Here is a 341,050-nt window from a genome sequence, read left to right as displayed (position 1 = left end):
TGGTCGGGCACTGCACGTACTTCCGCAACAGGCACTTCATGCAGGACGGCGACCTGTGCCGTGCCTATGGCGCGACGCTGCGTCTGGTGCTGACCGGCAACGACACGGTGGTCGTGCGCCACAACACCGTGGCCGGCGAAGGCGAAGGCCAGATCGTGCACACCGGTGGCACCAGCAGCGACCGGATCATGATCCAGAACAACGTCGGCGTCGGGTTCCCCTACTTCATCGACGGCACCAAGCGCGGCTTCATCACCGGCAGCGTGTCGGGCGAGAAGACCGTGTCCGGCAACCTGGCCTGGAACGTGGTCTCCTGTCCCACCGGCGTGACCTGCGCGAACCCGAAGTTCGCCGACATGACCCTGGCCGGGTTCGACGCGGAGCCGCTCGACGGCAGCCCGGTGGTGGACAGGGTGCCGGTGATGGCCTCGGTCGCCACGGACTTCCTGCTCCAGCCGCGCCCGGCCGGCGCGTCCAGCGACATCGGCGCGTACGAGCTCCAGCGGGACGAACCGCAGGGCGACCCGGTCAACGGCAACTCCTCTCCCCATGACTTCAACGGAGATGGCGTGGCCGACGTCCTCTGGCACAACCCGACCACCGGCGCCAGCGCCATCTGGCTGTCCGCGAACTCGAAGGCCAGGGTCGCCGTGCCGACGGTCAGCAACCTGGACTGGGACATCGTCGGCGTGGGTGACTTCGATGGCGACGGACGCTCGGACATCATCTGGCGCAACCGCGTCTCCGGCGGCAACAACATCTGGCGCTCGGGCTCGGTGCACAACCAGATGGCGATGACGAATGTCACCAACACGAACTGGCAGGTCGCCGGAACCGGCGATTTCGACGGCGACGGCGTGTCCGACGTCCTCTGGCATGACCCGACGACCGGAGCGAGCACGATCTGGAAGTCGGCCGATTCCAGGACGCGGATCACCATGGCGACCGTGAGCAACCTCGACTGGGACATCGTCGGCGTCGGGGACTTCGACGGGGACGGCCGCAGCGATGTCGTCTGGCGCAACGGCGTCACCGGCGGGAACAACATCTGGCGGTCCGGATCCGCAAGCGCGGCCATGGCCATGACCAACGTGACCAACACGAACTGGCAGGTCGTCGGCACCGGCGACTACGATGGCGATGGCGTTTCGGACGTCCTTTGGCGCGAGAAGACCACCGGCGCCAACGCGATGTGGTGGGCGGCGGACTACAGGGATCGAATCGCCATGCCGACCGTGAGCAACCTGGACTGGAACATCGTCGGCACCGGCGACTACGACGGCGACGGCCGTTCCGACATCATCTGGCGCAACGGCGTCACCGGCGGCAACAACATCTGGCGTTCCGCCTACGTGCGCACCCAGAAGTCGATGACCAACATCACGAATACCGACTGGTTGATCTCACGATAGGACGGGCGCCACGCGCACCATGGGTCCCGGGGCCGGGCCGCGTCTCACGCGGCCCGGCTTTTCTTCTTCCGGAGTTCGATCAGCAACAACCAGGCCTGGCGCTGGAAGACGGGCCATTGCAGCAGCCAATCGTCCAACCGGCGCGCGAGCGCGATCGACCACCGGCTGTTGAGGAACATCATCGGCAGGAAGGGGCGGGACAACGCTTGGTGTTCGACCGCGACCTCGAAGTGCCGTTCCAGGAGGTCGATCGACTCGCGATCGAACGGGTGCTCGTCGGGCGTGCGCAGACCGGGGGTCAGGCGCCGGAAGGCGCGCAGCGCGACGTTGCCCTGCGCCGGCTCGACGAAGCGCGCGCGTCCCGTCGGGGACAGGACGCGGGCCAGCGCGGGCGCGAAGCTGGCGAGGTCGAGGTGGTGCAGCACCCCGTCGCCGAAGGCGTAGTCGACATCGCCGTCCCCGACTGTCGCCAGCGTGTTGGCGTTGTCGACGCGGAACTCGAAATTGGGTGGGAGGCCGAGCGCACTGCAGTGTTCGACGGCCGCCGGGCTGATATCGATGCCCACGTAGCGCCCGCTGAAGCCCTCCGCTGCCAGGGCGCGCCGGCCCTTGAAGCAGCCGAGCTCAAGCACCGAGCGATCCATGCACGGCGCGGGAATCCCGGTGAACGCGTAGGCATCGGCGACCGACGCATAGACATAGCCGAGGTTCCGGTCCTCCTCTTCGATCCGGGCATCGTGGAACGCGGCCTCCGCCCTGTCCCTCGCATCCTGCCCGATCGTCGTGGTCCGCGTGGCCATGGCCGGTCCATGCAGCCCGGAAGTACAGGGTAGTCACGCAAACGCGAACGGCGGACGGACACCCCGCCGGGCGCCGGGCCGGCCTCCTCGCCCGCCCCGGCGTCAGCGAGCCTTCGCCCGCAGCGCGAGCACGAGGTCGCGGGCACGCGGGTCGAGCGCCAGCACCGGTGCGACATACAGCACGGCGAACAGACCGCCAGCCACGGCCAGGCGCGACCATGCGCCCACGGTGCCGAACAGGTCGCTCCCGAGCCCGATCCCCACGAGCAGCGCCCCGCACGCGATCGACACGACGATCGTGCGCGGCGAGGGAAACTGCGCGAGTCCTTTCGGGCACGCGACGAACCAGGCGACCGCCAGGGCGCCATAGGTCATCGCCGTCGCCCAGGCCGAACCCATGTAGCCCATCCTCGGCACCAGGAGCACGTTCAGCGCCACGTTGAGCGCTGCGCCCGCGACCGACATCATGAGCAACGCGAGGGAGCGTTGCTTCAGGAGCATCCCGTAGCTGCACACTTCGAAGAGCGCGAACAGGGCCAGGACGATCCCGACGACCACGAAGACTTCCCCCGATGCCGCCTTCCCGGCTCCGCTGAGCGCGACGAGCAGGTCCTGGCCCGACACCAGCAGCAGGGCGACGATCGCCACCACGACGTACGTCAACGGAAGCAGGATCCTCGCCTTGAGTGCCCTCACGGCGGGTGCGCCGCTCGTCTCGTACGTGCGGACGACCACGGGCGTGAAGGCTTCCCAGAGCGTGGCGCTGATGAATACGCTCACCAGGATCGCGAGCGAGTAGCCGATCGTGTAGATCCCGACGGCGGCGAAGTCGCCCGTGAGTTCCTTGAGCATCACGCGATCAAGGGTTCCCATCACCTGGTGCGCGAACTCGTTGGCCATGAGGGGCAGTCCGTAGGCCATCGCCGACCGGAAGGCCCCGGGGTCGAGGGCGGCACGCGCCACCGGCACGTTCGCGCGCAGCCAGGCCAGCAGCCAGGCGGTCAGGACCAGCGTCGCGACGAGCTTCCCGGCGAACACCGCGGTTGCGCTCCGCTGCACCAGCACCAGCGCACCCAGCACCAGCGCGAGTTCCAGCAGGCGGCCGGCCACGCGCGTGGCGACCACGAGGTCGGACCGCTCGCCGGCCCTCGCCACCATCTGCACGATGGCGCTGGCGGCGAGCATGGGCACCATCACCACCGCCAGCCAGGCGACCGGATGCAAGGCCCGACCCGACCACCACGACCACAGCGCCAGGCCGCCCGTCCCCAGTATCCACAGCAGCAGCGACAGGACCATCGGCGCCAGGACCAGGGTGGTGCCGAAGGATTTCGCGCGCCCTTCGCCGGTGTCGCCATAGGGGTAGAACCGGCTGATCGAATGCTGGGCGCCCAGCTTCATGAGGACCACGCCCGCGAGCATGAGGGCCTCGTAGTAGCGGAAAACGCCGTACTGGGTGTTGTCCAGGAGCCGGGTGACGATGGGGAAGGACACCAGCCCGGCGAGCATCAGGACCACGCTCGAGGCGGAGTAGCGCAAGTAGTGCGTCACCAGGCCGGGGCGTCGCGGCCGAGGCGTCGACGCTGCCGGCCCGGACATCGCGTTCGGCTCCATCCCCGTCTCCATGCGATGACGTCCCAACCACCCCACCGCCCGTCCGCGGCCTCGGCGGCGCATCAGGCGGACGGCTGGCCGGGCGGCGCCGCCACGTCGCCGGCGGTGCCTTCGCCCGTCGCATTGACGGCCCGCGACGCGGGCGTGCGCAGGACGCGCTCCCGAGCGAACCCGAGGGCATCGAGGACTTCCACCCCGCCGGCGGCACTGTAGGTGTGGAACCCCTTGAACCAGGACGCCTCACCGGGCGCGCAGCGGCCGAGCCGCCGCTCGCGGTAGACCGTGGGTCCCAGTTCGACGACCTCGTTGAAGACGATCGCGCTGCCGTACCGGGGCGCGCAGTCCTGGGCGGGTCGGATGAGGCGGCCGTCATGCCGGAACAGCCGCCCGGCCATCCGCGCACGGCGGACATCGCCGACCACGGGTGCGACCGGATGCGGGCGGTACGGGCCCTCGAGGTCGTCCGCGACGAAAAGGAAGAGGTCGTCGCACCGGCTGTTTCCGTTCTCGGCCACGTTGGCGAACAGGTACCAGCGTCCCTCGTGGTGGTGGAGCGTCGGGTCGACGCAGACCCTGTCGGTGACCAGTTCGCACACCCGCGTCCAACGAAGCGGGAACGCTTCCGCCCGGTACAGGCTCACCCTGCGCGCATCGTTGGACTCCACCGTCAGGTACCACCGCCCCTGCCACTCGAACACCTGGGGATAGGACAGGTGTCCCGGCTCCTCGAGCACCACGCCGAGGCGCCTGGGGCCGTCGACGGCGAGTTCCAGGCAGGCGATGCGGGCGCGATCCCCGCGCGATCGGACCATCTCCTCGACGAAGACGAGCGTGCGTCCTGCATCGTCCACCACGCAGGGGTCCGCCCACCACCCCCGCGGCGCCCGGATGATCTCGTGCCTGCCCAGCGTGGGCGCACCGGGATCGAGGGGTCGCGTTTCCCGGCGAACGGCAAGCATCCATTGCCTGCGAGGGCCATGCCGACCGGCGAGCGAACGGGCCCCGGCGCACAGGGTCGCCAAGGCGGCGCGCAACCCCGTGGCCCGGACCGGGGCGCCTTCCGGCGAGGCCAGCTGCAACCTCGCGTCCGGCACCCCGGGAAGCGACGCTTCGGCGGAGGCCAACCGGTGCAATGCGCGCAACAGCAGGGGCGGCACCTTGCGGAACGCATCGCGGCGCTGCAGCGCGAACGAGGGTGCGCGCGTCCGGCCCCAGCTGCTGGCCAGCACCTGCGGCGGCGCCCCCCCGGCGACCAGGGCCAGCGCCACCTGAGTGGCCGCTTCGCGCCGGACGATCGCGTCGACCAGGGGCAGGCCTGCGTGGCGCGGATCGACCAGGTTCGCATCGACGTGCCATCGGCCCAGTGGCGGCGCAGGGAAGGCCGACGGGTCGAAGCCGGCCCAGTGGGCCAGCATCAGGACCAGTTCCGGCTGGAGTGCGACCAGGCGATCCGCCGGTCGCACGTCCCGGTCGGCATCGTCCACGGGCGTCGCGACCGGCGCGAGGCCGGCCTCGCGGCCGTTGAGCGCGTGTTCGAGTGCCACGAACGCCCGGATACCGGCGGGCACCGACCGCACCGAAGGCAGCGACGCGTCCGGCACGACCACGACGGTGAGTTCGAGCCAGGGATTGCCACGCGCGAGCCCCTGGAACGCGATGATCCAGGCGGGAACGCGCGGCGGACACACGAGCGCCACCCTCAGCGGGTCCACCCTCCCACCGGGCACCGGATAGAGGGGCGTGGCCAGTGCGGCACGCTCGGCGCTCAAGGACGCGGCCCTCCCGCGATGTCCAGCATCCACGCCACCACCCTGGCAATCAGGCGGTCACGGTGCGCCCGCCCGAAATAGGTGTGGTCGCAATCCGGCCAATGGAGCATTTCCACGCGGGGGTCGCGCGACGGCGGTCCGAAGCTCCATTCGAACTGCCGGGGGTCGAGGAACCGGTCGCCGTAATCACCACTGAAGACGAAAAGCATGCGGACGTCGCGCGCGATGAGTTCCGCGAACTGCCTGCGCGCCAGGTGGTGCGGCGGCCAGCTCCGGAAGGCATCCGAATCAAATCCGCCATTGCCCCGCAGCCTTGCTGGAAGTCGTTTCGCGAAGTGCCGCCACTCCCGGGGCAGCCGACGCACGAGGCTCAGCACGCGGGCATAGCGGAACCAGGGCCCCGCGAACACGAGGCCGTCCAGCAGCAACAGCGCGCACACGCGGTGGTCGCGGTTGGCGACTTCCCATGCGGTGTCGGCCGCGCTGCAGATGCCACCGACCGCGAAGGCTCCGCACCGGTGGAGCGACGCAAGCCGGTCCATCGCGGCGATCGTCGCACCGGCCGCGTCGCAGTCCTGCAGGCGCGGTGCTTCACCCACGCCCGGCACGTCGAACCGGAAGCTGCGGATGCCATGTGCCGACAGTTCCCGGGCGAGCTCGGCATGGAGGCGGAACGGCCCCGCGCGTGGCTGCAGTCCGGCGCTGGGCAGCAACAGGACCGGGCCGGATGCCCCGGCCCCGGCGAGCACGCCGGTGAGGCGTCCATCCGGCCCGAAGTCCACGAGGGCCTCGCGGCCGTCGAGCGGTGCCGCTTCCGGGGCAACCACGGCGTTCACCGGGACGTGCCCTGCCGAAGTGCCCGCGCCATTTCGGCCACAGTCGCGCGGACCGCAGGGGTGAGGAAGAACGTCGCATCCATCGCCGCGCCGCGGCTGAAGCTGGGGGCCCCCGCCGGAAGCCGGAACGTGCGCGTGTAGCGATCGGCGGTCGCCCCACCTCCACTGCCGAAGATCGCCCATGCGACGGCGTTGCCGCGCCGGGTCCCGCGCCCCGGCACGAAGGCCTCGAGTTCACCGCGCAGGCGCGGGGACACCGGGAAGCCCATCAACTGGCCGTCCGAGGCGTCCGATGTCCGCGCCACGCCCGGGCGTGGCGGCGGGCGGCGATCGCGTTCGATGCGGTCGCATTCGACGAGTTCCCGCAACCAGTCGGCGCCATCCGGGACCGGCTCCCACGACACTACGTGGTCAACCGCCCCGCCGCGGGCCAGCCACGCGTCCACGACCAGCGCACCGGCGCGCCACGCCAGCGCCACCAGCCGCTGGACTTGCGCCAGTTCGCGCAGGGTCGCCGCGGCAAGGTCGAGGTCCGCGCACATGGAGTCGAAGTCCTGCACCTCGCCACGGCCCCCGGAGTCGCCCGTGCCGAGGAAGTCGAAGCGCAGGCAGGGCAATCCCGCGGCAGCCACCTCGCTCGCCACCTCGGTCAGGAATCGTCGGCTCCTTGGCATCTCGTGGAACAGGGGGGGCACGAGCAGGGCGCCAGTCGTCGCGCGCCCGGGTGCGGGATGGAACGCGGCATAGCGTCGGTCGGGCGCTTCCCCCATCCAGAGCGCCTGCCATGCGCCGGTCGTCACGTCGACGTCCCGCGGCCGGGGCGAGCCAGGTCGAGATCGCCCGGGCGCGCCATCACCGGCCCGATCCCGCGGTGAGCCCGAACAGGCGTCGGAGGCCGTCCGTGACCCGGCGCCCCATCCCGGGCCGCGCGACTTCCGTGGAACCACCCATGGGCAGCTCGTCCGCGAACTGCGCGAGCGTCCCCGCGGCGAGCCGGATCAGGCGGATCCGGACGCCCGTGTCCCGCTGGACCCGGTTGGCCATCTGCACGGCCAGCATCGAGTGCCCCCCGAGTTCGAAGAAGTTGTCCCCCGGGCCCGCCGGCACCCCGAGCAGTTCGGACCACACCTGCGCCAGATAGCGCACGCGGGGGTCGGCTGCCGGTCCCACCGCGTCCTGGAGGGGCGCGGCGGCCTCCATCGACACGGCGGGCGCCGGCAGCGCGTTCCGGTCGATCTTCCCGTTGGGGAGGATCGGGAAGGCGTCCAGCACGACGACATGCTGCGGCACCATGTAGGCGGGGAGCGCGTCGCGAAGGCGGGTCCGCAGGACCGCGGGATCGACCGCGGCGCCGGGCACGCCAACGACATAGGCCACCAGCCGCAGGTCGCCCGGCGCCATCTCGCGCACGACGACCAGCGCCTGTGCGACGTCGTCGCACGCCACCAGGCACGACTCGACCTCGCCCGGCTCGATCCGGTGGCCCCGCAGCTTCAGCTGGAAGTCGAGCCGTCCCTCGTGCTGCAGGTTGCCGTCGTGGCGCAAGCGGCCCCGGTCGCCGGTCCGGTACAGGCGAGGCGGCAGGCGCGATGGCGCCCGGTCCCCGGCCGTCGCGAACCGGTCGTCGACGAATCGTTCTGCCGTCAGGTCGGGGCGTGCGAGGTAGCCGACCGCAACGCCCGCGCCGCCGATGTGGATCTCGCCCGGGACGCCGGGCGGGCACACCTGCCCGCGCGCGTCCAGGATCCACACCGTCGTGTTGTCGATCGGCGTTCCGACGTGCACGTCCGGCGGCGCGCCGACGGGTCCGGGGTGGATCCGCGCGCATGTCGACCAGACCGTCGTCTCCGTCGGTCCGTACATGTTCCAGAGTTCCACCCCGCCCGCGAGCAAGCCGCGCGCGAGGTCCGGCGCGAGCGGCTCGCCGCCGCACAGTGCCTTGAACCCCGCATGGCCCCGCCATCCGGAATCGAGCAGCAACCGCCACACCGACGGCGTGCCCTGCATCATCGTCGCGCCACTCCGCTCGAGCAGCGACGCGAGCGCGACGCCGTCGAAGACGTCCTCGCGCGATGCAAGCACCACGCACGCGCCGTTGGCCAGCGGCAGGAAGATCTCGAGCACCGCGATGTCGAAGGACGTCGTGGTGACCGCGAGAAGGCGGTCGGATGGGAGGATGCCCGGCCTGCGCCGCATGCTCGCGAGGAAGTTGGCGACTGCACCGTGCGGTATGCGCACGCCCTTCGGCTTCCCGGTCGAACCGGACGTGTAGATGACATAGGCGGTATCGTCCGGCCCGACCTCCGGCAACCGGACATCCGGTGCGATGCCATCGATCCATCCGGCGTCGGCGTCCAGGCGCAGCAGCCTGTCATCGGGCAGGCCCAGCGGATCGGCCAGGTCGCCCTCGCCGACCACCATGACCAGGCCGGCGTCCTCGGCCATGAAGCGCAGCCGATCCGCCGGATACGCCGGATCCAGGGGCACGTAGCCCGCACCTGCGGCCAGGATGCCGACAAGGCACGCCACCATGTCCGGATGCCGGTCGAGGCACACGCCGACGAGATCCCCCGCGCCCACGCCACGCGCATGGAGCGCCGCGGCGATCCGTCGGCTCCGCGCCTCCAGTTGCGCATAACTCGTCGCCTTGCCATCGAGGACGATCGCCTCCGCGTGCGGGGTGGCGGCGAATTGCGCGGCGAGCATGCCGTGCACGCTTGCGGGACCCTGCACCGGGGCGCCCGTCGCGTTCCACGCCGCCAATGCTCGGGAATCCTCCGCCGACAGCCAGTCGAGATCCCCGAGGACGGCATCCGGCCGTGCCTCGACCCGTGCGAGCATCGCCTCGAACCGGCGCGCCATGGCGGACGCGGATGAAGGCAGCAGGATGTCCGCGTTGTAGTTGAGCGTCGCTCGCAGGCCATCGTCGTTCGCGACACACCAGGCGGCCAGGTCGTTGCTTGCGGTGGCCTGTGGCAGATCGAGGGGCTCGCAGGCCACTGTCGCCCAACGCGCGGCCGTGCCCTGCTGTTCCTGGAACGAGAACACGGCCTGGTAAAGCGGCGTCCGGCTCGGATCGCGGCGCAGGCGCAGTCCCTGCACGAGCGCCTCCAGCGCGACGTCCGGTTGCGAGAAGCAGTCGAGGACGGCATCGCGGACACGCACGATCAGCGCCATGAAGGAGGCGCCGGGGTCCACCTGCACGTGCACGGGCAGGAGATTGACGAAAAAGCCCATGACACCGTCCATCGTGGCGGGCACATGGCTGCGCACGGGGACCCCGACCACCAGGTCGCGCTGCCCCGTCAGCCGGTACAGCCATGCGAAGTAGACGGCCAGGAGGGTCATGAAGAGGCTCGCGTCCACCGCCGCCCCGAGGCGCCGGAGGCCGGCAAGGGTGTCGCCATCGATCCGCACGGATTCCGAGCCGCCCCGCCCCGAGGGCTCGAGCGGACGCGGCAGGTCCTCCGGAAGTTGCAGCGGCTCGATCCCGGCCGGGAGCCTCCGCAGCCAGTGCGCCAGTTGCTCCCGGGCCTCGGGCAGGACGGCCTGCCCCCGCTGCCAGTGGACGAAATCGACGTAGCTGCGCTCGAGCGGCGGCAGCGCCACGGCCCGGCCCCCGACCCGCGCGCCATACGCCTGCGCCATCTCGAGTTCGAACAGGTGCTGGGAGACGCCGTCCCAGATGGCGTGGTGGGCCATGAAGAACAGCACGTGGGTCTCCGGATCGAGTCTGAACAGTCGCGTGCGGAACAGGGGTGCCGCGGCCAGCGCGATCGGTTCGGCGGAGAGCGCCTCGATCCGTCGCATCGCCTCGGCGTGCGCTTCGTCGCCAGGCCGATCCGACAGGTCCTCGAGCGGCAACGCGACCGGGACGTCGCCATGCACGCGCTGGATCGGGTCGTCACCCTCGACCTCCAGCGCGGTCCGCAGGCTCGGCTGGTGCGCCACGACGTCGGCGAGGGCCGCCCCGAGCGCGGCGGTGTCCAGGCCACCGCGCAGCCGGTACGCCGATGCGATGCCGAAGGTCGCCCTGCCCGGGTGGAGCTGTTCCTGCACCCAGACCCGTTGCTGCATCGGCGACAACGGCGCGCGCGACTGATCGGGTTGGCGCGCGATCTCGCCGGGCGTCGGCGGGCAGGCGGCCGCGTCCCGGGCCTCGGCGATGCGGGCGACGGCTTGGGCCAATCGCGCGGCGGTAGGCGCTTCGAACAGGGTGCGCAGGGGCACGCGGATCCCGAATGCGTCGCCGACGCGCGCAAGGAGCCGGGCTCCCAGCAGCGAATGACCGCCCATCGCGAAGAAGTCGTCGTCGGGTCCGACGTCCCGCTGTCCCAGCACGGCGGCGACGAGTTCTGTGATCCGACGCTCGGCCTCACTGGCGGGTGGCCGGGGCGTGGCCGCGCCCGCCACCACGCCGGACGGCATCGGCAGCGAGCCGCGGTCGACCTTGCCATTGGGCAGCAACGGGAGCGCATCGAGCACGACGACGTGCTGCGGCAGCATGTAGTCGGGCAGGCGGTCGCGCAGGTGCCCGACCAGCCCGTCCACGTCGACCGCCGTGCCGGACGCCGGGACGACGTAGGCGACCAGCCGCGCATCGCCGGGGACGTCCTCGCGCACGGTGGCCACCGTGCCGGCGACGGTGGGATGGCTGGCGAGCGAGGCTTCCACTTCGCCCAGTTCGATCCGGTAACCCCGGACCTTGACCTGGAAGTCGAGTCGCCCGAGGTGCTCCAGCTGGCCGTCGGGTCGCCAGCGCCCCCGGTCTCCGGTGCGATAGAGGACTGCGTCGTCTCCGGCCCCGGCCAGGCGATCGGGGACGAAACGCTCCGCCGTCATGTCGGGCCGTCCGAGATACCCCAGCGTCACGCCGTCGCCACCGATGCAGATTTCACCCGGCACGCCGCGTGGACAGGGTTCGCCGCGCGGATCCAGGATCCGGACGATGGTGTTGGCGATGGGGCGGCCGATGCACACATCGGGCGGGCTTTCGTCCGGTGACGCGTGGATCCGCGCCGCGGTGGACCAGACGGTCGTCTCCGTGGGGCCGTAGAGGTTCCACAGTTCGCCGCAGCAGGTCGTCAGCCTGGCCGCGAGATCGGGCGGCAGCGCCTCGCCGCCGCAGAGGGCCTTGAAGGCGGGACCACCGCGCCAGCCGGCCTCGAGCAGCAATCGCCATGTCGACGGCGTTGCCTGCATGACCGTTGCACCGCTTCGTGACAGCAGCCCGGCCAGTTCGTGGCCGTCGGCGGCCGTCGCCCTGTCCGCCAGGACGACGCAGGCACCGACGGACAGTGGCAGCAGCAGTTCCAGGACGGCGATGTCGAACGAGAGGGTCGTGACCGCGACCAGCCGGTCGCCCTCGTCCAGTCCGGGTTCGTGCAGCATCGCCGCGAGGAAGTTGGACACCGCGCGGTGCGGCACCACCACGCCCTTCGGACGACCGGTCGAGCCGGACGTGTAGATGACGTACGCCACGTCGCCAGGGCGGGCGGCGGCCCCGTCGCGGCCTGGGCGCGTTGCGGGCATGGCGTCCAGCGCCTGCATCGCGTCCTCGAGCACGAGCACGGTGCCAGGCGTTGGATCGAAGCGGGCCACGTGTTCGCGCGAGGCCACCAGCAGGCGCAGCCCGGCGTCGGACGCCATGTAGGCGAGTCGCGCCGCGGGGAAGTGCGGGTCGAGCGGGACGTAGCCGGCGCCGGACTTGAGGACGCCGAGGAGTGCGACCAGCATGTCGACGTCCCGGTCCACGGCCAGGCCCACGAGCGCCCCCCGCCCCACCCCGTGCTGCCGAAGGAGGTTCGCGAAGCGATTCGCGCGCGCATCCAGCTCCGCATACGTGAGTGCGACGGCGCCGCACACCACGGCGGTCCGTCCGGGCGATCGGTCGCACTGGAGTTCCAGGTACTCGTGCATCCGGCGTTCGCGGTCGTACGGTCGGCGCGTGTCGTGGAGCGCATCGAGCTCCTCCAGCGCCGGTCGGTCCAGCACGGGAAGTCGTCCGAACTCGGTCGCATCGGACGCCACCGCGGCGCGCAACAGTGCTTCGTACGATTGCAGCCAGCGCTTGACGGTGGCGCCGTCGAACAGGTCGCTGTTGTACTGGCATTCCAGGTGCAGTTCGCCGCCCTGCTGCACGGCGTTCACGAACAGCTCGAAGGTCTCGTTGGCGCGCGGATTGCTCCGGAACGCCAGCTCGAGTCCGGGGAACGATTGCCCTTCCTGGTCCAGGGCCTGGTCGAGGTTGAACAGCACCGCCACCAGTGGCACCCGGGAGGGGTCGCGCTCGACACGGAGTTTCGCCAGCAGGCTGCCGAAGGTGATGCGCTGGTGCTCCAGGGCATCGATCAGGGTCGCCTGTGCGTGGTCCACGAGGTCGCTGAACGATTGGGCGGGATCCACGTCGAAGCGCAGGGGCAGCGTGCTCACGCAGTGGCCGACCAGCGTTTCGATGCCCGCCACCGGCTGGCCGGCGGCCGGGATGCCCACGACCACGTCGCGCTGTCCGGTCAACCGCGAGAGGAGCCCGGAGAAGCCGGCCAGGAGGGTCGCGAACAGGCTCCGTCCCCGTCGCGCACCGAGCTTCCGGAGCTCCTCGAGGACGGCGTCGTGCAGCACGTGGTCGACCCGCGCCGAGGCGGTGCCCCGGCGAACGGGACGGGGCCGGTCGGTCGGCAGGTCCAGCACCGGAACCTGGTCCCGGAATCGCGCCAGCCAGTACGCCTCGTCCTCCGCATTCGCGGGATCGGCCTTCGCGTCGGCCTGCGCGAGGGCGTAGTCGGCGAAGCTCGCCGGCGGGCCGGGCGGCGCGGACGCGGCACCGGTCCGCGTGCCGTACAGGGCGCCCAGCTCGCGCACGAGCACCCACCAGGACCAGCCGTCGCAGGCGATGTGGTGCGCGGACAGCATCAGCAGGTGTTCCCCGTCGCCGAGGCGCAGCAGTTCCGCGCGGAACAGCGGTCCGCGTGCAAGGTCGAACGGCGTGCGCACCGACGCCTCGAGGCGCGCGACGCGTGCCGCCTCGCGCTCCGCGGCGGGCATCGAAGCGAGGTCCAGGCACGGCACCGCGATGTCCGCGTGCTCGAGCACGCAGAAGGTCTCGCCATCGGGCCCCACGCTGGCGCGCAGGGAATCGTTGCGGTCGACGAGGTCCTGCAGCGCCGCGTGCAGCGCCGGGACGTCGAGCGGCCCGCGAAGATGCAGCGAGACCGAGAGGTTGAATGCGAGCGACGCCTCCGTGCCGAGCTGGTCGGCCAGCCAGATCTCGCGTTGCGGGTCGGTGGTGGGGACGACCACCGCGAGCGGCCCGCCCTGGAACGGGTCGTAATCGACCGGCTCGAACCGCGGCGGGACGACGGCCAGGGAATTCATGTGCCCACCTTCAGGTACTTGCCCGGGCGGGCGGAATCGTCGACGAACCACGCGGGACGTCCGTCCGGTTCGCGCCCGAGCCGGGCCCCGGGGACCGTGGGGTGCACGGAATCCATCGGTGCGCGGCGCGAGGTGCCGCGCGTGCGGCGGATGTCGCGCCGTGCCGCATCCACGCCGGTGACGGGTGCATCCGGACCGGCCTGCGCCGGGAGGCGTTCGGCCAGGGTGGCGGCCAGTCGCTCCAGCGACGCGCACTCGCCCATGAGCTGGCGGAAGGTGATGCCGGCGGCGAAGGTCTTCTGCAGCCGCGTGGCGACCTGTGTCAGGACCAGGCTGTCGAGTCCCAGTTCGATGAAGTTGGACGCGCGGTCGTCGTCTTCGATGTCGACGCCGGACACCTCGCGGAACATCTCCCTGAGCCGGGCCAGGAGGCCGCCATCGTCGACCGGCGCCACGACCGGCGACGGTGCGGCCGGGCGGGCTTCCTGGTGTTCGCCAACGGTCGCGATGGGCGATGCGCGATCGGCCAGCACCGGGTGTGCCCGCACGTTGCCATCGCCCGCGGGCGCGGCGTCGACCCAGTACCGCTCGCGTTCGAAGGGATACGTCGGCAGGCACAGACGCCTGCGCGACGTCCTGCGATCGAAACGCCCCGGGTCGATCGCGGTGCCCACGCTCCACAGGCGCCCCGCCGCGAGCCTGAGGCTGGCCACCTCCGTCGCAGGGTCGTCGGCCAGCGTGGGGATTGCCGGGATGCCGTGGGCACGGCTGTCCGGATGCTGGCGCGCGAGTGCGCACAGGCTTCCCCGGGGGCCCACTTCAAGCAGCACCCGGGAGGGCGCGTCGAGGACCCGCGAAAGTGCGCTCGCGAAGCGCACGGGCGCCCGCAGGTGCGAGGCCCAGTAGTCGGCCGAACACGCGGTGGCGGCATCGAGCCAGTCCCCGGTCGAGGTCGACACCACGGGGATCCGCGGCGCGGCCGGATCCAGCCGCGCCACTTCGGCACGGAACGGTGCCACCACCGGATCCATCATCCCGGAGTGGAAGGCATGCGAGGTGCGCAGCGCGCGGCAGGCGATCCCGGAGACCTCGAGGTTGGCCTGGAACGCGGCGACCGCCCCGGCCGTCCCGGCGACCACGCAACTGGCGGGGGCGTTCTCGGCGGCCAGCGCGACGTCCGCAGGAAGCATGCCGGCGATCGTGTCCGCCGGCAGGCGCACCGACAGCATCCCGCCCGGGGGCAGCGCCTGCATCAGGGCGCCGCGCCGGGCAACCAGCCGCAGCGCATCCCGAAGCGGAAACACGCCGGCGAGCGTCGCCGCCACGAACTCGCCGATGCTGTGGCCGATCATCGCCGTCGGCGCCAGCCCCAGCTCCATCCAGTTCCGGGCGAGCGCGTATTCCAGGACGAAGGTCGCCGGCTGCATGACGGCCGTGGGCAGGAGTGCCTCGGGATCGTCGGAAGACATGCGCGCGCGCAGGGCCCTCGCGTCGTCCGGGTCCAGCGCCTGCATGCATTCCTCGAACGCGGCCGCGAAGCCGGGCTCGGCCGCGAGCAGTTCGCGTCCCATGCCCGGGTAGGTGGCGCCCTGCCCCGGGAAGAGGAACACGACATCGCGCTCCCGCGCCGGGCGCGCCGCCGCGGCCGCGTCGGCGACCGCGGTTCCACGCAACTGGCCCGCGGCGTCCGCGGCATCCGACGCCACGATCGCCAGGCGGCGCGCCATGGCCTTGCGTCCGGCCGACAACGTCCACGCCACGTCCGCGAGGTTCTCGCCGGGCATCCGCTCCAGGTGTCCGGCCAGGCGCGAGGCCGCCTGCGCGAGCGCCGTCGGCGTGCGTGCGGAGAGGACGATCAGCTGTGGGCCGGTCGCCGGTTCCGGGTCGGGCAACGACGGGGCTTCCTCCAGCACCACGTGGGCATTGGTCCCGCCGACGCCGAACGAGCTCACGCCCGCGCGACGCGGACCGTTCCCGGCCGGCCAGTCGCGCGTGGCGTCGTTGACGACGAAGGGCGAGTCCGCGAAATCGATCGCGGGGTTGGCGGACTCGTAATGCAGGCTCGCGGGGATCGTTCGCGCGGAGAGGGACATCGCGGTCTTGATCACGCCCGCGGCACCGGCGGCGATCACGAGGTGCCCCACGTTGCTCTTGACCGAACCGATGCGGCAGAAACCGGTGTCCCCGGTCCCGCGACGGAAGGCGCGCGTCAGGCCTTCGATCTCGATCGGATCGCCCACGGGCGTCGCGGTGCCGTGCGCCTCCACGTAGCCGATGCTGCGCGGCGGGACGCGCGCGTTGTCCTGTGCCAACGCGATCACCGCGGACTGGGCCTGGCTGCTTGGCGCGGTGAAGCTGGCCTTGCGGCCGCCGTCGTTGTTGACCGCGGTACCGAGGATCACCGCGTGCACGGGATTGCCGTCCCTGAGCGCGTCGGACAGCCGCTTGAGCAGCACGACGGCGGCGCCGTCGCTGAACACCGTGCCCTGCGCCCGCGCGTCGAACGTGCGCGTGTGGCCGTCGGGCGAGAACATCGCCCCTTCCTGGTATCGATGGCCGCGGCGCGGCGGGCAGACGATGGAGGCGCCGCCGGCCAGCGCCATGTCGCAGCTGCCCGCGCGCAGGCTGTCCACCGCCTGGCAGATCGCCACCAGCGACGTCGAGCACGCGGTGTACATGCTGATCGCGGGACCGGTCAGGTCGAGCTTGTGCGCGATCCGCGTCGCGATGTAGTCCTTCTCGTTCGCCAGCGTGACCTGGTACGCACCGACCGTCTCGACAAGGTCCGGATGCGCCAGCACGTGTCGCTGCAGGTAGGTCGCGTGGTACGTCCCGGCGAACACGCCGACGGGGGTGGTGCTGCCGTCGGGCGCGTGCCCGCCCCGCTCCATGCATTCCCAGCACAACTCGAGGAAGACCCGGTGTTGCGGATCCATGAGCCGCGCTTCGCCCGGATTGATCCCGAAGAACGCGGCATCGAACATCTCGACGCCATCGATGACGCCGCGCGCCGGCACGAAGTCGGGGTCCAGGCGATCGGCCGCCGGGATGGAGGGGTCGAGTTCGTCCGGGCAGAAGCGCGTGATCGTGTCCCGGCCGGCACAGAGGTTGTCCCAGAACTGCTCGACGTCCGCGGCGCCGGGAAACCGGCCCGCCATGGCGATGATGGCGATGGGCTCCGGGCGGTTGCCGCGCGCGCCCGTTTCCGGACGGTCCGGGCCGGTCGCGGGATGGCGGTGCTGTCGCGGCAGGCGTGCCTGCTCGATCGAGTCCCCGTCGGTGCCGGCAACTGCCGCGGCGAGCGCTGCGGGGGTCGGATGGGCGAAGACCAGCGTGGAGGCGACGTCCCGTCCCGCGAGCTCGCGCAGTCCGTCGAGCAGGCCCGCCGCGAGGAGCGAGTTGCCGCCGGCCTCGAAGAAGTTGTCATGCCGTCCGACCTGCGCGATGCCCAGCGCGTCGGCGAAGAGCGCGCAGATGCGTGCCTCGGTGCCCGCACGGGGCGGCGCGTAGTCCGCTGCCAGGTCAGGGCGCCCTTCGCCGGGCGGCGGCAGCGATGCCCTGTCGAGCTTGCCGTTGGCCGAAAGCGGCATCCGCTCCAGTTCGACGAAATGCGCGGGGACCATGTAGTCGGGCAGGCATTCCGCCACGTGCCGGCGCAGGTCGGTGGTTCCGGCGTGCGCGGCGCTCCCGTTGGCGCCGCCATCCCGGAGAACGACGTAGGCGACCAGCCGCAGGTCGCCGGGACGGTCCTCTCGCGCCACCACCACCGCCTCCCGGACCGCGGGGTGGTCACGCAGCCGTGCCTCGATCTCGCCCGGCTCGACCCGGTTGCCGCGGATCTTGACCTGGAAATCCTTGCGGCCGATGAACTCGACGTTCCCGTCCGGGAGCAGTCGGCCCAGGTCGCCGGTGCGATAGAGGATGCCCCCCGTGCCCGTGGGGTCGTCGATGAAGGCGGCTGCGGTCAGGTCCGGGGCGAGGTGGTACCCGAGGGACCTGTACGGGGTCCCGATGTGGATCTCGCCCGCCTCGCCCGGCGGCACGGGCGACAGGTCCTCGCCGAGCAGCACGACCCGCGCCCCGGGGATCGGCGTTCCGATCGGCACGAACGGCGTTCGCACCGGTTCATCCGGCAACAGGTGGCAGAACTTCGCCAGCGTGGTTTCGGTCGGGCCGTACAGGTTGGCCAGGCGGATGCGGGCGCCGAAGCGCCGGATCCATGCATTCGCATCCGCCGCCGGCAGCGCCTCCCCGGCAAGCAGCACGTACCGCAGCGCCGGGAACCGGTCCGGCGCCGGTTCGCGCTGGAGCAGCAGCCGGAAGACCGAAGGCACGCAATGGACGAGCGTGACACCCGACTGCTCGATCCAGCGCTCGAGCGCGGCCGGGTCATGCAGGGTCGAACGCTCGGGGATGCAGAGCGTGCCGCCCGCGCACAGCGGCGCGAACACGTCGCGCAGGTACACGTCGAACGACGGGCCCGTCAGCTGGCTGATGCGCGAACCGGGACCGAGCCCGAACGCCGCGATCTCCCACTGGATGAAATGCGCGAGCCCCCGCGTCCTGCCAAGGATCGCCTTCGGGCGGCCGGTGGATCCCGACGTGAAGTAGAGGTAGCAGGGGTCGTCGGGGTCGACGGCGCGCGGTGCGTCCCGGCCGTCGCCATCCGCGACGACCGATGCCGCGGGCGCGTCGGACGTTGCCCGGGGCGCCCCGTCGACCACCAGCACGCAAGGGGCCAGATCGGATCCGTCCACCAGCGCGGCGAACGCGGCGGCGGTGGAGGACCGCACCAATGCCGCCGCCGGGGCGGCCACGTCGATCATGTGCCGGAGGCGCTGCGACGGCTGCGTCGTGTCCAGCGACGCGAACACGCATCCAGCACGCATGCATGCGAGCGTGGCCGCGACCTGGTCCACGGGATCGTCCAGGAACAGCGCGACGATCGAGCCGGCGGGCACGCCCGCGCCGACGATGTCCGCCGCGATGCGGCGTGCACGCGCGTCCAGCGACCGGTAGTCGACGTCCTGGCCGGCGTGGGAGATCGCGATCCCCATCGGATGGTCGACGACCATCCCGCTGAACAGGTCGATGACATTGCCTGCACGCAGCGGCACTTCCAGGGCGGCTTCCGGCGGTCCCGGCCGGGCGACGGCATCGGGGCGGGAATCCACCCCGCCCTGCCCCCGCGCATCGCCGTTCATGGGGCGGTTCCGCCCCGGGGCATGCTTCCGCATCCGGACGGCCCCCCCGGGTCCGAAGCGATCGACGCACCCATGTCCACACCCTCCGCTTGACTGCAGTCGCGCGCGTCCACGACCCGGGACAACGCCACGCCGCTGGCGGGACGGCCACTGCCGGGCACGCGGCACGCCGGGCGCATGCGTCTCGCCCGCGCGAGGTCACCCCGTGCGTCCGCGGCCGCCGGCATCGCGGCAACGCGTTACGATGCGATTCCCGGGAGGGCCTGATGGACGACCCCGACTTCTCGCTGCTGTATGCCGACCTGGGCTTGCCACCCGACTGCAGCCTCGAGGAGTTCAAGCGCGCCTATCGCAGGCGGGTCGCCCGATTGCATCCCGACCGCAACGGCGGCGCGACCGCGTCACCGGACTCGCAGGCCGCGCTCCGCTCGCTCTTCGCCGCGCATGCCGCGGTCAATCGTTTCCATCGCCGCCATGGCCGCATGCCCGGGGGCATCGTCGGTCGTGACGGCGTCCCGGGTGGTTCCCGCGTGCCGCCGAGGTCCCACCTTCCAGCGGTGACCGCCGCGGGCAACCCGGTCCGCCGCGCCGCCCGTTCGACGCTCGGTCTCGCGATCGTGTTCGTCGTCCTGCTGGTGCTGCTGGCGTCGCGTGGCTGGCTGGACGTCATGCCGGGCTGAACGCCTGGCGCAAGTTCACCGCGCGCCCCGCCGGAACAGCACGACCTCGACCGTCTGGAGCAGGATCAGGAGGTCAAGCACCAGGCCGTGGTTCTTGACGTAGAACAGGTCGAACGTGAGCTTCTCCTCGGCGTCGTGCACGGAGGCCCCGTACGGGTAGCGGAGCTGTGCCCAGCCGGTGATCCCGGGTTTCACGCAGTGGCGGACGTCGTAGTAGCGCACTTCTCGGCTCAGCATGTCCACGAACTGGGGGCGTTCCGGGCGGGGCCCGACGAAGCTCATGTGCCCCCGCAGCACGTTGAAGACCTGGGGCAGTTCGTCCAGGCGGGTCGCGCGCAGGAACCGGCCGAACCGCGTGCTGCGGTCGTCCTCGCGACTCGCCCACCGGGCCACGCCATCGGCTTCGGCGTCCGCGCGCATGCTCCGGAACTTCACGAGTTCGAACCCGCGTCCGTTCTCCCCCACCCGGGTCTGCCGGTAGAGGATGGGCCGACCGGATTCCAGCGCGATGCAGGCCGTCACCACGAGCATGACCGGCAGGGCCACCACCAGCAGCACGGTCGCCGCGACCAGGTCGAAGAAGCGCTTGACCAGACGCCGCGGCACCGAGTGGTCGAAGCCCCCTGAAAAGGCCAGCCACGAGGGATCCGCGACGTCCAGTTTCACCATCCCCGCCTCGCGCTCGAAGAACGTCGACAGCGAAGTCATCGAGATCCCGCGCTGCGCGCAGGTGAGCATGTCCTGCATCGGCAGCGCGCCGCGCCGCTCGTCGGGCGCGATCACGATCTCGAACACATGCAGCCATTCGGCCAGTTCGGGCAGGGCGAAATCCGTCCGCAGCAGCATCGAGTCCGGGACATGCACGGGCTGGCCCGGCAACGGGACGAATCCAACCACGGTGATCGCGTGCCGGTCCGACTCGCGGCGCAGCCGCGTGTTGATCAGGTCGGCATTCGCGCCCGCGCCCAGGACCAGCACGCGGCGCCTGAAGACGTCGGTCCGGATGACGTGGTGCAGCACGGCCCGCAGGGTGGCCACGCCCACCAGGCCCAACGCGAGCGTCGCGACGAGCCCGCCCGCCCCGGGGGCGGCCGAGGAACGCGGGAGCCACCCGCCAAGCAATGCCAGCATGAAGCCGGCGAAGGCGAACGCCAGCACGAGGCGCACGGCGAGTTCCCGCCGGCTGTGGCGCACATGCACCTGGTAAAGGCCGAGCGCCGCCATCGACATCGTGGCGACAATGGCTGCCGCGAAGGCGCTCGTCGTGGAGAACGCCGGCGCCCCGGCCGCGCCGCCCGATGGATCGAGCGGAAGCACCCACGCAACGACGCCATGCGCCAGGACGAGCATCACCAGCTCCGCCAGCCAGAGCAGGCACAGTGCGCGGCTCTTCCGGCTCGCCAGGACGAGGCTCATCGATCGACGTCCAGGCCGGCCCTTCGCGCGAGGTCACGCGTCCGGCCTTCCGGGTCGCCCCTCGCCGGGCTCGGTCCCCGATTGGCCCGTGGCATGCGCATCGCACCCCCGTTGCGGCTGCCCGATCAGCGGTCCCCGGCGCGATCCACCGATGTGCCCCGCGGACGGTCGTCTGTCCACTCGGGCGAACGGAGGAATGCCCGGGCCGCGGCCCCGGGGATGCCGGCCGGTTGGAATGGGCCGATCGACGGTGGGTCGTGCAGTTGGGCGCGTGGCACTTCCCGCGCGGGCCGCCACCACCCGGAGACGACCGGCAGCCCGGGGGGCGCGGCCACGGCCACCACGTGCCGCGGGCCGGCGTCCAGGATGCTTGCGTGGGCCCAGGTTCCGGCGTGGTCCACCAACGGCAGCCGACCGTCGCGCGGGGCCGGGAACGACGACATTTCGCGCGCCAGCCCCACGCCGGCGGCCTTGAGCAACGCCTCCTTCCTGACCCAGAGCGCCAGCAGGGCGGCGCTCCACGCCGGCTGCACGAGCGGGGCGAGTTCCGCGGCATCCACCGGGTGGCACACCCGCTCGGCGATCCCCGGCATGACGGACGCCCTGTCGGCCGGTTCGATGTCGATCCCGACCGGGCCCGCGGACGCCACGGCCACCGCGCAACAGCCGTCGGCGTGGCTCAGGCTGGTGGTCCAGGCGGTCGCCGCGATCCGCGGGCAGCCGCGCGCGTCGCGCCGCAGCGGGACGTCCAGGGGGTCGCACGCCAGGACACGGCCCAGCAGGAGGCGGTGCAACGCATAGGAGAGCGCGAGTGCCTCGCGGTCGTGCTGGAAGCGGCGTCGCGACACGCGATGACGCTCCGGCGGGTCCAGGAGCGCGCGCGCCTCGGGCAGCCAGGCACGCCATTCGGCCAGCTCGAACAGGCCCACCACGACGTGGCCCCGGGCACCCGCAGGCCGTTCCATGCCGGCTCCGGCGGCCGCGAAAGCCGTGCGGAGGTCGGTGCGCGGCGTGTTCCGCTCCACGCTCGCGCGACGCACCTGGATCTCGAGCATGGACACTCCTCGGGTCGCGGGAAAGCACGGCCCTCGTGCCTCCGGTGCAACGCACGGCGACGATGCATGCGGTCATGTCCAGAGGGGCCCGATGTGAACGTTCGGGGCCGCCCGCGCCGCCGCGGCGCGGTCCCGGGCGCCCGTTCGCTGCTACCCTTTGGCGCGATGCATACCCCGGTTGCAGCGCTGCTTCGCCTCCTGCTGTGCCTCGCGCTGGTCCTGAACGGGCCGGGTGCGGCGTTGGCGGCCGCGCACGCACACCATTCCACGCCTGGACACAGCCAGGCCGATGGCATCGCAGACAGCCCGGAGGTCCGGGCCGGCGACCACGGTGGCCATTGCGAGCCCTCGGGGTCGACCGCCGACCATTCCGCCGGCGTCCCGGCCGATGGTGCGGCACCGTCGTGTTGCGACGGCCCGGAGTGCGAGGGCGCGTGCCCCGGCGTCCAGGTCGCGGCCGTCCTTGCGCCCGGGCCCTGCATGACCGGCGTCGAAGGCCGCTGCGACGCGATGGCCCCCGTGGCGGCGCACCCGTCGCCACCGGCCGCGAGGCCGACCAGGCCACCGATCGGCTGAGCGTCGCCCGGGCGCACGATGCGCCATCGAGCGCCGCGACGATCGCGGCCATCCAGACCGATTTCGCGCACGCGGAATCCACGCTGCACGTGGAGTCACCGATGACATTCCGCCACCACGGCCGCGGCCAGGCGCCGCAGCTGCTTTCAAGGCGCCGTTTCGTCCAGGGCCTCGCGGCCGGCGGCGCCATCGCATCCCTGGGTGCCTGGCCCAGGCTGGCCGGCGCGAACCCCGCGATCGGCAACCCCGCCACACTCGCCGGGACCGAGTTCGACCTGTCGATCGGTGAAACGCTGGTCGACTTCACGGGCAAGGTACGACCGGCGATCACGGTCAACGGCTCGCTGCCCGCCCCCGTCCTCCGCTGGCGCGAAGGCACGACGGTCAACCTTCGCGTCGCCAACGCGCTGCCCGCCGGATCGATCCACGGGCATTCGACGTCCATCCACTGGCACGGGATCCTGCTGCCCGCGAACATGGACGGGGTGCCCGGACTGAGCTTCGACGGCATCGCCCGCGGCGAGGCGTACCAGTACCGGTTCGACGTGCGCCAGGGCGGCACCTACTGGTACCACAGCCACTCGGCGTTCCAGGAGCAGGCAGGCCTGTACGGTGCGCTGGTCATCGACCCGCTCGAGCCGGAGCCGTTCGCCTACGACCGCGACTACGTCGTGCTGCTGACGGACTGGACGGACCTCGACCCGGCCGCCCTCTTCGCGCGCCTGAAGAAGATGTCGGACTACGACAACCTTTCCAAGCGCACGGTCGGCGACTTCATGCGCGACGTGGACCGGCGCGGCCTCGAGGCGACGCTCGAGGACCGGAAGATGTGGGGCGAAATGCGCATGACGCCGACCGACCTGTCGGACGTCAACGCCAACACCTACACCTACCTGATGAACGGCACGACCGCGCTGGGCAACTGGACCGGCCTGTTCCGGCCCGGCGAGAAGGTCCGCCTGCGCTTCATCAACGGCTCGGCGATGACGTACTTCGACGTGCGCATCCCCGGGCTGGAGATGACCGTGGTCGCCGTCGACGGCCAGTACGTGCACCCCGTGTCGATCGAGGAGTTCCGGATCGCGGTGGCCGAAACCTTCGACGTCATCGTCGAGCCGGCGGGCCAGGATGCCTTCACCATCTTCGCGCAGGACATGGGGCGCACCGGATTCGTCAGCGGCACGCTGGCCACGCGCGCGGGACTGCGCGCGCCCGTTCCTGCGGTCGACCCGCGCCCGATCCTGTCGATGGCCGACATGGGGCACGGCGACATGGCCGGCGGACACGACATGGGCGCGATGGGACATGCCGGCCACGACATGGCCGCGATGGGTCATTCGGGCCACGACATGGCGGGCATGGACCATGGCGGGATGGCGGGCATCGGCCACGGGAACGGCCTGCCATCCCACCCCGCGAGCGAATCGGGCAATCCGCTGGTGGACATGCAGGCGATGTCACCCGCCCCGCGCCTGGACGACCCGGGCGTCGGCCTTCGCGGCAACGGGCGGAAGGTGCTGACCTACGCCGACCTGCACAGCGCGTTCCCGGATCCGGACGGCCGGGAACCCGGCCGCACGGTCGAGCTGCACCTCACCGGTCACATGGAGCGTTTCGCCTGGTCGTTCGACGGCATCAGGTTCTCCGATGCCGAGCCGTTGCGCCTCAACTACGGGGAGCGCATGCGGATCGTGCTGGTGAACGACACGATGATGACCCACCCGATCCATCTCCATGGCATGTGGAGCGACGTCGAGGACGCGGACGGCAACTTCCAGGTGCGCAAGCACACCGTGGACATGCCGCCGGGCACCCGGCGGAGCTATCGCGTCCGGGCCGATGCCCTGGGCCGCTGGGCCTATCACTGCCATCTGCTCTATCACATGGAGGCGGGCATGTTCCGCGAAGTGCAGGTGCGCGAATGAACACCACGATGAAGATGACGCGGAAACTCCGCAAGGGCCGCCTTTCCGTGTCGGTGTCCGGCGCGCTGCTGGTACTCCTGCCTTCGATCGCCGTCGCGCAGCATGCGCAGCACGAGGACGATGCGCACGAGCACGCGGACCCGGCGCCGGCGCAACAGCAACAGCCGCACTCGGCGCACCAGGCGCACCAGGAGCACCAGGAGCATCGGGCGCCCGCGGCCACCGACGAAGCGCCGGTCGACCACGCCACCATGGGGCATGGCGCGGACGCAGGCGATGAGGGCCACGCGACGATGGACCATGCCTCGATGGACCATTCGATGCACGGTGCAGCGCTGCCCGCCGACGCGCCGCCCCGAGAACCGATCCCGGCGGTCTCATCGGCCGATCGGGTGGCGGCCTTCCCCGACGTGCATGGCCACGCGGTGCACGACAAGGCGATCCATTCGTTCTGGCTCGCCGACCGTCTCGAGGCCTGGGACGAGGACGACGGCACGGCGTTCGGCTGGGAAGGCCTGGCCTGGGTCGGGACCGACACGAACCGGTTGTGGCTGCGCACCGAAGGCGAACACGTCGGCGGCAGCGTGGAATCAGCGGACATCGAGGTGTTCCATGGCCGCGCGATCGCCCGGTGGTGGGACCTGCTCGCCGGCGTGCGCCATGACTTCGGCGACGCGCCGTCGCAGACCTGGGCGGCCATTGGCGTCACGGGCCTGGCGCCGTACAAGTTCGAGGTCGATGCCACCGCCTATCTCGGCAGCGGCGGCCAGACGGCCGCGGTGCTGGAGGCGGAGTACGACACGCTGCTGACCAACCGGCTGATCCTGCAGTGGGTTGCGGAGGCCGAGTTCCATGGCAAGGACGATCCTCGGCGCGGGATCGGTGAGGGGCTCGGCACGGTCGAGGCGGGCCTGCGACTGCGCTACGAGTTCACGCGCAGGTTCGCGCCCTACGTCGGCGTCGTTCGCGAACGCGCGTTCGGCGGCACCGCCGACCTGCGACGGGCGGACGGGCACGACATCGACGACACGCGGTTCGTCATCGGAGTACGGACATGGTTCTGAACAAGTCGCGGGGCCGTGGTGCGGCCCGCCCCTGGATCGCGGCGATCGCCGTGGTGTCCGCCCTCGGTGCGGCCGCGGCCGGCTTTGCATACGGCGGCTTCTACAACGTCGCCGCGGACGTGCCGCACACCGGCGTCGTGACGTCTGTCCTGGATGTTGTGCGCGAGCGGTCCATCCGTGCGCATGCGCGCGGCATCGCCGTGCCCGGCGACCTGGCGGATGCGGAGCGGATGCGCCAGGGCGCGGGCAATTACGCGGCGATGTGCACGGGATGCCACCTCGCGCCGGGCATGGCTCCCACGGAGCTGAGCAGGGGCCTCTACCCCGCCCCGCCAAACCTGTCCCGGCACGCGGTCGATCCCGCCGAGGCGTTCTGGGTGATCAAGCACGGGATCAAGGCCTCCGGCATGCCGGCCTGGGGCGGCAGCATGGACGATGCGTACATCTGGAACATGGTCGCGTTCCTCGGCGAGCTGCCCGGCATGGACGAGACCCGTTACGCGGCGCTGGTGTCGTCGAGCGACGGACACGCCCACGGGGACGGCGAATCCGGGGCACATCCGCATCACGACGCGCCAGCCGCGGAGGACGGCGACCGGGTCCCGGGGCAGGCTTCCGAGGGCGTGACGCATGTGCATGCCGACGGAACGGTCGAGACCCATCCCGCGCCGATGCCGGGGCAGGCGCCGGCGCAGGAGGGCGAGGCCCCGGCCGACGCCCGCGACGGACACGACCATGAACACTGACCATCGACCGCCGACGAACCGACGCGGTCCGGAAACAAGGAGAATCCCGATGCGCACCCTGAGCCTGGCCATCGCGCTGGCCTTCCTCCCCGCGCTGTCCGCCTGTGCCGAATCCCCGGACGGTGGCCCTGCTTCACAGACCCCGGCGCCAAGGACGACGGCGAACGAATCGCAGGTCGTCCCCGCCGACGATGCAACGGCCGTCGCAGGGGCCGCTCCCACCGCACCGCCGCAAACGATCGACGCGCCGATCGCGGTGGATCCGTCCCTGCTGGTCGTCCACAAGAATCCGAGTTGCGGTTGCTGCGGCCTGTGGGTCGAGCACATGCATGCGCACGGCTTCCCCGTCGACGTCCGTGAGATCGGCGACATGGGGCCGGTGAAGGAACGCCTCGGTGTCCCGCCGGGCATGGGGTCGTGCCACACGGCGGAAATCGGCGGCTACTTCATCGAAGGCCACGTGCCGGCGGAGGACGTGCGCCGGCTGCTCGCCGAGCGTCCGGAGGCTCGCGGGCTCACCGTGCCGGGCATGCCGCTCGGCTCGCCCGGCATGGAAGTCCCGGATGGCCGGACGCAGCCCTACGAGGTGCTCCTTGTGGCCCATGACGGGTCCACGACGGTCTGGTCACGCCGCGGCCGATAAGCCTGACCGCCGATTACGGCCGCTCAGGAGGAAGCACCATGGGCAAGTATGGACGGTTCCTGGGCATGATCGCCACGTCGACGGTGGTCATGTTCTGCCTCATGTACCTGCACACGTACGAGGCGGGGCACGTGTTCTTCAGTAAGACACGGGCCTACATGGCGCTGATCATGGGCGCGGGCATGTCCGTCGTGATGCTGCTCTTCATGCTCAAGATGTACGACGACCGCAGGAAGAACGCGATCGTCGTCGCCTCGGCCGTGGTCGTGTTCGCAGCCGCACTGTGGCTCGTGCGCAGCCAGGCGACGGTGGACGACGTGTCCTACATGCGCGCGATGGTCCCCCACCACTCCATCGCCATCCTGACCAGTGAGCGCGCCCGGATCCGGGATCCACGCGTGCGCGAACTGGCCGATGGGATCATCGAGGCGCAGCGTCGCGAGATCGACGAGATGGAGGCCCTGATCGCCGACCTGGAAGGCGAAGCGGCGGGCGCGGAGTAGCCAATCCGCGAAAAACGACCGCCGGAAAAAGACGAAGGCCCGGCACTGCCGGGCCTTCTCTTTTGGATGGCGTCCCCACGGGGATTCGAACCCCGGTCGCCACCGTGAAAGGGTGGTGTCCTAGGCCTCTAGACGATGGGGACGCAGGGTAACGATCCAGCGTTGGGATGGTGGAGCCAGGCGGGATCGAACCGCCGACCTCTACAATGCCATTGTAGCGCTCTCCCAGCTGAGCTATGGCCCCACGTGCTGGAAAGGCGGCAAGTCTAGGGACGGCCGGCCGGCCCGTCAAGCATTCCCGGCACGCTCATGCGACGTCCGCGCTCGTGCCTGCCCTGGCGAGCGTGCGCACGCCATGTCCGCGCTCGGCGAGGTACTCGAGCCACTTGCCGAGGAACGTGTTCATCCGCATCCGGTGACCGATCACGGCGGCGGGCGCGGGGTGCATGCCGATGACGTCCTGCCAGCGCCGGCCGACGTAGCAGTGGGTCGCCTCGACCTGCCGGGCGTCGCCGTACAGGCGAAGGTAGGCGGAGGGGTCCGGCTGTAGGGTGAGGGGGTCGACGAGCCCGTAGCTCATGCGCAGTTCCAGCGTGTAGGCGTGCCGGGCCAGGACGTCCAGGTGCAGGTCCAGCCCGTCGCCGACGCTGGAGACATGGGCGCCCACCTCGAGCATTCCGGGCGCGAACATGCGCACCAGGCGCTGGTGGTTCTCGGCGTACAGCCCCATCAGCCAGCCGAAGCGGCTGAGGCGCGGAATACGGAGCTTCGGGCCGGCAAGCGCCTGCGTCATGGACCCGATGCTACACGCGCGCCGGCTTCCGCAGCAGATTGACGACGCCGCCCGGTGGGCCTAGGTTGGGGATCCCCGCGCGTCGCCACGCCACCCGCCGGGAGGGTATCGACGTCCCTGGAAACGGCGCCCTGAAATGGGGGGCCTGATCGTCCCGCGTTCAGAACATTCCGCGGTTGATGCCCAACGTCTCGAGCACCCGGCTGGCGATCTCCTCGATCGACGCATGGGTCGTGCTCAGGATGGGGACGCGTTCGCGCTCGAGCATGGCCTCGGCGGCGGCCACCTCGCGGCGGCAGGTCTCCAGCCGCGCGTACTCGGAGCCAGGGCGCCGCTCTTCGCGGATTTGGTGCAGTCGCTCCGGATCGATCGTCAGGCCGAACAGCTTGTTGCGCCAGCCCCGCAGCCGCGGCGGCAGGCGGTCGGCGTCCAGGTCGTCGTCCGTCAGCGGGTAGTTCGCGGCGCGGATTCCGTAGTGGAGCGCAAGGTAGACGCACGTCGGGGTCTTCCCCGCCCTGGAGACGCCCACGAGGATCAGGTCGGCGTCGGAATAGTCCACGCTGATGCCGTCGTCGTGGGTCAGCGCGTAGTTCATCGCGTTGATGCGCTGGTGGTACGTGTCGAAATCGGCGATGCCGTGCGCCTTGCCGACCCGGGGCTCCCGCGCGGAGCCGAGTTCCTGCTCGATCGGTGCGATGAAGGGCTCGAAGACGTCCAGCATCAGCGCCCCGCTGCCCGCCAGGATCCGGCTGAGCTCGCTGTCCACGCAGGAATTGATCACGATCGGGCGGGCGCCGTGCCGCTCGCCACCCTGCCGGATCTCCACCGCCGCCTCGCGCGCCTTCTCCGGGGTGTCGACGAACGGGATCCGGTCGGTGACGAAGCGGGTGCCCCCGAACTGCGTCAGGACGCTGTGGCCGATGGTCTCCGCGGTGATCCCCGTGCCGTCGGACACGTAGTAGACGGGGCGGGTCGTCATGAGGCGTCTCGCGGCGGACACCCTTTCGGGCGGGGTTGCTAAAATAGCGGTTTGCGCCGGCCGCGTCCGGTCGAACGCCCCGGGCACGCCGCCCGCGACCCAATGGAGAGCTTCTCTTGAGCGCCAACATCCTCTGGCTCCAGGACCTGCGCCTGGACGACCTCGCCCAGGTGGGCGGCAAGAACGCCTCCCTCGGCGAGATGATCGGCCAGCTGGCCGACCTCGGGGTGTCGGTGCCCGGTGGATTCGCGACCACCGCGGACGCGTTCAAGGCCTTCATCGCCCACAACGACCTGCACCAGCGCATCTACGACCGGCTGGGCTCGCTCGACGTGGAAGACGTCCCCGCGCTCACCGCGGCCGGCGCGGAGATCCGCGGCTGGGTCATCGACGCGCCGCTCCAGCCGGAACTCGACGCGGACATCCGGTCCGCTTACGCGGAACTCTGCCGCCAGGCCGGCGCCGACGACGTCGCGGTCGCGGTGCGCTCGTCCGCGACCGCCGAGGACCTGCCCGACGCCAGCTTCGCCGGCCAGCAGGAGACCTTCCTCAACGTCACCGGCGCGGACGACGTGGTCCACAAGGTCAAGGAGGTGTTCGCCAGCCTCTACAACGACCGCGCGATCGCCTACCGCGTGCACCACGGCTTCAAGCACGAGGACGTGTTCCTGTCCGCCGGCGTGCAGCTGATGGTGCGCTCCGATGTCGGCGCTTCCGGCGTGCTGTTCACGCTGGACACCGAGTCGGGCTTCCGCGAGGTGGTGTTCATCACCGCCAGCCATGGCCTCGGCGAGATGGTCGTCCAGGGCGCGGTCAACCCCGACGAGTTCTACGTGTACAAGCCGACGCTCGAGCAGGACCGCCCTGCCATCCTGCGCCGCTCGCTCGGCAGCAAGCAGTTGCGGATGGTGTATTCCGACGTGCCCGGCGAGCGCGTGCGCACCGAGGACGTGCCCGCCGACCTGCGCAACCGCTTCTCCATCACCGACGAGGACGTGCACGCCCTCGCCCGCCAGGCGCTGGTCATCGAGAAGCACTACGGCCGCCCGATGGACATCGAGTGGGGCAAGGACGGGAACACCGGCAAGCTCTACATCCTCCAGGCGCGCCCGGAGACGGTGAAGTCGCGCGCCAAGGCGACCCAGATCGAGCGCTACACACTGGGCCGGCGCGGCGACGTGGTGTGCGAGGGCCGCGCCATCGGCCAGAAGATCGGCAGCGGCAAGGCGCGCGTGGTGCGCTCGCTGGACGACATGGCCAGGGTCGAGGCCGGCGACGTGCTGGTCGCCGACATGACCGACCCGGACTGGGAGCCGGTGATGAAGCGCGCCGCCGCCATCGTCACCAACCGCGGCGGCCGGACCTGCCACGCGGCGATCATCGCCCGTGAGCTCGGCGTCCCCGCCGTCGTCGGCACCGGCAATGCGCTGGACACCATCAAGGACGGCGCCGAGGTCACCGTGAGCTGCGCCGAGGGCGACACCGGCTACATCTACGCCGGCGCCCTGCCCTTCGAGCGCACCACGACCGACCTCGGCAACATGCCGCCCGCGCCGCTCAAGATCATGATGAACGTGGCCAACCCGGACCGCGCGTTCGACTTCGGCATGCTGCCGAACGCGGGCATCGGCCTGGCCCGCCTGGAGATGATCATCGCCAGCCACATCGGCGTGCATCCCAAGGCACTGCTGGAATACGACCGCCAGGACGCGGCGACGAAGGCGAAGATCGACGCGCGCATCGCAGGCTACGCCGGCCCGGTCGAGTTCTACGTGGACCGCCTGGCGGAGGGCATCGCGACCATCACCGCCTCCGTGGCCCCCAACCCGGTGATCGTGCGCCTGTCCGATTTCAAGTCGAACGAGTACGCGAACCTCATCGGTGGCAGCCGCTACGAGCCGGAGGAGGAGAACCCCATGATCGGCTTCCGCGGCGCCAGCCGCTACGTCGATCCGTCGTTCCGCGAAGCCTTCGCGCTCGAATGCCGCGCCGTGCGCAAGGTGCGCGACGGGATGGGGCTGTCCAACCTGTGGGTCATGATCCCGTTCGTGCGCACGCTCGACGAGGGTCGCCGCGTGATCGAGGTGCTGGCCGCCAACGGCCTGCGCCAGGGCGAGGACGGCCTGAAGATCATCATGATGTGCGAGCTGCCGTCCAACGCGCTGCTGGCCGAGGAGTTCCTCGAGCTGTTCGACGGCTTCTCGATCGGTTCGAACGACCTCACCCAGCTCACGCTCGGCCTGGACCGCGACTCGGCCCTGGTCGCGGACCTGTTCGACGAGCGCGACCCGGCGGTCAAGAAGCTGCTGGCCATGGCGATCGCCACCGCACGCGCCAAGGGCAAGTACGTCGGCATCTGCGGCCAGGGTCCGAGCGACCACCCGGACCTCGCCCTGTGGCTGATGGAACAGGGCATCGAATCGGTATCGCTGAATCCCGACACCGTCGTGGACACCTGGCTGAAGCTGGCGAAGGCGAAGGCCGGATGACCTGGAACGCACCGGTCACGCCCGCTGAAGTAGGCTGACGCACACAACCGACGCCCCGCCCCCCGCGGGGCGTGTTCTTTCCGGCGGTCCCGGGCCGCCGACGGCAAGAGGAGACCTGCATGGAGTGGCTCGCGAGCCTCGAGGGCATCGACTGGAAGGCGCTGGGCGTGGCGTGGGGCGGGAAGCTGCTCGGGGCGCTGTTGCTGCTGCTCGTCGGCCTGCGGGTGGCGAAGTGGATCGCCGCGGTCGCCGAGCGCGGCCTCACCCGCGCGGAGGTCGAGCCGATCGCGGTCCAGTTCCTGCGCAAGGTCGCCTACATCGCGTTGCTGGTGGTGCTGCTGCTGGCCGTGCTGCAGGTCGTGGGCGTCCCGATGACGTCGATGATCGCGGTGCTCGGCGCCGCCGGCCTCGCGGTCGGCCTGGCGCTCAAGGACTCGCTGTCCAACATCGCCTCCGGCGTGATGCTGGTGAGCCTGAAGCCCTTCCGCGTCGGGGACATCGTGACGATCGCCGGCGAGACGGGGAAAGTGGAGTCCGTCAGCATCTTCCAGACCCGGCTGCGTGGCGCGGACAACCAGACGATCGTGCTGCCGAACAGCCTGATCACCAGCGACTCGATCATCAATCTGACGCCGGACGTCATGCGCCGGATCAACCTCGTGGTCGGCATCGGCTACGGCAGCGACATCGACGCGGCGCGCGGCATCGCGCTGGAGATCATGAAGGCCGACGGCCGCGTCCTCGCCGAGCCGCCGCCCGACGTGCTGGTCTACGAACTGGCCGACAACAGCGTGAACCTCGGCATCCGCTGCCATACGGCCAACGACGACTGGTTCGTCACCAAGTGCGAACTGACCGAGCGCATCAAGAAGGCATTCGACAAGGGCGGCATCGCGATCCCGTTCCCGCAGCGCGACGTGCACATGTACCACCACGTGGCGGACGATGCGGCCGGCGAGTTCGAACTCGTGCCGGCGAACACCGGAGGCCCCAGGCGCGTCGGTGCGCGCCGCATCGGCACGGAGTCGTCGAAGCACCGGCCGCAGTCGGACCCCGAGTGATGCGCCGCGCGACCCTCAGTCGTCGAGGCCGCCCAGCGCGCCCATGAAGCCGCGGTAGTGACGGAGCTCGGCGATCGAGTCCCGCACGTCGGAAAGCGCGGTGTGCGCCGCCTGCTTGCCGACGCCTTCGAGCACCCGCGGCGCCCAGCGGCGCGCCAGTTCCTTCAGCGTGCTCACGTCGATCTGCCGGTAGTGGAAGTACGCCTCCAGCGACGGCATCTGCCGATGCAGGAAGCGCCGGTCCTGGCAGATGGAGTTGCCGCACATCGGGGAGGCGCGCTCGGGCACCCACTCGCGCAGGAACGCCAGCGTGCGCGCCTCGGCTTCGGCCATCGGGACGCCGTCCTCGATGACGCGGCGCCAAAGCCCGGAACGCGAATGCTGCGTGCGGTTCCACTCGTCCATGGCCTCGAGCTTCGAGAGCGGGTGCGCGATGGCCAGCTCTGGGCCCTCCGCGAGCACCTCGAGGTTGGCGTCGGTGACGATCGTGGCGATCTCGAGGATCGAGTCACGCGTGGTGTCGAGCCCGGTCATCTCCAGGTCGATCCAGATCAGCCGCGATTCCGCCATCCCTGCCCTCCCCGGCATTCCAGTCGTCGCGTCCACTGGCCTCGCGGCCTGCGCGGAACGCGCGCATCATAGCCCAGCCCACGACCGCACCGATCACGCCCCATGCCCAACACCGCCGCCCTCCTCAGCCACTACGCGATCCTGACCGCGATGCTCGCGCCCGCGTTCTTCCTGACCGCGACCGCGTCGCTGCTGCTGTCGGCGAACAACAGGCTGGGCCGCATCATCGACCGTGCCCGCGCGGTGCTGCGGGACCTGGCCGAGGCCGACACCGAAGAGGAGCGGACGTGGCTCGAGCAGCGCCTCGTGTTGCAGCGCCGCCGCAGCCTGATGGTGCTGCGCGGCAGCCAGCTGCTCTACATCGCGATCAGCTGCTTCGTGGGCACCAGCCTGACGGTCGCGGGCGACGCCTTCCTCGGCTACCGGCTCGGCCAGTTGCCGACCGCGCTGGCCGTCCTCGGCGTGCTGGCGATGTTCGCCGCCAGCCTGATGCTGGCCCGGGAGTCCGCGCTGGCTGTGGACGCGGTCAACGACGAGATGGACCACGGCCGCGACCGGGCGCTGCTGCGCCACGTGAAGCGGGCGGACTAGTCAGCGGGGCGACCGCGCTTGCGGCGGAAGTACGCCGTGAGCCGCTGGCCCGCCTCGTTCCCGAGCACGCCACCGACCACCTCCACGCGATGGTTGTGCCGGGGGTCCGCCAGCAGGTCGAAGACGCTTCCCGCCGCGCCGGTCTTCGGATCGTGCGCGCCGAACACGACGCGCGAGACGCGCGCATGCACCATCGCCATCGCGCACATCGCGCAGGGCTCGAGCGTCACGTAGAGGGTGGTGCCGAGCAGGCGGTGGTTCCCGAGCGCCTGCCCCGCGCGGCGCATCGCCACGATCTCGGCGTGCGCGGACGGATCGCGGTCGCCGATGTTGCGGTTCCAACCCTCGCCCAGCACCGTCCCGTCGGCCGACACCAGCACGGCGCCGACCGGGATCTCGTCGTCCTCGTGCTCGGCCCGGTCCGCGAGCCCGAGCGCATGCCGCATCCAGCGTTCGTCGTCCATCGGCCCGTCCCCACCCGGTGTCATGCCGAACGCCCCTCTGTCATTCCGAACGCCCGCCTGCAATTCCGAACGCCCGCCTGTCATTCCGAACGCCCGCCTGTCATTCCGAACGCAGTGAGGAATCCGCTCTTGCGCCGTCCGGCGCCCGAAGCGCAAACAGCAGGTCCCTCACTGCGTTCGGGACGACAGGTGCATCACTCCCACTCGATGGTTGCCGGCGGCTTTCCGCTGATGTCATAAACGACGCGAGAAATGCCACGCAACTCATTGATAATCCTGTTAGAAACCCGGGCGAGGAAGCTGTACGGCAACTCCGCCCAATGCGCCGTCATGAAATCGATCGTCTCCACCGCCCGCAGCGCCACCACCCACTCGTAGGCCCGCGCGTCGCCCACCACGCCGACCGACTTCACCGGCAGGAACACCGCGAACGCCTGCGACGTCCTGTCATACAGCCCGGCGCGCCGCAGCTCCTCGATGAAGATGTTGTCCGCCCGCGCCAGCAACTCGGCGTACTCGCGCTTGACCTCGCCCAGGATGCGCACGCCCAGGCCCGGCCCCGGGAACGGATGGCGGTACACCATCGTCTCCGGCAGGCCGAGTTCCACGCCCAGGCGCCGCACCTCGTCCTTGAACAGCTCGCGCAGCGGCTCGACCAGTCCGAGCTTCATGTGCTCGGGCAGGCCGCCCACGTTGTGGTGGCTCTTGATGACGTGCGCCTTGCCGGTCTTGCTGCCGGCCGACTCGATCACGTCCGGATAGATCGTGCCCTGCGCCAGCCACTTGGCGCTGCGCAGCTTGCCGGCCTCCTCGTCGAAGATCTCGACGAACAGGTTGCCGATGATCTTGCGCTTGGCCTCCGGGTCGGCCACGCCCTCGAGCGCGTCGAAGTAGCGGTCGGCCGCATCGACCCGGACCACCTTGACGCCCATGTGCTCGGCGAACATCGCCATCACCTGGTCGCCCTCCTGCCAGCGCAGCAGGCCGGTATCGACGAACACGCAGGTCAGCTGGTCGCCGATCGCCTTGTGCAGCAGCGCCGCGACGACCGAGGAATCCACCCCGCCGGAGAGCCCCAGGATGACTTCGTCGTCGCCCACCTGCTCGCGCACGCGCGCGACCTGGTCCTCGATGATGTGCGCGGCCGTCCACAACGTGCGGCAGCCACAGATCCCGGTGACGAAGCGGCGCAGCAGCGTCTGGCCCTGCAGCGTGTGCGTCACTTCAGGATGGAACTGCACGCCGTACCAGCCCTTTTCCTCGTTCGCCATCGCGGCCACGGGGATGCGGTCGGTGCGCGCGGTGACCGTGAACCCCGGCGGCGCCTCGGACACGTGGTCGCCATGGCTCATCCACACGTCGAGCTTCGGTGCGCCTCCATGGTCGCTCAGGCCACCGAGCAGCGCGTCGTGCGCCACCAGCTCGACTTCCGCATGGCCGAACTCGCGCGCGTCGGCGGCCTCGGTCGCGCCGCCCAGCTGCGCGGCCAGCGTCTGCATGCCGTAGCAGATGCCGAGCACCGGCAGACCGCTGTCGAAGACTTCCTGTGGCGCGAACGGCGCGCCGGCCACGGTGGTCGACTCGGGCCCGCCCGACAGGACGATGCCCTTCGCGCCGAATTTCGCGATCTCCGCCGGATCGTGGTCCCAGGCCCAGATCTCGCAGTAGACGCCGATCTCGCGGATCCGGCGGGCGATCAGCTGCGTGTACTGCGCGCCGAAGTCGAGGATCAGGATCTTGTCGCTGTGGATGTCGGTCATGGCGTCATGTCGTTCCGAGCGCAGCGAGGAACCTGCTTGTCGCGGCACGGTGGGTTGAAGCAGGTCCCTCGCTGCGCTCGGGACGACAGGGTGCGGCCGCTGGGCGGCCCCTACCCCATCCGGTAATTCGGCGGTTCCTTGGTGATCTGCACGTCGTGCACGTGGCTCTCGCGCTGGCCGGCGCCGGTCACGGTCACGAAGCTCGGCCTGGTGCGCATCTCCTCGACGGTCGCGCAGCCGACGTAGCCCATGGTCGCGCGCAGGCCGCCGGCGAGCTGGTGGATCACGCCCGACAGCGGTCCGCGGTAAGGCACGCGGCCTTCGATGCCCTCGGGCACGAGCTTGTCGGCCTCGGCGGCGTCCTGGAAGTAGCGGTCCTTCGAGCCCTTCTCCATCGCGCCGAGCGAGCCCATGCCGCGGTAGCTCTTGTAGCTGCGCCCCTGGAACAGCTCGGTCTCGCCGGGCGACTCCTCGGTGCCCGCGAACAGGCCACCGATCATGATGCTGCTGGCGCCGGCGACCAGCGCCTTGCCGATGTCGCCGGAGAAGCGGATGCCGCCGTCGGCGATCAGCGGGATGCGGTCCTGCAGCGCCTCGGCGACCATCGCGACCGCGGTGACCTGCGGCACGCCGACGCCCGCCACCGGGCGCGTGGTGCAGATCGAGCCTGGGCCGACACCGACCTTCACCGCGTCCGCGCCCGCGCCCTCGAGCGCCAGCGCGGCCTCGCCGGTAACGATGTTGCCGCCGACGACCTGCAGGTCCGGGTAGTGCTTCTTGACCCAGGCGACGCGGTCGATGACGCCCTGCGAGTGGCCGTGCGCAGTGTCGACGATCACCACGTCCACGCCCGCGTCCACGAGCGCCTCCACGCGCGCCTCGGTGTCGCCGCCGACGCCGACCGCGGCGCCCACCAGCAGCCGCTCGGCCGCGTCGTACGCCGCGTTCGGGTTGTCCTGCTTCTTCTGGATGTCCTTGACCGTGATCAGGCCGCGCAGCGCGAACGCGTCGTTGACGACCAGCACCTTCTCGATGCGGTGGCGGTGCAGCAGGTCCAGCACCTCGTCGTCGGACGCGCCCTCGCGCACCGTCACCAGGCGGTCCTTCTTGGTCATGATGTGGCGGACCGGGTCGTCCAGCTTCTTCTCGAAGCGCATGTCGCGACTGGTCACGATGCCCACGAGCTGGCCGTTGCCGTCGACCACCGGGACGCCGGAGATGTTGCGCGCCCGCGTGAGGCGGAGCACCTCGCCGATGGTGGTGTCCGGGCCGACGGTGAAGGGCGACTTGATGACGCCCGCCTCGAAGGTCTTGACCGTGGCCACTTCGGCGGCCTGCCGGTCAGGCGGCATGTTCTTGTGGATGATGCCGATGCCGCCGAGCTGCGCCATCGCGATCGCGAGGCGGGCCTCGGTGACGGTGTCCATCGCGGCCGAGAGGATCGGCAGGTTGAGGCGCAGGCCGCGCGTCAGGCGGGTCGAGAGCGAGACGTCCTTGGGCAGCACCGTGGAGTGCGCGGGGACGAGGGAAACGTCGTCGTAGGTGAGCGCTTCAGCCTGGATGCGGAGCATGGCCGGGTCCGGGGGGATGAAGCGCGCCATTGTAACCTGCCGGCGGGTTCCGGCGCCCGGTCACGGGCCGTCCGCCGCCTCGGCCGCCTCCAGCGTGTTCTGCATCAGGGTGGCGACCGTCATCGGCCCCACCCCGCCCGGCACCGGCGTGATCCAGCTGGCGCGTTCCCGCGCGGCCTCGAAGCCGACGTCGCCGACCAGGCGGCCGTCGTCCATCCGGTTGATGCCCACGTCGATGACCACGGCGCCCGGCTTGACCCATTCACCCGGGACCAGCCGCGGCCGGCCGACCGCCACCACCAGGATGTCCGCGTTGCGCACCGCCGCCTCGAGCGCCTCGGGCGGGGTGAACCGGTGGCAGCAGGTCGTCGTGCAGCCGGCGATGAGGAGCTCCAGCGCCATCGGCCGCCCGACGTGGTTGGACACCCCCACGATCGTGGCGTTGGCGCCGCGCACCGGCCGGTCGGTGTACGCCAGCAGCGTGGTGATGCCGCGTGGCGTGCACGGGCGCAGGCCGAACTGGCGCAGCGCCAGGTGGCCCACGTTCTCCGGATGGAAGCCGTCCACGTCCTTGCGCGGATCGATCCGGTTGATCAGGGCCGTCCCGTCGCGCCGGTCGGGCAGCGGCAACTGGACCAGGATGCCGTGCACGGCGGGATCGGCGTTCAGACGGTCGACCAGCGCCAGCAGTTCGGCATCGCTGGTGTCCGCCGGCAGGTCGTGGTCGATGGCCTGGATGCCCACCTTCTCGGCGGCGCGGCGCTTGTTGCGCACGTACACCGCGGAGGCCGGGTCGTCGCCCACCAGCACGACCGCCAGCCCGGGGCGAGGCAGCCCGGCGGCGATGCGAGCGTCAACGCGCGCCTTGAGGTCGTCGAGGAGCGCCTCGGCGATCTGCTTGCCGTCGAGGATGCGGGCCTGCGGGGTGTCCGGTCCGGTCATGCGTGGCGTGTGCGCGTGCGCGGGCCGGGCATTGTCGCCGAAGTGGCGCCCGCGCGCCGAGCGCTGCGATCGCCCCGCCCTACACTGGCGCTTTCCAACCGGAGTACCGCCATGGCCACCGACCCGCGCCGGGACGCGATCGAAGCCGCCGTCTACCGCCGCCTGCGCGACCACCTGCTGCAGGCACGGCCGGACGTGCAGAACATCGACCTGATGATCCTGGCCGGCTTCTGCCGCAACTGCCTGGCGGACTGGTACCGCGAAGCGGCCGCGGACGCCGGTCTCGAGCTCGATCGCGACCAGGCCCGCGAAGCGGTCTACGGCGAGCCGTTCGCGGACTGGAAGGCACGGCACCAGCGCCCGGCCACGCCGGAGCAGCTCGCCGCCTTCGACGCCGCCTCGCGCGCGGATTGAACCCGCTGGCGGCGCCGGCTGCCCGATCGGCCATCGCGCCGTTGCTGGCCGACCCCGAACAGCTCGGTGACGGCCGATCAGGCCAGGGGATCCCCCGTGGAACCACGAAACGGGCCCGCGCACTCGAATTGTGATGGCCTGCAAACTTTCGATCCGGCGTTAAGCGGTGTGGCGGACTGGTCAGGGGGAACCGGACCGGCGCCATTCCCAGACTTCATACCCGAGAAGGAGAGCGGCATGAACATGCAATTGGGCGGTCCGTCGAGTCGATACGTGGCACTGGCGCTGGGCGGATTGGCCGCACTGGCGACGGCGACCGCGGATGCCGCGACGGTCCGGCGGCACCAGTCCACGGCCACCGAGCACTGCCAGCCATCCACGCCGCTGAACCTGGGCGGCCTGCGCTTCCGGCCCTTCGGCATCTACAACGCGAGCGCGAACCCGATCTACATCGTGTGTTCCCTGCCGATGGATTCGGTCAGCGAACACGTGACCGACGCGATGGCGACCCCGGCCACGACCGGGCCGGCACTCTGGATCGATTTCAAGTCCAGTTCGTCGGTCGACGTGACGGTGGAATGCGTGGTCGCCTCCGGCAATCGCTTCGATGGAAGCAACAACGTTCCCTACAGCATTCCCATCGCGGCAGGGCAGTTCAACCTCTTCACTGCCACGGGCCTGGACAGGATGCACGAGTGGGGCAACGTGAACGTCAACTGCCTCCTGCCCCCGAAGGTCGAGATGGGGCAGATGTACATCATCGAGTACGACGCCGACGACGCGCTTTGACGCACGGCGCACCCCGGGCCCGACCGGTCCCGGGGTGCGTTCCCGAGCACCATCCGGAAAAGTGGGATATCGATGCCGAGCATGAGTCGCGTGCAGGTTTCCGCAGTCGCGGTTGTCGCCTTGGTGGTGGTCGTCGCGCTTGCCGCGCTGCGGTACGAGTCCACGCAGGCGTCCGTGGCGTCGGGAGGCCGGGGATCGGGCGAAGAGATCCTCCGTCGCCTGGCGGCAATGGAGGCGCGCCTGGCGGCCCTCGAGGCTGGCCGGGCGCGGATGCCCGGCGTTGCCACCCCGCACCAGGGACCTCCCATGGGTGCCGACGCGCTGGCGCAGATGCGCCAAGCTGCGCATGCGCAGTCGAAGCAGACCGAAGTGCGCGTCAGGCGGGACCTGGATCGCGCGTTCGCCTCGGCGGAACGCGGCGGCGCCCGGCAATCCACGGCATCGCAGGACCTCAAGTCACAGGCGAACCAGGCTCCGCTGCTGGCGGAGACGATGCCCCCGCTGTCCCACGACGTGGAGTGCAGGCGACAACTGTGCAAGGCGCGATTCGTGTTCGACGAGCTCGGGGACGCCGAGGAATGGGCCTCCCTCTATCCCGTGACGAGTGGCCGGGTCCTGAGCGGGTTCAAGACCTTCGTTGATGCCACGGATGCGGGAACGTACGAAGTCGTGATGTACGGCGAGTTGCGCTCGAACTGAGACCTGCGCACGTCCCGGCCTCGCATTCAGTCGTTCGCCGAGGGGGCCGCCTCCCTCGGGCAGCGCGGCACGCCGGACCCGACCACGCAATGCACGCAGCACTGCCGCTGCGGCGGTGCGATGGGCGCGCCGTACACGGGACGTACCGCGGGTGCCAGGCCGGCAAGTTCCGATTCCGGCCGCAGCTTCAGCAACGCGGCCCAGTCCTTGCGGTTGAAGCTGCAGCCGGCGGGATTGGACGGCCAGCAGCTTCCGGATTCGCCGCTCCCGCGCGGCAGGTTCCAGGGCAATCCGGCACTGTTGATCGGGATGAGGCGCCGCGTCACGCCGTGGAGCACGTTCCCGCCGACCAGGTGCAGGCGGCCGGCCTCGCGCTCGGCCCCGACGACCACGTCGCAATGCATCGGCAGGCCCGAGCTTCCCGGCTGCGCGAGGAACGCGACCAGGCCCGCATGGCCGTACGTGCGGCTGTCGACGCGGACGTAGCACAGCAGGTCGCCGGTCGCCGCCGGCTCGCGGTCCAGGTCCGCGAACCGCCACGGGCTGCCGTCGCCGCGGTAGGCGGCGCGCACGTAGTCCACGTGGCTCGGGCTCGGGCGGAATCCGGGCACCCCGGCATGCATCATCACCCATGACACGAACGCTGCCGACCACGGGGTGTCCATGAGGAATGCGCGGCACCACGCCCCCCCGGCACCGCCGACGGGGCCCATGCATTGCGAAGCGCCATCGAAGCCGGCCATGCGCTGCAGCAGGCCGGTCTCCCGCCAGTAGCCCGCCACCCGTTGCCAGGCCGGGACGCCATCCGCGAGCGGCGCGGCCTGCGCCTCGACGACCTGCTGGCTCGCCAGGCGGCCCTCCGTGTCGATGAAGGGGCTGTGCCACCGCGCATTCTCGCGGCACGCCGTCGCGGCGATGCGCGCGGCGGTCGAAGTGCCCTGCTGCGTGCCGCCGCACGGGTCGGCCGCCGCTGCCCATCCGGCCCATCCCAACAGCAACAGGGCGATCCATGCGATCGATGCAAGCCGCCATGCCGGCCGCCGGCCCGTGTCGGCTTTTGCGAGGTGCGCCATGGTCGCCGTGTCCTCGTGCGGGGCGACGGACGCTGTCATGCCGGACGGCCACGCGCCGTGACGACGCCGGCGCCACCCCGCCAGCCACCCATCCGCCCTATCGCCCCGGGCGCAGCGAGGGACCTGCTTCACACGCGCCACGCCCAAGGAAAAGCAGGTCCCTCGCTGCGCTCGGGACGACAGGGTCAGGCGGTGGCGGTACCGGCGCAGAAGGCGGCGTAGTCGATGTAGCCCGGGAACGGCGTGCCCGGCGCGCAGACCGCGCAATGCGGATCGGGGCGCAGGCGGATCTCGCGGAACCGCATGCCGATCGCGTCGAACTGCAGCAACCGTCCCGCGAGCGGCTCGCCCAGGCCGAGCACGAGCTTCACAGCCTCGGTCGCCTGGATCAGCCCGATGACGCCGGGCAACAGTCCCAACACCCCCGCCTCCGCGCAGTTCGGCGCGGCCTCGGGCGGTGGCGGCTCGGGGAACAGGCATCGGTAGCACGGCGCCTCGCCGCGCCGGCGCCCGGCATCGAACACGCTCGCCTGCCCTTCGAACCGGTGCACCGCGCCGTAGACCAGCGGCCTGCCCAGCTTCACGCAGGCGTCGTTGAGCAGGTAGCGCGCGGGGAAGTTGTCCGCGCCGTCGACCACGACGTCCACGCCGTCCAGCAGGCGTTCGACGTTGTCCGAGGTGATCCGTTCGGCGACCGCCTCGACCCGCGTGCGCGGATTGAGCCCGCCGAGTGTCTGCTCCGCGGACACGACCTTCGGCACGCCGATGCGCGCGTCCGTGTGCAGCACCTGCCGCTGCAGGTTGCTGCGGTCGACCACGTCGTCGTCGGCGATGCGCAGCGTGCCGATGCCTGCGGCGGCCAGGTACAGCGCGGCCGGCGACCCGAGGCCGCCGGCACCGACCAGCAGCACGCGGGCCGCCTCCAGGCGCTGCTGGCCCGCCAGGCCGACCTCGGGCAGGCGGAGATGGCGCGAGTAGCGCTCGGCGAAGTCCGCGTCGATGTCGGGCCGGTGCATCGGCAGTCCCGCATCCGCCCAGGCCTCCGTGCCGCCGGTGACGCAGGCGACGTTGGCGAATCCGGCGTCCGCCAGCGCCTGCGCGGCAAGGCGCGATCGCGGCCCGCGCTGGCAGATCAGCAGGATCTCCGCGCCGCGGTCCGGGAGGTGCGCCCCGGGGTCGCCCTCCAGGACGGCACGGTCGACGCCCACTGCGTCCAGGGCCATGCCGAGCGCGCGTTCGTGCGCGTCGCGCACGTCGACCAGCACCGCGCCGGCGCGCTGGCGTTCGGCGGCTTCGGCGGGCGTCATTTCGCGGGGGTCCATGCGCGCATTATCCGCCCGGACGCGCCGCGTTGCCGCCTGCCCGCCCTGCGTGGATCAGAACGGGAGCACGTCCACGACGTCACCGGCCGCCAGCGACTGCGGGCCCTCCGGCACGACGACCAGGGCGTCGGCGTGCGCGGCGGCGGCCATCCGGTGCGAGCCGGTCGCCGCGGCATCGGGCGCGACCTGCAGCGTCCCGTCGTCAGCGCACGCGAGCCGGCCGCGCACGAACTCGCGCCTGGCGTGCGTCTTCGCGTAAGGCGCCGCCAGGCGCGCCCGCAGACGCGACCGCGGTTCGGTCCGTCCCTGGATACCATCGACCAGCGTCCTGCCGAGGGTCAGCCAGGTCGCGAGCACGGACACCGGATTACCCGGCAGCCCGAGGAACGCGGACCGCCCGAGGTCGCCGAACAGCACCGGCATCCCCGGCTTCATCCGCACCTTCCAGAACCGGACCCGGCCCCGGGACTGCAGCAGGTCGGGAATGTGGTCCTTCTCGCCCGCGGACACGGCGCCGCAGGTCAGCACGACGTCGAAGCTCGCCGACGCGTCGCGCAGCATCGCCTCGACGCGCGCCGGCTCGTCGGGCAGCGCCGGCCAGGCGGTGGGCTCCAGGCCGTCGGCGCGCAGCAGGCCCAGCAGCAGTTCCCGGTTGGAGTCATGGATCTGGCCGTGCCGGAGCGGCATGCCCGGCGGCACGAGCTCGTCGCCCGTCGTGAACACGGCGACGGTCGGTCGCGGCGCGACGGACACCTGGTCGAGGCCCAGCGCGGCCGCGAGCGCGACGCGGGCGGGCGACAGCACCTGCCCCGCCTCCAGCACGCGCGTCCCGGACGCGACGTCCTCGCCGGCGCGGCGGACGTTCGCGCCGGGCGCCACGTCCACGGGGCAACGGACACGATCGCCAACGAGCTCGGCCGCCTCCTTCACCACCACCGTGTCCGCACCCTCCGGCAACGGCGCGCCGGTCGTGATGCGCACGCAGGTGCCCGGTTCGACCTGCAGCGCCTGCGCCGGACCCGCGAACCGCTCGCCGGCGAGCCGCAGGCCGTCGTCCTGCGACGCGAGGTCCGCATGGCGCACCGCGAAGCCGTCCATCGCGCTGTTGTCGAACGGCGGGAGTGGGATCGGCGCGACGACGGCACCCGCCAGGACATGCCCGTGGCAGCGCGCGATCGGCATGCGGACCGGGTCCGCGCGTCGCGTGGCGGCCGCCGCGCGGATGAAGTCGACGGCCTCGTCGAACGCGATGCCGCTCGGGAACGGTGGCTGGATCATCGGGAAGCTTCGGCGCCGGGGCGCGACACGTCGTGCGCCCGCAGGTCCGATTCGGTGTTGAGGTTGCCGAAGCGTACGTCGGGCAGGTGGACGCGGACCATGCCCATCCGCGCCTGCAGGCCACGCACCGCGAGATCGCCGGATTCGATCGCGGCCGCTGCCGAGGTGCGCAGATGCCCTGCCCGCCAGACCGCCACCAGCGGCTGCGGTCCGTCGGCGTCCTCCACCCAGTGTCCCGCGCCGTCGCCGCACGCCGTCGCGAGCAGGGCCTCGACCGCCGACGGGAGGACATCGACCAGGTCGACCGGCAGCGTGAGCAGCCAGTCGGTGTGGCAGGCGCGCGCCAGTGCCTCCAGGCCTGAAATCGGTCCCCGTCCCGGCAACGCGTCGCGCACGACCGTCCAGCCGCGGGCTTCGAACGCGCTCGATCCGGCATTCGACGAAACGACGATGGCGCCGACGAAGGGCGCCATCGCCCCGGCGATCCGGACGACCTGCGCAATGCCGCCGCGTTCGAGCCACGCCTTGTCGACGCCGCCCAGTCGCCGGCCCGCGCCGCCCGCCAGCAGCCCGAGCGTCACGTCGGCGCGCGCTGGACGCCCGGCGTCCACCGTCTAGCGGCGCTTCACGTGCCGCAGCAGGCGGCGCTTGCGCGCGGCCTGCCGCTCGGTGAGCACGTTCTTGCGGTCCTTGTAGGGGTTGTCGCCTTCCTTGAAGACGAAGCGCACCGGCGTGCCGACCAGCTTGAAGCGCTTGCGGAAGAAATTCTCCAGGTAGCGCTTGTAGGTGTCCGACAGCGTGCGCGTGCGGGTGCCGTGCACGATGAAGGTCGGCGGATTGCTTCCGCCCGGGTGCGCGAAGCGCAGCTTGGCGACGTGGCCCCGCACCGACGGCGGCGGATTGGCCGTATAGGCCGCCTCCACCGCGCGGGTGACCTCGCTGGTGCCGAACTCGCGGGTCGCCGAGGCGTGCGCGCGGTGGACCGCCCGGAACAGTTCGCGGAGGCCGGAACCATGCAGCGCGGAGATGCGCACCGCCTCGGCCCAGTCGACGAACCCGAGCTTGCGCGACAGCAGCGCTTCGGCCTGCTCGCGCTGGTAGGTCGTCAGGCCGTCCCACTTGTTGACGGCGACGACCAGCGCCCGCCCGGCGTCGAGCACGGCGCCGAGCACGCTCGCGTCCTGGTCGGTCACGCCCTCGCCCGCGTCGAGGAGGATCACGGCGACCTCGCAGTGTTCGATCGCCTGCAGCGTCTTGACGATCGAGAACTTCTCGACCGCCTCCTCGACCTTCGATTTGCGGCGGATGCCGGCGGTGTCGACCAACCGGTACTTGCGGCCGTCGCGCTCGAGGTCCACCGCGATCGAGTCGCGCGTGGTGCCAGGCACTTCGGACGCGATCATCCGCTCCTCTCCGAGGAGCCGGTTCACCAGGGTGGACTTGCCGACGTTCGGCCGGCCGACGAAGGCCACGCGCATGCGCCCGGGGTCGTCGTCCAGCACCGCCGCGTCGCCGTCTTCCGGGAGCGCGGCGAGGACCTGCTCGAGCAGGTCGTCGATGCCCTGCCTGTGCGCGGAGGACACGGGCAGCGCCTCGGCGAACCCGTAGCGCGCGAACTCGGCCATCGCCTCGCGGGTGTCGACGCCGTCGACCTTGTTGATGACCAGGTACGTGCGCGTGTCCAGGCGGCGCAGCCAGGACAGGATCTCGTCGTCGAGCGCGGACGCGCCCTCGCGCCCGTCGACGATGAAGAGCACCAGGTCCGCTTCCGCGGCGGCCGCGCGTGCCTGCCGCGCGGTCGCGCCCGACAGCCCCGCCTCGTCGCCCGCGATGCCGCCCGTGTCGACCAGCACGAAGGGCCGGTCCGGGTCCAGCCTGCAGACGCCGTAATGCCGGTCGCGCGTCACGCCCGGCTGGTCATGCACCAGGGCGTCGCGCGATCGCGTCAACGCATTGAAGAGGGTGGACTTCCCGACGTTGGGACGGCCCACCAGGGCGACCAGGGGCAGCATGCTCGGCTCCGGGGCGATGCAGGGCGACGCGACCCGCCAGGGGCCGCGTCGCCGGGGGAAAGACTAGCAGTCGGCACCGCAGCGGCCCGTGGACCGCTCGGGAGGTCAGTCGCCGATTGAAAAGGCGCGCAGGCGTCCCGCGACGTCCTGCACGACCAGGATCCCGTCCGCGACCCGCGGGGCGGCCAGGATGGCGTCACCGCCGACCTTCTGGCGGGCGGCGAACGACCCGTCCGACAACGACAGCCAGTGCAGGTAGCCATCGAGGTCGCCAACCACGGCCAGGTCGCCCTGCACCGCGGCACCGGTCACGTTGCGGCGTGCCAGGGCGTCCTGCTGCCACATCGCGCCACCGCTGGCCTTGTCCAGCGCCCAGACCGTGCCGCGCGCATCGCTCACCACGACCTGCGCCGGGCCGTTGCCGACGCTGCCTGCGCCGCCCTGCTCGGCGACCCAGATCGGCTGGCCGCTGGGACCGTCGACGGCGAGCGTCCGGCCCTTGTAGCTGGTGGCGTAGAGGGTGGTGCCGTCCAGCAGCACGCCGCCATCGACGTCGGCCATGCGCTCGAGCTCGTTGCGGCCTTCCTGCTGCGCGACCGGCAGGCGCCAGAGTTCACGCCCGTCCTGCAGCGCGAGCGCGACCAGTTCGCCACCGTCGGTCCCCAGGAACGCAAGGTTCGGTGCCAGCAGGGGCGCCCCGTTGCCGCGCACCGTCAGCGCGGGCAGTTCGGCCTCCCAGAACCAGCGGCGCTCGCCGCTCGCCGCGTCGAACGCGGTCAGTCGCCCGTCGTTGCTGCGCACCAGCACCAGGCCCTGGCCGATCGCCGGGGCGGCGATGACCTCGTTGGTGACGCGGGCGGTCCAGCGCTCCGCCCCGGTGGCGGCATCCAGGGCCACCACGTCGCCGTCCAGGCTGCCGACGACAACCAGGCCCTCCCCGGCGCCGGGGCCACCGGACAGGCGCAGCTCGGAAGGGGCATGCCACGCGACGGCGCCGGTGCGCAGGTCGAAGGCGCGCACGCCCCCCTCGACGGCGGCGGCATACACGCGGCCATCCGCGATGGCGGGCCCCTGCCGTGCGCCGATCCGCGCCTCGCCTTTCCCCGCGTTCGCCGACCACAGCGCGCGGACCTGCGCGGACGGCGTGATCTCGGTGAGTTTCGCGGGCGCGTTCGCATCCTCGCCGCGGTCGACCCATCCACGGATGGTGCCGCAGCCCGCCAGCACCGAGGCGGCCAGCATCAGTCCGGCGATGCGGTGGTGGTTGGAACGGAAAGGCTTCGTCGCCATGGGATTCCTCGGATGGATGGCTTGTCAGCCCCCGGCGGGCGCGGCGCCCGCGGAGGACAGCTTCAGTTCGAGCAGCCCGCGCTGCATGGCGTCCACGTCGAGCGCGGCCAGGGCGTCGCGGTAGCTGGCCGCGGCGTCCTCGCGCCGGCCGAGGGCCAGCAGCGCGTCGCCGCGCAGTTCGTGTGCGGTGGCCGACCCGGCACCGGCCAGCAGGTCGATCGCCTCCTGCGGCTTGCCGCCATCGATCAGCAGACGCGCGAGCCGTCCGTCGACGACCCCGGCCAGGTCCGCGCTGCGCCCGCGCACCGAGCGCAGGCTTCCGATCGCGGCGTCGAGATGGCCGGCGTCGTGTTGCGCGCGCGCGATCCTGAGCGCGGCCAGCGACGGGTAGAGCGCGCCCTGGAGGCCCGCCGCACTGCGCGTGGCGGCTTCGAGGTCGCCCGCTTCGATCGCCTCGACCACCGCCTGGTAGCCGTCACCCTGCGCGATGCGTTGCTGGTACTGGTGGTCCTGCCACCAGCGCCATCCGAAGATCGCGGCGAGGCCCAGTGCCACGCCCACCACCAGGGCCAGGCCGTTGTTGCGCAGCCAGGCGCGGACGCGTTCGCCTTGTTCGTGCTCGTCGAGCAGGTCGTCGATCGCCATGCTGTCTCGTCCCCGCTCGGCGCAGGGTCATGGGCGGGCGGCGCGCGGCCGACCGCGTGTTGGATGACCGCGGGCACGGGGGTGCTGCGGGCGGGATCGCCCGGGACGGAAGCGCAGGAGGGGCGACCGGCCGGGGCCCGTCGCGATCGGACGGTCAGTCGCCGGCCGGTGCGAGGGAGCCGTCAGAGGATACCGTAAAGCGCGCCACGTTCGCCTGCCGGTACGGCGCGAGATCGACTGGCACGCCGCCCGCCGAAACCTCGACCTGCGCGGCATTGCCCAGGACCACGCTGCCCACGGCGTCGGCCGGGTAGCTGCGCGTCCCGCCAGATCGCACGAGCGCTTCCTCGAGCACGCTGCCGTCGCGCGCGCGGACTTCCAGCCAGCTGTCACCGTCGAAGCGCAACGCGAGGCCGGCCGCGGGGACCGGCGTGGCCGTCGCGGCCGTAGGGGCCAGCGACGCCGCCATCGTTGTGCGCGCCGGCGCGGCCGGCTCCCCCTGCGCGTCGCCGAAGGCGTTGCCCGGAACTTCGAGCGGCGCGATCGTCGCCGGACGCGACAGGTCGCCGCGCGTCCCCATCCAGACCGAACCGACGATCGCCAGGGTGATGGCCACGTAGGCCGCGCGCCTGGAGAACTGCTCGAGCAGGTAGCGGTGGCGCGGCACGTAGTTGTGGGTGACCAGGGCCGGCGGCTCGACCGGCCCCACGCGGGCCGCCTCGATCGTGGCACTCGTTCCCAGGCCGAGGAGCCGCGAGTAGCTGCGCAACTGGCCGCGCACGAAGACGGGGGCGCCCAGGCGCGACCAGTCCTCCTCCTCGAGCGACTTCACCACCCGGATGGGCATCTTCAGGCGTTCGGCCACGTCGTCGCGCGACAGGCCGGCGGCTTCGCGGGCCCGGCGGAGCCGGCTCCCGCAGCCATGCGCGGCGTCCAAGCACTCGTTGGTCTGCATCGCAGTGTCCGTCATTCCCCTGGCGCGGGCGAAGCGCCTTCCCCGAACTCCGCCCGGAGTCGCCGTGTATACCGACTGGCGGCGTCCATGTCCCCCAGTTTCTCTTCGATCTGTGACGCAAGTCGAAGCACGCTTGCATCGGCGGGTGCTGCCGCGAGGCGTCGCTCGACGAAGGCGCGCGCATCGAGCATCCGGCCGGCGCGGTAGCTGACCTCCGCCAGGGCCGCCAGCGCGACCGCGTTGCCCGGGTCGAGTTCCAGTGCGCGGCGGAGGTCCCGCGCGGCACGCGCGTCCTGCCCGGCGCGCGCGGCGCAGGCGCCGGCATTGGCGAGCGCCGAGGCGGGGCTGGCATAGCCGGGCGTGGCGAGCGCACGGTCGAACCAGCCAAGCGACTCGGCATGCCGGCCCTCGAGGCAAAGCCAGGTGCCGTAGTTGTTCAGCGTGTAGCCCTGGCCGGGGGCGAGTTCCGCGGCGCGCTGGTAGTGCCTGCCGGCCGTGGCGACGTCGCCCTCGGCCTGCGCCACGAGCGCAAGCATCGTGTGGGCGGCCTCGGAGTCCGGGTCGTGTCCCAGCGCGGCCTCGGCGTGCCTGCGTGCCTGCGCCGTCTCGCCCTCGCCGAGTCGCTGCCGGGCAAGCAGCAATTCGTCCCGCGCGGCGAGCGGCGAGCGCCGGCCCTTGTCGCTGACTTCCACCCGCGGCGCGACCTGCCGGTAGTCGCCGCGCGACATGTCCGGCTTGACGAAGGTGAGCTTGCTGCAGCCGGCCGCCGCCATCAGGACGGCGGCGACCAGGAACCATCGGACACGCCCGTCAGGCTGCCGCATCAACGCCCGTCCCCCCGCCGGCGAGGCGCTTGCGGAACTCGGCGCTGCGCCGTGTCCGGTCCGCCACCTGGCCCTTCAGCTGCCCGCAGGCGGCGTCGATGTCGTCGCCCCGCGTCCGGCGCACCGGCGCGATCATGCCGGCATCGTTGAGCTTCTTCTGGAAGGCGCGGATCGCGTGTTCGTCCGGACGCTCGAAGCGCGTGCCGGGGAACGGGTTGAACGGGATCAGGTTGACCTTGGCGGCATCCTTCATCTGCACGCGCCGGTCGAACTCGCGCAGCAGCGCGACCAGCTCGCGCGCATGCGCAGGCTGGTCGTTCACGCCCTTCATGAGCGTGTACTCGAAGGTGACCGACTCGCCCTTCTTGCGCAGCGCGTAGCGCACGCAGGCGTCCATGAGCTCGGCGATCGGGTACTTGCGGTTGAGCGGCACCAGTTCGGTGCGCAGCGCGTCATTGGGCGCGTGCAGCGAGACCGCGAGCGACACGTCGCTCTCGGCGGCGAGGCGGTCGATCATCGGCACCATCCCGGCGGTCGAGAGCGTCACGCGCTTGTTCGCCAGGCCATAGCCGAGGTCGTCGCGCATGATGCTCATCGCGCGCACGACGTTGTCGAAGTTCGCCAGCGGCTCGCCCATGCCCATCATCACCACGTTGGTGAGCTTGCGCTGGCGGTGCGGGACGTTGCCGAGGTGGCGTGCCGCGACCCAGACCTGGCCGATGACTTCCGCCGTCGACAGGTTGCGGTTGAACCCCTGCGTGGCGGTCGAGCAGAACTGGCAGTTGAGCGCGCAGCCGACCTGCGAGGACACGCACAGCGTGCCGCGGCCCTTGTCCGGGATGAACACCGTCTCGATGGCGTTCTTCGGATCCATGCCGAGCAGCCACTTGTGCGTGCCGTCGGCGGACGCCTTGTCGAACAGCACCTGCGGCGCATGCACCACCGCCCGGTCCTCGAGCTTGGCGCGCAGCGCCTTGCCCAGGTCGGTCATGCCGGCGAAATCGGTGACGTGCCGGTGGTGGATCCACTTCATCACCTGGTGGGCGCGGTAGCGCTTCTCGCCCAGCACCTGCTCGAAGAAGTCCTCGAGCGAGGCGCGGTCCAGGTCGAACAGGTTCCGGCGGTCGTCGCCCCCGCCCACGGCGATGCCCTGCGCGCCCGTGGACGGGGCGGCAGCGGGCGTCGTCGCGATGGGGGGGGCGTCGGCCATCATCGCCTCAGCGCGCGTGCACGTCGGTCGCGGCGAAGAAGTACGCGACCTCGATCGCCGCGTTCTCCGCCGAGTCCGAACCGTGGACGGCATTGGCGTCGATCGAATCGGCGAAGTCGGCGCGGATCGTGCCCGCCGCCGCGTCCTTCGGATTCGTCGCACCCATCAGGTCGCGGTTCTTCAGCACGGCGCCCTCGCCCTCGAGGACCTGGATCATCACCGGGCCCGAGGTCATGAACTCGACCAGCGCGTTGAAGAAGGGGCGCTCGCGGTGGACCGCGTAGAAGCCTTCGGCCTCCTTGCGGGTCAGGTGGGCCATGCGGGCCGCGACGATCTTGAGGCCTGCCTTCTCGAACCGCGCGTAGATCTCGCCGATGACGTTCTTGGCGACGGCATCGGGCTTGATGATGGACAGGGTGCGCTCCAGCGCCATGGATCGGTCTCCAATGAGCGGGGCGGCATTGCGCGCGCCCGCAAGGTTAACAGAAAAACCCGCGACGGATCGCGGGTTTAGCCAACAAGGCTGCGGAGATTCTAACGGATCGGGGACGCCGCATGCACGTCCGCCGGCGCCTGCTGGCTGAACGGACGCCGGTCCCCGCCCGCCAGCCGGGCACGGCACCGCCCGCTTGCGCCAAACAAGCGTTTGATTCAGTCTGCCCGGATGCCAGGAAAACACTTCTCGACGAAAGACCGGATCCTCGGGGCGGCCGAGGGGTTGTTCGCCCAGCACGGCTTCGCGGGCACGACCCTGCGGCAGGTCACGAGCCGCGCGGACGTGAACATCGCCGCGGTGAACTACCACTTCGGCAGCAAGGAGAACCTGATCAACGAGGTTTTCCGCCGGCGGATGGACGAAATGACCGAGCAGCGCCTCGCACGGCTGGAGCGCGCCGTGGCGGAACACCCGGGTGAACTGGGGCCGGTGCTGGCCGCCTTCGTCGAGCCGGCACTGGCGCTTGCGCAGGACCGCCAGGGCGGCGGCGCCTTCATCCGCGTGATCGCGCGCGCCTATGCCGAGAAGAACGAAGGCCTGCGCAAGTTCCTGTCCGACCGCTACGGACATGTCCTCAGGGAGTTCGCCAAGGCGATCGCCGCCGCGGTGCCGGAACTGGGGAAGGAACAGCTCTACTGGCGCCTGGACTTCCTCTCCGGCGCGTTGACCTATGCGATGGCGGACTTCGGGCTGATCAAGCGGCCAGCCAACGTGACCGAGGCCGCGCACCGCCAGCGAGCCGCCCGGGAACTGATCCGCTTCGCCGAGGCGGGCCTCCGCTCGCCGGCAAAAGACTGATGACGCAAGGGGTTGGGAACCATGGCTGAGAAACTGCTTGTACGCCGGGCCGCCGTCCTGGGCGCAGGCGTGATGGGCGCGCAGATCGCCGCGCACCTGGTGAATGCCGGCGTGGACACGGTGCTGTTCGACCTGCCGGCGAAGGACGGCCCGCGCAACGGCATCGTCGACGCGGCGATCGCCCGCCTGGCGAAGCTCAGTCCCGCGCCGCTCGCGGAGAAGTCGCTGGCCGCCCGCATCGTCCCCGCGAACTACGACGACCACCTCGGCATGCTTTCCGGGTGCGACCTCGTGATCGAAGCGATCGCCGAACGCATGGACTGGAAGCAGGACCTGTACCGGAAGATCGCGCCGCACGTCCCCGGCCATGCGGTGCTGGCCAGCAACACCTCGGGCCTGGGAATCAACGCCCTGTCCGACGTGCTGCCCGAGGCGATGCGGCCGCGCTTCTGCGGCGTGCACTTCTTCAACCCGCCGCGGTACATGCACCTGGCCGAACTGATTCCGTCAAGGGAGACGGACCCCGCGGTACTGGAGGCGCTGGAGGCCTTCCTGGCGACGCAGCTCGGCAAGGGCGTGGTCGTCGCACGCGACACGCCGAACTTCATCGGCAACCGCATCGGGGTGTTCTCGATGCTGGCGACCATGCACCACACGACCGACTGCGGCCTCGGGTTCGACACCGTCGATGCGCTGACCGGCCCCGCGATCGGGCGCCCGAAGTCCGCCACCTACCGCACCGCGGACGTGGTCGGCCTGGACACGATGGTGCACGTGATAGGGACGATGGCCGACACCCTGCCCGATGACCCGTGGCATGCACATTTCAAACCGCCCGCATGGCTCAAGGCGCTGGTGGGCAAGGGTGCGCTCGGCCAGAAGGCCGGCGCAGGCATCTATCGGAAGCAGGGCAAGGAGATCCAGGTCCTCGACATCGAGTCCGGCGAGTACCGCGCCAGCGCGGCTGGCGTCGCCGACGAGGTCGCCGCCATCCTGGAGGAGCGCGACCCCGCGAAGCGATTCGCCGCGCTTCGCGCGAGCGACCATCCGCAGGCGCGTTTCCTGTGGGCGGTCTTCCGCGACCTGTTCCACTACAGCGCGTTCCATCTGGCGGACATCGCCGCGACCGCGCGCGACGTCGACCTTGCCATCCGCTGGGGCTATGGCTGGAAGCTCGGGCCGTTCGAGAGCTGGCAGGCCGCGGGCTGGAAGCAGGTGGCGGACTGGATCGCCGAGGACATCGTCGCCGGCAAGGCGATGAGCGACGCGCCGCTCCCCGACTGGGTGTTCGACGGCCGCGAGGGCGTGCACGGCGCCGAGGGCAGCTACAGCCCGGGCAAGGACGCGAAGCTGCCCCGCTCCGCCCTGCCCGTCTACCGCCGTCAACGGTTCCCCGACACGGTGCTCGGCGAACGCACGGACCCGGGCGAGACGGTGTTCGAGAACGACGGCCTGCGTGCCTGGCACGACGGCGACGGCGTGCTCGTCGCCTCGTTCAGGACCAAGCTCCACACGGTCGACGACCAGGTGCTCGCGGGCCTGCAGGAGGCGATCGGCATCGCCGAGCGCGACTTCGAGGCCATGGTGCTGTGGCAGCGGAAGGAGCCGTTCTCCGCCGGCGCCGACCTCGCCGGCGCGCTGGGCCTGCTGCACAAGGGCGACGTCGCCGGGTTCGAGGCAATGGTCGCCGACTTCCAGCGCACCAGCCAGCGGATCAAGCACGCGCTGGTGCCGGTCGTCGCGGCCGTGCGCGGCATGGCGCTCGGTGGCGGTTGCGAGTTCCAGATGCACGCGGCCCACACCGTCGCCCATCTGGAGAGTTACATCGGCCTGGTCGAGGCCGGCGTCGGCCTGCTGCCGGCCGGTGGCGGCCTGAAGGAACTGGCCGTGCGCGCGTCGCGCGCGGCGGGCCCTGGCGGCGACGTGTTCGCCGTGCTGCGCCCGTGGTTCGAGACCGTGGCGATGGCCAGGGTCTCGACCTCGGCGCGCGAGGCCCAGGCGCTGGGTCTGCTCCGGCCCGACGACACCATCGCCATGAACGCGCACGAGCTGCTGCACGTGGCGCGCACCCGCGCGCTGGCGATGGCCGCGTCGGGCTGGCGCCCGCCGCTGCCCGAACGCCGCATCGAGGTCGCCGGCGACGTCGGCATCGCGACGTTCCGGATGATGCTCGTGAACATGCTCGAGGGTCGCTTCATCTCGCCGCACGACCACGAGATCGCCGTGCGCATCGCCACGGTCCTGTGCGGCGGCGACGTGGACCGCGGCGCGGCGGTCGACGAGGACTGGCTGCTGCGACTCGAGCGCGAGCACTTCGTCGCGCTGGCGCAGATGCCGAAGACGCAGGAGCGCATCACCCACATGCTCAAGACCGGCAAGCCGCTGCGCAACTGAGCGCGGCGACAGGAGACCGACCATGACCCAGATCCAGGACGCCTACATCGTCGCCGCCACGCGCACGCCGGTCGGCAAGGCCCCGCGCGGCGTGTTCCGGAACACCCGGCCCGACGACCTCCTCGCCCACGTGCTGCGCGCGGTCGTCGCGCAGGCACCGGGGATCGACCCGGCCCGCATCGCCGATGTCATCGTCGGGTGCGCGATGCCGGAGGGGGAGCAGGGAATGAACGTGGCCCGGATCGGCAGCCTGCTGGCGGGCCTGCCCGACACGGTGCCCGCGCAGACGATCAACCGCTTCTGCTCGTCCGGCCTGCAGGCCGTGGCGCTGGCGGCGAACGAGATCCGGCTGGGCCAGGCGGACCTCGTGCTGGCCGGCGGCACCGAGAGCATGAGCATGGTGCCGATGATGGGCAACAAGGTCGCGCTCAGCCCCGAGGTGTTCGCACAGGACGGCAACGCCGCGATCGCCTACGGCATGGGGATCACGGCCGAGAAGGTGGCCGAGGAATGGAAGGTGTCGCGCGAGGACCAGGATGCGTTCGCCCTCGCCTCCCACCGCAAGGCGCTGGCGGCGATCGAGGCCGGCGCGTTCCGCGACGAGATCTCGCCCGTCGAGGTGGTCTCGCGCGTGCCCGGCGCCGACGGCAACGTGGTGAACCTCCGCAAGGCCCTGGTCGAGGTCGACGAGGGTCCCCGCCCGGACACCTCCGCCGAGGGCCTGGCGAAGCTGCGCCCGGTGTTCCGGAACGGACAGTTCGGTGGCACGGTCACCGCGGGCAACAGCTCGCAGATGAGCGATGGCGCGGCCGCGGTGCTCCTGGCCTCCGGGCGGGCGGTCAATGAGCACGGCCTCACGCCGCTGGCGCGGTTCGTCAGCTTCTCGGTGGCCGGCGTGCGTCCGGAGGTGATGGGCATCGGCCCGATCGCGGCGATCCCCAAGGCGCTCGCGCAGGCGGGCCTGCGCAATGAGGACCTGGACTGGATCGAGCTCAACGAGGCGTTCGCCGCGCAGGCGCTCGCGGTGATCCGCGACTGCGGGCTTGACGCCGGCAAGGTGAATCCGCTGGGCGGCGCGATTGCGCTCGGCCACCCGCTCGGCGCGACGGGCGCCGTGCGCACGGCGACCATCGTGCATGGCCTGCGCCGGACCGGCGGCAAGTACGGGATGGTGACGATGTGCATCGGCACCGGCATGGGCGCCGCCGGGATCTTCGAAGCACTCTGAACCCGCACGTGCCGTCCACTAGGCGGCGGCGCGTTCACGCCAGTCCTTCCACGCATCCTTCGCCTGCAGCCACCAGTAGGCCAGCTGGGCCGCGGCGAATCCCGCGGGCTTGTGCACAGGCACGAGGCCGTAGGCGCCGAAGTCGCGCCAGCGCGCGTCGTCGCCCGCCAGTGCGCCCGCGACGACTTCACCGGCGAACGTCGTCGGCGCCACCCCGTGGCCGCCGAACGCCTGCGCCACCCACAGCCCGGGTTCGATCTCGCCCACCTGCGGCATTTCGTGCCGCGCGTAGCTCATCAGGCCCGACCACGCGTACTCGGTGCGCACGCCCTCCAGTTGCGGGAACACCTTGAGCATGTCCCGGTGGAGCAGCCGCTCGACCGCGCCCGCCGGCCGATCGAGGACGGAGATCCGCCCACCCCACAGGAGGCGGGTGTCCGGCAGCGCACGGTAGTAATCGAAAGCGAAGCGCGTGTCGTAGACCGCGGCGCGCGTGCGGATGGCGTCGTCGAGCCGTGCGCCCAGGGGCTCGGTGACCATGACATACGTCGCGATCGGAAGCACCGAAGCGTCGACGCGGCGGCGCAGGCCGGCGAGGTAGCCACCACAGGCCAGCACCACGCGCCGGGCGCGGACGCGACCCGACGGGGTGTCGACCACCCATCCGGCGCCCTCGCGACGCAGCGCCACGGCGGGCGACCTTTCGTGGATCTCCACGCCGAGCGAAGCGGCCACGCTCGCCAGTCCCCGGATGTAGGCGAGCGGATGGAAATGGAACGCCTCGCGTTCGAACAGCGCGTCGCCGTAGCGGCGGGTGCGAAGCAACTCCCGCAATCTTGCGCGCTCGATGCGTTCCCATCGGACACCGAAGTGCGTCGCGAGCAGTTGCTGCCGGCGCTCCAGGACGCCCGGGTCGTCGAACCAGTTGGCCCAGAGCACGCCGGCGTCGACGAGGTCGCAGTCGATGCCATGCGCGGCCACGCGCGAGCGGATGCAGGCCACCGCATCGAGCGTCCCCCGGTGCAGCGCCCTTGCCCGCTCCGGCCCGAGCTGGCGCAGGAGGTCGGCCTCGCCGAGCGAGAAGCCGCCGAAGACGAAGCCGCCGTTGCGACCCGACGCGCCCCGCCCGATGGTCTCCGCTTCCAGCAGCACCACGTCGCGGATCCCGCGCTCGGCCAGGCCGAAGGCCGTGTTGATGCCGGCGAAGCCGCCCCCGACGACGCAGGTCTCGCAGTCCACGCCGCCCGCCAGCGGCGCGGACGGCGCGCGACGGGGTGCGCTTGCCTCGTAGTACGTGTGCGCGGGCAGGTTCGGCATGGAGGATGGCGACGCGGTCGGGCTGATGGGCCGGGAGGGCCGCACCCACGATCAGGGAAATCGATCGCCCCGACAAGCCACCGTCAGGCCAGTTCGCGGACGCCCATTTCCCTCAGGGCCGCTTCCATCATGTCGCGCGCCGCATCGCTCAAGCGCTCGTTGTCGAGCGCGAACCGGATGGTCGCCTCGACCAGGCCGAGGTGCGTCCCGCAATCGAACCGCGTGCCCTGGAAGCGGAACGCATGGACGGGGCTGGCGGCCAGCATCGCCGCGATCGCGTCCGTCAGCTGGATCTCGCCGCCGGTGCCTGGCGGGGTCTTCTCCAGGACGTCGAACAGGCCCGGCTGGAACACGTAGCGCCCCACCACGGCGAGCGTTCCAGGCGCGTCGGCCGGCGCGGGTTTCTCGACGATCCGCTCGATGCGGCCATGCCGCCCGTCGAACACCGGCGCGTCCACGATGCCGTAGCTCGCCGTCCGCTCGCGTGGCACGTCCTGCACTGCGACCATGCTCGCGCCCGTCGCCTCGGCTGCCTCCGCCATCTGGCGCAGCGCACCGGGGCCCCGGTTCCAGATCAGGTCGTCCGGCAAGAGGACCGCGAACGGCTCGTCGCCGACGACGGGACGCGCGCACAGCACCGCGTGGCCGAGACCGCGGGCTTCGGGCTGGGTCACGAACACGGCGCGCACGCCGGCCGGCAGGACATTCCGGACGAGGTCCAGCTGTTCCGACTTCCCGGCCCGATCGAGCTTCTGCTCCAGTTCGTAGGCCTTGTCGAAGTAGTCCGCCACGGCATGTTTGTACCGGTTGGTCACGAACACCAGCGTGTCGCATCCCGCATCGATCGCCTCGTCGACCGCGTACTGGATCAACGGCTTGTCGACGATGGGCAGCATCTCCTTAGGGACCGTCTTGGTCGCGGGCAGGAAGCGGGTGCCAAGTCCCGCGACCGGAAAGACCGCCTTGCGCAGGCGACCTCCTCGATGCGGGGATTGTTCGCCTTGGCCGCCCCGTGGCCGGGCGGGTCGCTGCGTGCGCACCTTCAGGTCTTCCTTGCGAGCCTTGCAGGGAACGCCACGACCGTCCCGGTCTGCGCTTCCAGCATGTCCGACGCGGGCGAGAACTCGGGCACCGCGTGGCGCAGGAGCTGCGCGAGGACGTCCGTGTCATAGCGCGCGCAGGCGGCACGCAGTTCCGGCATCACGCGTCCGATCGCCTCGCCCGCGATGCTCCTCGGGTCGGCCTGCAGGATCTGCGGATGGGCGGTGGGCCGGTACGACTCGTCCGCGTGGAACAGGGTCTCGTGCAGCTTCTCGCCGGGCCGCAGCCCCGTGTAGGTGATGGCGATGTCGCGCCCCGGCTGCTTGCCGGCCAGGCGGATCATCTGTTCGGCGAGCAGCCGGATCGGCACCGGTTCGCCCATGTCGAGGGTGTAGATGGCCTCGTGCGAACCGATCGCGGAGGCCTGCAGGATCAACTGGCAGGCCTCTGGAATGGTCATGAAGTAACGCGTGACCTCGGGATCGGTGACCGTCACCGGTCCGCCGGAGCGGATCTGCTCCCGGAACAGCGGCACGACGCTGCCTGCCGAGTCCAGCACGTTCCCGAAGCGCACCGTGACGAACCGGGTCGCGCGCGCGGTGCGGTCGGCCAGGGACTGGCAAACGACTTCCGCCAGGCGCTTGGTCGCGCCCAGAACGTTCACGGGGTCGACGGCCTTGTCGGTGGAAATCAGCACGAAGGTGCCGACGCCCGCATCGCGACACGCCCGGGCGACCGTCTCGCTGGACAGCACGTTGTTGCGGACCGCCTCGCGCAACTGCGTCTCCAGCAGCGGCACCTGCTTGTAGGCCGCGGCATGGAACACCGCCTCGGGCACCGCGGCCGCCAGTGCGTGGTTCACGACCGCGGGATCGCCGCAGTCGCCGAGCACCGGCACGTACTCGATGTCCGGGAAGTCGCGGCGCAGTTCCGAGGAGATGCGCATCAGCGCGAGCTCGTCGATCTCGACCATCGTGATGCGGCGGGCGCCATGACGGGCGCACTGGCGGCACAGTTCGGAGCCGATCGATCCACCCGCGCCGGTGACGAGGACGGAACGGCCGCCCAGCCAGTGCCGGATCGCCTTCCAGTCGGGCAGCACGGGCTTGCGCCCGAGCAGGTCCTCGATGGCGACCTCCTTGAGCTGGCCGGGCAGCGATCGCCCCTCCAGGACGTCTCGCAGCCTGGGGACCATGCGGAACGGCAGGCCGGTCCGTTCGCACGCCACCACCGCGCGCTGGAGCGCGCTCGCGTCGGCGGACGGCATGGCGATGACCAGGAGCTTCGCGGCGGTTTCCCGCGCGATCAACGACGCTTCCGCAAGCCGGCCCAGGACGGGAACGCCCTGCACCTTGCTCCCGCGCAGCCGCGCCGCGTCGTCGAGGAAGCCGACCGGCTGGTAGTTGCCCGAGCGCCGCATGTCCCGGACGAGTGTTTCGCCCGCCTGCCCCGCGCCCACGATCAGCACGCGCACGCCCGCGCCGTCGGCATCGCGCCGGCTGTCCTTCCACGCGCGGTACAGCAATCGCGGCGTGCCGAGCAGGCCGGACAGGACGAAGGGATAGAGCACGAGCACCACGCGGGAGACGAGCTCCACGCGGTTGTAGAGCACCAGGGCCAGCGCGATCATCACCAGGCCGAGCAGGCTCGCCTTCACGATGTTCCACAGGTCGGGAACGCTCGCGAACCGCCAGAGCCCGCGATACAGGCCGACCTGCCAGAAGATCACGCCCTGCGCGACCAGGACGATCAGGATCTCCCACGACCAGAGCGGCAGGTCGGGCGGATCGGGCAGCATGGAATGGCGGAACGCATGCAGGCCGACCCACGTGGCCCACACCATGAACAGGTCGTGGGCGACGACGGCCCACCGCGGCATGCTGCTGGCCCAGAGGTCACGCCACGAACTCATTCCCTGTTCTCCCTGCGCCGCGACATCCCGCCGCGTTGGACTGCGATCCAGAGCGCGGCGCCGAGGGCGTACCACGCGAGGAGCGCCATGATAACCGCACGCAGGCCAGGGGCCTCCCGTCCGGTCGCCAGGACAAGTGCCATGGCAGCGGCACCCAGGGTGAATACGCCATACAGCGCGGTGACAGGCCAGTGGCGGCCGAAACGGCGTGACAGGCGCTGGTATGCATGCGTCACGTGTGGCTCCCACCACGATTCCCCGTCAAGGATGCGTCGAGCCAGCGTGAGGGCCGCGTCGAGCAGGAAGGCGCTCAGGGGCAGGAGCGCGAGGAGGGCCATCGCCGGCCCGTCGCCATGCGGCCGAAGGGGGAGCCAGGAGGCCAGCGCCCCCAGCGCGAAGCCCAGCGCGCCGCTCCCGACGTCCCCCATGAAGATGCGCGCCTTGGGGAAGTTGAACGGCAGGAAGCCCAGGCAGGCCACGGCAAGCGCGGCCGCGACCAGCGCGGCGTCGCCGGGTAGCCAGGCGGCGAATGCCAGCGCCACGAGGATCGCCTGCGTCGCCGCGATGCCATCGATGCCATCCATGAAGTTCCAGACGTTCGCCAGCACCAGGGGGGCGAGCAGGGCGACGGCCGTCGCCACCGGGTCGCCCGTCGCCCACGCGGTCGCGGCCGCAAGCTGGAGGGAGGCGATCGCATGGATCGCCAGGCGCGACCACGGGGACAGCGGACGGTGGTCGTCGACCCAGCCGATGCCGCCGACCAGGAGCAGGCCGAGTGCGAATGACACGAGCAGGCCGGGCTCGAGCGCGTTCGCCGCACTCGCCGGATCGAGGAAGCGCCACGTCACGAGGGCGGACAGGACCAGGAGCATCGCGCCGAGGATGGCCACGCCGCCGCCCCGGGGCGTGGCGTTGGCGTGGCTCCGGCGTTCGCCGGGCGCATCGAACAGGCGGCGGCGCACCGCGTACGCCCGCGCCGCCCACGTGCCCGCGGCCGACAGTGCGGCGACCCCCAGCAGGAGACCGGCCAACGCCGGCTCAGACCACGGCATAGTTCAGCAATGGCTTCACGGTGCCCCACTCCTTGCAGCTCGGGCACTGCCAGTGGTGAGCACGCGCGCCGAAGCCGCACCGGTTGCAGCGGTAGCTCGGGTTGCGCACGAGCAGCTGGTCGGTGATGTGGGCGAGGTCCCGGAGTGTCGCGGCCGGATCCGCTTCGTCCGCGAGGCTCAGGTCGATCAGCGCCGCCTCGCCCCGGACCGAGGGGCGGTCCTTCAACTGCTGCGCGAGCCACGCACGGGCGGCGGCGACGCCCTCGCCCGCCTCGATCAGGCGCGCGAGCGCGAGGACCGGCGCGATGCCCCGGTAGTGCTCGGTCATCTCGGCGAGGAATGCGCGCGCGCCGGGCTCATCCCCGGTGCGCTCGTAACAGGAAAGCAACTGGGGGAGCAGTTCCGGCAGGTACTCCGGGTCGACCCGCGCCACGCGCTCGAACGCGCGGATCGCGGCGGCATCATTGCCGGCCTCGACCTCGATCCGTCCTTCGAGCAGGCCCGCGCGAACGGAGTTCGCATCCGCCCCGTAAGCGCGTGAGACGGCCTGGCGGGCGGCCGCCCCGTCACCCGCCGCGCGGTGCCGTTCGGCGAGTTCGCATTCGAACTGCGCGACCAGCTTGCCCATCGGCTCGCCGGTCGCCTGCTCGAAGCGGGCGGCCACTTCGATCGCCTTGGCCCAGTCCCGTTCGGCCTGGTAGATCGCGATGAGGTGCTTCAGGGCGTGTGGCGCGATCTCCAGACGCACGAGGTCGCTGAACACCGTTTCCGCGCGGTCCAGCAGCCCGGAGCGCATGTAATCCTCGCCCAGGGCCAGCATGGCCTGCACCTTCTGCTGGTCGGACAGGCCCGGGCGCTGCACCAGCGCCTGGTGCAGCCGGATCGCGCGGTCGACCTCGCCGCGGCGCCGGAAGAGATGGCCGAGCGCGACCTGGGTCTCGAAGGTGTCCTTGTCGAGTTCCGCGATGCGGAGGAACACTTCGATCGCCTTGTCGGGCTGCTCGTTGAGCAGGTAGTTGAGGCCCCGGAAATACGTGGTCGACAGCCGGCTGACCTGCGTGTCGCTGTGCCGCTCGCCACCGCGCCGGCCGATCAGCCAGCCGCTCGCCGCGGCCAGCGGCAGCAGGAGGAAGAACCAGAACCACTCGGAAACGAAGGCGGTCATGCGCCCGGGTCCACCGGCGCCGACTGGGCGGCATGGGCCCGCTCCACGCGCGCGAGCCGGCGGCGCAACGGCCAGACGACGCTGGCCGCCAGCACGAGCCCGCCGATGAGCACGCCGGCCAGCAGCGCGACGATCAGCGCCACGCCCAGGCTCGGTTCGACATAGGCGACGCCGAGGTCCAGGCGGACAGGCTGTGTATTGAGCGCGCCGACGACGACGCCGGCGGCCAGGCACGCGATTCCGGTCAGGACCCTCAGCAGACGCATCGCGCCCCTCGCATCGACGATTGGGTCGGAAGCTTAGCCGATGCCGCGCGTGCGGCTCAGGCCTCCTGCGGCTGCGGCAGGACGCCGCTCACGCGCTCGCGCAGTTCCTTGCCCGGCTTGAAGTGCGGGACGTGCTTGCCCGGCAGCGCGACGGCCTCGCCCGTCTTCGGGTTGCGGCCCAGGCGCGGCGGGCGGTAATGGAGCGAGAAGCTGCCGAAACCCCGGATCTCGATGCGCTCGCCGTTGGCCAGCGCGCCGCCCATCATTTCCAGCAGCGCCTTGACCGACAGGTCCACGTCCTCGGACTTGAGGTGGGCCTGCCGCTGCGCGAGGCGTTCGATCAGCTCGGACTTGGTCATGGGCTTCCCGCGAATCATGCCCCGCGTGCGGTCCGCCCTGGCGGCGGCGTCCGGCGCGGCCACGGCGGGCCGCACGCGCGGCGGAGGCGGCCCGGGTGACCGGGCCGCCGGGTGACGCTTACTCGGACTTGCCGCCCAGCTGCTCGCGCAGCAGCGCGCCCAGCTTGGTCGTGCCGCTGGCGGCCTCGGCGGCGGCCTTGTTGTACTCGGCCATCGCCTCGGCGGTCTCGGCCTCGTCCTTGGCCTTGATGGACAGCTGCAGCGAGCGGCCCTTGCGGTCCATGCCGACGAACTTCGCCTCGATCGCATCGCCCACCTTCAGGTGCTGCGACGCGTCGTCCACGCGCTCGTGGGCGATGTCGCGCGCGGCGACGTAGCCCTCGACGCCATCGGCCAGCTCGATCGTCGCGCCCTTGGCGTCGACTTCCTTGACCGTGCCGGTGACCTTCGTGCCGCGCGGATGCGCCGCCATGAACTGGCCGAACGGATCCTGCTCGAGCTGCTTGACGCCCAGAGAGATGCGCTCGCGCTCCGGATCGACCGCCAGCACGACCGCCTCGAGGGTGTCGCCCTTCTTGAAGTTGCGGACGATGTCCTCGCCGGTGGTGTTCCAGCTGATGTCGGACAGGTGCACCAGGCCGTCGATGCCGCCGTCCAGCCCGATGAAGATGCCGAAGTCGGTGATCGACTTGATCTGGCCCTCGACCTTGTCGCCCTTCTTGTGGATGGCGGCGAAGGTTTCCCACGGGTTGGAGGTGACCTGCTTCATGCCCAGCGAGATGCGGCGGCGCTCCTCGTCGACGTCCAGGACCATGACCTCGACCTCGTCGCCGACCTGCGCGACCTTGGACGGGTTGACGTTCTTGTTGGTCCAGTCCATCTCGGACACGTGCACCAGGCCCTCGACGCCCGGCTCGATCTCGACGAACGCGCCGTAGTCGGTGACGTTGGAGACCTTGCCGAACACGCGGGTGGTCGCCGGGTAGCGGCGGCCGATGTTGTCCCACGGATCCTCGCCCAGCTGCTTGAGGCCCAGCGACACGCGGTTGCGCTCGCGGTCGTACTTGAGCACGCGGACCTCGAGCTCCTGGCCGACCTCGACCACCTCGGACGGATGGCGCACGCGCTTCCAGGCCATGTCGGTGATGTGCAGCAGGCCGTCGATGCCGCCCAGGTCCACGAACGCGCCGTAGTCGGTGAGGTTCTTCACCACGCCCGGCAGGATCGCGCCCTCGACCAGCTTCTCCATCAGCGCCTCGCGCTCCTCGGAGTGCTCGCTCTCGACGACGGCGCGGCGCGAGACCACGACGTTGTTGCGGCGGCGGTCGAGCTTGATGAGCTTGAACTCCAGCTCCTTGCCCTCGAGGTACGCGGGGTCGCGCACCGGGCGCACGTCGACCAGCGAGCCCGGCAGGAACGCGCGGACGTCCTTGATGTCGACGGTGAAGCCGCCCTTGACCTTGCCGCTGATGCGGCCGGTCACGGTGTCGTTCTTCTCGAGGGCTTCCTCGAGTTCGTCCCACACCATCGCGCGCTTGGCCTTCTCGCGCGACAGCACGGTCTCGCCGAAGCCGTTCTCGAGGGCATCCAGGGCGACCTTGACCTGGTCGCCGATGCCGACGTCGATCTCGCCTTCGTCGTTACGGAACTGCTCGATGGGCACGATGCCCTCGGACTTGAGGCCCGCGTTGATCACCACCACGTCGTTGCGCACGTCCACGACGGTGCCGGTGACGATGGCGCCGGGCTTCAGCTTGGCCAGGTGCGCCTGGCTCTGCTCGAACAGTTCTGCGAATGATTCGGTCATTGGGAATACTCGGTTGGAGACACGGACCGCGGCGTCCGTCGGGGAGCGCCGGGATCCACCCGTTGGTCGGCCTGCGCGGGATTGCGTGTGGCCGCTTGAGGTTTCGTGTTATGGATGACCCGGAGGCGGCTGCCGCCGGGGCCTGCCCGCGGCGCGAAGCCGGCGCCGCCCCGCCCGGTCAGGACGGCAGCAGCGACAGCACGCGCTCGACGACCGCGTCGATCGGGAGCCCGGTGGTATCGATGGTCACGGCGTCATGCGCCGGTCGCAGCGGGGCCACCGCCCGGTTCGCATCGCGGGCGTCGCGCGCGAGGATCTCGCGCAGCAGACCCGCCAATGTAACCGAAACCCCCTTGTCGCTCAACTGCTTATAGCGCCTTTCGGCCCGCTCGTCGGCGCTGGCGGTGAGGAACACCTTGGTCGCGGCATCCGGGAAGATCACGGTGCCCATGTCGCGGCCGTCCGCGACCAGGCCCGGGGGCTGGCGGAAGGCGCGCTGGCGGGCGACCAGCGCGGCCCGGACCTCGGGGATCGCCGCGATCGCCGAGGCCGCCGCGCCGGCGGTCTCCGTCCGCAGCTCGTCGGTGGCGTCGTGGCCGTTGACGAGCACCCGTGGCTCGCCGTCGCCCCGGTCCTCGAAGGCCACGTCGGCGTCGAAGGTGCATCGCACGAGGGCCGAGGCGTCCGACAGGTCCACGTCGTTCCAGCCGGCGGCCACGCCCACGGCGCGGTAGAGGGCCCCCGAGTCGAGGTAATGCCACCCGAGGCGGGCGGCGACGGCCCGGCTGATCGTGCCCTTCCCGGAGCCGGAGGGGCCGTCGATGGTCAGCACCGGCGGTGGGCCGGACTGCGCGGCGGGTTCGGCGGACTCGGGCATGGGGGCTCGCACGGGCGGGAGACGGGAGGCGAGTGTAGCCCTTCGCCTGAACCATCCGGCGCAACCGCTTGAATGGCGGCGGAAAACCCGGCTAGAATGCGCGGCTTCGCTGCACCCATCCATTTGCCGAGGTTCCGTCATGAAGGTCCTGTCCTCCCTGAAGTCGGCGAAGACCCGTCACCGCGACTGCAAGGTGGTCCGCCGCCGCGGAAAGGTCTTCGTGATCTGCAAGTCCAACCCGCGCTTCAAGGCGCGCCAGCGCTGATCCCGTCGGCGGGCCCAGCGCCCGGCGCCAGCGCGAACGATCGAGGCCGCGGAGACGCGGCCTTTTTCGTGCGCGACCCGGGGATCCCGGGTGCGGCGCACCCCGGCTGGACGCGCCGGGCGGGCGCGATCTGCTAAAAGACGCTCCGACGGGTCGCCGACCCGACCACCAGGGAGACGTGCCATGTCAATGAATCCGACGCGGGCCACCGTGCTCGCCGCCCTCGCGCTCGCCACCGCGACGGGCACCGCCTCCGCGGAGACGCTGCTGGTCGAGCGCGTCCAGGAGGAGGCCGCCGTCGCCCTGCCCGCGCGCGGCCTGAGCATGGCCGAGGTCCAGTCCCGCTTCGGCGCGCCGACCAGCCGCCTGGATCCGCGGGGCGGCCAGAAGCCGCAGTGGCCGGTGATCCATCGCTGGACCTATCCGGCCTTCGTCGTGTACTTCGAGAAGGACACCGTGATCGACGCCGTGCTGGTGCAGGCCGGTCCGGGCGAGGTCGGCCCGAAGCCGCCGATCCGCTGATCGGCCCACACCGGGGCCCGGCGGCCGCGTGCCGCCGGGCCCTTTTCGTTCCAACGCCACGTATGCACAAGACCCCGCCGCCATGACCGACCTCCGCCTGCCCGCCGAATGGGAGCCCCAGTCCGCCGTCCTGCTCGCCTGGCCGCACGCCGGCACGGACTGGGCGGAGCGGCTCGGCGAGGTCGAGGACACCTACGTGGCGCTCGTCGCCGCGATCGCGCGATTCACGACCGCGGTGGTGGTGGTGTCCGACGACGACCTGGAGGCCTACGCGCGCGCGCGCCTGGCGTCCGCGCGGATCGACATGGACCGCGTGCGCTTCGTGCATGCGCCCTACGACGACACCTGGCTGCGCGACACCGGTCCAATCACCCTGGTCGGCGCCGACGGCGAAGCGCGCCTGCTGGACTTCCGGTTCACCGGCTGGGGCGGCAAGTTCGACGCGTCGCGCGACGACCGCCTCGTCGAAGCGCTGCAGGACCTGGGCCTGTTCGACGACGCGGCCCGCCAGTCGATCGACTTCGCGCTGGAAGGCGGCGCGATCGACACCGACGGCGCGGGCACGCTGCTCACGACCTGGCAGTGCCTGCGCGAGCGGCATCCGGAGCAGGACAGGCACGCACTGTCGGCGCGCCTGCGCGGGTGGCTGCGGCAGGACCGCGTGCTGTGGCTCGACCACGGGCACCTCGAGGGCGACGACACCGACGCGCACGTCGACACCCTCGCCCGCTTCGCCGCCCCCGATGCGATCGTCCACCAGGCCTGCGACGATCCCGCCGACAGCCACCACGCCCCGCTGGGCGCGATGGCGCGCGAACTCGCCGCGCTGCGCACCGCCGACGGCACGCCCTACCGCCTGTTCCCGCTGCCCTGGCACCCGGCCATCCGCGACGACGATGGCCGCAGGCTCGCCGCGAGCTACGCGAACTTCCTCGTCGTCGACGGCGCCGTGCTGATGCCCGCCTATGGCGCCGACGCCGCCGGCCGCGCGATCGACGACCGGGCCGCCGCGGTGCTCGCCGACGCGTTCCCCGGGCGCGAAATCGTGCAGGTGCCGAGTCGCCCGCTGATCTGGCAGAACGGCAGCCTCCACTGCGTCACCATGCAGCTTCCGCGCGGCGTGCTCGCGCCGGCCGCCGACGCGGGCTGAACCCGCCCGCGCCTACAATCCCCCCGCTTTCGCACCCGAGCCGCGCATGAAGAAGACAACGCTCCCCGTCGCACTGGTCCAGGAGCGCGCCGTGATCGACCGGGGCGACGGCAACGCCGCCGCCAACCTCGACCGAATCGCCGAACGCGTGGCGGAGGCGGCGAAGCGCGGTGCGCGCCTGGTGCTGCTGCAGGAACTGCACAACGGCCCCTACTTCTGCCAGCACGAGTGCGTGGACGAATTCGACCTCGCCGAGCCGGTCCCCGGCCCGTGCACCGAACGCCTCGGCGCGCTCGCACGCGAACACGGCGTGGTGATCGTCGGCTCGCTGTTCGAGCGGCGCGCGCCGGGCCTGTACCACAACACCGCGGTCGTGATGGAGCGCGACGGCACGCTTGCCGGCCGCTACCGCAAGATGCACATCCCCGACGACCCGGGCTTCTACGAGAAGTTCTACTTCACGCCGGGCGACCTGGGCTTCGAGCCGATCGACACGTCGGTCGGCCGCCTCGGCGTGCTGGTGTGCTGGGACCAGTGGTATCCGGAGGGCGCGCGGATGATGGCGCTCGCCGGCGCCGACCTGCTGCTCTACCCCACCGCCATCGGCTGGGATCCCGACGACGACCAGGCCGAGAAGTCGCGCCAGCGCGACGCCTGGATCGCCAGCCACCGCGGCCATGCCGTGGCCAACGGGCTGCCGGTGCTGTCGTGCAACCGCGTCGGGCACGAGCCTTCGCCGCTCGGCGCGTCCGGCATCGATTTCTGGGGCTCGAGCCACGTGCTCGGGCCGCAGGGCGAGTTCCTCGCCGAGGCAGGCGGCGAACCGCAACTGCTGATGGCCGAAGTCGACCTCGGCCGCAGCGAGCACGTGCGCCGCATCTGGCCGTTCCTGCGCGACCGCCGCATCGATGCGTACGGCGACCTGACGAAGCGTTACCGTGACTGACGGCGGCGGCGCCCCGGCGGCGGAGGCCGGCTCCACGGATTTCGACTGGCGCGGCCAGCCGCATGCCGACGTCGAGCGCGACGGCGTGCACTACACGCTGCTCGGCACCGCTCACGTCTCGCGCGCGAGCGTCGACGCCGTGCGCGCCGCGATCGCCTCGGGCGAGTTCGACGCGGTGGCGGTCGAACTCGATCCGCAACGCATGGCGGCGATGACCGACCCGGACATGTTCGCGCGCATGGACCTGGTCAAGGTCCTGCGCGAGGGCAAGGCGGCGCTGTTCGCGGCCAACCTCGGCCTGGCCGCGTACCAGCGCCGGCTGGCCGACCAGCTCGGCATCGAGCCGGGCGCCGAACTGAAGGCCGCGGTGCTCGACGCGCGCGAGGCCGGCCTGCCGGTGCACCTGGTCGACCGCGACGTCGGCCTCACCTTCCGACGCGCCTCGAGTCGACTGGGCTGGTGGCAGCGGGCGAAGCTCGGCGGCGGCATCCTCGCCTCGCTGTTCTTCGACGAGGAGGTCGCCCACGACCACATCGAGAAGCTCAAGCAGGGCGACCTGCTCGAGTCCAGCTTCAGCGAGTTCGCGTCCGACAATCCGGTGCTGTACGAGACCGTGATCGCCGAGCGCGACCGCTACATGGCCGCGCGCCTGCGCGAAGCGGGCCAGCCGATCGGCGGCGCCGTGCCGCGTCCGTCCCGCGTGCTCGCGGTGGTCGGCGCCGGCCACCTGCAGGGCCTCGCCCGCCACCTCCGCGACGACACGGACGAACCCGCGGCCGCGCGTGCGGCCCTCGAAGCGTTGCCCGAGTCCTCCTCGATCCCGTGGTTCACGATCGTGCTGGCCACGTTCCTGCTGGGCGGCTTCGCCTGGGGCTTCTGGCAGGGCGGCCTGGATGTCGGTGCCGACCTGATGCTGTACTGGGTGCTGATCACCGGCGGCCTGGGCGCGATCGGGTGCGCGGTCGCCGGCGGGCATCCGCTCAGCATCCTCGCGGCCTTCGTCGCCTCGCCGCTCACGCCCCTGCACCCGGCGCTGGCCTCGGGCACGGTCAGCGCCCTGGTCGAGGCCTGGGTGCGCAAGCCCACCTATGCCGACTTCATGGCCCTGCGCGATGACGTGCAGACGGTGCGCGGCTGGTGGCGCAACCGGGTCGCGCGCGTGCTGCTGAATTTCTTCCTCACCAGCCTGGGCACCGCCGTCGGCGTGTGGCTGGGCGGTGCGCGGATGCTGGGGCGGCTGCTCGGCTGACCGCCCCGTCCCGCGCTACTCGGCCAGCGCCGTGACCGACGCGGCGCCCGCCCCGCCGCCACGCGGCGCCCGGGCGCGCCGCAGCAGGCGCGATGTCCCGTGCCGCATGTCATCGAGGATCGCGTAGATCGTCGGCAGGAACAGCAGGCTGACCACCGTCGAGAACGCCAGCCCGCCCGCCACCGCGCGGGCCATCGGGAAGTACGTGATCCCGCCCAGGACCTGCGTGTCGCTGAGCGCGATCGGCACCATCGCCAGGATCGCCGTGCCCATCGTCATCAGGATCGGCCGCAGGCGTTCGCGGCTGCCCTCGACCAGCGCGTCGGTCCGGTCCAGGCCGCGCCGTCGCAGGTTGTTGATGTGCTCGATCATCACGATGCCGTTGTTCACCACCACGCCCATCAGCACCAGGATGCCGATGAAGGCCATCACCGAGAAGGTGGTACCGGTGATCCAGAACAGCCAGAACACGCCGAACACCGAGAACAGCACGCAGCTCATGATCGCCGCCGGGAACAGCAGCGATTCGAACACGGCGGCCATGACCACGTAGATCATCACGATCGCGATGACCAGGTTGAACAGCATCTGGTTCTGCGCGTCCTGGTCGCGCTGGAACCCGCCCCCCTCGAAGCTGTAGCCGTAGCCCGGCGGGAATGCGACCTGCTCCAGCGTCCCCTCCATGACCTCCCGGGCCTCGGGCATCGTCGTCTCGCCGGCGAGGTTCGCGCGGATCCGCAGCGTGGTCTGGCGGTCGGTCCGCTGGATCTCGTTGGCGGCCGGCGCCGTGCCGACGTCGACCATCGCCATCAGCGGCACGGTGCGGCCGTCCGGCGAACGCACCATGAACCCGGCGATGTCGGCCACGCCGAACGATTCGGCGTCCTTGAAGCGGACCCACACCGGCACCTCGTTCTGCCCGCGCTTGAAGTCGCGCAGCTGCTGTCCGCGCAACGCGAGCGAGACGAACCGGGAGACCTGCTCCGCGCTGAAGCCGAACGCCGCGGCGCGGTCCCGGTCGACCCGGACCGCCAGCTCGTTGCTGGCGTCGCCGATGTCCACCCGCACGTCGTCGAGTTCGGTGCGCGCCTCGAGGATGGGCACGATGTCCTCGGCGAGCGTGGCGAGCACCTCGGTGGAGTCGCCCACCAGCATCACCTCCGCGCCCTGCCCCTCGCCGCCGCGGTCGCGCTGGCCGATGCCGACGGTGGCGCGCGCCGACTTCGGCAGGGCCTTGCCGATCTCCTCGCCGAGCGCCTGGCTGCGGGAGGCGTGCGCGTCCTCGAACTCCACCTCGGTGCCGGCCCAGCCCTCCTCGCTGTACCAGGAGTAGATCTGGCGGATGTGCCAGCGCTCCCGGTTGGCATCGAGGAACTGTTCCACGCGCAGCACCTCGGCGGAGATCTCCTCCTTCGTGTAGCTGCCGTTCCACTGGTAGAAGACCTGCGCCTTGCCCGGCTCGCTGTCGCCGCCGAACATCTCGAACTTGGTGCGCGTCATCGGCACCACGCTGATCGCGATGATCAGCACGATGCCCAGGACGCTCCAGCCCCGGTGCTCGAGCGTCCAGCGCAGGAAGCGCGCGTAGCGGTCCTGGAGGCGGTGGATCGCGCTGTCCTCCCGGTTGACTGCCGGCGGCGTCTTCAGCCGCGCCGACAGCATCGGGATCAGGCTCACCGCGACGAGCCACGACGCGAGCAGCGACACGGAGATCGTGATCGCGATCTGCGACATGAAGATGCTGATGTCGTTGGTCTCGCCGAACAGGTTCGGCACGAACACGATGCAGTGGCACAGCGTGCCCGCGGACAGCGCGATCGCCACGTTGCGCGTGCCGACGATCGACGCGTGCATCGGCTGGCCGGGCATCTTCTCGCGCTCCTGGTAGATGCTCTCCACCACGACCACGGCGTTGTCGACCAGCATGCCGACCGCCAGCAGCAGGCCCATCAGCGACAGCACGTTGAGCGTGACCCCGGCGAAGTACATGAAGCCCAGGGTCATGACGAAGCAGATCGGGATCGCCAGCGTGACCATCAGCGTCGACGGCCAGTGGCGCAGGAAGAAGAACAGCACCGCGATCGAGAGCACCAGGCCGACGCCGCCGGCCTCGCCCAGTTCCAGCAGGGAGCTGGTGACGTCCTCGCCCAGGTTGTCGATGACCTTGACCTGGATGTCGCCCATCGCCGGTTGCCGGCGGATGCGCTCGATCTCGGCGAGCACCGCCCCGGACACCTCGACGAGGTTCGCGTTGCGTTCCTTGAAGATCTCAAGTCCGATCGCCGGCTGGCCGTCCAGGCGGCGGCCGTAGTTCATGCGCTGGGGCTTGAGCCGGACGTCGGCGATGTCGCCGAGCCGCAGGCCGCGATCGTCCAGGACCATGTCGCGGTACTGCGACAGGTCGCGGATCTCGCCGACCGGCTGCACGCGCAGCCGGCGGCCGTCGTCCTCGACCTGTCCGGCCGAGAGCGAGAAGTTGGAGGACTGGAGCCGCTGCCCGAGTTCGTTGAGATTGAGGCCATGCGCGCCCAGGCGCTCGGGGTCGATCGCGATCTCGACCTCGTTCGGCGGCGCGCCGACGATCTCGAGCCGGGCCACGCCCGGCACGCGCTCGATCGGGCGCTTGAACTCGCGCTCGAGCATTTCATACGCGCCGGTCAGGTCGGTCTTGCCGGCCAGGCGCACCCGCAGGATGGCCTCGTCGTCGCTCGACCAGTTGCCGACGAAGATCCGCTGCAGGTCGTCCGGGAGCTCGTCGCGGATGGCGTCGATGCGCTCGCGCGCCTCGGAGGCGGCGATCTGCACGTCCGTGTCCCAGTCCGAGTAGAAGATGCCCACGAACGCGCCGTCGGCGCCCGCGCGGCTCTCCATCCGCTCCAGGCCGCTCATCGTCGAGAGCGCCTCCTCGGCGGGCCGCAGCACCGTCCGTTCCACTTCCTCCGGCGTCGAGCCCTCGTAGGGGATCTGCACGAAGACCGCCGGGAAGGAGATCGACGGGATCGCCTCCAGCGGCAGGCGGAACGCCGCGATCAGCCCGACCACGAACAGCGACACGAACAGCATGATCGTGGTGACCGGGCGCCTCAGGCTGAGCTCGGCGACGCTCATGCGGGCGCACCCTCGCCTTCGCCGCGCTCGCCCGCCTGCGACACGATCCGTGCACGTTCGGCACGGCCGAGGTAGTGCGCGTCGGCGCGACGATCGAGCAGGTCATAGACGACCGGGATCACCACCAGCGTCAGCAGCGTCGACACCAGCAGGCCACCGATCACCGTGATCGCCATCGGGGATCGCACTTCCGCGCCCTCGCCGAACGCCAGCGCGAGCGGCAGGAAGCCGAACAGCGTGCACAGCGTGGTCATGGCGATCGGCCGCAGGCGCGAGCGCGCGCCCTCGACCAGGGCGTCGCGCTTCGGCACGCCCGCCTCGCGCAACTGGTTGACCTTGTCGATCAGGATGATCGCGTTCTTGGTCACCAGGCCGACCATCAGGATCAGGCCGATGAACACCACCACCGAGATCGAGTTGCCGGTGACCAGCAGCGCCAGCACCGCGCCGACCAGCGCCAGCGGGATGGTGAACAGGATGACGAACGGGTGCAGCAGCGACTCGAACTGCGACGCCATCACCAGGTAGACGAGGAACACGGCCAGGCCGAACGCGAACAGCAGCGAGCGCAGCGACTCCGCCAGTTCCTGGCCCTGCCCGCCGATGGTCAGGCCGATGCCGGCCTCGAGCGGCTGGTCGGCGACCATGCCCTGGACCTCCTCGACCGCGCTGCCCAGGTCGATGCCGCGCAGGTTCGCCGAGACGATCGCGACGCGCACCTGGTCGGCGCGGTGGATCTCGCTCGGGCCGGTGGTGGACACGACGTCGGCCACGGACGACAGTCGTACCGGCGCGCCGCCGTTCGGGTTGACGATCAGGTTGCGAACGTCCGCGATCGAGGCGCGGTCCGACTCGCGGGCCCGCACCAGCACGTCGATCTTGCGGTCGCGGAAGCTGTAGCGGGTCGCCACCTCGCCGCGCACCTTCGCCACCACGGCGTCGGCGACCTGGCGGGTGGTCAGGCCAAGCGCCGCGGCGCGCTCCTGGTCGAAGCGGATCTGGATCTCCGGGAAGCCCTGCTCCACGGTCGACTTGACGTCAGCGTAGTGCGGGTTCGCGCGGAGCATCGCCGCCATCTGCCGGCCGGCGCGCTCGATCGTGCCGAGGTCCTCGCCGCGAAGCTCGATCTCCAGCGGCGTGGAGAAGCTGAAGAGCTCCGGCCGGCTGAAGTCGACCTGCGCGCCCGGGTAGTCGCGCATCGTCTCGCGCATCCGCTCCATCGTCGCGGCCTCGACGGCCTCGCTGCCCGCGCCTTCCATCACGACCGTGATCCGGCCGATGTTCTCGCCGCTTTCGGTCGGGCTGGCGTCCAGGCGCGTGCCGGTGCCGCTGACGCCATATAGCGACTCGAGGCCGTCGTCGCCGGCATGCCGCTGCTGCACGTCGCGCACCATCGCGTCGGTGTCGCGCAGCGGCGTCCCGGGCGGCAGCTTGGCGGTCATTTCGAACCGGTCCTGTGCGAGCTGCGGGATCAGGTCCGAACCCAGCATCGGTACTGCAAGCAGCGCCAGGACGAAGGCGAGCGCCGCAGCGCCGAGCACGAGCGCCGGGCGGCCGAGCGCCGCCGGCAGCAGGCGCAGGTAGCCCCGCTCCGCGCGGTCATAGGGCGCCATCGCGAGGATGCTGGCGCGCCGCATCACCGGCGACACGAGCCGCCCGAGCACCCGCCAGGCCCGGATCACCGCCCAGGCGATGCCGAAGAACACGCCGCGCATGCCCGCGCCCAGTCCGCGCCCGGTCGCCGCCAGCGGCTTCTGCAGGCGCGAGGACGGCTCCCAGCGCGGGTGCGGCGGTTCCTCGGGGAACGCCATGGGCGGCCGGCCCTTCAGCGCGCTGAGCATGGGGATCAGCGTCATCGACACCGCCAGCGAGATCGCGATCGCGATCGCCACCGTCAGGGCCTGGTCCCGGAACAGTTCGCCCGCCACGCCCTCGACGAACACCAGGGGCAGGAACACCGCGATGGTCGTCAGCGTCGAGGCCACGACGGCCATGCCGACCTCGCGCGTCCCGGTGATCGCCGCCTGCAGGATGCCGAGACCGCGCTCGCGCGCCTTGGCGATCGATTCGAGCACCACGATGGAATCGTCGACCACCAGGCCCGTCGCCAGCGCCAGGCCGCCCAGCGACATCACGTTGAGGCTCAGGTCGAGCTGGTCCATGAAGAAGAAGGTCGTGACGATCGAGACCGGCAGCGACAGCGAGATGACGAAGGTGCTCCAGCCGTCGCGCAGGAACAGGAAGATGATCAGGATCGCCAGCAGGCCGCCGATCACCGCGTCGAGCTTCACGTCCGCGATGGCCTTGCGGATGAAGGTGGACTGGTCCTCGATCACGGCCAGTTCGATGCCGTCCGGCACCTGCTCGCGGATCTGCTCGAGCCGCGCGTGGACGGCGTCCGCGGTGGCGACGGTGTTGGCATCGCCTTCCTTGTAGATCGCGATCTCCACCGCCTCGCGCCCGTCCAGGCGGATGATCGCCTCGCGTTCCTTGTGGCCGCGCGTCACGGTGGCGACATCGCCGAGACGCACGGCCTTGCCGCCGGCGACGACCGCGCCGTTGCCGTCGGAGGTGCTCTGCACCGAGGCGGCGGCGGCCATGGCGTCCGCGGATCCCGTCGCCGCGGCCACGCGCGCCATCTGCGCGGCGGCCTCCTGGGCCTCCGCGTTGCCTGCGGCCCGCGTGCTGACCAGCATGTCGCGGATCTCCTCGACGCTGGCGAACTGGTTCACCGTGCGGACGAGGTAGCGCTGCGAGCCTTCCTCCAGCCGGCCGCTGGAGATGTTGATGTTCTCCTGCTGCAGCCGCTGGACCACCGTCTCGATGGGCAGGTTGAGCTGGGCCAGCTTCTGCTGGTCGATCAGCACCTGGATCTCGTCCTCCAGGCCGCCGGCGGCCTTGACCGCGGCCACGCCCTCGACGGGCTCGAGCCGCTTGGTCAGGTCCTCCTCGGCGTAGCGGCGCAGCATCGCCAGGCCCGCTTCGTTCCCGTTCCCGTCCTCGATCGAAAGCGCGAGCCGGAGGATCGGCTCGGTCGACGGGTTGAAGCGCAGCAGGACCGGCGCCTCCGCCTCCTGCGGCAGGAACAGGGCCTCCATGTTGTCGCGGACCTCGAGGCCCGCCTGGTCCATGTCCGTGCCCCAGGCGAACTCGAGCACCACGTCGCTCTGCCCGGTCCGGGACACCGACTTGAGCTTGCGCAGCCCCTTCACCACGCCGACGGCCTCCTCGACCGGCTCGGTGATCAGGGTCTCGATCTCGGACGGCGCCGCGCCGGTGTACTCGGTGCGCACCGTGAGCGTGGGATAGCTCAGGTCCGGCAGCAGGTTGACCTTGAGGTTGCCGAGCGCGATCAGGCCGAACAGCAGGAAGCTGATCGTGACCATCGCCACCGTGACCCGGCGGCGGGTGCTGAATTCGACCAGGTCGAAGCGGCGCGGCGCGTGGGAGTCGTATGCACTCCCGGTTGCAGGCGGTTGCGTCCCCATGGCGCCGGACTCAGTTGCCGGTGGCGGCGGTCGCCGCCTGGTTGGCGGCCTGCGCGCCGGCGGGGTCGTCTGCCGGCTCGTCGCCGATCACCGACACCGCGGCGCCGTCGCGCAACGCGCTCTTGCCGGCCACCACCACGCGGTCGCCCGCGGCCAGGCCGTCGCGCACTTCGACCCACTCCCCGTCGACATGGCCGACCTGCACCTCGGTGCGCGCCGCCTTGCCTTCGCGGACGGCGAACACCGCGTTGCCGTCGTCCACGTCGAGCAGCGCGGCGCGCGGCACGGCGAGCGCGTCGGCGCGCTGGTCGTAGTCGATCGCGATGCGCCCGAACATGCCCGGCTGCAGCAGCCCACCGTTGGCGAACGCGGCGATGACCCGGAACGTGCCGCTGCCCGCGTCGACCACCGGCGCGACGCGGTCGACCACGCCCTCGAACGTCCTTCCGGGGAGCGCGTCGACGCGCAGTTCGACCGGCAGTCCGGCGCGCATCGTGGCCAGCTCCCGTTCGGGCACGTTGAGCGTCGCCTCCAGGCGCGAGGTATCGACGATGCGCACGACGGGCGTGTTGATCTGCACGAAATTGCCGGGCTTCGGCGTGACCGAGGCCACCACGCCGCTGATCGGCGCCTTCACCTCGGCATAGGACACCTCGAGCACGGCGAGCCGGTGCGCGGCGCGCGCGTTCTCCAGGTCGTAGCGGATCTGGTCGTAGTCCGACGCGGCGATCAGCTGCTCGGCGACCAGCTTCTGCGCGCGCGCGAACTGGTTCTGCAGCTTCGCCACCTGCGCCGCGGCCTGCGCGGCCTGCAGGCGCGCGCGGTCGGCGTCCAGCCGCAGCAGCGCCTGGCCGGCGCGGACCGCGTCGCCTTCCGCGACCATCACCGCCAGCGCGACGCCCGAGGTCTTGGCCACCACCTGTGATTCCGCGGGCGCCTCGAGCGGCGCGGTCCCCGAATAGGACGCGGAGATCGGGCGCTGTTCCGCCACGGCGACCTCCACGGCGACGGGCTGCTCCTTCTTCTCGTCCTTCCCTTCCCCCTTGCCCGCTTCTTCGGGGCCGCCGCGCTGGCAACCCGCGGCGAGCACCAGCAGGAGCAACGGGAGCCATCGGACGACGCGCCGGGCGTCCGGTCGGCGGGCGGCGGGAGCGGTCGGCGTGCGGTGCGCGTCGGTCTGGGCAGGCATGGGGGCGGGTTGATTTGGTGTTGTATGCAGGTATATCACCCAATCCGGATCCGGCCACCGCCGAAGGTCATGGTGACCGAAGATGGATCGCGGCCCGGCGGTCCATCGCGCCGTTGCGTCGCACGAAAGAGGACGCGCGTTGTCCTGCAGGACGGCCATCGCGATGCAGGCTGCCGCATCGCGCATCGCGTCCGCGCGGGGCGCAGGCTTCGCGGCGCGAGGGGTCGCCGCTATACTCGCGCACTTGCTCGCGGCCGATGCGCCGCGCACCCGAAGATCGACTCCAGGCCAGGACTTCAATGCGGACACCTTCGATGATGCGGACGCTGCCGATCGCCGCCGCCCTCGCCCTCGCCGCCGCGGGCTTCGCCGCGTTCGCGCAGGATCCCGCCAGCACGCCCGCCGAGGACGATGCGTCCGGCATGCAGGCGACCACCAGTGAAGCCAGCGATGCGCCCGCGCCGACCGCGACCACGCCGACCGCCGGCGACGCGGCACGCGGCCGGATGCTGACCTACACCTGCCAGGGCTGCCACGGCATCGAGGGCTACAAGAACGCCTACCCGAATTTCCACGTGCCGAAGATCGGCGGCCAGTCCGCCGCCTACCTGGCGAACGCGCTCACCGAGTACAAGGAAGGCAGCCGCCAGCACCCGACCATGCAGGCGCAGGCCCAGAGCTTCTCCGAGCAGGACATCGCCGACATCGCCGCCTTCCTGTCGAGCCTCAAGCCGTGAGCCGCCCCATGACGCAGATCCGCACCCGCCGTTCCCTGCTCGTTGCCGCCATGATGGCCACGCTCGCCGCCTGCGGCGGTGGCGAGGCGCCTGAAGGCGAGGCCCATGACGCCCCCGTGCAGTCGTCCTCCGCGGGCCTGCCCGCCGGGCGGATCGAGGCCGGCGGCGAACTCGCCAACGCCAAGGGCGCGGCCACCGGCCAGTCGTGCATCGACTGCCACGGCGCCGAAGGCAACGCGCCGATCGACGACACGTACCCGAAGCTGGGTGGCCAGTACGCCGACTACATCGCGCACGCGCTTCAGGCCTACCGCGCCGGGCACCGCGAGAACGCGCTGATGGCCAGCCAGGCCAAGGGCCTCGACGACCAGCAGATCGCCGACCTGGCGGCCTGGTTCGCGTCGCGCCCCTCGCAGCTCGCGACGCTCGAAGGCGTCCACGAGGACTGATCGGTCCCGTCCCGCGGCACACCGGAAGCCCGCCTCGCGCGGGCTTCTTCCTTTGCAGTGAACCTCAGCCGCCGGGCGGCGCGGGCTCGAGCACGGACGGGTCCTCGAACAGGTCCGGACGGAACGGGACCTCCGGCGCCGGGCGCCCGCTCGACGGCTGTTCGTTGAGGTTCGGGTCGGCGACCCAGCACCCGCCACCGAGCTGCAGGACCGACACCACGCACTTCAGGCGCTTGGACGTCCCCGGGATGCGCACGGTGAGTTCGCGCACGCCGCGGCGGACCCATTCCTCGAGCAGCGTGCCGCCGGGGATCCAGAACCGGTCGAAGCGCGTCGGCTCGTAGGGGAACGCGGGCCGCTGCATCCATTCGCCGGCGCGGTCGAAGTCCGACACGGTCTCCTCCACCGAGCCCGGCGGGCGGCCCTCGCCCGGCGCGGGACCGGTGTCCGCCAGGCGCGGGCGGCCCGAGTCGTCGAACAGGCCGTCGCGGCCCGCCCTGCCGCCAGGGCGGTCACGCACGGCGTCGCCCCAGTCGTCGTCGCGCGTGGCCGATTCCCACGCGCCCGGCGGTTCCGTGGGATCGGGACCACGGCCCGGGGCATGCGTCGCGGCGGTCGCGCCCTCGTCCCGCCCCGCCGGCGTCGCGGGTGCCGTTTCGGCGCCGTCGCGCGCATCCGCGGGCGCGGCCGCTTGCGCCGGCGCCACGTCGGCCTCCGCGCTCGTCGCATCGCCTGCTTCCGTGGCGATCGGCGCTTCTTCCCCTGTCGCGACCGCATCGGGACGCGTCGGCGCGGGAACGTCGCGCGCACGCACGTCGGGCACGCGCGTCGAGATCTCCGGGCTGGCGACGGCGGTCGCCGGCCGGGTCGCGCGGGCGAAATCGGGTGTCATGACCGCGACCGGCGCATCGACGGGACGCACGCGCGGTTCGGGCACGATCGTCGGCAGCACCGCCACGGTGGTGGGGTTCGTCGAGAGCGTGGGAACGGGGGGCGCGGTCACCGGTTCGGGCACGTCGCGCACCGGAATGACCGGTGCATCCGCGACCAGCAACGGCGGTGCGACGGCGGGCGTGACGGTCACGGCGGGGGTCGGCGGCGGAAGCAGGAACACGTCGTCCGGACTTGGCTGTTCCCCGACCGCGAGCGGCTGCGCCGGCGTCGGTGGCGGCACCGGGCGTTCCGGGATCCGGGGCGCCTGGACCTGGATGTCGGGGACCGCCACGGCCATCGCGGGGGCCTCGCGCGGCGCCGGACGAAGGACCGCTACCGGCGGCGCGGCCTCGGCCAGGTCCGGCGCGGGCGGCGCGACGGGATCGCTGGGGGCCGGTGCGGGCAGCGGCGCTGCGGCCGGCGCCTCGGGTCCTGCGGCCGCCTGCGCGCCACCGGTGTCGGCCGGCGTCCCCCGCCCGATGAATTCCACCTCGACGACCTGCGCATCGGTCTCCTCCGCGACCGGTGGCAGGAGGAGGAAGCGCGCATCCATCAGCCAGACCAGGGCGGCGGAGAGCAGGACGTGCAAGGTGACGCTCGCCGCCATGCCGGACACCCGCAGGCCGCGTTCGTCCCGCGACGGGGGCGACCAGCCCTGGTTCCAGAGCGACGAGAACGCCTGCAGGCGCCCGGGCATCGCCGGCACGGGCGGCGGCGTCCGCAGTGCGCGGCCCAGAAAGGCATCGACGAAGGTGTCCGCGCTCGCACCCGTCACCGCCTTGCGACGCACCGGCATCGCTTCCAGCCACCGCCGCCAGCCTTCGGGCAGTTGGCCCGGGGTTTCCGGCCGGATCGAGCGCAGCGTGCGGCGCGTACGCAGGACGTCGATCAGGTCGGCGGCGGAGAACACGCGCGCCGGGTTCCTGTCAGCCCGCGTCGCGCGGGATGTAGGGCGCGTCGCCGGTCGCGTGGTCGGTCGCGTCGCGGACCGCGGTCACGCCCGGGACCTTCTCGCGCAGGGTCGTCTCGATCCCCTGCTTGAGCGTGACGTCGGCCATGCCGCAGCCGTGGCAGCCGCCGCCGAAGCGGAGCACCACCACGCCATCCGCGGTGACTTCCTCCAGGGTGACGTGTCCCCGGTGCTGCGCGAGCTGGGGGTTGATCTCCTGCTCGACCACCCAGCGCACCCGCTCCACCAGCGACGCGCCCTCCGCGGGCGCCCGGCCCTTGATGCCGGGGGCGCGGATCTGCAACTGGCCACCGGTCGCCTGCTGCGCGTAGTCGATCTCGGCGCCGTCGAGGTAGCCGACGCTGGCGGCATCCAGCCACAGCGTGAAGCCCTCGCAGTCCACGGCCCATTCGTCGCCCTGCAGGTCGCCCGGCTCCGCGAATTCGAGGCGCACGTCGGCCCGTGGCGTGCCGGGGTGCGTCGCGGCCAGCCGGACGCCGAGGCCCGGCAACGATTCGCGCTCGATGAGGCGCCGGAAGTGCGCCTGCGCGGATTCGGAAATCTGGATCATGCGGCTATTCTAGCGATCCGCCACGCGCCGCGGACCGCGTGGGCCGGCGCGACCACGACCCGGCGACTACGGCCGATGTGGTTGATTCACCTTTCCCCCGGACCGCCGACGATGGAGCCGCCGCCGTGACCGACCTCGTTCCCCTCGCCCAGGCCCACTGCACGCCCCGCAAGGGAAGCGAACACCGGCTGACGGAGGCTCGCATCCGCGAACTCCTGCCGGAGATCGCCGGATGGGAGCTCGCGGAGAACGGGCACGCCCTGGTGCGGACATTCCAGTTCGAGGACTACCACCGGACGATGGCCTTCGTGAACGCGCTCGCCTACATCGCGCACCGCGAGGATCACCATCCGGACCTGGGCGTGCATTACGACCGCTGCGTCGTCCGCTTCTCGACGCACGACGTGGGCGGCCTGAGCGAGAACGACTTCATCTGCGCGGCCAAGGCCGACGCCTTGGCCGGGGAGGACTGACATGCGCGTTCCGAACCCGAACCTTCGACACCTGCAGGCCGCACGGCGGGCCGCCGTCCTGGCCGCCGCCGTCGCGCTCACCGCCGCCTGCGGTGGTGGCGAACCGCAGCCGCTGCCGCCGCCACCCACGCAGGTCGTGGCCGTGGATACGCCCGTGCCCGAGTACCCCGTTTCGCTGGCGTGCGCGGAGATCGGCGGCAAGGTCGAACTGCAACTGGTGGTCGGCACGGACGGCCGGCCCGTGCGCGCCACGCTGCAGACGCGCAGCGGCGTGCCCGAACTCGACCAGCTCGCGCTCGAGGCCGTGCAGTCGTGGAAGTTCCGCCCCGCCACTGCCAACGGCCAACCCGTGCAGGCCACGGTGCAGGTACCGATCACGTTCCGGCCGCCCCCGGCGGGTGACGCGCGCTGCCAGGACTACGCCGGCTGACAGCGTTCAGGCGAGCCGATCGAGCACTTCGGCGAGGTCCGGCGTCAGCGGCGCGTTGAGCAGGTAGGGCGACGTCCCGCCATCGAGCGCGAACTCGAGCGAGGCGGCGTGCAGGAACAGCCGTCGCAGGCCCGCGCGTTCTCGCAGGCGCCGGTTCGCGTCCGGGTCGCCGTACTTGTCGTCGCCCGCGACCGGATGCCCGATGTGCGCCGCGTGCACGCGGATCTGGTGGGTCCGGCCGGTGTCGATCCGGACCTCGCAATACGAATGCCGGCCGCGCCGCTCCAGCACCCTGAAGTGGCTCAGCGAGGGCTTGCCCCGGTCGCCGACCTGCACGCGGCGCTCGCCGCCGCTGCGCATGCCCACATCGAGGGGCGCGTCGACGCTCATCGTCCCGTCGGGCATCCGTCCGAGCTGCAGCGCGAGGTACTGCTTGTGGATGCCGCCCTCGCCTTCCCCGCGCATCAATGCCTGGAGTTCGGCCAGCGCCGAGCGCTTCTTCGCGACCAGCAGCAGGCCCGACGTGTCGCGGTCCAGCCGGTGGACCAGCTCGAGCGTATCGCGCGGGCGCAGGGCCCGGAGGGTCTCGATCGCGCCGAAGGAGATCCCGCTGCCGCCATGGCTGGCCACCCCGGACGGCTTGCAGATCGCCAGAAGGCGCGCGTCCTCGTGGACGATGGCGGCCTCCATCGCCGCCAGCAGCCCCTTGGAGGGGCTTCCCGCCGGCCCCGTTTCGCCGAGGCGGACGGGCGGGATCCGGACCTCGTCCCCGGCCTCCAGGCGCCGGTCGGCCTTGGCGCGGCCACCATTCACGCGCACCTGCCCGGACCGGACAAGCTTGTAGACCAGCGAGCGGGGGGCACCCTTGAGCTGGCCGAGCAGGAAATTGTCGAGGCGCTGGCCGGCCCGGTCGTCGGGCACGGCCACCACCCGGGCCCCGGTCTGGGGCGGGTCGGGACGGGTCATTCCACGGGCCTGATCTGATACACTCGCGACGCGAGATAAGGGTTTGATTCGCTGGGAGTTGTCGCCGGGCCCCGGGCCCGCACCCGCGATCCCGGAGCGCCTGCCACCCACGCCGCCGCGGCGGCCATGGTAGCGGTTCGCCCGTCGGCCCGGCCATCGCCTGGCGGAAGACCGCCGAGCTGGACACGAACCTGCGGTACCCGGCCCTGCCGTGGTGCCGACGGCCCACAACACGGAACAGATTGAGCGCTCCCGCGGCCCGCCGTGGTGTCGTAGCGCTGGAACACGAAGGGCCCGCGGCGCGCCATGCGCGCCACCGGCCGGCGGTCTCCAGAGGCGAAACGCCGATGGCGTTGCCGCGTGCACTTCCCCGAGGGATGCCGGAGGGAAGCCGAGCGCGCGAGGAACGCAGACAATGAAGCGCATGCTCATCAACGCGACGCAGGCAGAGGAACTGCGCGTCGCGATCGTCGACGGACAGACGCTGTACGACATCGACATCGAACAGCCGTCCCGCGAACAGAAGAAGTCCAACATCTACAAGGGCAAGATCACGCGGCTCGAGCCCTCGCTCGAGGCCGCGTTCGTCGAGTACGGCGGCGAGCGCCACGGCTTCCTCCCGCTGAAGGAAATCTCCCGCGACTACTTCCAGTCCGGCGTCGACCCGAACAAGGGCTCGATCCGCGAACTGCTGCGGGAAGGCCAGGAAGTCGTCGTCCAGGTCGAGAAGGAGGAGCGCGGCAACAAGGGCGCCGCACTGACCACGTTCATCTCGCTGGCCGGCCGCTACATGGTGCTGATGCCCAACTCGCCCAGCGCCGGCGGCGTCTCGCGCCGCATCGAGGGCGAGGACCGCGCCGAGCTCAAGCGCGCGATGGACGCGCTGCAGATCCCGGACGACATGGGCGTGATCATCCGCACCGCCGGCGTCGGCCGCGATGCGGAAGAGCTCCAGTGGGACCTGGACTACCTGCTCCAGGTCTGGAAGTCGGTCGCCGAGGCCGCATTGAGCAAGCCCGCCCCGTTCCTGATCTACCAGGAGTCGCGCCTGATCGTGCGCGCCCTGCGCGACTACATGCGCCCGGACATCGGCGAGATCCTGGTCGACACCGAGGAGATGTACGCCGAGGCGCGCGAGTTCGTCGAGCAGGTGATGCCGCACAACCTGCGCAAGCTCAAGCACTACACGGACGACGTCCCGCTGTTCAACCGCTTCCAGATCGAGTCCCAGATCGAGAGTGCCTACGAGCGCGAGGTGCGCCTGCCCTCCGGCGGCGCGCTGGTGATCGACCAGACCGAGGCGCTGACCTCGGTGGACGTGAACTCCGCCCGCGCCACGCGCGGCGGCGACATCGAGGAGACGGCGTTCCACACCAACCTGGAGGCGGCGGAGGAAGTCGCCCGCCAGCTGCGCCTGCGCGACCTCGGCGGCCTGGTGGTGATCGACTTCATCGACATGTCGTCGAACAAGCACCAGCGCGATGTCGAGAACCGGCTGTCGCAGGCGCTGCGCCACGACCGCGCCCGCGTCCAGATCGGCCGCATCTCGCGCTTCGGCCTGCTCGAGATGAGCCGCCAGCGCCTGCGCCCGAGCCTGGGCGAGGCCAGCCAGATCGTCTGTCCGCGCTGCGAGGGCCACGGCCGCATGCGCAGCGTCGAGTCGCTGTCGCTGTCCATCCTGCGCGTCGCCGAGGAGCACGCGATGAAGGACAACACCGGCCAGGTGCTGGTGCAGGCGCCGGTGGAGATCGCGAATTTCCTGCTCAACGAGAAGCGTTCGGCCCTCGCGGAGATCGAGACCCGCCACGACGCGCCGATCGTCATCGTCGCCGACGACCAGCTCGAGACGCCGCACTACGAGGTCACCCGCATTCGCGAGAACGAGCTCGGCGAGGAGACCGGCAAGCCGAGCTACCAGCGCGGCACCCCGCGCAAGCTCGCGACGCACTCGCTGACGCGTGCCCACCTCAACATCCCCGACCTTCCCGCGGTCACCCGCGTCCAGCCCCCCCGTCCCGCGCCGGCACGGGAAGTGCCTGACGAGGCGCCGGTGGAAGCGCCGCCGGTCGCGACCGTGCCCGTGCCGGTGCCCGTCCCCTCGGTCGGCCTGATCGACCGGATCCTCGGCTTCTTCCGTACGCCCGCGCCGGCAGGCTCCGGGGACCGGGAGACCCGCGAGGGCGACGCCCGCCGCGAGCGCGCGCCCTCCTCCGGCAATGGCCGGCAGGATCGGGACCGCGGCGGTCGCAATGGCGGTGGCAACCGCGGTGGCCGTGGCGAGCGGAACGAGCGCGGCGGCCGCAACAAGCAGGGCCGTGGTCGCGACGAGGCGCGCCAGGAGAACGCCCCGAAGCCGCGCCGCGAACGCCCGGAGCGGGCCGAGCGCGCGGACAACGAGGCGTCGCGCGAGAACGACAAGGCCGCCCAGGGCCGCCAGAAGCCGGCGCGCCAGAAGGGCCAGAAGCAGGAGCGCGCCGAGGCTGCGCCGGCCACGGCAGCGGCCGTCGCCACGACGCCGGCTGCCGACGAGGCGGCCAAGCGCCACCAGGCGCAGCAGGAGCCCGTGAAGACCGAACCGAAGGACGCCGCCGCCATGCCGGCCGATGCCGCGCCGCAGGCAGCGGAGCACGATGCCGCCGACGACGCGGGTGGCAAGTCGCGCCGTCGCCGCGGTCGCCGGGGTGGCCGTCGTCGTCGTCGCGGGGGTGCGGACGGCAATGGCGGTGAGATCGACGCCGCGACCGACGTCGCGACCGAGGACGCCGGTGCACTGGCGCCGGCGGACCGCTCACAGCCCGAGTTCGACTTCGACGACGAGGGCGCACCCGCGCCGGCGGCCCGGGCGTCGGGCACGGCGCCGCAGCAGTCCCCCGCCACTGCCGTAGGGCCCAGGGCGGACGAAGTCGCACGCACGGCGGCGCTCGCCGCCTCGGCCGTCGACGCGCTGTCGGTCGTGACGCCGGAAGCCACAGATCCCACGCAAGGGACCCCTGCTCCGGCAGCCGCCTCCGATGACGTCATGCCGGGCCCATCGACCGACGCCACGGGCTCGGAACCCGCCGGCGCCACGGACACGCGCACCGGCGAGACCGCGACGCCGGACGCTTCGATCGACGCTTCGCCGGCGCCGGCCGTCGTGCCCGCCATTGAACCCGCGCGGCCGGAAACGGCCCGGACGGACGACGCCATGCCCGCGCAACCGGCGGCTGCCGCGACGACGGGCGAAGGGGTCGCGACGCCCGGCCTGTTCGACGCCCTGCCCGCCTCGCCCGCGGACGACGCCGCGCGTTCGCTCGGCGGCGATGGCGATGGCGATGGCGAAGAAGACAGCGACGGCGATGCGGCGTCCGATGACGCTCGCGATCCCTCGCGGTCGGCTTCCGTGCAAGGCGACGCGCGGGACACGGCGCCCCGTCCGTAATCCGGCATCGCGGACCCCGCGGCGAACGCCGCGGGGTCCGCATCGCCTCGGGTCAGAACGCCAGCGCGGGCTCGACGAGTCCGTGCTGGCTTGCCAGTCGCGCCAATGCCACGGTGTTCGTGACGCCGAGCTTCTCGAACAGCCGTGACTTGTGCGTGTTGACGGTCTTCGCGCTCAAGCACAGCCGACGCGCGATGTCCTCCTGGCGCAGGCCGCGCACCAGCAGCATGGCGACCTCCAGTTCGCGCGGCGAAAGCCGGTCGAACCCGGTGTCGCCGCCGTCGATCCCCGCCAGCGCCATGTGCCGCGCAATGCCCGCCGACAGGTAGCGCCGGCCGCGCGCCACGTCACGGACCGCACGCACGAGCTCCGCGGCATCCCCGCCCTTGCCGACGTAGCCGAGCGCGCCGGCCTCGATGAGGCGGCGCGGCAGCGGGCCGTCCTCCAGCATCGAAACGATGAGCACGCGCGGCCCGCCGACGCCCGCGCGCACGAGTCGTTCGGTCACTTCGAGGCCGCTGATGCCCGGCAGGTGCAGGTCGCACAGCACGACGTCGGGCACGAGCCTGCGGATCGCCGGCAGCGCCTCCTCGCCCGTGCCCGCCTCGCCGACGAGCTCGATGTCGGGCGCGTCGGCGAGCACCAACCGGAGGCCGTCGCGCACGAGTGCATGGTCCTCGACCATGAATACCTGGATCTTCATCCCTGGATCCCCCACGGTCCTCCATGGACCGTTCCGGGCGGCGAGCCTACTTCACGCGGGCGCGCGCAACAACCGCGGAGGCGCCACATGCGTGGCTACAATGCCCCCCGCATGGAGAGATGGCCGAGCGGTTTAAGGCACCGGTCTTGAAAACCGGCGTGGTGGCGACACCACCGTGGGTTCGAATCCCACTCTCTCCGCCATATTCAATGGTTTAGGCACTTGCGCCGTGCCTGGACCCGTGCCAAGGTCGGCCCAATTGGGACACTTTGGGACACTCGATGGCCACCATCGAGAAGCGCGTAGGAAAGACCGGAAAGGCGACTTGGCGCGTCCGAGTACGTCGCGCCACCGGTCCGTGGCTCACAAAGACGTTCAAGCGAAAGCAGGACGCCGAGGAATGGGCACGCGGGATCGAGCACAAGCTCGACGTGGGCGACCACGTTCCGTCTTCCGAGGCGAGGCGGCGCACCCTGGCCGACGCTATCGACCGATACCTGACGGTCACGCTCCCGCAGTCCAAGCACCAGAAGAACGCGGCCGAGCAGACACGAATCCTGCTGTGGTGGCGTGACCGGCTGGGCGACCGCCCGCTGGCAGGCATCACGCCGGCCACCATCGCCGAGGTCCGCGACCAGCTCGCGGTCGAGCCTGCGCGCGGTGGCAAGCCGCGTTCCGGGGCCACGATCAACCGCCGCATCACCGCCCTGTCCGCCGTCATGCGCGTGGCGGTCAAGGAATACGGCTGGCTCCCGAAGAACCCCATCCCCAACGTCACCCGCATGCCCGATTCCAAGGGCCGCGAGCGCTTCCTGTCCCCACCGGAACGGAAGGCCATTCTGGCGGCCTGTGAGGCGTCCCCGTGCCCTGCCCTGTTCCCACTGGTGACGGCCGCCCTCGCCACCGGGGCGCGCAAGGGCGAGCTTCTGGGGCTGCTGTGGCGCGACGTGGACCTGACCCATCGCCGCGTCACCTTCCGCGACACCAAGAACGGCGAAACCCGGACGGTCCCGCTGGCCACCCCTGCGGTCGAGGCATTGAAGGCGTGGCGCAAAGCCCGCCTGCCCGTCGCCGAAGTCTTCCCCTACCCCCCCGCAACAATCGACAACGCATGGCAGGCGGCAAGAGCCAAGGCCGAGCTGCCGGACGTGCGCTTCCATGACCTGCGCCATTCCGCCGCGTCCTACCTGGCGATGAGCGGGGCCAGCCTGATGGATATCGCCGCGATCCTTGGCCACAAGACGCTGGCGATGGTGAAGCGCTACTCCCATCTGAGTGAGCAGCACACGACCGCCGCAGTCGATCGGATGGCGGAGAAGTTCCTCAACTAGCACCCCGCGCCTAGCTCGACGGAGCGAACAGCCGGAACCCTACCGGCCTGGCGCGGGACTTCTTAGGGGCGCGGGAAGACCTATGGCTGACCAAATAACCTTGGGAAGTAGAGCAAACAGAGAAGACCTTGAGCTTGAGGGCGAGGAAGCTCTCTTCGCGTCGATGGTCAGGGAGTCTGTCCGAGGCGACGCATCCCTTGTTCCTATGGTCGCCAAGGTAATCGGGAGCTGCATCGTCCACGAGGAGCCGCTGCGAGCGTCTTATCGCATGTGGCTGGGGATCGCTCTGGCCCGAATCGCGGAGTCTCCCGCCTTGTGTCGCGCGATAGCTGGAAAGACAGGAAGGGGGCGCCCGGATTCGGGTCTGAAAGGTGTCCAGTCCGCGCTTGAAGTCATGATTGAGATCGTCGAGAACGATGCGCCCAGCGTGGAGTCCGCGATCGACAGCGTTGCGCAAGCGCGTCACTTGAGCCCAGAGGCGGTAAAGCTTCATTGGCGAAAGCATCAGGATGACGTGTGGCTTGTCTATGGCGCTGAGATTGAACGTCATATGGGATTCTCGAACTTGCGTGATGCCGTCAAGTCAATGACTGCGTCAGCTAGGGGAAAGAAATAGGGCATTTCCTTGCCCTGACATGCAGACACGCCTACTCGACCCTGCTCACACCGGCCATTGGCCAAACGTGAGCAACAACAGTGAAGCGCGATCTCAAGTCACCCGCACAGCTGGCGGCCGATGGGCCGCTATCGCTTGATCAAATTCGCTGGTTGATCTTTAAGGCCGACCAGAACGGCCTCAACTCCGCCCTGTGCCGCATCGGCCGCCGCGTCTACATCGACGTGGATGCGTTCGACGATTGGCTCCGCGCACAGAACCCGGGCCTCCGCCCCACCGACCGGAGGGCGCAGGCATGACCGTGCGTGCGTGCACTCGCGCAGAAGTGGCGGCCACCCTGTCCCAACGAAGAAGCGTCCTCGCCGAGCGTGGTCAGCGCCTGGCCGGCATGTTTGCCGAGCTGGGCGCCCGCCCGCACCCCGACAAGGCCGACATGCTGCTGCGCGAGCTGCACGAAGCGCGGACCGCTGTCGCCCGAATGCGAGACGACCTGCTGCGGCAACGACCGACGCAAGGCTGACCGCCGGGGGGCGACATGGGAAAGAACAATCGGAAGCCCGGCCGGGAGCGCTGGGCCGACATTAAGGGCGGCATGGCGTTCATCGTGCCGGTGCAGCTCACCAGGCACGAGAGCTGGCGACGGCTGACACCGTGGGCGCACAAGCTGGTCGCCGACCTGTCCACGCAATACTCGGGATACAACAACGGGTATCTGTGTGCCGCCTGGACCCTGATGCGGGAACGTGGCTGGCACTCGCGCACGACCCTTGCGAAAGCGGTCGCGGAGCTGGAGCACTTCCGCATCATCGAGCGCACCCAGCAGGGGGGCAGGAACCGCCCCAACCTGTTCGCCTTTTCGTTCCGGCGGGTGGATCGGATCGAAGGCAGGCGGCTCGACGTTCCCGCCACGACCCAGTCGAGCAACGCGTGGGACGACACGTTCCCGCCGTTCGCGTACACGCCGAACCCCCGCCAGCCTTGCCCAGCAGGTGGACTAGTCCCGAAACAACAAGCCCAGCAGGTGGACTCAGTGTGTCCACGAGATGGGCTTGGAAGGGAGCACTAGTCCATGACGTGGGCCTGTAGTGCCGACTTTGGCCGTTCGCCTTGCCCATCTGGTGGACACCTAACAATAGGTACCAGTACAGGGTCGATTCCCGTTGCCGTGGCATGGGCAGCTGAAAGGGCCTTGAGCGCGGCGGTTGATGCGCCTGCCCTACTCGACCGCCTTCTGGCTTTGCATTGGCTTGGCGGCGTGACCACGGAGGATGCGGCGCGCATGGTGGGCATCCGGCGCGCGGAGTTCCGCGAGCTGTCCGACATGCGCCTAGCGGTGCGGACGCTGGAGCGGGTCTATTGGCAGCACTACATGGGCGCGTTCCTATTCGCCTTCCCCGAGTGTGACCCGCGAGCGGCCAATCGAGAGTCGCCGACCTGGCGGCGATCCGAGGGCCGTACATACACGGATGACGAGCTGCTGACCCCGCCCCACCTGGTCACCATGCGCGAGGCAATCGGGACGGGAAAACAAGGCGAATCTGGGAAAATAGAGGTAGGTAAGTCGCCCCCCGCGATTCCTCGCGAGCCGCCCCGCGATACGGGCGGCGACTCTTTCGACATGGCCGCCTAAGCGCTGGGGAGCGCGCGGCCTGTCCGTCTTTCAGGGGAACCCATGCCTGAGTGTCTTTCCTGCGGGCGCTACACGCGCCGGATGCGGACGTGCACGGCTGTCCTGTGCGTCCGCGAGGGGCAGAAGCAAGAGCGGCGCGACCAATGGGCGCTGCGGAACAATCCACGACAACCGGCAAGGAGGCCGACCGATGAAGCTGGCAACGCTACTGATGAAGGGCAACAGCCTTAGCCACCTGTACAAGACCGCAGCCTGGAAACGGACGCGGGCCAATCAGCTCCAGGTCGAGCCGCTGTGCCGCTACTGCCGAGAGATGGGCCGGATGACACCCGCGAGCGTGGCCGACCACATCGAGCCGCATCGAGGCGACGAGCTGGCCTTCTGGAACAACCCGCTGCAATCGCTCTGCGCGTCATGTCACTCAGGCCCGAAGCAACGCGAGGAACGCACGGGCGTCCGGCTGGGCTGCGACGTGCACGGCAACCCCTTGGGGCGCGATGACTGGTAGGCGGGTCCGAAAGTCGCCGCGATTCGCTCCGCGACCGCCACCGAACCTCACCTTTCACAACTGACCTTGGCTCTTAGGACATGACCGCGACCGTGACCAACATCGGCAAGACCCGTATTCGGCCGCCTGGCCACCTGTCGAGCGAGGCGCGCGCCGTCTTTGAGGCGGTGGTGGCGAGCGTGGGCCGGGATCACTTCACCGCCACGGACGTTCCCCTGTTGGCCGAGTACGCGACGGCAGCGGCGACCGCGCAACGTGCGGCCGGCGTGCTCGACCAGGAAGGCCACGTCCGCGACGGTCGGGCCAATCCCTGGCTCGTGGTGCAGGAAAAGGCGCAGCGCGCGATGGTGGCCCTGTCCGCCCGCCTGCGCGTCTGCCCGCAGTCCCGGTTCGACCGGCTCAAGGCTGGCAGCGAGGCCCGCAAGCCGGGCCAGCGCGGCGCTGCTGCGATCCGTGCCGCGTATGAGGACGAAGCATGAAGGTGCCCCAGCATCCCTACCTGTCGCCCGAGGCCATGCGGCTCCGCAAGCGCGACGGCATCCCACCGTGGGGCGTGCACCCGTGCGAGGTGGACAGCCTCGCAGAGTTGGCCGGCGAACAGTCGGCCGGCGGAATGGCCTGGCGAGAGGCCGAGAGAGTCCGTCAAGAGATCGAATCCCAGCCTGCCTAGCGCGGGCTTTTTCATGTCCGGGAGGGACACATGCGAGTGACGAACATCGCCCCGATGGGGCTGCTGTCTGCCGACAAGGCGGCCGAACTGCGGGACGGCATGGGCCGTGTGAGCGGCCAGAAGATTCTCGGGACGTGGTGCGCGGAGACCGGCTGGTGCGTGCGCGTGCTGGTGGTGTCGGGCGTGCCGACGCAATGGTGGATGCAAGGCCCGATGAGCCGCGAGGAAGCGCGTGAGGCGCTGACCGGCAAGGCGGACGTGGGGAGCGTGCACTGATGGATGCCATGCGATTCGAGCTGAAGCGCGCGGTGGTCGAGCAAGGCACGTTCAAGGGCTTGGCGAGCACCTGGCAGCGGGACCGGCACGGGGACGTGATCGAGCGCGGCGCGTTCGCCAAGTCCCTGGCCGAGTGGACCGCCCGTGGTGCCCGGGTGCCGATCCTTTGGCAGCACGACCAGGCCGAACCCATCGGCGCGCTGCGGACTGCCGCAGAAACCGACGAGGGTTTGGAGGTCGAGGGCGAGCTGGTGCTGGCCCTGTCCAACGCGAAACGCGCCCATGCGCTGGCCAAGTCCGGCGCGCTGGGAATGTCCATTGGATTCACCGTCCCGGAGGGAGGCACCGAGACGCGCTCGGGCGTGCGCTTCATCCGGGAGATCGACTTGGCCGAGGTGTCGCTGGTGAGCGTGCCCGCCAACCCCGGCGCTGTTGTCCGCGAGGTCAAGAGCGCACGGGACTGCAACACCATCCGCGAGTACGAGGCCCTGGTGCGGGAGGCGCTGGGCCTTGGGGCGCGCGATGCAAAAGCCGTGGCGGCCAAGTCCTGGCCCGTCCTGCATCGGGAGGATGCGGGGCAGCGTCGAGAGGATGCGCCGGACGCCGAGACGGTAAGCAAGGCCCGCCAACTGCTGGGCCTGACCTGACAAACAATCGAAGGTAATCGAAATGAGCAACGAGATTCTGGATGCCGTGCGCGAGCATGGCGAGAAGTTCGAGCGTGAGTTGAAGGCGCTCGACGGCAAGCTGTCCCGAGAGCTGGACGATATCGCGCAGAAGATGGAAACGGCCGGCAGCGATGCCGTGCGCGGCAAGGCGGCCGACCCGCTGATGGAGGCCATCGGCAGCGATGAGTTCAAGGCGCTGCGGACGGGCCGATCGACCAACGCCAAGGTGGAGGTCAAGGGCGGCTTGAAGCTGCTGGCCAAGGCCGTGGTGGGCGATGCCGGCTCGAGCAATGACGACCCTTACAACGTGCAAGACCAGCGCCTCGCGGGGGTCTACAACGATCCGCGCCGCCGACTGAGCGTGCTGAACGCGCTGTCGCACATGCGCGTGTCGAAGGACACCATCACGTTCAACCGCCTGGACGGCTACACGGCCGCCGCTGACTACCAGCTGGCGCAGGGTGACGCGAAGCCGGAAACGGCGATGCCGACCACGCTAACGACGGTCAACATCGCGCAGATCGCGCACTTCGTGAAGGCGTCTAATCAGGTGCTGGCCGACGAGCCGGCGCTGCGGTCGCAGATGGCTTCTCTGATGCAGTACGGCGCGCTGGCCAAGCTGGAGGCCGAGATCCTTTTGGGCGACGGCACGACCGGCAACATCGGCGGCCTGACGCTGGCCGGCAACCATACGGCGCACGTCGCGGCTTCTGGCGACAACCTGGCTGATGCGGTTTCCAAGGCCAAGGCCAACTTGGAGGCGGCGGGCTGGCGTGCTGGCCTGGTCATCGTGAACCCCATCACTTGGGGCGAGCACGAACGCACCCGCGAGGGTGCGGATGGGATGTACCTGTTTGGCGGCGCGGCGTCCGGCACCTGGGGCATCCCGGTTGTCACCAGCCCGTTCCTGGCGCAGGGCGAGTTCATCGTGCTCGACCCGTCGCAGGTGGTGGTGCTCGACCGTGACCCGCCGACCGTCGAGGCCGGCTACGTCAATGACGACTTCACCCGCAACCTGACGACCCTCCGCGCAGAGCTGCGCGCGGGCCTGATGGTCATGGCGGCCGGCGCGGTCATCTACGGCGACATTGAGCTGTAAGCGTTAGTCCTGCGGTGTGCGGCTCGCCGCACACCAGCTCCGGAAGGGCGACAGCCCCTGCGGCCCTTCGGGGTCGTGGGGGCTTTCTTCAATTCGATCCTGATTCGCAGGGGAATGCTCTGAAAATTCCGACAAGCGCCATATGGTGTGACAAATGCAGGTTCTCTGGATGACTATCTGCATACTTGACGATCACCTTCGCAAGTTGCTTGGGCGTCACGCCCTCCGGAATACATCCATGCTTCTCGCCCCACTTCGCTTCGGGGACGATTAGATCAATCGTGCTCTCCAGTGCACCGAATCCATAGATGTAACCCAAACAAAAATCTTCGCCAAGGATAGTGGGCTCACTGATATCTCCGCTCATGACCCGGCAAGATTCGACTAGATCGTCGAGGCGAAGAGCAGAAGATGCTTCTGCTTTTCCCGACAAGGGGACAGCGAATAGACAACACATGGCGACAAAGGCTCTAAAATCCATCGTTGGCTCCTTCGCTTCAGTGAGTATTTTATTGACGCATAAAGATTGAGGGCGCCCAGTACCCACGCGCCTAACCTTCCTCTTAGGACACTGCGCGGCTTTCAGAGGTCTGTCGCGTCAAGCGGGGCCGATAGACTGAGGGAATACTCAACGTAGGGTCCGCCGGGGCCGATCGGCACTACCGGCGCTTCGCAGACCCTAACTTGAGCGCCTTGGGCCTCATTCCAGACACTGCATCTCGCCAGCAGAGGCTGCTCGGCCCCCCCGTTCAAGCCGGGGACCATCCTCTCAAACTCTCCACGTCGTAGTGACGGCTCACCATATTTGGCGGCCAAGACCTCCTCGACATCCGTGATGCGAGCGGCCGGTATCGAAATTTGTAGTGACCGAACCATCCAGTCCCTGGAAAGCACTACGTCTGCGCTCGTCTTCAACCCTAGGTAAGAAATTGGAACATGGCAACGAACCGAGTTGAAAACTCTCGCTCTGCCGAGCACACCTTCACTCGCCGGCGGGCAAGTTGCGTTACCAAAGATGTTGGCTAACGACTGCACGTCGTACGTCTGACCGAGCGTAAGGCCCTTGATCTCGACCGCATGGGCGACACCTGTGGTGAGCATCGATAACAACAAGAGCAAGTGCTTCATCGGTATTCCCCCTTTTACCCCCCGATTGTAGCGATTAGTCGATGCCGCAAGGGAGCAGGTGGTCTAGTCTGCGACCCCGTTCTAGTCGGGTCAGCGTTCGGCATCCGACTTCACCTTGGAGAAGCATGCGAAGTGCCAGTGCAGGAACGCGGCCCCACCGGGTTCGAGATTGGCTGCCTATTAGCGTGGCGCGTAGGCAGGCGCAAGAGCTAGGCGATATCCGGAAAGTCTGCTACCCATGGCGGCGGCCCCGGCGCTCCACTGATGCGATGCATCTCGTTGGCAACGATAAGCAACACATCCCGCATACCAATAAACCGTTCGACAAACTCGTCCCCGTGAACTTGGGTGACATGCGGTGTCAATGGAGTCGACCTATACACGGTATGTGTGCGCACTTGACGCAGTGCGGAGTCAACAAGAACGAGGAGGTGAAGCGGCATAGGCTCCAAGTCCGGTACATGCGGCAGCACTCGCGGAGAGAGGATATCTTCAATATCAGCGATCCCGTTCCTGAGCTGGACAATTTGCCTGTGCGACAAGCGGTTTTCGGCGTCCCTCATCCTGGGCACGCTCGCGATGATCGCGATAATTTCGCGAAGTGTTGGGCCAACGATCATGGCGGCCGCAGACCCCCTGTGAGATCTCAGCCTGTCATCTCGGCGCTCGGCGCGGTGTGCGATATAAACGGCAGCAGCAGCTGTCAGAAGCGTTCCAAACGCAGTCGCTACTCCCAAGACGACCGATAACGGATGCGTGGGTGTGCCAAAGAACAGAACCCCGGCCGCGAATCCAACCGCAAAGAGTGCGAACCCTTTTACCCATGTGTGAGTTATAACGGCGCCAATTGTGGCCAGATTGCTGACTGTCGACATAGTGAACGCTTACAGGGAAAGCTAGGGGAGAGGTCGCTTCGCGGTCCCTAAGGCGTGTCGGTGAATCGGATCGCTTCAGCTTCCACGTTCACCGTGCGGGACTGCGCTACCTGCGACTGCAACACAATGACGCCATCCGCGCCGAGCTGTGCGGCCGCCTCACGGAGTTGCGGGATCGAGTCGGCGACCGTCGGATCGCTCCAACCTGGCTTGTACCGTTTGGCCGAGACGATCCCAAGCGATTCATAGGGGCGCTGCGGCGCCGAGTAGAACACCGCAACCTGGCTGGTCTGCGTCGGGGAATAGCCTTGCCCCGGATTGCGGTGAACTTGCGTGGTGCTACATCCCGCGACTGCTGCCGCGAGGCAAAGTACAACAAGCCGCATATGGCCCCCTGTCGTGGTGGTTCAGCAGAGCCGCATCCCTACGGCCCCCTCGCGTCTGGATGACCTACCAGGCGGCAGGGATCGCGCGTTGCTGACGGCCCCAAGGATGGAACACGGCGCAGGCGCGGGCAGTAGGCCAACCCAGCGACTCAGCCCCAGAGAACTCTGATCCTTACGGACAAGGAAATGCCTCCGCCCATCCAATAATCACGGAGTACGCATCTTCGTGGAGCATCTCGGGATGCGCATCTGCCCAATGCACTGAAACTTCGGCCAATTGACGAATCGTTCCCCCACTGGGGAGACAAAATCCCGGGCCGGAAGAAGCGTAGGAGTCTGGGTCTGCCGCGCGCCATCCAATATTGCCGCTAGATACCCCGTCCAAGTATCCATTGCAATACGTTAGCCCGGCGAACGTTTTCCGAGTGACCTCTTCTCCACGTCCCGCCTGCACAAAGGCCCGACAGCCGTCGATTAGATATCCCAGAGTGCCGGGCTTGTAAGAGTGTGCAGGTGCCGACCAAGCTAGAAGAACAGAAACAGTGGCCGCTGTTACGAGCCTCATAGACTCCCCCCGTGGGACATTTTTGGGACAGTGCCCACCTTAACAGGCGCCATCGGCAGTCATTGGCAGGTGCGGAATTGACTGATTTCCTTGCTGGTTCTAGTTGACCCAAGTTGCTGATTCCAGGCCGTTTTCGCACTTGAAAACCGGCGTGGTGGCGACACCACCGTGGGTTCGAATCCCACTCTCTCCGCCATCGATGAAGCGCCGCGCGGCCCTCCGCGCGGCGCGTCCCGGCTACTCCGCGTAGATGAAGGTCTGGAACTGCCCGAGCAGGGTGTCCCAGAGTTCGACATAGGAGACGACCTGCGCGCCGGTCGCGCCGCCTTCCAGGTCGAGGTCCAGTTCGATCCACGGATCGTTCTCCTCGTCCATCCACGCCTTGCCGTAGCGGCGCTCGCGGTTCCACTCGTTCACCCGCGCGGCGGAGATGCCGTCATCGAGGTCGAAGCCGGCGCGGAACTGGAGCGAATCGCAACGTCCGTCTTCGCAGCCGTACATGTAGATGTAGTAGTTCGCGCCGGCCGCCGAACTGGTGATCATCGGGTCGCCGACGCCGTCCTCGCCCAGTTCCGCGCGATAGCCCGCGCCTTCGACCATGCGGGCCACGTCCTGGCCGCTGATGTCCCTGATGACCGTCGTGTCCGCCGCCATCGCGTTCGTGGCCGGCGCGGCCAGCAGGCCCGCGAGCAGTGCCGCGCGCAAGATTCCCTTGGTCATTCCCCTGTTCCTCCCCTGTGTGTCGGTTCATCGATCCCGCGTTGGACGCGGATCCGGCATCATGCGGCGCGACCGCGTCCCGTGCAATCGAGGCGGTTCGCTTCGAGCAGCGGTGGCATGCGTTCGGCGAGATGGTCGATGAAGGCGCGCACGGCGGGCAGCAGGCCACGTCGCGAGGCGAACACCGCGTGGCAGATCCCCTGCGGCAGGCGCCACTCGGGCAGCACGACCTCGAGCGCGCCGCTGCGCACTTCGGCGGCGCACACCGTCTCCGGCAGCAGCGTGATCCCGATGCCGTCGCGCGCAAGCGCCTGCATCATCGGGAAGTCGAAGCCCGCGACCCGCGGCTGCAGTTCGACGCGCCGCACCTCGCCATCGGGACCGTGCAGTTCCCAGCGCTGCCGGGCGTCCTCTTCGGCGATGCTCAGCGTCACGTGGTCGGCGAGGTCCTCCGGCTGCTTCGGGCGGCCCGACCGGTCGAGGTAGGCCGGGCTCGCCACCAGCAGTTCCTGGATCTGGCCGAAGCTGCGCATGACGAGGCTGCCGTCGTCGTCCAGCCGCGTGCGCACCCGGAGCGCGACGTCGAACCCCTCGTTGATGAGGTCGACGCGGCGGTTGCCCACGTGCATCTGCACGCGCACCTGCGGATGCAGCGCGAGGAAGTCGGGCAACAGCCTCGGCATCTGCTGCTGCGCCAGCGCGACGGGCACCGACACGCGGACGGTGCCGCGCGGCTCCGCGCTCAACCGGTCCACCGCCTCGCGCGCGGCCTGGGCCTCCGAAAGCATCGACTGCACGTGGCGGAACACATCGTTGCCGACGTCGGTCACCGCGAAGCGGCGCGTGGATCGCTGCAGGAGGCGCACGCCCATGTCGGCCTCCAGCTGGCTGATCCGCCGGCTCAGGCGGGACTTCGGGATGCCCGAGGCGCGTTCCGCCGCCGCGAAGCCCCCGTGTTCGACGACCATGGCGAAGTAGTACAGGTCGTTCAGGTCCTGCATCGGCGGCCTCCATTCGTTGCACATCCGGAACGCTGCGGGATGCTACCGCATGTTTATCCCATCCGTGTAAACGCCCACGCTACGGGTCCCCGCCGGTGCTTGCCGGCCCCAGGACGTCGGACCCCATGAATATCCTCCAGCTCGACAGCAGCATCCTCGGCGACCAGTCCGCCAGCCGCGGCCTCGGTGCCGCCATCGCCTCGCGGCTCGTCGCGTCCACGCCGGGCGCGCGCCTCGTGCATCGCGACCTCGCCGCCGACCCCCTCCCCCACCTCGACGGCCACGCGCTGGCGAAGGCGGATCCGGACGCGGTCGCGCGCGACGAGGCGGTGCTCCGCGAGTTCCTCGACGCGGACGTCGTCGTGGTCGCGGCCCCGATGTACAACTTCTCGATCCCCAGCCAGCTCAAGGCCTGGATCGACCGCATCGCCGTGGCGGGCCGGACCTTCCGCTACACCCAGGATGGCCCCGAAGGCCTGGCCGGGGGAAAGCGCGTGATCGTGGCCGCCAGCTACGGCGGGGTGCACGACGCGACGGCGGGCGACTTCGTGGCGCCGTACCTGCGGCACCTGTTCGGCTTCCTCGGGGTGGACACGGTCGAGTTCGTGACCGCGCAGGGACTTGCGGTGTCGCCGGAACACCGGGCCGCGGCCATCGAAGGCGCACGCGGCCGGATCGACGCCCTGGCCGCGCTTCCGCTCGCGGCCTGATGCCCCGGGCGCGCGCGGCGGTCAGCCGATGCGCGCGCTTCCGCCCATGTAGGGCCGCAGGGCCTCCGGAACGTCGATGGTGCCGTCGGCGCGCTGGTAGTTCTCCATCACCGCGATCAGCGCGCGGCCCACGGCCACGCCGGACCCGTTGAGCGTGTGGACGAGCTCCGGCTTGCCGGTGTCGGGGTTGCGCCAGCGTGCCTGCATGCGGCGGGCCTGGAAGTCGCCGCAGTTCGAACAGCTCGAGATCTCCCGGTACGTGCCCTGCGACGGCAACCAGACCTCGAGGTCGTAGGTCTTGCGCGCGGCGAAGCCCATGTCCCCGGTGCACAGCAGGACGCGCCGGTACGGCAGCCCGAGGCGTTCCAGCACCGCCTCGGCCGCGCGCGTCATGCGCTCGTGCTCGGCGTCGCTGTCCTCCGGCCGGGTCACGGACACCAGTTCGACCTTCTCGAACTGGTGCTGGCGGATCATGCCGCGCGTGTCGCGGCCGTGGCTGCCCGCCTCGGCGCGGAAGCACGGCGAGTGCGCCACCATGCGCAGCGGCAGGCGCGACGCGTCGACGATCTCCTCGCGCACCGTGTTGGTCAGCGGAACTTCGGCTGTCGGGATCAGGTAGCGGCGCGACGCGCCTTCGCCACCGCCGACGTCGGTCGCGAACAGGTCGTCCTCGAACTTCGGCAGCTGGCCGGTGCCCTGCATGGCGTCGGCGTTGACCAGCAGCGGCACGCTGGTCTCCTCGTACCCATGCTCGCCCACGTGCAGGTCGAGCATGAACTGCGCGAGCGCGCGATGCAGCCGGGCGAGCTCGCCACGCAGCACCGTGAAGCGCGCGCCGGACAGCTTGGCGGCGGTCTCCGCGTCGAGCCATCCATGCCGCGCGCCGAGCGCGACATGGTCGAGGACCTCGAAGTCGAACGCGCGCGGCGTGCCCCACAGGGCCTGCTCGACATTGTCGGACTCGTCCTTCCCCTGGGGCACCGACGCGTCCGGCAGGTTGGGCAGGCCGAGCGCGAGCGCCTCGAGTGCGCTCCGGATGTCCCCGAGTCGCGCCTCGTCCGCCTCCAGCTCGGCCTTCAGGCCAGCGACTTCCTCCAGCACCGCCGAGGCGTCCTCGCCACGGGACTTCCGCATGCCGATCTCCTTCGAGAGCTGGTTGCGGCGGTTCTGCAGGGCCTGCGTCCGGACCTGGATCTCCTTGCGCGCCTCTTCGCGGGCCCGGATCGATTCGACGTCGAGCGTGAAGCCGCGGGTGGCGAGGCGGCCGGCGGTGTCGTCGAGCTGGGAGCGGAGGAGGACGGGGTCGAGCATCGGGCCACCGGGACGCGGGGAAACCGCGATTATCGCCCGATGCGCGCGGGATGCCGAGGGCGACGCGGCGCACATGGGGCCGTGTGCCAGAATCGCCCCCCGGTCCTCCCCGCCCCGGACACCCATGCCCGAACCGACGCCGACGCCGTCCAACGACACCGAGCGCCTCGCGAAGCCGCGCCCCGCGCGCCGGTCGAGCGTCCACGACTGGCGACCGTCGCGACGTGGCCTGCTCCTGATCGCGGCCGCCCTCGCCATCGGCCTGGGCCTGTTCGCGGTCGTCTGGCGGCAGGACCGTGCGGACTTCTACACCGTGGACCCGGTGATCGGGCCGCGCGCGGACGACGGCTACGCGCCCCTGCCCGCACCGTTGCCCGCGGGCCGCCCTCGCGGCGCGAGCGGGATGGCCGACGCCGATTCGCGCGAGCGCGAGGCCGCGCGCATCGAGGAGGAACAGGCCCGCATCGAGCCCCCGGAAATCGAGCCGGAGGTGGCGCCGGACGTCCCGCCGCCGCAGGCCGCGGCACCGCTGGCCGCGGGTGCGTCGCCCGAACCCATCCCCGGGCAGAGCCCGCCGCCGGACTACCCCCGCCGCGCGCTGCGTCGAGGGATCGAGGGCACGGTGCTGGTCCGCGCGGAAGTCGGGCCGGATGGCGTGCCGGTGTCGGTGAGCCTGGTGCAGGGCAGCCGGTCGCGCGAACTCGACCGCGCCGCGCTCGACGCGGTCCGCCGCTGGCGCTTCCGTCCCGCGCAGGTGGACGGACGCCCCACCGTCGGCAGCGTGGTGGTGCCCATCGAGTTCCGCGCGCGGCGCTGACGCACGCGGCTCGCCGCCGCGGTCAGCCCCTCGGCTGGGCGGGTTCCAGGCCGAAGCCCGCCTCGACCGCCATCGCATCGAAACCGGGGAACGACGTCGCCACGTTGGCCACGTCCGCCACGAGCACCTCCTCCGCGGCGCACTGGCCGAGCACCGCGAACGCCATCGCCAGGCGATGGTCCCCGTGGCTGTCGACGCCACCGCCCTGGATCCGTCCGCCGTGGACCACGGCGCCGTCCGGATACTCGTCGACGCGGATGCCGAGGTTGCGCAGCCCGTCGGCCATGCCCGTGATGCGGTCCGACTCCTTGACCCGCAGTTCGGACGCGCCCCGCACCAGGGTCGCGCCGCTCGCGCAGGCGGCGGCCGCGAACAGCACCGGGAACTCGTCGATCATGTCGGGCACGTGTTCGTCGGGCACGCGCACGCCGCGCAGCGGCGCATGGCGCACCCGCAGGTCGGCCACGGGTTCGCCACCCGCTTCGCGCACGGCCTCGACCGCGATGTCGGCGCCCATCGCGCGCAGCACGTGCAGCAGGCCGGTCCGCCTGGGGTTGATGCCGACGCCCGGGAGCCGGACGTCCGATCCGGGCACCAGGGTCGCGGCGAGGACGAGGAAGGCCGCGGACGAGAAGTCGGCGGGGACGACCACGTCCCGCGCCACGAGGCGCGAACCGCCCCGCACGCTCGCGCGCCCGGGCGAGAACGCGACGTCGGCGCCGAACGCCGCCAGCATCCGTTCCGTGTAGTCGCGCGTCGGCCGCGGTTCGCGGACGGTCGTCGTGCCGTCCGCGCGCAGTCCGGCCAGCAGGATGGCGGACTTGACCTGCGCGCTCGCGACCTCGGTCTTCAGGTCGATCGGTCGCAGTCGGTCGTGGGCGCGGATCACCAGCGGTGGCATCCCGCCGGCCGCCGCGCCGATGCGGGCGCCCATGCGCGTCAGCGGCTCCACCACGCGACGCATCGGGCGCCGCGACAGCGACGCGTCGCCGACCAGCACGGAGTCGAAGGGTTGCGCCGCCAGCAGGCCGGCGAGCAGGCGCATCGCGGTGCCGGCGTTGCCGCAGTCGAGGGGGCCGTCGGGCGCACGCAGGCCGTCCAGTCCGACGCCATGGACCACCCGCACGCCCGCCGACGGCATGTCGATGCGCACGCCCAGGCGCTCGAGGATCGCAGCGGTCGCACGCGTGTCCTCGCCCTCCAGGAAGCCCTCGATGCGCGAGGCGCCGTCGGCGATCGCCGCGAGCATGAGCGCGCGGTGGGAGATGGACTTGTCGCCCGGGACGTCGAACGTGCCGCGGATCGGCGCCGACGGCCGCGCCAGCCAGTCCTGCCTGGCAGCCGGTTCGCCCGCGGCGGGCGTGGCGCCGGTGTCGTCCATCGCCTCAACCATGCCGGGCGGCGAAGTCGCGCATGAAGTCGACCAGGGCGCGCACGCCCGCCTCGGGCATCGCGTTGTAGATCGAGGCGCGCATGCCGCCAAGCGCCCGGTGTCCCTTCAGCGAGATCAGGTCCGCCTCGCGGGCCTCGCGCAGGAACGCGGCTTCGAGCACGTCGTCGTGCAGGAAGAAGGGAACGTTCATGCGCGAGCGCACCGGCGCGGCGACCTCGTTGCGGTAGAAGCCGCCGGACCCGTCGATCGCGGCGTAGAGCATCTCCGCCTTGCGCGCATTGCGACGCGCGAATTCCTCCACGCCCCCTTCGTCCAGCATCCAGCGCACCGTCAGCCCGAGCAGGTACCAGTTCCACGTCGGCGGCGTGTTGAGCATCGAGTCCTTCGCGGCGTGGGAGCGGTAGTCGAGGATGTCGGCCCGCGGCTGCCCGTCGCGTTCGAGCAGCGCGCGGTCGACGATCACCACCGTGATGCCCACCGGCCCGAGGTTCTTCTGCGCGCCGGCGTAGATCAGCCCGTAGCGCGACACGTCCACCGGGCGCGACGCGATCGAGGAACTGAAGTCGGCGACGAGCGGGACGTCGCCGGTCGACGGGGGACCCGGGAATTCCACCCCGTGGATCGTCTCGTTGTCGGTGATGTGCAGGTACGCCGCGTCGGCCACCCGTTCCCACGCCCGCGCATCGGGGATGTCGCGGAACCCGCCCCGCTCGCCGGAAGCCGCCACGTGCGTGGCGACGTAGGGCGCCGCCTGCTTCAGGGCGGTCCTGGACCAGTGTCCGGTGACCACGTAGTCCGCCGGCTGTCCCGGTGCGGCGAAGTTCAACGGAATGAGCGCCTGCTGCGTGGTGGCGCCACCGGAAAGGAACAGCACCGCGTGCGAGTCCGGGATCGTCAGCAAGGCGCGCAGGTCCGCTTCCGCGCGCTCCGCGACCTCGAGGAATTCCGGTCCGCGGTGGCTCAGTTCGACGATCGAAGCGCGGGCATCGCGCCACTCGAGCATCTCGTCCGCTGCCTGGCGCAGGACCGGCTCGGGCAGCGCGGCGGGACCGGCGCTGAAATTGAAGGCTCGCGACATCCGGCGCTCCGGCGAATTCGGGAAGGGTTGGCGCGGGCGTAACGCACCGTTGGCTAGTATGCCGCAGGCGCCCCGCCCGACCGCCGCCGAACGGCGGCGCATCCGCGCGCCGGGGCACCCCGTACCACGGACAGCGCTGCAGCCCGAGAGGCCGACATGTCCCTGCGTGAACTCCGAGATGCCCTGCGGATCCCCGCCTCCGCCATCACCGACGCGGCGGTGTACCGCGACCGGCGGCGGCTGCTCGGGGCGATGGCGGCCGCGCCGGTGCTCTCCGTCGCCGGCTGCGCCGGCGCGCAGGAGCCGCCGCCCCCCGCCCGCGCGGCGATCCCGCGGGCCGTCGCGCGCACCGGGTTCGATACCGACGAGACGCTGACCAGCGAGCGCGACGTCACCAGCTACAACAACTTCTACGAGTTCGGGACCGGCAAGGAGGATCCCTCGGAGGCGCCGCGCACGCTGGTGACCGACCCCTGGTCGGTGAAGGTCGGCGGCGCCTGCGAACGTCCCGGCACGGTGTCACTCGAGCAGTTGCTCAAGGGCGGCGCCAACGAGGAGCGGACGTACCGGCTGCGTTGCGTGGAAGGCTGGTCGATGGTCATCCCGTGGCTCGGCGTGCCATTGGCCGGGGTGCTGGCGCGCTTCCGGCCGACGTCCGCCGCGAAGTTCGTCGCGTTCACCACCCTGGCCGACGCGAAGCAGATGCCCGGCATCCGCTATCCCGCGCTCGACTGGCCCTACCGGGAGGGCCTGCGCATCGACGAGGCGATGCACCCGCTCGCGTTCCTGGCCACCGGCCTGTACGGCAAGCCGCTGCCGCAGCAGAACGGCGCGCCGCTCCGGCTTGTCGTGCCGTGGAAATACGGCTTCAAGAGCATCAAGTCGATCGTGGCGATCGACTTCGTCGAGCGCATGCCGCCGACCAGCTGGAACATGGCGCAGCCGCGCGAATACGGGTTCTTCTCCAACGTGAACCCGCTCGTCGACCATCCCCGGTGGAGCCAGAAGACCGAGCGCCGCATCTCCGGCACGGCCAGCCGGCTGTTCGCGAACCGCATCGAGACCCGGCTGTTCAACGGCTACGCGATCCAGGTCGCCCATCTCTACCAGGGCATGAACCTGCGGAGGTGGTTCTGAGCCGGCGCGCGTCCGGAAGCCTGGTCGCGGCCAAGGCCCTCGTCCACCTGCTGGCGCTCACGCCGCTCGCGATCCTGGCCTGGCAGTTCGTCGACGTGTGGCGCACGGGCAGCGACGCGCTCGGCGCCGACCCCGTGGCGGAGATCGAGCATCGGCTGGGACTGTGGGCCCTGCGCCTGCTGCTGGCGACCCTGGCGATCACGCCGCTGCGCCAGCTGACGGGCCAGCCCGTGCTGGTCCGGTTCCGCCGCATGCTCGGGCTGTATGCCTTCGCGTACGCGACGCTGCACTTCACCGCGTACCTCGCGCTCGACCTGCGCGGCTACTGGTCGCTGGTGTTCGAGGAGATCGCCGAACGGCCGTACATCACCGTCGGGTTCGCCGCCTGGCTGCTGCTGGTGCCGCTCGCGCTGACGTCGACGACAGGGTGGATCCGGCGGCTCGGCCGCAACTGGGCGCGGCTGCACCGGCTGGTCTACGCGATCGCCGCCCTCGCGGTGCTGCACTTCTGGTGGGTGGTCAAGACGGACGTGCGCGAGCCGCTGCTCTACGCGGGGATCCTGGCCGTCCTGCTCGGCTGGCGCGCGTGGAAGCGCGTCGCCCCTCTCACGGCCCGCCGGACAACAGCAGCAGGCTGAGCAGGCCGGCGAGGACGAGCGCCGCCCCGAGCAACCACGGCAGCCGCCGCAATCCGCCGGCGGCGGCGCCGCGACGCGCGAGGGGCAGCGGCGCTTCCGCTTCCGCTTCGTCGGGTGGAAGGTCGCGGGCCGGGCGCGGCCGTCCCGGCGACTCGAGCACGAAGCGATGGTGCCCGTCGAAGACGACCTGGTCGCCTGCCCGCAGCCGCGCGTGCCCCACGCGCTCACCGTTGACCAGGCTGTGCTCGTCCCCGCCCAGGGGTTCCAGGACCACCCCGTGGCCGTCCGCCTCGAGCCTGGCGTGCCGCTCGGGGAACGCGGGGTCGTCCACCCGGATGTCGCAGTCGGACCGGCGACCGACCGTCCTGGGACGGTCGAGCGTGATGCACCGTCCGTGGTAATGCCCGCCCACGCCGCGCAGGACCAGGCGCGGGGCTGGCGTGCCCGACCCGCTTCCCTCGTCGCCGGGTGCGTTCGCGGCAAGCAGGTGCACCTCGCGCCCATCCAGCCAGAGCGTGTCGCCGATGCGCAGCATCGCCATGCGCCGGACGGGGCGTCCGTTCACCAGCACGCCGGACGCATCGGGGTCCACCTGCAGCCAGGCGCCCCGACGGTCCAGGCACAGGCGCACGCCGCCGTGCCGGCCCGGCAGTTCATGGCTGCCGTGCCCGAGCACGCGGTCGTCCGGTTCCTCGCCTGCGGTGCGGATTCTGATCTGTTCCACGCCGCGCGAATCTAGCACGCGGCGGCAACTTGGAAGCGGCGTCCGCGGCGCGCACAATCAGGCACCCCTGGGACGGACACGCCATGGCTTCGATCGACATCCAGCACGCCCATGCCCTTCCCGACGCGCAGGCCCGGATGGAGGTCGAGGCGTTCGCCCGGCGGCTCGCGGAGAAGTTCGGCCTGGACTGGCACTGGGACGGCGAAGTCATGCGCTTCAACCGCAGCGGCGTGGACGGACGGATCGCCCTGGGGCCGGGGCAGCTTCGCGTGCACGCGAAGCTCGGGATGCTGCTGTCGGCCATGAAGGGGCCCATCGAGGCGGAGATCCGCCGTGCGCTTTCGGAGCGGTTCGTTTGACCGCTTCCGTCACGCCGCTGCCGTAAGATCGCGCCTCCGGTCCCGGAACCGGAACCGGGGACACACAGGAAGGAACGATGGCGTACGGATGGATGCTCGGACTGGTCGTCGCGCTCGCGGTCGGCGTCGGCGCGGGCGCCTGGCTCTGGACCGTCGGCCGCCGGCGCGACGAGGCCGCCGCCGGGCTCGCCGCACTCGCGGGAATGCGGTGGCGCGAGTTCTCCCACTTCGTCCTCGATGCCATGCGCCACCGTGGTTTCGAGATCGACACGGATGCCGAATCGCTCGAGCGCGGCCAGCAGTCCGACTTCATCCTCCAGCGGCCCGGCGGATCGAAATCGCTGCTGTCCTGCAAGCATGGCTCCAACTACCGCATCGACGCACCGGCGGTCGCCGAACTGGTCTCGGCGATGCGCTTCAACGACGCGACGGGTGGCGTGCTCGTCACGACGGGGCACGTCGAGGCGGGTGCGCGCGCGGCGGCCGAGCGGGCCCGCGTCGAAGTGCTCGGCGGGACCGTCCTGTGGGACGAACTGCGCGGGTTCCTGCCCGACTCGCTGCGCGAATCGCTGCAGCTCCAGGCCGATGCGCAGGCCCGGCGTCGCATCGTCATCGCGGGCCTGGGCGCACTCGTGGTCGGCGTCGCCACGGCATTCCTCACGGGCGGCAGCCCCGAACCGGCACCGGAACCACCTGCACCCGTGGTCCGCACGCCTCCCGCCCCCGCTGGCGCGCGCGCCGGCAACCGCCCGCCCCCCGCCACGGCGCCGCGCACCGCCGCGCCCGCGACGCCGCCGGGACAGGCCGTGGAAGAATCGACGGCGGATTCGGCCGCTCGCCAGGACGCGGAACGCGCCGAGATCGCCCGCGTGGTCGCCGCCCTGCCGGGCGTCGAGACGGCGTCGTGGCCGACGCGCTCCACCCTGCTCGTGGTGCTCATGCCGGGCGCGGGGGACCAGGTCGAATCGATCTGCACCGTGGTCGAGCAGTACCCGGACCTGCGGACCTCGCGGCTCCAGTTGCAGCCGCCGGAGGGCAGTACCGCGCCGGTGCGCTTCCGGCAGTGCGCCGTCTACTGACCGGCCACGCGCGCGCCCAGCGGGCCCGTCCGGCCCTCGATCGCGGCCTGGCGCATCTCCCGCAGCAGTGACTCGAGGTCGCGGGCGGTGACCTCGGGCCGGAACACGGCCGCGTCCTCGACATGCGCCCGGACCCGCTCGCGCAACGCGCGTCGCGCACCTGCGTCGTTCCCCAGCGCGACCGCCATGCCGACCAGCGCGTCCCGGTCCGCGGCGATGCACTCGCGCAACCCCGTCGCCGACAACAGGCTGGCGGCCATCCTGCCGACGAACGCCTCGCCGGGAAAGGTGAGCAGCGGCACGCCTGCGCGCAGGGCGTCGCTCGCGTTGGTGCCCGCGTTGTAGGGCCACGTGTCCAGGGCGATGTCGGCCAGCTGGAGCCGCGCGAGGTGCGCCCGGCGATCCAGCCTGGGGGCGAAACGCAGCCTCGCAGGATCGACGCCCCGACGGGCGGTTTCGGTCCGGAGGTTGGCGATCGCCGCCTCATGGCGGGGCGTCGCCAGCCACAGCACGCCCCCCGGCACCTCGCGGAGGATCGCGCACCAGTCGTCCCAGAGGTCGGGGTGCAGTTTGTAGACCTCGTTGAAGCTGCAAAAGACCACGGCATCCGGCGGCAAGCCGGCATCCGCGCGTGCCGGCGGCGGATCCAGGGCCTCGAGCCCCGCGTTCGGCTGGAAGCACCGGGGCATCCGGGCGATCGACTCGCTGAAATCCGCGTCGGTGCCGGGCGGCGCCACGACGGGATCCGCGATCACGTAGTCCGCCAGCCGGGGCTCGCCGAGCGACCCCACGTAGCCGATCCAACTCGCGATCACCGGCGCGGGGCGCCAGGCGAGGATCCCCGGCCGGCCATGCTGGGTGTACCCGTTGAGGTCCACCAGCACGTCGATCCCGTCAGCGGCGATCGCCTCCGCGGCGGCCCGGTCGGACAGTGCCCCGATGTCGACGAACCGGTCCGCTGCCGCGACGGCGGCATCGCGCCATGCGTCCCGTACCGGCGGCCCGTGGCCGTACAGCACCACTTCGACCGCGTCCCGGTCGTGCGCCGCGATCACGTCCAGCACCAGGAACGACACCGCATGGTGGCGGAAGTCGGACGACACGTAGCCGATGCGCATGCGTCCCGCGCGCAGCGGATGGGCGCGGGACACCAGCGGGTCGGCCGACAGGGTCGCCCCCCATTGCGAACGGGCGAAACGCACGCCCGCATCGCGGATGCGCGCGGACGGCACCCCGGGCAGCGACAGGAGGATGAAGGGCGCGAAGTCGACCCGGTCCCGGTCCGCGAACGCGGCGAGGAGCGTGTCGGTCGAGGGAACCGCACCCGGATCCCAATCGGCGAGATAGCGCCGGAGGACGTATGCGTTCCCGAGGCTCTTGGTGTCCCGCGGGTCGAGCGCATGCGCGCGGCGGTAGTCGTCCAGCGCCTCCGGCAGCCGGCCTTGCCCTTCGCGCAGGCCCGCGCGCTTCTGCCAGGCGATCGCCAGCCCGGGTTCGCGGCGCAGCGCCTCGTCGAGCGCCGCCTCCGCGGCGGCGGGCCGGCCGGCCTTCTGCTGCGCACCGGCGAGGTTCGCAAGCACGCCGGCGCCCGCACCCCGTTCGACGGCGTAGCGGTAACAGGTGATCGCGGCATCGGGATCGCCGCCCTTCTCGTGGACGACGCCCGCGAGGTTCCAGGCCGCGACGTGCCCCGGTTCGGCATGCAGGAGTTCGCGCAGGATGGCCATCGCCCGCTGCAGGTCGCCCCGCTCGAGCGCGGCGCTTGCCGCGGCGTATCGCGCGTTGGACTGGTTCCCCGTCATGGAACCCCCGGCGCCCGGCGTGCCGGGACTCGACAGACAACGGGCCGGCAGGTGCCGGCCCGTTGCATTGACTGGTGGGCGGTGCAGGGATCGAACCTGCGACCCTTGCCGTGTGAAGGCAATGCTCTACCGCTGAGCTAACCGCCCGGATCGCCGGCGCCACCGCGTTGCGCGGCGTGCCCGGGACGAGTCGGGCGCGCAGTATAGCGGAATGCCGCGCGGGTGGAAGCCGGCGGGCGTCAGTTCGCGGGCAGGATGCCGAGCCGGTGGGTCGCGCCGATCGCCGCGCTCACGCCCCCGGGGACGGCTGCCGCATCGGCGAACTGCCGCCATTTCGAGACCGCCCGCGTGACCTGGTCCAGGATGGCCTCCGCGCGTCCGCGCTTCATCGACGCCGACCTGGCGCAGGCGCGGAAGTCCCCGATGTCGAAGCCGTCGCGCTTGCCGTTGAGCGACATCTGGTGCCGCGACGTCCACGCCCCCGCGGGGTTGTGCGCGTAGCTGAGGTCGAAGGCCGGGGCCAGGGACCAGCGGCCGGCGCGGTCCATCAGGAAGGCGATGTTCTTGACGTGGTCGTCCTGGTTGCGCGCGACGATGTTGAAGCACATCCGCCGGAACAGCGCCTCGACGTCGCCGGCCGGCAACCCGAGCCGGCGCACGACCTGCAAGGCCTGTTCGTAGCCGTGCGCGCCGGCCCGGTTGTAGTCGAAGTGGGCCAGACCGCCGAGCGAGGCCATGTGCAGCTTGCCGCCGCCTTCGAGCCGGTCGAAGCGCCGCGTCATGAAGTGGCGCCGGCCGCCTTCCTCCAGCAACCGGCACCGGGTCATCGCGATGCCGGCCTCCAGCGCCATCAGGTGGTACGCATATTCGATCGCGCCGAAGCCCTGCGGATCGTCGAGTTCCCGGTCGCGATTGCCCACCACCCCGTCGAGCTTGAGCAGCCAGTGCGAGAAGCCGGGCGACGCGTCGGCCTGCCCGGACCGGACCTCGCCGGTGGTTTCGTTCCACGCCACCAGGGCCTTGGCGCGCGCACCGGCCGCCGAGGTGCCGACCCGCAGGATCCCGCGAAGCGCCTCGGCCTTCGCGGGATCGTCGGCGAACGAGGCCTGCAGGTCGCGCCGGTGGGACAGCACGTCCGATGCCAGCGCGACGAGGGCGTCGACGTGGACCTCCGCCGCGCGCGTGGCGCGCGGGCCCGTCGACGGCCGGAACTCCAGCGCCCCCATCCCGCGGGCGCCGACGTAGCACAGCCGCTCCACCGCATCGAAACTCCCGGGCTGGCGACCCTGCGTCGCCAGCCAGGCATCGATCAGCGTGTTGCCGAAGCTGTCGGGCAGCGCATCCGCGAGCAGGCCGGGCAGCCCGTGGAAGCTTTCCCTGGCCAGTTCCGGGAAGGCGTAGACGCGCCCGGAGAGCGGCATCGCCAGCGGCGCGACCTCGATCCCGCTCCTGGCGAAGTCCGGGTCGTACTGGAACCGCGCGCAATCGTCGCCTTCGTCCAGCGCGACCGCGCCGATCGTCCGGCCCCAGAGGCGGACCTCGGCGACGGTGCTCACTGCCCCGCGTCCCAACGCCAAGGCGCGCGCCCGCTGCCGGCGGATGCGTCGCCCGAAGCACGCCGGCGGGGCCGGCCCCCGCCCCGCAGCAGTTGCATCGGACCCGGTCCGGCAGGCGGCAGCGCCGTTTCCAGGCCGCCCAGGGCGTCCAGCGCCCTGAGCACGCGCACGAGGTTCACCGTCTGCGTCGATGCGCCGCCTTCCAGGCGCTCGAGCGTCCGCTTCGAAATCCCCGCCTCGGCCGCGACATCGGCCTGGGTGCGGTCGCACGCCAGGCGCAGGCCGGCCAGCCGCGCCCCGAGTTCGGCCAGAATGGCCGCGTCATCCATCCCGTGCCCGATCTTCATCGTCGACGTCCTCATCGCACGCGAGAGCAGGACTCGCCACTGATGGCGAGTTATACGCCGAACGCTCCACCACATCAAATCGCCATATATGGCGATTTATGCGCCTGATACGCTTTTAATCGTCATTCTTGTCGCTTACAGGAACACCCATGGACCCGTCTCCCCGCCTTTTCCACAACCCGCGCTGCTCGAAGTCCCGCGAGGCGCTGCACCTGCTGGCGTCACGGAACGTCGGATTCGAGGAGGTGCGCTACCTCGATACGCCGCCCTCGCGCGAAACCCTCGGGTGGCTGGCGCAACGGATCGAAGGCGGCGCGCGCGCCATGGTCCGGAAAGGCGAGCCCGCCTTCGCCGCCCATGGCCTGGACCGCGACGGCGTCGGCGACGACGCGATCCTCGACGCGATCGCGGCCGATCCGTCCCTCCTCGAACGCCCGATCCTGGTGGTCGGCGAGCGCGCCGTCATCGGGCGCCCGCCGGAGCGGATCCTCGAACTGCTCGGAAACGACGCCGGCTAGCGCGTCCCGCGCAGTGCGACCACGCGCGGGGGCGGCGCGAACGAGTCGCTGCGCGAATCCGCCCAGAAATCCTGGAACACGGCGTGACGCGGCACGCCCTCGAGCAGCTCGCCCGGCTCGAGGAACCAGTACTGCGCCGCGAGCGAGCGGATCTCGGTCGGCGCGACCCGGCGCAGGATGTGCTCCGGGCCCAGCTGGGACGGGTGGTCCAGGCCCGCCGCGCACAGCAGTTCCTTCAGCGCGTGCAGGGTGTTGCGGTGGAACGCATGCACCCTGGCGCCCTTGTCGGTGACGTCCAGGTTGCGGAACCGCGCCGGATCCTGGGTGGTGATGCCGGTCGGACAATGGTCCGTATGGCAGGCGCGCGCCTGGATGCAGCCCAGGGCGAACATGAACCCCCGGGCCGCGTTGCACCAGTCCGCGCCCATCGCCATGGTCCGCGCGATGTCGAACGCACTGACGATCTTCCCCGCGGCCGCCAATCGGATCCGGTCGCGCAGTCCGAGTCCGACCAGGGTGTTGTGCACCAGCATCAGCGCCTCGTGCATCGGCACGCCCACGTGCTCGATGAATTCCACCGGCGCCGCGCCGGTCCCGCCCTCGGCGCCGTCGACCACGATGAAGTCCGGGAGCGTCCCCGTCTCGCGCATGGCCTTCGCGATGCCGAACCATTCCCATGGGTGCCCGATGGCCAGCTTGAAGCCGGTCGGCTTGTCGCCCGCCAGTCGGCGGATCCCCTGCAGGAACTCCAGCAGCCCGATGGGCGTCTCGAACGCGCTGTGCTGCGGGGGCGACACGCAGTCCACGCCCATCGGCACGCCGCGCGCGGCGGCGATCTCCGCGCTGACCTTGGCGGCGGGCAGCAGGCCACCGTGGCCGGGCTTGGCGCCCTGCGAGAGCTTGATCTCGATCATCCGGACCTGCGCGTCGGCGGCGTTCGCCGCGAAGCGCTCCGGATCGAAACGGCCCTCGGCGTCCCGGCATCCGAAGTAGCCCGAACCGATCTCCCACACCAGGTCGCCGCCGTGCGCGCGGTGGTAGGCGGAGATCGAGCCCTCCCCCGTGTCGTGGTAGAAGCCGCCCAGCTTCGCGCCCCGGTTCAGCGCCCGGATCGCGTTCTCCGACAGGGAACCGAAGCTCATCGCGGAGATGTTGAACACGCTCGCCGAATAGGGGCTCGCGCGCTCGCCGCCGACGAGCACGCGGAAGTCGGTCGAATCGATCGCGCTGGGCGTGATCGAGTGGTTGATCCACTCGTAGTCGGTCGCGTACACGTCGTGCAGCGTGCCGAACGGCCGGGTGTCGTTGACCGATTTCGACCGCTGGTAGACCAGCGCGCGCTGCTGGCGCGAGAACGGCACCTCGGCCGTGTCCGCCTCGATGAAGTACTGGCGCATTTCCGGGCCGATCGACTCCAGCCCGTAGCGGAAATGCGCGAGGATCGGATAGTTGCGCCGGAGCGTGCTGCGCCGTTGCAGCAGGTCGATGGTCCCCACCAGGACGAGCGCGCCGGCAACCGCCACGCCCCAGGCCCAGTGCGCGCTGCCCCAGGCCCAAAGGACCAGGAAGGCGGCCAGGGCGACCAGGGCGGCGGCGTAGGCGGCATGGCGCGACATCAGCGCAACCTTAATCGATGCGACGTCGGATGCCGGCGAAGGCGCGGCCTGGTGCCCGGGGCGGGACTCGAACCCGCATGGCCTCGCGGCCGGCGGATTTTAAGTCCGCTGCGTCTACCGGTTTCGCCACCCGGGCCGGCCGCGACATGGTGCCGCATCGCGGCCACGCCGGGAATCCGCGGGGAGCGACGCGCAAAAAGAAACCCGCGCCATGGGCGCGGGTCGCAAGTCGCGATCATGAACTGGAGGCCAGGGTCGGAATTGAACCGGCGTACGCGGCTTTGCAGGCCGCTGCATAACCACTCTGCCACCTGGCCGGTGACCGGTCCGGACACCGGATGATCCTGCGGTGGGCCGGAAGAACAAAGCCCCGGCGAACCGGGGCTTTGCCGAAACCTGGAGCGGGAAACGAGACTCGAACTCGCGACCCCGACCTTGGCAAGGTCGTGCTCTACCAACTGAGCTATTCCCGCGGAGGAAGCGGAATTCTACTGGCCGCCGCCGCCCTGTCAACTCCCGCCGCGGGTCTCCGGGCCGGTTGCGACGCCGTTGCGGGCATGCTCCTGGGCGCGCAGCGCGGGCCAGGCCGCGCGCAGGTATTCGAATCCGGACCAGAGCGTGAGCAGCGCGGCCGCCGCGAGCAGCCAGTCGCCGACCACGAACACCGTCCGCCCCATCCACGGATCGACGTACACGGGCCGGTCCGGCCGCAACGCGTACAGCAGGCAGACCAGCGCGACCATCTGGACCACGGTCTTGATCTTGCCGATGTTGGCGACCGACACGCGGGCGCGCTGCCCGAGTTCCGCCATCCACTCCCGCAGCGCGGACACCGCGATCTCGCGGCCGACGATGACCGCCGCCCACAACGCCATCCACGGCGTCGGGTGGGCCTGCACGATCAGGAACAGCGCGGTGGCCACCATGAGCTTGTCGGCCACCGGGTCCAGGAACGCGCCGAACGCCGAGTACTGGTCGAAGCGCCGCGCGATCCAGCCATCCAGCCAGTCGGTCACCGCCGCCAGCGCGAAGACGAACGCCGCGGCGAAGTTCGTCCACTTGAACGGCAGGTAGAACACCAGCACCAGGACCGGGATCAACACGATCCGCATCAGGGTGAGCATGTTGGGGATGGTGGGCTTCATGCGTCTGGATCGGATGCGGGCGCAGGCAACCCGTGAAGGGTCGCATAGATGCGGCCGGCAAGTGCGGCATTGATGCCCTCGACCCGCGCGAGGTCCTCCACGCCCGCGGCCTTCAGCCCCGCGAGCCCGCCGAAATGGCGAAGCAGGCTGGCCCGCCGCCGGGGACCGATCCCCGGGATGTCCTCCAGCCGGCTCGACGTCCGCGCCTTCTGCCGCTTGCCCCGGTGGCCGGTGATGGCGAACCGGTGGGCCTCGTCGCGCACCTGCTGGATGAACTGCAGCGCGGGCGACGCGGCGCCGGGACGGACCTCCCGTCCGTCGTCGAGCAGCAGGGTCTCGTCGCCGGCGCGCCGTTCGACGCCCTTCGACACGCCGACCAGCGCCAGGCCCGCCACGCCGAGTTCGGCCAGCACGCTCCGCGCCTGCGCCACCTGCCCCGCCCCGCCGTCGATCAGCAGCACGTCCGGCAGCACGCCGTCCTCCTCCACCGCGCGACGGAACCGCCGCCCGAGGACCTGGTGCATCGCCGCGTAGTCGTCGCCCGGCTCGATGCCCGTGACGTTGAACCGGCGGTACTGGGCGCGCACCGGCCCGGACGCGTCGAACACCACGCACGAGGCGACCGTGGCCTCGCCCATCGTGTGGCTGATGTCGAAGCACTCGATGCGCGCCGGCGGTTCGTCGAGCCCGAGCAGGGCCTGCAGCGCGGCCACCCGGGCCTGCTGGCTCGCCTGGCTGGACTGTTCCGACGCCAGCGCCTGGATCGCGTTGCGCCGCGCGATGTCGAGGTAGCCGGCGCGCGCGCCCCGGACGCTGGCCTTCACCACCACCCGCCGGCCCGCCGTCTCTGCGAGCGCATGTTCCAGCAGCGCACGGTCCGGGATGTCGCGGTCGAGCACCACCTCCGGCGGCGGCGGCTGGCTGCCGTAGTACTGGGAGACGAACGCCGACAGGACCTCTTCCGGCTCCGCCCCGTTGGTCTTCGGGAAGAAGCTGCGCGTGCCCAGGTTCCGGCCGTCGCGGAACGCCAGCAGGGTCACGCAGGCCGTGCCCGCGTCCGTGGCCAACGCGAGCACGTCCAGGTCCGCGGCCCGCCCGTCGACGAACTGGCGCGACTGCAGCTTGCGGAGCGTCGCCAGCAGGTCGCGCAGCCGCGCGGCCTCCTCGAAATCCAGGCGCTTGCTGGCCTGCTCCATCTCGGCCACGACCTCGTCCAGCAGCTCGTCGCTGCGTCCTTCCAGGAACAGCACCGCGCGGCGCGTGTCGTGCGCGTAGTCGCGTGCGCGCACCAGGCCGACGCACGGCGCGCTGCAACGGCCGATCTGGTACTGCAGGCACGGGCGCGACCGGTTGCGGAACACGCTGTCCTCGCAGGACCGCAGGCGAAACAGCTTGTGCATCAGGTTCAGCGTCTCGCGAACGGCCCAGGCGCTGGGGTACGGGCCGAACAGCCGGCCCGGGCCGGACAGCGCGCCGCGGTGGAACGCGAGCCGCGGCCAGGCTTCGTCCGTCAGAAGGATGTACGGGTAGCTCTTGTCGTCGCGCAGCAGCACGTTGTAGCGCGGCCGGTGCGCCTTGATCAGCTGGTTCTCCAGCAGCAGCGCCTCGGACTCGGTCCGGGTGACCGTGACCTCCATGCGGGCGACCTGCGCGAGCATCGCGGCGATGCGCGGCGACTTCGGCCCCGCGTTGAAGTAGCTCGCCACGCGCTTCCTCAGCGCACCGGCCTTGCCGACGTAGAGCACGCCGCCGTCCGCGCCGAGCATCCGGTAGACGCCCGGCGCGGTCGGCAGTCCGCGGACGAAGGCCTTGCCGTCGAAGGCGCCGGACGGTTGCGCCGGTCCGTGCGTCATTCGCCGACCGGCACGTGGTGCAGGGCCCCGGTGTCGGGGTCCATCCGCAGCACGGCATGCGCTTCGGTGTCGGCGATCCAGACCGCGCCGGCGCCCACGGCCAGGCCCGCGGGACCGTGCAGCGGGCGGGGGAGCACATGGGTCGAGAGCTCGCCGCCCCCCAGGCGCAGGCTGCGCAGCCGGTCGTTGCCGGTGTCGGCGATCCAGAGCAACGGCGCCGAGGCATCCAGCGCGATGGCCTGCGGGGCCTGCAGCCGCGCCTCGGCGCGCGCACCGTCCGCGCCGCCCGAGTCCCAGGGGCCGGTGCCGACGAGCGTCTGGACGCGGCCGTCGCCGGTCCGCAGCGAGCGGATGGCCGACCCCGCCGAGTCGCAGACGTAAAGCACTTGGCCGACGATCGCGAGGTCCACCGGCTGGGCGAATGCGGCGTCCATCCCCTTGCCGTCCCGCACGGCGAGCGAACCGTCGCCCGCGACGCGTTCGAGCCTGCCGTCGCGCAGGTCGTATGCCCAGACCGCATTGGCGCCCGCCTGCGCGACATACAGGTGGTCGCGTCCCATCACGACGCCACGCGGCGTGTCCAGGCGCGGCACCGGCGCGGCTTCGACATGCCCGCCGGCGGTCGCGCCCGCCTGTCCTGCCCCATGGAGGGTGGTGACTTCGCCGCTGCGCAGGTCGATGCGGCGCACCGCGTGGTTGCCGGCGTCGGCCACGTACAGCGCTTCGCGGTCCAGGCAGAGGCCGTGCGGCCGGCGGAACGCGGCATCCTCGCCCGCGCCGTCGATGTGGTCGGCCGACCCGGTGCCGAACACACGCAGGATCCTGCCGCCGTGGGAGCACTCCAGCACGCGGTGGTGGCCACTGTCGGCAAGGTAGAGGTACTCGTTCGTCACCGCGAGGCCGACGGGGAAACGCAGCGGCAACGCGGGGTCCGCGCTGCGCCGCGCCGGCGCCTCGTCCACGAAGTCGGGCACGGGCAACGCGTCCGCGTGGGCATCGAGCGCCCGTTCGAACGCATCGAGCGCGACATCGCCGCACTGGCGCAGCGCGATGCGACCGGCGCCGTCCACCAGCACGACCGTCGGCCAGGCCTCGATGCCGTACTGCTGCCAGGCGACCCAGTCGGGATCGTGCACCACGGGCAACGTGATGCCCTGCCGCTCCAGTTGGCGGCGCATGCGCCGCGGGTCGCGCTCGTGGTCGAAGCGCGGCACGTGGATGGCGAACGCCTGCGCGCGCGTGGCGTAACGGCGCGCGAGGGCTTCGAGCCGGCGCAGCTGCCGCTCGGACCATGCGGACCCGAGGTTCACGAACGCGAGCAGCGTCAGCCCGCCGGGACGCGGGATGGCGGACCCCGTCCCGGTCGCGTTGAGCCACTCGAGCCGGGCGGGAATCGCGGGTGCGATCGCTGCGCTCACGGCGCCTCCTGACTGGCCAGTGGTGCCGAGCGCATTATGCGCCGCCCTCCAGCGGCGTCGACGCCAGCCGGCGCGCGATCTCCGCGGCCGCCGCGTCGATCCGTCGCCAGACCCCTTCGAAGTCGTCGACGCCACCGGTGTAGGGATCGGCGAGATCGAGCCGGCACGGATCGCCCGGCAGGTCGGACGGCCCGCCGCCCGGCCAGGCCCAGTCCAGCATCCGCACCGCGCGCCCGCGGGCGTCGGCGGGCGCACGCCGCGCCACCTCGCGCAGGACGCTCGCGTCGGCGCAAAGCAGCCAGGCATGGGCGTCGTAGTCGGCGCGCACGATCTGCCGCGCGCGCTGCATCGAGATGTCCACGCCGTGTCGCCGCGCGCAGGCGATCGCGCGCGGGTCCGGCGGCGCGCCGACGTGCCAGTCACCGGTGCCGGCGGAGTCCACCTCGACGCGCCCCGCCAGCCCCGCGGACGCGAGCCGCGACCGCAACGCGCCCTCGGCCATGGGCGATCGGCAGATGTTGCCCAGGCAGACCACCAGAAGGCGCATCACGCCGACCCTGCGAGCCGGGCCTCGGCGCGCGCGAGGTCGTCGGCCGTGTCCACGCCGGGCGGGAACGCTTCCGGCGCCAGGCCGACGGCGATGCGCACGCCCGCCTCGAGGGCGCGCAACTGTTCGAGCGATTCGATGCGCTCGAGGCGCCCGGGCGGCATCGTCGCGAACCGGCGGAGGAAACCCGCCCGGTACGCGTAGATGCCGATGTGCCGCAGCCACGCGCCGGCGTCGCCCGACGGGAGCCGCGTGGGCTCGGTCGCGAAGCCGTCGCGATGCCAGGGGATGGGTGCGCGACTGAAATAGAGCGCGAACCCGGCGTCGTCGCGCACGACCTTGACGGTGTTCGGATCGAACAGCATCGCCGCGTCCTCGACGGGCGTGGCGAGCGTCGCCATCGACGCGCCACTGCCGGCGAGCGTCGACGCCACCGCGCGGATGCCCGAGGCCGGTGCGAACGGCTCGTCGCCCTGGAGGTTGACCACGATCGTGTCGTCCTCCCAGCCCGCGATCGCGGCGCATTCGGCCAGGCGGTCGCTGCCGGACGCATGGCCGTCGGCGGTCATCGCGACATGGACGCCGGTGCCATCGAGCACCTCGGCGATGCGCGCGTCGTCGGTCGCGACCCACACCGCGCGCGCGCCCGCCGAGAGGGCGCGGCGCGCGACGTGCAGGACGAGCGGTTCCCCCGCCAGCAAGCGCAGGGGCTTGCCCGGCAACCGGCTTGCGCCGTGGCGCGCCGGGATGGCGACGATGAAGTCGGGCGGGATCGACATGCCGGCGGCCTCCTGCGGAAGGGATCAGGGTAGCCGCGCGCGATCCGGGCGCAAGCGGCTCAGGCGGGCACGGGACGCGCGCGCGCGATCCGCTCGAGCAACGCGACCCAGAACGCCTCGGGCAGCTCGGCGTCCACCGGCACCACCCAGGCGTCCGGCCCCGCGAGATCCGCGCACTTCACCGCGTCCTTTTCCGTCATCAGCACCGGCAACCGGCTGCCGAACTCGAAGTCGCACGGCGCGAAGGCATGGTGGTCCGGGAACGCATGCGGCACGACCGCGATGCCGGCGGCCCGCAGCATGTCGAAGAAGCGTTCCGGATGCCCGATGCCCGCGATGGCGTGGACGCGCTGGCCGGAGAAGGCGGAGAGCGGGCGCGACCGTCCGCCGCGCAGCGGACGCGCCTCGCCGTGCCGCAGGTGCATCGGCCAGCGTCCGAACCCGGCAACGATGCCTCCCCCTGCGCCCCCGCCAAGATTCACGACGCGGAAGTCGCACGCTTCCGCGCGGGAGGCGGGTTCGCGCAGCGGGCCGGCCGGCAGGAGCCGTCCGTTGCCGTAACGGCGCGCGCCGTCGACCACTTCGATCTCGACGTCGCGCGCGAGCCGGTAGTGCTGGAGGCCGTCGTCGCAGACCACGACGTCGCAGCCGGCGTCGACGAGCGCGCGCGCGGCGGCGACCCGGTCGGCATCCACGCGCACCGGGACGCCGGCGAGCCGCGCGAGCATGACCGGCTCGTCGCCGCCGGTCTCGACCCCGGTTCCCTCCGTCACCCAGGCACCGCGGGACGCGTCGCGCCGTCCGTAGCCGCGGCTCGCGATCCCCGGCCGCCATCCGGCCTGGGCCAGGCGCCTTGCCAGCGCGACGACCAGGGGCGTCTTTCCCGAACCGCCGGCCACGAGGTTGCCGACCACCACCACGGGCGCCGGCACGCGCTGCATGCGTCGCCAGCCCGAGAGGTACGCCCGGCGGCGCAGGCTCGCGATCGCGCCGTACAGCGCTTCGACCGCGCGGGCCCACGCGGGCACCGGCGCGTCCCCGTACCAGTACGCGGGCGGATCGAATCGGCGCGGCACGCCTCAGCCCTCGCGGAACTGCATCTGGTGCAGGCGGCTGTAGAGCCCCCCGTGCGCCAGCAGTTCGGCGTGGGTGCCCTGCTCCACCAGCCGGCCCTCGTCGAGCACGAGCACCTGGTCGGCGTGTTCGATGGTCGAAAGCCGGTGCGCGACGACCAGCGTCGTGCGGTCGGGCATCAGGTGGTCGAGCGCGTCCTGCACCAGGCGCTCGGACTCGGTGTCCAGCGCCGCGGTCGCCTCGTCGAGGATCAGGATCGGCGCGTCGCGCAGGATCGCGCGGGCAATCGCCAGTCGCTGGCGCTGGCCACCCGACAGCAGCGCGCCGTTCTCGCCCACCGGGCTGTCCAGGCCCGCCGGCAGGCGCTCGATGAACTCCCATGCATTCGCGGCCTGGGCCGCGCGCCGGATCGCATCCCGGTCCGCGTCGCCGCCTTCCGCGTACGCGATGTTCGCGGCCACCGTGTCGTCGAACAGCATCACCCGCTGACCGACGAGCGCGATCTGGCGGCGCAGGTCGTCGAGGCGGTACTCGCGCAGCGGCACCCCGTCGAGCGTGATCCTGCCGGCGGTCGGTTCGTAGAAACGCGGCACGAGCCGCGCCAGGCTGGTCTTGCCGCTGCCCGAGCGTCCCACGATCGCGGTGACCGTGCCGGGGCGCGCGGTGAAGCTGATGCCGTGCAGCGCCGCCGCGTCGGTGCCGGCGTATCGCAGCGAAACGTCGTCGAACACGAGTTCGCCACGGGCGCGCGCGATCGGCTGCCGCCCCTCGTCGGGTTCCTCGGCGCTGTCGAGCACCATGAAGATGCGCTCGGCGGCCGCAACGCCGCGCGAGATCGCGCTCTGCACGCCGGTGATCCGGCGCAGCGACGGGATGATGCCCATCATCGCGGTCATCAGGGTCACGAACTCGCCGGCGTTCAGGCGGCCCTGGAGCGCCTCCCGCGTGGCCACCCAGACGATCGCCGCGAGCGCGGTGGCGGCGAGGATCTGCACCAGGGCGGAGGCGGACGCCTTGGTCGCGTCGACCTTGAGGTTCAGCCGCAGGATCCGGTTGGCGATCCGCGAGTAGCGCGCGCCCTCGAACGCCTGCGCGCCGTGCACCTTGACGTCCTGCTGCGCCGCCAGCGACTGCTCGGCCGTCTGCGCCATCTGCGCCATGCCGTCCTGGATGCCGCGGCTGATCCGGCGGTAGCGCCCGCCCACGTACCAGACGATGCCGCCGATCAGCGGCGCGATCACCAGCATCGCGACGGTCACCTTGACCGAGGTCGCCAGCATCACGCCCAGCAGGTAGACCACCACCAGCGTGTCGGTGACCATGATCTTCAGCGCGTCCGCGCTGGCCTGGGTCACCTGCTCGGTGTCGAAGTTCAGCCGGCTGACCATGCCGGGCACGGATTCGGTGTCGAAGTGCGACGACGGCAGCCGCAGGTACTTGCCGAGGATCCGCTCGCGCAGGTCGCGGACCACGCTGCGCCCGGTGCGCGCCATGCCGTAGTCGGTCACGAACGTCGCCACGCCACGGACCAGGAACAGGCCGACGATCATCAGCGGCAGGCGCGTCGCCGCGCCCGGCTGGGGATCCACGAAGCCCTGGTTGACCAGGGGTTCCATCAGTTGCACGAACAGGCCGCCGGCGACGGCCTCCACCACCATCGCGAGCAGCGCCAGCGAAAGCAGCGGCCAGTAGCGGCCGGCGTGGCCGAGCAGGCGCCGGTAGATGGGCCAGGGCGAGGTCGTCCCGTTCACCGCGCCTCCGCCGGCGGGCCCTTGACGGTCTCGGGCGCGGTGCCGATCGACACGCGCACGAAACCGAGCTGGCCGAGTGCATCCAGCGCCGTCACCACGGCCTGGTGCGGCGTGCGTGCGTCGGCGCGCAGTAGCACCGCACGCTCGCGATCGTCGCCCGCGACCTCCTCGAGGGTGCGCTTGAGCGTCTCCACGTCGCTGCGGAGCGCCTCGCGGTCCTCCACGAAGTAGCGCCCGTCGGCGTTCACCAGCACGGTCAGCGGCGCGTCGGCCTGTTCGACGGGCGCGCCGGTCGCACGCGGCAGCTCGAGCTTGAGCATCGAGCGCGCGTCGAACGTGGTGGTGGCCACGAAGAAGATGATCATGACCAGGATCACGTCGATCAGCGGGACGAGGCTGATCTCCGGCTGGTCCTCCACCCGGTGGTCGCGGATGCGCACGCGGCCGCCCGGCTCAGGCCTGCGGGGCGCGCGGCGCGCGCGGGTCGAGCACGTCCAGCAGAAGCGTCGCCTCGTGCTCCATCTCCACGAGGTACTCGCCGATGCGGCCGCGGAAGTAGCGGTGGAACATCAGCGCCGGGATGGCCACGATCAGGCCGGCCGCGGTGCTGATCAGCGCCTTGCCGATGCCGCCGGCCAGCAGGCCGACGTCGCCGACGCCGTGGTCGAGGATCCCCATGAACATCTGGATCATGCCGACCACCGTCCCGAACAGGCCCAGCAGCGGCCCGATCGCGGCGATCGTGCCGAGCGTGTTGAGGAAGCGTTCCATCCGGTGCACGAGGTGGCGGCCCACGTCCTCCACGCGCTCGCGGACCTGTTCCCGCGGGCGGTGGCGGATGTCGAGCGCGGCGGCCAGCAGGGCGCCCAGCGGCGAGGTCGCGCGCAGCGACTGGATGTGGCCCGGGTCGAGCTTGCCGCGCGCGGCCCAGGCGCGGACCTCCTCGCCCAGGCCGGGCGGCAGCACGGTGCGCCGGCGCAGCGACCAGAACCGTTCGACGATGATCGCCAGCGCGATCGCCGACAGCAGCAGCAGCGGAATCATCGGCCAGCCGCCGGCCATCACCAGTTCCAGCACGCACGTCCTCCGGCCCCGTGGGCCCCTCGATCCGGCCGACAGGATACCCCGGTGCCCCCGCCCCGCCCGCGGACCGCGTCCCATGCCCGGGCATGCGTCGCGCGCCGGCCCTCGACCGTGGTCCCGCGGGGACCGATCCGCAGCCGCAGCGCGCCCGTGTCGGCGGTGTTGGCCACTGCGACGCCGGCGTCCCGCCAACGGGCCACGACCTCCGGGTGCGGCAGGCTGAACCGGCCGCCGCTCCCCGCCGCGACGAGCGCGAAGCGGGCCCCCGCCGCGGCGACGAACGCAGGATCCGACGAGCCCCGGCTGCCATGGTGCGCCACGACCACCACGTCGGCGGCCACCGCGCGCGGATCCCGGCGCACGAGCATGCGTTCGACCGCCTTGCCGATGTCGCCGGCCAGCACGGCGCTGCCATGCGCGGCCTCGATGCGGAGCACGCAGCTCGCCTCGTTGCCGAAGTAAGGGAACGCCGGGGGAGGATGCAGGAACCGGAATTCGACGCCATCCCAGGTCCAGGACACCCCGGCGACGCAGGGACGGTCGCCGGCAACCGGGGAGCCTTCCGGCGCCCACGCGGCATCGACACCGAAGGCGCGCTGGACCGACGGCCAGCCGCCGGCATGGTCCGCATCGCCGTGGCTGATGACCGCCGCATCGAGCCGGCGCACGCCCCGCGCACGCAGCGCGGGCACGACGACCCGCTCGCCCGCGTCGAAGCCCGCGTCCACCGCCGGCCCCATGTCGTAGAGCAGCGCATGGCCTTGCGTGCGCACCAGGACCGCCAGACCGTGGCCGACGTCGAGCACTTCCAGCTCCACGTCGCCATGCGCGGGCAGTTGCCGTGCCGGCCACAGCAGCGGCAGCCAGAGCAACGCGGCGAGCGGCTTGCCGGGCACGCCGCGCGGCAGCAGGAGCCAGAATGCCCCGGCCAGTGCGAGCGGCAGCGCGAACCACCGCGATTCGGCCGGCCACCACAGGGCCAGCCCGGTCCCGTGGAGCCATTCGAACAGCGGCCAGGACAGGTCGAACGCCCACGCCGCGAGCGACCACGCCCAGGCACCCGCGCCGGGATGGATCGCCTCGAGCCCGGTGCCGACCAACGCGAGCGGCACGACGACCAGGCTCCACCAGGGCACCGCGACGAGGTTCGCCAGCGGGCCCGCCAGCGAGGCCTGGTCGAACAGGAACACCGTCAACGGCAGCAGTCCGATGCTCGCCACGACCTGCGCGTCGAGCAACCCGCGCACGGGATTGCCCACCACCCGCGGCAGGCACCACAGCAGCCAGGCCACGCCCGCGAAGCTCAGCCAGAATCCGGCGCCGAGCAATGACAGCGGATCGACGAGCACCACCGCGACCACGGCAAGCGCCAGGGCACCCGTGGCGCCGTGCGCACGGCGCGACACGCGGGCGCCCACCACGATCGCCACCATCAGTGCCGTGCGCACCGTCGGCAGCGCGAACCCCGCGACCGCCGCGTAGCCGACCGCCCCCGCGAGCGCGGACAACGCCGCCGCGTGCGGCCGTGGAATCCGCTTCGACAACCCGGGGCAGCACCACCACAGCGCGCTGCCGAGCAGCGCGACGAACCCTGCGACCAGCCCGACGTGGAAGCCCGAGATCGCCACCAGGTGGGTCAGGCCGTTGGCACGCAGCACGTCCCAGTCGTCGTCGCGGAGCGTGCGGGTGTCGCCCAGGGCGAGCGCGCGGACGAAACGCGCGGACGGCGATTCGACGGCGCCGGCGATCCGTGCCGACATCCGTTCGCGCCATGCGTGGATGCCCGTGGGCCCGGCCAGCAAGCGCGCGGTGGCCGTGTCGCGGACGTAGCCGGTCGCGATGATCCGCGCGGCGAGCGCATGGCGCTCTGCGTCCGCGCCGCCCGGATTGCGCAGGCCGCGCGGGCCGCGCAGCCGGACGTCGAGGGCCCACCGGCTCCCGGCGGCGAGGTCCCTGCGCGCCGAGGAGGCCTCCGCACCTTGCCCGCCCCAGCCGTCGTACCACGCCAGGCGGACCCGCCGGCCCCGCAGCGAAGGCGGCACGGGCGGCGCGTCGTCGACCCGGAACAGGAACCGCGTGCGCCGCGTGCCGTGCTCCGGGAGGCCCGCGATGCGCCCCGTGACGCGGACGTCCGTCCCCGCGTCGTCCGCCGGCAGTTGCGCGGAGAGCACCCACGCCGCGTGCAAGCCGGTGACGACGGCGCCGGCCAAAATCACGGAGGCCAAGCGAGCGACGACATGCCGGCGCATCGCCAGCAGGCCCGCCACCAGCACGGCCAGGGCACCCCAAGGTGCAGGAGGCAACGCGGGCAACGCCAGGCAGCCGACGGCTCCGGCGAGCAGGGCGATGGCGATGGCGACCAGCGAAGGCGGCGTCCCTGCCGCTCCATCCATGGATCACACCTCGTGCGGTGGCACTTCCCTGAGCTTGCCGTCGTGGAGTTCGAGCACGCGGTCGAGCCGGCGCGCCAGGCTGCGCGCGTGCGTGACCAGCACCAGGCTCGTGCGGTGCGCGCGGTTGAGTTCGAGCATCTGGCCGAACACGCGGTCGGCGGTCTTTTCGTCCAGGTTGCCGGTCGGCTCGTCGCCCAGCACGCAGCCCGGCCGGTTCACGAGTGCCCGGGCCACCGCGGCGCGCTGGCGCTCGCCGCCCGAGAGCTCGCCCGGCTTGTGGCCGAGCCGGTGGCCGAGGCCGACCGACTCGAGCAGCTCGCGTGCATGCGCCTCGGCACCGCGCACGTCGCTGCCGCCGAGCAGCACCGGCAGCATCACGTTCTCCAGCGCGGTGAACTCGGGCAGCAGGTGGTGGAACTGGTAGATGAAGCCGAGCGCCCTGTTGCGAAGGCGACCGCGCGCGGCATCCGACAGCGCGCTCATCTTCTGGCCGGCGACATAGACCTCGCCCGCCGTCGGCGTGTCCAGGCCGCCGAGCAGGTGCAGCAGCGTGCTCTTGCCGGCGCCCGACGCGCCGAGGATCGCGACCGTCTCGGCGGGCGCCACCGACAGCTCCACGCCGTTGAAGACCGGGGTGCGCAGCGCGCCTTCGGCATAGGTCTTGGCCAGGCCTTCGCAGCGCAGCACGGGCGCTTCGGTGCCGGCGTCCAGGACGACCTCACTCATAGCGCAGCGCCTCCGCGGGCGCCGTGCGCGCGGCGCGCCACGCGGGGTAGAGGGTGGCCAGGAAGGCCATCGCCAGCGCCACCAGCGCGATCGTCGTCACGTCGTCGGCGCGCAGCTCCGTCGGCAGGCCGGTCACGTAATAGACGTCCGCCGGCATCAGCACCACGCTGAACACCTGCTCGATGGCCCGCAGGATGGATTCGAGGTTGAGCGTCAGCAGGATGCCGCCGACCACGCCGGCCACCGTGCCGATCACGCCGATCAGCGTGCCCTGCACCATGAACACCTGCATCACCCCGCGCGGGGCCAGGCCCAGCGTGCGCAGGATCGCGATGTCGGCCTGCTTGTCGGTCACCAGCATCACCTGCGAGGACACCAGGTTGAAGGCGCCCATCGCGATGATCAGCGACAGCAGGATCGCCATCATGGTCTTCTCCAGGCGCAGCGCGCGGAACATGTTGGCGTTCTGGCTGCTCCAGTCGCTGACGCGGTACGGGCCGCCGAGCGACAGCGCCAGGTCGCGGGCGACCTCCCAGGCCTGGTTCATGTCGTGCAGCATCAGCCGGACGCCGGTCACGCCCTCGCCCATCCGCAGCAGGCGCTGGGCGTCGGCCATGTGCACGACGGCGAAGTTGCGGTCGTAGTCCTGGTAGCCGACCTCGAAGATGCCGCTGACCTCGAAGCGCTTGAGCTGCGGGACCGCGCCGATCGGGGTGCTGCGGTACTCGGGGACGTAGAGCAGGATCGTGTCGCCGACGCCGACGCCCAGCCACAGCGCGAGCTCCTTGCCCAGCACGATGTTGAACTCGCCCGGCACCAGCGAATCGAGCGACCCCTGCACCATCTCGTCGCCGAGGACGGAGACCCTGCCTTCCTCGCCCGGCAGGATGCCGCGCACGAGGGCCGGTTCGTTGCGGCTGCCGCGCAGCAGGGTCTGCATCTCCACGTAGGGCGCGGCGCCCGACACGCGTTCGTCGTCCAGCGCGATGTCGACCGCACGGCGCCAGTCGGAGAGCGCCTCCCCGGCGCCGCTGACGGTGGCGTGCGAGGCCATCTGCAGCAGCCGCTCGCGGATCTCGGTCTGGAAGCCGGTCATCACCGCGAGCGTGGTGATCAGCGCGGCCACGCCGATGGCGATGCCGAGGATCGAGGCCAGCGAGATGAAGGAGATGAAGCCGTTGCGGCGCTTTGCGCGCAGGTAGCGCAGGCCGATGGCGACGGGGATGGGCTTGAACATAAGCGCGCTATCCTGCCATCGATCGCGGTCGCGTGGTGGGTTCGTCCCCGCCGCAGGCAAGTCGGAGTTCACGGCGCCGCCCGGGAGAGAGTACGTCTGGCCACCAGGCGCGGCACTGCCGGCGGCCACGCGGGTCGCGCCAGGCGGCGAACGCCAGCGGCCCGCGCCACGCGATGCGCAGCCGGTCGATCGGATCCCCGTCGCCGGACCGGGGCACCCGGTCCGGCGTGATTCGGTCCGGTGGCGCCCTCATCGAACGGGCCGCCGCCAGCAGGCCCCAGCCGATGGCGAGGGGCGACGCCGCCATGGCGAACCACGATGGCAGGTCCGAGGCATGCAGCGACGCCGCCGCCAGGAGGCCGAGCAACGCGAGCGCCAGGGCAAACCCCCGTGACGGCCGGCATGCGAACGTGGATGTCCCCGGCTCACTGCGCGCGGGGCGTGTCCCGGATCCCTTGGACGAGCGCATCGAGCCCGGCATCCTCCGGGCGCTCGGCGCCCATGAACCAGCGCCAGAGCCTATCGTCCTCGCAGTCCAGCAACCGCAGGAAATCCCCGCGCGTGGCGTCGGAAGCGTCCGTCCATTCGGTGTCGAGCCAGTGCTCGAGCAGCTGGTCCAGTTCACGCATGCCCCGCCGGCAGCGCCAGCGCAGGCGGCGGACCTCCGCGTCCCCGGTCAACGCCACGCCAGCCCCACCGCGAGCAGCGCCCACAGCGCCCACAGGACGAAGCTCGAGGCGATGAAGGCGTTGAGGCGGTGGCGGATGCGGTTGTAGGTGCAATGGATCCAGCTGTGCACCATCCGCAGCACGACGTAGGTCCAGGCCAGCGCGAGCACGGTCCAGGTCACCTGCCCCGTCGCATGCGCCACCACCAGCGCCAGGTAGAACAGCACCGGCGTCTCGAACAGGTTGCGGTAGTTGTCCGCGGCCCGGGTGTCGGCGAGGCGGGCCGCCATCTGCGAACTGCTGGGGATCTCGGCGAAGCCGATCCCCTCGCCGCGGATCTGGCGGATGCGCTCCCGGTACATCCGGAAGGTCACCACGATGGTCAGCGCGACCATCGCGACCGCGGGCCAGAAGATCGCGTCGGGCGTGGGCGTCATCGGTCAGGCCTCGTGCTGTCGGGCTCGCATCCTCGCACGCGTGGCACCCGGCGCGACCAGCGCCCCCCGGATCAGCCGTGCCGCGCCAGCATGAGCTGCTTGATCTCGCCGATCGCCTTGGCCGGGTTCAGTCCCTTCGGGCAGGTCCGCGTGCAGTTCATGATGGTGTGGCAGCGGTACAACCGGAACGGATCCTCGAGCTCGTCCAGTCGCGCGCCGGTGTCCTCGTCGCGCGAGTCCACGATCCAGCGGTAGGCCTGCAGCAGGATCGCCGGGCCGAGGTAGCGGTCGCCGTTCCACCAGTAGCTCGGGCAGCTGGTCGAGCAGCAGGCGCACAGGATGCACTCGTACAGGCCGTCGAGCTTCTCGCGGTCGGCCTTCGACTGCAGGCGCTCGCGGTCCGGCGGCGGCGCGCTCTGCGTGCGGATCCAGGGGCGGATCGACGCGTACTGCGCGTAGAAGTGCGTCAGGTCCGGCACCAGGTCCTTCACCACCGGCATGTGCGGCAGCGGGTAGATCGGCACCTCGGCCTTCGCGCAGTCCTCGATCGCGCGCGTGCACGCCAGCGTGTTGGTGCCGTCGATGTTCATCGCGCACGAACCGCAGATGCCCTCGCGGCACGAGCGGCGGAAGGTCAGCGTGGGGTCGATCTCGTTCTTGATCTTGATCAGCGCGTCCAGGACCATCGGGCCGCAGCTGTCCAGGTCGACCTCGTAGGTGTCGGTGCGCGGGTTCTCGGTGTCGTCCGGGTTCCAGCGGTAGACCTTGAAGGTGCGCGTGCGCTTCGCGCCGTCGGCGGCGAAGTGGCGGCCCTTGTGGACCTGCGAGTGCTTCGGGAGGGTGAACTCGGCCATCGTCAGTAGACCCGCTTCTTGGGCGGAACGACCTCGACGTCGTCCGACAGCGTGTACATGTGCACGGGGCGGTAGTCGATCCGCGTGTTCCCGGCATCGTCCAGCCAGCACAGGGTGTGCTTGTGCCAGTTGTCGTCGTCGCGCTCGGGGAAGTCCTCGCGGGCATGGGCGCCGCGCGATTCCGTCCGGTTCGCCGCCGACTCGATGGTCACCAGCGCCTGGCCGAGCAGGTTCTGCAGCTCCAGCGTCTCGACCAGGTCCGAGTTCCAGACGAGCGAGCGGTCGCTGACCTTGACGTCTGCGAACGAGGCGTTGATTTCGCGCACCTTGCGCACGCCCTCGGCGAGCGTCTCGCCGGTGCGGAACACCGCCGCGTCGGCCTGCATGGCGCGCTGCATCTCGTCGCGGATCACCGCCGTGGGCCGGTCGCCGTTGGCGTTGCGGATCCTGTCGAGGTTGGACAGCGCCGCGTCGCACGCATCGCGTGCCAGCGTCCTGTGGGGGGCGCCGGGACGGATCGTCTCCGCGCAGCGGTTCGCGACCGCGCGGCCGAACACCACCAGGTCGAGCAGCGAGTTCGAACCCAGGCGGTTGGCGCCGTGCACAGAGACGCACGCGGCCTCGCCGATCGCGTACAGGCCCGGCACGACCACGTCCGGGTCGCCGCCGGCCAGCTGCACGACTTCGCCGCGGTAGTTGGTCGGGATGCCGCCCATGTTGTAGTGGACCGTCGGCAGCACCGGGATCGGCTGCCGGGTGACGTCGACGCCTGCGAAGATCTTCGCCGTCTCGGCGATGCCGGGCAGCTTCTCGTGGATGTCGGCCGGATCCAGGTGGGTGAGGTCCAGGTGGATGTGGTCCTTGTGCGGACCGACGCCCCGCCCCTCGCGGATCTCGATGGTCATCGACCGGCTGACCACGTCGCGGCTGGCCAGGTCCTTGGCGTTGGGGGCGTAGCGCTCCATGAAGCGCTCGCCGTCGCTGTTGCGCAGGATGCCGCCCTCGCCACGCACGCCTTCGGTGATCAGGCAGCCCGCGCCGTAGATGCCGGTCGGGTGGAACTGCACGAACTCCATGTCCTGCAGGCCGATGCCCGCGCGCAGCGCCATGCCACCGCCGTCGCCGGTGCAGGTGTGCGCGGAGGTTGCCGAGAAGTACGCGCGGCCGTAGCCGCCGGTCGCCAGTACCGTCCCGTGCGCGCGGAACAGGTGCAGCGTGCCCTCGCTCATGTCCAGTGCCAGCACGCCGACGCAGGCGCCGTCGGCGTCCATCACCAGGTCGAGCGCGAAATACTCGATGAAGAAGCGCGCGTCATGCGCCAGCGACTGCTGGTAGAGCGTGTGCAGGATCGCGTGGCCGGTGCGGTCCGCCGCAGCGCACGTGCGCTGGGCGGTGCCCTTGCCGTAGTGCGTGGTCATGCCGCCGAACGGCCGCTGGTAGATGCGCCCGTCCTCGGTGCGGGAGAACGGCACGCCCTGGTGCTCGAGCTCGATGATCGCCGGGATCGCCTCGCGGCACATGTACTCGATCGCGTCCTGGTCGCCCAGCCAGTCCGACCCCTTGATTGTGTCGTAGAAGTGGAAGCGCCAGTCGTCCTCGCCCATGTTGCCCAGCGCGGCCGAGATACCGCCCTGCGCGGCCACGGTGTGCGAGCGCGTCGGGAAGACCTTGCTGATGCACGCGGTGTTCAGGCCCTTGGCGGCCAGGCCGAAGGTCGCGCGCAGGCCGGCGCCGCCGGCGCCGACGACGACCATGTCGTACTTGTGTTCGGTGATCTTGTAGTCGGAGAGTCCCATGGCGTCCTCAGCCCAGCACCGCGATGCGGGCGATGGCGTACAGCGACGCGATCGCACCCAGCGCGCACGCCAGCATGTTCAGCAGCAGCAGCGCGATCTCCGCGCCGCGGTGGTGGACGTAGTCCTCGACCACGACCTGCACGCCCAGCTTGGCGTGCCAGAACAGGCAGATGGCGAACAGCGACAGCAGGATCGCGTTCATCGGCCTGGCGATGGCGGCCCGGACCGCGAACTCGTCGGCGCCGACCAGCGCGACCAGCAGGCCGATCAGCCACGGCGCCAGCAGCGCCAGAACGATCGCGGTCACGCGCTGCCACTTGAAATGGCCCGTGCCGGATTTCGCGGAGCCGAGACCGCGCGCACGCGACAGCGGCGTGCGCAGCGCGTCGGAATGGCCACCCGTGCCGATGTCGGACATCACGCCACCCCCAGTGCGAAGAGCCAGATCGCGGCGGTCATCACCACCGTCAGGATCGCCACCGCGTACCCGGAGCGGTACACCTCGGGGATGTCGAAGCCCCAGCCGAAATCCCACAGCAGGTGCCGCACGCCGTTGAACAGGTGGTACATCAGCGCAAGCGAGAAGCCGAACAGCGCCAGCAGGCCCAGCGGCGAAGCGAGGCATGCGGCGGCGCGGGCGTAGGATTCACCGCCGTCGGCCACCGCGAGAAGCCACCAGGCCAGGCCGAAGGCGCCGGCGACCAGCACCATGCCGCTGGCGCGGTGCAGGATCGACATGAGCATCGTGATCTGCCACCGGTACACCTGCAGGTGCGGCGACAACGGGCGTTGGCGGGTGGGCATCGTCGGGGGCATCTCCGGCTGGGCGGCGCGCGGCCGCGTGGCAGTGGCGCGTGGCTGTGAATCGCGGCGTCGTCAGAAGTCGATGCAGCGCCCGTTCTTTTCCCAATCGCCGAAGCGCGTCGGCTCGGGGCCGTCGCGTCCACCGACCTCGCGCTGGGGGGTCTTCGCGTCCGCCGCCGGCGCCGGCGCCACGTCCGGGGCGTCGTCGCGTTCGGCTGGGGGCGTGGGGTGGCTTACCATGGCGGTCCGGTCGATCAAGCCGCCGAAGTTTAATTCCCACCCCCATGCCCGACAACCAGCCCATGGCCGATCCAGCGGCCGGACCGGCCGAATTCGCGCTCGCGTCGCATTCCGTCCTCGAGATCGAGGGCCCCGACGCGGTGGCCTTCGCGCAGGCACAGTGCATGAACGACGTCGCCGCGCTCGCCGATCGATCGTGGCAATGGAACGGATGGCTGACGCCGAAGGGCCGGCTGGTGGCCCTGTTCGCGCTGCTGCGGCTGGACGCCAGGAGGCTCTGGCTGGTCTGCCCGGACGTCCCCGCCGCCGAACTCGGCGCGCCGCTCCGGCGCTTCGTGTTCCGGAGCAAGGTCACGCTGCGCGAACGCGACGACCTGGTCGCCTCGGGCCGCTTCGGCGCGCCCGCGACCGCCGACGGCGCCGAGGCCGGGATCGACGGCGACGGCGCCGTGGAACTGGACATGGGCGCCGGGGGCGTCGCCCGCACGCTGCACATCGCCTCCAGTGACGGGGTTGGCGATGCGGCCGCGGACGACGCCTGGCGCGCATTCGACCTGGCCCATGGCCTGCCCCGCCTGCCCGCCACGCAATCCGGGCAGTTCACGCCCCAGATGCTCTCGCTGCAGCGCCTGCGCGCCTTCAGCGTGAAGAAGGGCTGCTATCCAGGCCAGGAGATCGTGGCGCGCACCCACTTCCTCGGGCAGGCCAAGCGTGGCCTGGCGCTACTGGAATCCGATGCCGCGCTCGAAGCGGGCGCGGAGGTCATGTCGGAGGGACGATCGATCGGCAGCCTCGCCTGCGTCGCCCGCGACGGCGACCACTGGATCGCGCTGGCCGTGGTGCCGGTCGAGCACCCGGCGACACTCGAGATCAACGGCCGCCCGGTGCACGAGCGGCCGCTGCGCGACGGCCTCGCGCGCTAGGCCCGCGCGAGGGCGTCGGCCGCCGCGACGATCTCCTCGTCCGACGGGATCACCAGGAACGCGGCGCCGGCCAGGGGCGTGAAGGTGTCCGCGCCGGTGATCCGCTTGAAGGGCCGCGCGCCGAAACCGCCCTCCACCACCGCGGTCACGATCCCCTCGCCCACGCCGCCGCTGCGGCGGCCCTCGTCGACGATCAGGATCCGCTTGGCGTCCGCCGCCTGCGCGCGGATGAAGTCCACGTTGAGCGGCACCAGCCAGCGCAGGTCGACCACGCGCACGCTCCAGCCGTGCGCCGCTTCGATCTTGCGGGCCGCGCGCAACGCCATCGGCACGCCGTTGCCGTAGGTGAAGACGACCAGGTCCGACCCGTCGCCGGCCTCCGGCGCATACACGCGTCCCTCGCCCAGCGGCATGGCCTCGCCCGGCGGCGGGTAGCTCGTGAGCCAGCCACCGTCGCCCGCCTCGTGCAGGTCCTTGGTCATGTACAGCGCGATCGGTTCCAGGAACGCGCACACGCGCCCGTCCACCTTCGCCAGCGCCGCCAGCGTGCGCAGCATCGTCGCCGCGTCGTCGCCGCGCGACGGGCAACCGACCACCAGGCCGGGGATGTCGCGCAGCGCGGTGATCGAGTTGTCGTTGTGGAAGTGCCCGCCGAAGCCGCGCTGGTACCCGAGCGAGGCGATGCGCATCACCATCGGGTTGCGGTACTGGTCGTTGCTGAAGAACTGCAGGCTGGCCGCCTCGCCCCGGATCTGGTCGCAGGCGTTGTGGAAATACGCGAGGTACTGGATCTCCGGCAGCGGCAGCAGGCCCAGGTTGGCGTAGCCCTGCGCCAGGCCGAGGATGATCGTCTCGTCGAGCAGCGTGTTGAACACGCGCTTGCGGCCGAACGCCTTCTGCAGGCCCTTGGTCACCGTGTAGACGCCGCCCTTCTGGGCGACGTCCTCGCCGAAAACCAGCGCCTCCGGGTACTTCGCCAGCAGGTCGTGCAGCGCGTTGTTGATCTGGATCGCGAGGTGACGCGGCGGCTGGCGCTCGGGGAGCTTCGCCTCGCCGCCGAAGGCCTCGACGCGGCGCGCGTCCGTCGGGGCACGTTGGGACTCCTCGCGCACCCGGTCCGGCGTGTACGGCGCGAGCGGCGCCATCACGTCCTCGAGGGTGGCCAGGCGCGGCCGTCGGTCCGCGTCCTCGGCGGCGGCGAAGCACTTCGCGCGCGTCGACTCGTAGATCCCGAGGATCTCGTCCTTCGACATCAGCCCGGACTCGAGCGCGATCGCCGCCGAACGCAGCAGCGGGTCGCTCGCCTCGACCGCGCACAGTTCCTCGATCGGGCGCCACTCGATCTCGAAGTCGGTGCCTGCGTGGCCCATGATCCGCGTCGTGCGCAGGTGCAGGAAGGTCGGGCGGCGCGTGCGGCGGCAGTGTTCGACCGCGTCGCGCACCGCGCCGTAGCCCTCGGCGAGGTCCAGGCCGTCGGCATGGAAGTAGTCCAGGCCCCGGCGCGTGGAGAAGTTCTGCGCGACCCAGCCGTCCGGCGTCTTCACCGAGATGCCGATCCCGTTGTCCTCGCACACGAACAGCACCGGTGCCGGCAGGCGCTGGTACGCGGTCCATGCCGCCGCGTTGAAGGCGGTCTGCGCGGTGGCGTGGTTGGAGCTGGCGTCGCCGAACGAGCACACCACGATGCTGTCCTCGGGCACCGGCAGTCCATGGCCGATGCGCCGGGCCTGCTCGATCGCCACCGCGGTACCGAACGCCTTGGGCAGGTGCGAGGCGATCGTCGAGGTCTGCGGAAGCACCCACAGCGGCTTGCTGCCCCAGACCTTGTGGCGGCCACCGGAGGCCGGATCGTCCTTGCTGGCCGCGAACGACAGCGCCGAATCCATGATCGGATCGAGCCCGGGCAGCTTGCGGAAGCGCTCGGCCATGAACGCGCCCGAGCGGTAGTGCAGGAACGCGGGGTCCGTGTGGCGCGTGAGCCGCGCGACCATCGCGTTGCCCTCGTGGCCGCTGGAACCGATCGTGTAGAAGACCTTGTTCTGCACGCGCAGCACGCGCGCCATCAGGTCCAGGTGGCGGCTGACGAGCTGGGACTCGAACAGCTCGCGGAACCCGGCCGCGTCCAGCGCGCTGCCCTCGAGCACCGACTCGCCCGGTGCCGGCGGCGCGTCCGGGCGCCCGGCCCAGGCCTTCACGAACTCGCTGAAGTTGACGTCGCAGATCTCGGCGCGGTTGAGGCCCTTCATGCGCGCCGGGATGGGGTTCGGGACGGCGTGGAATGTCATGGTGGTCCGGGGAAATGGCTGGAGGGTCGCGGACCCGCGGCCCGCGGCGGTGTCAGGCGCGCGACCGCGCGCGCCACTGGTCCCGCGACTGTGCCCAGATGCCGGCCTCGATGTCCTCGTGGGGCGGAGGCAGGTTGACGTTGCCCGTGTAGGTGGAGCCCAGTCGCTCGGCCAGCGCGATGGACGGCGCGTTGCCGGCCTGGATGGTGTGGATGACGCGCGTCCAGCCCAGGGTGTCGAAGGCGTAGTCGATTGACACTTCGGCCGCCTCGCGCGCGTAGCCACGGCCCCAGTAGGGGCGCAGGATGGACCAGCCGACCTCCGTGCCCGGCCAGCCTTCCGGTTGCCAAGGGCCGACGTTGCCGATCCAGTCGCCGCTCACGCGCTCGACGACCGAGAACATCGCGAAGCCCTGCAGCGCCCAGGCGCCGGCCAGGGTCATGAACTTCCGCCATGCCGCCGGGCGCGGCATCTGCCCGCCGATGAACCGGGCGGCGTCGGGGTCGGCCATCAGGGCCGCGTAGCCCTCGAAGTCGTCCATCCGCGGCGTGCGGAGCCGCAGCCGCGGGGTCTCGATGCAAACGTCGGGAAGGGCCACGCGGGCGGGTCTCCGGAGAATCCTGGTCGTGCGGGCGCGGCCGCGGGTCAGAACGCGTTGATGCCGGTCAGTTCGCGGCCGATGACCAGCTGGTGCACGGTCTCGGTGCCCTCGTAGGTGATCACCGATTCCATGTTGAGCGCGTGCCGGATCGCGGCATGCTCGGTGGTGATGCCGGCGCCGCCGAGCAGGTCGCGGCACTCGCGCGCGATGTCGATCGCGATGCGGCAGTTGTTCCACTTGGCCAGGCTGACCTGTGCCGGCTGCATCCTGCCCGCGTCCTTCAGGCGGCCGAGCTGCAGGCTCAGCAGCTGCGCCATGGTGATCCGGCGCGCCATCTCGGCCATCTTGATCTGCGCGCTCTGGGTGGCCGCGACGGGGCGCTCGAACAGGATGCGCTCCTTGGTGTAGGCCAGCGCTTCCTGCAGGCACGCCGTGGCCGCGCCGATCGGGCCCCAGGTGATGCCGTAGCGCGCCTGCGTCAGGCAGCCCAGCGGGCCCTTGAGGCCCTTCACGTTCGGCAGGCGGCTGGCGTCCGGCACCCGCACGTTGTCCAGGTACAGCGCGCTGGTGACCGAGGCGCGCAGGCTCATCTTGTGCTTGATCTCCTGCGCGGCGAACCCGGGCATGCCCTTCTCGACCACGAAGCCCTGGATGCCGTCCTCGGTCTTCGCCCAGACGATCGCGATGTCGGCCAGGTTGCCGTTGGTGATCCACATCTTGGCGCCGTTGAGGATCCAGTCGTCCCCGTCGCGGCGCGCGACCGTCTTCATGTTCGCCGGGTCCGAGCCGCCGTGAGGCTCGGTCAGGCCGAAGCAGCCGATCACCTTGCCGGCGGCCATGTCCGGGAGCCAGCGCTTCTTCTGCTCGTCCGAGCCGTAGGCGAAGATCGGATACATGCACAGGGACGACTGCACCGACACGAAGCTGCGGATGCCGCTGTCGCCGCGCTCGAGTTCCTGGCAGATCAGGCCGTAGCTGACCGCGTTGAGGCCGGCGCAGCCGTATTCCTCGGGCAGCGACGAACCCAGCAGGCCCAGTTCCGCGATTTCCGGCACCAGCTCCTTCGGGAACCGGCCCTCGTCGAAGGCGTCGCCGATGATCGGCAGCACGCGTTCGTCCGTGAAGCGCGCGACGGTGTCCTGGACGGCGCGCTCCTCCTCGGTCAGCAGGGAACGGACGTCGTACAGGTCGTGGGGATCGAGGGCCATGGGAGCGCGGTTGCCGGGCGGAAAAGCGGCATTGTAGCGGCTGCCCCCGGCGCGGGTGGACCCACCGGCCGCCCGCGGCCCGGAAAAAGGAAGGGCCGGATCGCTCCGTCCCTTCGGGGTGTCGTCAGGGGTGTCGGCGTGGATCAGCCGCGGTCGGGCGCCGCGTCGATCGCGGCGGTCTGCACCACGACCTGGCCGTCGACCACCGGCAGGCGGTCGCCCGGGCGCTGGTCCATGCGGATCGTGTTCTCCGCGCCGTCGAAGCGGTAGGTCACGTCGTAGCCGACGACCTTCTCGCCCTCGCCCAGGTGGATGCGCTCGCCCGGCTTGTCGCCGGTCCGCATCGTGCCGGTCGTGCCGTCCGGATTCCGGTAGGTCACGTTGTAGGCGACGGTGCGCGACGACTGCGAGGTGTCGCTGACGGTATGGCACTCGGTGCGGGTGCTGTTGACCACGCGGCCACCGACGTGGCGCTGGTCGATCTTGCGGCCCGCGTAGCCGCCGGCCACCGCGCCGGCCACCGTCGCCAGCTTGCGGCCGTCGCCGCCGCCGACCTGGTTGCCCAGCGCGCCGCCGATGACGGCGCCGGCGATCGTGCCGCCCATCAGGCCGTCGCGCTCCGGCATCCGCTCCTGGACGACCACGTCGTTGCAGACCTGGCGCGGGGTCGAGGTGGTGACGGTCTCGCGGACCGGCTCGCTGCCGATCACCGTGGCGTACAGCGCCTCCGGCTCGGTCACTTCGGTGACGGCCACCACGTCGGCGTACTCCAGGCCGCGCGCGCGATCGAACAGGCCGGGCTCGGCCTGGACTTCGCCGTCGGCGACATAGTCGGGCGCGGTGCGGTTGTTCTGGAACGCGGCGACGGCAACGCCGCCGACGAGCAGCGACGCCAAGGCGATGGCGATGGTGTTGTTCTTCATGCGTCCTCCGTGGGCGCTCGCGGCCCGTGTTGATGGGTGCGCGGCGATTCCATCACGTGATTCCTGAACCGGCGCCAATCTTTTTTTAACAACCCCGTGGAGGCGGCGTGGACACGGCGTGGAAGCCCTGCTGGCCGCGTGTCGCGCAGGACGGAGGACGACCGGCCGCGTGCTAGCGTGGCCGCACGACCCCGGAGGCCCCATGCCCAGCCCCCTGCTTGCCCCCGCGCTCGCCTTCGCCCGCCGGCTGCGGTACCCGACCCTGTTCAAGATCACCGCGGGCCTGTTCCTGCTGACGCTGTTCGTGCCCGACCCGTTCCCGTTCGTCGACGAACTGATCCTCGGCCTCGCCGCCCTGCTGTTCGCCGGCTGGAAGGACCGTGACCGCGACCGCGACGGGCCGGGCGACCCGGACGATCGCGTCATCGAGGGCGAATCCCGCCGCGACGGCCGCTGACATGGTCCTGGTGGACACCCACTGCCACCTGGACGTCCGCGAGTTCGACGCGGACCGCACCGACGTCGTCGCCCGCGCCCGCGCCGCCGGGGTGCGGGACATCGTGGTCCCGGCGATCGACGCCGCCGGCTGGCCGGGCCTGCGCGACGCCTGCGCGGGCGACCCCCACCTGCACGCCTGCTACGGACTGCATCCGCTGCTGCTCGACGACCACGAGGACGCGGACCTCGATGAGCTCGCCGGCTGGATCGAACGGGAGGCGCCGGTGGCCGTGGGCGAGTGCGGCCTGGACTACTTCGTCGACGGACTCGATCGCGATCGCCAGATGCGCCTGTTCCGCGACCAGCTGGCGCTGGCCCGCGACTTCGACCTCCCGGTCGTCGTGCATGCCCGTCGCGCGGTCGAGGACGTGGTCATCGCGCTGCGCGACACCGGCGGCCTGCGGGGTGTCGTGCACAGCTACGCGGGCAGCGAGGAGCAGGCCCGCCAGCTCTGCGACATCGGCTTCCACATCGGGCTGGGCGGCCCGGTGACGTATGCACGTGCCAGGCGATTGCGCCGCATCGCCGCGGCGGTGCCGCTCGAACGGCTCCTGCTCGAAACGGACGCGCCCGACCAGCCGGACTGCGAATCGCAGGGCCTGCGGAACGAGCCGGGGAAGCTCCCGCGCGTGCTGGAGGAGATCGCGAAGCTGCGCGACATGCCGCCGGGCGAACTCGCCGACGCCACCACCGCCAACGCCGCGCGGTTGTTCGGCTTTCCGGCCTAGCCCGGGGGCGCCGCGCCCTTCAGGAGCAGCTCGATCGCCTTGCCCGCCATCGCGAAGGCGAAGGCGCCGGTGAGGTGGGTGGCCGCCCCGAGGCCGGCGCCGCAGTCGAGCTTCAGCGCCGCGTCGGCATCCAGCGCCGGGCGCGTGCCGCACACCGTGCCATCGGCCTGGGGGTACCGCACGTTCTGCAGCGAGTAGACGGCCGGCACGCCGAAATAGCGCTTCGCGTTGCGGGGGAAGTTGAAGTCCGTGCGCAGCTTCTTGCGCACCAGCGCCAGCAGCGCGTCGTGCTCGGTGCGCGACAGGTCGCGGACGCGGACCTGGGTCGGGTCGGTGCGCCCCCCCGCCGAGCCCGAGACCACCACCGGCCGCTTCCGGCGCCGGCACCAGGCGACCAGCTCGACCTTGCTGCGGAAGCTGTCGCAGGCGTCCAGCACGACGTCGCACGGCGGTCCCAGCAGGTCGTCCAGGTTCGCGGGGGTGAGGAACCGCGGCTCCACCACGACGTCGATGCCCGGGTTGATCGCGCGGCAGCGTTCCGCGAGGACCTCGGCCTTGTTGCGTCCGTAGCCACCTTCCAGCGCATGCAACTGCCGGCTGGTGTTGGACAGGCAGACATCGTCGGCATCCACCAGCGTCAGCCGCCCCACGCCGGAGCGCGCGAGCGCCTCGACGAGCCACGAGCCCACGCCGCCGAGGCCGACGACCATCGCGTGCCGTGCGGACAGGTGGGTGACCGCGCCCGTCCCGTAGAGCCGGTCGATGCCGGCGAACCGGTCGCGAAGGTGCCTTTGCATGGACGCATTCTAAGGTCGCCGGCCGCGTGCTACTTTCGCCCGGTCCAAACGGGAGCACCGCATGAGCGCCGAATCGCCGAAGTCCGGGAACGCCGCCGGGCGCTACTTCTTCCTGTTCCTGCTCGGGCTGGTGCTCGGTGCGGTGGGCGTGGTGATGGTGCTGCGCGCGATCGAGTCCAGGAAGACGCCGGTGGACCACTGGCACGACGCGGCGATGAACCTGTTCGCCGTGCACTCGGGCCTGCTGCAGGAACGGCAGGGCCAGAACCGGTGCGCGGCAACGGATGCCCTGCCCCACCTCCGGACGATGCGCGCGCTCGCCGACGACATCGAGCCCGCCTTCCCGGACCTCCAGGACGACGCCCGCTTCTCCGGCCATGCCGGGGAACTGCGCGCGCGCCTGGACGCGGCGATCCAGGTGCCTCCGTCCGACTGCCAGGCCCTGGGCGCGACGCTGGAATCGCTCGGCGAAGCATGCAAGGCCTGCCACCAGGACTACCGCTGAACGCCGGGGGTCGCCGCGGACGCGCGGGGGGGCACGCGGCATCCGGGTTGATGGCGGGTTCACGTCGGCGGGCCTAGCGTGGGCCGCGGTTCCGGGCGCGGAGCGATCGCAGGGTCGGCTTCGACGGCGTCCGCACCGCTTCCCCACCGCGTAAGGAGAGAGGCATGAACATCCGAATGATCGGCGTGGCGCTCGCCGCCACCGTCGCGATGGCCGGTTGCGCCAGCACTTCCCCGGGCTACGGCTACGGCGCGCCGCCACCCGCCTCCGGCAGTACCGCCTGCTACGACTGCGGCACCGTGACCCGCATCGACATGACGTCGAGCGGGAGCAGCGTCCCGAACGCCACGGGCGCGGTGCTCGGCGGCATCGTCGGCGCGGCCGCCGGCCGCGAGCTGGCGGACGACGAGAGCGAGGGCCGGCAGAATACCGCCACCGTCGCAGGCGCGGTGGCCGGCGCGGTCGCCGGCAACGCGATCCAGAACCGCGTGCAGGCGTCGGGCCAGTACAACGTCCACGTCCGCATGAACGACGGCCGCACCGTGGTCGTCAGCCAGAGCGACCTGGGCGGGATCCGCGAGGGTTCCTACGTGCGCGTCTACAACGGCCGCGCCTGGCTGCGCTGATCCCCGCGACCGGCGTCAATCGAAGGGTCGTCCGCGAGGGCGGCCCTTTTCCTTGGCGGGCGCGCTCCTGGCAGGCGTGCTGACGGTCGCCACCGCATCCTGCTAGCGTGCGCACTCCCCACCCGGACCCCTGCATGGACGATCGATTCCTCGAAGGACGCACCGCGCTCGTCACGGGGAGCACGTCCGGCATCGGCCTGGCGATCGCCCGCGCATTGGCGCGGGCCGGCGCGCGGGTGGCGATCAACGGCCTGGGCGACGCAACGCAGGTTTCGGAAGCGTGTGCGGCCGTCGATGCCGCCGGCGCGGGTCGCACGCGGCACCTCCCGGCGGACCTCCGAGATCCCGCCCAGGTCGAGGCGATGCTCGAAGCGCTCGCCGGCGAGGGCGCGCCCGACATCCTGGTGAACAATGCCGGCGTGCAGCACGCCGCCCCGCTCGCGGACATGCCCGCGGAACGATGGGACGCAATCCTCGCCGTGAACCTCTCGGCCGCCTTCCACGCGATGCGCCTCGCGCTGCCCGGCATGGCGGCGCGCGGCTTCGGCCGCGTCGTCAACATTGCCTCGGTCCACGGGCTCGTGGCCTCGGCCAACAAGGCGCCGTACGTGGCCAGCAAGTTCGGGCTGGTCGGCCTGTCGAAGGTCGCCGCCCTCGAGTACGCCGCCGCGGGCAACCGCGGGACCGGTGGCGTCACGGTCAACTGCATCTGCCCCGGCTGGGTGGAGACGGCGCTCATCGAGCCGCAGATCGCCGCGCGCCAGGGCGGCGGCACGCGCGAGGACGGCGTGCGATCGCTCCTGTCCGAGAAGCAGCCGAGCCTGCGCATGTCGCTGCCCGAGGACATCGCCGCGCTGGCCGTGTGGCTGTGCCGGCGCGAGGCGCACAACCTCACGGGCGCCGCGCTGCCCGTGGACGGCGGCTGGACCGCGCAATAGTCCGCCGCCACTGATCACCCACAATGCAACGGAACCCGACGCATGGATTCGCAGGCCGTCTTCTTCCTACTCGCCGGCGTCATGGTGGTCGTCGGCGTCCTCGGCATCGTGCTGCCCGCGCTGCCGGGCGTCCCGCTTGTGTTCGCCGGGATGTGGCTGGCGGCCTGGGCGGGCGACTACCAGCAGGTCGGCGGCCACACCGTCGTGATCCTCGGCGTGATGGCGGTGCTGTCGCTGGGGATCGACCTCCTCGGCACGCTGCTCGGCGCCAAGCGGGTCGGCGCGAGCCGGCTCGCGCTCGCGGGCGCGGCGGTCGGCACGGTGGCCGGGCTGTTCTTCGGGATCGTCGGCATCTTCGTCGGTCCGTTCGTGGGCGCGCTGGCAGGCGAGCTGGTCCATGGCCGCGACGCCGCGCGCGCCGCGAAGGTCGGCATGGGGACGTGGGTCGGGATCGTGATCGCCGCGGTGCTCAAGCTCACCCTCGCGTTCGCGATGCTGGGCCTGTTCGCGTTCGCCTGGTGGTGGTGACGGCGCGGGGCTTCACTCCGCGCTGAATGCGCCTGTCCGAAAGTGGCGCGCGCTCCGGGTCGGCGGGAAAGCCGCCGGAGCGACGACTGGGGGAGACCTGCATGCAAATGCGCTGGAGCCGACGCATGACCACGATCGTGATCACCATCATCGTGACCATCCTGGTCGTGATCGTCGCGGTGAACTTCGCCACGCCCGAGAAGAAGCTCGAGCGCAAGATCGAGCACCACTACGCGATCGCCGACCCGCAGTTCCGGCGCGAGATGTCGGTGATGCTCGGCCCGTCGATCCTGCCGGGCAACCGGGTCGAGGCACTGCAGAACGGGCACGAGATCTTCCCGGCGATGCTCGCGGCCATCAGCGCCGCCAGGCGCACCATCACCTTCGAGACCTACATCTACTGGTCGGGCGAGATCGGCCAGAAGTTCGCCGACGCGCTGTCCGAGCGCGCGCGCGCCGGCGTCGACGTCCACGTCACCATCGACTGGGCCGGCAGCATCAAGATGGACGCCGCGCTGATGGACCAGATGAAGAAGGCCGGCGTCGAGGTCCAGCGCTACCGCCCGCTGCACTGGTACTCGATCACGCGGCTCAACAACCGGACCCATCGCAAGCTGCTGGTGGTGGACGGGCGCATCGGCTTCACCGGCGGCGTCGGCATCGCGGACGAGTGGCAGGGCGACGCGGGGGACCCGGACCACTGGCGCGACGTCCACTTCCGGATCGAGGGCCCGGTGGTCGCGCAGGTGCAGGCCGCCTTCAACGACAACTGGGTCAAGACCACGGGCGAGCTGCTCAACGGCGAAGAATACTTCCCCCCGCTCCAGCCCGCCGGCGACATGCCCGCGCACCTGTTCCTCGCCTCCCCCGCGGGCGGCGCGGAGAGCATGCACCTGATGTACCTGATGGCGATCGCCGCGGCGGAGGAAACGATCGACATCACCGCGGCGTATTTCGTCCCCGACGCACTGCTGGTGGAGGCGCTGCTGGCCGCCCGGCATCGTGGCGTGCGCGTGCGCGTGCTGCTGCCGGGCGAGCACATCGATTCGGAGACGGTGAAGCTCGCCTCCAAGGGCTCGTGGGGCGAGCTGCTGCTGGGCGGCGTCGAGATCTACGAGTACCAGCCGACGATGCTGCACAGCAAGGTGCTGATCATCGACCGCGAACTGGTCTCGGTCGGATCGACCAACATGGACCCGCGCTCGTTCCGGCTCAACGACGAGGCCAGCCTGAACATCTACGACGCGGGCTTCGCCGCGGAGATGACCGCGGTGTTCGAGCGCGACCTCGAGGACGCGGTCCGCTACGACTACGCCACCTGGAAGGCGCGCCCGCTCTCCACGAAGCTCATGGAGAAGTTCGTCATCCCGTTCCGCTCGCAGCTCTGACGCGGACCGGGCCGGCCGCTCAGGCCGGCTCCACCACCACCGGGATGCCGGCGATCCGCGCCTTCCATTCGCGCGGGCCGGTTTGGTGCACGGAGGTGCCCCGGCTGTCGACGGCCACGGTGACCGGCATGTCGCGCACCTCGAATTCGTAGATCGCCTCCATGCCGAGGTCCTCGAACGCGACCACGCGCGCCGCGCGGATCGCCTTCGACACCAGGTAGGCCGCGCCGCCGACCGCCATCAGGTAGGCCGACCGATGCTTGCGGATCGCCTCGATCGCCGCCGGCCCGCGCTCGGCCTTGCCGACCATGCCCAGCAGCCCGGTCTGATCGAGCACCTGCTCGGTGAACTTGTCCATCCGCGTGGCGGTGGTCGGGCCCGCCGGGCCGACGACCTCGTCGCGCACCGGGTCCACCGGGCCGACGTAATAGATGAAGCGGCCGCGCAGGTCGACCGGCAACGGCTCGCCGCGGTCGAGCATGCCGACGATGCGCTTGTGCGCGGCGTCGCGGCCGGTCAGCAGCTTGCCGTTGAGCAGCAGGGTCTCGCCCGGCTGCCAGGCCGCGACGTCCTCGCGGGCCAGGCTGTCCAGGTCGACGCGCCGGCCCTTGGACGCATCCAGCGTGATCTCCGGCCAGTCCTCGAGCGAAGGCGGCTCGAGCGCGACCGGGCCGCTGCCGTCGAGCGTGAAGTGCGCGTGCCGCGTGGCCGCGCAGTTCGGGATCATCGCGACGGGCAGGTTGGCGGCGTGCGTCGGGTAGTCCTTGACCTTGATGTCGAGCACGGTCGTCAGGCCGCCCAGGCCCTGCGCGCCGATGCCCAGCGCGTTGACCCTGTCGTACAGCTCCAGCCGCAGTTCCTCGGCGCGGTTGGACGCGCCGCGGGCCTGCAGGTCGGTGATGTCGATCGGCTCCATGAGCGCTTCCTTCGCCAGCAGCATCGCCTTCTCGGCGGTGCCGCCGATGCCGATGCCCAGCATGCCGGGCGGGCACCAGCCGGCGCCCATGGTCGGCACGGTCTTGAGCACCCAGTCGACGATCGAGTCGGACGGGTTGAGCATCGCGAATTTGCTCTTGGCCTCGGAGCCGCCGCCCTTGGCCGCGACGATCACGTCGACGCGGTTGCCCGGCACGACCTTGACGTTCACCACGCCCGGCGTGTTGTCCTTCGTGTTCGTGCGCTTGCCCGCCGGATCGGCCAGCACCGACGCGCGCAGGCGGTTGTCGGGATGGTTGTAGGCGCGGCGCACGCCCTCGTGGACCATGTCCTCCACGCCCATGGTCGCGTCGTCCCAGCGCACGTCCATGCCGATCTCGAGGAACACGGTGACGATGCCGGTGTCCTGGCAGATCGGGCGGTGGCCCTCCGCGCACATGCGCGAGTTGACCAGGATCTGCGCCATCGCCTCCTTCGCCGCCGGCGATGCCTCCCGTTCGTACGCCGCGGCGAGGCCGCGGATGTAGTCCACGGGGTGGTAGTAGCTGATGTACTGGAGGGCGTCGGCGATCGACTGGATCAGGTCCTCCTGGCGGATCGACACGGGCTGGCGACCGGGGCGGGGCGGGGTCTGGGTCACGTTGGCAGGAGGCGCGTGGGAAACCGCGCATTCTACCGCCGGCGCCGATGCGGTCCGGTTCCGCCACGGCCACGCGGCGACCTGCGCTACGCTCGGGCGCCGCGCCGAACCGCTCCCCCGTGCCCCGAAACCGACGTCCCGCCGCCCTTCCCGCGCGCCTGTTCGCGGGCGCCGCGCTGGCCTCGTGCCTGGCGCCGGTGCTGCCCGCGCACGCGCAGGACGACGCGCCGGACGCGGACCGCGCGACGCGCGGGGACGACGCGGTGGACCTCGGCGCCATCCGCGTCGCCGGCCTGCGGCCCGCCCTTTCGTCCTTCCCGGGCGCCGTGACGGTGCTCGACGCCGCGGAACTTCAGGACGGCCAGCGCCAGGCCAGCCTCGCCGAGCCGCTGCAGCGCGTGCCCGGCGTGCTCGCGCTCGAGCGCTGGAACCTCGCCCAGGACGTGCAGGTCCAGAGCCGCGGCTTCGGCGCGCGCAGCACCTTCGGGATCCGCGGGCTGCAGCTGGTCGTCGACGGCGTGCCGGCCACCGCACTGGACGGCCAGGGCCAGGCGGCACCGTTCGCGCTGGGCGCGCTCGATCGCGTCGAGGTGGTCCGCGGGCCGCTCGCCCTGCAATACGGCAACGCGCCGGGCGGGGCCATCGTCGGCGCCACGGCGCCCCGCACGACGCCTGATTGGCGCGCGCAGGCCTGGGCGGGTTCGAACGACACCACGCGGCTCGCCCTGCGCGGCGACGGCGGCACCGACGACGATACGTTCGCGTGGCGGGCGCACGGCGCCTGGCTGCGCACGGACGGTCCACGCGAGCACAGCGCCGCGGACCGCCGGCAGGCCGGGCTCGCCGCGCGCTGGCGACCCGCCGGGGGACATGAGGTCCGGCTGGTCGCGGACGTGCTCGCGCAGCCGGACACGCACGATCCGCTGGGCCTCACCCGTGCGCAGTGGGAAACCGAACCGCACGGGACCGACCCGGCCGCGATCGCGTTCGACACCCGCAAGCGCATCGACAACCGCCAGGGCGGCCTGCACTGGCGCATCGCCCATGCCAGCGGACACGAGAGCTGGGTCGCGCCGTACGTCGTCTCGCGCGAGATCGTGCAGTTCCTGTCGATCCCGCCCGGCGCGCAGGCCGCGCCCACCAGTTCGGGCGGCGTCATCGATCTCGCGCGGGAGGAAACGGGCGTTTCGATCGGCCATCGCCGCCGGTTCGGTGACGGCGCGTTCGCGTTCGGCATCGACGCCGGCCGGCTCGGGGAACGGCGGCGCGGCTTCGAGAACTTCCGCGGCGACACGCTCGGCGTGCGCGGTGCGCTGCGTCGCGACGAGGACAACACCGTGCGCAGCCGCGCGGCCTGGGCGTCCGCCGAATGGCGGTTCGCGCCCGCGTGGACGGCACTCGGCGCGGCGCGCGCGACGCGGCTGGACTTCGTGTCCGACGACGCGTACGTCGCCCCCGGCAACGGCGACGACAGCGGCCGGCGCACCTTCGACGGACAGGCCGTCTCGCTCGGGCTCGCCCGGCGCTTGTCCTGGGGGGAGGCCTTCGCCAGCGCGGGCCGCGGCTTCGAGGCCCCGACGGTGGTCGAGCTGGCCTACCGGCCGGACGGCGGCACCGGGTTCAACACCGCGCTCCGGGAAGCGACGTTCGACACCGCCGAGGTCGGCCTGCGCTGGCGCGGTGACGCCTGGCGCGGCAGCGTCACGGCCTGGCGCGTGGATGGCGAGGACGACATCGTGCCCGCGACCAGCAGCGGCGGCCGCACCAGCTTCGCGAACGCGGGGGGCACCCGCCGCCAGGGGGTCGAGGCCAGCCTGGAGGCCGCGCTCGGCGCGGATTGGCGCCTGTTGCTGGTCGGCAACTGGACCGAGGCGACGTTCGAGGACGGCTACAGCGTCCGCGTCGTGCGTGGCGGCGTGGCCGACACCCGCGTGGTCGACGCCGGCGCTCGCGTCCCCGGCATCCCGCGCGTGCACGGGTTCGCGGAACTGGCCTGGCGCGCACGCGCGGACCTGGAGCTTGCGCTCGAGGCCGCGGGCAACGCCGCGATTCCCGTCGACGACGCCAACACCGACGCCGCGCCGGGCCACGTGCGCCTCGCGCTCGCTTTGCGCTGGCGGTCGCAGCGCATGCCGGGCTGGCACGCGTTCGCGCGCATCGACAACCTCGCCGATCGCGTCGCGGTTGGCTCGGTCATCGTCAACGAGGCCAACGGCCGGGCGTTCGAGCCACTGCCGGGGCGCCAGTTCACCGTCGGCCTGGGCTGGACCGCCGCCCGCCGCTAGCCACGTTTCACCCCAGCCAGCCGCGCCTCGGGGAAGATCGCGCGATGCCGACAGACCACGCCACGCCGCCCGGGCCGCACCCCAGCTTCCGCGAACGCCTCGGCGCGCTGCGCAACCTGCCGCCGTTCCTGCGCCAGATCTGGGCGACCAGCCGCGTGCTGACGCTCACCAGCCTCGGGTTGCGCGTCGTCCGCGCGCTGCTGCCGGTGGCGATGCTCTACGTCGGCAAGCTGATCATCGACGAGGTCGTGCGACTGGCCGGCGCGGGCCTGCCCGACCCCATCGCCGCGTGGCGCGACGGCACGCTCGCGCCGCTGGCCGGCCTGCTGCTGCTCGAGTTCGCCCTCGCGATCGCCGGCGACCTGCTCGGGCGCCTGGTGTCGTACGCCGATGGCCTGCTCTCGGAGCTGTTCACCAACGCCACCAGCATCCGCCTGATGGAGCACGCGGCCACGCTGGACCTGGAGGACTTCGAGGACCCGGACCTGCAGGACAAGCTCGATCGCGCCCGCCGCCAGACGATGGGGCGGATGAACCTGATGAGCATGCTGTTCGGGCAGGTGCAGGACGCGATCACCGTCGTGACGTTCGCGATCGGCCTGCTGGTCTACGCACCGTGGCTGATCGTGCTGCTGCTCGTGGCGCTCGTGCCCGCCTTCATCGGCGAGTCCCACTTCAACGCGCTCGGCTACTCGCTCAATTTCGCGTGGACGCCGGAGCGCCGGCAGCTCGAGTACGTGCGGCAGATGGGCGCGAGCGTCGAGACCGCGAAGGAAGTGAAGATCTTCGGCCTGCACCGCTTCCTGATCGCGCGCTACCGGCAGCTGGCGGAAGGTTTCTTCCGCGCCAACCGCGCGCTGGCGCGGCGGCGGGCGTTCTGGGGCACGCTGCTGGCCGCGCTCGGGTCCATGGGCTACTACGCCGCCTACGCCTACATCGCATGGCGCACGGTCCGCGGCGACTTCACGATCGGCGACCTGACGTTCCTCGCCGGCAGCTTCCTGCGACTGCGCCAGCTGCTCGAAGGCATCCTCGTCGGCTTCTCGCAGGTCGCCGGGCAGGCGCTGTACCTGGACGACCTGTTCTCCTTCTTCAGCATCGAGCCGGAGATCGTCTCGCGTCCGGACGCGGTGCCGGTGCCCCGGCCCGTCACGCGCGGGTTCGTGTTCGAGGACGTGGGATTCCGCTACCCGGGCGCGGCCAGGTGGGCGCTGCGGAATCTCGACTTCGAGCTGCGGGCGGGCGAGGTGCTGGCCCTCGTCGGCGAGAACGGCGCCGGCAAGACCACGCTGGTGAAACTGCTCGCGCGCCTCTACGACCCGGACGAGGGCCGCATCCTGCTCGACGGCCGCGACCTGCGCGACTACGACCTGGACGACCTGCGCGCCAACATCGGCGTGATCTTCCAGGACTTCGTGCGCTACCACCTGACCGCCGGCGAGAACATCGGCGTGGGCCGCATCGACGCGATGGGGGACGACGCGCGCATCCGCGAGGCAGCACGCCGCGCCATGGCCGACCAGGTCATCGCCGCCCTGCCCGGCGGCTACGACCAGGTGGTCGGCCGGCGCTTCCGCACCGGCGTGGACCTGTCCGGCGGCCAGTGGCAGAAGATCGCGATCGCCCGGGCCTACATGCGGGACGCGCAGGTGATGATCCTCGACGAGCCCACCGCCGCGCTGGATGCACGGGCCGAGTTCGAGGTCTTCCAGCGTTTCAAGGAACTCTCGGACGACCGCACCGCGGTCCTGATCTCACACCGCTTCTCGAGCGTGCGCATGGCCGACCGGATCCTGGTGCTCGACGACGGGCGGATCGAAGCCTCCGGCACGCATGCCGAGCTGATGGCCGCGGGCGGCCGCTACGCCGAGTTGTTCGAACTGCAAGCCGCGGGCTACCGTTGACGCCCCCGCCCACCCGGACCCGCCCATGCGCAGTCTCCGTCTTCCTTCGCCCCGCCTGCTCGCGCCGCTCGCGGTCGCGCTGCTCGCCGGCGCCTGTACTGCCGGCAACGGCGAGGCGCGCCCGGCAGGCCCCGCCGCGGCGACGACGCCGGCCGACGGCATGCAGGTCCGCGAGGTCGCCGGCGGGCTCGACCACCCGTGGGCGGTGGAGGCGCTGCCCGATGGCCGCCTGCTGGTGACCGAGCGCCCCGGCGCGCTGCGCATCGTGACCCGGGACGGCGTCGTGTCCGAACCGCTCGCCGGCGTGCCCGCCGTCTGGGCGAACGGCCAGGGCGGCCTGCTCGACGTCGCGCTCTCGCCGACCTTCGCCGCCGACCGCACCATCTACCTCAGCTACGCCGAGGCCGGCGACGGCGACACCGCCGGCACCGCGATCGCGCGCGCGACCCTGGGGGACGACGGCCTGTCGGACGTGGACGTGGTGTTCCGCCAGGTGCCCAAGCTCGTGGGGCCGAACCATTTCGGCTCGCGCCTGGTGTTCGACCGCGGGGGCCACCTCTTCGCCACGTTCGGGGAACGCAACGACCGCCCTACCGCGCAGGACCTAGGAAAGCTGCAGGGCAAGGTCGTGCGCTTGATGCCCGACGGCTCGATCCCGGCGGGCAACCCGTTCGCCGGCCGTGGCGACGCGCATCCCGCGGTGTGGAGCTACGGCCACCGCAACCCGCAGGCCGCCGCGCTCGATCCCCGCACCGGGCGGTTGTGGACCGCCGAGCACGGCCCGCGCGGTGGGGACGAGATCAACCTGCCCGTGCCCGGCGCCAACTACGGATGGCCGCTGGCCACGCACGGCATCAACTACTCGGGCCTGCCGATCCCCGAGGCGGTGGGCGAGACGGCGCCGGGCACGGTCCCGCCCCACCACGTGTGGGGCAAGTCGCCCGGCCTCTCGGGGATGGCGTTCCTCACCGGGCATCCGGAATCCGCGTGGAACGACAGCCTGTTCCTCGGCGCGCTGGCCGACGGCAACCTGATCCGCCTGTCGCTCGACGGCGACCGCATCGCCGGCGAGGAGCGGTTGCTCGGCGACATGGGCCGCCGCGTCCGCGACGTGACCGTCGACACCGAAGGACAGTTGTTCGTCGTCACCGACCACGACGACGGCGAGCTCCTGCACATCGTTCCGCCGGCCCGCTGAGGCCCGCGCACCGGAGGCCCCATGCCTGACGCCAGCACCAGCCAGCGTCTCGCGCTGCTGATCGACGCCGACAACAGCAACCCCGCCAAGCTGCCGCAACTGCTGGCGGAGATCGCCAAGTACGGGACCGCCAGCGTGCGCCGGGCGTACGGCAACTGGACATCCGGCCACCTCGGCGGCTGGAAGGCGGGGTTGCTCGAGCACTCCATCCAGCCGATCCAGCAGTTCAACTACACCACGGGGAAGAACGCGACCGACAGCGCGTTGATCATCGACGCGATGGACCTGCTGTACACCGGGCGGCTCGACGGGTTCTGCATCGCGTCGTCGGACAGCGACTTCACCCGCCTGGCCGCGCGCATCCGCGAACAGGGCCTGACCGTCTACGGCTTCGGCGAGCGCAAGACACCGCATCCGTTCGTGGCCGCCTGCGACAAGTTCATCTACACCGAGAACCTGGGGGAGGAGACCGCCTCGACCTCGGACAAGGGCACGGCGCGCAAGGCCGCACGCAAGCGCCCGCCCTCGCGCGACCGGAAGCTTGCCTCCCTGCTCGACCAGGCCGTGGAGGCCGCGTCGGACGACAGCGGCTGGGCCCAGCTGGGCGCCGTCGGCAGCAACCTGCAGCGACTGGCCCCGGACTTCGACTCGCGCACCTATGGCTACCGCAAGCTGCGCGACCTGGTCGAGGACCAGGACGGCTACACGGTCGAGGAGCGCAGCGGCGCCGACGGCCGCACGCACTCGGTCTGGGTCCGGGCCGACTGAGGGGCGGCGATGAAGCCGCGTTGACGCGGTGGGCACTAGCCTCGCCCGACTGACCAGGCGATCGACGAGGAACCCCGCCCCATGGCCGAACACCCCCGCGGCGCCACGCGCACGGCGCAGATCCTGGGTTTCCTGCTGAAGTACCGCAGCGCCGGCGTGTTCACCGGGCTGGACCTGGATGCGGCCGAGACCGACGCACACGCCGCGCCCGACGACGGCCGCCCCGAGGCGTTCGTCGCCGACCTGGAGGCCCTCGGGCCGACCTTCGTGAAGATCGGCCAGGCGCTCTCCACCCGGCCGGACATGGTCCCCCCGCCCTACCTGGCCGCGCTCGAGCGGATGCAGGACGACGTGGCGCCGGTGCCGTTCGCCGACGTCCGCGAGCAGGTCGAGGCGGCGCTCGGCGTGCGCCTGGGCAAGGTGTTCGAAGACTTCCAGGAGACCCCTTTGGGCTGCGCCTCGCTGGCGCAGGTGCATCGCGCCACGCTGCGCGACGGCCGGCGCGTGGCCGTCAAGGTGCAGCGCCCGGACATCACCGGCCTGATCCGCGACGACCTGGACGCGCTGGCGGCGCTCGCGCGGCGCGCCGACACGATGACCGACCTGGGCCGCCGCCTGCAATTCGCCGACTGGGTGCACGAGTTCCGGAAGACCCTGCTGGCCGAGCTCGATTACCGGATCGAGGCCGAGAACCTCGACCGCTTCGACATGCATTTCCGGGACTACCCCGAACTGTTCGTGCCGAAGCCGGTCTGGGACCTCACCCGCCGGACCGTGCTGACGATGGAGCTGGTCGACGGCACCAAGGCCACCGACGTCTCCGGCGTCCGCCGGACCGAGCAGGACCTCGGCGGGTTGGCCTCGGCGCTGATGCGCGGCTACCTGGACCAGGTCTTCGTGCACGGCGAGATCCACGCCGACCCGCACCCGGGCAACCTGCTGGTGACCGCCGACTGCCGGCTCGCCCTGCTCGACCTGGGCATGGTCGCGCACGTCCCGCCGAAGCAGCGCGACCGGCTGTTGAAGCTGCTGTTCGCGGCGGTCGACGGCCGCGGCGAGGAGGCCGCGAGCGAGGCCATCGGCATGGGCACGCGGCTGGAGGACTTCGACGAGGGTCGCTTCATCCGCGAGGTCGCGCAGCTGGTCGGCCGCTACGCGGCGCATTCCGGTTCGCAGGCGCTGTCCGAGGGCCGCATGGTGCTCGAGCTGGTGCGCATCGCCACCGGCTGCGGGTTGCGCACGCCGCCGGAGATGAGCCTGCTGGGCAAGACGCTGCTGAACCTGGAACAGGTGGCCGACGCGCTGGACCCGGAGCTGGACGTCAAGCGCGTGATCGAGGACCACCTGCAGTCGGTGATGCGGGCGCGCCTGCGCAAGTCGTTCTCGCCGGCGAACCTTGCCAGCGAGGCGATGGAGCTGCAGGCGCTGGTGCGCGAGGCCCCGCGCAAGGTCTCGGACCTGCTCGGCCTGCTGGCCGACAACCGGATGCAGGTGCGCATCACGGGGCTGGAGGAATCACACCTGCTGGAGAACCTGCAGAAGATCGCGAACCGCATCAGCGCCGGGATCATCACGGCCGCGCTGATCGTCGGCGCGGCGATGCTGATGCGGGTCGAGAGCTCGGTGCGCCTGTTCGGCTATCCGGCGATCGCGCTGGTCCTGTTCCTGTTCGCCGCCGCGCTCGGGGTCGGCATCGTCCTGAGCGCCATCCTCAGCGACCGCAAGGCCAGGCCACGCGAGGAACGCGGCCCGCGCTGACGCGGGCCGCGCCCGGACCGTCAGGCGCCGGCTTCGGCCGCCATCTGCGCCAGGCGGCGCACGGCCACGGACACCGTCGGGTAGTCCAGCGCCTTCTGCGTGCGCAGTTCGGTGAACATCGCCTGGGTGAACCGGAGCGCCGGATCGTCGCGCTCCAGCCAGTGGTCGACCTGCTCGCCGGGCGGCGTCTTGCCGGCGGTGGCGATCACGTGGCCGACCAGCGTCCGCTGCTGCAGGCGCAGTTCGTCGCGTAGCACGCCGCGCGCGTGCGCATGCCAGCGCCCCTCGACCGGCAGCGCGTCGATCTGCTCGAGCAGCCACGGCACGTGCAACGCGTCGCCGAAGGCGTAATAGACCTGCGCGACCCGCGCCGGATCCAGCTTGCGGTCGATCGCCACCTCGACGATGTCGCAGCCCGCGTCCAGCAGCGGCAGGCCGGCGAGTTGCGCGGCCAGCGGGGCGGGCATGCCGCGCTCGCGCCACGCCTTGAGCCGGCGCTCGTACGCGGCCTTGTGGTTGCCGGACAGGATGCCCGGCAGCGCGCCGCGGATCGTCTCCAGTCCCGGCGCGAAGCGCGCCACGGCCGGGGCGATCTCGGGCATCGCGCCCGGACGGCCGAGCAGCCAGCGCGACATGGAGCGAAGCAGCAGCCAGATCGCCTGCAGCGCGTCGATCTGCGCCGACTCCGCCACCTTGCCGTCGAGGGCGTCGATCTGCGACCACAGCGCGCGGGCGTCGAGCGCCTCGCGGGCGATGGTGTAGGCCTCGGCCACCTCGGCCGCGCTGCGGCCGGTGTCCTCGGTCATGCGCAGGGTGAAGGTCGCACCCATGCGGTTGACCATGGAGTTGGTCACCGCAGTCGCGATGATCTCGCGCTTCAGGCGATGGTCCTCCATCGCCTTCGCGTACTTCTTCTGCAGCGGCTCGGGGAAGTAGCGCACCAGTTCCTTGGACAGGTACGGATCCTCGGGGACACGCGACGCCAGCAATTGCTGGAAGAGCACCAGCTTCGCGTACGACAGCAGGACCGAGAGTTCCGGACGGGTCAGGCCCTCGCCGCGCGCCTTGCGCTCGGCCAGTTCCGCGTCCGAGGGCAGGAACTCGAGCTGGCGGTCCAGCAGGCCCTGCGACTCGAGCGTGCGGATGAAGTGCTGCTTGGACCCCAGGCGCGGCACGCTCATCCGCTCCATCAGGCTGATCGCCTGGTTCTGGCGGTAGTTGTCCACCAGCACCAGCGACTCGACCTCGTCGGTCATGTCGGCCAGCAGCCTGTTGCGCGCCTCGAGCGAGAGCTTCTTCTTCTGGACCTGCCCGTTGAGCAGGATCTTGATGTTCACCTCGTGGTCCGAGGTGTCCACGCCCGCCGAGTTGTCGATGAAGTCGGTATTGAGCAGCACCCCGTGGCGCGCGGCCTCGATTCGGCCGAGCTGGGTCAGGCCGAGGTTGCCGCCCTCGCCCACCACGCGGCAGCGCAGCTCGCGGCCGTCCACGCGCAGCGCGTTGTTGGCGCGGTCGCCGACGTCGGCATGCGTCTCCAGGCTGCACTTCACGTACGTGCCGATGCCGCCGTTCCACAGCAGGTCGACCGGCGCCTTCAGGATGGCCTTCATGAGGTCGACCGGGCTGAGCGCCTCGACCGAGGCGTCCAGGCCGAGCGCGGCGCGCACCTGCGGCGAGACCGGGATCGACTTCGCCGAGCGCGGGAACACCCCGCCGCCCTCGCTGATCACCGAGGCGTCGTAGTCCTCCCAGCTCGAGCGCGGCAGCTTGAACATCCGCTGGCGCTCCTTGAACGAGCGCGCGGCGTCCGGGTCCGGGTCCAGGAACACGTGGCGGTGGTCGAACGCGGCCACAAGCCGGATGTGCTTCGACAGCAGCATGCCGTTGCCGAACACGTCGCCGGACATGTCGCCGACGCCGACCACGGTGAAGTCCTGTTTCTGGCAGTCGCGGCCCAACGCGCGGAAATGGCGCTTGACCGATTCCCACGCGCCCTTGGCGGTGATGCCCATGCCCTTGTGGTCGTAGCCCACCGAGCCGCCGGACGCGAACGCATCGCCGAGCCAGAACCCGTGCTCTGCCGCGATGCCGTTGGCGATGTCCGAGAACGTCGCCGTGCCCTTGTCCGCCGCGACGACCAGGTACGGGTCGTCCGCGTCATGGCGCACCACGTCGCGCGGCGGAACCACCTCGCCGTCGACCAGGTTGTCGGTGATCTCGAGCAGGCCGTTGATGAACATCCGGTAGCACGCGATGCCCTCGGCCATGACCGCGTCCCGGTCGCCGCCGACGGGCAGCCGCTTGGCGAAGAAGCCGCCCTTCGCGCCGACCGGCACGATGACCGTGTTCTTGACCATCTGCGCCTTGACCAGGCCCAGGACCTCGGTGCGGAAGTCCTCGCGGCGGTCCGACCAGCGCAGGCCACCACGCGCGACCGGGCCGAAGCGCAGGTGCACGCCCTCCACGCGCGGGCCGTAGACGAAGATCTCGCGGTAGGGGCGCGGCTTCGGCAGGTCCGGCACCTTGGCCGAGTCGAACTTGAAGCTGACGTACTGGCGCGGGCGCCCGTCCTCGTCCATCTGGTAGTGGCTGGTGCGCAGCGTGGCGTCCATCACGCCGATGTAGCTGCGCAGGATGCGGTCCTCGTCCAGGCTGGACACGGTGTCCAACAGCGCGTGCAGCGCCTTGCGGGTCGCCTCCATCTGCGCTTCCCGGGTGCCGGCGCGCGCCTCGACCACCGGCTCCAGCGCGGCGCGCACCGCCTCGCCGTCCCCGCCGATCGCCTCGAGCTGGCGGCGCAGGCGCGCCTGGCCCTCGGCGATGTCGGCCTCGGCTTCGCTGCCCGTCGCCGGGTGGAAGCGCGCCTCGAACAACTCGACCAGCAGCCGGGCGAGCAGCGGGTAGCGCGCGAACGTCTCCTCGACGTAGCTCTGCGAGAACGGCACGCCGACCTGCAGCAGGTACTTGCCGTAGCCGCGGAGCATCGCGACCTGCCGCCAGTCCAGGCCGGCGGACAGGATCAGGCGGTTGAACCCGTCGCTTTCCGCGTCGCCGTACCAGATCCGCGTGAAGGCCTCCTCGAACACGCGGCCGACGCGTTCCGGATCCAGGTCCGCGGCGCCGCCGGCCGCCTCGATCTCGAAGTCCTGGATGTAGCTCACGCCGTCGTCGGTCACCACGCGGTGCGGGTACTCGGTGACCACGCGCAGGCCCATGTGCTCCATCACCGGCAGCACGTCCGACAGCGGCAGGCTGTCGTCGTGCCGGTAGAGCTTGATCTCGAAACGCGGCACGCCGTCATCGCCGGGTCGCCGGCGGTGGAGGCTGATCCGCAGGTCGCGCTCGTCCTCTAGGGCGGCCAGGTGCTCGACGTCGGCCGCGGCCAGCGCGGGTGTCATGTGCTCGATGTAGCCGGCGGGCAGCGCGCGCCCGAAGCGCTCGGCCAGGGCCAGGCCCTGTTCCTCGCCGTGGCGCTCGACGAGCTGCTCGCGCAGGTCGTCGTGCCAGTTGCGGACGATCTCCGCCAGCTCGGCCTCGAGCGCCTCGTCGTCGACCTCGACCGCCTCGCCCGGGCGCGGCCGCACGATGAGGTGCAGCTGGGCCAGCGGGGACTCGCCGACCTGCACGGTGGTGTCGATGTGCTCGCCGTTGAGCGCGCGCTTGAGCATCGCCTCGATGCGCCGGCGCACGTCGGTGTTGAAGCGGTCCCGGGGGATGTACGCCAGCACGGAGAAGAAGCGTCCGTATCGGTCGCGCCGGACGAACAGCTTGCTGCGCACCCGCTCCTGCAGCCCGAGGATGCCCACGCTCGTGCGGTACAGTTCCTCCTCGTTCGACTGGAACAGCTCGTCGCGCGGCAGCGACTCCAGGATGTGCCGCAGCGCCTTGCCGCTGTGGCCGGCCGGGGCCAGCCCCGACTGGCGCATCACGTACTCGTGGCGGTCGCGCACCAGCGGGATGTCCCACGGGCGGCGGTTGTATGCGCTGGAGGTGTACAGGCCGAGGAACCGCTGCTCGGCGACCGGCTTGCCGTCCGCGTCGAACTTGAGGATGCCGATGTAGTCCATGTAGCCCGGGCGGTGCACCGTCGCCCGGGCATTCGTCTTGGTCAGGATGAGCGCATCGACCGAACCCGACTGCGGCATGTAGTGCGCGGCCAGCGACTTCAGCGGCCGCGGCTTGCCGGCGTCCTCGCCGCGCAGCAGGCCCAGGCCGCTGTCGGTGTCGGCGACCAGCACTTCCTCGCCCTTGCGCTTGACCACCGCGTACTCGCGGTAGCCCAGGTAGGTGAAATGGTCGGCGGCGGCCCAGCGCAGGAAGGCCTGCGCCTCGCGGCGACCGGCGTCGGACACGGGCAGCCTCCGCTCGGCCAGGTCCTCGGCGATCTCCAGCATCTTCTCGCGCATCGCGGCCCAGTCGACCACGATCGCGCGCACGTCCTCGAGGACCCGGCGGATCTTCTCCTCGATCGCCGGCATCGCCTCGGCCGGCTGGCGGTCGATCTCCAGGTGGATGAGCGATTCGCCGTCGCCCTCGCCCGCCTTGATCAGCTTGCCGCCGCGGTCGCGCACCATCGCGACCACCGGATGGCCGAGCACGTGCACGCCGATGCCGAGTTCCGCCAGCGCCATCGTCACCGAGTCGACCAGGAACGGCATGTCGTCGTTGACGACCTGAAGCACCGTGTGGGGCGTGTCCCAGCCGTGCTTCGCGCGGGTCGGGTTGAACAGGCGCACGTTGACGGTGCCCGGCTTGCGCTTGCGCGCGAACTCCAGGAAATCCGCCGCCAGCGCCGCCCAGCCGTCGGGCTCGTGCAGCGGATATTCGTCCTCGTTCATGCGCTGGTAGAACGCGGTCGCGAAGGCGACGGCTTCGTCGTGGCGGGCCTTGGGCAGGCGCTCGCGCAGCGCGGCGTGGATCGGGGCGAGGGAAACGGCGTCGCAGCGGGCGACGGTCGGCATGGCGCTGGTCATGTCACTCTCTGGTCTTGTTCGGGCGCGGGCGCGCCCTCAGAAGCTGGATTCCTGCCGGCGTCCGCGCTGACTCGCGCCTGGGACCCGGCCAGGAGGCTCGGATTCGGTTTCGCCTGGACGTTCGCGGCCCGTACCCGCGGCCCCGTCCCCGGGACACACGGGCACGGCCGCCACGACCGGCGGGGCGGCGACCACCACCCTGGGCGGAACGTGCTTCAACGCAGGCCCGTCTCGTGGCGGGCGATCACCAGCCGCTGGATCTCGCTGGTGCCCTCGTAGATCTCGGTGATCTTGGCGTCGCGGAAGTAGCGCTCGATCGGCATTTCCTTCGAGTAGCCCATGCCGGCGTGGATCTGCACCGCCTGGTGGGCGATCCACATCGCCGCCTCCGAGGCGGTGAGCTTGGCGACGGCGGCCTCGGTGGTGAAGCGCCCGCCCTTGCCCTTCGCCCAGGCCGCGCGCAGCGTGAGCAGCAGCGACGCGTCGAGCTTGCACTTCATGTCCGCGATCTTGGCCTGGGTCATCTGGAACGCGCCGATCGGCTGGCCGAACGCCTTGCGCTCCTTCACGTACTCCAGCGTCGCCTCGTAGGCGGCGCGAGCGATGCCGATGGCCTGGCTGGCGATGCCGATCCGGCCGGCGTCCAGCACCGACATGGCGATCTTGAAGCCGTGGCCCTCCTCGCCCAGCACCTCGTCGGGCGTGGCCACGTAGTCCTGGAACTCGATCTCGCAGGTGGCCGAGGCGCGGATGCCGAGCTTCGGCTCCGTCTTGCCGCGGTGGAATCCCTCGCGGTCGCCATCGACCAGGAAGGCGGTGATGCCGCGCGCGCCCTTGTCGGGGTCGGTCATGGCGAACAGCACGAAGTACTTCGCCACCGGGCCGGAAGTGATCCAGCTCTTCTTTCCGTTGATCACGTAGCTGCCATCGTCGCGCTTGACCGCGCGGCAGCGCATCGCCGTGGCGTCGGAGCCGGACTGCGGCTCGGTCAGGGCGAAGGCACCGATCTCCCGGCCCTCGGCGATCGCGCGGACGTACTTCTGCTTCTGCTCCTCGGTGCCGTGGGTCAGGATGCCGTTGCAGAACAGCGAGTTGTTCACCGACATGATCGTGCTGTGCGCGGCGTCCGCGGCGGCCACCTCGACCATCGCCAGGACGTAGGCGATCGGGTCCATCCCGGCCCCGCCGTACTCGGCCGGCACCTCGATGCCCATCAGGCCGTTCTCGCCGAGCAGCTTCATGTTCTCCAGCGGGAACTCGCCCGACCGGTCGAAGGCTTCGGCGGACGGCGCGATCTTCTCGCGCGCGATGCGCCGCGCCACGTCCTGGATCATCAACTGCTCTTCGGTGAATCCGAAATCCACGGCATTTCCTTGCGGGCGGGACAAGAGCGGGAATTGTACCGGCTCGGTGGCGGCGCCCGCGATGGCGGCCCTTGCCGGACCCGCCTGCCCGATGCGGTTGCAGGAGGCCGTCGCCAACGCCCGGGCGCGCTCCCCACCGCGGCGCTTGACCCCGCCACCGCGCGCCGCCAGACTCTTCATCGCTGTATCGCGATGGACGGATGAAGATGGACCTGGAAGGCTGGTCCAGCCACCTCAAGGTGTTCGCCGACGCCACCCGGGTCCGCCTGCTGGCGCTGCTCGAGCGGGAGGAACTCACCGTCGCCGAACTCTCGGCGATCACCCGCCTCGCGCAGCCCCGCGTCTCCACCCACCTGGCGAAGCTCAAGGACGCCGGCCTGGTGCGCGACCGCCGTGCCGGCGTGTCCGCCTACTACCGCTTCGACGAGGCGACGCTCGATCCGGCGCAGCGCGCGCTCTGGGAATCCATCTCCACCGGCAGCGACGACCCGCTCCTGCGGCAGGACGCCGCGCGCGTCCCCGGCGTGCTCGCGCACCGCGCGGCCGACCAGAACTGGGCCGACTCGGTGGCCGGCGACATGGAGCGCCACTACTCCCCCGGCCGCACGTGGGAGGCCCTGGCGCGTTCGGCGCTGCCGCTGCTCTCGCCCGGCGACGTGCTCGACATCGCCTCGGGCGACGGCGTGCTCGCCGAACTGCTGGCGCCGCATTCGGGCCGCTACGTCTGCGTGGACGCCAGCCCGCGCGTGGTGGCGGCGGCCGCAGAGCGCCTGGCCCGGCACCGGAACGTGGAGGTGGTCGAGGGCGACATGCACGCCCTGCCCCTGCCGGAGGCGGCGTTCGACCTGGTGGTGATGATGCACGCGCTCACGTATGCCGAGCGTCCCGCGCAGGCGGTGGCCGAGGCAGCCCGCGTCCTGCGGCCCGGGGGGCGGCTGCTGCTGTCGAGCCTGGCGCGCCACGGCCACCGCGCGGTGGTCGAGGCGTACGGGCACGTCAACCTCGGCTTCCCCGAGAAGGACCTGCGGCGGTTCGTCGAGAAGGCCGGTCTGGTCGTCGATGGCTGCGAGACGGTCACCCGCGAGAAGCGCCCGCCGCACTTCGAGGTGGTCTCGCTGATCGGGACCAGGCCATGAACGAGGTCGATGCCACTGCCGCGGGCACCCTGGCGTGGAAGGATCCAGGCCGGACCCGGCGCCTGTTCGACGCGCTCGCCCGGCGCATCCTCGTGCTCGACGGCGCGATGGGCACCATGATCCAGCGCCACGGACTGGAGGAGGCGGACTACCGCGGCGAGCGGTTCGCCGGGGGGTTCGACCGCGACCACGGCGGCGAACCGCGCGACCAGCGCGGCAACAACGACCTGCTGAGCCTCGCCCGGCCCGACCTCATCCGCGACATCCACGCCGAGTACCTCGCCGCCGGCGCCGACCTGGTCGAGACCAATACCTTCAACTCGACCGCGATCCCGCTGGAGGACTACGGCCTGTCGCACCTGGCGCGCGAACTCAACCGGGAAGGCGCCCGCCTGGCCCGCGCGGCCTGCGACGCCGCGGAAGCGGCAACGCCGGACCGCCCCCGCTTCGCGGTCGGCGTGCTCGGCCCCACCAACCGCACCGCCTCGCTCAGCCCGGACGTGAACCGGCCCGGCTTCCGCGCGGTGTCGTTCGACGATCTCGCCGCGGCGTACCGGGACGCGGCGGAGGGCCTGCTCGAGGGCGGCGCGGACGTGCTGATGGTCGAGACCGTCTTCGACACGCTCAACGCCAAGGCCGCGCTGTTCGCGATCGAGGACGCCTTCGCCGCCGCCGGCCACCGCGTGCCGGTGATGGTGTCCGGCACGATCACCGACGCCTCCGGCCGCACCTTGTCGGGCCAGACCGCGGAGGCGTTCTGGTATTCGCTGCGCCATGCCGGGCCGATCGCGATCGGGCTGAACTGTGCGCTCGGCGCGAAGGAACTGCGGCCGCACATCGACGCCCTCTCGCAGGTCGCCGACACCCACGTCAGCTGCCATCCCAATGCCGGCCTCCCCAACGCCTTCGGCGGCTACGACGAAACGCCGGGGGACATGGCCTCGATCCTGTCCGCCTTCGCGCGCGACGGCCTGCTGAACCTCGTCGGCGGCTGTTGCGGCACCACGCCGGACCACATCGCCGCGATCGCCGAGGCGGTGCAAGGCATTCCACCGCGCGTGCTGCCCCGCCTCGCGGACGTGGCCTGAGATGACGATGGGCGCGCGTACCCTGCCCCGCCACACGCGCCTGGCCGGCCTCGAGCCGCTCCAGATCACCCCGGCGTCCAACTTCGTCAACGTCGGCGAGCGCACCAACGTGACCGGCAGCGCCCGGTTCCGGAAGCTGATCAAGGAGGACCGGCTGGACGAGGCCGTCGCCGTCGCGCGCCAGCAGGTGGAATCCGGCGCGCAGGTGCTCGACGTCAACATGGACGAGGGCCTGCTCGACTCCGCGGCCGCGATGGTCGAGTTCCTGCGCCTGATCGCCGCCGAACCGGACATCGCCCGCATCCCGGTCATGGTGGACTCGTCCAAGTGGGACGTGATCGAGGCGGGGCTCAAGTGCCTGCAGGGCAAGGGCATCGTCAACTCGATCTCGCTCAAGGAGGGCGAGGCCGAGTTCCTGCGCCAGGCCCGGCTGGTCCGCCGCTACGGCGCCGCCGTCGTGGTCATGGCCTTCGACGAGGATGGCCAGGCGGACACGGTCGCGCGCAAGGTCGACATCTGCAGCCGCGCGTACGGGCTCCTGACGACCCGGGTGGGTTTCCCGCCCGAGGACATCGTCTTCGACCCCAACGTCTTCGCCATCGCCACCGGCATCGCCGAGCATGACGGCTACGCGGTCGCCTTCATCGAGGCCGCGCGCGAACTCAAGCGGCGGTTCCCCGCGTCGCATGTCTCCGGCGGCGTCTCCAACGTCAGCTTCTCCTTCCGCGGCAACGAGCCCGTCCGCCAGGCGATCCACGCGGTGTTCCTGCAGCACGCCATCGCCGCCGGGATGGACATGGGCATCGTCAACGCCGGCGCGCTGCCGCTGGTGGACGACCTCGACGCCGACCTGCGCGAGCGCGTCGAGGACGTGGTCCTGAATCGCCGCGCCGACGCCACCGAGCGCCTGCTCGAGATCGCCGGGCGCTACCGCGGGAAGAAGGGCGAAGCCCCGGTCGAGGACCTCGCCTGGCGGAGCAGGCCCGTGCACGAACGCCTCGCGCACGCGCTGGTGCACGGCATCGACCAGCACGTCGAGGCCGACACCGAGGAGGCGCGCCAGTCCGCGACGCGACCGCTCGAGGTGATCGAAGGGCCGCTGATGGACGGCATGAACGTCGTCGGCGACCTGTTCGGCGCCGGGAAGATGTTCCTGCCGCAGGTGGTCAAGTCCGCGCGGGTGATGAAGAAGGCCGTGGCGCACCTGCTGCCCTTCATCGAAGCGGAGAAGGCGCGCGGCGGCGGCGCCGGCAAGCCCAATGGCACGATCGTGCTGGCCACCGTCAAGGGCGACGTGCACGACATCGGCAAGAACATCGTGGGCGTGGTCCTGGCCTGCAACAACTTCAAGGTCGTCGACCTGGGGGTGATGGTCGCCGCCCAGGCGATCCTGGACGCGGCGCGCGAGCACGAGGCGGACCTGGTCGGCCTGTCCGGGTTGATCACGCCGTCGCTGGAGGAGATGTCGCACGTCGCGCGCGAGATGCAGCGCCAGGGCCTGGCGATGCCGCTGCTGATCGGCGGCGCCACGACCTCGCGGGCCCACACCGCGCTGCGCATCGACCCGCACTACGCGGCGCCGACGGTGTGGGTGAAGGACGCCTCGCGTGCCGTGGGCGTCGCCCAGTCGCTGGTGTCCCCCGACCGGCGCGCCCCGTTCGTGGCGGCCAACGACGCCGACTACGCCGGCATCCGGGAACGCCACCGCAACCGCGACGGCGGCAAGCGCCTGGTGTCGCTCGAGCACGCCCGCTCGCGCGCGTTCGATGGCGGCTGGGACGTGTACGCCCCGCCGGCGCCGAGCCGCCCGGGCCTGCACGTCATCGACGACCAGCCGCTCCACGATCTGGTCGCCTGCATCGACTGGACGCCGTTCTTCCAGACCTGGGAGCTGGCCGGCAGCTACCCGGCGATCCTCGCCGATCCCGTCGTCGGCCCGCAGGCGCGCGAGCTCCACCGCGACGCGCTGGCGATGCTCGACCGGGTCGTCTCCGAACGCTGGCTCGCCGCGCGTGCCGTGTACGCCCTTTGGCCGGCGCATTCGGAGGGCGACGACGTCGTCGTGGACGTCGACGGCACGCCGGAGACCCTGCACTTCCTTCGCCAGCAGGCCGACAAGCCGGTCGAGCGTCCCAACCTGTGCCTGGCCGACTTCGTCGCGCCGCGCGACAGCGGGCGCAGCGACTGGATCGGGATGTTCGCCGTCACGGCGGGCCTCGGCATCGAACCCCACCTGGCGCGGTTCGAACGCGAGCACGACGACTACAGCGCGATCCTGCTCAAGTCGTTGGCCGACCGCCTGGCCGAGGCGTTCGCCGAACGCCTCCACCAGCGCGTGCGGACCGCGGACTGGGGCTATGCGCCCGGCGAGTCCCTCGACAACGACGCGCTGATCGCGGAGTCCTACCGCGGGATCCGCCCCGCCCCCGGCTACCCGGCCTGTCCCGAGCACAGCGAGAAGGCCACGCTGTTCCGCCTGCTCGATGCGCCGGCCCGCGCGGGGATCAGGCTGACCGAATCCTTCGCGATGTACCCGGCCTCGGCCGTGTCCGGCTACTACTTCAGCCATCCGGACAGCCGCTATTTCGTCGTCGGGCGCGTGGGACGGGACCAGGTGTCGGACTACGCCCGCCGCAAGGGCGTCCCGGTCGCGCAGGCGGAGCGCTGGCTCGCGACCCTGCTCGACTACGACCCGGAGTGAGGCGCGTCAGGGCCGGCCGTGCTCCACGGTCCGCTCCCGGTGCATCAGCGTCCATTCCGCATGCTCCGCCAGCGCGGCCTCGCCCAGCGCGCGCAGGATCTCGGCGCGTTCGGCGTCGCTTCCCGCGGAATCGAGCGCGCCGCGCGCATTCCGGTAGATCCGGTGCATGAACCGGTATTGCCGCACCAGTTCGCGGTCGGCCTTGCGGTAGGCGTAGGCCTCGCGGACCGCCGCGATCAGGGAAAAGGCACCCATCAGGGACACCAGGACGTCCTGGGTGAACCCTTCCAGCCCGCGGGCGAACAGCACCAGTACGACGCTCAGCGCGATGCCCGCCCAGAGGCACGCATGGCCGATCGCCCGCGTGCGCAGGTGGTGGCGCGCGTGCTCGGCGGACTTGCGCGCGTAGTACGCGAGTTGGCCGCCGACCCCAGGCCGACCCACCCACTCCTCCACGACGTCGTCGAGCGCGACGTCGCCGGGCTGCACCCGCGGCGCCAACAATTCGGCCTGCCGCATCACGTTGCGGATCCAGGCCAGCTCCACGTCCTGCTTCTGCAGGAAGTTGTCGTGCGCGAACTCGGGCGCGCCGATCGCGGAGAGGCCTGCGCGCCGCCAGAAGGCCTGCACCCGCAGGCCCTCGGCGAGTGCGCGGTAGTCCACGTACTTCCGGTGCCAGTCGTTGCGGCTTGCCAGTCCCGCCGTGGCCAGGCCGAGCACGAAGAACAGGAGGAACAGCCACAGCATCCAGTCCGGGGCCCCCAGGTCCGAATAGAGCAGGAAGGCCAGGCCCATCAGCAGCGCGAGCCCGTGGATCCCGCGGACGGCCAGCAGCATCCGGCGCTGTTGCCCGATCGCGAGCAGGTCGGCCTGGTGCATCAGCCGGCAGACGGGGTCGTCGATGTCGGCGTCGGTGCCGGGCCGCAGCCGCCGTCGATCCGCCTCGAACGCGTCCATGCGCGCGAAGATCGCCGCGAACTCCCCGGGCAGCCCTTCGGCGACCGGCCGGGACCCGCTGCACGTGAGCCATTCCGGCTCGCGGGCCGGGCCACGGGACGCCGAGGTCCGGCGGTCGATCGGGAGGTGCAGGGCCAGGCTGTCGTCGTCGCCCGCGAGCACGGTGCGCATGTTGTCGCGTGCCCGGCGCGCCCCGGGCAGCGCGCCCCCGAGGTGGTAGCGGACGATCTGCGCAGTGCCACCGGTCCCGCCCGCGGCCCTGCCATCCCACATCGCCAGCAGCACGTGGCAGTGGTTCGCCACGTAAAGGCCTGCCTGGAGGTACTGCCGGTCGCGCTCCGGCCCGTGGCGCGCCCCGGGTGCGTGGTGCCTGGACGCGATCGACGTGATCCTGGACGCCCGCGACAGCAAGGCGTCGAAATGCGCGCGGGATGCGTCGTCGACGAAGTCCTCGCGGTACGCGGCGGGATCGAACGGCAGCGGGACCACCAGTTCCGCGCCGAGCTCGAGGCCGACTTCGGCCGCGAGCCGGTCGCCGCCTTCGGCCAGCGGCGACAGCAGCACGGGCTGCAACCGTGGATAGGCCGCGAACAGCCCGGCGAGGACGTCGTGCACCCGCGCACGCAGCGCCGGCACCGCCTCGGGGCGGAGGTCCCTGTGGCTGGTGACCCCCACCACCAGCCGCGTGGCGACGGACCGCTGCGCGCCTTCGCTCACTGGTTGATGATCACGGGATCGTGCATCACCTTCCGGCCGCGGTAGGTGCAGCGCAGCGCGTAGGCGTAGCGCGCATGGTCGGCGTTCGCGTCGTCCACTTCCAGGGTCCGCGGACGTTTCCGGCGGATGGCCGGGAACGAGCGGTAGGCACGCTTGCGGTCCGGGCAGGCCGGCGGACCCTTCGGTGCATCGCGCGGCACCTTCAGCAGCCAGAACGTCGACGCCGGCAGGAATGCCGCTTCTTCGTCGACGAGGTTGAACCGCAACGTGACATCGCCGGCCTGGACCTTGCGCAGGTCGATGGTCCCGTCGGCGTTGACCGCCCCCGAGTCCGACCGGTAGCGGAACGCGACCGGCGGCCCCTGTGCGCTGCCCCCCCGGCGGCCCCCGGTTTCCTCGATCGCCACGTCGATGTCGATGATCCTGGATGCACCCATCTCACTCTCCTTGCCCGGCAACGCGGGACGCGTTGCCTTCCGGTTCCGTCGGCGGCACGTCGTAGCCCGCCTCGCGCAGGCGCGCCCATGCCGCGCGGGCGCGCGCGCCGTCACCCAGGGCCGCCCACGCGCGCGCAGACCACGCCACTGCCTCCGCGCCTTCGGCGCCGTTGCCGGCCGCCTCGATCACGCGTGACCAGGCAGCGCGCATCCGACCGCCATCCCCCGCCGGAGCCCCGGGCTGGAGTTCGGCGATCCGCCCGAGCAGCGGGATCCGCCACTGCACCGCCTTGCGCGCCTGCACGCGATTCCCGATGGCGGCATCGACCGCCTCGAGGACCGACCGTGCGATCGCGAGCGCGCGTGCCCGGTCGCCCGCGGCACGCGCCAGGTCCGATTCGAGGGTGGCGCGTGTCGCAGGCACCTCGACCTGCCATGCCCACGCATCGGGACGCTCGGCACGCCAGGCGTCCATGCGTCCGGCGTTCGCCTCCAGTCCCGCGCGCGCGGCGCCCGGATCCTCCGCCGCCATCGCGAACCGCGCGAGGAGCAGCCAGGCCTTCGCGGCCGCCAGTTGCCAATCGGCGTTGTCCGGCTCCAGGACCAGCTGGGCCTCCGCGATCGCCGCGGAGCGTTCGGCCTCCCGTCGTGCCGCGGTCGCGTCGCCCGCATCGCGCAGCAGTTCCGCGAGGAACCGCCGTGCCAGGGCCATCCGTTCCAGCGCGAGGGCGTGGCGCGGATCACGCAAGAGCAGGGCTTCGTACAGCGCGATTTCCTCCCGTCGCGTCGCGGTCGCATCGGCGAGCCTGAGCTCGAGCGACAACGCGGTGGAGAGCCAGGAAAGCCCCTGTCCGAGCAGCAGCGCATTGGCGGGGTCGCCATCCGGCAGCGCCGACTGGATCCTGCGCGCGCGCTCGAACTGGACGATCGCCTCCTCCACCCGTCCCTGGTCGAGCAGCATCACGCCGAGGTTGGAATGCGCGCTGGCGAGCTCGACCTGGTACTCGACGTTGCCGGGCGCCATCTCGACCAGCCGGCCCGCCAGGTCGCGGTAGGCGTGCATCGCACGTTCCGCATCCTCGAACTCGCCCCGTTGCCAGGCGTGGTACCCCACCCAGAAGACGCTCTGCGCGTGGTCGTAGATGCGGTCCGCATCCCCAGGCCGGCGCGCGAGCAGTTCCGCGGTCGTGGCGCGCGCGTTCCGGAACGCTTCCAGGGCATCGCGGTCGTCTCCCCGGCGCGCGTCGATCTCCCCGATCAGGCGCTGTGCCGCCGCGCGGCGCGCGAGGGAGGCGTCGTCGAGCGCCTTCGGATCCTGGCTTTCGTAGTAGGCCAGTGCCCGCGCCCCGACGCCTTCGAGCGCATCCAGCCGTCCCACCGGCTCCAACCGGTCGCGCAGGTCGCCGAGCATGAACTCGACCAGCCCCTCGGCCTGCAGGCGTTGCGCACGCGCCGCATCGCGAGACTGCACCGCCACCCAGGCCAGCAGCGCGAACGCGCCCGCGGCGAGCCCCAGCGCACCCGTCAGCCAGGCAAGCCGCTGGTGGCGCCGCGAGGCGTCGCGACGGACGAGGCGGTCCAACGGAACGCCCGCGAGCCCGGCGACAAGTTTCAGCACCCCGAGGCGCCAGCCGTCGCCGCCGGGACGGAGGTCGACCGCCACGGGCGCCAGGCCGTCGACGCCGCCGTCCGCCGCGAAGCGCGCACGCAACGAAGGCGGCAGGGTCTCGTGCCACGGCGGCCGTCGTCCGTCGCCGGCCGGCATCGCGTCCGCCAGAAGCACGCACAGCACCGGCGCGCCAGGGCGCAACCGCGCGAAGGCGGTCGCCTCCGCGTCGACCCAGGGCGAGGCCGCCGCGTCCGGGGAGCACAGCACCACGAGGGCACGGCTTCCCGACAGCGCCGCATTCACGGCCTCGCCCAGCACGGCATCGGCACCGAGTTCGGCCCGGTCGCGGAACACCGGATGCAGGCGCGGGGGCACCGGACCGTCGCGCCCGGGCTGCCCCGCCACGTCCGGCGGCAACCGGTAGGACTCCAGCGCGCGATGGAGCCGCGCCGCGACGCGGCGGTCGGCGTGGCTGTAGCTCAGGAAGGCCCAGTAGCGCGCGCCACCGGGCGGCCCGTGGCCCGTCGGGGCCGCGGACACGAACCACCGGCGGGCGCGTGCACCGACTGGAGGCACCGACAGGTTCCGGGGCCCACGGATTGGGACCGTCGCAGCCGCGGAAACGCCGCGCGCGCCGCGCGGCGGCCAGTCACCAGGTCAGGTCGTCGGGCACCTGGTAGCGGGGATCCGCGTAGGGATCGTCCCCCGCCGCCGCCGTCGGGTCGACGCGCAACGCCACCGCGTCGGCGAACACCGCCCCCACGTCGTCGAGCAGGGCCGCTTCGACGAGGAGGTACCGGCCGCGCAACTGCACCACGCCCAGCCGCCCCGCGTTCAGGGCCTCGAGCTGTGCCCGCGTGACGTAGACGCGCTTGATCCGGCCGCCGTACTCGAAGTGCCTCGCGATGTCCGCCTCGGCATCGTTGAGTGCATGGCCGGACACCATCGCCTCGACCCGCGCCAGGGCCTCGCGGCGCGCCCGCGCGGCGGCCTGCCTCGCCTGCTCGGCGGCGATGCGCTCGTCCTTCTCGCGCTGCGCGCGGATCGCATAGGCCTTTGCGAGGTCGATGTCCTCGCGCGACTTCTGCCCGCGCGGTGGGCGCTGGCCCCCGCGGCCGGACGGCTTGCCGGCCGGGGGACCGGACGGCTGCCCCCCGCGCCCGCCCTTGCGGGCGTCCTTGCGGGCGTCCTTGCGTTGGGGAGGGGCCGGCGCCTTGAAGCCGAGGCCGAGCAGCTGGTCGCGGAGGGAATCGCTCATGCGTGTCGCGGTGGTATCGGATCGTGCGGGGGCGGAGGATACCCGCCCCGGCTCAATAGTGCGGCGGGCGCTCGTGCGCGGTGTCGATCCCCCCGGGGCCGGCGGACAGCGCCAGCCGGAGCTCGCGCAGTTCCTCCAGCGCGCGATGCAGCAGCAGCGCATTGCGCGCCTCCTCGTCCCGCGCGGCGGCCAGCGCGTCGCTGAGCTCGTTGATCGCCTGTTCCTGGAACGCGATGCGCGATTCCAGCGCGGAGAATCGCACGTCGATGGCGTCTTCCGGGTTCATCCGGCCTCCTGTCCGCGCGGCCGCCGGCCACGCCCGATGCCATGGTAGGCAAGCCCGTGCGCTTCGACGTGCGCGGGGTCGTAGATGTTGCGACCGTCGAACACGACCGCGTCGGCCAGTGCGGCGCGCAGCCGTTCGAAGTCGGGGCTGCGATAGGCCTTCCACTCCGTCACCACCACGAGGGCGTCGGCCCCGTCGAGCGCCGCGTAGGGGTCGTCGCAGAGCACGAGGTCGTCGCGCGCACCGTACAGGCGTCGCGCCTCGGCCATCGCTGCGGGATCGTGCGCGCGCACGCGCGCGCCAGCCGCCCACAGCGCCTCGAGCAATGCGCGGCTCGGCGCTTCCCGCATGTCGTCGGTGCCCGGCTTGAACGCAAGCCCCCAGACCGCGATCGTGCGGCCTGCCAGGCCCGCCGCGCCGGCGAAGAACGCCTCGATCAGGCGTGGCAGCACCTGCTTCTGCGCTTCGTTCACCGCCTCCACCGCGTCCAGCATCCGCGGTTCGGCGCCGCTGCGCCGCGCCGTCGCCGCCAACGCGCGGACGTCCTTGGGGAAGCAGGACCCGCCGTAGCCCGCGCCGGGATACAGGAACTGCAGGCCGATCCGGGGATCGGCGCCGATGCCCTGGCGCACCAGTTCGACGTCCGCGCCGACGTGCGAGGCGATCGACGCGATCTCGTTCATCAGGCTGATGCGCGCGGCCAGCATGGCGTTGGCGGCGTACTTGGTGAGTTCGGCCGAGCGCACGTCCATCGGCACCAGCCGGTCGCGTCGCCGGTTGAAGGGTGCGTAGAGCCGCCTGAGCGTCTCCAGCGCACGGCCGCCATCGGTGCCCACCACGATCCGGTCGGGCCGCATGAAGTCCTCGACCGCGGCGCCTTCCTTCAGGAACTCCGGATTCGAGGCGACGTCCACCTCCACCGCCGCACCGCGCGCGGAAAGGGTCCTGGCGATGACGTCGCGCACCTGGTCCGTGGTGCCCACCGGCACCGTCGACTTGACCACCACCAGCAGGGGCGCCTCCACGTGCTCTCCGATCGTCCGCGCGACCGCGAGCACGTGCCGGAGGTCGGCGGCGCCATCCTCGCCCGGTGGCGTGCCGACCGCGATCATCGCCACGTCGGCCGATGCCAGCGCCTCGTCCGGCGACGTGGTGAACCCCAGGCGCCCCGCGGCGAGGTTCGACGCGACGAGCGGATCGAGCCCCGCCTCGTGGATGGGCACGCGGCCGGCACGCAACGCGTCGATGCGGGCGTGGTCGATGTCCACGCATGCGACGTCGTGGCCCACGTCCGCCAGGCATGCGCCCGTCACCAGTCCGACGTACCCGGTACCGAAAATCGCGATGCGCATCGCCCGTCGTCCTCCGTTGGGAGCACGAAGCGTGGCGGCGGCGGATGACAGCCGCCACCACGTCCGTTCCGGTTACTGGGCCGGCGTGTCCAGGATCTCGAGCAGTTCGACCTCGAACACCAGCGTGGCGTTGGGCGGGATCGGGCCGCCCGGCGTGCCCGATTCGCCGTAGGCGAGCTTGGCCGGGATCCACAGCCGGTACTTGCTGCCCACCGGCATCAGCGCGATGCCTTCCTGCCAGCCCGGAACGACCTGGGCGACCGGGATGTCGGCCGGCTGGCCCCGCTCGATCGAACTGTCGAACACGGTGCCGTCCAGCAGCGCGCCCTGGTAGTGCACGCGCACGACGTCGCCGGCGTCCGGCCGCGGGCCGTCGCCCGCCTGCAGCACCTGGTACTGCAGGCCGGACCCGGTCACCTGGACGCCTTCCTTCTTCGCGTTTTCGGCCAGGAACGCCTCGCCGGCCGCCAGGTTCTCCTCGGCTTTCGCCTTCGCCTCGGCCTGGCGCTTCTCCATCAGCCGCTGGCTGAAGCGCTCGCGCACCGCCTGGCGCTGCACGTCGGTCAGCTTCGCCTCGCCCTCGGCGATGGAGGTGCGCATCGCCTCGACGACGGTGTCGAGGTCGACCTCGTCGGCGATCGGGCGCAGCGACTCGCCCAGGTCCATGCCGACCATGTAGCTGACCTGGTCCTTCTCGGTGGGCAGGCCGGCGATGGCCTCGGCGCCCTCGGCGGCGGCTTCGGCACCTTCGGCGGCCGGCTTGGCCTCGTCGGCGTCGTCGACCGGCTGGCACGCGGCGAGCGCGGTGGCGAGCGCGAGGGCGGAGAGCGCGCCGGCGGCGCGCGCGGGGAACTTGGTCATCGTTGGCTCCATTGGTGGGTCGTCCACGCGCCCGGACGGCGCGCGGCGGGGGAATTTCGTGGCCGGCCGGCCGCGGGCCCGCTCAGAGGATGTCGAGCAGTTCGACGTCGAAGACGAGCGTCGCGTTCGGACCGATGGGTCCGCCCGGGGTTCCCGCCTCGCCATAGGCGAGCGCGGCGGGGATCCAGAAGCGGTACTTGCCGCCGACGGGCATCAGCCCGACGCCCTCGGTCCAGCCGGGCACGACCTGCGACAGGGCGAACTCGGCCGGTGCGCCGCGCTCGTAGGAACTGTCGAACACCGTGCCATCGAGCAACGCGCCCTGGTAATGCACGCGGACGCGGTCGGTCGGCGCGGGGCGCGCGCCCGCGCCCTGCCGGAGCACGCGGTACTGGAGGCCGCTCCCGGTCACCTGCACGCCCGTCTTGCCCCGGTTCCCGGCGAGGAACGCCTCGCCCTCGGCGAGGTTGGTGCGGGCCAGTTCCGCCTGCTTCGCCTGCATCCGGTCCTGGATGCGCGCGGAGAACGCCTGGCGCACGGCGGCCGCCTCGGCCTCGTCGAGCAGCGGCGTGCCACCGTCGATCCGCGTGCGCACCGCCTGCAGGACGACCGCCAGGTCGAGCTCGTCCGAAATCGGCTTCAACGAACGGCCGACGTCCGTGCCCACCAGCAGGCCGACCTTCTCGCGGTCGACCGTGGGGGGCGTCGCGCCCGCGGCGCCCTGCCCGGAGCGCGCGGCGATGCGCTGCATCAGTGCCTGTGCGACCGGCTGGACCTCGGCGTCCGCCAGCAGCGGCTCGCCGCCGGCGAACGCGTTGCGGATCGCACGCTCGAACGCCTCGAAGTCCAGGTCCGGCCCGACCGGCGCGATCGAGCCGCCCACGTCCATGCCGACCATGTAGCTGGCGCGCTCGCGCTCGCCGGAAAGGCTCGTCGCCGCCTGCGCCGCCGGCGGCGCGTCCTGCGCGGCCACGGTCGTGGCGGCCCCGAGCGCACTCGCGGCAAGCAACAGCGCGAGCGGTGCGCGCGTGCGGATCTTCATTCGGTGAACTCCTGCGGATCGTGTCTGGATGGCCGGGCGGCGACGCCGCGCACGGGGCCCTGCATTGTCATGGCGACCGCGGGCCGGGGCAACGCGAGGCCCGGGTCGCGTTCAGTCGCCACCGGGGCGGGGTGCGTCCAGCGCGGATTCGATGGCCGCCACGAGGGCGGGGTCGTCCGGCGCGACACGGCTGCCGAAGCTGCGCAGCACCCGTCCATCGCGCGCGACCAGGTACTTGTGGAAGTTCCACGCCGGCGCCTCCCCCGTGGCCCGTTCGAGCGCCCTGTACAAGGGCGTCGCGCCCGCCCCGACCACGTGCACCTTCTCGAACATCGGGAAGCGCACGCCGTAGGTCAGCGTGCAGAACTCGCGGATCGCCGCTTCGTCCTCGAACTCCTGCGCCTTGAAGTCGCCCGAGGGAAAGCCGAGCACCGCGAACCCGCGCGACGCGTAGCGCGCGTGCAGCGCCTCGAGCCCCTCGAACTGCGGAGTGAACCCGCACTTGCTCGCGGTATTGACCACCAGCAGCACGTCGCCGCCGTACGTCGTGGCGAGGTGCACCGGGTCCTTGCCGGCCAGCGGCCGGTAGCGATGGTCGAGCAGCGAGTCCCCCGCCCAGGTGGCGGGGGCGGAAAGCAGGAGCACGGCAGCCAACGCGGCATGCCGGACAAAGGCGCGGGCACGCCGGGGACGGGGGTAGCGGGTCGGCGGCATCGGTGGGGACCTCGCGGGGACTGCAGCCATCCTAGCGGCCCCGCGGGCCGGCGCCCCGCGGCCCCCTGCCATCAGTTGGGTCCCGCGGGCTTGACCGGCCGTGTTTTGGTGTTATAGTTGCATACAACACCGATCACCCAGAGCAGGACGTCCCCCATGAACCGCAGGCTCCACAACAGCTTCCTGGCGTTGTCCGCGAGCGGCGCGATGCTGGTCCTGGCCGCGATGGCCGGCAGCCCGTCCGGCGCCCTCGCGCCCGCCGTCGCCGACACGGTCACCGCGGGCGTTCCCGCCCCCGATCGCGACGACGCGACCGCCGACGCCGACGCCGGCATCCCGGTCCTCGAGGCCGTCGACCGCGCGATCGACGCCAGCCGTCCCGGCCGCAACGGGGCCCATCGCAGCCGCCGCGCGGTGCTGGTCCCCTACTTCTCGTTCGCACGGGGCTGACCCATGACCGCCATCGAATGGAGCGACGGCGCTCCGATCTACCGCCAGCTCAAGGAGCGGGTCGTCGCGATGATGCTCGACGGCGAGCTGCGTCCCGGCGACGCGCTGCCCTCGGTGCGCCAGGTCGCCGCCGAATACCAGCTCAACCCGATCACCGTCTCGCGCGCCTACCAGGAACTGGCGGACGAGGCACTCGTCGAAAAACGAAGGGGACTTGGCATGTTCGTCACGGAAGGGGCTTCGGAAAAACTGCTGGCCAGCGAGCGCGAGCGGTTCCTGAAGGAGGAATGGCCGCAGGTCATGGAGCGCATCGCGCGCCTGGGCCTGACGGCCGAGCAGCTGCTGCGTGGAGGTGCCAAGTGAACGCCGCCAACGACACGACCGCCACGGTCGCGGCCGAGACCGTCGTCTCCGCGCGCAACCTGCGCAAGGTGTACCGCAACGCGGTCGCGCTCGACGACGCGGGCTTCCGCATCGAGTCCGGGCGCATCGTCGGCCTGATCGGCCCGAACGGCGCCGGCAAGACGACCGCGCTCAAGGCCATCCTCGGCCTGATCCCGTTCGAGGGCGAACTCCGCGTCCTGGGCAGGGATCCGCGCACCGAGCGCGACGAGCTGATGAACGACGTGTGCTTCATCGCCGACGTCGCCGTGCTGCCGCGCTGGATGCGGGTGCGCGAGGCCATCGAGTTCGTCGCCGGCGTGCATCCGCGCTTCGACCGCGACCGCTGCGAGCGCTTCCTCAGGGGCACGCAGCTCAAGCCGGACATGAAGGTCCGCGAGCTGTCCAAGGGCATGATCGTGCAGCTGCACCTGGCGCTGGTCATGGCCATCGACGCCCGCCTGCTGGTGCTCGACGAGCCCACGCTCGGCCTGGACATCCTCTACCGCAAGCAGTTCTACCAGCGCCTGCTGGAGGACTACTTCGACGAGGGCAAGACCATCCTGGTCACCACCCACCAGGTCGAGGAGATCGAGCACATCCTCACCGACGTGATGTTCATCCGCGACGGCAAGGTCGTGCTGTCCGCGCCGATGGACGCGGTGGGCGAGCGCTACGTCGAGGTCCTGGTCAACGCCGACCGGGCCGAGGCCGCCCGCGCGCTGCAGCCCATCGACGAGCGGTCCCTGCCCTTCGGCAAGACCGTGATGCTGTTCGACGGCGTGCCTCGCGCCCGCCTGTCCGAGCTCGGCGAGACCCGGATCCCGGGCCTGGCCGACCTGTTCGTCGCCACCATGAAGGGAACCTACGCATGAACGCGTCCATCGAGACCGTCGCCGCCCCGCGCCATCCCGCGGCGACGCCCCACCCCACGCACAAGCTGAAGCTGCTCCTGCGGCGCGAGTTCTGGGAGCACAAGGGCGGTTTCCTGTGGACGCCGCTGGTGGCGGGCGTGATCTTCCTCGCGCTCAGCCTGATGGGGATCGTCACCGCCGAGTTCTTCGCCCGCAAGGCGATCGCCGAGGGCGAGATGGCCATCGACGGCGAGGTGGTGATCAACGGCCTCGACCTGGGCATGCTCACCGAGCGCATGGACGCGGGCGACCTGGTGCAGCTGGGCAAGGCGATCGACGCCAGCCTGTTCATGGCCTCGACCTGGCCGCTGATCGTCCTCGCGTTCGTGGTGTTCTTCTACTGCCTCGGCGCGCTGTACGACGAGCGCAAGGACCGCAGCGTGCTGTTCTGGAAGTCGCTGCCGGTCTCCGACCGCGACACCGTGCTGTCCAAGGCCGCGAGCGCGCTGGTCGTCGCCCCGGTGCTCGCCATCGCGGCGGCCCTCGCGACGATGGTCGGGTTCCTCGTGCTGGTGAGCCTGGTCGCGCTGCTGCACGGTGGCAACCCCTTCACCCTGCTGTGGGGGCCCGCGAGCCCGCTGTCGGTCGCCGGCAGCCTGCTGCTCGCGATCCCGGTCTATGCCCTCTGGGCGCTGCCGACCGTGGGCTGGCTGCTGCTGTGCTCGGCCTGGGCGAAGAGCAAGCCGTTCCTGTGGGCGATCATGCTGCCGGTCTTCGCGGGCATCTTCGTCAGCTGGTTCGACCTGATGCGCAACTTCGAACTGGGCAGCGACTGGTTCTGGGCGAACGTGGTGGGCCGCCTGCTGCTCGGCACCGTCCCCGGGTCGCACATCCCCTACCGCGACGCCGCGGCGCATGTCTCGGATCCGGACGACGTGTTCCAGCTGCTCAACCCGGCGTACACGCTCGAGAACTACGCGATGCCGGAGCTGTGGATCGGCGCGGTGTTCGGCGCGGCGTTCATCTACGGCGCCATCCGCCTGCGGCGCTGGCGCGACGACGCCTGATGCGTTCCGGTCCGCCGCGCGATGCGGCGGACCCTTTCCCCGGCGCAGACGGCGCACCGTCCGGCACGACCCGGCGACACCCGACGAGAGGTCCCACGATGAAAATGCTCCCCATCCTCCTGCTGCCCCTGCTCCTGCTCGCCGCCGGCACGGGGTGCGCCCGCGACGCGGACGAGGCGGTCGCCTCCGGCGTCGAGCGCCAGGTCCAGCGCGGGCTCGAGGAGGCGCGCGGCCGACTGTCCACGGAACCGATGGAACTGCACGCGGACGGCGAACCGGATGCCGAGATCGATCCCGACGGCACGTTCCGCATCGACGGCAAGGTGGTCGAGACCACGCCCGAACAGCGCGCGCTCCTGGTGGCCTACCACGGCGAGCTGGTCGGCATCGCCGAGGCCGGCATCGCGATCGGGGGACAGGCCGTCGCGATCGCGGGCACGGCGGTCAAGGAAGCCTTCCGGGGCATCTTCTCCGGCAACCCGGATGACGTGGAAAAGCGGGTCGAGGTCGAAACGAAGAAGATCGAGTTGGAAGCCGAGCGCATCTGCCTGCGCGTGGCCGCGCTCAAGCAGGCGCAGGACCGCGCCGCGGCGGCGATCCCGGCCTTCGGTCCCTACGCGACGATCACGACCGAGGACGTCCAGGAATGCCGCGCCGACACCGGCCACGCGAAGGTCGACCTGGACATCGGCGGCAACGACGATACGCCCGCCGACGACGCGGACACCGGCATGGATCCGGCGGAAGAAGCCGACGCGGCGGCCGACGCCGGCAACTGATCCACGCCGCCACTCCGCCTCACGCACAACGCGCCGCGGTCACCCGCGGCGCGTTTTCCGTTTCGATGCGGAGGTCCCCGATCCTCCGCGCCGGTCCGCGCCGGTCAGCGCACGCGGATCCAGCAGGCGCCGGAGCTCCCGCTCCGGCATGCCGGTCGCCTCCACGGCGACGTCCAGCACGGGCCGCACTTCGGCGTAGGCGCGCTTGGCGATGGCCGCCGCCTTCTCGTAGCCGATCACCGGGTTGAGCGCGGTGACCAGGATCGGATTGCGCTCCAGCGCCTCGCCGACGCGGCCCCTGCGGACCTCCAACCCGTCGATCGTGGTGTCGGCCAGCAGGCGCATCGCATTGGACAGCAACGCGATCGACTCGAGCAGGTTTGCCGCGACCAGCGGCAGCATCACGTTGAGCTGGAAGTTGCCGCTCGCGCCCGCGACGGTGACCGCGGCGTGGTGGCCCATGACCTGCGCGCAGACCATGCAGGTCGCCTCGGGCACCACCGGGTTCACCTTGCCCGGCATGATCGAACTGCCCGGCTGCAAGGCCGGCAGCTCGACCTCGCCCAGTCCCGCGAGCGGCCCCGAGTTCATCCACCGCAGGTCGTTGGCGATCTTCATCAGCGCCACCGCAAGCGCATTGAGCTGCCCCGACAGCTCGACCGCGTCGTCCTGCGACGCGATGCCCTCGAACCGGTCCTCCGCGGACACGAACTTCACGCCCGCAATCGCCGAGAGCGCTTTCGCCATCGCCTTCCCGAACCGCGGATCGGCGTTGATTCCCGTCCCGATCGCCGTCCCGCCGATCGGCAGCCGCCGCAACCGTGCCATCGCATCCTCGATCCGCCCGCGCGCCGACGACAGCTGCGAGGACCACGCCCCGAGCTCCTGCCCGAAGGTCAGCGGCATCGCATCCATCAGGTGCGTGCGCCCGGTCTTGACCACCGACCGCAGGCTCCGCCCCTTGCGGTCGATCGCACGGCGCAGGTGCGCGAGCGCCGGCAGCAGGTCCGCGTCGAGCGCCCGCATCGCCGACACCCGGATCGCGGTCGGCACCACGTCGTTCGAGCTCTGCCCGAGGTTCACCTCGTCGTTCGCATGCACCGCCTTCCCGCGGCCGAGCGCCTGCGTCGCCAGCGTGGCGATGACCTCGTTGGCATTCATGTTGCTCGACGTCCCCGACCCCGTCTGGAAGACGTCGACCGGGAACTGCACGTCATGCTCGCCGGCGGCCACCGCCAACGCCGCCTTCCGGATCGCCGCCGCCCGCGTCTTCGGCAGCATCCCGAACCCGGCATTGACCGTCGCCGCGGCCGCCTTGATGTAGCCGAGCGCATGCACGAACCCGGCCGGCATGGGTCGCCCGGACACCGGGAAGTTCTCCACCGCCCGCTGCGTCTGGGCCCGCCACAGCGCCTCGGAAGGCACCTCGAGCTCGCCCATGCTGTCGCGCTCCACCCGGAATCCACGCCTGGCCATCCGTCCGCTCCATCGAGACCCGCACCGCAGCATACGCCCGCCCCACCACGACCCCGTCCACGCCAATCACCCGCGTGTCGACGCGTTCCCCGACCGACATTCCCCGTTCGATACGCGACGTCGCCACAGATGACGTGAGGCCGGGGCCTTGCGGGCAGTCCTGCGTCAAGCAGGCCACGGATGGCCTGCGCGCGCGTCAGGGCAGGACGCCCTGCCGCGCGGAGAGCAGGAGTGCCCGCAAGGACGCGGCCGTCCTCCCGGAGCCCGGCACAACCGCCCCAAGTCCTGCCGACTGCCCAACCATCGGGGCCGGCCCCCGCGCCAACGTAGAATGTCCGCCCTCCCGCGCACCCCAGGCCCAAGAAGATGTCCGACGCCCAGCTGCTCGCCCTCTCCCCCCTGGACGGCCGCTACGCCGCCAAGGTCGAGCCCCTGCGCCCCGTCTTCTCCGAATACGGCCTCATCCGCGCCCGCGTCCGCGTCGAAGTGGAATGGCTGCTCGCCCTGGCCGCCGAACCCGGCATCCCCGAACTCGCCGAGCTGCCGAAGGACGCCGCCGCCCGCCTGCGCGCCATCGCCGACCACTTCTCGACCACCGACGCCGCCCGCGTCAAGGCGATCGAACGCACCACCAACCACGACGTCAAGGCGGTCGAATACTTCATCAAGGAACACCTGCGCGACGACACCGCGCTGGCCCCCGCGCTCGAGTTCACCCACTTCGCCTGCACCAGCGAGGACATCAACAACCTCGCCTATGGCCTGATGCTCGCCGAAGGCCGCGACCACCTTCTGGGCGCCCTCGACCGCACCATCGACACCCTGCGCGCGATGGCGCATGCCAACGCCGAACTGCCGATGCTCTCGCGCACGCACGGCCAGACCGCCTCGCCCACCACGCTCGGCAAGGAACTGGCGAACGTCGTCGCCCGCCTGCGACGCCAGCGCGCCCAGGTCGCCGCGGTCGAACTGACCGGCAAGATCAACGGCGCCGTCGGCAACTACAACGCCCACGTGGCCGCGTACCCCGACGTCGACTGGCCCGCGTTCGCCGAACGCTTCGTGACCCGCCTCGGCCTGGTCTTCAACCCCTGGACCACCCAGATCGAACCGCACGACTGCGTCGCGGAGCTCGGCGACGCCGTGCGCCGCGCCAACACCGTGCTGGTCGACCTGTGCCGCGACGTCTGGGGCTACGTCTCGCTCGGCTACTTCAAGCAGAAGCTCAAGGAAGGCGAAGTCGGCTCGAGCACGATGCCGCACAAGGTGAACCCGATCGACTTCGAGAACGCGGAGGGCAACCTCGGCGTCGCCAACGCCCTGTTCGGCCACTTCTCGGAGAAGCTGCCGATCAGCCGCTGGCAGCGCGACCTCACCGACTCCACCGTGCTGCGCGCGCTCGGCACCGCCTTCGGCCACACCCAGGTCGCACTGGATTCGCTCGCCAAGGGCCTGGGCAAGCTCGAGGTCGCGCCCGAGCGCTTGGCCGCCGACCTCGACGCGTCGTGGGAGGTCCTGGCCGAGGCCGTGCAGACGGTCATGCGCCGCTACGGCCTGCCGAATCCCTACGAACAGCTCAAGGCGCTCACCCGCGGCCAGGGCATCACCGCCGATTCGATGCGCGCCTTCGTGTCCGGGCTGGACCTGCCGGCCGACGCGAAGCGGTCGCTGCTCGACATGACGCCCGCCACATACACCGGCCTGGCCGCGCGCCTCGCGCGCGACGTCTGAGCGGCATGGCCACCGAACGCCCCCGCAAGGCCGCGCCGCGCCGGCGGAAGCCCGCGAAGGACGCCGGCGCCGCGAGGCCGATCGAGGTCGACGCGCGCGACCTGCCGCCCCTCGGCATGCCCGCGGCCGACTTCCTGCGCGACTACTGGCAGAAGAAGCCGCTGCTCATCCGCAACGCGTTCCCGGGCTACGAATCCCCGATCTCGCCCGAGGACCTCGCCGGCCTCGCCTGCGAGGAGGCGGCGCTGTCGCGCATCGTCGCGCACCAGCCGGAGGACGACCGCTGGCTGCTCCAGCACGGCCCGTTTCCCGAAGAGCTGTTCCCCAGCCTGCCCGGCCATGACTGGACCCTGCTGGTGCAGGACGTGGACAAGTGGGACGCGGACGTCGCGCAGGTGCTCGAGGCGTTCGACTTCCTGCCGCGCTGGCGCATCGACGACGTGATGGTGAGCTTCGCCGCGCCGGGTGGTTCGGTCGGCGCGCACGTCGACCAGTACGACGTGTTCCTGCTGCAGGCGCAGGGCCGGCGGCGGTGGTTGATCGACGCCGGCGAGGCCCCACCCCTGGCGTTCCGCGACGACGTCGACCTCAAGCTGCTCAAGTCGTTCACGCCCTCGCACGAGTGGGTGCTCGAGCCCGGCGACATGCTGTACCTGCCGCCCGGCGTGCCGCACCACGGCGTGGCCGAGGACGCCTGCCTGACGTTCTCCATCGGCATGCGCGCGCCCGGTGCGTCCGAACTGCTGGGGGATTTCGTCGACACGCTGGCGGCGGAGGCGGACGAGGCGTTGCGCTACCGCGACCCGGACCTCGTGCCGCCCGCCGACCCGAACGAGATCGACGCCGACGCCATGGCGCGCGTCGTCGAGGCCCTGAACCTGCTGCGGATGAACGATCCGGACCGGCTCGGCGACTGGTTCGGCCGCTTCATCAGCGCCTACCGGGGCGCGGGCGAGGTCGCCGCCCCGCCCGGCCTGCCCTCGCGGATCGAATTCGACTGGGCCATGGCGCACGGCGGCGTGCTCCACCGGCACCCGTTCACGCGCATGGCGTGGCGGCGCGCGAAGCGCCAGGCCCGCCTGTTCGCCAATGGCCGCGCCTGGCCGGCGCCGGTCGCCGATGCGCGCCGGCTCGCCGCGGCGGACATGCTCCAGGGCCCGGCCTGGGCGGCGCTGTCCCCCGCCGGACGCGACCTTGCGTTCGAACTGGTGGAGGCCGGGCATTTCCGGCTGGAAGCCGGCGACGACGCCGACACGGGGGACGCTTCATGACCAAGAACGGCGCCGACAACGGCAGCGCATTCGAAGTCACGGCGGCCGACTACGCCCGCGACCACGAGGCCCTGCGCGCCGTGCGCGAGGCGGTGTTCGTGCGCGAGCAGAACGTGCCGCTGGCGCTGGAGGTCGACGAACTCGATCCCCGCTGCCACCACGTGCTCGCACGCGACGCGACGGGACGCGCGATCGGGACCGGCCGCCTCACCCCGGACCGCCGCATCGGCCGGATGGCCGTGCTGGCCGACTGGCGCAACCGGGGCGTCGGCGACGCGATGCTGCTCGCGCTCATCGAGGCCGCCCGCGAGCGCGGCTGGCACGCCGTCTCGCTCCACGCGCAGGCCGGTGCCATCGACTTCTACCTGCGCCACGGGTTCCTGCCCCGGGGGCCCCGATTCACGGAGGCCGGCATCGAGCACCAGGAGATGGCGCTGGACCTCGACGCGCCCCGCGGCATCGACGACCGCGACCGGGCCGTGGAATGCGTCGCGGCCCTGGTGCGCGCGGCGCGCCGGCGCCTGCGGGTGTACAGCCGCGACCTCGACCCGGGGTTGTTCGACGGCGCCCCCGTGGTGGAGGCCCTGCGCGCGTTCGGCACCTCGGGTCGCGGTGCCGAGGCACGGTTCATCCTCCAGGACGCCGCCGCCCCGCAGCGCGCGCATGCCCCGCTGCTCGGACTGGCGCAGCGGCTGCCCAGCGTCTTCGGCTTCCGCGAGGTCGACGACCCGGTCGACCGGGCCTACCCGTCCGCCTTCGTGGTGAACGACGTCGGCGGCTGGTACTTCCGCGGCCTGGGCCACCGCTTCGACGGCGAGGCCGACCCGCACGGGCCCGGCCGCGCGCGCCAGTTGCAGCAGGGCTTCGACCGCGTCTGGGAGCGCTCGCGCCCGGTGACCGAGTTCCGCGCGATCGGCATCTGAGCACGCAGCGGTACCGCCGGGAGGGCGGCAACCGCTATACTTGCGAGCCTTTCGCGCCGCATTCAGCGGCGGCCCGCCGGAATGCCCGTCCGGTGCCCCGCCGCCGCCGGCGCCATGCGCCCGCCCCCCCATCCGAAGCTTCCCGACGCCAGAGTGGACAGTCTCCTGAAGCAGTTCGCGCGTTCCTCGCAATTCGGCGCCAACGCCGCCTTCCTCGAGGACCTCTACGAGCAGTACCTGGTCGACCCCGACAGCGTCGGCCCGCAATGGAAGGCGTGGTTCGACGGCTTCGAGGGCCGCAAGGCCGGCGACGTGCCGCATTCGGCGATCGCCAGCGCCGTGGCCGCGGCCGGCCGCCGCGCGACCGACGGCGCCGGCGCGACCCCCATGGCGGCCGGCGACGAGCGCGAGCTGGCCATTGGCAAGCTGGTGACCGCCTACCGGTCGCGCGGCCACCTGGCCGCCGACCTGGACCCGCTCGGGATGATGGAGATGCCCGGCGCCCCGGACCTGGACCTGGCGTTCCACCGCCTGTCGCAGTCCGACCTGGACCAGGAGTTCGGCACCGGCAACGTCCGCGGCGGCGCGCGCATGACGCTGCGCGACCTGCTCGCGCTGCTCAAGCGTACCTACGCCGGCCCGATCGGCGCCGAGTTCATGCACATCAGCGACGCCGAGCAGCGCCGCTGGCTCTACGAGCGCCTGGAGGCGGCCGGCGGCGAATACGGCCAGTCCGCCGGCTCGCAGCGCCGGATCCTCGAGCGGCTCACCGCCGCCGAGGGCCTGGAACGCTACCTGCACACCAAGTACGTCGGCCAGAAGCGCTTCTCGCTCGAGGGCGGCGACGCGCTGATCCCGCTGCTGGACGTGGTGATCCGCCGCGCCGGCGGCGACGGCGTGCGCGAGGTCGTGATGGGCATGGCCCACCGCGGCCGCCTGAACGTGCTGATCAACACCCTCGGCAAGCCGCCGCGCCAGCTGTTCGACGAGTTCGAGGGCAAGTTCGAGCACAAGCACGACGACCGCCCGCACACCGGCGACGTGAAGTACCACATGGGCTTCTCCGCCGACGTGGCCACCGATGGCGGCCCGGTGCACCTGGCGCTGGCGTTCAACCCGTCGCACCTGGAGATCGTCGACCCGGTGGTCGCCGGCAGCTCGCGCTCGCGCCAGCACCGCCGCCGCGACCGCGCGCGCCAGCAGGTGCTGCCGATCCTGATGCACGGCGACGCCGCGTTCGCCGGCCAGGGCGTGGTCATGGAACTGCTGCAGATGTCGCAGGCGCGCGGGTTCGCGGTCGGCGGCACGCTGCACGTGGTGATCAACAACCAGGTGGGCTTCACCACCAGCGAGCGGCAGGACGCGCGCTCCACGCTGTACTGCACGGACGTGGCGATGATGGTCGACGCCCCGGTCCTGCACGTGAACGGCGACCACCCCGAGGCGGTCGCCTTCTGCGCGGAACTGGCGTTCGACTTCCGCCAGCGGTTCGGCAAGGACGTGGTGATCGACCTGGTCTGCTACCGCCGCCACGGCCACAACGAGGCCGACGAGCCGGCGGCGACGCAGCCGCTGATGTACCAGAAGATCCGCAAGCACCCGACCACGCGCGAGCTCTACGCCGGGCAGCTGGCCGAGGCCGGCGTGCTGTCCGCCGACGACGCCAAGGCGCTCGTGGACGCGTACCGCGGCAAGCTCGACGAGGGCAAGGTCACGACCGAACTGGCCGAGTCGAAGGACGACGAGTTCACGATCGACTGGTCGAAGTACCTGTCCGGGACGCTGTCCGACCCCGTCGACACCACCTTCCCCGCCGACGACCTGGCGCAGCTCGCGCGCACGATCACCACCGTGCCCGACAACGTGAAGCTGCACGCGCGCGTCGCCAAGATCTACCAGGATCGCGCGAAGATGGCCGCCGGCGAGCAGCCGGGCGACTGGGGCTTCGCCGAGAACCTCGCCTACGCCACGCTGCTGCGCGAGGGCTACCGCCTGCGCCTGGTCGGCCAGGACTCCGGCCGCGGCACGTTCTTCCACCGCCACGCGATCCTGCACGACCAGGACTCGGCCGAGCCCTACGTGCCGCTGCGCGGGCTGGTCGAGAATCCCGAGGACGTGACCATCATCGACTCGTTGCTCAGCGAGGAGGCGGTGATGGCGTTCGAGTACGGCTACGCCACCGCCGACCCGCAGACCCTCGACATCTGGGAGGCGCAGTTCGGCGATTTCGCCAACGGCGCGCAGGTCGTCATCGACCAGTTCCTGTCCTCGGGCGAGGCCAAGTGGGGCCGCCTGTGCGGCCTGGCGCTGTTCCTGCCGCACGGCTACGAAGGCCAAGGCCCGGAGCACAGCTCCGCGCGCCTGGAGCGCTTCCTGCAACTGTGCGCGCTCGACAACATGCTGGTGTGCGCGCCGACGACGCCGGCGCAGGCGTACCACATGATCCGCCGCCAGATGCGCATGCCCACGCGCAAGCCGCTGGTGGTGATGACGCCCAAGTCGCTGCTGCGCCACAAGCTGGCGGTGTCGTCGATGGACGAGCTGTCCGGCGGCGGATTCCAGAAGCTGATCCCCGACACGACCGCGACCTCGAAGAAGCCGCGCCGCGTCGTGCTGTGCTCGGGCAAGGTCTACTACGACCTGCTCGAGCAGGCGACGAAGGACGGCGTGGACGACGTCGCGCTGGTCCGCGTCGAGCAGCTCTATCCCTTCCCGCGCCCCGAGCTGGTCGAGGAGCTCAAGCGCTTCGCGAAGGTCGGCGACGTGGTGTGGTGCCAGGAAGAGCCGCAGAACCAGGGCCCCTGGTACCAGATCCAGCACCACCTGCGCGCCTGCCTGCAGCCGAAGCAGGCGCTGCACTACGTCGGCCGCGCCCGCTCGCCGTCGCCGGCCTGCGGCCACTTCAGCGACCACGTCGAGGAACAGGCGCGCCTGGTCGCCGACGCCCTGCACAACGAGCTCAACGGCGACATCGTCGTCGAGTAGCCGCATCCCACCCTTCCCATCGCATCCCAGCGAAACAGGACGCCGCCCATGTCCATCGAAGTCAAAGTCCCGGTCCTGCCGGAATCCGTGTCCGATGCCGTCATCGCCAGCTGGCACAAGCAGGTCGGCGAGCCGATCGCGCGCGACGAGAACCTGCTCGACCTGGAGACCGACAAGGTGGTGCTCGAGGTCCCCTCGCCCGTCGACGGCGTGGTCAGGGAACTCAAGTTCCAGGCCGGCGACACCGTGACCAGCCAGCAGGTCGTGGCGCTGATCGAGGAAGGCGCCGCGCCGGCGAAGAAGGAAGAGAAGAAGGCCGCCGACGCGCCCGCCAAGGCCGATGCACCGAAGCAGGCCGCCCCGGCGAAGGCTGCCTCGCAGCCGGCCGCCGCCAAGTCCGGCAAGTCGGACGCGCTGCCGCCGGGCGCGCGCTTCACCGCGCAGAAGGAAGGCATCGACCCGTCGCAGGTCGAGGGCACGGGTCGCCGCGGCGCCGTGACCAAGGAGGACCTGCTCAACTACGCCCGCAACGCCGGCGCCGGCACCGCGGGCGGCGCGCGGCCGGAGGAGCGCGTGCCGATGACCCGCATGCGCGCGCGCATCGCCGAGCGCCTGATGCAGTCCAAGGACTCCATCGCGATGCTGACCTCGTTCAACGAGGTCAACCTCGCCAAGGTCATGAAGATGCGCAAGGAGCTGGGCGAGGCGTTCCAGAAGGAACACGGCATCAAGCTCGGCTTCATGAGCTTCTTCGCCAAGGCCGCGGCGAACGCGCTGCAGCGCCACCCGGTGGTCAACGCGTCGGTCGACGGCAACGACATCATCTACCACGGCTACGCCGACATCTCGATCGCGGTGTCGACCGAGCGCGGCCTGGTGACGCCGGTGCTGCGCAACGTCGAGCGGATGTCCTTCGCCGACGTCGAGCAGGGCATCGACGGCTACGCCCGCGCCGCGCGCGAGGGCGGACTGAAGCTCGAGGACCTGCAGGGCGGCACGTTCACCATCACCAATGGCGGCGTGTTCGGCTCGCTGATGTCCACGCCGATCGTGAACCCGCCGCAGTCGGCCATCCTGGGCATGCACGCGATCAAGGAGCGCCCGGTCGTGGAGAACGGCCAGGTCGTCGCCGCGCCGATGATGTACATCGCGCTGTCCTACGACCACCGCATCATCGACGGCAAGGACGCGGTGCTGTTCCTGGTCGACATCAAGAACCAGCTGGAGAACCCGCAGCGCATGCTGCTGGGCATGTGAGCGCCCGCGCGCCCACCCTCGACACACCGGACAAGCGAGTGAACCGATGAGCGAACCCCAGAACTTCGACGTCGTGGTGATCGGCGCCGGCCCCGCCGGCTACCACGCCGCCATCCGCGCGGCCCAGCTGGGCCTGAAGACCGCCTGCATCGACGCGGCGCTCGGCAAGGACGGCAAGCCGGCGCTGGGCGGCACGTGCCTGCGCGTGGGCTGCATCCCATCCAAGGCGCTGCTCGACTCCTCGCGCCAGTTCTGGAACATGTCCCACCTCTTCGGCGACCACGGCATCAGCTTCAAGGACGCGAAGATGGACGTCGGCCAGATGATCGGCCGCAAGGACAAGATCGTGAAGCAGTTCACCGGCGGCATCGCGATGCTGTTCAAGGCGAACAAGGTCACGCCCTTCTACGGCTTCGGCACCCTGCACAAGGGCAACGTCGTCAAGGTGAAGCAGCACGACGGCAAGGAGGTCGAGCTCAAGGGCACGAACGTGATCATCGCGGCGGGCTCGGATTCGATCGAACTGCCGTTCGCGAAGTTCGACGGCAAGACCGTGGTCGACAACGCCGGCGCGCTGGACTTCGAGACGGTGCCCAGGCGCCTGGGCGTGATCGGCGCCGGCGTCATCGGCCTGGAGCTGGGCAGCGTGTGGAAGCGCCTGGGCAGCGAGGTCACGATCCTGGAGGCGATGCCGGACTTCCTGGCCGCCGCCGACGCCGAGGTCGCCAAGACCGCCGCCCGCGAGTTCAAGAAGCAGGGCCTGGACATCCGCCTGGGCTGCAAGGTCACGAAGGCCGAGGTGAAGAAGTCAGCGGTCCACGTGACCTGGTCCGGCGCCGACGGCAAGGACGAGACGCAGGTCTTCGACAAGCTGCTCGTGTGCGTGGGACGCCGCGCCGCGACGAAGGGCCTGCTTGCCGACGACACCGGCGTGAAGCTGGACGCGCGCGGGATGGTCGAGGTCGACGAACACTGCCACACGGGCGTGGACGGCGTCTGGGCGATCGGCGACTGCGTGCGCGGGCCGATGCTGGCGCACAAGGGCTTCGAGGAAGGCATCGCGGTCGCCGAGCTGATCGCGGGCCTGCCGGGCCACGTCAACTTCGAGACGATCCCCTGGGTGATCTACACAGAGCCCGAAATCGCCTGGGTCGGCCGCACCGAGCAGCAGCTCAAGGACGACGGGGTGCCGTACAAGGCCGGCAGCTTCCCGTTCGCGGCGATCGGCCGCGCGGTGGCGATGGGCGAACCGGCGGGCTTCGTGAAGGTGCTGGCGCATGCCGAGACCGACCGCGTCCTGGGCCTGCACCTGGTTGGCGTGGGCGTGTCCGAACTGGTCCACGAGGGCGTGCTGACGATGGAATTCAACGGCTCCGCCGACGACCTCGCCCGCATCTGCCATGCGCACCCCACCCTGTCGGAAGCGATCCACGACGCCGCGATGGCAGTCGACAAGCGCGCGATCCACAAGGCCAATTGACCGGCCTGCGTGCACCGCCCCTGCCATCCCGAGCGCAGCGAGGGACCTGCTTCACTTCACTTGTGAAGAGCAGGTTCCTCGCCTCCGGCTCGGAACGACAGGGCGCTGGCTGCAGGTCGCGTCCGTCGGCATACGGAATGACCGGGCGATCGGATGACTGATTCGCTTCGCACCGTCTGCGTCTACTGCGGATCGAACGCCGGGTCTCGGGCGGTGTATGCCGCGCGTGCCGCGGAACTGGGCACGCGCCTGGCGCGCGACGGCGTCGCGGTGGTGTACGGCGGCGGCAACGTCGGCCTGATGGGCATCGTCGCGGACGCCGCGCTCGCGGCCGGTGGCGAGGTGGTCGGCGTGATCCCCGAGCAGCTTGTCGGCTGGGAAGTCGCGCACCGCGGCCTGACCCGGCTCGAGGTGGTCGACAGCATGCATGCGCGCAAGGCGCGGATGTTCGACCTGTCCGACGGCTTCGTCGCCCTGCCCGGCGGGTTCGGCACGCTCGACGAGATGTTCGAGATGCTGACCTGGCGCCAGCTCGGCCTGGGCGACAAGCCCTGCGCGTTCCTGGACGTCGAGGGCTTCTTCGCGCCGCTGGTCGCGATGATGGACCGCATGGTCGACGAGCGATTCCTGCACGCCGACCAGCGCCGCGACCTCTGGCATGGCGAGGACATGGACGCCATGCTCGCCTGGATGCGCGGCTACGCCCCCGCGCATGCCGACAAATGGCTCGACGAGAAGCGCCGTTCCGACCTGCGCTGATCCGGGCACCGCTTCCCGAGGACACTACATGACCCTGCCGACGCGCTTCCGAGCCTTCCGGATCCACGACCATGGCGCCGATGGCGCGCCCGGCCACCGGGCCGGGATCGAGGACATCGGGCTCGAGGACCTCGCGGAGGGCGAAGTCGTCATCCGGACGGCGTTCTCGTCGGTCAACTACAAGGACGCGCTGGCGGGCACGGGCGAGGGCCGGATCCTGCGGCGCTTCCCGCTGGTCGGCGGCATCGACGCCGCCGGCCACGTGGTGGCCTCCCGGGACCCGCGCTTCCGCGAGGGCGACGCGGTGCTCGCCACGGGCAGCGGCCTGTCGGAGACGCGCGACGGCGGCTATTCCGAATACGCGCGGCTCCCGGCGGAATGGACCATCGCGCTGCCTGCAGGCCTGGACCTGCGCGAGTCGATGGTCATCGGCACCGCGGGCTTCACGGCCGCGCTGGCGCTCCTGCGCATGGTCGAGAACCGGCAGTCGCCGGACCTCGGGCCGCTGTGCGTGACCGGCGCGACCGGCGGCGTCGGCTCGCTGGCCATCGACATCTTCAGCCGCGCGGGATTCGAGGTGCACGCGGTCAGCGGGAAGACGGACCAGCACGCGTACCTGCAGTCGCTCGGTGCGCGCCGCGTCCTCGGCCGCGACGCGCTGGCCACCACCCGTCCGATGGAATCGGCCGCCTTCGGGGGCGGCCTGGACAACGTGGGCGGCCCGATGCTCGCCAGCCTGCTGGCGCAGACCGCGCCCTACGGCAACGTCGCCAGCGCCGGACTGGCGGCGACGCACGCGCTCCAGACCACCGTCATGCCCTTCATCATCCGCGGCGTTTCGCTGCTGGGCGTGGCGTCCGCGGGCACCGCCCGCGACATCCGCGAGGACGTCTGGCGCCGGCTTGCGGGCGAATGGAAGCCGGCGCACCTGGATCGCATCCTCACCCGGGAAGCCACGCTGGACGAGTTGCCGGACGTCTTCGCGGGGATGCTGCGCGGCGGCTCGCTCGGCAGGACGCTGGTCCGCCTCTAGGGGCCATGCGCAGCCCGTTTGCGGTCCCGGGCGACGTCGTTACAATCGCCCGAGGCCAACCGGGGGAGCCGTATGGCGCGCATCCTGATCGTCGACGATTCGCCGTCGCAACTGATGGGCATCCGCCGCATCGTCGAGAAGCTCGGGCACGAGGCGCTGACCGCGGAGGACGGCGCCGACGGCGTCGAGGCCGCGAAGCGCGAAGTGCCGGACCTGATCCTGATGGACGTCGTCATGCCGAACCTCAACGGGTTCCAGGCCACGCGCGCGATCACGCGCGAACCGACCACCAAGCACATCCCGGTGATCCTGGTGACCACGAAGGACCAGGACACCGACCGCGTCTGGGGCATGCGCCAGGGCGCGAAGGCCTACATCACCAAGCCCTTCGGCGAGGACGAGCTGTCCACGCTGATCGAGCAGTGGCTGGCCGGCGGCAATCCCCTCGACGCCCCTTCGGGCGACGCGGCCTGACCGCCCTGCGGCCGCCGCTCAGGCGCGCCGCCACCCTTCGCCGAACGCCTCGGCCATCGCCGCGTAGGCCTCGCGCTGCGCCGGGGTTTCCGCCTTCGGCGCCAGCACCTCCAGTTCGACGATCTGGTCGCCCCCGGGCGTGCCCGGCAGGCCGCGGCCGCGCAACCGCAACTTGCGGCCGGCCTCCGAGTCCGGCGGGATCTTCAGCTCCACCGGGCCGCCCAGCGTCGGCACGCTGACCGTCGCACCCATCGCCGCCTCCCAGGGCGCGACCGGCAGCACGTGGATGATGTTTCGGCCATCCACCTCGAACTGGGGGTGCGCCGCGTACTCGACCTGCAGCAGCAGGTCGCCCCCGCCACCCCCCTGCCCTGCCAGGCGGATCGACTGCCCTTCGCGGATGCCCTTCGGCACGCGCACGTCCAGCGTCCTGCCGTCGATGCCGATGCGCACGCTGTCGCCGCGATAGACGGACTCCAGCGGCACGGCCAGGCGCGCGCGGCTCTGGCGGGGGCGTTGCGGGCCGCCACCGCCCGGGCGCCCGAAACCACCGCGCCGGCGCCCGAAGAGTTCCTCGAAGAAGTCGGAGAACCCGCCACCCGCACCGCCGCCGGCGAAGATCTCCTCGAAGTCGACCCCGTCGCCCGCGCCGCCGCCGAACCCGCCCGGCTGCACGTCGTCGCCGGGCCGGTAGCCCCGCCCGCGCAGCTGGTCGTACGCGGCGCGCTTCTGCGGGTCGCGCAGTGCCTCGTAGGCCTCGTTGACGGCCTTGAACTTCTCCTCCGCGCCGGCTTCCTTGCTGACGTCGGGGTGGTACTTGCGCGCCAGCCGGCGGTAGGCGGTCTTGATCTCCGCCTCGCCCGCGCCCGGCTCGACGCCAAGGGTCTCGTAGTAATCCTTGAACTGCATGCCTGCCTCGCGATTGCGTGCCCGGGTGTCGCGCGTGCAGGGGGCCAGCCGGCCCGGCGCGACGAAGGCCCGCCGGCATGCCGGCGGGCCCCCGAGTGTAGCCAGTGGCGGCCGCGCACCCGAGCGGGTGCGCGGACGCCGGGGGCGGCGCCCTACTGGCGCGTGCCCTCGGTTCCGGGCCCACCCACCTGGATGCGACGCGGCGTGGTCTCCGGCCGCTTCGGGATGCTGATCTCCAGCACGCCGTGGCCACCGCTGGCGGTGATCCCTTCCGGATCGGCAGAGTCCGGCAGCGCGAAGCGCCTGTGGAAGCTTCCATAGCGTCGCTCGATCCGCGAGAAGCGCTCGGTCTGCTCGCTGCTCTCGCTGCGACGCTCGCCCTTGATGGTGAGGATGCCCTTGTCCATCAGCACCTCCACCTCGCGGGGGTCGATGCCCGGCAGGTCCGCGAAGATCACGAACCGGCCCGGCTCTTCCTTGATGTCCACCCGGGGCGTCCACTGGCTGGTCACGACCGAGGACTCGTCGCCCTCGTCCTGGAAGAACCGGTCGAACACCTGCTTGATCTCGTCCTGCAGCGCCTGGCCCTGGAAGGCGATGGGCCACTGCTGCCTGTAGCGCATGAGGCTCATGGTCTGTCTCCGTCTCGTCGATGCGGCGCCACACGCCGCGATGCTGGCAACATAGGGACCGGCCCGGGTCTTTCAAGGGCACCGCCGGGGCCGCGCCGGATGGCACCGTCGGCGCGCCGCCCCCATTCAGCAGCGGACCGTGTCCGCGTCTTTCCCTTCCCCACAGGAGCCAGTCCCATGTCCATCCAGGTCGGCGACCGCCTGCCCGAAGTCCCCCTCCAGCGCATCCGCGACGGCGTCGAGACCGTCGACACCGCGAGCCTGTTCGAAGGCAGGAAGGCGGTCGTGTTCGCGGTGCCCGGGGCGTTCACGCCCACGTGTTCGGAGCGCCACCTCCCAGGCTTCATCGAGCACTTCGACGCCTTCCGCAGCCGGGGCATCGAGGTGTACTGCCTGTCGGTCAACGACCCGTTCGTGATGCAGGCCTGGGGCCGGAGCCAGGACGTGCCCGAGGGCCTGGAAATGCTGGCCGACGGCAATGGCGACTTCGCGCGGGCGCTCGGCCTGTCGATGGACGCCAGCGCGTACGGCATGGGCACGCGGGCCAAGCGCTTCGCGCTGGTCGCCGACGACGGCGTGGTGAAGCAGCTCTACGTCGAGGCGCCCGGCGAGTACCGCGTCTCCTCCGCCGAGCACGTCCTCGAGAACCTCGACTGACCCCGAGGAACCCGTAGGAGCGCCTCTGCAGGCGCGATGGGCTTGCCCGCGCAGGCATCGCGCGCGCAGGCGCGCTCCTACGGGAAATGAAAAGGGCGCCGGGAGGCGCCCTTTTCTTCCTGCTGCTGGTAGACCTGGCGTCAGCCCGCCGGCGGCACCGGTGTCGCCTCGGTGCCTGCTGCGTCGGCCGTCTCGTCCTCCTCGTCGTCGAACGACGCGTCCACGCGCTCGACCGCCTGCAGCGACTCGTCGCTGGCGAGCCGCATCAGGGTCACGCCCTGCGTGTTCCGGCTGACCTGCGAGATTTCCGCCGCGCGCGTGCGCACCATCGTCCCGCCGTCCGAGATGAGCAGCACCTCGTGGTGGTCGGACAGCTGGATCGCGCCGACCAGCTTGCCGTTGCGGGCGGTGGTCTTGAGCGCGATCACGCCCTGGATGCCGCGGCCCTTGCGCGGGTAGTCCTCCAGCGGCGTGCGCTTGCCGTAGCCGCGTTCGCTGGCGGTGAGGATGTCGCCGTCGCCGTCGACCACCACCATGCTGACCACGTGCTCGCCCTCGGCCAGCCGCATGCCGCGCACGCCTGTCGCGGTGCGGCCCATCGCGCGGACCTCGTCCTCGGCGAAGCGCACGGCCTTGCCATTGCTGGCGAACAGCATCACGTCGCGGCCGCCATCGGTGATCTCGACGTTGACCAGCGCATCGCCCTCGTCGAGGTTGATGGCGATCTTGCCGCGCTGCAGCCGGTAGGCGTACTCGGTCAGCGGCGTCTTCTTGACCGTGCCGTTGCGGGTGGCGAAGAAGACGAACTTGTCCTCCCCGTACTCGCGCACCGGCACGACGGCCTGGACCTGCTCGCCCGGCTCCAGCGCGATCCAGTTCACGATCGGTCGGCCGCGCGCGTGCGGACCGGCGTCGGGCAACTGGTGCACCGGCAGCCAGAACACCCGACCGCTGCTGGTGAAGGTCAGCAGGGTGTCGTGGGTGTTGACCAGCCACAGCTGGTCGATGAAGTCCTCGTCCTTGGTCCGCGCGGCATTGCGGCCGCGGCCGCCACGCTTCTGCGCGCGGTAGGCGGTGACCGGCTGGCGCTTGGCGTAGCCCGAGTGCGACAGCGTCACGACCACGTCCTCCGGCGCGATCAGGTCGAGGATGTCGAGGTCCTCCTCGCTCTGCCGGATCTCGCTGCGGCGCGCGTCGCCGAATTCTTCCTTCAGGTTGCGCAGCTCGGTGCGGATCACCTCCAGCAGCACGTCCGGATCCTCGAGGATCTCGATCAGGCCGCGGATGGTCTCGAGCAGCTGGCGGTACTCGTCGGTCAGCTTCTCCTGCTCCAGGCCGGTCAGGCGGTGCAGGCGCATTTCCAGGATCTGCTGGGCCTGGACTTCGGTCAGCTGGTAGCCGTCCGCGAGCAGGCCCACGCCGGCCGGCAGGTCCTCGGGGCGCGAGGCCTCGGCGCCCGCGGCCTCGAGCAGCGAGCCGACCAGGCCCGGCTGCCAGCGCCGCGAGAGCATGCGCTCCTTCGCGACCTGCGGGTTCTCCGAGGTCTTGATGAGCTCGATCATCTCGTCGATGTTCGCCAGCGCGACCGTCAGGCCCTCGAGCACGTGCGCGCGGGCGCGCGCCTTGCGCAGCTCGAAGATGGTGCGGCGGGTCACCACCTCGCGGCGGTGGCGGACGAAGGCCTCGAGGATCTGCTTGAGGTCGAGGGTCTGCGGGCGGCCGTCGACCAGCGCCACCATGTTGATGCCGAACACCGACTCCATCGGCGTCTGCGAGTAGAGGTTGTTGAGCACGACCTCGGCCGACTCGCCGCGCTTGACCTCGATGTAGATGCGCATGCCGTCCTTGTCGGACTCGTCGCGCAGCTCGCTGATGCCCTCGAGCTTCTTCTCCTTCACCAGCTCGGCGATCTTCTCGATCAGCCGCGCCTTGTTGACCTGGTACGGGATCTCGGTGACGACGATGGCCTCGCGGCCGGTGCGGTCGTCGACCTCGACGTCGGCGCGCGCGCGCATCCGCACCCGGCCACGGCCGGTGCGGTAGGCCAGGTGGATGCCGCCAACGCCGTTGATGATGCCCGCGGTCGGGAAGTCCGGGCCGGGCACGAACTGCATCAGCCCGTCGATGTCGATCTGCGGGTCGTCGATCAGGGCGATCGTCGCGTCGACCACCTCGCCCAGGTTGTGCGGCGGGATGTTGGTGGCCATGCCGACCGCGATGCCGGCCGAGCCGTTGACGAGCAGGTTCGGCACCCGCGCCGGCATGACGCTCGGCTCGAGTTCCTTCTCGTCGTAGTTGGGCTGGAAGTCGACGGTTTCCTTGTCGATGTCGGCCAGCAGCTCGTGCGCCAGGCGCGACATGCGCGCCTCGGTGTAGCGCATCGCCGCCGCGGCGTCGCCGTCGATCGAGCCGAAGTTGCCCTGCCCGTCGACCAGCATGTAGCGCAGCGAGAACGGCTGCGCCATGCGGACCAGCGTGTCGTAGACCGCGGTGTCGCCATGCGGGTGGTACTTGCCGATGACGTCGCCGACGATGCGCGCGGACTTGTAGTACGGCTTGCCCGAGTGCGCGCCCAGCTCGTTCATCGCGAACAGGACGCGGCGGTGGACCGGCTTGAGGCCGTCGCGCACGTCCGGGAGCGCACGCCCCACGATCACGCTCATGGCGTAATCGAGGTAGCTGCGGCGCATCTCGTCCTCGAGGTTGACCGGGATGATTTCCTTGGCGAGTTCGGCCATCGGGCTTCCGTTGTTCGGTGGTGTCCGTCCCGGTCAGCACCCTGGCGCGGGACGGCCCGGAACGGGCCGTTCCGGGCCGCGTCGGCGGCAGGCCTGGGACGGGGTCGAAAAGACGTGAAATCGTATCACGGAACGGGGGGCGATGCCCGCCTGATTCCCAGCGAAAAACAAGGACTTGGAGGGCCGCGGCGGGGGCGGCGGGGGCATGGCGCCCGATGTGTCCTTGCGGGGTCGGGTAGGACAGGAAAAGCAGGTCCCTCGCTGCGCTCGGGACGACAGGGGTTGGGATGTTCGAGGGCCGACACACCCGTCGTTCCGAACGGAGCCTGTCGTTCCGAACGGAGCCTGTCGTTCCGAACGGAGCCTGTCGTTCCGAACGGAGCCTGTCGTTCCGAACGGAACCTGTCGTTCCGAACGGAACCTGTCGTTCCGAACGGAGCCTGTCGTTCCGAACGGAGTGAGGAACCTGCTTCCTGCGGCGCGGTGGCGCCGCGATCGAACAAGCAGGTCCCTCGCTGCGCTCGGGACGACAGGGGGGCTCAGCAGCCGAAGGCGGCGCGCATGCCTGCCTCGTCGGGCTTCTCGACGATGCCGCGCTCGGTCACCAGCACGTCGACCAGCGCGTGCGGCGTGACGTCGAAGACCGGGTTCCAGGCCTCGATGTCGTGCGCCGCGGTGCGCTGCCCGCCGACGCCGAACAGCTCGCCGGGGTCGCGCTCCTCGATCTCGATCGCCTCGCCGTCCGGCGTGGCCATGTCGACCGTCGACGACGGGGCCACCACCATGAACCCCACGCCGTGGTGGCGCGCGGCGATGGCCAGTTGGTAGGTGCCGATCTTGTTGGCCACGTCGCCGTTCGCGCAGATGCGGTCCGCGCCCACCACCACCCACTGCACCTGGCCGGTCTTCATCAGGTGCGCGGCGGCAGAGTCCGCGATCAGCCGCGCCGGCACGCCGTCCTGCTGCAGTTCCCACGCGGTCAGGCGCGCGCCCTGGAGCCAGGGGCGGGTCTCGCCGGCGAACACCCGCTCGATCCTGCCCGAGGCGACGCCCGCACGGATCACGCCGAGGGCGGTGCCGAAGCCCGCGGTGGCCAGCGAGCCGGTGTTGCAGTGCGTGAGCACGCCGCTGCCCGGCGCGATCAAGCCCGCGCCGAGCGCGCCCATGCGCCGATTCGCCGCGAGGTCCTCGCTTGCGATGGCGTTCGCCTCCGCTTCCAGTGCCCCGCGCCAGTCCGGGCCGGCGGCACGAAGCACGGCGCGCATCCGCGCCAGTGCCCAGGCGAGGTTGACCGCGGTCGGCCGCGCGGCGTTGAGGTGCTGGAAGGCGGGCTCGAGCCGCGACAGCGCGGCCGGGCCGTCGACCGCCTCGACCTCGCGCGCGGCCAGCACCACCCCCCAGGCGGCCGCGATGCCGATCGCCGGCGCGCCGCGCACGGCGAGGTCCCGGATCGCACCGGCCACCGCGTCGCTGCTGTCCGCCATGAGGTAGGTGGTATCGAAGGGCAACCGTCGCTGGTCGAGGATCTCCAGCCCGTCGCCGGTCCAGCGCAACGGCCGGACCCGGTCGTAACGGTCGAAATCGAAGGGGGCGTCGGCGGTCTTCGGATCCATCGCGACAGTCTAGCGGCGGGCGGGGCCGCCGCGCCTTGCCGGCCCGGCAGGCCGCTGGCACAGTCCGTGGATGCGCAAGCCGATGCGCCGCCGCTATCTCCTCGGGTTCGCCTTTTCCGCCCTGGTGCTGGCCCTCGTGGGCCTGTCGATCATGGTCGCGACCCAGCGCTACCGGGCGGAGAGCCGCATGGTGGCGCACACCTACGACGTCATCGGCCGGATCGAGCGGATCGACGCCCTGCTCCTGCATGGCATCTCCTCGCAGCGCAGCTACCTGCTCACCGGGCAACCGGACTACCTCACCGCGTTCGAGGCCGCCCGGCCGGCCATCCGGCGGGACATCGCCTCGCTCGCCGCGATCGTTCAGGACAACCGGGCCCAGGCGGCGCGCGTCTCCGCGCTGGGCGACCTCATCGAGCAACGCCTGGACTCCGCGCGCGAGGGCGTGCGGATCTACCACGACGACACGCTGGCGGCCGCGCAGGCCTACACGCGCAGCAACCGCGGCCTGGCGCTCATGGAACAGGTCGGCGCGCTGATGTCGCGGATGATCGCCGCCGAGCGCGCCCTGCTGTCGGGGCGTCGCGAGGCGAGCGAGCGCAGCGGCTGGCTGCTGCTCGGGCTGGGCGCGCTCGGCATCCCGCTCAGCATGCTGGTGCTCGGCTGGATCTACGTCCTGCTGTCGCGCGAGGTCCGCGAACGCCGCCAGGCGGAGGACGCCGCGCGCTCGGGCAACGTCGAACTCGCGGGCGCGGTGGAGCGCCTCGAACGCGCGAGCGGCGACCTGCGCGCGCTGCGCGACTACGGCGAGGTGCTGCAGAGCTGCAAGGACGTGCCCGAAGCCCTGAAGCTGTCGACGCGGCACCTGTCGGGCCTGCTGTCCGAATGCGCCGGCGCCATCTACGTGCTGCGCGCGTCGCGGGACCACCTGGAACTCGAATCGACCTGGGGCGATCCGGCCCTGCGTCCGCACGCGCTGGTCGAGCCCTCCGAATGCTGGGCATTGCGCCGTGGCCAGCCGTACCACGTGGCCGACGTGCACGACGGCATGGCCTGCACCCACTACGACGTCCCCGAATCCGGCGGCCCGGTGGCCAGCACCTGCCTGCCGCTCGCCGCGCAGGGCATCACGCTCGGATTCATCCACCTGGCCTGCCCGTCGCGCGGCCCGGTGCCCCGCCTGGACATCGCGACGATGGCCGCCGAACAGCTTTCCCTCGCGCTCGGCAACCTGCGGTTGCAGGAGACCCTGCGCCAGCAGTCCATCCGGGATGCCCTGACCGGGCTGTACAACCGACGGTACCTCGAGGAATCCCTGCCGAGGGAGCTTTCGCGCTGCAGCCGCCGGGCGATGCCGCTGGCGCTGATGATGCTCGACATCGACCACTTCAAGGCGTTCAACGACCGGCACGGGCACGACGGCGGCGACGCGCTGCTCGCCTCGTTCGGCCAGATGCTGCTGGCGCGCTGCCGCGCCGAGGACATCGCCTGCCGCTTCGGCGGCGAGGAATTCACCCTGATCCTGCCGGAAACGGACCTGCCGTCGGCACGGCGCCGCGCCGAGGAACTGCGCGCGGCGGCCAGCGCGATGTCGGTCCGCCACCGCCAGCAGGAACTGCCCCGGGTGACGATCTCCGTCGGCATCGCGATGGCCCCCGAGCACGCCGACGGGGCCGAGTCGCTCAAGCGGCTCGCGGACGAAGCGCTCTACCTGGCGAAGCGGACGGGCCGCGACCGCGTGGAGGTCGCCCAGCGGTCGGAACGCACGACCTGACGCGCGTCAGGCGTGCGCGAAATCGAACGCCAGCACGTCGGCGATCCGGGCCGTCCCGAGCATCGCCATCAGCAACCGGTCCACGCCGAGCGCGACTCCAGCGCAGGCCGGCAGGCCATGGCGGAGTGCGGCGAGCAGCGCGTCGTCGCGCGGCGGCGCGCCATGGCCGCGCGCGTCGCGCACCGCCACGTCGCGCTGGAAGCGCGCGCCCTGCTCCGCCGCATCGCGGAGTTCGTGGTAGCCGTTGGCCAGTTCGAGCGGCCCCAGGTACACCTCGAACCGCTCGGCGACCGGGTCGCCTCCGGCGTCGCTGCCCACCCGCGCCAGCGCGCACTGGCTCGCCGGGTAGTCGAACACGGCCAGCAGCCGATCGGCGGGGAACGCGGGCTGCAGGCGATGGGTGACGAGCAGGTCGAGCCAGTCGTCGCGCGACAGGCCGGATGGATCGATCCGCACGTCGCCGAGCGCGTCCCGCAGCGCGTGCTCTGGGGCGCGCATCGGATCGATGCCGAGCGCATCGCGGAACAGCTCGCGGTACGACACAACCTGGAACGTGGCCGATCGCCCGACGAGACCGAGCGCCTCGTTCACCAGCGCACCGACCTCCGCCGCCAGTCGCCGGTGGTCCCAACCGACCCGGTACCACTCCAGCATCGTGAACTCGGGGTTGTGCCGCCCGCCGGCCTCGCCGTCGCGGAACACGCGGCCGAGCTCGTAGCAGTCGCCGGCGCCGGCGGCGAGCAGGCGCTTGAGCGGGTACTCCGGGGACGTCCGCAGCCAGCGTCGCCGCGGGCCGCCGTCCGTCCGCCCGGAGAAGTCGAGGCTGAAGGAGGCGATGTTCGGATCGGTGTTGCCCGCGCGCGACAGCACGGGCGTTTCGACTTCCAGCACGCCGCGCGCCTGGAAGAAGCCGCGGATGCGCGCATTGAGCGCGGCGCGCAGCCGCAGCGCGTCGAGCGAAGCGGTCGGCCGCCAGTCGTCCACGCTCAGGCGTGCCCCGCCAGGAACGCCTGGAGCCGCGCCTCGTCCCAGACCGCGATGCCCAGTTCGGTGGCCTTCGCCAGCTTCGAGCCCGCGGCCTCGCCGGCGACGACCACGTCGGTTTTCTTCGACACGCTGCCCGAGACCTTCGCGCCCAGCGCCTCCAGCCGCGCCTTCGCCTCGTCGCGCGTCATCGACGACAACGTCCCGGTCAGGACGACCGTCTTCCCGTCCAGTGGACCGGCGTCCACCGCGCCGCCTTCGGGCAGCCGCGCGCGGATCCGGTCCGCCGCGTCGAACGTGTCGCGCAGCAGTCGCGCGCAGTCGCCGTCACCGCGCCATTCGACGAACGCCGCGGCCGTGTCGCCGGGCAGTCCGGCGCCGGTGAGCGCCTCGACATCCGCGTCCAGCAGGGCGTCGACGGCGGCGAACGCACTGGCCAGCTGTTCGGCCCGCAGCGGCGTCAGTTTCGGGATCTCGAGCTGCACCAGCAGCGACGCGGGCGCCAGGCCGTCCCGCAGCTTCGGCGAGGGCGCGTGCGCATCGCCGACCGAGACGCCGCGCGCCAGCAGCGCATCGATCACCGCCTGGTTGCCGTCCTGGTCCAGGAAATGGCCGATGGCGCGCGCCACTTCGCCACCGATGTCCGGCACCAGCTTGAACAGCGGCCACGGCAGGTGGCGGACCAGGTCGAGGTCGCCGAACCAGCCGGCGATCGCCTTCGCCGTGCTTTCGCCCACGTGGTTGATGCCCAGCGCGAACAGGAAGCGCTCCAGCGTGGTCGCGCGGCTGCGCTCGATGGCCTCGACGAGGTTCTCGGCCCAGCGCGTGGCCACCTTGCCTGCCTTGACCGTCTCCGGCGTGGTGCCGTCGCGTTCGTCCGCTCGGCGCTTCATTTCGAGCAGGTCGTCCAGCGCCAGGCGGTAGAGGTCCGCGGGCGATTCGATGAAACCCAGGTCGACGAGGTCCTCGATGATCCGGTCGCCGACGCCCTCGATGTCCATCGCCCGGCGCGACGCGAAGTGCGCCACCGCCTCCTTGCGCTGCGCCGGGCACGCGAGCTCGCCCGAGCAGCGCCAGACCACGTCGCCCTCGTCGCGCACCAGTTCGGACCCGCAGACCGGGCAGGTCTCCGGCATCTTCCACGGCGGCGTGCCGGGCGCGCGCTGGTCGGGCACCACGCGCACCACTTCGGGAATGACGTCGCCCGCGCGGCGGACGATGACCGTGTCGCCGATGCGCACGTCCAGCCGCGCGATCTGGTCTGCGTTGTGCAGGGTCGCGTTGCTGACCACGACGCCGCCCACCTGCACGGGACGCAGGCGCGCGAGCGGCGTCGCGGCCCCGGTGCGGCCGATGTTGACGTCGATGCCCTCGACGACCGTCGACTGCTCCTGGGCCGGGTACTTGTGCGCGATCGCCCAGCGCGGGGCCCTCGAGACGAAGCCGAGTTCGCGCTGGCCCTCCAGGTCGTCGAGCTTGTAGACCACCCCGTCGATGTCGAACGGCAGCGTGTCGCGTGCCTCGCCGATGCGGCGGTAGTAGCCGAGCAGGCCATCGAGGCCCGCGACGATGTCGTTGAGCGGGCTGACCGGCATGCCCCAGTCGCGAAGCTTCGCGAGCACGGCGGAATGGGTGCCGGGCGGCGTCCATCCCTCGATCGCGCCGACCGCGTAGGCGTAGAACGCCAGTGGCCGGCGGGCGGTGACCTGCGGATCCAACTGGCGGAGCGACCCGGCGGCGCCGTTGCGCGGGTTCGCGAGCACCTTGTCGCCATTCGCGCGCGCGCGTTCGTTCCACGCCTCGAAGGCGGCCAGCGGCATGTACACCTCGCCGCGCACCTCGAGCACGCCGGGCCACCCCTCGCCCCGGAGGCGCAGCGGAATCGCCTTGATGGTGCGCAGGTTCGCGGTCACGTCCTCGCCGGTCGCTCCGTCGCCGCGGGTGGCGCCCTGCACCAGCCGGCCGCCCTCGTAGCGCAGGCTGATCGCCAGGCCGTCCAGCTTGGGCTCGGCGGAGAACGCGGGCGACGCGTCGCCGAGCGCGCGCTCGATGCGGCGGACGAAATCCGCCACTTCGTCGTCCTCGAAGGCGTTGCCCAGCGAGAGCATCGGCACCGCGTGGCGGACCGGCGCGAAGCCGGACGAGGGTCCGGCACCGACGCGCTGGCTGGGCGAATCCTCCGAGGCGAGTTCAGGGTGGGCGGCCTCGAGGGCCTGCAGTTCGCGCAGCAGGCGGTCGTACTCGGCGTCCGGGATGGCCGGGTCGTCGAGCACGTGGTAGCGATGGTTGGCGTCCTCGAGCGCCTGGCGCAACTCGGCGACGCGGATGGCGGGATCGGTCGGCATGACCGGCGAATGATACGCAGCCCGCCTGTTGGCGCGCGACGGACGAAGGCGGCGGCGACGCGGTTGGTTTGCGCGGCACGCCCATCGCGCCTGTAGAGGCGCTCCTACGTGGGCAAGAAAGGATGGCTGGCTGCCCGTAGGAGCGCGCCTACGCGCGCGATGGGTGCGCGGGCGTGCATCACGTCGTCGTGCACGGCCGCAATGAGCCGCCTGGGCGTCGACCCGCGTCAGCAGCCCATCGCGCCTGTAGAGGCGCTCCTACGAGGAAGTGGGAGACGTCGGCGGCACCCTGCCTGCGGTCACCAGCGGCCGGGGCGGGTCAGGGGCGGGGCTTCGCGCTGGCGGTCGTAGGCACGCAGTTCGTCGCGCAGGTGCGCGATGCGCTGGCGGCCCAGCGCGTTGCGGTCGCCGTCCAGCACGACGCCGTCGAGCAGTTCGGCCATGCGCTGCGCCGTCGGCAGCATCGTTTCCCAGGCATCCAGCGCCGGCAGCGGCGCCGGCAGGGTCAGGAAGAAGGCGATCGCGGGCGTGCGCAGCTCCTGGATCGTGGCCATGTCGAAGCTGCCGGGCTTGACGATGTTCGCCACGGAGAAGATCGGCCCGCGTTCGGGATGCCCTTCCACGAGCCGGTGGTACACGTTGGCGTGGCCGTAGACCAGGCCGGCCTTCTCGGCGGCCACCACGATGTCGGGGCCATGCAGCTGCTCGCCGGCGCGCGCGGCCAGGTACAGGGTGACGATCCGGTCGTACTCGTCGCTGGGCCGGCGCCCGAGTTCCGCGGTGCCCGCATCGCCCTCGGCGAGCGTGCGCTCGAACAGGTCCAGTTCGCTCTGCACCGTCGCGTCGCCCGGCGTGCCCGCGTCGCCGGCGAGCGTGTCCTCGATCTGTTCGCCGAGCGACGGCTCGACGCGCCCGTCCCGGCCCTGCCCCGCGACGCGCCGGCCCTGCCCGGGACGCCGGGGACGACCGAAGAACCAGATCGCGGCCAGCAGCAGCAGGCCCGCGACCAGGATTCCGATTCGCAGCAGGGTCACGTCGGACATCGGTCGGCTCCAGTGCGCGGGGCGGTCGGGACCGCGGAAGGATAACGCCTCGATGCGCGCGCGCCACCGCCGCGCGGCGCGCCGCCGGCCGCCCTGGCTACGCCGCGCCCGCCAGCCTGGCCGCCTCGGCGAGGTCGACCGACACCAGCCGGCTCACGCCCGGCTCGCGCATGGTGACGCCCGAGAGCTGGAGCGCGGCCTCCATCGTCGCCTTGTTGTGGGTGACGAACAGGAACTGCACGTGCTCGCTCATCTCGTTGACCATCGCCGTGAAGCGGCCGACGTTGGCCTCGTCCAGCGGCGCGTCCACCTCGTCGAGCAGGCAGAACGGCGCGGGGTTGAGCTGGAAGATCGCGAACACCAGCGCCACCGCCGTCATCGCCTTCTCGCCGCCCGACAGCAGCGAGATGCTCGACACGCGCTTGCCGGGCGGGCGCGCCATGATCGCCACGCCAGTGTCGAGCAGGTCCTCGCCGGTGAGTTCCAGGTACGCGTGGCCGCCACCGAACAGGCGCGGATAGATCGACTGCACGCCCGCGTTGACCCGGTCGAAGGTGTCCTTGAACCGGCCCCGCGTCTCGCGGTCGATCTTGCGGATCGCATCCTCGAGCGTCTCCAGCGCGGACGTCAGGTCGCCGTGCTGCGCGTCCAGGTACTGCATGCGTTCGGAGGCCTCGGCATGCTCGGAAATCGCGGCGAGATTGACCGGCTCGAGCCGGCGCAGCTTCGCGTCGAGGTCCGTGACCGACTTCTCCCAGGCCGCGGCCTCCGCGTCCTCCGGCAGGCCCGCGACGACCTCGTCGAGCACGAAGCCGCCGCCGGCGACCGCCTCGGCCAGTTGCTCGGCCTTGAGGACCAGTGCCTGCTGGTCGAGCTTGCGCTGGGCGATCGATTCGCGCTGGGTGATCGCCTGCGCGTCGCGCTGGTGGCGCGTCTGCTCGAGCTCGCGCAGCCCGTGGTCGATGCCTTCCAGCGCCGCGCGCGCCTGGGCCACGGCCTGCTCGCTGCGCACGCGCGCTGCCAGGGCCACCTGCCGCTCCTGTTCCAGCGACTGCACCGGCGCATCGCCGTCGGCCAGCTGCGAGGCCAGTTCGCCGAGGCGTGTGTCGAGCTGGCCGCGCTGGCCACCCATGCGCTCGAGCGCCTGGCCCAGCGCGACGACCTGGGCGCGCTGCGACTCCAGCGTCAGGGCGATCGCGTGCGCCGACTGCGCGGACTCGCGCGCGGCCAGCCGGGCGGTGTCGCGCGCCTCGGACAGCGTGCGGCGTTCGCTCTCCAGCGCCTGGCGCGCCGTCTCGAGCTCGGCCATCCGCGCGACCGCGGACTCGAGCGTGGCGCGCGATTCGCGCGACTGGGCGGCACTCGCCGCCAGCGTCTCGCCGAGCTGGGCAAGTTCGGCGTCGATGCGTTCGATGCGGGTGCGGGCCGCGTCCAGCCGGCCCTGCTGGCCCTGCAGCTGGCCGGCGAGTTCCGAAACGCCGCGGTGCGCCAGGTACAGCGCACGCTGCGCGTCCTCGCGCTGCTGCTCGGCGGCCAGCGCCTGGTCGCGCAGCGACGAGACGGCGGCGTCCAGCTCGCGCTCGTTCCCGGCCAGCGCCTCGATCTCCGCGCGCAGCGACTGGATCTCCTTCTCGCGCAGCAGCGCCCCCTGCTTGGCGGCACCGGAGCGCAGCACGCGCACCCAGCCCCCGCCCAGGCGCTCGCCCGCACGCGTGATCACCGACTCGCCGTCGTCCAGGCGCGGCAGCAGGCCGCGGGCCTCGGCCAGCGATTCGGCCGCGTGCAGCCGCGCCAGCAGGCGGCGGATCGCGGCCGGGCCGCGCACCTTCGCCGCCAGCGACGAGGCCGGAAACGCCGCATCGTCGGTTTCCGCCGACACCAGCGCCAGCCGGCCCTCGCCGAGCTCGCCCAGCGCATCGACCAGCGTCTCCGGGGCCTCGACCAGCACGCCCTCGATCAGCTGGCCGAGCGCGGATTCGACCGCGTTCTCCCAGCCGGCCTCGACCTGCAGGGATTCGCCGACGCGGCGCGCGGAATCGAGCCCGCGCTGGCGCAGCCACTCGACCGCCGCGCCCTGCTCCTGCCCGAGCGCCGCGTGCTGCAGCGTCTCCAGCGACGACAGCCGGCCGCGCGCGGACTGCGCGGTCTTGCGCACGTCGGCCAGCTGCGACTGCGTGTCACGCTGGCGCTGCTGCAGGTCGGCCACCGCCTGCTTGCGGGTCTCGACATCGGCCGCGAGGCCGTCGAGCGCCGCCTTCTGCTCGTCGTGCTTCGCGCGGGCGGCGTCGAAGGCCTCCGCGAGCGCGGCCACGTCCAGTCCCGCGCGCTCGCCGGTGAGCTGTTCCTTCCGGCGCTCGGCATCCAGTGCCTGGCGATCGAGGTAGTCGACGCGCGTGCGCTCGACGTCGCCCGCCCGCGCGGCCTCGGCCTGCTCGCGCGCGTGCGCGTCCCAGCGCTGCTGCCAATCGGCCAGCTTCGCCTCGGCGTCGCGCAGGGCCTCCTGGCGTTCGCCGTCCGCCGCCTGCAGCTTCGCCAGTTCGGGCTCCGCCGCCGCGATGGACGCGCGCAGGTCACCCAGCCGTCCCTCGTCACCGCTGATGTGCTCGCCCAGCTCGGCCAGCGCCGCCTGCGCCTCCTCGCGGGCGCGGTGGAGGCGCTCGGCCATTTCCTTCTGGTGCGCGATCTGCTGCTCGACCCGCGCCAGCCGTCCGCCGGCCTCGTAGCCCTCGGCCTGCACCGCGTTGAGCGCCTCGGCCGCCTGCTCCCGGCGCGCCCGGTCCTCCTCGATGCGCCGCTCGGCCTCGCGCTGTTCGGCGACCAGGCGCTGCAGCGTGGTCTCCTCCTGCGCGAGCTTCTCGCGCATGCGCGCGAGCCGGGCGTCGAGCGCGCGGTACTCGAGCGCCTTCCACTCGGCGTCCCTGGTCCTCCGCTCGCCCTGCAGCGCCTGGTACTGCTCGGCCTGGCGGGCCTGGCGCTGCAGGTGCTGCAACTGCTTGCCGACCTCGTCGCGCAGGTCGTTGAGCCGGTCGAGGTTCTCGCGGGTGTGGCGGATGCGGGTCTCGGTTTCCTTGCGGCGCTCCTTGTACTTGGAGATGCCGGCGGCCTCCTCCAGGTACACGCGCAGGTCCTCGGGCCGCGCCTCGATGATCTGGCTGATCATCCCCTGCTCGATGATCGAATAGCTGCGCGGGCCCAGCCCCGTGCCGAGGAACAGGTCGGTGATGTCGCGGCGGCGGCACTTGCTGCCGTTGAGGTAGTAGGTGCTCTGCCCGTCGCGCGAGACCGAGCGCTTGACCGAGATCTCGTCGAAGGCGCCGTACTCGCCGGTGATCGTGTGGTCGGCGTTGTCGAAGATCAGCTCGACCGTGGCCTGCGACACCGGCTTGCGCGCGGAGCTGCCGGAGAAGATGACGTCGGTGAGCGAATCGCCGCGCAGCCGGCTGGCCGAACTCTCGCCCATGACCCAGCGCACCGCGTCGATGATGTTCGACTTGCCGCAGCCGTTCGGACCGACGACGCCGGTCATGTTGGTGGGCAGGTGGAGCGTGGTCGGATCGACGAACGACTTGAAGCCGGACAGCTTGATCGTGGACAGGCGCATGCGCTGGACGGGGCCCCCGGGCCGTGCGCGACGCGCCGGCCATGGTGAGAAACAGGATCAGGTTTGGCGCCCAACCCCTTGTCTCGAATGGGCGCGGTTCGGCCCGCCGGGCCGAGGTTCCGGCGAGTATAGCGGTCGCCGGGGCCCGGTCCGAACGCGCCCCGCCATTCAGTCCGCGGCGGCTTCCGCGGGTGTCCGCGCGCGGATCGACAGGGCGTGGATGTCGGTGTCCATCAGCGTGCCGACCGCGGCGTAGACCATGCGATGGCGCGCGAGCGGTGGCTGGCCGGTGAACGCCTCGGCGACGATCTCCACGTTGAAATGGCCCCGGCCGTCGCGCGCACCCGCATGTCCCGCGTGGCGGGCGCTGTCGTCGACGATCTCCAGCGCTGCGGGCGCGAGGGCGGCCTCGATCGCCGCCCGGATCCGGTCGACCCGGCTCGCCCGGTCGCCGGCCAGCGGGTCGGCGCTCACGGCAGCACCGGCTTGAACGGCCGGACGTCGACCCGCGCGTAGACGCCCGCGGCGACGTAGGGGTCGTCCTGCGCCCAGGCGATGGCGTCCTCGAGTGCGGGGAACTGCGCGATCACGATGCTGCCGGTGAAGCCGGCCGGCCCCGGATCGGGCGCATCGATGGCCGGACACGGCCCGGCCACCAGCAGCCGCCCCTCGGCACACAGGGCCTGCAGCCGCGCCAGATGGTCGGCGCGCGCGGCGAGACGGCGATCCAGCGTGCCGGGCGCATCGTGGCCCTCGATCGCGTACCACGCGCACATGCCGGCGCTTCGCATGGTCGGCCTCGTCATCGTTCCGGGGCGGCCATGTTAGGGGTGCACCGGCATGGCGTCACCCGCGGTTCATCGCCCAGTGGACAGCGCCCGGGCCATCCCGTACGCTGCCACGCGAGAGAGGGACGCCTGCAGCCGCCGCCCGTCCGTGGCGCGGCACCCCCACCGAACCAGCCGACCCGCCGCGCCCCCGGGCGCCCGCGTCGCGGCCATGGTCCAGGCAGCGTCCCGAGGGCATTCGAGTCGCACCCACCCCGCACCGCCGCGGTTCGTCCGCGCGCGCCGTGCATGCCGCCACCTCGCCGCGCCCACGCGGCACCCTGCCCTTCCGGGCAAGTGATCCGATGAGCGAAGCCAGCGCGCCCGGCGCGCCCACGCAAAACGCATCGCAGCACCCGCCCACGGCGCCCATGCAGCAGGAGATGCCGCTGGCCGTCGTGCTCGGGCAGCCGGTCCTGCAGATCCCGCAGGACCTCTACATCCCGCCGGATGCGCTGGAGGTCATCCTCGACGCGTTCGAGGGGCCGCTCGACCTGTTGCTGTACCTGATCCGCCGGCAGAACCTGGACATCCTGGACATCCCGGTCGCCGAGATCACACGGCAGTACGTCGACTACATCCAGGCCATGCACGAGATGCGCTTCGAGCTGGCCGCCGAATACCTGGTCATGGCCGCCATCCTGGCCGAGATCAAGTCGCGCATGCTGCTGCCGCGGCCGGTGAGCGAGGACGGCGACGAGGATGACCCGCGCGCCGAGCTGGTGCGCCGGCTGCAGGAGTACGAGCGGTTCAAGCAGGCCGCCGAGGACATCGACGCGCTGCCGCGCATGGAGCGCGACACCGCGCCGGCCGCCGCCTTCGTGCCCGACCGGGCCGCGGTGCGGCTGCCGCCGCCGGTGGACCTGCGCGAGATGCTGCTGGCGCTGCACGACGTGCTCAAGCGGGCGGAGCTCTACACGCAGCACGCGATCAGGCGCGACGCGCTCAGCGTGCGGCAGCGGATGGGCGAGTTGCTGACCCGCCTGCAGGACGGCCAGTTCCACCGGTTCGAGACGCTGTTCGAACCGCGCGAGGGTCGGCTCGGCGTGGTGGTCACCTTCCTCGGCCTGCTGGAACTGGCCAAGGAACGCCTGCTCGACATCGTGCAGGAGGACGCGGTCGCGCCGGCGAGGACGGGCGCGATCTACGTCAAGTCGCTGGCCAGCCAGGACGCGGACGTCGCGTCGATGGACCTGGCCAGCGAGTTCGACGGCGCCGACGCCGCGAACGACGACGGCAACTGACGCGCGCGACGGGGACGGCGGCGCGAACCAATGGACGACCGGCCCACGGCCGGTCCGATGCCCCCGGGGGCGCTTCGAACTCCGCGGCCGAGCCGCGCATGGCAACACGGGAACACACGCACCGCATGGACCAGGCACTGATCAACCGGATCGTCGAGGCCGCGCTGCTGGCGGCGAACCAGCCGCTGTCGCTGGCGCAGCTGCACGGGCTGTTCACGCTGGACGAGCCGGCGCCGGACGGCAGCGTCGAGCGCGCCCTCGAGGCGCTGCAGGACGCCTGCGCCGATCGCGGCGTCGAATTGGTGCAGGTCGCCTCCGGCTGGCGCTACCAGGTGCGCGAGGACGTGCACGCCTGGGTGGCGCGCCTGTGGACCGAGCGGCAGACGCGCTACACCCGCGCGACGCTGGAGACGCTGGCGCTGATCGCCTACCGCCAGCCGATCACCCGGGGCGAGATCGAGCAGGTCCGCGGCGTGGCGGTGTCCACCAGCATCATCAAGGCGCTCGAGGAGCGCGAGTGGATCCGCGTCGTCGGCCACCGCGACGTCCCCGGGCGGCCGGCGTTGTTCGGCACGACCAAGGCGTTCCTCGACTACTTCGGCCTGAAGCGGCTGGACGAGCTGCCGCCGCTGTCGGAGCTCAAGGACATCGGCGAGCTCGAGCCGCAACTGAAGTTCGAGGGCGAGGCGTCGCCCATCCCGGCGGGCGGCATCGAGGCCGGGCAGGACACGGACGACACCAGCGCGGCGAACGACGCGGACATGGATTCGGAAAAGGGGTCAGGTTCATTTTCCGAGGACGTGCCGCAGGAAGTCCCGATCGAAACAGGTCCGGAAAATGAACCTGACCCCTTTTCAACACACCCCAACGGAGACGACGCCGTGACGGCATCGTCGGAGCAGAAGCCACATGAGTAATTCCCCGGCCACCGAAGGCCGCAAGCTGTCCCTGAAGCGCGATGCCGCCACGTCGGCCGCGCCCCGCCTCGAGGAGCGCCTGCACAAGGTGCTCGCGCAGGCCGGACTCGGGTCCCGTCGCGCGCTCGAGCAGCGCATCGCCGACGGCCTGGTCCGTGTCAACGGAGAGGTCGCGCAGGTCGGACAGACCGTACGCAGCGGCGACCGCATCGAACTCGACGGCCGCCAGTTCGTCGCCAGCGCGCTGTCCGAGCCGGCACGCGTGCTCATCTACAACAAGCCCGAGGGCGAGGTCACCACGCGCGAGGATCCCGAAGGCCGGCCGACGATCTTCGATTCGCTGCCGGGCCTGAAGGGCGCGCGCTGGATCGCGATCGGCCGCCTGGACATCAACACCACCGGCCTGCTGCTGCTCACCACCGACGGCGAGCTGGCCAACGCGATGATGCACCCGTCGTTCGAGGTCGAGCGCGAGTACGTCTGCCGCGTGCGTGCGCCGGAAGGCCAGGAGTCGGTGTCGGACAAGCTGGTGGACCGGCTGGCCCGCGGCGTCGCGCTCGAGGACGGCCCGGCGAAGTTCGACGAGATCGAGCGCGTCGGCGGCAGCGACTCGCACGACTGGTTCCGCGTGGTGGTCAAGGAAGGCCGGAACCGCGAGGTCCGCCGGCTGTGGGAATCCCAGGGTTGCCAGGTCAGCCGCCTGAAGCGGGTCCGCTACGGCGACGTCTCGCTGCCGCAGCCGTTGCTGCGCGGGCAGTCGCAGGAACTGGCGACGGAAAAGGTCGAGGCCCTGCGCAAGGCACTGGGCCTGGAGGACGGCGCACCGTCCGCGCTCACCCTGCAGCCGGTGATCGGCCAGCGGAAGGCGGCCAAGTCGACGGTGCACGTCGGGGGTCAGCGTTCGCATGGCTACGTCGGCGGGCACAACACCGCGGACGAGGGCCGCGAGCTGCGCCGCTTCGACAACGTGCGCGAGGACCGTGGCCGCGGCCGCGGCCAGGGCAAGCCGCGCCACGGCGGCCTCACGGTCAGCGGCGACGCGGCGGCCAAGCAGTCGCAGAAGCCGTTCAAGCAGCGCAGGCACAAGGGTCCGAAGCCGCTGCCGGAAGGCAATCCCGCCGCGTTCCGGACCTGGTACGTGCCCGACGGCGTGGACACCGGCCCGACCGGGCACCGCAATGCCGAGAACCGCGGTCCGCGCAAGCCCTACGGCAAGAAGCCGCACGGCGGCGGCCAGGGGAAGGGCGGACAGGGGCAGGGACAAGGCAAGCCGCGCCATCCGTACGGGCATCCGGGCAACGCCCCCGTGTTCCCGTCCGACCATGCGAACCCGGGCGCCCGACCCGGTGAAGAGCGCCGCGGCCCGCGTCCGGGCAAGCCGGGCGGCGGGCGCCGTCCGGGCGGCCCGAACAAGGGGCCACGCCCCGGCGGCCCGCGTGGCGGCGGGCGACCGGGCGGTGGCCGCGGTCCGCGCGGCTGACCCGACGCCGGCGCGCGGTCGGGTGTTCGCGTCCCCGTCCGCGCGTCAGTCCGCGCCGTGCAGCAGCCGCTGCCAGTAGCCGACGTCGATCCAGCGGTCCTGCTTGAAGCCGACCTGCTCGAAATGGGCGACCTTGCGGAAGCCCAGGCGCTCGTGCAGGCGGATGCTGCGCGGGTTCGGCAGCGCGATGCCGCCGATCACCGCGTGCATGCCGGCGTCCGCGAGCGCGTCGACCAGCGCCGCGTAGAGCGGTTCGCCCAGCCCCCGCCCCGTGGACCCCGGCGCGAGGTACACCGTCGATTCCGCGGTGTAGCGGTACGCACAGCGCCCCTTCCATTTCGAGGCATAGGCGTAGCCGGCGACCCGGCCCGCGTCCTCCACGACCAGCCACGGCAGGCCGTCCGTGCCCGCCTGCGCGATGCGATCCGCCATGTCGCCGTCCGCCACGGGCTGCGTCTCGAACGTGACGCAGGTGTCGGCGACGTAGTGGTTGTAGATGGACGCGATCGCGGCGGCGTCGGTGCCGCGGGCGGGACGGATCGGAGGGGCCACGGGCAGTGTCCTTGGGCGGCGAGCGGGAGATTAAGGCCGCCGCGCCCGGTCGCCAATGGCAGCCCGCGCCGCTAGCGGCACAGGCCGGCCTGCATCTCCAGTTCGTGGGCGAGCGCGGCCCGGTCACCCGCGTCCAGCGAGGTCGCCAGCGCGGTGACATTGCGCGCGATGCGCGGGCACGGACTGTCCTCGTAGCCCGGCGGGCGCAGGCCCAGCAGCGACGCCGCGCCCGCGACCACGTCCGCCGGCGACCGGGGCGGGCGCATCCGGAAGCGATGCGGGCCCCCGCCGGGCAGCGGCGGCGCACGCCGCTCGAACGGATCGGGCCGGAAGCGCGATCCGTCGCTCACGCCACCCCGCGTCGGCCAGCGGTCGTCGAGCGGCGTCCCGCGCGTGGGCGCCGCGTCGTCCTTCCCGCCGGCCGTTTCGCGCTCGACGACACGGGCCGTCAGCGTCGAAGGCCGCCCCGCCGGCGCGCGTGGCCCGGAAGCCGGCGCCACCACATGCGATGCGCGTCGCGTGACGCCGTCCATGGCCTCGGGCCCTGCTTCCACGCCCAGGGTCGCCGAGGCGCCGGCCGGAACGCGTCGGACCAGCACCAGCGCCATCGCCGGCGGTGGCGTCTTCGCTGGCAGGACACCGGGGCGTTGGCCCGCCCGCAGGGCGAACCAGGCCAGCCCCGCGTGCACCAGCGCGGTCGCGAGCACGGCGACCAGCACGTCCCGCCGTGCCTCGCCAATCGCACCCCGCGTACGTCCCTGCCCTTCGCCCGCCATCCCTTGCGCCCCGGGACGGCCACGGCCCCGAACCCGCCACGCTAGTCGACCGCGGTCTTCGGCGCCGCCGGAAAACTCCGAATCTTCCGCCGGGCAATGCCGGGCGTTTCCGGCAACCCGCGGTCAGTCCACCTGCATCCGGCGCTGGGCCGCGCGCTTGGCCATGTACATGGCCGAGTCCGCCTCCCGCAGCAGTCCCGCCCACGTGGTGTCCGGGCCCGCTTCCGCGACGCCGAAACTGGCGCTGGCGACGTGGCCCAGCGCGTCCAGCGGCGCCGTGGAGAGGGCGCGGCGCATCCGTTCGACCGCCTGCGCAGCCTGCTCGCGGTCCGCGTCCGGCAGCAGCACCACGAACTCGTCGCCGCTCAGACGGCCGAGCAGGTCGTCCGGCCGCAGGACGCCACCGCACCGCGCCACGACTTCGCGCAGGACGGCATCCCCCACGGCATGGCCGCGCGTGTCGTTGATCGACTTGAGCGAGTCCAGGTCGAACATCGCCAGGGACAGGACGCGGCCGTCCTCGCGGGTCCGCTGCAGCAGGCGCTTGCCGCGGGTCTCGAAGAATTCGCGGCTGTACGCGCCGGTCAGGCTGTCGCGCGACACCTGTCGCTGCAGCCGCGCGTTGTCGGCGTACAGCGTCGGTACCGCGAGGTTGAGGTGGGTGTTCGCCGCCAGGCTCACCGCCGCGAACTGCAGGACCAGGGCGTCGTCGCCGAGCGGGAACGCCGCCGCGGCGCCGACCGTCAGGAGCGCGAAGGCGACCATCGCCGACAGCGCGATCGAAGGATCTTCCGTGTGCACGATCCACAACTGGAGCACGACGGGCAGCACCAGCAGCGCCAGCAGGATCCGCCCGTCGCCCCAGCCCGCCATGTGCGCGGCGAGGATCCCGCCCGTCACGCCCAGAAGCAACGCCAGTTTCGCCACGGTCCTCGCGGTCGGACGCCAGGCACCGAACCGGAACAGGGCGAAGCCCGTGGCGGCGTGCGCGCGATCCGTGCCCGCCGCCGCGGCGAGCAGCGCGATGGCGACCGGCGCCAGCGTCACCAGCGCCGCGTAGTCGCCGATCCACCAGGCGGCCGCGAGCCCCGGGCCGCCGTCCTGGATCAGCCCGGTGGCCTGCAGGGCCAGCACGCCACCGACGCCCGCGAGGGCCGCGCCCGATGCGCCCAGCAGCAGGAATTCGGTGACCGAGCGCAGCGACAGGGCCGGCGCCCCCTCGCGCGCCAGCATGCGCAGCAGGAGGGCCGGCAGCGCGTAGGCGGCGATGTGCAGCAGCGTGAACGCGATGCTCGATGCCAGCACCACTTCGGGCCGTAGGCTCGCGTTGTAGTCCAGTTCCGCGTGGAACGTGGCGGCCGTGCAGGCGACCACCAGCATCGGCACGGCACGCCAGCCGGCCACCAGCAGGCCCGCGAACGTGACCGCCGACGGCGGGAACCACAGGCTCGCGTGCGGCGCGTGCTCCAGTGCGCCGGCCAGCCAGAAGGTGCCCAGCCAGAGCAGCGGCAGCGTGGCATGGAAGCGCCAACCGGCGATTTCGTGCGTGCGATCGGTCACCAGCGCGGCCGCCGTCGGAATTCCCCGGCATCCATCCTAGCGCGCGCGGGGGTGGCGTTCGCGACCCGGTCAGCGCAAGTCGAAGCGGTCGGCGTCCAGCATGGCGGGGAATCGCTCGCGCCAGGCCAGCAGTTCGGCCGCCGGCAGCGTCGTCGTCACCACCACTTCCCGGTCGGTGCATTCGGTCAGCGGCTTGCCGTGCACGTCCAGCACCGCGCTGTCGCCCGAGTACTCGATTCCGTTGCCGTCGGTGCCCACCCTGTTGAGCCCCGCCACGAAGCACAGGTTCTCGATGGCCCTGGCGCGCAGCAGGGTCTTCCACGCATACGCGCGCGCCGCCGGCCAGTTGGCGACGTACAGCTGCAGGTCGAAGTCCATGCCCCCGGGCACCTCGACGTCGTGGCGGTTCCGGGCGAACACGGGAAAGCGCAGGTCGTAGCAGACCTGCGGATTGATCCGCCAGCCGCGCCACTCGACCGTGAGCCGGTCGCGCCCCGGTGCATAGCGCTCGTGCTCGCGGGCGTACCGGAACAGGTGGCGCTTGTCGTAGTGGGCGACGGCGCCGTCCGGGGTCACGAACAGCAGCCGGTTGTGGACGCGGTCGCCGTCGTCCGCCGGGACGCGCACCTGCACGCTGCCGCACACCGCCGCGTCGAGCGCCGCGGCCTGCGCGCGCATCCAGTCGACGGTCGGGCCGTCCATGGTCTCCGCGCGGTCGATCGCGTCGTTGGAGAATCCGCTGGTGAAGGTCTCCGGCAGCAGCACGAGGTCGGTGCCGCCGTGCAACGGGCGGATGAGCCCGCCGTAGTAGTCGCGGTTGCCGTCCGGGTCGTGCCAGCGTGTGGCGCCCTGGACGAGGGAGATGCGCAGGTCGTGCATTGGGGGTCGTCCCGGGTCAGAGGCCCTTGAGCCGCTCGATCGCCTGGTCGAGCGTCGAGGGATTCTTGGCGAAGCACAGTCGGGCCAGGCGCTGGCCTTCCGGCGGCTCGGCGTAGAACGGCGAGAGCGGGATCGCCGCGACGCCGTGTTCAGTCGTCAGCCAGCGGCAGAAATCGTCGTCCGGCAGGTCGCTGACGGCCGAATAGTCGACCAGCTGGAAGTACCCGCCCGGGACCGGCAGCGGCCGCAGCCGCGTTTCGAGCAGTCGCGCGCGGAACCGGTCGCGCTTCGCCTGGTAGAACGCGCCCAGCTGCTCGTAGTGGCCGGGCTCGGCGTCGACCATGTGCGCGAACGCGTGCTGGGCCGGGGCGAACGTGCAGAAGGTGTTGTACTGGTGGACCTTGCGGAACTCCGCCGACAGGGCCGGCGGCGCGATGCAGTAGCCGACCTTCCAGCCCGTGCAGTGGTAGGTCTTCCCGAAGCTCGACACGACGAACGCGCGCTCGCGCAACGCCGGGTGGCGCAACGCGGATTCATGGCGCCGGCCGTCGAAGACGATGTGCTCGTAGACCTCGTCCGACAACAGGAAGACGTCCGTGCCGTGCAGCAGCGCTTCCAGCCGCGCGATGTCCGATGCGTCGAACATGGCGCCCGAGGGATTGTGCGGGGTGTTGACCATCAGCATCCGCGTGCGGGGGCCGATCGCCGCGGCGACGGCGTCCCAGTCGACCGCGAAGGTCTCCGGGTCGAGCGGCACGTGCACGGCGCGCGCGCCGGCCAGTTCGATCGCCGGTTCGTAGCAGTCGTAGCAGGGATCCAGCACGACCACCTCGTCGCCGGCGCGGACCACGGCCGCGACCGCGTCGAAGATCGCCTCGGTCGCGCCCGAGGTCACCGTGACCTCGGCGTCCGCGTCCGGGCGCCAGCCGTACACGCGCTCCGTCTTGTTCGCGATCGCGCGCCGCAGGGCCGGGATCCCGGTCATCTGCGGGTACTGGTTGTGTCCGTCGGCCATCGCGCGGGACAGCGCATCGACCAGCGTCGGGGGCACGTCGAAGTCGGGGAAGCCCTGCCCCAGGTTGACCGCGCCGTGTTCCGCCGCCAGCTGCGACATCACCGCGAAGATGGTGGTGCCGACCCTGGGCAGCTTGGTTTCGACGTCCGGCATCGGCGCTCCCGCCTCGGTTGGTCGGTCGAGTTTACGGACGGTCGTGGATCGGTTAAACCGGGCGCCATGTCCGCCCAGGCCGTCCCGCTGTCCCCGTCGCGCATCGCCGCGCTCATGCGCGCCTACCTCGATGCGGACTACCGCTGGGAGTCGGCCGGGCGCTGGCACGCGCTGCAGGTCGGCGCCCGGGCGCCGGGGCCGGAGGCCGCGTTCCCGGAGGCCACGCGTTTCGGCCTCATCACCGCGTGGAACCCGAACTCGGTCGAGCGCGACGAAGCCACCAACCGCGCCGAGGACGCCGCCCTCAGCGCGATGCTGGACGCGAGCGGCCTGGCCTACCGGCCGGCGTTCGCCGCCGCGCCCAACCGCAGCTGGCGCGAGCCGAGCTGGCTGGTCGTCGACATGGCACTGCCCACGTTCGACGCCATCGCGCGGCGGTTCGGCCAGCTCGGCACGTTGCACTGGGCGCGCGGCGAACCCGTGGAACTGCGCATGCATGCGGACCGTCCGCCCGGCATCGACGCGCCGGCGTGGGTCCGCTGGCTCGGGGCGCGGTCGCGCCCGCGGGCATAATGGCGCCCCCCGGCGTCCGGCCGCGGATGCCGTTCCAGCGATGACCGACGCCCCGCAGGCCGCCCAGGCCAAGTCCCCAGCCCTGCTCGCCGTGCAAGGCCTGCGCTACGCGCGCAACGAGCTGCCCGTGTTCGGTCCGCTGGACTTCGCCGTCGACGCGGGCGAGGCGCTGCTGGTGCAGGGCGGCAACGGCGCGGGCAAGACCACCCTCCTGCGCGTGCTCGCCGGTCTGCTGCCCGCCGAGGCGGGCCGGGTCGTCATCGACGGCGCGCCGGCGACCGCGGACCTGCGCGCGCGCGCCATCGCCTACCTGGGCCACCTGCCCGCGTTCAAGGCCGAGCTGGGCGCGCGCGAGAACCTCGAGTTCCTCTGCGGGCTGCACGGCCGCCGGCGCGGCCAGACGATCGAAGCCGCGCTGGGCATCGTCGGCCTGGCCGGATACGACGACGCCCTCGCCCGCCAGCTGTCCGCGGGCCAGCGCAAGCGCCTGTCGCTCGCCCGGCTCTGGCTGTCGCCCGCGCGCCTGTGGCTGCTCGACGAGCCCTACGCCAACCTCGACCTGGACGGCATCGAACTGGTCAACCGCATGGTCCAGGCGCAACTGCGCGCGGGCGGCGCGGCCCTGGTCACCACCCATGGCGCCTACGCCGCGCCGCCGGTGCGCACGTCGCTGCTGGCCCTGGAGCGCGCGGCTTGAACGGGCGCGCCGACGGATCGCCCGGACTGGCCACCGCGGCCGGCGCGCTGCTCCGCCGTGACCTGCGCCTCTTGTGGCGCCGGCGGGGGGATGCCCTGCAGCCGGCGCTGTTCGCGCTGCTGGTCGTGGTCCTGTTCGCGCTGGCGCTGGGCGGCGACCGCGAGGCCCTGGCACCGGTGGCCGCGCCGGTGCTCTGGGTCGCGGTGCTGCTGGCCGGCCTGCTCGCCCTGGACACGCTGTTCCGCGGCGACGCCGAGGACGGGTCGCTCGAGCAGTGGATGCTTGCCCCGGTGCCCCTGCCCTGGCTGGTGCTGGTCCGCACGGGGATGCACTGGGCGACCACCGCCCTGCCCCTCGTCCTGGCCACGCCCCTGCTCGGCGAGCTGCTGCACCTGCCGGCGGACCAGCGCGCGGTGCTGCTGGCGGCCCTCGCGCTCGGCACGCCGCTGCTCAGCCTGCTGGGCGCGGTGGTCGCCGCGCTGACCGTCGGGATGCGGCGCTCCGGTATACTCGTCGCCCTGCTGGCGCTGCCGCTCTACGTGCCGGTCCTGGTGTTCGGGGCCGGAAGCGTGGCGGCGGCCGGACAGGGGATGGACCCCGTCGGCGCCCTGCTCCTGCTGGCCGCCGGTCTGGTCCTCGCGCTGGTGCTGGCACCGCTGGCCGCGGCCGCCGCGATCCGAATCTCGCTGGGCTGAAGGCCGCCGACGGCGGCGGCCGGGCGAGCGCGCGACCGGCCGACCGCCGGGGTCGCGCACCGACAACCGACCGGCCCCAACCGGGCACCGCCTCCACGCATGAACCCCGTCCTCCGCTGGTTCCACCAACTCGGCTCGCCGCCCACCTTCGATCGCTTCGCCGCGCGCTGGGCGCCGTGGGCGCACCTGGCCGCGATCGCGACGATGGCCGCGGGCCTGTACGGCGCGCTGTTCGTGGTGCCCGCCGACTACCAGCAGGGCGACAGCTTCCGGATCCTCTACATCCACGTGCCGTCGGCGTGGATGAGCCTGTTCGTGTTCGCGCTGATGGCGTTCTACGCCGTGCTGGCGCTGGTCTGGCGCATCAAGCTGTGCGAGGTCCTGGCGATGGCCTGCGCGCCCGTGGGCGCCGCGTTCACGCTGGTCACGCTGGCCACCGGCTCGATCTGGGGCAAGCCGATGTGGGGCACGTGGTGGGACTGGGACCCGCGCCTGACCACCGAACTGGTGCTGCTGTTCCTGTACCTCGGCGTGATGGGCCTGTACCAGGCGATCGACGACCGCCGCGCCGCGGCCCGTGCCGCCGGCCTGCTGGCGATCGTCGGCGTGGCGCTGCTGCCGGTCATCCGCTACTCGGTGGTGTGGTGGAACTCGCTGCACCAGGGCGCGACGATCCGGCTGTTCGGCGAGTCGTCCATGGACGGCTCCATGGCCTGGCCGCTCGCGGTGATGGTGCTCGGCACGAAGTTCTGGTTCATCGGTTCGCTGCTGGCGCGCGCGCGGGCCGACAACCTGCGCCGCGAGGCCGGCAAGGACTGGGTGCGCCGCCTGGCGGAGGCCCGGCCATGAGCTACCTCGGCTACGTCGCCGGCGCCTACGCCGTGTTCGCCGCCGTGCTGGCGTGGGACTACCTTTCGCCGCGCCTGCAACTGCGCCAGGCGCTGCGCGCCGTGCGGCTGCGCGCGGCGCGCGCGGCGGGCCGACCATCCGCCGACCTGCCGCTTTCGCGCGCCGGAGACCCGACCCCATGATCCACCCGGTCCGCAGGCGCCGCCTGTTGCTGGTCCTCGCCCTGCTTGCGGCCGCCGCGTTGGCCACCGCGCTGGTCGCGATGGCCCTGCAGCGCAACGTCACCTATCTCTACACGCCTTCGGAAGTGCTTGGCGGCGAAGCCGGCGCGGACGTCGCCGGCGGCGCGGCGCGGTTCCGCCTCGGCGGCATGGTCGCGGGCGGCTCGTTCGCGCGCGCCAGCGGGTCGATGCAGGCGCGCTTCGAGGTCGACGACGGCGACGCGCGCCTGCCCGTCGTCTACGAGGGCATCCTCCCCGACCTGTTCCGCGAGAACCAGGCGGTGGTCGCGACCGGCCGCATGCGCGACGGCGTGTTCGTGGCCGAGGAGGTGCTGGCCAAGCACGACGAGACCTACATGCCGCGGGAAGTCGCCGAGAAGATGGGCCAGGCGCACCGCAAGCACGACGTGCCCGACGACGCCGCGACCGCGGGCGGAACGGGAGCGCCACGCTAGGTGGCGGCGGTGCCCTACACCGGCCTGCTGCCGGAAGTCGGCCAGGTCGCCCTGCTGCTGTCGCTGCTCGTCGCGCTGCTGCAGGGCGTGCTGCCGGTCGCCGGCGCCGCGCGCGGCGTGCGTGCGTGGATGGACCTTGCGCGCCCGGCCGCCTACGTGCAGTTCGGCCTGCTGGCGGTCGCCTACGCCATCCTGACGCTCGGCTTCCTCGCGCAGGACTTCTCGCTGCGCTACGTCGCGGAGAATTCGAACACGCTGCTGCCCTGGTACTACCGCGTGACCGCGGTCTGGGGCGCGCACGAGGGCTCGATGCTGCTGTGGGTGCTCGTGCTCGCCGGCTGGAACGCGGCGGTGGCACGCTTCTCGCGCATGCTGCCCGACACGGTGCGCGCGCGCGTTCTGGGCGTGATCGGCCTGGTGGCGACCGGATTCATCGCGTTCCTCGCCTTCACCAGCAATCCATTCGAACGGCTGCTGCCGGCGGCGCTCGAGGGCCGCGACCTCAACCCGCTGCTGCAGGACCCGGGGATGATCATCCATCCCCCGATGCTCTACATGGGCTACGTCGGCTTCGTGGTGCCGTTCGCGTTCGCGATCGCGGCGCTGCTCGATGGCCGGGTGGACGCACGCTGGCTGCGCTGGACGCGGCCGTGGACCAACGTGGCCTGGGCGTTCCTGACCGCCGGCATCGCGATCGGTTCCTGGTGGGCCTACAACGAGCTGGGCTGGGGCGGCTGGTGGTTCTGGGACCCGGTCGAGAACGCCAGCTTCATGCCGTGGCTCGCGGGCGCGGCGCTGCTGCACTCGCAGGCGGTGACCGAGAAGCGCGGCAGCTTCCACGGCTGGACGCTGCTGCTGGCGATCGCCACCTTCTCGCTGTCGCTGCTGGGCGCGTTCCTCGTGCGTTCGGGCGTGCTGACGAGCGTGCACTCGTTCGCGGCCGATCCGACGCGCGGGCTCTTCATCCTGCTGTTCCTGGCCGCGGTGGTCGGCGGTTCGCTGCTGCTGTACGCACTGCGCGCCCCGCGCACGCCACCCGGCCGGCCGTTCGCCGCGAGCTCGCGCGAGACGCTGCTGCTGCTCAACAACCTGCTGCTGGTGGCGGCGACCGCGATGGTGCTGCTCGGCACGCTCTACCCGCTGTTCGCCGACGCCGTCGGCCTCGGCAAGATCTCGGTGGGGCCGCCCTACTTCGGCCTCCTGTTCCTGGTGCTGATGGCCCCGCTGGTCGCGCTGGTGCCATTCGGCCCGATGACGAAGTGGCAGCGCGAGGACCCGGGCAAGCCGATCGCGGCGCTGGCGCCATGGGTGCTGGTCGCCGCCCTGGGCGGCCTGCTGACGGTGGTCGCCGCGCCGCAGGGCGTGCTGAAGTCGGTCGCCGGCGTCACCGCCGCGCTCTGGGTCGCGGGCGGCACGTGGCAGTTCGTCCGCACCCGGCTGCGCCTGTACAAGCGCATCACCCCCGAGATGGCCGGCATGGTGCTCGCGCACCTGGGCATCGCCGTGTTCGTGGTCGGCGCGCTGCTGACCGAGGCCCAGGTGCGCCAGCGCGAGGTCGCGCTCGCCCCCGGCCAGGAGGTCGCGCTGGGCGACTACCGGTTCCGCTTCGACGGCGTCGACCGCCTGCGCGGCCCCAACTACATGGCCGACCGCGGCGCGGTCATGGTCACGCGCGGGGACGCGCCGGTCGCCATCCTGCAGCCGGAGAAGCGCGCATATGCCGCGGGCGGCCAGGTGATGACCGAGGCGGCGATCGACGTGGGCCCGCTGCGCGACGTGTACGTCGCGCTGGGCGAATCGCTCGGCGACGGCGCGCCGGACGACGCCTGGGCCGTGCGCGTGTACGTGAAGCCGTTCATCCGCTGGATCTGGACGGGCGCGGCGTTGATGGCGCTTGGCGCACTGGTGGCCGCGTCCGACCGCCGTTTCCGCCGGGCGCCCGGGAGGAAGGACGATGACTGACGCACCGAGCCGCGACCGCGCCTGGCGCTGGCTCCCGCTGGCGGTGTTCGCCGCGCTGGCAATGCTGCTTGCCGCCGGCGTCTGGCTCAGCCGCGACCCCGGCCGCGACGCGCTGCCGTCGCCGCTGATCGACCGCCCCGCCCCCGCCTTCGCGCTGCCCGTGCTGCACGATCCCGGCCGCACCGTCACCCTCGCGGACCTCGCCGGCGAACCCTTCGTGCTCAACGTCTGGGGCAGCTGGTGCCCGGAATGCCGCACCGAGCACCCGGTGCTGACGCGCTTCGCCGAGACGCGCCGCGTCCGCGTGGTCGGCTACAACTGGAACGACGCGCCGGACGACGCGCTGCGCTGGCTCGAGCAGTTCGGCAACCCGTACTGGCTGGTGCTGGTCGACGCCGATGGCCGGGGCGCGATCGACTGGGGCATCTACGGCGCGCCGGAGACCTTCCTGGTCGACGCCAACGGGATCATCCGCTGGAAGCACGTCGGCCCGATGAGCGAGGACACCGTCGAGCGCGAGCTGCTGCCGGCGCTGGCCGAGGTCGAGAAGATCCCCGCGGGGGCGACGCTGTGACGCGCGCCACCGCACGCTGGCTGTTGGCGGGACTGCTCGCCTTGTCGGCCGCCGTGTCCCCCGCGGTCTCGATCGCGTTGCCGACGGTGGCGGCCGCGCAGGCGACCGCGACCATGCTGCCGCGCTTCGCCAGCGAGGAAGAGGCGCAGCGCTTCATGGCGCTGACCTCCGAGCTGCGCTGCGTGATGTGCCAGAACCAGTCGCTGGCCGACTCCGACGCGCGCATCGCCCACGACCTGCGCCGCGAGGTCCTGGAGCTGATGCGCCAGGGGCGCAGCGACGCCGAGATCAAGGCGCACCTCGTCGAACGCTACGGCGAGTTCGTGCTCTACCAGCCACGCGTCGCGCCGCACACCTGGCTGCTGTGGTTCGGGCCGCTGCTGCTGCTCGCGGGCGGCGGCCTGCTGGTGTGGCGGATCGTGCGCGGCCGCGCGCGGGGCGGCGACGTCCCGCCCGACGACGGACAGGAGTGGTGACCGGCATGGCGATGCAGGGCGCGCTGTTCGCACTCGCGGCGCTGGGCCTGGCGGCCATCGCCGTGGCCATCGTCGTGCGGCCGCTCTGGCATGGCGCACGCGGCCCGACGCTGGCGGTCGCGGGCCTGCTGCTCGCGGGCACCGCCGCGCTCTACCTGCTGGTCGGGACGCCCGCGGCGCTGGATCCGGCCGCGCGCCGGGCGCCGGAGACGACCACCGACGCGATCGCCAGCCTGGAGGCCGCGCTCGCGCGCGAGCCGGCGATGGCCGAAGGCTGGGTGCTGCTCGGCCGTGCGTATCGTGCCGAGGGCCGCGCCAAGGATGCGCGCGAGGCCTTCGCACGCGCCGCGGACCTGCTGCCCGACGACGCCACGGCCCAGGTGGAGGCGGCGGAGGCCCGCGCGCTGGCCACGGCAGACCGGCGGCTGGACGACACGGCGGTCGGGCGCCTGCGGCGCGCCCTCGAGATCGAACCCGGCAACCAGCGGGCCCGCTGGTTCCTCGGCATCGCGCACCGCCAGCGCGGCGAGGACGCCGAGGCCGCCCGCGTGTGGGAATCGCTGCTCGCGGACGTGGATGCGCGCACGGCCGCCAGCCTGCGCACGCAGGTCGATGCCGCGCGGGCGGCGGCGGGCCTGCCGCCGCTGCCCGCGGCAGCCGCCGCGGCGCCGGCCGACGCGGCCGCATCGATCCGCGTGCGCGTCGCCCTCGACCCGGCGCTCGAACCCCGCGTCGCGGATGGCGCGGTGCTGTACGTCATCGCGCGCGCCGTCGACGGCCCGCCCATGCCGGTCGCGGTCGAACGCGTGCCGGCGAGCGGGTTCCCGGTCGATGTCGTGCTCGACGACACCGACGGCCCGATGCCGACGGCGCGGCTCTCGGCGGCGGGACCGGTGCGCGTCGAGGCGCGCGTGTCGGCGACCGGCGACGCGATCGCGGCCAGCGGCGACCTTGCATCCGCGCCCGTCGATTCCCGGGCGGGCGAGACCGTCGAACTCGCGATCGACCGCGTCGTTGAATGACAATGGCCGCATGACCGAGTTCATCCCGCCCGGCACGCGCTTCGTCCAACTCCCCGATCCGTTCGCGATGAAGCGCGGCGGCGCGCTGCACGGCGCGCGCATCGCGTACGAAACCTGGGGCCGACTGGCCGACGCGCGCGACAACGCGATCCTCATCCTCCCCGGCCTGTCGCCGGACGCGCACGCCGCGTCCAACGAAGGCAATCCGGCGGATGGCTGGTGGGAAGCGATGGTGGGCCCGGGCAAGCCGATCGACACGGATCGCTGGTTCGTCGTCTGCATCAATCCGCTCGGCAGCTGCAAGGGCTCGACCGGTCCGGCGTCGCCGCATCCGGAGGACGGCAGGCCGTACCGGCTGCGCTTCCCGGACCTCTCGGTGGATGACGGCGCCAACGCCGCGGCGCACGTCGTGCGCGCGCTCGGCATCGACCGGCTCGCCTGCGTGGTCGGCAATTCGATGGGCGGCATGAACGCGCTCTCGCTGCTGTCGCGTCACGCGGGGATCGCGCGCGCGCACCTCAACATCTCCGGCGCGGCGCGCGCGTTGCCGTTCTCGATCGCGATCCGCTCGCTGCAGCGCGAGGCGATCCGCCTGGATCCGAACTGGAACGACGGCCGGTACGACGAGGACCGCTACCCCGAGGCGGGCATGCGCATGGCGCGCAAGCTGGGCGTCATCACGTATCGCTCGGCGCTCGAATGGGACGGGCGCTTCGGCCGGGTCCGCCTGGACTCGGACCGGCGGCCGGACGACGAACCGTTCGGCCTTGAGTTCGAGGTCGAGAGCTACCTCGAGGCGCATGCGCGCCGTTTCGTCCGCAACTACGACCCGAACTGCTATCTCTACCTGAGCCGCTCGATGGACTGGTTCGACCTGGGCGAAGCGCACGGCGGCGACGCCATGGCGGGGCTCGCGCGGATCGCGCGCGACAACGGCCTGGAGCGCGCGCTCGCGATCGGCGTGGAGACCGACATCCTGTTCCCCCTGCAGCAGCAGGAGCAGGTGGCCGAAGGCCTGCGCGCGGGCGGCGCCGAGTCGCGCTTCCTGCCGCTGCCGTCGCCGCAGGGCCACGACGCGTTCCTGGTCGACATCGACCGCTTCGGGCCCGCGGTCGCAGGGTTCCTTGCCGAGCTCTGAATCGCCCGCGGGATGCCACCGCTGCAGGTACGGGCCGACGCGCGCGAACGGCGTGCCCCGCAGATACCTCCGCCCCATCCCGTCATCCCGGCGCAGGCCGGGATCCAGCTTGCGCTTCAACCTCGGCATCGCCGCCCGGGTCGGCAATCGCGCGCGTAGGCGCGCTCCTACGGGGGTTGGATGCGGCCGGTGCGGCCATCGGGCGGTGCAGGGCCATGCCCGGTGCCCGGCCGGCCTCGCGCCGCTAGAATGGCCGCCATGCACGACGACGGTTGCCCCGACCTGCCCTTCCCCGGCCGCGACAAGCTCGTTGCCGGGATCGACGCCGCGGTGTCGGCCGGCGACCAGCACGCGGTCACCGCCGCCTTGCGCAACGCGCTGTGCCGGATGATCCGCGACCGCGACGTCCAGTTGCCGGACTGCGTGTTCGAGCCCATCGAGGACCACTACGCCCGCCGCGAGCTCTACCGGAGCGCGAAGCACGGCTACAGCGTGGTCGCGATGACCTGGGGCCCCGGCCAGGGCACGCCGGTGCACGACCACCAGGGCCTGTGGTGCGTCGAGGGCGTGTGGGACGGCCAGCTCGAGATCACCCAGTACGAACTGCTCGAGCGCGATGGCGACCGCTTCCGCTTCCGCGCCGCCGGCGGCATGCAGGCGGGCCCCGGGAGCGCCGGCAGCCTGATCCCGCCGCACGAGTACCACGCCATCCGCAACCCGAATCCCGAAGCCGTGGCGGTCTCGGTGCACATCTACAAGGCGAAGATGGAGTGCTGCTCGATGTTCGTCCCCCAGGGCGGCGAGTGGTACGTGCGCGCCGACAAGGCCCTGGAGACCGACGAGGCGGCCTGAGCGTCGCTATACTCGCCGGCCGCGCCGGAGTGGCGGAATGGTAGACGCAGCGGACTCAAAATCCGCCGAGCTAACACTCGTGTGGGTTCGAGTCCCACCTCCGGCACCAACCACGGCCCGCGATTCGCGGGCCGCTTCGTTCGCGGCATCCGCAACGTGCCGGCCGCGTGCAAAAGAGAAGGCCCAGTCCGCTTCAGACTTGCGTCCTCGGCTGGCCGGGCCTTCCGTGCCGGAGCGATTGCGTCTGGCGCGTTGCCTTCCGCTTTTTCTCCGACGCGTCCGACGCTACGCCCGGGCGCGTTAGCCGGACGTAAAACGGTCCGGCCGTTCGTCGGCCTGCGGCTCGGCTGAACGGGGCGCGGGATGCGCCGCGCCGGCGGCGTGCGGGTGCGCGCCGAGCGGAGGCGCCGGCCACGGCCACCAGCCGCGGCCCGTCGCGGCATAGCGGTCGGCGGAGCGCTCGAACCGGTTGCGCACGCCGATGCCGCCGCACAGGAAGTACAGCGGCAGGAACAGCGGGCCGAGCGCCATGTACTGCAGCACGTGCGCGCGCTCGTGGTCGCCCAGGCGCACGGGATCGCAGGCGCCGTGCCCGGCGCGGTGCGCATAGGTCAGGCAGTCGGCGTCGAGGGAGTCGCCGGTGTGCAGGATCACGTTTCCGAGCGTGAGCGCGCCGCCCGGACCGAACGGCACCGCGTCGAACACGAGCGCGAGTTCGCGGCGGCTCAGGTGCACGCGGGCGCCGCCGGGCAGCGCGGCGATCCCGGCGAGCACCCCCAGCAACGTGTTCGGCAGCGCCCACGCCAGCCCGGCGGCGAACGCCACCCGGCGCCGCCAGCGGCCCGCCGTCGCGGCGGGCGCCCGGTTCAGGCGGTGCCCTCCTCCGGCATCACCAGCCACAGGACCAGGTACACGATGATCCCGGGGAACGCGGCCGAAGCGATCGACACCAGCACGAACAGCACGCGCAACAGGGTCGAGTTCCAGCCGAAGCGCCGGGCGATGCCGCCCATGACGCCCGCGAGCACGCGATCGCTCCGGGAGCGGGTGAACGGACGTTCGGTCATCTCGGGCTCCAGTGTCGACTGGGCGCAGTCTACCGCCGCCTCCCGACCACGGCGGGTCCAGCCGTCGCGGGCCAGGCGCTGTCCGTGCGCCCGGGGAAATCGCGTTGCTTCCAGCGTGTTCCCGTGCCCGGGGTCGTCGCCATGGGTGTCACCCGTCGCGAATTCCTGCTCGCGCCGGCCGCCGTCGCCGCGGCCGCGCTGGCCGTTCCGGTCCTGCTTTCGTCCTGCGCCGGGGACGGCCCGCCGCTGCCGGACCTGTCGGGTTGGGACAAGGTCCGGGCGATGTTCCCGCTGGATCCGGCGTACGCGCACTTCGCGAGCTTCTTCGTGGTCAGCCATCCGAAGCCGGTGCAGGACGCGATCGACGAATACCGCCGCGCGATCGACGCCAACCCGTTCCAGGTCGTGAGCAGTGGCGACCCCGGCGACGGGCCGCCCCGGGTCCGGGAGGCCATCGCGGCGTACCTCGGTGGCGAGGCGGACGACATCGCGCTGACACCCAACACGACGACCGGACTCGCGCTGGTCTACCAGGGCCTGCCGCTGGCGCCCGGCGACGAGGTCCTGTGCACGACGCACGACCACTTCGTCCACCACGAATCCATCCGCCTGGCGACCCGCCGCACCGGCGCGACCATGCGGAAGATCGCGCTGTTCGCGGACCCCGCGCAGGCGAGCATCGATTCGATCGTCGGTGCCCTGCGCGCCGGGATCGGTCCACGCACCCGGGTCGTCGGCCTGACCTGGGTCCACTCGAGCACGGGGATGCGGTTGCCGATCCGCGAGATGGCACGCGCGCTGCGCGACGTCCCGGAGCCGCCCCTGCTTGTGGTCGACGGCGTGCACGGGCTCGGCGCGGTCGACGAAACCGTGGCCGGCATGGGCTGCGATTACTTCTGCGCAGGCACGCACAAGTGGATGTTCGCGCCGCGGGGCACCGGCCTGGTGTGGGCGTCCGCCGACAACTGGGCCCGGCTCTCACCCTCGATCCCGAGCTTCAGCGATTCCGACGCCCGGATGGCCTGGGAGGATGGCCTCCCGGAACCGGAAACGCTGAACAACGCGCGCCGCATGAGCCCCGGCGGCTTCGTCGACTTCGAACACCAGTGGGCGACGGCGGTCGCGTTCCGGATGCACCAGGCGATGGGCCGCGCGCGCGTGGCGGCCCGGATCCGCGAGCTCAACGACCAGTGCAAGGCGGGCCTCGCCGCCATCCCCGGGGTCAGGCTGCACACGCCGATGTCCCCGGACCTGTCGGCGGGACTCGTCTGCTTCGAGGTCGACGGCCGGACGCCGGACCAGGTCGTGGAAGGCCTGCTCGCGCGCCGCATCATCGCCAGCACGAGTCCCTACCGGACCAGCTACGCGCGCCTGGCGCCCAGCCTGGTGAACTCACCGGAGCAGGTGGAGGCGGCGGTCGGCGCAGTCCGGGCCATCGCCGGCTGAGCGTCGGGACCGGGCGCCTAGCGCCCGGCCAGCCAGTCGTGGATCGCCTGCGGCACCTCGCGCTGCGCGCGGCCGGACACGTAGATGCCGATGTGGCCGCCACGGAACGAGAGCTCGGTGTAGTCGTCCGTGCCCACCAGGTCCTTCAGCGGGCGGGACGCCGACGGCGGAACGAGGTGGTCCTGCTCGGCGAAGATGTTGAGCACCGGCATTTCCACCAGGCCCAGGTGCACCTCGCGTTCGCCGATGCGGATGCCGCCCTCGACGAAGCCGTTGCGCTGGTAGAAGTCGCGGATGAACTGGCGGAAGGCCTCGCCGGCCTGGTCGGGCGAATCGAAGATCCACTTTTCCATGCGCAGGAAGTCCTCCAGCGCTGCCTTGTCCTCCAGCACGTCGACCATGCCGACGTACTTCTGCACGAACAGCCGCCACGGCTTGAGCATCAGGTAGGAGAAGTTCATCAGGTCCGCCGGCACGTTGCCGAGCGTGTCGACCATCAGGTCCACGTCCAGGCCGCGCGCCCAGTTGGCGAGCATGTTGTCGTCGGTGTGGAAATCCACCGGCGTGACCATCGTGACCAGGTTGCGCACCCTGCCGGGATGCAGGGCCGCGTAGCTGAGCGCGAACGTGCCGCCCTGGCAGATGCCGAGCAGGTTGATCGCGTGCAGCCCGTGCGAGCGACACAGGTGGTCGACGGCGCCGCCGAGGAAGCGCTCGATGTAGTCCTCGAGCGTGAGGTAGCGGTCGGACCGGTCGGGGTAGCCCCAGTCGATCACGTACACGTCCTCGCCGCGCTCCAGCAGCCCGCGCACGATCGAACGGTCGGACTGGAGGTCGACCATGTACGGCCGGTTCACAAGCGCGTAGCTGATCAGCAGCGGCACCTTCGCGGTCGGCGCCTTCTCGCCGACGAAGCGGTAGAGCACGACCTTGCCGTCGCGCCAGACTTCCTCGCGCGGCGTGGCGCCGTAATCGACGTCGTCGACCTGGCGGAGCGTTTCCAGTCCGGCCGCGAGGCGGCGCTGGAACGTGGCGGCCTCGTCGGCGACGGCCTGCGGATCGAAGGCGGAGGCGTTCGTGGTGGCCATGGTCAGCCCTTGCGCGGCTTGGCGGGCATGGTGGTCTTGCCGGACGTTCCGCCCGCGGGCATCGACGCCTTCTTCGCCTTCGCGGCGGCCGGCCTGGCCTTTCCAGGCGCTGCGGACGCCTTGCCCCCGGGGGGCTTCGCCGGCGTCGCACCGGCCTTCCGGGCCGCGGGCCTCGCGGCGGCCGGTTCGCCACGCCCGGCCAGTGCGTCCTTCAGCCGCCGGACCTCGCGCTCGAGCTGCGCGACCTTGCGGTGCGTCGCGTCGACCTCGGTGCGCGTCGGCATGCCCCAGTGCGCGGCCATCTCCTCCACTTCTCGCTGCACGCCCGCGCGCAGCTTCATCTGTGCGGCGACCAGCGCGCCGTGGACCTCCCGGAACTCGGGCGACAACGCGCGCTCGGCCCAAGCGGCCTCCGCGGCATCGATCCACGCGTCGAACAGGCCGCGCGCGGTGGTCGGCAACGCGCCCCTGGCGGCGCGGTCGGAGAGCGCCCGCTCGAACGCTTCCAGCGCATCCTCGCCCGTGCGCGCCATCAGGCCGTTCCACGCGCCCTGTGCCTGCTGGTAGTCGACGTGCGCGCGGGCGAGCGCCTGCCAGCGACCCTGGTGCTCGCGCGCGAAGCCGACCGGCGGCATGCCCATCCACGACGCGGCCTCGCGGCGCACCGCTTCCAGCCACGGGGTCGCGTCCTCGATCCACTGGGACGCGCCGTCGCGGCCCTGCCCGCGCAACTGGCGGAACATCTCCGGGAACGGGTTCTCGCCGGTCGCGCCGAGCGCCTGGCGCCAGGCTTCGGCGATGCCCGCCGGGTCGGCCTGCGGTGCGCCGGCCATCTGTGCGGCGACCTGCTGCATGCGCGCGTACCAGGCATGCGCGTGCGCGAAGGATTCGCCGAGCGCGGCGTCCGCGCCGCCCCGCGCGCCATGCGCCAGGCGGCTCCACTCGGCCAGGCCCTCCTGCCACGCGCGCAGGCCGGCGTCCCAGGGCGAGCCCGTGCCGAAGCCCGCGGCCACGCCCGGTCGGCCGCCGCCTTCGCGCAGCAGGTCGCCCCATGCCGTCCAGTACTGGCGCGCCAGCGCCTCGAAATCGGGGGTGCCCTGTTCGTTGCCCATCGGACCGTTCCTTGCGCCGGAGCGCGCATGCTAGCAACCGCCGCATTGCAGGTCGTGCATACATGGGGGCGCATGGCCGGAACCTGTAGGAGCGTGCCTACGCGCGCGAACGCCCCGGGTGCCCATGTGTCACGGGGCGCGCCCTTCGCGGGCGCAGGCCCGCTCCTACGGCAAGGATGAATGGTTCCCTCGTAGGAGCGCGCCTACGCGCGCGATGGGTGGGGCGGCGAAGCTGCACGGGCCCTCAGGGCTTGGGGATGCGCAGCGTCTTGCTGATCATCAGCGAGCCTGACAGGGCGTAGACCAGCACCAGCGGGTGCAGCTGCCACGGGCCGAGGTGCCACACGCCACCCCACAGGTCGGGGCCGATCGCGCCGGTCGCCGCCGCCCACGCGAGCAGGCCGACGATCACCACGCTGGTCGGGATCGGCGTGCCCTCGAAGTGCTTCACCTTGCCCTCGTCGCCGGCCAGCAGCTCCGCCGTGACGTTGTAGCGCGCCAGCCGGCTCACGCCGCAGCCGACGAAATAGCTCAGCACCACCCAGTCCCAGCCGCCCTGCAGGCCGCAGGCGTATCCGAGCGCCGCCGGCGCCAGGCCGAACGAGATCACGTCCGCCAGCGAGTCCAGTTCCCGGCCGAGGGTCGACGCCGATTTCCGCCAGCGCGCCACCCGCCCGTCCAGCGCGTCGAACACGAACGCCAGCGGGATCAGCGCCATGCCGACCAGCAGGTCGCGCACGCCGCCCTCCTGCAGGAACCGCATCGCGGCGAACACCGCACCGGTCCCGCAGAACGCGTTCGCCAGCGTGAACCAGTCCGCGAGGTGGAACTCGCGCAGCATCGAGAAGTGGCGGCGGGGCATGGCGGTTCCGGCGGATGCGGCAGGGCAGCGTGCCAAAGCCGGCGTGAAACGTGCAAGCAGCGACCCTCGCGGGCGATTCCCGCGTGCATCTCGGCGGCCTGCATGGCGGGTGGGACGCGGAACCCGGGTTCCGCACCCACCCCCGGCGCCTGGCGTCAGCGCAGCCAGCCGCGGGCCGCGGCGCGCCCCGAAAACCAGGCCAGCAGGGCCGCGACGACAACCACGAACACCGGCAGGCCGAGCGCCGCGACGCCCATCGCCTGCGTGGCACCGCTCAGGAATGCCATCCACGCGAACTGGACGACCACCGCGACCAGCGATATCCAGAACAGCGTCACCGCGAACCGCCGGCGCAACAGCAGGGCGATCGACGCCAGCGTCCCCGCGACCACGGCGACCCCGTAGGCCGCCCAGACCCAGCCCGGCGTCGACTCGAACATGGCGCGCTGCCCCTCCTCCAGCGCGGACAGGTCGTCGGGCCCCATCGACATCTGCATGGCGAACATCGCCACGCCGAACAGGTTCCACAGCAGTGCGACGGCGGCGACCATCCAGAACCAGGCCGGCACGGTGCGCGGTGACTCGAGCGGTGCGTTCATGGCGCCCTCCCCAGGGGTTGTGAACGGGCCGAAGCATACGCCCCCCGGGACGGGCCGGGAATCGGATAGGGAGCCGCCCCGCCGGGGCGTAGGACAATGCCCCGGTGAGCGAGGCCCCGCGCAAGATCATCCACGTCGACATGGACGCGTTCTACGCGTCGGTCGAGCAGCGCGACGACCCGTCGCTGCGCGGCCGGCCGGTGGTCGTGGCCTGGCGCGGCGCGCGCTCGGTCGTGTGCGCGGCCAGCTACGAGGCACGGAAGTTCGGCGTGCGCTCGGCGATGCCGGCGGTGCGCGCCGAGCGGCTGTGCCCGCAGGCGGTGTTCGTGCCGCCGGACTTCCCGCGCTACAAGGCCGTCTCGCGGCAGGTGCGCGAGATCTTCCTGCGCCACACCGACCTGGTGGAACCGCTGTCGCTCGACGAAGCCTACCTCGACGTGACGGTCGAGAAGACCGGACTGCCCTCCGCGACCGAGGCCGCGCGCGCGATCCGCGAGGAGATCCGCGGTGAAACCGCGCTCACCGCCTCGGCCGGGGTGGCGCCGAACAAGTTCCTGGCCAAGATCGCCAGCGACTGGAACAAGCCCGACGGGCTGTTCGTGCTGAAGCCGGCCCAGGTCGACGCGTTCCTGGGCCCGCTTCCCGTCGGGCGGTTGCCCGGCGTCGGCCGGGTCATGCAGCAGAAGCTCGCGGAACTGGGCATCGCCACCGTCGGCGGCCTGCGCACGCACGGCGGCGACGCCCTGGAACGCCGATTCGGCCGCTGGGGGCGCCGGCTGCACGAGCTGTCGCTGGGCATCGACGACCACCCGGTCGTGATCGAGCGGCCGACCATGCAGGTGTCGTCGGAGGACACGTTCGAACGGGACCTGCCGCTGGCCGAGCTCGAACCGCACATCCGCCGGCAGGCGGCGCGTGCCTGGTCGGGCTACCAGCGCGAACTCGCGCGCGATCCGGACCGGGTCGCGCGCACGGTGGTGCTCAAGCTCAAGACCGCGGACTTCCAGGTGCTGACGCGCAGCCTGACGCCCGCCGAGCGCCCGGAATCGGAAGCCGTGCTCGCGGACATCGCCTGCGCGCTGACCGCGCGCGTCGACCTGCCCTCGCGCACGCGGTTCAGGCTGGTCGGGGTCGGCCTGTCGGGCTTCGCCGACCGCGATGCCCTCGCCGCCCAGCCGGGGCTGTTCGGCGAAGGCGGCGGCGACGGGACCGGCTAGCGCGCGTCGGCGCCGGCCGGCTCGACCAGGGGGTTCGACACGACCCGGACCGCGGGGGCGAAGGGCTTCACCCCGAGCGCCTCGTGCAGTTCCGACGGGTAGTACACGGTGTCGCCCTTGAGCACCATCGCGACCCTGCGGATGTCGGCGATGTCCGTGGTCGGGTCGCCGTCGACCAGCACCAGGTCCGCGCGCCGGCCCACGGTGACCGCGCCCCGGTCGTCCAGCACGCCCGCGTACTTGGCGCCGTTCCAGGTCGCCGTGCGCAGTGCCTCGCCCGGCGTCATGCCGGCCTGCACGTACAGCTCGAGCTCGCGCTGCAGGGTGAACCCGGCGATCTCGTCCGTGCCCGCGACCACCGGCACGCCGGCCTCGTGCATCAGGCCGACGAACTCGACCAGCTTCTCGAACGACCGGTCGTACAGCGCCGCGGTCGCGTCGTCCGGAATGTCCATCTCGGCCGCGCGCCGGCCGCGCTGCACCGACGGCGGCAGGTGGTCGGCGATGTCCGCCACGATCGGCGACAACTCGCCGTCGCGCTGGTGCAGGAACTCGAAGGTCGCCAGCGTGGGGTCGACCACGACGCCCTTGGCCGCCAGCGCGGCGATGAAGTCACGCACTTCCTTCGAGTCGAAGTCCAGCCCCGCGGTCTCGTCGGCGACCAGGTAGAAGCGCTTGAGCGTGCGGGTGTCGGTGTCCGGCTTGACGAAGAAGTTCAGCAGCAGCTGGTTGATGTGCTGCAGTTCGTCGAAGCCGGCGTCCACCACCTCCTGCGCGCGCATGAAGGCCGGCACGTGGCCGCTGACCCGCAGGCCCTTGTCGTGCGCGTAGTCGACCGTGTCGGCGAGGATCCCGCGCGGGAAGGAGTTGTAGATCTTGATCTGCGGGTAACCGTGGTCGGCGTACCAGTCCACGGCCTTCTTCGCGCCATCGAGGTCCGAGACGACGAATCCGTTGCGCGCGGAGAACGGGCTTTCGCCCTCGAGGAAGCCCGCCGCCACGATCCGCGGCGACAGGAAGGTGCCCTCGCGCTCCTGCACCATCAACTGCTGCAGGGTCTCGTTGTCGTTGCCCATGTCGCGCACGGTGGTCACGCCGGCGGCGAGGTTGAGCCCGCCCTCCCAGCGCCCCACGTGCGCATGGCTGTCGAACAGGCCGGGCAGCAGCACGCGGCCGCCGGCATCGACGACGTTCGGCGCCATGTGGCGCATCGCGGTGGCGCCGTGGTCCGCGCTCGACCAGTCGCGGTCGGTCGCGACCTCGGCGATGCGCCCGTCGCGCACGAGCACGTCGGTCGCCGGGCCGAGGGTGCCGCGCTCGCTGTCGAACACGCGCGCGTTGCGGATCAGCAGGTCGCCGTCGACCGGATGCGCCAGGCGCGCCTGCAACGCGCGCAGCGCCTCGCCCTCGGCGGCCTTCTGCCGTTCCTCGAGGGCGTCGGCGTTGGCCTCCCAGCCGGCCTCGATGAGCTGTAGGTAGCCGGGGTAGATGAAGGCGAACAGGCGCGCGTCCTGGCCGGTCGTCGCCCAGGCGAAGGTCGGCACCAGCCCCAGACCGGTCAGCGCCACCAGGTCGACCGTGCGGGTCTCGCCATCGCGCGCGACCTCCGCCTGCGCGACGCGCTCCACGCTGAGGCTCCCGCTGGGGATCATGGGCAGGCGGCCGTCGTCGTCGTTGGCCAGTGCCCGGACCGCGACCGAGAGGCCCGCCGGCGTGCCGCCGAGCGGTGCATAGAGCGCCTGGCCGGTCACCGCCATGTCGCCGGCGTCGGAGGTCGACTTCCACTCGACGCGGTCGCCCTCGCGGCTGAAGCGCTCGTCGACCTTCGCGCCGAAGGTCGAGGTGCCGGTCACCGCGTACTCGCGGTAGGTGCCGTCTTCGGCCAGCGTGTAGGTCTCCACCAGTTCCGGCCCGCGGCCGTTGTCCTTGAAGATGAACTCCACGCGCGTGCGGCCATCGTCGTCCGTGGTGACGACCTGCTGCCCGGCCTGCTTGCCGCCGTCCACCAGCGCCACGTAGCGCAGCGTCTCCGCCTGCGCGCCCGTGGCCATCGCCAGGGCGCCCGCCAGCACGCCCACCGCCCACCGCCGGCCCGAAGCCCGTCCCGAGATCCGCATCGTCTTCCCCTTCCGCTGCGGCCGCGACGCGGCCCGACCCGGCGGATCGTGCCACGCACGCGCCGGCCGGGGGGCTGCCGCAAGTCACGGGTCGGCGCACCGGCGCGCTCCAGCCGGATCCGGACCCTGGAACGGAAAACGGGCCCGAAGGCCCGTTTCCCTGCAACACGGCGCGGGGGCGCGGCTCAGGCGGCCGGCACGCCCTCCCCTTCGGCCACGGCCTTCATCGACAGGCGGATGCGGCCCTGCTTGTCGACCTCCAGCACCTTGACCTTGACCACGTCGCCTTCCTTGAGCTTGTCGGAGACCTTCTCCACGCGCTCCTCGGAGATCTGCGAGACGTGCACCAGGCCGTCCTTGCCCGGCAGGATCGTCACGAACGCGCCGAAGTCCATGATCTTGGCGACCTTGCCCTCGTAGATCCGGCCCGGCTCGACGTCGGACGTGATCTGCTCGATGCGGTCCTTGGCGGCGTTGGCCGCGGCGGCGTTGACCGACGCGATGACGATGGTGCCGTCGTCCTGGATGTCGATCTGGGTGCCCGTCTCCTTGGTGATCGCCTGGATCGTGCTGCCGCCCTTGCCGATCACCTCGCGGATCTTGTCCGGGTGGATCTTGATGGTCAGCAGGCGCGGCGCGAACTCGGACAGCTCGCCGCGCGGCGCGGTGATCGCGTTGGCCATCTCTCCCAGGATGTGCAGGCGGCCCTGCTTCGCCTGCGCGAGCGCGACCTTCATGATCTCCTCGGTGATGCCCTGGATCTTGATGTCCATCTGCAGGGCCGAGATGCCCTCGCTGGTGCCGGCGACCTTGAAGTCCATGTCGCCGAGATGGTCCTCGTCGCCGAGGATGTCGGACAGCACGACGAAGTCGTCGCCCTCCTTCACCAGGCCCATCGCGATGCCGGCGACCGGCGCCTTGATCGGCACGCCCGCGTCCATCAGGGCCAGCGAGCTGCCGCAGACCGAGGCCATCGAGGAGGAACCGTTCGACTCGGTGATCTCCGAGACGACGCGGATCGTGTAGGGGAACGACTCCATCGTCGGCATCACGGCGAGCACGCCGCGCTTGGCGAGGCGGCCGTGGCCGATCTCGCGGCGCTTCGGACCCATCATGCGGCCCGCCTCGCCCACCGAGTACGGCGGGAAGTTGTAGTGGAACAGGAAGTGTTCCTTGTACTCGCCACCGACGGCGTCGATGATCTGGCCGTCACGCGCGGTGCCGAGCGTGACCGCGACGATCGCCTGCGTCTCGCCGCGGGTGAACAGCGCCGAGCCGTGCACGCGCGGAAGCACGCCGACCTTCGAGGAAATCGGCCGGACCGTGTCCAGCGCGCGGCCGTCGATGCGGACCTTGGTCTTGAGCACCGAGTCGCGCATGGTGCGGTACTCGAACTCGCCGAACTCCTTCGACAGCTCGGCCGTGCTCCAGCCCTTCTCCTCGCTGTGCGGGGCGATCGCCTCGAGCACCGCCTTGCGGGCGGCGGACAGGCTGGTGCGGCGCGCCTGCTTGTCGCGGATCTGGAACGCCTCGGCGAGGCGGTCGCCGATCGCGTGGCGCAGCGTGTCGACCAGGCCCTCGCTGCGCGGCGCCGGCTGCCAGTCCCACTTCGGCTTGCCGGCCTCGGCGACCAGCTCGTTGATCGCCTTGATGGCGACCTGCATCTCGCGGTGGCCGAACATCACGGCGCCGAGCATCACGTCCTCGGACAGCTCGTCCGCCTCGGACTCCACCATCAGCACGGCGTCGGCGGTGCCAGCGACGACGAGCTCCAGCTTCGAGTCGACCAGGTCGGCCTTGGTCGGGTTGAGGATGTACTGGCCGTCGCGGTAGCCGACCTTCGCGGCGCCGATCGGGCCCTGGAAGGGAGCGCCGGTCAGGGCCAGCGCGGCGGAGGCGCCGAGCAGGGCCGGGATGTCGCCGTCGACCTCGGGGTTCATCGACATCACGGTGCAGATGATCTGCACCTCGTTGCGGAACTCGTCCGGGAACAGCGGGCGGATCGGGCGGTCGATCAGGCGCGAGGTCAGCGTCTCCTTCTCGGTGGCGCGGCCCTCGCGCTTGAAGAAGCCGCCGGGGATGCGGCCGCCCGCGTAGAACTTCTCCTGGTAGTCGACCGTCAGCGGGAAGAAGTCCTGCCCTTCGCGCGCGGACTTCGCCGCGACCGCGGTGCACAGCACCATGGTGCCGTCGACGGTGACCATGACGGCGCCGCCGGCCTGGCGGGCGATCTCGCCGGTCTCGAGGGTGACCTGGTGCTGGCCGTACTGGAAGCTCTTGGAAACTTTGGACACGTTTGGAATCCCTGGATTCTTGCGATGAACCGGCCACGGCCCCTGCCATGGACGGGTGGCCGCGGGATCGCGGCCCGGAAATGAAAAACCGCGGCGCATCGCTGCGCCGCGGTCGGTCGCCGTCTTACCGGCGCAGCCCCAGCTTCTGGATCAGGGCCTTGTAGCGCTCGGCGTCCTTGCGGTGCAGGTAATCGAGCAGGCTGCGACGCTGGTTCACCAGCATCAGCAGGCCGCGCCGGCTGTGGTGGTCCTTCTTGTGGGTCTTGAAGTGCTCGGTGAGGTGCTCGATCCGCGCCGTCAGCAGGGCGACCTGCACTTCGGGGGAACCGGTGTCGTTGTCGCCGCGCTTGTGTTCGGAAATGATCTTCTGGGTGTCGATGGACATCGTTGGCCTCGTGACGCGGGGCCGGCAGTCGCTGCCACGGACGGCGCCGATGCGCCGCCGGGAACCGCCCGGCTCGCCTGTTGCGGAAAGGTTGGGTGCTTCGCGAACGAAGCCCGCGGAGTATAGCGGGCGCGGGCCTTGCGGAACAAGGCGTTAGCCTCCCTCGAACGGGTCAGGCGGTGCCCGGCTGGCCGAGCGCGGCGGCCCAGCTGAACAGGCGTTGCGGACGCAAGCCGTCGGGATCCCTGCGGCCGACGCCCAGCGCGCGCCCCGTGCCGTCGAACAGCGCGACGGTCTCGCCCCGGCCGGCCAATGCCTCCTCGCGCAGTGCCTGGCCCTGCGCCAGCCTGCGGGCGGCCTCGGCGTCGACATGGACCGGCGGGAAGCCCGCCAGGCCGGCCTCGACGGGCTGCAACACGGACGCGAAGGCCTCGTCGCCCTGTCCGGCGAGCGACTCGAGGGCGTCGAGCGTGACCATGTCCGGCACCATGAACGGCTCGACCCACAGCCGGCGGAGCGCGGTCACGTGGGCGCCGCAGCCGAGCGCCTCGCCGAGGTCGCGGACCAGGCTGCGGACATAGGTCCCCGAGCCGCACTCGATCCGCAGGCGCAGGCGGTCGCCATCCAGTGCGAGCAGCTCCAGCGCCTCCACGTCGACCTCGCGGACCGGCGCGTCGATGGCCTCGCCGCGGCGTGCCTTCGCGTACAACGGCTCCCCGCCCTGCTTGAGCGCCGAGTAGACCGGCGCCCGCTGGCGGATCCGCCCGGTGAGCGGACCCAGCGCGGCGCGCACGGCGTCGGCCTCGAGCGGGGGCACCGCGCGTTCGCGCAGGATCGTGCCGTCGGCGTCGTCGGTGTCGGTGGTGGCGCCCAGCCGCGCTTCGGCCTCGTAGGCCTTGCGCGCGCCGAGCAGCAGGCCGGCGAGCTTGGTCGCCTCGCCGAAGCACAGCGGCAGCAGCCCCGTGGCGAGCGGGTCGAGCGCCCCGGTGTGCCCGCCCTTCGCCGCGCGCAGCAGGCGGCGCGCACGCTGCAGGGCGTCGTTCGAACTCAGGCCCGACGGCTTGTCGAGCAGGACGATGCCGTCGAGCGGACGCCAGGGGGTGCGCTTGGAACGCAGGTTCATCGCGTCATTGTAGGAGCGCACCTTGGGGCGCGATGGAGCGGATCATGCACTGGGGCGCTTCCTCGGGTTCGCGGGGAAAGCCCGTCGCGGCGCGAGCCCCGCTCCTACAGGCGCATGCGTATCGGGCATGCCTTCCGGACGCCGGTCAATCCTGCTGGCGGTCGGAGTCCGGCAGGTCGCGCAGCAGCTGGTCGATGCGCTCGCCGCGGTCCACCGAATCGTCGTAGTGGAAGTGCAGTTCCGGCACGTGGCGCATGCGCAGCACCTGGGCCAGCTGGTAGCGGATCTCGCGCGCCGCGCCCTTCAGGCCCTTCACGACCTCGGCCGAGCGCTCCGCCTGGAGCGCGGTCACGAACACCTTGGCGTGCGCCATGTCGCGCGTGACCTCCACGTCCGAGACGCTGGCCGACGGCAGCCCCAGTTCGCGGACCGCGTCGTGCACGAGGGTGCCCAGCTCCCTGCGGAGCTGGGCGGAGACGCGGTCGGTGCGCTTGAACGACTTGGCGGGCATGGGGGCGCCTCCGTCAGAGCGTGCGCTGGACCTCGTGGCGCTCGAAGCATTCGATCCTGTCGCCGGCCTTGACCTGGTCGTAGCCCTTGACGCCGATGCCGCACTCGGTGCCCTGCTTCACCTCGTCCACGTTGTCCTGGAAGCGGCGCAGCGAGTCGAGTTCGCCGGTGAAGATGACCGTGTCGTCGCGGAGCACCCGGACCGGCTTGCCGCGCTTGAACGTGCCCTCCACGACCACCGAGCCGGCGATCGAGCCGAACTTGGAGTGGCGGAAGACCTTGAGCACCTCCGCGGTGCCGATGATCTCCTCGCGGATCTCCGTGCCGAGCACGCCGGAGGCGATCTGCTTCACCTGGTCGATCACGTCGTAGATGATCGAGAAGTAGCGCAGGTCGACGCCGTTGGTCTCGATCACCTTGCGCGCCGAGGCATCGGCGCGGACGTTGAAGCCGATGATCGTCGCCTTCGAGGTCGAGGCCAGCTGCGCGTCGGACTCCGTGATGCCGCCCACGCCGGAGCCGATCACGTTGATCCGGATCTGCTCGTTCGACAGGCCGGTCAGCGCCTCGCGCAGCGCCTGCATCGAGCCGTGCACGTCCGCCTTGACCACCAGGTTGAGCACCGCCTGGGCCTCGCCCTGGCCCATCTGGGCCATGACGTCCTCCATGCGGTTGCCCGCCTGGGCGACGAGCCGGAGCTCGCGGCGCTTTGCGTCGCGCTGCTCGGCCACGTCCTTGGCCAGGCGCTCGTCCTCGACCACGACGAAGTCGTCGCCGGCGTCGGGCACGCCCGACAGGCCCAGCACCTGCACCGGGATCGAAGGACCGGCCTCGCCGACCTGCGCGCCGGTCTCGTCGAACATCGCGCGCACGCGGCCGTACTGCACGCCGCAGACCAGGTAGTCGCCGCGCTTGAGCCGGCCCTGCTGCACCAGGACGGTCGCCACCGGGCCGCGGCCCTTGTCCAGCGCCGACTCCACGACCACGCCCGAGGCGCGGCCTTCCGGCACCGCCGTCAGTTCGAGCACCTCGGCCTGCAGGCTGATGGCGTCCAGCAGGGAATCCACGCCCTGGCCGGTGTGCGCCGACAGCTCGACCATCTGCACGTCGCCGCCGAACTCCTCGGCGACCACGTCCTGGCCGAGCAGGTCGTTCTTGACGCGCGAGGGATCCGCGTCGGACTTGTCGATCTTGTTGATCGCCACGATCAGCGGCACGCCGGCCGCCTTCGCGTGCTGGATGGCCTCGATCGTCTGCGGCATCACGCCGTCGTCGGCCGCGACCACGATCACCACGATGTCGGTGAGCTTGGCGCCGCGCGCGCGCATCGAGGTGAACGCGGCGTGGCCCGGCGTGTCCAGGAAGCTGATGACGCCGTTGGCGGTCTCGACGTGGTACGCGCCGATGTGCTGGGTGATGCCGCCCGCCTCGCCCGAGGCGACCTTGGTGCGGCGGATGTAGTCCAGCAGCGAGGTCTTGCCGTGGTCGACGTGGCCCATGATGGTCACCACCGGCGGACGCTGGGTGGCGTCGCCCTGAGGCTGCTCGGCGTGCGCCAGCAGTTCCGTCTCGGCATCGTCCTCGGCCGCGCGCACGGCGCTGTGGCCCAGTTCCTCGGTGACGAGCGCGGCGGTGTCGTGGTCGATGCTCTGGGTGATCGTCGCCATGACGCCCATCTTCATCAGCGCCTTGACCACGTCGCCGCCCTTGAGCGCGAGCTTCTGCGCCAGGTCGCCGACGGTGATCGCCTCGCCGATGGCGACCTCGCGCACGACCGGGGCGGTCGGGCGGGTGAAGCCGGTGCCCGAGCGGGCCTGTTCGGTGTGGCGGCGCGGCTTGGCGCGGCCGCGGGCGCTGGACCGCCGGGCGCGCTCGGACGCGGACAGGTGGAGCTGGCCCGCGAAGCGCGCGGTGTTCTCGTCGTCCTCGACGCTGGCGACCATCGCGTGCGAGCCGCGGTTGGGCTTGTGGCCGGGCTTGTGGGCGGCGCGGTCGTCGGGGCGCGGCGCGGGCTTGTGGTGCCCGTGGCCATGGCCATGGCCGTGGCCCGGACGCGCGGCCTTCTCCTCGCGCTCGGCGGCGGCCGCGGCCTCGACCTCGGCGCGCAGTCGCGCGGCCTCCTCCTCGGCCGCGCGGCGCTTGGCGGCGGCCTCCTCCTCGGCACGCAGGCGGTCGGCCTCGGCCAGCGCCTGCTGCTCCTCGATGTTGCGCTGGCGGGACTCCTCCAGCTTGCGCAGGATCTCGTCGCGCTCGGGATCGCCCGATGCCACGGCGGCCGCGGCGGCCGCGGACGCCTCCACCTCGCCTTCCGACGGCTTGACGTAGGTGCGCTTCTGCCGCACCTCGACCGCGACCGTGCTGCGGCTCGAGCCGCGCCCGCCGCCGACGCTCAGCTCCTGGACCTTGCGGCGGCTGAGCGTGATCTTCTTCGGCGCCGAGACCGCGTCGGGCTTGTCGCCCTTCCCGTGGGTGCGGCGCAGGAAGCCGAGCAGCTTCACTTTCTCGGTGCTGGTCACGACCTGGTCGGGGCCGTCGAACGACATGCCGGCCTCGGCCAGCTGCTCGATCAGTTTCTCGACCGGGGTGTTGACCAGTTCGGCCAGCTTGCGAATGGTGGTTTGCTGCGACATTCGGGATCCGTTGTCTCGGTTCACTGAACCGGGCGCTCGCGTGCGCTCGGGGGGTGTTCAGGCGTTCATGGGAAGGCCCGGCCTGCGGTTGGGGTCCGCGATTCTAGCGCGTCGCGGCCCGGTCATTCGAACCAGTGCCGGCGCGCCTCCATGATCAGCGCGGCCGCGCGCTCGGCGTCCATGTCCTCGATGTCGACGATCTCGTCGACCGCCTGCTCGGCCAGCTCCTCGCGGGTGCGCACGCCGCGCGAGGCCAGGACGTAGGCGGTCGCCTCGTCCATGCCCGGCAGTTCGAGCAGGTCCTGCGCGGGCTGGTGCTCGTCGAGCTGCTCCTCGGCGGCCAGCGCCTCGGTCAGCAGCGCGTCGCGGGCGCGGGCGCGCAGTTCCTCGACGATGTCCTCGTCGAAGCCCTCGACCGCCAGCAGCTCGCCGACCGGCACGTAGGCGATCTCCTCGACGGTGCTGAAGCCCTCGGCCACCAGGATGCCGGCGATCTCCTCGTCGACCTCCAGCTTGTCCTGGAACAGCTCGCGCGCGGCGGCCTGCTCGGCCTCGCTCTTGGCCTGCACCTGGTCGGCGGTCATGACGTTGAGCTGCCAGCCGGTCATGCGGCTGGCCAGGCGCACGTTCTGCCCGCCCTTGCCGATCGCCTGGGCCAGCTTGTCCTCGGCCACCGCCAGGTCCATGGAGTGGCGCTCCTCGTCGACGATGATCGACTGGACCTCGGCCGGCGCCATGGCGCTGATCACGAACTGCGCCGGGTTGTCCGACCACAGCACGATGTCCACGCGCTCGCCGTTGAGCTCGTTGCTCACCGCCTGCACGCGCGAGCCGCGCATGCCGATGCACGCGCCGATCGGATCGGTGCGGTTGTCGTGCGCGAGCACCGCGATCTTGGCGCGGTCGCCCGGGTCGCGCGCGCAGGCCATGATCGACACCAGGCCCTGCCCGACCTCGGGCACCTCGAGCTTGAACAGCTCCATCATGAATTCCGGCGCGGCGCGGCTGACGAACAGCTGCGGGCCACGCGGCTCGGAACGCACGTCGTAGAGGTAGCCGCGCACGCGGTCGCCGGTGCGCAGGACGTCGCGCGGGATGCCCTTGTCCTTGGGGATGAAGCCCTCGGCATTGCCGCCCAGGTCGATGTAGATGTTGCCGCGCTCCACGCGCTTGACCACGCCGGTCACCAGCTCGCCGACGCGGTCCTTCCAGGCGTCGACCACCTGGGCGCGCTCGGCCTCGCGCACCTTCTGCACGATGACCTGCTTGGCGGCCTGCGCGGCGATGCGGCCGAAGTCCGGGTTCTCGATCTGCTCCTCGATGAAGTCGCCGACCTCGGCGCCCTCGCTCTCGTCGACGGCGTCCATCAGTCGGATCTGCCGGTCGGGGGACTCCATGACCACGTCGTCGGCCACGACCTCCCAGCGGCGGAAGGTCTCGTAGCTGCCGTCCTTCGGGTCGATCTGCACCCGCACCAGCACGTCCTGCTCGGGATAGCGCTTCTTCGCGGCCGACGCCAGCGCGGCCTCGATGGCCTCGAAGATCACCGCCTCGGGCACGCCCTTCTCGGCGGCCACCGCGTCCACGACCAGCAACAGGTCCTTGCTCATGGCTTGCTTGCTCCACGCATTGGCGACCCCGGGGGCCGCCGGTTCTTTGGTTGTCCAGGCGGTGCCGGCCAGACGCCGGCGCCGCGCGATTCGTCGTTGCGGATCAGTGCTTCCCGCCCTTGCCGGGCCGCGCATCGCGGCCGGACCGGTCCCGGGCAGGGGCCAGCCCCAGCGCGGCCCAGTCGGGCACCAGCCGCGCGCGGTCGATGTTGTCGAACGCCACCGGGAACTCGGCGTCCGCGGCGCCGTCGATGGCGAACACCACCGTGCCGCCCTCCACGCGCAGGATGCGGCCGGTCAGCTTGCGGCGTCCGTCCTGCGGCAGCTTCAGGCCGACCTTCGCGGACTCGCCGGCGAAGCGCTCGAAGTGCGCCAGGGAGAACAGCGGGCGCTCCAGGCCCGGCGACGACACCTCGAGGGTGTAGTTGCCGCTGATCGGATCGGCGACGTCCAGTTGCGCCGACACCTCGCGGCTGACCGCCTCGCAGTCGTCGACGGTGACGCCGCGCGCCGCGGGGGCCTCCCCGTCGGTGGCCGTCTCGCCGGTGGCCGCGGGCGCCTCCGCCGCGTCGGCGGGCACGTCGATGTACAGGCGCAGCACCGCGCCCCCCGGCGACGGCAGGTACTCGATGCCGAGCAGCTCCAGCCCGAGCGCCGACACGGTCGGCGCCAGCAGCGTCGTGATCTCGCTCGCCTTGTCGGCCATGCGCCACCTCCGTGTCGTCGTGCGGTTCGGATCCACGGCCGGTGCGGGTGCGTCCGCGCCGTGGGGCTGCATTCCCTGCCCTGCGGTTCCCGGCAGGTGCCGGAAACCGGAAACGAAAAAGGGCCCGACGGGCCCTTGTCCGATACCGCTGGATTTCGGTGTGGACGCACGAGCAGGAGTGCATCCACCAAGCCCGACTTGCCGCTGCTGCGAACGCCCCGGAGGATCGATCGATGTCAGCGAAAAGCTGGTAGCGGGGGCAGGATTTGAACCTGCGACCTTCGGGTTATGAGCCCGACGAGCTGCCAGACTGCTCCACCCCGCATCAGGCCGGCGATTATGGCGACCGGGCCGCATTTATGCAAGCCCGGAACCCCGTTCCGGCGAACGGTTCTGGTTCCGCTCAGGCGAAGGCGCGCTGGCACCACGCCATGATCGGGCTCCAGGCCAGGCCCAGCGCGAGCAGCGACAGCGCGTTGACGCCAAACACGACGCGCAGCGGGCGGTCCTCGCGCGCCGACATCGCCGGCTCGACCGGCTCGTCGAAGTACATGGCCTTGATCACGCGCAGGTAGTAGAACGCGCCCACCACGGCGAACACCACGCCGACCAGGGCCAGCCAGAGCATGTCGCCCTGCACGGCCGCGCGCAGGACCGCGAGCTTGGCCCAGAAGCCCAGGAACGGCGGCACGCCGGCAAGCGAGGCCATGACGCACAGCACCAGGCCGGCGGTCCACGGGTCGCGCGCGTTCAGGCCACGGTAGTCGTCGATGCGGTCGGCCTCGAAGCCGCGCCGCGACAGCAGCACGATCGCGCCGAACGCCGCCGCGGTCATCACCGCGTACGACAGCGCGTAGAACATCGCCGCCGCGTAGCCCTCCGGGCCGCCGCCGGCGAAGCCGAGGAACAGGAAGCCGACGTGCGAGATGGTCGAGTACGCCAGCATGCGCTTGAGATTGGCCTGCACCAGCGCGACCAGGTTGCCGATCGCCAGCGACGCGACCGCAAGGCCGGCAAGCAGCAGCCGCCACTGCTCGTCCATCGGGCCGATGCCGGCCTCGAGCAGGCGCCAGGTCATGCCGAACGCGGCGATCTTCGGCGCCGAGCCGATGAACAGCGTGATCGGCGTCGGCGCGCCGTGGTAGACGTCCGGCAGCCACATGTGGAAGGGCGCGGCGCCGAACTTGAACGCGATGCCGGCGACGACGAACACCATTCCGGTCAGCAACAGGGTGCGCTCGGCGCCGGCGATCGTCCCCGCCGCGGCATTGATCGCGCCCAGGTCCAGGCTGCCGGTGGCGCCGTACACCAGCGACAGGCCGTAGAGCAGCAGGCCCGAGGCGAGCGAGCCGAGCACGAAGTACTTGATCGCGGATTCCGATGCCAGCGGGCTGTCGCGGTCGGTGGCGACCAGCGCGTACTGGCACAGCGCCAGCAGCTCGAGGCCGACGTAGACCATCGGCAGGCTGCCCGCCGACACCATCAGCATCATGCCGACCGTCGAGAACAGCACGAGCACCGGGACCTCGCCGCGGTACAGGCCACGCTCGCGCAGGAACGGCCACAGGTAGGCGAGCGAGAGCGCGCTGACGCCGAGGATCCCGACCTTCAGCACGTCGGCCATCGTGTCGCGCACGAACATGCCCTCCAGCACGGTGCCCTGCCCCCCCACGCCGGCCAGCACCAGCGCGGCGGTCGCCAGCAGGCCGGCGACGGCCAGCCCGTGGGTGACCACGCGACGGCGGTCGTCGAGGAACAGGTCGAGCATCAGCAGCGCGAACGCCACGCCGACCAGCAGCAGCTCGGGCGCGAGCGGCGCGATGTCGGCGAGGGAGCGCACGGGCGGGGTCATGGGCGTCATCGGGGCGTCCTTACAGCTTGCTGGTGGCCAGCTGGCCGGCCAGCTGCGCGATCGCGGGCTCCATCAGGTCGGTCAGCGGCTTCGGGTAGACGCCGATCGCCAGCACGCCGATGGCGAACGTGCCCAGGACGATCCACTCGCGGCGGTCGATGTCGCGCAGCGCGGCGACGTTGGCGTTGGCCACCTCGCCGAAGACCACGCGCTTGACCAGCCACAGGGTGTACGCCGCGCCGAGCACCAGCGTGGTCGCCGCCGCGAAGGCCACGAGCGGGTGGTACTGGAAGCTGGCCAGGATGACCATGAACTCGCCGACGAAGCCGGAGGTGCCCGGCAGGCCCGAGTTCGCCATCGCGAACAGCACCATGAAGGCGGCGAACCACGGCATGACGTTCGCCACGCCGCCGTAGTCGCGGATCATGCGGCTGTGCATGCGGTCGTAGAGCACGCCGACGCACGAGAACATCGCGCCGGAGATGAAGCCGTGCGACACCATCTGCACCATCGCGCCCTGCAGGCCGAGGCGCGCGGCGTCGGTGTTGCCGCTCTCGCGCACCAGCGCGAAGGCGATGAACGTGCCCAGGGTGACGAAGCCCATGTGCGAGATCGACGAATAGGCGATCAGCTTCTTCATGTCGTCCTGCACCAGCGCGACCAGGCCGATGTAGACCACCGCGATCAGGCTCAGCGCGATCACCACCCACGCGAACTCCTGCCCGGCGTCGGGCACGACCGGCAGCGTGAAGCGCAGGAAGCCGTACCCGCCGATCTTCAGCATGATGGCCGCCAGCACCACCGAGCCGCCGGTCGGCGCCTCGACGTGCGCGTCCGGCAACCAGGTGTGCACCGGGAACATCGGCACCTTGACCGCGAACGCGGCCAGGAACGCGAAGAACAGCCATGACTGCTCGGCCATCGTCAGCGGCAGCTGCGCGAGGTCGGCCAGCTGCCAGCTGCCGCCCTTCAGGTACAGGTACACCAGGCCGACCAGCATGAAGACCGAGCCCAGGAACGTGTACAGGAAGAACTTGAGCGATGCGTACACCCGGCGCGGGCCGCCCCACACGCCGATGATGATGAACATCGGGATGAGCATGCCCTCGAAGAAGACGTAGAACAGCATCGCGTCGAGCGCCGAGAACACGCCGATCATCAGGCCTTCGAGCACGAGCATCGCCGCGCCGTACTGGGCCACGCGCTTGTCGATCGAACCCCAGGCCCCGACGAGCACGAGCACGGTGGTCAGCGTGGTCAACGCGATCAGCGCCACCGAGATGCCGTCCGCGCCGACCGCGTAGCGGATGTCGTACGCCCGGATCCAGTGGCGCTGCTCGACGAACTGCATCCCGGCATCGGCATGGTCGAAGCCGGCCAGCAGCGGCACGGTCAGCGCCAGCGCCGCCAGCGCGAACGCCAGCCCGCACCAGCGCGCGGCCTGCGGCCGGCCGTTGCCCAGCAGCAGGGTCAGCGCGCCGCCGAGGATCGGCAGCCAGATCAGCAGGCTCAGGAGCGGCAGGTTCGACACGTGGAAGGTTTCCGTCATCGGTGGGGTCGGCGGCGGGCCGGGACGCGTCCCGCCCGCCCCGGCGGGGTCAGGTCCAGTAGCGGATCAGCACCGCCAGCAGCACGATCAGTCCGAGGATCATCGCGAAGGCGTAGTGGAACAGCAGGCCGGACTGGACGCGGCGCACGATGCCCGCGGCCAGGTCCACCAGGCGCGCGCTGCCGTTGACCGCCACGCCGTCGATGACGCGGCTGTCGATGGCGCGCGAAGCCTGGCCGAGCTTGACGCCGCCGCCGGCGAAGCCGCCGATCCACAGGTCGTCCGCCCAGTACTTGCGCTCGAGCACGCGCTTCGGCCACGCGAACAGGCGCGCCGCCTTCGCCGGCAGCTCCGGCCGCCACAGGTACATGACCGTGGCCAGCAGGAAGCCGGCGAATGCCAGCCAGAACGCGGGCGCCATGAAGCCGTGAAGCGCGAACGCCACCGGACCGTGCCAGAGCTCGGCGCCGATCTGCGCGACGGTGTCGCGCGCGGCGGCCAGGTCGATGGCGCCCAGGAAGAACGGCTCCCGCGCGTGGTGCCCGGTCCAGTCGGTGCCGAACAACATCGGCCCGGCGGTGAAGAAGCCGATCGCCAGCGACGGGATCGCCAGCAGCACCAGCGGCAGCGTCACCACCCATGGCGACTCGTGCGGTTCGTGCGCGTGGTCGTCGTGGCCGTGCGCCTCGCCGCCGTGAGCCTCGTGCGCGTGCGCGATCGCCTGCTCGTGTTCGGTGGAATCGGCCTCCGGCACGACGTAGTCGGCGGCATGCTTCTCGTGCCAGCGCGCCTTGCCGTGGAAGGTCAGGTACAGCAGGCGGAAGCTGTAGAAGGCGGTCACGAAGGCGCCCAGCAGCACCGCCCAGTAGCCGTACTGCGCGATCCAGCCGCCGTGCGCGTCGGCGTGGTGGCCCGCGGCCTCGATGATCGTGTCCTTCGAGTAGAAGCCGCTCAGGAAAGGCGTGCCGACCAGCGCCAGCGTGCCGATCCAGCTGGTGATCCAGGTGATCGGCATCTTCCTGCGCAGGCCGCCCATGTAGCGCATGTCCTGCTCGTGGTGCATGCCGATGATCACCGAGCCGGCCGCCAGGAACAGCAGCGCCTTGAAGAACGCGTGCGTCATCAGGTGGAACACCGCCGCCGAGTAGGCGGACACGCCCAGCGCGACGGTCATGTAGCCCAGCTGCGACAGCGTGGAATAGGCGACCACCCGCTTGATGTCGTTCTGCACGATGCCGATCAGGCCGGTGAAGAACGCGGTGGTGGCGCCGATGAACAGCACGAACGACAGGGCCGTCTCGCTCAGCTCGAACAGCGGCGACATGCGCGCGACCATGAAGATGCCGGCCGTGACCATGGTGGCCGCGTGGATCAGCGCGGAGATCGGGGTCGGGCCTTCCATCGAGTCCGGCAGCCAGACGTGCAGCGGCACCTGCGCCGACTTGCCCATCGCGCCGATGAACAGGCAGATGCAGATCAGGGTCGCGACCTGCCACTGGGTGCCCGCGATGATCGACACGCTGGCGTCGCCGATCGTGGACGAGGCGTTGGCGAAGACCGTCGCGTAGTCGAGCGTGCCGAACCAGTACAGCACCGCCGCGATGCCCAGCAGGAAGCCGAAGTCGCCGACGCGGTTGACCAGGAAGGCCTTGAGGTTGGCGAAGATCGCCGTCGGGCGCTTGAACCAGAAGCCGATCAGCAGGTACGAGACCAGGCCCACCGCTTCCCAGCCGAAGAACAGCTGCAGGAAGTTGTTGCTCATCACCAGCATGAGCATCGAGAAGGTGAACAGGCTGATGTAGCTGAAGAACCGCTGGTAGCCCGGGTCCTCGGACATGTAGCCGATGGTGTAGACGTGCACCAGCAGCGACACGAACGTCACCACGACCATCATCATGGCCGTGAGCGTGTCGACCATGAAGCCGACGTGCGCCTCGAGCCCGCCCACCTGGAACCAGGTGTAGATGTTCTCGTTGAACGGCGCGGCGCCCTGCAGCAGCTGCCACAGCACGTAGGCCGACAGCGCGCAGCTCAGCGCCACGCCGCCGATGGTCGCGGTGTGCGCGCCGATGCGCCCGACCTGGCGGCCGAACAGGCCCGCGACCGCGGCGCCGGCAAGCGGCGCCAGGGCGATCCACAGCAGCAGGGTCTTGGAGATGGCGAACTCGGCAGCCGGCATGGATCAGCCCTTCAACGTGTCGATTTCGGCGACGTTGATGGTGCGCCGGTTGCGGAACAGGGTGACCAGGATCGCCAGGCCGATCGCGGCCTCGGCCGCGGCCACCGTGAGGATGAAGAACACGAACACCTGCCCCGACGCGTCGCCGAGGTGGCGCGAGAAGCCGATGAAGTTGATGTTGACCGCGAGCAGCATGAGCTCGATCGACATCAGCAGGATGATCACGTTCTTCCGGTTGAGGAAGATGCCCGCGACGCTGATGCAGAACAGCGCCGCGCCGAGCGCGAGGAAGTGCCCCAGCGCCAGTCCGGTCCCGAGCATGCCCATCACGTGCCCTCCCCCGCCGGCGCATCCCCGCCGGCGCCATCCCGTCCACCCGAGGCGGCCTCGCGCGGCTCGGCCGCCATCTTCACGATGCGGACCCGGTCTGCCGCGCGCACGCGCGACTGGTCGCCCGGGTTCTGCTTGCGGATGCCCTCGCGCTGGCGCAGCGTCAGCATGACCGCGGCCACGACCGCGACGGTCAGGATCAGCGCGGCGACCTCGAACGGCAGCAGGAATCGGGTGAACAGCGTGCGCGCCAGCCACGCGGTGTTCGACGTGTCCGCCGCCACGGCCGCGGCGTTCTCCGCCAGCGGATCCATGCGGCTGGAGATGCCGATCAGCGTCAGGATCTCGAGCAGCATGACCACGGCGACCGCCAGGCCCACCGGCAGGTAGCGCACGTAGCCCTCGCGCAGGGGCGCGACGTCGATGTCGAGCATCATCACCACGAACAGGAACAGCACCATCACCGCGCCGACGTAGACGAGGATCAGCGCCACGCCGAGGAACTCGGCACCGGCGAGCAGCCACGTGCAGGCGACCGAGAAGAAGGTCAGCACCAGCCACAGCGCGGCGTGCACCGGGTTGCGGACGCCGATCACCGCCACCGCGGAGGCGACCGCGGCGAGGGCGAAGGCGAGGAAGGCGATCAGTTCGAGGGTCATGGTCCGGTCAGCGGTAGGCGGCGTCGGCGGCACGGCGCTCGGCGATCTCCGCCTCCAGGCGGTCGCCGATGGCCAGCAGCTGGGGTTTGATCACGATGTTCTGGCCACGCCGGTCGAAGTGGTACTCGTGCACGTGGGTCTCCACGATCGAGTCCACCGGGCACGACTCCTCGCAGAAGCCGCAGTAGATGCACTTGAACAGGTCGATGTCGTAGCGCGTGGTGCGGCGGGTGCCGTCGGCGCGCTGCTCCGAGTCGATGGTGATCGCCAGCGCCGGGCAGACCGCCTCGCAGAGCTTGCAGGCGATGCAGCGCTCCTCGCCGTTCGGGTAGCGGCGCAGCGCGTGCAGGCCGCGGAAGCGCGGCGACTGCGGGGTCTTCTCCATCGGGTACATCAGCGTGTACTTGGGACGGAACAGGTAGCGCAGCGTCAGCCCCAGCCCCTTGAGGAGCTCGAGGAGCAGCAGGCTGCGGAAGTAAGAGACGACCTTGCCCATCACCGACCCGCCTCGAACACGCCGTGGTACGCCATGAGCGCCGCCACCACGATCCAGGCGATGCTCAGCGGAATGAAGACCTTCCAACCCAACCGCATGATCTGGTCGTACCGGTAGCGCGGGAACGACGCGCGGAACCAGATGAAGCAGCTGGCGAAGAAGAACACCTTGGCGAACAGCCACCACCACCCGTCGACCGACAGGAACGGGATGCCCAGGCCATGGAACGGGCTGAGCCAGCCGCCGAGGAAGAAGATCGCGGTGAGGAAGCTCACCAGGATCATGTTGGCGTACTCGGCCAGGAAGAACAGCGCGAACTGCGCGCCCGAGTACTCGACCATGTGGCCGGCCACGATCTCGCTCTCGCCCTCGACCACGTCGAACGGCGCGCGGTTGGTCTCGGCCACGCCGGACACGAAGTAGATGACGAACAGCGGCAGCAGCGGCCAGGCGAACCATTCAAGCGCGCCGGCGTCGCCGGCCTGCGCCATCACGATCTCGCTCAGGTTGAGGCTGCCGGCGGCGACCATCACGCCGACCAGCGCGAAGCCCATCGCGATCTCGTAGGAGACGACCTGCGCCGCCGAACGCATCGCGCCGAGGAACGCGTACTTCGAGTTCGACGCCCAGCCGGCGAGGATCACGCCGTACACGCCCAGCGAGGTCATGGCCAGCAGGTACAGCAGGCCAGCGTTCGCGTTGGACAGCACCACCTGCGCGTCGAACGGCACCACGGCCCACGCCGCGAACGCCGGCGCCAGCGCGATCAGCGGCGCCAGCACGAACAGGAATTTCTGCGCGCTGGAAGGCTGGATGACCTCCTTGAACAGCAGCTTGAACACGTCGGCGAAGGCCTGCAGCACGCCCATGCCGACGTACATCGGCCCGTGGCGCACGTGCATCCAGCCGATCAGCTTACGCTCCCACACCACGTAGAAGGCCACCGACACGATCACCGGCATGGCGATCGCCAGGATCTTCAGGACGATCCACAGCAGCGCGCCCAGGGGGCCCCAGGACAGCAGCAGGTCGCGGGTGGCGTCGATCACGTCGAACATCAGGCGGCCTCCACGCGGACGGGGCCGGCACCGAGCGCCGCGGTGGCGGCGTGGCCGGTTTCGACGAAGGCGGTGCCCTTCGCGACCTGGCCGGAGACCACCACCGGGAGCGTGGCCGAGCCGGCGGCGACGCGGACCTTGGCCATCGCGCCGTCGGCGAGGCCGGCGGCGGCCGCGTCTCCGGGGTGCAACATCACCCGCGGACCGCGGTTGAGCGGATGCGACTGCAGGGCGGCCGCGCGACGCACGACGGCGTCGCTGCGGTAGATGGCGGGCGACGCGGCGAGCGCCAGGCCCGCGTCCGCCGCGGGGGCACGGCCACGCACCGCCGTCGACGGCGACGCGGCCGGCGACAGCCCGGCGCGCAGGCCGGCGATGTCGTGGAAGCCGAAGCCGTCCACGCCGAGCGACTCGCCCAGCGCACGCAGCACGCGCCAGCCCGGACGCGCCTCGCCCGGCAGGCGGCCGGCCGGCTGCGCGGCCTGGTCGCGGCCCTCGAGGTTGGTCAGCGTGCCGTCGATCTCGGGCAGCAGGCCGATCGGCAGGATCACGTCGGCGACCGCGCGGGTCGAGGCACAGGCATACGCGGTGAACGCGACCACCTGGGCGCGGCCGAGCGCGTCCATCGCGTCCGCCGGTTCGCCGAAGTCCAGGCCGGGCTCGATGCTGTAGAGGATGTAGCCGGCCCGCGGCTCGCGGAGCATGGTGCCCGCGTCGCGCGACGTGGGGACGACGCCGTGGCGGGCCAGGCCGAGTGCGTTGGCGCCCTGCGGCAGGCGCACCAGCGCCGCGCCGGTGGCTTCGGCGAGCGCACGCGCCGCATCCCGGATCGCGGCGGCATGCGGGCCGCATTCGGCGATCGCGCCGACGATCACGACCGCCCGCTTCGCGCCGGCGAGCGCCTCGCGCACCGCCGAGCCCGCCAGCGTGCCGGCGATGTCGGCCGGCGCCACCACGTGGCGGCCGGCCACGTCGAAGGCGAAATCGAAGTCGACCGGGTTGACCACGTCCACCCGGGCGCCGGCGCGGAACGCCTTGCGCACGCGCTGGTGCAGCAGCGGCACTTCATGGCGCAGGTTGCTGCCCACGATCAGCACGCGGTCCGCGCCGTCGATGGCCTCGACGGACAGGCCCGACGGTTCGGCCAGCGCGCCGTCGGACAGGTCGTGCTGGGCGATGCGGTGGTCGAGGTTGCCGGTCCCCAGCGCCGCGGCCAGGCGCGCCAGCAGCGCGCCCTCCTCGTTGCTGGTGGACGGATGCACGAGGATGCCGAGGTCGTCGGCGGCGTTGTCGCGCAGGATCTTCGCCGCGCGCGCCAGCGCCTCGTCCCAGTGCGCCTCGCGCCACTGGCCGTCGACCTTGACCATCGGCGACAGCGCGCGGTCTTCGGCCAGCAGGCCCTGGTGGGCGTAGCGGTCGCGGTCCGACAGCCAGCACTCGTTCACCGCGTCGTTGTCGCGCGGCACGGTGCGCAGCACCTCGCCGCGACGCACGTGGTGGAACAGGTTGCTGCCCAGCGGGTCGTGGAAGCCCAGCGACGGGCGCGCGACCAGCTCCCACGGGCGGGCGCGGAAGCGGAACACCTTGTTGGTGAGCGCGCCGACCGGGCAGACGTCGATGACGTTGCCGGAGAGTTCGGTGGTCAGCGGCTTGCCGTCGTAGGTCCCGATCTGAAGGTTCTCGCCGCGCTGCATGCCGCCCAGCTCGTAGCTGCCGGCGATCTCGCCGGTCACGCGGATGCAGCGGGTGCACTGGATGCAGCGGGTCATGTCGCTGGACACCAGCGGGCCCAGGTCCTCGTCCGGCACCACGCGCTTGCGTTCGACGAAGCGGCTGACCGACCGGCCGTAGCCCATCGACAGGTCCTGCAGCTCGCATTCGCCGCCCTGGTCGCAGATCGGGCAGTCCAGCGGGTGGTTGACCAGCAGGAACTCCATCACGTTGCGCTGCGACTTGAGCGCCTTGTCGCTGCGGGTGCGGACCTTCATGCCGTCCATCACCGGCGTGGCGCAGGCCGGCGCCGGCTTCGGCATCTTCTCGACCTCGACCAGGCACATGCGGCAGTTGGCCGCGATGCTGAGCTTGTCGTGGTAGCAGAAGCGCGGGATCGCGATCCCGGCCTTGTCGGCGGCCTGGATGATCATCGCGCCCTTGGGCGCGGTCATTGCGACGCCGTCGATCTCGATCGCGACGTGCCCTTCCGGCACCACCTGGCCCTCGGCCTTGTCGGTCACCGCGCTCATGCCGCCACCTTCCCGGCGACGGTGCCCGCGCGCTGGTCGTCGACCAGGAAGCGGCGGTGCACGATCGCGTACTCGAACTCGTCCCAGAAATGGCGCAGGAAGCCCTGCACCGGCCACGCGGCGGCCTCGCCGAACGCGCAGATGGTGTGGCCCTCGATCTGGCCGGCGGCCGCGCGCAGCATCTGCAGGTCGTCCAGGGTCGCCTGGCCTTCGACGATGCGGGTCAGCATGCGGTACATCCAGCCGGTGCCCTCGCGGCACGGGGTGCACTGGCCGCACGACTCCTTGAAGTAGAAGCGCGCGATGCGCTGGCAGGCGCGCACCATGCAGGTGCTGTCGTCCATCACGATGACCGCGCCCGAACCGAGGCCGGACCCGGCCTTCTGGATCGAGTCGTAGTCCATCGTGCAGGCCATCATCGCGTCGGCCGGGAGCACGGGCATCGACGAGCCACCGGGGATCACGCCCTTCAGCTTCCTGCCGGGCCGCATGCCGCCGGCCATCTCCAGCAGCTCGGAGAACGGGGTCCCGAGGCGCACCTCGTAGTTGCCCGGGCGCGCGACGTGGCCCGAGACGGAGAACACCTTGGCGCCGCCGTTGTTGGGCTTGCCCAGCTCCAGGAACCACTGGGCGCCGTTGCGCACGATCGCCGGCACCGAGGCGTAGGTCTCGGTGTTGTTGATCGTGGTCGGCTTGCCGTAGAGGCCGAAGTTGGCCGGGAACGGCGGCTTGTAGCGCGGCTGGCCCTTCTTGCCCTCGAGCGACTCCATCAGCGCGGTTTCCTCGCCGCAGATGTAGGCGCCCGCGCCGAGGACGTTGTACATGTCGATGTCGACGCCGCTGCCGAGGATGTCCTTGCCCAGCCAGCCGTTGGCGTACGCCTCCCGGGTGGCCTCCTCCAGGTGCTCGAAGGGCTCGTGGTGGAACTCGCCTCGCAGGTAGTTGTAGGCGACCGTCGAACCGGTCGCGTAGCACGCGATCGCCATGCCCTCGATCACCGCGTGCGGGTTGTAGCGCAGGATGTCGCGGTCCTTGGCGGTGCCCGGCTCGGACTCGTCCGAGTTGCACAGGATGTACTTCTGGCCCTCGCCCTTGGGCATGAAGCTCCACTTCAGGCCGGTCGGGAAGCCCGCGCCGCCGCGGCCACGCAGGCCGGACTGCTTGACCATCTCGATCACGTCCGCCTGCGGGATCTTCCCCTCGAGGATCTTGCGCAGCGCGCTGTAGCCGCCGGTCTTGAGGTAGTTCTCGTACGACCAGGGCTTGTCGTAGTGAAGCGTCGTATAGACGACGCTGTGCGGCTGCGGGGCCGGGCCGACCGGGCCGGTCGGCGCGGAATAGTCGTGGTGGCCGTGGGTCGCCATCGCTTACTCCAGCCCGTCCAGCAGCGCGTCGACCTTCTCGGTCGTCAGGTGTTCGTGGTAGTGCCCGTCGATGACCATCATCGGCGCGCCGCAGCACGCGGCCAGGCACTCCTCCTCGCGCTTGAGGAAGACGCGGCCGTCCGCGCTCGACTCGCCCAGGCGGCAGCCGAGCTTCTTCTCGGCGTGCGCGACCAGGTCCTCGGCGCCGTTGAGCCAGCAACTGATGTTGGTGCAGAAGGCCACGTTGTGGCGGCCGACCTTCTCGGTCTCGAACATCGAGTAGAAGGTCGCGACCTCGTACGCCCACACCGGCGGCAGGCCGAGGTAGCGCGCCACCGCGGCGATCAGCTCGTCGGTCAGCCAGCCGCCGTTCTGCGCCTGCGCCGCGTGCAGGCCCTGCAGCACGGCCGAGCGCTTGCGGTCCGGCGGGAACTTGGCCAGCCAGTGGTCGATGTGCGCGCGCGTCGCGTCGCTCAGCACGGCCTGCGGGTCGACGTTGCGGCAGGCCTCGAAGTTTCCGGTCGCTTTCATGCCTTGCAGCCCTTCAATGTCGTCCCGAAGCCCCTCGATGTCGTCCCGCACCCCTTCAATGTCGTCCCGAGCGCAGCGAGGGACCTGCTTTCGGGGGACGCACCCGCGAGAAGCAGGTTCCTCGCTCCGCTCGGAACGACAGCGTCGGCGTTCGGGACGACGGCGTGGATCATCGGTCGATCTCGCCGAACACGATGTCGTAGGTGCCGATCATGGCCACCACGTCGGCCAGCATGTGCCCCTTCACGATCGCGTCCATGCTCGACAGGTGCGCGAAACCGGGCGCGCGAAGCTTGCACCGGAACGGCTTGTTCGCGCCGTCGCTCACCAGGTAGCAGCCGAACTCGCCCTTCGGCGCCTCGACGGCCGCGTAGGTCTCGCCCGCCGGGACGCAGTAGCCCTCGGAGAACAGCTTGAAGTGGTGGATCAGCGCTTCCATGTCGTCCTTCATGTCCTCGCGGGTCGGAGGGACGACCTTGTAGTTGTCCAGCATCACCGGGCCGGGGTTGGCCTTCAGCCAGCGCACGCACTGCTCGATGATCCGGGTCGACTGGCGCATCTCTTCCACGCGCACCAGGTAGCGGTCGTAGCAGTCGCCGTTGACGCCGACCGGGATGTCGAAATCGACCTGGTCGTAGCGCGCGTACGGCTGCTTCTTGCGCAGGTCCCAGGCGATGCCCGACCCACGCAGCATCGGGCCGGTCATGCCCCAGGCCATCGCCTGCTCCGGGCTGACCACGCCGATCCCGACGGTGCGCTGCTTCCAGATGCGGTTGTCGGTGAGCAGCGTCTCGTACTCGTCGACGCGCTTCGGGAAGTCCGCCGCGAACGCCTCCAGGTAGTCGAGCATGGAGCCTTCGCGCCATGCGTTGAAGCGCTTGAGCTTCGACCCCTTGCGCCACGGCGACTCGCGGTACTTCGGCATGCGCTCGGGCAGGTCGCGGTAGACGCCGCCCGGGCGGTAGTAGGTCGCGTGCATGCGCGCGCCGCTCACCGCCTCGTACACGTCCATCAGTTCCTCGCGCTCGCGGAACGCGTACAGGAACACGGCCATCGCGCCGAGGTCGAGCGCGTTGGAGCCCACCCACATGAGGTGGTTGAGGATGCGGGTGACCTCGTCGAACAGCGTGCGGATCCACTGCGCGCGCTCGGGCGCCTCGATCCCCATCAGCGTCTCGATGGCGCGCACGTAGGCGTGCTCGTTGCACATCATCGACACGTAGTCGAGCCGGTCCATGTAGCCGATCGACTGGTTGAACGGCTTGGACTCGGCGAGCTTCTCGGTGCCGCGGTGGAGCAGGCCGACGTGCGGGTCGGCGCGGACCACCGTTTCGCCGTCCATCTCCAGGATCAGGCGCAGCACGCCGTGCGCGGCCGGGTGCTGCGGGCCGAAGTTCAGCGTGTAGTTGCGGATTTCGGCCGGGTTGGCCAGGCCGGACGTGTTCACCAGCGGCATCGCGGCGGCGGGGGCGGCGGGCGTGCTCATGCGCCATCTCCCGGGCGGCCAGAGGATCGCGCGGCGACGCGACCACCCGCGTCGCCCCGGCGCAGGTCCAGTTCCTCGCCCGCGGCCGTGCCGTAGCGGGCGTCGTCGCGGATCACGCGCGGCACCAGCACGCGCGGCTCCACCGAGGTCACCGGCTCGTACACCACGCGCTGGCGCTCGGGGTCGTAGCGCACCTCGACGTTGCCGATCAGGGGGAAGTCCTTGCGGAACGGATGGCCGACGAACCCGTAGTCGGTCAGGATCCGGCGCAGGTCCGGATGCCCGGCGAACACGATGCCGAACAGGTCGAACGCCTCGCGCTCGAACCAGTTGGCGCCGACCCACACGGGCACGACCGAGTCCACGACCGGCAGCGCGTCGTCCGGCGCGAAGCAGCGCACGCGCACGCGGCGGTTGTGCTGGACGGAAAGGAGGTGCGCGACGACCGCGAAGCGGCGCCCCGGGACGCGCTGCAGCGGCACTTCGCCGGCGTCGCTTTCCGCGCTCGGCCCCTGGCCGAAGCCGAAGCGGCCGGGGCCCGCGCCCTCGACGCCGCGCGAGAAGCCCTCGGAGGACGTCTCGGTGTCCCACTCGTCGGTGCCGTAGCCGAGGTAGTCCACGCCCGACAGGTCGACCAGCTGCTCGAAGCCGAACTCGTCGCGCAGCGCCTCGCAGGTCGCGCGCCACTGCGCGGCCGGGACCTCGAGGGTCACCTCGCCCCGGGGCGCGGCGACCTCGACGGACGCGCCGGCGAAGTGCGCGCGCAGCTGCGCGGCGAACTCGTCTGCGCGGCGGCTCATGCGCGCGCCCGCTGGCTGGACGGATCGGACGCGCCGGTCGGCGACGTGCCGGTGAAGGGGTTCTGCGCGCTGCGCCGGATCTTCTTCTGCAGCTGCAGGATGCCGTAGACCAGCGCCTCGGCGGTCGGCGGGCAGCCGGGCACGTAGATGTCGACCGGCACGATGCGGTCGCAGCCGCGGACGACCGCGTAGGAGTAGTGGTAGTAGCCGCCGCCGTTGGCGCAGCTGCCCATGGAGATGACCCACTTCGGGTCCGGCATCTGGTCGTAGACCTTTCGCAGGGCCGGCGCCATCTTGTTGACCAGCGTGCCCGCCACGATCATCACGTCCGACTGGCGCGGCGACGGGCGGAACACCACGCCGTAGCGGTCCAGGTCCAGGCGCGCCGCGCCCGCGTGCATCATCTCGACCGCGCAGCACGCCAGGCCGAAGGTCATCGGCCACATCGAGCCGGTGCGCGCCCAGTTCCAGAGCGCGTCCACGCTGGTGGTGACGAAGCCCTTCTCGAGCAGCGGGTTGTCGCCCTCGGGGCGCAGGATGTCGTCCAGCCGCCCCTCGGGCAGCGGGTTGTGCATCAGGCGGTCGACGGTCTGGATCACTCCCATTCCAGCGCACCCTTCTTCCAGACGTAGATGAAGCCGAGCAGCAGCATGCCGGCGAAGATGCCCATCTCGACGAGGCCGAGCACGCCCAGTTCGCGGAACACCGTGGCCCACGGCACGATGAAGATGATTTCCAGGTCGAAGACGATGAACTGGATGGCGATCAGGTAGTAGCGCACGTCGAACTGCATGCGCGCGTCCTCGAACGGGAGGAATCCGCATTCGTAGGGCGAGAGCTTGGCGGCGTCGGGGCGACGGGGACCGAGGATCCGTCCCACCACCAGCAGCGCGATGCCGATGCCGGTGGCGACGATCAGGAACAGCAGGGTGGGCAGGTATTCGGCCAGCACGCGTTGTTCTCGTTGGCTAGCGGCCGCCGGCGGGCGCCCGTTGCTCGTCCGCCGCCCGTGGGCGCGCCCGGCACCCGGTGCCGGGGGTCACGGGCGGCGACCCGTCGATTGATTGGTGCCCAAGGGGGGACTCGAACCCCCACGACCTAAGTCGCTACCACCTCAAGGTAGTGCGTCTACCAATTCCGCCACCTGGGCAAGCGGCCCGCGCGACGCGCGGGGTGCAACATTCTACGCGGTTCAGCCTTCCCCGTCGGCAGGCGGGGCGTCCGCGGGCGGGGCCTCGCCCGCTTCCGGGACGGCCGTCGCGTCCGCCGGCGCCGGCTGCGCCGGCACGGCCTCGGTCGCCGGCGCGGCGGGCACTACCTCCACGGGCGCGGGGGCGGCCGGGACCGCCTGCGTGCCGGCGGGTGCCGCCGGCGCGGCGGGCATCTCGCCCATCACGCCGAGGTCCTGCGAGACCGGCACCGGCGCCGCGTTGCGCGTCGCGTACCAGGCCATGAAGAGGCTGATCAGCATGAAGGCGATTGCGAGCCACTTGGTCGCCTTCGAGAGGAAATTGGACGCGCCCGTGGCGCCGAACACGGTCGCGGACGCGCCCGCGCCGAAGCCGGAACCGGCCTGCGCGCCGGCGCCACGCTGCATGAGGATCAGCGCGATCATGCCGATCGCGAGCAGCACGTAGACGACGTTGAGGATCAACAGCATTGGGGGAACCCGGGAAGGATTGGACCGCTCAGCGCGCCGCGGCCGTAGTGATGGCGAGGAAGTCCCCGGCCACCAGCGACGCGCCACCGACGAGGCCGCCGTCGACGTCCGGCTGGGCGAACAGCGTCGCGGCGTTGTCGGCCTTGACGCTGCCGCCGTACAGGATCGGCAGCGAGCCGGCGATTCTAGCATCGCGCGCGGCGATCTCGCCACGGATGAACGCGTGGACGGCCTGGGCCTGGGCCGGGGTGGCCGTGCGGCCGGTCCCGATCGCCCAGACCGGCTCGTAGGCCACGATCACGCCCTCGAAGGCCTGCGGCCCGCCAACCTGGAACACGGCGCCGAGCTGCTCTTCCAGGCGCCACTCGGTCTGGCCGGCCTCGCGCTCGTGCAGCGACTCGCCCACGCACAGGATGGGGGTCAGGCCCGCGCGGCGCGCGGCCAGCAGCTTGCGGGCGACGGTGGCGCTGTCCTCGGCGTGGTATTCGCGGCGTTCGGAGTGGCCCACCAGGCCATAGCGCGCGCCCACGTCCACCAGCATCGCGGCGGAGACCTCGCCGGTGTAGGCGCCCTTCTCGTTCGCGCTCACGTCCTGCGCGCCGAACTGCAGGCCGCGGGCCCCGTAGTGCTCGACCAGCTCGCCCAGGTACGGCAGCGGCGGGAGGATGATCCGCTCGACCCCCTCGGGCGCCGGCTCGCCGGCGATGCGGTCGAGCAGTTCGTGGGCGAACGTGCGGTCGCCGTGCAGCTTCCAGTTGCCGGCGACGATCCTGCGGCGCATGGCGGAATCCCGGGTCGAATGGGGCGACAAGGATACCCGCCCCGCCCGCGTGGCGTCAGCGCTACTTGAGCTTGATCTCGCGCAGCCGCTCCTCGAGGTAGCCCTGCGCGGTGATCGGCTCGGGATAGCGGTTCGGGTTGTCGGCGGTGACGCACGACGGCAGCACGTCGATCAGGAAATCCGGGTTCGGGTGCAGGAAGAACGGCGTCGAGTAACGCGGCTCGCGCGCCTTGCCGCCCTGCGGGTTGACCACCCGGTGCGTGGTCGACGGATACACGTGGTTGGTCAGGCGCTGGAGCATGTCGCCGATGTTCACCACGATCGTGTCGCCCTCGGCGGTGAACGGCACCCAGTCGCCCTTGCGCGAGCGCACCTCCAGGCCCGCCTCGCTGGCGCCCACCAGCAGCGTGATCAGGTTGATGTCCTCGTGCGCGCCCGCGCGCACGTTCGGGATGTCGTCGGCGGTGATCGGCGGGTAGTGGATCGGGCGCAGGATCGAGTTGCCCTGGTCGGTCTTGTCGGCGAACCAGTCCGCCGGCAGGCCGATGTGCAGCGCCAGCGCCGACAGCATCCGGCCTCCCAGGTCGTCGAGCGCCTCGTACAGCCCGTATCCCGCTTCGCGGAACCCGGGGACCTCGTCCGGCCAGAGGTTGGGCGGCATGTCGCCGGCGTACTTCGAGTCGCGCGGTATCTCGCGGCCGATGTGCCAGAACTCCTTCAGGTCGGAGTGCTTGGCCCCCTTGGCCGTCTCCACGCCGAACGGCGTGTAGCCGCGCGCGCCCCCGCCACCCGGGACGTGGTACCGGCGCTTGGCCTCCTCGGGAAGCGAGAAGAACGCGGCGAACGCGCGGTAGGCGTCGTCGACCAGCGCCGGGTCGATGCCGTGGCCGCGGATGCCCGCAAAGCCCCACTCGCGGTAGGTCGCGCCGAGCTCGTCGACGAAGGCCTCGCGGTCGCTCTCGAAGCGACGGATGTCGAGGGTGGGGATGGCCGGTCGGGACATGGGGGAACTCGGTGCGGCGATGGGGCGGAACGGGCCGGGCGCCGCGCGCGGTCGACGCCGGCGCGCGGGTCCGCGCGAGGGTCAACCGGCCGCGATGCGGACGGCGTCGGCCAGCGTGGCCAGGGTCGATTGCACGAGGGCGGGATCGTCCGCCTCGACGGTGACGCGCACGACGGGTTCGGTGCCCGACGGCCGCAGGAACGCACGCCCGCGGCCGTCGACCGCGCGGCGCGCGGCGTCGAGCGCCGATTGCACGCGCGGATCGTCGATCGGCGCCGCGCCATTGGCGAGGCGCACGTTCTCGGTGCGCTGCGGCAGCTTGGACAGGCCCGCCGCCAGCGACGCGAGCGTCGCGCCCCGTCGCTGCAGCACCTCGAGTACCTGCAGCGCGCTCATGATGCCGTCGCCGGTGCCGGCGCGGTCCAGGCACAGCAGGTGGCCGGACGCCTCGCCGCCCAGGATGCCGCCGTGCTCCAGCAGGGCCTGGTGCACGTGGCGGTCGCCCACCTTCGCGCGGACGAAGCCGATGCCACGCCCCGCGAGTGCCTGCTCGAAACCGTAGTTGGTCATCAGCGTGCCCACCACGGGGCCCTGCAGGCGCCCGGTGTCCTGCCAGTCGCAGGCCAGCACGTACAGCAGGTCGTCGCCGTCGCGCACCGTGCCCTCGCCGTCGACGAACAGCACGCGGTCGCCGTCGCCGTCGAACGCGATGCCCAGGCTGGCGCCGGTTTCGCGCACGCGCGCGGCGAGCGCGCCAGGATGGGTCGAGCCCACCCCGTCGTTGATGTTCAGCCCGTTCGGATCGGCGCCGATCACCTCCACCTGCGCGCCGAGCTCGCGAAGCACCAGCGGGCCGATCTGGTAGGTGGCGCCGTTCGCGCAGTCCACGACGATGCGCAGGCCGCCGAGGTCGAAACCGCGCGGCACCGCGTTCTTGCAGGCCTCCACGTACCGGCCCACCGCGTCGCGCGTGCGCACCGCCTTGCCGAGGTGCTCGGACGCGACGGTCCGGAAGGGTTCCTCAAGCGCCGCCTCGATGCCGGCCTCGGTCGCGTCGTCGAGCTTCTCGCCCTCGGCGGAGAAGAACTTGATGCCGTTGTCGTGGTGCGGGTTGTGCGAGGCGGAGATCACGATCCCGCCGTCGGCGCGCAACGAGCGCGTGAGGTGGGCGACGGCGGGCGTCGGCATCGGGCCCATCAGCTGCACGTCGACGCCGGCCGCGACCAGGCCGGCCTCCAGCGCCGCCTCGAACATGTAGTTCGAGATCCGCGTGTCCTTGCCGATGATCACCATCGGCTTGCGCCAGTCGTCGCCCGCCCCGCCCCGCGCGGCGCGCAACGCATGGCCGTAGGCGTTGCCCAGGCGCAGCATGAAGTCCGCGGAGATCGGTGCCTCGCCGACGCGGCCGCGGATGCCGTCGGTGCCGAACCAGCGCCGGCTCACGCCAGCACCTCGTCCTCGGCCGGCACCGGCTGGCGCATCATCAGGGCGAGCAGCGACGCGAGCCGGTCGCGCAGCTCCCGCCGGTCGCAGATCTGGTCGATCGCGCCGTGGTCGAGCAGGAACTCGCTGCGCTGGAAGCCTTCCGGCAGCGTCTCGCGCACGGTCTGCTCGATCACGCGCGGGCCCGCGAAGCCGATCAGCGCGCCGGGCTCGCCGATGTTCACGTCGCCCAGCATCGCCAGCGAGGCGGACACGCCGCCGGTCGTCGGGTGGGTCATGACCGAGATGTACGGCAGGCCCGCCGCGCGCAGTCGCGCCAGCACGGCCGACGTCTTGGCCATCTGCATCAGCGAGAACAGGCTTTCCTGCATGCGCGCGCCGCCGGTCGCCGAAAAGCAGACCAGCGGGCAGCCGAGCTCAAGCGCGCGTTCGCCGGCGCGCGCGAAGCGCTCGCCCACCACCGAGCCCATCGAGCCGCCCATGAAGGCGAAATCGAAGGCGCAGGCCACGAGCGGGCGGCCCTTCAGCGTGCCCTCCATCGCCACCAGCGCGTCGCGCTCGCCGGTCGACTTCTGCACGGTCTTGATGCGGTCGGCGTAGCGCTTCTGGTCCTTGAACTTCAGCACGTCCGTCGGGCCGAGCTCGCCGGCGATCTCGGCCGTGCCGTCGGCGTCGAACAGCCGGCGCAGGCGCACCCGGCCGCGGATGGCCATGTGGTGGGCGCACTTCGGGCAGACCTCGAGGTTCTCCTCGAGCTCCGGGCGGTACAGCACCGCGCCGCACTTGTCGCACTTCTCCCAGAGCCCTTCGGGCACGCTGCGCTTGCGGCCGGCCTGGGCGGTCTCGGTCCGGATGCGCGAGGGAGTGAGTTTCTTCAGCCAGCTCATGCGTTCAGGTTCAGCCGCCGCGTGGAAGTCGGACAGTGTAATCCCCACGTGATCCCGCGCGCGTCGGCGGGGTGCGCCTGCTCAGCCGGCCCGGTCCCGCTCGGCATCGAGCGCCGCGCGCAGCGGGGCCAGGAACGCGGTCGCCCGGCGGGCGGCGTCGGCGGGCTCCGCGGCATCGGCGAGGCGCGCGACCAGCGCGCTGCCCACGACGACGCCGTCCGCGCCCCGCGCCATCGCCGCCGCCCCCGCCGCGTCGCGGATGCCGAACCCCGCCAGCACGGGCACGCGGGCGACAGCCCGGATCGCCTCGAGACGTGCGCTTGCGGCGCCGGTGTCGAGGCGGTCCGCGCCGGTCACGCCCGCATAGCTGACCGCGTAGACGTACCCGGCCGCCTCGCGGCAGATCCGCGCGAGCCGGTCCGCGTCGGTGGTCGGCGCCACGAGCGGCACCAGCGCCAGCCCGGCGGCCGTGAACGCGTCGCGGAACGGGCCGGCCTCCTCCGGGGGCAGGTCCACCAGCAGGACGCCGTCCACGCCCGCCGCCACGGCGGCGCGCGCGAAGGCGTCCGGTCCACGCACCTCGACCGGGTTGAGGTAGCCCATCAGCACCACCGGTGTCGCCGCGTCATCCTCGCGGAACCGACGCACCATCCCGAACACGGCGTCCATCCCGGTGCCGCGCGCGAGCGCGCGCTCGGAGCTGCGCTGGATGACGGGCCCGTCCGCCATCGGGTCGGAGAACGGCACGCCCAGCTCGATCACGTCGGCGCCGGCCGCGACGAGCGCCTGCATCACGGGGACCGTGGCGCCGGTCGAGGGGTCGCCGGCGGTGATGAAGGGAACGAGCGCCTTGCGCCCGTCGCGGGCGAGCCGCGCGAAGCAGGCCTCCAGTCGGCCCGGGGCTGCGCTCACAGCGGGAGTCCTTCGCGCGCGGCGACGGTGTGCACGTCCTTGTCGCCCCGGCCCGAGAGGTTGCACAGCACCAGTCCGTCGGACGGCAGGTCGCGCGCGAGTTCGATCGCCTGGGCGATCGCGTGGCTGGACTCGAGCGCGGGCAGGATGCCCTCCGTGCGGGCCAGCCGGTGGAACGCGGCCAGCGCCTGGTCGTCGGTCACGCCCACGTACTCGGCGCGGCCGGCGTCCTTCAGGAACGCGTGCTCGGGCCCGACGCCCGGGTAGTCCAGGCCGGCGGACACCGAATGCGTCTCCACGATCTGCCCGTCGTCGTCGCACAGCACGTAGGTGCGGTTGCCGTGGAGCACGCCGGGTCGGCCGGCCGCCAGCGACGCGGCGTGCCGGCCGGTGTCGAGCCCCTCGCCCGCCGCCTCGGCGCCCACCAGGCGCACCTCGCGGTCGTTGAGGAAGGCATGGAAGATGCCGATCGCGTTGCTGCCACCGCCGACGCATGCGGTCACCACGTCCGGCAGCCGTCCGTGGCGCTGCAGCACCTGCGCGCGCGCCTCGCGGCCGACCACCGCGTTGAAGTCGCGGACCATCCGCGGGTACGGGTCGGGACCGGCGACGGTCCCGATGATGTAGAACGTGTCGTCCACGTTCGTCACCCAGTCGCGCATCGCTTCGTTGAGCGCGTCCTTGAGCGTGGCCGAACCGCTTTCGACCGGCACCACGCGCGCGCCCAGCAGCCGCATCCGGTACACGTTGATCTTCTGGCGCTCGATGTCGGTGGCGCCCATGTAGACCACGCATTCCAGCCCCAAGCGCGCGGCGACCGTCGCGCTGGCCACGCCGTGCTGGCCGGCGCCGGTCTCGGCGATGATCCGGCGCTTGCCCATGCGGCTGGCGAGCAGCGCCTGGCCGATGGTGTTGTTGATCTTGTGCGCGCCGGTGTGGTTCAGGTCCTCGCGCTTGAGCAGGATGCGCGCGCCGCCGACGTCGCGCGTCAGGCGCTCGGCGAAGTACAGCGGGCTCGGGCGGCCGACGTAGTCGGCGAGGTCGGCGTCGAACGCGGCCACGAACGCGGGGTCTGCGCGCGCCGTGTCGTACGCCTTTGCGAGCGCCTGCAACGGCCCGACCAGCGTCTCGGACACGAAGCGGCCGCCGTGTCGGCCGAACCGGCCCGCGTCATCGGGCCAGGCATGGAAGTCTTGGATCGCGTCGGGGTCCATCGGCGCGTGGGCGACCGTCGCGGCCGCGGTGCGGCGGAACAGTGTAGGCGAACACTCGCCCTACCCGCGCTATTCGTGGCAGTCGGCGCGGCGGACCTCGGCGACGAAGCGGCGCATGCGGTCGCCGTCCTTGACGCCCGGCTCGGTTTCGATGCCGGATGACACGTCCACGCCCCAGGGCAGGGTGGCGACGATGGCGTCGAACACGTTGTCCGCGTGCAGCCCACCGGCGAGCACGAACGGCCGCGTGAGGCCGGTCGGAAGCCGCGACCAGGCGAAGGTCTCGCCGGTGCCGCCCGGTTCGCCGGGCGCGTGCGAGTCGAACAGGAACCCGGCGGCCGACGGGAAGCGCAGCACCAGCGATTCGCCGGCGCTCGCGTCCGCGCCGCCGTTGCCATCGCCATTGCCCACGGCCTTCACCGACACCGCCCTGAGGTAGGGAAGCCCGAAGCTGCGGCAGAACGCGTCGTCCTCGCTGCCGTGGAACTGCAGCATCGTCGGCCGCACCTGGCGGATGGCCTCGCGCACTTCCTCCGCCGTGTTGTCCTGGAACACCGTCACCGCGTCGACCAGCGGACCCAGCGCGTTGCGCATGGTGCGGGCCTCCGCCGGCGTCACCCGGCGCTGGCTGCGGGCGGCGAACACGAAGCCGACCGCGTCCACGCCCAGTTCGCTCGCCAGGCGGACGTCGCCGGGTCGCGTCATGCCGCAGAACTTCACCCGGGTGCGGAACAGCGTGCGGTTCACAGGCTCACCTCCTCTGGCAATCCCCATTCTGCCGGGTAAAGCGGCCCCGCGAACACGAGGCCCTGCGGCGGCGCGGTGACGCCCGCGCGCGTGCGATCCCGACCGGCCAGCAGCTCGGCCATCCAGTCCTCGGGCCGGTCGCCCTTCCCGATGGGCAGGAGCGAACCGACGATGTTGCGCACCATGTGGTGCAGGAAGGCGTTCGCCTGGACCTGGATCTCGACCACGTCGCCATCGCGCCGGACCGAGACCGCCTGCAGGTCCCGGCGCGCGTGCGGCGCCTGGCAATGCACGGTGCGGAACGCGGAGAAGTCGTTCTCCCCCAGCAGCGCCTGCGCGGCGCGGTGCATCGCGTCGGCGTCCAGCGGGCGACGCTCCCACGCGAGCGTGTTGCGGTACAGCGCAGGGCGGACGGACCTGTTCAGGATCCTGTACCGGTAGCGCCGCGCACGGGCGGAGAAACGGGCATGGAAATCGTCGGCCACGGGCACACACCAGTGAACGCACACCGGCGGCGGAAGCCGGCCGCTCACGCCGAGCGTCCAGCCCCGCGGATCGCGCGCCGCGTCGCTGTCGAAGTGCGCGACCTGGCAGGTCGCATGCACGCCGGCGTCCGTGCGGCCCGCGCAGACCGTGGCCACGGGCGCGTCGGCCACGTAGGACAACGCCGCCTCGACGTCCGCCTGCACGGTGCGCGGCCCCGGGGTGCCGGGCGCGCTCAGCCGCTGCCAGCCCTGGTAGCCGCTGCCGTCGTATTCGACGCCGATCGCGTAGCGCATGCCCGGACGGGAGGGCCTCACTCCAGCTCGCGCAGGAGCCGCGCGGCCTCGTCGCGCGCGGCGGGGTCGCGGCCGTCCAGCACCTCGCGCAGCAGGGTGCGCGCGCCGTCGCCGTCACCGAGTTCCATGTAGGCGCGGGCGAGCGCGAGCCCCTCCTTACCGGAGGCCGGAACACGCGCGGCGTCCACCCGCGGATCCAGCTCGGGGGCGTCGACCATCGAACCGCCTTCGCCACGGCCCGTGTGCCAGGTCGGCGTGGCGCCCGTGCCGACCGTCGCACCCGCCGCGCGCCCGGCGCGCGCCGCGGTCGAGAAGCTCGGCGCCGCGTCTCCGTCGCCGTCCCCGTCGAGGTCCACCTTGCCGGCGACGGCATCGTCGAGGCCATCCCTCGCGTCCGTCCCGGCACGCGCGGCGCCCATGCCCGCGGCCAGCGTGGCGGTGTCGTAGCCCCGCCGGTCGTGGCGCGGCGCCTGCGGCCGGCGCCGGCGCGAGAGCACCCAGGCGAGGCCGGCGACCACCAGCAGCACCGCGCCGCCGAGCAGCCAGGGCAATCCGTCCATCGCGGACGCGGGGGCGGTCGACGCCTGGCCCGCCGGCGCCCCCGGCGGTGCCGCAGCGGCATCCGTCCCGCCCAGGCGGGCCTGCGCCGCGGCCAGTTCGCTGTCCTTGAGCGCGATCAGCTTCTGCTGGTCCGCGCGCAGGGCTTCGAGTTCGTCCACGCGGGACTGGAGTTCGGCCAGTTCCGCGTCGCGCGCGGCCAGTTCCTCGCGTGTCTGTTGCAGTTGCGTGCGCAGCATCTCGCCCTCGCCCCCGGCACGCGTGCCGGATGTGGTCCCGCCACCCTCGCCGCCTCCCGGCGGCACGATCTCCAGGCGCGCGTCGGCGACCGGCGCGGCGGCATCGGTGCCCGGCCCGGCCTGCGCGGCCTCGCCGGCCGCCGCAGTGGCGACCGCCGGCTGTGGCTGCGGCGTGCGCAGCGTGCGCCAGGCACGGACCTGTTCGCGCACGAGGGCGTCGGCTTCGGCGCGGCCGATGCCGGCCATCGCCGCCCGGTCCGGCATGCGCAGGATCGCGCCGGCGCGCAGCAGGTTGATGTTGTCGTCGATGAACGCCCCGGGATTGGCGCGTTGGAGCGCGACCATCGCCTGGTTGAAGCTGGCGCCCGACAGGTCGAGACCACCGACGATGCCCGAGAGCGTCTGGCCCGCCGCGACCGTGAACTGCGTCGGCGTGGCGGATGCGACGGATGCGGATGCGGACGCGCCGGACCGGACGGCTGCCGGCGATGCGATCGGCGCGGGCGCCGGCGGCGGCGGCTCGGGCCTTGGCGCGGGCACGGGCCGCGGCGATGGCGGCGTCGCGGGGGTCGCGTCGGCGACGTCCGCAGCCGGGCCGGGCGGCCCGGCGACGGGTTCCGGCACGGGCGCGGGCTGCGGTTCGGCCGCGGCCGGCGGCTCGGGCAGCGTGCGCACCACGGTGTTCGACGGCGCCACGACCGGTGCCTGCACCGGCGCCGCGGCGACCGCCGCCGCGCTGTCGGGCACGTCGACCAGCGCGGAATACTCGCGCACCAGCCGGCCCTGCCCCCAGTCGACCTCGACCAGGAAGGTCAGCATCGGCTGCCGGACCGGCGCGGCGGTGGTCACGCGCACGACCGGATTGCCGCGCGCGTCGAGCGCGACCGAGAACTGGAGGCTGGAGACGTCGCCACCCGGCGGTTGCAGGCCGATCCGGCGGAACGTGTCGGGCGACGCCATCCGCGCCTGCACCTGCTGCAGTTCGCGCGGGTCGCTGCTGATGATCGGGATTTCCGCCAGCAGCGGTTCCCCCGGGCCGGAACGCACCTGGATCTGGCCGAGCCCGAGCGCATGCGCGGGCACGTGCACCGCGGCCAGCGCCAGCGCGATCGGCCACGCGACGCGCGGCACCCATGCCTTCGTCGACCGCGCGCGGCCACCCCGCCTGTCGGCTGTCATCCCCTTGTCCACGCCATTCCCCACGGCATCGGACGCCTGCCCGTCGGCCGCGACTCTAGCCGCGCGCGGCGCCGATGCGCAACGCTCGGCGCGGCGTCAGCGTCCTTCGGCCACCCGCTCGGCGATCTGCACCGCGTTCAGCGCGGCGCCCTTGCGGATGTTGTCGGCGACGATCCACAGGTTGAGTCCGCGCGGGTGGGAGAGGTCCTCCCGGATGCGCCCGACGAACACCGGGTCGCGGCCGGAGGCGTGCGTCACCGGGGTCGGATAACCGCCCGGCCTGCGCTCGTCGACCACTTCCACGCCCGGCGCGGCGCGCAGCAGTTCGGTCGCGCGCTGCGCGGTGAGCTTGTCGCGGGTCTCGATCGCGACGGCTTCCGAATGCCCGTAGAACACCGGCACGCGCACCACGGTCGCGTTCACCCGAAGCGACGGCTCGCCGAGGATCTTCCGGCTCTCGTCCACCAGCTTCATCTCCTCGCCGGTGTAGCCGTTGTCCAGGAAATCGCCGCCGTGCGGGATCACGTTGAATGCGATCTGCACCGGATACACGGAAGGCTCGGCCGACTGAAAATTGAGCAGGGCGGCGGTCTGGCGCCCGAGTTCCTCGAGCGCACGGCGGCCCGTCCCCGAGACCGACTGGTAGGTCGCCACGTTGATCCGCTCGATCCCCGCCTCGCGGTGCAGGGGCGCCAGCGCCACCATCAGCTGCATCGTCGAGCAGTTGGGGTTGGCGATGATCCCGCGCGGCCGCCGGGCGATCGCCTCCGGGTTCACCTCGCTCACGACCAGCGGCACGTCCGGGTCGGCGCGGAACGCCGAGGAGTTGTCGATCACCACCGCGCCCGCGGCGGCGAACCGCGGCGCATGCTCGCGGGAGACGTCGGCGCCGGCGGAGAACAGCGCGATGTCGACGCCCGTCGGGTCGAACGTGGCCAGGTCGCGGACCATGACCTCGTCGTCGCCGAAGGCCACGCCCTCGCCCGCCGAACGCTCGCTCGCCAGGGCGACGATCTCGCCATGCGGGAAGCGGCGCTCTGCCAGGGTCGCCAGCATCGCCTCGCCCACCGCGCCGGTGGCGCCCACCACCGCGACCTTCAACGCCTTGCCCATGGTGCTCCGTGATCCGCTGTCCGCGCCGGCGCAATGCCCGCGCGAGGACGCGCATTATCGCTTGGCGCGACCTTCAGCGCGTGTCGTCGACCGCGCCGGGGATCCTCGGGGCGACCCCGCCGACGTCCCCGCACTGCGCCCGGTGCCGCAGCGCGTGGTCCATGAGCACCAGCGCCAGCATCGCCTCGCAGATCGGGACCGCGCGCAGGCCGACGCACGGGTCGTGCCGGCCGGTGGTCACGACCTCGACGGCGTTGCCGTCCAGGTCCACGCCCCGCCCCGGCAGCCGCAGGCTCGAGGTCGGCTTGAACGCCACCGACGCGGTCACCGCCTGCCCGGTCGAGATCCCGCCGAGGACGCCGCCGGCGTGGTTGGACAGGAACCCGTCCGGGGTCATCTCGTCCCGGTGCGCGCTGCCCTTCGCCGCCACGGCGTCGAAGCCGTCGCCGATCCCCACCGCCTTGACGGCGTTGATCGACATTATGGCGGCGGCGATCCCGGCGTCGAGCTTGCCGTACACCGGCTCGCCCCAGCCCGGCGGCACGCCGTCGGCCACGACCTCGATCCGCGCACCCACGGAGTCACCCGACTTCCGCAGCGCGTCCATGTAGTCCTCGAGCGCGCCCACCTGGGATGCATCGGGCCAGAAGAACGGATTCCCCTCGACCGCATCCCAGTCGAGCGCCCCGGGCACCCGGTCGCCGACCTGCCCGACGTAGCCGCGCACCCGGACGCCGAACCGTTCGGCCAGCCACTTCTTCGCGATCACGCCCGCGGCGACGCGCATCGTGGTCTCGCGCGCCGAACTGCGCCCGCCGCCCCGCGGATCCCGGATGCCGTACTTGTGCCAGTAGGTGTAGTCCGCGTGCCCGGGCCGGAACTGCCGGGCGATGGCGTCGTAGTCCTTGCTGCGCGCGTCGGTGTTCCGCACCAGCAGCGCGATCGGGGTCCCGGTCGTCCTGCCTTCGTACACGCCGGAAAGGATCTCGACGGCATCGTCCTCGCGACGCTGCGAGGTGTGCCGGGTCTTCCCGGTCGCGCGCCGCGCGAGGTCTGACTCGAAGTCCGCGGGCGAGAGGTCCAGGCCCGGGGGGCACCCGTCCACCACGCAGCCGATCGCCGGCCCGTGGCTCTCCCCGAAGGTCGTCACCGCCAGCAGTGTCCCGAAGGTGTTCCCAGCCATCCGCTCTCTCCAGCCAGCTTTTCCGCTCTTCGTTCCAGTCACCGCGATGCGTGGGAGCCCGGTGGGCCTCGCCTTCGCGGGACCGTTGGCGACATGGATGTCGCCAATGAGCCTACAGGGACGTACTTGCGGCGTGTCCCGTGAAGGCGAGGCCCACCGGGCTCGCCCGCGAAAAGCCAGCCTTCAAGGTTCAGGGCTGCGAAGGCCGTCCCGGCACCCCTGCACGGGACACGCCGTGAACCCATCCATGGGGGCTCGGTCGCGACATCCTTGTCGCGAACGGTCCCGTGCAGGGGTGCCGGGACGTCCTCCGCCGGATCGCGTGTGGCTGCCGGACGAAGATCAAAAGCAGAGGCTGGGGTCGCCGCTAGTGCTTGCGTTCGCGGGCGTCCGCCAGGGCGCGGATGCGGTCGTGGTGTTCGACGAGGTCGGTGCGCTCGACCACGAAGATGCCCATCTGGCCGACCTTGAACTCCACCCAGGCCATGGGCAGTTCGGGCAGCAGGCGCGCCAGGGCGTGCTCGGACTCGCCGACCTCGCAGATGAGCAGGCCGTCCCCGGACAGGTGCGCCGGCGCGTCGCGGAGGATGCGCAGCGCGAGGTCCAGGCCGTCCTCGCCGGCGCGCAGGCCGAGTTCGGGTTCGTGCGAATACTCCGGCGGCAGCGCGTCGGTCTCGTCATGGGTGACGTACGGCGGGTTGGTGACGATGAGGTCGAAGACCTCGCCGTCGAGGCCGGCGAACAGGTCGGACTTGCGCAGGTCGACGTTGTGGGCGTGCAGGCGCGCCTTGTTCTCGGTCGCCAGCGAGAGCGCGGCCTCGTCGATGTCGGCGCCGACCACGTCCCAGTCCGGGTTGTAATGGCCCATCGCGATGGCGATGCAGCCCGAGCCGGTGCACAGGTCGAGCGCGCGCTGGACGTCGCGGCCGCCCAGCCACGGCTCGAAGCCGGCTTCGATCAGCTCGGCGATGGGCGAACGCGGCACGAGCGCGCGCGGATCGGACTTGAACGACAGTCCCGCGAACCAGGCTTCGCCCGTCAGGTACGCCGCCGGGATGCGCTCGTCGATGCGGCGTGCGAACAGCGCCAGCACCGCTTCGCGCTCGGCGCGCGTGACCCGCGCCTGGCCGTAGGCCGGCCCGAGGTCGTGCGGCAGGTGGAGTGCGTGCAGGACCAGCCACGTCGCCTCGTCCACGGCGTTGTCGTGGCTGTGGCCGAAGGTCAGCCCGGCGGCCGAGAAGCGGCTCGCGCCGTAGCGGATCAGGTCGACGATGGTGCGCAGCTCGTCGGCGGCGCCCATGTCGATTCCTGTGGTGGCGGCCTGGCCCATGGCGAGCGCCCGTCGTCGGAGGGGCCGCAATTATAGGTGCGCCTATAGGTGGCGCCCGCGGGCCGGTATCATCCACCGCCATGTTCAACCGCACCACGCTCATCGTCCTCGTCGTCGCACTGGCGGCCGGCATCGGGCTGCTCGCCGGGCAGCGTTTCTTCGCCCCCGCCCCGTCGCCCGGGCCTGCGCTCCAGGCCGTGCGCCTGTTGCCCGCGCCCCGGCCGCTGCCCGACTTCGACCTCGCCCAGTCCGACGGCACCCGCCTGGTGCCCGGCGAACTGCGCGGGCAGTGGACGGTGGTGTTCCTGGGCTTCACACACTGCCCGGACGTCTGCCCGATGACGCTCGCGCAGATGGCCCAGGCGCAGAAGCGCTGGGAGGACATGCCCGCGTCGATCCGGCCGCGGATCCTGTTCGTCTCGGTGGATCCGGAACGCGACACGCCGGCGAAGATCGGGGAGTACGCGCATCACTTCCATGCCGACACGCTGGCCGCGACCGGGCCGGTACCGATGCTCGAGGACCTCGCCACCGCCCTGGGCATGGTGTTCATGAAGGTGCCGCCGCCCGACGGCGTGCCCGCCGACCAGTACAGCGTCGACCACTCCGCCACGCTCGCGGTGCTCGACCCGCAGGGCCGGATGGCCGGCCTGCTGCGACCGCCGTTCGACCCGGCCGCGATCGCCGCCGACCTGCGCGCGCTGACCGGGGCCGGCGGGTGAGCCTCGGTACGCAACTCACCCGCCTCCTGCCGCACCGCCTGCTGTCCTGGGGTGCGCGCAAGCTGGCCTACTCCACCCGCCCGGGAGTCAAGCAGAGGCTGATCGACACGGTCGTGTCGCACTTCGACGTCGACCTGTCGGAGGCCGCCGAGCCGGACCCGACCGCGTATCCCAGCTTCAATGCCTTCTTCACCCGCGCCCTGCGCCCGGGCGCGCGCACGCCGGATCCGGATCCGCTGGCGCTGTTGATGCCCGCGGACGGGCGGATCAGCGAGTGCGGCCCGATCGGACGGGCGGACGCGCGGGTGCAGCACGCCGAGCGCGGCCACATCTTCCAGGCCAAGGGCCGGGGCTTCACCACCGCGCAGCTCCTCGCCGACGCGGGCATGGCCGATGCGTTCGAGGGCGGCCGCTACGCCACCGTGTACCTGTCGCCGCGCGACTACCACCGCGTCCACATGCCGTGGGCGGGCAAGCTGCGCGAAACCGTGCACGTGCCCGGGCGCCTGTTCTCGGTGGGGCCGGACGCGGTCGGCGCGGTGTCGCGGCTGTTCGCGCGTAACGAGCGCCTCGTCTGCCACTTCGACTGCGACTTCGGCCCGATGGCGGTGGTCATGGTCGGCGCGATGCTGGTCTCGGGCGTGGAGACCGTCTGGAGCGGCGTGGAGATCCCGCCCTATGGCAGCGGCGTGGTCGTGAAGGACTGGCGCGACCGCGACGTCGTGCTCGACCGCTTCGACGAGATGGCGCGCTTCAACTACGGCTCCACCGTGATCGTGCTGCTGCCCGCGGGGGCCGCGGCACTCGCCCCCGAGCTGGCGGCGCAGGCCCCGGTCCGGCTCGGCGAGCGGCTGGCGACGCGGCTGCCCGCGCCGCCGCGGCGCGGCTCAGCCTTCGCAGCCGCGTAGCTCGAGGGACTGCCCGGGCGCGATGTCGTAGCGCGGGGGCGCCAGTCCGTTCGCGCGCGCCAGCTCCGCCATCTCGCACTCGAACTTGCGCGCCACGGTGTGCAGCGTCTCGCCGCGCTGGACGGTGTAGCGGCGGGCAGGCGCCTGCACGGCGACGGGCGCCGCCACGTTCCGGCCGGCGGGCAACGGCGCGCTCCCGCGCACGATCGCGTGCTCGGGGATCGCGCTCACGAGCTGCTGCGCGAGATCGGCGCGCGGACCACGGTCGCACCAGCGCTCGTAGGCGCGCGCGATGTCGACGGTCGCGTCCAGGGTGGCGCCCGCAGGCAGGTAGGTGTCGGCCTGGTACTTCGGATTGAGGTTCCGCAGCACGCGCATGTAGCCGTCGCGCGTGCCGTTGTTGCCCAGGCAGATCGTGAGCGCGTAGATCGACGCGGGACGCTCCAGGCGCAGCTTCGCGGGCCGCGCGTCGACCTCGGGGAAGTCGATGCCGTACTGGCGGGGATGCAGGTACAGCCAGGCCGCCGCGATCACCATCGGCACGTAGTCCTGGGTTTCGGGCGGGAACGCGCCGTGGACCTGGGCTTCCCAGAAGCCGCGGCCGCCGCTGTCCTGGAACGCGCGCCGCGCGCGGCCCTCGCCGCCGTTGTAGCCGGCCAGGGCCAGTTCGATGCTGTTGTTGAGCTCGCGCAGGCGCTCGTTGAGGTAGTCGACGCTCGCCCGCGCGGAGGCCCGCGGGTCGTAGCGCGTGTCGAAGCCGGAGGCGTCGCGCCCCAGCCCGAAGCGCACCCCGGTGGCATGCATGAACTGCATCGGCCCAGCCGCGCCGGCGCGCGAGGTCGAATGCACGCGCCCGTTCGACTCCTTGGCCATGATCCCGAACAGGAGGGCCTCGGGCAGCCCGGCGCGCTCGTAGTAGGGCCACATGAGCGGGCGCAGGTACTGGTAGTTCTCGTAGCTGTCCATCAGCGCCGGGCGCATGTCGGTCAGCCAGCGGCGGATGCCGGCCTGCACGGCGGGATTCATCGCCACCAGGTCGTCGAACCGGTGGCCGTCGGCCAGCAGCCCGGTGGCGCGCGCCGCCTCGCGCGGGTCGACCGAAGGCGCGGCGTGGTCCGGATCCGGGTCGGATGGATCGTGCGTCGCATCGGCCTCGGCCAGGGGCGCGCCGTGCGCGTCGGCACGCTCCTTCAGCAGGCCCTTCAGGGTCGCGAGCATGTCGGCGGGATGGCAGCCACGCTGGCGCCCGCACGCGACGATGACGTCCTCCATGTCCTCCAGCGCCGCGTCGGCTTCTGCCTGGCCACCGGGGTCGCTGTTGCCGATCCGGACCAGGGCGTCGCGGTAGCGCTGTTCCGCCGCGGCCATGCGCGCCTGCAGCGCATCGGCGGCACGCTGCTGCCGGGATTGCGCGAGCGCGTCCGCGCCGGCGAGGAACAGGACCGCGGCGATCGCGGCGGCCAGGATCGGGGCGACGGGACGGTTCGAATGCATCGCAAGGTCGTTCGACGGGGGGACGCGCAGGTTAGGCCCCGGTTCGCGCGCGGTTCAACCACCACGCGTCGCCCCGTTCATCGCCCGGCGGGCCGGTCGCGAGGCCGCGCCGCGTGGCCGTGGCCCGTGGCTAGAATCGCCGGACCGTCCCGACCGGAACCCGCATGGACCCCATCGTCATCGGCAAGTCGCTCCCGCCCGGCGCCGGCGAAGGCCGGCAGGTCCACCTCCAGCCGCGCTACGGCAACCGCCATGGCCTGGTCGCCGGTGCCACGGGCACCGGCAAGACGGTGACGCTGATGGTGCTCGCGGAGGGGTTCTCGCGCCTCGGCGTGCCGGTGTTCCTCGCCGACGTGAAGGGCGACGTGGCGGGCCTGGCGGTGCCCGGCACGCCGAACGGGAAGATCGACGAACGCGTCGCCGCGATCGGGCTCGACGGCCACGTCCCCGAAGGCAACCCGACGGTCTTCTGGGACCTGTTCGGCAAGCTCGGCCACCCGGTGCGCACGACGGTCAGCGAGATGGGGCCCGCGCTGCTCTCGCGCATCCTCGAACTCAACGACACCCAGTCGGGCGTGATGGACATCGTGTTCCGGCTGGCCGACGACCGCGGCCTGCTGCTGCTCGACCTGGACGACCTGCGCGCACTGCTCAACCTCGTGGCCGAGGAGCGCAAGGCCGTGTCCACGCAGTACGGGCTGGTCAGCACCCCCTCGATCGGCGCGATCCAGCGGGCCCTGCTGCGCCTGGAGTCGGACGGCGGCGCGCAGTTCTTCGGCGAGCCCGCGCTCGACCTGCACGACCTCATGCGCACCACCCACGACGGCCGCGGCGTGGTCAACATCCTGGCGGCGGACCAGCTGGTTCTGCGGCCGCGCCTGTACTCCAGCTTCCTGTTGTGGCTGCTGTCGGAGCTGTTCGAGCGGTTGCCGGAAGTGGGCGACTTGGACAAGCCGAAGCTGGTGTTCGTGTTCGACGAGGCGCACCTGCTGTTCGACGACGCGCCGCCTGCCCTGGTCCAGCGCGTCGAGCAGGTGGTGCGGATCATCCGTTCCAAGGGCGTGGGCGTGTATTTCTGCTCGCAGTTCCCGGACGACGTGCCCGACGACATCCTCGGCCAGCTCGGCAACCGCTTCCAGCACGCGTTGCGCGCCTACACACCGCGCGACCAGAAGGCGGTGCGGACGGCGGCCGAGACCTTCGTGCCGAATCCGGGGCTCGACGTCGCGGCCACGATCGGCAGGCTCGGCGTCGGCGAGGCGCTCGTGTCCACCCTGCAGGACAAGGGCATCCCGATGCCCGTCGAGCACACGCTCGTCGCCCCGCCCCGCTGCCGCATGGGCGCGATCACCGAGGCCGAACGCATGCAGGTGCGCGCCGGCAGCCCGGTGGGTGCGAAGTACGACACCGCCGTGGATCGCGAGTCGGCCGAGGAGATGCTCGCGGCGAAGGCGGAGGCCGCGGCAAGCCAGGCCGGCGCGCCGCCGGCCCGCGACGGGGCACGGGACGCGGAAGGCGAAGGCGGCTTCGGCAGGACCGTCAATGAATGGCTGTGGGGCACCAAGCGGCGCCAGGGCGTCGCCCAGACGATGGCCAAGCAGGCGGCGCGCACGATCGGCAGCCAGATCGGGCGCCGCATCCTGCGCGGCGTGCTGGGCGGGATCACCGGCAGCCGCTGACCCCGCGTGCCGGCGCGCGGCGCAACCCGGGACGCCGGCGCGCCCCCCACCACCCGTTAGACTCGGCGCCCCCGGGCCGTCGACGGCCCCGCCACAGGACCGCCGACGCCCGATGAGCACGCCGACGCCCCCCGCGCCTCCCGCCAACGCCCCGACCACGGGCCGCCCGTCCGCGATGGACCGCTTCCTGTCGATCGTCGAACGCGGCGGCAACGCCCTGCCCCACCCGGCGACGCTGTTCGCGATCCTGGCCGTGCTGGTCGTGGTGCTGTCGTGGGTCGCCTCGCAGTTCGCGATGTCGGTGCAGCACCCGACCACCGGCGAGACCATCACGCCGGTCAACCTGATGAGCATCGAGGGCCTGCACCGGATCCTGACCGGGCTGGTCACCAACTTCACCGGCTTCGCGCCATTGGGCACCGTGCTGGTGAGCCTGATCGGCATCGGCGTGGCCGAGCATTCCGGCCTGATCGGCGCCGCGCTGCGGCAGCTCGTGCTGGCCGCGCCGCGCTACCTGCTCACCCCGGTGATGGTGTTCGCGGGCGTCATGTCGAACATGGCCAGCGAGATCGGCTACGTGCTGCTGGTGCCGCTCGCGGGCCTGGTGTTCCTCGCCGCCAACCGCCATCCGATCCTCGGCATGGCCGCGGCGTTCGCGGGCGTGTCCGGCGGCTACTCGGCCAACCTGCTGCTGGGCACGATCGACCCGCTGCTCGCCGGCCTGTCGCAGGAAGCGGCCCGGATCATCGATCCGGACTACACCGTCAGCCCCGCGGCGAACTGGTACTTCATGATCGTCTCGACGTTCGTGGTCACCGGCCTGGGCTGGTGGGTGACCGAGCGCTTCGTCGCGCGCCGCTTCCCGGACGCGCCGAAGGCGAGCGCGGAGGGCGAGATCGAGCCGATGAGCCGCGAGGAGAAGCGCGGCCTGCTGTTCGCGCTGGTCGCCTCGGCGGCGGTCACCGCGCTCCTGCTGTGGGGCACGGTCCCCGCCGACGGTTTCCTGCGCAACCCCGAGACCGGCGACCTGCTGAACTCGCCGTTCCTGCAGGGCATCGTCGCGCTGATCTTCCTGTACGGCGTGGTCGCCGGCGTGGCCTACGGCGTCGGCGCGGGGACCATCAGGAGCGACGAGGACGTCATCAAGGGCATGGGCCAGAGCATGAGCACGCTCGGCGTGTACCTGGTGCTGGTGTTCTTCGCCGCGCAGTTCGTGGCGTTCTTCAACTGGACCCAGCTGGGCCTGATCTTCGCGGTCAACGGCGCCGGCCTGCTGGCCGAACTGCAGCTGCCGGGGATCGTGCTGTTCGCGGCCTTCATCGTGCTCAGCGCGTTCGCCAACCTGTTCATGGGCTCGGCGTCGGCGAAGTGGGCACTGATGGCGCCGGTGTTCATCCCGATGTTCATGCTGCTGGGCTACTCGCCGGAGCTGACCCAGATCGGCTACCGCATCGGCGACTCGGTGACCAACATCATCTCGCCGATGATGAGCTACTTCGCGCTGATCATCGCCTTCCTGCAGCGCTACGAGCCCAAGGCCGGCATCGGCACGGTGATCGCGGTGATGCTGCCGTACTCGATCGTGTTCCTGATCGGCTGGACGATCCTGTTCTCGATCTGGATGGCCTTCGGGCTGCCGATCGGGCCGGGCTCGCCGCTCGAGTACATCCCGGCCTCGCCCGCCGCGGCCGCGCCGGCCGGCTGACGTGGGTCGCTGGCGGCCACCCGCGCCCTCGTCGACGGCGGTCATCACCCGCGAGGGCCACGACCGCCTGAAGGCCGAACTCGACGACCTGTGGCGCGTGCAGCGCCCCGAGGTCGTGCGTGCGCTCGCCGCGGCCGCCGCCGAGGGCGACCGCTCGGAAAACGCGGAGTACACGTACCGCAAGAAGCAGCTCGGCGGCATCGACCGCCGGGTCCGCTACCTCGGCAAGCGCCTGCAGGTGCTGAAGGTCGTCGAGACGGGGCCGACGGACCCGGAAAAGGTGTTCTTCGGCGCGATCGTCGAACTGGACCCGGTCGAGGGCGGCGAACCGCGCCGCTACCGCATCGTCGGCCCCGACGAGACCGACGCGAAGCGCGGCTGGATCAGCGTCGACGCCCCGCTCGCCCGCGCCCTGCTGGGCCGCCGCGTCGACGACGAGGTGCACGTCAGGTTGCCGGGCGGCGACGCCACCTTCGTGATCGGCGCGGTCGAGTACGGCGACTGAGCGCCGCCGTGCGCCAACCGCACCGGCTCAGCCGAGCGCGTCGATGACGGCCTGGGAGAAGGCAGGGATGTCGTCCGGCTTGCGGCTGGTGATGAGGTGGCCGTCGCGCACGACTTCCTCGTCGCGCCACTTGCCGCCGGCGTTCTCCAGGTCCGTGCGGATCGACGGCCACGAGGTGACGGCCTTGCCCTTGGCCACGCCGGCCTCGGCCAACAGCCACGGGCCGTGGCAGATCGCGGCCAGCGGCTTGCCCGCCTTGTCGAACCCTCGCACGAACTCGACCGCTGACTTGTCCATGCGCAGCTTGTCGGGATTGATCACGCCACCGGGGAGCACCAACGCGTCGTAGTCGTCCGGCTTCGCCTTGGACAGCGACACGTCGACGGGCACCTCATCGCCCCAGTCCTTGCCCTTCCAGCCCTTGATGGTCCCGTCCTCGGGCGAGACCACGTCGACGTGGAAGCCCGCGCCGCGCAGGGTCTCGAGCGGCTTCTGCAGCTCGGACTGCTCGAACCCGTGGGTGGCGAGGATGGCGATGCGCTTGGGGGTGCTGGCCATGGCCGGCTCCGGGATGGGGGAGCCGTCGATCCTGCAGCGTCCGGCATTCGGCCGCGGTGAAACGCGCATGACGCGCGCGTTGCGTCAGCCCGCGAGGACCGGGAGTTCGTCGACGACGGCGACCTCGCCGAACAGGTCGTGCTCGTCGCTGCCCATGATCTCCACGTCGACGAAATCGCCCGGCACCAGGCCGGCGGCGGCGCCGTCCTGCACCTGCACCAGGCCGTCGATCTCCGGCGCGTCGGCCATCGAACGCGCGATCGCCAGCTCGCCGTCGATCGCGTCGACGATGCAGCGCTGCACCGTGCCGACCTTCGCCTCGAGGCGCGCGGTCGAGATCGCGGCCTGCCGCTCCATGAAGCGCGCCAGCCGCGCCTGCTTGACCGCCTCGGGCACCGGGTCGGGCAGCGCGTTGGCCGCCGCGCCCTCGACCGGCGAGTAGGCGAATGCACCCACGCGGTCGAGCTGCGCCTCGTCGAGGAAATCGAGCAACGCCTCGAACTCCGCCTCCGTCTCGCCCGGGAAGCCCACGATGAACGTGGAGCGGATCGTCAGTTCCGGGCACGCCGCGCGCCAGCGCTGCACCCGCTCGAGCGTCTTCTCGACCGCGCCCGGCCGCTTCATCAGCTTGAGGATCCGCGGGCTGGCGTGCTGGAACGGAATGTCCAGGTACGGCAGCAACTTCGGCATCCCGTGGACGCCCGCCTCCGACATCAGCGGGATGATGTCGTCCACGTGCGGATACGGATACACGTAGTGCAAACGCGTCCAGACGCCGAGTTCCGACAGCCCTTCGCACAGCGCCTTCATCCGCGTGGCGTACGCACGGCCGCTCCACTCGCGCTCCGCATAGCGCAGGTCGACGCCGTACGCCGACGTGTCCTGCGACACCACCAGCAACTCGCGCACGCCGCCCCGCACCAGCCGCTCGGCCTCGCGCAGCACCGCGTCCACCGGCCGCGACACCAGGTCGCCGCGCATGCTCGGAATGATGCAGAAGCTGCAGCGGTGGTTGCACCCCTCGGAGATCTTGAGGTACGCGTAATGCTTCGGCGTCAGCTTGATGCCCGACGCGTAGTCCTCGCCCGTCAGTCGCGGCGCCGGCACCAGGTCCACGAAGGGATCGTGCTTCGGCGGCAGCGCCGCGTGCACCGCGTCCATCACGCTGGCGTAGTCCTGCGGACCGCTGATCGACAGCACGCCCGGATGCGCCTCGCGGATCACGTCCGCACGCTTGCCCAGGCACCCGGTCACGATGACCTTGCCGTTCTCCGCCATCGCCTCCCCGATCGCATCCAGCGACTCGGCCACCGCCGAATCGATGAAGCCGCAGGTGTTGACCACCACCACGTCCGCATCGTCGTAGGTCGGCACCAGGTCGTAGCCCTCGACCCGCAGCTGAGTGAGGATGCGCTCGGAATCCACCAGGGCCTTCGGACAGCCGAGGCTGACGAAGCCGACCTTGGGATTGGGGGGCGTGGTCGCGGGCATGGCGATGACGACGCGGCCGGCGGCCACGCCGCGGGGACGTCGAAGGGGCGCGCAGTATAGCCATCCGCACCAGCCGGCACGCGGCGTAAAGTGAATGGCCCCGGCCCCGTGGGCGCGGGGCCCCTGGGGCGAAATCAAGGAGGAGGCGAAGGCCGCAGGCCGTAGCCGGGGGACATTCGCCCCAGGGGCCCCGCGCCCACGGCCCCCCCACCCGAGCCGCCTTCGGAGGACACCGACCATGAGCGAATGGCTCGACCTGAACACGCCGCGCGGCCCGGTCCGCGCCTGGCACGCCCGCCCCGACCGCCCAGCGCGCGGCGGCGTGGTGGTGGTGCAGGAGATCTTCGGCGTCACCCCGCACATCCGCGAGGTGGCCGACCGGTTCGCCCGGGCCGGCTTCAGCGCGCTCGCCCCGGCCATGTTCGACCCGCTGCGGCCCGGCACCGAACTCGGCTACGACGACGCCGGCGTCGTCCGCGGACGGGAACTGGTCTCCGAGCTCGGCTACGACGCGGCGGTGGACATCGCCGGCGCGGCGGCGCGCTGGCTGCGCGAAGCGGGCCACCGGGCCGGCGTGGTCGGCTTCTGCTGGGGCGGCAGCGTGGCGCTGCTGTGCAACCTGCGCCTCGGGCTGCCCGCCGTCGGCTACTACGGCGCGCGCAGCGTGCCCTTCCTCGAGGAGCGCCCCGCGGGCCGGCCCGCGCCCCTGCTGCTCCACTTCGGCGGCCGCGACGCGAGCATCCCGGTCGAAGACATCGACCTGCACCGCGACCGCCTCGCGCACGCCACCGTCCACGTGTATCCGGACGCCGGCCACGCCTTCAACCGGGACGTCGACCCGCGCGTGCACCACCCTGCGTCGGCGCGCCTCGCATGGGACCGCACGATCGACTTCCTCGCCGACGCGCTCGACCCGGGGACGCCGCAATGACGACCGAAGGACCCTGGCAGCTCGATCCCCGGCTGGCGGACGACACCCATCCCGTCGACCACTGGCCGCTGTGCGAGGTGCGGCTCATGGACGACGCCAACCACCCCTGGCTGATCCTCGTGCCCCGCGTGGCCGGCGCGGTGGAACTGCTCGACCTGCCCGCGCCGCTCCAGCAGCGGCTCGTCGAGGAGGTCGCGCGCGCCAGCCGGGCGCTCCGCGACGCGTTCTCGCCCGACAAGCTCAATGTCGGGGCGCTGGGCAACCTCGTGCCGCAACTGCACGTGCACGTGATCGCGCGCTTCCGCGAGGACATCGCCTGGCCGCGCCCCGTGTGGGGGCAGGCGGATGCGCGCCCGTACACGCCGGAGCTGCTTGCCGACCGCGTGCGCCGGCTCCGGGAGGCGCTTGCCGCGTGAGGGGCGCGGGACCCGTGCGCGAACGCCTCGCCGACGACGCCTGGCTGCTGCGGCTCGGTGACCGGATCGATTCCGGGTGCAACGCGCGGGTCCATGCACTCGCGGCAGCGATCCGCGCCGACGCGCCCGGCTGGCTGGTGGACCTGGTGCCGGCCTACGCGAGCCTGGCCGTCTTCTTCGACGCCTCGCGGGACGATGCCGACGCGATCGGTGCGTGGCTCGACGCCCGCCTGCCGGTGCGCGGCGGCGATGTCGCCGGGAGCGCGCCGCGGCCGGTCGAGATCCCGGTGGCCTACGGCGGCGACGGGGGGCCGGACCTCGCGACCGCGGCCGCCGAACTCGGCCTGTCCCCGGACGCCCTGGCGACGCGCCACGCCGCCGGCGACTACACCGTCGCGATGATCGGTTTCGCACCCGGCTTCCCCTATCTGCTCGGCCTGGATCCGGCGCTCGCCCTGCCGCGCCTGGCGACGCCGCGCACGCACGTGCCGGCGGGCAGCGTGGCGATCGGCGGCGCGCAGACCGGCATCTACCCGCGCGAGGGCCCGGGCGGCTGGCGCCTGTTGGGGCGCACGCCATTGCGGTTGTTCGATCCGGCACGCGACCCGCCCGCGTTGCTGGCGCCCGGCGACCGCGTGCGTTTCCTGCCGCGCGAGGCCAACCACGCAGGCGACCCGGATGCTTCGCCACCGCCGGAAGCGAGCTCGATGCAACACGGCCCGGTGTCCGTGGCGGCGCCTGGCGCCACGGTGCTCGACGTGCTCGCACCGGGCCTGCTGACGACAGTGCAGGATGCGGGGCGGCGCGGATGGCGGCATCTCGGCGTCGGCCTCGCGGGTGCGCTCGACCCGGACGCCGCGGCGCTGGCGAACGGGCTGGTGGGCAACCCGCCGGGTGCCGCCGTGCTCGAGGCCACGCTCCAGGGCCCGATGCTCCGCCTGCATCGACCGACGCGGATCGCGATCTGCGGCGGCACGGTGGAGGCCCGCTTCGAGGATGCCGGCGGCCACGCGCACGCCGTGCCCGCGCAGCGCCCCGTGGACCTGCCCGCGGGCCTGCTCCATCTCGTCGCGGTGACGTCCGGCGTGCGCGCGTGGATCGCGTTCGCGGGCGGGATCGACGTTCCCCTCATGCTTGGAAGCCGCGCGACCGACCTGCGCGGCGGGTTCGGCGGCGTGGCGGGCCGTGCGCTGAAGCGTGGCGACCGGCTGGTGCTGGGCGACGCGCCGGCGCCCACCCCCGTCGACGTGCCGCGCGCGACGTCCTGGTGGATCGATCCGGCGCACGACGTGCCGGCGCACGCGCCCATCCGCTTCGTCCCGGCCGACGCAGGCGATGCGGCGACGGTGCACGGCCTGGCGACGCGTGCATGGCGGGTGGAACCGCGCAGCGACCGCCAGGGCCTGCGCCTGGCCGGCGAGGCGCTGGCGACCGATGGCGTGGACCGCATTTCCGGGCCGGTCGCCCCGGGCACCATCCAGTTGCCTCCGGATGGCCAGCCGATCGTGCTGCTGGCCGACGCGCAGACGACCGGCGGCTACCCGCGGCTCGGCGCGGTGGTCGGGTCGGACCTCGCCCGCCTGGCGCAGGCCCGGCCGGGCGACACGCTGCGCTTCGAACCGGTGGATGCGGCCGGTGCACGCGCGTTGGCCACCGCGCACCGCGCGCGGCTGGCGAGGCTGCGGTGGGCGATCGCCGCGCGCCGGGATGGACGCGGGCCGTGATTGCGGTGCCCCGCGCCACCGCCTAGGCTCGCCCCGGACCCGGCACGTGACCCCGATGGCGCGGATCGACTTCAATTGCGACCTGGGCGAAGGCTGCGGCGACGACGCCGCGATCATTCCCCACCTGACTTCGGCGAGCATCGCCTGCGGTGGCCACGCCGGTGACGCGGACACCATGCGCGCGACGTTGCGCCTGTGCGCGGCACACGGCGTGGCGGCCGGGGCGCACCCCGGGTACGCGGACCGGCCCGCGTTCGGCCGCCGCGAGCTGGACCTCGCGCCGGAAGCGGTCCATGACCTCGTCGCCAGCCAGCTGGCGCAGCTCGCCGGCATCGCCGCGGAGGAAGGCGTGCCGCTGGTGCACGTCAAGCCGCACGGCGCGCTGTACAACCGCGCGGGGCATGACGTGGCCGCGGCGGAGGCGATCGTCGCCGCCGTCCGCGCGCACGATGCCGCGCTCGTCCTCTACGCCCTGTCCGGTTCGGCACTCGCGCGCGCCGGTGAAGCGGCCGGATTGCGCGTGGCGCATGAAGTGTTCGCCGAGCGCGGCTATGCGCCCGATGGCCGGCTCCTGCCCCGCGGCGCACCGGGCGCCGTGCTGGACACCCTGTCGGCGTCGGTCGCGCAGGCGCTCGCCCTGGCGCGGGACGGACGGCTGGTGCTGCCCGGCGGCGCGGTGCTCGCGCTGCGCGCCGACACGCTTTGCCTGCATGGCGACCGCGACGACGCGGCCGCCTTCGCGCGTGCGCTGCGCGGGGCGCTGGAAACCGCCGGGGTGGACGTGCGCACGTTCGGGGCCGCCTCGTGAACTACTGGCCCCTGGTCGGCGTGGCGGTCGTCGTCGCCGGCTTCGCGATGCGGCTGAACCCGGCGATGGTGGTGGTCGCCGCGGGCTTCGTCACGGGATTGGCCGCGGGCCTGTCGCCGCTGGACGTGCTCGACGTGCTGGGCACCTCGTTCACGGAGAAGCGCTACCTGCTGCTCTTCCTGGCCACGCTGCCGGTCGTCGGCCTGCTGGAGCGCCATGGCCTGAAGGAGCATGCCCAGGCCTGGATCGCGCGCCTGCGCGGGGCGACGCTCGGCCGACTGCTGGTCGCGTACCTGCTCATGCGCCAGCTGGCGGCCGCGCTCGGCCTGCACAGCCTGGGCGGCCATCCGCAGACGGTGCGGCCGCTGCTCGCGCCGATGGCCGAGGGCGCGGCGGAACAGCGCCATGGCCGATTGCCCGACGACGAGCGCGAACGCATCCGGGCGATGTCGGCCGGCACGGACAACGTCGGCCTGTTCTTCGGCGAGGACATCTTCATCGCGTTCGGCGCGGTGCTGCTCATCCAGGGCTTCTTCGCGGAGCACGGCATCGCCCTGGAGCCGCTGGAGATCGCGCTGTGGGGCATCCCGACGGCGATTTGCGCGTTCACCATCCACGCGACGCGCGTGGCGCGGTTCGAACGCCGGCTGGCACGGCGGCTCGCCGCGCCGGACCGCGACCCCGTGGCATCGCCTGTGGCCGGCACGGCCCCGGACACGGAATCGTCCCCGTGATCGGGCTGGGCTTCGTCTACTGGCTGCTCGGCGGCTACCTGGCCGCGCTCGCGTGGCGCGGCTGGCGCGACACCGGCAATCCGCGCCGGCACACGACCGCCCTGTTCTGGGGCCTGATCGCGCTGCTGCTCTTCGCCGCCGGCGAGATGCCCGCGCGGCTCGTGGGCATCGCGGTCGTGGTGCTCGCGCTGCTCGCGGGCCTGGGCGGGCTGCGCACCGGCCGCTACGACGAGGCGCCCGCGGCGGAGAAGCGCGCCGAGGCGATGCGCCTGGGCAACCGCCTGTTCGGGCCGGCGCTGCTCATCCCGGCGGTGACCCTGGCCGGCGCGCTGGGCCTGAAGCACGTCTCGATCGCCGGCACGCCGCTGCTGGATCCCGCGAACGTGACCCTGGTGTCGCTCGCGCTCGCCTGCGTGGTGGCGCTCGCCGCCGCGTGCCGGCTGACGCGGCAGACGCCGTGGAGCGCCGTCGAACAGTCGCGCCGGCTGGTCGACGCGATCGGCTGGGCGGCGCTGCTGCCGCTGCTGCTGGCCACGCTCGGCAGCGTGTTCGAGGCGGCGGGCGTGGGCGACGCGGTCGCCGGCCTCGTGCGCGCGGTGGTGCCGGTCGACAACGCCTTCGTGGTGGTGGTCGCCTACGCGCTGGGCATGGCGGTGTTCACCATCATCATGGGCAACGCGTTCGCGGCCTTCCCCGTCATGACCGCCGGCATCGCGCTGCCGCTGCTGGTCGAACTGCATGGTGCCGAGGCCGCTTCGCTCGCGGCCATCGGCATGCTGTCCGGATACTGCGGCACCCTGATGACGCCGATGGCCGCCAACTTCAACCTGGTGCCGGCCGCGCTGCTGGAGCTGAAGGATCCGTACGGCGTGATCCGGGCGCAGTGGGCCACCGGCGCGGTGCTGCTCCTGTGCAACATCGGGCTGATGTACCTGATCGCCTTCCGCCATGGCTGACGCCGCCCGCACCGTGCTGCTGACCGGGTTCGCGCCGTTCGGTGGCGACACGGGCAACCCGAGCCTGGAGGCGGTCGCGTTGCTGGCGGGCCGGCGCGTGTCGGGGCACCGGATCGAGGCACGGGAACTGCCGGTCGAATTCGGCGCGTCCCTGCGCACGCTGCGCGCGGCCCTGCGCGAGACGCGCCCCGCCGCAGTGGTCTGCGTGGGCCTGGCCGGCGGCCGCCCGCAGCTCTCGCTCGAGCGCGTGGCGATCAACGTCGACGACGCGCGCATCCCGGACAACGCCGGCGCGCAGCCGGTGGACGCGCCGGTGGTCGCGGGCGGACCGGCGGCGTATTTCTCGACCCTGCCGCTCAAGCGCACGCTGCTGGCGCTGCGGCGGGCCGGCATCCCGGCCGAGGTCTCGCAGACCGCCGGTACCTACGTCTGCAACCACGCCTTCTACGGCCTGATGCACGCGTTGCGCCGCCAGCCGCGCGTGCGCGCCGGTTTCATCCACGTTCCGTATTCGCCGGCGCTGGCCGCGTACCATCCGGGCGCGCCCAGCCTGCCGGTCGACACCGTGGCCGAGGGGCTGCGCATCGCGCTGCGCTGCGCGCTCGCGGGCGACGGGGACGACCGCGTCGCCGCCGGCGCCGAACACTGAACCCGGAGCCTGCCATGCGCCACCTGTTCGCCCCCGCCCTGCTTTCCCTTGCGCTGGTCGCCACGCCGGCCGACGCCGCGCTGTTCGGCAAGAGTCCGTCCGAGGCCGCCACGGAGGCGGCGCGCGAGGGCATGCCGGCCGTCACCATCTGGGTCGACGCCACCTGGGGCTTCCGCCGCTCGGGCGCGGCCAACGACCTGAGCCGCGCGCACGGCGCGTTCGCCGCGCAGGGCTACCGCGTGGTCAGCGTCGAGCCGTACATCGAGAACGGCGACCTGGAAGGCTTCTTCGTCACCTACCAGCGCCCTTGACGCCCCTCCGCCGCGCCCCGTAGGAGCGCGCCTCCGCGCGCGATTGCATCCGGGACCGGGGTCGACGGATTCCAGCGTCCGCAGGAAGGACGATGTCGGTGCGGATGCCTTCGGCGCAGGGCATTCGCGCCTGTAGAGGCGCTCCTACGCGGGGGGACGGCCCCTGCCGGCGGGTCAGGTCCGCGGGAGGGTGACGCCGGTCTGGCCCTGGTACTTTCCACCGCGGTCGCGGTAGGAGGTCTCGCAGGCCTCGTCGGACTGGAAGAACAGCATCTGCGCCACGCCCTCGCCCGCGTAGATGCGCGCCGGCAGCGGCGTGGTGTTGGAGAACTCCAGCGTCACGTGCCCCTCCCACTCGGGCTCGAGCGGCGTGACGTTCACGATGATGCCGCAGCGCGCGTAGGTGCTCTTGCCCAGGCATACGACGAGGACGTCGCGCGGGATGCGGAAGTACTCGACCGTGCGCGCCAGCGCGAACGAATTCGGCGGGATGATGCACACGTCCGAGTCGACGTCCACGAAGCTGCCCGGGTCGAAGTGCTTCGGGTCGACGATGGTGGAGTTGATGTTGGTGAAGACCTTGAACTCGCGCGAGCAGCGCACGTCGTAGCCGTAGCTCGACGTGCCGAAGCTGACGATCCGCTGCCCCGCCCCGTCCTGCTTGACCTGGCCCGGCTCGAAGGGCTCGATCATCCCGTGGTCGGCCGCCATCCGGCGGATCCAGCGGTCGGACTTGATGGTCATGCGGTCGGCCCGTGCGGAGGAACGCGCATTCTACGGGCAGCGCCGCCGTGGAACGCAAAGGCCCGGCGCGTGCGCCGGGCCCCTGCATGGACCGCTCCGGTCAGAAGCTGCTGCAGTTCAGCCGGCCGCCGGTGAGCACCTTGCCGCTCAGCGACGGCGTCGGCACCGCGGCGGACAGGATCGCCGCCTTGATGTCGGTCGCGGACGCGCCCGGGTGCGAGGACGCGTACAGCGCCGCGCAGCCGGTCACGTGGGGCGTCGCCATCGACGTGCCGTTGTAGCTGGCATACCCCGACACCACGCTGCCCTTGGAGCTCTTGGGCACCGTGGACCAGATGCCCGAGCCCGGCGCACCCAGGTCCACGGTCGTGGCGCCCCACTGCGAGAAGCTCGACAGCCCGCCCGTGCTGGTCGTCGAGGCGACGGCGATGACGTTGGCGTTCGGGTAGTTGGACGGGTAGCTGGCCTGCGCGTCGTTGTCGTACGCGCTGTTGCCCGCCGCGGCGATGAAGAGGATGCCCGCGGACTGGGCCCGGCCGATCGCATCCTGCAGGCTCTGCGAGAAGCCGCCGCCGCCCCACGAGTTGTTGGTGGCGACCAGGTTCAGGCCGTGGCGCGTCTTCAGGTCGGTCATGTAGTCAACCGCCTTGATCGCGTTGGCGGTGGTGCCGCCACGACGTCCCAGGAAGCGCGCGTTGATGACCTTGACGCCGCTCCAGCACACGCCGGCCACGCCCTTGCCGTTGCCGCCCACGCCGGCGATCGTGCCGGCCACGTGCGTGCCGTGGTCGTCGTTGGCGCCGCCGGAATTGATGTTGTTCGAGTTGCCGTCGAAGTCCCAGCCGCGGGTGTCGTCGACGTAGCCGTTGCCGTCGTTGTCCACGCCGTCGACCGGGTCGTACGGGTTGGTCCAGATGTTGGCGGCCAGGTCCTCGTGCTGCCAGTAGATGCCCTCGTCGATCACGCCGACGACCACGCCCGTGCAGGCGGTGTGGCCGGACGCCCACGCTTCCGCGGCCTGCGAACCGTAGGCGTTGGCCGGCGACGACGCGTCGCCGTACATGCCCCACAGCTGGCCGCTGGTGGCGTACGTGTCGTTCGAGGTCGCCGCATGCGAGTAGATCCAGTTCGGCTCGACGTAGTCGATCGACGACACCGCCGACAGGCGGCGCACGGCATCGGCCACGCTCTGCCCGGCGGGCACGCGCATGACGGACAGCTCGCCCGCGCCCTTCCCGGCCGGACGGACGCGCTCGACGTCGACGAGGCCGAAGCTCTTGCGGACGCTGGACCGCGCGACGGCATCGGTGCCGGCGCGGAACTGGACGATGACTTCGCCCTGGACGTGGGGCTTGCCGGCCTGCAGGCCGCGCAGGGCCAGGTCGGGACGGCCCGCGGCGTGGGCGGGGCTGGCGAGCGCAAGCGCGGCCAGCACGGCGCCGGAAAGCGCCGAAATGGACAGGTGGTGCTTCACGTAGGTGTTCCCCCGGGTAGGTGTCGCAACGCCGCCGGAAGGGGGCGGCCCGCGCATCGGGAGGCAAGCCGGGGCGGCGCGCACGCCGCACTGCAGCATGGCCGGGCGGAAGACCCGCATGAGCCGCCTGCGGCCCATTTAATGTGATCCACGACACGTTTTCCTGGCGGCGCGGGTCACGCTTCTGCTGCGGTGCAGCAACCCGTCGCGCGGGCCGTCCTCAACCCATCAACGCGGCCGAGATCGCGGTGGGTGCGCGCGGCCGCATCGCCAGGCGGACGGCGACGTGCCGGGCGGTGTCGCGGAAGGCCCGCGCGGCGGCCGATCCGGGCGCGGCCGCCACCACCGGCACGCCGGCGTCGCCCTGCTCGCGGACGGCCCGCTCCAGCGGCAGGCTGCCGAGCAGGGGCGTGCCGTAGGCCGCCGCCATCCGCGCGCCGCCGCCTTCGCCGAACACGTGTTCCACGTGGCCGCAGTGCGTGCACCGGTGCACCGCCATGTTCTCCACCAGGCCGAGCACCGGCACCTCGACCTTCTCGAACATGCGCAGGGCCTTGCGCGCGTCGAGGGTCGCCACGTCCTGCGGCGTGGTCACGACGACCGCGCCGGCGACCGGGATCTTCTGGGCGAGCGTGAGCTGGATGTCGCCGGTGCCGGGCGGCAGGTCGACGACCAGGTAGTCGAGGCCCGCGTCACCGCCCCACAGGGTCTGCTCGAGCAACTGCGTGAGGGCGGACGTCGCCATCGGGCCGCGCCAGATCATGGGCGTGTCCGCCTCGACCAGCAGGCCGATCGACATCGCCTCCACGCCATGCGCGTGCATCGGCTCGATCGCCTGGCCGTCGGGACTGTCCGGACGGCCGGACAGGCCGAGCATGGTCGGAATACTCGGGCCGTAGACGTCCGCGTCGAGCAGGCCGACGCGCGCGCCCTCGGCCGCCAGCGCGAGCGCCAGGTTGGCCGCGACCGTCGACTTGCCGACCCCGCCCTTGCCGGCGCCGACCGCGACGACGTTGCGCACGCGTGCCAGGGGCGCCAGCGTGCCCTGCGGCGCGTGCGCGGCGATCCGGTGCAGCAGCGCGAACCGGGCCAGCCGCTTCCCGGCCGCCTCGACCTGCGCGCGGACCGCCGCCTCGAGCGGCTCGCGCCACGAGGCGCAGGGGAACCCCGCCACGATCTCCACCGCGACGCCCTCGCCCGCGCCGGCCACGCGCACGCGGGCGCCCGTGGCGGCGAGCGTCTGTCCGCTCGCGGGCTCGACGATCGCGCCGATCGCGTCGGCGAGCGCGCCTTCCGATCCGTTCCGTTCATCCATCCGGACATTGTAGGGGCCGCGCGGGCTTCCATGCGCCGGCGGATGCGGTATAAACGCCGCGTTCCGCCGCATTCCGCGGCCCTCGGGGGAGTCGCCCTATGCGCATCCGTTCGATCGCGTCCGTGATCGCCCTTCCGCTGCTCGTCGCGGCCTTCTCGGCGCAGGCCCAGTCGCCCGTCGGCCGCTGGAAGACCATCGACGACGAGACCGGCAAGGTGAAGTCGATCGTCGAGATCAGCCAGGCCGCCGACGGCACCCTCGTCGGTCGCGTCGCCGAGATCCTGCATTCGACCCGCGGCCCGAACCCGGTCTGCGACCAGTGCACCGGCGCCAACAAGGACAAGCCGGTGAAGGGCATGACCATCCTGTGGGGCCTGCGCGACCAGGGCGGCGGCGCGTTCGCCGGCGGCCGCATCCTCGACCCCGCCAAGGGCAAGGACTACAAGGCCAAGCTCGAACTGATGGGCGAGGACCGCCTCGGCGTGTCGGGCTGCATCGCGTTCTTCTGCCGCGAGCAGGTGTGGGTGCGCGAGTAGCACGCGCGCCTTGCATCCCGGTTCGCGAACGGCCCGGCAGTTGCCGGGTCGTTCGCTTTCCGAGGGCCCGCCGCCGCACCGGCCGCGCGCGGGCCGCGTGCGATAATCGCCGGCCGCTCCGCCGCCGCCCGTCCCCATGCCCCGCCAAGCCCTCGTCACCTGCGCCCTGCCGTACGCCAACGGGCCGCTGCATCTCGGGCACCTGGTGGGCTACGTCCAAGGGGACATCTGGGTCCGGGCGCGCAGGATGTCCGGGGACGCGGTGCATTTCGTGTGCGCCGACGACACCCACGGCACGCCGATCATGCTGGGCGCGCAGAAGGCGGGCACCACGCCGGAGGCCTACATCGCAGGCATGCAGGCCGCGCACGAGCGGGACTTCGCGGATTTCGGCGTCGCCTTCGACCACTACGACTCGACCCACTCCGACCGCAACCGCGCGCTGACCGAGGCGGTGTACGCGCGGCTGGACGCGACCGGGCACATCACCCGGCGCGAGGTCGAGCAGTTCTACGACCCGGCGCAGGGCATGTTCCTGCCCGACCGCTTCGTCAAGGGCACCTGCCCGAACTGCGGCACGCCCGACCAGTACGGCGACAACTGCGAGGCCTGCGGCGCGACCTACGACGCCACGGAGCTGGTCGACCCGCGCTCGGTCGTCAGCGGCGCACGCCCCGAGCTGCGCGCCTCCGAGCACTTCTTCTTCGAGGTCGGCCAGTTCAGCGACTTCCTGCGCCAGTGGCTGGCGGGCGACGTGGCCGCGCCGGGCGTCAAGGCCAAGCTGCGCGAATGGCTGGACGCGGAGGGCGGGCTGCGCGCCTGGGACATCTCGCGCGACGCGCCCTACTTCGGCTTCGAGATCCCCGGGCATCCGGGCAAGTACTTCTACGTCTGGCTCGACGCGCCGATCGGCTACCTGTCGAGCTTCCAGGCGCTGTGCGAGCGCGCGGGCCTGGACTTCATGGACGTGATGGCGCGCGACAGCGAGGCCGAACTGCACCATTTCCTGGGCAAGGACATCGTCAACTTCCACGGCCTGTTCTGGCCGGCGGTGCTGCATAGCGCGGGCTTCCGCGCGCCGACGCGCCTGCACGTCAACGGCTACCTGACGGTGGACGGCGCGAAGATGTCGAAGTCGCGCGGCACCTTCGTGCTGGCGCGCACCTACCTGGAATCCGGCCTCGACCCGGAGGCCTTGCGCTACTACTTCGCGACCAAGACGTCGGGCGGCGTGGACGACCTCGACCTCAACTTGGCCGACTTCATCGCCCGGGTGAACGCCGACATCGTCGGCAAGTTCGTCAACCTCGCCAGCCGCTGCGCCGGCTTCATCGCCAAGCGCTTCGACGGCCGGCTGGCCGATGCGCTGCCGGAGCCGGACACCTACGCGCGCTTCGTCGCCGAGCTCGCGCCGATCGCCGCCGCCTACGGCCGCAACGAGGCCGCCACCGCGCTGCGCCTGGCGATGGCGCTCGCCGACGAGGCGAACCGCTGGATCGACGAGCGCAAGCCGTGGGTGGTCGCCAAGGAGGACGGCGCCGACGCCGAACTGCAGGCCATCTGCACCCAGGGCCTGAACCTGTTCCGCGTGCTCGCCGCCGCGCTGAGGCCGGTCCTGCCGCGCGTCGCCGCGGACGCCGAGGCCTTCCTCGACGCGCCCGTGGCCCGCTGGGACGACGTCGCCTCGCCGCTGGTCGGCCGCGCGATCCTGCCCTACGCCCCGCTCTTCACCCGAATCGACCCCGACCGCATCGACGCCATGACCGAAGCCAGCAAGGACACCCTGAAGCCCACCATCGACGCGCCCGCGCCCGCGGCCAAGCCTTCCGCGCCCAAGGCCGATGCGCCGCAGGTCGCCGACGCCGCGGTGATCGGCATCGACGACTTCGCCAAGCTCGACCTGCGCATCGGCCGCGTGCTCGCGTGCGAGTTCGTCGAGGGCTCGGACAAGCTGCTGCGGTTCGAACTCGATGCCGGCGCGCTCGGGCGCCGCCAGATCTTCTCCGGCATCCGCGCCAGCTATGACGCGCCCGGCGACCTGGTCGGCCGCAACGTGGTGTTCATCGCCAACCTCGCGCCGCGCAAGATGCGCTTCGGCCTGAGCGAGGGGATGATCCTGTCGGCCGGCTTCGACGCCGGCGCGCTGGCGCTGCTGGGCGCCGACGCGTCCGCCGAGCCGGGCATGCCGGTGCGCTGAGCACCGCCGCACGGCACGTGCGACCGCCCCTCGTCGAACGACTGGACAGGCTGCTGCCGCAGACGCAGTGCGGGCAATGCGGCTATGGCGGCTGCCGGCCGTACGCGGAGGCGATGGCCCGCGGAGATGCAGGACCCGACCGCTGTCCGCCCGGCGGCGACGCCGGCGCCCGGGCGCTGGCGCATGTCCTCCGGGTGCCCGCCCTGCCCTACGACCGCACGCTCGGCGTGCAAGTACCGCCGCAGGTGGCCGTGGTGGTCGAGGCCGACTGCATCGGCTGCACCAAGTGCATCCAGGCCTGCCCGGTGGACGCGATCATCGGCGCGTCGAAGCTGATGCACGTCGTCGTCGAGCCGCTGTGCACCGGTTGCGCGCTGTGCGTGCCCGCCTGTCCGGTCGACTGCATCGTGCTCGAGCCAGCCGACCCGCCGCAGGGGTGAACCCCGCGCGCGGCACCGCGCGCGCTGGTTCGCTGCAGCCGAAACCAGACCCTTCGTAGGAACGCGCCTACGCGCGCGATGCCTCCGGCGACGATGCGGCGTCGGATGGTGCGCCACCCGGGTCCGATGCCGCGGCTGTCAATCGCGCCTGTAGAGGCGCTCCTACGGGGCGGCGAGGTGAAGCGCTATTCGCAGGCGCTGCAGATGCGCTCGACCTCGTAGCCGGCGTCGCGGAGTTTCTCCACCACCCCATCCTCGCCGAGCAGGTGCAACGCGCCCACGACCACCAGCACGTCCTCGTCGGCCGAGCCGTCCAGCCGCGCGGCGAGCTTCGGCAGCCACGCGTCGTTGCGCTCGACGTTGATGCTCCGGTACAGCGCCGGGTAGTCGCGCTTGAGTTCGGCCGCCATCCCGGTCCACAGGCGATCCACGTCGCCGGCGCGCCAGGCCGCATGCAGCGCCTCGATGCGCTCGCGGCCCTCCCCCGCCTGGTCGAGCGACTCCTCGAGCATCTGCACCTGCTCCCGCTCGCCCATCGCGTCGAACAGCGCGATCTGCTGCGCGCCGGTCTCCAGCCCGGAGCCCGGCTTGCCGGACTCGGTGGCGTGCGCCATGAAATGTCGATCAAGTCCCAGTGCAGGATCCAGGCCCATCTTCTGCATCTCGAGCACGGACACCATCAGGCCGACGAACCACGGCTCGAAGCGCTGCAGCACTTCGCCCGTCAGGCCCATCGCCGACAGGGCGGCGGCGTTGCCGCGCGTCCAGGCGTCCAGCTTGGCGGCGACTTCCGCGCCGACCTGTGCATCGAGCGTCGTGCCGTCCGTGCGCATCGCCGCCTGCGCCATCTGCATTCCCAGCGCGGGCGACCCCATCTCCTCGGGGCTCAGTTCGAACACCAGCACCTCGGCATCGGCCAGGGCCGCGTCCACGTCGCCCGCCAGCGGGTAGTCGCCCGGCTTGAGCATGTGGAACGACCCGAGCAGGTAGAGCGCGTTGTCGGCGTCGGACACCTTCCACAGCAACGGCACCGGGGGCGCGACGGACGTCGCCGCGGTGGCGGGCGCGGATGCGGGTGCCGGCGATTCCGCGCACGCGGGTCCGGAGAGCGCGATGCCCAGCGCGAGCGCGGCGGCGAAGGAGGCGGGTCGTGCGAAGCCCATTCGGAAATCCTGTTTCGGTGGGAGTCGGGGCGTCGGCGCTCAGGCGCCGGGCTTGGCGTAGGCCTTCTCGCCGGCCTCGATCGCGAGGTCCAGCCGGTTCTCCGGCGGCGGCAGCGGGCAGGTCGCGAAGGCGGTGAACGCGCAGGGCGGGTTGTAGGCGCGGTTGAAATCGAGCACCAGGCGTCCCCTGGCATCGGGCTTCGGCGCCTTCAGGTACCGGCCGGCCGGGTAGCTTCCGTGGCCGCTCGTCCGGTCGGCGAAGATCAGGAACAGCGTCCCGTCGCCCTCGTCGAGCGCCTCGATCCGATGGCGCACCCCGTCGCGCTCGAACACCACCGCGCCCGGGTTGGGCATGTCCTCGAGCCCGCCGATGATGTTCGCGACCGGCATCGTGTGGCCGGCCGGGTTCGGGTCGAAGCGCGCCTCGACTTGCCAGTCCCTGCCACCGGGCCAATAGTCCAGGCCCGCGAAACGCGACCGCGTCGGCGCGGCGGCATGTCGCACGCGCAGCGCCAGCCGGCCGCCCCGCTCGATGACGGTCGCCTGGCCCAGGCCCTCGTCGAAGCCGATCCGCGACGGCCCGGCGTCATCGGTATCGGCACGCAGCCGCGCCGGGCCCTCGAGTGGCGCGTCGTCGAGCGTGAGCACCGCGCCGTCGGCCGGCACGAAGCGCACGCCGCCGTCCTCGACGTGCATCACGCCGAGCGACGCGGGACCCGTCGCGAGCCGCACGCCGTTCGCGGGCCCGCTGCCGACGCGGTGCGCCGCGCCCGCCTCGAGCCAGTGCAGGCCCACCAGGCTCGTCCAGCCATCGGGTGCGAGCAATGCGTCGCGGCGTTCCGTGCGCCACTGGTCGCGCTCGCGCTCGAAGCGCGCCTGCGCGGCGGCTTCTGCGCGCGCGGCTTCCGGGTCGGTGGTGCTGTCGGGTTGGCAGGCCATCAGCGAAGCGTACAGGAGCGGCAACGCGAGTCGCAGCGCATTCGCCCGCCAACCGTTCCGTGCCCGTCCGTGTCCTCGCCTGCCGTCCATCTCACCGCCCCCTCAGGAACCATCTGTCGATATCGCCAAGCGTGAACCTGGCCCAGGTCGGCCGGCCATGGTTGCATTGCCCGGACCGCTCGGTCGCCTCCATCTGCCGCAGCAGCGCATCCATCTCCGGCAGCGTCAGCCGGCGGTTGGCGCGCACAGCACCATGGCAAGCCATGGTGGCGAGCAGTTCGTCGCGCGCGGACTCCACGCGCCGCGACACGCCATGCTCGCGCAGGTCGGCGAGCACGTCGCGCAGGAGCGCCTCGACGTCGCCCTGCGCGAGCAGCGCAGGCACCGCGCGCAACAGGACCGCGCGCGGGCCCGCGCGATCGACCTCGAAGCCGAGTTCGGCCAGCGTGCCGGTGGCCCGCTCCGCGGCGTCCGCCTCGGCCTCCGACACGGCGATGGTGCGCGGGACCAGCAGCGGCTGGCGGCGCACGCCTTCGCCGTCGTGCGCGGCCTTCAGGCGCTCGTAGCCGATGCGCTCGTGCGCGGCGTGCATGTCCACCACGACCAGGCCCTCGGCGGACTCGGCGAGGATGTAGATGCCGTGCAGCTGCGCGAGCGCGCGGCCGAGCGGCGGCAACGGACCCGCCTCGGGCAGGGCCGGCCCCGACCCGGGTGCGGCCGCGGCGTCGCCCGGGTCGCCGTACAGCGAAGCGAGGCTCTCGAGCGTCTCCGCCACCGCACGCCCGTCGACCGGCCGTGGCGCGAGCCCGAGGGGCGACTGCATGCGAAGGCCGGGCGGCTCGCCTGCATCGGACGGGCCGCCATCGTGTCCATGTGCGTCGACGCCGTGCGCCTGGCTGCCCGCGCGCGTGTCCGACAGCACCGCCTGCAGCGAGCGGTAGACGAAGTCGTGCACGAGCCGCGCGTCGCGGAACCGCACTTCGTGCTTGGCGGGATGGACGTTGACGTCCACCCGACGCGGATCGAGTTCGAGGAACAGCACGTACGCCGGCTGGCGCCCGTGGAACAGGACGTCGGCGAAGGCCTGCTTCACCGCATGGGCCACGCTGCGGTCGCGCACGGCACGGCCGTTGACGTACAGGTACTGCTGGTCGGTGCTCGCGCGGTTGTACGCGGGACGCGCGATCCAGCCATGCAGGCGCAGGCCCGCACCGTCCGCGTCCACGCGGAGCGCATTGCCCGCGAAACCGTCGCCGAGCGCCTCGCCCAGCCGGACATCCGGCAAGCCGGCCTGCGAGGCGAGGTCGGTGGCGCCCTTCCAGCGACGCGTCGCCTTGCCGTTGTGCGAGACGCGCAGCTCGACCTCCGGCCGGGCCAGCGCGAGCGACCGCAGCCACTCCTCGACGTGCCCGAGCTCCGTGCGCTCCGCGCGCAGGAACTTGCGGCGCGCCGGGACGTTGTGGAACAGGTCGCGGACTTCGACGGTGGTGCCCCGCGGATGCGGGCGTGGCGCGACCCGGCCGACGCGTCCGCCATCCACCTCCAGCGCCGCACCGTGCGTGTCGGCCTCGCGCCGCGACGCGAGCAGGAAGCGGCTCACCGAAGCGATCGACGGCAGCGCCTCCCCGCGGAACCCGAGCGTGCCGACGCCCTCGAGGTCGTCCAGCGAGGCGATCTTGCTGGTCGCGTGCCGCGACACCGCCAGGGGCAGCTCGTCCGCGGCGATGCCCGCGCCGTCGTCGCGCACGCGCACCAGGCGGATGCCGCCTTCCTCCAGGTCGATGTCGATGCGTCGCGCGCCGGCGTCGAGGGCGTTCTCGACCAGTTCCTTGACCACCGACGCGGGCCGTTCGACGACCTCGCCCGCGGCGATCTGGTTGACCAGGATGTCGGGCAGCGGACGGATCGGCACGGCAGCGGGGCGGACGACGACGGCCGCCATCTTAGTGGCAGCCGGTGCCGGGCGTCAGGCGTTGCCCGCGTCGCGGGTCGTTCCCGGGAAAAAAGACTTCGAAGGGTCGCGACCCGTCGGGTCGGAACGGCCTCAGCGACTCCCGCCGCTGGTGGTCGCGGAACCGCCGGCGGCCGCGCGCGCGGCGAACACCGTGCCCGGCGGCGGCTGGCGGGAGAAGTAGCCGGTGACGCCCCGCAGCACGGCGGAGGCGATCGTCCGCTGGAAGGCGGGGTCGCGCAGGCGCTTCTCCTCTTCCGCGTTCGAGATGAAGGCCGTCTCGACCAGCATCGACGGCATGTCCGCGGTGCGCAGCACGGCGAAGTTCGCGCGCTCGACGTTGCGCTTGTGGATGTTGCCCACGCGCTGGAGGCCGCTGAGCACTTCGGCGGCCGCGTCCTCCGACGCCTTCATGTTGCCGCTCTGGGTGAGGTCGAGCAGCACCGACGCCAGCATGTTGTCCCCGCCGGCGACGCGCGCGCCGCCGATCAGGTCCGCCGCGTTCTCCTTGTCCGCCAGCCAGCGCGCGCGTTGCGAGGACGCGCCCTTGAGCGACAGCACGTAGACCGACGACCCGTCGGCGGAACGGTTCTCGGCGGCGTCGGCATGGATCGAGATGAACATGTCCGCACCCGCCCGTCGCGCGAGCTTGGCGCGTTCGTAGAGCGGGATGAAGACGTCGGTGTCGCGCACCAGGTAGGCCTTCAGGCCAGGCGTGGCGTTGACCTGGCGGGCGAGTTCGCGGCTGATCGCGAGGGTGACGTCCTTTTCGCGGCTGCCGGACTGCCCGATCGCGCCGGGGTCCTGGCCGCCGTGGCCCGCGTCGATCGCGATGACCAGCGGGCGCATGGGTCCGCGCAGGTCCTGCAACCTGCGTTCGGCCGGCGCCGCCGTCGGCGCGGCGACCCGCGCGGTCTCGGTTGCATCGGCAATCGCGGTGGTGGCGGTGCTGGCGGGCGGCACGGTCCGTGGCAGGGCCGGCACGTCCGCGGCCCGGGCATCCTGTTGCGAGGCGATCAGGCGCGAGGTCGCGGCCGCACCGGCGGCGGCGACCTGGGCACGCGTCTGGGCCGGCCGGCCCGCCAGGATGGCCGCGGCGAGCCGCGCCTCCGCATCGGCGGCGTTTTCGATGGGCGCGTCGGCAGGCCTCGCCCCGGCGACGTCCGCGCGAACGGGCGTCGTGGCGCCGCCATCGCCGGGCCACTCGAGCACGAGCCGTGCGCCGTCCACGCCGGGCTCGATCCGCGGCGGCGTCGCCGCGACCGCGCCCCCGAGGTCGAAGACGATCCGGGTCACGCCCGGTTCCGGGTGGCCGCTGCGCACGCCCCGGACGACGCCCGAACCGCCCGGCAGCGGCAGATGCTTGGGCAGTTCCACGCCCGGCAGGTCGACGACCAGGCGATCCGGGCCGGCGAGCGAGATCAACCGGTAGTCGGCCGGCGACTCGAGCAGAAGTTCAGCGCGCGTTCCGGTCGCACCGGAGTCCACGCGCAACGCCTTGATTTCATTGGCATTGACGGTCCCGAGCACGCAGCCGAAGGCCACGAGGGCCAAGGCCAGTGCTCGACGCGTCGGGGCGGGACGGGCTCGCATGGGCCGGATTCAAGCACCAACCGGAACCGTCCGCAAGCCCTTTTTTCCTTTCGGGGCAGGTACCTGCAAGAACTTCGTGTCAGGGTGATCGAAGAACAGCCTGCAAGTTCCCTTCCTGAACGGTGCCCAACCGGGCCAGCCAGGCCCCGCCGGCCGGCGAGCCGGCAAGCACTTCCGCCTGCCGCCCCTGCCCCGCCAGTTCGAGGCGGACCTCGAGGTCCGCCGCCGGCAGCGCCCCGGCGCCGCGCGCCGGCCACTCGACGAGCCACAGGGCCACGTCATCGGCATCCAGGGCCAGGAACTCGAGCTCACCCGGATCGCCGATCCGGTACAGGTCCAGGTGCAGCGCCGCGCGCCCGTCGGCCAGCCGGTATCGCTCGACCAGCGTGTAGGTGGGGCTGCGGATGGCGCCCTCGACCCCCAGCGCGCGCAGCCATGCCCGCGCCAGGCTCGACTTGCCCGCGCCGAGGTCGCCGTGCAGCGCGACCACGGCACGCGGCGGCATGGTCGCCGCGAGCGCCGCGGCCAGCGCGTCGGTCGCGTCGGGATCCGGAAGGAACAGCGATGCCGCGTTGCTCATGTCGCGTGGGACACCGGGTTGGAGAGGCGCCGGAGCCAGGGCATCAGGTCACCCGCGAGCAGCCCGCGCATGCCGCCCTCGGCGGCCGCGCGATCGCCCGCGTGCGCGTGCAGCAGCGCCCCGGCCGCGGCCGCGTCGAACGCCGCGAGACCCTGCGCCCGCAGGGCGGCGACCACGCCGGTGAGCACGTCGCCCATGCCACCGGAGGCCATGCCCGGGTTGCCCGCATCGAGGATGCGTGGCCGCGCGTCCGGCGCGGCCACGATCGTGCCCGCGCCCTTGAGCACCACGACCGCGCCCAGGCGCGTGGCGAGCGCATGCGCCGCCGCGCGGCGGTCGCGCTGCACCTCGTTCGCGTCGCACCCCAGCAGCCGCCCCGCCTCGCCCGGATGCGGCGTCACGATGCTGCCCGCGGGAAGCGCGCGCCGCGTGCCACCGAGCAGGTTCAGCGCATCCGCATCGAGCACCAGCGGCACCCCGGCGGACAGCGCGGCCGACAGCAGCACGCGGCCCCACGCGTCCTGGCCGAGGCCGGGACCGATCGCGATCACCTGCGCGCGCCCGAGCGGCGCGGCGATGTCGGCGGCCCGCTCGACCGCGGTGGGCATCGCCTCGGGCCGGCGCGCCAGGAGCATCCCGACGTGCGGTTCCCGCGTCGCCACTTCGACCAGGCCCGCGCCGCAACGCAGCGCGGCCTCGGCGCACAGCGCGATCGCGCCGCCGTGGCCGATGTCGCCGCCGATGCACAGCACGCGTCCGTAACGTCCCTTGTGGGCATTGCGCGCGCGCGGCACGAGCCATCCGCCGAGCGCGCCGGGCGCCAGCAGGTCCGCGACCGGCGCGATGCGGGCCGGGTCGCCGGCGACGTCGAGGTCGGCGAGCTCGAGCGTCCCCGCGAGGTCGAGCGCGGGACCGCTCCGCAGGCCCGCCTTCGCGGCGAGGAACTCGAGGGTGCGCGTGGCGTCCACGCAGGCGCCGTCGGGGCTGCCGCGATCGGCATCTAGCCCGCTGGGCACGTCGAGCGCGAGCACGGGCGCGCCCTGCCCGTTGATGGCCTCGACCAGCGCCGCGGCGTCGCCTTCGGGCGGGCGGTCCAGTCCGATGCCGAACAGGCCATCGACCACCAGGTCCCCGCGCGGCAGGTCACCTGCGAACGGCTCCGGGCGCACGCCCCGCGTCGCGCAGTCCGCCAGCGCACGCAACGGCAACGGGCCCGCCGGCGTGCGGCCCGGCAGGGTGACGATGCGCACCGCGCGCCCGGAATCCAGCGCGTAGCGCGCGAAGACGAGTGCATCGCCGCCGTTGTTGCCGGGGCCGCAGGCGACCACCAGCGACTGCGCCTGCGGCCAGTGCCTCAACGCGCACCGCCACGCGGCCCGCCCGGCGCGACGCATCAGCTCGAACCCGTCGCCCCGGAGCGCGCCGATCGCCTCCGTTTCCAGCCGCCGGACGCCCGCCACGTCGAACAGCGGCGTGACAGGCGGCACCACCGTGAAGGGACCAGGCACGGCGGGCGACGGGAACGCGGTCATCGCGCGATTCTATACTCGCGCCATGAGCGCCCCCGCGCCCCCCGAAGGCGTCCGTGCGCCCCGTCACGGCCACGCCCCCGCCCCGCCCGATCCCGTGCGCGTCGCCGCGCGGATCAAGGCGCTTGCGCGCGATCTGGGGTTCCAGCGCTGCGGCATCGCCGGCATTGCCCTGGGCGAGGACGAGGCCCACCTGCGCGACTGGCTCGCACGCGGCCTGCACGGTTCGATGGAGTGGATGGCCCGCCACGGGGACAAGCGCGCCCGGCCGGCGGACCTGGTCCCGGGCACGGTGCGCGTGGTGTCGGTCGGGCTCGATTACGGCCGGGACGCCGACGCGGCGTGGGTCAACCTGGCCGACGGCGAGCGCGCCTACGTCGCGCGGTACGCACTCGGCCGCGACTACCACAAGCTCATGCGCGCGCGCCTGCAGAAGCTCGCCGATGCAGTCGCGTCCGAGATCGGGCCGTTCGGCCATCGCGTGTTCGTCGATTCGGCACCCGTCCTCGAGCGCGCGCTCGCGAGGAACGCAGGGCTGGGCTGGATCGGCAAGCACACCTGCCTGATCGACCGCGACGGCGGCTCGTGGTTCTTCCTCGGCGAGCTCTACGTCGACCTGCCGCTCCCGGTCGACCCGCCCGCGAGCGCGCACTGCGGCACGTGCACCCGCTGCATCGACATCTGCCCGACCGGCGCAATCGTCGCGCCGAACCGGCTGGACGCGCGGCGCTGCATTTCCTACCTCACCATCGAGCACGACGGTCCCATCCCCGAGCCGCTGCGCGCGCCGATGGGCAACCGGATCTTCGGTTGCGACGACTGCCAGCTCGCCTGCCCCTGGAACAAGTTCGCGCGACGCACAGACGAGGCCGACTTCCGCACGCGCAACGACCTCGACAACGCCACGCTGGCGGACCTGTTCGCCTGGGACGAGGCCGAATTCCTGCAACGGACCGAAGGCTCGGCGATCCGGCGCAGCGGGCACGCCCGATGGCTGCGGAACATCGCGGTGGCGCTCGGGAACGCGCCCACGTCCGCGGCCGTCGTCGCGGCGCTGCGCGCCCGCGATGCGCATCCGGATCCGGTCGTGCGCGAGCACGTCCAGTGGGCGCTCGCTCGGCATGGCGAGCGCCGCGGGGCACCGCCCCAGGCGTCAGGCGCCGCGCAGCCTCGCGACGAGTGAACGCGTCACCGCGTCCTCGACCGGCGCGTCGCCTTCGAGCGCGGGCAACAGGCGCCCCGCCACTTCCTTGCCAAGCTCGACGCCGAACTGGTCGAAGGCGTTGATCCCCCACAGCACGGACTGCAGGTAGACGCTGTGCTCGTACATCGCCAGCAGCGCGCCGAGCGAGGCCGGCGTGAGCGACTCGAGCAGGACGAGCGTGCTGGCCTGGCCGCCCGCGTAGGCGCGGTGCGGATCGTCGCCCGCGCGGCCATTGGCGAGCGCCTCCACCTGCGCGAGCAGGTTCGCGTGCAGCGCGCGATGGCTCTCGCCGTGGGCATGGTCGGCGCGGACCACGCCGATGAAATCGGCAGACAGCGTGTTCGTGCCCTGGTGCAGGGCCTGGAAGAAGCTATGCTGCACGTCGGTTCCCGGGCCACCCCACCAGACCGGCACGGTCTCGATGTCGACCGGACGGCCGTCAATCCGCACGGACTTGCCCAGGCTTTCCATCACCAGCTGCTGCAGGTACGCGGGCAGCAGGCGCAGGCGCTCGTCGTAGGGGAGCACGGCATGGCTGGCGGCGCCGAGGACGTTGCGGTTCCACACCGCCACCAGGGCGTGCCACGCGGCGAGGTTGCGTTCGAGCGGCGCTTCCAGCGCGTGGCGGTCGAATGCGGCCGCGCCCTCGAGCAGGCCTTCGAAGCGGTCCATCCCCAGCGCCAGGCCGATGGGCAGGCCGACCGCGGACCACAGCGAGTAGCGCCCGCCGACCCAGTCCCACATCGGCAGGATGCGGTCCGCCGACACGCCGGCCGCCGCGGCGCGCCCGACGTTCGCGCTCACCGCGTACAGACGGTCGTCCGCCGCCCCGCCGCCCATCCATTCGCGCACGATGGCGCCGTTGAGCAGCGTTTCCTGGGTGCCGAAGCTCTTGGAGACGAGGATCGCCGCGGTGCGGTCGGGCGACAGGCGGGACAGGACGCGACGCGCCGCGTGGCCATCGACGTTCGACAGGAAATGGACGCGCGGGGCGTCGTCGGGGCCGCCGAGCGCATCCACCACGAGCCTCGGCCCCAGGTCGGAGCCGCCGATGCCGATGCTGACCACGTCGGTGACACCCGACCCGCGGATCGCCTCGACCATCGACCGCATGCGCGCGCGGGCCGACCCGGCCTCCGCGTGCGCGGCGCGTGCCACCGGGTCGCGCGATGCATCGCCGCGCAGCGCGGTGTGGAGGGCCGCCCTGCCCTCGGTCGCGTTGACCGCCGCGCCATCCACCAGGCGCTGCAGCGCGCCGCGCAGGTCCGCGCGGCGGGCGAGGTCGAACAGGGCGTCGCGTGCGGCGTCGTCCAGCCATTGCCGGGCGAAGCTCGCGAACAGCGGCCCGGCCTCGACCGCGTAGGCCGCGGGGCGCGCCGCGTCGCCGGCGGCCAGGTCGCGCAGCGGCCGCGCACGGACGCGCGCCGCGTGGGCACGCAGCGCGTCGAGGGTGGCGGTGTCGAGCGCGGGGATGGGCGCGGCGTCCATGCGCGCGGCGGCGGTCAGGCCGCCTGCGCCGGGATCGAGTCGTTCGTGTGCGTCAGCCGGTTCTGCCGGTCCACGTACACCAGCGTCGGCTTGAACTTCGCCGCCTCGGCCTCGTCGCAGGCGCCGTACGCGCAGATGATCACCAGGTCGCCCGGCTGCGCGCAGTGCGCCGCGGCGCCGTTCACCGAGATGATGCCGCTGCCCTCCTCCGCGCGGATCGCGTAGGTCGAGAAGCGGTGGCCGCTGTTGATGTTGTAGATGTGCACCTGCTCGTACTCGCGGATGCCCGAGATGTCGAGCAGGCGGCCGTCGATCGCGCACGAGCCTTCGTAATGCAGCTCGGCGTGGGTCACGGTGGCGCGGTGGATCTTGGCCTTCAGCAGGGTCAGTTGCATGGCGGGCTCCGTCCGCGGCGGGGCGCGGACAGGGTCTGGATGGGGTCGGCCCGTGATTCTAGCAAGCCGTGACGCGCCGCAGCATGGCGGCGCGCGCCGCGCGGGCGTTCATTCAGCCCGTACGTCCGCGGTCCCGAATTCGACGTTGTCGATCAGCCGGGTGCGGCCCAGCCGCGCGGCCACCAGCGCGACGCGCGGGCCGCCGTCGCCGTCCCGGGGCTCGGAGAGGTCCGGCCGGCGCAGGACGACGTAGTCCACATCGAAGCCGGCGGCCGAGAGCCCCTGCGCCGCCTCCGCCTCGATGCGGGTCCGGGGCGTGCCCGCGCGCCAGGCGGCGCCCATCGCCTGCAGCGTGCGGTGCAGCTCCGCCGCCCTGGCGCGCTCCCCGGCCGACAGGTACTGGTTGCGGGAACTCATCGCCAGGCCGTCCGGCTCGCGCACGGTGTCCCCGGCGAGCAGCCGCACCGGGAACGCCAGGTCGGCGACGAGGTGGCGGATCACCGCGAGCTGCTGGTAGTCCTTGCGCCCGAACGCCGCGACGTCCGGCAGTACCTGGTTGAAGAGCCGCGCGACGACCGTCGCCACCCCGTCGAAATGCCCCGGCCGGTGCGCGCCTTCCAGCACGCCGGTCACGCCGGGGACGCGGATGCGCACCGCGGCGTCCAGGCCCAGGGGATACATCGCCTCGACCGTCGGCATCCAGAGCAGGTCGCAGCCGGCCGCCGCCAGGCCCGCCGCGTCGGCGTCGGGGGTGCGCGGGTAGCGGGTGAAGTCCTCGCCGGGACCGAACTGGGTCGGGTTGACGAACACGCTGGCAACGACCCGGTCGGCATGGGCGCGCGCCAGGGCCACCAGCGAATGGTGCCCGGGATGCAGGTTGCCCATCGTCGGCACGAAGCCGACCCGCAGCCCTTCGCGCTTCCACCCGGCCACGCGCGCGCGCAGCGTGGCGAGGTCGGACACCGCGTCCATCCGCGACGCCCGGCTCATTCGTAGGCGTGGCCGGCGTCCGGGAAGGTGCCGCCATGCACCGCCTCCACGAAGGCGCGCACCGCGTCCGCGACCGAACCGCCGCCGGCAAGGAAGTCCTTCACGAACTTCGGCCGCCGGTGCCCGCTGTCCAGGCCCAGCATGTCGTGCAGGACCAGCACCTGGCCGTCGCAGTGCGGGCCGGCGCCGATGCCGATCGTCGGGATGCCGATCGCGTCCGTGATGCGCCGCGCGAGCGCGCTCGGCACGCACTCCAGAACGAGCATCCCGGCACCCGCCGCTTCCACCGCGTGCGCGTCCTCGACCAGCCGGTCGGCCGCCGCCGCCTCGCGCCCCTGTACCCGGAAGCCGCCCAGTTGCAGGATCGACTGGGGCGTCAGGCCCAGGTGCGCGCAGACGGGGATCTGCCGGTCGACCAGGTGGCGGATCACCTCGAGCTTGTGGCCCGCGCCCTCGAGCTTGACCATCGCCGCGCCGGCCTGCAGGAAGCGGGTCGCCGCGTCCAGCGCCCGCGACGGATCCGCGTCGGACTGGAACGGCATGTCGGCCACCAGCAGCGGGCGCGACATGCCGCGCGCGACGCAGGCGGTGTGGTACGCGATGTCGTCCACCGCCACCGGCAGCGTGCTGTCGCGCCCCTGCACGACCATGCCCAGCGAGTCGCCCACCAGCACGAGGTCGACGCCGCCCTGCTCCAGCACGCGCGCGAAGGTCGCGTCGTAACAGGTGAGCATCGCCAGGCGCCGGCCCGCCTGCTTCGCCTCGGCGAGCATCGGGACGGTCCAGGGCTTGTCGGCGGCGTGCGTGGACATGTCGCTAGCTTAGGGCCTCGATGCCGTCTCGGGCCATGCCGGCCAGCGCCTCGCGCGCCGGGCCGACCCCGGGGATGGTCGCGTCCGGCCAGGCCTCGACCAGGGGCACCAGCGCGAAGGCGCGCGCGTGGAGGTGCGGATGGGGCACGTCGAGGCCGGGCGCGTGGACGACGCTGTCGCCATGCAGCAGCAGGTCGAGGTCGAGCACGCGGGGACCCCAGCGCCCGGCCTCGGTGGCGCGATCGCGGCCGAAGGCACGCTCGATCGCCAGCAGCCCGTCCAGCAGGTCGCGCGGCGGGAGAACGGTCCGTAGCACCGCCACCGCGTTGATGAAGTCCGGCTGCGCCTCCAGCCCCCAGGCCGGCGTGCGGTACAGGCGCGAGGTCGCGACCACCCGCGAGCCGGGCAGGCGATCCAGCGCATCGAAGGCCGCGCGCACCGTGGCTACGGCGTCGCCGAGGTTCGCGCCCAGGCCGATGGCCGCGCGCACGCCGGGCGCCGGGATGTCGCGCGGTGCCATGTCGCGCGGACCTGCCGGTGCCTAGTCGGCCGAGGGCGCGGGCTTGCGGCGGCGCCGGCGCGGCTTGCGCCGCCGACGCGGCCCGTCCCCGTCCAGCGCGGGCGGCTCGTCCTCGTCGCCCTGGTCCAACGGCTCCGCGCCGGGCGTGTCCGCGAGGTCCGGGTGGGCCTCGCCGGACTGCACCTCGCGCCAGAAGGCGATGTCGTCCCGGTGCGCTTCGGACGCGGCCAGGCGCAGCACGAGGAAATCGAACGCCGCGCGGAACCGCGGGTGCGCGAGCAGCCGGTGCACGCGCTTGCGCTGGCGCAGTGAGAAGCGCGGCTGCAGCAGCCAGATCTCCTGCATCGGCACCGAGAAGCGGCGCGGCAGCGCGACGGTCGAAAGCTGGTGCACCGTCACCCGGTCCGCGGCGCGCCGCTGTGCCTCGACCGCGTGCATGCCCTCGTTCTGCAGGCGGATCAGCGCACGGCAGTAGGCGGGCCACAACAGCAGCGCGAACAGGAAGGCCGGCGAGACGGGCTCGTCGTTCGCCACCCGCGCGTCGGTGCCGCGAAGCCCCTCGAGCACCATCCGGCGAAGCGCACCGCTGCGGTTCGCGTCCAGCGCGGCCGCGGTCTCCGGGAACAGCGCGGCCAGCAGTCCGTGCCGCTCCAGTCCCTCGAAGCTGGCGACGGCGTGGCCGGACAGGAAGAGCTTCAGGCATTCCTCGAACAGCCGCGCCGGCGCCGCCTCGGCAAGCAGCGGCGCGAGCCGCGGGAGCGGCTCCGCCGTGCCCGGCTCGATGGTGAAGCCGAGCTTGGCGGCCAGCCGGACCGCGCGCAGCATGCGCACCGGATCCTCGCGGTAGCGCGAATCGGGATCGCCGATCAGGCGCATCACCCGCGCCTGCACGTCCGCGAAGCCGCCGACGAAGTCGCGGATCGAGAAATCCTCGATCGCGTAGTACAGCGCGTTCGCGGTGAAGTCGCGGCGGACCGCGTCCTCCTCGATCGTGCCGTACACGTTGTCGCGCAGCAGGCGCCCGCCGTCGTGGACCTCGCGCTCGCCGCTGCCGTCGTCGGCGTTGCTGCGGAAGGTCGCGACCTCGATGATCTCGCGGCCGAACACCACGTGCGCCAGGCGGAAGCGCCGGCCGATCAACCGGCAGTTGCGGAACAGCGCCTTGACCTGCTCCGGCGTGGCGCTGGTGGCGACGTCGAAGTCCTTTGGATGGCCGCCGACGAGGATGTCGCGCACCGCGCCGCCGACCAGGTACGCGCCGTAGCCGGCTTCCCTCAGCCGGTACAGCACGCGCAGCGCGCTCGGGCTGATGTCCTTCCTGGAAACGGGGTGCGCGTCGCGCGCGATGGTCTGCCCGGCGTGGCCGGGGGACGGGCCCGCGTCGTCGGGCGATGGCGTCGGCGTCTGGGATTCGATGGGCATCGGGCGGCCGGGCCGCGGTCGTGATCGGATGGGAGATGGATCGCGACAGGAATCGTTGCCTGCCGCGGGGCAGCCGCCTATACTAGCAGTCTTGCGCGGCCGCCTTGGCGTCCCACGCAGGCCGGACGTCCATCCGGCGGCCCACGGGCCACCCCGCTCCCTTCGTCTAGAGGCCTAGGACGTGGCCCTCTCAAGGCTAAAACAGGGGTTCGAATCCCCTAGGGAGCGCCATCTCCAGGAAGCCCGCGCAGCGATGCGCGGGCTTTCTTCTTTCCGGCAGGCGGGACGGGCGGGGGCCGCGCGCTACAATCCGCCGACTGCCGCGCGAGCCGACCGGACATGCCCTTCGTCGTCACCGAGAACTGCATCAAGTGCAAGTACACCGACTGCGTCGAGGTGTGCCCGGTCGACTGCTTCCACGAGGGCCCGAACTTCCTGGTGATCGATCCGGACGAGTGCATCGACTGCACGCTGTGCGAGCCCGAGTGCCCGATCAACGCGATCTACCCCGAGGAGGACGTGCCCGCCGGCCAGGAAGCGTTCGTGCAGCTCAATGCCGAACTCTCGCGCGCGTGGCCGGTCATCACGACGCGCAAGGACCCGCTGCCCGACGCCAAGGAATGGGAAGGCAAGCCGGGGAAGCTCCCGCTGCTGGAGCGCTGATCGCGCATCGCCGGCCGACCGTGCCGGACGCGAATGGAAACGGGCGCCGCTGGGCGCCCGTTCCGTTTTTCGGACCCGCTCGCCCCTGCCGGGGCGTGGTGGTTACTGCGCCAGCGCCGCCTGCAACGCCGCCATCAGGGCGGCCGCGGCATCGCCCGTGGCCGGGACGCCGCGCGGATCGACCGCAGCGACGCGGCTGGCATCGCCCTCGGCCGTGACGCGCACGAGGAAGTTGCTGCCGGCGTAGTTCACGTCGTAGCTGCCGAGCAGCTGCGCGCGGCTCGCGATGGTCACGCCCTCCATCGACTCGAGCGCCGTGCCCACCCGCGCGAACACGTCGTCGCGCGCGCCCGGCACCGCGAACCCGGATTGCGCCGCGGGCGCCTGGCGCCCCACGTCCGAGCGCATCACCGACGTGGTGCCGGCATCGGCGGCCGCGGTGGCGGCCGAGGTGTCCGGCAGGTCCAGGTCCGGCGGGACCTCGAGTGGCCTGCTCTCCTCGCTCATGCGGTACATCGAGGCGTCCTTGCGGAACCAGCTGCAGGATGCCGTCGCGAGCACGGCCGCGCCGACGACGATCGCGAGCAGGCCGCGGACGGCCGGGGCGTGGCGCGGGGAAGTACGGGAAGGACGCATGGAGGATCTCCGTGGGTGGTGGGGCTCAGGCGTCGGCCCGGGCGGGGAAGCGTGCCTCGATCTCGGCGACGTCAGCCGCGAAGCGGTCCGCGTCGGCGTGGTGCGCGGCCGACAGGGGCAGCAACGGCAGGCGCAGGCCTTGGCCGATGCCCTGGCGCTGCAGGATGGCCTTGACCGGAACGGGATTGGGCTCGACGCCCATGAAGGCGACGACATCGCGCATCGAGGCATCCAGCGCGCCGGCCTCGTCCGACGCGCCGCGGCGCGCGAGGTCGCACAACCGGCGGAACGCGCGCGGCAGGATGTTCGAGGCGACGGACACCACGCCGTCCGCACCGGCGAGCATCGCGCGGCAGGCGGTCGGGTCGTCGCCGCTGAGCACGGTGAAGCCGTCGCCGCGCAGCGCGAGCAGCGCCTGCATGCGCGCCGGATCGTCGACCGCCTCCTTCACCGCGACGATGCGCTCGTGGCGCGCGAGCGTGGCGACGGTCTCGGGCGACATGTCGCAGCCGGTCCGGCCGGGCACGTTGTAGAGGACCACGGGAAGCGCCCCGTCGTCGGCGACGGCGGTGTAGTGGGCGACCAGGCCGGCCTGCGTCGGGCGCACGTACGGTGGCGTGACCACCAGCGCGGCGTCGGCCCCGAGCGCGGCCGCGCGTCGCGTGCGCTCGATCGTCTTCGCGGTGTTCGACAGGCCCGTCCCCGCCAGCACCGGCACGCGCCCGGCGGCGCGTTCCACCGCGCGGCGGAGGACCAGGTCGAACTCGATGTCGAACAGCGCGGCCGCCTCGCCCGTGGAACCGGCGACGACCAGCGCCTGCGTGCCCGCGTCGAGTTGCGCGTCGAGCAGGCGCATCCACGCGCCTTCGTCGAGGCGGCCTTCGCGGTCGAACGGAGTGGCCAGGGCGGTGATGCTCCCCGCCAGCCTCGGGGTCTGCCTGGGCTCGGGCACGGGTGCCTCGTCGTGGGGTCGGGAGCCTCGGGATGGTACGGGAGCGCGCCATGCGCCACCAGCCCGCGGGATCCACCCCGACGCATGCGTGCAGCCGCCCCGGCTTGCTTGCGGCGCGCGCGCGCCGGCCAGTATGCTGGCTGCGCCCCGGCGCCGCCGCGGGTTCCCGCCTGCAGTCCCGCGAAACCACGCCTTGACCGACACCGCGCCCCGGCAACCGCCGACCGAGAACTACCTGCTGATCAACGCCTACACGACGCATCCGCAGTCGCCGCTGCTGTCGGTGAGCCGCCGGATCGCCGACAGCGGGTGCAACCTGGTCGACACCCGGCTGGCCACGGTGGGGCGCGACGTCTCGGTGTCGGCGCTGGCGACCGGGTCGTGGGACGCGGTCGCCAAGCTGGAGGCGATGCTCTCGCGCCTGGAGCGCGAGGAGGGCCTGAAGCTCAACTGGTACCGCACCGGCCCCAAGCCGGTGCAGTCGAACCTGCTGCCCTACATCGTGGAAGTGGTCGCGGCCGACAAGCCGGGGATCCTCTTCCAGCTGGCCGACTTCTTCGACCGCCAGGGCATCACGATCGAGAGCCTGCACTGCTCGCGCTACCGCGCGATGCAGACCGGCGCGGACATGTTCTCCGCGCAGGTGACCGTCGGCATCCCGTCCGACATGCACATCGCCGCGCTGCGCGACGATTTCCTCGAGTTCTGCGACCACCTGAACCTCGACGCGATCATGGATCCGATGAAGTTCTGAGGCGCCCGCCCACGGAGACCCGCCGACCCCGATGCCCACGCCCGGAAAGCCGCTGCCCAAGACGACGCTCAAGCTTCCGCTCGCCCTGTCGGGCGGTGAAACGGCCAGGCTTTCCGATTACACGGGCAAGTGGCTGGTGCTGTACTTCTACCCGAAGGACAACACCCCCGGCTGCACCACCGAGGGCAACGACTTCAACGCGTTGCTGCCGAAGTTCCGGAAGCTCGGCGCCGAAGTGCTCGGCGTGTCGCGGGATTCGCTGAAGACCCACCAGAACTTCTGCGCGAAGCAGGGGTTCAAGTTCGAACTCGTGAGCGACCAGGACGAGGCGCTGTGCCGCGCGTTCGACGTGATCAAGCCGAAGAAGCTCTATGGCCGCGAGTACGTGGGCATCGAGCGCAGCACGTTCCTGCTCGACCCGGAGGGCCGCCTCCGCCAGGAATGGCGTGGCGTGAAGGTCCCCGGACACGCCCAGGCCGTCCTCGACGCGCTGAAGGCCGCGCAGGCCCAGTGACCACCCCGACGAACCACCCTCTCCACCGCCCTGCCCCGCAGGCCGCGGTGGCCCGCCGCTGTCCGACCGGAAGCCAAGCATGACGCGAAGCAAGCGCATCTACGTCCTCGACACCAACGTGCTCATGCACGACCCGACGGCGTTGTTCAAGTTCGAGGAGCACGACGTCTTCCTGCCGATGCAGGTGATCGAGGAACTCGACAACGGCAAGAAGGGCACGTCGGAAGCCGCCCGCAACGCGCGGCAGGTGAGCCGCTTCATCAACGAACTGGTCGAGGCGCAGGGGCCGCAGCGGATCGCGTCCGGCCTGCGGCTGGCGCGGCCCCAGGGGCTGCAGATGCGGGGACCGGAGAGCGCGGGCGTCCTGCGCTTCCAGACCGGCGACTTCGACGCGGGCAAGCGGTTCGGCGCGGTGGTGCCGGACAACGCGATCCTGGGCGCGATCCTGGCGTTGAAGGAAGCCGATCCGGGCGCGCCGGTCGTGTTCGTCTCCAAGGACATCAACCTGCGGATCAAGGCGTCGATCGCGGGCATCGATTCGGAGGACTACGAGAACGACCGGGCGCTGGACGACTTCAGCCTGCTCTACACCGGCGCCACGGCCCTGCCGGAGGACTTCTGGCAGCGCTACGGCAAGGGCCTCAAGTCGTGGACGGAGAAGGGCCGCACCTTCTATTCCATCCAGGCCGACGCCGGTCCGGACGACGACTGGTATCCGAACCAGTTCCTCTACCTGCCGGGCGACGAGGAGTCCGAGCTCCGGGTCGCGCGGGTCGACGGGGACACGGTCACGCTGCAGATCATCGACGACTACCGGACCAGCCAGCACGCGGTCTGGGGCATCACGGCGCGCAACCGGGAGCAGAACTTCGCGCTCAACGCGCTGATGGACCCGGAGGTGGACTTCGTCACGCTGCTCGGCACCGCGGGCACGGGCAAGACGCTGCTGGCGCTGGCCGCGGGGCTGGCGCAGACGATGGACCAGCAGCGCTACCGGGAGATCATCATGACGCGCGCGACGGTGAGCGTCGGCGAGGACATCGGCTTCCTGCCCGGCACGGAGGAGGAGAAGATGACGCCGTGGATGGGCGCGCTCACCGACAACCTGGAGGTGCTGACGCACAACCAGGAGGGCGGGAGCTGGGGCCGGGCGGCAACCAACGACCTGCTGGCGAGCCGGATCAAGATCCGGTCGATGAACTTCATGCGCGGTCGCACGTTCCTCAACCGGTACCTGATCCTGGACGAGGCGCAGAACCTGTCGCCGAAGCAGATGAAGACGCTGGTCACGCGTGCGGGTCCGGGGACGAAGATCGTGTGCCTGGGCAACGTGGAGCAGATCGACACGCCCTACCTGACCGAGACGACCTCGGGCCTGACGTACGCAGTGGACCGGTTCAAGTCGTGGTCGCACAGTGCGCACGTGACGTTGCGGCGGGGCGAGCGGTCGCGGTTGGCGGATTACGCGTCGGAAGTGCTCTGACGGCTCGCTGGGCCGGCAGCACGCGTCAGACAGTTCGCTTGCGCGGGCGAGATGGGCGGGTACCGCATCACGGGACACGCCGTGAATACGTCCATGTAGGCTCGTTGGCGGCATCCTTGCCGCCAACGGTCCCGCGATGCGGTACCCACCCACCCCCTCCAGATGCGCGAGTTCCATGACTGACGACCACCGCCCCCTTTGCGCGCTCACCATCGCCGGGTCCGACTCGGGCGGTGGCGCGGGGATCCAGGCGGACCTGAAGGCGTTCGCGGCGCACGGGGTGCACGGGTTGTCGGCGATCGCGGCGCTGACGGCGCAGCACACGCGCGGGGTCACGGCGGTGCACGTGCCGCCGGTCGAGTTCCTGCGGGCGCAGGTGGATGCGTGCTTCGCGGACTTCCGGGTCGGCGCGGTGAAGCTCGGGATGCTGGCGACGGCGGAGGTGATCGGGGCGGTGGCGGATGCGCTCGAGGCGCATCGGCCGGCGCACGTGGTCCTGGATCCGGTGATGGTGGCGACGTCGGGGGCGAAGTTGCTCGCGGACGATGCGTTGCATGCGTTGCGGTCGCGGTTGCTGCCGCTGGCGACCGTGGCGACGCCGAACGTTCCAGAGGCGGAACTGTTGCTGGGGCGTGCGATCCCGGGCGGTGCCGGGGCCGAGGCCGCGCTGCGTGGGCTGCATGGGCTCGGGGCGGCGGCGGTGCTGCTCAAGGGCGGGCACCTGGACGAGGGGGCGGAGGTCGTCGACCGGTTCGTCGATCGGGACGGGGTGGTGGCCTTCCGCCATCCACGGATGGCGGTCGAGGGGCACGGGACGGGGTGCACGCTGGCGGCGGCGATCGCGGCGAACCTGTGCCTCGGGCGGTCGACGCGGGATGCGGTGGAGGCGGCGACCGGCTTCGTGGCCGAGGCACTGCGGCTCGGGCGGCGGCCGGGGCTCGGGCCGGTCGTGGTGCTGGACGCATTCGGGGCGGCAGGGCGGCGTTGATGCGCGTGGTGGAGCGCGTGCTGGATGTCGCGGGTGGCGACGGGCACCGGTGGCAGGTCGTGGGCCGGGTGCCCGAGTCCGTGGAAGCGTCGCTGTTGTGGTTGCCGGCGCTGGGCGTGGCGGCGCGGCACTACCTGCCGTTCGCGGACGCATTGGCCTCGCATGGGGTGGCGGTCTTCGTGCACGAGTGGCGCGGGCACGGGACGAGCAGCCTGCGCGCCGGACGGACATGCGACTGGGGCTATCGCACGCTGCTGCTGCAGGACCTGCCCGCGAGCGAGGCCGCGTTGCACGACGCGGTGCCCGGGGTGCGCCGCGGGCTCGGCGGGCACAGCCTTGGCGGGCAACTGGCCTGTTGCCGCCTGGGCCTCGCGCCCGGCGCGGCGGACGCGTTGTGGCTCGTGGCCAGCGGAGCGCCGTACTTCCGCGCGTTCCCGAGGCGCAATCGCTGGTGGCTGCCACCCGTCTACCGGTTCCTGCCCTGGCTCGCCGATCGCACGGGTGCCCTGCCCGGCCGGCGGATCGGGTTCGGCGGGCAGGAGGCGCGCGGGGTGATGCGGGACTGGGCGCGCACCGGGCTCGGCGGCCGGTACGCGGTGGACGGCATCGCGCACGACATCGAGGCCGGGATGCGCGATGTGTCGGTCGACGTGCGCGCGGTCCTGTTCGAAGGCGACTGGCTGGCCCCGCGCGGGTCGCTCGATTTCCTGCTGGGCAAGTTGCCGCGCAGTCCGCGCGAGGTGCGCGTGTTCGACCACCGCGAGCTTGGCGCGGCGGCCGACCACTTCGCGTGGATGCGCAACCCGGCGGCCGTCGCAGACTGGCTTGTCGCCGGCGACGACGGCAGGCGCGGCTAGCGGGCGGCGCGCAGCGCTTCGAGGATGCGCAGCCCGCCGCGGCCGTCCGCGGGATCGTGGCCCAGGCGTGCCTGTTCGATCCGGATCGCGGCCCGGCTGCTGCTGCCGATGATGCCGTCGACCTCGCCGATGTCGTGGCCGCGTGCGACCAGCAGCGTCTGCAGTTCGCGCCGTTGCGCGCGCGACAGGCCCGGGTCGTCCGTCGGCCACGCCTGCACGAACGGGCCGCCGCCGCGCAGGCGGTCGGACAGGTGTGCGATCGCCAGCGCGTAGCTTTCAGCGGCGTTGTAGCTGTAGATCGCGTCGAAATTACGGAACACGAGGAACGCCGGGCCGCCCTGCCCCGCGGGACGCAGGACCGCCGCGCGCGTGTCGCCCGGCATGCCGAACGGCTGGCCGTCGATGCGCGCGACGCCGCGCGCCTGCCAGTCGGACAGCGCCCGGCGGTTCGTGCGCCCGGCGAGCGAGGCATCGAAGCCGTCCGGCAGCCTGACCTCGTAGCCCCACGGCTGGCCCGTTCGCCAGCCGGACTTGTCCAGGTAGTTGGCGGTGGACGCGAGCGCGTCCGGGATGCTGCCGACGAGGTCGCGCCGCCCGTCGCCGTCGAAGTCCACCGCGATGCGCCGGTAGGTCGATGGCATGAACTGCGTGTGGCCGAACGCGCCGGCCCACGAGCCGCGCAGGTCGTCGGCGGCCACGTCGTTGCGCTGCAGGATGGCGAGCGTGGCGAGCAGTTCGCCGCGGAAGAAGTCCTGCCGCCGGCCGAAGCACGACAGCGTGGTCAGCGACTGCAACAGCGGTCGCCGGCCCGACACTTCGCCGTAGTCGCTCTCCACGCCCCACACCGCCACGACGGTGGCGGGATCGACGCCGTAGGTCGCCTCGACCCGGCGCAGGGTATCGGCGTGCGCGGCGAGCATCGCCTTGCCGTCGGCGACGCGCTCCTCGTCGACCAGGCCGGCGAGGTAGTCCCAGATCGGCGTGCTGAATTCCGGCTGCCTGTCCAGAAGCGCGAGCACGCCCATGTCCGGGACGACCGGGCCCACGTGCCGGTCGAACAGCGCCGCGTCGATGCCGTCGGCCACGGCGGCGCCACGCAGGCGCTGGCGGCACTGCTCGAACTGTTCGGCCTCGGCCGCGGTGGGGGCCACGGCTTCGGGCGCGGCCGGCGGCGCCGCGGCTGTCGCGGCATCCCCCGCCCCGCTGTCGGCCACCCGTTGCGTGTCGGGCGCCGCGGTCGGCCGTGGCCCGGTCTCGGGCGCCTGCGCGCACGCGGGCAGGGTCACGAGGCCTGCCGCGGCCAGCGTCCACGCCAGGGGACGCGCGGCGCGCCATGCACGCCCGGGTCGATCGATCCGCATCCTGCACTCCCGCGACCACGAGGGCATCGAGGATGCCGCGGCGCGGATGAACGCCGCATGCAAAAAAAAGCCCCGCATGCGCGGGGCTTCGAAAGATCGATCGGCGCTCAGGCGGCGGGCGCGACGCCGGCGGCCTGCGCGCCCTTCGGGCCCTGGACCACCTCGTAGCTGACCCGCTGGCCTTCCTGGAGGCTGCGGAACCCCTGTGCGTTGATCGCGGTGTAGTGCACGAACACGTCCGCGCTGCCGTCTTCCGGCGCGATGAACCCGAAGCCCTTGGCGTCGTTGAACCACTTCACGGTGCCGTACTGCATGACCTTCTGACCTCGTCTGGATACGGATGCCGCGCGCGCCTGGGGCGCGCGCAAGCGCGAGTATGCCGCGCCATTCAGCTTGTGCAAGGGGGTGTCGAGACGCGCGCCCCGCGATCAGGCCGCCGCCACGAGGGCGCGCAACAGGCCCGGAAGGCCGGCGGACGCCGCGCGCACGTTGGCGAGCACGTCGTCGAGGGTGATCACCTCGTCCGGATCCGGGCCCGCCCCCGCCGCCCAGTTGGCCACGATCGCCAGGCACGCGTAGTCCAGGCCGAGCTCCCTGGCCAGCGCCGCCTCGGGCATGCCGGTCATGCCGACCAGGTCGCAGCCGTCGCGGCGCATGCGGGCGATCTCGGCCCGGGTCTCCAGCCGCGGTCCCTGCGTCGCCCCGTAGCAGCCGCCATCGACGACGTCGACGCCCGCACCACGCGCGGCATCGAGGACCGCCCGGCGCAGCGACGGGGTGTACGGCTCGCCGAAGTCGACGTGCAGCACCTCGGTGCCGGGCTCCTCGCACAGCGTCGAGATCCGGCCCCACGTGTAGTCGACGAGCTGGTCCGGGCAGCCCAGCACGCGCGGTGCCCAGGCATCGGTGATGCCGCCGACCGTGTTCAACGCGAGCACGCGCCGCGCGCCGAGGCCGGCCAGTGCCGCGAGGTTCGCCCGGTAGTTGATCCGGTGCGGCGGGATCGCGTGGCCCTCGCCATGGCGGGCGAGGAAGGCCACCCGACGGCCCTCGAGGGTGCCCAGCCGCACCGGGCCCGACGGGACCCCGTAGCGCGTCGGGCCTTCATGCGACGTCGCGCCCTCGAGTTCGGCCAGCGCGTACACGCCGGTGCCGCCGATGACCGCGAGGTCGATGCCACCTGGTTCCGCCATCGGAGCCGCTCCGTTCAGTCGCGCAGGGCGTAGATCCCGGGCAGGTTCCGCCCCTGCTCGTGGAAGTCCATGCCGTAGCCGAAGACGTAGCGGTCGGGCACGTCGAATCCGGCGTAGTCGGCGGCCAGCCCGGGCACGCAGCGGTCATGGCGCTTCACGCACATCGCCGCGATCCGGACATCCGACGCGCCTTCGCCACGGCACCACTCCCGCACACCGAGCAGGGTGTGTCCTTCGTCCACGATGTCGTCCACCAGCAGCACGCGACGCCCCGCCAGCGGCGTGGCCGGCCGGTGGCGCCAGTCGAGCGTGCCGCCCCGTGTCTCACCGCGGTAGCGGGTCGCGTGGAGGTAGTCGAACGCGAGGTCCAGGCCGCGGGCGCCCAGCGCCATCGCCAGCCGCGCGGCGAACGGCAGGCCGCCGTGCATCACGGTCAGGAACACCGGCACGGCGCCGGCATGGTCGCGTGCGATCGGGTCGGCCATCGCGTCGATCGCGGCTTCGACGGCCTCCCGGTCGAGCAGTCGATCGGCGTTCCCGAGCGCATCCTCCAGTCGGGGCGTGGTCGCGCTCATGCGACCTCGCCGCCACCGAGGACGTCGCGCCGTGCGGCGTCGTAGCGCGCGTCGGCCAGCAGGCCGTCCCACGCCATCGGCCCGCGCGCCAGCAGGTTCGCGACCGCCGCGGTCTCGAGGGTGCGCCCCTCGACCGCCGCGAGGGACTCGTCGACCAGTTCCGGATGGCAGACCAGCACGACGTCGCAACCCGCATCAAGATGCGCGTCGATGCGCGACTTGATGCCGCCGGCGGAGAAGGCGGCCGCCATGCCGATGTCGTCGGAGAACACCACGCCACGGAAACCCATCGCGTCGCGCAGGATGTCGCGGATCCAGCGCGGCGAATAGCCGGCCGGTTCCGGCGCCACCTGCGGATAGAGGACGTGCGCCATCATCACCGCGTCGGCACCGGCATCGATGCCGGCTGCGAAGGGCACCAGGTCGTCGGCGCGGATCGCCTCGAGCGGCCGGTCGTCCACCGCGTCGTCGAAATGCGTGTCCTCCAGGACCGACCCGTGCCCGGGGAAGTGCTTGAGCGTGGCCGCCATGCCCGCGGCGTGCATGCCACGGACGTATGCGCGGGTGAACTCGGCGACGACGGCCGGTTCGGCTGAAAAGGCGCGGTCGCCGATCGCGCGGTTGCCCCGGCCGAGGTCGACCACGGGCGCGAAGCTCAGGTCGACGCCGCTCGCGCGCACTTCGCTGGCCATCAGCCAGGCGTGGCGCTCGGCGCGCTCCAGTGCCGAACGCGGATCGTGGGCGTACTCGCGCCCGAACGCCTCCAGCGGCGGAAGGTCGCTGAAACCGTCGCGGAAGCGCTGGACGCGCCCGCCCTCCTGGTCCACGCACACGAGTTGCGGGCGCGGCGCGGCCTCGCGGATCGCCTGCGACAGTTCGGCGACCTGCGCGCGCGAGGCGAAGTTGCGGGTGAACAGGATGACGCCGGCACAGGCGTCGTGCGCGAGCCAGTCGCGCTCCTGCGGGGTCAGTTCGGTGCCGGCGACGCCGATCACGAGCATGGTCCAGGTCCTGCGGTCCGGCGCGGCGCGCCCGGCCGCGCATTGTGCCCCGGACCGCCGGTCCCTGCAGCGGGCCGGGCCGCGCGCGGCGCATCGGCCGCGCGCGCGGTTCAGCGTCGGTCGAACAGCGCGATCGACTCCACGTGCGCCGTGTGCGGGAACATGTCCATCACGCCCGCCGCGGCCAGCGACCAGCCGCGTTCGTGGACGAGGTGGCCGGCGTCGCGCGCCAGCGATCCCGGGTGGCAGCTGACGTAGACGATCCGCTCCACGCCCTCCAACGGCAGCTGCTTCAGCACCTCGATGGCGCCCGAACGCGGCGGGTCGAGCAGCAGCCGGTCGAAGCCGCCCCCGCCCTTGCCCGTCCGCATCCACGGCTCGCCGCGCAGGTCGGTGGCCAAGTCCGCCGCGTGGAAGGCGACGTTGCCCAGCGCATTGCGCGTCGCGTTCTCCCTCGCACGCGCCACCAGGCCCGCGTCGCCCTCGACACCGACCACGTCGCCCGCCACGCGCGCCAATGGGAGGGTGAAGTTGCCCAGCCCGCAGAACAGGTCGAGCACGCGCGACCCCGGCGACGGCGCCAGCAGTTCGAGCGTGCGCTCGATCATCTTCAGGTTCAGGCCCGCGTTGACCTGGATGAAGTCGAGGGGACGGAACCCGAACGTGATGTCCCAAGGCGGCAGCCGGAACGCCAGCGACGGTGCGTCCGGCCACAGCGGGTGCACCGAGTCGAGGCCGCCAGGCTGCAGGAAGATCGCGACCCGCTCCTTCCGCGCGAAGTCCACCAGCGCCGCGCGGTCGCGTTCCGACAACGGCTCGAGGTGCCGGAACGTCAGCGCAATGCCGTCGAAGTCCGGTTGCGGGTCGCCGGCGATGAACTCGATCTGCGGGATCGCGCGGCGCGCGTCCAGCCCGTCGACCAGCGTCGAGAGCGCTTCGATGCGGAACCCGACGCCGGGGATCGCGGTGTGGCATTCGCGCAGGTCCGCGACGAACCGCGGGTCCGCCTCGCGGAAGCCGACCAGGGTGCGGTCCTTCTTCTCCACGCGACGCACCGAGAAGCGGCCCTTGCGCCGGTAGCCCCACGCCGCGTCGACCAGCGGCGGCAGCACGCGCCCCGCGGCCACCTTGCCGATCCGCTCGAGGTTCTCGAGCAGCACGCGTTCCTTCGCGTGGATCTGGCGGTCCTCGGCCAGGTGCTGCAGCGTGCAGCCGCCGCAGGTGCCGAAATGGGGGCAGCGGGGCTGGACGCGGTCCGGGGATGCGCGGAGCACCTCGACGGTGCGCGCCTCGTCGAAGCTGCGCGACCGGGCCGACTGGACCGCTACGACCCGCTCGCCCGGCAGCGCCCCCGCGACGAACACCGTCTTGCCGGGATCCTTGTGCTCGGGCGGGCGGCGCGCCACGCCCCGGCCGTCATGGCTCAGGTCGGCGATGTCGATCTCGAAGGGCGTCTGGTCGATGCGGGCCACGTGGCTGGCGACTCTTCGCTGCGGGCAGCCGCGCATTTTCGCAGAAAGCCCGGAACGGCGACGGCCCGCCGAAGCGGGCCGTCGAAGGCTGCGGGACCAGGCAGGCTATTTCTGTTTCCAGCCGCCGCCCGCGTCCTGGTACCACCAGCCGCTGCGCGCCCGGGCGATCCACTGGGTGGCGAAGACCTCGCGGATCTGCCCTTCCCACTCTGGGTGCCCGTTGGCGACCGCCACCTCGCGGTACACCGCGCGGCGGTCGCGGTTGTCCGCGGCCACCGCCTCGTTCACGGCGACCCGCTGTGCCAGGCCGACCTTGCCGGCGTCACGCACCACCACGAGCCCGTCGCGGGTGAAGCCCAGCGCGCCGGAATCGAAATGCGCGCGCAGCGTCGAATCGAAGCGCGCCGCCATCTTCGACTTGAGCGCCTGGATGCTCGGCGTCTCGATGGTGATGTCGGGTCGCGACTGCGCGTGCGCGGGCGCGATGCCGACCAGCATCAGCGGGTCGATGGCCGGCAGGCGGAAGGCCATGCCGCCGTCGCCCTCGTCGGCCGGGGGCGGCACCTGGCCGTCCTCGCCGATCACGTCGTCGACGAACTGGCGGGCCGCCTCGCGAGCCTCGGCCGCGGGGAAGTAGACGTTGATGGTCACGCACGCGCCCAGCAGCAGCGCGGCGGCGACCGGCATTCCGAACCAGCGTGTCATCTCGAGCCTCCTCGTGGCGGTTGTCCGTCCGTGATGTCGCGCGCGCCGCCGTCAGTCGATGACCGGCCTCACGTCGCCCTTGCCGACCGCGGCGAGCCGCTCCACCAGCACCGGCCAATCGACCAGCCTGTTGTGGCCCACGACGGTCAGGCGGGGCAGCCCGGCGCCCGCGACGATAGTAAAGGTGTCGCCGCCTGAACGCAGGCCGCCCATTTCGCACACCTGGTTGCGCAGCCGGCAGCGGATCCCGATCGCGCTGTAGCCGAAGTCGTCGAAGATCGCGATCAGCCGCCCCTGCAGGCTGGTGGCGAACGACGCGTCGCCGACGCTGGAGATGTTCTGGACGGCGCGCTGGCTGATGCGCTGGCGGACGCCGGGCGTGGGGTCGGTATGCAGGTGCGCATCGAACGCCGTCGCGCGCCAGTCGACCAGGCGCAGGTCGTCGATGCGGCCGTCGAGCCTGCCGCTGATGCTGCCGAAGCCGAACACGCCGGTCAGCGACTGCAGGTCGAGGTCGTCGATCGCCAGGTCCGCGGACAGCGACGGTGCGCTGCCGAACGGGCGTTCCATCGCAAGTTCGGACACCCGCACGCGCCCCCCGAACAGTTCGATGTCGAGGCCGCCGTCGAAGTCGAGCCGGTCGCCGGCGTAGCGCGCGGACGGGATCCGGCCGCTGAGCGTGCCCTGGAAGTCGGGCCAGCCGAGCGCATCGGACAGGCGCCCGATGTCGAGCGCGTCGAGCGCCAGGCCGAACCGCAACGCCAGCGGGGCGCCGCCGCGCGGTGGGCGCAGCTCGAGCGAATCGATCCGCATGGCGCCTTCGAACGCCGGGATCGACGCGGGCGACTGCAGGCCCAGCACGCCGTCGACGCTCCGGAAGGCGAACTCGGACGCGCCGAACGGCAGGCCGTACAGGGCGCCGCCCCCCCATTGCAGGCGGCTGTCGACCGGCGTCGCGCCGCCGGTGAAGCGCAGCGTTCCCTCCAGGTCGGCCAGTGCGACGCGAGGCGCCTCCGCGCCGTCGCGTACGTCGGCGAGGTCGACGCCGTGGAACGCGAGCGTCGCCGACGACAGGACCGTTCCGGACACGACCACCTCGCCGTCCAGCGCACCGGACGCGTCCATCGCGCCGAGCCCGAGGGGTGCCAGCCAGCCGCTCAGGTAGCGGCGCGCCAGGACGCCGGCATCCGGCGAGCGGAAGCGTGCGTGCAGGTCGCGCAGCGTGGCGTCCGGATCGAAGGCGGCGCTGCCCTCGGCGACCAGGCCCTCGTCGTCCCGCCAAGCGAACGCCGGGAGCGTCCATCCCCGGCCGGCATCGCCGACCGCCTGCAGCCGGACGCCTGCGGGTGCATCGAGCGCGACGTACGTGCGACCGGCCAGGAACTCGCCGCCCAGCACGCGGCCGTCGAGCTCGACGTCGGTGCGATCGCCCTGCTTGCGCCAGTCGAGCGCGAACCGCCCCGCCAGGCCCTGCCCCGCGATGGTGGCGTCGGGCGTGTCGAAGGCGAGGTCGCGCACCGCCAGGTCCCCGTCCACGCGCACGGCCTCGCCCGACGCATCGACCTGCAGCCGCGCGTCCAGGCGCCCGTCGCCGATCACCGGGGCCGCCCATGCACGCGTGACGAGTGCCTGCGCCCACGCCGCGGGCACGTCGACCAGGTCGATCGCGGTCAGCGACGGTGCCGCGGTCCGTCGCTGCAACGCGATGCCCGCGCCGCCGCGCGACAGCCGCGCCTGCGTGCGTTCGCGTCCCAGTGCGACGGACAGGCGCATCGGATCGCCCGTCGGCCCGGCGATGTCGCCGTCGCAGGTCCATCCGCCCTCGCCGTCGCGCCGGGCGACGCACTGCCAGGTGACGTCACGGAATGCGTAGCCGAGGCCCTCCGCCTCGAGCCGGGCCGCCTGCAGGCGCAGGCGGCCCTCGCTGGCGCGCGCGGGCCAGTCGAGCCGCACGCGCACGTCCGCCAGCCGCGCCACGGTGGAGTCCACGCGTGCGATCCGCGCCTCGAGCGTGCGCGCGGCCACCGGCCCGGGCGGGCCCGCGAGGGCGCACGCCACCAGCAACGCGGTTAGGATCGGCCGGGCAGGACGCGACATGGGCGGCAGGATAGCGATGGAACGCGAGCACCCGATGAAACCCGGGCTGCTGCTGGTCGAGGACGACCCGACCAGCGCGGCCTTCCTCGCGGCGGCGCTCGAGCCGCTGGGTGTGCCCGTACGGATCGCGGCCAGCGCGGCCGAAGCCCACGACGCGGCGTCACGCGGGACCGACCGCCTCTGGTTGCTCGACGCCCATCTCCCCGACGGTTCCGGCGCGTCGCTGCTGCGCGGGTTGCGCGACGGCCGCCCGGACGTCCCGGCGATCGCGCACACCGCGTCGCCCGACCCGGCGCTGCACATGGAGCTGCGCCGCGCAGGCTTCGCCGACGTCGTGGTGAAGCCCCTCGGCGTCCGCGAATGGCGGGCGGCGGTGTGCAGGCACCTCCCGTCCGCCATCGCCGATCCGTCGCCGCCGTACGAGGCCGACCATCTTGCCCCCTGGTGCGCGCCGGCCTCGGTCGCCGCGCTGGGCGGGGAGCCCACCCGCGTCGCCACGCTGCGCAAGCGTTTCCTCGCCTCGCTTCCGCAGGAGGCCTGCCGGCTCTCGGACGCGTTCCGCGCCGGGGACGCGACGGCACTCGATGCGGAACTGCATCGTCTGGCCGCGAGCTGCGCGTTCGTCGGGGCCACGCACCTGGCGGCGTGCATCGACCGGTTCCGCGTGGCGCGCGACTGCCCGCACGCCTACGACCGCGTCATGCGTGCGATCAGGTCAGTCGTGGACGCGGGCGCCGGGACGTGACAGCGCGTCCAGCAGGTCCCAGGACTTGAGGCCGCGGCCACCGAGGTGGTGCGCGATCACCGGGCGCAGCGCGCGGCGCAGGCCGGCCAGCTCGCCGCCGTCGGGCGGTTCGTCCCGTGCCAGCGCGAGCAGGGCGCTGCCGGTCGCCGCCGATGCCCGGTCCGCGTGGCCGCGGTCGCCCAGCAGCCGGCGGGGGCCATGCTCCGGCTCCAGCCGGTAGCGCGCCGCCGGGTCGATCGCCACGCCGTCGCCGTCGACAGAGAAATCGAAGCCGAAACCGAGCGCGTCGAGCAGGTCGCGCTCGAAGCGGCGCAGCGTCCACGCCAACGGCCCGGCGCCACCGAGACGATCGCGCATCCGACCATAGGCATCGAACAGCTCGGGCTGCGGATCCAGCCTTGGCGCCAGCCGCAGCACGAGTTCGTTGACGTAGAAGGCCGCGAGCATCGCGTCGCCGGCCAGGCGCGGCGCGGCGTCCAGTGCCTCGGCCGCGCGCAGCTGCGCGAGTTCGCCGCGCTGCACGGCATCGATGCGCACGCGCTGCATCGGCTGGAGGGCCGCACGCAACGGTTGCGACTTCGGGCCCCGCACACCGCGCGCGAGCAGCCCGACCCGTCCGTGGGTCGCGGTCAGCGCCTCGACCAGCACGCTGGTCTCGCGCCAGGGCCGCGCATGAAGGACGAATGCCGGCTCCGCCTCCAGGCGCATCGAGCGTGCTCAGTCCTGGTAGCCGAACGCGCGCAGGGCCGCCTCGTCGTCCGACCAGCCCTCGCGCACGCGCACCCAGGTCTCGAGGTGGACCTTCCCGCCGAACAGCCGCTCCATCGACAGGCGCGCCTTGGTCCCGATCTCGCGCAGGCGTTCCCCGCCCTTGCCGATGACGATCGCCTTCTGCCCGTCGCGCTCGACCCAGATGACCGCGCCGATCCGGAGCAGCTGGCCCGACCGCGGCGACGGCTCCTCGACGAAGGATTCGATCTCGACGGTCGTGGCGTACGGCAGCTCCGCGCCGAGCTGGCGCATCAACTGCTCGCGGACGAGTTCGCCGGCGAGGAAGCGCTGGCTCTTGTCGGTGATTTCGTCCTCGCCATGCAGCGGCGGCTGCGCGGGCAGCACGTCGAGGATGCTGCGCACGAGCGGTTCCAGTCCCTTGCGCTTGAGCGCGGACACGGGATGGACGGCGGCGAAATCACGCCCCTCGCTCGCCTTGCCGAGGTACGGCAGCAACGCGCCCTTGTCGGCGATGCGGTCGACCTGGTTGACCACCAGCACGACCGGCACGCCGGCCTCCCGCAGGACGTCATAGGCGAGTCCGTCCTCGTCGTCCCAGCGACCGGCCTCCACCACCAGCAACGCGGCGTCCACGCCCTCGAGCGCCCCGCGCGCGGCGCGGTTCATCATCCGGTGCATCGCGGTCGCCGACCGCTTGCCCTGTTCGCGATGGATGCCCGGGGTGTCGACCAGCAGCAACTGGCCCTCCGGGAACGTGGCGATGCCCAGCAGTCGGTGGCGCGTGGTCTGCGGGCGGTTCGAGACGATGCTGACCTTCGCGCCGACGAGGGCGTTGACGAGGGTCGACTTGCCGACGTTCGGTCGGCCGATGACGGCGACGGTGCCGGCGCGGTGTTCGGGGGTGTGCATCGCCCTATTGTAGGAGCCGCACGCGCGGCCCGCGGGTCACGGCTCGATCTTCGCCAGCACGGCCTCGGCCGCGGCCTGTTCGGCGGCGCGCCGGGATCCGCCCTCCCCGTCCGCCTCGACCGGCGGTGCCTCGAGGCGGCAGCCCGCCCTGAACACGCGTGCGTGGTCCGAGCCCGACTCTTCCAGCAGGACGTAGTCGGGCAAGGGGAGGCCGCGCGCCTGCAGCCACTCCTGGAGTCGGGTCTTCGGGTCCTTGCCCACCCGGTTCGGGGGCGGGAGCGCGGCGATCGCCGGCTCGAACCAGGGCAGCACCACGTCCCGGCAGGCGTCGAACCCGGCATCGAGGTAGATCGCCGCCACCACGGCTTCCAGGGCGTCGGAGAGGATGGAATCGCGCCGGTGCCCGCCCGTCTTGCGCTCGCCCGGCCCGAGTTCCAGCCGGCTGCCCAGGTCCAGGGCGCGCGCGATCGCCGCGAGCGCGGATTCGCGCACCAGTTCGGCGCGGGCGCGCGTCAATGCGCCTTCATCGGCGCTGGGCCAGCGTTCCGAGAGGACTTCGGCGACGACCAGGCCGACGACCGCGTCGCCCAGGAATTCGAGCCGTTCGTTGTGCGGGGCGCCCGCGCTGCGATGGCGCAGCGCGCGTGCCAGCAGCGCGGGGTCCGAGAACCGGTGGCCGATGCCCGCCCCTGCGCCCGGCTCAGTCAACCCCGCCGCCCCGCCTCAGTTCCTGCTCCGCATGGAACCGGCCGACGATGTCGAGGTTGCCGATCAGCGGGCGCCGGACTTCGTAGTCGACCACGACGCGATAGCCGTCGCCGGTGCGCTCGACCTGCACGTCCTGCGGCCTGACGCTCTCGACGTAGCTCACGTACAGGCGGCGGAACAGGAGGTCCTTGATCTTGGGCGGCGGGTTGGTCGCGATCCCCGACTCGTCCGCCATCTGGTCAAGCGCCTGCTTCACCGAGAAGAACTCGGTGTACATCGGGAACACCTTCATGCCGCAGTAGGCGAACACGCCGACCACCGCCAGCACGATGATGAACCCGACCAGGGTCAATCCGCTCTGCTTGCGTTTCATCGCTCCCCTTCCCCTTCGCTGGATGCGTCGCTGGCGCCGCGCGGCGGTCCGCCGCTACGGGATGTTGCTGCCGATCCTGGAGAAGTCGACGCCGCCGGCGCCGCCATCCCAGTGCATCCACACCAGGAAGGCCTTGCCGCGCAGGTTGGACTCCGGCAGGAACCCCCAATATCGGCTGTCCTCGCTATTATCACGATTGTCGCCCATCACGAAATAGTGGCCGGGCGGCACGGTCCATTCACCCTCTCCCTGCGCGAAGAACGGCAAGTCCGGGCGTTCGAGGACGGGATGGGGCCGGCCGGGCATCGCCTCGAGCAGCATCGTGGCCCCGGCCATCTCGGCGCCGGCGCCGCGCCCCACGTACTCGCCGACGCGCTCGTACTCGAGCGGCTCGCCGTTGATCCAGACACGGTCGTCCCGGTACGCGACCTCGTCGCCGGGCAGCCCGACGACCCGCTTGATCCAGTCCTGGTCCGGATGGTGCGGCGGGCGGAAGACCGCGACGTCGCCGCGCTCGGGCGTGCCGATCTCGATGAACCGGCGGTTGGTGACCGGCAGGCGCAGGCCGTAGGCGAACTTGTTGACCAGGATGAAGTCGCCGATCAGCAGCGAGGGCATCATCGAACTGGACGGGATGCGGAAGGGCTCGGCGACGAAGCTCCGCAGCACCAGCACCACCGCCAGCACGGGGAAGAACGCGCGGGAGTAGTCGACGACGACGGGCTCGCGGACCTCGAGCAGGCCCGCGGCGCGTTCGCGGCGCTTCCGGAGGAAGAGCTTGTCGGCCAGGTACACCAGGCCGGTGAAGACGGTCAGGACGACCAGGGTGATCTCGAACCAGCGCATCCGGGCTCCTCGCCTGCGTGCTTTCGACCGCGCCGCGAAGGCGCTACTTGTTGTCCACCTGCAGCACGGCGAGGAAGGCCTCCTGCGGGATCTCCACCCGCCCGACCTGCTTCATCCGCTTCTTGCCTTCCTTCTGCTTCTCCAGCAGCTTCTTCTTGCGCGAGGCGTCGCCACCGTAGCACTTGGCCAGCACGTTCTTGCGGAGCGCCTTGACCGTGCTGCGCGCGATGATCTGCGAGCCGATCGCGGCCTGGATGGCGACGTCGAACATCTGCCGCGGGATCAGCTCGCGCATGCGGTCGGTGAGGTCGCGGCCGCGCCGGTCGGCGTGCTGGCGATGGCAGATGATCGACAGCGCGTCGACCTTCTCGCCGTTGATCAGCGTGTCCACGCGCACGAACGGGCCAGCCTGGAAGCGCAGGAAGTGGTAGTCGAGCGAGGCGTAGCCGCGCGACACGGACTTGAGGCGGTCGAAGAAGTCCAGCACCACCTCGGCCATCGGCAGCTCGTAGGTGATCTGCACCTGGCTGCCCATGTAGGTGATGCCGACCTGCGTGCCGCGCTTCTCCTCGCACAGGGTGATCACGTTGCCGACGTAGTCCGGCGGCGTGAGGATGCTGGCGCGGATGATCGGCTCGCGGACCTCCTCGATCTGGTTCACCGGCGGCAGCTTGGCCGGGTTGTCGAGGGTGACGACGTCGCCGTCGGTGCGCAGCACCTCGTACACCACCGTCGGCGCGGTCGTGACCAGGTTGAGGTCGTACTCGCGCTCCAGGCGCTCCTGCACGATCTCCATGTGCAGCATGCCCAGGAAGCCGCAGCGGAAGCCGAAGCCCATGGCCTCGGAGCTCTCCGGCTCGAAGCGCAGCGCCGCGTCGTTCAGGCGCAGCTTCTCGAGCGCCTCGCGCAGTGCCGGGTAGTCGTCCGCGTCCACCGGGAACAGGCCGGCGAACACGCGCGGCTGCATCTCCTGGAAGCCGGGCAACGGCTTGTCGGCGGGCTCCGAGGCCAGCGTGAGGGTGTCGCCCACGGGTGCGCCGTGCACGTCCTTGATCGAGGCGTTGACCCAACCCACCTCGCCGGCACCGAGCTTCTGCAGCTCCTTGCGCTTGGGGGTGAACACGCCGACGTTGTCGACCTGGTGGCCGCGGCCGGTCGACATCACCAGGAGCTTGTCGCCCGGCTTGATTTCGCCCTGCATCACGCGGACGAGCATCACCACGCCGAGGTAGTTGTCGAACCACGAATCGATGATCAGGGCCTGCAGCCGGTCGGTGTCGCGCGGCTTCGGCGGGGGGATGCGCTGGACGATGGCCTCGAGCACCGCCTCGACGTTGTGCCCGGTCTTGGCGCTGATTGCCACGGCATCGGCGGCGTCGATGCCGATGACGGCCTCGATCTCGCCCTTGACCCGGTCCACGTCGGCCGTGGGCAGGTCGATCTTGTTGAGGACGGGCACCACTTCCAGGCCCTGCTCCACCGCGGTGTAGCAGTTGGCGACCGACTGCGCCTCCACGCCCTGCGCGGCATCGACCACCAGCAGCGCGCCCTCGCACGCGGCGAGCGACCGGCTCACCTCGTAGCTGAAGTCGACGTGGCCCGGCGTGTCGATGAAGTTGAGCTGGTAGGTCGTGCCGTCCCTCGCCGTGTACGGCAGGGACACCGACTGCGACTTGATGGTGATCCCGCGTTCGCGTTCGATCGGGTTGTTGTCCAGGACCTGCGCTTCCATCTCGCGCTCGGTCAGCCCGCCGCACAGGTGGATGATGCGGTCGGCCAGGGTGGACTTGCCGTGGTCGACGTGGGCGATGATCGAGAAGTTGCGGATGTGCTGCATGCGGAAGCGGGGCCGGGGTGGCCGCGGCGTGGCGACGCGGCCTTGCGGCCGCCTGGCCGCGGCCGACGGCGGGTCGAAGCGGAGGGGGGAACGGATCCCGATGAACGCGTGATTATCGCATGCGCCGCCACATGGGCGGCGCGCCCGGGAGGGTCCCGCATGCCGGGTGCGCCCGGTGGACGGGCGGCACGCCCTCGCGCGATCCGCCGGCTTCAGCCGGCGTCATCGTCCCGCGGCGTGACCGCGATGAACTGGGTGGCGCCGCCGCGCTGGACCAGGAGCATTGCCGGGATCCCGGTTTCCAGCCCGGACAGCGCGCGGTCGAGTTCGTCGGCACTCGAGACCGGCGTCTCGGCGACTTCCAGGACGACGTCGCCCGGCCGCAGGCCGGCGCGACGGGCCGCGAGCCCCTCGATCCGCGCGATCGCCACGCCCCTGCCGGGCTCGAGCCCCAGTCGCCGGCGCGCCGCGTCGTCGAGGTCCTCGCCGACGATCCCGAGCCGGTTGCGGTGCGTCGCCGGGGCCGGCGCACGGTCGGGCGCGACCGCCGTCCGCTCGTCGAGTTCGTCCAGTTCCACGCGCACGTCGCGCTCGCGGCCGTCGCGCAGGACCTGCATGGTCACCCGGGTACCGGGCGGCAGCGCGCCGACCATGGGCGGCAGGTCGCTCCAGGTGTCCACGCGCGTGCCGTTGAAGCTGCGGATCACGTCGCCAGGCCGCAGGCCGGCGCGGGCCGCCGGGCCGTCGCGCATCACCTGGTTGACCAGCGCGCCGCGTGCATCGGGCAGGCCCAGTGCCTGGGCCATCTCGCTGTCCATCGGCTGCAGGCTCACGCCGATCTGGCCGCGGCTGACCCGCCCGTCCGTCTTGAGCTGCTCGACGGCGTTCATCGCCACGTCGATCGGGATCGCGAAGCTCACGCCCATGTACCCGCCGGAATTGCTGAAGATCTGCGAGTTGATGCCGACCACCTGGCCGCGGGTATCCAGCAGCGGGCCACCGGAATTGCCCCGGTTGATGGCCACGTCGGTCTGGATGAAGGGCACGTACCGCTGGTTCGCGTAGGGATTGGCACGCCCGACCGCGCTGACGATCCCGGCGGTGACCGAATGGTCGAATCCGAACGGCGACCCGATCGCGACGACCCACTGCCCGGGGCGGATCGCGCCGGACCGGCCGATGCGGAGCGCCGGCAGGCCGCGCGCCTCGACCTTGAGCAGCGCGACGTCGGACTGGGCATCGCTGCCCACGACCTCCGCGGCCAGTTCGCGCCGGTCGGACAGGCGCACCGTCACCTCGTCGGCGCCCTGCACCACGTGGTGGTTGGTCAGCACGTAGCCGTCGGCCGAAATGATGAAGCCCGATCCCATGGACGTGCCCCGCGGGCCACCCGGCCCGCCGGGGCCGTCCGGCGGGCCGGGCATCCGGAAGTCCGGGCCGAAGAACCGCCGGAAGAATTCGGGCATGTCCTCGGGCATGCCGGGCCCCGCCCCCGCGACCTGCTGCCCGCCGGTCGTGGCCTCGATGCTCACCACCCCGTCGCCCACCTCGTCGACCAGGCGCGTGAAGTCGGGAAGGCCCGACACCAGTTGCGGTGGCTGCGCGTCGGGCTGGGCGCGCGACTGCGCGCCGGCGATGCTCCAGGCAATCGTCGCGCTGGCGATGGCGGTCGCCGCGACGAAAGCCACGGCACGGATCGACTTCGGCATGGGCGGACCTCGGCTTGGTAGACGGTCTTGCGGTGTCAATCGGGTTCCAGGGGGGCGTGCCAAGGCGCCCGCCTCGCGGGGTTCCGCGCGGGCACCGTGCGGTGGCGCGCTACGGCGGATCGGCCTCGAGATCGGTAAGGGCGGACTCGTCCGGATACGAAGGCGCGAACGGCCGCGCGGCATCCACGGCCCCATCGGTGGCCGGGTCGTAGCCCGCGGTGAACAGTTCGCCGCCGGACACGCCCGGCAACACGGCGCGTGGCCAGGGGCGCGCCTCCGGGGGCAGCGGGGTACTGAAGGGCGAGGCGACGTCGCCTGCGCCGGGCAGCGGATTGCTGGCGCCGGACTGCACGTCGGCGACACGCAGGTCCGGCGACCCCGGCGACCCCCGCGGCGCGACGGCCCGGGCCGTGCCCGGCGGATCGTCCTCGGCCTGGCGGCCGGACGCCGTGTCCACGTCGGCGACGCGCTCCGGGGCCGGGACCTGCGGCACCGACGCCACGTCGCCGGCGGCGGCGGTTTCGAGCGGCACGTCGATCGATGGCAACACCGCGATCGCCGCGGCGGTGTCCGGCGCGGGCAGGCCGCCCTCGCCCACCGGGCGCGCGACGAACAGCGCGACCGCCGCCACCGACGCGGCGAGCGCCGCCGCCACGCCGTGGCGACCCCATCGGCGCGCCCGCGCGGACGCGGGCCCATCCACGGCGATCGCCTCCGCCACGCGCGAAGGGAAGCCCGCGGGCAGCGCCACCGGGCCGGCGCCACGCAACACGTCCCCTGCCAGTTGCCAGCGCTCCCACCTGCCGGCCAGCGCGGCATCGCGCTCGAGGCGTCGAAGGAGGAACCGCGCCTGGTCCAGCGGCAGCGCGCCGTCGATCAGGGCCGAAAGCTGCTCGCGCAGCCCGTCCGCGTGTTCCCGGGTTGGATCATGCTGGTCGCGTGGCGTCGTCATTCGCGTTCCCGTGGAGCCTGTTCGCGCAGCCCGCCGTCCAGCAGCGGCCGCAGTCGTTCGTCGATCGCTTCGCGTGCGCGGAAGATCCGCGAACGCACCGTGCCGATCGGGCAGTCCATGCGCTCGGCGATGGCCTCGTAGCTCATGCCCTCCGCCTCGCGAAGCGTGATCGCCTCGCGCAATTCGCCGGGCAGCGCCTCCACCGCCTCCATCACCGCGCGCTCGACCTGCAGGCGCATGAGCTCGCGCTCGGGCGTGTCGTGGTCGCGCAACCGCCCGCCGGACTCGAACTGCTCCGCGTCCTCGGCGTCGATGTCGGCCGTTGGCGGCCGGCGTTGGTGCGAGACCAGGTGGTTCTTGGCGGTGTTCACGGCGATACGGTGCAGCCAGGTGGAGAACTGGGCATCGCCCCGGAAGTTCCCGATCGCGCGCCATGCGCGGACGAAAGTCTCCTGGGCGACGTCCTGGACCTCGCTCCAGTCGGCGACGTAGCGCGAGATCAGCCCGGCGATCCGGTGCTGGTGGCGGCGCACCAGCAGGTCGAATGCCGCGGCATCCCCGCGCTGGACGCGCGCGACCAGGTCGCGGTCCAGCTCATGAAGCTCGTCGGCCATGCCGTACCGGCTCTCCTGTCGGCCCGGTCGTGGCCGGGCGGTAAGACCGGGCGGGTCCGGGAAAGTTCACCGGGCTGCTCCCGCCAACTGTTCCCGCCATTTGACGCGGTCGAAACATGCTCGTGATGATAGCCGCTTGTCCCGGACCTGAATGGAAGGTGGCGCATGGGCGAAGTCCCGAGCAAGGACGTCGACGCGCAATCCCGGTTCGCCGGCCTGCGGGTCCGTCACTGGGCGCCGCGGACCCGCGGCGACGGGATCGTCGTGCTCACGCTGGACCGCGCCGACGCCGCCGTGAACACGCTCGCGCAGGACGTGCTGATCGAGCTCGACGCGCTGGTCGAACGCCTCGCCATGGATCCACCCAGGGGGGTGGTCTTCCGCTCAGGCAAGGAACGCGGCTTCATCGCCGGCGCCGACATCGGCGAGTTCCGCGGGTTCCACGCGAAGGGCGGCGTCGATGGCGCGCTCGCGCGCGGACAGCAGGTCTTCCAGCGCATCGCGGAACTGCCCTGCCCCACGGTGGCCGCGATCCACGGATTCTGCATGGGCGGCGGCACGGAACTCGCGCTCGCGTGCCGCTTCCGCGCGGCCAGCGATGACCCGTCCACGCGCATCGGATTGCCCGAGGTGAAGCTGGGCATCTACCCGGGATGGGGCGGCAGTGTCCGCCTGCCCCGGCTCGTCGGGGCGCCGGCCGCCTTCGACATGATGCTGACCGGTCGCGCGTTGTCGGCGAAGGCCGCGCGCGGCATCGGCCTGGTCGACAAGGTGGTGGAGCCGGGGCTGCTGATGGATGCCGCGGTGGCGCTGGTGGCCAAGGGCGCGCAGCGACCGTTCCGCCAGCGCGCGATGGCATGGCTGACGAACACCTGGCCCGCGCGCCAACTGCTCGCGCCCGTGCTCGCGAAGCAGGTCGCGCGCAAGGCGAACCGGAAGCACTACCCCGCGCCGTTCGCGCTGGTCGAGACATGGCGTCGCGCGGGTGGCGGCATCGACTCGCTGCTCAAGGCCGAGCGCCGCGCGGTGGCGAAGCTCGCCGCGACGGACACGGCGCGCAACCTGATCCGGGTGTTCTTCCTGCAGGAGCGGTTGAAGGGCGCGGGCGGCAAGGACCACGGCATCGAGCGCGTGCACGTCGTGGGTGCCGGCGTGATGGGCGGCGACATCGCCGCGTGGGCCGCGTACAAGGGCTTCGAGGTCACGCTCGGCGACCGCGAGCAGCAGTTCGTCGATGCCGCCATCGAGCGCGGCGGCAAGCTCTTCGAGAAGAAGGTGAAGGATCCGGCCAGGCGGCCGGACGTCGCGCGGCGACTCAGGGGCGACGCGGCGGGCGACGGCGTCGCCGGTGCCGACCTCGTCATCGAGGCCATCGTCGAGCGCGCGGACGCGAAGCGCGGCCTGTACGCGGACATCGCGCCGCGGATGAAACCCGATGCGCTGCTCGCGACGAACACCTCGTCCATCCCGCTCGACCAACTGCGCGAAGGCCTCGCCGACGCGTCGCGCTTCGCGGGCCTGCACTACTTCAACCCGGTCGCGCTGATGCCGCTGGTGGAGATCGTCCGCCACGATGCCATGGCCGCGGACACAGAGCGCCGGCTCGCCGCGTTCTGCCGCGCGATCGACAAGCTGCCGGTGCCCGTCGCCGGCAGCCCGGGGTTCCTCGTGAACCGCGTGCTGTTCCCCTACATGCTCGAGGCCGCGACCGCGCACGCGGAGGGCATTCCGGGGCCCGTCATCGACAAGGCCGCGCTGCGCTTCGGCATGCCGATGGGGCCCATCGAACTCCTCGACACGGTCGGCCTGGACGTGGCGGCCGGCGTCGGCGAGGAACTCGCGCCCTTCCTCGGCCTGCCGATTCCCGACGCGCTCGCCGGCCCGCCGGACGCGGGCCGGCGCGGCAAGAAGGACGGCCAGGGCTACTACCGGTGGGAGGACGGCAAGGCCGTGCGGCCCGAGGTGCCGAAGGACTACCGCGCGCCCGACGACCTCGAGGACCGGCTGATCCTGCCGCTGCTCAACGAGTCGGTCGCCTGCCTGCACGACGGCGTGGTCGCGGACGCGGACCTGCTGGACGCGGGCGTCATCTTCGGCACCGGCTTCGCCCCGTTCCGCGGCGGCCCGATCCAGCACATCCGGGACACCGGGGTGGATGCCCTGCTCGAGCGCCTTCGCGCGCTGCAGGCCCGGCACGGCGACCGGTTCGCGCCGCGCCCCGGCTGGGACGCGCCGGCGCTGCGGGGGGAGGCCTCCGCGACCTGAGCGGTCGCCCGCCTACATCGTGTGCGTCGGCTTCTCCGCGCTGAGCGCGCCGGCCAGCAGGGCCTCGATCTTGCCCTTCACCGCCTCGCCTTCGGCCGACTCGCCGAACTGCACGCCGATGCCCGCCGGCCGGCTGCCCTGCGCGCCCGGCGGAGTGACCCATACGACCTTCCCGGCCACGGGCAGGCGCTCGCCGGACTCGGGCAGGGTCAGCAGCAGGAACACTTCGTCGCCGAGGAAATACCGCTTCGGCGTCGGCACGAACACGCCGCCCGACTTCAGGTAGGGCATGTAGGCCGAATAGAGCTGGGCCTTGTCCTTGATGGCCAGCGACAGGATGCCCTGCCGCGCACCTCCCGCCCCCGCGATGCCTGCACTCATCTGGTTCCCCCGGCCCCGCGGCGGACGGGTGCGCCCGCCGCGCGCGGCCATTCAAGCAACAAACCGGCGACCGTGAGGTCCGCACGGACGGTGGTCCGCAGCAGGTCCCTTGCACGGTTCGCCGCGTCGAACCACGTGGCCAGCGTGCGACGCCGGCGTGCGTCGGTCAAGCGCAGCGCAGCGACGTGCGCGAGCGCCGCCGCATGCATCAAACGCGAGTCGGCCTGCGTGTCGGCCACCCAGCGGCGGGCGGTCTCCAGCGCATCGCCGCCGGCGGCGATCGACGCGAGGTCGCGTTCGACTTCCTGGCGCAGGCGCAATCCGCCGTCGCGCAGCCAGGCATCGGCGAGCCCGGGATGCCCGCGCGCGGCGTCGAGTGCGTCCCGCGCGGCGTCCGGTGCATGGCCCCGCGCGCGCAACCAGCCGAGGGCCTCGTCGCCATCCGGCATCCGCAGGTCGAATCGCTGGCAACGGCTGCGGATGGTCGCCGGAAGACGCGCGGGATGCGCCGTCACCAGCCACAGGTAGCGGCCGGGGACGGGCTCCTCGAGCGTCTTGAGCAGCGCGTTCGCGGCCGCGGCGTTGAGCGCGTCCGCCGGCTCGATGATCGCCACCTGCGCCCCGCCGAACTGGCTCGTGCGCGACAGGCGCTCGGACAGTCCGCGCACCTGGTCGACGACGATCTGCGTCTGCTGCTTCGACGGCGACTTCTCGCTCCATGCGTAGCCCACGAACGAGACGTCCGGATGCGACGGATGGCCGTCGGGGTGCGCGGGCGAGCCGTCGGGGCGGGTTTCTTCCGGGTCGCGCTGCGCGCGTGCCGAGAACAGGCGGCAGCTCCGGCACGCGCCGCACGGATCGGGCCTGCCGCCATGGCCGGTGCACAGCACGCGCTGGGCGAGGCGCTCGGCGACCCGCCGCTTGCCCAGGCGGGGCTCGCCGCACAGGAGCATCGCGTGGCCGAGGCGCCCCGCGTCGAGCGCGGCGACGGCCTGGTCGCGGAAGCGGCGCTGCCATGGCGCGAGCGTGTCGGACGCGGTGGTCATCAGAGTCCCGACCGGTAGGCGGCCAGCAGGGTCGTGGCCTCCGCGGCCACCGCGTCGGCGTTCCGCCCGGCATCCAGGACGCGGAACCGCGCCGGAGCCTTCGCCGCGCGCGCGAGGAACGCATCGCGCACCCGCTCGAAGAAGGCGTCCTGTTCGCGCTCGATGCGGTCCGGCGTGCCTTCCCGGCCCAGCGCCCGGGCGCGCCCGCCGGCGACGTCCACGTCCAGCAGCAGCGTGAGCCCGGGCTCGATGCCGACCACGCGGCGCTCGAGTTCGGCGACGAAGGCCGGGTCGAGGCCGCGCCCGCCCCCCTGGTAGGCGAAGCTCGAGTCGGTGAACCGGTCGCACAGCACCCACGCGCCATCGGCGAGCGCCGGCAGGATCGTCTCGCGCACGTGCTGCGCGCGGGCCGCGAACATCA

General features: G+C 71.8%; 304 protein-coding genes, 11 tRNA genes and 5 pseudogenes (1 of these 320 running past the window's edge). 123 read left to right on the top strand and 197 right to left on the bottom strand.

Going from position 1 to position 341,050, the window contains the following annotated elements:
* Window positions 1–1,412, top strand: a 1,412-nt coding sequence (locus ACYU7H_RS08880; RefSeq protein WP_460813947.1) for an FG-GAP-like repeat-containing protein, incomplete at its 5' end; no start/stop codon positions are given.
* 44 nt (window positions 1,413–1,456) lie between these two features.
* Here the strand turns inward: ACYU7H_RS08880 and ACYU7H_RS08875 are convergent.
* The 7 genes from ACYU7H_RS08875 to ACYU7H_RS08845 form a co-directional block, all read right to left on the bottom strand.
* Window positions 1,457–2,212, bottom strand: coding sequence for a class I SAM-dependent methyltransferase (locus ACYU7H_RS08875; protein WP_460813946.1), 756 nt, complete (start codon window positions 2,210–2,212; stop codon window positions 1,457–1,459).
* A 102-nt stretch (window positions 2,213–2,314) separates the two neighbouring features.
* Window positions 2,315–3,763 (bottom strand): oligosaccharide flippase family protein, encoded by a 1,449-nt coding sequence (locus tag ACYU7H_RS08870; protein WP_460813944.1) that lies wholly within the window; start codon window positions 3,761–3,763, stop codon window positions 2,315–2,317.
* Window positions 3,764–3,888: 125 nt separating this feature from the next.
* Window positions 3,889–5,595, bottom strand: coding sequence for a glucosamine inositolphosphorylceramide transferase family protein (locus ACYU7H_RS08865; protein ID WP_460813943.1), 1,707 nt, complete (start codon window positions 5,593–5,595; stop codon window positions 3,889–3,891).
* Entirely contained in the window at window positions 5,592–6,431 is an 840-nt protein-coding gene (locus tag ACYU7H_RS08860; protein ID WP_460813941.1) for an alpha/beta fold hydrolase, read from the bottom strand. Before ACYU7H_RS08860 ends, ACYU7H_RS08865 begins: the two co-directional genes overlap by 4 nt.
* The gene (locus ACYU7H_RS08855; protein ID WP_460813940.1) at window positions 6,428–7,231 is read right to left on the bottom strand and encodes a serine aminopeptidase domain-containing protein; all 804 of its coding nucleotides are present in this window, start codon (window positions 7,229–7,231) and stop codon (window positions 6,428–6,430) included. Before ACYU7H_RS08855 ends, ACYU7H_RS08860 begins: the two co-directional genes overlap by 4 nt.
* A 52-nt stretch (window positions 7,232–7,283) precedes the next feature.
* Window positions 7,284–13,805, bottom strand: coding sequence for an amino acid adenylation domain-containing protein (locus tag ACYU7H_RS08850; protein ID WP_460813939.1), 6,522 nt, complete (start codon window positions 13,803–13,805; stop codon window positions 7,284–7,286).
* Window positions 13,802–19,009 (bottom strand): amino acid adenylation domain-containing protein, encoded by a 5,208-nt coding sequence (locus ACYU7H_RS08845; RefSeq protein ID WP_460813937.1) that lies wholly within the window; start codon window positions 19,007–19,009, stop codon window positions 13,802–13,804. Before ACYU7H_RS08845 ends, ACYU7H_RS08850 begins: the two co-directional genes overlap by 4 nt.
* A 266-nt stretch (window positions 19,010–19,275) precedes the next feature.
* On the opposite strand from ACYU7H_RS08845, the gene ACYU7H_RS08840 reads away from it, so the two are divergent.
* Window positions 19,276–19,689: a J domain-containing protein gene (locus ACYU7H_RS08840; protein WP_460813936.1), complete on the top strand. Its 414-nt coding sequence runs from the start codon at window positions 19,276–19,278 to the stop codon at window positions 19,687–19,689.
* A gap of 15 nt (window positions 19,690–19,704) precedes the next feature.
* On the opposite strand, the gene ACYU7H_RS08835 is transcribed toward ACYU7H_RS08840, so the two are convergent.
* Window positions 19,705–21,105, bottom strand: coding sequence for a TIGR03013 family XrtA/PEP-CTERM system glycosyltransferase (locus tag ACYU7H_RS08835; RefSeq protein WP_460813935.1), 1,401 nt, complete (start codon window positions 21,103–21,105; stop codon window positions 19,705–19,707).
* A 125-nt stretch (window positions 21,106–21,230) separates the two neighbouring features.
* A complete protein-coding gene (locus ACYU7H_RS08830) occupies window positions 21,231–22,160 on the bottom strand; it encodes a 4'-phosphopantetheinyl transferase family protein (RefSeq protein ID WP_460813933.1) in 930 nt (309 codons plus the stop codon).
* Window positions 22,161–22,226: 66 nt separating this feature from the next.
* Between ACYU7H_RS08830 and ACYU7H_RS08825 the strand changes: the two genes are divergently transcribed.
* The 6 genes from ACYU7H_RS08825 (at window position 22,227) to ACYU7H_RS08800 (ending at window position 27,617) form a co-directional block, all read left to right on the top strand.
* Entirely contained in the window at window positions 22,227–22,736 is a 510-nt protein-coding gene (locus tag ACYU7H_RS08825; RefSeq protein ID WP_460813932.1) for a CopL family metal-binding regulatory protein, read from the top strand.
* A 101-nt stretch (window positions 22,737–22,837) separates the two neighbouring features.
* Window positions 22,838–24,661, top strand: a complete 1,824-nt coding sequence (locus tag ACYU7H_RS08820; RefSeq protein ID WP_460813930.1) for a copper resistance system multicopper oxidase — start codon at window positions 22,838–22,840, stop codon at window positions 24,659–24,661.
* On the top strand, window positions 24,658–25,725 hold the full coding sequence (locus tag ACYU7H_RS08815) for a copper resistance protein B (protein WP_460813929.1): 1,068 nt from the start codon (window positions 24,658–24,660) through the stop codon (window positions 25,723–25,725). The genes ACYU7H_RS08820 and ACYU7H_RS08815 overlap by 4 nt, the downstream gene beginning before the upstream one ends.
* Window positions 25,716–26,471 carry a c-type cytochrome gene (locus tag ACYU7H_RS08810; protein ID WP_460813927.1) on the top strand — a complete coding sequence of 252 codons (756 nt, stop codon included), beginning with the start codon at window positions 25,716–25,718 and terminating at the stop codon, window positions 26,469–26,471. Before ACYU7H_RS08815 ends, ACYU7H_RS08810 begins: the two co-directional genes overlap by 10 nt.
* A gap of 49 nt (window positions 26,472–26,520) precedes the next feature.
* Window positions 26,521–27,114 (top strand): DUF411 domain-containing protein, encoded by a 594-nt coding sequence (locus ACYU7H_RS08805; protein ID WP_460813926.1) that lies wholly within the window; start codon window positions 26,521–26,523, stop codon window positions 27,112–27,114.
* A gap of 38 nt (window positions 27,115–27,152) precedes the next feature.
* A complete protein-coding gene (locus tag ACYU7H_RS08800) occupies window positions 27,153–27,617 on the top strand; it encodes a DUF305 domain-containing protein (RefSeq protein ID WP_460813924.1) in 465 nt (154 codons plus the stop codon).
* 67 nt (window positions 27,618–27,684) lie between these two features.
* On the opposite strand, the gene ACYU7H_RS08795 is transcribed toward ACYU7H_RS08800, so the two are convergent.
* From ACYU7H_RS08795 to ppsR, 4 genes are all read right to left on the bottom strand, one after another.
* Window positions 27,685–27,760, bottom strand: a tRNA-Glu gene (locus ACYU7H_RS08795).
* A gap of 25 nt (window positions 27,761–27,785) precedes the next feature.
* Window positions 27,786–27,861, bottom strand: a tRNA-Ala gene (locus ACYU7H_RS08790).
* A gap of 63 nt (window positions 27,862–27,924) precedes the next feature.
* Window positions 27,925–28,410, bottom strand: coding sequence for a DUF1249 domain-containing protein (locus ACYU7H_RS08785; protein WP_460813923.1), 486 nt, complete (start codon window positions 28,408–28,410; stop codon window positions 27,925–27,927).
* A 160-nt stretch (window positions 28,411–28,570) separates the two neighbouring features.
* The gene (gene ppsR / locus ACYU7H_RS08780; protein WP_460813922.1) at window positions 28,571–29,389 is read right to left on the bottom strand and encodes a posphoenolpyruvate synthetase regulatory kinase/phosphorylase PpsR; all 819 of its coding nucleotides are present in this window, start codon (window positions 29,387–29,389) and stop codon (window positions 28,571–28,573) included.
* Window positions 29,390–29,505: 116 nt separating this feature from the next.
* On the opposite strand from ppsR, the gene ppsA reads away from it, so the two are divergent.
* Window positions 29,506–31,878 carry a phosphoenolpyruvate synthase gene (gene ppsA / locus ACYU7H_RS08775; protein WP_460813920.1) on the top strand — a complete coding sequence of 791 codons (2,373 nt, stop codon included), beginning with the start codon at window positions 29,506–29,508 and terminating at the stop codon, window positions 31,876–31,878.
* Between the two features lie 119 nt (window positions 31,879–31,997).
* Window positions 31,998–32,939: a mechanosensitive ion channel family protein gene (locus tag ACYU7H_RS08770; RefSeq protein WP_460813919.1), complete on the top strand. Its 942-nt coding sequence runs from the start codon at window positions 31,998–32,000 to the stop codon at window positions 32,937–32,939.
* A gap of 15 nt (window positions 32,940–32,954) precedes the next feature.
* On the opposite strand, the gene orn is transcribed toward ACYU7H_RS08770, so the two are convergent.
* Entirely contained in the window at window positions 32,955–33,509 is a 555-nt protein-coding gene (gene orn / locus ACYU7H_RS08765; RefSeq protein ID WP_460813917.1) for an oligoribonuclease, read from the bottom strand.
* Window positions 33,510–33,611: 102 nt separating this feature from the next.
* Between orn and ACYU7H_RS08760 the strand changes: the two genes are divergently transcribed.
* On the top strand, window positions 33,612–34,100 hold the full coding sequence (locus tag ACYU7H_RS08760; RefSeq protein ID WP_460813916.1) for a DUF2721 domain-containing protein: 489 nt from the start codon (window positions 33,612–33,614) through the stop codon (window positions 34,098–34,100).
* Here ACYU7H_RS08760 and tadA read toward each other — a convergent pair.
* The 4 genes from tadA to folD all read right to left on the bottom strand — a co-directional run bounded on the left by tadA (window position 34,097) and on the right by folD (window position 38,837).
* On the bottom strand, window positions 34,097–34,588 hold the full coding sequence (tadA, locus tag ACYU7H_RS08755) for a tRNA adenosine(34) deaminase TadA (protein ID WP_460813914.1): 492 nt from the start codon (window positions 34,586–34,588) through the stop codon (window positions 34,097–34,099). The two genes, ACYU7H_RS08760 and tadA, sit on opposite strands and share 4 nt — an antisense overlap.
* 170 nt (window positions 34,589–34,758) lie before the next feature.
* Entirely contained in the window at window positions 34,759–36,324 is a 1,566-nt protein-coding gene (guaA, locus tag ACYU7H_RS08750; RefSeq protein ID WP_460813912.1) for a glutamine-hydrolyzing GMP synthase, read from the bottom strand.
* 110 nt (window positions 36,325–36,434) lie between these two features.
* Window positions 36,435–37,895, bottom strand: a complete 1,461-nt coding sequence (gene guaB / locus ACYU7H_RS08745; protein ID WP_460813911.1) for an IMP dehydrogenase — start codon at window positions 37,893–37,895, stop codon at window positions 36,435–36,437.
* Between the two features lie 60 nt (window positions 37,896–37,955).
* Window positions 37,956–38,837 carry a bifunctional methylenetetrahydrofolate dehydrogenase/methenyltetrahydrofolate cyclohydrolase FolD gene (folD, locus tag ACYU7H_RS08740; RefSeq protein WP_460813909.1) on the bottom strand — a complete coding sequence of 294 codons (882 nt, stop codon included), beginning with the start codon at window positions 38,835–38,837 and terminating at the stop codon, window positions 37,956–37,958.
* Between the two features lie 111 nt (window positions 38,838–38,948).
* Between folD and ACYU7H_RS08735 the strand changes: the two genes are divergently transcribed.
* From ACYU7H_RS08735 to ACYU7H_RS08725, 3 genes are all read left to right on the top strand, one after another.
* On the top strand, window positions 38,949–39,251 hold the full coding sequence (locus ACYU7H_RS08735; protein ID WP_460813907.1) for a DUF1244 domain-containing protein: 303 nt from the start codon (window positions 38,949–38,951) through the stop codon (window positions 39,249–39,251).
* Between the two features lie 237 nt (window positions 39,252–39,488).
* Window positions 39,489–40,040 carry a hypothetical protein gene (locus ACYU7H_RS08730; RefSeq protein ID WP_460813906.1) on the top strand — a complete coding sequence of 184 codons (552 nt, stop codon included), beginning with the start codon at window positions 39,489–39,491 and terminating at the stop codon, window positions 40,038–40,040.
* 81 nt (window positions 40,041–40,121) lie between these two features.
* Complete coding sequence (locus ACYU7H_RS08725) at window positions 40,122–40,739, top strand: hypothetical protein (protein ID WP_460813904.1); 618 nt, start codon at window positions 40,122–40,124, stop codon at window positions 40,737–40,739.
* Window positions 40,740–40,765: 26 nt separating this feature from the next.
* Here ACYU7H_RS08725 and ACYU7H_RS08720 read toward each other — a convergent pair whose 3' ends face one another.
* The 11 genes and pseudogenes from ACYU7H_RS08720 to ndk all read right to left on the bottom strand — a co-directional run bounded on the left by ACYU7H_RS08720 (window position 40,766) and on the right by ndk (window position 51,781).
* Complete coding sequence (locus tag ACYU7H_RS08720; RefSeq protein WP_460813903.1) at window positions 40,766–41,851, bottom strand: DUF2272 domain-containing protein; 1,086 nt, start codon at window positions 41,849–41,851, stop codon at window positions 40,766–40,768.
* 146 nt (window positions 41,852–41,997) lie between these two features.
* Window positions 41,998–43,146: pseudogene (gene moeB / locus ACYU7H_RS08715) on the bottom strand (molybdopterin-synthase adenylyltransferase MoeB); the annotation flags it as partial.
* A 42-nt stretch (window positions 43,147–43,188) separates the two neighbouring features.
* Window positions 43,189–44,412, bottom strand: coding sequence for a molybdopterin molybdotransferase MoeA (locus ACYU7H_RS08710; protein WP_460813901.1), 1,224 nt, complete (start codon window positions 44,410–44,412; stop codon window positions 43,189–43,191).
* Window positions 44,409–44,993: a molybdenum cofactor guanylyltransferase gene (gene mobA, locus ACYU7H_RS08705; RefSeq protein WP_460813900.1), complete on the bottom strand. Its 585-nt coding sequence runs from the start codon at window positions 44,991–44,993 to the stop codon at window positions 44,409–44,411. Before mobA ends, ACYU7H_RS08710 begins: the two co-directional genes overlap by 4 nt.
* Window positions 44,994–45,026: 33 nt before the next feature.
* Window positions 45,027–46,424 carry a ribosome biogenesis GTPase Der gene (gene der, locus ACYU7H_RS08700; RefSeq protein ID WP_460813898.1) on the bottom strand — a complete coding sequence of 466 codons (1,398 nt, stop codon included), beginning with the start codon at window positions 46,422–46,424 and terminating at the stop codon, window positions 45,027–45,029.
* 105 nt (window positions 46,425–46,529) lie between these two features.
* Window positions 46,530–47,714 (bottom strand): outer membrane protein assembly factor BamB, encoded by a 1,185-nt coding sequence (bamB, locus tag ACYU7H_RS08695; protein WP_460813896.1) that lies wholly within the window; start codon window positions 47,712–47,714, stop codon window positions 46,530–46,532.
* Between the two features lie 24 nt (window positions 47,715–47,738).
* Entirely contained in the window at window positions 47,739–48,359 is a 621-nt protein-coding gene (locus tag ACYU7H_RS08690) for a YfgM family protein (protein ID WP_460813895.1), read from the bottom strand.
* A gap of 154 nt (window positions 48,360–48,513) precedes the next feature.
* Entirely contained in the window at window positions 48,514–49,314 is an 801-nt protein-coding gene (locus ACYU7H_RS08685; protein WP_460813893.1) for a RodZ domain-containing protein, read from the bottom strand.
* An 11-nt stretch (window positions 49,315–49,325) separates the two neighbouring features.
* Complete coding sequence (pilW, locus tag ACYU7H_RS08680) at window positions 49,326–50,138, bottom strand: type IV pilus biogenesis/stability protein PilW (RefSeq protein ID WP_460813891.1); 813 nt, start codon at window positions 50,136–50,138, stop codon at window positions 49,326–49,328.
* A complete protein-coding gene (gene rlmN, locus ACYU7H_RS08675; RefSeq protein ID WP_460813890.1) occupies window positions 50,125–51,348 on the bottom strand; it encodes a dual-specificity RNA methyltransferase RlmN in 1,224 nt (407 codons plus the stop codon). Before rlmN ends, pilW begins: the two co-directional genes overlap by 14 nt.
* Window positions 51,349–51,355: 7 nt before the next feature.
* On the bottom strand, window positions 51,356–51,781 hold the full coding sequence (gene ndk, locus ACYU7H_RS08670; protein ID WP_460813888.1) for a nucleoside-diphosphate kinase: 426 nt from the start codon (window positions 51,779–51,781) through the stop codon (window positions 51,356–51,358).
* Between the two features lie 231 nt (window positions 51,782–52,012).
* On the opposite strand from ndk, the gene ACYU7H_RS08665 reads away from it, so the two are divergent.
* Genes ACYU7H_RS08665 through ACYU7H_RS08655 form a run of 3 tightly spaced genes read left to right on the top strand, consistent with a single transcriptional unit; the run spans window position 52,013 to window position 56,264 of the window.
* Window positions 52,013–52,642 carry a TetR/AcrR family transcriptional regulator gene (locus ACYU7H_RS08665; RefSeq protein ID WP_460813887.1) on the top strand — a complete coding sequence of 210 codons (630 nt, stop codon included), beginning with the start codon at window positions 52,013–52,015 and terminating at the stop codon, window positions 52,640–52,642.
* A 21-nt stretch (window positions 52,643–52,663) separates the two neighbouring features.
* Complete coding sequence (locus ACYU7H_RS08660; RefSeq protein WP_460813885.1) at window positions 52,664–55,036, top strand: 3-hydroxyacyl-CoA dehydrogenase/enoyl-CoA hydratase family protein; 2,373 nt, start codon at window positions 52,664–52,666, stop codon at window positions 55,034–55,036.
* Window positions 55,037–55,058: 22 nt separating this feature from the next.
* Complete coding sequence (locus ACYU7H_RS08655; protein ID WP_460813884.1) at window positions 55,059–56,264, top strand: acetyl-CoA C-acyltransferase; 1,206 nt, start codon at window positions 55,059–55,061, stop codon at window positions 56,262–56,264.
* A gap of 18 nt (window positions 56,265–56,282) precedes the next feature.
* Here the strand turns inward: ACYU7H_RS08655 and ACYU7H_RS08650 are convergent, their stop codons facing one another.
* The 9 genes from ACYU7H_RS08650 to cmk all read right to left on the bottom strand — a co-directional run bounded on the left by ACYU7H_RS08650 (window position 56,283) and on the right by cmk (window position 66,060).
* Entirely contained in the window at window positions 56,283–57,581 is a 1,299-nt protein-coding gene (locus tag ACYU7H_RS08650; RefSeq protein ID WP_460813883.1) for an NAD(P)/FAD-dependent oxidoreductase, read from the bottom strand.
* Between the two features lie 83 nt (window positions 57,582–57,664).
* Window positions 57,665–58,552, bottom strand: a complete 888-nt coding sequence (galU, locus tag ACYU7H_RS08645; RefSeq protein ID WP_460814020.1) for a UTP--glucose-1-phosphate uridylyltransferase GalU — start codon at window positions 58,550–58,552, stop codon at window positions 57,665–57,667.
* A 71-nt stretch (window positions 58,553–58,623) separates the two neighbouring features.
* Window positions 58,624–60,534 (bottom strand): polysaccharide biosynthesis protein, encoded by a 1,911-nt coding sequence (locus ACYU7H_RS08640; RefSeq protein WP_460813881.1) that lies wholly within the window; start codon window positions 60,532–60,534, stop codon window positions 58,624–58,626.
* Window positions 60,531–61,565 (bottom strand): MraY family glycosyltransferase, encoded by a 1,035-nt coding sequence (locus ACYU7H_RS08635; protein ID WP_460813880.1) that lies wholly within the window; start codon window positions 61,563–61,565, stop codon window positions 60,531–60,533. Before ACYU7H_RS08635 ends, ACYU7H_RS08640 begins: the two co-directional genes overlap by 4 nt.
* A gap of 7 nt (window positions 61,566–61,572) precedes the next feature.
* Window positions 61,573–62,751: a lipopolysaccharide assembly protein LapB gene (gene lapB / locus ACYU7H_RS08630; protein WP_460813878.1), complete on the bottom strand. Its 1,179-nt coding sequence runs from the start codon at window positions 62,749–62,751 to the stop codon at window positions 61,573–61,575.
* Entirely contained in the window at window positions 62,748–63,017 is a 270-nt protein-coding gene (locus tag ACYU7H_RS08625) for a lipopolysaccharide assembly protein LapA domain-containing protein (RefSeq protein WP_460813877.1), read from the bottom strand. Before ACYU7H_RS08625 ends, lapB begins: the two co-directional genes overlap by 4 nt.
* 56 nt (window positions 63,018–63,073) lie before the next feature.
* On the bottom strand, window positions 63,074–63,376 hold the full coding sequence (locus ACYU7H_RS08620; protein ID WP_460813876.1) for an integration host factor subunit beta: 303 nt from the start codon (window positions 63,374–63,376) through the stop codon (window positions 63,074–63,076).
* A 118-nt stretch (window positions 63,377–63,494) separates the two neighbouring features.
* Window positions 63,495–65,183, bottom strand: a complete 1,689-nt coding sequence (rpsA, locus tag ACYU7H_RS08615) for a 30S ribosomal protein S1 (RefSeq protein ID WP_460813874.1) — start codon at window positions 65,181–65,183, stop codon at window positions 63,495–63,497.
* A 178-nt stretch (window positions 65,184–65,361) separates the two neighbouring features.
* The gene (cmk, locus tag ACYU7H_RS08610) at window positions 65,362–66,060 is read right to left on the bottom strand and encodes a (d)CMP kinase (protein WP_460813873.1); all 699 of its coding nucleotides are present in this window, start codon (window positions 66,058–66,060) and stop codon (window positions 65,362–65,364) included.
* Between the two features lie 139 nt (window positions 66,061–66,199).
* Here cmk and ykgO point away from each other — a divergent pair, with 139 nt between their 5' ends.
* The 5 genes from ykgO to ACYU7H_RS08585 all read left to right on the top strand — a co-directional run bounded on the left by ykgO (window position 66,200) and on the right by ACYU7H_RS08585 (window position 70,192).
* Window positions 66,200–66,325, top strand: a complete 126-nt coding sequence (gene ykgO, locus ACYU7H_RS08605; protein WP_005913193.1) for a type B 50S ribosomal protein L36 — start codon at window positions 66,200–66,202, stop codon at window positions 66,323–66,325.
* A gap of 189 nt (window positions 66,326–66,514) precedes the next feature.
* On the top strand, window positions 66,515–66,847 hold the full coding sequence (locus ACYU7H_RS08600) for a hypothetical protein (protein ID WP_460814019.1): 333 nt from the start codon (window positions 66,515–66,517) through the stop codon (window positions 66,845–66,847).
* Between the two features lie 82 nt (window positions 66,848–66,929).
* Complete coding sequence (locus ACYU7H_RS08595; protein WP_460813870.1) at window positions 66,930–67,997, top strand: agmatine deiminase family protein; 1,068 nt, start codon at window positions 66,930–66,932, stop codon at window positions 67,995–67,997.
* A gap of 46 nt (window positions 67,998–68,043) precedes the next feature.
* Window positions 68,044–68,943: a carbon-nitrogen hydrolase gene (locus ACYU7H_RS08590; RefSeq protein WP_460813868.1), complete on the top strand. Its 900-nt coding sequence runs from the start codon at window positions 68,044–68,046 to the stop codon at window positions 68,941–68,943.
* Window positions 68,936–70,192, top strand: a complete 1,257-nt coding sequence (locus ACYU7H_RS08585) for a TraB/GumN family protein (protein ID WP_460813866.1) — start codon at window positions 68,936–68,938, stop codon at window positions 70,190–70,192. Before ACYU7H_RS08590 ends, ACYU7H_RS08585 begins: the two co-directional genes overlap by 8 nt.
* A gap of 15 nt (window positions 70,193–70,207) precedes the next feature.
* On the opposite strand, the gene ACYU7H_RS08580 is transcribed toward ACYU7H_RS08585, so the two are convergent.
* Genes ACYU7H_RS08580 through ACYU7H_RS08570 form a run of 3 tightly spaced genes read right to left on the bottom strand, consistent with a single transcriptional unit; the run spans window position 70,208 to window position 77,977 of the window.
* Window positions 70,208–73,300, bottom strand: a complete 3,093-nt coding sequence (locus tag ACYU7H_RS08580; RefSeq protein WP_460813865.1) for an efflux RND transporter permease subunit — start codon at window positions 73,298–73,300, stop codon at window positions 70,208–70,210.
* Window positions 73,297–76,788 carry an efflux RND transporter permease subunit gene (locus tag ACYU7H_RS08575; protein ID WP_460813863.1) on the bottom strand — a complete coding sequence of 1,164 codons (3,492 nt, stop codon included), beginning with the start codon at window positions 76,786–76,788 and terminating at the stop codon, window positions 73,297–73,299. The genes ACYU7H_RS08580 and ACYU7H_RS08575 overlap by 4 nt, the downstream gene beginning before the upstream one ends.
* A 10-nt stretch (window positions 76,789–76,798) precedes the next feature.
* Window positions 76,799–77,977 carry an efflux RND transporter periplasmic adaptor subunit gene (locus tag ACYU7H_RS08570; protein ID WP_460813862.1) on the bottom strand — a complete coding sequence of 393 codons (1,179 nt, stop codon included), beginning with the start codon at window positions 77,975–77,977 and terminating at the stop codon, window positions 76,799–76,801.
* Between the two features lie 317 nt (window positions 77,978–78,294).
* Here ACYU7H_RS08570 and ACYU7H_RS08565 point away from each other — a divergent pair, with 317 nt between their 5' ends.
* Both ACYU7H_RS08565 and ACYU7H_RS08560 read left to right on the top strand, forming a co-directional pair.
* A complete protein-coding gene (locus tag ACYU7H_RS08565) occupies window positions 78,295–78,714 on the top strand; it encodes a c-type cytochrome (RefSeq protein WP_460813860.1) in 420 nt (139 codons plus the stop codon).
* A gap of 8 nt (window positions 78,715–78,722) precedes the next feature.
* Complete coding sequence (locus tag ACYU7H_RS08560) at window positions 78,723–79,163, top strand: c-type cytochrome (protein ID WP_460813858.1); 441 nt, start codon at window positions 78,723–78,725, stop codon at window positions 79,161–79,163.
* Between the two features lie 64 nt (window positions 79,164–79,227).
* On the opposite strand, the gene ACYU7H_RS08555 is transcribed toward ACYU7H_RS08560, so the two are convergent.
* Window positions 79,228–81,006 (bottom strand): hypothetical protein, encoded by a 1,779-nt coding sequence (locus tag ACYU7H_RS08555; RefSeq protein ID WP_460813856.1) that lies wholly within the window; start codon window positions 81,004–81,006, stop codon window positions 79,228–79,230.
* Window positions 81,007–81,022: 16 nt separating this feature from the next.
* Complete coding sequence (locus ACYU7H_RS08550) at window positions 81,023–81,616, bottom strand: NfuA family Fe-S biogenesis protein (RefSeq protein WP_460813855.1); 594 nt, start codon at window positions 81,614–81,616, stop codon at window positions 81,023–81,025.
* A 125-nt stretch (window positions 81,617–81,741) separates the two neighbouring features.
* Here ACYU7H_RS08550 and ACYU7H_RS08545 point away from each other — a divergent pair, with 125 nt between their 5' ends.
* Together ACYU7H_RS08545 and ACYU7H_RS08540 are read left to right on the top strand one after the other, a co-directional pair.
* Entirely contained in the window at window positions 81,742–82,089 is a 348-nt protein-coding gene (locus ACYU7H_RS08545; RefSeq protein WP_460813853.1) for a 4a-hydroxytetrahydrobiopterin dehydratase, read from the top strand.
* Between the two features lies 1 nt (window position 82,090).
* Entirely contained in the window at window positions 82,091–82,519 is a 429-nt protein-coding gene (locus tag ACYU7H_RS08540) for an energy transducer TonB (RefSeq protein WP_460813852.1), read from the top strand.
* Window positions 82,520–82,525: 6 nt separating this feature from the next.
* Here the strand turns inward: ACYU7H_RS08540 and ACYU7H_RS08535 are convergent, their stop codons facing one another.
* Window positions 82,526–83,485, bottom strand: a complete 960-nt coding sequence (locus tag ACYU7H_RS08535; RefSeq protein ID WP_460813851.1) for an RluA family pseudouridine synthase — start codon at window positions 83,483–83,485, stop codon at window positions 82,526–82,528.
* A 415-nt stretch (window positions 83,486–83,900) separates the two neighbouring features.
* On the opposite strand from ACYU7H_RS08535, the gene ACYU7H_RS08530 reads away from it, so the two are divergent.
* A complete protein-coding gene (locus ACYU7H_RS08530) occupies window positions 83,901–86,906 on the top strand; it encodes an Rne/Rng family ribonuclease (protein WP_460813849.1) in 3,006 nt (1,001 codons plus the stop codon).
* 52 nt (window positions 86,907–86,958) lie between these two features.
* Here ACYU7H_RS08530 and ACYU7H_RS08525 read toward each other — a convergent pair whose 3' ends face one another.
* Window positions 86,959–87,609, bottom strand: a complete 651-nt coding sequence (locus tag ACYU7H_RS08525) for a response regulator (RefSeq protein WP_460813848.1) — start codon at window positions 87,607–87,609, stop codon at window positions 86,959–86,961.
* Window positions 87,610–87,722: 113 nt separating this feature from the next.
* On the opposite strand from ACYU7H_RS08525, the gene ACYU7H_RS08520 reads away from it, so the two are divergent.
* The 13 genes from ACYU7H_RS08520 to ACYU7H_RS08460 all read left to right on the top strand — a co-directional run bounded on the left by ACYU7H_RS08520 (window position 87,723) and on the right by ACYU7H_RS08460 (window position 94,407).
* Window positions 87,723–87,812, top strand: a tRNA-Ser gene (locus ACYU7H_RS08520).
* A gap of 78 nt (window positions 87,813–87,890) precedes the next feature.
* Window positions 87,891–88,940, top strand: coding sequence for a tyrosine-type recombinase/integrase (locus tag ACYU7H_RS08515; protein WP_460813846.1), 1,050 nt, complete (start codon window positions 87,891–87,893; stop codon window positions 88,938–88,940).
* Between the two features lie 394 nt (window positions 88,941–89,334).
* Window positions 89,335–89,556, top strand: a complete 222-nt coding sequence (locus ACYU7H_RS08510; RefSeq protein ID WP_460813845.1) for a hypothetical protein — start codon at window positions 89,335–89,337, stop codon at window positions 89,554–89,556.
* An 80-nt stretch (window positions 89,557–89,636) separates the two neighbouring features.
* On the top strand, window positions 89,637–89,855 hold the full coding sequence (locus ACYU7H_RS08505) for a DNA-binding protein (RefSeq protein ID WP_460813844.1): 219 nt from the start codon (window positions 89,637–89,639) through the stop codon (window positions 89,853–89,855).
* Window positions 89,852–90,076, top strand: coding sequence for a hypothetical protein (locus ACYU7H_RS08500; protein WP_460813842.1), 225 nt, complete (start codon window positions 89,852–89,854; stop codon window positions 90,074–90,076). Before ACYU7H_RS08505 ends, ACYU7H_RS08500 begins: the two co-directional genes overlap by 4 nt.
* A gap of 15 nt (window positions 90,077–90,091) precedes the next feature.
* On the top strand, window positions 90,092–90,622 hold the full coding sequence (locus ACYU7H_RS08495; RefSeq protein WP_460813841.1) for a hypothetical protein: 531 nt from the start codon (window positions 90,092–90,094) through the stop codon (window positions 90,620–90,622).
* 123 nt (window positions 90,623–90,745) lie between these two features.
* Complete coding sequence (locus ACYU7H_RS08490; RefSeq protein ID WP_460813839.1) at window positions 90,746–91,186, top strand: hypothetical protein; 441 nt, start codon at window positions 90,746–90,748, stop codon at window positions 91,184–91,186.
* A 190-nt stretch (window positions 91,187–91,376) separates the two neighbouring features.
* Window positions 91,377–91,694, top strand: coding sequence for an HNH endonuclease (locus ACYU7H_RS08485; protein WP_460813838.1), 318 nt, complete (start codon window positions 91,377–91,379; stop codon window positions 91,692–91,694).
* Window positions 91,695–91,774: 80 nt separating this feature from the next.
* On the top strand, window positions 91,775–92,173 hold the full coding sequence (locus tag ACYU7H_RS08480; protein ID WP_460813836.1) for a P27 family phage terminase small subunit: 399 nt from the start codon (window positions 91,775–91,777) through the stop codon (window positions 92,171–92,173).
* Window positions 92,170–92,364 (top strand): hypothetical protein, encoded by a 195-nt coding sequence (locus ACYU7H_RS08475; protein WP_460813835.1) that lies wholly within the window; start codon window positions 92,170–92,172, stop codon window positions 92,362–92,364. Before ACYU7H_RS08480 ends, ACYU7H_RS08475 begins: the two co-directional genes overlap by 4 nt.
* 30 nt (window positions 92,365–92,394) lie before the next feature.
* Window positions 92,395–92,640 carry a hypothetical protein gene (locus tag ACYU7H_RS08470; RefSeq protein ID WP_460813834.1) on the top strand — a complete coding sequence of 82 codons (246 nt, stop codon included), beginning with the start codon at window positions 92,395–92,397 and terminating at the stop codon, window positions 92,638–92,640.
* Between the two features lie 8 nt (window positions 92,641–92,648).
* Window positions 92,649–93,287 carry an HK97 family phage prohead protease gene (locus ACYU7H_RS08465; protein WP_460813832.1) on the top strand — a complete coding sequence of 213 codons (639 nt, stop codon included), beginning with the start codon at window positions 92,649–92,651 and terminating at the stop codon, window positions 93,285–93,287.
* A 22-nt stretch (window positions 93,288–93,309) separates the two neighbouring features.
* Window positions 93,310–94,407 (top strand): phage major capsid protein, encoded by a 1,098-nt coding sequence (locus ACYU7H_RS08460; protein WP_460813830.1) that lies wholly within the window; start codon window positions 93,310–93,312, stop codon window positions 94,405–94,407.
* Window positions 94,408–94,495: 88 nt separating this feature from the next.
* Here the strand turns inward: ACYU7H_RS08460 and ACYU7H_RS08455 are convergent, their stop codons facing one another.
* From ACYU7H_RS08455 to ACYU7H_RS08435, 5 genes are all read right to left on the bottom strand, one after another.
* Window positions 94,496–94,888: a Rap1a/Tai family immunity protein gene (locus tag ACYU7H_RS08455; protein WP_460813829.1), complete on the bottom strand. Its 393-nt coding sequence runs from the start codon at window positions 94,886–94,888 to the stop codon at window positions 94,496–94,498.
* Window positions 94,889–96,457: 1,569 nt separating this feature from the next.
* Window positions 96,458–96,685, bottom strand: a complete 228-nt coding sequence (locus ACYU7H_RS08450) for a hypothetical protein (protein WP_460813828.1) — start codon at window positions 96,683–96,685, stop codon at window positions 96,458–96,460.
* Between the two features lie 283 nt (window positions 96,686–96,968).
* A complete protein-coding gene (locus tag ACYU7H_RS08445) occupies window positions 96,969–97,361 on the bottom strand; it encodes a Rap1a/Tai family immunity protein (protein ID WP_460813826.1) in 393 nt (130 codons plus the stop codon).
* A 237-nt stretch (window positions 97,362–97,598) separates the two neighbouring features.
* The gene (locus ACYU7H_RS08440) at window positions 97,599–98,081 is read right to left on the bottom strand and encodes a YbjN domain-containing protein (protein ID WP_460813824.1); all 483 of its coding nucleotides are present in this window, start codon (window positions 98,079–98,081) and stop codon (window positions 97,599–97,601) included.
* A 59-nt stretch (window positions 98,082–98,140) separates the two neighbouring features.
* A complete protein-coding gene (locus ACYU7H_RS08435) occupies window positions 98,141–99,082 on the bottom strand; it encodes a LysR family transcriptional regulator (RefSeq protein WP_460813823.1) in 942 nt (313 codons plus the stop codon).
* 125 nt (window positions 99,083–99,207) lie between these two features.
* Between ACYU7H_RS08435 and ACYU7H_RS08430 the strand changes: the two genes are divergently transcribed.
* Window positions 99,208–99,792, top strand: coding sequence for an FMN-dependent NADH-azoreductase (locus ACYU7H_RS08430; RefSeq protein WP_460813822.1), 585 nt, complete (start codon window positions 99,208–99,210; stop codon window positions 99,790–99,792).
* A 21-nt stretch (window positions 99,793–99,813) separates the two neighbouring features.
* On the opposite strand, the gene serS is transcribed toward ACYU7H_RS08430, so the two are convergent.
* Entirely contained in the window at window positions 99,814–101,103 is a 1,290-nt protein-coding gene (serS, locus tag ACYU7H_RS08425) for a serine--tRNA ligase (RefSeq protein WP_460813821.1), read from the bottom strand.
* Between the two features lie 124 nt (window positions 101,104–101,227).
* On the opposite strand from serS, the gene ACYU7H_RS08420 reads away from it, so the two are divergent.
* A complete protein-coding gene (locus tag ACYU7H_RS08420) occupies window positions 101,228–101,920 on the top strand; it encodes an energy transducer TonB (protein WP_460813819.1) in 693 nt (230 codons plus the stop codon).
* A 22-nt stretch (window positions 101,921–101,942) separates the two neighbouring features.
* Here the strand turns inward: ACYU7H_RS08420 and aroA are convergent, their stop codons facing one another.
* Both aroA and serC read right to left on the bottom strand, forming a co-directional pair.
* Window positions 101,943–103,301, bottom strand: coding sequence for a 3-phosphoshikimate 1-carboxyvinyltransferase (aroA, locus tag ACYU7H_RS08415; RefSeq protein WP_460813818.1), 1,359 nt, complete (start codon window positions 103,299–103,301; stop codon window positions 101,943–101,945).
* 4 nt (window positions 103,302–103,305) lie between these two features.
* Window positions 103,306–104,391 carry a 3-phosphoserine/phosphohydroxythreonine transaminase gene (gene serC / locus ACYU7H_RS08410; protein ID WP_460813816.1) on the bottom strand — a complete coding sequence of 362 codons (1,086 nt, stop codon included), beginning with the start codon at window positions 104,389–104,391 and terminating at the stop codon, window positions 103,306–103,308.
* Window positions 104,392–104,547: 156 nt separating this feature from the next.
* Here serC and msrP point away from each other — a divergent pair, with 156 nt between their 5' ends.
* Window positions 104,548–105,528 carry a protein-methionine-sulfoxide reductase catalytic subunit MsrP gene (gene msrP, locus ACYU7H_RS08405; RefSeq protein ID WP_460813814.1) on the top strand — a complete coding sequence of 327 codons (981 nt, stop codon included), beginning with the start codon at window positions 104,548–104,550 and terminating at the stop codon, window positions 105,526–105,528.
* Window positions 105,525–106,166: a protein-methionine-sulfoxide reductase heme-binding subunit MsrQ gene (gene msrQ, locus ACYU7H_RS08400; RefSeq protein WP_460814018.1), complete on the top strand. Its 642-nt coding sequence runs from the start codon at window positions 105,525–105,527 to the stop codon at window positions 106,164–106,166. Before msrP ends, msrQ begins: the two co-directional genes overlap by 4 nt.
* Here the strand turns inward: msrQ and ACYU7H_RS08395 are convergent.
* A complete protein-coding gene (locus tag ACYU7H_RS08395) occupies window positions 106,135–106,890 on the bottom strand; it encodes an FHA domain-containing protein (RefSeq protein ID WP_460813812.1) in 756 nt (251 codons plus the stop codon). The genes msrQ and ACYU7H_RS08395 overlap by 32 nt on opposite strands.
* Before the next feature lie 83 nt (window positions 106,891–106,973).
* On the opposite strand from ACYU7H_RS08395, the gene ACYU7H_RS08390 reads away from it, so the two are divergent.
* Window positions 106,974–107,249, top strand: a complete 276-nt coding sequence (locus tag ACYU7H_RS08390; RefSeq protein WP_460813810.1) for a polyhydroxyalkanoic acid system family protein — start codon at window positions 106,974–106,976, stop codon at window positions 107,247–107,249.
* A gap of 77 nt (window positions 107,250–107,326) precedes the next feature.
* Window positions 107,327–108,328 (top strand): restriction endonuclease, encoded by a 1,002-nt coding sequence (locus tag ACYU7H_RS08385; RefSeq protein ID WP_460813809.1) that lies wholly within the window; start codon window positions 107,327–107,329, stop codon window positions 108,326–108,328.
* Here the strand turns inward: ACYU7H_RS08385 and ACYU7H_RS08380 are convergent.
* The 4 genes from ACYU7H_RS08380 to ACYU7H_RS08365 form a co-directional block, all read right to left on the bottom strand.
* Window positions 108,322–110,130, bottom strand: coding sequence for an O-linked N-acetylglucosamine transferase, SPINDLY family protein (locus tag ACYU7H_RS08380; protein WP_460813807.1), 1,809 nt, complete (start codon window positions 110,128–110,130; stop codon window positions 108,322–108,324). The genes ACYU7H_RS08385 and ACYU7H_RS08380 overlap by 7 nt on opposite strands.
* Window positions 110,131–110,202: 72 nt before the next feature.
* A tRNA-Val gene (locus ACYU7H_RS08375) sits at window positions 110,203–110,277 on the bottom strand.
* A gap of 92 nt (window positions 110,278–110,369) precedes the next feature.
* Window positions 110,370–111,686 (bottom strand): type II toxin-antitoxin system HipA family toxin, encoded by a 1,317-nt coding sequence (locus ACYU7H_RS08370; RefSeq protein ID WP_460813805.1) that lies wholly within the window; start codon window positions 111,684–111,686, stop codon window positions 110,370–110,372.
* On the bottom strand, window positions 111,683–112,033 hold the full coding sequence (locus ACYU7H_RS08365; RefSeq protein ID WP_460813804.1) for a helix-turn-helix domain-containing protein: 351 nt from the start codon (window positions 112,031–112,033) through the stop codon (window positions 111,683–111,685). The genes ACYU7H_RS08370 and ACYU7H_RS08365 overlap by 4 nt, the downstream gene beginning before the upstream one ends.
* Window positions 112,034–112,182: 149 nt before the next feature.
* Here ACYU7H_RS08365 and arsC point away from each other — a divergent pair, with 149 nt between their 5' ends.
* Entirely contained in the window at window positions 112,183–112,551 is a 369-nt protein-coding gene (gene arsC, locus ACYU7H_RS08360) for an arsenate reductase (glutaredoxin) (protein WP_460813803.1), read from the top strand.
* On the opposite strand, the gene ACYU7H_RS08355 is transcribed toward arsC, so the two are convergent.
* From ACYU7H_RS08355 to ACYU7H_RS08245, 23 genes and pseudogenes are all read right to left on the bottom strand, one after another.
* Window positions 112,548–114,167 carry an FMN-binding glutamate synthase family protein gene (locus ACYU7H_RS08355; protein ID WP_460813801.1) on the bottom strand — a complete coding sequence of 540 codons (1,620 nt, stop codon included), beginning with the start codon at window positions 114,165–114,167 and terminating at the stop codon, window positions 112,548–112,550. The two genes, arsC and ACYU7H_RS08355, sit on opposite strands and share 4 nt — an antisense overlap.
* A gap of 49 nt (window positions 114,168–114,216) precedes the next feature.
* Window positions 114,217–114,303: transfer RNA gene (locus ACYU7H_RS08350), tRNA-Leu, on the bottom strand.
* 107 nt (window positions 114,304–114,410) lie between these two features.
* Window positions 114,411–114,484 (bottom strand) — tRNA-Cys (locus ACYU7H_RS08345).
* An 80-nt stretch (window positions 114,485–114,564) separates the two neighbouring features.
* Window positions 114,565–114,640: transfer RNA gene (locus tag ACYU7H_RS08340), tRNA-Gly, on the bottom strand.
* A gap of 36 nt (window positions 114,641–114,676) precedes the next feature.
* Window positions 114,677–115,312, bottom strand: a complete 636-nt coding sequence (pgsA, locus tag ACYU7H_RS08335) for a CDP-diacylglycerol--glycerol-3-phosphate 3-phosphatidyltransferase (protein ID WP_460813800.1) — start codon at window positions 115,310–115,312, stop codon at window positions 114,677–114,679.
* Window positions 115,309–117,165, bottom strand: coding sequence for an excinuclease ABC subunit UvrC (uvrC, locus tag ACYU7H_RS08330; RefSeq protein WP_460813799.1), 1,857 nt, complete (start codon window positions 117,163–117,165; stop codon window positions 115,309–115,311). Before uvrC ends, pgsA begins: the two co-directional genes overlap by 4 nt.
* Window positions 117,162–118,583, bottom strand: a complete 1,422-nt coding sequence (locus ACYU7H_RS08325) for a hypothetical protein (protein ID WP_460813797.1) — start codon at window positions 118,581–118,583, stop codon at window positions 117,162–117,164. Before ACYU7H_RS08325 ends, uvrC begins: the two co-directional genes overlap by 4 nt.
* A gap of 34 nt (window positions 118,584–118,617) precedes the next feature.
* Window positions 118,618–119,130: a low molecular weight protein-tyrosine-phosphatase gene (locus ACYU7H_RS08320; RefSeq protein ID WP_460813795.1), complete on the bottom strand. Its 513-nt coding sequence runs from the start codon at window positions 119,128–119,130 to the stop codon at window positions 118,618–118,620.
* Window positions 119,130–119,909: a 3-deoxy-manno-octulosonate cytidylyltransferase gene (gene kdsB, locus ACYU7H_RS08315; RefSeq protein WP_460813794.1), complete on the bottom strand. Its 780-nt coding sequence runs from the start codon at window positions 119,907–119,909 to the stop codon at window positions 119,130–119,132. The genes ACYU7H_RS08320 and kdsB overlap by 1 nt, the downstream gene beginning before the upstream one ends.
* 59 nt (window positions 119,910–119,968) lie before the next feature.
* Window positions 119,969–120,985 (bottom strand): tetraacyldisaccharide 4'-kinase, encoded by a 1,017-nt coding sequence (gene lpxK / locus ACYU7H_RS08310; RefSeq protein ID WP_460813792.1) that lies wholly within the window; start codon window positions 120,983–120,985, stop codon window positions 119,969–119,971.
* A 3-nt stretch (window positions 120,986–120,988) separates the two neighbouring features.
* On the bottom strand, window positions 120,989–122,734 hold the full coding sequence (gene msbA, locus ACYU7H_RS08305; RefSeq protein WP_460813790.1) for a lipid A export permease/ATP-binding protein MsbA: 1,746 nt from the start codon (window positions 122,732–122,734) through the stop codon (window positions 120,989–120,991).
* Window positions 122,731–123,174 carry an ExbD/TolR family protein gene (locus tag ACYU7H_RS08300; RefSeq protein WP_460813789.1) on the bottom strand — a complete coding sequence of 148 codons (444 nt, stop codon included), beginning with the start codon at window positions 123,172–123,174 and terminating at the stop codon, window positions 122,731–122,733. Before ACYU7H_RS08300 ends, msbA begins: the two co-directional genes overlap by 4 nt.
* 13 nt (window positions 123,175–123,187) lie before the next feature.
* The gene (locus ACYU7H_RS08295; protein ID WP_460813788.1) at window positions 123,188–123,811 is read right to left on the bottom strand and encodes a MotA/TolQ/ExbB proton channel family protein; all 624 of its coding nucleotides are present in this window, start codon (window positions 123,809–123,811) and stop codon (window positions 123,188–123,190) included.
* A pseudogene (locus ACYU7H_RS08290) lies at window positions 123,705–126,210 on the bottom strand (DNA internalization-related competence protein ComEC/Rec2); the annotation flags it as partial. The pseudogene ACYU7H_RS08290 and the gene ACYU7H_RS08295, both read right to left, overlap by 107 nt.
* Before the next feature lie 3 nt (window positions 126,211–126,213).
* Window positions 126,214–126,936, bottom strand: coding sequence for a lipoprotein-releasing ABC transporter ATP-binding protein LolD (gene lolD / locus ACYU7H_RS08285; RefSeq protein ID WP_460813786.1), 723 nt, complete (start codon window positions 126,934–126,936; stop codon window positions 126,214–126,216).
* The gene (locus tag ACYU7H_RS08280) at window positions 126,929–128,173 is read right to left on the bottom strand and encodes a lipoprotein-releasing ABC transporter permease subunit (protein WP_460813785.1); all 1,245 of its coding nucleotides are present in this window, start codon (window positions 128,171–128,173) and stop codon (window positions 126,929–126,931) included. The genes lolD and ACYU7H_RS08280 overlap by 8 nt, the downstream gene beginning before the upstream one ends.
* Window positions 128,174–128,598: 425 nt before the next feature.
* The gene (locus ACYU7H_RS08275; protein WP_460814016.1) at window positions 128,599–128,853 is read right to left on the bottom strand and encodes an FAD assembly factor SdhE; all 255 of its coding nucleotides are present in this window, start codon (window positions 128,851–128,853) and stop codon (window positions 128,599–128,601) included.
* Window positions 128,850–129,278 (bottom strand): MAPEG family protein, encoded by a 429-nt coding sequence (locus tag ACYU7H_RS08270; protein WP_460813783.1) that lies wholly within the window; start codon window positions 129,276–129,278, stop codon window positions 128,850–128,852. Before ACYU7H_RS08270 ends, ACYU7H_RS08275 begins: the two co-directional genes overlap by 4 nt.
* Before the next feature lie 71 nt (window positions 129,279–129,349).
* Complete coding sequence (locus ACYU7H_RS08265) at window positions 129,350–130,132, bottom strand: succinate dehydrogenase iron-sulfur subunit (protein ID WP_460813782.1); 783 nt, start codon at window positions 130,130–130,132, stop codon at window positions 129,350–129,352.
* Between the two features lie 2 nt (window positions 130,133–130,134).
* On the bottom strand, window positions 130,135–131,928 hold the full coding sequence (gene sdhA, locus ACYU7H_RS08260) for a succinate dehydrogenase flavoprotein subunit (protein ID WP_460813780.1): 1,794 nt from the start codon (window positions 131,926–131,928) through the stop codon (window positions 130,135–130,137).
* A gap of 7 nt (window positions 131,929–131,935) precedes the next feature.
* Window positions 131,936–132,346 (bottom strand): succinate dehydrogenase, hydrophobic membrane anchor protein, encoded by a 411-nt coding sequence (sdhD, locus tag ACYU7H_RS08255; protein ID WP_460813778.1) that lies wholly within the window; start codon window positions 132,344–132,346, stop codon window positions 131,936–131,938.
* On the bottom strand, window positions 132,346–132,732 hold the full coding sequence (gene sdhC, locus ACYU7H_RS08250) for a succinate dehydrogenase, cytochrome b556 subunit (RefSeq protein WP_460813776.1): 387 nt from the start codon (window positions 132,730–132,732) through the stop codon (window positions 132,346–132,348). Before sdhC ends, sdhD begins: the two co-directional genes overlap by 1 nt.
* A 72-nt stretch (window positions 132,733–132,804) precedes the next feature.
* The gene (locus tag ACYU7H_RS08245) at window positions 132,805–133,065 is read right to left on the bottom strand and encodes a DUF1674 domain-containing protein (protein WP_460814015.1); all 261 of its coding nucleotides are present in this window, start codon (window positions 133,063–133,065) and stop codon (window positions 132,805–132,807) included.
* Between ACYU7H_RS08245 and ygfZ the strand changes: the two genes are divergently transcribed.
* Complete coding sequence (gene ygfZ, locus ACYU7H_RS08240) at window positions 133,035–133,895, top strand: CAF17-like 4Fe-4S cluster assembly/insertion protein YgfZ (protein WP_460813774.1); 861 nt, start codon at window positions 133,035–133,037, stop codon at window positions 133,893–133,895. The two genes, ACYU7H_RS08245 and ygfZ, sit on opposite strands and share 31 nt — an antisense overlap.
* Here ygfZ and ACYU7H_RS08235 read toward each other — a convergent pair.
* From ACYU7H_RS08235 to ACYU7H_RS08220, 4 genes are all read right to left on the bottom strand, one after another.
* On the bottom strand, window positions 133,892–136,180 hold the full coding sequence (locus ACYU7H_RS08235; protein ID WP_460813772.1) for a thiamine pyrophosphate-dependent enzyme: 2,289 nt from the start codon (window positions 136,178–136,180) through the stop codon (window positions 133,892–133,894). The genes ygfZ and ACYU7H_RS08235 overlap by 4 nt on opposite strands.
* 52 nt (window positions 136,181–136,232) lie before the next feature.
* Window positions 136,233–136,778 carry a GNAT family N-acetyltransferase gene (locus tag ACYU7H_RS08230; protein ID WP_460813770.1) on the bottom strand — a complete coding sequence of 182 codons (546 nt, stop codon included), beginning with the start codon at window positions 136,776–136,778 and terminating at the stop codon, window positions 136,233–136,235.
* A 47-nt stretch (window positions 136,779–136,825) separates the two neighbouring features.
* Complete coding sequence (locus ACYU7H_RS08225; RefSeq protein ID WP_460813768.1) at window positions 136,826–137,989, bottom strand: acyl-CoA dehydrogenase family protein; 1,164 nt, start codon at window positions 137,987–137,989, stop codon at window positions 136,826–136,828.
* Window positions 137,990–138,132: 143 nt separating this feature from the next.
* The gene (locus ACYU7H_RS08220) at window positions 138,133–138,912 is read right to left on the bottom strand and encodes a glycine zipper 2TM domain-containing protein (protein ID WP_460813767.1); all 780 of its coding nucleotides are present in this window, start codon (window positions 138,910–138,912) and stop codon (window positions 138,133–138,135) included.
* A gap of 202 nt (window positions 138,913–139,114) precedes the next feature.
* Here ACYU7H_RS08220 and ACYU7H_RS08215 point away from each other — a divergent pair, with 202 nt between their 5' ends.
* On the top strand, window positions 139,115–139,369 hold the full coding sequence (locus ACYU7H_RS08215; RefSeq protein WP_460813765.1) for a DUF6116 family protein: 255 nt from the start codon (window positions 139,115–139,117) through the stop codon (window positions 139,367–139,369).
* A 1-nt stretch (window position 139,370) separates the two neighbouring features.
* Window positions 139,371–140,138, top strand: a complete 768-nt coding sequence (locus ACYU7H_RS08210) for a TatD family hydrolase (protein ID WP_460813764.1) — start codon at window positions 139,371–139,373, stop codon at window positions 140,136–140,138.
* On the opposite strand, the gene ACYU7H_RS08205 is transcribed toward ACYU7H_RS08210, so the two are convergent.
* Entirely contained in the window at window positions 140,135–140,935 is an 801-nt protein-coding gene (locus ACYU7H_RS08205; RefSeq protein WP_460813763.1) for a tRNA threonylcarbamoyladenosine dehydratase, read from the bottom strand. The genes ACYU7H_RS08210 and ACYU7H_RS08205 overlap by 4 nt on opposite strands.
* 61 nt (window positions 140,936–140,996) lie before the next feature.
* Here ACYU7H_RS08205 and ACYU7H_RS08200 point away from each other — a divergent pair, with 61 nt between their 5' ends.
* The 5 genes from ACYU7H_RS08200 (at window position 140,997) to ACYU7H_RS08180 (ending at window position 144,920) form a co-directional block, all read left to right on the top strand.
* Window positions 140,997–141,440 carry a hypothetical protein gene (locus ACYU7H_RS08200; RefSeq protein ID WP_460813761.1) on the top strand — a complete coding sequence of 148 codons (444 nt, stop codon included), beginning with the start codon at window positions 140,997–140,999 and terminating at the stop codon, window positions 141,438–141,440.
* A 164-nt stretch (window positions 141,441–141,604) separates the two neighbouring features.
* Window positions 141,605–142,066 carry a glycine zipper 2TM domain-containing protein gene (locus ACYU7H_RS08195; RefSeq protein ID WP_460813760.1) on the top strand — a complete coding sequence of 154 codons (462 nt, stop codon included), beginning with the start codon at window positions 141,605–141,607 and terminating at the stop codon, window positions 142,064–142,066.
* Between the two features lie 134 nt (window positions 142,067–142,200).
* Window positions 142,201–143,004, top strand: a complete 804-nt coding sequence (locus tag ACYU7H_RS08190) for a 3-hydroxybutyrate dehydrogenase (RefSeq protein WP_460813758.1) — start codon at window positions 142,201–142,203, stop codon at window positions 143,002–143,004.
* Window positions 143,005–143,046: 42 nt separating this feature from the next.
* Window positions 143,047–143,532 (top strand): DUF456 domain-containing protein, encoded by a 486-nt coding sequence (locus ACYU7H_RS08185; RefSeq protein WP_460813757.1) that lies wholly within the window; start codon window positions 143,047–143,049, stop codon window positions 143,530–143,532.
* A 125-nt stretch (window positions 143,533–143,657) separates the two neighbouring features.
* Window positions 143,658–144,920 carry a phospholipase D-like domain-containing protein gene (locus ACYU7H_RS08180; RefSeq protein WP_460813756.1) on the top strand — a complete coding sequence of 421 codons (1,263 nt, stop codon included), beginning with the start codon at window positions 143,658–143,660 and terminating at the stop codon, window positions 144,918–144,920.
* A 19-nt stretch (window positions 144,921–144,939) separates the two neighbouring features.
* Here ACYU7H_RS08180 and ACYU7H_RS08175 read toward each other — a convergent pair whose 3' ends face one another.
* Window positions 144,940–146,460: a fumarate hydratase gene (locus ACYU7H_RS08175; RefSeq protein ID WP_460814013.1), complete on the bottom strand. Its 1,521-nt coding sequence runs from the start codon at window positions 146,458–146,460 to the stop codon at window positions 144,940–144,942.
* Window positions 146,461–146,615: 155 nt separating this feature from the next.
* On the opposite strand from ACYU7H_RS08175, the gene ACYU7H_RS08170 reads away from it, so the two are divergent.
* The 5 genes from ACYU7H_RS08170 (at window position 146,616) to ACYU7H_RS08150 (ending at window position 154,409) form a co-directional block, all read left to right on the top strand.
* Window positions 146,616–148,781, top strand: coding sequence for a TonB-dependent receptor family protein (locus ACYU7H_RS08170; protein WP_460813754.1), 2,166 nt, complete (start codon window positions 146,616–146,618; stop codon window positions 148,779–148,781).
* 44 nt (window positions 148,782–148,825) lie between these two features.
* Complete coding sequence (locus tag ACYU7H_RS08165) at window positions 148,826–150,685, top strand: ABC transporter ATP-binding protein (protein WP_460813753.1); 1,860 nt, start codon at window positions 148,826–148,828, stop codon at window positions 150,683–150,685.
* 25 nt (window positions 150,686–150,710) lie between these two features.
* The gene (locus tag ACYU7H_RS08160; protein WP_460813752.1) at window positions 150,711–151,883 is read left to right on the top strand and encodes a PQQ-dependent sugar dehydrogenase; all 1,173 of its coding nucleotides are present in this window, start codon (window positions 150,711–150,713) and stop codon (window positions 151,881–151,883) included.
* A gap of 21 nt (window positions 151,884–151,904) precedes the next feature.
* Window positions 151,905–152,651 (top strand): NYN domain-containing protein, encoded by a 747-nt coding sequence (locus tag ACYU7H_RS08155; RefSeq protein WP_460813750.1) that lies wholly within the window; start codon window positions 151,905–151,907, stop codon window positions 152,649–152,651.
* A gap of 81 nt (window positions 152,652–152,732) precedes the next feature.
* Window positions 152,733–154,409, top strand: coding sequence for an ABC1 kinase family protein (locus tag ACYU7H_RS08150; protein ID WP_460813749.1), 1,677 nt, complete (start codon window positions 152,733–152,735; stop codon window positions 154,407–154,409).
* Window positions 154,410–154,429: 20 nt separating this feature from the next.
* On the opposite strand, the gene ACYU7H_RS08145 is transcribed toward ACYU7H_RS08150, so the two are convergent.
* Together ACYU7H_RS08145 and ACYU7H_RS08140 are read right to left on the bottom strand one after the other, a co-directional pair.
* Window positions 154,430–159,382 carry an NAD-glutamate dehydrogenase gene (locus ACYU7H_RS08145; protein WP_460813747.1) on the bottom strand — a complete coding sequence of 1,651 codons (4,953 nt, stop codon included), beginning with the start codon at window positions 159,380–159,382 and terminating at the stop codon, window positions 154,430–154,432.
* Between the two features lie 215 nt (window positions 159,383–159,597).
* Window positions 159,598–160,770 carry an acyl-CoA dehydrogenase family protein gene (locus ACYU7H_RS08140; protein WP_460813746.1) on the bottom strand — a complete coding sequence of 391 codons (1,173 nt, stop codon included), beginning with the start codon at window positions 160,768–160,770 and terminating at the stop codon, window positions 159,598–159,600.
* Window positions 160,771–160,952: 182 nt separating this feature from the next.
* Between ACYU7H_RS08140 and ACYU7H_RS08135 the strand changes: the two genes are divergently transcribed.
* From ACYU7H_RS08135 to metH, 3 genes are read left to right on the top strand one after another with little or no spacing between them, the layout of a single operon-like run.
* Window positions 160,953–161,882 (top strand): ArsR/SmtB family transcription factor, encoded by a 930-nt coding sequence (locus tag ACYU7H_RS08135; protein WP_460814012.1) that lies wholly within the window; start codon window positions 160,953–160,955, stop codon window positions 161,880–161,882.
* Window positions 161,879–162,970 (top strand): homocysteine S-methyltransferase family protein, encoded by a 1,092-nt coding sequence (locus ACYU7H_RS08130; RefSeq protein ID WP_460813745.1) that lies wholly within the window; start codon window positions 161,879–161,881, stop codon window positions 162,968–162,970. Before ACYU7H_RS08135 ends, ACYU7H_RS08130 begins: the two co-directional genes overlap by 4 nt.
* 7 nt (window positions 162,971–162,977) lie before the next feature.
* Entirely contained in the window at window positions 162,978–165,671 is a 2,694-nt protein-coding gene (gene metH, locus ACYU7H_RS08125) for a methionine synthase (RefSeq protein WP_460813743.1), read from the top strand.
* Between the two features lie 6 nt (window positions 165,672–165,677).
* Here metH and ACYU7H_RS08120 read toward each other — a convergent pair whose 3' ends face one another.
* The 9 genes from ACYU7H_RS08120 to ACYU7H_RS08080 all read right to left on the bottom strand — a co-directional run bounded on the left by ACYU7H_RS08120 (window position 165,678) and on the right by ACYU7H_RS08080 (window position 174,904).
* The gene (locus ACYU7H_RS08120) at window positions 165,678–167,345 is read right to left on the bottom strand and encodes a hypothetical protein (RefSeq protein ID WP_460813742.1); all 1,668 of its coding nucleotides are present in this window, start codon (window positions 167,343–167,345) and stop codon (window positions 165,678–165,680) included.
* Window positions 167,342–167,782: a hypothetical protein gene (locus ACYU7H_RS08115; protein WP_460813741.1), complete on the bottom strand. Its 441-nt coding sequence runs from the start codon at window positions 167,780–167,782 to the stop codon at window positions 167,342–167,344. Before ACYU7H_RS08115 ends, ACYU7H_RS08120 begins: the two co-directional genes overlap by 4 nt.
* 1 nt (window position 167,783) lies before the next feature.
* Window positions 167,784–169,967, bottom strand: coding sequence for a TIR domain-containing protein (locus tag ACYU7H_RS08110; protein ID WP_460813739.1), 2,184 nt, complete (start codon window positions 169,965–169,967; stop codon window positions 167,784–167,786).
* 73 nt (window positions 169,968–170,040) lie between these two features.
* Window positions 170,041–170,649 carry a DUF2058 domain-containing protein gene (locus ACYU7H_RS08105; RefSeq protein ID WP_460813738.1) on the bottom strand — a complete coding sequence of 203 codons (609 nt, stop codon included), beginning with the start codon at window positions 170,647–170,649 and terminating at the stop codon, window positions 170,041–170,043.
* A 52-nt stretch (window positions 170,650–170,701) separates the two neighbouring features.
* Complete coding sequence (locus ACYU7H_RS08100) at window positions 170,702–170,935, bottom strand: SlyX family protein (RefSeq protein ID WP_460813737.1); 234 nt, start codon at window positions 170,933–170,935, stop codon at window positions 170,702–170,704.
* Window positions 170,932–172,287 carry a UDP-glucose dehydrogenase family protein gene (locus ACYU7H_RS08095; RefSeq protein ID WP_460813735.1) on the bottom strand — a complete coding sequence of 452 codons (1,356 nt, stop codon included), beginning with the start codon at window positions 172,285–172,287 and terminating at the stop codon, window positions 170,932–170,934. The genes ACYU7H_RS08100 and ACYU7H_RS08095 overlap by 4 nt, the downstream gene beginning before the upstream one ends.
* A 72-nt stretch (window positions 172,288–172,359) precedes the next feature.
* Window positions 172,360–173,148 carry an FKBP-type peptidyl-prolyl cis-trans isomerase gene (locus tag ACYU7H_RS08090; RefSeq protein WP_460813734.1) on the bottom strand — a complete coding sequence of 263 codons (789 nt, stop codon included), beginning with the start codon at window positions 173,146–173,148 and terminating at the stop codon, window positions 172,360–172,362.
* 82 nt (window positions 173,149–173,230) lie between these two features.
* Window positions 173,231–174,190 (bottom strand): FKBP-type peptidyl-prolyl cis-trans isomerase N-terminal domain-containing protein, encoded by a 960-nt coding sequence (locus ACYU7H_RS08085; RefSeq protein ID WP_460813732.1) that lies wholly within the window; start codon window positions 174,188–174,190, stop codon window positions 173,231–173,233.
* A 111-nt stretch (window positions 174,191–174,301) separates the two neighbouring features.
* A complete protein-coding gene (locus ACYU7H_RS08080; protein ID WP_460813730.1) occupies window positions 174,302–174,904 on the bottom strand; it encodes a glutathione peroxidase in 603 nt (200 codons plus the stop codon).
* Window positions 174,905–175,060: 156 nt separating this feature from the next.
* Between ACYU7H_RS08080 and ACYU7H_RS08075 the strand changes: the two genes are divergently transcribed.
* The 5 genes from ACYU7H_RS08075 to ACYU7H_RS08055 all read left to right on the top strand — a co-directional run bounded on the left by ACYU7H_RS08075 (window position 175,061) and on the right by ACYU7H_RS08055 (window position 178,435).
* Window positions 175,061–175,354, top strand: a complete 294-nt coding sequence (locus ACYU7H_RS08075; protein WP_460813728.1) for a hypothetical protein — start codon at window positions 175,061–175,063, stop codon at window positions 175,352–175,354.
* Window positions 175,355–175,357: 3 nt separating this feature from the next.
* Complete coding sequence (locus ACYU7H_RS08070) at window positions 175,358–175,717, top strand: GntR family transcriptional regulator (RefSeq protein WP_460813726.1); 360 nt, start codon at window positions 175,358–175,360, stop codon at window positions 175,715–175,717.
* The gene (locus ACYU7H_RS08065) at window positions 175,714–176,610 is read left to right on the top strand and encodes an ABC transporter ATP-binding protein (protein WP_460813724.1); all 897 of its coding nucleotides are present in this window, start codon (window positions 175,714–175,716) and stop codon (window positions 176,608–176,610) included. Before ACYU7H_RS08070 ends, ACYU7H_RS08065 begins: the two co-directional genes overlap by 4 nt.
* Window positions 176,607–177,656: a hypothetical protein gene (locus ACYU7H_RS08060; protein ID WP_460813722.1), complete on the top strand. Its 1,050-nt coding sequence runs from the start codon at window positions 176,607–176,609 to the stop codon at window positions 177,654–177,656. The genes ACYU7H_RS08065 and ACYU7H_RS08060 overlap by 4 nt, the downstream gene beginning before the upstream one ends.
* A 98-nt stretch (window positions 177,657–177,754) precedes the next feature.
* Window positions 177,755–178,435 carry a YggN family protein gene (locus tag ACYU7H_RS08055; RefSeq protein ID WP_460813720.1) on the top strand — a complete coding sequence of 227 codons (681 nt, stop codon included), beginning with the start codon at window positions 177,755–177,757 and terminating at the stop codon, window positions 178,433–178,435.
* 39 nt (window positions 178,436–178,474) lie between these two features.
* On the opposite strand, the gene ACYU7H_RS08050 is transcribed toward ACYU7H_RS08055, so the two are convergent.
* Window positions 178,475–179,911 carry a class II fumarate hydratase gene (locus tag ACYU7H_RS08050; protein ID WP_460813718.1) on the bottom strand — a complete coding sequence of 479 codons (1,437 nt, stop codon included), beginning with the start codon at window positions 179,909–179,911 and terminating at the stop codon, window positions 178,475–178,477.
* Between the two features lie 366 nt (window positions 179,912–180,277).
* Here ACYU7H_RS08050 and purB point away from each other — a divergent pair, with 366 nt between their 5' ends.
* The 9 genes from purB (at window position 180,278) to ACYU7H_RS08005 (ending at window position 191,824) form a co-directional block, all read left to right on the top strand.
* Window positions 180,278–181,642: an adenylosuccinate lyase gene (purB, locus tag ACYU7H_RS08045; protein ID WP_460813716.1), complete on the top strand. Its 1,365-nt coding sequence runs from the start codon at window positions 180,278–180,280 to the stop codon at window positions 181,640–181,642.
* A gap of 5 nt (window positions 181,643–181,647) precedes the next feature.
* Window positions 181,648–182,913, top strand: coding sequence for a JmjC domain-containing protein (locus ACYU7H_RS08040; RefSeq protein ID WP_460813715.1), 1,266 nt, complete (start codon window positions 181,648–181,650; stop codon window positions 182,911–182,913).
* Window positions 182,910–183,836, top strand: a complete 927-nt coding sequence (locus ACYU7H_RS08035; protein WP_460813713.1) for a GNAT family N-acetyltransferase — start codon at window positions 182,910–182,912, stop codon at window positions 183,834–183,836. Before ACYU7H_RS08040 ends, ACYU7H_RS08035 begins: the two co-directional genes overlap by 4 nt.
* Before the next feature lie 153 nt (window positions 183,837–183,989).
* Window positions 183,990–186,821 carry a 2-oxoglutarate dehydrogenase E1 component gene (locus ACYU7H_RS08030; protein WP_460813712.1) on the top strand — a complete coding sequence of 944 codons (2,832 nt, stop codon included), beginning with the start codon at window positions 183,990–183,992 and terminating at the stop codon, window positions 186,819–186,821.
* Window positions 186,822–186,869: 48 nt separating this feature from the next.
* On the top strand, window positions 186,870–188,078 hold the full coding sequence (sucB, locus tag ACYU7H_RS08025; RefSeq protein WP_460813711.1) for a dihydrolipoyllysine-residue succinyltransferase: 1,209 nt from the start codon (window positions 186,870–186,872) through the stop codon (window positions 188,076–188,078).
* A gap of 46 nt (window positions 188,079–188,124) precedes the next feature.
* Window positions 188,125–189,558: a dihydrolipoyl dehydrogenase gene (lpdA, locus tag ACYU7H_RS08020; protein ID WP_460813709.1), complete on the top strand. Its 1,434-nt coding sequence runs from the start codon at window positions 188,125–188,127 to the stop codon at window positions 189,556–189,558.
* A 153-nt stretch (window positions 189,559–189,711) separates the two neighbouring features.
* The gene (locus ACYU7H_RS08015) at window positions 189,712–190,317 is read left to right on the top strand and encodes an LOG family protein (RefSeq protein ID WP_460813708.1); all 606 of its coding nucleotides are present in this window, start codon (window positions 189,712–189,714) and stop codon (window positions 190,315–190,317) included.
* Window positions 190,318–190,345: 28 nt separating this feature from the next.
* Entirely contained in the window at window positions 190,346–191,350 is a 1,005-nt protein-coding gene (locus ACYU7H_RS08010; protein WP_460813706.1) for a YhdH/YhfP family quinone oxidoreductase, read from the top strand.
* Window positions 191,351–191,422: 72 nt separating this feature from the next.
* On the top strand, window positions 191,423–191,824 hold the full coding sequence (locus ACYU7H_RS08005) for a response regulator (protein ID WP_460813704.1): 402 nt from the start codon (window positions 191,423–191,425) through the stop codon (window positions 191,822–191,824).
* Between the two features lie 18 nt (window positions 191,825–191,842).
* Here ACYU7H_RS08005 and ACYU7H_RS08000 read toward each other — a convergent pair whose 3' ends face one another.
* Both ACYU7H_RS08000 and ACYU7H_RS07995 read right to left on the bottom strand, forming a co-directional pair.
* Window positions 191,843–192,733, bottom strand: a complete 891-nt coding sequence (locus ACYU7H_RS08000) for a DnaJ C-terminal domain-containing protein (RefSeq protein WP_460813702.1) — start codon at window positions 192,731–192,733, stop codon at window positions 191,843–191,845.
* Between the two features lie 152 nt (window positions 192,734–192,885).
* The gene (locus tag ACYU7H_RS07995) at window positions 192,886–193,365 is read right to left on the bottom strand and encodes an Hsp20/alpha crystallin family protein (RefSeq protein WP_460813701.1); all 480 of its coding nucleotides are present in this window, start codon (window positions 193,363–193,365) and stop codon (window positions 192,886–192,888) included.
* Window positions 193,366–193,542: 177 nt separating this feature from the next.
* Here ACYU7H_RS07995 and ACYU7H_RS07990 point away from each other — a divergent pair, with 177 nt between their 5' ends.
* A complete protein-coding gene (locus ACYU7H_RS07990; RefSeq protein WP_460813699.1) occupies window positions 193,543–194,022 on the top strand; it encodes a redoxin family protein in 480 nt (159 codons plus the stop codon).
* Between the two features lie 140 nt (window positions 194,023–194,162).
* Here the strand turns inward: ACYU7H_RS07990 and gyrA are convergent, their stop codons facing one another.
* Both gyrA and mtnA read right to left on the bottom strand, forming a co-directional pair.
* The gene (gene gyrA / locus ACYU7H_RS07985) at window positions 194,163–196,760 is read right to left on the bottom strand and encodes a DNA gyrase subunit A (RefSeq protein WP_460813698.1); all 2,598 of its coding nucleotides are present in this window, start codon (window positions 196,758–196,760) and stop codon (window positions 194,163–194,165) included.
* 539 nt (window positions 196,761–197,299) lie between these two features.
* Window positions 197,300–198,373, bottom strand: coding sequence for an S-methyl-5-thioribose-1-phosphate isomerase (gene mtnA / locus ACYU7H_RS07980; RefSeq protein ID WP_460813696.1), 1,074 nt, complete (start codon window positions 198,371–198,373; stop codon window positions 197,300–197,302).
* Between the two features lie 70 nt (window positions 198,374–198,443).
* On the opposite strand from mtnA, the gene ACYU7H_RS07975 reads away from it, so the two are divergent.
* Window positions 198,444–200,147, top strand: coding sequence for a diguanylate cyclase (locus tag ACYU7H_RS07975; RefSeq protein ID WP_460813694.1), 1,704 nt, complete (start codon window positions 198,444–198,446; stop codon window positions 200,145–200,147).
* Window positions 200,148–200,153: 6 nt separating this feature from the next.
* Here the strand turns inward: ACYU7H_RS07975 and epmA are convergent, their stop codons facing one another.
* The 6 genes from epmA to ACYU7H_RS07945 form a co-directional block, all read right to left on the bottom strand.
* Window positions 200,154–201,137: an EF-P lysine aminoacylase EpmA gene (gene epmA, locus ACYU7H_RS07970; RefSeq protein WP_460814010.1), complete on the bottom strand. Its 984-nt coding sequence runs from the start codon at window positions 201,135–201,137 to the stop codon at window positions 200,154–200,156.
* Window positions 201,134–203,476, bottom strand: coding sequence for an NAD-dependent DNA ligase LigA (ligA, locus tag ACYU7H_RS07965; RefSeq protein WP_460813692.1), 2,343 nt, complete (start codon window positions 203,474–203,476; stop codon window positions 201,134–201,136). The genes epmA and ligA overlap by 4 nt, the downstream gene beginning before the upstream one ends.
* Window positions 203,477–203,775: 299 nt before the next feature.
* Window positions 203,776–204,519, bottom strand: a complete 744-nt coding sequence (zipA, locus tag ACYU7H_RS07960; protein ID WP_460813690.1) for a cell division protein ZipA — start codon at window positions 204,517–204,519, stop codon at window positions 203,776–203,778.
* A 97-nt stretch (window positions 204,520–204,616) separates the two neighbouring features.
* Window positions 204,617–208,120 carry a chromosome segregation protein SMC gene (gene smc, locus ACYU7H_RS07955; protein ID WP_460813689.1) on the bottom strand — a complete coding sequence of 1,168 codons (3,504 nt, stop codon included), beginning with the start codon at window positions 208,118–208,120 and terminating at the stop codon, window positions 204,617–204,619.
* Window positions 208,121–208,288: 168 nt separating this feature from the next.
* On the bottom strand, window positions 208,289–208,594 hold the full coding sequence (locus ACYU7H_RS07950; RefSeq protein WP_460813687.1) for a BolA family protein: 306 nt from the start codon (window positions 208,592–208,594) through the stop codon (window positions 208,289–208,291).
* Entirely contained in the window at window positions 208,591–208,896 is a 306-nt protein-coding gene (locus ACYU7H_RS07945; RefSeq protein ID WP_460814009.1) for a YciI family protein, read from the bottom strand. The genes ACYU7H_RS07950 and ACYU7H_RS07945 overlap by 4 nt, the downstream gene beginning before the upstream one ends.
* A gap of 422 nt (window positions 208,897–209,318) precedes the next feature.
* On the opposite strand from ACYU7H_RS07945, the gene ACYU7H_RS07940 reads away from it, so the two are divergent.
* The 3 genes and pseudogenes from ACYU7H_RS07940 (at window position 209,319) to rluB (ending at window position 212,588) form a co-directional block, all read left to right on the top strand.
* Window positions 209,319–210,191 carry a segregation and condensation protein A gene (locus tag ACYU7H_RS07940; RefSeq protein ID WP_460814007.1) on the top strand — a complete coding sequence of 291 codons (873 nt, stop codon included), beginning with the start codon at window positions 209,319–209,321 and terminating at the stop codon, window positions 210,189–210,191.
* A gap of 125 nt (window positions 210,192–210,316) precedes the next feature.
* Window positions 210,317–210,866: pseudogene (gene scpB / locus ACYU7H_RS07935) on the top strand (SMC-Scp complex subunit ScpB); the annotation flags it as partial.
* A 234-nt stretch (window positions 210,867–211,100) separates the two neighbouring features.
* Entirely contained in the window at window positions 211,101–212,588 is a 1,488-nt protein-coding gene (rluB, locus tag ACYU7H_RS07930) for a 23S rRNA pseudouridine(2605) synthase RluB (protein ID WP_460813685.1), read from the top strand.
* A gap of 45 nt (window positions 212,589–212,633) precedes the next feature.
* Here the strand turns inward: rluB and ACYU7H_RS07925 are convergent, their stop codons facing one another.
* From ACYU7H_RS07925 to ACYU7H_RS07905, 5 genes are all read right to left on the bottom strand, one after another.
* Window positions 212,634–213,140, bottom strand: coding sequence for an arsinothricin resistance N-acetyltransferase ArsN1 family B (locus ACYU7H_RS07925; RefSeq protein WP_460813684.1), 507 nt, complete (start codon window positions 213,138–213,140; stop codon window positions 212,634–212,636).
* A gap of 71 nt (window positions 213,141–213,211) precedes the next feature.
* A complete protein-coding gene (locus ACYU7H_RS07920; protein ID WP_460813682.1) occupies window positions 213,212–213,916 on the bottom strand; it encodes a hypothetical protein in 705 nt (234 codons plus the stop codon).
* A gap of 123 nt (window positions 213,917–214,039) precedes the next feature.
* Entirely contained in the window at window positions 214,040–215,476 is a 1,437-nt protein-coding gene (locus tag ACYU7H_RS07915; protein ID WP_460813681.1) for a GGDEF domain-containing protein, read from the bottom strand.
* Between the two features lie 69 nt (window positions 215,477–215,545).
* A complete protein-coding gene (locus ACYU7H_RS07910) occupies window positions 215,546–216,355 on the bottom strand; it encodes an amidohydrolase (protein WP_460813679.1) in 810 nt (269 codons plus the stop codon).
* A 16-nt stretch (window positions 216,356–216,371) separates the two neighbouring features.
* The gene (locus ACYU7H_RS07905) at window positions 216,372–217,523 is read right to left on the bottom strand and encodes a pyridoxal phosphate-dependent aminotransferase (protein WP_460813678.1); all 1,152 of its coding nucleotides are present in this window, start codon (window positions 217,521–217,523) and stop codon (window positions 216,372–216,374) included.
* 66 nt (window positions 217,524–217,589) lie between these two features.
* Here ACYU7H_RS07905 and ACYU7H_RS07900 point away from each other — a divergent pair, with 66 nt between their 5' ends.
* From ACYU7H_RS07900 to ACYU7H_RS07840, 13 genes are all read left to right on the top strand, one after another.
* A complete protein-coding gene (locus ACYU7H_RS07900) occupies window positions 217,590–218,096 on the top strand; it encodes a DUF3293 domain-containing protein (protein ID WP_460813676.1) in 507 nt (168 codons plus the stop codon).
* Window positions 218,020–218,793, top strand: coding sequence for a heme ABC exporter ATP-binding protein CcmA (gene ccmA / locus ACYU7H_RS07895; protein ID WP_460813675.1), 774 nt, complete (start codon window positions 218,020–218,022; stop codon window positions 218,791–218,793). Before ACYU7H_RS07900 ends, ccmA begins: the two co-directional genes overlap by 77 nt.
* A complete protein-coding gene (gene ccmB / locus ACYU7H_RS07890) occupies window positions 218,790–219,488 on the top strand; it encodes a heme exporter protein CcmB (RefSeq protein ID WP_460813674.1) in 699 nt (232 codons plus the stop codon). Before ccmA ends, ccmB begins: the two co-directional genes overlap by 4 nt.
* Before the next feature lie 99 nt (window positions 219,489–219,587).
* Complete coding sequence (gene ccmC / locus ACYU7H_RS07885; protein WP_460813672.1) at window positions 219,588–220,337, top strand: heme ABC transporter permease CcmC; 750 nt, start codon at window positions 219,588–219,590, stop codon at window positions 220,335–220,337.
* The gene (gene ccmD / locus ACYU7H_RS07880; protein ID WP_460813671.1) at window positions 220,334–220,519 is read left to right on the top strand and encodes a heme exporter protein CcmD; all 186 of its coding nucleotides are present in this window, start codon (window positions 220,334–220,336) and stop codon (window positions 220,517–220,519) included. Before ccmC ends, ccmD begins: the two co-directional genes overlap by 4 nt.
* The gene (ccmE, locus tag ACYU7H_RS07875; protein ID WP_460814006.1) at window positions 220,519–221,013 is read left to right on the top strand and encodes a cytochrome c maturation protein CcmE; all 495 of its coding nucleotides are present in this window, start codon (window positions 220,519–220,521) and stop codon (window positions 221,011–221,013) included. Before ccmD ends, ccmE begins: the two co-directional genes overlap by 1 nt.
* A gap of 24 nt (window positions 221,014–221,037) precedes the next feature.
* Window positions 221,038–222,975 (top strand): heme lyase CcmF/NrfE family subunit, encoded by a 1,938-nt coding sequence (locus tag ACYU7H_RS07870; RefSeq protein ID WP_460814004.1) that lies wholly within the window; start codon window positions 221,038–221,040, stop codon window positions 222,973–222,975.
* Entirely contained in the window at window positions 222,968–223,549 is a 582-nt protein-coding gene (locus ACYU7H_RS07865; protein ID WP_460813670.1) for a DsbE family thiol:disulfide interchange protein, read from the top strand. The genes ACYU7H_RS07870 and ACYU7H_RS07865 overlap by 8 nt, the downstream gene beginning before the upstream one ends.
* A gap of 23 nt (window positions 223,550–223,572) precedes the next feature.
* Complete coding sequence (locus ACYU7H_RS07860; protein ID WP_460814003.1) at window positions 223,573–224,025, top strand: cytochrome c-type biogenesis protein; 453 nt, start codon at window positions 223,573–223,575, stop codon at window positions 224,023–224,025.
* 5 nt (window positions 224,026–224,030) lie between these two features.
* The gene (locus ACYU7H_RS07855; RefSeq protein ID WP_460814002.1) at window positions 224,031–225,047 is read left to right on the top strand and encodes a tetratricopeptide repeat protein; all 1,017 of its coding nucleotides are present in this window, start codon (window positions 224,031–224,033) and stop codon (window positions 225,045–225,047) included.
* Window positions 225,048–225,057: 10 nt separating this feature from the next.
* Window positions 225,058–226,185, top strand: coding sequence for a homoserine O-acetyltransferase MetX (gene metX / locus ACYU7H_RS07850; protein ID WP_460813669.1), 1,128 nt, complete (start codon window positions 225,058–225,060; stop codon window positions 226,183–226,185).
* A 258-nt stretch (window positions 226,186–226,443) separates the two neighbouring features.
* Complete coding sequence (locus tag ACYU7H_RS07845; RefSeq protein WP_460813667.1) at window positions 226,444–227,037, top strand: cysteine dioxygenase family protein; 594 nt, start codon at window positions 226,444–226,446, stop codon at window positions 227,035–227,037.
* 23 nt (window positions 227,038–227,060) lie between these two features.
* Window positions 227,061–227,146 (top strand) — tRNA-Leu (locus tag ACYU7H_RS07840).
* A gap of 302 nt (window positions 227,147–227,448) precedes the next feature.
* Here ACYU7H_RS07840 and ACYU7H_RS07835 read toward each other — a convergent pair.
* Window positions 227,449–227,844 (bottom strand): annotated as a pseudogene (locus tag ACYU7H_RS07835) (hypothetical protein); the annotation flags it as partial.
* 59 nt (window positions 227,845–227,903) lie between these two features.
* On the bottom strand, window positions 227,904–228,104 hold the full coding sequence (locus tag ACYU7H_RS07830; RefSeq protein ID WP_460813665.1) for a PspC domain-containing protein: 201 nt from the start codon (window positions 228,102–228,104) through the stop codon (window positions 227,904–227,906).
* A 141-nt stretch (window positions 228,105–228,245) separates the two neighbouring features.
* On the opposite strand from ACYU7H_RS07830, the gene ACYU7H_RS07825 reads away from it, so the two are divergent.
* The gene (locus ACYU7H_RS07825; RefSeq protein ID WP_460813663.1) at window positions 228,246–229,550 is read left to right on the top strand and encodes an aminotransferase class V-fold PLP-dependent enzyme; all 1,305 of its coding nucleotides are present in this window, start codon (window positions 228,246–228,248) and stop codon (window positions 229,548–229,550) included.
* Window positions 229,551–229,567: 17 nt separating this feature from the next.
* Here the strand turns inward: ACYU7H_RS07825 and ACYU7H_RS07820 are convergent, their stop codons facing one another.
* From ACYU7H_RS07820 to ACYU7H_RS07805, 4 genes are all read right to left on the bottom strand, one after another.
* Entirely contained in the window at window positions 229,568–230,638 is a 1,071-nt protein-coding gene (locus tag ACYU7H_RS07820) for a class III poly(R)-hydroxyalkanoic acid synthase subunit PhaC (protein ID WP_460813662.1), read from the bottom strand.
* Window positions 230,639–230,640: 2 nt separating this feature from the next.
* Complete coding sequence (gene phaE / locus ACYU7H_RS07815) at window positions 230,641–231,750, bottom strand: class III poly(R)-hydroxyalkanoic acid synthase subunit PhaE (protein ID WP_460813660.1); 1,110 nt, start codon at window positions 231,748–231,750, stop codon at window positions 230,641–230,643.
* A gap of 244 nt (window positions 231,751–231,994) precedes the next feature.
* Window positions 231,995–232,612 carry a CDP-alcohol phosphatidyltransferase family protein gene (locus ACYU7H_RS07810; RefSeq protein WP_460813658.1) on the bottom strand — a complete coding sequence of 206 codons (618 nt, stop codon included), beginning with the start codon at window positions 232,610–232,612 and terminating at the stop codon, window positions 231,995–231,997.
* A gap of 155 nt (window positions 232,613–232,767) precedes the next feature.
* Window positions 232,768–233,211, bottom strand: coding sequence for a hypothetical protein (locus ACYU7H_RS07805; RefSeq protein ID WP_460813657.1), 444 nt, complete (start codon window positions 233,209–233,211; stop codon window positions 232,768–232,770).
* Window positions 233,212–233,315: 104 nt separating this feature from the next.
* Between ACYU7H_RS07805 and dinB the strand changes: the two genes are divergently transcribed.
* The gene (dinB, locus tag ACYU7H_RS07800) at window positions 233,316–234,428 is read left to right on the top strand and encodes a DNA polymerase IV (protein WP_460813656.1); all 1,113 of its coding nucleotides are present in this window, start codon (window positions 233,316–233,318) and stop codon (window positions 234,426–234,428) included.
* On the opposite strand, the gene ACYU7H_RS07795 is transcribed toward dinB, so the two are convergent.
* The 37 genes from ACYU7H_RS07795 to prmB form a co-directional block, all read right to left on the bottom strand.
* A complete protein-coding gene (locus tag ACYU7H_RS07795) occupies window positions 234,425–236,545 on the bottom strand; it encodes an amidohydrolase family protein (protein WP_460813654.1) in 2,121 nt (706 codons plus the stop codon). The two genes, dinB and ACYU7H_RS07795, sit on opposite strands and share 4 nt — an antisense overlap.
* A 185-nt stretch (window positions 236,546–236,730) precedes the next feature.
* Window positions 236,731–238,839 (bottom strand): polyribonucleotide nucleotidyltransferase, encoded by a 2,109-nt coding sequence (gene pnp, locus ACYU7H_RS07790; RefSeq protein ID WP_460813653.1) that lies wholly within the window; start codon window positions 238,837–238,839, stop codon window positions 236,731–236,733.
* Window positions 238,840–238,963: 124 nt separating this feature from the next.
* On the bottom strand, window positions 238,964–239,224 hold the full coding sequence (rpsO, locus tag ACYU7H_RS07785) for a 30S ribosomal protein S15 (RefSeq protein WP_460813651.1): 261 nt from the start codon (window positions 239,222–239,224) through the stop codon (window positions 238,964–238,966).
* 172 nt (window positions 239,225–239,396) lie between these two features.
* The gene (gene truB / locus ACYU7H_RS07780; RefSeq protein WP_460813650.1) at window positions 239,397–240,347 is read right to left on the bottom strand and encodes a tRNA pseudouridine(55) synthase TruB; all 951 of its coding nucleotides are present in this window, start codon (window positions 240,345–240,347) and stop codon (window positions 239,397–239,399) included.
* A 145-nt stretch (window positions 240,348–240,492) separates the two neighbouring features.
* A complete protein-coding gene (rbfA, locus tag ACYU7H_RS07775) occupies window positions 240,493–240,858 on the bottom strand; it encodes a 30S ribosome-binding factor RbfA (protein ID WP_460813649.1) in 366 nt (121 codons plus the stop codon).
* A 13-nt stretch (window positions 240,859–240,871) separates the two neighbouring features.
* Window positions 240,872–243,487 carry a translation initiation factor IF-2 gene (gene infB, locus ACYU7H_RS07770; RefSeq protein WP_460813647.1) on the bottom strand — a complete coding sequence of 872 codons (2,616 nt, stop codon included), beginning with the start codon at window positions 243,485–243,487 and terminating at the stop codon, window positions 240,872–240,874.
* A 122-nt stretch (window positions 243,488–243,609) separates the two neighbouring features.
* Window positions 243,610–245,097: a transcription termination factor NusA gene (nusA, locus tag ACYU7H_RS07765; protein WP_460813646.1), complete on the bottom strand. Its 1,488-nt coding sequence runs from the start codon at window positions 245,095–245,097 to the stop codon at window positions 243,610–243,612.
* A 103-nt stretch (window positions 245,098–245,200) separates the two neighbouring features.
* Window positions 245,201–245,803: a ribosome maturation factor RimP gene (locus ACYU7H_RS07760; RefSeq protein ID WP_460813645.1), complete on the bottom strand. Its 603-nt coding sequence runs from the start codon at window positions 245,801–245,803 to the stop codon at window positions 245,201–245,203.
* A gap of 248 nt (window positions 245,804–246,051) precedes the next feature.
* A tRNA-Met gene (locus ACYU7H_RS07755) sits at window positions 246,052–246,128 on the bottom strand.
* 78 nt (window positions 246,129–246,206) lie between these two features.
* The gene (gene nuoN / locus ACYU7H_RS07750; protein WP_460813643.1) at window positions 246,207–247,664 is read right to left on the bottom strand and encodes an NADH-quinone oxidoreductase subunit NuoN; all 1,458 of its coding nucleotides are present in this window, start codon (window positions 247,662–247,664) and stop codon (window positions 246,207–246,209) included.
* A 10-nt stretch (window positions 247,665–247,674) separates the two neighbouring features.
* On the bottom strand, window positions 247,675–249,186 hold the full coding sequence (locus tag ACYU7H_RS07745) for an NADH-quinone oxidoreductase subunit M (RefSeq protein ID WP_460814000.1): 1,512 nt from the start codon (window positions 249,184–249,186) through the stop codon (window positions 247,675–247,677).
* 67 nt (window positions 249,187–249,253) lie between these two features.
* The gene (gene nuoL, locus ACYU7H_RS07740) at window positions 249,254–251,383 is read right to left on the bottom strand and encodes an NADH-quinone oxidoreductase subunit L (RefSeq protein WP_460813642.1); all 2,130 of its coding nucleotides are present in this window, start codon (window positions 251,381–251,383) and stop codon (window positions 249,254–249,256) included.
* 3 nt (window positions 251,384–251,386) lie between these two features.
* Window positions 251,387–251,704 (bottom strand): NADH-quinone oxidoreductase subunit NuoK, encoded by a 318-nt coding sequence (gene nuoK / locus ACYU7H_RS07735; RefSeq protein ID WP_460813998.1) that lies wholly within the window; start codon window positions 251,702–251,704, stop codon window positions 251,387–251,389.
* 5 nt (window positions 251,705–251,709) lie between these two features.
* Window positions 251,710–252,372 (bottom strand): NADH-quinone oxidoreductase subunit J, encoded by a 663-nt coding sequence (locus ACYU7H_RS07730; protein WP_460813640.1) that lies wholly within the window; start codon window positions 252,370–252,372, stop codon window positions 251,710–251,712.
* A gap of 7 nt (window positions 252,373–252,379) precedes the next feature.
* Window positions 252,380–252,868: an NADH-quinone oxidoreductase subunit NuoI gene (gene nuoI / locus ACYU7H_RS07725; protein ID WP_460813639.1), complete on the bottom strand. Its 489-nt coding sequence runs from the start codon at window positions 252,866–252,868 to the stop codon at window positions 252,380–252,382.
* On the bottom strand, window positions 252,868–253,926 hold the full coding sequence (gene nuoH / locus ACYU7H_RS07720; protein ID WP_460813637.1) for an NADH-quinone oxidoreductase subunit NuoH: 1,059 nt from the start codon (window positions 253,924–253,926) through the stop codon (window positions 252,868–252,870). The genes nuoI and nuoH overlap by 1 nt, the downstream gene beginning before the upstream one ends.
* Window positions 253,926–256,169, bottom strand: coding sequence for an NADH-quinone oxidoreductase subunit NuoG (nuoG, locus tag ACYU7H_RS07715; RefSeq protein ID WP_460813636.1), 2,244 nt, complete (start codon window positions 256,167–256,169; stop codon window positions 253,926–253,928). The genes nuoH and nuoG overlap by 1 nt, the downstream gene beginning before the upstream one ends.
* Window positions 256,166–257,533, bottom strand: a complete 1,368-nt coding sequence (gene nuoF / locus ACYU7H_RS07710) for an NADH-quinone oxidoreductase subunit NuoF (RefSeq protein WP_460813634.1) — start codon at window positions 257,531–257,533, stop codon at window positions 256,166–256,168. Before nuoF ends, nuoG begins: the two co-directional genes overlap by 4 nt.
* Before the next feature lie 3 nt (window positions 257,534–257,536).
* Complete coding sequence (gene nuoE, locus ACYU7H_RS07705; RefSeq protein WP_460813633.1) at window positions 257,537–258,064, bottom strand: NADH-quinone oxidoreductase subunit NuoE; 528 nt, start codon at window positions 258,062–258,064, stop codon at window positions 257,537–257,539.
* A gap of 169 nt (window positions 258,065–258,233) precedes the next feature.
* Complete coding sequence (locus tag ACYU7H_RS07700; protein WP_460813995.1) at window positions 258,234–259,520, bottom strand: NADH-quinone oxidoreductase subunit D; 1,287 nt, start codon at window positions 259,518–259,520, stop codon at window positions 258,234–258,236.
* A 26-nt stretch (window positions 259,521–259,546) separates the two neighbouring features.
* Window positions 259,547–260,350 carry an NADH-quinone oxidoreductase subunit C gene (locus ACYU7H_RS07695; RefSeq protein WP_460813631.1) on the bottom strand — a complete coding sequence of 268 codons (804 nt, stop codon included), beginning with the start codon at window positions 260,348–260,350 and terminating at the stop codon, window positions 259,547–259,549.
* A complete protein-coding gene (locus ACYU7H_RS07690) occupies window positions 260,347–260,955 on the bottom strand; it encodes a NuoB/complex I 20 kDa subunit family protein (protein ID WP_460813630.1) in 609 nt (202 codons plus the stop codon). The genes ACYU7H_RS07695 and ACYU7H_RS07690 overlap by 4 nt, the downstream gene beginning before the upstream one ends.
* Entirely contained in the window at window positions 260,946–261,302 is a 357-nt protein-coding gene (locus ACYU7H_RS07685) for an NADH-quinone oxidoreductase subunit A (RefSeq protein ID WP_460813628.1), read from the bottom strand. Before ACYU7H_RS07685 ends, ACYU7H_RS07690 begins: the two co-directional genes overlap by 10 nt.
* Window positions 261,303–261,415: 113 nt before the next feature.
* Window positions 261,416–261,500, bottom strand: a tRNA-Leu gene (locus tag ACYU7H_RS07680).
* Between the two features lie 42 nt (window positions 261,501–261,542).
* On the bottom strand, window positions 261,543–262,010 hold the full coding sequence (gene secG, locus ACYU7H_RS07675) for a preprotein translocase subunit SecG (protein WP_460813626.1): 468 nt from the start codon (window positions 262,008–262,010) through the stop codon (window positions 261,543–261,545).
* Between the two features lie 28 nt (window positions 262,011–262,038).
* On the bottom strand, window positions 262,039–262,791 hold the full coding sequence (tpiA, locus tag ACYU7H_RS07670) for a triose-phosphate isomerase (RefSeq protein ID WP_460813624.1): 753 nt from the start codon (window positions 262,789–262,791) through the stop codon (window positions 262,039–262,041).
* A 61-nt stretch (window positions 262,792–262,852) separates the two neighbouring features.
* Complete coding sequence (locus tag ACYU7H_RS07665) at window positions 262,853–263,794, bottom strand: isopenicillin N synthase family dioxygenase (RefSeq protein WP_460813622.1); 942 nt, start codon at window positions 263,792–263,794, stop codon at window positions 262,853–262,855.
* Window positions 263,795–263,875: 81 nt separating this feature from the next.
* Window positions 263,876–265,237, bottom strand: coding sequence for a phosphoglucosamine mutase (gene glmM / locus ACYU7H_RS07660; RefSeq protein WP_460813620.1), 1,362 nt, complete (start codon window positions 265,235–265,237; stop codon window positions 263,876–263,878).
* The gene (gene accD, locus ACYU7H_RS07655; protein ID WP_460813618.1) at window positions 265,234–266,124 is read right to left on the bottom strand and encodes an acetyl-CoA carboxylase, carboxyltransferase subunit beta; all 891 of its coding nucleotides are present in this window, start codon (window positions 266,122–266,124) and stop codon (window positions 265,234–265,236) included. The genes glmM and accD overlap by 4 nt, the downstream gene beginning before the upstream one ends.
* A gap of 81 nt (window positions 266,125–266,205) precedes the next feature.
* Complete coding sequence (trpA, locus tag ACYU7H_RS07650) at window positions 266,206–267,036, bottom strand: tryptophan synthase subunit alpha (RefSeq protein WP_460813616.1); 831 nt, start codon at window positions 267,034–267,036, stop codon at window positions 266,206–266,208.
* Entirely contained in the window at window positions 267,033–268,250 is a 1,218-nt protein-coding gene (gene trpB, locus ACYU7H_RS07645; protein WP_460813614.1) for a tryptophan synthase subunit beta, read from the bottom strand. The genes trpA and trpB overlap by 4 nt, the downstream gene beginning before the upstream one ends.
* 69 nt (window positions 268,251–268,319) lie before the next feature.
* A complete protein-coding gene (locus ACYU7H_RS07640; protein ID WP_460813613.1) occupies window positions 268,320–268,997 on the bottom strand; it encodes a phosphoribosylanthranilate isomerase in 678 nt (225 codons plus the stop codon).
* Window positions 268,994–269,776, bottom strand: a complete 783-nt coding sequence (truA, locus tag ACYU7H_RS07635) for a tRNA pseudouridine(38-40) synthase TruA (RefSeq protein ID WP_460813611.1) — start codon at window positions 269,774–269,776, stop codon at window positions 268,994–268,996. Before truA ends, ACYU7H_RS07640 begins: the two co-directional genes overlap by 4 nt.
* Window positions 269,777–269,793: 17 nt before the next feature.
* Window positions 269,794–271,752, bottom strand: coding sequence for a FimV/HubP family polar landmark protein (locus ACYU7H_RS07630; RefSeq protein ID WP_460813609.1), 1,959 nt, complete (start codon window positions 271,750–271,752; stop codon window positions 269,794–269,796).
* A 96-nt stretch (window positions 271,753–271,848) separates the two neighbouring features.
* Complete coding sequence (locus ACYU7H_RS07625) at window positions 271,849–272,865, bottom strand: aspartate-semialdehyde dehydrogenase (protein WP_460813607.1); 1,017 nt, start codon at window positions 272,863–272,865, stop codon at window positions 271,849–271,851.
* Window positions 272,866–272,938: 73 nt separating this feature from the next.
* Entirely contained in the window at window positions 272,939–274,048 is a 1,110-nt protein-coding gene (gene aroC / locus ACYU7H_RS07620) for a chorismate synthase (RefSeq protein WP_460813606.1), read from the bottom strand.
* 367 nt (window positions 274,049–274,415) lie between these two features.
* Window positions 274,416–275,354 (bottom strand): 50S ribosomal protein L3 N(5)-glutamine methyltransferase, encoded by a 939-nt coding sequence (prmB, locus tag ACYU7H_RS07615; protein ID WP_460813993.1) that lies wholly within the window; start codon window positions 275,352–275,354, stop codon window positions 274,416–274,418.
* A gap of 104 nt (window positions 275,355–275,458) precedes the next feature.
* Here prmB and ACYU7H_RS07610 point away from each other — a divergent pair, with 104 nt between their 5' ends.
* Both ACYU7H_RS07610 and asd read left to right on the top strand, forming a co-directional pair.
* Entirely contained in the window at window positions 275,459–276,100 is a 642-nt protein-coding gene (locus tag ACYU7H_RS07610; protein WP_460813604.1) for an SCO family protein, read from the top strand.
* Window positions 276,097–277,008, top strand: coding sequence for an archaetidylserine decarboxylase (gene asd / locus ACYU7H_RS07605; RefSeq protein ID WP_460813603.1), 912 nt, complete (start codon window positions 276,097–276,099; stop codon window positions 277,006–277,008). The genes ACYU7H_RS07610 and asd overlap by 4 nt, the downstream gene beginning before the upstream one ends.
* Here the strand turns inward: asd and ACYU7H_RS07600 are convergent.
* Window positions 276,988–278,502, bottom strand: coding sequence for a transglycosylase SLT domain-containing protein (locus ACYU7H_RS07600; protein WP_460813601.1), 1,515 nt, complete (start codon window positions 278,500–278,502; stop codon window positions 276,988–276,990). The two genes, asd and ACYU7H_RS07600, sit on opposite strands and share 21 nt — an antisense overlap.
* A gap of 164 nt (window positions 278,503–278,666) precedes the next feature.
* On the opposite strand from ACYU7H_RS07600, the gene ACYU7H_RS07595 reads away from it, so the two are divergent.
* From ACYU7H_RS07595 to greB, 3 genes are all read left to right on the top strand, one after another.
* The gene (locus tag ACYU7H_RS07595) at window positions 278,667–280,181 is read left to right on the top strand and encodes a helicase HerA-like domain-containing protein (protein ID WP_460813599.1); all 1,515 of its coding nucleotides are present in this window, start codon (window positions 278,667–278,669) and stop codon (window positions 280,179–280,181) included.
* 112 nt (window positions 280,182–280,293) lie between these two features.
* A complete protein-coding gene (locus ACYU7H_RS07590) occupies window positions 280,294–281,886 on the top strand; it encodes an AbgT family transporter (RefSeq protein ID WP_460813597.1) in 1,593 nt (530 codons plus the stop codon).
* A 1-nt stretch (window position 281,887) separates the two neighbouring features.
* Window positions 281,888–282,391 carry a transcription elongation factor GreB gene (gene greB / locus ACYU7H_RS07585; protein ID WP_460813595.1) on the top strand — a complete coding sequence of 168 codons (504 nt, stop codon included), beginning with the start codon at window positions 281,888–281,890 and terminating at the stop codon, window positions 282,389–282,391.
* A 27-nt stretch (window positions 282,392–282,418) separates the two neighbouring features.
* Here the strand turns inward: greB and ACYU7H_RS07580 are convergent, their stop codons facing one another.
* A complete protein-coding gene (locus ACYU7H_RS07580; protein ID WP_460813594.1) occupies window positions 282,419–282,949 on the bottom strand; it encodes a type 1 glutamine amidotransferase domain-containing protein in 531 nt (176 codons plus the stop codon).
* Between the two features lie 84 nt (window positions 282,950–283,033).
* On the bottom strand, window positions 283,034–284,440 hold the full coding sequence (gene rimO / locus ACYU7H_RS07575; protein WP_460813992.1) for a 30S ribosomal protein S12 methylthiotransferase RimO: 1,407 nt from the start codon (window positions 284,438–284,440) through the stop codon (window positions 283,034–283,036).
* Between the two features lie 238 nt (window positions 284,441–284,678).
* Between rimO and ACYU7H_RS07570 the strand changes: the two genes are divergently transcribed.
* From ACYU7H_RS07570 to ACYU7H_RS07535, 8 genes are read left to right on the top strand one after another with little or no spacing between them, the layout of a single operon-like run.
* Window positions 284,679–285,371: a dienelactone hydrolase family protein gene (locus ACYU7H_RS07570; RefSeq protein ID WP_460813592.1), complete on the top strand. Its 693-nt coding sequence runs from the start codon at window positions 284,679–284,681 to the stop codon at window positions 285,369–285,371.
* Window positions 285,368–285,787, top strand: coding sequence for an HIT family protein (locus ACYU7H_RS07565; RefSeq protein ID WP_460813591.1), 420 nt, complete (start codon window positions 285,368–285,370; stop codon window positions 285,785–285,787). Before ACYU7H_RS07570 ends, ACYU7H_RS07565 begins: the two co-directional genes overlap by 4 nt.
* A gap of 14 nt (window positions 285,788–285,801) precedes the next feature.
* Complete coding sequence (gene pxpB, locus ACYU7H_RS07560) at window positions 285,802–287,511, top strand: 5-oxoprolinase subunit PxpB (protein WP_460813589.1); 1,710 nt, start codon at window positions 285,802–285,804, stop codon at window positions 287,509–287,511.
* 55 nt (window positions 287,512–287,566) lie between these two features.
* On the top strand, window positions 287,567–288,319 hold the full coding sequence (locus ACYU7H_RS07555; RefSeq protein ID WP_460813990.1) for a 5-oxoprolinase subunit PxpA: 753 nt from the start codon (window positions 287,567–287,569) through the stop codon (window positions 288,317–288,319).
* Window positions 288,316–289,053 (top strand): DUF969 domain-containing protein, encoded by a 738-nt coding sequence (locus tag ACYU7H_RS07550; protein WP_460813588.1) that lies wholly within the window; start codon window positions 288,316–288,318, stop codon window positions 289,051–289,053. The genes ACYU7H_RS07555 and ACYU7H_RS07550 overlap by 4 nt, the downstream gene beginning before the upstream one ends.
* Window positions 289,050–290,009: a DUF979 domain-containing protein gene (locus tag ACYU7H_RS07545; RefSeq protein ID WP_460813587.1), complete on the top strand. Its 960-nt coding sequence runs from the start codon at window positions 289,050–289,052 to the stop codon at window positions 290,007–290,009. Before ACYU7H_RS07550 ends, ACYU7H_RS07545 begins: the two co-directional genes overlap by 4 nt.
* Window positions 290,002–290,658, top strand: a complete 657-nt coding sequence (gene pcp / locus ACYU7H_RS07540) for a pyroglutamyl-peptidase I (protein WP_460813585.1) — start codon at window positions 290,002–290,004, stop codon at window positions 290,656–290,658. Before ACYU7H_RS07545 ends, pcp begins: the two co-directional genes overlap by 8 nt.
* A gap of 14 nt (window positions 290,659–290,672) precedes the next feature.
* Window positions 290,673–290,969: a hypothetical protein gene (locus ACYU7H_RS07535; RefSeq protein WP_460813584.1), complete on the top strand. Its 297-nt coding sequence runs from the start codon at window positions 290,673–290,675 to the stop codon at window positions 290,967–290,969.
* 174 nt (window positions 290,970–291,143) lie between these two features.
* Here the strand turns inward: ACYU7H_RS07535 and dcd are convergent, their stop codons facing one another.
* From dcd to apbC, 3 genes are all read right to left on the bottom strand, one after another.
* The gene (dcd, locus tag ACYU7H_RS07530) at window positions 291,144–291,713 is read right to left on the bottom strand and encodes a dCTP deaminase (protein WP_460813582.1); all 570 of its coding nucleotides are present in this window, start codon (window positions 291,711–291,713) and stop codon (window positions 291,144–291,146) included.
* Between the two features lie 100 nt (window positions 291,714–291,813).
* Window positions 291,814–293,187, bottom strand: a complete 1,374-nt coding sequence (locus ACYU7H_RS07525; protein WP_460813581.1) for a S8 family peptidase — start codon at window positions 293,185–293,187, stop codon at window positions 291,814–291,816.
* A 220-nt stretch (window positions 293,188–293,407) separates the two neighbouring features.
* A complete protein-coding gene (apbC, locus tag ACYU7H_RS07520; protein ID WP_460813579.1) occupies window positions 293,408–294,502 on the bottom strand; it encodes an iron-sulfur cluster carrier protein ApbC in 1,095 nt (364 codons plus the stop codon).
* A gap of 98 nt (window positions 294,503–294,600) precedes the next feature.
* On the opposite strand from apbC, the gene ACYU7H_RS07515 reads away from it, so the two are divergent.
* From ACYU7H_RS07515 to rnfB, 3 genes are all read left to right on the top strand, one after another.
* Entirely contained in the window at window positions 294,601–295,038 is a 438-nt protein-coding gene (locus ACYU7H_RS07515) for a DUF2147 domain-containing protein (RefSeq protein ID WP_460813577.1), read from the top strand.
* Between the two features lie 136 nt (window positions 295,039–295,174).
* Entirely contained in the window at window positions 295,175–297,235 is a 2,061-nt protein-coding gene (gene metG / locus ACYU7H_RS07510) for a methionine--tRNA ligase (protein ID WP_460813575.1), read from the top strand.
* Complete coding sequence (gene rnfB, locus ACYU7H_RS07505) at window positions 297,232–297,675, top strand: Rnf electron transport complex subunit RnfB (RefSeq protein WP_460813989.1); 444 nt, start codon at window positions 297,232–297,234, stop codon at window positions 297,673–297,675. Before metG ends, rnfB begins: the two co-directional genes overlap by 4 nt.
* A 185-nt stretch (window positions 297,676–297,860) precedes the next feature.
* Here the strand turns inward: rnfB and ACYU7H_RS07500 are convergent, their stop codons facing one another.
* From ACYU7H_RS07500 to ACYU7H_RS07475, 6 genes are all read right to left on the bottom strand, one after another.
* Window positions 297,861–298,838, bottom strand: a complete 978-nt coding sequence (locus ACYU7H_RS07500) for a TraB/GumN family protein (RefSeq protein ID WP_460813573.1) — start codon at window positions 298,836–298,838, stop codon at window positions 297,861–297,863.
* Between the two features lie 39 nt (window positions 298,839–298,877).
* On the bottom strand, window positions 298,878–299,777 hold the full coding sequence (locus tag ACYU7H_RS07495; protein ID WP_460813571.1) for a DUF1684 domain-containing protein: 900 nt from the start codon (window positions 299,775–299,777) through the stop codon (window positions 298,878–298,880).
* A gap of 91 nt (window positions 299,778–299,868) precedes the next feature.
* A complete protein-coding gene (gene mutL, locus ACYU7H_RS07490; RefSeq protein WP_460813987.1) occupies window positions 299,869–301,689 on the bottom strand; it encodes a DNA mismatch repair endonuclease MutL in 1,821 nt (606 codons plus the stop codon).
* Between the two features lie 132 nt (window positions 301,690–301,821).
* Window positions 301,822–303,321, bottom strand: coding sequence for an N-acetylmuramoyl-L-alanine amidase (locus ACYU7H_RS07485; protein ID WP_460813569.1), 1,500 nt, complete (start codon window positions 303,319–303,321; stop codon window positions 301,822–301,824).
* A 79-nt stretch (window positions 303,322–303,400) separates the two neighbouring features.
* Window positions 303,401–303,901 carry a tRNA (adenosine(37)-N6)-threonylcarbamoyltransferase complex ATPase subunit type 1 TsaE gene (tsaE, locus tag ACYU7H_RS07480; RefSeq protein ID WP_460813567.1) on the bottom strand — a complete coding sequence of 167 codons (501 nt, stop codon included), beginning with the start codon at window positions 303,899–303,901 and terminating at the stop codon, window positions 303,401–303,403.
* Complete coding sequence (locus tag ACYU7H_RS07475) at window positions 303,898–305,433, bottom strand: NAD(P)H-hydrate dehydratase (protein ID WP_460813566.1); 1,536 nt, start codon at window positions 305,431–305,433, stop codon at window positions 303,898–303,900. Before ACYU7H_RS07475 ends, tsaE begins: the two co-directional genes overlap by 4 nt.
* Window positions 305,434–305,455: 22 nt before the next feature.
* On the opposite strand from ACYU7H_RS07475, the gene queG reads away from it, so the two are divergent.
* Window positions 305,456–306,613 (top strand): tRNA epoxyqueuosine(34) reductase QueG, encoded by a 1,158-nt coding sequence (gene queG, locus ACYU7H_RS07470; protein ID WP_460813564.1) that lies wholly within the window; start codon window positions 305,456–305,458, stop codon window positions 306,611–306,613.
* On the opposite strand, the gene pgi is transcribed toward queG, so the two are convergent.
* From pgi to pcnB, 6 genes and pseudogenes are all read right to left on the bottom strand, one after another.
* Entirely contained in the window at window positions 306,584–308,122 is a 1,539-nt protein-coding gene (pgi, locus tag ACYU7H_RS07465; protein ID WP_460813563.1) for a glucose-6-phosphate isomerase, read from the bottom strand. The two genes, queG and pgi, sit on opposite strands and share 30 nt — an antisense overlap.
* A 14-nt stretch (window positions 308,123–308,136) precedes the next feature.
* Window positions 308,137–308,517 carry an aspartate 1-decarboxylase gene (gene panD / locus ACYU7H_RS07460; protein WP_460813562.1) on the bottom strand — a complete coding sequence of 127 codons (381 nt, stop codon included), beginning with the start codon at window positions 308,515–308,517 and terminating at the stop codon, window positions 308,137–308,139.
* A gap of 108 nt (window positions 308,518–308,625) precedes the next feature.
* The gene (gene panC, locus ACYU7H_RS07455) at window positions 308,626–309,489 is read right to left on the bottom strand and encodes a pantoate--beta-alanine ligase (protein ID WP_460813560.1); all 864 of its coding nucleotides are present in this window, start codon (window positions 309,487–309,489) and stop codon (window positions 308,626–308,628) included.
* Between the two features lie 14 nt (window positions 309,490–309,503).
* The gene (gene panB / locus ACYU7H_RS07450) at window positions 309,504–310,319 is read right to left on the bottom strand and encodes a 3-methyl-2-oxobutanoate hydroxymethyltransferase (RefSeq protein WP_460813559.1); all 816 of its coding nucleotides are present in this window, start codon (window positions 310,317–310,319) and stop codon (window positions 309,504–309,506) included.
* Between the two features lie 4 nt (window positions 310,320–310,323).
* A complete protein-coding gene (gene folK, locus ACYU7H_RS07445) occupies window positions 310,324–310,839 on the bottom strand; it encodes a 2-amino-4-hydroxy-6-hydroxymethyldihydropteridine diphosphokinase (RefSeq protein ID WP_460813558.1) in 516 nt (171 codons plus the stop codon).
* Window positions 310,840–310,860: 21 nt separating this feature from the next.
* Window positions 310,861–312,192 (bottom strand): annotated as a pseudogene (pcnB, locus tag ACYU7H_RS07440) (polynucleotide adenylyltransferase PcnB); the annotation flags it as partial.
* A 224-nt stretch (window positions 312,193–312,416) separates the two neighbouring features.
* Between pcnB and ACYU7H_RS07435 the strand changes: the two are divergent.
* Window positions 312,417–312,492, top strand: a tRNA-Glu gene (locus ACYU7H_RS07435).
* Between the two features lie 108 nt (window positions 312,493–312,600).
* Window positions 312,601–312,924 (top strand): ferredoxin FdxA, encoded by a 324-nt coding sequence (gene fdxA / locus ACYU7H_RS07430; protein WP_460813556.1) that lies wholly within the window; start codon window positions 312,601–312,603, stop codon window positions 312,922–312,924.
* 102 nt (window positions 312,925–313,026) lie between these two features.
* Here the strand turns inward: fdxA and ACYU7H_RS07425 are convergent, their stop codons facing one another.
* Window positions 313,027–313,560 (bottom strand): hypothetical protein, encoded by a 534-nt coding sequence (locus tag ACYU7H_RS07425; RefSeq protein WP_460813555.1) that lies wholly within the window; start codon window positions 313,558–313,560, stop codon window positions 313,027–313,029.
* A 25-nt stretch (window positions 313,561–313,585) separates the two neighbouring features.
* On the bottom strand, window positions 313,586–314,512 hold the full coding sequence (dapA, locus tag ACYU7H_RS07420) for a 4-hydroxy-tetrahydrodipicolinate synthase (protein WP_460813553.1): 927 nt from the start codon (window positions 314,510–314,512) through the stop codon (window positions 313,586–313,588).
* A gap of 133 nt (window positions 314,513–314,645) precedes the next feature.
* Between dapA and ACYU7H_RS07415 the strand changes: the two genes are divergently transcribed.
* From ACYU7H_RS07415 to ACYU7H_RS07395, 5 genes are all read left to right on the top strand, one after another.
* Window positions 314,646–315,266: a glycine cleavage system transcriptional repressor gene (locus ACYU7H_RS07415; protein WP_460813552.1), complete on the top strand. Its 621-nt coding sequence runs from the start codon at window positions 314,646–314,648 to the stop codon at window positions 315,264–315,266.
* A gap of 31 nt (window positions 315,267–315,297) precedes the next feature.
* Window positions 315,298–315,780 carry a peroxiredoxin gene (locus tag ACYU7H_RS07410; protein WP_460813551.1) on the top strand — a complete coding sequence of 161 codons (483 nt, stop codon included), beginning with the start codon at window positions 315,298–315,300 and terminating at the stop codon, window positions 315,778–315,780.
* A gap of 79 nt (window positions 315,781–315,859) precedes the next feature.
* Window positions 315,860–317,263 (top strand): PhoH family protein, encoded by a 1,404-nt coding sequence (locus tag ACYU7H_RS07405; RefSeq protein ID WP_460813549.1) that lies wholly within the window; start codon window positions 315,860–315,862, stop codon window positions 317,261–317,263.
* A gap of 175 nt (window positions 317,264–317,438) precedes the next feature.
* Window positions 317,439–318,251, top strand: coding sequence for a bifunctional hydroxymethylpyrimidine kinase/phosphomethylpyrimidine kinase (gene thiD / locus ACYU7H_RS07400; protein ID WP_460813548.1), 813 nt, complete (start codon window positions 317,439–317,441; stop codon window positions 318,249–318,251).
* Window positions 318,251–319,108: an alpha/beta hydrolase family protein gene (locus ACYU7H_RS07395; RefSeq protein ID WP_460813547.1), complete on the top strand. Its 858-nt coding sequence runs from the start codon at window positions 318,251–318,253 to the stop codon at window positions 319,106–319,108. Before thiD ends, ACYU7H_RS07395 begins: the two co-directional genes overlap by 1 nt.
* Here ACYU7H_RS07395 and ACYU7H_RS07390 read toward each other — a convergent pair.
* From ACYU7H_RS07390 to ACYU7H_RS07355, 8 genes are all read right to left on the bottom strand, one after another.
* Window positions 319,105–320,469, bottom strand: a complete 1,365-nt coding sequence (locus tag ACYU7H_RS07390) for a lytic murein transglycosylase (RefSeq protein WP_460813545.1) — start codon at window positions 320,467–320,469, stop codon at window positions 319,105–319,107. The two genes, ACYU7H_RS07395 and ACYU7H_RS07390, sit on opposite strands and share 4 nt — an antisense overlap.
* 107 nt (window positions 320,470–320,576) lie before the next feature.
* Window positions 320,577–320,783: a cold-shock protein gene (locus ACYU7H_RS07385; protein ID WP_460813544.1), complete on the bottom strand. Its 207-nt coding sequence runs from the start codon at window positions 320,781–320,783 to the stop codon at window positions 320,577–320,579.
* 114 nt (window positions 320,784–320,897) lie between these two features.
* Entirely contained in the window at window positions 320,898–321,662 is a 765-nt protein-coding gene (locus ACYU7H_RS07380; RefSeq protein WP_460813543.1) for an S-methyl-5'-thioinosine phosphorylase, read from the bottom strand.
* 14 nt (window positions 321,663–321,676) lie between these two features.
* Complete coding sequence (locus tag ACYU7H_RS07375) at window positions 321,677–322,237, bottom strand: hypoxanthine-guanine phosphoribosyltransferase (RefSeq protein ID WP_460813542.1); 561 nt, start codon at window positions 322,235–322,237, stop codon at window positions 321,677–321,679.
* Window positions 322,234–323,238 carry a beta-N-acetylhexosaminidase gene (gene nagZ / locus ACYU7H_RS07370; protein ID WP_460813540.1) on the bottom strand — a complete coding sequence of 335 codons (1,005 nt, stop codon included), beginning with the start codon at window positions 323,236–323,238 and terminating at the stop codon, window positions 322,234–322,236. Before nagZ ends, ACYU7H_RS07375 begins: the two co-directional genes overlap by 4 nt.
* A 110-nt stretch (window positions 323,239–323,348) precedes the next feature.
* Window positions 323,349–324,746 carry a 23S rRNA (uracil(1939)-C(5))-methyltransferase RlmD gene (gene rlmD / locus ACYU7H_RS07365; RefSeq protein WP_460813539.1) on the bottom strand — a complete coding sequence of 466 codons (1,398 nt, stop codon included), beginning with the start codon at window positions 324,744–324,746 and terminating at the stop codon, window positions 323,349–323,351.
* Window positions 324,747–324,815: 69 nt separating this feature from the next.
* On the bottom strand, window positions 324,816–325,415 hold the full coding sequence (locus ACYU7H_RS07360; RefSeq protein WP_460813538.1) for a YdbL family probable chaperone protein: 600 nt from the start codon (window positions 325,413–325,415) through the stop codon (window positions 324,816–324,818).
* A gap of 51 nt (window positions 325,416–325,466) precedes the next feature.
* Window positions 325,467–327,512 (bottom strand): translocation/assembly module TamB domain-containing protein, encoded by a 2,046-nt coding sequence (locus ACYU7H_RS07355; RefSeq protein WP_460813536.1) that lies wholly within the window; start codon window positions 327,510–327,512, stop codon window positions 325,467–325,469.
* Here ACYU7H_RS07355 and ACYU7H_RS07350 point away from each other — a divergent pair.
* Window positions 327,511–328,257: a response regulator gene (locus ACYU7H_RS07350; RefSeq protein ID WP_460813535.1), complete on the top strand. Its 747-nt coding sequence runs from the start codon at window positions 327,511–327,513 to the stop codon at window positions 328,255–328,257. The genes ACYU7H_RS07355 and ACYU7H_RS07350 overlap by 2 nt on opposite strands.
* Here ACYU7H_RS07350 and recO read toward each other — a convergent pair.
* The 9 genes from recO to rpoE all read right to left on the bottom strand — a co-directional run bounded on the left by recO (window position 328,228) and on the right by rpoE (window position 336,937).
* Window positions 328,228–328,965 carry a DNA repair protein RecO gene (gene recO, locus ACYU7H_RS07345; RefSeq protein ID WP_460813534.1) on the bottom strand — a complete coding sequence of 246 codons (738 nt, stop codon included), beginning with the start codon at window positions 328,963–328,965 and terminating at the stop codon, window positions 328,228–328,230. The genes ACYU7H_RS07350 and recO overlap by 30 nt on opposite strands.
* A 9-nt stretch (window positions 328,966–328,974) precedes the next feature.
* Window positions 328,975–329,898, bottom strand: a complete 924-nt coding sequence (era, locus tag ACYU7H_RS07340; protein ID WP_460813532.1) for a GTPase Era — start codon at window positions 329,896–329,898, stop codon at window positions 328,975–328,977.
* A gap of 36 nt (window positions 329,899–329,934) precedes the next feature.
* Window positions 329,935–330,606 carry a ribonuclease III gene (gene rnc, locus ACYU7H_RS07335; RefSeq protein WP_460813531.1) on the bottom strand — a complete coding sequence of 224 codons (672 nt, stop codon included), beginning with the start codon at window positions 330,604–330,606 and terminating at the stop codon, window positions 329,935–329,937.
* Window positions 330,599–330,979 carry a DUF4845 domain-containing protein gene (locus ACYU7H_RS07330; protein ID WP_460813530.1) on the bottom strand — a complete coding sequence of 127 codons (381 nt, stop codon included), beginning with the start codon at window positions 330,977–330,979 and terminating at the stop codon, window positions 330,599–330,601. Before ACYU7H_RS07330 ends, rnc begins: the two co-directional genes overlap by 8 nt.
* Before the next feature lie 54 nt (window positions 330,980–331,033).
* Window positions 331,034–331,825: a signal peptidase I gene (gene lepB / locus ACYU7H_RS07325; protein ID WP_460813529.1), complete on the bottom strand. Its 792-nt coding sequence runs from the start codon at window positions 331,823–331,825 to the stop codon at window positions 331,034–331,036.
* 43 nt (window positions 331,826–331,868) lie between these two features.
* On the bottom strand, window positions 331,869–333,662 hold the full coding sequence (gene lepA, locus ACYU7H_RS07320; RefSeq protein WP_460813527.1) for a translation elongation factor 4: 1,794 nt from the start codon (window positions 333,660–333,662) through the stop codon (window positions 331,869–331,871).
* Window positions 333,663–333,874: 212 nt separating this feature from the next.
* The gene (locus ACYU7H_RS07315; RefSeq protein ID WP_460813526.1) at window positions 333,875–335,371 is read right to left on the bottom strand and encodes a DegQ family serine endoprotease; all 1,497 of its coding nucleotides are present in this window, start codon (window positions 335,369–335,371) and stop codon (window positions 333,875–333,877) included.
* Between the two features lie 109 nt (window positions 335,372–335,480).
* On the bottom strand, window positions 335,481–336,323 hold the full coding sequence (locus tag ACYU7H_RS07310; protein WP_460813525.1) for an RseA family anti-sigma factor: 843 nt from the start codon (window positions 336,321–336,323) through the stop codon (window positions 335,481–335,483).
* Complete coding sequence (gene rpoE, locus ACYU7H_RS07305; RefSeq protein ID WP_460813524.1) at window positions 336,320–336,937, bottom strand: RNA polymerase sigma factor RpoE; 618 nt, start codon at window positions 336,935–336,937, stop codon at window positions 336,320–336,322. The genes ACYU7H_RS07310 and rpoE overlap by 4 nt, the downstream gene beginning before the upstream one ends.
* Window positions 336,938–337,102: 165 nt before the next feature.
* Between rpoE and ACYU7H_RS07300 the strand changes: the two genes are divergently transcribed.
* Window positions 337,103–339,202: a 3-hydroxyacyl-CoA dehydrogenase NAD-binding domain-containing protein gene (locus tag ACYU7H_RS07300; protein WP_460813522.1), complete on the top strand. Its 2,100-nt coding sequence runs from the start codon at window positions 337,103–337,105 to the stop codon at window positions 339,200–339,202.
* Window positions 339,203–339,214: 12 nt separating this feature from the next.
* Here the strand turns inward: ACYU7H_RS07300 and ACYU7H_RS07295 are convergent, their stop codons facing one another.
* The 3 genes in view from ACYU7H_RS07295 to tmk are tightly spaced (each overlapping or abutting the next) and all read right to left on the bottom strand, a layout consistent with a single transcriptional unit that may run on beyond the window.
* Window positions 339,215–339,583 (bottom strand): PilZ domain-containing protein, encoded by a 369-nt coding sequence (locus ACYU7H_RS07295; RefSeq protein WP_460813521.1) that lies wholly within the window; start codon window positions 339,581–339,583, stop codon window positions 339,215–339,217.
* Window positions 339,580–340,629 (bottom strand): DNA polymerase III subunit delta', encoded by a 1,050-nt coding sequence (locus ACYU7H_RS07290; protein ID WP_460813520.1) that lies wholly within the window; start codon window positions 340,627–340,629, stop codon window positions 339,580–339,582. The genes ACYU7H_RS07295 and ACYU7H_RS07290 overlap by 4 nt, the downstream gene beginning before the upstream one ends.
* Window positions 340,629–341,050, bottom strand: the 3' portion of a protein-coding gene (gene tmk / locus ACYU7H_RS07285; protein ID WP_460813518.1) for a dTMP kinase. Its footprint extends 220 nt past the window's final position; the window shows 422 of its 642 coding nt (coding positions 221–642); its start codon lies off the right edge, out of view; its stop codon occupies window positions 340,629–340,631. The genes ACYU7H_RS07290 and tmk overlap by 1 nt, the downstream gene beginning before the upstream one ends.

Source organism: Luteimonas pelagia (assembly GCF_054776035.1).
This window is presented reverse-complemented; position numbering and strand designations above follow the sequence as displayed.

Bases quoted from the DNA above. Each gene is read 5' to 3' on its own strand.
- sdhC (WP_460813776.1), bottom strand. From the start codon at position 132,732: ATGCCCACCCGCCAACGCCCGTTGTCGCCGCACCTGCAGGTGTACCGG.
- ACYU7H_RS08570 (WP_460813862.1), bottom strand. From the start codon at position 77,977: ATGCCTGCCCAGACCGACGCGCACCGCACGCCGACCGCTCCCGCCGCC.
- ACYU7H_RS08550 (WP_460813855.1), bottom strand. From the start codon at position 81,616: ATGATCCAGATTTCCGAATCCGCGCAGGCGCACTTCCGGCGCCTCATC.
- ACYU7H_RS07600 (WP_460813601.1), bottom strand. From the start codon at position 278,502: ATGCATTCGAACCGTCCCGTCGCCCCGATCCTGGCCGCCGCGATCGCC.
- ACYU7H_RS08160 (WP_460813752.1), top strand. From the start codon at position 150,711: ATGCGCAGTCTCCGTCTTCCTTCGCCCCGCCTGCTCGCGCCGCTCGCG.
- infB (WP_460813647.1), bottom strand. From the start codon at position 243,487: ATGTCGCAGCAAACCACCATTCGCAAGCTGGCCGAACTGGTCAACACC.
- ACYU7H_RS08845 (WP_460813937.1), bottom strand. From the start codon at position 19,009: ATGAACGGCGATGCGCGGGGGCAGGGCGGGGTGGATTCCCGCCCCGAT.
- ACYU7H_RS08095 (WP_460813735.1), bottom strand. From the start codon at position 172,287: ATGCGCATCGCGATTTTCGGTACCGGGTACGTCGGACTGGTGACGGGC.
- ACYU7H_RS08190 (WP_460813758.1), top strand. From the start codon at position 142,201: ATGGACGATCGATTCCTCGAAGGACGCACCGCGCTCGTCACGGGGAGC.
- tpiA (WP_460813624.1), bottom strand. From the start codon at position 262,791: ATGCGCCGCAGGATCGTCGCCGGCAACTGGAAGCTGCACGGCGACCGC.
- ACYU7H_RS07500 (WP_460813573.1), bottom strand. From the start codon at position 298,838: ATGGGCTTCGCACGACCCGCCTCCTTCGCCGCCGCGCTCGCGCTGGGC.
- ACYU7H_RS08625 (WP_460813877.1), bottom strand. From the start codon at position 63,017: ATGCGTCTGCTGAGGGTCCTGACCGGAATCGCGTGCCTGGCCGCCGGC.
- mtnA (WP_460813696.1), bottom strand. From the start codon at position 198,373: ATGGATCCGAAGACCGCCGACGCCCCCTTCGATTTCGACCGTTACGAC.
- ACYU7H_RS08165 (WP_460813753.1), top strand. From the start codon at position 148,826: ATGCCGACAGACCACGCCACGCCGCCCGGGCCGCACCCCAGCTTCCGC.
- ACYU7H_RS08105 (WP_460813738.1), bottom strand. From the start codon at position 170,649: ATGAGCGATTCCCTCCGCGACCAGCTGCTCGGCCTCGGCTTCAAGGCG.
- rbfA (WP_460813649.1), bottom strand. From the start codon at position 240,858: ATGCCCGCCAAGTCGTTCAAGCGCACCGACCGCGTCTCCGCCCAGCTC.
- rlmN (WP_460813890.1), bottom strand. From the start codon at position 51,348: ATGGCCGACGCCCCCCCCATCGCGACGACGCCCGCTGCCGCCCCGTCC.
- panC (WP_460813560.1), bottom strand. From the start codon at position 309,489: ATGGACGCGGTGTCCGACCTCGCCACGCTGCGCGCGCGCGTGGCCGGG.
- ACYU7H_RS07350 (WP_460813535.1), top strand. From the start codon at position 327,511: ATGGGCGGCAGGATAGCGATGGAACGCGAGCACCCGATGAAACCCGGG.
- accD (WP_460813618.1), bottom strand. From the start codon at position 266,124: ATGAGCTGGCTGAAGAAACTCACTCCCTCGCGCATCCGGACCGAGACC.
- ACYU7H_RS07730 (WP_460813640.1), bottom strand. From the start codon at position 252,372: ATGACCCTCGAACTGATCGCCTTCCTCGCCTTCGCCCTCGCCGCGGTC.
- ACYU7H_RS08080 (WP_460813730.1), bottom strand. From the start codon at position 174,904: ATGCCGCCGACCCGCTACCCCCGTCCCCGGCGTGCCCGCGCCTTTGTC.
- ACYU7H_RS07390 (WP_460813545.1), bottom strand. From the start codon at position 320,469: ATGCGGATCGATCGACCCGGGCGTGCATGGCGCGCCGCGCGTCCCCTG.
- ACYU7H_RS07495 (WP_460813571.1), bottom strand. From the start codon at position 299,777: ATGGCCTGCCAACCCGACAGCACCACCGACCCGGAAGCCGCGCGCGCA.
- truB (WP_460813650.1), bottom strand. From the start codon at position 240,347: ATGAACCTGCGTTCCAAGCGCACCCCCTGGCGTCCGCTCGACGGCATC.
- era (WP_460813532.1), bottom strand. From the start codon at position 329,898: ATGCACACCCCCGAACACCGCGCCGGCACCGTCGCCGTCATCGGCCGA.
- ACYU7H_RS08155 (WP_460813750.1), top strand. From the start codon at position 151,905: ATGCCTGACGCCAGCACCAGCCAGCGTCTCGCGCTGCTGATCGACGCC.
- metX (WP_460813669.1), top strand. From the start codon at position 225,058: ATGACCGAGTTCATCCCGCCCGGCACGCGCTTCGTCCAACTCCCCGAT.
- pgi (WP_460813563.1), bottom strand. From the start codon at position 308,122: ATGGACGCCGCGCCCATCCCCGCGCTCGACACCGCCACCCTCGACGCG.
- ACYU7H_RS07535 (WP_460813584.1), top strand. From the start codon at position 290,673: ATGCGCCACCTGTTCGCCCCCGCCCTGCTTTCCCTTGCGCTGGTCGCC.
- rpsO (WP_460813651.1), bottom strand. From the start codon at position 239,224: ATGTCCATCGACACCCAGAAGATCATTTCCGAACACAAGCGCGGCGAC.
- ACYU7H_RS08265 (WP_460813782.1), bottom strand. From the start codon at position 130,132: ATGGCCGAGTTCACCCTCCCGAAGCACTCGCAGGTCCACAAGGGCCGC.
- ACYU7H_RS07690 (WP_460813630.1), bottom strand. From the start codon at position 260,955: ATGGGAGTGATCCAGACCGTCGACCGCCTGATGCACAACCCGCTGCCC.
- apbC (WP_460813579.1), bottom strand. From the start codon at position 294,502: ATGGATGAACGGAACGGATCGGAAGGCGCGCTCGCCGACGCGATCGGC.
- pilW (WP_460813891.1), bottom strand. From the start codon at position 50,138: ATGCGGCAGCCTGACGGGCGTGTCCGATGGTTCCTGGTCGCCGCCGTC.
- rpoE (WP_460813524.1), bottom strand. From the start codon at position 336,937: ATGGCCGACGAGCTTCATGAGCTGGACCGCGACCTGGTCGCGCGCGTC.
- folD (WP_460813909.1), bottom strand. From the start codon at position 38,837: ATGACCGGACCGGACACCCCGCAGGCCCGCATCCTCGACGGCAAGCAG.
- ACYU7H_RS08000 (WP_460813702.1), bottom strand. From the start codon at position 192,733: ATGCAGTTCAAGGATTACTACGAGACCCTTGGCGTCGAGCCGGGCGCG.
- serC (WP_460813816.1), bottom strand. From the start codon at position 104,391: ATGTCGCGAGCCTTCAATTTCAGCGCCGGTCCCGCCGCGCTGCCCGAG.
- fdxA (WP_460813556.1), top strand. From the start codon at position 312,601: ATGCCCTTCGTCGTCACCGAGAACTGCATCAAGTGCAAGTACACCGAC.
- ACYU7H_RS08280 (WP_460813785.1), bottom strand. From the start codon at position 128,173: ATGTTCAAGCCCATCCCCGTCGCCATCGGCCTGCGCTACCTGCGCGCA.
- ACYU7H_RS08075 (WP_460813728.1), top strand. From the start codon at position 175,061: ATGAACCGCAGGCTCCACAACAGCTTCCTGGCGTTGTCCGCGAGCGGC.
- ACYU7H_RS08730 (WP_460813906.1), top strand. From the start codon at position 39,489: ATGAACATGCAATTGGGCGGTCCGTCGAGTCGATACGTGGCACTGGCG.
- ACYU7H_RS07405 (WP_460813549.1), top strand. From the start codon at position 315,860: ATGACGCGAAGCAAGCGCATCTACGTCCTCGACACCAACGTGCTCATG.
- ACYU7H_RS07625 (WP_460813607.1), bottom strand. From the start codon at position 272,865: ATGGGCAAGGCGTTGAAGGTCGCGGTGGTGGGCGCCACCGGCGCGGTG.
- ACYU7H_RS07595 (WP_460813599.1), top strand. From the start codon at position 278,667: ATGGACCCCATCGTCATCGGCAAGTCGCTCCCGCCCGGCGCCGGCGAA.
- ACYU7H_RS08130 (WP_460813745.1), top strand. From the start codon at position 161,879: ATGAACGAGGTCGATGCCACTGCCGCGGGCACCCTGGCGTGGAAGGAT.
- trpB (WP_460813614.1), bottom strand. From the start codon at position 268,250: ATGGACCCCGACGCGATCCAAGACTTCCATGCCTGGCCCGATGACGCG.
- ACYU7H_RS07555 (WP_460813990.1), top strand. From the start codon at position 287,567: ATGGCGCGGATCGACTTCAATTGCGACCTGGGCGAAGGCTGCGGCGAC.
- ACYU7H_RS08735 (WP_460813907.1), top strand. From the start codon at position 38,949: ATGGCCACCGACCCGCGCCGGGACGCGATCGAAGCCGCCGTCTACCGC.
- ACYU7H_RS07580 (WP_460813594.1), bottom strand. From the start codon at position 282,949: ATGGCCAGCACCCCCAAGCGCATCGCCATCCTCGCCACCCACGGGTTC.
- recO (WP_460813534.1), bottom strand. From the start codon at position 328,965: ATGCGCCTGGAGGCGGAGCCGGCATTCGTCCTTCATGCGCGGCCCTGG.
- ACYU7H_RS07485 (WP_460813569.1), bottom strand. From the start codon at position 303,321: ATGCGAGCCCGTCCCGCCCCGACGCGTCGAGCACTGGCCTTGGCCCTC.
- ACYU7H_RS07700 (WP_460813995.1), bottom strand. From the start codon at position 259,520: ATGCCGCTGGTGAACACGTCCGGCCTGGCCAACCCGGCCGAAATCCGC.
- ACYU7H_RS08650 (WP_460813883.1), bottom strand. From the start codon at position 57,581: ATGCCGAACCTGCCCGCGCACACGTACTACGAGGCAAGCGCACCCCGT.
- ACYU7H_RS08720 (WP_460813903.1), bottom strand. From the start codon at position 41,851: ATGACAGCGTCCGTCGCCCCGCACGAGGACACGGCGACCATGGCGCAC.
- ACYU7H_RS08210 (WP_460813764.1), top strand. From the start codon at position 139,371: ATGGTCCTGGTGGACACCCACTGCCACCTGGACGTCCGCGAGTTCGAC.
- sdhD (WP_460813778.1), bottom strand. From the start codon at position 132,346: ATGTCCGACATCGGCACGGGTGGCCATTCCGACGCGCTGCGCACGCCG.
- ACYU7H_RS08530 (WP_460813849.1), top strand. From the start codon at position 83,901: ATGAAGCGCATGCTCATCAACGCGACGCAGGCAGAGGAACTGCGCGTC.
- arsC (WP_460813803.1), top strand. From the start codon at position 112,183: ATGGACCCGTCTCCCCGCCTTTTCCACAACCCGCGCTGCTCGAAGTCC.
- ACYU7H_RS08435 (WP_460813823.1), bottom strand. From the start codon at position 99,082: ATGCAGGACCTGAACGACCTGTACTACTTCGCCATGGTCGTCGAACAC.
- dcd (WP_460813582.1), bottom strand. From the start codon at position 291,713: ATGACCATCAAGTCCGACCGCTGGATCCGCCGGATGGCGGCCGACCAC.
- ACYU7H_RS08875 (WP_460813946.1), bottom strand. From the start codon at position 2,212: ATGGCCACGCGGACCACGACGATCGGGCAGGATGCGAGGGACAGGGCG.
- kdsB (WP_460813794.1), bottom strand. From the start codon at position 119,909: ATGTCGATCCCGCCCGACTTCATCGTCGCCATCCCGGCGCGCCACGGC.
- ACYU7H_RS07900 (WP_460813676.1), top strand. From the start codon at position 217,590: ATGTCCGCCCAGGCCGTCCCGCTGTCCCCGTCGCGCATCGCCGCGCTC.
- ACYU7H_RS08005 (WP_460813704.1), top strand. From the start codon at position 191,423: ATGGCGCGCATCCTGATCGTCGACGATTCGCCGTCGCAACTGATGGGC.
- ACYU7H_RS08385 (WP_460813809.1), top strand. From the start codon at position 107,327: ATGGCGTACGGATGGATGCTCGGACTGGTCGTCGCGCTCGCGGTCGGC.
- ACYU7H_RS08665 (WP_460813887.1), top strand. From the start codon at position 52,013: ATGCCAGGAAAACACTTCTCGACGAAAGACCGGATCCTCGGGGCGGCC.
- sucB (WP_460813711.1), top strand. From the start codon at position 186,870: ATGTCCATCGAAGTCAAAGTCCCGGTCCTGCCGGAATCCGTGTCCGAT.
- ACYU7H_RS07375 (WP_460813542.1), bottom strand. From the start codon at position 322,237: ATGAGCGCGACCACGCCCCGACTGGAGGATGCGCTCGGGAACGCCGAT.
- ACYU7H_RS08710 (WP_460813901.1), bottom strand. From the start codon at position 44,412: ATGATCCAGCCACCGTTCCCGAGCGGCATCGCGTTCGACGAGGCCGTC.
- ACYU7H_RS08595 (WP_460813870.1), top strand. From the start codon at position 66,930: ATGACCGACCTCCGCCTGCCCGCCGAATGGGAGCCCCAGTCCGCCGTC.
- sdhA (WP_460813780.1), bottom strand. From the start codon at position 131,928: ATGGGACTCTCCGACTACAAGATCACCGAACACAAGTACGACATGGTC.
- ACYU7H_RS07395 (WP_460813547.1), top strand. From the start codon at position 318,251: ATGCGCGTGGTGGAGCGCGTGCTGGATGTCGCGGGTGGCGACGGGCAC.
- ACYU7H_RS07360 (WP_460813538.1), bottom strand. From the start codon at position 325,415: ATGACACGCTGGTTCGGAATGCCGGTCGCCGCCGCGCTGCTGCTGGGC.
- serS (WP_460813821.1), bottom strand. From the start codon at position 101,103: ATGCTCGACCCCGTCCTCCTCCGCTCCCAGCTCGACGACACCGCCGGC.
- rluB (WP_460813685.1), top strand. From the start codon at position 211,101: ATGAGTAATTCCCCGGCCACCGAAGGCCGCAAGCTGTCCCTGAAGCGC.
- ACYU7H_RS07825 (WP_460813663.1), top strand. From the start codon at position 228,246: ATGGGTGTCACCCGTCGCGAATTCCTGCTCGCGCCGGCCGCCGTCGCC.
- ACYU7H_RS08785 (WP_460813923.1), bottom strand. From the start codon at position 28,410: ATGACGCAGGCGCTTGCCGGCCCGAAGCTCCGTATTCCGCGCCTCAGC.
- truA (WP_460813611.1), bottom strand. From the start codon at position 269,776: ATGCGCTACGCGATCGGCGTCGAATACGACGGCAGCGGCTACCAGGGC.
- ACYU7H_RS07995 (WP_460813701.1), bottom strand. From the start codon at position 193,365: ATGAGCCTCATGCGCTACAGGCAGCAGTGGCCCATCGCCTTCCAGGGC.
- panB (WP_460813559.1), bottom strand. From the start codon at position 310,319: ATGTCCACGCACGCCGCCGACAAGCCCTGGACCGTCCCGATGCTCGCC.
- ACYU7H_RS08500 (WP_460813842.1), top strand. From the start codon at position 89,852: ATGACCGTGCGTGCGTGCACTCGCGCAGAAGTGGCGGCCACCCTGTCC.
- ACYU7H_RS08150 (WP_460813749.1), top strand. From the start codon at position 152,733: ATGGCCGAACACCCCCGCGGCGCCACGCGCACGGCGCAGATCCTGGGT.
- ACYU7H_RS08810 (WP_460813927.1), top strand. From the start codon at position 25,716: ATGGTTCTGAACAAGTCGCGGGGCCGTGGTGCGGCCCGCCCCTGGATC.
- nuoL (WP_460813642.1), bottom strand. From the start codon at position 251,383: ATGCCGGCTGCCGAGTTCGCCATCTCCAAGACCCTGCTGCTGTGGATC.
- ACYU7H_RS07590 (WP_460813597.1), top strand. From the start codon at position 280,294: ATGAGCACGCCGACGCCCCCCGCGCCTCCCGCCAACGCCCCGACCACG.
- ACYU7H_RS08205 (WP_460813763.1), bottom strand. From the start codon at position 140,935: ATGCAAAGGCACCTTCGCGACCGGTTCGCCGGCATCGACCGGCTCTAC.
- ACYU7H_RS08830 (WP_460813933.1), bottom strand. From the start codon at position 22,160: ATGCTCGAGATCCAGGTGCGTCGCGCGAGCGTGGAGCGGAACACGCCG.
- ACYU7H_RS07795 (WP_460813654.1), bottom strand. From the start codon at position 236,545: ATGCGGATCTCGGGACGGGCTTCGGGCCGGCGGTGGGCGGTGGGCGTG.
- ACYU7H_RS07845 (WP_460813667.1), top strand. From the start codon at position 226,444: ATGCACGACGACGGTTGCCCCGACCTGCCCTTCCCCGGCCGCGACAAG.
- rlmD (WP_460813539.1), bottom strand. From the start codon at position 324,746: ATGCGCGGCTGCCCGCAGCGAAGAGTCGCCAGCCACGTGGCCCGCATC.
- ACYU7H_RS08620 (WP_460813876.1), bottom strand. From the start codon at position 63,376: ATGACCAAGTCCGAGCTGATCGAACGCCTCGCGCAGCGGCAGGCCCAC.
- ACYU7H_RS07515 (WP_460813577.1), top strand. From the start codon at position 294,601: ATGCGCATCCGTTCGATCGCGTCCGTGATCGCCCTTCCGCTGCTCGTC.
- gyrA (WP_460813698.1), bottom strand. From the start codon at position 196,760: ATGGCCGAACTCGCCAAGGAAATCATCCCGGTCAACCTCGAGGACGAG.
- ACYU7H_RS08365 (WP_460813804.1), bottom strand. From the start codon at position 112,033: ATGAAGATCGGGCACGGGATGGATGACGCGGCCATTCTGGCCGAACTC.
- aroA (WP_460813818.1), bottom strand. From the start codon at position 103,301: ATGGACGACACCGGCGCCACGCCCGCCGCGGGCGAACCGGCTGCCAGG.
- ACYU7H_RS08800 (WP_460813924.1), top strand. From the start codon at position 27,153: ATGGGCAAGTATGGACGGTTCCTGGGCATGATCGCCACGTCGACGGTG.
- folK (WP_460813558.1), bottom strand. From the start codon at position 310,839: ATGGCACCGCGCGACATCCCGGCGCCCGGCGTGCGCGCGGCCATCGGC.
- ACYU7H_RS07810 (WP_460813658.1), bottom strand. From the start codon at position 232,612: ATGCCCCGCCGCCACTTCTCGATGCTGCGCGAGTTCCACCTCGCGGAC.
- ACYU7H_RS08380 (WP_460813807.1), bottom strand. From the start codon at position 110,130: ATGACGGGGAACCAGTCCAACGCGCGATACGCCGCGGCAAGCGCCGCG.
- ACYU7H_RS08540 (WP_460813852.1), top strand. From the start codon at position 82,091: ATGCGCGTTCCGAACCCGAACCTTCGACACCTGCAGGCCGCACGGCGG.
- ygfZ (WP_460813774.1), top strand. From the start codon at position 133,035: ATGGCCGATCCAGCGGCCGGACCGGCCGAATTCGCGCTCGCGTCGCAT.
- ACYU7H_RS07300 (WP_460813522.1), top strand. From the start codon at position 337,103: ATGGGCGAAGTCCCGAGCAAGGACGTCGACGCGCAATCCCGGTTCGCC.
- ACYU7H_RS08565 (WP_460813860.1), top strand. From the start codon at position 78,295: ATGCGGACGCTGCCGATCGCCGCCGCCCTCGCCCTCGCCGCCGCGGGC.
- ACYU7H_RS08725 (WP_460813904.1), top strand. From the start codon at position 40,122: ATGAGTCGCGTGCAGGTTTCCGCAGTCGCGGTTGTCGCCTTGGTGGTG.
- ACYU7H_RS07945 (WP_460814009.1), bottom strand. From the start codon at position 208,896: ATGTGCGCGTGGTACGCGATCGAGGGCCACGATGCGCCCGGCACGCTG.
- ccmC (WP_460813672.1), top strand. From the start codon at position 219,588: ATGAACCCCGTCCTCCGCTGGTTCCACCAACTCGGCTCGCCGCCCACC.
- ACYU7H_RS08535 (WP_460813851.1), bottom strand. From the start codon at position 83,485: ATGACCCGTCCCGACCCGCCCCAGACCGGGGCCCGGGTGGTGGCCGTG.
- ACYU7H_RS08510 (WP_460813845.1), top strand. From the start codon at position 89,335: ATGATTGAGATCGTCGAGAACGATGCGCCCAGCGTGGAGTCCGCGATC.
- ACYU7H_RS08590 (WP_460813868.1), top strand. From the start codon at position 68,044: ATGAAGAAGACAACGCTCCCCGTCGCACTGGTCCAGGAGCGCGCCGTG.
- ACYU7H_RS08010 (WP_460813706.1), top strand. From the start codon at position 190,346: ATGACCCTGCCGACGCGCTTCCGAGCCTTCCGGATCCACGACCATGGC.
- ACYU7H_RS08015 (WP_460813708.1), top strand. From the start codon at position 189,712: ATGACTGATTCGCTTCGCACCGTCTGCGTCTACTGCGGATCGAACGCC.
- ACYU7H_RS08460 (WP_460813830.1), top strand. From the start codon at position 93,310: ATGAGCAACGAGATTCTGGATGCCGTGCGCGAGCATGGCGAGAAGTTC.
- queG (WP_460813564.1), top strand. From the start codon at position 305,456: ATGAGCGCCCCCGCGCCCCCCGAAGGCGTCCGTGCGCCCCGTCACGGC.
- ACYU7H_RS07410 (WP_460813551.1), top strand. From the start codon at position 315,298: ATGCCCACGCCCGGAAAGCCGCTGCCCAAGACGACGCTCAAGCTTCCG.
- orn (WP_460813917.1), bottom strand. From the start codon at position 33,509: ATGGCGGAATCGCGGCTGATCTGGATCGACCTGGAGATGACCGGGCTC.
- phaE (WP_460813660.1), bottom strand. From the start codon at position 231,750: ATGGGCAACGAACAGGGCACCCCCGATTTCGAGGCGCTGGCGCGCCAG.
- ACYU7H_RS07905 (WP_460813678.1), bottom strand. From the start codon at position 217,523: ATGCCGGACGTCGAAACCAAGCTGCCCAGGGTCGGCACCACCATCTTC.
- lpdA (WP_460813709.1), top strand. From the start codon at position 188,125: ATGAGCGAACCCCAGAACTTCGACGTCGTGGTGATCGGCGCCGGCCCC.
- ACYU7H_RS08115 (WP_460813741.1), bottom strand. From the start codon at position 167,782: ATGGGTGCATCCAGGATCATCGACATCGACGTGGCGATCGAGGAAACC.
- panD (WP_460813562.1), bottom strand. From the start codon at position 308,517: ATGCAACTGACCCTGCTGAAGGCCAAGATCCACCGCGCCACCGTGACC.
- ccmA (WP_460813675.1), top strand. From the start codon at position 218,020: ATGCGGACCGTCCGCCCGGCATCGACGCGCCGGCGTGGGTCCGCTGGC.
- ACYU7H_RS07415 (WP_460813552.1), top strand. From the start codon at position 314,646: ATGCTGGCTGCGCCCCGGCGCCGCCGCGGGTTCCCGCCTGCAGTCCCG.
- ACYU7H_RS08525 (WP_460813848.1), bottom strand. From the start codon at position 87,609: ATGAAGATCCAGGTATTCATGGTCGAGGACCATGCACTCGTGCGCGAC.
- ACYU7H_RS08825 (WP_460813932.1), top strand. From the start codon at position 22,227: ATGCGGTCATGTCCAGAGGGGCCCGATGTGAACGTTCGGGGCCGCCCG.
- ACYU7H_RS08805 (WP_460813926.1), top strand. From the start codon at position 26,521: ATGCGCACCCTGAGCCTGGCCATCGCGCTGGCCTTCCTCCCCGCGCTG.
- pgsA (WP_460813800.1), bottom strand. From the start codon at position 115,312: ATGAAGCCCACCATCCCCAACATGCTCACCCTGATGCGGATCGTGTTG.
- ACYU7H_RS08480 (WP_460813836.1), top strand. From the start codon at position 91,775: ATGACCGCGACCGTGACCAACATCGGCAAGACCCGTATTCGGCCGCCT.
- ACYU7H_RS08420 (WP_460813819.1), top strand. From the start codon at position 101,228: ATGCCCGAACCGACGCCGACGCCGTCCAACGACACCGAGCGCCTCGCG.
- ccmD (WP_460813671.1), top strand. From the start codon at position 220,334: ATGAGCTACCTCGGCTACGTCGCCGGCGCCTACGCCGTGTTCGCCGCC.
- ACYU7H_RS08195 (WP_460813760.1), top strand. From the start codon at position 141,605: ATGAACATCCGAATGATCGGCGTGGCGCTCGCCGCCACCGTCGCGATG.
- lapB (WP_460813878.1), bottom strand. From the start codon at position 62,751: ATGACCGCCTTCGTTTCCGAGTGGTTCTGGTTCTTCCTCCTGCTGCCG.
- nuoI (WP_460813639.1), bottom strand. From the start codon at position 252,868: ATGGGCAAGGTCGTCTCTTACTTCCGCAGCCTGCTGCTCCTCGAGCTC.
- ACYU7H_RS07290 (WP_460813520.1), bottom strand. From the start codon at position 340,629: ATGACCACCGCGTCCGACACGCTCGCGCCATGGCAGCGCCGCTTCCGC.
- ACYU7H_RS08215 (WP_460813765.1), top strand. From the start codon at position 139,115: ATGCCCAGCCCCCTGCTTGCCCCCGCGCTCGCCTTCGCCCGCCGGCTG.
- ACYU7H_RS08495 (WP_460813841.1), top strand. From the start codon at position 90,092: ATGGGAAAGAACAATCGGAAGCCCGGCCGGGAGCGCTGGGCCGACATT.
- ACYU7H_RS08850 (WP_460813939.1), bottom strand. From the start codon at position 13,805: ATGAATTCCCTGGCCGTCGTCCCGCCGCGGTTCGAGCCGGTCGATTAC.
- pcp (WP_460813585.1), top strand. From the start codon at position 290,002: ATGGCTGACGCCGCCCGCACCGTGCTGCTGACCGGGTTCGCGCCGTTC.
- tadA (WP_460813914.1), bottom strand. From the start codon at position 34,588: ATGACACCGGGTGGGGACGGGCCGATGGACGACGAACGCTGGATGCGG.
- ACYU7H_RS08560 (WP_460813858.1), top strand. From the start codon at position 78,723: ATGACGCAGATCCGCACCCGCCGTTCCCTGCTCGTTGCCGCCATGATG.
- ACYU7H_RS07565 (WP_460813591.1), top strand. From the start codon at position 285,368: ATGACGACCGAAGGACCCTGGCAGCTCGATCCCCGGCTGGCGGACGAC.
- nuoK (WP_460813998.1), bottom strand. From the start codon at position 251,704: ATGCTCGGGACCGGACTGGCGCTGGGGCACTTCCTCGCGCTCGGCGCG.
- ACYU7H_RS08685 (WP_460813893.1), bottom strand. From the start codon at position 49,314: ATGCAGACCAACGAGTGCTTGGACGCCGCGCATGGCTGCGGGAGCCGG.
- ACYU7H_RS08485 (WP_460813838.1), top strand. From the start codon at position 91,377: ATGAAGCTGGCAACGCTACTGATGAAGGGCAACAGCCTTAGCCACCTG.
- nagZ (WP_460813540.1), bottom strand. From the start codon at position 323,238: ATGCTCGTGATCGGCGTCGCCGGCACCGAACTGACCCCGCAGGAGCGC.
- ACYU7H_RS07920 (WP_460813682.1), bottom strand. From the start codon at position 213,916: ATGGCGGGCGAAGGGCAGGGACGTACGCGGGGTGCGATTGGCGAGGCA.
- ACYU7H_RS08465 (WP_460813832.1), top strand. From the start codon at position 92,649: ATGCGATTCGAGCTGAAGCGCGCGGTGGTCGAGCAAGGCACGTTCAAG.
- ACYU7H_RS07990 (WP_460813699.1), top strand. From the start codon at position 193,543: ATGTCCATCCAGGTCGGCGACCGCCTGCCCGAAGTCCCCCTCCAGCGC.
- ACYU7H_RS07695 (WP_460813631.1), bottom strand. From the start codon at position 260,350: ATGAGCCGCCGCGCAGACGAGTTCGCCGCGCAGCTGCGCGCGCACTTC.
- ACYU7H_RS07380 (WP_460813543.1), bottom strand. From the start codon at position 321,662: ATGGCGGAACCAGGTGGCATCGACCTCGCGGTCATCGGCGGCACCGGC.
- ACYU7H_RS07940 (WP_460814007.1), top strand. From the start codon at position 209,319: ATGCAGCAGGAGATGCCGCTGGCCGTCGTGCTCGGGCAGCCGGTCCTG.
- ACYU7H_RS08455 (WP_460813829.1), bottom strand. From the start codon at position 94,888: ATGGATTTTAGAGCCTTTGTCGCCATGTGTTGTCTATTCGCTGTCCCC.
- ACYU7H_RS08040 (WP_460813715.1), top strand. From the start codon at position 181,648: ATGGCCACCGAACGCCCCCGCAAGGCCGCGCCGCGCCGGCGGAAGCCC.
- ACYU7H_RS07330 (WP_460813530.1), bottom strand. From the start codon at position 330,979: ATGAAACGCAAGCAGAGCGGATTGACCCTGGTCGGGTTCATCATCGTG.
- ACYU7H_RS07760 (WP_460813645.1), bottom strand. From the start codon at position 245,803: ATGGCCGACAAGGCGAGCGAGATCACGACGCTGCTGGCGCCGACCGTG.
- ACYU7H_RS08430 (WP_460813822.1), top strand. From the start codon at position 99,208: ATGAATATCCTCCAGCTCGACAGCAGCATCCTCGGCGACCAGTCCGCC.
- ACYU7H_RS07310 (WP_460813525.1), bottom strand. From the start codon at position 336,323: ATGACGACGCCACGCGACCAGCATGATCCAACCCGGGAACACGCGGAC.
- ACYU7H_RS07610 (WP_460813604.1), top strand. From the start codon at position 275,459: ATGTTCAACCGCACCACGCTCATCGTCCTCGTCGTCGCACTGGCGGCC.
- ACYU7H_RS08655 (WP_460813884.1), top strand. From the start codon at position 55,059: ATGACCCAGATCCAGGACGCCTACATCGTCGCCGCCACGCGCACGCCG.
- nuoN (WP_460813643.1), bottom strand. From the start codon at position 247,664: ATGACGCCCATGACCCCGCCCGTGCGCTCCCTCGCCGACATCGCGCCG.
- ACYU7H_RS08515 (WP_460813846.1), top strand. From the start codon at position 87,891: ATGGCCACCATCGAGAAGCGCGTAGGAAAGACCGGAAAGGCGACTTGG.
- metG (WP_460813575.1), top strand. From the start codon at position 295,175: ATGCCCCGCCAAGCCCTCGTCACCTGCGCCCTGCCGTACGCCAACGGG.
- msrP (WP_460813814.1), top strand. From the start codon at position 104,548: ATGTCCCTGCGTGAACTCCGAGATGCCCTGCGGATCCCCGCCTCCGCC.
- ACYU7H_RS08840 (WP_460813936.1), top strand. From the start codon at position 19,276: ATGGACGACCCCGACTTCTCGCTGCTGTATGCCGACCTGGGCTTGCCA.
- ACYU7H_RS08200 (WP_460813761.1), top strand. From the start codon at position 140,997: ATGAGCGCCGAATCGCCGAAGTCCGGGAACGCCGCCGGGCGCTACTTC.
- ACYU7H_RS07630 (WP_460813609.1), bottom strand. From the start codon at position 271,752: ATGACAGCCGACAGGCGGGGTGGCCGCGCGCGGTCGACGAAGGCATGG.
- secG (WP_460813626.1), bottom strand. From the start codon at position 262,010: ATGCTGTTGATCCTCAACGTCGTCTACGTGCTGCTCGCGATCGGCATG.
- ACYU7H_RS08050 (WP_460813718.1), bottom strand. From the start codon at position 179,911: ATGGCCAGGCGTGGATTCCGGGTGGAGCGCGACAGCATGGGCGAGCTC.
- smc (WP_460813689.1), bottom strand. From the start codon at position 208,120: ATGCGCCTGTCCACGATCAAGCTGTCCGGCTTCAAGTCGTTCGTCGAT.
- lepB (WP_460813529.1), bottom strand. From the start codon at position 331,825: ATGCGCTGGTTCGAGATCACCCTGGTCGTCCTGACCGTCTTCACCGGC.
- ACYU7H_RS07805 (WP_460813657.1), bottom strand. From the start codon at position 233,211: ATGAACGCACCGCTCGAGTCACCGCGCACCGTGCCGGCCTGGTTCTGG.
- ACYU7H_RS08820 (WP_460813930.1), top strand. From the start codon at position 22,838: ATGACATTCCGCCACCACGGCCGCGGCCAGGCGCCGCAGCTGCTTTCA.
- ACYU7H_RS07570 (WP_460813592.1), top strand. From the start codon at position 284,679: ATGAGCGAATGGCTCGACCTGAACACGCCGCGCGGCCCGGTCCGCGCC.
- ACYU7H_RS08770 (WP_460813919.1), top strand. From the start codon at position 31,998: ATGGAGTGGCTCGCGAGCCTCGAGGGCATCGACTGGAAGGCGCTGGGC.
- ACYU7H_RS07295 (WP_460813521.1), bottom strand. From the start codon at position 339,583: ATGAGTGCAGGCATCGCGGGGGCGGGAGGTGCGCGGCAGGGCATCCTG.
- ACYU7H_RS07315 (WP_460813526.1), bottom strand. From the start codon at position 335,371: ATGCCGAAGTCGATCCGTGCCGTGGCTTTCGTCGCGGCGACCGCCATC.
- nuoG (WP_460813636.1), bottom strand. From the start codon at position 256,169: ATGAGCGCGGTGACCGACAAGGCCGAGGGCCAGGTGGTGCCGGAAGGG.
- ACYU7H_RS08235 (WP_460813772.1), bottom strand. From the start codon at position 136,180: ATGACATTCCACGCCGTCCCGAACCCCATCCCGGCGCGCATGAAGGGC.
- ACYU7H_RS08060 (WP_460813722.1), top strand. From the start codon at position 176,607: ATGAACGCGTCCATCGAGACCGTCGCCGCCCCGCGCCATCCCGCGGCG.
- nusA (WP_460813646.1), bottom strand. From the start codon at position 245,097: ATGAGCAAGGACCTGTTGCTGGTCGTGGACGCGGTGGCCGCCGAGAAG.
- metH (WP_460813743.1), top strand. From the start codon at position 162,978: ATGGGCGCGCGTACCCTGCCCCGCCACACGCGCCTGGCCGGCCTCGAG.
- ACYU7H_RS07830 (WP_460813665.1), bottom strand. From the start codon at position 228,104: ATGACCGAACGTCCGTTCACCCGCTCCCGGAGCGATCGCGTGCTCGCG.
- nuoE (WP_460813633.1), bottom strand. From the start codon at position 258,064: ATGAAAGCGACCGGAAACTTCGAGGCCTGCCGCAACGTCGACCCGCAG.
- ACYU7H_RS08390 (WP_460813810.1), top strand. From the start codon at position 106,974: ATGGCTTCGATCGACATCCAGCACGCCCATGCCCTTCCCGACGCGCAG.
- aroC (WP_460813606.1), bottom strand. From the start codon at position 274,048: ATGGCTGGGAACACCTTCGGGACACTGCTGGCGGTGACGACCTTCGGG.
- ACYU7H_RS08470 (WP_460813834.1), top strand. From the start codon at position 92,395: ATGCGAGTGACGAACATCGCCCCGATGGGGCTGCTGTCTGCCGACAAG.
- ACYU7H_RS07355 (WP_460813536.1), bottom strand. From the start codon at position 327,512: ATGTCGCGTCCTGCCCGGCCGATCCTAACCGCGTTGCTGGTGGCGTGC.
- der (WP_460813898.1), bottom strand. From the start codon at position 46,424: ATGCTGCCCCTGGTCGCCCTGGTGGGCCGTCCCAACGTCGGGAAGTCC.
- ndk (WP_460813888.1), bottom strand. From the start codon at position 51,781: ATGGCGCTGGAGCGCACCCTGTCCATCATCAAGCCCGATGCCGTCGCC.
- ppsR (WP_460813922.1), bottom strand. From the start codon at position 29,389: ATGACGACCCGCCCCGTCTACTACGTGTCCGACGGCACGGGGATCACC.
- ACYU7H_RS08690 (WP_460813895.1), bottom strand. From the start codon at position 48,359: ATGGCGATCGACGACCTGCTCGACGAGCACGAACAAGGCGAACGCGTC.
- ACYU7H_RS08660 (WP_460813885.1), top strand. From the start codon at position 52,664: ATGGCTGAGAAACTGCTTGTACGCCGGGCCGCCGTCCTGGGCGCAGGC.
- ACYU7H_RS08320 (WP_460813795.1), bottom strand. From the start codon at position 119,130: ATGCGCCTTCTGGTGGTCTGCCTGGGCAACATCTGCCGATCGCCCATG.
- purB (WP_460813716.1), top strand. From the start codon at position 180,278: ATGTCCGACGCCCAGCTGCTCGCCCTCTCCCCCCTGGACGGCCGCTAC.
- lepA (WP_460813527.1), bottom strand. From the start codon at position 333,662: ATGCAGCACATCCGCAACTTCTCGATCATCGCCCACGTCGACCACGGC.
- ACYU7H_RS08055 (WP_460813720.1), top strand. From the start codon at position 177,755: ATGAAAATGCTCCCCATCCTCCTGCTGCCCCTGCTCCTGCTCGCCGCC.
- guaB (WP_460813911.1), bottom strand. From the start codon at position 37,895: ATGCTCCGCATCCAGGCTGAAGCGCTCACCTACGACGACGTTTCCCTC.
- ACYU7H_RS08035 (WP_460813713.1), top strand. From the start codon at position 182,910: ATGACCAAGAACGGCGCCGACAACGGCAGCGCATTCGAAGTCACGGCG.
- ACYU7H_RS08135 (WP_460814012.1), top strand. From the start codon at position 160,953: ATGGACCTGGAAGGCTGGTCCAGCCACCTCAAGGTGTTCGCCGACGCC.
- ACYU7H_RS07975 (WP_460813694.1), top strand. From the start codon at position 198,444: ATGCGCAAGCCGATGCGCCGCCGCTATCTCCTCGGGTTCGCCTTTTCC.
- nuoF (WP_460813634.1), bottom strand. From the start codon at position 257,533: ATGGCGACCCACGGCCACCACGACTATTCCGCGCCGACCGGCCCGGTC.
- ACYU7H_RS08090 (WP_460813734.1), bottom strand. From the start codon at position 173,148: ATGACCAAGTTCCCCGCGCGCGCCGCCGGCGCGCTCTCCGCCCTCGCG.
- rpsA (WP_460813874.1), bottom strand. From the start codon at position 65,183: ATGACCGAATCATTCGCAGAACTGTTCGAGCAGAGCCAGGCGCACCTG.
- ACYU7H_RS08440 (WP_460813824.1), bottom strand. From the start codon at position 98,081: ATGACCAAGGGAATCTTGCGCGCGGCACTGCTCGCGGGCCTGCTGGCC.
- ACYU7H_RS08070 (WP_460813726.1), top strand. From the start codon at position 175,358: ATGACCGCCATCGAATGGAGCGACGGCGCTCCGATCTACCGCCAGCTC.
- ykgO (WP_005913193.1), top strand. From the start codon at position 66,200: ATGAAGGTCCTGTCCTCCCTGAAGTCGGCGAAGACCCGTCACCGCGAC.
- ACYU7H_RS08180 (WP_460813756.1), top strand. From the start codon at position 143,658: ATGACCACGATCGTGATCACCATCATCGTGACCATCCTGGTCGTGATC.
- ACYU7H_RS07820 (WP_460813662.1), bottom strand. From the start codon at position 230,638: ATGGCCACCACGAACGCCTCCGCCTTCGATCCGCAGGCCGTCGCCGAC.
- ACYU7H_RS08185 (WP_460813757.1), top strand. From the start codon at position 143,047: ATGGATTCGCAGGCCGTCTTCTTCCTACTCGCCGGCGTCATGGTGGTC.
- tsaE (WP_460813567.1), bottom strand. From the start codon at position 303,901: ATGAGCAACGCGGCATCGCTGTTCCTTCCGGATCCCGACGCGACCGAC.
- uvrC (WP_460813799.1), bottom strand. From the start codon at position 117,165: ATGACGCACGGACCGGCGCAACCGTCCGGCGCCTTCGACGGCAAGGCC.
- ACYU7H_RS07665 (WP_460813622.1), bottom strand. From the start codon at position 263,794: ATGTCCCGACCGGCCATCCCCACCCTCGACATCCGTCGCTTCGAGAGC.
- thiD (WP_460813548.1), top strand. From the start codon at position 317,439: ATGACTGACGACCACCGCCCCCTTTGCGCGCTCACCATCGCCGGGTCC.
- rimO (WP_460813992.1), bottom strand. From the start codon at position 284,440: ATGCCCGCGACCACGCCCCCCAATCCCAAGGTCGGCTTCGTCAGCCTC.
- ACYU7H_RS08580 (WP_460813865.1), bottom strand. From the start codon at position 73,300: ATGAGCGTCGCCGAGCTCAGCCTGAGGCGCCCGGTCACCACGATCATG.
- ACYU7H_RS08355 (WP_460813801.1), bottom strand. From the start codon at position 114,167: ATGTCGCGCCATGCCGCCTACGCCGCCGCCCTGGTCGCCCTGGCCGCC.
- ACYU7H_RS08815 (WP_460813929.1), top strand. From the start codon at position 24,658: ATGAACACCACGATGAAGATGACGCGGAAACTCCGCAAGGGCCGCCTT.
- ACYU7H_RS07385 (WP_460813544.1), bottom strand. From the start codon at position 320,783: ATGCAGTACGGCACCGTGAAGTGGTTCAACGACGCCAAGGGCTTCGGG.
- ACYU7H_RS08575 (WP_460813863.1), bottom strand. From the start codon at position 76,788: ATGGGGACGCAACCGCCTGCAACCGGGAGTGCATACGACTCCCACGCG.
- nuoH (WP_460813637.1), bottom strand. From the start codon at position 253,926: ATGTTCGACGTGATCGACGCCACCCGCGACCTGCTGCTGTCCTGGGGC.
- cmk (WP_460813873.1), bottom strand. From the start codon at position 66,060: ATGCCCGAGTCCGCCGAACCCGCCGCGCAGTCCGGCCCACCGCCGGTG.
- ACYU7H_RS08100 (WP_460813737.1), bottom strand. From the start codon at position 170,935: ATGAACCCGGAAGACGCCATCGACGTGCGATTCTCCGCGCTGGAATCG.
- lolD (WP_460813786.1), bottom strand. From the start codon at position 126,936: ATGAGTGAGGTCGTCCTGGACGCCGGCACCGAAGCGCCCGTGCTGCGC.
- ACYU7H_RS07425 (WP_460813555.1), bottom strand. From the start codon at position 313,560: ATGCGTCCTTCCCGTACTTCCCCGCGCCACGCCCCGGCCGTCCGCGGC.
- ACYU7H_RS08225 (WP_460813768.1), bottom strand. From the start codon at position 137,989: ATGGCCCTCGATCCCCACGACCTGTACGACGTCCGTTCCCTGCTGACC.
- guaA (WP_460813912.1), bottom strand. From the start codon at position 36,324: ATGACCGACATCCACAGCGACAAGATCCTGATCCTCGACTTCGGCGCG.
- zipA (WP_460813690.1), bottom strand. From the start codon at position 204,519: ATGTCCGACGTGACCCTGCTGCGAATCGGAATCCTGGTCGCGGGCCTG.
- bamB (WP_460813896.1), bottom strand. From the start codon at position 47,714: ATGGCGACGAAGCCTTTCCGTTCCAACCACCACCGCATCGCCGGACTG.
- ACYU7H_RS08760 (WP_460813916.1), top strand. From the start codon at position 33,612: ATGCCCAACACCGCCGCCCTCCTCAGCCACTACGCGATCCTGACCGCG.
- ACYU7H_RS07475 (WP_460813566.1), bottom strand. From the start codon at position 305,433: ATGACCGCGTTCCCGTCGCCCGCCGTGCCTGGTCCCTTCACGGTGGTG.
- ACYU7H_RS08270 (WP_460813783.1), bottom strand. From the start codon at position 129,278: ATGACGCCCACGCCCGACGCGATCTTCTGGCCCGCGGTCGCGATGGTC.
- ACYU7H_RS08145 (WP_460813747.1), bottom strand. From the start codon at position 159,382: ATGACCAGCGCCATGCCGACCGTCGCCCGCTGCGACGCCGTTTCCCTC.
- ACYU7H_RS08835 (WP_460813935.1), bottom strand. From the start codon at position 21,105: ATGAGCCTCGTCCTGGCGAGCCGGAAGAGCCGCGCACTGTGCCTGCTC.
- ACYU7H_RS08220 (WP_460813767.1), bottom strand. From the start codon at position 138,912: ATGAAGAACAACACCATCGCCATCGCCTTGGCGTCGCTGCTCGTCGGC.
- ACYU7H_RS08085 (WP_460813732.1), bottom strand. From the start codon at position 174,190: ATGAAGATCCGCACGCGCGCACCGCTCGCGCTGTTGCTTGCCGCGAGT.
- ACYU7H_RS08475 (WP_460813835.1), top strand. From the start codon at position 92,170: ATGAAGGTGCCCCAGCATCCCTACCTGTCGCCCGAGGCCATGCGGCTC.
- ACYU7H_RS08600 (WP_460814019.1), top strand. From the start codon at position 66,515: ATGAATCCGACGCGGGCCACCGTGCTCGCCGCCCTCGCGCTCGCCACC.
- ACYU7H_RS08445 (WP_460813826.1), bottom strand. From the start codon at position 97,361: ATGAGGCTCGTAACAGCGGCCACTGTTTCTGTTCTTCTAGCTTGGTCG.
- ligA (WP_460813692.1), bottom strand. From the start codon at position 203,476: ATGCCGACCGATCCCGCCATCCGCGTCGCCGAGTTGCGCCAGGCGCTC.
- ACYU7H_RS07910 (WP_460813679.1), bottom strand. From the start codon at position 216,355: ATGCACGACCTGCGCATCTCCCTCGTCCAGGGCGCCACACGCTGGCAC.
- ACYU7H_RS07855 (WP_460814002.1), top strand. From the start codon at position 224,031: ATGGCGATGCAGGGCGCGCTGTTCGCACTCGCGGCGCTGGGCCTGGCG.
- ACYU7H_RS08640 (WP_460813881.1), bottom strand. From the start codon at position 60,534: ATGAGTTCGTGGCGTGACCTCTGGGCCAGCAGCATGCCGCGGTGGGCC.
- ACYU7H_RS07865 (WP_460813670.1), top strand. From the start codon at position 222,968: ATGACTGACGCACCGAGCCGCGACCGCGCCTGGCGCTGGCTCCCGCTG.